General features: G+C 67.4%; 324 protein-coding genes and 3 tRNA genes (1 of these 327 only partly in view). 187 read left to right on the forward strand and 140 right to left on the reverse strand.

Annotated features, from left to right (window positions below; translation table 11 throughout):
• Positions 1-197, reverse strand: partial view of a DNA topoisomerase IB gene (locus AC0CH8_RS07445; protein ID WP_465239327.1) — the 5' portion only. It extends 796 nt beyond the left edge of the window; only the first 197 of its 993 coding nucleotides appear in the window; it begins with the start codon at positions 195-197; its stop codon lies off the left edge, out of view.
• A gap of 112 nt (positions 198-309) precedes the next feature.
• On the opposite strand from AC0CH8_RS07445, the gene AC0CH8_RS07450 reads away from it, so the two are divergent.
• The gene (locus AC0CH8_RS07450; RefSeq protein WP_465239328.1) at positions 310-873 is read left to right on the forward strand and encodes a type 1 glutamine amidotransferase domain-containing protein; all 564 of its coding nucleotides are present in this window, start codon (positions 310-312) and stop codon (positions 871-873) included.
• A gap of 92 nt (positions 874-965) precedes the next feature.
• On the opposite strand, the gene AC0CH8_RS07455 is transcribed toward AC0CH8_RS07450, so the two are convergent.
• From AC0CH8_RS07455 to AC0CH8_RS07465, 3 genes are read right to left on the reverse strand one after another with little or no spacing between them, the layout of a single operon-like run.
• Positions 966-2,039 (reverse strand): acyltransferase family protein, encoded by a 1,074-nt coding sequence (locus AC0CH8_RS07455; RefSeq protein ID WP_465239329.1) that lies wholly within the window; start codon positions 2,037-2,039, stop codon positions 966-968.
• Positions 2,036-3,376 carry a putative O-glycosylation ligase, exosortase A system-associated gene (locus tag AC0CH8_RS07460; protein ID WP_465239330.1) on the reverse strand — a complete coding sequence of 447 codons (1,341 nt, stop codon included), beginning with the start codon at positions 3,374-3,376 and terminating at the stop codon, positions 2,036-2,038. The genes AC0CH8_RS07455 and AC0CH8_RS07460 overlap by 4 nt, the downstream gene beginning before the upstream one ends.
• Positions 3,369-3,512, reverse strand: coding sequence for a hypothetical protein (locus AC0CH8_RS07465; protein WP_204199481.1), 144 nt, complete (start codon positions 3,510-3,512; stop codon positions 3,369-3,371). The genes AC0CH8_RS07460 and AC0CH8_RS07465 overlap by 8 nt, the downstream gene beginning before the upstream one ends.
• A 294-nt stretch (positions 3,513-3,806) precedes the next feature.
• Between AC0CH8_RS07465 and AC0CH8_RS07470 the strand changes: the two genes are divergently transcribed.
• The 3 genes from AC0CH8_RS07470 (at position 3,807) to AC0CH8_RS07480 (ending at position 7,402) form a co-directional block, all read left to right on the forward strand.
• On the forward strand, positions 3,807-5,045 hold the full coding sequence (locus AC0CH8_RS07470; RefSeq protein ID WP_465239331.1) for a TIGR04063 family PEP-CTERM/XrtA system glycosyltransferase: 1,239 nt from the start codon (positions 3,807-3,809) through the stop codon (positions 5,043-5,045).
• Complete coding sequence (locus AC0CH8_RS07475; RefSeq protein ID WP_465239332.1) at positions 5,018-5,764, forward strand: hypothetical protein; 747 nt, start codon at positions 5,018-5,020, stop codon at positions 5,762-5,764. The genes AC0CH8_RS07470 and AC0CH8_RS07475 overlap by 28 nt, the downstream gene beginning before the upstream one ends.
• A 75-nt stretch (positions 5,765-5,839) precedes the next feature.
• Positions 5,840-7,402 (forward strand): spinster family MFS transporter, encoded by a 1,563-nt coding sequence (locus AC0CH8_RS07480; RefSeq protein WP_465239333.1) that lies wholly within the window; start codon positions 5,840-5,842, stop codon positions 7,400-7,402.
• A gap of 64 nt (positions 7,403-7,466) precedes the next feature.
• Here AC0CH8_RS07480 and AC0CH8_RS07485 read toward each other — a convergent pair whose 3' ends face one another.
• Together AC0CH8_RS07485 and thpR are read right to left on the reverse strand one after the other, a co-directional pair.
• Positions 7,467-8,009 (reverse strand): superoxide dismutase family protein, encoded by a 543-nt coding sequence (locus tag AC0CH8_RS07485; protein ID WP_465239334.1) that lies wholly within the window; start codon positions 8,007-8,009, stop codon positions 7,467-7,469.
• A gap of 13 nt (positions 8,010-8,022) precedes the next feature.
• Positions 8,023-8,601 (reverse strand): RNA 2',3'-cyclic phosphodiesterase, encoded by a 579-nt coding sequence (gene thpR, locus AC0CH8_RS07490; RefSeq protein WP_465239335.1) that lies wholly within the window; start codon positions 8,599-8,601, stop codon positions 8,023-8,025.
• A 156-nt stretch (positions 8,602-8,757) separates the two neighbouring features.
• On the opposite strand from thpR, the gene AC0CH8_RS07495 reads away from it, so the two are divergent.
• The 4 genes from AC0CH8_RS07495 (at position 8,758) to AC0CH8_RS07510 (ending at position 11,523) form a co-directional block, all read left to right on the forward strand.
• Entirely contained in the window at positions 8,758-9,498 is a 741-nt protein-coding gene (locus AC0CH8_RS07495; RefSeq protein WP_465239336.1) for a Bax inhibitor-1/YccA family protein, read from the forward strand.
• A 99-nt stretch (positions 9,499-9,597) separates the two neighbouring features.
• Entirely contained in the window at positions 9,598-10,374 is a 777-nt protein-coding gene (locus AC0CH8_RS07500; protein WP_465239337.1) for a transglutaminase-like domain-containing protein, read from the forward strand.
• A gap of 89 nt (positions 10,375-10,463) precedes the next feature.
• Positions 10,464-10,760 carry a hypothetical protein gene (locus AC0CH8_RS07505; protein WP_204196052.1) on the forward strand — a complete coding sequence of 99 codons (297 nt, stop codon included), beginning with the start codon at positions 10,464-10,466 and terminating at the stop codon, positions 10,758-10,760.
• A 220-nt stretch (positions 10,761-10,980) separates the two neighbouring features.
• Positions 10,981-11,523: a hypothetical protein gene (locus AC0CH8_RS07510; RefSeq protein WP_204196051.1), complete on the forward strand. Its 543-nt coding sequence runs from the start codon at positions 10,981-10,983 to the stop codon at positions 11,521-11,523.
• 21 nt (positions 11,524-11,544) lie between these two features.
• Here AC0CH8_RS07510 and AC0CH8_RS07515 read toward each other — a convergent pair whose 3' ends face one another.
• The 3 genes from AC0CH8_RS07515 to AC0CH8_RS07525 all read right to left on the reverse strand — a co-directional run bounded on the left by AC0CH8_RS07515 (position 11,545) and on the right by AC0CH8_RS07525 (position 13,163).
• Positions 11,545-12,276 (reverse strand): extensin-like domain-containing protein, encoded by a 732-nt coding sequence (locus tag AC0CH8_RS07515; protein WP_465239338.1) that lies wholly within the window; start codon positions 12,274-12,276, stop codon positions 11,545-11,547.
• Positions 12,276-13,025: an NUDIX hydrolase gene (locus AC0CH8_RS07520; protein ID WP_465239339.1), complete on the reverse strand. Its 750-nt coding sequence runs from the start codon at positions 13,023-13,025 to the stop codon at positions 12,276-12,278. Before AC0CH8_RS07520 ends, AC0CH8_RS07515 begins: the two co-directional genes overlap by 1 nt.
• A gap of 62 nt (positions 13,026-13,087) precedes the next feature.
• Positions 13,088-13,163: transfer RNA gene (locus tag AC0CH8_RS07525), tRNA-Ala, on the reverse strand.
• A 238-nt stretch (positions 13,164-13,401) separates the two neighbouring features.
• On the opposite strand from AC0CH8_RS07525, the gene AC0CH8_RS07530 reads away from it, so the two are divergent.
• The 3 genes from AC0CH8_RS07530 (at position 13,402) to AC0CH8_RS07540 (ending at position 16,135) form a co-directional block, all read left to right on the forward strand.
• The gene (locus AC0CH8_RS07530) at positions 13,402-14,727 is read left to right on the forward strand and encodes a DUF2171 domain-containing protein (RefSeq protein ID WP_465239340.1); all 1,326 of its coding nucleotides are present in this window, start codon (positions 13,402-13,404) and stop codon (positions 14,725-14,727) included.
• A 112-nt stretch (positions 14,728-14,839) separates the two neighbouring features.
• Positions 14,840-15,826: an NADP-dependent oxidoreductase gene (locus AC0CH8_RS07535; protein WP_465239341.1), complete on the forward strand. Its 987-nt coding sequence runs from the start codon at positions 14,840-14,842 to the stop codon at positions 15,824-15,826.
• 123 nt (positions 15,827-15,949) lie between these two features.
• Positions 15,950-16,135 carry a hypothetical protein gene (locus AC0CH8_RS07540; RefSeq protein WP_204196046.1) on the forward strand — a complete coding sequence of 62 codons (186 nt, stop codon included), beginning with the start codon at positions 15,950-15,952 and terminating at the stop codon, positions 16,133-16,135.
• A 44-nt stretch (positions 16,136-16,179) separates the two neighbouring features.
• Here AC0CH8_RS07540 and ypfJ read toward each other — a convergent pair whose 3' ends face one another.
• Entirely contained in the window at positions 16,180-17,085 is a 906-nt protein-coding gene (gene ypfJ, locus AC0CH8_RS07545) for a KPN_02809 family neutral zinc metallopeptidase (RefSeq protein WP_465239342.1), read from the reverse strand.
• Between the two features lie 119 nt (positions 17,086-17,204).
• Between ypfJ and AC0CH8_RS07550 the strand changes: the two genes are divergently transcribed.
• Both AC0CH8_RS07550 and AC0CH8_RS07555 read left to right on the forward strand, forming a co-directional pair.
• Positions 17,205-17,990 (forward strand): 3-hydroxybutyrate dehydrogenase, encoded by a 786-nt coding sequence (locus AC0CH8_RS07550; protein ID WP_465239343.1) that lies wholly within the window; start codon positions 17,205-17,207, stop codon positions 17,988-17,990.
• Positions 17,987-18,586 (forward strand): DUF4893 domain-containing protein, encoded by a 600-nt coding sequence (locus tag AC0CH8_RS07555; RefSeq protein WP_465239344.1) that lies wholly within the window; start codon positions 17,987-17,989, stop codon positions 18,584-18,586. The genes AC0CH8_RS07550 and AC0CH8_RS07555 overlap by 4 nt, the downstream gene beginning before the upstream one ends.
• 60 nt (positions 18,587-18,646) lie before the next feature.
• On the opposite strand, the gene AC0CH8_RS07560 is transcribed toward AC0CH8_RS07555, so the two are convergent.
• Entirely contained in the window at positions 18,647-19,597 is a 951-nt protein-coding gene (locus AC0CH8_RS07560) for a cation diffusion facilitator family transporter (protein WP_465239345.1), read from the reverse strand.
• Positions 19,598-19,713: 116 nt separating this feature from the next.
• Positions 19,714-20,595, reverse strand: coding sequence for an alpha/beta fold hydrolase (locus AC0CH8_RS07565; RefSeq protein ID WP_465239346.1), 882 nt, complete (start codon positions 20,593-20,595; stop codon positions 19,714-19,716).
• 37 nt (positions 20,596-20,632) lie between these two features.
• Between AC0CH8_RS07565 and AC0CH8_RS07570 the strand changes: the two genes are divergently transcribed.
• Positions 20,633-21,985, forward strand: a complete 1,353-nt coding sequence (locus AC0CH8_RS07570) for a protein adenylyltransferase SelO family protein (protein ID WP_465239347.1) — start codon at positions 20,633-20,635, stop codon at positions 21,983-21,985.
• Between the two features lie 258 nt (positions 21,986-22,243).
• Complete coding sequence (gene astD, locus AC0CH8_RS07575) at positions 22,244-23,653, forward strand: succinylglutamate-semialdehyde dehydrogenase (RefSeq protein ID WP_465239348.1); 1,410 nt, start codon at positions 22,244-22,246, stop codon at positions 23,651-23,653.
• A 117-nt stretch (positions 23,654-23,770) separates the two neighbouring features.
• On the opposite strand, the gene AC0CH8_RS07580 is transcribed toward astD, so the two are convergent.
• Positions 23,771-25,597: a DUF885 domain-containing protein gene (locus AC0CH8_RS07580; RefSeq protein ID WP_465239349.1), complete on the reverse strand. Its 1,827-nt coding sequence runs from the start codon at positions 25,595-25,597 to the stop codon at positions 23,771-23,773.
• A gap of 46 nt (positions 25,598-25,643) precedes the next feature.
• Positions 25,644-25,769, reverse strand: a complete 126-nt coding sequence (locus AC0CH8_RS07585) for a hypothetical protein (RefSeq protein WP_465239350.1) — start codon at positions 25,767-25,769, stop codon at positions 25,644-25,646.
• A 67-nt stretch (positions 25,770-25,836) separates the two neighbouring features.
• Between AC0CH8_RS07585 and AC0CH8_RS07590 the strand changes: the two genes are divergently transcribed.
• Positions 25,837-26,535, forward strand: a complete 699-nt coding sequence (locus AC0CH8_RS07590; RefSeq protein ID WP_465239351.1) for an NlpC/P60 family protein — start codon at positions 25,837-25,839, stop codon at positions 26,533-26,535.
• Positions 26,536-26,637: 102 nt separating this feature from the next.
• Here AC0CH8_RS07590 and AC0CH8_RS07595 read toward each other — a convergent pair whose 3' ends face one another.
• Entirely contained in the window at positions 26,638-28,044 is a 1,407-nt protein-coding gene (locus tag AC0CH8_RS07595) for a helix-turn-helix domain-containing protein (protein WP_465239352.1), read from the reverse strand.
• A gap of 199 nt (positions 28,045-28,243) precedes the next feature.
• Between AC0CH8_RS07595 and aceA the strand changes: the two genes are divergently transcribed.
• Entirely contained in the window at positions 28,244-29,518 is a 1,275-nt protein-coding gene (gene aceA / locus AC0CH8_RS07600) for an isocitrate lyase (protein WP_465239353.1), read from the forward strand.
• A 45-nt stretch (positions 29,519-29,563) separates the two neighbouring features.
• Positions 29,564-29,722, forward strand: a complete 159-nt coding sequence (locus AC0CH8_RS07605; RefSeq protein WP_168377291.1) for a hypothetical protein — start codon at positions 29,564-29,566, stop codon at positions 29,720-29,722.
• A gap of 59 nt (positions 29,723-29,781) precedes the next feature.
• Here AC0CH8_RS07605 and AC0CH8_RS07610 read toward each other — a convergent pair whose 3' ends face one another.
• Entirely contained in the window at positions 29,782-30,150 is a 369-nt protein-coding gene (locus AC0CH8_RS07610; protein ID WP_465239354.1) for an STAS/SEC14 domain-containing protein, read from the reverse strand.
• A 130-nt stretch (positions 30,151-30,280) separates the two neighbouring features.
• On the opposite strand from AC0CH8_RS07610, the gene AC0CH8_RS07615 reads away from it, so the two are divergent.
• From AC0CH8_RS07615 to AC0CH8_RS07635, 5 genes are all read left to right on the forward strand, one after another.
• A complete protein-coding gene (locus tag AC0CH8_RS07615) occupies positions 30,281-31,039 on the forward strand; it encodes an SDR family oxidoreductase (RefSeq protein WP_465239355.1) in 759 nt (252 codons plus the stop codon).
• A 15-nt stretch (positions 31,040-31,054) separates the two neighbouring features.
• Complete coding sequence (locus AC0CH8_RS07620; RefSeq protein ID WP_465239356.1) at positions 31,055-32,164, forward strand: glycoside hydrolase family 130 protein; 1,110 nt, start codon at positions 31,055-31,057, stop codon at positions 32,162-32,164.
• A 33-nt stretch (positions 32,165-32,197) separates the two neighbouring features.
• Positions 32,198-33,334, forward strand: coding sequence for a glycosyltransferase family 4 protein (locus AC0CH8_RS07625; protein WP_465239357.1), 1,137 nt, complete (start codon positions 32,198-32,200; stop codon positions 33,332-33,334).
• 106 nt (positions 33,335-33,440) lie between these two features.
• Positions 33,441-34,844, forward strand: coding sequence for an NAD(P)H-dependent flavin oxidoreductase (locus AC0CH8_RS07630; RefSeq protein WP_465239358.1), 1,404 nt, complete (start codon positions 33,441-33,443; stop codon positions 34,842-34,844).
• An 8-nt stretch (positions 34,845-34,852) separates the two neighbouring features.
• Entirely contained in the window at positions 34,853-35,569 is a 717-nt protein-coding gene (locus tag AC0CH8_RS07635) for a glutamine amidotransferase (protein WP_465239359.1), read from the forward strand.
• Positions 35,570-35,726: 157 nt separating this feature from the next.
• On the opposite strand, the gene AC0CH8_RS07640 is transcribed toward AC0CH8_RS07635, so the two are convergent.
• On the reverse strand, positions 35,727-35,918 hold the full coding sequence (locus tag AC0CH8_RS07640; protein ID WP_204196028.1) for a YMGG-like glycine zipper-containing protein: 192 nt from the start codon (positions 35,916-35,918) through the stop codon (positions 35,727-35,729).
• Positions 35,919-36,024: 106 nt separating this feature from the next.
• A complete protein-coding gene (locus AC0CH8_RS07645) occupies positions 36,025-37,035 on the reverse strand; it encodes a 2-hydroxyacid dehydrogenase (protein ID WP_465239360.1) in 1,011 nt (336 codons plus the stop codon).
• A gap of 108 nt (positions 37,036-37,143) precedes the next feature.
• Here AC0CH8_RS07645 and AC0CH8_RS07650 point away from each other — a divergent pair, with 108 nt between their 5' ends.
• Positions 37,144-37,641: an SH3 domain-containing protein gene (locus AC0CH8_RS07650; RefSeq protein ID WP_465239361.1), complete on the forward strand. Its 498-nt coding sequence runs from the start codon at positions 37,144-37,146 to the stop codon at positions 37,639-37,641.
• A 44-nt stretch (positions 37,642-37,685) separates the two neighbouring features.
• Here AC0CH8_RS07650 and AC0CH8_RS07655 read toward each other — a convergent pair whose 3' ends face one another.
• Both AC0CH8_RS07655 and AC0CH8_RS07660 read right to left on the reverse strand, forming a co-directional pair.
• On the reverse strand, positions 37,686-37,901 hold the full coding sequence (locus AC0CH8_RS07655) for a hypothetical protein (protein WP_465239362.1): 216 nt from the start codon (positions 37,899-37,901) through the stop codon (positions 37,686-37,688).
• 253 nt (positions 37,902-38,154) lie between these two features.
• Positions 38,155-39,351, reverse strand: coding sequence for an acetyl-CoA C-acyltransferase (locus tag AC0CH8_RS07660; RefSeq protein WP_465239363.1), 1,197 nt, complete (start codon positions 39,349-39,351; stop codon positions 38,155-38,157).
• An 89-nt stretch (positions 39,352-39,440) separates the two neighbouring features.
• Here AC0CH8_RS07660 and AC0CH8_RS07665 point away from each other — a divergent pair, with 89 nt between their 5' ends.
• The 8 genes from AC0CH8_RS07665 (at position 39,441) to AC0CH8_RS07700 (ending at position 52,230) form a co-directional block, all read left to right on the forward strand.
• Positions 39,441-39,689, forward strand: a complete 249-nt coding sequence (locus AC0CH8_RS07665; protein ID WP_465239364.1) for a hypothetical protein — start codon at positions 39,441-39,443, stop codon at positions 39,687-39,689.
• Complete coding sequence (locus AC0CH8_RS07670; RefSeq protein ID WP_465239365.1) at positions 39,686-40,441, forward strand: prepilin peptidase; 756 nt, start codon at positions 39,686-39,688, stop codon at positions 40,439-40,441. The genes AC0CH8_RS07665 and AC0CH8_RS07670 overlap by 4 nt, the downstream gene beginning before the upstream one ends.
• On the forward strand, positions 40,438-40,902 hold the full coding sequence (locus AC0CH8_RS07675) for a hypothetical protein (RefSeq protein WP_465239366.1): 465 nt from the start codon (positions 40,438-40,440) through the stop codon (positions 40,900-40,902). Before AC0CH8_RS07670 ends, AC0CH8_RS07675 begins: the two co-directional genes overlap by 4 nt.
• Positions 40,903-41,022: 120 nt before the next feature.
• A complete protein-coding gene (locus tag AC0CH8_RS07680) occupies positions 41,023-43,227 on the forward strand; it encodes an autotransporter assembly complex protein TamA (RefSeq protein ID WP_465239367.1) in 2,205 nt (734 codons plus the stop codon).
• Complete coding sequence (locus tag AC0CH8_RS07685; RefSeq protein ID WP_465239368.1) at positions 43,227-47,504, forward strand: translocation/assembly module TamB domain-containing protein; 4,278 nt, start codon at positions 43,227-43,229, stop codon at positions 47,502-47,504. Before AC0CH8_RS07680 ends, AC0CH8_RS07685 begins: the two co-directional genes overlap by 1 nt.
• Positions 47,505-47,993: 489 nt before the next feature.
• Positions 47,994-49,313, forward strand: a complete 1,320-nt coding sequence (locus AC0CH8_RS07690; protein WP_465239369.1) for an EAL domain-containing protein — start codon at positions 47,994-47,996, stop codon at positions 49,311-49,313.
• A gap of 29 nt (positions 49,314-49,342) precedes the next feature.
• A complete protein-coding gene (locus AC0CH8_RS07695; protein WP_465239589.1) occupies positions 49,343-51,778 on the forward strand; it encodes an ATP-binding protein in 2,436 nt (811 codons plus the stop codon).
• A gap of 59 nt (positions 51,779-51,837) precedes the next feature.
• Positions 51,838-52,230, forward strand: coding sequence for a response regulator (locus tag AC0CH8_RS07700; RefSeq protein WP_465239370.1), 393 nt, complete (start codon positions 51,838-51,840; stop codon positions 52,228-52,230).
• Positions 52,231-52,237: 7 nt separating this feature from the next.
• Here AC0CH8_RS07700 and AC0CH8_RS07705 read toward each other — a convergent pair whose 3' ends face one another.
• Genes AC0CH8_RS07705 through AC0CH8_RS07715 form a run of 3 tightly spaced genes read right to left on the reverse strand, consistent with a single transcriptional unit; the run spans position 52,238 to position 53,710 of the window.
• Complete coding sequence (locus AC0CH8_RS07705; RefSeq protein ID WP_465239371.1) at positions 52,238-53,182, reverse strand: aldo/keto reductase; 945 nt, start codon at positions 53,180-53,182, stop codon at positions 52,238-52,240.
• A complete protein-coding gene (locus AC0CH8_RS07710; RefSeq protein WP_465239372.1) occupies positions 53,179-53,355 on the reverse strand; it encodes a hypothetical protein in 177 nt (58 codons plus the stop codon). The genes AC0CH8_RS07705 and AC0CH8_RS07710 overlap by 4 nt, the downstream gene beginning before the upstream one ends.
• Positions 53,356-53,362: 7 nt before the next feature.
• Positions 53,363-53,710: a hypothetical protein gene (locus tag AC0CH8_RS07715; RefSeq protein ID WP_465239373.1), complete on the reverse strand. Its 348-nt coding sequence runs from the start codon at positions 53,708-53,710 to the stop codon at positions 53,363-53,365.
• A 128-nt stretch (positions 53,711-53,838) separates the two neighbouring features.
• On the opposite strand from AC0CH8_RS07715, the gene AC0CH8_RS07720 reads away from it, so the two are divergent.
• From AC0CH8_RS07720 to metH, 4 genes are all read left to right on the forward strand, one after another.
• Positions 53,839-54,780, forward strand: coding sequence for an ArsR/SmtB family transcription factor (locus tag AC0CH8_RS07720; RefSeq protein WP_465239374.1), 942 nt, complete (start codon positions 53,839-53,841; stop codon positions 54,778-54,780).
• Positions 54,777-55,718, forward strand: coding sequence for a methylenetetrahydrofolate reductase [NAD(P)H] (metF, locus tag AC0CH8_RS07725; RefSeq protein ID WP_465239375.1), 942 nt, complete (start codon positions 54,777-54,779; stop codon positions 55,716-55,718). The genes AC0CH8_RS07720 and metF overlap by 4 nt, the downstream gene beginning before the upstream one ends.
• Positions 55,715-56,761 (forward strand): homocysteine S-methyltransferase family protein, encoded by a 1,047-nt coding sequence (locus tag AC0CH8_RS07730; protein ID WP_465239376.1) that lies wholly within the window; start codon positions 55,715-55,717, stop codon positions 56,759-56,761. Before metF ends, AC0CH8_RS07730 begins: the two co-directional genes overlap by 4 nt.
• Positions 56,762-56,864: 103 nt before the next feature.
• Positions 56,865-59,537, forward strand: a complete 2,673-nt coding sequence (metH, locus tag AC0CH8_RS07735; RefSeq protein WP_465239377.1) for a methionine synthase — start codon at positions 56,865-56,867, stop codon at positions 59,535-59,537.
• 131 nt (positions 59,538-59,668) lie between these two features.
• Here the strand turns inward: metH and AC0CH8_RS07740 are convergent, their stop codons facing one another.
• Positions 59,669-59,923 (reverse strand): hypothetical protein, encoded by a 255-nt coding sequence (locus AC0CH8_RS07740; RefSeq protein ID WP_465239378.1) that lies wholly within the window; start codon positions 59,921-59,923, stop codon positions 59,669-59,671.
• A gap of 367 nt (positions 59,924-60,290) precedes the next feature.
• Between AC0CH8_RS07740 and AC0CH8_RS07745 the strand changes: the two genes are divergently transcribed.
• Positions 60,291-61,217: a right-handed parallel beta-helix repeat-containing protein gene (locus tag AC0CH8_RS07745; RefSeq protein ID WP_465239379.1), complete on the forward strand. Its 927-nt coding sequence runs from the start codon at positions 60,291-60,293 to the stop codon at positions 61,215-61,217.
• A gap of 113 nt (positions 61,218-61,330) precedes the next feature.
• Here the strand turns inward: AC0CH8_RS07745 and AC0CH8_RS07750 are convergent, their stop codons facing one another.
• Entirely contained in the window at positions 61,331-62,977 is a 1,647-nt protein-coding gene (locus tag AC0CH8_RS07750; protein ID WP_465239380.1) for an alkaline phosphatase family protein, read from the reverse strand.
• Between the two features lie 95 nt (positions 62,978-63,072).
• Here AC0CH8_RS07750 and AC0CH8_RS07755 point away from each other — a divergent pair, with 95 nt between their 5' ends.
• The 4 genes from AC0CH8_RS07755 (at position 63,073) to AC0CH8_RS07770 (ending at position 68,459) form a co-directional block, all read left to right on the forward strand.
• Positions 63,073-65,079 (forward strand): protein-disulfide reductase DsbD family protein, encoded by a 2,007-nt coding sequence (locus AC0CH8_RS07755; protein WP_465239381.1) that lies wholly within the window; start codon positions 63,073-63,075, stop codon positions 65,077-65,079.
• A gap of 127 nt (positions 65,080-65,206) precedes the next feature.
• On the forward strand, positions 65,207-66,712 hold the full coding sequence (locus AC0CH8_RS07760; protein WP_465239590.1) for a circularly permuted type 2 ATP-grasp protein: 1,506 nt from the start codon (positions 65,207-65,209) through the stop codon (positions 66,710-66,712).
• Positions 66,712-67,647, forward strand: a complete 936-nt coding sequence (locus AC0CH8_RS07765) for an alpha-E domain-containing protein (RefSeq protein WP_465239382.1) — start codon at positions 66,712-66,714, stop codon at positions 67,645-67,647. The genes AC0CH8_RS07760 and AC0CH8_RS07765 overlap by 1 nt, the downstream gene beginning before the upstream one ends.
• Before the next feature lie 11 nt (positions 67,648-67,658).
• Positions 67,659-68,459, forward strand: coding sequence for a transglutaminase family protein (locus AC0CH8_RS07770; protein ID WP_465239383.1), 801 nt, complete (start codon positions 67,659-67,661; stop codon positions 68,457-68,459).
• A gap of 9 nt (positions 68,460-68,468) precedes the next feature.
• Here the strand turns inward: AC0CH8_RS07770 and AC0CH8_RS07775 are convergent, their stop codons facing one another.
• A complete protein-coding gene (locus AC0CH8_RS07775) occupies positions 68,469-68,843 on the reverse strand; it encodes a hypothetical protein (protein WP_465239384.1) in 375 nt (124 codons plus the stop codon).
• Complete coding sequence (locus tag AC0CH8_RS07780; RefSeq protein WP_465239385.1) at positions 68,840-69,514, reverse strand: EI24 domain-containing protein; 675 nt, start codon at positions 69,512-69,514, stop codon at positions 68,840-68,842. Before AC0CH8_RS07780 ends, AC0CH8_RS07775 begins: the two co-directional genes overlap by 4 nt.
• Positions 69,515-69,741: 227 nt before the next feature.
• Here AC0CH8_RS07780 and AC0CH8_RS07785 point away from each other — a divergent pair, with 227 nt between their 5' ends.
• Entirely contained in the window at positions 69,742-70,740 is a 999-nt protein-coding gene (locus AC0CH8_RS07785; protein WP_465239386.1) for an adenosine kinase, read from the forward strand.
• Positions 70,741-70,924: 184 nt separating this feature from the next.
• On the opposite strand, the gene AC0CH8_RS07790 is transcribed toward AC0CH8_RS07785, so the two are convergent.
• From AC0CH8_RS07790 to hisB, 9 genes are all read right to left on the reverse strand, one after another.
• Positions 70,925-72,466 (reverse strand): amino acid permease, encoded by a 1,542-nt coding sequence (locus tag AC0CH8_RS07790; protein WP_465239387.1) that lies wholly within the window; start codon positions 72,464-72,466, stop codon positions 70,925-70,927.
• Between the two features lie 139 nt (positions 72,467-72,605).
• Positions 72,606-72,983: a histidine triad nucleotide-binding protein gene (locus AC0CH8_RS07795; protein ID WP_465239388.1), complete on the reverse strand. Its 378-nt coding sequence runs from the start codon at positions 72,981-72,983 to the stop codon at positions 72,606-72,608.
• 1 nt (position 72,984) lies between these two features.
• A complete protein-coding gene (locus tag AC0CH8_RS07800) occupies positions 72,985-73,293 on the reverse strand; it encodes a phosphoribosyl-ATP diphosphatase (protein WP_465239389.1) in 309 nt (102 codons plus the stop codon).
• 31 nt (positions 73,294-73,324) lie between these two features.
• Positions 73,325-73,486, reverse strand: a complete 162-nt coding sequence (locus tag AC0CH8_RS07805) for a hypothetical protein (protein WP_204195995.1) — start codon at positions 73,484-73,486, stop codon at positions 73,325-73,327.
• A 310-nt stretch (positions 73,487-73,796) separates the two neighbouring features.
• A complete protein-coding gene (hisF, locus tag AC0CH8_RS07810) occupies positions 73,797-74,558 on the reverse strand; it encodes an imidazole glycerol phosphate synthase subunit HisF (RefSeq protein WP_204195994.1) in 762 nt (253 codons plus the stop codon).
• Positions 74,555-75,295 (reverse strand): 1-(5-phosphoribosyl)-5-[(5-phosphoribosylamino)methylideneamino]imidazole-4-carboxamide isomerase, encoded by a 741-nt coding sequence (gene hisA, locus AC0CH8_RS07815; RefSeq protein WP_465239390.1) that lies wholly within the window; start codon positions 75,293-75,295, stop codon positions 74,555-74,557. The genes hisF and hisA overlap by 4 nt, the downstream gene beginning before the upstream one ends.
• Positions 75,283-75,888, reverse strand: a complete 606-nt coding sequence (gene hisH / locus AC0CH8_RS07820) for an imidazole glycerol phosphate synthase subunit HisH (RefSeq protein ID WP_465239391.1) — start codon at positions 75,886-75,888, stop codon at positions 75,283-75,285. Before hisH ends, hisA begins: the two co-directional genes overlap by 13 nt.
• Positions 75,885-76,169: a YciI family protein gene (locus AC0CH8_RS07825; protein ID WP_465239392.1), complete on the reverse strand. Its 285-nt coding sequence runs from the start codon at positions 76,167-76,169 to the stop codon at positions 75,885-75,887. Before AC0CH8_RS07825 ends, hisH begins: the two co-directional genes overlap by 4 nt.
• Entirely contained in the window at positions 76,166-76,753 is a 588-nt protein-coding gene (hisB, locus tag AC0CH8_RS07830; protein WP_204195991.1) for an imidazoleglycerol-phosphate dehydratase HisB, read from the reverse strand. The genes AC0CH8_RS07825 and hisB overlap by 4 nt, the downstream gene beginning before the upstream one ends.
• A 74-nt stretch (positions 76,754-76,827) precedes the next feature.
• Here hisB and AC0CH8_RS07835 point away from each other — a divergent pair, with 74 nt between their 5' ends.
• Entirely contained in the window at positions 76,828-77,313 is a 486-nt protein-coding gene (locus tag AC0CH8_RS07835; protein ID WP_465239393.1) for an SspB family protein, read from the forward strand.
• A gap of 192 nt (positions 77,314-77,505) precedes the next feature.
• A tRNA-Arg gene (locus tag AC0CH8_RS07840) sits at positions 77,506-77,582 on the forward strand.
• A gap of 6 nt (positions 77,583-77,588) precedes the next feature.
• Here AC0CH8_RS07840 and AC0CH8_RS07845 read toward each other — a convergent pair.
• Together AC0CH8_RS07845 and AC0CH8_RS07850 are read right to left on the reverse strand one after the other, a co-directional pair.
• A complete protein-coding gene (locus AC0CH8_RS07845; protein WP_465239394.1) occupies positions 77,589-78,881 on the reverse strand; it encodes a sigma-54-dependent transcriptional regulator in 1,293 nt (430 codons plus the stop codon).
• Positions 78,878-80,560 carry a sensor histidine kinase gene (locus AC0CH8_RS07850; RefSeq protein ID WP_465239395.1) on the reverse strand — a complete coding sequence of 561 codons (1,683 nt, stop codon included), beginning with the start codon at positions 80,558-80,560 and terminating at the stop codon, positions 78,878-78,880. The genes AC0CH8_RS07845 and AC0CH8_RS07850 overlap by 4 nt, the downstream gene beginning before the upstream one ends.
• Here AC0CH8_RS07850 and AC0CH8_RS07855 point away from each other — a divergent pair.
• The 4 genes from AC0CH8_RS07855 (at position 80,559) to AC0CH8_RS07870 (ending at position 85,353) form a co-directional block, all read left to right on the forward strand.
• Positions 80,559-80,792, forward strand: coding sequence for a hypothetical protein (locus AC0CH8_RS07855; protein WP_465239396.1), 234 nt, complete (start codon positions 80,559-80,561; stop codon positions 80,790-80,792). The two genes, AC0CH8_RS07850 and AC0CH8_RS07855, sit on opposite strands and share 2 nt — an antisense overlap.
• 2 nt (positions 80,793-80,794) lie before the next feature.
• Positions 80,795-82,123, forward strand: coding sequence for a dicarboxylate/amino acid:cation symporter (locus AC0CH8_RS07860; protein ID WP_465239397.1), 1,329 nt, complete (start codon positions 80,795-80,797; stop codon positions 82,121-82,123).
• Between the two features lie 64 nt (positions 82,124-82,187).
• Complete coding sequence (locus tag AC0CH8_RS07865) at positions 82,188-83,705, forward strand: alginate export family protein (protein ID WP_465239398.1); 1,518 nt, start codon at positions 82,188-82,190, stop codon at positions 83,703-83,705.
• A complete protein-coding gene (locus AC0CH8_RS07870; protein ID WP_465239399.1) occupies positions 83,659-85,353 on the forward strand; it encodes an NAD-dependent malic enzyme in 1,695 nt (564 codons plus the stop codon). The genes AC0CH8_RS07865 and AC0CH8_RS07870 overlap by 47 nt, the downstream gene beginning before the upstream one ends.
• A 22-nt stretch (positions 85,354-85,375) precedes the next feature.
• Here the strand turns inward: AC0CH8_RS07870 and AC0CH8_RS07875 are convergent, their stop codons facing one another.
• Entirely contained in the window at positions 85,376-86,728 is a 1,353-nt protein-coding gene (locus AC0CH8_RS07875) for a sensor histidine kinase (protein WP_465239400.1), read from the reverse strand.
• The gene (locus tag AC0CH8_RS07880) at positions 86,725-87,390 is read right to left on the reverse strand and encodes a response regulator (RefSeq protein WP_465239401.1); all 666 of its coding nucleotides are present in this window, start codon (positions 87,388-87,390) and stop codon (positions 86,725-86,727) included. The genes AC0CH8_RS07875 and AC0CH8_RS07880 overlap by 4 nt, the downstream gene beginning before the upstream one ends.
• A 128-nt stretch (positions 87,391-87,518) precedes the next feature.
• Between AC0CH8_RS07880 and AC0CH8_RS07885 the strand changes: the two genes are divergently transcribed.
• A complete protein-coding gene (locus tag AC0CH8_RS07885) occupies positions 87,519-88,085 on the forward strand; it encodes a hypothetical protein (RefSeq protein ID WP_465239402.1) in 567 nt (188 codons plus the stop codon).
• Positions 88,086-88,180: 95 nt separating this feature from the next.
• Here the strand turns inward: AC0CH8_RS07885 and AC0CH8_RS07890 are convergent, their stop codons facing one another.
• The 5 genes from AC0CH8_RS07890 to AC0CH8_RS07910 form a co-directional block, all read right to left on the reverse strand.
• Positions 88,181-88,981, reverse strand: a complete 801-nt coding sequence (locus AC0CH8_RS07890) for a hypothetical protein (RefSeq protein ID WP_465239403.1) — start codon at positions 88,979-88,981, stop codon at positions 88,181-88,183.
• A gap of 163 nt (positions 88,982-89,144) precedes the next feature.
• A complete protein-coding gene (locus AC0CH8_RS07895) occupies positions 89,145-89,645 on the reverse strand; it encodes a hypothetical protein (protein WP_465239404.1) in 501 nt (166 codons plus the stop codon).
• Positions 89,646-89,745: 100 nt separating this feature from the next.
• Entirely contained in the window at positions 89,746-91,134 is a 1,389-nt protein-coding gene (locus AC0CH8_RS07900; RefSeq protein ID WP_465239405.1) for an alpha,alpha-trehalose-phosphate synthase (UDP-forming), read from the reverse strand.
• The gene (gene otsB, locus AC0CH8_RS07905; protein ID WP_465239406.1) at positions 91,131-91,943 is read right to left on the reverse strand and encodes a trehalose-phosphatase; all 813 of its coding nucleotides are present in this window, start codon (positions 91,941-91,943) and stop codon (positions 91,131-91,133) included. Before otsB ends, AC0CH8_RS07900 begins: the two co-directional genes overlap by 4 nt.
• Before the next feature lie 143 nt (positions 91,944-92,086).
• Positions 92,087-93,442 carry a helix-turn-helix domain-containing protein gene (locus AC0CH8_RS07910; protein WP_465239407.1) on the reverse strand — a complete coding sequence of 452 codons (1,356 nt, stop codon included), beginning with the start codon at positions 93,440-93,442 and terminating at the stop codon, positions 92,087-92,089.
• Positions 93,443-93,553: 111 nt separating this feature from the next.
• On the opposite strand from AC0CH8_RS07910, the gene AC0CH8_RS07915 reads away from it, so the two are divergent.
• From AC0CH8_RS07915 to AC0CH8_RS07980, 14 genes are all read left to right on the forward strand, one after another.
• On the forward strand, positions 93,554-95,080 hold the full coding sequence (locus tag AC0CH8_RS07915) for an acyl-CoA carboxylase subunit beta (RefSeq protein ID WP_465239408.1): 1,527 nt from the start codon (positions 93,554-93,556) through the stop codon (positions 95,078-95,080).
• A 44-nt stretch (positions 95,081-95,124) separates the two neighbouring features.
• Positions 95,125-95,412 (forward strand): hypothetical protein, encoded by a 288-nt coding sequence (locus AC0CH8_RS07920; protein ID WP_465239409.1) that lies wholly within the window; start codon positions 95,125-95,127, stop codon positions 95,410-95,412.
• A complete protein-coding gene (locus tag AC0CH8_RS07925; protein ID WP_055845833.1) occupies positions 95,409-95,621 on the forward strand; it encodes a hypothetical protein in 213 nt (70 codons plus the stop codon). The genes AC0CH8_RS07920 and AC0CH8_RS07925 overlap by 4 nt, the downstream gene beginning before the upstream one ends.
• The gene (locus AC0CH8_RS07930; protein ID WP_465239410.1) at positions 95,621-96,211 is read left to right on the forward strand and encodes a TlpA disulfide reductase family protein; all 591 of its coding nucleotides are present in this window, start codon (positions 95,621-95,623) and stop codon (positions 96,209-96,211) included. The genes AC0CH8_RS07925 and AC0CH8_RS07930 overlap by 1 nt, the downstream gene beginning before the upstream one ends.
• A gap of 23 nt (positions 96,212-96,234) precedes the next feature.
• Complete coding sequence (gene mce / locus AC0CH8_RS07935; RefSeq protein ID WP_465239411.1) at positions 96,235-96,657, forward strand: methylmalonyl-CoA epimerase; 423 nt, start codon at positions 96,235-96,237, stop codon at positions 96,655-96,657.
• Positions 96,657-97,442 (forward strand): enoyl-CoA hydratase-related protein, encoded by a 786-nt coding sequence (locus tag AC0CH8_RS07940; RefSeq protein WP_465239412.1) that lies wholly within the window; start codon positions 96,657-96,659, stop codon positions 97,440-97,442. The genes mce and AC0CH8_RS07940 overlap by 1 nt, the downstream gene beginning before the upstream one ends.
• Positions 97,443-99,662, forward strand: a complete 2,220-nt coding sequence (gene scpA / locus AC0CH8_RS07945; RefSeq protein ID WP_465239413.1) for a methylmalonyl-CoA mutase — start codon at positions 97,443-97,445, stop codon at positions 99,660-99,662.
• A 10-nt stretch (positions 99,663-99,672) separates the two neighbouring features.
• Positions 99,673-100,476, forward strand: a complete 804-nt coding sequence (locus AC0CH8_RS07950) for a heme-dependent oxidative N-demethylase family protein (RefSeq protein ID WP_465239414.1) — start codon at positions 99,673-99,675, stop codon at positions 100,474-100,476.
• Between the two features lie 42 nt (positions 100,477-100,518).
• Positions 100,519-101,508, forward strand: coding sequence for a biotin synthase BioB (bioB, locus tag AC0CH8_RS07955; RefSeq protein ID WP_465239591.1), 990 nt, complete (start codon positions 100,519-100,521; stop codon positions 101,506-101,508).
• A 119-nt stretch (positions 101,509-101,627) separates the two neighbouring features.
• On the forward strand, positions 101,628-103,649 hold the full coding sequence (locus AC0CH8_RS07960) for an ATP-binding protein (protein ID WP_465239415.1): 2,022 nt from the start codon (positions 101,628-101,630) through the stop codon (positions 103,647-103,649).
• Positions 103,650-103,767: 118 nt separating this feature from the next.
• Positions 103,768-105,240, forward strand: coding sequence for an efflux transporter outer membrane subunit (locus AC0CH8_RS07965; protein ID WP_465239416.1), 1,473 nt, complete (start codon positions 103,768-103,770; stop codon positions 105,238-105,240).
• Positions 105,240-106,625 (forward strand): efflux RND transporter periplasmic adaptor subunit, encoded by a 1,386-nt coding sequence (locus AC0CH8_RS07970; RefSeq protein WP_465239417.1) that lies wholly within the window; start codon positions 105,240-105,242, stop codon positions 106,623-106,625. The genes AC0CH8_RS07965 and AC0CH8_RS07970 overlap by 1 nt, the downstream gene beginning before the upstream one ends.
• An 82-nt stretch (positions 106,626-106,707) precedes the next feature.
• Positions 106,708-107,367: an ABC transporter ATP-binding protein gene (locus AC0CH8_RS07975; protein WP_204196175.1), complete on the forward strand. Its 660-nt coding sequence runs from the start codon at positions 106,708-106,710 to the stop codon at positions 107,365-107,367.
• Entirely contained in the window at positions 107,367-108,572 is a 1,206-nt protein-coding gene (locus tag AC0CH8_RS07980; RefSeq protein ID WP_204195966.1) for an ABC transporter permease, read from the forward strand. Before AC0CH8_RS07975 ends, AC0CH8_RS07980 begins: the two co-directional genes overlap by 1 nt.
• Here the strand turns inward: AC0CH8_RS07980 and AC0CH8_RS07985 are convergent.
• From AC0CH8_RS07985 to AC0CH8_RS08010, 6 genes are all read right to left on the reverse strand, one after another.
• Positions 108,541-109,200 (reverse strand): nucleotidyltransferase family protein, encoded by a 660-nt coding sequence (locus AC0CH8_RS07985; RefSeq protein WP_465239418.1) that lies wholly within the window; start codon positions 109,198-109,200, stop codon positions 108,541-108,543. The two genes, AC0CH8_RS07980 and AC0CH8_RS07985, sit on opposite strands and share 32 nt — an antisense overlap.
• Positions 109,184-110,110 (reverse strand): XdhC family protein, encoded by a 927-nt coding sequence (locus tag AC0CH8_RS07990; protein WP_465239419.1) that lies wholly within the window; start codon positions 110,108-110,110, stop codon positions 109,184-109,186. The genes AC0CH8_RS07985 and AC0CH8_RS07990 overlap by 17 nt, the downstream gene beginning before the upstream one ends.
• A gap of 162 nt (positions 110,111-110,272) precedes the next feature.
• Positions 110,273-112,477 (reverse strand): xanthine dehydrogenase family protein molybdopterin-binding subunit, encoded by a 2,205-nt coding sequence (locus AC0CH8_RS07995; RefSeq protein ID WP_465239420.1) that lies wholly within the window; start codon positions 112,475-112,477, stop codon positions 110,273-110,275.
• 173 nt (positions 112,478-112,650) lie between these two features.
• Positions 112,651-114,894 (reverse strand): xanthine dehydrogenase family protein molybdopterin-binding subunit, encoded by a 2,244-nt coding sequence (locus AC0CH8_RS08000; protein ID WP_465239421.1) that lies wholly within the window; start codon positions 114,892-114,894, stop codon positions 112,651-112,653.
• A gap of 4 nt (positions 114,895-114,898) precedes the next feature.
• Positions 114,899-115,882 carry an FAD binding domain-containing protein gene (locus AC0CH8_RS08005; RefSeq protein ID WP_204195961.1) on the reverse strand — a complete coding sequence of 328 codons (984 nt, stop codon included), beginning with the start codon at positions 115,880-115,882 and terminating at the stop codon, positions 114,899-114,901.
• A complete protein-coding gene (locus AC0CH8_RS08010) occupies positions 115,879-116,415 on the reverse strand; it encodes a 2Fe-2S iron-sulfur cluster-binding protein (protein ID WP_465239422.1) in 537 nt (178 codons plus the stop codon). The genes AC0CH8_RS08005 and AC0CH8_RS08010 overlap by 4 nt, the downstream gene beginning before the upstream one ends.
• 111 nt (positions 116,416-116,526) lie before the next feature.
• Between AC0CH8_RS08010 and AC0CH8_RS08015 the strand changes: the two genes are divergently transcribed.
• Both AC0CH8_RS08015 and AC0CH8_RS08020 read left to right on the forward strand, forming a co-directional pair.
• Complete coding sequence (locus AC0CH8_RS08015; protein WP_465239423.1) at positions 116,527-117,489, forward strand: glycerophosphodiester phosphodiesterase; 963 nt, start codon at positions 116,527-116,529, stop codon at positions 117,487-117,489.
• Positions 117,490-117,491: 2 nt separating this feature from the next.
• A complete protein-coding gene (locus tag AC0CH8_RS08020; protein WP_465239424.1) occupies positions 117,492-117,770 on the forward strand; it encodes a hypothetical protein in 279 nt (92 codons plus the stop codon).
• Positions 117,771-117,808: 38 nt separating this feature from the next.
• On the opposite strand, the gene AC0CH8_RS08025 is transcribed toward AC0CH8_RS08020, so the two are convergent.
• Both AC0CH8_RS08025 and AC0CH8_RS08030 read right to left on the reverse strand, forming a co-directional pair.
• Positions 117,809-118,495: an esterase/lipase family protein gene (locus tag AC0CH8_RS08025; protein WP_465239425.1), complete on the reverse strand. Its 687-nt coding sequence runs from the start codon at positions 118,493-118,495 to the stop codon at positions 117,809-117,811.
• Between the two features lie 103 nt (positions 118,496-118,598).
• Complete coding sequence (locus tag AC0CH8_RS08030; RefSeq protein ID WP_465239426.1) at positions 118,599-119,255, reverse strand: TIGR02117 family protein; 657 nt, start codon at positions 119,253-119,255, stop codon at positions 118,599-118,601.
• 57 nt (positions 119,256-119,312) lie between these two features.
• On the opposite strand from AC0CH8_RS08030, the gene phhA reads away from it, so the two are divergent.
• The gene (phhA, locus tag AC0CH8_RS08035) at positions 119,313-120,179 is read left to right on the forward strand and encodes a phenylalanine 4-monooxygenase (protein WP_465239427.1); all 867 of its coding nucleotides are present in this window, start codon (positions 119,313-119,315) and stop codon (positions 120,177-120,179) included.
• A 22-nt stretch (positions 120,180-120,201) separates the two neighbouring features.
• Here the strand turns inward: phhA and AC0CH8_RS08040 are convergent, their stop codons facing one another.
• Genes AC0CH8_RS08040 through AC0CH8_RS08055 form a run of 4 tightly spaced genes read right to left on the reverse strand, consistent with a single transcriptional unit; the run spans position 120,202 to position 124,618 of the window.
• The gene (locus AC0CH8_RS08040; protein ID WP_465239428.1) at positions 120,202-121,188 is read right to left on the reverse strand and encodes a 50S ribosomal protein L11 methyltransferase; all 987 of its coding nucleotides are present in this window, start codon (positions 121,186-121,188) and stop codon (positions 120,202-120,204) included.
• Positions 121,189-121,204: 16 nt separating this feature from the next.
• Positions 121,205-121,909 (reverse strand): SDR family NAD(P)-dependent oxidoreductase, encoded by a 705-nt coding sequence (locus AC0CH8_RS08045; protein WP_465239429.1) that lies wholly within the window; start codon positions 121,907-121,909, stop codon positions 121,205-121,207.
• A gap of 27 nt (positions 121,910-121,936) precedes the next feature.
• Positions 121,937-123,289, reverse strand: coding sequence for a methyl-accepting chemotaxis protein (locus AC0CH8_RS08050; RefSeq protein ID WP_465239430.1), 1,353 nt, complete (start codon positions 123,287-123,289; stop codon positions 121,937-121,939).
• Between the two features lie 15 nt (positions 123,290-123,304).
• Positions 123,305-124,618: a methyl-accepting chemotaxis protein gene (locus AC0CH8_RS08055; protein WP_204195951.1), complete on the reverse strand. Its 1,314-nt coding sequence runs from the start codon at positions 124,616-124,618 to the stop codon at positions 123,305-123,307.
• A gap of 212 nt (positions 124,619-124,830) precedes the next feature.
• Here AC0CH8_RS08055 and sdhC point away from each other — a divergent pair, with 212 nt between their 5' ends.
• From sdhC to sdhA, 3 genes are read left to right on the forward strand one after another with little or no spacing between them, the layout of a single operon-like run.
• Positions 124,831-125,241 carry a succinate dehydrogenase, cytochrome b556 subunit gene (gene sdhC, locus AC0CH8_RS08060; RefSeq protein ID WP_204195950.1) on the forward strand — a complete coding sequence of 137 codons (411 nt, stop codon included), beginning with the start codon at positions 124,831-124,833 and terminating at the stop codon, positions 125,239-125,241.
• On the forward strand, positions 125,241-125,618 hold the full coding sequence (gene sdhD / locus AC0CH8_RS08065; RefSeq protein WP_204195949.1) for a succinate dehydrogenase, hydrophobic membrane anchor protein: 378 nt from the start codon (positions 125,241-125,243) through the stop codon (positions 125,616-125,618). The genes sdhC and sdhD overlap by 1 nt, the downstream gene beginning before the upstream one ends.
• Positions 125,618-127,420 (forward strand): succinate dehydrogenase flavoprotein subunit, encoded by a 1,803-nt coding sequence (sdhA, locus tag AC0CH8_RS08070; protein WP_465239431.1) that lies wholly within the window; start codon positions 125,618-125,620, stop codon positions 127,418-127,420. The genes sdhD and sdhA overlap by 1 nt, the downstream gene beginning before the upstream one ends.
• A 194-nt stretch (positions 127,421-127,614) precedes the next feature.
• Here the strand turns inward: sdhA and AC0CH8_RS08075 are convergent, their stop codons facing one another.
• Genes AC0CH8_RS08075 through AC0CH8_RS08085 form a run of 3 tightly spaced genes read right to left on the reverse strand, consistent with a single transcriptional unit; the run spans position 127,615 to position 129,227 of the window.
• Positions 127,615-127,935 carry a type II toxin-antitoxin system PemK/MazF family toxin gene (locus tag AC0CH8_RS08075; RefSeq protein ID WP_465239432.1) on the reverse strand — a complete coding sequence of 107 codons (321 nt, stop codon included), beginning with the start codon at positions 127,933-127,935 and terminating at the stop codon, positions 127,615-127,617.
• Positions 127,929-128,180: an AbrB/MazE/SpoVT family DNA-binding domain-containing protein gene (locus AC0CH8_RS08080; RefSeq protein WP_465239433.1), complete on the reverse strand. Its 252-nt coding sequence runs from the start codon at positions 128,178-128,180 to the stop codon at positions 127,929-127,931. The genes AC0CH8_RS08075 and AC0CH8_RS08080 overlap by 7 nt, the downstream gene beginning before the upstream one ends.
• A 39-nt stretch (positions 128,181-128,219) precedes the next feature.
• The gene (locus AC0CH8_RS08085; RefSeq protein ID WP_465239434.1) at positions 128,220-129,227 is read right to left on the reverse strand and encodes an SDR family oxidoreductase; all 1,008 of its coding nucleotides are present in this window, start codon (positions 129,225-129,227) and stop codon (positions 128,220-128,222) included.
• Between the two features lie 150 nt (positions 129,228-129,377).
• On the opposite strand from AC0CH8_RS08085, the gene AC0CH8_RS08090 reads away from it, so the two are divergent.
• The 16 genes from AC0CH8_RS08090 to AC0CH8_RS08165 all read left to right on the forward strand — a co-directional run bounded on the left by AC0CH8_RS08090 (position 129,378) and on the right by AC0CH8_RS08165 (position 143,917).
• Positions 129,378-129,959 (forward strand): ClpP family protease, encoded by a 582-nt coding sequence (locus AC0CH8_RS08090; protein WP_465239435.1) that lies wholly within the window; start codon positions 129,378-129,380, stop codon positions 129,957-129,959.
• 73 nt (positions 129,960-130,032) lie between these two features.
• A complete protein-coding gene (locus AC0CH8_RS08095) occupies positions 130,033-130,812 on the forward strand; it encodes a succinate dehydrogenase iron-sulfur subunit (RefSeq protein ID WP_204195944.1) in 780 nt (259 codons plus the stop codon).
• A gap of 5 nt (positions 130,813-130,817) precedes the next feature.
• Positions 130,818-131,273, forward strand: coding sequence for a PaaI family thioesterase (locus AC0CH8_RS08100; RefSeq protein ID WP_465239436.1), 456 nt, complete (start codon positions 130,818-130,820; stop codon positions 131,271-131,273).
• A 292-nt stretch (positions 131,274-131,565) separates the two neighbouring features.
• The gene (zapE, locus tag AC0CH8_RS08105; protein ID WP_465239437.1) at positions 131,566-132,678 is read left to right on the forward strand and encodes a cell division protein ZapE; all 1,113 of its coding nucleotides are present in this window, start codon (positions 131,566-131,568) and stop codon (positions 132,676-132,678) included.
• A 42-nt stretch (positions 132,679-132,720) separates the two neighbouring features.
• A complete protein-coding gene (locus AC0CH8_RS08110; protein ID WP_465239438.1) occupies positions 132,721-133,176 on the forward strand; it encodes a hypothetical protein in 456 nt (151 codons plus the stop codon).
• Positions 133,177-133,391: 215 nt separating this feature from the next.
• On the forward strand, positions 133,392-133,667 hold the full coding sequence (locus AC0CH8_RS08115; RefSeq protein ID WP_465239439.1) for a hypothetical protein: 276 nt from the start codon (positions 133,392-133,394) through the stop codon (positions 133,665-133,667).
• Between the two features lie 124 nt (positions 133,668-133,791).
• A complete protein-coding gene (mdh, locus tag AC0CH8_RS08120) occupies positions 133,792-134,754 on the forward strand; it encodes a malate dehydrogenase (RefSeq protein ID WP_465239440.1) in 963 nt (320 codons plus the stop codon).
• Positions 134,755-134,817: 63 nt separating this feature from the next.
• Entirely contained in the window at positions 134,818-135,114 is a 297-nt protein-coding gene (locus AC0CH8_RS08125) for a GIY-YIG nuclease family protein (RefSeq protein WP_465239592.1), read from the forward strand.
• A gap of 55 nt (positions 135,115-135,169) precedes the next feature.
• Complete coding sequence (gene sucD / locus AC0CH8_RS08130; protein WP_055845745.1) at positions 135,170-136,054, forward strand: succinate--CoA ligase subunit alpha; 885 nt, start codon at positions 135,170-135,172, stop codon at positions 136,052-136,054.
• A gap of 76 nt (positions 136,055-136,130) precedes the next feature.
• The gene (locus AC0CH8_RS08135) at positions 136,131-139,100 is read left to right on the forward strand and encodes a 2-oxoglutarate dehydrogenase E1 component (RefSeq protein ID WP_465239441.1); all 2,970 of its coding nucleotides are present in this window, start codon (positions 136,131-136,133) and stop codon (positions 139,098-139,100) included.
• A 54-nt stretch (positions 139,101-139,154) separates the two neighbouring features.
• Positions 139,155-140,369, forward strand: a complete 1,215-nt coding sequence (odhB, locus tag AC0CH8_RS08140; protein WP_204195937.1) for a 2-oxoglutarate dehydrogenase complex dihydrolipoyllysine-residue succinyltransferase — start codon at positions 139,155-139,157, stop codon at positions 140,367-140,369.
• 7 nt (positions 140,370-140,376) lie between these two features.
• The gene (locus tag AC0CH8_RS08145; RefSeq protein WP_465239442.1) at positions 140,377-140,613 is read left to right on the forward strand and encodes a DUF433 domain-containing protein; all 237 of its coding nucleotides are present in this window, start codon (positions 140,377-140,379) and stop codon (positions 140,611-140,613) included.
• Between the two features lie 3 nt (positions 140,614-140,616).
• A complete protein-coding gene (locus tag AC0CH8_RS08150; RefSeq protein ID WP_465239443.1) occupies positions 140,617-140,976 on the forward strand; it encodes a DUF5615 family PIN-like protein in 360 nt (119 codons plus the stop codon).
• Between the two features lies 1 nt (position 140,977).
• Positions 140,978-142,375, forward strand: a complete 1,398-nt coding sequence (lpdA, locus tag AC0CH8_RS08155; RefSeq protein WP_465239444.1) for a dihydrolipoyl dehydrogenase — start codon at positions 140,978-140,980, stop codon at positions 142,373-142,375.
• A gap of 439 nt (positions 142,376-142,814) precedes the next feature.
• On the forward strand, positions 142,815-143,126 hold the full coding sequence (locus AC0CH8_RS08160) for a GCN5-related N-acetyltransferase (protein WP_465239445.1): 312 nt from the start codon (positions 142,815-142,817) through the stop codon (positions 143,124-143,126).
• 116 nt (positions 143,127-143,242) lie between these two features.
• A complete protein-coding gene (locus tag AC0CH8_RS08165; RefSeq protein WP_465239446.1) occupies positions 143,243-143,917 on the forward strand; it encodes a DUF4893 domain-containing protein in 675 nt (224 codons plus the stop codon).
• A 2-nt stretch (positions 143,918-143,919) separates the two neighbouring features.
• Here the strand turns inward: AC0CH8_RS08165 and AC0CH8_RS08170 are convergent, their stop codons facing one another.
• From AC0CH8_RS08170 to AC0CH8_RS08180, 3 genes are all read right to left on the reverse strand, one after another.
• The gene (locus tag AC0CH8_RS08170) at positions 143,920-144,162 is read right to left on the reverse strand and encodes a hypothetical protein (RefSeq protein ID WP_465239447.1); all 243 of its coding nucleotides are present in this window, start codon (positions 144,160-144,162) and stop codon (positions 143,920-143,922) included.
• Between the two features lie 10 nt (positions 144,163-144,172).
• Positions 144,173-145,870 carry a patatin-like phospholipase family protein gene (locus AC0CH8_RS08175; protein WP_465239448.1) on the reverse strand — a complete coding sequence of 566 codons (1,698 nt, stop codon included), beginning with the start codon at positions 145,868-145,870 and terminating at the stop codon, positions 144,173-144,175.
• A gap of 105 nt (positions 145,871-145,975) precedes the next feature.
• The gene (locus AC0CH8_RS08180; protein ID WP_204195929.1) at positions 145,976-146,368 is read right to left on the reverse strand and encodes a hypothetical protein; all 393 of its coding nucleotides are present in this window, start codon (positions 146,366-146,368) and stop codon (positions 145,976-145,978) included.
• Positions 146,369-146,518: 150 nt separating this feature from the next.
• On the opposite strand from AC0CH8_RS08180, the gene uvrA reads away from it, so the two are divergent.
• The 7 genes from uvrA (at position 146,519) to AC0CH8_RS08215 (ending at position 154,309) form a co-directional block, all read left to right on the forward strand.
• Positions 146,519-149,428: an excinuclease ABC subunit UvrA gene (uvrA, locus tag AC0CH8_RS08185; RefSeq protein WP_465239449.1), complete on the forward strand. Its 2,910-nt coding sequence runs from the start codon at positions 146,519-146,521 to the stop codon at positions 149,426-149,428.
• Between the two features lie 79 nt (positions 149,429-149,507).
• Complete coding sequence (locus AC0CH8_RS08190) at positions 149,508-150,779, forward strand: DNA methyltransferase (protein WP_465239450.1); 1,272 nt, start codon at positions 149,508-149,510, stop codon at positions 150,777-150,779.
• 36 nt (positions 150,780-150,815) lie between these two features.
• A complete protein-coding gene (locus AC0CH8_RS08195) occupies positions 150,816-151,649 on the forward strand; it encodes a hypothetical protein (protein WP_465239451.1) in 834 nt (277 codons plus the stop codon).
• A 97-nt stretch (positions 151,650-151,746) separates the two neighbouring features.
• Positions 151,747-152,982, forward strand: a complete 1,236-nt coding sequence (locus AC0CH8_RS08200; protein ID WP_465239452.1) for a hypothetical protein — start codon at positions 151,747-151,749, stop codon at positions 152,980-152,982.
• A 28-nt stretch (positions 152,983-153,010) separates the two neighbouring features.
• A complete protein-coding gene (locus AC0CH8_RS08205) occupies positions 153,011-153,295 on the forward strand; it encodes a hypothetical protein (RefSeq protein WP_465239453.1) in 285 nt (94 codons plus the stop codon).
• Between the two features lie 18 nt (positions 153,296-153,313).
• Entirely contained in the window at positions 153,314-153,739 is a 426-nt protein-coding gene (locus AC0CH8_RS08210; protein ID WP_055845706.1) for an OsmC family protein, read from the forward strand.
• A 147-nt stretch (positions 153,740-153,886) separates the two neighbouring features.
• Complete coding sequence (locus AC0CH8_RS08215; protein WP_465239454.1) at positions 153,887-154,309, forward strand: glycine zipper 2TM domain-containing protein; 423 nt, start codon at positions 153,887-153,889, stop codon at positions 154,307-154,309.
• 27 nt (positions 154,310-154,336) lie between these two features.
• Here the strand turns inward: AC0CH8_RS08215 and AC0CH8_RS08220 are convergent, their stop codons facing one another.
• Complete coding sequence (locus tag AC0CH8_RS08220; RefSeq protein ID WP_465239455.1) at positions 154,337-154,507, reverse strand: hypothetical protein; 171 nt, start codon at positions 154,505-154,507, stop codon at positions 154,337-154,339.
• A 142-nt stretch (positions 154,508-154,649) separates the two neighbouring features.
• Between AC0CH8_RS08220 and AC0CH8_RS08225 the strand changes: the two genes are divergently transcribed.
• Positions 154,650-154,961, forward strand: a complete 312-nt coding sequence (locus AC0CH8_RS08225) for a hypothetical protein (RefSeq protein ID WP_465239456.1) — start codon at positions 154,650-154,652, stop codon at positions 154,959-154,961.
• A 21-nt stretch (positions 154,962-154,982) separates the two neighbouring features.
• Here the strand turns inward: AC0CH8_RS08225 and AC0CH8_RS08230 are convergent, their stop codons facing one another.
• From AC0CH8_RS08230 to AC0CH8_RS08290, 13 genes are all read right to left on the reverse strand, one after another.
• A complete protein-coding gene (locus AC0CH8_RS08230) occupies positions 154,983-155,942 on the reverse strand; it encodes a cell wall hydrolase (RefSeq protein WP_465239457.1) in 960 nt (319 codons plus the stop codon).
• A 69-nt stretch (positions 155,943-156,011) separates the two neighbouring features.
• Positions 156,012-158,834 carry a M16 family metallopeptidase gene (locus AC0CH8_RS08235; RefSeq protein ID WP_465239458.1) on the reverse strand — a complete coding sequence of 941 codons (2,823 nt, stop codon included), beginning with the start codon at positions 158,832-158,834 and terminating at the stop codon, positions 156,012-156,014.
• Positions 158,831-159,037: a hypothetical protein gene (locus AC0CH8_RS08240; RefSeq protein ID WP_204195916.1), complete on the reverse strand. Its 207-nt coding sequence runs from the start codon at positions 159,035-159,037 to the stop codon at positions 158,831-158,833. Before AC0CH8_RS08240 ends, AC0CH8_RS08235 begins: the two co-directional genes overlap by 4 nt.
• Positions 159,034-160,176, reverse strand: coding sequence for a tRNA guanosine(34) transglycosylase Tgt (gene tgt, locus AC0CH8_RS08245; protein ID WP_465239459.1), 1,143 nt, complete (start codon positions 160,174-160,176; stop codon positions 159,034-159,036). Before tgt ends, AC0CH8_RS08240 begins: the two co-directional genes overlap by 4 nt.
• Positions 160,173-160,682: an EF-hand domain-containing protein gene (locus AC0CH8_RS08250; RefSeq protein WP_465239460.1), complete on the reverse strand. Its 510-nt coding sequence runs from the start codon at positions 160,680-160,682 to the stop codon at positions 160,173-160,175. Before AC0CH8_RS08250 ends, tgt begins: the two co-directional genes overlap by 4 nt.
• Positions 160,679-161,716, reverse strand: coding sequence for a tRNA preQ1(34) S-adenosylmethionine ribosyltransferase-isomerase QueA (gene queA, locus AC0CH8_RS08255; protein ID WP_465239461.1), 1,038 nt, complete (start codon positions 161,714-161,716; stop codon positions 160,679-160,681). Before queA ends, AC0CH8_RS08250 begins: the two co-directional genes overlap by 4 nt.
• A complete protein-coding gene (locus AC0CH8_RS08260) occupies positions 161,713-162,462 on the reverse strand; it encodes a peptidylprolyl isomerase (RefSeq protein WP_465239462.1) in 750 nt (249 codons plus the stop codon). The genes queA and AC0CH8_RS08260 overlap by 4 nt, the downstream gene beginning before the upstream one ends.
• A 66-nt stretch (positions 162,463-162,528) precedes the next feature.
• Entirely contained in the window at positions 162,529-163,032 is a 504-nt protein-coding gene (coaD, locus tag AC0CH8_RS08265) for a pantetheine-phosphate adenylyltransferase (protein ID WP_204195911.1), read from the reverse strand.
• The gene (locus AC0CH8_RS08270) at positions 163,029-163,949 is read right to left on the reverse strand and encodes a polyprenyl synthetase family protein (protein WP_465239463.1); all 921 of its coding nucleotides are present in this window, start codon (positions 163,947-163,949) and stop codon (positions 163,029-163,031) included. Before AC0CH8_RS08270 ends, coaD begins: the two co-directional genes overlap by 4 nt.
• Before the next feature lie 2 nt (positions 163,950-163,951).
• On the reverse strand, positions 163,952-164,239 hold the full coding sequence (locus tag AC0CH8_RS08275; protein WP_204195909.1) for an exodeoxyribonuclease VII small subunit: 288 nt from the start codon (positions 164,237-164,239) through the stop codon (positions 163,952-163,954).
• 101 nt (positions 164,240-164,340) lie between these two features.
• Positions 164,341-166,020, reverse strand: a complete 1,680-nt coding sequence (locus AC0CH8_RS08280) for a GGDEF domain-containing protein (RefSeq protein ID WP_465239464.1) — start codon at positions 166,018-166,020, stop codon at positions 164,341-164,343.
• A gap of 321 nt (positions 166,021-166,341) precedes the next feature.
• Entirely contained in the window at positions 166,342-168,660 is a 2,319-nt protein-coding gene (clpA, locus tag AC0CH8_RS08285; protein ID WP_465239465.1) for an ATP-dependent Clp protease ATP-binding subunit ClpA, read from the reverse strand.
• 108 nt (positions 168,661-168,768) lie between these two features.
• A complete protein-coding gene (locus AC0CH8_RS08290) occupies positions 168,769-168,963 on the reverse strand; it encodes a DUF1192 domain-containing protein (RefSeq protein WP_204195906.1) in 195 nt (64 codons plus the stop codon).
• Between the two features lie 92 nt (positions 168,964-169,055).
• Here AC0CH8_RS08290 and AC0CH8_RS08295 point away from each other — a divergent pair, with 92 nt between their 5' ends.
• The 6 genes from AC0CH8_RS08295 (at position 169,056) to AC0CH8_RS08320 (ending at position 174,798) form a co-directional block, all read left to right on the forward strand.
• Positions 169,056-170,057 (forward strand): NAD(P)H-quinone oxidoreductase, encoded by a 1,002-nt coding sequence (locus AC0CH8_RS08295; protein WP_465239466.1) that lies wholly within the window; start codon positions 169,056-169,058, stop codon positions 170,055-170,057.
• A gap of 485 nt (positions 170,058-170,542) precedes the next feature.
• The gene (locus AC0CH8_RS08300) at positions 170,543-171,412 is read left to right on the forward strand and encodes a UDP-2,3-diacylglucosamine diphosphatase (RefSeq protein ID WP_465239467.1); all 870 of its coding nucleotides are present in this window, start codon (positions 170,543-170,545) and stop codon (positions 171,410-171,412) included.
• Positions 171,413-171,423: 11 nt separating this feature from the next.
• Complete coding sequence (locus AC0CH8_RS08305) at positions 171,424-172,461, forward strand: glycosyltransferase family 4 protein (protein ID WP_465239468.1); 1,038 nt, start codon at positions 171,424-171,426, stop codon at positions 172,459-172,461.
• Between the two features lie 109 nt (positions 172,462-172,570).
• The gene (locus AC0CH8_RS08310) at positions 172,571-173,257 is read left to right on the forward strand and encodes a DUF1013 domain-containing protein (protein WP_318293458.1); all 687 of its coding nucleotides are present in this window, start codon (positions 172,571-172,573) and stop codon (positions 173,255-173,257) included.
• A gap of 63 nt (positions 173,258-173,320) precedes the next feature.
• Positions 173,321-174,178 carry a dienelactone hydrolase family protein gene (locus AC0CH8_RS08315; protein WP_465239469.1) on the forward strand — a complete coding sequence of 286 codons (858 nt, stop codon included), beginning with the start codon at positions 173,321-173,323 and terminating at the stop codon, positions 174,176-174,178.
• An 8-nt stretch (positions 174,179-174,186) separates the two neighbouring features.
• A complete protein-coding gene (locus tag AC0CH8_RS08320) occupies positions 174,187-174,798 on the forward strand; it encodes a glutathione S-transferase family protein (protein WP_465239470.1) in 612 nt (203 codons plus the stop codon).
• 14 nt (positions 174,799-174,812) lie between these two features.
• Here AC0CH8_RS08320 and AC0CH8_RS08325 read toward each other — a convergent pair whose 3' ends face one another.
• The 3 genes from AC0CH8_RS08325 to AC0CH8_RS08335 form a co-directional block, all read right to left on the reverse strand.
• On the reverse strand, positions 174,813-175,046 hold the full coding sequence (locus AC0CH8_RS08325) for a DUF1289 domain-containing protein (protein ID WP_465239471.1): 234 nt from the start codon (positions 175,044-175,046) through the stop codon (positions 174,813-174,815).
• Positions 175,046-176,524 carry a DEAD/DEAH box helicase gene (locus AC0CH8_RS08330; RefSeq protein WP_465239472.1) on the reverse strand — a complete coding sequence of 493 codons (1,479 nt, stop codon included), beginning with the start codon at positions 176,522-176,524 and terminating at the stop codon, positions 175,046-175,048. The genes AC0CH8_RS08325 and AC0CH8_RS08330 overlap by 1 nt, the downstream gene beginning before the upstream one ends.
• Positions 176,525-176,645: 121 nt before the next feature.
• Positions 176,646-177,101, reverse strand: a complete 456-nt coding sequence (locus AC0CH8_RS08335) for a hypothetical protein (RefSeq protein ID WP_465239473.1) — start codon at positions 177,099-177,101, stop codon at positions 176,646-176,648.
• Positions 177,102-177,170: 69 nt separating this feature from the next.
• Between AC0CH8_RS08335 and AC0CH8_RS08340 the strand changes: the two genes are divergently transcribed.
• Entirely contained in the window at positions 177,171-178,637 is a 1,467-nt protein-coding gene (locus tag AC0CH8_RS08340) for an FAD-binding oxidoreductase (RefSeq protein ID WP_465239474.1), read from the forward strand.
• Positions 178,638-178,701: 64 nt separating this feature from the next.
• Positions 178,702-179,472: a SapC family protein gene (locus AC0CH8_RS08345; RefSeq protein WP_465239475.1), complete on the forward strand. Its 771-nt coding sequence runs from the start codon at positions 178,702-178,704 to the stop codon at positions 179,470-179,472.
• 237 nt (positions 179,473-179,709) lie between these two features.
• Here the strand turns inward: AC0CH8_RS08345 and AC0CH8_RS08350 are convergent, their stop codons facing one another.
• Positions 179,710-180,549, reverse strand: coding sequence for an N-formylglutamate amidohydrolase (locus AC0CH8_RS08350; protein ID WP_465239476.1), 840 nt, complete (start codon positions 180,547-180,549; stop codon positions 179,710-179,712).
• Positions 180,550-180,682: 133 nt separating this feature from the next.
• Here AC0CH8_RS08350 and cpdR point away from each other — a divergent pair, with 133 nt between their 5' ends.
• Positions 180,683-181,057 (forward strand): cell cycle two-component system response regulator CpdR, encoded by a 375-nt coding sequence (cpdR, locus tag AC0CH8_RS08355; protein WP_204195880.1) that lies wholly within the window; start codon positions 180,683-180,685, stop codon positions 181,055-181,057.
• Between the two features lie 49 nt (positions 181,058-181,106).
• A tRNA-Val gene (locus tag AC0CH8_RS08360) sits at positions 181,107-181,181 on the forward strand.
• A 19-nt stretch (positions 181,182-181,200) separates the two neighbouring features.
• Here the strand turns inward: AC0CH8_RS08360 and AC0CH8_RS08365 are convergent.
• Genes AC0CH8_RS08365 through AC0CH8_RS08375 form a run of 3 tightly spaced genes read right to left on the reverse strand, consistent with a single transcriptional unit; the run spans position 181,201 to position 184,210 of the window.
• On the reverse strand, positions 181,201-182,469 hold the full coding sequence (locus AC0CH8_RS08365; RefSeq protein WP_465239477.1) for an adenosylmethionine--8-amino-7-oxononanoate transaminase: 1,269 nt from the start codon (positions 182,467-182,469) through the stop codon (positions 181,201-181,203).
• On the reverse strand, positions 182,466-183,089 hold the full coding sequence (gene bioD / locus AC0CH8_RS08370) for a dethiobiotin synthase (protein ID WP_465239478.1): 624 nt from the start codon (positions 183,087-183,089) through the stop codon (positions 182,466-182,468). Before bioD ends, AC0CH8_RS08365 begins: the two co-directional genes overlap by 4 nt.
• On the reverse strand, positions 183,086-184,210 hold the full coding sequence (locus tag AC0CH8_RS08375) for an 8-amino-7-oxononanoate synthase (protein ID WP_465239479.1): 1,125 nt from the start codon (positions 184,208-184,210) through the stop codon (positions 183,086-183,088). The genes bioD and AC0CH8_RS08375 overlap by 4 nt, the downstream gene beginning before the upstream one ends.
• Positions 184,211-184,449: 239 nt before the next feature.
• Here AC0CH8_RS08375 and AC0CH8_RS08380 point away from each other — a divergent pair, with 239 nt between their 5' ends.
• From AC0CH8_RS08380 to treS, 3 genes are all read left to right on the forward strand, one after another.
• Positions 184,450-184,758 (forward strand): DUF2934 domain-containing protein, encoded by a 309-nt coding sequence (locus tag AC0CH8_RS08380; RefSeq protein WP_465239480.1) that lies wholly within the window; start codon positions 184,450-184,452, stop codon positions 184,756-184,758.
• Between the two features lie 75 nt (positions 184,759-184,833).
• On the forward strand, positions 184,834-186,855 hold the full coding sequence (locus tag AC0CH8_RS08385; RefSeq protein WP_465239481.1) for an alpha-1,4-glucan--maltose-1-phosphate maltosyltransferase: 2,022 nt from the start codon (positions 184,834-184,836) through the stop codon (positions 186,853-186,855).
• Positions 186,852-190,067 carry a maltose alpha-D-glucosyltransferase gene (gene treS / locus AC0CH8_RS08390; protein ID WP_465239482.1) on the forward strand — a complete coding sequence of 1,072 codons (3,216 nt, stop codon included), beginning with the start codon at positions 186,852-186,854 and terminating at the stop codon, positions 190,065-190,067. The genes AC0CH8_RS08385 and treS overlap by 4 nt, the downstream gene beginning before the upstream one ends.
• 98 nt (positions 190,068-190,165) lie before the next feature.
• Here treS and AC0CH8_RS08395 read toward each other — a convergent pair whose 3' ends face one another.
• Together AC0CH8_RS08395 and AC0CH8_RS08400 are read right to left on the reverse strand one after the other, a co-directional pair.
• A complete protein-coding gene (locus tag AC0CH8_RS08395; RefSeq protein ID WP_465239483.1) occupies positions 190,166-190,765 on the reverse strand; it encodes a glycine zipper 2TM domain-containing protein in 600 nt (199 codons plus the stop codon).
• A gap of 168 nt (positions 190,766-190,933) precedes the next feature.
• Positions 190,934-191,242, reverse strand: coding sequence for a glycine zipper 2TM domain-containing protein (locus tag AC0CH8_RS08400; protein WP_055841471.1), 309 nt, complete (start codon positions 191,240-191,242; stop codon positions 190,934-190,936).
• 184 nt (positions 191,243-191,426) lie between these two features.
• Between AC0CH8_RS08400 and AC0CH8_RS08405 the strand changes: the two genes are divergently transcribed.
• From AC0CH8_RS08405 to nadA, 10 genes are all read left to right on the forward strand, one after another.
• The gene (locus AC0CH8_RS08405) at positions 191,427-192,065 is read left to right on the forward strand and encodes a trimeric intracellular cation channel family protein (protein WP_465239484.1); all 639 of its coding nucleotides are present in this window, start codon (positions 191,427-191,429) and stop codon (positions 192,063-192,065) included.
• A complete protein-coding gene (locus AC0CH8_RS08410; RefSeq protein ID WP_465239485.1) occupies positions 192,062-193,396 on the forward strand; it encodes an FAD/NAD(P)-binding protein in 1,335 nt (444 codons plus the stop codon). Before AC0CH8_RS08405 ends, AC0CH8_RS08410 begins: the two co-directional genes overlap by 4 nt.
• A gap of 78 nt (positions 193,397-193,474) precedes the next feature.
• Complete coding sequence (locus tag AC0CH8_RS08415; RefSeq protein WP_204197488.1) at positions 193,475-193,798, forward strand: DUF1476 domain-containing protein; 324 nt, start codon at positions 193,475-193,477, stop codon at positions 193,796-193,798.
• Between the two features lie 4 nt (positions 193,799-193,802).
• On the forward strand, positions 193,803-194,033 hold the full coding sequence (locus tag AC0CH8_RS08420) for a BolA/IbaG family iron-sulfur metabolism protein (RefSeq protein ID WP_465239486.1): 231 nt from the start codon (positions 193,803-193,805) through the stop codon (positions 194,031-194,033).
• 27 nt (positions 194,034-194,060) lie between these two features.
• A complete protein-coding gene (grxD, locus tag AC0CH8_RS08425; RefSeq protein ID WP_204197490.1) occupies positions 194,061-194,387 on the forward strand; it encodes a Grx4 family monothiol glutaredoxin in 327 nt (108 codons plus the stop codon).
• A 534-nt stretch (positions 194,388-194,921) separates the two neighbouring features.
• Positions 194,922-195,290 carry a BlaI/MecI/CopY family transcriptional regulator gene (locus tag AC0CH8_RS08430; protein ID WP_465239487.1) on the forward strand — a complete coding sequence of 123 codons (369 nt, stop codon included), beginning with the start codon at positions 194,922-194,924 and terminating at the stop codon, positions 195,288-195,290.
• Positions 195,287-196,861 carry a M56 family metallopeptidase gene (locus AC0CH8_RS08435; protein WP_465239488.1) on the forward strand — a complete coding sequence of 525 codons (1,575 nt, stop codon included), beginning with the start codon at positions 195,287-195,289 and terminating at the stop codon, positions 196,859-196,861. Before AC0CH8_RS08430 ends, AC0CH8_RS08435 begins: the two co-directional genes overlap by 4 nt.
• A gap of 63 nt (positions 196,862-196,924) precedes the next feature.
• Positions 196,925-197,779 carry an MBL fold metallo-hydrolase gene (locus AC0CH8_RS08440; protein WP_465239489.1) on the forward strand — a complete coding sequence of 285 codons (855 nt, stop codon included), beginning with the start codon at positions 196,925-196,927 and terminating at the stop codon, positions 197,777-197,779.
• A complete protein-coding gene (locus AC0CH8_RS08445) occupies positions 197,761-198,516 on the forward strand; it encodes a DUF4230 domain-containing protein (protein WP_465239490.1) in 756 nt (251 codons plus the stop codon). The genes AC0CH8_RS08440 and AC0CH8_RS08445 overlap by 19 nt, the downstream gene beginning before the upstream one ends.
• Positions 198,513-199,511, forward strand: coding sequence for a quinolinate synthase NadA (nadA, locus tag AC0CH8_RS08450; protein WP_465239491.1), 999 nt, complete (start codon positions 198,513-198,515; stop codon positions 199,509-199,511). Before AC0CH8_RS08445 ends, nadA begins: the two co-directional genes overlap by 4 nt.
• A 10-nt stretch (positions 199,512-199,521) precedes the next feature.
• Here the strand turns inward: nadA and AC0CH8_RS08455 are convergent, their stop codons facing one another.
• A complete protein-coding gene (locus AC0CH8_RS08455; protein ID WP_465239492.1) occupies positions 199,522-200,676 on the reverse strand; it encodes a diguanylate cyclase domain-containing protein in 1,155 nt (384 codons plus the stop codon).
• Between the two features lie 165 nt (positions 200,677-200,841).
• Here AC0CH8_RS08455 and nadC point away from each other — a divergent pair, with 165 nt between their 5' ends.
• The 3 genes from nadC to AC0CH8_RS08470 all read left to right on the forward strand — a co-directional run bounded on the left by nadC (position 200,842) and on the right by AC0CH8_RS08470 (position 202,869).
• A complete protein-coding gene (gene nadC / locus AC0CH8_RS08460; RefSeq protein ID WP_465239493.1) occupies positions 200,842-201,684 on the forward strand; it encodes a carboxylating nicotinate-nucleotide diphosphorylase in 843 nt (280 codons plus the stop codon).
• A gap of 70 nt (positions 201,685-201,754) precedes the next feature.
• On the forward strand, positions 201,755-202,156 hold the full coding sequence (locus tag AC0CH8_RS08465) for a hypothetical protein (protein ID WP_465239494.1): 402 nt from the start codon (positions 201,755-201,757) through the stop codon (positions 202,154-202,156).
• A complete protein-coding gene (locus AC0CH8_RS08470; protein WP_465239495.1) occupies positions 202,153-202,869 on the forward strand; it encodes a ribonuclease T2 family protein in 717 nt (238 codons plus the stop codon). The genes AC0CH8_RS08465 and AC0CH8_RS08470 overlap by 4 nt, the downstream gene beginning before the upstream one ends.
• A 22-nt stretch (positions 202,870-202,891) precedes the next feature.
• Here the strand turns inward: AC0CH8_RS08470 and AC0CH8_RS08475 are convergent, their stop codons facing one another.
• The 7 genes from AC0CH8_RS08475 to aroQ all read right to left on the reverse strand — a co-directional run bounded on the left by AC0CH8_RS08475 (position 202,892) and on the right by aroQ (position 209,543).
• A complete protein-coding gene (locus AC0CH8_RS08475) occupies positions 202,892-203,281 on the reverse strand; it encodes a DUF4112 domain-containing protein (RefSeq protein ID WP_465239496.1) in 390 nt (129 codons plus the stop codon).
• A gap of 51 nt (positions 203,282-203,332) precedes the next feature.
• Positions 203,333-204,799, reverse strand: coding sequence for an ABC transporter substrate-binding protein (locus AC0CH8_RS08480; RefSeq protein WP_465239497.1), 1,467 nt, complete (start codon positions 204,797-204,799; stop codon positions 203,333-203,335).
• A gap of 378 nt (positions 204,800-205,177) precedes the next feature.
• Positions 205,178-206,590: a type I glutamate--ammonia ligase gene (glnA, locus tag AC0CH8_RS08485; RefSeq protein ID WP_055841513.1), complete on the reverse strand. Its 1,413-nt coding sequence runs from the start codon at positions 206,588-206,590 to the stop codon at positions 205,178-205,180.
• A 121-nt stretch (positions 206,591-206,711) separates the two neighbouring features.
• A complete protein-coding gene (locus AC0CH8_RS08490) occupies positions 206,712-207,050 on the reverse strand; it encodes a P-II family nitrogen regulator (protein ID WP_055841515.1) in 339 nt (112 codons plus the stop codon).
• A 192-nt stretch (positions 207,051-207,242) separates the two neighbouring features.
• On the reverse strand, positions 207,243-208,595 hold the full coding sequence (accC, locus tag AC0CH8_RS08495) for an acetyl-CoA carboxylase biotin carboxylase subunit (RefSeq protein ID WP_465239498.1): 1,353 nt from the start codon (positions 208,593-208,595) through the stop codon (positions 207,243-207,245).
• Positions 208,595-209,074: an acetyl-CoA carboxylase biotin carboxyl carrier protein gene (gene accB, locus AC0CH8_RS08500; protein WP_465239499.1), complete on the reverse strand. Its 480-nt coding sequence runs from the start codon at positions 209,072-209,074 to the stop codon at positions 208,595-208,597. The genes accC and accB overlap by 1 nt, the downstream gene beginning before the upstream one ends.
• A gap of 34 nt (positions 209,075-209,108) precedes the next feature.
• Positions 209,109-209,543, reverse strand: coding sequence for a type II 3-dehydroquinate dehydratase (aroQ, locus tag AC0CH8_RS08505; protein WP_465239500.1), 435 nt, complete (start codon positions 209,541-209,543; stop codon positions 209,109-209,111).
• A gap of 73 nt (positions 209,544-209,616) precedes the next feature.
• Here aroQ and thiS point away from each other — a divergent pair, with 73 nt between their 5' ends.
• Positions 209,617-210,624 carry a sulfur carrier protein ThiS gene (thiS, locus tag AC0CH8_RS08510; protein ID WP_465239501.1) on the forward strand — a complete coding sequence of 336 codons (1,008 nt, stop codon included), beginning with the start codon at positions 209,617-209,619 and terminating at the stop codon, positions 210,622-210,624.
• A gap of 118 nt (positions 210,625-210,742) precedes the next feature.
• The gene (locus AC0CH8_RS08515) at positions 210,743-210,925 is read left to right on the forward strand and encodes a CsbD family protein (RefSeq protein ID WP_204197506.1); all 183 of its coding nucleotides are present in this window, start codon (positions 210,743-210,745) and stop codon (positions 210,923-210,925) included.
• A gap of 159 nt (positions 210,926-211,084) precedes the next feature.
• Here AC0CH8_RS08515 and AC0CH8_RS08520 read toward each other — a convergent pair whose 3' ends face one another.
• Positions 211,085-212,722 (reverse strand): thiamine pyrophosphate-binding protein, encoded by a 1,638-nt coding sequence (locus tag AC0CH8_RS08520; protein ID WP_465239502.1) that lies wholly within the window; start codon positions 212,720-212,722, stop codon positions 211,085-211,087.
• 91 nt (positions 212,723-212,813) lie between these two features.
• On the opposite strand from AC0CH8_RS08520, the gene AC0CH8_RS08525 reads away from it, so the two are divergent.
• Positions 212,814-213,650: an oxidoreductase gene (locus tag AC0CH8_RS08525; protein ID WP_465239503.1), complete on the forward strand. Its 837-nt coding sequence runs from the start codon at positions 212,814-212,816 to the stop codon at positions 213,648-213,650.
• A gap of 172 nt (positions 213,651-213,822) precedes the next feature.
• On the opposite strand, the gene AC0CH8_RS08530 is transcribed toward AC0CH8_RS08525, so the two are convergent.
• Positions 213,823-214,716 carry a LysR family transcriptional regulator gene (locus AC0CH8_RS08530; RefSeq protein ID WP_465239504.1) on the reverse strand — a complete coding sequence of 298 codons (894 nt, stop codon included), beginning with the start codon at positions 214,714-214,716 and terminating at the stop codon, positions 213,823-213,825.
• Positions 214,717-214,820: 104 nt separating this feature from the next.
• Here AC0CH8_RS08530 and AC0CH8_RS08535 point away from each other — a divergent pair, with 104 nt between their 5' ends.
• Positions 214,821-216,899 carry a malate synthase G gene (locus AC0CH8_RS08535; RefSeq protein ID WP_465239593.1) on the forward strand — a complete coding sequence of 693 codons (2,079 nt, stop codon included), beginning with the start codon at positions 214,821-214,823 and terminating at the stop codon, positions 216,897-216,899.
• 84 nt (positions 216,900-216,983) lie between these two features.
• On the opposite strand, the gene AC0CH8_RS08540 is transcribed toward AC0CH8_RS08535, so the two are convergent.
• From AC0CH8_RS08540 to thrS, 4 genes are all read right to left on the reverse strand, one after another.
• Complete coding sequence (locus AC0CH8_RS08540) at positions 216,984-219,863, reverse strand: TonB-dependent receptor (protein WP_465239505.1); 2,880 nt, start codon at positions 219,861-219,863, stop codon at positions 216,984-216,986.
• A gap of 261 nt (positions 219,864-220,124) precedes the next feature.
• A complete protein-coding gene (gene infC, locus AC0CH8_RS08545) occupies positions 220,125-220,658 on the reverse strand; it encodes a translation initiation factor IF-3 (protein ID WP_055841534.1) in 534 nt (177 codons plus the stop codon).
• Between the two features lie 74 nt (positions 220,659-220,732).
• Positions 220,733-221,302 carry a Uma2 family endonuclease gene (locus AC0CH8_RS08550; RefSeq protein ID WP_465239506.1) on the reverse strand — a complete coding sequence of 190 codons (570 nt, stop codon included), beginning with the start codon at positions 221,300-221,302 and terminating at the stop codon, positions 220,733-220,735.
• Between the two features lie 10 nt (positions 221,303-221,312).
• Complete coding sequence (thrS, locus tag AC0CH8_RS08555) at positions 221,313-223,304, reverse strand: threonine--tRNA ligase (RefSeq protein WP_465239507.1); 1,992 nt, start codon at positions 223,302-223,304, stop codon at positions 221,313-221,315.
• Between the two features lie 224 nt (positions 223,305-223,528).
• On the opposite strand from thrS, the gene AC0CH8_RS08560 reads away from it, so the two are divergent.
• Positions 223,529-225,715, forward strand: a complete 2,187-nt coding sequence (locus AC0CH8_RS08560; protein WP_465239508.1) for a TonB-dependent receptor — start codon at positions 223,529-223,531, stop codon at positions 225,713-225,715.
• Between the two features lie 57 nt (positions 225,716-225,772).
• On the opposite strand, the gene AC0CH8_RS08565 is transcribed toward AC0CH8_RS08560, so the two are convergent.
• Positions 225,773-226,588, reverse strand: a complete 816-nt coding sequence (locus AC0CH8_RS08565) for an LD-carboxypeptidase (protein WP_465239509.1) — start codon at positions 226,586-226,588, stop codon at positions 225,773-225,775.
• 194 nt (positions 226,589-226,782) lie between these two features.
• On the opposite strand from AC0CH8_RS08565, the gene AC0CH8_RS08570 reads away from it, so the two are divergent.
• From AC0CH8_RS08570 to AC0CH8_RS08600, 7 genes are all read left to right on the forward strand, one after another.
• Positions 226,783-228,171, forward strand: a complete 1,389-nt coding sequence (locus tag AC0CH8_RS08570; RefSeq protein WP_465239510.1) for a glutamate ligase domain-containing protein — start codon at positions 226,783-226,785, stop codon at positions 228,169-228,171.
• Between the two features lie 334 nt (positions 228,172-228,505).
• Positions 228,506-228,742, forward strand: a complete 237-nt coding sequence (locus AC0CH8_RS08575) for a DUF6356 family protein (RefSeq protein WP_204197515.1) — start codon at positions 228,506-228,508, stop codon at positions 228,740-228,742.
• A gap of 199 nt (positions 228,743-228,941) precedes the next feature.
• Entirely contained in the window at positions 228,942-229,664 is a 723-nt protein-coding gene (locus AC0CH8_RS08580; RefSeq protein ID WP_465239511.1) for an alpha/beta hydrolase, read from the forward strand.
• Between the two features lie 35 nt (positions 229,665-229,699).
• A complete protein-coding gene (locus AC0CH8_RS08585) occupies positions 229,700-230,134 on the forward strand; it encodes a VOC family protein (protein WP_465239512.1) in 435 nt (144 codons plus the stop codon).
• Between the two features lie 10 nt (positions 230,135-230,144).
• Positions 230,145-230,867 carry a hydroxyacylglutathione hydrolase gene (gene gloB / locus AC0CH8_RS08590; RefSeq protein ID WP_465239594.1) on the forward strand — a complete coding sequence of 241 codons (723 nt, stop codon included), beginning with the start codon at positions 230,145-230,147 and terminating at the stop codon, positions 230,865-230,867.
• A 27-nt stretch (positions 230,868-230,894) separates the two neighbouring features.
• Positions 230,895-231,311: a hypothetical protein gene (locus AC0CH8_RS08595; RefSeq protein ID WP_465239513.1), complete on the forward strand. Its 417-nt coding sequence runs from the start codon at positions 230,895-230,897 to the stop codon at positions 231,309-231,311.
• Entirely contained in the window at positions 231,311-231,667 is a 357-nt protein-coding gene (locus tag AC0CH8_RS08600; protein WP_465239514.1) for a hypothetical protein, read from the forward strand. Before AC0CH8_RS08595 ends, AC0CH8_RS08600 begins: the two co-directional genes overlap by 1 nt.
• Here AC0CH8_RS08600 and AC0CH8_RS08605 read toward each other — a convergent pair.
• A complete protein-coding gene (locus AC0CH8_RS08605; RefSeq protein ID WP_465239515.1) occupies positions 231,664-234,384 on the reverse strand; it encodes a [protein-PII] uridylyltransferase in 2,721 nt (906 codons plus the stop codon). The genes AC0CH8_RS08600 and AC0CH8_RS08605 overlap by 4 nt on opposite strands.
• A 34-nt stretch (positions 234,385-234,418) precedes the next feature.
• Positions 234,419-236,995, reverse strand: coding sequence for a DNA mismatch repair protein MutS (mutS, locus tag AC0CH8_RS08610; protein WP_465239516.1), 2,577 nt, complete (start codon positions 236,993-236,995; stop codon positions 234,419-234,421).
• Between the two features lie 265 nt (positions 236,996-237,260).
• Between mutS and AC0CH8_RS08615 the strand changes: the two genes are divergently transcribed.
• Together AC0CH8_RS08615 and AC0CH8_RS08620 are read left to right on the forward strand one after the other, a co-directional pair.
• Positions 237,261-239,522, forward strand: coding sequence for an NADP-dependent malic enzyme (locus AC0CH8_RS08615; RefSeq protein WP_465239517.1), 2,262 nt, complete (start codon positions 237,261-237,263; stop codon positions 239,520-239,522).
• A 158-nt stretch (positions 239,523-239,680) separates the two neighbouring features.
• Positions 239,681-240,292 (forward strand): peptidylprolyl isomerase, encoded by a 612-nt coding sequence (locus tag AC0CH8_RS08620; RefSeq protein ID WP_465239595.1) that lies wholly within the window; start codon positions 239,681-239,683, stop codon positions 240,290-240,292.
• A gap of 197 nt (positions 240,293-240,489) precedes the next feature.
• Here AC0CH8_RS08620 and AC0CH8_RS08625 read toward each other — a convergent pair whose 3' ends face one another.
• From AC0CH8_RS08625 to AC0CH8_RS08645, 5 genes are all read right to left on the reverse strand, one after another.
• Entirely contained in the window at positions 240,490-241,275 is a 786-nt protein-coding gene (locus tag AC0CH8_RS08625; protein ID WP_204197525.1) for an SDR family oxidoreductase, read from the reverse strand.
• Between the two features lie 107 nt (positions 241,276-241,382).
• Entirely contained in the window at positions 241,383-242,333 is a 951-nt protein-coding gene (locus AC0CH8_RS08630) for a PEPxxWA-CTERM sorting domain-containing protein (RefSeq protein WP_465239518.1), read from the reverse strand.
• Positions 242,334-243,045: 712 nt separating this feature from the next.
• Positions 243,046-247,332 carry a DNA-directed RNA polymerase subunit beta' gene (gene rpoC / locus AC0CH8_RS08635; RefSeq protein WP_204197527.1) on the reverse strand — a complete coding sequence of 1,429 codons (4,287 nt, stop codon included), beginning with the start codon at positions 247,330-247,332 and terminating at the stop codon, positions 243,046-243,048.
• An 87-nt stretch (positions 247,333-247,419) separates the two neighbouring features.
• Positions 247,420-251,592, reverse strand: a complete 4,173-nt coding sequence (gene rpoB / locus AC0CH8_RS08640) for a DNA-directed RNA polymerase subunit beta (RefSeq protein ID WP_465239519.1) — start codon at positions 251,590-251,592, stop codon at positions 247,420-247,422.
• Between the two features lie 204 nt (positions 251,593-251,796).
• Complete coding sequence (locus tag AC0CH8_RS08645; protein WP_465239520.1) at positions 251,797-252,171, reverse strand: hypothetical protein; 375 nt, start codon at positions 252,169-252,171, stop codon at positions 251,797-251,799.
• A gap of 208 nt (positions 252,172-252,379) precedes the next feature.
• Between AC0CH8_RS08645 and AC0CH8_RS08650 the strand changes: the two genes are divergently transcribed.
• Positions 252,380-252,736 carry a phasin family protein gene (locus AC0CH8_RS08650; RefSeq protein ID WP_204197530.1) on the forward strand — a complete coding sequence of 119 codons (357 nt, stop codon included), beginning with the start codon at positions 252,380-252,382 and terminating at the stop codon, positions 252,734-252,736.
• Positions 252,737-252,818: 82 nt separating this feature from the next.
• Positions 252,819-253,487, forward strand: a complete 669-nt coding sequence (locus AC0CH8_RS08655; protein WP_465239521.1) for an HPP family protein — start codon at positions 252,819-252,821, stop codon at positions 253,485-253,487.
• Between the two features lie 22 nt (positions 253,488-253,509).
• On the opposite strand, the gene AC0CH8_RS08660 is transcribed toward AC0CH8_RS08655, so the two are convergent.
• Positions 253,510-254,295: an arginyltransferase gene (locus AC0CH8_RS08660; RefSeq protein WP_465239522.1), complete on the reverse strand. Its 786-nt coding sequence runs from the start codon at positions 254,293-254,295 to the stop codon at positions 253,510-253,512.
• Between the two features lie 210 nt (positions 254,296-254,505).
• Between AC0CH8_RS08660 and AC0CH8_RS08665 the strand changes: the two genes are divergently transcribed.
• A complete protein-coding gene (locus AC0CH8_RS08665) occupies positions 254,506-254,757 on the forward strand; it encodes a hypothetical protein (protein WP_204197533.1) in 252 nt (83 codons plus the stop codon).
• A 44-nt stretch (positions 254,758-254,801) separates the two neighbouring features.
• Here AC0CH8_RS08665 and AC0CH8_RS08670 read toward each other — a convergent pair whose 3' ends face one another.
• Positions 254,802-256,046 carry a threonine ammonia-lyase gene (locus tag AC0CH8_RS08670; protein ID WP_465239523.1) on the reverse strand — a complete coding sequence of 415 codons (1,245 nt, stop codon included), beginning with the start codon at positions 256,044-256,046 and terminating at the stop codon, positions 254,802-254,804.
• Positions 256,047-256,101: 55 nt separating this feature from the next.
• Between AC0CH8_RS08670 and AC0CH8_RS08675 the strand changes: the two genes are divergently transcribed.
• From AC0CH8_RS08675 to AC0CH8_RS08685, 3 genes are read left to right on the forward strand one after another with little or no spacing between them, the layout of a single operon-like run.
• A complete protein-coding gene (locus AC0CH8_RS08675) occupies positions 256,102-256,947 on the forward strand; it encodes an NAD(P)-dependent oxidoreductase (RefSeq protein ID WP_465239524.1) in 846 nt (281 codons plus the stop codon).
• 20 nt (positions 256,948-256,967) lie between these two features.
• A complete protein-coding gene (locus AC0CH8_RS08680) occupies positions 256,968-258,581 on the forward strand; it encodes an amidohydrolase (RefSeq protein ID WP_465239596.1) in 1,614 nt (537 codons plus the stop codon).
• The gene (locus AC0CH8_RS08685) at positions 258,578-259,513 is read left to right on the forward strand and encodes a glutaminase (RefSeq protein WP_465239597.1); all 936 of its coding nucleotides are present in this window, start codon (positions 258,578-258,580) and stop codon (positions 259,511-259,513) included. Before AC0CH8_RS08680 ends, AC0CH8_RS08685 begins: the two co-directional genes overlap by 4 nt.
• A gap of 258 nt (positions 259,514-259,771) precedes the next feature.
• On the opposite strand, the gene ctrA is transcribed toward AC0CH8_RS08685, so the two are convergent.
• The 3 genes from ctrA to AC0CH8_RS08700 all read right to left on the reverse strand — a co-directional run bounded on the left by ctrA (position 259,772) and on the right by AC0CH8_RS08700 (position 262,889).
• On the reverse strand, positions 259,772-260,476 hold the full coding sequence (ctrA, locus tag AC0CH8_RS08690; protein WP_055848830.1) for a response regulator transcription factor CtrA: 705 nt from the start codon (positions 260,474-260,476) through the stop codon (positions 259,772-259,774).
• Between the two features lie 99 nt (positions 260,477-260,575).
• Positions 260,576-261,730 carry an AI-2E family transporter gene (locus AC0CH8_RS08695; RefSeq protein ID WP_465239525.1) on the reverse strand — a complete coding sequence of 385 codons (1,155 nt, stop codon included), beginning with the start codon at positions 261,728-261,730 and terminating at the stop codon, positions 260,576-260,578.
• A gap of 229 nt (positions 261,731-261,959) precedes the next feature.
• Positions 261,960-262,889, reverse strand: coding sequence for a LysR family transcriptional regulator (locus tag AC0CH8_RS08700; RefSeq protein ID WP_465239526.1), 930 nt, complete (start codon positions 262,887-262,889; stop codon positions 261,960-261,962).
• A 196-nt stretch (positions 262,890-263,085) separates the two neighbouring features.
• On the opposite strand from AC0CH8_RS08700, the gene wrbA reads away from it, so the two are divergent.
• A complete protein-coding gene (wrbA, locus tag AC0CH8_RS08705; RefSeq protein ID WP_204197540.1) occupies positions 263,086-263,688 on the forward strand; it encodes an NAD(P)H:quinone oxidoreductase in 603 nt (200 codons plus the stop codon).
• Positions 263,689-263,912: 224 nt separating this feature from the next.
• Here the strand turns inward: wrbA and AC0CH8_RS08710 are convergent, their stop codons facing one another.
• Positions 263,913-264,629, reverse strand: a complete 717-nt coding sequence (locus AC0CH8_RS08710; protein ID WP_465239527.1) for a M15 family metallopeptidase — start codon at positions 264,627-264,629, stop codon at positions 263,913-263,915.
• Between the two features lie 49 nt (positions 264,630-264,678).
• Between AC0CH8_RS08710 and AC0CH8_RS08715 the strand changes: the two genes are divergently transcribed.
• The 4 genes from AC0CH8_RS08715 (at position 264,679) to AC0CH8_RS08730 (ending at position 267,401) form a co-directional block, all read left to right on the forward strand.
• Complete coding sequence (locus tag AC0CH8_RS08715) at positions 264,679-265,320, forward strand: RluA family pseudouridine synthase (RefSeq protein WP_465239528.1); 642 nt, start codon at positions 264,679-264,681, stop codon at positions 265,318-265,320.
• Complete coding sequence (gene arfB, locus AC0CH8_RS08720) at positions 265,317-265,742, forward strand: alternative ribosome rescue aminoacyl-tRNA hydrolase ArfB (protein WP_465239529.1); 426 nt, start codon at positions 265,317-265,319, stop codon at positions 265,740-265,742. The genes AC0CH8_RS08715 and arfB overlap by 4 nt, the downstream gene beginning before the upstream one ends.
• Positions 265,742-266,239 carry a GAF domain-containing protein gene (locus tag AC0CH8_RS08725; RefSeq protein ID WP_465239530.1) on the forward strand — a complete coding sequence of 166 codons (498 nt, stop codon included), beginning with the start codon at positions 265,742-265,744 and terminating at the stop codon, positions 266,237-266,239. Before arfB ends, AC0CH8_RS08725 begins: the two co-directional genes overlap by 1 nt.
• 109 nt (positions 266,240-266,348) lie before the next feature.
• Positions 266,349-267,401 carry an RcnB family protein gene (locus AC0CH8_RS08730; RefSeq protein WP_465239531.1) on the forward strand — a complete coding sequence of 351 codons (1,053 nt, stop codon included), beginning with the start codon at positions 266,349-266,351 and terminating at the stop codon, positions 267,399-267,401.
• Between the two features lie 110 nt (positions 267,402-267,511).
• On the opposite strand, the gene AC0CH8_RS08735 is transcribed toward AC0CH8_RS08730, so the two are convergent.
• On the reverse strand, positions 267,512-268,786 hold the full coding sequence (locus AC0CH8_RS08735; RefSeq protein WP_465239532.1) for a M20/M25/M40 family metallo-hydrolase: 1,275 nt from the start codon (positions 268,784-268,786) through the stop codon (positions 267,512-267,514).
• Positions 268,787-268,896: 110 nt separating this feature from the next.
• Here AC0CH8_RS08735 and AC0CH8_RS08740 point away from each other — a divergent pair, with 110 nt between their 5' ends.
• The gene (locus tag AC0CH8_RS08740) at positions 268,897-269,256 is read left to right on the forward strand and encodes an exodeoxyribonuclease VII small subunit (protein ID WP_465239533.1); all 360 of its coding nucleotides are present in this window, start codon (positions 268,897-268,899) and stop codon (positions 269,254-269,256) included.
• 4 nt (positions 269,257-269,260) lie between these two features.
• Here AC0CH8_RS08740 and AC0CH8_RS08745 read toward each other — a convergent pair whose 3' ends face one another.
• The gene (locus AC0CH8_RS08745; protein WP_204197587.1) at positions 269,261-269,716 is read right to left on the reverse strand and encodes a universal stress protein; all 456 of its coding nucleotides are present in this window, start codon (positions 269,714-269,716) and stop codon (positions 269,261-269,263) included.
• 135 nt (positions 269,717-269,851) lie between these two features.
• Here AC0CH8_RS08745 and AC0CH8_RS08750 point away from each other — a divergent pair, with 135 nt between their 5' ends.
• From AC0CH8_RS08750 to AC0CH8_RS08780, 7 genes are all read left to right on the forward strand, one after another.
• Positions 269,852-271,249 (forward strand): pyruvate dehydrogenase complex dihydrolipoamide acetyltransferase, encoded by a 1,398-nt coding sequence (locus AC0CH8_RS08750; protein ID WP_465239534.1) that lies wholly within the window; start codon positions 269,852-269,854, stop codon positions 271,247-271,249.
• A gap of 4 nt (positions 271,250-271,253) precedes the next feature.
• A complete protein-coding gene (locus AC0CH8_RS08755; protein WP_465239535.1) occupies positions 271,254-271,463 on the forward strand; it encodes a hypothetical protein in 210 nt (69 codons plus the stop codon).
• A gap of 41 nt (positions 271,464-271,504) precedes the next feature.
• The gene (locus AC0CH8_RS08760) at positions 271,505-271,843 is read left to right on the forward strand and encodes an acyl-CoA thioesterase (protein ID WP_211534435.1); all 339 of its coding nucleotides are present in this window, start codon (positions 271,505-271,507) and stop codon (positions 271,841-271,843) included.
• Positions 271,844-271,891: 48 nt separating this feature from the next.
• Complete coding sequence (gene lpdA / locus AC0CH8_RS08765) at positions 271,892-273,286, forward strand: dihydrolipoyl dehydrogenase (RefSeq protein WP_465239536.1); 1,395 nt, start codon at positions 271,892-271,894, stop codon at positions 273,284-273,286.
• A gap of 144 nt (positions 273,287-273,430) precedes the next feature.
• A complete protein-coding gene (locus AC0CH8_RS08770) occupies positions 273,431-274,519 on the forward strand; it encodes a catalase family protein (protein WP_465239537.1) in 1,089 nt (362 codons plus the stop codon).
• Positions 274,520-274,565: 46 nt separating this feature from the next.
• Entirely contained in the window at positions 274,566-275,330 is a 765-nt protein-coding gene (locus tag AC0CH8_RS08775) for a metallophosphoesterase family protein (RefSeq protein ID WP_465239538.1), read from the forward strand.
• A gap of 173 nt (positions 275,331-275,503) precedes the next feature.
• Positions 275,504-276,046 (forward strand): CHAP domain-containing protein, encoded by a 543-nt coding sequence (locus tag AC0CH8_RS08780; RefSeq protein WP_465239539.1) that lies wholly within the window; start codon positions 275,504-275,506, stop codon positions 276,044-276,046.
• 239 nt (positions 276,047-276,285) lie between these two features.
• Here AC0CH8_RS08780 and msrB read toward each other — a convergent pair whose 3' ends face one another.
• The 3 genes from msrB to AC0CH8_RS08795 are packed head-to-tail and all read right to left on the reverse strand — an operon-like array spanning position 276,286 to position 278,911.
• On the reverse strand, positions 276,286-276,777 hold the full coding sequence (msrB, locus tag AC0CH8_RS08785) for a peptide-methionine (R)-S-oxide reductase MsrB (protein WP_465239540.1): 492 nt from the start codon (positions 276,775-276,777) through the stop codon (positions 276,286-276,288).
• Complete coding sequence (locus AC0CH8_RS08790; protein ID WP_465239541.1) at positions 276,777-278,000, reverse strand: ABC transporter permease; 1,224 nt, start codon at positions 277,998-278,000, stop codon at positions 276,777-276,779. The genes msrB and AC0CH8_RS08790 overlap by 1 nt, the downstream gene beginning before the upstream one ends.
• Positions 277,997-278,911, reverse strand: coding sequence for an ABC transporter ATP-binding protein (locus tag AC0CH8_RS08795; protein ID WP_465239542.1), 915 nt, complete (start codon positions 278,909-278,911; stop codon positions 277,997-277,999). Before AC0CH8_RS08795 ends, AC0CH8_RS08790 begins: the two co-directional genes overlap by 4 nt.
• Before the next feature lie 53 nt (positions 278,912-278,964).
• Here AC0CH8_RS08795 and queG point away from each other — a divergent pair, with 53 nt between their 5' ends.
• On the forward strand, positions 278,965-280,008 hold the full coding sequence (gene queG, locus AC0CH8_RS08800) for a tRNA epoxyqueuosine(34) reductase QueG (protein ID WP_465239598.1): 1,044 nt from the start codon (positions 278,965-278,967) through the stop codon (positions 280,006-280,008).
• A gap of 62 nt (positions 280,009-280,070) precedes the next feature.
• Here queG and AC0CH8_RS08805 read toward each other — a convergent pair whose 3' ends face one another.
• From AC0CH8_RS08805 to AC0CH8_RS08825, 5 genes are all read right to left on the reverse strand, one after another.
• Entirely contained in the window at positions 280,071-280,451 is a 381-nt protein-coding gene (locus AC0CH8_RS08805; protein WP_465239543.1) for a DUF3597 domain-containing protein, read from the reverse strand.
• Positions 280,452-280,515: 64 nt separating this feature from the next.
• Positions 280,516-281,019, reverse strand: coding sequence for an N-acetyltransferase family protein (locus tag AC0CH8_RS08810; protein WP_465239544.1), 504 nt, complete (start codon positions 281,017-281,019; stop codon positions 280,516-280,518).
• Between the two features lie 31 nt (positions 281,020-281,050).
• Complete coding sequence (locus AC0CH8_RS08815) at positions 281,051-282,631, reverse strand: efflux transporter outer membrane subunit (protein WP_465239545.1); 1,581 nt, start codon at positions 282,629-282,631, stop codon at positions 281,051-281,053.
• The gene (locus AC0CH8_RS08820; protein ID WP_465239546.1) at positions 282,628-285,936 is read right to left on the reverse strand and encodes a multidrug efflux RND transporter permease subunit; all 3,309 of its coding nucleotides are present in this window, start codon (positions 285,934-285,936) and stop codon (positions 282,628-282,630) included. The genes AC0CH8_RS08815 and AC0CH8_RS08820 overlap by 4 nt, the downstream gene beginning before the upstream one ends.
• Positions 285,937-285,943: 7 nt before the next feature.
• Positions 285,944-287,188, reverse strand: a complete 1,245-nt coding sequence (locus AC0CH8_RS08825; protein WP_465239547.1) for an efflux RND transporter periplasmic adaptor subunit — start codon at positions 287,186-287,188, stop codon at positions 285,944-285,946.
• A 150-nt stretch (positions 287,189-287,338) separates the two neighbouring features.
• On the opposite strand from AC0CH8_RS08825, the gene rpiA reads away from it, so the two are divergent.
• The 8 genes from rpiA (at position 287,339) to AC0CH8_RS08865 (ending at position 298,850) form a co-directional block, all read left to right on the forward strand.
• Positions 287,339-288,037 (forward strand): ribose-5-phosphate isomerase RpiA, encoded by a 699-nt coding sequence (rpiA, locus tag AC0CH8_RS08830; RefSeq protein ID WP_465239548.1) that lies wholly within the window; start codon positions 287,339-287,341, stop codon positions 288,035-288,037.
• A 69-nt stretch (positions 288,038-288,106) separates the two neighbouring features.
• Positions 288,107-290,197, forward strand: a complete 2,091-nt coding sequence (gene tkt / locus AC0CH8_RS08835) for a transketolase (RefSeq protein ID WP_465239549.1) — start codon at positions 288,107-288,109, stop codon at positions 290,195-290,197.
• Positions 290,190-291,314 (forward strand): transaldolase, encoded by a 1,125-nt coding sequence (gene tal / locus AC0CH8_RS08840; RefSeq protein WP_465239550.1) that lies wholly within the window; start codon positions 290,190-290,192, stop codon positions 291,312-291,314. The genes tkt and tal overlap by 8 nt, the downstream gene beginning before the upstream one ends.
• A gap of 226 nt (positions 291,315-291,540) precedes the next feature.
• Complete coding sequence (gene gnd, locus AC0CH8_RS08845; protein ID WP_204197702.1) at positions 291,541-292,524, forward strand: phosphogluconate dehydrogenase (NAD(+)-dependent, decarboxylating); 984 nt, start codon at positions 291,541-291,543, stop codon at positions 292,522-292,524.
• Positions 292,525-292,532: 8 nt separating this feature from the next.
• On the forward strand, positions 292,533-293,348 hold the full coding sequence (locus AC0CH8_RS08850) for a Cof-type HAD-IIB family hydrolase (RefSeq protein WP_465239551.1): 816 nt from the start codon (positions 292,533-292,535) through the stop codon (positions 293,346-293,348).
• Positions 293,345-294,097: an HAD-IIB family hydrolase gene (locus tag AC0CH8_RS08855; RefSeq protein ID WP_204197709.1), complete on the forward strand. Its 753-nt coding sequence runs from the start codon at positions 293,345-293,347 to the stop codon at positions 294,095-294,097. The genes AC0CH8_RS08850 and AC0CH8_RS08855 overlap by 4 nt, the downstream gene beginning before the upstream one ends.
• Before the next feature lie 20 nt (positions 294,098-294,117).
• Positions 294,118-296,616, forward strand: coding sequence for an ATP-binding protein (locus AC0CH8_RS08860; protein WP_465239552.1), 2,499 nt, complete (start codon positions 294,118-294,120; stop codon positions 296,614-296,616).
• A gap of 101 nt (positions 296,617-296,717) precedes the next feature.
• A complete protein-coding gene (locus AC0CH8_RS08865; RefSeq protein ID WP_465239553.1) occupies positions 296,718-298,850 on the forward strand; it encodes a histidine kinase dimerization/phosphoacceptor domain -containing protein in 2,133 nt (710 codons plus the stop codon).
• 182 nt (positions 298,851-299,032) lie between these two features.
• Here the strand turns inward: AC0CH8_RS08865 and AC0CH8_RS08870 are convergent, their stop codons facing one another.
• Both AC0CH8_RS08870 and AC0CH8_RS08875 read right to left on the reverse strand, forming a co-directional pair.
• Positions 299,033-299,548, reverse strand: a complete 516-nt coding sequence (locus AC0CH8_RS08870; RefSeq protein WP_465239554.1) for a biliverdin-producing heme oxygenase — start codon at positions 299,546-299,548, stop codon at positions 299,033-299,035.
• Positions 299,549-299,558: 10 nt separating this feature from the next.
• Positions 299,559-300,848, reverse strand: coding sequence for a dicarboxylate/amino acid:cation symporter (locus tag AC0CH8_RS08875; RefSeq protein WP_465239555.1), 1,290 nt, complete (start codon positions 300,846-300,848; stop codon positions 299,559-299,561).
• Positions 300,849-301,200: 352 nt separating this feature from the next.
• Here AC0CH8_RS08875 and AC0CH8_RS08880 point away from each other — a divergent pair, with 352 nt between their 5' ends.
• The 3 genes from AC0CH8_RS08880 to AC0CH8_RS08890 are packed head-to-tail and all read left to right on the forward strand — an operon-like array spanning position 301,201 to position 304,910.
• Positions 301,201-304,068, forward strand: a complete 2,868-nt coding sequence (locus AC0CH8_RS08880) for a hybrid sensor histidine kinase/response regulator (RefSeq protein WP_465239556.1) — start codon at positions 301,201-301,203, stop codon at positions 304,066-304,068.
• Between the two features lie 17 nt (positions 304,069-304,085).
• Positions 304,086-304,550, forward strand: coding sequence for an MAPEG family protein (locus AC0CH8_RS08885; RefSeq protein WP_465239557.1), 465 nt, complete (start codon positions 304,086-304,088; stop codon positions 304,548-304,550).
• 39 nt (positions 304,551-304,589) lie between these two features.
• Positions 304,590-304,910, forward strand: a complete 321-nt coding sequence (locus AC0CH8_RS08890) for a DUF3140 domain-containing protein (protein WP_465239558.1) — start codon at positions 304,590-304,592, stop codon at positions 304,908-304,910.
• 23 nt (positions 304,911-304,933) lie between these two features.
• On the opposite strand, the gene AC0CH8_RS08895 is transcribed toward AC0CH8_RS08890, so the two are convergent.
• From AC0CH8_RS08895 to AC0CH8_RS08910, 4 genes are all read right to left on the reverse strand, one after another.
• Entirely contained in the window at positions 304,934-307,195 is a 2,262-nt protein-coding gene (locus AC0CH8_RS08895) for a putative bifunctional diguanylate cyclase/phosphodiesterase (RefSeq protein ID WP_465239599.1), read from the reverse strand.
• A 232-nt stretch (positions 307,196-307,427) separates the two neighbouring features.
• Entirely contained in the window at positions 307,428-307,847 is a 420-nt protein-coding gene (locus AC0CH8_RS08900; protein ID WP_465239559.1) for a hypothetical protein, read from the reverse strand.
• Positions 307,848-307,929: 82 nt separating this feature from the next.
• The gene (locus tag AC0CH8_RS08905; protein WP_204197790.1) at positions 307,930-308,289 is read right to left on the reverse strand and encodes a GntR family transcriptional regulator; all 360 of its coding nucleotides are present in this window, start codon (positions 308,287-308,289) and stop codon (positions 307,930-307,932) included.
• Between the two features lie 35 nt (positions 308,290-308,324).
• The gene (locus AC0CH8_RS08910; protein ID WP_465239560.1) at positions 308,325-308,888 is read right to left on the reverse strand and encodes a nitroreductase family protein; all 564 of its coding nucleotides are present in this window, start codon (positions 308,886-308,888) and stop codon (positions 308,325-308,327) included.
• Between the two features lie 94 nt (positions 308,889-308,982).
• On the opposite strand from AC0CH8_RS08910, the gene AC0CH8_RS08915 reads away from it, so the two are divergent.
• Complete coding sequence (locus AC0CH8_RS08915) at positions 308,983-310,590, forward strand: peptide MFS transporter (protein WP_465239561.1); 1,608 nt, start codon at positions 308,983-308,985, stop codon at positions 310,588-310,590.
• Positions 310,591-310,807: 217 nt separating this feature from the next.
• Positions 310,808-311,785 (forward strand): SGNH/GDSL hydrolase family protein, encoded by a 978-nt coding sequence (locus AC0CH8_RS08920; RefSeq protein WP_465239562.1) that lies wholly within the window; start codon positions 310,808-310,810, stop codon positions 311,783-311,785.
• 6 nt (positions 311,786-311,791) lie between these two features.
• On the opposite strand, the gene AC0CH8_RS08925 is transcribed toward AC0CH8_RS08920, so the two are convergent.
• On the reverse strand, positions 311,792-313,018 hold the full coding sequence (locus tag AC0CH8_RS08925) for a dicarboxylate/amino acid:cation symporter (RefSeq protein ID WP_465239563.1): 1,227 nt from the start codon (positions 313,016-313,018) through the stop codon (positions 311,792-311,794).
• 77 nt (positions 313,019-313,095) lie between these two features.
• Here AC0CH8_RS08925 and glmM point away from each other — a divergent pair, with 77 nt between their 5' ends.
• The 7 genes from glmM (at position 313,096) to AC0CH8_RS08960 (ending at position 319,948) form a co-directional block, all read left to right on the forward strand.
• On the forward strand, positions 313,096-314,433 hold the full coding sequence (gene glmM / locus AC0CH8_RS08930) for a phosphoglucosamine mutase (RefSeq protein ID WP_465239564.1): 1,338 nt from the start codon (positions 313,096-313,098) through the stop codon (positions 314,431-314,433).
• A 13-nt stretch (positions 314,434-314,446) separates the two neighbouring features.
• On the forward strand, positions 314,447-314,671 hold the full coding sequence (locus AC0CH8_RS08935; RefSeq protein ID WP_204197836.1) for a DUF1272 domain-containing protein: 225 nt from the start codon (positions 314,447-314,449) through the stop codon (positions 314,669-314,671).
• 350 nt (positions 314,672-315,021) lie between these two features.
• Positions 315,022-315,855, forward strand: a complete 834-nt coding sequence (gene thiD, locus AC0CH8_RS08940; protein WP_465239565.1) for a bifunctional hydroxymethylpyrimidine kinase/phosphomethylpyrimidine kinase — start codon at positions 315,022-315,024, stop codon at positions 315,853-315,855.
• Positions 315,843-316,469 carry a ribonuclease HII gene (locus AC0CH8_RS08945; RefSeq protein ID WP_465239566.1) on the forward strand — a complete coding sequence of 209 codons (627 nt, stop codon included), beginning with the start codon at positions 315,843-315,845 and terminating at the stop codon, positions 316,467-316,469. The genes thiD and AC0CH8_RS08945 overlap by 13 nt, the downstream gene beginning before the upstream one ends.
• Before the next feature lie 209 nt (positions 316,470-316,678).
• Entirely contained in the window at positions 316,679-317,818 is a 1,140-nt protein-coding gene (locus tag AC0CH8_RS08950; RefSeq protein ID WP_465239567.1) for a DNA methyltransferase, read from the forward strand.
• Between the two features lie 133 nt (positions 317,819-317,951).
• On the forward strand, positions 317,952-319,004 hold the full coding sequence (folP, locus tag AC0CH8_RS08955) for a dihydropteroate synthase (protein ID WP_465239568.1): 1,053 nt from the start codon (positions 317,952-317,954) through the stop codon (positions 319,002-319,004).
• Between the two features lie 59 nt (positions 319,005-319,063).
• The gene (locus AC0CH8_RS08960; protein WP_465239569.1) at positions 319,064-319,948 is read left to right on the forward strand and encodes a bestrophin family protein; all 885 of its coding nucleotides are present in this window, start codon (positions 319,064-319,066) and stop codon (positions 319,946-319,948) included.
• Between the two features lie 285 nt (positions 319,949-320,233).
• Here the strand turns inward: AC0CH8_RS08960 and AC0CH8_RS08965 are convergent, their stop codons facing one another.
• The 3 genes from AC0CH8_RS08965 to AC0CH8_RS08975 all read right to left on the reverse strand — a co-directional run bounded on the left by AC0CH8_RS08965 (position 320,234) and on the right by AC0CH8_RS08975 (position 324,947).
• A complete protein-coding gene (locus AC0CH8_RS08965) occupies positions 320,234-322,333 on the reverse strand; it encodes a RelA/SpoT family protein (protein ID WP_465239570.1) in 2,100 nt (699 codons plus the stop codon).
• Positions 322,334-322,385: 52 nt separating this feature from the next.
• A complete protein-coding gene (locus AC0CH8_RS08970; RefSeq protein ID WP_465239571.1) occupies positions 322,386-322,727 on the reverse strand; it encodes a DUF2061 domain-containing protein in 342 nt (113 codons plus the stop codon).
• A 78-nt stretch (positions 322,728-322,805) separates the two neighbouring features.
• Entirely contained in the window at positions 322,806-324,947 is a 2,142-nt protein-coding gene (locus AC0CH8_RS08975; RefSeq protein ID WP_465239572.1) for an AsmA family protein, read from the reverse strand.
• A 187-nt stretch (positions 324,948-325,134) separates the two neighbouring features.
• On the opposite strand from AC0CH8_RS08975, the gene rpmI reads away from it, so the two are divergent.
• The 7 genes from rpmI to AC0CH8_RS09010 all read left to right on the forward strand — a co-directional run bounded on the left by rpmI (position 325,135) and on the right by AC0CH8_RS09010 (position 332,861).
• Positions 325,135-325,338, forward strand: coding sequence for a 50S ribosomal protein L35 (gene rpmI, locus AC0CH8_RS08980; RefSeq protein WP_055841668.1), 204 nt, complete (start codon positions 325,135-325,137; stop codon positions 325,336-325,338).
• 17 nt (positions 325,339-325,355) lie between these two features.
• The gene (gene rplT / locus AC0CH8_RS08985) at positions 325,356-325,727 is read left to right on the forward strand and encodes a 50S ribosomal protein L20 (RefSeq protein ID WP_204197937.1); all 372 of its coding nucleotides are present in this window, start codon (positions 325,356-325,358) and stop codon (positions 325,725-325,727) included.
• Between the two features lie 249 nt (positions 325,728-325,976).
• Positions 325,977-326,606: a choice-of-anchor C family protein gene (locus tag AC0CH8_RS08990; RefSeq protein WP_465239573.1), complete on the forward strand. Its 630-nt coding sequence runs from the start codon at positions 325,977-325,979 to the stop codon at positions 326,604-326,606.
• Positions 326,607-326,771: 165 nt separating this feature from the next.
• Positions 326,772-327,893: a phenylalanine--tRNA ligase subunit alpha gene (gene pheS / locus AC0CH8_RS08995; protein WP_465239574.1), complete on the forward strand. Its 1,122-nt coding sequence runs from the start codon at positions 326,772-326,774 to the stop codon at positions 327,891-327,893.
• On the forward strand, positions 327,890-330,238 hold the full coding sequence (gene pheT, locus AC0CH8_RS09000) for a phenylalanine--tRNA ligase subunit beta (RefSeq protein WP_465239575.1): 2,349 nt from the start codon (positions 327,890-327,892) through the stop codon (positions 330,236-330,238). The genes pheS and pheT overlap by 4 nt, the downstream gene beginning before the upstream one ends.
• A gap of 83 nt (positions 330,239-330,321) precedes the next feature.
• Positions 330,322-331,188, forward strand: coding sequence for an aldose 1-epimerase family protein (locus AC0CH8_RS09005; RefSeq protein ID WP_465239576.1), 867 nt, complete (start codon positions 330,322-330,324; stop codon positions 331,186-331,188).
• 146 nt (positions 331,189-331,334) lie between these two features.
• Positions 331,335-332,861, forward strand: a complete 1,527-nt coding sequence (locus AC0CH8_RS09010; protein ID WP_465239577.1) for a peptide chain release factor 3 — start codon at positions 331,335-331,337, stop codon at positions 332,859-332,861.
• Positions 332,862-332,940: 79 nt separating this feature from the next.
• Here the strand turns inward: AC0CH8_RS09010 and AC0CH8_RS09015 are convergent, their stop codons facing one another.
• From AC0CH8_RS09015 to AC0CH8_RS09035, 5 genes are all read right to left on the reverse strand, one after another.
• Entirely contained in the window at positions 332,941-334,455 is a 1,515-nt protein-coding gene (locus tag AC0CH8_RS09015; protein ID WP_465239578.1) for a lipopolysaccharide biosynthesis protein, read from the reverse strand.
• Between the two features lie 25 nt (positions 334,456-334,480).
• A complete protein-coding gene (polA, locus tag AC0CH8_RS09020; protein WP_465239579.1) occupies positions 334,481-337,255 on the reverse strand; it encodes a DNA polymerase I in 2,775 nt (924 codons plus the stop codon).
• Between the two features lie 50 nt (positions 337,256-337,305).
• A complete protein-coding gene (locus AC0CH8_RS09025; RefSeq protein WP_465239600.1) occupies positions 337,306-338,439 on the reverse strand; it encodes a serine hydrolase in 1,134 nt (377 codons plus the stop codon).
• A 178-nt stretch (positions 338,440-338,617) separates the two neighbouring features.
• Positions 338,618-339,142 (reverse strand): YceD family protein, encoded by a 525-nt coding sequence (locus AC0CH8_RS09030; protein ID WP_204197987.1) that lies wholly within the window; start codon positions 339,140-339,142, stop codon positions 338,618-338,620.
• Entirely contained in the window at positions 339,139-339,657 is a 519-nt protein-coding gene (locus AC0CH8_RS09035) for a ubiquinol-cytochrome C chaperone family protein (protein WP_465239580.1), read from the reverse strand. The genes AC0CH8_RS09030 and AC0CH8_RS09035 overlap by 4 nt, the downstream gene beginning before the upstream one ends.
• Before the next feature lie 151 nt (positions 339,658-339,808).
• On the opposite strand from AC0CH8_RS09035, the gene AC0CH8_RS09040 reads away from it, so the two are divergent.
• From AC0CH8_RS09040 to AC0CH8_RS09065, 6 genes are all read left to right on the forward strand, one after another.
• Complete coding sequence (locus AC0CH8_RS09040; protein ID WP_204197995.1) at positions 339,809-340,297, forward strand: outer membrane protein assembly factor BamE; 489 nt, start codon at positions 339,809-339,811, stop codon at positions 340,295-340,297.
• Between the two features lie 191 nt (positions 340,298-340,488).
• Complete coding sequence (locus tag AC0CH8_RS09045; protein ID WP_465239581.1) at positions 340,489-341,859, forward strand: glycosyl transferase family protein; 1,371 nt, start codon at positions 340,489-340,491, stop codon at positions 341,857-341,859.
• A 224-nt stretch (positions 341,860-342,083) separates the two neighbouring features.
• Complete coding sequence (locus AC0CH8_RS09050) at positions 342,084-342,848, forward strand: hypothetical protein (protein WP_465239582.1); 765 nt, start codon at positions 342,084-342,086, stop codon at positions 342,846-342,848.
• Positions 342,849-342,873: 25 nt separating this feature from the next.
• A complete protein-coding gene (locus tag AC0CH8_RS09055) occupies positions 342,874-343,788 on the forward strand; it encodes a TSUP family transporter (protein WP_204198364.1) in 915 nt (304 codons plus the stop codon).
• A 50-nt stretch (positions 343,789-343,838) separates the two neighbouring features.
• Positions 343,839-344,558, forward strand: a complete 720-nt coding sequence (locus tag AC0CH8_RS09060) for a TIGR02186 family protein (RefSeq protein WP_239474404.1) — start codon at positions 343,839-343,841, stop codon at positions 344,556-344,558.
• Between the two features lie 122 nt (positions 344,559-344,680).
• Positions 344,681-346,351 carry an ATP-binding protein gene (locus AC0CH8_RS09065; RefSeq protein ID WP_204198393.1) on the forward strand — a complete coding sequence of 557 codons (1,671 nt, stop codon included), beginning with the start codon at positions 344,681-344,683 and terminating at the stop codon, positions 346,349-346,351.
• A gap of 181 nt (positions 346,352-346,532) precedes the next feature.
• Here AC0CH8_RS09065 and AC0CH8_RS09070 read toward each other — a convergent pair whose 3' ends face one another.
• Positions 346,533-348,005, reverse strand: a complete 1,473-nt coding sequence (locus AC0CH8_RS09070) for a peptidoglycan DD-metalloendopeptidase family protein (RefSeq protein ID WP_465239583.1) — start codon at positions 348,003-348,005, stop codon at positions 346,533-346,535.
• A 223-nt stretch (positions 348,006-348,228) separates the two neighbouring features.
• Between AC0CH8_RS09070 and AC0CH8_RS09075 the strand changes: the two genes are divergently transcribed.
• Positions 348,229-350,652 (forward strand): helicase-related protein (locus AC0CH8_RS09075; RefSeq protein WP_465239584.1); only part of this gene is annotated, 2,424 nt, incomplete at its 3' end.

Raw genomic sequence — 350,652 nt, forward strand, 5'->3', positions numbered from 1 at the left:
TGGATATGGCCGTTCGCCCTGGGGTTGAACCACGCGTCGCGGTATGCGGGGGGCAGGCCGATCGCATTCAGCCGGTCGATCTCGTCCCGGTCGGTGATGCGGTCACCACCCGCGTCGTAATAAGCCCATCCGTTCCGCACCTTACGGCGCGTGATGCCGGGCTTCGAGTCATCGGAATAGACTATGCGGGTGGCCATTAATGCTCCGGTCGCTTCTTGTCCGGGCAATGCATGGACTCGTCGCTTCGTTCCGGAACGAGGCCGTGAGGCGGGGGTTGAGGCGGCTCCCACCCCGACAGGAGTTTATCCGATGGCAGATCTTTCCAAGGCGCGCGTGCTGATGCTGGCCGCCGACGGTTTCGAGACGGTGGAATTATTCGAGCCAAAAAAGGCACTGGAGGCCGCCGGGGCGACGGTGACGCTGGCCTCGATCAAGACGGACCCGATCCAGGGCATGGAGCAGGACCTGAACAAGGCGGAGACGGCGACGCCGGACCTGACGCTGGATGAGGTGGACACCGACGATTACGACGCGCTGGTGCTGCCGGGCGGGACCTGCAATCCCGACAAGCTGCGACAGGAGGATCGCGCGGTGGAGATCGTCGCGGAGTTCATGGAGGACGACAAGATCGTCGCGGCAATCTGCCACGGCCCGTGGCTGCTGGCGGAGGCGGACGTGATCGATGGCCGCCGGCTGACCAGCTATCCGTCGATCCGCACCGATCTGGAGAATGCCGGCGGCGACGTGGCGGACGAGGAGGTCGTGGTCGACGGCAACCTGATCACCAGCCGCAAGCCGGACGATATCCCTGCGTTCAACCGGGCGATCATCGCGGCGCTGGTCGAGGAACTGGCGGACGAGCCGGAGGAGTAAAAAGCACCCTTGATCCTCCCCTCTTCAGGGGAGGTGGCGCGAATGCGCCGGAGGGGCATCCACAGGCCGAACGGTTCGTGGTTGCCCCTCCGTCACGCCTGCGGCGCGCCGCCTCCCCGTGCCGGGGAGGATTTTGGAGACCAGCCGCGCAATCCGCGCCAGCGCTGCGCCGGAACCTCCACATAGGTGTACAGGAACGCCGACGCGGCCAGTACCAGCGCAAGGAATATGGCGATCGACAGCGGCGGGACGTCGGCAACGTTGCGGACGGCCACCAGCTTGAAGGCGTGCCAGAGCACGTAATGCGACAGGTAGGTCGCATAGCTGATCGTGCCGAGCCAATGCACCGCTCGCCCCTCCAGCATATGCCCCGGCGTTCCCGCACCGAGCGCCAGCGCCAGAAGGAGCGCCGCGAGCGTAGCCGGCGCGTCGACGACCTCCGGTGCCCCGATTGCCAGCGCGACCCCGCCGACCGCCACCGCGAGCATCGGCCACCGCGCCGACACGTCACCGCGCCAGCGCAGCCATAATGCGCCCACCGCGGTCCCGGCCGCGAACTCGGTTACGCAGCGCAGGACGCCGAAGCCGGCGATATCCTGCCCGAGCATCGTTTCCCCGCGCATCGCCCAAGCGAGTACCGCTAGCGGTACGGCCACGCCTAGCAGCACCACCGGCGTCGGACACCGCCGCCAATCGATGGTGAGTACCAGAAATGGGAAGAGCGCATATGCGACCAGCTCGGCGCTGATCGACCAGGCGGGCACGTTCCATGTCGTCGGCGGCACCAGCCCCCAATCCTGCGTCAGCAACAGATGCAGCGGCAGGTCGCGATAGGGGAACTCCGCCCCCACGGGATGCCCCAGCACGCCTTGCGCGCCGATGATCGCGACCAAAGCCGCCAGCATCACCGCATGCAGCGGCCATACGCGCAGCACGCGCTTTAGCAGGAAGGCCGGGATCGCGCGCCGATCTCGTAGCCGCTCATGCCACGCCAGCCAGATGACGAAGCCGGACAGCAGGAAGAAGAAATCGACCGCCAGATAGCCCTTGTCGAGCACGCGCATCACGCCCGCCGGCACCCCTGCGATCGATCCGCGGATGTGGAACAGCACGACCAGCCACGCCGCCAGGCCGCGGGCGCCGGTCAGCGCGCGGATCTCCGTCATGCCGGCAGCGGCGGCGTGGCGCGGGCAGGGCGCACGCGACGGCCCGTCGCCTCCGCCCGGCGACGCGCGGTATAGGTGTCCAGCCCGACCTGCGCGCCGATCAGCATGTACACGAACGGCTGGAACGCGATGGCGATGAACCCCGCGCCGAGCAGGTACACCATATGCCCGGTCTGAAGCGCGGCGGCGAGCGACCCGGCCCACGCCTCGTCACCCGTGCGATACCGGCGGCGCAGCACCTCCATCCGGAACAGTCCCGCGAGGTTGATCGTCAGCCACAGAGCGAGACCGGGATAGCCCTGTTCGCCCAGCATTTCGAAATAGGCGCTGTGCCACGCGCGCCCCTGATCGGTCTGCTCGGTTTCCGTCGAGTTGTCGCCGGACGTATTCACTAGTTCGAGGCGGATGCGGTTCTGGCGATACGCCTCGAAGCCACCGCCGAACGGATGCGTCTTCGCGAACTCCCACGTCCATGCCCACACCGCGAGCCGCGTGCTGGCGGAGGCGTCGGCCTGATGGTTCTGGATCGTGCCCATGCGTTCGGTGAACGCTGACGGCAGGAACGGTACGGCGACGAGGCCGAGCACGCCGATTGCCGCCAAATAGGTCGCCTTGCGCTTTACGGTGCGCAGCGACAGCGCTGCGACGAGGCCGATGCAGAGCAGGCCGGTGCGTGTCGACGTGCCGACCGGGATCAGCAGGCACGCGAACACCAGCGCGAGGCCGAAAATCTTCACGCGCCAGTCCGGCCGGAAGATCGTGCCGTATCTCATCAGCCAGAAGATCACGGGCACGATCGCGACCGCGACGGTGGAGATCGTCGACCCCTCGTACAGGCCGCTGTTATTGTCGACCATCAGGTTCAACTGACCGTAGCCGCCACCCGAGACGAGCGTCTTTACACCGCCGACGATGATGATCGACGCGGCGGAGACCACCATGAACAGCAGCAGCGCCTCGATCCGCAGCCGGGTGCGCAGTGTCGACGGCAGGAACGCGGCGAACGCCAGCGCCTTCCACACCCAGCCCCATTTGTCCTGCGCCTCCACCGGGAAATCAGCGACCATCGTCGTCAGCCAGCAATAGATCAGCAGCAGCACGATCATGCCCTGTCGCGGGGCGAAACGGCTGTCCCGCTTGTCGTCCGCCAGCGCGAACGCCCCGACCGCGAGCACCACCGACACGAGCGAAATCGGGATCGCGTTCAACAGGTAATAGGTCAGCCGCTGCGGCGCGACGATGTCGATATAGACGTAGACGAGCACGAGCAGGAATGGTCGCCGCAGCCCCATCCCCATCAGCGCCGCGAGAAAGGCGATGAACGCGAGATCACGCACGCGGACGGCGTCCCGGCTTGGTCGCAGGCTGATCGCCGGCACGCGACTCGCGGTCGAGATCGGGCCGCTTCAGGAGCAGCCACGCCGCGAGCATCAACAGGCCATGTGTGACGCCGAGCGCGAAATTGTCGATCATCCGGTCGCGCTCCTGTGTCTCGATCCCTTCCCTGAGAGGGAGGGAGCCGCGCAGCGGCGAGTGGGTGGGGGCGGGGGTGCCCTCCGGACGCGTGTAGGGCGCGGGAGTTGAAGGCGGGTTAAGCGCGCGGTGGAACCGTTGCCTTGACCCCATCTCCGTGGGAGGAGGGTAGTCTACGGTCCCTCTCCCCTTGGGAGAGAAAAGGATGAGCGTAGCGACGGGAGGGTGAGAGTCAGCGTCAGCCCGCCCCCCCGGTTAGCGCAACCTTAAGCGCGTCCGTGCCAAGCGGCGACCATGCGTATCCTTCACATCCTCGACCACGGGCTACCTTTGCAGAGCGGTTATACGTTTCGCACGCGGGCGATCCTCACCGCGCAGGCGGCGGCGGGGCATGTCGTGGCGGCGGTTACCGCGCCGCGACAGGGCGCGTCCGCAGGCGGGATCGAGCAGGTCGACGGGCTGACCTTTCACCGCACGCCGGGCGACGGTACGCCGCGCGGGCTGGTCGGCGAGATCACCGGAATCGCTCGCTTCGCGACGCGCATCGCCGCGGCCGTGACCCAGTTTCGACCGGACATCCTGCACGCGCATTCGCCGGCGCTCGACGGGCTGGCGGCGTGGCATGTGGCGCGGCGGCACGGTTTGCCGCTGCTCTACGAGATACGCGCCTTCTGGGAGGATGCGGCGGTCGGGAACGGCACCGGCACAGAAGGCTCGCTGAAATACCGGGCGACGCGGACGCTGGAACGCTTCGTGGTCGATCGCGCCGATGCGGTCGCGGTGATCTGCGAGGGGTTGCGCGGCGACCTGATCGAACGCGGGGTCGCGGCGGACAAGATCATGGTGTCGCCCAACGGTGTCGACCTGACCCTGTTCGGCACGCCCGCCCCGCGAGACGCCGCGCTCGCCGCGACGCTGGGCCTGAACGACGACGAGGTGATCGGCTTCATCGGCAGCTTCTACCCCTATGAGGGGTTGGACGACCTGATCGCGGCGATGCCGGCGCTGGTCGCCGCGCGGCCGCGTGCGACCCTGCTGCTGGTCGGCGGCGGCCCGGCGGAGGCTGCGTTGCGAGCGCAGGCGGCGGCGTCACCGGTCGCGGAGCGTATCCGCTTCGTCGGCCGCGTCCCGCATGCGGAGGTGGAGCGCTACTACTCGCTGGTCGATATTTTGGCGTACCCGCGCAAGGCGATGCGGCTCACCGAACTGGTCACGCCGCTGAAGCCGCTGGAGGCGATGGCGCAGGGGCGGCTGGTCGCGGCCTCCGATGTCGGCGGCCACCGCGAGCTGATTCGCGACGGCGATACCGGCACGCTGTTCGCGGCGGACGATCCCGCGGCGATCGCGACGGCGCTGGCCGGATTGCTCGCGGATCGCTCCGGCTGGGAGGCGCGACGCGTGAGGGGACGCGCCTTTGTCGAGCAAGAGCGTAACTGGTCGTCAAATATTTGCCGTTACGACGCCGTTTACCAGCGGCTGGTCGAGGCCGCGAACAGGAAGTCCCGATGGTCCGCTTACCCCGCCCGCACATGACCGGCCGCCGCCTCTCGACCGGCATGATCCCGACGATCGGCGCGATCATGGCGGCGGCGCTGACCGCGATCTTCTTCCTGATCCTGCCCGACTGGCGGCTGGAGGCGGCGGTGGACGCGAGCGGTCTGGCGCAGTTGCTGCCGATGGCGAAGCCGCCGCTGGGGCTGACCGCGCGTGCGCTGATCCTGCTGGGTGGGGCAGCACTCGCGGGTGCGGTCAGTTGGTCGGCGCTGTACCTGATCTGGGGGCCGGGCGGGTTCCTCGCGCCCAAGCCGGTGCGGTTCGGCGGCATGAGCGACGTGCCGACCGCTCGCCGTGCCGATACGCACCCGGACGCGCCAACGCGGCGACCCTTGTCGGCGGAGGAGCTCGGGACGCCGCCATCTCCGCCCACTCCGCGAATCGCGCCGCCGCCACCTCCGGTCGAGCAGCCGATCCCCGCCGACCTCGAACAGCCGCTCGCCGCATTCCACCCGGGGGCGATCCTCGACGAGCCGCTGGAGCCTGTCCGCCCCGTCGCCCCGATCGCCGTGGTTGCCGCCGAGACACCGGAGGAGGAGAAGGTGGAGGAGGAGCGCATCGAAACCTTCATACTGCCGATGCCGGAGGTGACGGTCGCGCCGTCGCCAGCCGCGGGCGACCGCGCCTCGACGCTCGACGGCCTGATCGCCCGGTTGGAGCAGGGCGTCGGACGCCGTGCGCAACTGGCGCGGCGCTGACCATACCCATTCGCCGAAAAGCGGTAGGCGACCTTCGAAACCTCTGATACCTTCCTTTCCGATAAGGAGAGGGTGATGGCCGAAACGGTTCCCGAGCGGGGTGATGCGCAGGCGTCCGGCTACGCCTGGTATGTGCTCGGCATCCTGTTTCTCGTCTATGTCCTGAACTTCGTGGACCGCCAGATCATTTCGATTCTGGCGGAGGATATCAAGCGCGACCTGCACCTCGCCGATGAGGATCTCGGGTTCCTCTACGGCACTGCATTCGGGGTCTTCTACTCGCTGTTCGGCATACCCCTCGGGCGGCTGGCGGACAATTGGCATCGCGGACGGCTGATGGTGATCGGCCTGGCCCTGTGGTCGACGATGACCGCGCTGTCCGGCCTGTCGCGCAGTGGCGGGCATCTCGCGGCGGCGCGAATCGGCGTCGGCATCGGTGAGGCCACGGCGAGCCCCTCCGCCTATTCGCTGATTTCCGACTGGTTTCCGAAGCGGCTGCGCGCGACGGCGCTGTCGATCTATTCGGCGGGCCTCTACGTCGGTGGTGGCGTGTCGCTCTTCATCGGCGGGCTGATCGTCCAGAACTGGAACCGCGCCTATCCGGGCGGCGGGCCGATGGGGCTGGTCGGGTGGCAGGCGGCGTTCATGGCCGTCGGGCTTCCCGGCCTCATCGTCGCGCTGTGGATCGCGACCTTGAGGGAACCGATCCGCGGCGCGGTCGAGGGTCTGCCGCCGCCGCCCAAACATCCGGCACCGTTCGCGGAGTTCGGGCGAGAGCTGGTCACGATCATCCCGCCGCTGACGCTGATCGGCGCGGCGATGGGCGGGGCGCGCGCCCTTGCGGTGAACCTGCTGGCGGCGGGGGTTACGGTCGCCGTCGTACTGGGCCTGATCGGCGCGGGCGAGCCGTGGCCGCAATGGACCGCGGTCGGGATCGGCGCCTATGCCGTCTTCTCCTGGGGCTGTGCGTTGCGGCGGCGCGACCCTGCGACGTTCGCCCTGATCGTCGCGACGCCGGCGTTCGTGCTGACGGTCGTTGCATACGGATTGAACGCGTTCCTCGCCTATGCCGCCAGCTTCTGGGCAGCGCCCTATGCGCTGCGCGTGCTGCACGCCGCGCCGGCGGAGGCGGGGTTCTTTATCGGTGCGAGCGGCGCGCTCGGCGGGTTCCTGGGCGTGACGCTCGGCGGGATCGTTGCGGACCGGCTGCGGCGGACCAATCCGGCGGGGCGGCTGATCGTCGTGATCTTCGGGGCGATCGCGCCGTTGCCGTTCATGGCGACCGCGTTCACCGCGTCGTCGACGTGGCTGCTGTACCCAATGCTGTTCATCGGTCAGGTCTGCGCGGCGACGGCGCTCGGCGCGGCAGCCGCGACGACGCAGGACCTGGTGCTGCCGCGGATGCGCGGTACCGCGACGGCGACGTTCTTCATCGGCACGACGTTGCTGGGGTTGGCGCTCGGGCCGTATCTGGCGGGGCGGGTGTCCAGCCTGTCGGGCAGTCTGTCGACCGGCATGCTGTCGCTGATGCTCAGCGCGCCGATCACCATCGCCGCGGCGATCATGGCCTATCGGCTTGTCCCCCGCGCCGAGGCCACCCGCGAAGACCGTGCGCGGGCGGTGGGCGAGGTGATCTGAGCTTCTAGAACCTAAAACGTCATCCCGGCTCTCGCTGGGATGACGTGAATAGTGAGCTTGGGTTTTACCCCGCCTGGAAGACTCCGCAGGCGATGCGCCCGCCGCTTTTGCCCGAGGGGTCGGTGCGCAGATCGTCGGCACTGGCATGCACCACCATCGCGCTGCCGTCCGCATCGAGCAGCCCGGCCATCGTCGCGCCGGGGATCGTGATCGCCAGCGTGCCCCGGCCGTCGGTGCCGACGATCAGGTTCGGGAGGTCGCCTTCGTGCGGCCCCGCCGGGTTCATCGTGCCATGCTGCTTCGATGTCGGGTTCCAGTGACCGCCGGCGGTCGTGAAGTCCGGCGCGTCGCAGCGGCCGACCATGTGGATGTGCGCGCCGTGCGTCCCCGGCGGCAGCGCGCTGGCGTCGAGAGAGACGCGCAGGCCGCCCTCGACCTCCGTCGCGGTTGCGCGGCCGGCATCGGCGTTGGTCGCGGTGCGCAGGCTGGCGACCGCGGTTCCGCCACCCGGCGTCACCGTGCCCATCTCCGCCTTGTCGGTCGCGCAGCCGGACAGTCCCACCAGCATCGCCGCGCCGGCCGTCATCATCACCAGGGTGGTCCGCATCGTCATTCTCCCTCTATTCCGTGGAAGGCCAACCAGCAGCCGCGTCGCGGGTTCCGAGCGGCCAGCGCGCGACCAGTTCGTAGCTTGCCCGCTCACGTCCCAGATGACTGCGATACAGCTCGATGTGCGGCAGCGAGAACGGCTCGCTGGTCAGGCCGGCATGCTGCGCCAGCCAAAGGGGAACGTCGCCATCGCCGCTCGCGGACCGGGGCAGCCGCGCGACGGTGATATGCGGCCGATACGCGCGGCGTTCCGGCGGCAGGCCGGCCATGACGCATGCGCGCTCCACCTTGGCGTGCAGTGCGGCCAGCGGCGCGGCGGGAGCGACGCCGGCCCACAGCGCATCGGGCCGGTTGCCCTTGCCGAAGCTGCCCACCCCCGCCAGCGCCACCTCCGGCACCGGCGCGGCGATGTGCGACAGCGCGGCGGCGAGGTCCTCCGCCTGCGGACGCTCGACCTCGCCGACGAAGCGCAGGGTCAGGTGAAGCTGCTCGTCATCCTGCCACCGGGCCGCCCGCACGCCGTCCATGACATCGAACAGCGCCTCCCGGATCGCGAGGGGCGGACGCAGGGCGACGAACAGGCGAATCATAGGCGTTGCTGTAGCCCGATGGACCGTAGCGCCGCCACGTGCGTTATGGCGATACAGGATCTTTTATGACATTTTCTTCATGCTTGAAGTCGGACCGAACAGGGCCGATATGATGCGGGTGGCCGGCCCCTTGCCGGTACGAAGGAGCTACATCCAATGGCCAACTGGTCCGATCCCAGACCGACTGCGACCTCGTTCGGCGCAGGCGCGGCACGTCCGCGTGACGCGGCCTACGACGCGGGTCTTCGGTCCTATATGCTGTCTGTCTACAACTACATGACGTCCGGAGTCCTGCTGACGGGCGTCGTGGCGTTGCTGTTCGCGATGAGCGGCTATGCGGAGGCGGTGTTCACGCAGCCCGGGCCGCTGAAGTACGTCATCATGTTCGCGCCGCTCGCGATCGTATTCGGCATGAGCTTCGGCCAGAGCCGGATGAGCACGGGCACGCTTCAGGCGATGTTCTGGGGCTTCGCGGTGCTGATGGGCTTGTCGCTGTCGACGATCTTCCTGCAGTATAGCCCGGTTGCGATCGCGCAGGCGTTCTTCGCGACGTCGGCGGGCTTTGCCGCGGTCAGCCTCTACGGCTACACCACGAAGAAGGACCTGTCGGCGTTCGGCACGTTCCTCATCATGGGTGTCGTCGGCCTGCTCGTCGCCAGCGTCATCAACATGTTCGTGCAGTCCGGCCCGCTGGGTCTGGTCATCAGCTTCGTCGGCGTCCTGCTGTTCGCCGGCCTGACGGCCTATGACACGCAGCGTACGAAGAGCCTCTACTATCAGGTGCAGGGCACCGACATGGTGGGCAAGGTCGTGATCATGTCGGCGCTGAGCCTGTATCTCGACTTCATCAACATGTTCCTCTTCATCCTGCGTCTGTTCGGCTCCGGCCGCGACTGATAGCCTGAGATAGCGAATCGGGGAGGCCCGGCGGCACACACCGCCGGGCCTCTTTTTTGTGCGCCTGACAGGCTGTGCACGTGACGGGGGAATAGCGGGATGCGGCTCGGGATTTCGGTGGAGCTGGATTACTGGTTCGACGCGGCGGCGGACGTGCTGTTGCAGGTCGAGGTGGCGAAGACCGCCGAGCAGGTGCTGGAGCGATCGGAACTGACGGTCTGGTCCGATCACCCCATCGCCGCGGCGATGGGCGAGGACGGAGTCGGCCAACGCTGCTGGGGCCGCGGCGAGGGGCAGTTCCGGGCACAGTACGAGGCGGAAGTCCGGATCCTGCGCTCCGATATCGACCTGACCACGCTAGGCGCGACGCCGCCGCGCCTGCTGCCCGGCGCGCTGGTGCCGTACCTGCTGCCCAGCCGCTATTGTCAGTCGGACCGGCTCGAGGGGTTCGTCGACAGCGAGTTCGCGGGCCTGACCGGCGGTGCACTGGCACAAGCCTTGGTCGACTGGACCGCAGGCGCGCTGCGCTACCAGATGGGGGCCAGCGAGGGCACGACCACGGCGCTCGACACCTTCGCGTCGCGCCGGGGCGTATGCCGCGATTACGCGCACCTTGTCGTCGCGCTGGCGCGAGCGGCGGAAATCCCGGCGCGGTGCGTCGCGGCCTATGCCCCCGGCGTCGATCCGCCCGATTTCCATGCGGTCGCGGAACTGTGGCTCGACGGCGCGTGGCGCTTGGTCGACGCGACCGGCATGGGATCGGCGGGCGAGATCGCGGTCGTGACCGCCGGGCGCGATGCGACCGACATCGCCTTCATGACCGTGTGGGGCCTGACCCGCCTTCAGCGGCAGACGGTGCGCGTGCGGCGGCTGTGATCGGATCGTCGCGAGAGAACTGGACGGGCTACAGGAACGGCGACGGGGCATGATCGTTTTGACCCTAGAACGATCATAGGAGAGCCAAGATGGCCGACATCGATAACCGCGCGCTCGACAGCCTGTCCGTTGCCCCGGGCGATCCCGACGAACCCACGGGCGGCAGTCGGGTGCAGGGGCAGGATGCGGGACGCGACAAGTCGATCGCCAAGCGGCTGGAGAAGAACCCGGAGAGCAGCGACGCGCGGCTCGACAATGCTTTGGACGAGTCGATGGACGCCAGCGATCCTGCCTCCTCGACGCAGCCCGTCCATCGCGGCAGCGAGCCCGCAGTGTCGTCGGGCTATGACGAGGAAAAGGAACGGGCGCTGCGCGACGGCGGCTGAGCGGTTCGGGCGCAACCTTTGTTTGTTGCGCAAAAGCACCATCAATCCACGATTGGGATGCGGCGAACCTCGGTTCGTCGCATCCCTTGTTGCAGCGCAGCGATTTTCGGCGATGTTCATGACGATCCGGCGACGGTTTCGTTAAGGGCGGTGTAACCACTTTTGGCGTATCCCTTGTCGGGCAGAAGCTCTGGGCGGGGTGACGACGATGGGTTCGAGGATGAAGCCGGCCGAAGGTGCGATGACGTTGGCCGAGATGAAGGAATTCGCGAGCTTCTCCAGCTCGACTCAGCGGTATATCCGTCGTTCGCTCGACATCGGTCTGGACCGCGACGACGCCATGACCCGGTGGTCGCGCGACGTGGTGGAAGCCGCCAGCATCCGCGCGCAGGCCCGCCTGTACCGCGCGCTGCCTGCGATCCGCGAGATCGTCCCCGACGACAGCGGCCTCGACGCGATCGAGCCGTTTCTGGCGCCATTGGTCACCGTGGTCGCGTTCGATCTGGGGCAGGGCCGCTTGCCCAGCTTTTCGGCGGTGCGCTTCCTCTACGAGCGGCTGATCGGTGCGGAGGTGCGCCCGTGGTTGCCCGCGGCGTTCTGCGCGGCGGCGGCGTTGCCGCATCTGCACCCAGAACTGCGGCGCACATTGCTCCAGTCGATCAGCGAAGCGGCGGCGACCGCGGCGGGCTGGTCCAACCGTCAACCGGCATTCTTCCCCTATTGGGTGGAGAAGGTCGAGGGCGCTCAGCCGATCGCGAACTGACACTCGCGCGGCGGTTGACCGTCAGCGACAGGCTCGCCACCCCATCGCCCCGCGGTTCGCCTGATCGAGGTGGAGGTGGTCGCGGTGCGCGGCATTGTAATCGGGCGACAGCGTTGTCGCGAACAGCTTGCACGCACCGTCGCGCACGCGGCGCAGGAATCGCGCCTTGCCGTCGTCTCCTTTCCAGTCGCGTGCGACGGTGATGCGCATACCATCCGTCAGGCGGAAGCCGGCAATGTCCACTGCATCGGCAGTGGAATGCTCGCTCCAGTTGCCGGCATCGCGCCCATAGATGCGTCGACAGCTATAGCTGCCGAAATGGTCGATCGAGACGACGCGCTTCCCGAACTCGGCCTCCGCAGCCGGCTGCACGACATTCCATTCCCACATCGCCAGCGCGGCGCCTACCGGGCAGGCGACGCCGAGGCCCGTGGGCACGAAGGCGATGTTGCGCGCACCGCCTGCCGCGAAACGGATACCGTCGCTATAGCCGCATTGGCCCGCTCCCGACCTTGGCGGCAGCGCGGTATAGCGGACACCGGCGCGGTCGAGCGCGGCGCGGCAGCCAGGGAAATCCTCCGTCAGCGCGGTCAGCTTGCGCCCGGTGAACAGCCCCACCGGCTGGCCGAGATCGAGCGGCGTCCACGGCAGATCCTGCGGTCGCCCCCGTAACGCGGCCCAGGCGATGAACGCGAGCGCCAACGCGATGCCGCCGAACACCAACACTCCGGCAAGGCGACGCAATACCGCCATCAACCGCGCATCGCGGCATCGAGCGGCTCGGCCGTCACCGGGTAGCCGAGATCGTCGGGGATGCAGAGCTGCTCGATGCCGTCCCGCCACGCGGGAAAGGGCGAGATCAGCCGCACCGGGTGGGCACGGGCCTGCGCAACAGCGTCGTCATAGCTGCCGAACAGCGCCAATCGCTCCAGATTGCGACGCGTCGGATAGATCAGGGCCGCCTGCCCCGCATCCGCCTCTGCCAGGATCGCGGCGGCGCTGGTCCACAGCAGGCGCACATTCTCCGTATGGTCCTCCTCCGCGACCGGCGCGTCCGCCGGTAGCCGCGCGAGGTAGAAGCGGGTGTCGAATATTCGCGACGTGGCATGGCTCGGCCGCCACCGCGCGAACGGCACCAGCGCATTGAGGTCGAGCGTGGCGCTGTCCAGCGCCTGCATCAACGGCGCGCCCGCATGCAACGCGGCGCGGGCCTCTGAGACATCGACATCCGCCGAGACGCCGATCGGCAGCCCGACCTCCTCGATCGTTTCGCGGATCGCGGCGATGCGCGCGGCCGTGTCGTCGGCATCGTCGCCCTGCATCGTCGCGGCCAGCGCCACGTCGCCGGGATCGACCCGCCCGCCCGGAAACACCAGCGCTCCTGCGGCGAACGCCATCGCCTTCGCGCGCTCGACCATCAACAGCTCGGGCGGCGCATCGACGCGATCGCGCAGGATCACCAGCGTCGCGGCGGGAATGGCGGGGCTTTGATCGTCGAACATCACTGGCGTAACGCGCGGAAGCGGTGATGATCCCGGCGCTTCATGGGATGCTGTGGGCGGGGTGGTGGAGCTGAGGGGAATCGAACCCCTGACCTCTGCAGTGCGATTGCAGCGCTCTCCCATCTGAGCTACAGCCCCGCGCCCTCCGGCAGAGCCGGCAGCAGCCCGGACAAAGCCGGGAGCGACGCCCTTAGCGAGCCGTTTCGGGCAATGCAACATGCCTTCGGTGCAGCAGCATCAAGTCACCGGGGGCGGGACGATCCCCCGGTGCGACCGGACGTGCTCCAGATCAGGAACATCGGTCCCAACTGCCCGTTTTTGCTTCCGGAAACCGAACACCGCGCGACGTGACGCGGCCGGCAACCACCGCAGGAGAATGGAGACCATCATGGGCTACGAACGCTATCCGCGAGGGAACGACCAATCCGATCCGCAGGACTCGCGCCGCGACTTCGGCACGGGCCGGGAGTATACCTATTCCAGTGCACGCGACTATGCCGCGGCCGGACGGCTGGGGCGGGACGACGATGACGGCGACCGCTCGCGCGACCGATACGGCGCACGCGATTATGGGCGGCAGAGCTACGCTCGGCAGGATTACGGCCAATCCGATGCCGGTCGTTCGGACTATGGCCGCTCCGAATATGGACGCGCGGACTACGGGCAGGGCAACCAGCCTGGACGCGGAAGCTCCGGTTATGGCGATCGCGATTACGGCGGCGATTATGGCAGCCGCGATCACGCGCGCGGCGGCAGCTACGGCGGATCGCAGGGTTTCTACGGCCGCGGTCGCGAGGGCTCTGGACAGCAGCAGGGCGGGTCGCGCGAATACCACGGCTCCTATGCCAGCGACGGCCGCCGATTCGAGGATGTCGGCCGCTACCGGCACGCGGACGACGACAATTACCGTGGTCAGCAGCAGGGTCGCGAGCAGAACCGGGACCCGAACCGCGGCGGATATGGCCGTCAGCCGCAGGGCTATGACTATGAGGATCGCGGCTTCCTGGCGCGGGCCGGGGATGAGGTCCGTTCGTGGTTCGGCGATGACGAGGCGGAGCGTCGCCGCGAGATGGATTCGCGCTACGACGAGCGGTCCGACCCGTCGCAGGGTGGCAGCGGTCAATCCCGCTACGGTAACCGCTCGCGGCATCACGACGAGGACTATCATAGCTGGCGCAGCGGCCAGATCGCCGCGCTCGACCGCGACTATGACGAATATCGCAATGAGAACCGCTCCAGGTTCGAGAACGAGTTCTCCAGCTGGCGCACAACCCGTCAGGGCCAGCGCGACCAGTTGAACAAGGTGACCGAGCATCAGGAGGTCGTCGGATCGGACGGCGCGCATGTCGGGACTGTCGACAAGGTCCGTGGCGACCGTATCCTGTTGACCAAGAACGATGTGGATGCGGGCGGTCAGCACCACTCGATCCCGTCGAGCTGGGTGCAGTCGGTCGACGACAAGGTCACGCTGACCAAGTCCGCCGACGAAGCCAAGAAGGCGTGGCGCGACGAGGACCGAAATCAGGCGATGTTCGGCTATGGTGACAACAACCGCCAGCAGGGCAGTTCGCAGGGCGGCGCCAGCGCGTCGAGCACCGCGTCGGCGACGACCGGCCGGTCGACGTCGGACCCGACCAAGACGGATGGCGACGACTTCACGTCGGACGGCAACCTGAACAAGAGTTTCCCGGGCACCTACTAACGCCCGGGACACTGCGGGAGAGGGTTCGGGCGGCGACGCCCGGACCCTTTTCATTTGTGCGATCGCCGCGCCTTCGCCAGACCCATGTGAACGACAACGAGGAGAGACATCGATGCCCCGCGCCTGGACCCTGGCGTCGCGCCCGAACGGGACGCCGACCCACGCCGACCTCGCCCTGATCGACGTGGATGCCGCGCCGCTGAACGACGGCGAAGTCCGCGTCGCCAATCGCTGGCTGTCGGTCGATCCGTACATGCGTGGCCGCATGAACGACGTGAAGAGCTACGTACCGCCCTTCGCGATCGGCGCGCCGATGGACGGCGGCGCGGTTGGCGAGGTGACGGAGAGCCGCAGCGACGCGCTGAAGGTCGGCGACATGGTCCTGCACATGCAGGGCTGGCGCGACGAGGCGACCGGCCCTGCGGCGGCCTTCACGAAGCTGCCCGCGCTCGATGCGCCGCCACAGGCGTTCCTCGGCAGGCTTGGCATGCCCGGTATGACCGCGTATTTCGGCCTGCTCGCGGTGGCGGAGGCGAAGGAAGGCGACACGGTGTTCGTCTCGGCGGCGGCGGGTGCGGTCGGCTCCACGGTCGTGCAGATCGCCAAGGCCAAGGGCATGACCGTGATCGGCTCGGCCGGTGGTGCCGACAAGGGCGAGTGGGTCCGCTCGCTCGGCGCAGACGGGGTCATCGACTACAAGGCGGGATCGGTGGTCCGCGCGCTGGGCGAGGCGGCCCCGAACGGCATCGACGTGTATTTCGACAATGTCGGTGGCGATCATCTGGACGCGGCATTGGCGCATGCGCGGCCCCGCGCGCGCTTCGCGATCTGCGGGATGATCGACGTGTACAACGACGCCAAGCCCACGCAGTTGAAGTATCTCGCGCGCCTGATTGGCAACCGCGTGCGGATGCAGGGCTTTATCGTCAGCGACTACATGAACCGCGCGGGCGAGTTCTACGCGGAGATGGGTTCGCTCGTCGCCAGTGGAAAGCTGCGTGGCGAAGAGACGGTATTCGACGGACTGGATACCGCACCGGACGCGTTCCTCGGCCTGTTCAGCGGCGGCAACACCGGCAAAATGCTGGTCCGTCTGTAACCGCGGCGGGGAGGGCAGGCTGCTGCGGCCCTCCCCGCGTACGATCGCGTACTAACTTGTCCTAATGCGCGCCAGATCGGCTTGATGCATGAGTCAAGCACCTGTTAGATTTGGGTTTCGATCATGCGCACCGACTGCGACTATTACTACAAGCGAGCCGAAGCCGAATTGGAGATGGCGCAGCGATCCACTGTGCCGGAGGCGGTCAAGGCGCACTACATGCTGGCCGGTTATTATCTCGACCACGTCTACGCAAACGGGGTCGGCGAACACTCGCAACTAACGCAGCTGCTCGCCGCCTCGCGCTGAGGACCACGCCGGGGGCGGCACGCTTGCCGCCCCCCGTCAGGGTCTTACAACGACCCCTTGAACGTATCGCACTGCGCCGGATCGCCGGTCTGCAAACCACGCCGCAACCATTCCATCCGCTGTGCCGAGGTGCCGTGCGTGAAATTGTCGGGCGACACGCGCCCCTTGGTCAGCGTGTCGTCGCCGATCGCGGAGGCGGCGGTCATGCCCTCCTCGACGTCGCCCGGATCGAGCCGGTCGCGATTTTGCGCCGCCCATACGCCGGCATAGCAATCCGCCTGCAACTCCAGCCGGACGGACGCGGCATTGCCCTCCGCCTCGCCGGCGGACCGCTGGATGCGCTGCACCTGTTCGGAGGTGCCGAGCAGGTTCTGGATGTGGTGGCCGAATTCATGCGCGATCACGTAATATTGCGCGAAATCCCCCTTCGCCCCGAATCGGTTGGCCAGTTCGTCGAAGAAGCTGGTGTCGAGATAGATGTTGTCGTCGGTCGGGCAGTAGAACGGCCCCATCGCGGATTGGGCTGCGCCGCAACCCGACTGGCCGTTGCGGCTGAAGAACTGCAGGCCCGGTGCCTTGAACTGCTGGCCCGACTTGGCGAAGATCGCCTCCCACGTATTTTCTGCGGAGCTGAACGCGTTGCAGGCGGCGCGTTTGGCCGGGTCGGAGGAGCAGATCGCGGTCGCGCTCTTCTCGCCGGCCTGAGGCGCGGTGCGCGTCACCTGCGTCCCCGACCCGCCGCCACCGCCGATCATGGATCCGATGTTGCCGAGTCCGCCGAACACCGCCAGCAGGATCAGCACGACGACGATGCCACCGCAGCCGAAGCGGCTGCCGATCAGCGGCAACAGCCCGAACAACAGCCCGCCGCCGCCACCGCCACCGAAGCCGCCGCCACGATCGCCCTGGTCCCCGACGTTGATATTCGGGTCGAAATCGTCGAGCCTCATGGCACTTGCCCCTTTGCCGTATCCGCCCGTTGAATGCGCGACGGACCCAAGAGGTTCAAGGGCCGTTGATCGGACGAGGCGGCCCGGCCAGACTGGCGGCAGGCGTGGGGGAGTTGACGATGTTCCTGAAGGGCAAGACGGCGGTCGTGACCGGTTCGACCAGCGGCATCGGGCTGGCCTATGCCCGTGCGCTGGCGGCGGAGGGTGCGGCGGTCGTCATCAACGGTTTCGGCGAGGCGGACGCGATCGAGGCGATTCGCGCCGAACTGGCGACGACCAGCGGCGCGACCGCGCTGTACGACGCCGCCGACATGACCCGGCCCGACCAGATCGCGGCGATGATCGAGCGTGCAGTCGCCGAAACCGGATCGATCGACATCCTCATCAGCAATGCCGGCATCCAGCATGTCGCGCCCGTCGCGGAGTTCCCGCCGGAGAAGTGGGACGCGATCCTGGCGATCAACCTGTCGTCCGTGTTTCATGCGATGCGCGCCGCGATCCCGCACATGAAGGCGCAGGGCTGGGGCCGGATCATCTCCACCGCTTCCGCCCACTCGCTGGTCGCGAGTCCCAACAAATCCGCCTATGTCGCCGCCAAGCACGGCCTGATGGGCCTGACCAAGACGGTGGCGCTGGAAGTGGCGCAGGCGGGGATCACCGCCAACTGCATTTCCCCCGGCTATGTCTGGACGCCGCTGGTGGAGGGGCAGATCCCCGACACGATGAAGGCGCGCGGGATGACGCGGGATCAGGTGATGAACGACGTGCTGCTCGCCGCGCAGCCGACCAAGGAGTTCGTCACCCCCGAACAGGTCGCCGCGCTCGCGCTATTCCTGTGCCGCGACGAGGCGAAGGCGATCACCGGTACCAACCTGTCGATGGATGGCGGCTGGACCGCACAATGAGGCGCGCGCCCGCCGCCGTCACGGCCGCTGCCGCCTTGCTGGTCGTCACCAGTGCGGGGCAGGCCGTCGACTGGCGCCGCACCGCGACCCCCAACGATCGCGGGCGCCTGCGCGGCTGGCGCGACGCCTGGGTCGCCGCGTTGACGCAGGCGCGCGGCACGCCGGACGGCGCGACGGCGATCGCCCATGACCGGGTGCTCTACGACCCGGATCATGCGCTGGTCGACCCGGTGCCGCCGGCAGGCGACTATCGATGCCGGACGGTGAAGCTCGGCGGCGGCGACGCGCCGAGCTTCGTCGCCTATGAATGGTTCCGCTGCCGGGTAGGGGAGGGGAAGGACGCGGCGTCCTTCGCAAAGACCACCGGATCGCAGCGTCCGGTCGGCATGCTCTACCCCGACACTGATGCGCGCGCGGTATTCCTCGGCACGTTGTCGCTCGGCGACGAGACCCGCGCGATGCCGTACGGCCGCGATCGTTCGCGCGACATCGCAGGTATCATCGAGCGCATCGGCGAGCGCCGCTGGCGGCTGGTGCTGCCTTATCCAGCGTTCGAGTCCACGCTGGACCTCATCGAACTGGTGCCGGCGGAGTAGCGCAAGGGGTCCGACCATCCGTCATCGCTTCGCTGCGCTCGCAACGACGTTAGTGTGGCGTCAGACCGTTCCGGGTGTCGCCACGAACGCGTCCTCGCGCCGTTCTGGCCGGATGTAGATCGACGATAGCGTCGGTAGTTCGTCGTGCAGCTTCGCTTCCAGCGCCTCGATGATCCGCTCTCCATCGCCCATCGTCACGGCATCCTCGAAATCGGCGCTGATCGCGACGAACACCGCGTCGGGGGCGGTGTGGATCGTGCGGACATGATTGACGGCGGCGATGCCCGGATACGCGGCGACGATGTCGCGGATGCGGGCGATCGTCGCCGGATCGGTCCGCTCGCCGATCAATAGCCCCTTGCTCTCGCGCGCGAGCAACACCGCGACCAGCGCCAGGATGCACCCGATCGCGATCGACGCGATGCCGTCCAGCGCCGGATTGTCGTAATAGTGGCTCGCCCACACACCGACCGCCGCGATGACCAGCCCGGCGAGCGCCGCCGAATCCTCGAACAGGACGATGAAGCCGGCCGGGTCCTTGGACTCGCGGATCGCCTGCCACCAGCCGGTGTCGCCCTTGGACGCGGAGAACTCGCGCACCGCGATCGTCCACGACGATCCCTCCAGCAGCACGGAAATGCCCAGCACGATGTAGTTGACAAGGGGGCTGGTCAGCGGCTCCGGCTCGACGATGTGCCGCCACCCCTCGTAGATCGACACGCCCGCGCCGATCGCGAAGATCAGGATCGCGACGACGAACGCCCAGAAATACAGCTCGCGACCATATCCGAACGGGTGAGCGGTGTCGGGGGAACGGCGGCTGCGATGCTGGCCGTACAGCAGCAGGATCTGGTTGCCGCTGTCGACGCAGCTATGCACCCCCTCCGTCAGCATCGACGACGATCCGGTGATCCCCGCCGCGATGAACTTGGCGACGCCGATGCCCAGATTGGCAGCCAGCGCGCCGTAGAGGACGATATTCTCGCGGATGCGGCCAGTCAGCGTCGTCATGAAGGTCTATCCGGTGCGCGCCGCCGGAGTGTCGGCACTGACAGCGATGAACGCGCTACGCCCGACTTGGTCCCCGCCTGCCCGACTTGGTCCCCGCCTGTTTGTCATCACATCGCTCAGTGTCGCGCGCGCACCTTGTCCAGCCACGCCCCGATCGCGCCCGCGGCCTCCGGCTCGGCCAGCGTGGGTGCGTGGCCGATTCCCGGCACCGTCGCCAGCGTGGCGTCGGGCAGCGCCGCGATCATCCGCTCCGCCACCGGGCCCGACAGGATGTCAGATCGCTCGCCGCGCACCACCAGCACCGGCGCATCGCTCAGCGCCGCCAGCGCCGACCACATATCGGGCCCGCTCTCCGCGCCCGGCACGCGGAACGGCTCGGCGATGCGCAGGTCGTAATCCAGCACGATCCGCCCCGCACTGGTCAGCCGGTACAGCCGCTTGGCCATCGCCAGCCACTCCTCCAGCCCCCAGTCGGGATAGATGTCGCGGTTCGCCTCCGCCACGGTGCGCGCGGCATGCAGCCAGGTCGGGCAGCTCGACCCCTTGCCGACATAGCCGCGGATGCGTGACAGCCCCGCCGCATCGATCTCCGGCCCGACATCGTTGATCAGCGCGCCGGCGATCCGGCCACCGCGCGCACCCGCCAGCAACATGCCGACGATCCCGCCCAGCGACGTGCCGACCAGCGCGAACCGGTCGATCTTCTGATCCACCAGCAGCGCCTCGATATCCTGCATGTACGTGAGCGGCACGTAGCTCATCGCGTCCTTGGCGTATCCGCTCTCGCCGCGACCGCGCAGGCTGACCGCGATCACCCGCCACGCGCCCGCATGCGCCTCCGCAAACGCCTTGTAGTCGCGCGCGTTGCGAGTCAGCCCGGGAATGCACAGCAGAGGAGGGCGGCCGTCGCTTGGGGCATCGTTTCCCCCGCCGTAATCGCGCGCATGCAGGCGAACGCCGTCCGCGGACCACCAATAGACGTTCGTATAAGCGGCCATGCTTGCGTCTCCCGGTGCGCGCCACCCATATCGGGCCATGCCCGTGACGCAAGCCTATCGCCCCGCCGCCGCCCTGCTCGATCTCGGTCCGACCTTCTTCGACCCGGTCGACGCCGCCGACTTTCCCGAGACGCAACTGCGCTTCCGCAACGATCGCGCCGCCGCCACGGTCGGCCTCGACGCGTTGAGCGACGACGAATGGATCGCGCATTTCGGCCGCTTTGTACCGCTGCCCGATACGCTGCCGCAACCGCTGGCGCTGCGCTATCACGGGCATCAGTTCCGCACCTACAATCCCGATCTCGGCGACGGGCGCGGCTTCACCTTCGCGCAGATGCGCGACGATCGCGGCCGGCTGGTCGATCTCGGCACCAAGGGGTCGGGGCAGACGCCATGGAGCCGCTTCGGCGACGGTCGCCTGACGCTGAAAGGTGGCGTGCGCGAGGTGCTGGCGACGGAGATGCTCGACGCGCTCGGCGTCTCCACGTCCTCCACTTTGTCGCTGATCGAGACGGGCGAGCAGCTGGACCGCGGCGACGAGCCGTCGCCGACGCGGTCGGCGGTGATGGTCCGGCTCAGCCACGGCCATATCCGCATCGGCAGTTTTCAGCGGCTCGCCTATCTGCGGGACGACGACGGCCTGCGCCGGCTGGCCGACTATGCCCTGACGAACCTGTTCGACGAGCCGGCTGGGGATCCGGTGCGCCTGCTCCACCTCGTCGTCGGTCGCGCCGCGACGCTCGCGGCGCAATATATGGCTGCGGGCTTCGTCCACGGCGTGCTCAACACCGACAACATCAACGTCACCGGCGAGAGCTTCGATTACGGCCCTTGGCGGTTCGCACCGACCTGGGACCCTGCCTTCACCGCCGCCTATTTCGACCAGCACGGCCTCTACGCGCTCGGTCGCCAGCCGGAGGCGATCGGCTGGAACGTGATGCAGCTTGCCGCCTCGCTCCGCCCGATCGCGGAGAGCGACGCGCTGATCGAGACGGTAGAGCGCTATTCGCCGCGTATCCAGCAGGCGCTGGTGGAGGCGGTGCTGTGGCGCATGGGGCTGACGCCGCTGGGCACGCCCGACGATCGCGCGCTGGTGCGGGCGGTGGAGGCGACGCTGCGCGCCACCAGCCATCCGCTCGACCGGTTCTTTCACGACGCCTTCGCCGCCCCCTTGCCCGACAGCTATGGCGATGATTGGGCGGAGGTCCGCAGCCGCGCCGCCGACTTCGTTCCGCGCAAGGCGCGGGGCGACTATTGGACCGGCGAACCCTGTTCGATGCTGATCGACGAGGTGGAGGCGATCTGGGCGCGCATCGCCGACGATGACGATTGGTCCGCGCTCACCGAAAAGGTCGCCGCGATCCGCGCGTTCGGGGCGGCGCTGCACTGAGATTCAGTGGCAGAACGCCAGCCACAGCAGTTCCGCGCCACCCGCCAATACGACCCACCCCAGCGCCGCCGCGCTCGCGAAGTATATGCCCACCGGCAATCTCCGCATCGTGCTCCCCTAATCCCGTCCAGGCCTCCTGCTGCCGCGCGCCCTGCCGCTCCAACGACTTCTCGCATCCTCTGTGATCGTTTTCGCGATCCGCAAACGAATGCGCGCCTTCACTTGCCCGCAAGCTGGCCGCGTCTATGAAGGGCGATCATGAGCGAGATCATCTCCTTCGAACCTGCGACCGGAGCCGAGCTGGCCCGGCTGCCCATCGGCGACGTCGATGCGGAGGTGGCGGCGGCACGCACCGGTTGGGCCGGCTGGGCCGCGCAGCCGCTGGCGTTCCGGATCGAGACGATGCGCCGCTTCGCCAATGTCGTCCGCCAGCGTCAGGACGCGTTCGTCGACGTCATCGCGCGCGAGACCGGCAAGCCGCTGTGGGAGGCACGCACCGAAGTCGAATCGGTGATCGCCAAGGTCGATATTTCCGCCACCGCCTATGCCGACCGCACCGCGCAACGCCGGATGGAGGCTGCCGCCGGTGCTCGCGTGGCGCTGCGTCACAAGCCGCATGGCGTGCTCGCGGTGCTGGGGCCGTACAACTTCCCTGCGCACCTGCCCAACGGCCACATCGTCCCGGCGCTGATCGCCGGCAATGCGGTGGTGTTCAAGCCGTCCGAAAAGACCCCCGTGACGGGCAAGTTCCTCGTCGACTGCTACCACGCGGCGGGCGTGCCGGAGGGGTCGGTGCGGCTGCTCGTCGGTGGGCCCGATCAGGGCAAGGCACTCGCCGAACACCGCGACATCGATGGGCTGCTGTTCACCGGTTCGGCGCGCACCGGCATCGCGCTCAACCGGCTGTTCGCGACGCGACCGGAGAAGATTCTGGCGCTGGAAATGGGCGGCAACAACCCCATCGTCGTGTGGGACACGCCGGACCTTCACACCGCCGCCGTGCTGGTCGTGCAATCCGCCTTCACCAGCGCCGGCCAGCGCTGCACCGCCGCCCGCCGCCTGATCGTGCAGGACTCGCTCTATGACGGGCTGATCGACGCGATCGGGCGCATCTGCCAGCGGATCATCGTCGGCGCGCCGCACGACACGCCCGCGCCCTTCATGGGCCCGGTGATCGACAACGAGGCCGCCGACCAGCTGACCGAGAGCTTCCTGTCGCTTCTGATGCGCGGCGGCCGCCCGATCCGGCATCTGGAGCGGCCCGACGACCGTCTGCCATTCCTCGCCCCCGCCATGATCGACGTCACCAACATGGCGGAACGTCCCGACCTCGAACTCTTCGGCCCGATCCTGCAGGTGTTCCGCACCGCCGACTTCGATGCGGCGATCGCGGAGGCGAACAACACGCGATACGGCCTGTCCGCGGCGCTCGTCAGCCAGACACCGGCGCTCTACGATCGCTTCTGGGCGAATATCCGCGCCGGCGTCGTCAACTGGAACCGTCCGACCAACGGCGCCGCCAGCAACGCGCCGTTCGGCGGCATCGGCTGGTCCGGTAATCACCGCCCCAGCGCCTATTACGCCGCCGATTACTGCGCCTATCCGGTGGTCAGCAGCGAAAGCGACGCGGCGAGAGCCGCGATAGGGATCGGGCTGCGGGACGCTTAGGGGGCGGGGTAACCTCCACCGTCATCCCAGCGAAAGCTGGAATCTCAGGCGATTGATCCCCGCCGCCACTACGAGACCCCAGCTTTCGCTGGGGTGACGGCATGTTGCTCTTCTGCCCTACTTGGCCGCCAGCCAGTCCCCGATCTTCTTCTCCAGCACCGGCATCGGCAGCGCCCCCGAATCCAGCACCGCCGCATGGAACGCGCGCGGGTCGAACGCCGTGCCCTGCTTGGCCTTCGACTGCGCCTTCAGCTTCAGGATCGTGAGCTGTCCGATCTTGTACGCCAGCGCCTGTCCGGGGATCGCGATGTAGCGCTCCACCTCCGCCGTCGCATCCGTCCGGCTCATCGGCGAATTGGCGAGCATATAGTCGATCGCTTGTTCGCGGCTCCACCCCTTGGCGTGGATGCCGGTGTCGACCACCAGCCGCATCGCGCGCAGCATCTCGTCGGACAGGCCACCCATCCGCTGATACGGGTCCGTCTCCATGCCCAGATCGGGCCACAGCGTCTCCGCATACAGCGCCCATCCCTCGACATAGGCGGTGTTGCCGCCGAAGCGCATGAACGCCGGCAGGGCCGCATTCTCCTGCGCCAGGCTGATCTGGAAATGATGTCCCGGCACCGCCTCGTGCAGGTACAATGTCTCCATCCCCCAGGTGAACCGCGTCGGCAGATCGTAGGTGTTGTAATAGAAGATGCCCGGCCGCGATCCGTCAGGCGTACCCTGCTGGTACGATCCCGCCGCATCCGTCTTGGCGCGGAAATCGGGCACCGGCCGGATTTCGAGCGGCGTCTTCGGGATCAGCGAGAACTGCTCGCGCACGCGTGCATCGATGCGCTTGCCGATCGCCTCGTACCCGGCGCGCAGCGCCGCCGCCGACTTGGGCTGGAACTGCGCGTCCGTGCGCAGGTGATCGAAGAACTGCGCCAGCGTGCCCTTGAACCCGACCGCCTTCTGCTGCGCCGTCATCTCCCGCGTGATCCGCGCCACTTCCGACAGGCCGAGCTGGTGCACGTCGTCCGCCTTCAGCGGCAGCGTCGTGTTCTGCTCGATATTGTGCGCGTACAGCGCCGCACCACCGGGCAGCGCCGACAGCCCGACCGTATCGCGCGCCTTCGCCAGATACTCGTTCGCGAGGAAGTCGCGGAACGCGCGATGCGCCGGCAGGATCACGTCCCGCACCTGCGCCGCATAGGCCGCCGTCAGCCGCACGCGCTCTGTCGCCGGGATGCCGTCCGGGAACATCGTGACGGGTGCGTAGAAGGTCGACTTCTCGACGCCCTCCGCGATCAGGTTGTCGAACTGCGCGATCATGTTGCGCACGACCAGCTTGGGCTGCGTCACGCCCTTCGCCATGCCCTCGCGCAGGCGGTCGGTCAGCCGCTGGTACAGCGCCGCATAGCCGGCGTTACGCTTCAGGTTATTGTCGTAATCCTGGACCGTCTTGAACGGCGCCGCGCCCTTGCCCGACGCGAAGTCCGGGTAGAAGGTCTGGAAGCCGTCGAAATGGCTGACCGGGAGCAACCGGACGATCGCCAGCAGTTCGGGCGTATAGCCCTTCAGCCCGATCCCGATCTGGTTGCGGAACACGTCGTATGCAATGCGATCGACCGGTGTCAGCGTCGCACGATCGATCGCGTTCAGCGCCTTCAGGTCGGCTTCCAAATTGCGCTTATCCCGCGCCAGCCGCGCGTCGGTCAGATATTCGCCGAACTGGTCGGCGTAGCGCATGTCCCCGCGCGCGATCGCACCGAGCGGCGACAGAGCCAGATCACGCTCGTCGCTGTCGTAGAACAACCGCTTCAATCGCGCATCCTCGGGCCCGTCACCGGCGATGGGCACGGGCGGCGGCAGCGCCTGACCGGAAGCGATCGCCGGCACCCCGACCACCGCGATCAGGGCAGCGGAGGCGAGGAGAAGAACGGGCAACATCGAACGCATGGACAGGCACTCCGGAAGGCGCCGCACCGGCGGCCCCGCTACTCGCCTAGCGTTCTGATTCGTCGCGCGAAAGCCACTCCTCGCCGGTCGTGCCGATCACCGCGCGATGACGCTGGCCGATCAGGCAAGACGTGGATCGACCGATCACAACAATCGGCAACATATGCAGCATGAGTGATAGACTCCGTCATCCATGCGCGCGAATATCCCACATTCGAGGGCGAGTCGGGGGAATTATCATGAAGATCATCGAGGTACAGCAGGCACTGGCGCAAAAGGGTTACAAGCCCGGTGCACTGGACGGAGTCTGGGGACGGCAGACGGCATCTGCATTACGGTCCTTCCAGGCCAGCAACAACTTGCAGGCAGATGGAATCCTTGGAAATCTGACACTCGCCGCGCTCTTCCCCGATACGAAGCTGCCGCGAAAACTGGATGATCCCAGCCTGGTCTGGTTCAAGGAAGCCCAGCGGCTGCTCGGTACTCGCGAACATCCCGGCGTGGGATCAAACCCGGAGATCATCGAATGGGTCAAGGATATGAAGACGCTCGATTACAAGTCGGACGACATTCCCTGGTGCGGCCTGTTCGTCGGCCACTGCATCTCGTCGACACTGGACCGCGAACCTTTACCGACCCGCGTGCTGAGTGCCCGCGCGTGGGGCGCGTTCGGCATCGCGACGAAGCCCACGCCGGGTGCGGTCATGGTCTTCTGGCGAAAGGCCAGGGACAGCGGATTGGGTCATGTCGGCTTCTATGCGGGCGAGGATGCGGACGCCTATCGCATCCTCGGCGGCAATCAGTCGGACAGCGTCTCGCTGGCCTGGGTCGCCAAGAGCCGGTTTATCGCGGCACGGTGGCCGGCGACGGTGTCGCCGCCGGTGCCCGTCGAGGTCACGGTCGCCCGCAAGGAACCCTTGTCGTGGAGGGAGGCCTGACCGCGCGGGCCGCGCGGGCCGCGCGCGTCGATCTGGCGGTCGGGCTGTTCCGGGACCCGCCGTGCTCCCTTCGCTCGCGGCCTGCACGCCGACCCGGCGTCCTCAATCCCCCGCAAAGGTTAGCGCCGTCACTCGCCGCTCGCGCTCGTTCACGGTCAGCGCGCGTCCCGCCGGCGGCGCGGACCGCTGCGGACAGTCGGCGCGCAGGCACGCGCGGCATCCCAGCCCGATCGGCGTGGCGCTGCCGCCGAGGTCCAGCCCGCGTGCCGCCGCCAGCCCGCGCGCGAACTCCGCCGCCACGCCCAACCCCACCGCGAACGCCACCGGCACGCCACCAACCCGCCGCGCCTGCGGCGTCACCGTTCGCGCCATCGTGACGAAGCGAGCGCCGTCCTCCAGTTCGACCAGTTGGGTCGCGACCTCGCCCGGCCGGTCGAACGCATGGTGTAGCCGCCAGAGGGGGCAGCGCCCCTCGACCTCGACCAGCGCCGCTCCGCTCGCCCCGGGATAGCGTTTCGAGGATTGTCCGGCGCGATCGACGCGGATCATGAAGAACGGCAGCCCGCGCGCGCCGACCCGGCTCAGCGTGGTCAGCCGATGCGCCACCTGCTCGAACCCCGCTCCGAACCGCCGCCCCAGCAGTTCCACGTCGTACCCCGTCGCCTCGCACCCGCGCAGGAACCGGGCATAGGGCATCATCAGCGCCGCCGCCCAATATCCGGCCAGATGGCGCCGGAACAGCCGCTCCGCCGCACGCGTCACGAACGCCTCGCCGCGCACCAGCGCGTCGATCTCCGCCCGCGCCTCGATCTGCGCCAGTTGGAACGCCGCCGCGAAGGTCCGCGCGGAAGGCCCCAGCAATTCCGACAGCTGCAGCTGCCGCGCATGCAGGTCCAGCCGCCGCAGCACATCCGGCAGCACGTCCACCGGCAGCACCCGGATCGACAGGCTGTGCCGCACGCGCAACCGCTCCGCGACCGCGCCGTACAGATCACCCGCGCCCAGCCGCAGCTCGTCCGCCAGCGCCTCCGCCGACGCGTCGAGGTCGGCGAAATGATTGCGCCACCGCCCGATCGCGCGTCGCACCTCCGCGAACGGATCGTCGGCCACGGGCGCTCCACCCTCGCTGCCACCACCACCCAGCCGGTCGAACACCCTTGCGAACGCCGCCGCACCGCCGGGGGCGGCCGCCAGCCAATCCTCGACCTCGTTACGGTCGATCTCCAGATCGGCGAACATCGGGTCGGCCAGCCGCCGCCGCATCGCTGCCGCGCCGCCCCCGGGGGCGTCCGCCGCCAGCGCGCGCGGGTCGAAGTCGAACCGTTCAACCAGCCGCATCACGATCGCCGCCGACACCGGCCGCTGGTTACGCTCGATCAGGTTCACATAGCTGGTGCTGACCTCCAGCATCTCTGCCATCTGTACCTGACTGAGTCCCTGTGCCCGCCGCAGCCGCCGCAGCGCATGTCCCGCCAGCAGCTTGCGCCCACCTGTTCCTGCCCCGGCCATGTCCTACAGCCTCCCGATCCTGTATTTCCACACACAGTCGACAGGAGCCCGGATTATGTCAATAATTTACAACATGACAGTCGCCGAAGTGGAAGTCCTCCACTTCGCGACCGCATGAAGAACGGAGAACATCTGTTCGTTCGCCTCCACTTCCTCCACTTCGACGGACAAGACGGATGACACTGTAAAGGATGTGACAATGACCTTCGACGATCTCGTTCCCTCGCCCCCCGGTCGCTTCGACGGGATCGACCGTCCATATTCGCCGGAGGATGTCGCCAAGCTGCGCGGATCGGTGCCGATCGAACATACGCTGGCGAAGCGCGGCGCGCTGAAGCTGTGGGAGCTTTTGAATACGGAAGATTACGTCCACTCGCTCGGCGCGATGACCGGCAATCAGGCGATGCAGATGGTGCGCGCCGGACTGAAGGCGATCTACCTGTCGGGCTGGCAGGTCGCCGCAGATGCCAACACCGCCGGGGCGATGTACCCGGACCAGTCGCTCTACCCCGCCAATGCCGGCCCGGAACTGTGCAAGCGCATCAACAATGCGCTGCAACGCGCCGACCAGATCGAACATTCGGAGGGCGGCGCGCAACGCGACTGGTTCGCGCCGATCGTCGCGGATGCGGAGGCCGGCTTCGGCGGTCCGCTCAACTGCTTCGAGATCATGAAGGCCTACATCGCGGCAGGCGCGGCGGGCGTGCATTACGAGGACCAGCTCGCCTCCGAAAAGAAGTGCGGCCATCTGGGTGGCAAGGTGCTGATCCCGACGCAGGCGCATATCCGCAACCTCGATGCGGCGCGCCTCGCCGCCGACGTGTCGGGCGTGCCGACCGTGATCTGCGCCCGCACCGACGCCGAAAGCGCGAAGCTCATCACCAGCGACGTGGACGAGCGCGATCACGAGTTCCTGACCGGCGAACGCACGCCCGAAGGGTTCTTCCGCCTCAAGGACGGTACCGGTGTCGATCATTGCATCAAGCGCGGGCTGGCATTCGCGTCGCATGCCGACCTGCTGTGGTGGGAGACGTCGCACCCGAATCTCGACGATGCGCGGCGGTTCGCGGAGACGATCAAGCGCGAACACCCGAACAAGATGCTCGCCTATAACTGCTCGCCGAGTTTCAACTGGGAGGCGAACCTCGACAAGGACGACATCGCTCGCTTCCAGCGGGAGATCGGCGCGATGGGGTACAAGTACCAGTTCGTCACGCTTGCCGGCTTCCACCAGCTCAATCACGGCATGTACGAACTGGCGTCCGGCTACCGCGACCGCGGCATGGCGGCCTATTCGGAACTGCAACAGGCCGAATTCGCTAGCGAAGCCAAAGGCTACACCGCCACGCGTCACCAGCGTGAGGTCGGCACCGGCTATTTCGATCTTGTCGCGCAGGCCGTCGCCGGCGGCGAGAGCAGCACCACCGCGCTCGCCGAGTCCACCGAAGCCGCCCAGTTCCACAAAGCCGCCTAGTTCCACCAAGCCGCCTAGTCAGAGCAGCAAATCAGGAGACGATCGATGCCGAACACCGAACCCCAACGCAGCCGCGCCGTCTTTTCGACGGAGGATTTCGGCCTGATGAAGGAAGCCGTCGCCGATTACGTCCGCAAGATCGCCGACGATCCGCGCTCGGCGAAATTCTCCAACCTGTACCACCGCCTGGGCCGTCTCGGCTGACGCGTTTTCCGGGAGAGGAAGCCCGCCCGTCGCCGGTCACCGGCGGCGGGTTCGGCGCGTCATGCGAACAGCCACGCCCTGGCAGCGTCGAGGTCGGTGAAGAACTCCACGTCGGGCCGATCCGTCAACCGCCGCGTCTGCATGCGGGCAAGCGAGGAGCCGGTCACGAAGGCGAGGCGCTTCGACCGATTTTGCGGCGTGCTCACGATCTTGGCGAACATCGCGACAATGTCCTGCAACTGGATGCGCATCTCGGTGACATCGACCAGCGTGATGTGATCGTTCGGACCACAGTTCAGCGTCGGCACCTTCTGCCGCAGATCGGCATCGAACGCGCCGACATCGGCCTGCGAGAAGAAACCGCCCATCCTGATCGACAGAAGGTGAATGGTCGGATCGACCGTGATCGAGAAATGCGCGTTCATCATGCGTCCCAGAGGGCAGGAGCGGTTATCTCGCAGAAAAGCATGAACAATCTGCAACCCTTCGGATCACGTCGCGGGGAACCACGAAGGGGGTCGGGCGTCCCTAGCGACGAACAGCCAAGTGGATGATATCATGACGGAATTGACCGATGCTCACACCGCCGTGACCCCTTTGCAGGGCCGCCGCGCGATCGTCACCGGCGGCACGACCGGCATCGGCCGCGCGATCGCCGTGCTCCTTGCCGCGGAGGGTGCGAAGGTGTTCGTCGGCGGCACGAGCCCGGAGCATCTGGAGGACGCGCTGGCCCGCATCCGCGAAGTGGGGGAGGGTGACGGCACGGTCCTCGACCTCGCCGTCGCCGGCAACGCGCAAAAATTCGTGGAGGCCGGCGAAGCGTATCTTGGCGGCCTCGACATCGCCGTGATGAACGCCGCCGTCGCAGCCGAGGGGTTGACCGACATGAGCGAGGACGAGGTCGCGCACGCCGTGGCGCTCAACTTCACCGCCTATGTCATGGGCGCGCACGCATCCGCCGCCCGGCTGAGCACGACCGGCGATCTCGTGCTGATCGGATCGATGAGCGCACACGTGCTCGGGCCCGGATCGACCGTCTATGCCGGGATCAAGGCGGGCATCGCCGGCTTCTCCGAAGCGCTGCGCCGCGAACTCGGACCCAAGGGCATCCGCGTCGCCTTGGTCGAACCCGGCCTGACCGGATCGACCATGCAGGAGCCGGACACTCCGCCCGAGGAGCAGCGCGAAAAGATCGCGGAAGAAACGATGCTGCGCGCCGAGGACATCGCGGTCGGCGTCCATTATCTGCTGACTCAGCCGAGCCGCACGGTGGTACAGCAACTGACGATCGTGCCGCGCGCCCAAGCTGGCGAGTAAAGGACCAAGACGCTGATGCCGCTCGACCACCTCGTCTTCACCCCCGCCGATGTCGATCTGTCGCGGTCGCCCCTGGCGGGGAAGATCGACGCCGAAACCTATGTGCTGGGCGCGTTCAACCCCGGCATGACGCGGCTGGCGAACGGCAACCTGCTGCTGATGGTCCGCGTCGCAGAGGCGCTGAAGCAGCCGATCCACGACGGGCATATCCACGCGATCCGCTGGGCGGACGGTGCGTATCATCTCGACGCGTGGCCGCTTGCGCTGGTCGACACCGCCGACCCGCGCAAGTTCCTGATGCGCGGCGGCGGGTGGAAGGTGCTGGCCCTGACCAGCCTGTCGTGGCTGCTGCCCGTCGAGCTGGATGCGGAGGGGCGCAGCGTCGTCGCCGTGCACTACGATCGCGCCATCGCCCCGACTGCGAACTATCAATGCTACGGTGTTGAGGATGCGCGGATCAGCCGGGTCGGCGACCGCTTCCTGATGACCACCTGCTCGGTCAGCCCGGAACGCCATTGCACGACGATGTACAGCAGCGCCGACGCGCTCGACTGGACACTGGAGGGGATCGTCCTCGACCACCAGAACAAGGACATGCTGGTGTTCGAGGGGTTGGTCGGCGGCAAATACTGGGCGCAGACCCGCCCGCTCGGCGACCTGTATTTCGCCTATCCGCCGGGCAGCGAGTGGCGCGCGGGACCATCAATCAACCTGTCGACCTCACCGGACGGCCTGCACTGGAAACCCTATGACAAGCCCGGCATCCGGCCGCATGCGGCGACAGTCTCGACCGCACGGATGGGCGGGGGAACCCCGCCGATCCTGACAGATGCAGGCTGGCTGACGCTGTGGCACGGGGTGGAGCCGTCGGGCGTCGTCGGCATCTATCGCACCTATTGGTCGATCCTCGACCGCGACGACCCCAGCGTTACGGTGCGCACAGAACACACTCCGCTGCTCGAACCCGCGCCCGCGCTGACGGAACCGCTGAAGGACAGCCTGTACCTGGACAACGTCGTGTTCACGACCGGCATCGCCGACGCCGGCGACCATTATGTCGTCGCGAGCGGGGAGGCGGACCTGGCTTGCCGGATCACGCACGTCGCGAAGTCGGTTTTCGCGTAGGAAGCGGGTGCGCACGACGCTATCGATGCCGGCATGACCGCGCCCGTTCACATCCTTCACCTCCATTCCTCCTTCGACCTCGGCGGCAAGGAGGCCCGGGCGGTACGGCTGATGGGCGCATGGGGCGACCGCGCGCGGCACACGATCGTGTCGGGCGTGCCCGGCGCACTCGGTGCGCGGGACTCCATTCCGAAAGGTGTCCGCTACGAGATCGCGCAGGGCGACCTGCCGCTGACCGGTCGCCCTTCGGTCAAGCGCTACGAGGCGATTGCGCACTATATGCGTCGGTTCGATCTGGTGCTGACCTATAACTGGGGCGCGATCGACGGTGTCATGGCCCGCCGCGTGTTCGCCAAGGGCGCGCCGCCGCTGGTCCATCACGAGGATGGGTTCAACGAAGACGAAGCGGCCGGTTTGAAGATCGAGCGCAACATGTACCGCCGCGTCGCGCTGCCCGCGGCGCACGCGCTTGCGGTCCCGTCCGAGGTGCTGGAGGCGATCGCACTGAAAGCTTGGAAACAGCCGGCAGCGCGCGTGCACCGCATCGTCAACGGCATCGGCACCGCGCATTATTTCCGCGATCCCGAACCGAAGGCGATCCGTGGGCTGGTCCGCAAGGAAGGCGAGGTCATCATCGGCGCCGTCGCCGGCCTGCGCGCGGTCAAGGACCTGCCGGCCCTGGTCCGCGCAGCCGGTGGACTGTCGGGCAAGTTCCGGCTCGTCATCGTCGGCGAGGGCCCGGAGCGGGCGACGATCGAGGGCGCGGCGATGGCGATGGGATTGTCCGACCGGCTGCTGATGCCGGGCTTCGTCGACCGTCCGTACCGCTATCTACGCCACTTCGACCTGCTGGCGCTGTCGTCGAAAAGCGAACAGTTCCCGATTTCAGTTGTTGAGGCGATGGCCGCCGGGCTGCCAATCGCCAGCCTGCCGGTCGGCGACGTGCGGCGGATGGTCGCGCCGGAGAACCTGCCCTTCATCGCCGAGTATCCGACCGAGGTACGTCTGCGCGACGTGATGCAGGGCCTGATCAACGATCCCGCCGCGCGGGCGGCGGTCGGCGCGGCGAACCGTGTTAAGGCTGTCGCGGAGTATGACGAGGCGACGATGATCGCGCGCTACAAGGCGCTGTACGAGCAGGCGCTGGACCGGCCCGGCGCGCTGGGCTGACGGCGCAGTGGACAGAGCAGCTATGGGCGCATGATCCATGTTTCGCTCGCACGCCCGCATCCATCCGCTATAGGAAGTCGTATTTCGTCCGAAAGGTGTCGTTTTCGTGTTCAAGGGTCTCTCCCCCATCAACTATAACGGTCGCGAAGTGTGGCCGCTGGTGGAGGGCGGCAAAGGCGTCGCCGCGACCAACCATGCGTCCGCAGGAGCGTGGGCCGCGGCAGGCGGCATCGGTACGGTATCGGCGGTCAACGCCGACAGCTACGATCCTGACGGCAAGATCATTCCCCAGATATACCGCTCGTTGACACGCCGCGACCGGCACGAGGAGTTGATCGAATACGCAATCGCCGGCGCGGTCGAGCAGGTGAAGCGCGCCTACGACATTGCAGGCGGCAAGGGCGCGATCAACATCAACGTGCTGTGGGAAATGGGTGGGGCACCACGCATCCTGCACGGCGTGCTGGAGCGGACGCGCGGGCTGGTGGCCGGCGTGACCTGCGGCGCGGGCATGCCGTACAAATTGTCGGAGATCACCTCCTCCTACAATGTCTCGTACCTGCCGATCGTGTCGTCCGGCCGGGCGTTCCGCGCGCTGTGGAAGCGCGCCTATTCGAAGGCCGCGGAGTGGCTCGCTGCGGTGGTGTACGAGGATCCGTGGCTGGCGGGTGGTCATAACGGCCTGTCCAATGCCGAGGACCCGCTGAAGCCGCAGGACCCTTACCCGCGCGTCAAGGAACTGCGCGACACGATGCGCGAGGGCGGCATCCCGGACAGCACGCCGATCGTGATGGCGGGCGGCGTCTGGTATCTGCGCGATTGGGAAAATTGGATCGATAATCCGGAACTCGGCGCGATCGCCTTCCAGTACGGTACGCGTCCGCTGCTGACGCGGGAAAGCCCGATTCCCGAGGGGTGGAAGGCGAAGCTGATGGAGATCGAGGAGGGCGACGTGCTGCTCCACCGTTTCTCCCCCACCGGCTTCTATTCGTCGGCGGTCCGCAATCCGTTCCTGCGCGCGCTGGAAGCGCGGTCGGCGCGCCAGATCGCGTTCTCGCAGCAGGAGGCGGGCGATCACGTTTTCCAGCTCGACGTCGGCGTGAAGGGCAAGAATTTCTGGGTGACTCAGGGCGACCTGCTGCGCGCACGCGAGTGGTTCGGCCACGGCTTCACCGATGCGCTGAAGACGCCGGACAACACGCTGGTGTTCGTGTCGCCGACCGAGAAGGGCGAGATTCGCAAGGATCAGGCGGACTGCATGGGCTGCCTGTCGCAGTGCCTGTTCTCCAGCTGGGCGGACACCGACACGAACTCGACCGGCCGGCTCGCCGATCCCCGCAGCTTCTGCATCCAGAAGACGTTGCAGGACATCGCGCACGGCGGCGATACCGAACAGAACCTGATGTTCGCGGGTCACGCCGCCTATAACTTCAAGCGCGATCCCTTCTATTCCAACGGCTTCGTTCCGACGGTGAAGCAGTTGGTGGACCGCATCCTGACCGGGGACTGACGCCAGGCATGACCATAACCGCGGCGAAACGCGCGCTCATCATCCGGCACGTCGATTACGAGGGCGCGGCCGGATACCGGGAGCCGATCCTCGCGGCGGGTTATGGCTTGGAATGGCTGGCGGCGGACAGTGCCGACTTCTCCGGCGACATACTCGATACACCCGACTTGCTGGTCGTCATGGGCGGCCCGATGGGGGTGTACGAAACGGATGCTTATTCATGGATCTGCCCCGAAGTCGCCGCGATCGGCCGGCGATTGGTCAAGGGGCTGCCGACATTGGGCATCTGTCTCGGCAGCCAGATGATCGCGGCGGCATTGGGCGCGGCGGTATATCGGGGTCCGCGCACCGAGATCGGCTTCTCGCCGCTGACGCTGAGCGACGACGGCCGCGGATCGCCACTGGCCGCGCTGGCGGAGGTGCCGGTGCTGCACTGGCATGGCGATACGTTCGATCTTCCGGCTGGTGCGACGTTGTTGGCGTCGAGCGACCTTTATGCGCGGCAGGCGTTCGCACTGGGCGAAACCGTCCTCGCGCTGCAATTCCATGCCGAGATGGGCGAGGACGCGCGCTTCGACATCTGGCTGGCCGAGGGGCGCGACTATATGGCGGACGCGGGCATCGACCCGGCGGCGGTCGAAGCGGACCACGTCCGGTTGGGTCCAGGCGCGGTCGCGGCAGGCCGTGCGATGATCGCCGATTGGCTGGCGCGGCTGCCGGCATGAACGCGAGCGTGGCCGGGGTCCCAGACGTCAGATAGTGCTCGACCGAGGCGAAGCTGGTTCGCCTCGGTCGCGAGGTAAAGGAGCAGGCGCTGGCGGCTAAGCCCCCTTGTGAACGCTCCTCAACGGACTGTGGACGATCATCGCCCGCGGATCACCGTCAGTCGGCGACGGTGCCGACCACCGCGCCGGCGGTGCCACCGACGGCTGCGCCCTTACCGACGTCGTTACCCGTGACCGCCGCGACGCCGGCACCACCCGCACCGCCGATCGCGGCACCACGGAGCGTCGAGCAGGCCGACATCGAAACGGCGGACGCGACGAGCAGGGCGGACAGGGCGATCTTCTTCATGGGGAAATCCTTGTGTTCGGGGTAGATACCCGACCAAAAGGATGACCGCTGCGTTATGTTCCTGCCGTTTCGGGAGCGAAATGCTGCACAGCAGCAATGGCTGGCCTCACGCCCAACCTTCCAGCACTTGATCGGGTGGGCGGTGGCCGTCGGCCCACATGCGGATGTTCTGTATGACCTTCTCACCGCTCGCGAGGCGGCCTTCGTAGGTGGCGGAGCCCATGTGCGGCGTCATGACGACGTTGGGCAGCGCCAGCAGGCGCGGATCGATGCGCGGTTCGTGTTCCCACACGTCCAGCCCGGCGCCCGCCAGCCGTCCGCCCTCGAGCGCGTCGACAAGCGCCTCCTCATCGACGATGCCGCCGCGGCTCGCGTTGATCAGGTACACGTGCGGACGCATCAGGCCGATCCGGCGCGCGTCGAGCAGCAGGCGGCTGTCGGCGTTCAACGGCGTGTGGATCGTGACGATATCGACCGCAGTCAGCATCGCGTCGAGATCCGCGTGGAAGGTCGCGGCGAGCTGCGCCTCCGGCACGGCAGGAAGGCGGTGGCGGTTGTGATAGTGGATGGCGAGGCCGAATGCGCGTGCCCGCGCCGCAACCGCCTGACCGATGCGGCCCATGCCGACGATGCCCAGCGCCTTGCCGCCGATACGGTGGCCGAGCATGCCGCCGGGGCTCCAGCCATGCCATTCGCCGGATCGCACCAGCTTTTCGCCCTCCGCCAAACGGCGCGGGACCGACAGGATCAGCGCCATCGTCATATCGGCTGTATCTTCGGTCAGGACACCGGGCGTGTTGGTGACGATGATCCCGCGCGCGCGGGCCGCCTTCAGGTCGATGTGGTTCACGCCCGCACCGAAATTGGCGATCAGCTTCAGGCGTGGGCCGGCGGCGGCGATGATCGCAGCGTCGATCGCGTCGGTGACGGTCGGGACCAGCACGTCGCAATCCGCCACCGCGGCGGCGAGCTGCTCGCGCGTGCGCTTGATATCGGACGGATTCAGGTCGGTGTCGAACAGCGCCGCCATCCGTCCCGTCACCAGATCGGGCAGGTCGCGCGTGACCACGACTTTGGGGTGCGGAACCCGCGGACGCGAGGGGCGCGTATCGGACATGGCAGCGGGCTTGGCGGAGGCGACCCGGCACGTCAACGCTCGTTGCTCGCTGGTCGTTGATCCGCGCACGGCTTTCGTGGAAGAGCAGACGCGAAGGGGTTTCGTATCATGCGTTTCTTGGCGTTCGCGCTTATCGCCGCGGTGGCATCCGGCAGCGTCGTTATCGCGCCTCAAGCTGCGACCGCGCAGGTCAAGCGTCAGGTGCCGTACTGGGCGTCGATCGGTCCCGGGCAGGCGCGGATGCGGACCGGCCCGGCGCGCGCCTACCCGGCAAGCTGGCTGTACCAGCGCGCCGACCTGCCCGTGCAGGTGGTGCAGGTGTTCAAGGAGTGGCGCAAGGTGCGCGATCCGGACGGCACCGAGGGCTGGATGCAGGGCACGCTGTTGCGCGAGACGCGGACCGCGATCGTACGCGGAACCGAGCCGCTGGCGATGCGCGATCGCCCATCGGCGGATGCACGGCTGGCGTGGCGCGCGGCGCCGGGCGTGGTCGGGCGGATCAGTCAATGCGCAAACGGCTGGTGCCGCTTCGACGTGAAGGGGCAGGTCGGCTTCGTCGAGCTTGGGCAGCTTTGGGGCGTAAGCCCGACCGAAGTGCTACCCTGAAGAAAACTCAGCAGGGTGCCGGAACCGATCCGGCGCTGCCGGGTTCAGGAAATCGTCGGGTAGGGCGCAGCGCCCAGCAGCGACAGACTGACCCATGCCATGCACAGCACCGAAAAGGTCATCGATACGCCACAGGCGAGTTGTCCGGCGTAGACGACGGCACGACCGTTGGGCCGCTGTTCGCGGCGGTTGCGGCTTGCGGTCGACAAGACGAACGCCACGACGACGGCGTAGGCCATCACCAGAACATCGAACAACATTTTCCCTCCGGTTGTACCGCTGGCATCGATTGCGCGGCGTGCGAGGGAGATCAATCGTCCACGCCGCCGTCCGCCCCGTCTATGCGACGAATGGTTAACGCCGCACAAAGACGCGAGTGGGAGCCGCTTCGATAGTCCTGCCACGCTCGTCCCGGCATCGACTGCTCCGCAGACTCGCAGTCGGCTGAACGGTGGATGTCGTGACGAGCCCGGCCTGACGCAGGCGACGCTATGCGGCGACGCGCTCCGTCCGTCAGATCATCTCCACCGCCACCGCAGTCGCCTCGCCACCGCCGATGCACAGCGAGGCGAGGCCGCGCTTCCCGCCGGTGGTTTCCAGCGCCGACAGCAACGTCGCGATCACCCGCGCGCCGCTCGCCCCGATCGGGTGGCCCAATGCGCAGGCGCCGCCGTGGACGTTGACCTTGTCGTGCGGCAGATCGAGGTCGCGCATGGCGATCATTGCCACCGCAGCGAAGGCTTCGTTGATCTCGAACAGGTCGATATCCGACGCCCCCCAGCCCGCCTTGTCCATCGCCTTGCGCATCGCGAATACCGGCGCGGTCGTGAACTTGGCGGGGGCGTGAGCGTGCGCGGCGATCGAGACGATGCGTGCGATCGGCGTCAGGCCGAGGCGGTCGGCAACCGACTGGCGCGTCATCACCAGCGCCGCGGCACCGTCCGAAATCGACGAGGCATTGGCGGCCGTGATCGTGCCGTCGCGGCTGAATGCGGGCTTCAGCGTCGGAATCTTGGCGACATCGCCCTTGGCGGGTTGTTCGTCGAGCGTGATCGTCGCGCTGCCCTTGCGGCCCTTCACCTCGATCGACACGATCTCGCGATCGAACGCGCCGTCCTTCTGGGCCGCCTGCGCACGGTGCAGCGACTCGATCGCGTAATCGTCCATCTGGGCGCGCGTGAACTGATATTCGGCCGCGGTATCCTCCGCGAAATTGCCCATCAGCTTGCCCGGCTCGTACGCGTCTTCCAGCCCGTCGAGGTACATATGGTCGTACATCGTGTCATGACCGATCCGCGCGCCGGCGCGGTGCTTCTTCGACAGATACGGGGCGTTGGTCATGCTCTCCATGCCACCCGCGACGAGCAGGTCGACCGATCTGGCAGCGAGCGCTTCCGCGCCCATGATCGCGGCCTGCATGCCCGATCCGCACATCTTGTTGACGGTCGTCGCCTCGACATGATCGCCCAGACCGGCGCCGATCGCCGCCTGGCGCGCCGGAGCCTGACCCAGGCCGGCGGGCAGGACGCAGCCCATATAGATGCGCTCGACATCGGCGGCCGACACACCCGCCCGCTCGACCGCGCCCCTGACCGCCGCGGCGCCCAGTTCCGTCGCGGTTGCGCCCGACAGACAGCCCTGAAACGAGCCCATCGGTGTCCGTGCGTAGGACAGGATGACGACAGGGTCGTTCGAGGCGGTATCGGACATGACGGGCTCTCCGGGAGTTTTTCTTTGCGCGCGATCTAGCGTTGAGCGGGGTCAATGGCAAAGCCGTGTGCCCCGGCTACACGATCGGCATGGAAACATTGACGGACGGCATCAAATGGTATGCCTCGCTCTCGGGCATCCTTGCGGCGTTCATGGTGTCGCTCGATTACGGGCGACGGCTAACCGGATGGGGGTTCGTGATCTTCGTGACCTCGTCGGTGGCGTGGTTCGCGGGGGCGTGGCTGACCGAGGATTGGGCACTGGGGACGCAGAATACGGTGTTGTTCGGGATCAACCTGCTGGGCGTCTATCGCTATCTGATCCGACGTAACGGGTGAGCGAGCCTGCGTTCTGGGCGCTGATTCTCGGCGGACTGGGCGCGATCATCGGCAGCTTCTCGGCGGCACTTGTCCTGCGCTGGCCGGAGGGGCGTTCGGTCATGACGGGGCGATCCGCCTGCGATGCATGCGGCCGGACATTGCGCGCGCACGAACTGGTGCCTTTGCTCAGTGCCGCGCTCCAGCGCGGGCGTTGTCGTCATTGCGGCAGTCGGATCGATCCTTGGCACTGGCGGATCGAGGCGGCGGCGGTTGTGGTCGGGGTCACGGCGGGCCTGATCGCGCCGGGCTCGACCGCGGTCGCGGGTGCGGTCTTCGGGTGGCTTCTGCTGGTGCTGGCGGCGCTCGACTGGCGGGCATTCTGGTTGCCCGATCGGATCACTGCTTTGCTGGCGTTGGTTGGGATGGCGGGTGTGGTGGCCGGGCTGGAGCCGGGGCTGGAAGATCGGCTGATCGGCGGCGCGATCGGCTTCGGGCTCCTGTGGGCGATCGCTACGGGATACCGGCTGATCCGTGAGCGCGAGGGGCTGGGCGGCGGCGATCCCAAACTGCTCGGTGCGATCGGATTGTGGCTGGGCTGGCGACCGTTGCCGGCGGTACTGGTGGTCGCCGGGCTGATCGGGCTGGGCATCGTGCTCGTGCGGCGGATCAGCGGGCAGACGGTCGCGCGCGACGATGCGCTGCCGCTCGGGACACTGATGGCGCTGGCGGCTTATCCCGCGTGGCTGATGATGATAGGGGCGGGGGCATGATCGCGCTCCTCCTCCCGATGTTGCTGCAAGCCGTTCCGGTCACGACGTCTCAGGTCGTACCTGTGTCGCCACCGCTGACGGTGCCGATCCCCGGCACGCTGCCGAAACAGGCGCTGCCCGCCAAGGGATGTGCGGTGTATCTGTGGAGTGCGGAGGATCGCCGGCTGGTGGCGATGGCCGGTGCCGATCCGGCGACGTTGCGGCTGGTGCTCGATGGCAAGGTCGTCGACATCGCCCGCGCCGAGCAGGCGGGTGGCGCGGGGTTCGGCTTCGGAGACAGCACCACCTACCGGCGCGACGACATCACCGCGACGCTCGCGATCCAGATCGCGACGCGGAGCGATCTGGTCGACGGTGCGATCGTGCCGACGGCGACGCTCAGCCTCGCCAAAGGTGGTGGCGACGCGCTGGTCGTGCCGGTCGGCGGCCTGATCGGATGCGCGAAAAGTCCCACTCCGTGAAACCAAGCCTAAATCAGGGCGTTCAGTTGCGAGCGAAGGTATACCGAACACGGATGCCGGCGTGAAAGGGGTTCTGTGTTCAGTGTGACTGCTCGTTCTCGTCGACATTATTGGTTGGCTGTGTCGCTCGTCGCGTCTGCGCCCGTGACGGCCCAACTGTCGCAACCCGGTGTCGCGCCCGCTCGCGGACCGGATGCGCCGAAGCCATCGACAGACCAGTCCCCGGTATCCACGACGCCCGGTGCCGTTCCACCGGCGGATCAGGGCGATCCGAACGGCAACGCGCCGATCGTACCCGAGGCTGAGTTCGACGCGGCGCTGCCGCCGCTGTCCGGCGACATCAATTCGCCGCTGGAGCCGATCGGCGGTATGACCACCCCGCCGGCGGCCGGAACGGCGCCCTCGACACCGCTGCCTCCACCGACCACGAACCAGCCGATCGCGACCGGCGACACGCTGCCGACGGTTGGACCGGAAGACCCGGAACTTGCCCGTCCCCTGCCGCCGATCGGCAGCTTCGACACGACACCGCTGGAAACGGCCGTCACCGCCAATCCCGATACGCCCGAAGTCCGATATGAGACGACGGTCAACGGTCTCGACAAGCTGCAGCTAGCCGACGAGTTCAAGTCGTTGTCGGCGCTGAACGAAGGCGACGGCAAGGCCGCGAACACGGCGCAGATCAGCGCGAGGGCGCGTGAGGACGAAGCACTGGCGGTGCGGCTGATGCATTCGCTGGGGTATTACGACGCCACCGCGCTGTCGACGGTTGAGTCGGTGCCGAACACGCCCGGCCGATTCCGCGCCGTGATCACCGCATCGCCGGGGCGCCTGTACACGTTGTCGTCGGTGACGATCCTCGCCGATCCGGTGATCCCGGACGACCTGCTCCGCCGCAACCTGCCGCTGAAGGTCGGCGACCCGATCGAGGCGGCGCGGATTCAGGGCGCGGAGGCGAATGTGAGCCTCGTTCTGCCGCAGCAGGGCTATCCCTTCGTCAAGGTCGGCGATCGCGACATCTTGCTGGAGGATCAGGCCCCGAAGGCGACGGGGGCCTACACGTTGCCGGTCGATACCGGGCCGCGCTCGTCGTTCGGCAAGCTGACGACGACCGGCGACACGGTGTTCGGCGTCGACCACCTCAACGTCTTCCCGCGCTTCAAGGAAGGGCAACTCTACGACAATCGCCTGACCGACGACCTGCGCGACGCGCTGGTCGCGACCGGGCTGTTCAACAGCGTCGCGGTCGAACCGCAGCGCACTGGCCGCGCTGGACCTGACGGTACCGAGGAGGTCGACCTGCTCGTCCGCCAGTCCAAGGGGCCGGCGCGCACGCTGGCCGGAACCGCGGGCTATTCCACGGGGCAGGGTACCCGGCTGGAGGGAAGCTGGCAGCATCGCAACCTGTTCCCGGACGAGGGCGCGCTGATCGGCACGGTCGTCGCCGGCACGCAGGAACAGGGTGCGGGCGCGACGTTCCGGCGGTCCAACGCCGGGCGGCGCGATCGGACCTTCTCGATCATCGCCAATGCCAGCCATCAGAATTACGACGCCTATGAAGCGTTCATCGGCACGCTGGCGGTTCGCTGGAGCTACGATTCGACGCCCATCTGGCAGAAGAAGTTCACCTATTCCTACGGCGTCGAACTGACGGGCACGAACGAAGACGTGTACGACTTCGACCTGAATCGCCGTCGCCGGGGTACTTTCGGGATCGCGGCTTTGCCGGGGCAGGTGGTGTTCGACCAGTCGGACAATCTGCTGAACCCGACTCGCGGCTATCGCCTGAAACTGAACCTCAGCCCGGAAACGTCGGTGCGCGGCGGCGTGCGGCCGTACGTGCGGACGATGGTGGAGGGCACCTACTACTACCCGGTCAGCCCCAGCCTCGTGATCGCCGGCCGTGCGCGCGCCGGGTCGATTCAGGGCATCGACCGTGACGATCTCGCACCGTCGCGGCGCTATTATGGCGGCGGCGGCGGGTCGGTCCGCGGCTACGGGTTCCAGCGGCTCGGGCCGTTCGAGCCGATCAACCCGGCCGAGCCCGATGCGAAGCGCAATCCGGTCGGCGGGCGCAGCCTGAACGAGTTCGCGGTCGAGGCGCGCTACCGCTTCGGCAATTTCGGCATCGTGCCGTTCATCGACGCGGGCAACAGTTACGAGGACTCGCTCCCGACCTTCTCCGCGCTGAAGTTCGGCGCAGGGATCGGCGGGCGGTTCTACACCAATTTCGGGCCGTTCCGCATCGACGTGGCGACGCCCCTCAATCCGCGGCCGGGCGACGGCAAGGTCGCGCTGTACATCTCGATCGGGCAGGCATTCTGATGGCCGAGGATACGCCCGTGACGCAGCCGTCCAGCGCCTCCACTTCCTCCACTTCGCACGAGGTGGTGATCGAACGCCGGCCGCTATGGCAACGCATCCTGAAGTGGCTGGGGATCGCGATCCTCGGCCTCATCGTGCTGGTGTTGCTGGTATTGTTCGGCATCAACACCGATCCTGGCCGGCGATTCGTCGCCGACCAGATCGGCGGCTACACGACGGCGTCCGGGCTGAACATCAAGGTCGGGCGGATTGACGGGTCGCTCTATGGCCAGATGACGCTGTCGGACCTGCGCGTCAGCGATACGCAGGGTGTGTTCCTCGACAGTCCGAAGCTCGCCGTCGACTGGCGTCCGTTCGCCTTCGCCAGCAATCATGTCGACGTGCGCTCGCTGGAGGCGGGTACCGTCACGATGCGGCGCAACCCGGTGCTGAAGCAGACGCCGAGCGATCCCAATGCACCGCTGCTGCCCGATCTCGACATCGACGTGAACCGTCTCAAGGTCGGTCGCTTCGTGCTCGCCGCGCCGGTGACGGGGCAGGCACACATCCTGTCGATCGATGGCGTCGTGCATATCGCCGACCGGCGCGCGCAACTGCTGGCGAATGCCGCCGCGTTGCGTGGCCCCGGTGTGGCCGGCGGCGATCGGCTGGCGCTGAAGATCGATGCAGTGCCGGATCGGAACACGCTCGATGTCGATCTGAAGCTTCAGGCTCCGACCGGCGGCGTCGTCGCGACGATGGGCTCGCTGAAGCAGCCGCTGACCGTGTCGGTGGATGGTCGCGGCAGCTGGGCATCGTGGCAGGGCCGCGCGCTGGCGACGCTCGGCGGTGGACCGCTCGCGAACCTGAACGTGACCGCAAAGAACGGTCACATCGAAGTGCGCGGCACCACCCGCCCCGGCCTGTATCTGGAGGGCCCGGTCGAACGGCTGACGGCACCCGACCTTCAGGTGGCGATCGACACGACGCTGAACGATCGCAAGGCGGACACGCGCATGACGCTGAAGTCCGACGCGTTGGCGGTGGATGCGGGTGGCTTGCTCGACCTCGCGAACAGTCGCTTCGGGAATTTCGCGGTCAATGCCCGGTTGCTGACGCCGGGTGCGATCGCGCCGAATCTGCGCGGCCGCGACGTGAACGCGCGCGTGGTGCTGGACGGGTCGTTCGCGACGCCGACCGTGGACTACAAGATCTCCGCGGCGGCGATTGGATTCGGCGAGATGGGCGTCGAGAACCTCTACGCCGAGGGTCTTGCCCGCGTGAACAGCGACCGCATCCTGGTGCCGGTGAACGCTCGCGCGCGCCGCGTCGTCGGGCTGAACGCGGCAGTGGGCGGGCTGGCGAACAATGTCCGCATCAATGGCGACTTCGCGATCTCGATGCCCAACATCCTGTCCGATAACCTGCGCATTCGTTCCGACTACATAGACGCCACAGCGATCGTCGTCGCGAACATGCAGACGGGCCGGTACACGGGTGCGCTGAAGGGGCGCGTCAACAACTATCGCGTCGATTCCGTCGGCATCCTCAACATCACCACCGACGCCAAACTGGTGCCGGGTCCGAACGGCGGTTTCGGCATCACCGGGCGGGTGGCGGCTCAGACGACGCAGCTGTTCAATGACGGTGCCCGCAACTTCCTCGGCGGCAATGCCGTGGTGCGCGCCGACATCGGCTACAGCCCCGAAGGCGTCGTGACGTTCCGCAACCTGCGGATGAACGCACCACAGTTCCGCATTACCCGCGGGCAGGGGCGGTTCGACCCCAAGAACGGCGAGGTGGCCATCGATGCGGACGCGTTTTCCACCCAATATGGCCCGTTGTTCGCTCGCATCACCGGCTCGGCGACTTCGCCCGTCGTGGTGCTGCGCGCACCACGCCCGGGTGTCGGTGTCGGATTGGTCGATTTGAACGCCCGAGTCGTCGGCCGGGGTGGTGCCTATGCCGTCACTGCGAGCGGCGGCACCAACTATGGCCCGTTCACTGCCGACGTCCTGGTGCGACCGGGGGCACAATTGGCGGTCGACGTCCGCCGGGTGGTGTTCGCAGGGATCACCGCCAATGGTCGGGTCGTCCAGACCGCGGCGGGGCCGTTCGCGGGTGCGCTGCTGTTCAACGGGCGCGGCATGAACGGCAACGTCAAGCTCGCCAATCAGGGCGGTTATCAGCGTGCCGACGTCGCTGCCCGCGCCTACAACGCGACGGTGCCGGGTCAGGTCGACTTCACAATCGGCCGCGCGATCGTCGATGCCAGCGTCGTGGTGTTCCCGAATGCGCCGCAGGTGATCGCGGACGTGCAGCTTGCCGATACGCGTTACGGTCCGACCGTCATCCAGTCCGCACGGGCGAAGGTGAACTATGTCGGCGGACGCGGGAGTGCACAGGCGCTGCTGACCGGATCGAACGGCGTGCCGTTCCGCGTGGCGATGAATGCCCGCCTCAGCCCGAACGATTATCTCGTCGCGCTGCAAGGGATGGCCAACAGCATCACCTTCAAGACCGCGAATCCCGCCCGGATCCGTGCGGATCGTGGCACGTACCGGCTCGCCCCGACCCGCATCGACTTCGGCGCAGGGCAGGGTGGCGGTGCGGGTGGCTCGGTGCGGCTGGCGGGCGCGTACGGTAGCGCCACGACCGCGCAGGTCCGGCTCGACCGTCTCGATCTGTCGATCGCCTCTGCGTTCGTACCGAACCTCGGCGTGTCGGGAACGGCGACGGGCAGCCTCGACTATGCGCAGGCTTCGGGCGCGTCCTTCCCGACAGCCGACGCGCGGATCACCGTGTCGCAGTTCCGACGGACCGGATTGGCGGCGATTTCGACGCCGGTTGACGTAGTGTTCGCGGGTCGTCTCCAGGGCGACGGCGGCGAGGCACGCGCGCTGGTCAAGAGCGGACCGACCGTGGTCGGTCGCATGCTCGCGACGCTCCGGCCGCTGCCACCGGGCGCGGGGTCATGGATGACGCGGCTGATGTCCGCGCCACTCGCGGGCGGCATCCGCTATAACGGTCCGTCCTCGCTGCTGTTCTCCTTCGCGGCGTTGCCGAACCAGCAGCTGACCGGTCCGATTGCGGTGGCGGCGGATTTCGGCGGGCGGGTGTCCGCACCGCGGCTCAACGGATTGATCCGCGCCGACAACCTCACCTACGACAACGAAACCTATGGTACGCGACTGTCGCGGATGCAGTTGGCTGGGCGGTTCAACAACGATCGGTTGGAGATCACGACGCTGAACGCCCGTGCCGGTGACGGCACGGTGCAGGCCAAGGGCTCGATCGGGCTGGCGGCGGATAGCGGCTATCCGATCGACCTGACCGCGACGCTGGACAATGCGCGGCTTGCCAACAGCGACGCGCTGGCGGCGACAAGCAGCGGTACGGTGCGGCTGACGAACGGGCCCCAGGGCGGACTGATCCAGGGCGAGCTGACCATCCCCAACGCGCGCTACCAGATCATTCGACAGGGTCAGGCGGAGGTGCCGGAGTTGACCGGTATTCGCCGCCGCAGCCAGATCCGCATCGCGCGGCCGACCGACCGGCCCGTGCCGGCGACACCGCCGGGGCTGTTCAAGCTCGATCTGCGGGTGCGAGCGGAGAACCAGCTGTTCGTGTCCGGCATGGGGCTGGAGTCCGAATGGGAGATGGACCTGCGCATCGGCGGCACGTCGGCAGCACCGGTCATCACCGGCGGCCTCGATCTGGTCCGTGGCACCTATTCGTTCTCTGGCAAGCGCTTCGACGTAAACCGCGGGACGATCCGCTTCCGCGGCGGCGCGCTGACCGATCCGGACATCAACATCCAGGCGACGACGACGACCGACGGGATTACCGCCGTAATCAACGTTACGGGCACAGGTCAGCGTCCGCAGATCAGCTTCACCTCGACCCCGAACCTGCCGCAGGACGAGGTGCTGAGTCGCCTGCTGTTCGGGACGAACCCGGAAAATCTGTCGGCGACGGAGGCGATCCAGTTGGCCTCGGCCCTGAATTCACTGCGCGGATCCGGGGGCGGCGGACTCAATCCGCTCGGCAAGCTGCGCTCGGCGACCGGATTCGATCGCCTACGCGTCCTCGGGGCGGACGAGGCGACCGGCCGCGGGACGAGCCTGGCAGCAGGCAAGTACCTGACGGACAACATCTATGTCGAAATCGTGACCGATGCGCGCGGCTTCACTGCGACACAGTTGGAGATCGCCCTGACCAAGGCGCTCAGCCTGCTGACCTCGACCGGATCGTTCGGCGGATCAAGCGGCAGCCTGCGCTATTCGAAGGATTATTGATGGGCCGGGCGGTGCGAAGGCGCTGCCCGTTGCTCGCAATGGACCACGCATCAGCGATGCCCGCGATCGAAGCGACCGCGCTTTTCCCTGTCGATGTGATTAGCGCTCGAGGCCGTCACAGCGGCCGAGCATGCGGTACCCAAAAAACACCGCGGTCAGATGTCGCACCTAAGCGCAGGCGCTAAGAAGTTCGGCCCGGTCTTGTCGTCAATCGACGCAAGACCGGGCCGATCTCGTTACCAGGGCTTGATGCCGTCGACGTGGATCAGCGCGAGAATGAAACGCAGCATGTTTTGTCTCCCAAAAGCGCCTCGTTGGGCGCTTCGCCGAGGTTAATGCACGTTTCACCATTGCACAACCGGTTGCAGCGGTGGTTGCGACGACCGGAGATGAAGCTCGGCTTAACGCAATTTTCATGAGCTGCCTTCTAGGTGGTTGCTAGATGAAGCGCGCATTCCCTCTTGCGGCGGCTGCGACCGCGACCCGGCAGTGAGCGAGTTCGTCTCCCCCACGCCGATCCGTCGTGCCGATGGCGGTACGCCGATGCCGACCAGCTTGGCCTCGGTAACCGACTGTTGTTGCGCGTTGATCGTTCTCACGATCTCCAATCTTCCGATCCTTCGCCGCCATGTCGGTATCGTGCGCGCGAATATGTTGGCCGAAAATATTGCCCTCCGGGTCGCTGAACTCGTGCCCGATGCCGTCATCGTCACCGCCGGCCGGGACCGCGTCGAAGTTTCCCTGGCGAGCGTACAATTTGAGGCGGTGGAGACCATCGTCGCACGCCTCGACGCGGCGTTCGAGGCGGCTTTCGACGTCGATGGTGAACCCTACTCCATAGAGCTGGTGCTGGGCTCCGCGACGCTTCCGGTGACCCTCCATGACGACGTGCGCCTGCTCGACGAAGCAGAGCGCGCGTGTGAAGCGGCGCGAGAGACACGTGCGCCGGTGGTGCGGCATCTGGCGCGGGGTACGACACCGCCTGATCGCGCCAGCCTTGGGCGCGACCTGCGGGATGCGATCGGCAAGGGTGAACTGTTCCTGCAATATCAGCCCAAGCTGCATCTTCGCCGCCAAGTCGTATCGGGCGTCGAGGCGCTGATCCGCTGGCGCCATCCCGTGCGCGGACTGGTCATGCCGGGCGACTTCATCGCACTCGCGGAAGAGTCGCACGACATCGTCGACCTGACGGTCTGGACCATCCAGCAAGTCATCAAGGATCAAAGGGTGCTGGCCGCAAGGGGCCATGACATTCCGGTCTTCGTGAACATATCCGGCGTCCTGTTGTCCGACGCTCGCTTCGTCCGCCGCGCCTGCGCGCTGATCCAGAGCAGCGGCGTGAAGATCGGCTTCGAGATTACCGAGACTGCGGTGATCCGCGATCCGCAGAGCGCGATAGGGCATCTCAAGAGGTTCGCGGACATCGGCATCGTCATCGCCATCGACGACTATGGGGCAGGTTTATCGTCGCTCGCCTATCTGAAGCAGTTGCCTGCCAGCGAGTTGAAGATCGACAAGCTGTTCGTGACCCAGCTGACCAGTTCCAACCGCGACCCGCTGATCGTCCGATCCACGATCGACCTGGCGCATGCGATGGAGATGGAGGTGGTCGCCGAAGGCGTGGAGACGGCATCCGCGTTAGCGCTTTTATCCGTGATGGGCTGCGACGTGGCGCAGGGCTTCCTCATCAGTCGGCCTATCGATCTGCCGATCCTGCTGGAGTTCCTCGCGCGGGATCAGGCGCGCGTTTTCGTCAGCGCTCCGGCCAAGTTGCTGAACCTGACAACGGGTCATCGGCGCGCATCATGATGTTGCGGGCCCTATTCGCAGCGGTGCTGATGACCGTCGCGATGGTCGCGGATCAATCGCCCGCTGTTGCAGCGCCAAGGGTAACCGCCACCCAATCACCACAGTCTGATGCGGCCGCGGTGGCGGCGACCGATGTGGATCGAGCCAAAAGGTTGATGCTGGCTGATGCATCATCCGCGCGAGAAGTGGCGATCCGTGCAGCGGCACAGGCTCGTCGAGCATCCGTCAACCCGGTGACTGGCATGACGTTGGCAGCAGCCTTGTGGCTCCAGGCCGAAGCCAGTTATCGATTGGGTGAGGAGGAACGCGCGACAGTACCACTCGACGCAGCCTTCCATTTGGCTCGCCGGTATGGTCCAAAAACGCAATTGATGGGCGATATCCTAATGACCCGGGGATCGCTTCATGGTGCGCGGATCGAGCCTGCAGGAGCCCTTAAAGACTATCAGGAAGCTTTTCGTATATTTGGTGGTGTGCATAACACGCGTAGCCAAGCCATCTCGTTATTATTGATCGCGACACTCTACAGCGATGCAAAAGACAGCCATGGCGCACTTCGGTACCTGAAACAGGCGCTCGATCTGTATCAAGGTGATGCGGGATTGATGATCGCCCTGCGGAACGGTCGGGCCGCAGCGTTGCAGGAGATGGGTCGGCTTGATGAAGCGTCTCAGCAATTCAAGCTGGCAATGGATGCTGCCGATGAAATCCGCAGTCCGGCGTCTCGTGTGCGCTTGCTGGTCAACATGGCTCGGAACCAACTTAAACGGGGCAAAACAGAGCAGGCTGCGCACACGATAACAGAAGCCAATGCGATCAGCATCAGCGGTGACGGTGCCGGTTGGCGTCCGCAAGTCCTGGCCGTGGCGGCACAGGCTGCGTTGCAGCACGGCGATCTGCCGGGCGCGGCGCGGCTGATCGACCGCAGCTTCGCGGGCGTCGACCTTCGCACGACGACGCTCAGTCTTCGGGAGCCGCACGAGACAGCCTATACGATCTATCGCCGGATGGGGCGCGCCGACCTCGCCCTTGCGCATCTGGCGGCGATGAAGCGGATCGACGACGACGCTACCCGGCTCGCCACGACGACCAGCACCGCGCTGATGGCCGCGCGCTTTGACTTCACTAATCAGGAACTGCGCATCGCGACGTTGCGCGGGCAGGAATTGCAGCGTCGTATCGAGCTGGAACAGACGCGTGCCAGTACGCAGCGGACGATCTTCTATGGCGGCGCCGGCGCCGCTGCGATCATCGTCGGACTGCTCGTCTTTGCGCTGGTGTCGATCCGTCGCAGCCGTGACGAGGTGCGCGCGGCCAACGCCGAACTGGGCGAGAGCAACGAAGCCCTGTCGCGCGCACTGGCTGCAAAGACCGAGTTCTTGGCGACGACCAGCCATGAGATCCGCACGCCATTGAACGGCATTCTGGGCATGACGGAGGTGATGCTGTCCGACCCTGCGCTCGCGCCGCTGATGCGTGATCGGTTGGGGGTGGTTCACGGTGCGAGCATGACGATGCGAGCGCTGGTCGACGATATCCTGGATGTCGCGAAGATGGAGACGGGGAACCTCACCATCGAGGAAGCCGCTTTCGACCTTGCCGCTACCCTCGTCGAAGCAAGCCGCCTCTGGGAGGAGCAGGCGCGCACGAAGGGCGTGAGCTTCGTGGCGCAGCTCGACGACTGTCCGGGCTGGGTGATCGGCGATGCGGCACGGACGCGGCAGATCGTGTTCAATCTTTTGTCGAATGCGCTGAAGTTTACCGACGCGGGGCAGGTCAGGCTGATCGCGACCGGAACGGGTGAGGCGGTCGCGATCACCGTGTCCGACACGGGCATCGGTATCCCGCCGGACAAACTGGGCCAAATCTTCGAGTCATTCCGTCAGGCGGATGCCAGCACGACGCGGCGGTTCGGCGGCACGGGATTGGGCCTGACGATCTGTCGCAAGCTTGCACGAGCGATGGGCGGAGACGTCATGGTCAGCAGCGAGCCAGGCAACGGTGCAACCTTTACCGTTACGCTCCCGCTCCGAGCCGCTCCGGCGCCCGCTGACTGCGTCAGCAGCGAACTGGCACGTCCCGATTTTCTGGTGGTCGAGCGCAACCCGATCGCCCGCGCGATGTGGACGTCCTTGCTCGCGCGTCATACCGGGCCCCTCGCCTATGCGGCCACGACTGCCGAGGCGGTCACCCTGCTGCAGCAAGGCGGCGTCCGACGGGTACTGATCGACGACGCGACGGTGGATGCCGATCTGCAGCAGGTGACGCGGATCGCCGCCGCTGCTGGCCTCGCTGAAACGACATTGCTCTGGAGAAACCCCGGAGATGTAAGGGCGATAGCCGACCACACCGGTGCAACCCGCGTCGTGCCTCGACCAATCGCGGGCGCAGCGTTGATCGCGAAAATATTCGTCGCACAAACCATTGCCTCCGGTACGGATCGACTTGTGTCCGAGGCGGCTTGACGCGTATCAAAGCGTATGACCCGATCAACACAGCAGGTACCGCCCGGGTCGGCGGCATCATGAAAGTCCTCTTTATCGAGGACGACCGGATGAACCGGCGCGTCGTTCGCGACATGCTGGATGTCGCCGGTGCGACGATGTTCGAGGCGGAAGATGCCGAACAGGGGCTGGCGATGATCGCCGCACAGCGTTGGGACATGATCCTGATCGATCTGCGAATGCCCGGTATGGATGGCGTGACGGCGATCCAGCACATCCGCGCGCGCGGCGACGACAAGGGACGGGTACCGATCATCGTCGTCACCGCCGATGCCGCGCTCGACCTGCGCGAGCGATGCCTGGCGGCCGGTGCTGACGATGTGATTTTCAAACCGGTGGCGATGGACCAGCTGTTCGAAGCGATGGGTCGGGTCTTGGCCAAGGGTGCGGAGGAAGGCGGCCTGATCGCGTGAGTCGAGGTCAGGCGCCTGCTTCGACGAGCCGCGCAAGCTGCGCCTCGTTCAGCTCCAGCGTCATCGCCGCCAACAGTTCCGGCAACTGCTCCGGCTTCGAGGCGCTGGCGATCGGTGCCGTGACGCCGTCCTGTGCGATCAGCCACGCGAGGGCGATCGTCGCGAGCGATGCGCCGGTTTCGGCCGCGACCGCGTCCATCGCCGCCAGCACGGGTTCGCCGGCGGCCAGCCGATCGCCCATGCGGGCGCCACGAACGCTTTGGCCGAAGTCCTCGGCTTTGCGATATTTGCCGGTCAGAAAGCCCGCAGCCAGACCATAATAGGGCAGGACGCCGACATTCTCGGTGACGCAATAATCCTGCAACTCTCCTTCGAACTTGTGGCGGCTGATCAGGTTATATTCCGGCTGGAGCACATGGTACCGCGGCAACCCGGCAGCTGTCGCGGCGTCGTTGGCGGACTTGAATCGCATCGCCGAGAAGTTGGACGCGCCGAGCACGCGCACCTTGCCCACGTCGATCAGGCTGCTGAACGCTTCCAGCACTGCCTCCTGTGGCGTGTCGTCATCGTCCTGATGCGCATAATATAGATCGATGTAGTCGCTCCCGAGCCGGCGCAGCGAAGCGTCGCACGCGGCGGCGATGTTGGCCGGCGACAGCTTCTCACCGTTCACGGGCAGCATCCCGACCTTCGTCGCAATCTGCACTGCGTGGCGCTTGCCGGACCGCTTCAGCCATTCGCCGATCACGGTTTCGGATTCGCCGCCATCGTGTCCTTCGACCCATGCCGAATAAACATCCGCCGTGTCGATCATCGTGCCGCCACCCGCGACGAAAGCATCGAGCACGGCGAAACTCGGGGCACGATCGGCGGTCCAGCCGAAGACGTTGCCACCCAGCACCAGCGGCGCGATCTTGATGTCGGTGGAGCCAAGGCGGCGCAACAGGGTCATTGTACGTCCCGATCGTTCGTCACGGCATTCAGTTCGACGCTGTTCGCATCGAGCATTGCCGCGGCTTCGTTGAGTTGGCGCGCCTCGTCCGCCGTCACCGTTCCTGGCTGCTCCTCTCCGCCCGAACAGGCGGCGACGAGTAGGGCAGGGGCAATCAGGCCGACGAGGCGCATCCCGGTCTTAATCCTTCAACTTGGCGCCAGCCTTTTCGAGCGCGCTGCCGGTGGCGTCGGCGGCGCGATCGGCACCGTTGCTGATCGCCGCTCCCGTACGGTCGAGGCCGTTCTCGATGCTGTCGCCCGCACGGTCCGCGCCCCGCTCCACGTTCGCACCCGCGTTATCGAGGTTCGCTTCGGCCGAGCCGAGCGCACGATCGGTGGCGGCATCGACGTCGCCCACCGCATTGGCCGTCGTCGCGGCGGTGTCGGCGGCGACGGCGTTGGCGGCTTCCGACGTCTCGTTCTGGGCGTTCTGGCTGCAAGCAGCGAGTGCGATAGCCGCTAGCGCGGGAACGATAAGCTTCTTCATCAGGGTTCCTCCCGTTTCATTGACGCAGGTTACGCGCGTCGAGAGGTCGGAACGCGAGCGAAAGCATTCGGGTCCACGACAATGGCTGATTGACCCCATATAAAGATATCTTTATATCTTGATGCGACATGGTTGACCCACTCGACATCTTTGGTGCTCTTGGCGACGCCACCCGGCTCCGCATCATGGCGCTGCTGCGGCAGATGGAGCTGTCCGTTGGTGAACTGGCACAGGTGCTGGGGCAGAGCCAGCCGCGCGTGTCGCGGCACGTCAAGATCCTGTGCGATGCCGGGCTCGCCGAGCGGCGTAAGGAAGGCAGCTGGGTGTTCGTCGTGCTCGGGCGGGCAGAGATCGTAGCGCCAATCGCTGCGGCGCTGGACACTTGGGGACAGCCGGATAGCGGCACGGACGCGGCGCGACTGGCGGCGGTGCGGGCGGACCGTGCGGCGGCGGCAGCGTCCTGGTTCGAGAGCCATGCGCGTGAGTGGGATGCGATCCGTTCGCTGCACGTCGCCGAGGAACAGGTCGAGGCCGCGATGCAGACCGCGCTGGGCAAGGGCGATGTCGGCACGCTGATCGATATCGGCACCGGCACGGGCCGCATGCTGGAGCTGTTCGCCGGCCGCGCCCACCACGCGCTGGGTATCGACCGCAGCTCGGAAATGCTGCGGCTGGCCCGCGCCAAGCTGGAAGGCGTGATGAATGCGGAGTTGCGGCAGGCCGATCTTTACGCGTTGCCGGTAAACGACGAGGCGGCGGATGTCGCGATCCTGCATCATGTGCTGCACTTCGCGCAGCAGCCGGGTGCCGCAATTGCGGAAGCGGCGCGGGCGTTGGGGCCGGGCGGGCGTTTGTTGATCGCGGATTTCGCAAGCCACGATCGCGAGGAATTGCGGACGCGCGACGCGCATGTCCGGTTGGGATTTTCGGATGCCCAGATCGAGGGTTGGTTCGAGACGGCGGGGCTGACCCCGGCGAGAACGGACGTACTCGACGGCGGGGAACTGACAGTGAAATTGTGGCTGGGGCAAAAACCCGGCGTGCATCTGCGTGAGGTGAAGGCAGCATGACGATCTCGGTCAACCAGCTCGCGGAGGCGCGGTGCGCGCTGGAATCGCCGCTTTACGCGGATGTCGGCGGCGATCTCGACGTGTCGTTCGAATTCTTCCCGCCGAAAAACGAGAAGATGGAGGAGCAGCTCTGGGAGTCGGTTCGGACGCTGGAGCCGCTGGGCCCCCGCTTCGTGTCGGTCACCTACGGCGCAGGCGGAACCACGCGCGAGCGGACGCATGCGACGGTAGCGCGTATCCAGCGTGACACGTCGCTGGCGGCGGCGGCGCATCTGACCTGCGTCGAGGCGACGCGTGACGAGATCGATCAGGTCGCCGAGGAGTATTGGGCGGCGGGCGTGCGCCACATCGTCGCGCTGCGCGGCGACTCGCCTAAAGCGGGGACGAAGTTCGCCAGCCATCCGGGCGGGTACGAGAACGCGGCGGCGCTCGTCGCCGGGTTGCGCAAGCTGCACCCCTTTGAAATCTCGGTCGCAGCCTATCCGGAGAACCACCCGGATTCTGCGGATGCGGCGGCGGACCTCGACAACCTGAAGCGCAAGCTGGACGCGGGCGCGCACCGTGCGATCACGCAGTTCTTCTTCGAGCCGGAGACGTTCTTCCGGTACCGCGATGCCGTCGCCGCCGCGGGTATATCGGCGGAGATCGTGCCGGGGATCATGCCGGTGTCGAACTTCGCCAGCGTGCAGCGGATGAGCGCGATGTGCGGCACCGACGTACCGGCGTGGATGGGTCGGCTTTTCGACGGGTTGGATGCGCACCCGGCGGCACGGCAGCTGGTCGCGGCGACGGTGGCGGCGGAATTGTCGCGGCGGCTGTATGCGGGGGGATGCAAGCAGTTGCACTTCTACACGCTCAACCGCGCGGAGCTGGCGTTCGCGATCTGCCACCTGCTTGGCGTGCGTGCTCAGGCTAGGGCGCAGGAGGTGGCGGCGTGAGCATCCGTCAGGCGTTCCTCGCCGAGGCGGCGAAGCGTATCCTCATCACGGACGGCGCGTTCGGGACGGAGATCCAGAACTGGAAGCTGTCGGAGGAGGATTATGCCGGCACGCTGGGGCTCGCGCACGACCAGAAGGGCAATAACGACATTCTGGCTATCACGAAGCCGGAGGTGCCGGAGACGATCACGCGCGAATATCTGGACGCGGGATCGGACATCGTGTCGACCAACACGTTCAGCGCGAACATCATCTCGCAGGCGGATTATGGTGCCGAGCATCTGGTCCGCGACATCAACATCGAAAGCGCGAAGATCGCGCGGCGGCTGGCGGATTTATATGCCGCGCGCGACGGGCGTCCTCGCTTTGTGGCGGGGGCGATCGGGCCCACGAACAAGACGCTGTCGCTGTCGCCGGACGTCAACGATCCCGGCTATCGCGAGATCGACTTCGACTATCTGAAGCAGGTGTATCGCGAGCAGACCGACGCGCTGCTGGAGGGTGGCGTCGACTTCATTCTGATCGAGACGGTGTTCGACACGCTGAACGCCAAGGCCGGGATCATGGCCGCGATCGAGGCGGGCGAGGCGTTGGGCCGTGACGTGCCGATCATGCTGTCGATGACTCTGACCGACCTGTCGGGCCGTAACCTGTCCGGGCACACGGTCGAGGCGTTCTGGCATGCGGTGCGGCATGCGAAGCCGGTGACGATCGGGCTGAACTGCTCGTTCGGGGCCGAGCAGCTTCGCCCGCACGTGAAGACGCTGTCGGAGATTTGCGACACGTTGATCATGATCTATCCGAATGCGGGCCTGCCCAACGAGTTGGGCGCATATGACGAGGCACCGGCGACGACGGCGGGGCTGGTCGGCGAATGGGCGATGGCGGGGCAGGTCAACGTGCTGGGTGGATGCTGTGGCTCCACGCCGGCACATATCAAGGCGATGGCCGACAAGGTGCGCGGCCTGAAGCCGCGCGTGCCGGGCGCACCGCCGGTGCAGACCAAGCTGGCGGGGCTGGAGCCGTTCACGATGGCGGCGTGACGCTTGTTTGCGTCACCCCAGCGAACGCCGGGGTGTCGTGCCGCGAAGGGCACGCTGTGTAACTACGAGATTCCGGCGTTCGCCGGGATGACGGGAATTTGAAGTGACCAACTCCGCCACCCAGTTCGTCAACATCGGCGAGCGAACGAACGTTACGGGTTCTGCCCGGTTCAAGAAGCTGATCATGGCGGGCGACTACCCGGCCGCGGTCGAGGTCGCGTTGCAGCAGGTGGAATCGGGCGCGCAGGTGCTCGACGTCAATATGGACGAGGGGCTGCTCGACGCCGAATACGCGATGACGACGTTCCTGAAGCTGATCGCGGCGGAACCGGATATCGCCCGCATCCCGTTCATGGTCGATTCCTCCAAGTGGAGCGTGATCGAGGCGGGGCTGAAGTGCGTGTCCGGCAAGCCGATCGTCAATTCGATCAGCATGAAGGAGGGCGAAGAGCAATTCCTGGCCCAGGCGAAGAAGTGCATGGCGTACGGCGCCGCGGTCGTCGTGATGGCGTTCGACGAGGTCGGTCAGGCGGATACGCAGGCGCGCAAGGTCGAGATCTGTGAGCGCGCCTACAAGCTGCTGATGACGATCGGTTTTCCGCCAGAGGACATCATCTTCGATCCCAATGTGTTCGCGGTGGCAACGGGGATCGAGGAGCATAACAACTACGCGGTCGACTTCATCGAGGCGTGTCGCGAGATCAAGGCGCGCTGCCCGCATTGCCATATCTCTGGCGGACTCTCGAACCTGAGCTTTTCGTTCCGCGGCAACGAGCCGGTGCGGCGCGCGATGCACAGCGTGTTCCTGTACTATGCCATTCCCGCAGGCATGGACATGGGCATCGTCAATGCTGGCCAGCTCGACGTGTACGATACGATCGATCCCGAGCTGCGTCAGGCGTGCGAGGACGTCGTTCTCAACCGCGATCCGGAGGCGGGCGACCGGCTGGTCGCGCTGGCGGAGAAGTATCGCGGCACCGATGCGGCGGCGGAAAAGCAGGCGGCGGAGTGGCGCAGCCTGCCCGTGACGAAGCGGCTGGAATATGCGCTGGTCAAGGGCATCGACGCGCATGTCGTCGACGATACCGAGGAATGCCGCCAGCAGTTCGCACGGCCGATCGAGGTGATCGAGGGGCCGTTGATGGACGGCATGAACGTCGTCGGCGACCTGTTCGGATCGGGCAAGATGTTCCTGCCGCAGGTCGTGAAATCGGCCCGCGTGATGAAGAAGGCGGTGGCGCATCTGCTCCCCTTCATTGAGGCGGCGAAGGAGCCGGGTGCGAAGGGCAAGGGCAAGATCGTGATGGCGACCGTGAAGGGCGACGTTCACGACATCGGCAAGAACATCGTCGGCGTCGTGCTCCAGTGCAACGGCTTCGACGTGGTCGATCTGGGCGTAATGGTGCCGTGGACAAAAATCCTCGAGGCGGCGAACGAGAACGACGCCGACATGATCGGGCTGTCCGGCCTCATCACCCCGTCGCTGGACGAGATGGTGACGGTGGCGGAGGAGATGAAGCGCGCAGGCATGACGATGCCGCTGCTGATCGGCGGCGCGACCACGTCGAAAGTGCATACCGCGCTGCGCATCTCGCCGGCCTATGACGGGCCGATCGTGCACGTCCTCGACGCCTCGCGCGCGGTGGGTGTCGCGACGACCTTGGTCAGCGATACGCAGCGCGATGCCTATGTCCTCGATATCGCGGCCGAATACGAGAAGGTGCGCGTGGCGCGTGCGGGCAAGGGGCAGAACGACCTGCTGCCGCTCGCCGAGGCGCGCGCGCGTGGGTTGAAGGTCGACATGGCGCTGAAGGCACCGCCGGCGGCGCAGCCGGGCGTGCATCGGTTCGACGACTGGGACCTCGCCGATCTGCGCGGCTATATCGACTGGACGCCGTTCTTCCGCGCATGGGAACTGGCGGGCAATTTCCCGGCGATCCTGACCGACGAGGTCGTCGGCGAAAGCGCGAGCGGGCTGTACGAAGACGCGCAGGCAATGCTCGACCGGATCATCGCCGAGAAGTGGCTGACCGCCCGCGGCGTCGCCGGGCTGTGGGCCTGCCATCGCCACGACGATGATGTCTGGGTCTATACCGAACATCGCGAATCTCATCGCAGCCCGGATGGCGCGAGCATCCCCGACGGCTTCCACATCCCCAACCTCGATCGCACGCAGGAGGCGACGGTGCGGCTGCCGTTCCTGCGCCAGCAGATCGCCAAGCGCGAGGGACGCGCCAACATGAGCCTCGCCGATTTCATCGATCCGGCGGGCGACTGGATGGGCGGCTTCGCGGTCGGCATCCACGGGATCGAGCCGCATCTCGTGCGCTACAAGGCTGATCATGACGATTACAACGACATCCTGCTGAAGGCGCTGGCGGATCGTCTGGCGGAGGCGTTCGCGGAACGGCTGCACGCGCATGTCCGCACCGATCTGTGGGGTTATGCGCAGGGCGAGCAGTTGACCAACGAGGCGCTGGTGCGCGAGCAGTATCGCGGTATCCGTCCGGCGCCGGGCTATCCGGCCTGTCCCGAACACTCGCTGAAGCGCACGCTGTTCGATATGCTGGATGCGGAGGCAAATACCGGGCTGGAGCTGACCGAAAGCTTCGCGATGTTGCCGACCGCTGCCGTCAGCGGCTTCTATTTCGGACATGCCGAGGCCGAGTATTTCGGCGTGGCGCGGATCGGGCAGGATCAGGTCGCAGACTATGCGACACGGCGCGGCGTCGATGCGCGTCAGGCGGAACGCTGGTTGCGTCCGAACCTGGACTAACAAGCGCTTTGTCCGTTCGAGGGCAAAAAGCTCCCCTCCCTGTTCAGGGAGGGGGAGAGGTTATGGCGAGAGCGTGACCTCTCCCGCCAAGCGGGATGTTCGGGAACCGGGTTGCGGCGGTACGATCGGCGTTACTTCGCCTTCACCGTCACGCCGTGGGCCGCCCACGCCTCGACCGTCTGGCACAGCGTCGCCGGCAGCGACTTGTCTTTTGCCACGATCGGGCTGGTCGAGCGCGGCATGCACAGCTTGGCGTCAGGGTTGGCGATGACGCTGGCGGGCACGATGACGACCGGTGTCTTGGCGGCGGCGATGGCGGGCATCGCGAGGCCGACGACGAGAGCGGCGGCGGTGACGATCGAGGCAAGAGGGCGTTGGGCGAACATGACGATGATCCCTGTGATATTGGCGCCGCCCGTTCTGGCGACATCGACATCACTGCACTAGTCGTGCCATACACTAGGTACGAGCAATATCAATGACTTAGCCGGCAGGGGACTGGTGTGGATTGCATGAAGATGGCGTAGATTGCCGATCGATGGCGGTTGCAGCTGTCGACAGGGTGGCGACGGGTTACGTTCAGGGTTGCAAAGAAGACTGATCCGCCGCGAGGTAAGCCCGACGATGCGTCCCGGCGTGGCACGAAGCCACCGGTCGGTAACGAACGCGACACGGCGACCCGTACGTTAACCGCGTTTGTGGCTGGCGGCAGCGGCATGGGGAGGCGCAGGGCGGGACGAAAGGATTTCCCTGATGCGTCCCACCCTCTCTCTTGCCCTGCTGCTGGCGGCTCCAGCCGCGGCGCAGTCGAGCGCGCCGTTCACGATCGCCGAAACCGGGCAGGGGTTCGCAACCCTTCAGCAGGCCGTCGATCAAATCCGCGACGGCAGCGGCACGATCGTTGTCGCGCCCGGTCGTTACAAGGATTGTGCGATCCAGGCGGGGGGCGTCATCACCTTCCGCGCGGTGACACCCGGCACCGCGGTGTTCGAGGGGGGCGCCTGCGAAGGCAAGGCGACGCTGGTGTTGCGTGGACGCGGCTCTCGCGTCGAGGGACTGGTGTTCCGCGGCATTCGCGTCGCGGACGGCAACGGCGCGGGCATCCGGACCGAGATCGGCGACCTGACCGTCAGCGACTCGATGTTCCTCGATAGTCAGGAGGGGATCCTGGGTGGCCATCCCAGCGGCCAGACGATCACGATCGATCATTCGACCTTCGCCGGGCTAGGCCAGTGCGAGGAGACGCCGAGCTGTTCGCACGCGATCTACCTCGCCAACAAAGGTCGCGTGACGATCACCCACTCCCGATTCGAACGCGGAACGGGCGGACATTACGTCAAGCTGCGCGTGCCGACCGTGACGATCACCGGCAACAGCTTCGACGATACCGCGGGACGCAAAACCAATTACATGATCGACCTGTCCGAGGGTGCGACCGGTCTGATCGCGGGCAACACCTTCGTACAAGGGCGCAACAAGGAAAACTGGTCGGGGCTGATCGTAGTGTCGGCGGAGGCGAAGACCTACGCGTCGACCGGATTGCGCGTGGAGGACAACGACGCCCGCCTATCGCCCGGCGAGACGCGCAGCCCGGCTTTCGTGGCGAATGCGAGCGGCCAGAAGCTGGCAGTCGGTGCGAACCGGCTGGGGCCGGGGTTGCGCGCATACGAGGCGCGGTGAATCCTCCCAGACGGGGGCCACGGAGCGGTGGAGGGCCGGCCGCGGCAGGCATGGCCAGTGGCTGTCCCTCCGTCACGCCTGCGGTGCGCCACCTCCCCGGTCCGGGGAGGATTTTAGCGGGAACAGATATCCGCTGGGCCCGGATCGAGGTCTAGGCAGCGCCCGTCCTGTCCGGCGACCTTCAGCCCGATCGTGGCCGCCAGAGTCGGCATGATGTCCACCGTTTCCACCGACAATGGCTGTTCGAAGCCGGTCATGCCCTTGCGCCAGAACAGGATCGGCACCCGGCGATCGTAATCCCACGGGCTGCCGTGCGTCTCGACATGATAGGCGGCGGGCACCTCGATCGAGGTGACACGGGGCTTCAGGAACACGAGAAGGTCGCCGGAGCGCTGCGTATCGTACGACGCGCGCGCCTTTTGCAGGAGCGTCCATGTCTCCGGCGCGCCGCTCGGCATCGGCGTCGCCGCGACCTCTTTGGCGTCGTATGCACCCGCGACCTGCGGCATCGCGCGGTAGCGGCGTAACGCCTCCGCCAGCACGCGCGGACGCTCTCGCGTGGGCAGGTCGGAGGACAGGTACACGTCGCCTTCGCTGCCGAGCAGAACCGGACCGGCAAGCTTCAGGTCGCGGCCGATCGCCGCGCCGAGCGCCTTCGCCTGCACCTGCGGATCGATATGCGCCTCCATCGGCATCGCGCGCTGTTGCTGCCGCTCGGTCATGTCGTGCGCGCCGTGATCGGCGGTCAGCATCACCTCGTAATCGACGCCGGTCGCATCGAGCACGGCGAAGAAGCCCGCCAGCGCCTGGTCGAGCTGATCCATCTGGATGCACATCTCGGTGCCCTGCGTGCCGCGCGAATGGCCGATATAATCGGTCGCGGACAAGCCGACGGCGATGATGTCCGCGGCGGGGCCGGCGCCCAGCTTCATGTCCTGCACCAGCCCGGCGGCCATCGCCAGCACCGCCGCGTCGGAGGCGGGGGAAGCGCGGAACGCCTTCGCGTCGCCCGCCGCGCGTTCGAACCGGCCCTGCCCGAGCGTCTGATCGCCGACCGTGATCGGCCGGTCGAGCGGCTTGCACCAGCCGGGCAGGGGCAGCGCAGCTTGCGGCTGGGCGAGCAGTGCGGCGACCGCATCGCGGGTGCGCTGCACGACCGGCGGCACGGCGCGACCGGCGTAGGAGACATAGGTCTTGCCGTCCCACCACCAGAGTTCGTCGACCTTGTGTCCGCCCATCATCACGGCCGCACGGTCCTTGCCCGCGACCGACACCACGCGGCTGCGCGGGTCTGCCGCCTTCATACGTTCGCCCAGCGTCGGGACCTTCAGGTGGATGTCGGAGACGGTGTAGCTGTTATGATCGGACCCAGCGACGCTCTCGTCTTCCGAGCAATAGACGGTCTTGTCGGGACGGCCGACACGCTGATCGATCCAGTTGTTGGCGATGATGCCCGTGCTGGCGGGGCGATAGCCGGTCAGGATCGTCGAGTGCCCGGGGCACGTCTCCGTCGCCGCGTGGCTCTGATACCCGGACGGAAAGACGCCGCCGGTCAGCAGCCGGGCGAGGCCGCCGGTGTAATGGTTGCGATACTGGGCGAACAGGTCGGCGGAGAACTGGTCGACGGAGATCGCGACGATCAGCTTCGGCGGGGTCGCGGGGAAAGGGGCGGGGGCCGCGGCGGGGGCGGTCTGGGCCGCGGCGGGTGCGGACAGCAGCAGGAGGGCGGCACACAGGGCGGCGGGCAGGGGCGCTTTCATCGGTCGGGAACGTCCTTGGTACGGGGCGACGTAAACTGTAGGGCGCTATGGATCGCCTGTTTCGGCGAGGCAATCGGCGCGAGAACGGAGTCGGCATGAACCGCGTGTTGGTCAGGATGATGACGGTCCTGATGCTGCTGATGCCGACCGGCGTCTGGGCGCAGACGGACAAGCATCTGCCGATGCGGCTCGTCGCGGAGAGTAAAGCGCCGGCCGCGGGATCGCGCGTGGCGCTGGCCATCGTGGCCACGCCGGCCAAGGGCTGGCACGGTTATTGGCAGAACCCGGGCGATGCGGGCTTCGCGACGCAGTTCGCGTGGAGCCTGCCCGCGGGCGTGAAGGCGGGTGCGGTGGCGTATCCGGTGCCGGGGCGGCTGACCGTCGCTGGGCTGATGAACTACGTCTACGAGCGGCCGTTCGCGATGCTGACCACGCTGGACGTGCCGGCCGGACTGGCGGCGGGGACGACGCTGCCCGTGCGGGTGAAGCTGGATTATCTGGTCTGCACGCTCAGCCTGTGCGTGCCAGAGCAACAGGAACTCGCGACGGTTCTGACGGTCGGCGACGGGGCGATCGAACCGGCGGCGCGGACGCAGTTCGACACGTGGCGCCGAGCGCTGCCCCGACCGCTGGGTTCGGCCGCGACGTATAAGGTGGAGGCCGGGCGGCTGCGCCTGTCGGTGCCGTTGCCGGCTTCGGCGAGCGTCGAGCAGGCGTATTTCTACCCGGCCGCGAACGGCATCGTCGATATGGCCGCGCCGCAGGTGGCGACGCGCGACGGCGACCGGCTGGTGATCGAGACGAAGGTGGCGGCGAAGGCCCCGGTTGCGACGATTGCGGGCGTGCTGGCGACTGGTGGCGGGCAGGGATTGCTGCTGACGGCGAAGCCCGGCGTGGTCGGCGCGGCGATGGTGGAAAGCCTATGGACGACCGCCGCGCTGGCGTTCGCGGGCGCGGTGCTCGGTGGCCTGATCCTGAACGTCATGCCCTGCGTCTTCCCGATCCTGAGCCTGAAGGCGCTGAGCCTCGCCAAGGGCGGGGCGAGCGAGCGGCAGGCGCGAGGAGAGGCGCTGGCCTATACTGCGGGTGTCGTGTTGGTGTGCCTCGCGCTGGGGGCGGGGCTGCTGGCGTTGCGTGCGGCGGGGGCGCGGGTCGGCTGGGCGTTCCAGTTGCAGGACCCGCGCGTGATCGGCGTGCTGTTGCTGCTGGTGATGGGTATCGCGCTCAATCTTGCGGGCCTGTTCGAGCTGCCGACGCCGCGCTTTGCGGGCGAAGGCGGCGCTGCGGGCGCGTTCGTCACCGGAGCGTTGGCGGCGTTCGTCGCGACGCCATGCACCGGGCCGTTCATGGGCGCTGCGCTCGGTGCGGCGCTCGTGCTGCCGACGATTGCGGCGCTGCTGGTGTTCGCGGGGCTAGGGCTGGGTATCGCGTTGCCGTTCCTTCTGTTGGGCTTCGTGCCGGCATTGCGGCGACGGCTGCCGAAACCGGGAATGTGGATGGAGCGGCTGCGGCGCGTGCTGTCGATCCCGATGTTCCTGACCGCGCTGGCGCTGGCGTGGATCCTCGGCCGGCAGGCGGGCGTGGACGGCATGACGATCGGGCTGGCGGCGACGTTGCTGGCAGCCGTCGGCCTGTGGTGGACCGGACGGCGGCAACATGCCGGCCGCGAGCGGGCGTGGTGGCCGGCTTGGCCCGCGCTGGCGCTCGCAATCGTGGCGGTCGTGCTCGTCCGCCCCGCGCCGCTGCAGGCGATTGCCGTCGCGAATGCAGGCGAGCGGTTCAGCGAGGCGCGTCTGACTGCACTTCGTGCGCAGAACAAACCCGTGTTCGCCTATTTCACCGCCGACTGGTGCCTGACGTGTAAGGTCAACGAGAAGACCGCGATCGAGACGGACACGGTTCGCGACGCCTTTCGGAAGCGCGGCGTCACGGTACTGGTCGGCGACTGGACAGACGGCGACCCGTCGCTGGGCCGCTTCATCGAAGCGCACAACCGCGCTGGCGTGCCGCTCTACCTGTGGTACGCGCCAGGCGCGGCCGAGCCGACTGTCATGCCGCAGGTGCTGACGACCGGTATCCTCAAGAACATGGCGGGTGGATGACCTTCGCGAGGTCATCGTCACGGACGATTTCAAGCCCGAACGTCGGTTTCTCCGTCCCCCCCTCTTGTGCAGTGCGGCGTTTGCCCGCAGCATGAGCGTTCAACCCGCGTCGGAGGCGTATCGGTATATGGCGAGGGCGTTCGACGAAATCCTGGGGGGCGAGGACGGACCGCCGACGCGGGACGAACTGGCTGCGATCGCCCGCTGGATCGAGACGACCCCGCCCGAGGAACTGCGCCGTCGCCAACGCTCCGCGGAGGCGACGTTCCGGCAGCTTGGCATCACCTTTGCGGTATATGGCGAAAGCGATGCGGCGGAGCGGATCATCCCGTTCGACATCGTGCCGCGCGTGTTCCTGCCCGATGAGTGGACGCGCCTGTCCGAAGGGTTGATCCAGCGCACCGAGGCGATCAACGCCTTTCTGGACGACGTGTACGGAGAGCGCCGCATCCTGAAAGAGGGCGTGCTGCCGGAGGACCTCGTTCTCGGCAATCCGCAGTTCCGGCCGGAGATCGCGGGGATGCGCCCGCCGCACGGTATCTGGGCGCATATCTGCGGCATCGATCTGGTCCGTACGGGCCCCGACGAGTTCTGGGTCCTGGAGGACAATGCCCGCACGCCGTCCGGCGTCAGTTACATGCTGGAGAACCGGGAGGCGATGCTGCGGCTGTGCCCCGAGCTGTTCCGCAATTTCCGCGTTGCCGCAGTCGACAGCTATCCCGATCGCCTGCTCGAGACGATGAAGTCGGTCGCGCCGCTCGGGGTCGCCGCGCCGACCTGCGTCGTGCTGACGCCGGGACACTATAACTCCGCCTATTACGAACACAGTTTCCTCGCCGATTCCATGGGCATCGAACTGGTCGAGGCGGCGGACCTCGTCGTCGACGACGATGTCGTGTGGATGCGGACCATCGCCGGGCGGGTACGGGTCGACGTGATCTATCGCCGGATCGACGACGATTTCCTCGATCCGTTGGTGTTCCGTCCGGACTCGGCGCTGGGCGTGCCGGGGCTGATCGCCGCCTATGCCGCGGGCAACGTTGCGATCATGAACGCGCCCGGCAATGGCATCGCCGACGACAAGGCGATCTATAGCTACATGCCAGAAATCGTCCGCTTCTATTCCGGGGCGGAGCCGAAGCTGCCGAACGTGGAGACGTGGCGCTGCCGCGAGCCGCAGGCGCTGCAATACGTCCTCGACAATCTGGAGAAAGTCGTCGTCAAACTGGTCGACGGATCGGGCGGCTACGGCATGCTGGTCGGCCCGACCGCGTCGAAGGCGGAGGTCGAGGCGTTCCGCGCTGCGCTGATCGCGGAACCGCATCGCTACATCGCGCAGCCGACGCTGGCGCTGTCGACGGTGCCGACGCTGGCGGAGAGCGGGCTTGCGCCGCGGCATGTCGACTTCCGCCCCTTCGTGCTGACCGGCGCGAACATGGTGCAGGTGGTGCCCGGCGGCCTGACCCGCGTGGCGTTGAAGGAAGGTTCGCTGGTCGTGAACTCCAGCCAGGGCGGCGGCACCAAGGACAGTTTCGTGCTGATGGACGATCCGGTGATCGCGCAGTCCCAGGATTTTGGCTTTGGACAGACGCAGACGATGGGCGGCATGACCCAGTCGCAGGGGCCGCTCTGATGCTCAGCCGTACCGCATCGTCGCTCTACTGGCTGGGCCGCTACTTCGAGCGGACCGATTTCATCGCGCGGCTGGTGGAGGCGACGGTGCGGCTCGACGTATTGTCGCCGCGTTCCGCGGGGCAGGCGGCATGGGCGTCGGCGCTGGCGGTGACCGAAACCGACGAGACGTTCGCCGAGCGCGGTGGCGAGGTCCGCCGGCGCGAGGTGGCAAGGTTCCTGACGGTCGACAACAGCCATCCCGGATCGATCGTCCGCTGCCTCGACATGGCGCGCAACAATGCGCGCGCGGTGCGAACCGCGCTGACCCGCGATGCGTGGGCGGCGATCAACCGCGCGTGGCTGACGTTCGAAGCCAAGCCGGCAGCGGACGACCCCAATGCGGTGCTCGATCTGGTCGAAGCGGTAAAGAACGAGACGCGCGGGTTCGAAGGCGCCGTGCATCGAATGCTGCGCAACCAGACGACATGGTTCATTCGGCTGGGGCAGGCGGTGGAGCGCGCCGACAACACGGCTCGGCTGCTCGACGTGAAATACCATATCCTGCTGCCGGCGGGCGAGCGGATCGGCGGTGTCGTCGATCGCGACCAGTGGACGACGATCCTTCAGACGGTATCGGCGGTGACGGCGTATCGCTGGCTCTATTCGGATGGCCTGACGCCGGCCAACGTCATCGACCTGCTGATCGCTCGCGCCGAACTGCCACGTAGTTTGGCGGCGTCGGTGGAGGAAACGGTCGATGTGCTGGGTCTGCTGGCGCGGCGGACGGGTCTGCACGGAGAAGCGGACCGCATGGCGCGGGTGCGGGCGACACGGATGGCGCGGACCCGGTCGGGCGAAATCATTGCCGCGGGGCTGCATCAGTATCTGCAGGCCTTCATTCACGAGAACGCCCTGCTGCATGCCGCGATCGGGCGGCAATTCACCTTCAGCTAGGATAGCGGGCCATGCGGCTGTCGATCGATCATCGCACGGTGTACCGGTTCACCGAACCCCAGGCGCGGCTGGTGCAGATGCTGCGCGTCAATCCTCAGAATTCGCACGACCAGACGGTGGCAAGCTGGCGGATCGATGTCGATCACGATGCGCGGATGCGGGAGGGACGCGACGGCTTTGGTAACGCGGTGACGATGCTCTACGTCGATGGCCCGGTGGAGACGATTGAGATCGCGGTGCAGGGGGAAGTGGTGACCAGCCACTCCGACGGCGTCCTCCACGGCGTTCACGAAACTTTGCCCCCGGCCGTGTTCCAACGCTCGACACCGAAGACGGCTATTGACGAGACGCTGGCGGCATTTGCCCGCGACGCGACCAAGGGCGCCGAACCCCACCGTGCGCTCCACCGTTTGAACGCGACGGTGAAGGAGGGCTTCGCGGTCGAGCGTGGTCGCGGCCAGCCCGGCGTCACCGCCGCCGCGACGATGGTGCGACGCAGCGGCACGGCGCGCGATCTGGCGCACGTCTTCGTTGCCGGCGCTCGATCGCTTGGCATCCCCGCGCGCTATGTCAGCGGCTATCGGCTGGGGGGTGGGGTGCATCGGCCGGCGCCGCATGGGTGGGCGGAAGCCTGGTGTGAAGATATCGGGTGGATCGGGTTCGATCCGTGTACCGGCCTGAGCCCCGAGGACGGCTATGTCCGCGTCGCGATCGGGCTCGATTCGATCAGTGCCGCGCCGGTCGCCGGATCGCGGCTGGGCGAGGGCGAGGAGGAGCTCGACGTCGACGTCACGGTGTTGCGCGAGGAATAACGACGCCCGCTAGCGTGCTTCCTTGCGACGGGTCAGCGCCGCAACGCAGCTTGCGCGGTCGATCGCGCTGCCGTCCGGCTCGCGCGCGTCGAGATACGTGACCTTCGGCTCGGTATTGCCGCTGGGGTAGAGATAGGCATCGAGGATGCAGATGTTGCTGCCGAACTGCAGTTTGCGCGCAGAACCCTCGCGAACGTCGGCGTCCGGATCGCCGAACAACTGCGTCAATCCCGCAGCGCTCTGGCCGAGGACACGCTCCAGTCCGACGCTGGTATAGGGCATCGGTGCTCGCCCCGCGCCGGTCCGTGCGACGGGCGCCGGTGCGGTTGCGCAGGCGGCGAGCGCCAGAGTGAGGCTCAGGGCGGGGATGGGAAGCCGTGTCATGTCTTGTCCCGGTGAAACATATGCGTCGCCATCGCCGCGCCCAACACCGGCGCGACGAACGCCACCACCGGCACGAGGAACAGTGCTGCATCGGCCAGCCCGAGCAGGAAGCGCCGTCCGCGCGTCCGCCGACGCCATTGGATCAGCCCTGCGCGATCGAAGTGACGCGCAGCGACCATGTCGCCCAGATCGCGACCGAGAAGCCAGCCATTCACCAGCAAGAACGCCGCCGCAGTGCCGATGCCCGTGACGAGCAGGACGAGGTAGAGCGGCAGCAGCACGGCATTGACGGCGACGACCCGCCCCGCCGATCGCATCCCCATCGCCGCCGACCGCGCGAACGGCACCGGCCGCGCAGTCGCGAGCGCGGCAGGATAGTGGCGAGCCTCCACCGCCTCCACGACCTCGTCCGCGAACAGCCCGATCACGGCGATGGCGATCGCGCGGAACAGCAGCCACAACGCCAGCCCCAGGATCACGACCGTGGCTGCCGCGGCCATTCCGCCAGCGCCGTCGGCAGACCAGCGCGCGATCAGCGCCCGCACGCCCCACCACGTTGCGACGCCCAGTACTGCGAACACCGCGACCGTCACGGCCATCGACTTGACGAGCACCCGTATGATCCGCGCATCGCCGAGCTGGCCGAGCGAGAGGAAGAACGCGGTGAACATGCTGCCGGGATGACGCCCGGTGGCGATCGGGTCAACGGGGGGTCAACATGGTGAGGATCGTTTACGTGAGATCGCCCTTCTTCTGCGCGCCCCTGCGCGCACGAAGATGCTGTGGGCGCGCAGGCGTCGAGCAGACGGACACGGCGTCGTCGGGTCGACGGCGGGTCGTTGTGGTGGCGGTGTTTCGCCGATAGGGCGGCGGCAGATTTTCCTGGGAGTTTTCCGTCTTGAGCCAGCCCACCTACGATGTCGTCGCAATCGGCAATGCGATCGTCGACATCCTGTCGCAGTCCGATGACGCCTTCCTGACCGATCAGGGCATGACCAAGGGGGCAATGCAGCTGATCTTCTCCCCCGAAGATGCCGACGCGCTGTACGCGAAGATGGGCCCCGGCCGCGAAGTGTCGGGCGGGTCGGCGGCGAACACGCTGGCCGGCATCGCAGCGCTCGGCGGCAAGTGCGCCTTTATCGGTCAGGTCGCCGACGATCAGCTCGGACAGGTGTTCGCGCACGACATCCGCGCCGCCGGCATCCGCTTCGACACGGCGGAGCGCGCCGGCGCGCCGACCACCGGGCGCTGCCTGATCTTCGTGACGCCCGACGGGCAACGGACGATGAATACGTTTCTCGGCGCGTCGCACTTCCTGCCGGAGGCCGCGATCGACCGCGCGCTGATCGCGGATGCCGCGTATCTGTATATCGAAGGCTATCTCTGGGACCCGGAAGAGCCGCGCGCGGCGATGCGGGCGGCGATCGACGTGGCGCGCGGTGCGGGGCGGAAGATCGCGTTCACGCTATCGGCGGAGTTCGTGATCGATCGCTATCGCGCCGATTTCCATGCGCTGATCGACGCCGGCCTGATCGACGTGCTGTTCGCCAACGAGGCGGAGATCATGGCGTTGACCGAGACGAGCGACGTGGATGCCGCCATTGCGGCGGTGCAGGACAAGGTGCCGACGGTGGTCGTGACGCTGGCCGAAAAGGGCGCGTGCGCGATCCGCGGCGGCGAGCGCACGACGGTACCGGCGGTGCCGATCGCGACGGTGGTCGATACGACCGGTGCGGGCGACCTGTTCGCGGCCGGCTTCCTGCACGCGCAGGCGCGTGGTGACGATCTGGAACGGTCACTCAAGCTGGGTGCGCTGTGTGCGGCGGAAATCATCAGCCACTTCGGCGCGCGGCCCCAGGTGGATCTGAAGGCGCTGGCGGCGGAAAAGCTGGGCTGAAGCCGGGTCGCTGTCGCTTCTCCTCTGCAAGGGGGGGGCGCGGAGCGGCGGAGGGTGTTCACGCTGCTGGTGTCACCCCTCCGTCAGTCCTGAGGACTGCCACCTCCCCTTGCAGGGGAGGAGCGGGGCGCACAAAAAAGGCCGGGGGCGACCCCGGCCTTTTTCGTTCATGGCGTTCGCCCGATCAGTGACCGATCACGTCGTCCGTGACCACCTCGACACGACCATGCCCGACATGGCTCGTCCGGTAACCGTAGAGGTAATAGACGACGAGGCCGATCGCGCCCCAGATCACCAGCACCAGCATCGCCGCGGACGGCAGGTTGAAGAACAGGAAGATGCAGCCGACGATCGTCGCCGGTGCGACGAACCACACCGCCGGCGTCCGGAACGAACGGGGGCGATGGCCCTCCTTCTTGCGCAGGATCAGGACCGCGATGGCGACCATCATGAACGCGTAGAGCGTGCCGGCATTGGCGATGTCCGCTAGTGCGCCGACCGGCAGGAACGCCGCCGCGAACGCGACCGCCGCCCCGGTGATGGCGGTGACGACGTGCGGCGTCTTCCACTTCGGATGGACCTTGCTCAGGGCGTTGGGGAGCAGGCCGTCGCGGCTCATCACGAAGAAGATGCGCGTCTGCCCGAACAGCAGCACGAGGATGACCGACGGCAGCGCGACGAACGCCGCGATGCCGAGCATGTTGCCGATCTTGCCGAAACCGATCGTGCGCAGGACATGGGCCAGCGCCTCGTTCGAGCAGACCAGCGCCTGTGCATGCTGAGGCATCGCGCACTGGCGCGCGAGTTCTTCCGAGCCGGCCGGGAAGGGGACCCCGCCCGGACCCATGATCGGCTGGCCGCCGATCGTGCCGATCGCGCCCGCCGCGACGAGGATGTAGAAGACGGTGCAGAACAGCAGCGATCCGATCAGGCCGATCGGGACGTTGCGCTGCGGGTTCTTGGTTTCTTCGGCGGCGGTCGAGACTGCGTCGAAGCCGACATAGGCGAAGAAGATCGTCGCCGCCGCACCGACCGCGCCGACGCCGGTGCCGAAGCCGCCGAATACGCCCGCGGGCAGGAACGGGCTGAATTGCGCGGTGTCGATCTTGCCGAAGGTCAGGAAGATGAAGGCGGTCAGCGCGATGACCTTGATCCCGACGAGGACGGCGTTGACCTTGGCGCTTTCCGACGTGCCGATGATGAGCAGCCACGTCACGAGCAGCGCGATCACGACGGCCGGCAGGTTGATGAATCCGCCCGCGACGCCGCCCAGCGCCAGCGGCCCGGCGCTGAGCCAGACCGGTAGCTGGATGCCGAGGAACTGATTGAGGATCGTGCCGGTGAAATAGCCCGACCAGCCGACCGACACCGCGGAGGCGGCGACGGCGTATTCGAGGACCAGCGCCCACCCGACCGTCCAGGCGAGCAGCTCGCCCATCGTCGAATAGGTGTAGGTGTAGGCGGAGCCGGCGACGGGGATCATCGCGGCGATTTCGGCGTAGCAGAGCGCCGCGACGATGCAGATCGCGCCGGCGATGGCGAAGGCGAGCATCAGGCCCGGACCCGCCTTTTGCGCGCCGGCGGCGGTCAGGACGAAGATGCCGGTGCCGATCACCGAGCCGATACCGAACAGGGTGAGCTGGAACGCGCCGAGCGTGCGGTGGAGAGACTTCCTCTCCGCCGCCGCCAGGATGGCGTCCAGTGGCTTAACGCGCCCGAAAATCATGTACTTACGTCCCCCCAGGGATAAAGGCGGGGCGTCGTTCGCGCCCCATCATGTGCGAAAGGGGAGAGCCTAAAGCCAAATCGGGGACGCGCAATCCTTTAGTGCGGCGAAGCGTGGCTATGGCGTGGGGTGTGCCGGTTCAGCGTGCCAGCATCGGGCCGAGCGGCGCGCCGCCGAACAGGTGGACGTGCAGGTGCGGTACCTCCTGTCCACCATGAGCGCCGATATTGGCGAGCAGGCGGTAGCCCGGCTCGACCAGCCCCTCCGCACGCGCGACCGCGCCGATCGCGCGGACGAAGCCGGCGATTTCCGCCGCCGATCCGCGCGTGCTGAAATCGTCCCACGACACATAGGCGCCGCGCGGGATCACGAGGATATGCGTCGGAGCCTGGGGCGCGATGTCGCGGATGGCGATCGCCCATTCGTCTTCGTAGACGCGGGTCGCGGGGATCTCGCCGCGCAGGATCTTCGCGAAGATATTCTGGTCGTCATAGGGCAGGGTGGCGTCGATCGGCATGTCAGCGGCTCGCCTTCTCGTCATGACCGGACACGCCCTCGCGCCGGGTGAGTTCGGTGCGGATATCGTCCAGCGACAGGCCGGCATCGGCGAGCAGGACGCAGAGGTGGAACATCAGGTCCGCGGCCTCCGGCACGATCGCGCGGGGTTCGTCACCCATCGCGGCGATGACGGTCTCGACCGCCTCCTCGCCCAGTTTCTGCGCGATCTTGCCGCGGCCGCGGGCAAACAGGCTGGCGGTATAGGAACTGCCGGCATCGGCCCCGCGACGGGTGGCGATGGTGGCTTCGAGGCGGGCGAACGCGTCCATACCCGCGCCGTGGCTGAGGACAGTTGTCGGGTCAATCCCGCGGGGTCGTCGATCCAAAACGGCGACGCAGCGCACGGCGGACGATCCAGACGCCGAGGCAGGCGCAGGCGAACAGCGCGATGTCGGAGAGCGCCGGGCCGGTGCGGGGATGGACGATGCCGGTGTGGCCGGACGGGACCTGGGTCGAGGGCATCGCTGTGGGGTAGGGGACGGGCGTTGCGATCGGGTTAGCGGTTCGCTTGCGGAGAGGGTCCGCCCGACGCTTTTCTGAGGGAGATCGTTACAACGAACTCAGGCGCCCGTGGGCAAGCCATCACCCCGGCGAAGGCCGGGGTCCAGCTGGGAAGCGTTCTCCGTCGATTAACGTCGACATCCTAACTGGGCCCCGGCCTCCGCCGGGGTGGCAGAAGAGGTTTGCGACGATTCCTCACCGGGACAAGGCGAGGTGCCGGTCGGGCATGTGCTCCCCTTACTCGCGTGAAAAGACGCTCCATCGACGCGCCTCAGTGCGACCGGACCGGTACCCCCGCCTTCGCCAGCGCGGCGTGGGCGTCCGCGACGCTCGCCTCGCCGAAATGGAAGATCGATGCGGCCAGCACGGCGGATGCGTGGCCTTCGACGATCCCGGCGACGAGGTCGTCCAGCCCGCCGACGCCGCCCGATGCGACGACCGGTACGCTCGTCCGATCGGCGATCGCGCGGATCAGGTCGAGGTCGTAACCGGACCGCGTGCCGTCCCGGTCCATCGAGGTCACGAGCAACTCGCCCGCGCCGAGGTCCGCCAGCCGCAGCGCGTGTTCGACGGCGTCGATGCCGGTCGGGCGACGGCCACCGTGGGTGAACACCTCCCAGCCACCCTCCACCCGGCGCGCATCGATGCTCGCGACGCAGCATTGGCTGCCGAAACGCTCGGCGATGTCGGCGACGACTTCCGGGCGGGCGACGGCGGCGGAATTGACCGCGACCTTGTCCGCGCCCGCCAGCAGCAGGGCGCGCGCGTCCTCCGCCGTCCGCACGCCGCCGCCGACGGTCAGCGGCATGAAGCACACCGCCGCGGTGCGGCTGACCACATCGAGGATCGTGCCGCGCGCCTCGTGGCTGGCGGTGATGTCGAGGAAGCAGAGTTCGTCCGCCCCGGCGGCGTCATAGGCGCGCGCCTGCTCCACCGGATCGCCGGCGTCGCGGAGTTCGACGAAGTTCACGCCCTTGACGACGCGGCCCTGGGCGACGTCGAGACAGGGGATGACGCGCGCGCGGACGGTCATGCGGCGGCGGCGGCCACCGCGAACGCCGCGGCCAGATCGAGTCGCCCGTCGTACAGCGCGCGACCGGTAATCACGCCCTCGATCCCGTCCTTCGCATGCAGCGACAGGACGTGAATGTCAGAGATGCCGGCAACGCCGCCGCTGGCAATGACCGGGATCGCGACCGCGCGGGCGAGGTCGACGGTCGCTTCGATGTTGCAGCCCTTCAGCAGACCGTCGCGGCCGACATCGGTGAACAGCAGCGCCGCGACGCCGGCATCCTCGAACCGGCGCGCGAGGTCGACGGCGCTGGTCGTGGACACGTCGGCCCAACCCTTGGTCGCGACCATGCCGTCGCGCGCATCGACCGCGACGACGATGCCGCCGGGGAAATCCCCTGCCACGCCGCGGACGAACTCCGGGTCCTCCAGCGCGGCCGTGCCGATCACCACGCGCGACACGCCGAGGTCGAACCAGCGCTCGACGCTGTCACGGTTGCGGATGCCGCCGCCGAGCTGGACGTGGCCGGGAAAGCGCTCGACGATCGCGCGCACCGCGTCGCCATTGACCGACGCGCCCGCGAACGCGCCGTCGAGGTCGACGACGTGCAGAAACTGTGCACCCTGATCGGCGAAGATCATCGCCTGTGCGGCGGGGTCGTCGCCATAGACGGTGGCGCGGTTCATATCGCCCTCCGCGAGGCGGACGACCTGCCCGTTCTTCAGGTCGATGGCGGGGAAGACGATTAAGGGCGCCATGCGAGGAATCTCGTGAGGAGGGAGAGGCCGTAGGACTGGCTCTTCTCCGGATGGAACTGCACGCCGAGCAGCGTGTCGCGGCCGATCGCGGCGGTGACGGGGCCGGCGTGGTCGGTGGTGGCGATCACGTCGTCGCCTTCGAACGCGAAGCTGTGGAGGAAATACGCCTCGCCCGGCTGCACCAGCGGATGCTCGGCGAGCGGGACGACGTCGTTCCAGCCCATGTGCGGGACCTTCGCCTCCATCGTCGCGGGTTCCAGCCGGCGGACGCGGCCGGGAATCCAGCCGAGGCCGGGATGGGTGCCCATCTCCTCGCCGGCATCGGCCATCAGCTGCATGCCGACACAGACGCCGAGGAACGGCGTCCCCTCGGTGCGGGCGCGGCGGTCCATCGCCTCGACCATCCCGTCGATGCCGCGCAACGCCGCCGAACACGCGCCGAACGCGCCGACGCCGGGCAGGACGATGCGGTCGGCGCGGGCGACCACGTCCGGGTCGGCGGTGATCGTCAGGTCCTCGCATCCGGCCGCGCGCAGGGCGTTGGCGACCGAATGGAGGTTGCCCGCGCCGTAATCGATCAGCGCCAGCGTCATCCCTTCAGCGCTTCAAGTCCCGGCGCGACCACCGACGTCGCGACCTCGGTGAAGCTGTATTCGGCGAGGCCGTGGATCGCGAACGGATCGGTCTTCGCCCACGCCTCGACCGCGTCCCGCTCGCCGCGGCAGAGGAACATGCCGCCGGTCAGCGGCACCTGACGCCCGGCCGCCAGCAGCATCCCCGCCCCGACGCCGGCATGGAGCCAGTCGAGGTGCGCGGCGCGGTGCGCGTCGATCGTTTCGGTCGGGACGACGTAATGGAGCAGGACGAGGATCATAGGGTGCCTTTCGTCGAGGGAATGGCGTCGCTCTTGCGCGGGTCGATCTCGATCGCCTTGCGCAGCGCACGGGCGAGGCCCTTGAACGCGCTTTCGGCGATGTGGTGATTGTTCTCGCCGTGCAGCGTTTCGACGTGGAGCGTGATGCCGGCCGCCTGCGCGAAGCTGTGGAACCAGTGCTGGAACATCTCCGTGTCCATCTCGCCGAGACGTTTCTGGCTGAACTCCGTCTTCCAGACGAGCCACGGCCGGCCGGAGATATCGAGCGCGACGCGGGTCAGCGTCTCGTCCATCGGGCTGAGCGCGTCGCCGTAGCGGACGATCCCGCGCTTGTCGCCGAGCGCCTTCGCCACCGCCTCGCCGATCGCGATGCCGGTATCCTCGACCGTGTGGTGCTGGTCGATGTGCAGGTCGCCCTTGGTGCGGACATGCAGGTCGATCAGCGAATGGCGCGACAATTGTTCGAGCATATGGTCGAAGAAACCGACGCCGGTGTCGATGTCGTAGAGGCCGGTGCCGTCGAGATCGACGGTGACGGCGATCTTCGTCTCGCTGGTGTCGCGGGTGATCGTGGCGGTACGCATGGCCGCATCCCTTAACGAGCGCGCGAGGCGATGCAATCTTGACGGCAGGGAAGGTGGACGCCTACCCAAGCGCCATGACCGATGGCCTTCCAGACAGCCTGATCCCTTACGACGAGATCGTCCAGGAGGCTTTGCGCGCCGTGGTCGGCCGCGTGCTCGGATCGGTGCAGGAAGCCGGAGCGCTGCCCGGCGAGCATCATTTCTACATCACCTTCAAGACGCAGGGGCCGGGTGTCGACATCCCGAAGCGGCTGATCGAACGGTTTCCGGACGAGATGACGATCGTCCTCCAGAACCGGTATTGGGACCTGATCGTCGACGACGAGCGGTTCTCGGTCGGGTTGAGCTTCAACCAGGTGCCGTCGAAGCTGGTGATTCCGTATTCGGCGATCACCGGGTTCCACGACCCGGCGGTGAACTTCGAGCTGCGCTTTCAGGCGCTGGAGGGGCCGGACGACGGCCCCGAGGCACATGACGCGGCGGAGAATGACGGCCCGGTCGCCACGCCGGTCGAGGACGGGTCGAACGTCGTCAGCGTGGACTTCAAGCGGAAGAAGTGACGCCGTAGGAGCGGGGCAGGGCATCCGGCGTCGCTTCCCCGATGGTCCTCGATCACGATCCGCCGGCGGGGTCCCGGCGCCATGCAGGTGTCCGTAAACGTCGGGCTCCACGGGCCTCGGAAACGGCGCTGCCCGGGACGTTCAACTGAGTCTGGATTTTGGACGTCGCCGCGCGTATCTGCGGCCTCGCGTGGTTCCGTAGCTCAGCTGGACAGAGCGCCACTTTCCTAAAGTGGGCGTCGGGGGTTCGAGTCCCTCCGGGACCACCACTCCCCTTATCGCTCCACCCGCCGCCTGAGTGCATTCAGGTCGATGCCGTGGCGCTGGACCTTGTAATAGAAGGTCTTCCGCGGAAGACCGAGCCTGTCCATCGCCGCGCCTGCGTCGCCGCCCACGGCCAGCACCGCCTCCACGATCGCCTCGCGCTCGAACGCGGCGACACGGTCCGGCAGCGGGGCGGTGGAGGGCGGCAGGGTCGCCCCCGAGGCTTCGGCGTCGAGGCCGAGCACGAAGCGGTCGGCGAAATGTGCCAGTTCGCGCACGTTGCCGGGCCAGTCGTGCCGCGACAGGTGGTCGCGCGTGCCCTGCGTAAGAGCCGGCACCGGTCGCCGCAGCCGCGCCGCGGACAGGTCGACGAGGTGCGCGAACAGGAGCGGCACGTCCTCTCGCCGTTCCCGCAGGGGTGGCATCCGCAGGCGCACCGCCGCCAACCGGTAGAGCAGGGCAGGGGTGATCGCGTCGGACGCCCGCCGCGCCTCCTCGGCGGCCGTGGCGATCACGCGGATGTCGACCGGTGAGCCGCGGACGGAGCGTTCCTCGACCAACTGTACCAGCCGCGCCTGCAAGCCCGGCTGCGCGTGGTCGACATCGTCGAGGAACAGCGTGCCCCGGCTGGCTGCGACGACGCTGCCGTCGCCAACGCCGGCGAACAGTTCGCTTTCGAGCAGCGCGTCCGGTAACGCCGCGCAGGCGACCGCGAGGAACCGGTGGCGCGCGCGCTTGCCGGCGCGGTGGATCAGGCGGGCGAGCAGTTCCTTGCCGGTGCCCGTCTCCCCCTCGACCAGCAGGTCGATGTCGGCGTTGGCGAGCACCGGGATCATCTCCCGCAGGCGGACGATCGCGGGGGAGCGGCCGACCAAGCCCGACTCGTCCGCCTCGCTGGCCAGCGCGCGCAGGCGGCGGTTGTCGAGCGCCAGCGCACGGGCGGTGGCGGCGCGGGCGACGGCGGCGACGAGGGCGGCGGGATCGAAGGGCTTGGCGAGGAAATCCCATGCGCCCGCGTGCAAGGCATCGACCGCCATCGGCACGTCGGCATGGCCGGTGATGAGGATCACCGGCAGTTCCGGGTCGCGGGTACGCAATGTCTGGAACAGCTCGATGCCCGACATCATCGGCATGCGTACATCGGTGACGACGACGCCCGGATAGTCCGAGTCGATCGCCGCCAGCGCAGGGGCGGCGGCGGGGAAGGCATCGACCGCGAAGCCGCCGAGCGACAGCAATTGCGCGGTGGAGGCGCGCAGGTCCTCGTCATCCTCCACGAGGGCGACGCGGGGCGTTTCGGTCATGATGCGCGCCTCAGCTCGATCTCGAAACAGGCCCCCGCCGGGGTGGGGATCAACCGCAGCGTGCCGTCGAGGTCGGTCATGATGTCCTGCGAGATGACGAGGCCGAGGCCGAGGCCGCTCGGACGGCTGGTGACGAAAGGCGTGAAGATGCGGTCCGCCACGTCGGCGGCGATGCCGGGGCCGTTGTCGGTGACGCGCAGCCGCACGATGCCCGCCTCCACCGCCAGCGTCAGCGCGATTGCCGGGGCCGGGGTTTCCGCCAGCGCCTCGGTCGCGTTCTGGAGAAGGTTTACCAGCACCTGTTCCAGTCGGACGCGGCCGGCGATCACCAGCAGGCCGGGCGGGATCGTCGGCAGCGACAAGGCGATTCGCGACAGCCGCTCCTTCAGGATCAGGCGCGCACCGTCGATGACCTCCGCGAGCGGTACCGGCCCGATCGCGCCGGTCCGCTTGCGCGCGAACCCGCGCAGTTCGCTGGTCACGCTGCCGATCCGCTCGGTCAGGCGCGCGATGGCGTGGAGGTTGCCGCGCACCGCCTCCACATCGCCGCGATCGAGCAGTTGTTCGCCGCTGGCGGCGTAATTGCGGATCGCCGCGACCGGCTGCGCGGTTTCATGCGCGACGCTGGCGGTGATCTGGCCCAGCGCGGCGAGGCGGTTCGCCTGCCGCAATCCTTCGCGCAGGTCGTCGGCGCGGGCCTCGGCGGCGGCGCGTTCCTCGATCTCCCGGCTAAGATCGGCGGTGCGTTCGGCGACCGCGCTTTCCAGCGCCAGTGTCCGTTCGGTGCGGCGGCGACCCCGCTCCCGCAAGGCCCAGCCGATCGCGGCCACGACCAACGTCGCCAGCAGGGCCGCAATCTTCGCGATGCGGACGCCACCGGCGATCGGGCGAGTCGACTGGATGAGCGTGACGCGCCAGCCAGCGGGATTCGGTTCCGTCGTGACGGTGATGGTGCCGGACGGACGCGGCGGTGCCGGGAGTAGCGCCTTGACGAACAGGTCGGCACGCTCCGCCGCCGCCGCCGCGGGCGCGATCGGCCGCGTGGCGGCGAAGCGCCATGCCGGGCGGCTGGAGACGAGCACGATGCCGCTACGGTCGGTGACGTAGGTGATGCCACCCGCCGCGCGCCACTGTCGCTCGATCGCGTCGAATTCGAGCTTCACGACCACCACGCCGCCGGCGGCGCTGCGCCGGCTGAGATAGAGACCCGGCCGGCGGCTGACCGTGCCGAGCGCGAACTGCTCGCCCGCCCCGGTGCGCAGCGCGTCGCGATAATAGCGGCGGAAGCGATAGTCGTTGCCGACGAAGCTGCGCGGCTCCCGCCAGTTGCTCGCGGCGATGGCGCGGCCGTCGCGACCGACGAAATAGATGACGGCGGCGCCGGTGTCGGCCTTCAGCGCCTCCAGCTTGCGGTCGAGCGCGCGGGTGGCGGCGGGCGATCCGGCCAGCGCCGCGATGACGTCGCGGTCGTCGGACAAGGCCAGCGGCAACAGGCGGAAACGCGCGACTTCGCTCGCCAGCAAAGCCTGACGCAGGCGGGCGTCGGCGGCGGTGGTTGCGGTCAGCGTGGCCCGCGCGCGACGCTCCACGACCAAGCCGACGCCCCACGCCACCAACAGCCCCGCAAGCATCGCGGCGAGCAGCCAGCCGAAGCGGCGGCCGGGCAGGGGAACGACCATGATCGGCGTGTACGATGCGGTTCCGGACTGTGCAACATCTTGCACAACGCTGGTCGGCCCGGGCGAATATCGGCACGTTCGTCGCGATCCGGATTTCGTCAAGTGTTTGAAAACCAACGATATGGTATTTTCCGTGGCGGTGTTTGGCCGCAATCCTGATCCGGGTCAGTATCCGCGGGCATCGATCCGCCGCCAGAAGCCGGGGATGCCTGACGAGAGGATGAAAGGCTGACCATGAACATTTCCGACCTGCCGGCGCCCCCGGCTCCCAAGCCCTGGTATGCGCAACTGTACATCCAGGTGCTGATCGCGATCGCGGCGGGCGTGACGCTGGGCCATTTCGCACCGGCGACGGGCGAAGCGCTGAAGCCGATCGGCGATGCCTTCATCAAGCTGGTGAAGATGGTCATCGCCCCCGTCATCTTCCTGACGATCGTTACCGGCATCGCCGGCATGCGCGATCTGGCCGCGGTCGGCCGGGTCGCCGGCAAGGCGTTCATCTACTTCCTGTTCTTTTCCACGCTGGCGCTGATCGTCGGCCTGATCGTGGCGAACGTCGTTCAGCCGGGCGCGGGGTTGAACATCGATCCCGCGACGCTGGACACCACGAAAGTCAGCGAGTTCGCGGCGAAGGCGCACGACACGACGATCACCGGGTTCCTGACGGGCATCATCCCCGACACGTTCCTGTCGTCGATGACCGAGGGCAACATCCTCCAGGTGCTGTTCGTGTCGATCCTGTTCGGCGTCAGTCTGGCGCTGATCGGCGACCGCGGCAACAAGGTGCTCGACGTGCTGAACGACGTGTCGATCGCGTTCTTCAAGCTGGTGGGCATCGTCATGAAGGCGGCGCCGATCGGTGCGTTCGGCGCGATGGCGTTCACGATCGGCAAGTACGGCGTGGGCGCGCTCGCCAATCTCGCGATGCTGGTCGGCACCTTCTATTTGACGTCGCTGCTCTTCGTGATCGTCGTGCTCGGCCTCGTCGCGCGGATGTGCGGCTTCTCGATCTTCCGCCTGATCGCGTACCTGAAGGCCGAACTGCTGCTGGTGCTGGGCACCTCGTCGTCGGAGAGCGCGCTGCCGTCGCTGATCGAGAAGATGGAGCGGGCCGGTTGCCCCAAGTCGATCGTCGGTCTCGTCGTGCCGACCGGCTACAGCTTCAACCTGGACGGCACCAACATCTACATGACGCTGGCGGCGCTGTTCATCGCGCAGGCGTGCAACGTCGACCTGACGCTGGGTCAGCAGTTGTTGCTGCTGGGCGTGGCGATGCTGTCGTCCAAGGGTGCGGCGGGCGTGACCGGCGCGGGCTTCATCACGCTGGCCGCGACGCTGTCGATCGTGCCGACGGTGCCGGTCGCGGGCATGGCGCTGATCCTGGGCGTGGACCGGTTCATGAGCGAGTGCCGCAGCCTGACCAACTTCATCGGCAATGCGGTCGCGACGGTGGTGGTGTCGCGCTGGGAAGGCCAGCTCGACAGGACGCAGTTCGACGCGGCGCTGCGCGGCGAGTTGCCGCCGGTGGAAGACCTGCCGTCGGGGGTGGTCGCCGCGGAGTAAGCGGCCCCTTAACCTGCGCCATCTATCGCGCACCTGACAGCGACTTTCACCAGGAAGAATGACGATGACCAGATTTCGACGCACCCTTGGTGGTGCCACCCCCACGATCGCGCTTCTGCTCGCCGGCCCGGCACTCGCGCAGACCGTTCCGGCACCGCAGGGCCAGCCGATCGCGCCGAAGGAGCGTACCGATCCCACCGCGGCCGCGCCGCTGTCGGAATCCTATCCGGGGGAGGGCGCTGGCGACGGCGTCACCAACGGCGGCTACAACCAGTCGCGCTGGGTCGAGAACTGGACGCGCTTCCGCGACCCGAAGAAGCGGGACGACGTGCTCGACCGGCTGAAGTACATCCCGATCGACAGCGACGGCGACGTGTACCTGACGCTGTCCGGCGAGTTCCGCCTGCGCGTCAACGCCACCACCAACCCGAACCTGCGCGAGGCGGAGGCGCAGCGGCAGGATATCAACCGCATCGTCGGCGGCGCCGACCTGCATGTCGGCCCGCACTTCCGCGCGTATGGCGAGATCGCGCATGGCGGGCTGGCGGGCCAGAACCTGGGCAATGTCGCGGGCACGCTCCGCAACGATCTGGTCGTGCAGCAATCCTTCGTCGATGCCACGGCGCAGGTCGACGGGATCGATGTCGGCATCCGCTATGGTCGCCAGACCTTTGCCGATGGTCCGAACCTGATGGTCGTGCCCCGCGACAACAATACGATCTTCTTCGTCTATAACGGCGTTCGGGCGTGGACGCGCGGCAAGACGCTGCGCGCGGATGTCTTCGACTATCACACGACGGCGCTGGGGCTGGGCGGCACCAGCGACGACAATGTCGACAAGGCGCGGCGCTTCTCCGGCGTGTCGACCGGCGTCGTGCTGCCGACGTCGCTGTTCGGCGGATCGAAGCTGTACCTCGACCCCTTCGTCTGGCGGCTGCGCAACCGCAATGCGGTGTGGGGCCGGACCACCGCGCGCGAGGAACGCAGCTTCTACGGGGTGCATCTGTACGGCGATGCCGGCCCGGTGAATCTCGATTGGACGGTGAACTATCAGGGCGGCAGCTACAACGGCCGAACCCTGTCGGCGTGGCAGGTCTTCGCCGCGCAGACCTATCGTCTGGGCAAGGACCGGACCGCGCCGCGCATCGGCATCCACGCCGATTACGGCAGCGGCGGCGGTTCCTATGGGACGGGCACGTTGCGCACGGCGCTCGCGCCGTTCGGCAACAACATCTATTACAGCTATCAGCTGTTTGCGACGCCGACGAACTTCATCGCCGTCGCGCCGAACTTCACCTTCACCCCGCTGAAGGGCGTGCGTGCAACGGTCGAGTATCAATGGTCGTGGCGCGACGACGTGCGCGACGCGGTCTACCGCGCCAACGGCACCGCGTTCGCGGGCACGCAGAACGTCACCGCGCGCAAGATCGCGGACACCACGCGCGCACAGATCGTGTGGACGATCACCCCTCGCGTCTCGTTCACGGGGCGCTACGAGCATTTGCAGGCTGGGCCGTCGCTGACGCGTGCGGGCTATGCCAGTTCCGATTTCTTCGCCGGCTGGCTCAGCCTGCGCTTCTGACACCCACGGGAGACCCGACATCGCCCCCCACGCCCATGCCGCCGCACGTGCCCTGCTCGGCGACCCGCTGACCAACAAGGGTACGGCCTTTACGGAAGCCGAGCGCGACGTGCTCGGCCTGCATGGCCTGTTGCCGCCGCATGTCGGTACGCTCGACAGCCAGATCGCACGGCGGCGGCGGGCGCTGGAGGGGATGGCGGACGATTTCCATCGCTACGCCTTTCTGCGCGAGTTGCAGGATTCGAACGAGGTGCTGTTCCACGCGCTGGTGCAGCACGACCTGCCGCGCATGCTGCCGCTGGTCTATACGCCGACGGTGGGGGAGGGATGCGAGCGGTTCAGCGAGATCTGGCGGCGACCGCGCGGGCTGTTCCTGAGCTATCCCAATCGCGACAAGATCGCCGACATCCTCGCCGATCCCGCGCTCGACCGCGTGAAGGTGATCGTCGTCAGCGATGGCGAGCGTATCCTGGGTCTGGGCGATCAGGGCGCGGGCGGCATGGGCATCCCGATCGGCAAGCTGGCGCTCTACACCGCGTGCGCCGGCATCCATCCGGCGGAGGTGCTGCCGATCCTGCTCGATGTCGGCACCGACAATGCCGCGCGGCGCGACGATCCGCTATACGTCGGCTGGCGCAACCCGCGTATCCGTGGCGGCGATTACGACGCGTTCGTCGAAACCTTCGTCGAGGCCGTGGTCGAGCGCTTCCCCAACGTGCTGCTGCAATGGGAGGATTTCGCGGGCAAGAACGCGTACGACCTGCTGGAGCGGTATCGCGGCACGTTGCTGAGCTTCAACGACGATATTCAGGGAACGGCGGCGACCGCGACGGGCACGTTGCTCGCGGCGATCCGCCACACCGGCGTGCCGCTGACCGAGCAGCGCGTGGTGCTGTTCGGGGCCGGCGCGGCGGGCAGCGGCGTCGCCGAGATGCTGGTCCGGGCGATGATGGACGAGGGGCTCTCCGAGCAGGCGGCGCGGGCACGGTTGTGGGCGGTCGATCGCGACGGCCTGATCCTGTCCGACATTCCGCGCCTTCCTGACCAGCAGGTGAAGCTGGCGCGCGATGCCGCCGAAGTCGCGGGCTGGACGCTGAGCGGATCGCACCAGATCGGGCTGCTCGATACGGTCGTCAACGTCCGCCCGACCGTGCTGATCGGCGCGTCGGGTCAGATGGGCGCGTTCGGCGAGCCGGTGGTGCGTGCGATGGCGGCGGGATGCGAGCGGCCGGTGATCTTCCCGCTGTCCAACCCGATCTCCCGCGCGGAGGCGCACCCGGCGGACCTGCTGGCCTGGACCGACGGGCGAGCGCTGGTCGGCACCGGCAGCCCGTTCGGGGTGGAAGGCGTGACGCAGGTCAACAACGTCTACATCTTCCCCGGCGTCGGCCTCGGCGCGATCGCGGCCGGGGCGCTGGCGGTGACCGACGGGATGTTCATGGCGGCGGCGCGGGCGCTCGGGGAACTGGGCAGCATGGGCAATACCGCCGGGCTGCTGCCGCCGATCGACCGTCTGCGCGACGTGGCGCAGCACATCGCCTTGGTGGTGGCGCATCAGGCGGTCGAGGACGGCGTCGCAACGCTGGTGAAGTCGGTGCTGACGCCGGAGCATATCGCCGGCCTGATGTGGTCGGCGAGTTACGGCTGACGCAAGGGAACTCGACCGTCGGTCAACGCCCGCGCGCCAACGGCAGTTCGACCACGACTTCCAGCCCGACATGGCCGTTGCGGATCGCCAGCGTGCCGCCCGCGAGTTCCACCAGTTCGCGCGCGATCGGAATGCCGAAGCCGTGGCCATCGCCGCGTTCGTCGAGGCGCTGGCCGGGTCGTGCGACCTGCGCGAGGCGATCCGGGGGGATGCCGGGGCCGTCGTCGGCGACGACGATGTGAACCGTGCCCGTCGTGGCGGATGCACCGATGGTGACGTGAGTGCGGGCGTGCCGCCACGCATTGTCGATGAGGTTGCCGAGCGCCTCCTCCACGTCCTGCCGATCGGCGCGGACAGACAGGTCGTCGGCGATGAACGCCGTCGCGATGATGCTCCGGTCGGCGTGAATCCGCGCGAGGGCTGCGACGAGGTCGGCGACGACCGGCGCGAGGGGCACGTTGGCGCTGCTCGCGGCAGCGAGGCTGGCGGCTCGGGCGCGGCCGAGATGGTGGCGCACCTGTCCCTCGATCCGCGCGGCGTGCGCAGCGATCGGGCTGTCGTCCAGCCCGGCTGCGGCGATATCGAGGCGCAGCGCGGCGAGTGGCGTCTTCAGGCCGTGCGCCAGATTGGCGGTGTGGCCGCGGGCGCGCTCCAACGCCAACCGGTTGGCATCGATCAGCGCGTTGAGTTCCGCCAACATCGGCCGGAGTTCGGTCGGCTCGTCGACATCGATCCGCTCGCGTCGGCCGTCGCGTATCTCCGCCAGCATCGCCGCGATCTTGTCCAAGGGTTTGAGGCCGAGCCGCAACTGGACGAAGATCGCCAGCGCCAGCCCCACACCCAGCAGCAGCAGCGAGGTCGCGAGCGGCACGATCGCCTCTCGCAGCGGGCGTTCCACCACATCCCGCGGACCCGTCGCGGACACGGTGGCATCGCCGCGTGTCGTGGGGATGACGAGGGCGCGACCGTGTACCCGTTCGCCGTCGTCAGCGCGCGCTTCGAACGGCTGCGGACCGTCCGGACCGACACGATCCGGACCGTGATGCTCCCCACGCTGTCGCCTCAGCCGAAGCGGCGACATCGCGGAACGCGACGCGAGCGATCCGCCCGGCGCATCGATCCGCCACGTCCAGCCGCTGCCGGGACGATCGAACGGCGGCAGATCGACGGCGGCCAGAGGGGCGATGCTGCCGTCCGGGCGTATTGCGCGCGCGACGACGGCGATTTGCGCGTCCAGCCGCTCGTCCAGATTCTGCGTGACGAAGCGTTCCAGCACGTGCCCGATCGCGATGCCGGCGAATGCCAGCGCGATGACCAGCGCTGCACCGGCCGTCACCAGCAGGCGGCCCCTCAGGGACTTCGGCAGCAACGTCATGCCGCCCCGGCGGTCAGGCGATAGCCGCGGCCGCGTACCGTCTCTATCCGATCCGCGCCGATCTTCCGCCGCAGCCGGCCGATGATGACCTCCAGCGAGTTGGAGTCGACGTCGGCATCGCCCTCGTAGACGCGCTCCAGCAAATCGAGCCGCTCCACCACCACCTCGCGGCGCAGGATCAAGGCGGACAGGACGCGCCATTCGAACGCGGTCAGCTTCAGCGGCAAGCCGTCGAGTTCGAATTGGCCGGTCTGCGCATCGAACGCCAGCGCGCCGCAAGTGATCACGCTGGCAGCATGCCCCGCGGCACGGCGGACGAGTGCACGCAGTCGCATCACCAGTTCCTCGACGCGGAACGGCTTGGTCAGGTAATCGTCCGCACCCGCCTTGAAGCCCTGCACCTTTTCCGACCACGCATCGCGCGCCGTGAGGATCAGCACCGGTGCTGTCCGGCCCTCCCGCCGCCATTCCGCCAGCACCGACAGCCCGTCGCGTTTCGGCAAACCGAGGTCGAGGACGATCGCGTCATAGGTTTCGGTCGAGCCGAGATGCCCGCCATCCTCCCCGTCGGTGGCGACATCGACGGCGAAATGCTCGGCGCGCAACGCCCGCGCGATTGCCTCTGCCAGCGCCGTGTCGTCCTCCACCAGCAACACGCGCACACGCCGTCTCCCTCTCACTCTCGATAGGCGCGCTAGGCGCGGAGGCTAAACCGAAACTGAACCGCGCGGTTCAGCGTGGCGTGGCAGCGACGGCGTAGAAGCGGGGCATCAACCACGGAGAGTTCATCATGCCCCTTCCCACCTTCACCACCAAGACCCGTGCGGCGATCGCCGCGGTCGTCCTGCTCGCCGCGGGCGGCACGGCCGGTATCGTCGCGGGCCACGCCCTCGAACCCTCGATCGAGATGGCGCCGATGCGGCCGGTGCCGATCCGCAGCCTCGTCGCGTCGGATACGGGTGTCGTCACCGTCCGCGCCCGCGTCGCCGAAGTGTTCGGTAACAAGTTCATCGCCGACGACGGCACCGGTCGTGCGCTGGTCGACCTCGGCCGGGCCGGCGACGACAACGCGCTGGTGACCGCCGGCCAGACGGTGGGCGTGCAGGGCCGCTATGACCGGGGCATGCTGCGCGCATCGTTCCTGATCGACGGAGCCAACAAGGTGACGTCGCTGCGTCCAATGGGCCCGCCGCCGGGTCGTGGTCGCGGCCCGGGCGGCGGTCCGGAAGGGGGGCCGGATCACCGCGGACCGAAGGGACCGCACGGCGATGCGCCGCCGCCGCCGCCCGCGGGGGCAGCGCTGCCGGCTCCTGCCGGCGCTCCCGCAGCAGCGGCTCCTGCCGAGCCCGCCGCCTAGTCACCGGAGGCGCCACGCATGCCGGGTCAACCCCGGCATGCACCGCGCTGCGCCTCATCGCGCTGTCGAGCGGCCCGGCTCTGCCTCTTCGAATGTCAGTCGACAGCTTTCTGGGGGAACGCGCGGCTCCACCAGCGTCGGCCGACCCGATGCCACAGCAGCGCGAGCAACAGCAGCAGGATCAGCGGCGGCCCGAGATACGCCAGCAGCGTCAGCGCCGTTACCAACGTCCAGATGAGCGACGCGTAGCCCGCCTGTCCGGCCTCCTCTAACCGGGCGGTCAGGCCGACGCCCGTACCCGCCCGATAGGTGAAGCCGATCGGTGTCGTCGTGACGCTGGCCTGTGCGGAGACGGCGGCCTGATCCTCTACCCGCCGCGTTTCGATCAGGCTGGCGCGACGCGTGGTAAGGTCGCGACGGATAGCGACGGGCAGATCGGATCGGGCAAGCTGGCGGTCGACGTCCGCCAGATCGCTGCGCGCATCCGCCTTGCCCATCTGGGCCGCCGCGATGTCCCCGGCGGCATCGGTGCCGGTGATCTCGGCACCGGTCAGCGCGCCGCCGGCCTGCTCGATGGCCCTGACGCCCTCCCGACCCATTCTTCTGGCGATCGGACTGGCGACGCGGAGGTCGAGACTGGCGGAAACCTGCCCCGACGGGTCGACGCGATAGGTCATGCCGGTGATCCGGCAACGGCCTGGTCCCAACTGCTCGCAGGCGAGGGCATGGCCCTCCTGCGCGTCGGAGATCCGGGCACCGGGCAGCCGGAAGTCGTAACGATAGGCGAAGGCAACGCCGCCGGCGGACGTGGTGGCGTCGCCCGGAGCGCTGCCGTCCGGTGCCTTGCTGCACGACGCCAACGCCACGACCGCCAGCCCGACCCACAGATGCCGCATGACCTTGTCCTCCCCGACCCGATGTCAATGTCTACTCACGGGATAGGATTTTACGCAAGCGAATGCGGTGATGGGCCAGCCCGGGGAGGAACGCCGTCGGGCGGGCAGGGGGTTGAGGGCGGTTGGCTGCGTTGGTGTCTCTGGCGACGGCTCGCTGGAGCGCTCACGATGCCGGTGGTTTCGGCCCTGCCCTAGCGGCGGGGTCGGCGTTTCTCGAAACACCGATGTCGAAGAGGTAGCGGCGTCTCGCGTCCGTTCCCCGGTCGAATGATGCGAGTTTGTTTGCCTCGGCCTTCGTCAGGGTGAACTTGCGATAGCCCCTCGCCATCAGGCAGCGTTCGACGTCGCCGACCTGAATGGCGTGGACTTGCACCATTTTACGGGAGGGTTGCGTTCGCGCTACTGCGAAGGCCCGATTATCGTTGTCGATCGGTGAAGGCAGGTTCAGAAGCCGATCCGCGGTTTCGAAACCGCGGATGAACTGTTTGGCGGGTTTGTCGTTCGCGACATCCCTGAAATAACCGACCTTCGCGCACTCTACGCCGTCGGCCTGATACTGCGTGTAGCTACCGCCAGCCTTGGTCCAGCTTTGCGGAGCTTCACGCCTGGCTTCGGCGGCCGAGCAGATCAACGCAACAGCCGATACTAGCGGGAAATAGTTCATGCTTGCCGCTCACATCGGTTCGGGTGGGCTGAACCTAGACCATGATGAAATATCCGTCATTTGCTTTTGTCGGTGAATGTCGGGGGCAAGCCCGACGGGCTTACGCCATCTCACGTTCCTTGACCGCTTCCAGTGCGTCGAGGAAGCGGGCGCACCACCAGAATACGTCCTGCTCGCGGACGCCGGCGATCAGGGCCTGCCAGCGACGGATGCGTTCCTCGCGGGGCATGGTCAGGGCAGTGACGAGGGCGTCGGCCATCTCCTCCGCGCTGTACGGGTTGACCAGCACCGCGTCCTTCATCTGCTCGGCGGCGCCAGCGAACACCGACAGGACGAGGACGCCGGGGTCCTCCGGGTCCTGTGCGGCGACATATTCCTTGGCGACGAGGTTCATGCCGTCCCGCAGGGGTGTGACCAGCGCGACGCGGGCGGCGCGGAAGATGCCGGCGAGGTCCTGCCGCGGATAGCCGCGGTTGACGTAGCGGATCGGCGTCCAGTCGATATCGGCATATTCGCCGTTGATCCGTCCCGACAGCGCGTCGAGGTCGCCACGAATCTCCTGATAGGTGTCGACTTTTTCGCGGCTGGGTGGGGCGATCTGGAGAAAGCTGGTCAGGCCGCGGCGTTCGGGCTGGCTGGCGAGGAAGCGTTCATAGCCGAGGAAGCGCTGGCGCAGGCCCTTGGAATAGTCGAGCCGGTCGACGCCGACGATCAGGCTGCGGCCGGTGGCGGACATGTACATCCGCTCGCGCGCGAAGCGGGCTTCGTCGGACGTGGCGGCGGCTTCGAACTCGGCGGTGTCGATGCCGATCGGAGCGATGATCGCGCAGATGGTCCGGTCGCCGACCGTCACGCGCGTGCCGTCGACGGTGCCGCCCATCAGGCTGGTGACATAATGGTGGAAACTGTCGAGCCAGTCCTCGGTATGGAAGCCGACCACGTCATAGGCGAACAGCGATTCTACCAGTTTGCGGTGGCTGGGCAGCGCGGTCAGCAGCCGTGTCGGCGGCCACGGCGTGTGCAGGAAGAAGCCGAGCCGGTTGCGCAGCCCGCCCTCGCGCAGCTTCTTGCCGAGCGGGATCAGGTGATAGTCGTGGACCCAGACGAGATCGTCGTCCTCGATCAGCGGCGCGACGGTGTCGGCGAACCGCTGGTTGACGCGCTGGTAGCCGCCCTCGAAATCGCGTTCGAACTCGGTCAGGTCGATACGGTAGTGGAAGAGCGGCCACAGGGTGCGGTTCGCGAAACCGTTGTAATATTCCTCGATATCCTGTTCTTCGAGGTCGATCGTGGCGGTGGTGATGCCCGCGCCCTCGGCATCGTGGATCGTGCCGGTGAACTGTTCGGTCGTCTCCCCCGACCAGCCGAACCAGAGGCCACCATGCTGGCGCAGCGCCGACTGAAGAGCGACGGCAAGGCCGCCCTGATTGCCGCTTTCGCCCTGTTTCGGCACGGCGACGCGGTTGGAGATGACGACGAGGCGGCTCATGCCGCAGGCTCCTTGGCCGAGTCGGCGATTTTGGCGAGCCAGTCGTGGACGGCGGGGACATCGTCCAGTCGGTAGCGCGCCTTCGTGGTGCGGGGCGGATCTACGAGGATGCCCGCGCCGCCGAGTGCCTGCGCCGCGGCGAACCCATCCTCGTCGGTCACGTCGTCGCCCAGGAACCAGGGTTCGGTGCCGGTCATCGCGGCGGAGTCGAGCAAGGTTCTCAACGCGCTACCCTTGTCACCGGGCAGGCGGACCTCGATCATCATCTTGCCGCGACCGGCGTGAAGGCCGTGGCGGGCTGCAACCTCCTCCGCCATCGCGACGGCGGCCTCTTCGCGTGACGGGTCGGCACGGTAGTGGAGCGTGGCACCAAGGCTTTTGGCTTCGAAAATCAGGCCGTTGGCATCGGCATAGGGCTGAAGCTCGGCGACGGCACGTTCGAGAGGGGCTGTGCGGTCGGGCAGGACATGGCCTTCGTCGGGAGTGCGGCGCTCGGCCCCGTGGCTGCCGGCGATGGCGATGCCGGCAAGGTGGTCGCCGAGCATCGCGTCGAGTTGCGCGACCGAACGGCCGCTGACGATCGCGACGCGGCCGGGCATTGCTTCCCCGAGACGTCGGAGCAGGGTGCCGAGCTCAGGGCTGACGGTGACGCCGTCCGGGGTCGCGGCGAGGTCTACGAGGGTGCCGTCGAAGTCGAGGAACAGACTGGTTCGGGCAGGGTCTGGGATCGGGGGTGGTGGCAGGTCCATGTCGGGGTAACCCGCGGCGGGGGGCGGCTGTTCCTGAATGGGACGTTCAGCCTCGCGCACTCCAACTTTCGATCGGCCGCTGCTACTTCATTATCTATCCCCCTATCCGCTCGTGCTGAGCGCCGTCGAGGCACCGTGGCTTGGCGCATGGCCTTCGACTACGCTCAGGCCGAACGGGGGAGGCAGTTAGCCGAAAGGGACCGCTACACGATCCGGTACGGCACGATGCGCCGTGTCTCCGGCTCCACCGCGATGCGGCGGTCGGCCGGGGGAAAGGCACGCTGGTCGCAATCGGGGCGGGGGCAGAGGCGGCAGGAGGTGCCGATCGGCGTCGGTGGCCCGGTGCGGTCGACGGCGTCGGCATAGACGAAATCCGCAGCGTGCACGGCCTCGCACCCCAGCGCGACGGCATAGCGGCGCGGTGCGCGGGTGAAGCGGCCGGATGGTTTCACCAGCCCCTTCGCCATCGTCACGTAGCGGACGCCGTCGGGCGTCTCCGCATGCTGGACGAGGATGCGATCGGGGATCGCGGCGGCTTCGTGGACGATCCACAAGGGACAGGTGCCGCCGAAGCGCGCGAACTGGAGGCGGGTGGCGGAGTGGCGCTTCGTGACGTTGCCGGCCATGTCGACACGACAGAAGTAGAACGGGACCCCCTCCTCCTGCGGGCGCTGAAGCGTGGACAGGCGGTGGCACGCCTGTTCGAAGCTGACGCCGAAGCGGCGGGCGAGGCGGTCGATATCGTGACGCACCTCGCGCGCCGAGGTGCGGAAGCGGGCGTAAGGCATCAGCAGCGCGCCCGCGGCGTAGTTGGCGAGGCCGATCTGGAGCAGGCGGCGCGCCTCCTCGCTCTCCAGTCCAGATGCTTCGATGACCGTGGCGACGATGTCGGGGAACGACAATGCGGCGAGGCGATGCGCGAGCTGGAAGCGGCGGCTTTCGGCGGGCAGCGCGGCGTTGAGGACGAGCGTTCCGTCGCCGCTGCGCGCGGTCGGTGCGTCGGCGTCGCGGTCCGAGCCGATCGTCACATTGTGGCGGGCGAGCGCGGCGAGCAGGGTGGCGTCGCCTTCGATCGCGCCGAGTTCGGCGGCGAGCGCTTCGGCGGCGCGGTCGAGCGGGTCGATATAGTTGCCGGCCTCGTGAAACCAATCGCGCACCGCCTCCCACGGCAGGCGCGCTGCGGTGCCGGTGGTCATCGTCTCCTCCGCCAGCGCGAGGCGTTCCTCGGCGGCGCGGGCGGCCTCGTGGAGGGCGATCAGGCGATCCGCCACCTCCGGGCGTTCCTCGGCCAGACGCGCGCCGGCGTCCGATCCCAGCGCGGCGTTGATCGCGGCGAGGCGGCGGGCGGGCGCCTCACCCTCGATCGCGGCAAGCGCCTGCGGATAATGGCGGGCGAGGACGGCGACGACGCTGGCGGTCAGCGGTCGCTCACCGCTTTCGAGTTGCGACAAGTAGCTGACCGACAGGCCGAGCCGCGTCGCCATCGCGCGCTGGTTAAGGCCGGCGGCGCGGCGCAGCTCGCGGAGTTGCTCGCCGGCGTAGAGGCGGGGTTTCGGCATGGTCGCGCAGTAGTTTACAACCTCTCCGTTCGCAACTTCGCAACTTCACATTTGCGCGAGCAGTGACTCGCAGGCAGGAAGCGCGCTGCCGCGTCTGCGAGAGGAACTGCCATGTCGTCTACCATCGCAATGCTGGAGGCGAAACGCGCGGCGGCGAAGCTGGGCGGCGGAGAGCGTAGGATCGCCGCCCAGCACGCCAAGGGAAAGCTGACCGCGCGCGAGCGGCTGGACGTACTGCTCGACGAGGACAGCTTCGAAGAACTCGACATGTTCGTCGAGCACAACTGCGTCGATTTCGGCATGCAGGACCAGATCGTGCCGGGCGACGGCGTGGTCACCGGATCGGGCACGATCAACGGCAGGCTGGTGTTCGTGTTCAGCCAGGATTTCACCGTGTTCGGCGGATCGCTGTCGGAGCGGCATGCGGCGAAGATCTGCAAGATCATGGACATGGCGCTGAAGGTCGGCGCACCCGTGATCGGCCTGAACGACAGCGGCGGCGCGCGCATCCAGGAGGGCGTGGCGTCGCTCGGCGGTTATGCCGAGGTGTTCCAGCGGAACGTGCTGGCGTCCGGCGTGGTGCCGCAGCTTTCGCTCATCATGGGGCCATGCGCGGGCGGCGCGGTCTATTCGCCGGCGATGACCGACTTCATCTTCATGGTGAAGGATTCGAGCTACATGTTCGTGACCGGCCCCGACGTGGTCAAGACGGTGACGAACGAAGTCGTGACGCAGGAGGCGCTGGGCGGCGCGATCACGCACACGACCAAGACCAGCGTCGCCGACGTGGCGTTCGAGAACGACATCGAGGCGCTGCTGGCGGCGCGCGACTTCATCGACTTCCTGCCGCTGTCGAACCGCGAACCGGTGCCGGAGCGTCCGACCGCCGATGCGTGGGACCGGGTCGAGGATAGTCTCGACACGCTGATCCCGGCGTCAGCGAATCAGCCGTACGACATGCACGAGCTGATCCGGAAGACGGTCGACGAGGGCGATTTCTTCGAGATTCAGCCCGCTCACGCTGGCAACATCCTGTGCGGTTTCGGCCGGATCGAGGGGCGGACGATCGGCATCGTCGCGAACCAGCCGATGGTGCTGGCGGGGGTGCTGGACATCAATTCGTCGAAGAAGGCGGCGCGCTTCGTGCGGTTCTGCGACGCGTTCGAGATTCCGATCGTGACGTTCGTCGACGTGCCCGGCTTCCTGCCGGGTACGGCGCAGGAGCATAACGGGATCATCAAGCACGGCGCGAAGCTGCTGTTCGCCTATGCCGAGGCGACCGTGCCGAAGATCACCGTCATCACGCGCAAGGCGTATGGCGGCGCGTACGACGTGATGGCGTCCAAGCATCTGCGCGGCGACCTGAACTATGCGTGGCCAACCGCGGAGATCGCGGTGATGGGCGCGAAGGGCGCGGTCGAGATCATCTTCCGCGGCAAGACGCCGGACGAGATCGCCGAACGGACGGCGGAGTACGAGGCGCGCTTCGCCAACCCGTTCGTGGCGGCGGCGAAGGGCTTCATCGACGAGGTGATCCAGCCGCACTCGACGCGCCGCCGGATTGCGCTGGGTTTGCGCAAGCTGCGGGGCAAGCAGTTGGAGAACCCGTGGAAGAAGCATGACAACATTCCGTTGTGAGCAATACTCCTGAACATTGTAAGGTCATGTGAAGGAGTGCCGACATGCAGACCGAACGCGTGACGTTTCTGACCACCCCGGATCACAAGGCGGCGCTGGATGCCTTCGCTGCCAGCAACGGCAAGTCGGTCGGCCATGTCGTCCGCGAGGCATCGGCACGCTACATCGCCGAGGCGGTTACGGACGATCAGGAGCAGCTGGGCCTCCTGGTGCGGGAAGTCGAAGAGGCTGTACCGAAGATGCGCGCCGACATCCGTGAGGCGATCGACGCCATCGAGCAGGCTAACCGCCGGGTCGATGCCGTGCTCGCTCGCGAGGTTCCGCGACCGTGAGCGGTTTCGGCGATGCGCTGCAAGCTCTGCGCACGGTCCTGATGATGCAGGAGGATATCCGGCAGTTGAAGGAGAGCGTGAAGAGCCAGTCCGACTCCTTTGCTCGTCTGGCCGAAGCGCACGGCGAACTCCGCGACCGCGTCAGCCGGTTGGAAGGCGTGATCGAAGGCGCGGCGATGGCGTCACGTCAGCGGCGGATCGAAGAGTGATGGCGGAGGATCTTTCGACTGCCGCTACTCCGACCTACGCGAGAACGTGGAAGTTTTGGAAGCGGCTCTGGATAGGCTTCGCGGTGCTGCTGCTAGCTGCTTGTGTTGTGCTGTTCGTTGCGGCGCGCACATTCGACAGCGAGCCTCTGCCTCCTAGCTTGGCGTCGAGCGTTACGCTGCCGATAATCATGCCAGATGGGCGACGCGCTCAGTTGCGCGATATCGTTCGTAGTGGACGACCGACCATCATTAATCTTTGGGCAAGTTGGTGCGGCCCCTGTCGTCAAGAGGCGCCCGATCTTAAGCGGCTCAGACAGGCAGTTGGCCCCGAGGAGATCAACTTCATCGCGCTGAACGTTCGGGACGATCACGCAAAGCCAGAGGATCGCGCCGATTTTCTTCAGGCCGCGGGATCGGGCCCCGCCGATTACGCCGTGATGGCAGAAGCGCTGATCGGCAAGCTGACCGGGCGGTCCGACAATCTGATACCGCGCACCCTCGTATACGACAGGGCAGGACAACCGCTTGCGACGATCACGGGATACAAACCGCTTGCGCTGGCGCGGGTCGCCGCGTTGATTCAGGAGTGACCGCGCGTGGTTGGTAACGATCGATGACCCTAGGTCGCCTGAACCATGTCGGCGTTGCGACGTCATCGATCGAGGCGTCGGTGGAGACGTATCGCAACCTGCTCGGCGCGACCGTCATTGGCGAGCCGTTCGATCTGCCGGAGCAGGGCGTGCGGGTGTGTTTCGTCGATGCGCCGAACACGCAGGTCGAGTTAATCCAGCCGCTGGACGAGGCGTCGCCGATCGCGGGGTTTCTCAAGAAAAATCCTGCCGGGGGACAGCATCATCTGTGTTTCGAGGTGCCGGACATCCATGTCGCGGTCGCGGACATGATAGCGAAAGGCGCGCGGGTGCTGGGGGCGCCGCGGATCGGGGCGCACGGGACGCCGATCGTGTTCGTGCATCCGCGCGACTTTGGCGGACTGTTGATCGAATTGATGGAAACGCCGCGGGACGGGAGCCACTGATGGCCGGGTACGAGCATATCCTGAGCGAGCGGCGCGGCGACGTGCTGGTCGTGACGCTGAACCGGCCGGAGCGGTTGAACGCCGCACCGCCGGCGATGTTCGACGACCTGCGCGCGGCGCTGGGTGATCTCGGCGGCGCGCGGGCGGTTCTGATCGCGGGGGCGGGACGGGCGTTCTGCTCGGGTGCGGATGTTGCGGGCGGGGCGCTGGGCGCGGACGATCCCGGCAACGCGACATTTGCGGCGCTGACGGAGCATTACAATCCGGGGATGCTCGCGGTGGCCGAACTGGGCGTGCCGGTGGTCAGTGCGGTGCGCGGGCCGGCGGCGGGGATCGGGTGTTCGCTGGCATTGGCGGCGGATTTCTGCGTTGCGAGCGAAAGCGCGTATTTCCTTCAGGCGTTCGTCAATATCGGGCTGGTGCCGGATGGTGGCGCGTCGTGGATGCTGCCGCGGCTGATCGGGCGGGCAAGGGCGGCCGAGATGATGATGCTGGGTGAGAAGATCCCGGCGGCGAAGGCGCTCGACTGGGGCATGATCCACCGGGTGGTCGCGGACGACGCGCTGGACGCGGAGGCGTTCGCGCTGGCGGCGCGGCTGGCGGCGGGGCCCACGGTGGCGCTGGGCCTGATGCGGCGTGGCCTGGCGGCGGCGCTGGAGAGCGATTACGCGGCGGCGATGCTGGCGGAGGCGGAGAACCAGCGCGCCGCACGCGGGTCCGCGGATTCGATGGAGGGCGGGCGAGCCTTTCTCGAAAAGCGCAAGCCGGTGTTCAAGGGCGAGTAGATGGCCGAGATCGAGACCAATATCGGTGAGGATGCCGGTGCCGCACCGCCACCGCCTGCGCAGCCCGAACCGGTGGTGCAGCCGACGCTGACCGACTGGAACGCCGCCGCCGCGAAGGAGGTGAAGGGCCGCGACCTGACGTGGCGCACGCCGGAGGGGATCGACGTCAAGCCGCTCTACACCGCGGCGGACGTGACGCCGGAGAAGGTGGGCGATCCCGGCCTGCCCGGCTTCGCACCGTTCACGCGGGGGGTGCGCGCGTCGATGTATGCGGGGCGACCGTGGACGATCCGGCAATATGCGGGCTTCTCCACCGCGGAGGCGTCGAACGCCTTTTATCGCCGCAATCTGGCGGCTGGGCAGAAGGGGCTGTCCGTCGCGTTCGATCTGGCGACGCACCGCGGTTACGACAGCGACCATCCGCGCGTGACGGGCGATGTCGGCAAGGCGGGCGTGGCGATCGACAGCGTCGAGGACATGAAGATCCTGTTCGACGGCATCCCGCTCGACCAGATGTCGGTCAGCATGACGATGAACGGCGCGGTGATCCCGATCCTGGCATTCTTCATCGTCGCGGGCGAGGAACAGGGCGTCGACCGCAAGCTGCTCGACGGGACCATCCAGAACGACATCCTGAAGGAGTTCATGGTCCGCAATACGTACATCTATCCGCCCGAACCGAGCATGCGGATCATCGCGGACATCATCGCCTACACATCCGCCGAGATGCCGAAGTTCAACAGCATCTCGATCAGCGGCTATCACATGCAGGAAGCCGGCGCGACGCAGGTGCAGGAGCTGGCCTTCACGATCGCCGACGGTCGCGAATATGCGCGCGCGGCGATGGCGGCGGGGCTGGACATCGACAAGTTCGCCGGTCGCCTGTCGTTCTTCTTCGCGATCGGCATGAACTTTTTCATGGAAGTCGCCAAGCTGCGCGCGGCGCGGACGTTGTGGCACCGGGTGATGACCGAACTGGGCGCCAGGGACGAACGGTCGAAGATGCTGCGTACGCATTGCCAGACGAGCGGCGTGTCGTTGCAGGAGCAGGACCCGTACAACAACGTCATCCGCACCACGATCGAGGCGATGGCGGCGATGCTGGGCGGGACGCAGTCGCTCCACACCAACGCGCTGGACGAGGCGATCGCGCTGCCGACCGACTTTTCCGCCCGGATCGCGCGCAACACGCAGATCGTGATCCAGGAAGAAACCGGGATGACCAAGGTCGTCGATCCGCTCGGCGGCAGTTACTATGTCGAGGCGCTGACGCAGGAACTGGTCGACAAGGCGTGGGCGATCATCGAGCGCGTCGAGGCGGAGGGCGGCATGGCCGCCGCCGTCGCCAAAGGCTGGCCCAAGGCGATGATCGAGGAAGCCGCGACGGCGCGGCAGGCGCGGGTCGATCGCGGCGAGGACGTGATCGTCGGCGTCAACAAATACCGGCTGAAGGACGAGGACCCGATCGACATCCTCGATGTCGACAACGTCGCGGTGCGGGAGTCGCAGGTCGCGCGACTGGCGAGCGTGCGGGCATCGCGGGACGAGGCGGCGTGCGCGGCGGCGTTGAGCGCGTTGCGCGACGGGGCGGCGGGTAGCGCCAATCTGCTGGCGCTGGCGGTCGAGGCGGCGCGGGCACGGGCGACGCTGGGAGAGATCTCGGCGGCGATGGAAGTGGCGTTCGGGCGGTACGGGACTCAGCCGACGCCGGTCAGCGGCATCTATGGCGGCGCGTATGGCGACGACGTGCGCTGGACGCGGCTGACGGACGGGGTCGAGGCGACGGAGCGGCGGCTGGGGCGCAAGCCGCGGATGCTGGTGGCGAAGATGGGGCAGGACGGGCACGACCGCGGGGCGAATCTCGTCTCGTCGATGTTCGCCGATCTGGGGTTCGAGATCGTGCCGGGGCCGCTGTTCCAGACTCCGCAGGAGGCCGCGGTGCTGGCGCTGGAAAAGGATGTCGACGTGGTCGGCGCGTCCTCGCTGGCGGCGGGGCACAAGACGCTGATCCCGGAACTGATCGGGCATCTGCGCGAGGCGGGGCGGGCCGATATCAAGGTCATCGCCGGCGGGGTGATCCCGGCGCAGGATTACCAGACTTTGCGCGACGCCGGGGTGCAGGCGATCTTCGGGCCGGGCACGAACCTGATCGCGGCGGCGGAGGAGGTGTTGCGCCTGCTGGGCCACAACATGCCGCCTGCCGAGGCGGATGCGGCGTGAGCGGACGCGGGTGACGCTGGGTTTTACCGTCGATGCGCTGGTGCGTGCGGGCCGTGGCGGCGGGGCGCTGCGCATGGGCCTGTCGCGCGTGCCGGCGGAGGCCTGGCTGTGGCCGGAGTTCGACCGCGCGGCGCGGCTGGAGGGGCTGGGCCTTCCGGGTGCGGTGCAGTCGCTGCCCGGATCGGCCTCGGCGCAGGCGGAGGTGGCCGCGCTGGTCGAGATCGGTGGCGACCTGCGCGACGCCGCGGCGGTGACGTGGGAGGATCTCTGCGTTCTGGAGCGTGACGGGGAGGGGCGCTTCGTTCTGACCGCCGGCGCGGTGGCGTTTCCAACCGACTGGCGGCTGGCCGACAAGATCGGGCTGCCGGTCGGGGCGATCCATGCGCCGATCCACGGCTATGCGGAGCAATTGTCGGCGGGGGTGGATCACTTCCTCGACACGCTGACGCCGGGGGCGGTGTTCGGCCGCGCCAATTGGTTCGTGGTGGCGAGCGACGCGTTGCGGTACTTGCCCGAGGATGACGCGGCCGAGCGTTTCGCCCACGTGATCGCCGACAATGCCGGCGAGACGCTGTTCGTGCGGTGCGAGCGGCAGACGCTGCGCAAGCTGCCGCAGACGGGCGCGGTGCTGTTCACGATCGGCATCGCGGTTGCGCGGCTGGACGCGGTGGAGCCCGCGACGCTGGCGCGCGTCGCCGCCGGAATCGCCGCGCAGCCCGCCGGCGAACAGGGCCGCAAGGCCGCACCGTTTTACGCGAGCGCGCTGGCGGACTATGCCGCGCGACGTTCCAACGATCGACTGGAGGCCGCCTGAGTGACTGTTTTGACTGCTGAGCGCCGGGATGCGGTGGCGCCGATGCTGCGCACCGACTGGACCCGCGCGGAGATCGCCGGCCTGTTCGACCTGCCGTTCGACGAACTGATGTTCCGCGCGCAGACGGTGCACCGCGCGCATCACGCGGCGGGCGAGGTGCAGCTTTGCACGTTGCTGTCGATCAAGACCGGCGGCTGTCCGGAGGATTGCGGATACTGTTCGCAATCCGCCAGCGCCGACAGCGGCCTGAAGGCGGAGAAGCTGATGGATGTCGACGCCGTGCTGGCCAGCGCGGCGGAGGCGAAGGCGGCGGGGTCGCAGCGTTTCTGCATGGGCGCGGCGTGGCGTAACCCCAAGGACCGCGACATGGACGCGATCGTGCGGATGGTCGAGGGCGTGCGCGACATGGGGCTGGAGACCTGCATGACGCTGGGGATGCTGGAGCCGGCGCAGGCGCAGCGCCTGGCCAATGCGGGCCTGGATTACTACAACCACAATATCGACACCTCGCCGGAGAATTACGGCAACGTCATCACCACGCGCACCTTTCAGGACCGGCTGGATACGCTGGCGAACGTGCGCGAGGCGGGGATATCCGTCTGCTGCGGCGGGATCGTCGGGATGGGCGAGACGCGGCAGGACCGCGTCGGTTTCGTCCACGCGCTGGCGACGTTGCCGCGCCACCCCGAAAGCGTGCCGGTCAATGCGCTGGTACCGGTGAGGGGGACGCCGCTGGGCGACATGCTGGCGGGTACCCCGATGGCGAAGATCGACGATATCGAGTTCGTGCGGACGGTGGCGGTGGCGCGGATCGCGATGCCGCTGTCGATGGTACGGCTGTCGGCGGGGCGGGAGTCGATGTCGGAGGCGACGCAGGCCTTGTGCTTCATGGCCGGCGCGAACTCGATCTTCACGGGCGACAAGCTGCTGACGACGGGCAATGCCGGCGACGGCGCGGACGCCGCGCTGTTCGCGAAGCTGGGCCTGACGCCGATGGCGGGCGCGGAGCCGATGCGGGTGGCGGCGGAATAGCTCCCCTCCCGCTGGGCGGGAGGGGCCGGGGGAGGGGCTCTCCTCCTCGACAACCAATGTCATTCCGCTGCGGACAGGCCCTCCCCCGGCCCCTCCCGCAAGCGGGAGGGGAGAAGAGGATGTTCAAGAAAATCCTGGTCGCCAATCGCGGCGAGATCGCGTGTCGGGTGATGCGGACCGCCAAGCGGATGGGGATCGCGACGGTCGCGGTCTATTCCGATGCGGATGCGCGCAGTCCGCATGTCCTGCTCGCGGACGAGTCCGTGCGGCTGGGGCCGGCACCGGCGGCGGAGAGCTATCTGAAGGCGGAGCTGATCCTGCTCGCGGCGAAGGAGACGGGCGCGGACTGCATCCACCCCGGCTACGGCTTCCTGAGCGAGCGGGAGAGTTTCGCACGGGCGTGCGCGGAGGCGGGGATCGCGTTCGTCGGGCCGCCGCCGAACGCGATCGCTGCGATGGGCGACAAGATCGAGTCCAAGAAGCTGGCGAAGGCGGCGGGCGTCAACGTCGTGCCGGGCTTTCTGGGCGAGATCGCGGACACGGACGAGGCGGTGCGGATCGCATCCGACATCGGCTATCCGGTGATGATGAAGGCTTCCGCCGGCGGCGGCGGCAAGGGCATGCGGCTGGCGTACGGCGAGCAGGACGTGCGCGAGGGATTCGAGGCGACCAAGCGCGAGGGGCTGGCGAGTTTCGGCGACGACCGCGTCTTCATCGAGAAGTTCATCGAGTCCCCGCGGCATATCGAGATTCAGGTGCTGGGCGACCAGCATGGCAACATCGTCTATCTCGGCGAGCGCGAATGTTCGATCCAGCGGCGGCACCAGAAGGTGGTCGAGGAAGCGCCGTCGCCTTTCGTCACGCCCGACATGCGCCGCGCGATGGGCGAGCAGGCGGTCGCGCTGGCGCGGGCGGTCGGCTATTATTCGGCCGGTACCGTGGAGCTGATCGTGTCGGGTGCGGATACGACCGGGCAGGGTTTCTACTTCCTGGAAATGAACACCCGGTTGCAGGTCGAGCATCCGGTGACGGAGGCGATCACCGGACTGGATCTGGTCGAACAGATGATCCGTGTTGCTGCGGGCGAGCCACTGGCGTTCGGGCAGCCCGACGTGCGGCTGGACGGCTGGGCGATCGAGAACCGCGTGTACGCCGAGGACCCGTATCGCGGGTTCCTGCCGAGCATCGGACGACTGGTGCGTTATGCGCCGCCGGAGTCGTCGGCCGCGCCCTATTCGTCCGGGGAGCGTGATGACCGCACGCCTTACGTCCGCGTCGACGACGGCGTGGTCGAGGGCGGCGAGGTCAGCATGTTCTACGACCCGATGATCGCCAAGCTCATCACCTGGGCGCCGACGCGCGAGGAGGCGATCGATACGCAAGTCGCGGCGCTGGATGCGTTCGAGATCGAGGGACCGGGGACGAACCTCGATTTCCTCTCGGCGCTGATGCAGCACCCGCGCTTTCGCTCGGGCGCGATCACGACGGGGTTCATCGCGGAGGAATATCCGGACGGCTTCCACGGCGCCCCGGCGTCGGCGGAACTGTTGCGTACGCTGGCGGCCGTGGCGGCCTTCGCGGGGACGGCGCACGCGGATCGCGCGCGCCGGATCGACGGGCAACTCGGTCGCACGCTGCGCCCGCCGGCCGACTGGACGGTGCGGATCGGCGGTGTCGACCACATCGTCGCGGTGTCGACGGACGGCATTCTCGTGGACGGTGAAGAACTCGATCTGGCGATGGAATATACGCCCGGCGACCGGATCGTGGAGGTCGAGGCCGACGACGTGCCGCTGACGGTGAAGCTGGAGCCGGTGCGCAGCGGTTTCCGCCTGTCGACGCGCGGCGCGAGCCATGTCGCCCGCGTGCTGCCGGCCCGCATGGGGGCCTATGCCGAGCACCTGATCGAGAAGGTGCCGCCCGACCTGTCGCGCTTCCTGCTCGCGCCGATGCCGGGGTTGCTGGTGCGGCTCGACGTGGCGGAGGGCGACCGTGTGGAGGCGGGTCAGCCGCTGGCGGTGGTCGAGGCGATGAAGATGGAGAACATCCTGCGCGCCGGGAAGTCGGGCGTGGTCAAGACGGTGGAGGCGAAAGCGGGCGAGAGCCTGGCCGTGGATCAGGTGATTTTGGAACTGGAGTAGGGCGACGGATCGATCCTCCCCTGCACGGGGAGGATCGGAGTGGGAGCGGGGAAGTCCCGCGACAAACTGCGACACAAAAGCGCTGGACGCTCCGCCGCCCTCCCGCCATCCATCGTGCATGGTCCGTGCCCGCGTCCTTTTGCTATCCGCCGCGACGCTCAGCGCGTGTAGCGTCGGTCCCGATTACCGTCCCCGCACGCCTACCGAGCTCGGCGTGCCGGAGGCGTATTCGGTGCCGGGCGCGCCGACGCGCGAGGATCTGACGCGGTGGTGGAACCGGTTCGACGATCCCGTGCTCGGCCGGCTGGTCGAGCAGGCCGCCGCCAACAACACCGATGTCGCACAGGCGATCGCGCGGTTGCGGCAGGCGCGGGAGTCGCTGGTGCAGAGCCGGGGCAGCCTGTTGCCGACGGTGTCAGGTTCCACCGGCTACCAGCGCAACGAGAATCTGCGCGGCGGCGGACGGTCCTTCACGCTGCCGGACGGGACGGTCGTCGACACCGGCGGCGGCGGCACCAACAATTTTTCGGTGGGGTTGTCGGCGAGCTGGCAGGTCGGGATCTTCGGCGAACTGCGTCGCACCGTCGAGGCGACGCGGGCGCAGTATGAGTCCGCCGGGTACGATTATGCCGGCGTGATCCAGACGGTGCAGAGCGAGACGGCGCGCAATTATGTGCTGGCACGCGCGTATCAGGCGCAGATTGCCAATGCGCGCGCGTCGCTGACGTTGCAGGACGACAATCTGGAGATTGCCGGGTTCCGCGTGCAGGCGGGCCTCGTGTCGTCGCTGGATGCCGAGCAGGCGCGGGTGCAGCGGGCGCAGACTGCCGCGACAATCCCTTCTCTGGAGCAGCAGTACAACGCCGCGGTATCGCGGCTGGGCGTGCTGACGGGGCAGGCACCGGGCGCGCTGAAGGGCGAACTGGTGGCGGCGAAGCCGATCCCTACCGGCCCCGCATCGGTCGGCATCGGTATTCCCGCGGACACGCTGCGCCAGCGGCCCGACGTGCGATCGGCGGAACGGGCGCTGGCGGCGGCGACGGCGCAGATCGGGGTGGCGAAAGCGCGGCTATACCCGGCGCTGGCGATCACCGGCAACATCAACACCAACGCGACCTCGATCGGCAATATCGGCGACGCGATCACCGGCGGGCTGTTCGCGGGGCTGACGCAGGCGATCTTCAACGGCGGCCGGCTGCGCAGTCAGGTGCGCGGGCAGGAGGCGATCGCCGAGGCCGCGCTGGCGTCGTACAAGGGCACGGTCCTACTGGCGCTGGAGGATGTCGAGAACGCGATCGTTGCGCTGACCACGGCGCAGGCTCGTGAGCGGGAGTTCGCCATCGCGCTCGATGCGGCCAACAATTCGGCGATCCTCAGCCGCAGCCAGTACCGCTCCGGCCTGACCGACTTCACCACGCTCAACCAGCAGGAGGCGGCCTTGTTGTCCGCCCGCAACGGCTTGACGCAAGCGCGGTCGGATGCCGCGACGGCGCTGGTCGCTTTGTACGTCGCACTCGGCGGTGGCTGGGACGCGAACACCATACCGGACGTCGACACCGTCCGCGCCGCTAACGTGACGGAACCCCGCTGATGGCCGACCCGAACACCGACGAATTCCTGGGCGTGAAGCCCGTGCCGGCGTGGCGGCGCTATGTGAAATGGGTGTTCGTCGCGATCGGCGTCGTGTTGCTCGGGCTGCTGCTGTCGAAGTGCTTTGGCGGGTCGGACAAGGTTGAATATTCGACCGCACCGGTGGCGCGCGGCGACCTGACGGTCAGCGTGTCGGCGACGGGCAAGCTGGCCCCGACCAATCAGGTCACGGTCGGGTCGCAGCTGTCGGGCCTCGTCACGCGCGTTGTGGTGGACGTGAACGACCGGGTCACGGCGGGGCAGGCGCTGGCGCTGATCGATCCCGAACAGATCGACGACCAGATCCGCGCCGCGCAGGCGACGCTTGCCGCCAATCAGGCGGGCGTGGCGCAGGCGCAGGCGACTGTCGCGGAGGCGAACGCGCAGCTTCGCCGCCTTGAGGAAGTGTACAAGCTGTCGAATGGCCGCGTGCCTTCCGCCACCGAACTCCAAACGGGGCGCGCCAATGCGCAGCGCGCCGTTGCAGGCCTGAGGACGGCGCAGGCGAACGTCGCCGCCGCCCGTGCCCAGCTGGCGCAGTCGCAGACGCAGCGATCGCGCGCGATCATCCGCAGTCCCGTATCGGGCGTGGTGCTCGCGCGGCAGGTCGATCCCGGCCAGACCGTCGCGGCGTCGTTCAACACGCCGACCCTGTTCGTGATCGCCGAAGACCTGACCAAGATGAAGCTGGAGGTCGCGATCGACGAGGCGGACGTGGGTGAGGTGGAGCTGGGCCAGAAGGCGAACTTCACCGTCGATGCGTTCCCCGGCCGGACCTTTCCGGCGGTCATCACCCGCGTCGATCTCGGCTCGAACCTGACCGTCAGCGCGGCGACCGCGTCGACATCGACCGCTGGGACGACGGCGACGACAGGACAGGTGGTCAGCTACGCCGCCGACCTGACCGTGGCGAACCCGGACGGCATATTGCGGCCGGGCATGACGGCGACGGCGGACATCACCACGTCGGCCAAGGACAACGCGCTGCTGGTGCCGAACGCCGCGCTGCGGTTCAAGCCCGCGGCGGCGGGTGCGGCTGGCGGGCAGGGCGGCATCGCCGGGTCGCTGACTTTCCGCCCCCGTCGCGACCGGCCGGAGCGCACCGCGAAGCTCGGCCGTGGTGCGCAGCAGACGGTGTACGTGAAGGGTGCGGACGGTACTCCGCAGGCGGTGCAGATCACCACCGGCGATACCAACGGCACCGTCACCGAAGTCCTGTCGGGCAATCTGAAGCCGGGGCAGGAGGTCATCACCGGCCAGTTGGCGGCAGGCGACGGCTCCGCGCCGGCAAGCGGTGCGCGACGCAGCGGCGGACAGCGGCGTCAGGGGGGCGGGGGTGGCCAGTAATCCTGCTCCCGTTCCTGGCGCGACCGCGGCGCCGCTGATCTCGCTGAAGGGCGTGACGAAGATCTATGGCAGCGGCGCGACGATGTTCCAGGCGCTGAAGGGCGTCGACCTCGACATAGAGGGCGGCGATTTCGTCGCGGTGATGGGACCGTCGGGGTCGGGCAAGTCGACGACGATGAACATCCTTGGGTGCCTCGACGTGCCGTCGGGCGGTGAGTTCATGTTTCGCGGCCACCATATCGAGACGCTGGACCGCGATCAGCGCGCGCTGTTGCGGCGGAAATATCTCGGCTTCGTGTTCCAGGGCTTCAACCTGCTCAGCCGCACGTCGGCGCTGGAGAATGTCGAGCTGCCGCTGCTGTACCGGGGTGAGGACAAGAAGGCGCGACGCGAGCTGGGCATGGCCGCGCTCGACAAGGTCGGGCTGGCGGACTGGTGGGATCACACGCCCGCCGAACTGTCTGGCGGTCAGCAACAGCGCGTGGCGATCGCGCGGGCGATCGTGACCAGCCCCGACGTGCTGCTGGCCGACGAGCCGACCGGTAATCTCGATTCCGAACGGTCGGTGGAGATCATGGAGCTGCTGACCGGGCTGAACCGCGACGCCGGCATCACCGTGCTGATGGTCACGCACGAACCCGACATGGCGGCGTTCGCGCGGACGGTCGTGCATTTCAAGGATGGGCTGGTGGAGCGGATCGAGTCTCGTCATCGGCAGGGTGAGAGGGTGGAGGCGGACTGATGCTCGGCACCACGCTTATCCTCGCGCTGCGGTCGATCCGGCGGCATCTGCTGCGGTCGTTCCTGACCATATTAGGCATCGTCATCGGCGTCGGTGCCGTCGTGACGATGGTCACGCTGGGCAAGGCGACCACGTCGGCGGTGCAGGCGTCGATTTCTGCGCTGGGCACCAACGTGCTTCAGGTGCGTCCCGGACAGGGATTCGGCCGCGGCGGCGGCGGCCCACGTCCGCCCGACTTCAAGGAAGCGGATGTCGAGGCGATCGCGAACCAGATCGCCGGCGTCACCGCCGTCGCCCCGCAGGCGAGTTCCAGCGCGACCGCGATCTACAACGGCGCGAACTGGTCCACGACCATCAACGGCACGACGGCGGCGTTTCTGACAGTGCAGCCGTGGCCGTTGACCGCCGGGCGCTACTGGACACCGGCGGAGGAGGCGGCGGGCAAGGCCGTGTGCCTGATCGGCAATACCGTCCGCCAGAACCTGTTCCGCGGGCAGGATGCGGTCGGCGCGCGGTTCCGGCTGGGCAACATCACGTGCGAAGTCATCGGGACGCTCAACACGCGCGGGCAGGGCGGGTTCGGGGATCAGGACGATGTCGTGGTGATGCCGATCAAGGCGGTGCAGCGGCGCTTCACGGGCACGCAGGATATCCGCCTGATGCTGGTCGGCGTCGATCAGGCGTATCAGACCAGCACGGTCCAGGCAGGGATCAGCGATCTGTTGCGCGAACGGCGCAACATCACCGGCGGCAAGGAAGACGATTTCAACATCTTCGACACGAAGCAGATCAGCGACACGCTGACCGGTACGACGACGCTGCTGACGCGGATCGTCGCGGCGGTGGCGGCGATCTCGCTCGTCGTCGGTGGCATCGGCATCATGAATATCATGCTGGTGTCGGTGACGGAGCGGACGCGGGAGATCGGTATCCGGCTGGCCATCGGCGCGGTCGCGCGGGAGGTGCTGTTGCAGTTCCTGGTCGAGGCGGTGGCGCTGTCGTGTCTGGGCGGCGTGATCGGGCTGGTGCTGGCGCAGGGCGTCATCCTCGCGCTGTCGCCGCTGATGCAGGTGCCGTGGACGTTCGACCCGCAGATCAACATGATCGCGTTCGCCATCTCCGCGGTGATCGGGGTCGTGTTCGGCTATTTCCCCGCCCGCCGTGCCGCCGCGCTCAATCCGATCGACGCCCTCCGTCACGAGTAGCGGCGTCGTACCGGATCGTGTGGGCGCGCGCGTCGTGGACCAGCGCGCGGAGTTCCTCCAGCTCCTCGGCAGTATCGACGTCGATGAGTTCGGCAGGGTTGGTCACGACGTGGCGGCCCGCCTTGACCATGTCGGCGGCGCCCTTTTCGCCGGTCAGCGACATCAGGTAATCGAAGCGCCCCTTGCCGAAGATCGCCGGCGGCTTGGTCTCGCTGCCGTCGCTGGAGGCCACCACGGCGTCCTCGCCGTGGGCGGAGTCCATCATGCGCAGGATGTGCGCGGCGGTGACACGCGGCATGTCGGCAAGCGCGATCAGCACCGCGTCCGCGCCCAGTTCCCGTGCGCGTTCCACTCCGAGGCGGACGGAGCGGGACATGCCCTCTCCGGGATCGTCGTTGTGGATCGTTTCGAACCCGTGAGGGGTGTAATCGAGCTTCGCGCCGTCGATGATCGCGAGGCGGGCCATGAACGGCACGCTCTCCAATGCCACCGCGACGTGCAGGCCGAGCGGCTTGCCGAGGAACTCGGCGTCCAGCTTCGACCCGATGTCGCCGTAACGCTGCGACCGACCGGCGGCGAGCAGGATCAGGACGGTATGTTCGACCGTCAGCCTATTGGGATTTATCACGAAATGCTCCCACCATGGCCGCGGCGATCGACAATGCGATCTCCGATGGGCCGATCGCCCCGATATCGATTCCCACCGGCGCGTCGATGCGGTCGATGGCGGAGGGCTCAACGCCCGCCTCTGCCAGACGCTCCCGCCGGGCGGCGTGACTGCGCCGGCTGCCGAGCGCGCCGACATAGCTGGCATCGGTGGCGAGCGCGGCGATCAGTGCCGGGTCGTCAATCTTGGTATCGTGCGACAGCGTCACGACGGCGGTCGCCGGACCCGGTCGCCACGCCGCGATCGCTTCGTCCGGCCAGCGATCGTCGAGCGTCACGCCGGGGAAGCGTTCCTCCGTCAGGAACCGGCCGCGTGGATCGATGACGATCGTCTCGATCCCCAGCGTGGTCGCGAGCGCCGCCAACGCCTGCGCGATCTGGACCGCGCCGACGATCAGCAGGCGGCGCGGCGGGTCGTAGCGGTTGACGAACACTTCCCCCGTTCCGACCGGGCGAAGGTCGGAATGACCCGTCGACAGGTCGGTGGTGACGGTCAGCGCGTCGCCCTGATCGCGGGCCTCGGCGATACGGTCGAACAGTTCGGGGTCGAAGCCCGTGGCGGACACCGGTTGCACCATCACCGCGATCTCGCCGCCGCAGGGTAGACCCACCTCCCACGCCGCGGCATCGGCGACGCCGTAGCGTTTCACCTGAAACGGTGCGCCGGCGATCACTTCCGCCGCGGTCTGGAGGATGTCGCTTTCGACGCAGCCACCGGATACGGAGCCCTCGAACCGCCCATCGGCGTGGACGAGCATGTGGCTGCCCCGCGGACGCGGTGCCGAGCCCCACGTACTGACCACGGTAGCGAGCGCGAGCGGTTCCCCGGCCCAGGCCTTGGCGGCGGCGATGACGGTATCGTTCTCGGCCATTCTTCTTTCTTCTTCCTAAATCCTCCCTTCGCGCAGCGAGGGGAGGGGGACCAGCGAAGCTGGTGGAGGGGCATTGGAGCGGGATGAACGGGCCGCCCGGACGCCGCCCCTTCACCGGCTGCGCCGGTCCCCCTCCCCTGCAAAAGCAGGGGAGGAATGGGTCTAGTTCGGCGGCAATCCGGGGAGCAACTTGTCCACGGTCACCGGCATGTCGCGGACACGCACCCCGGTGGCGTTGTACACGGCGTTGACGATCGCCGCGCCCGCGCCGGCAATCCCGAGTTCGCCCACGCCCTTCGCGCCGACGGGGTTGGCACTGTCGTCGATCTCCTCGACGAAGAATGCCTCGATCGCGGGGACGTCGGCGTTCACCGCGACGTGGTACTCGCCGAAATCGGGGTTCACGAAACGGCCGGTGCGCGGGTCGACGATCCCGTCCTCGGTCAGCGCATACGCCAAAGCCCACGCCATGCCGCCGATCAATTGGCTGCGCGCGGTCTTGGCATTCAGGACGCGGCCGATGTCGAACACGCCGAGCAGGCGGCGGACGCGGACTTCGCCGGTGACGGCGTTGACCGCAACCTCCGCGAATTGCGCGCCGTGGCTCGCCTGACTGGTGCGCTGGCTCTCCTTGCCCGATCCGGCTTTCCCGTGCGCGACGATCGGCTCGCCGTTCCGCAAGAGGTCGGCAAGCGATACCGTGCGCGCGCCGGCGTGGACGCAGCCGTCGCGCAGGCGCAGTTCGTCCGGCGCGGCGTTCATGCGGCGGCCAAGTTCGGCGAGGATGTCCTCGCACGCCAGCGCCACCGCCGACCCCGCGCTGCCCGCGCCGTACGAACCGCCGGAGCCGGCGCTGGCGGGCAGGTCGCTGTCGCCCAGCCGCACCTCGACGCGGTCAATCGGGAGCCCGAGCATCTCGCCCGCAACCTGCGCGAGGATCGTGTAGGTGCCGGTACCGATGTCGGTCATGTCCGTCTCGACCACCGCGCGGCCATCGGGCAGGACGCTGACCCGCGCCTCCGCATTGACGGTGAAGTTGCCGCGCAGCGCCGCCGCCATGCCGATGCCGATCAGCCATTCGCCATCGCGCACCGATGCCGGGTCGGACACACGGTCGGGCCAGCCGAACCGGCGTGCGCCCTCGTCATAGCAGTCGAGCAGGCGGCGGGTGGAAAAGGGCTTGCCGCTGGTCGGGTCGGCCTTCGGCTCGTTGCGCCGGCGCAGGTCGATGGGGTCGAGGCCCAGCTTTTCGGCCAGTTCGTCCATGCCGCATTCGACCGCGAAGGTACCGATCGCCTCACCGGGCGCACGGACCGCACCGGTTTCGGGCAGGTCGACGCGCACCACGTCGGTGCGGAATCGACGGGCGGCACCGGCGTAGAGCGGGATCGTGCCGAACGGCACGGGTTCGAGGAAGCTGCCGGCATCGTTCTGCGATGCGACGCTTTCGTGCGCGATGGCGGTGATGTGCCCGTCCGCGTCGGTGCCGAGGCGGATGCGTTGCACGGTCGGGCTGCGGTGGTGGACCATGTACGCGGTCTGGCGGCGGGGCAGCGCGATCTTGACCGGGCGACCGATCTTTTCCGCGGCGATCGCGGCGAGGATGACTTCGGGGCCGACCGCAGTCTTGCCGCCGAAGCCGCCGCCGACGAACGGCGCGAGGACGCGGACGCGCTCGGGAGGAATCTTCATCACCTGAGCGATGGTGTTGCGCGCCGATCCCGCGATCTGGTTGCTGGTGCGGACGATCAGCCGGTCACCCTCCCACCACGCGGTGGTCGCATGCGGCTCCAGTGCGGCGGGGAAGTGGACGGGCGTGGTGTAGGTGGCGTCGAGCGTCACGGCCGCGTCAGCGAGCGCTGCGTCGACGTCGCCGATGTCGATCGGCGGCAGGAAGCCGATCTTCGCATCGCGATCGACCGGCTGTTCGCGCGGGTCCCAGCGGCCCTCGGCGGCTTCCACTTGCACGTCCACGAGGCGCGCGGCTTCGGTAGCAACCTGTTGCGATTCCGCGACGACGACCGCGACGGGCTGACCGAAGTGGAGGAAGTGGAGGCTATTGAGCGCAGGCATGCCGCGCGAAGGCGCTTCGCCTGCGGGCATGCGAGGATCGCCGTGAATGACGGCGATCACGCCGGTTAGGGCCCGGGCGGCGCTGTCGTCGATAGCGATCAGGCGACCGGCACCGACGGGTGCGCCGACGATCGCGGCGTAGGCGATGTTCTCGGGCGTGCCTTCGAAGGCGTAGCGGGCGGAGCCGGTGACCTTGGCGGGACCGTCGATGCGGTCCAGCGGCTGACCGAGGATGTCCTGACCGTTGCCGTCGAGCCCGGCCGGACGCGACGCGTGGTCCTGCATTCGTTCCATGCGCGTGCTGATCCTTGTTAGCCCGCTGCGTAGATAGGGTGGGGGTAGGGTGGCGGGAAGGTGTCGTTCACCGTTCGTCGGTTCGAGCGAGGCGAGACAATCCAAGCCTAGACGTGAGGCTCTGGATTGCTTCGCGACGCTCGCAACGACGGGAAGCTGAAAGGAGAAGGGGTTCAGACCGGCGGCAGACCTGCCAGCAGCTTGTCGCAGGTGATCGGCATTTCGCGGACGCGGACGCCGCAGGCGTTGTAGACGGCGTTGACGATCGCGGGGGCGGCGCCGCAGATGCCGAGTTCGCCGATGCCCTTCGCATGGATCGGGTTGGCGTGGATGTCTCGCTCGTCGAGGAAGTGAACTTCGAGTTGCGGCACGTCGGCGTTCACGGGCACGTGATATTCGGCCAGATCGCGGTTCACGAGCTTGCCGGTGCGCTGGTCGTGGATCAGATCCTCGGTCAGCGCGCAGCCGATGCCGAACGTCATGCCGCCAAGGCATTGTGAGCGTGCGGTCTTCGCGTTGAGGATGCGACCGGCGGCGAACACGCCGAGCATGCGGCGGACGCGGACTTCGCCGGTGACGGCGTTGACGCCGACCTCCGCGAAATGCGCGCCGTAGCTGGCCTGACGATGGAGTTTCTCGTTCTTGCCCGGCTTGATCTCGCCGAGCGCCTGCATGCCTTCTCCGACGAGGTCGCCGATCGCCTTCTGACGGTTGTCGCCGATCGCCATGCCGTCCTTCAGCGTCAGCACGTCGATATCGACGTCCATCGCCGCCGCCAGCTTTTCGCGCAGGCGTTCGCAGGCGAGGTAGACCGCCGAGCCCGCCGACGCCGCGCCCCATGATCCGCCGGAGCCGGCGGCGGGGGGATCGTTGGTGTCGCCCAGAGACATGGTGATCCGTTCGACCGGGATGCCGAGGATCTCGGACGCGATCTGCGCCATGATCGTGTAGCTGCCAGTGCCGATGTCGGTCATCGCCGACGACACCGTCGCCGATCCGTCGGGGTGGATCTCGACCTTGGCGGAGGATTGCTGGAGCATGTTGGAGCGGGCGGCGGAGGACACGCCGATGCCGATCAGCCACTCACCTTCGCGCCGGCTGCCGGGCGTCCGGTTGCGCTGGTCCCAGCCGAACATCTTTGCCCCCTCTTCCAGCGAGCGCGACAGCTGGCGTGACGAGAAGGGGACGTCCTGTTCGGGATCGCGGTCGGGATCGTTGACCTTGCGCAGCTCGATCGGGTCCATGCCCAACGTCTCCGCCAGCTCGTCCATCGCGCATTCGAGGCCGACCATGCCGACCGCTTCGCCTGGCGCGCGCATCGATCCGGACAGCAGGATGTTGAGCGTCACCTGATCGTGCGTGATCGAGCGGTTCTCGCCCGAATACAGGAAGTGGGTGCAGATGCCGACCGGCTCGAAATAGGTTTCCTCGGGCAGGTTCGAGGTCAGCGAATTATGCGCGACTGCGGTGAGCTTGCCGTCCGTGCCCGCCGCGAAGCGGACGCGCTGTTCGGTGTTGGAGCGGCGGACGGTGGCGTCGAACACCTGCTGGCGCGCCATCACGGCCTTGACCGGCCGGCCGAGCCGGCGCGACGCGATCGCGGCGGCGACGCTCTCCGGCGCGATGCCCAGCTTCGACCCGAAGCCGCCGCCGATATAGCGCGAGATGATCCGCACCTTGTCCTTCGGCACGCCGAGCGACTTCGCCAATTGCTCGGCGTCCGAGGTCGGCATCTGGTACGAGCCGTAGAGCGTCAGCGCGTCGTCGTTCCACACCGCGATCGACGCGTGCGGCTCCATCGCGGCGGAGTTCTGGCTGGGCGTGACATAGGTCACGTCGAGCGTGACGGGGGCCTCCGCGAGCGCTTTGTCGACATCGCCCTGCTTGTAATAGCCCTGAACCTGCGAATCCTGACACGGCTCCGCCTCGTCGCGATGTTCCTCGAATGCGTATTGGCCATCCTTCTTCGTATAGTGGATCGGCAGCGCCTGTGCGGCGGCGCGGGCGTTCTCGAAGCTGTCGGCGAGGACGATCGCGACGATCTGGCCGAAGTAATCGACCTCCTTGACGCCCTGCGTCGGGGCGTTGGTTTCGCCGCCCTGTTGCGAGTTGCGGATGAAGGTGTCGAAGTCGATCACGACGTCGATGACGCCGGGCATCAGCTTCACCGCTTCGCAATCGATCGACTCGACGGTGCCGTGACCGATCTTCGCGCCGACGAGGACGCCGTGGACCATGTCGTCGAGGCGGTATTCGGCGGCATAGGTGGCTGTGCCGGAAACCTTCAGCGGCCCCTCCACCCGGTCGATCGGGCGGGAAATGACGCCCTGTACGCCGCTGTCGAGCAGGCTGGACGGATGCGGCGCATCCATCGTCAGGCTGTTGGTGTCGCCACCAGCGAAGAGTTTCTCGAACATCGGATCAGCGTCCCGTCAGGTCGCGCAGCGACGCGATGAGCGTCCGCCGGGCGAGAGGTATCTTGAAGTCGTTCGACCCGTAGCCGCGCGCGTCGGCGAGCAGCGCATCCGCCGCCGCCTCGAACGTGGCGGTCGTCGCCGGTTGGCCGACCAGCGCCGCCTCCACGCCCGCGTCGCGCCACGGCATCGTGCCGAGGCCGCCGAACGCCAGCGCGGCAGAGGCGATCGTGTCGCCGTCCATCTTTACGACGCCCGCTACCGACACCAGCGCGAAGGCGTAGGAGGCGCGGTCCCGGACCTTGCGGTACAGATGCTTCGCGCCCTCTACCGGTGCGGGCAGTTCGATCGCGGTGATGAGTTCGCCCGGCTCCAGCGCGGTTTCGATGTGCGGCGTATTCCCCGGCAGGCGATAGAAGTCGCCGATCGCGATCCGCCGGCGGTCGCCGTCGCTCTTCAGCGTGACGATCGTCGCATCCAGCGCACGCATCGCCACCGCCATGTCGCTGGGATGGCTGGCGATGCAGCTTTCCGACGTACCCAATACCGCGAGGATGCGGTTGAACCCGCCGATCGCGCCGCAGCCGCTGCCCGGCTCGCGCTTGTTGCAGGGGCTGGCGGTGTCGTAGAAATAATAGCAGCGGGTGCGCTGGAGCAGATTGCCCGCCGTCGTAGCCTTGTTGCGCAACTGGCCCGATGCACCCGCCAGCAGCGCGCGGCTGAGTACTTCATACCCGTCGATGACGCGGCGGTCGGCGGCGAGATCGCTGTTGGGGACCAGCGCACCGATCGTCAGGCCGCCATCCTCGCGCTGCTCGATCTCACCCAGCGGCAGGCGGGTGATGTCAACGAGCTTTTCCGGCGTCTCGACCTGAAGCTTCATCAGGTCGAGCAGGTTGGTGCCGCCGGCGATGAACTTCGCGCCTTGGGCGATCGCCTCCTGCACGGCGGTCTCGGCGCTGTCGGCGCGGGCGTATTGAAAGGTCTTCATGCGCCGATCTCCGCCGCGGTCTTGAGGACGGGGTCGCGGTCGCCCATGCCGGCCACCTCGCGGATCGCGTCGACAATGTTGGGGTAGGCGGCGCAGCGGCAGATGTTGCCGCTCATCCGCTCCGATATTTCCGCATCGGACAGTTCGGCGTCATGCAGATCGCCGGTGACGTGGCTGGGCCAGCCCTTCTTCACCTCGTCGAGCATCCCCACCGCGGAGCAGATCTGGCCGGGCGTGCAGTATCCGCACTGATAGCCGTCGTGCCGCACGAACGCGTCTTGCAACGGATGCAGGTTGCCGACCTGTCCCAGCCCCTCGATCGTGACGATCTCGTCGTCCTGATGCATCACCGCCAGCGTCAGGCAGCTATTCACGCGACGGCCGTTGACCAGCATCGTGCAGGCCCCGCACTGGCCGTGATCGCAGCCCTTTTTCGATCCGGTCAGTTCCAGATGCTCGCGGCAGAGGTCGAGCAGCGACGTGCGTACGTCGACATCCGCCTCGTAGGATCGGTCGTTGATGGTAAAGTGCATGGAAGCCCCCGGATGGTGCAGGTCTGATCAGTCGGGGCTTGGAACGCGGCGTAAGCTTAACGGCTCCCGTTGCGAGACGTTCTCAAAGCTGTTGGCCGGGATGAATATTCGATGGGATACAAGGCGTTTGATCGGCCGCTGGTGATCGCCCACCGCGGTGCCAGCGGCGAGCGGCCGGAACACACGCTGGCGGCGTACGAATTGGCGATCGAACAGGGCGCGGACGTGATCGAGCCCGATCTGGTGCCGACGTCGGACGGCGTGCTGGTCGCCCGCCACGAGAATGCGATTTCGGACACGACCGACGTGGCGGCGCGGGCGGAGTTTGCGGGTCGGCGGAAGACGAAGACGATCGACGGGCGCAGCGTGACGGACTGGTTCGTGGAGGATTTCACGCTCGCCGAACTCAAGATACTGCGCGCGCGCGAACGGCTGCCGTTGCTGCGGCCGGGTAACGCGGCGCATGACGGGCGGTACGAGGTGCCGACGCTCAAGGAGATCATCGCGCTCGCGAAGCGGCACGGCGTTGCGATCTATCCCGAGACCAAACACCCGACCTATTTTGCGGGGATCGGCCTCGGTACCGACGCGCCGCTGGTGGCGGAGCTGCACGCAGCGGGCTGGACGACGGCGGATGCGCCGGTGTTCATCCAGTCTTTCGAGGTCGAGAACCTGAAGCGGATCGCGGGTATGACGAAGCTGCGGCTGATACAGTTGCTGGCCGCGGACGGTGCTCCCGCGGATGGGGCGGTCGCCAGCTATGCCGCGATGACGACGCCGGCCGGTCTGGCCGAGGTCGCGACCTACGCATTCGGGATCGGGCCGGACAAGGCGATGCTGGGCGGCGGCACGCTGGTCCGCGACGCGCATGCGGCGGGGCTGAACGTGCACCCGTGGACGTTCCGGGCGGAGAATGCTTTCCTCGGTCCATCGTTCAGGCGCGGTGAAGATGCGGGCGGGCACGGTGATCTGCGCGGCGAGATCGCGGCGGCGCTGCGGTCGGGGGTGGATGGTTTCTTCACCGACTTTCCGCAAATCGGGGTAGAGACGCGCGACGCGGTGGCGGGAGAATGACGATGAGACTGAAGCTGTTGGGTCCGATCCTGCTGCTGCCGCTGGGCGGGTGCATCAGCACCGCGACGAGCATTGTAAAGGCGCCGTTTCAGGTCGCTGGCAAGGCGGTCGACTGGACGACCACCAGCCAGGAAGAATCGGACCGCAACTACGGCCGCAAGATGCGCAAGGCGGAGGCGCGCGAGGGCAAGGAACGTCGCGAGTTCGAGAAGCGCTGCCGCAAGAACCCCGACGACGGCGACTGCCGGCGCGGGTATGACGGGTACGTAGCGCGGGACTGAATCCTCCCTGACCCTCCTCTTGCGAGGGGAGGGTCGGGTCAGCCCGCCAGCACCTTGGCGATCACTATCAGCACCTCGGGGCGAAGCTGCACGCCCAGATGCCCGCTACGCACTTCGATGGCTCGACAGTCGTCGGCGCGACAGATGTGGCCGGCGACCAGCCCGTCGCTGCGGCTCCAGATCGCGGTGGCAGGAACGGGCAGGGGGCGGGCGATCGCTTCGCTGCGGGCCTGCACGGCCGGGTCTTCGAGGCGTTCTCCCGTCACCAGTTCGAATGCGCGCCAGACGTTCGTCGCCTTGCCGGAGCCGGCATAGGGCGACGCCACGGTGATGACCTCGCGCACCAGATCGGGCCGGGTGTGCGCGACCATGCGTGCCATGATGCCGCCGAGGCTGACACCGATCAGCGTCACGGGGCCGTCCGTTGCGGCCAGTTCCTCGATGCGCGCGATCAATCGGTCGGCGTCGGGGCCGACCGTGCGGACGCCGAGATTGCGGCCGAGGCCCCAACCGTGCGCTCTGTACCCGAGGCGGTTCAGGAAGCGCCGCATCACGACATTGGAGCGGTCCGAGTTGAACAGGCCCGGCAGCAGCATGATCGGCCGCCCATCGCCACGCGGTGCCGCAGCGAGCATGGCCCGGTGCCGCCACCAGCCTGCGACCATCCAAGCGGCGCGCGGGAGTTCGGCGGCCCACAGGGCTTTCGAGGGCGGCGAATGGTTCAACCGGCTTACTCCAACGCAACGTCATCGTGGGCGCTACGAAGCAATGCAGACCTTTGCTCGCGGCACGGGATTGCTACGCCGCGCTCGCAATGACTAAGAGGGCTTAGAACCACCACAGCACCGTCACCGGGAACGGCGTCCACGCGCCGACGCGAATACCTGCCGCCGCCAGCGCAGCGCCGGTCCAGCTATTGCAGGTCCGCACCGCGCTGTAGCGGCCGGTGCCCTCGTAGAAGGCGTCATAGCCGAAATAGCCCGGTTCGATGCTGCCGTCGGGTTTTACGCTCGCCGCGACATAGGCAGCGAGGCGGCGATATTGGTCGGGCGTCACGACGAGGCGGCGGACGCTGGCGGTTTCGACCGGTGCGGGCAAGTGGTCGACATGGACCAGCGTCCGCGCGCTGCCGATCGCCGCGGCGAGCACGGTGGCGGGCCGCACGTCCCACCAGGTCGGCGTCTCCAGATAAAAGGCACGCTCTCCCCAGCCGAACGACAGATGATCGTACCCGGCATATCGCGGATCGCGGAGGTCGCCGGGCTTCGCCAGCGCGCGCCAGTCGACGCCTGCCGCGACCTTCGGCACGACGATGCCGGTGTGGATGCCGTTGGACTCCACCCAAATCGTCACGCCGCTTGCGGGCTCGCGCCAGCCGCGGTTGACCGGGATCGCACCGCCGATCAGCCCCACCATCAGGTAAAGTATCACGATCGACGCAAGCCCGGCGGCGATCCGCTTCGCCCAGGCAACCGCGCTCCTCATGCGTGCGTTTCGGATGCTCACATTCCCCATGTCGAGGGGGCATGCTAGGGCAAGCGCATGGAACAGGAAACGCATGTGATGGACCGTCCGCCCGAGGGGGCTGGGGCGGACTGGACGATCGACCAGCATTGGGACCGCTACACGCCCGAAGAGCATGCGACGTGGGACACGCTGTTCGCGCGTCAGGCGACGTTGCTGCCCGGCCGCGCGTCGAACGCGTGGCTGAAGGGATTGGACGTGCTGAAGCTCGACAAGCCGGGCATCCCCGACTTCCGCGCCCTCAACGATCGGCTGATGGCGCTGACCGGGTGGCAGGTGGTGGCGGTGCCGGGGCTGGTGCCGGACGACGTGTTCTTCGACCATATGGCGAACCGCCGCTTCGTCGCGGGGAATTTCATCCGGCGACCCGACCAGTTGGATTATTTGCAGGAACCGGACATCTTCCACGACGTGTTCGGGCATGTGCCGATGCTCGCCGATCCGGTGTTCGCGGATTACCTCGCCGCCTATGGCCGGGGCGGTCAGCGCGCGCTGGGGATGGATGCGCTCAAGTATCTCGGCCGGCTGTACTGGTACACGGTCGAGTTCGGGCTGATCGCGGAGCCGGAGGGCTTGCGCATCTATGGCTCGGGCATCGTGTCGAGCTTTTCGGAAAGCCGCTTCGCGCTGGACGATCCGTCGCCGAATCGGATCGTGCTCGATCTGGCGCGGGTGATGCGGACGGAATACCGGATCGACGATTTCCAGCAGAACTACTTCGTGATCCCCAGCTTCGACGAGTTGCTGCGGCTGACGGTAGAGACGGACTTCGCGCCGCTGTACGAAGCGCTGAAGGAGCTGCCGGACATCCCCGTCGCGGAAATCGTCGAGGGGGACGAGGTGGTGACGCGCGGGACGCAGGCTTATGCTCGGGGGAAGGCGTAGGTTTCGCGTCCTCGCGCGAATATCAGATGTCCAGCGCCCAGCCGTCCCGGCCCTTGGGATCAAACGGCGCGGACGGCACGAACCGCTCCGCCCCGGCGGTGAGGCGCAGTACGCTCCAGTCGCCGCGGCGGTCGACCGTCTCCAGCGTGCAGCCGCATTCGGCATAGGCCGCGACGACGGTTTCGCGCTGGGTTTCCAGCAGTCCCGCGAGCAGGATCGTCGCCTTCGGTGCGGCAATCGCTGCCAGTTCGGGGGCCATCGACATCAGAGGGCCGGCAAGAATGTTGGCGATCACCAGATCATAGGGTGCGCGCGCCACGATTCCGTCGTCCAGCGTGCCGTCCGCCACGATCAGCGCTACGGCCCCCGCGCCGTCGCCGACCGCGATGGCGTTCGCGGCGGCATTGTCGCGCGTGACGTCGATCGCGATGGGGTCGATGTCGGTCGCCGTCACCGCCGCCTCCGGCCAGAGTGCGACCGCCGCAAAGGCGAGCAGGCCGGTGCCGGTGCCGATGTCGGAGACATTCGCGAAATGGCGCCCCTCGCTCGCCAGCGTATCCAGCATCGCCAGACAGCCGCTGGTCGTTTCGTGATGCCCCGTCCCGAACGCGCGCCCCGCCGCGATGTGGAAGGCGCGCGTGCCGGCCGGCGGCTCGGCATCGCCGGTGTGGACGAAGAACCGTCCGACGTGCAGCGGTTCCAGCCCAGCCTGACTCATCGTCAGCCAATCCTCGTCGCCGAGTTGCTCGATCTCCGGTTGTGTGCCCGCCGCGCTCGGCGCCAGATCGGCCAGTGCCGCCAGCAGTGCCGCGTCGGGCCGGTGCTCGACATAAGCGTCCAGCCGCCACGCCTCCGCATCGTCCAGCACGACCTCGGTCGTCATCAGCACCGCGTCGAACGGCAGCTCCCCGATCGCGTCGATCGCCTCTGCCTCCGCGCGCGTGCAGGGCAGGGTGATTTTCCAGCTTTCCTGTTGGGTCGCGCCGCCGGACGAAAAACCGCTTCGCACTTTTTCTGGCGGACTCTCAGCGGACATAACTAGCCCCGTTCACGTCCAGCACGGCGCCCGTCATCGACGGCGGCGCATCGAGCGCGAGGAACTTCACGGCTGCCGCGACTTCGTCCGGGGCGGCGACGCGACCCAGCGGGATGTCGGCCAGCAGCTTGTCGCCGCCGCGGCTGGCGAGGTAATCGTCTGCCATGCCCGTCATCGTGAAGCCGGGGCAGACCGCGAACGCCAATATGCCCTGCGCCGCATAGCCGCGCGCGATCGTCTTGGTCATCGCGACCATGCCGGCTTTCGACGCGGCATAATGCCAGTGCGCGGGCGAGTCGCCGCGGTAGGCCGCGCGGCTGGCGACGTTGACGATCCGGCCCCCTTTGAACCCGGTCGCAACGCCGCGTTCCTGCCAGTGCAGCACCGCCAAACGGCACAGTTCGGCGGCGGCGGTCAGGTTGATCCGCATCGTTCGCTCCCAGCCCGCCAGCCAATCGTCGTCGTCCAGCGGCGTCGCCTCGAATACACCGGCATTGTTGACGAGCACGTCGATCTCGCCACCCGCGCGGGTCAGCGCCTCTCGCCACAAGGCGGGCGCGGCGCCGGGTTCGTCGAAGTCGGCCGGGATGCCGCTGGCGGTGCCGTGGCCGATCACCGACTGGCCAGCCGCCGTCAGGGTGTCGAAGATCGCCGCGCCGATGCCGCGGCTCGATCCGGTGAGGAGTATCGTCATGCGCGCGGCTTATCGCGCGCGAGACGGTTAGGCCACCTTGGCGGAGAAATCGTCCGCGGCCGCCTGCAACCGCGCGAGCTCGTCGTCGACGGTGCCGAAGCCGCGACCGAGCGCGTCGATCTCGCCGCCGACCGCCTGCGTATCCTGGCGGATACCGGCGATGCTGCCGGACATCGAATCGGCGGCCAGCGCGGTCTCGTCGATCGACGCGGTGATCGCGGTGACGGTGCCGGCCTGCGCCTCCATCGCCTGACGGATACGGTCGGCGCTCGCCTGCACCTCCACCACCGTGGCGCGGATCGAGGCGTTGGTGTCGACGGCGGAGCGGGTCGCCGACTGGATCGCGGCGATTTTGGCGGCGATGTCGTCGGTGGCGCGGGCGGTCTGCGAGGCGAGCGATTTCACCTCCTGCGCGACCACCGCGAAGCCGCGGCCGGCGTCGCCCGCCCGCGCCGCCTCGATCGTGGCGTTCAGGGCGAGCAGGTTGGTCTGACCGGCGATGTCGCGGATCAGGCCGAGGATCGACTCGATGGATTTGGCGTGATCGGACAGCGTTTCCGACATGCCGACCGCACGACCGGCCTGTTCGGTGGCGCGGGTGGCGATGTCGGCGGCGTCCTCGACCTCGTTGCGGGCCGCTTCGATCGCGCGGATCAGCCCGGCGGCAGTCTGCGCCGCCTCCCGCATCGCGATGGCCGACTGTTCGGCCGCGCTCGCCACCTCGCCGGTGCGGTCGAGCACGCGGCGGGTGGAGGTCGCGGCATCCGCGGCCTGCACGCGCAGCCGTGCCCCGAGCGTGGCGGTGTCATGGATGGTGCCTGCGATCCGTTCCTGAAACGCGGTGTCGCGCGCGATGCGTCGGTCCCGTTCCTGCCGGGCGTCCATGCCGCGGACGTGCGATGCCATGACATCCGCCTCGACCAGCGCCATGCGCTGGATGACATCGGCCAGGACGCAGACCTGCGCAGCGTCCGTGATCTGTTGTTCGATCAGTTTCAACGTCGCCGAATGCGACAGCGCCAGCGCCTTCAGCAGGACCCGTAGCGGCACGCCGGCGGCGACGGTTTCCTGCGCGTGCCGGATCGCCATCTGCTCCCACGCATCGGCGAACGGCGCACCGTAGATGGCTTGGCCGTATTCGGCGCTGCGCCGGTACAGTGCGGCCATGCGATCGGCCGTGAAGTGCGCGCGGATGTGCGCGGTCGCCGGATCGGACGTGTAGCAATTCCAGAATGCGATGCTGATGCCGCCAGTCGTCGCCTCGACGGCCAGCAGTTCGGCGATCGTCCGCCCGGCAGGGCCCACCACCCCGTCCCAGTCATAGTCACGGACGCGCTCTGCGATGGAGCGTTGTTCGCGAAGCAGGGCGGCGGCGGGCACGACGGTGCTGCCGGCTCAGGCGGCGACTTTGGCGACGAAGTCGCCGGCGCTGGTCTTCAGGCTGCCGAGGCGGCTGTCGAGAATGTCGAAGCCACGGCCGACCCAGTCGATCTCGGTCGCGACCGCTTCGGTATCCTCGCGGATCGCGGTGATCGTGCCGGACATCGAGTCCGCGGCCAGCGCGGTTTCGTCGACGGCGGCGGTGATCGCGGTAACCGTCTGCGCCTGCGCCTCCATCGCGTAGCGGATACGATCGGCGCTTTCCTGCACCTCCGCGACGGTGGATTTGATCGACGCGTTGGTCTCGACCGTGGAACGCGTGGCGGACTGGATCGCGGCGATCTTGGCGGCAATGTCGTCGGTGGCGCGGGCAGTCTGCGAGGCGAGCGACTTCACCTCCTGCGCGACGACGGCGAAGCCGCGGCCGGCATCGCCCGCGCGGGCGGCCTCGATCGTGGCGTTCAGCGCCAGCAGGTTGGTCTGGCCGGCGATGTCGCGGATCAGGCCGAGGATCGACTCGATGGACTTGGCGTGGTCGGACAGCGTTTCGGACATGCCGACCGCCTGGCTCGCCTGCGCGCTGGCGCGGGTGGCGATCTCGGCAGCGGCCTCGACTTCGTTGCGGGCATCCTCGATCGCGCGGATCAGGCCCGCGGCGGTCTGCGCCGCCTCGCGCATCGCGACGGCGGACTGTTCGGCGGCGGCGGCGACTTCGGACGCCTTGCCCAGCATGCCGCGCGTGGCGTTGGAACTGCGCACCGTGCGCTCACGCAGCGCCCGACCCTCGTCGGTGGCGCTTTCCACCGTCAGCGCGATCCCCTCGCGGAAATCGGCCGCCAGCCGGTCGCGGGCGACGCGGCGGACATGCTCGTTATATTCTTCGTAGATGGCAAGTGTGACGTCGCTCTCCAGCATCGATAGCCGGCTGAGCACGCCGATCATCAGCGGCAATTGCGGATCGATCGGCTCCACCTTCGACAACAGCACGTCGAGCGCGGCGCGGTCGCTGGCGGCGATCATCGACAGCAGCGCCATCGGCGACACCTTGGCGGCGAAGGCCGCGGCGACGGACCGCTCGACCGATTCGATCCAGCCGCGCTGCGCGGTCGACAGGAACCGGTCGCGCAGGAACACGCAGCCCAATTCGACCATCTTCTCGACCTCATGCGGGGCCCAGTCGATCGTCTCGCCGAAACACCGCTGCCATTGCCGCCAATAGGCGAGGGCGATGGGGCGCGCGTCCGGCTCCAGGATCGTCCAGCAGGCACGGGCGGACGCGATCATCGACTCGTCGAAGTCGAACACCCGCAGCCGTGCGCCGATGTCCATGACGGCGGCGACGGACCCTGGTACTGGAAGGTCTGTATTCACGTGGCGGTGTCCCCGAAATGCGATGCACGGGGCGTATCGCAAAGAGGTTAACCTGGAGTAAGGAACCACGACGCCCCGTCCGGGCGGCGGTCGGCATGTCCTTGCATCCGCGCGCATCGCATCATAGGCGGGACGAAACAGCCGTTCACCCGCGACGAGGACCATCCGCCTTGGCATCCCGTAATCCCGCCCGCCCGTTATCCCCGCATCTGGGCATCTGGAAATGGGGCCCGCACATGCTGGTCTCGATCCTCCACCGCGTCACCGGCAGCGGCATGGCGACGGTCGGTGCGTGCCTGCTGGTCTGGTGGCTGGCGGCGCTGGCCGGCGGTGCGGAGAGCTACGCGACCTTCCGCGACACGTTCACGGTGGAGGCGGGCGGCCTCAACATCCTGGGTTATATCGTTGCGATCGGCCTGACGCTGTCGCTGTTCCAGCATATGATGACGGGCATCCGCCACCTCGTGCTCGACACCGGTGCCGGGTACGAACTCAAGACCAACAAGATGTACGCCATGCTGACGATGGTCGCGTCGGTGACGCTGACCGTGTTGTTCTGGCTCTATCTGGGGATCAAGTGATGCGCTCCTCGCTCGGCCGCGTGCGCGGCCTCGGTTCCGCCAAGGAAGGCGCGCACCATTGGTGGCAGCACCGCCTGACCGCGGGCTCCAACTTCCTGCTGATGACATGGCTGCTGATCTCGATCCTGCGCCAGCCGGCCTATGATTATACGACGATGCGCCTGTGGATGGAGAGCGCATGGGTCGCCATCCCCATGATCCTGCTCGTCCTGTCGGTGTTCTGGCATTTCCGCATGGGCCTCCAGACCGTCATCGAGGATTACCAGCACGACGAAAGCCGCGTCGTGTTCATGATCCTGCTCAATTTCTTCGTGGTGGGGCTGGGCGCGATCGCCATCGTCTCGATCCTGAAGATCACCTTCGGAGCCGCTGCATAATGGCCGCCTCTTACAAGATCATCGACCACACCTACGACGCGGTCGTCGTCGGCGCGGGCGGCTCCGGCCTGCGCGCGACGATGGGCATCGCCGAGGCGGGCCTAAAGACCGCCTGCATCACCAAGGTATTCCCGACACGGTCGCACACCGTCGCGGCGCAAGGTGGCATCGCGGCCTCGCTCGGCAACAATTCGCCCGACCACTGGTCGTGGCACATGTACGACACCGTCAAGGGCTCCGACTGGCTCGGCGACCAGGACGCGATCGAGTATCTCTGCCGCGAAGCCCCGCAGGCGGTCTACGAGCTGGAACATGCCGGCGTGCCGTTCAGCCGCAACGAGGACGGCACGATCTATCAGCGTCCGTTCGGCGGCCATATGCAGAACATGGGCGAAGGCCCACCGGTGCAGCGCACCTGCGCCGCCGCCGATCGCACCGGGCACGCCATGCTGCACGCGCTGTACCAGCAGTCGCTGAAGTACGACGCGGACTTCTACGTCGAGTATTTCGCGCTCGACCTGATCATGGAAAACGGCGTCTGCCGCGGCGTGATCGCCTTGTGCATGGAAGACGGATCGATCCACCGTTTCCGCGCGCATCAGGTGGTGCTGGCGACGGGCGGCTATGGCCGCTGCTATTTCTCGGCGACGTCGGCGCACACCTGCACCGGCGACGGCAACGCGATGGTGCTGCGCGCCGGCCTGCCGTTGCAGGACATGGAGTTCGTGCAGTTCCACCCGACCGGCATCTACGGCGCGGGCGTGCTGATCACCGAAGGCGCGCGCGGCGAGGGTGGCTACCTGACCAATTCCGAGGGCGAGCGTTTCATGGAGCGTTACGCTCCGTCGGCGAAGGACCTCGCGTCGCGCGACGTCGTCTCGCGCTCGATGGCGATGGAGATGCGCGAGGGTCGCGGCGTCGGCGAGCACAAGGACCACATCTTCCTCCACCTCGATCACATCGATCCGAAGGTGCTGGCGGAGCGGCTGCCGGGTATCACCGAAACGGGCAAGATCTTCGCCGGCGTCGATCTGACGCGTCAGGCGCTGCCGGTGACGCCGACCGTCCACTACAATATGGGCGGCATCCCGACCAACTATCACGGTGAGGTCGTGCGTCTGAAGGACGGCGATCCCGACAGCATCGTCCCCGGCCTGTTCGCGGTCGGCGAGGCGGCGTGCGTCTCCGTTCACGGCGCCAATCGCCTCGGTTCCAACTCGCTGATCGACCTCGTGGTGTTCGGTCGCGCGACCGGCCTGCGGATCAAGGATCAGCTGAAGCCCGGCACGCCGCACAACCCGCTGCCGAAGGCGTCGGAAGAAATGGCGCTCGGCCGGCTCGACAAGTTTCGCCACGCCGCGGGCGGCTCGCCCACGGCGAAGCTGCGGATCGAGATGCAGCGCACGATGCAGAAGCATTGCGCGGTGTTCCGCGATACCGCGTTGCTGACCGAGGGCGTGGCGCAGATGGAGAAGATCTACGCCGGCATGCAGGACGTGTCGGTCAAGGATCGCTCGCTGATCTGGAACACCGATCTCGTCGAGACGCTGGAACTCGACAATTTGATGGCGCAGGCGTCGGTGACGATCAAGGCGGCCGAAAACCGCAAGGAATCCCGCGGTGCCCACATGCACGAAGATTTCCCGGACCGTGACGACGCCGGCTGGATGAAGCACACGCTGACGACGTTCGACGGTTGGGGCGGGACCGGCGGCAACGTCGCGATCGACTACCGGCCGGTCCACGACTACACGATGACCGACGACATCGCCTACATCAAGCCGAAGAAGCGGGTGTATTGAGGGATTGGCGGTCGCCCATGGCGGCCGCCTCTTTTTTTTACGCCGGAACGCGGGTAGCGCTAAAATCACGATCTTCCCCGGCGAAGGCCGGGGTGCAGCTTTCATCTACTCTGTGATGCTCACCGACTTTACCCGAACTGGACCGGGTCCTTTGTCCGTAAGGCTGGGTGGCCAAATCGGAGAAGACGGGCATCTCACGGTGCGAACATTTCCCGCAATACCGCCAACGTCTCCCGCAGAATGACTGCATCCACGCGGCCCATCCGTTTGACCAGCCGCACCCGGTCGAGCGTCCGCATCTGATCGACGAGCAGCAGCCCGGATTTGCCCTTGAACGTCACCGCTACCCGGAACGGGGCGGGGCGGCTGCCGCTGGTCAACGGTACCACCGTGGCAGTGCGCAGATGCGTGTTCATTTCGTCGGGTGACACGATCAGACAAGGGCGCGTCTTCTGGATTTCGCTGCCGAGCGTCGGGTCCAGCGCCGCGAGCCAGACCTCGCCGCGCTTCACCATGTCAGTTCGGTATCGCCATCATTGCCGAAGGTGCGCCACTCGGCGGCGTCATCCTCTGCACCGACGATTGCAGCCCCCTCCGCCCAACCGGCTCTCACGGGTGCGGCCACCGGCTCCGCAATGAGCACGCCGTTATCCACTCTCAGCTTCATGCGCGCACCAAGCGTAGCGCCGATCTCCGCCAAAGCAGCCTTCGGCACGATCATGCCGATCGAGTTGCCCATCTTGCGCAGCGAGGTTTCCATAATGTCGATATGGCATCACGCCTAAGGCAGCACAATGTTCTAACGGGCTGATCGACGCCGCCGTCCCGCGAGCACCGCCGCCGTCACCGCCACGACCCCGATAGCCGCCGTTGTCTTCGGGTGAAGCGCCGCCGCCGTGTACACGCTGGTCCTGCGCGCCGCCGGATGTTCGCCCGACCGCACCTCGCCGGCGCGCACTCCCCTTTCCAGGTTGCTGGGTCCGGGCTGTTCCTTGTCGCGATCGACGAAGCTGCGCGCAGCGATCGGGGCCAGCTTCTCGTACAAGGCCGGGAAATGCGCCGCGAACAGCGCCTGCATCCGGCCCGCGCCGCCGACGGTCACTTCACGCCGCGCGTGGACCGCACAGTCGAGGATTGCATCGGCGACCAGTTGCGGATCGTAGACCGGGGGCGGAATCTGTGCCTCGCCGCCCTCGTGGTTCGCGGCGTGCTGCCCGATCGGCGTGTCGATGCCGGACGGCTTCACCAGCGTCACCACGATCGGCTCGCCCGCAGCCGCCAATTCCATCCGCAGTCCTTCGACATAGGCCTTCACCGCGTGCTTCGACGCCGCATACGCGCCCATCACGGGGCTTGCCATGTCCGACACGATCGATGCGACGGTGATGAGAGCGCCGCCCTGCTTGCGCAGATGAGGGACCGCAGCCTGACACCCGTGCACCGTTCCGAAATAGTTGGTCCGGAACAGTCGTTCATGCTCGTCGTCGGGCGTCTCCAGCAGCTTCGCGTAGATCGCGACGCCGGCATCGTTGATCCACGTGTCGATTCGGCCGAACCGTTCGACCGCATGCGCCGCTGCCGCCTCCAGCCCTTCGCGGTCGCCGACATCCGCCGCCTTGAACGCCACCGAGTAACCCTCCGCCTCCAGCTCCGCCACGATGTCGCGCAGGACGTCCTCCGATCGCGCCACCAGCACGACCTTCGCACCGGCCCGCGCTGCCGTCCGCGCGGTGGCGAGGCCGATGCCGGAACTGGCGCCGGTGATGACGACGACCTGGTCGGCGAGTGGTTTGAGTGTCACGGGCATGCAGGTTCCTTCGGCAGATGCTGCGACGGCAACCGGGAGCTGGCAGGGTGGTTCCGCCCAAGATGCTGGAATAGTTACATAAGTGAAATCGCATAGGGCATAATCTGTGCGTCTGCGGAACCTGTCCTGCGACGGGCGGTTCGGCGCGCCATGACCGACACTTCTCCCGCCAGCAACGCGCGCAACTATCCGTTGCTCGCCGAACCGCACATCCAGCTTTACGGACCGGTGAACGAAGCGATGTACGCCACCTTCAAGGATCAACTGCTCGCCGCGCCGCAGGACGGACCGCTGGTCGTGTCGCTGACGACGCTGGGCGGTGACCCGGAGATGGCGCGGGCGATGGGCGACTCGATCCGGCTGCTGCGCGAGTATACCGGCCGCGAGACGCTGTTCCTGGGCAAGGTCGCGGTCTATTCCGCCGGCGCGACGTTCATGGCGGCCTTTCCCGCCGACAGCCGTTTCCTGACCAAGAACAGCCGCGTGATGATCCACGAACGGCAGATGCAGTCGACAATCCAGCTCAACGGTCCGCTGAACGGCCTGTCCGCGATCCTGAAGGCCAAGCTCCACGAGATCGAGGATTCGATCAACATCCAGAACGAGGGGTTCGAGGACCTGATCCGCGGCACCGGCGTAATGATGGAGCAGTTGCTGAAGAAGGCGCCGGCCAATTGGTACATCGAGGCGGAGGAGGCACGATCGCTCGGTCTGGTGCTCGACGTTATCTGAACGCGAAAACGGGGGTTGGCCCGGCGCCCCCCCGTGATGTAACGCGAACCGACCTCCTCGATCGGAAAGTTTCATGGCCGAATTCCGCCTGCCCAAGAACAGCGTCGTCAAGAAGGGCGCGACGCACCCGGCGACCACGCAGGGCCGGCTGAAGAAATTCAAGGTCTACCGCTACGATCCCGATAGCGGCGAGAACCCGCGCTATGACAATTTCGAGGTCAACCTCGACGAGTGCGGACCGATGGTGCTCGACGCGCTCATCAAGATGAAGAGCGAGCAGGACTCGTCGCTGACGTTCCGCCGTTCCTGTCGCGAGGGTATTTGCGGATCGTGCTCGATGAACATCGACGGTCGCAACGGCCTCGCCTGCACGACGGCGATCGAGGACGTGAAGGGTGAGGTGCGGATCACACCGCTACCGCACATGGACGTCGTCAAGGATCTCGTTCCGGACTTCACGCACTTCTACGCGCAGTACAGCTCGATCAAGCCGTGGTTGCAGACCGTCACGCCGCCGCCCTCCGGCAAGGAGCGGTTGCAGTCGCCCGAGGATCGCAACAAGCTCGACGGCCTGTACGAGTGCATCCTGTGCGCCTGCTGCTCGACCTCGTGCCCCAGCTACTGGTGGAACAGCGACAAGTTCCTCGGGCCGGCAATCCTGTTGCAGGCGTATCGCTGGCTGGCGGACAGCCGGGACGAGATGACGGGCGAGCGGCTCGACGAGCTGGAGGATCCGTTCCGCCTCTATCGCTGTCACACGATCATGAACTGCGCGAACGTCTGCCCCAAGGGTCTGAACCCCGCCAAGGCGATCGCCGAGATCAAGAAGATGGAAGCCGAGCGGGTCGTCTGACGCCCGTGCACGAGCATTTCGTCGATGCCGAACTGCCGGGCGAGCCCGGCTGGCGGAGCTGGGACGCGGTCGACCGCACACGCTTCAACGCGCTGCTGGGGTCGATCGCCTACCGGGTCGAAGGGGAGGGACCGGCACGTCGCGCCCGCGTGCGGATGCATCCGGAGCGCCGGCATTCGAACCTCCGCGAGAATGTGCATGGCGGTGCGATTCTCGCGTTCATCGACGTGGCACTCTTCGCCGGCGCGCGCGCGTTCGGCTTGCTGGAGGCGGGTACGGCAGTGACGCTCGGTCTTGATACACAGTTCATCGGTGGCGGCACGATCGGCGAGCCGCTCGATGCGGAGGTCGAGCTGCTGCGCGAGACGGGTCGCCTGCTGTTCCTGCGTGGTCTGGTGGTACAGGGCGAGACGAAGGTCGCGGCATTTTCCGGGACGGTGCGCAAGCCGACGCTGCGCTAGTCGGACGGATCGGGCGGCACGCTGGTCTCCGGGGACCGACCGGGGAAACCGCCACCGTCCCTGCTCCGCCGCCGCTTCTGCATGTCGGCGCTGACAGTGGGCACATCGCCCGCTCGGGCAAAATCACTGGCCTCCCACCTCCGCGGGACCGCATCGAAAGCTGCGGAGCACCGGACGGCCTCGACTTCCCACTGTATCGTCGTCAGTGCGCAGCGATGGGCTGATCGCCCAGGTCTAAATCCGTACCTCAAGCGCTCCCGTGAGGCGAGCGGACCCGAAGAAGCGAACCAGCATGCCCAACGTCCTCGCCGCCTATGATGCGCTCGTCGCTGCCGGTGAACTCCGCCCCGATGCGGCGCAGGCCGGTGCCGCCCGCCGGCTCGACGCGCTCGCGACCACGCTGGAGCATCCGCCGCAGACCGGCCTGTTCGCTCGCCTGATCGGTCGTCGCGCCGAAGCGCCGTGCGGCGTGTACCTGTGGGGCGATGTCGGACGCGGCAAGTCGATGCTGATGGACCTGTTCTTCGAGCATCTGGACATCCCCTCGAAGCGGCGCGTCCACTTCTCCGAATTCATGATCGAGGTGCATGGCCGCATCGCCGTGGAGCGGCGCAAGGAGGTCGGCGACCCGATCCTCCCCGTCGCCGCCGCGCTGGGCGAGGAGGCGCGGCTGCTGGCGTTCGACGAGATGATGGTCACGAACAGCCCCGACGCGATGATCCTGTCGCGGCTGTTCACCGCGATGATCGGCGCGGGGGTGACGATCGTCGCCACGTCCAACCGCGCCCCGAGCGACCTCTACCGGAACGGCCTCAACCGCGAGCATTTCCTGCCCTTCATCGCCTTGATCGAGCAGCGGCTCGACGTGCTGTCGCTGCGCGGCCCGGTGGATTATCGCCGCGACCGGTTGGGATCGCAGGACACATGGCTGGTACCGAACGGTCCGGAGTCGACCGCCAACCTGTCGGCCGCCTTCTTCCGCCTGACCGACCACGAGGTGACGGAGCCGATCCCGTCGGAGGACCTGCCGGTGCAGGGCCGCATGCTGCGCGTCCCGAAGACGCTGAAGGGTGTCGCAGTGTTTTCGTTCAAGAAATTGTGCGGCGAGGCGAAAGGCGCGGCTGATTATCTCGCGATCGCCCGCCGCTACCACACGGTCATCCTCGTCGGTATTCCGAAGCTCGGCCCCGACAACCGCAACGAGGCCGCGCGCTTCGTTCAACTCATCGACGCGCTGTACGAACACAAGGTCAAGCTGCTCGCCGCCGCGGATGCCCAGCCCGACCAACTCTACCCCATAGGCGACGGGCGCTTCGAGTTCGAACGCACCGTCAGCCGCCTCGAAGAGATGCGGTCGGATGAGTATCTGTGCGCCGGGCATGGCGAGACCGTGGTTGAAGCGTAGGATATTTGCCGGTTCCATGTCGTTGACGTAACGTCGTCTCTTATGGCGTTTTGCAAAACTCTGGTGCTTAGTCTGTCGGTGACTCTGCTAAACGGTTGCTCGCAATCAACGGAATTGAGCGCGCGATTTATAAACGGTCGCCTTGCTTTTGTACCGCTGGACAACGCCTTGGGCTGCATCCGCGATGTTGAGGTTAGCGAGCAAGTGTCGGGTAGGGTCGTCTGGAAAGTCGACTATGACCATTCAGAAGCGCGGGCTTGTACCGGGGGGGCGCCGTTATTTTTCGGGCGGCTGCCCGGTCGTGCTGCAAGCAAGCCTGCCGAAAGGCTCAAGGTCGGTATCGTCTATGAGGTCAGCGGTTCAGCAGCTGGCAGTAACTATTTCGGCGGGATGTTCCGGATCACTCGAATGGTCGGCTATCGTGCCGAGGACGTCGCTGAAAGCCGGAGCATGACCTTGGCTGAAGATGTCAAAACACTGGGCCATGATGTTAAATGATGACGCGAACAACTTGCGTGGAGCGACGACGTCGCACGCGGCGACCACGGAATGACGCCATCGATCGCGGTGCCGGGGGCGATCGGCATCCCCAGGGGCGATGCGAGCGCAAACGGCTCGTGACGGCACCGGGCGCTTCGAGCAGCGTGACCGGGTTCGCGCGCTTCGCTATCGTCGCGCTGCTGGTCGCGGCAACACCAGCCTGTGGAGGGCAGATGAGCTTCGATAAGGATCGCTGGGCGCAGGAAAAAGGGAATTACGACGGCAAGAACGCGCGCGGCGCGATGGTCGGCGACCTTGCCGCTGCCGGCGTCTCTCCCGGCGCGACAAAAGAACGGGTCCGCGACCTGCTCGGCGAGCCCGATTCGACCGGGCCAGCAGCGGATGTCTACTATCTGGGCCGGAGCGCCTCAGGCCCGAGCTTCGAAACGTATCGCATCGCGTATGATCCGAAAGGGCTCGTCACCAGCGCCTCGCTCGCCCGCACGTGATCTTAAAGATACTGCGAACCATTATCAAAGATTAACAGGAAGGCCGGTGTTTAGCGGTTGTGCCCCCCCGCAGATGCGCCTATGCGGCTGATCCCATCACGCCTGTAGACCGGAAGAGGATTGGATGGCCCGCAAGAAGATCGCGCTGATCGGCGCCGGTAATATCGGCGGCACGCTCGCCCATCTCGCGGCCCTGAAGGGGCTCGGCGATGTCGTCCTGTTCGACGTGGTCGAGGGCGTGCCGCAGGGCAAGGCGCTCGATCTTTCGCAGTGCGCGCCCGTTGAAGGCTTCGACGCGGAGATCAAGGGCTCGAACGATTACGCCGACATCGCCGGCGCGGACGTCATCATCGTCACCGCCGGTGTCGCGCGGAAGCCCGGCATGAGCCGCGACGACCTGCTCGGCATCAACCTGAAGGTGATGAAGGCGGTCGGCGAGGGTATCAAGAACAACGCCCCCGACGCGTTCGTGATCTGCATCACCAATCCGCTCGACGCGATGGTCTGGGCGCTGCGGGAGTTCTCCGGCCTGCCGACGCACAAGGTCGTCGGCATGGCGGGCGTGCTCGACTCGGCGCGCTTCAGCCACTTCATCGCCGACGAGTTCAAGGTGTCGGTGAAGGACGTCTCGACCTTCGTGCTCGGCGGCCACGGCGACACGATGGTCCCGGTCGTCCAGTACTCGACCGTCGCGGGCATCCCCGTCCCCGACCTCATCAAGATGGGCAAGTCGACGCAGGAGAAGATCGACGCGATCGTCAAGCGCACGCGCGGCGGCGGCGGCGAGATCGTCGGCCTGCTCAAGACCGGCTCGGCCTATTACGCGCCCGCGACCAGCGGCATCGCGATGGCGGAGGCGTATCTGTTCGATCAGAAGCGCCTGCTGCCCTGCGCCGCCTATGTCGACGGCCAGTATGGGCTGGACGGCCTGTATGTCGGTGTTCCCGTCGTGATCGGTGCCGGCGGCGTCGAGCAGATCGTCGAGATCGCGCTCGACGAGGAGGCCAAGGGCAATTTCCAGGTTTCCGTCGATGCGGTCAAGGAACTGTTGGTGGCTTGCAAGGGCATCGACGGGTCGTTGAACTAACCCGAACCCGGAGGGGCTTACCACCCCGGCGAAGGCCGGGGTCCAGTCTGGTTGAAGGACGTGATGGAAAGGCAAGCCTTCGTCTACATCATGGCCAGCGGCCGGTACGGTACGCTCTACTTGGGTTCGACGGTGAATCTCGTGAAGCGGATTTGGGAACATCGTAACGGCGTCGTTCCCGGTTTCACCAAGCGTTATGATTGCAAGCTGCTCGTCTGGTACGAGGCGTGTGGCGAGTGGGAAACGGCAAGGCAGCGCGAGCTGCAGATGAAAGGGTGGAAGCGAGACTGGAAAGTGCGAGAGATCGAAGGGCTGAACCCCGACTGGGCCGACCTGTACGACCGTATCGCTCTACCATGATCGTCTTCCCGACTGGACCCCGGCCTTCGCCGGGGTGGACAGGATTGGAGATCAAATGAGCATCCTCGTCGACCGCAATACCAAGGTCATCACCCAGGGCATGACCGGCGAGACCGGCAGCTTTCACACCAAGGCGGCGCTGGAATACGGCACGCAGATGGTCGGCGGCGTCACGCCGGGCAAGGGCGGCACCGAGCATCTCGGCCTGCCCGTCTACAACACCGTCGCCGAGGCGAAGGCGAAGACCGGCGCGACCGCGTCGGTGATCTACGTGCCGCCCCCCTTCGCGGCGGATTCGATCCTCGAGGCGATCGACGCCGAGATCCCGCTGATCGTCACGATCACCGAAGGCATTCCGGTGCTCGACATGGTCCGCGTCAAGCGCGCGTTGTCGGGATCGAAGTCGCGCCTGATCGGCCCGAACTGCCCCGGCGTGCTGACCCCCGGCCAGTGTAAGATCGGCATCATGCCCGGTTCGATCTTCAAGCAGGGCTCGGTCGGCGTCGTCTCGCGCTCCGGCACCCTGACCTATGAGGCGGTGTTCCAGACCTCGAACGCCGGCCTCGGCCAGACGACCGCGGTCGGCATCGGCGGCGATCCGGTCAACGGCACCAACTTCATCGACGTGCTCGAACTGTTCCTCGCCGACGAGGCGACGCAGTCGATCATCATGATCGGCGAGATCGGCGGCGATGCCGAGGAGCAGGCGGCGCAATTCCTGATCGACGAGGCCAAGCGTGGCCGCAAGAAGCCGATGGCCGGCTTCATCGCGGGTCGCACTGCGCCTCCGGGTCGTCGCATGGGCCATGCCGGCGCGATCGTGTCGGGCGGCAAGGGCGATGCCGAGAGCAAGATCGCGGCGATGGAAGCCGCCGGGATCAAGGTCGCGGCGTCTCCGTCGGAGCTGGGCTCGACCCTGCTGGAAGTATTGAACGGCTGAACCGGGCTGTGTCCCCGCGCAGGCGGGGACACAGTACTGTGCTCCCGCCTGCGCGGGAGCACAAGAGGACAGAGACATGGGCTACGAAGGCCAGGATTTCAGCGACATCGCCTCGGGCGTCAGCCCGGCGTTCATCGAAGGCTTGTACGCCAAGTACCAGTCCTCGCCCGGCGATGTCGAACCCGGCTGGCGCTCCTTCTTCGAGGGGCTGGAGAACGGCGCGCAGGGCCCGAGCTGGCAGAGCGCCCGCTGGCCGCTGACCAGCACGGACGATCTGACCGCCGCGCTCGATCCGACCCAGATGGAGCCTGCGCCGAAGCCCGCGAAGGGCGGCAAGCCCGCCGCCGCCGCTCCGGCCGCCGCCGCGCCGTCGAAGGACGACGTCGTCAAGGCGGCGGGCGACGCCATCCGCGCGCAGCTGCTGATCCGCACCTACCGCGTTCGCGGCCACCTTGCCGCCAATCTCGATCCGCTCGGCCTGTCCAAGCGCGAGATGCCCGATGACCTGAAGACCGAATATTACGGCTTCTCCGACGCCGATCTCGATCGTCCGATCTATCTGGGCGGTACGATGGGCTTCGACTGGGCGACCGTCCGCCAGCTCGTCGACACGCTGCGCAAGAATTACTGCGGCAATGTCGGCCTCGAGTTCATGCACATCGTCGATGTCGAGGAACGCCGCTTCCTGCAGGAGCGGATGGAGGGCCAGGACAAGGCGATCGACTTCACGCCTGAGGGCAAGAAGGCGATCCTGACCAAGGTCGTCGAGGCGGAGCAGTGGGAGAAGTTTCTCGGCCGCAAGTATGTCGGCACGAAGCGTTTCGGGCTCGATGGCGGCGAAAGCATGATCCCCGCGCTCGAAAGCATCATCAAGTACGGCGGCCAGATGGGCGTCAACGAGATCGTGTTCGGCATGGCGCATCGCGGCCGGCTGAACGTCCTCGCCAATGTCATGGCGAAGCCGCTGCGCGTGATTTTCCACGAATTCGCGGGCGGCTCGGCCAACCCGGACGACATCGGTGGCTCGGGCGACGTGAAGTACCACCTCGGCACCTCCACCGACCGTCAGTTCGACGGGCACAAGGTGCACATGTCGCTGGTCGCCAACCCGTCGCATCTGGAGGCGGCGGACCCCGTCGTCCTCGGCAAGACGCGTGCGATCCAGACGATCGCCGGCGATCTGAAGGATCACACCGGCGCGCTGCCCGTGCTGATCCACGGTGACGCGGCGTTCGCGGGGCAGGGAATCGTCTGGGAATGCCTCGGCTTCTCGGGCATTCGCGGCTACAACACCGGCGGCTGCGTCCACTTCATCATCAACAACCAGATCGGCTTCACGACCAGCCCGCAATTCGCGCGCTCGTCGCCCTATCCGTCGGACGTCGCGAAGGGCGTGCAGGCGCCGATCTTCCACGTCAACGGTGACGATCCGGAGGCCGTGACCTTCGCGACGAAGATGGCGATGGAATTCCGCCAGACCTTCCACCGCGACATCGTCATCGACATGTGGTGCTATCGCCGCTTCGGTCACAACGAGGGCGACGAGCCGTCCTTCACCCAGCCGCTGATGTACAAGGCGATCAAGGATCACGCGCCGGTCAGCGAGATCTACGCCAAGCGCCTCGTCGGCGAGGGCGTGGTCGATCAGGCATGGGTGGACGAGCAGGTCAGCCGCCACGTCACGCTGCTGGAAGGCGAGTTCGAGGCGGGCGCGTCCTACAAGCCCAACAAGGCGGACTGGTTCGCCGGCCGCTGGTCCGGCCTGTCGGCCCCCGCCGAGGGCGAGTCCAGCCGTCGCAACATCGAAACCGGCCTGTCGACCAAGCTGTTCGACTCGCTCGGCCGTACGCTGACGACGATCCCCGACAGCATCCAGGTCCACAAGACGCTGAGCCGCGTGCTCGACGCCAAGCGGCAGATGTTCGCGACCGGCAGCAACTTCGACTGGGCGACCGGCGAGGCGCTGGCGTTCGGGTCGCTGCTGTCGGAAGGATACGGCGTCCGCCTGTCTGGTCAGGACTCGGGCCGCGGGACCTTCTCGCAGCGTCACGCGGTGTGGATCGACCAGACCGACGAGCACAAGTTTGTGCCGCTTCAGGGCATCGAGCATGGCCGCTTCGAGGTGCTCGACAGTCCGCTGTCCGAATATGGCGTGCTCGGGTTCGAATATGGATATGCGCTGGCCGATCCGAAGACGCTGGTGCTGTGGGAGGCGCAGTTCGGCGACTTCGTCAACGGCGCGCAGATCATGATCGATCAGTTCATCGCGTCGGGCGAGGCCAAGTGGTTGCGTGCCAACGGCCTCGTCATGCTGCTGCCGCACGGGTACGAAGGGCAGGGGCCGGAGCATTCGTCGGCCCGGCCGGAACGCTTCCTGCAACTGTGCGCGGGCGACAATATGCAGGTCGCGAACTGCACCACGCCGGCCAATTACTTCCATCTGCTGCGCCGGCAGATGCATCGCAATTTCCGCAAGCCCCTGATCGTGATGACGCCCAAGTCGCTCCTCCGCCACAAGCTGGCGGTGTCGACGGCGGCGGAGTTCCAGGGCGACACCCACTTCAAGCGTATCCTGTCCGACACCAACGGTGCTCCGGATGCGACGACGAAGCGGCTGGTGCTGTGCACCGGCAAGGTCGCCTACGACCTGATCGAGGCGCGGGACGCGGCCGGCGATACGGAGACGCAGATCGTCCGCGTCGAGCAATTGTATCCGTTCCCCGGCGACGCTTTGGCGACGCGGGTGGCGCGGATGCCGAACCTCGAAGAGGTGATCTGGGCGCAGGAAGAGCCGAAGAACCAGGGCTATTGGTTCTTCGTCGAACCGCTGATCGAGGAGTCGCTGGGCAAGGCGAACGCGACGGTCCGCCGTGCGCGTTACGCCGGCCGTACCGCCGCCGCATCGCCCGCCACCGGCCTGATGAAGCGTCACCAGACCGAGCAGGGGGCGCTGGTCGCCGACGCGCTCGGCCATTCGGTTCGCGACGAGATTCGCCGCAGCCGCGACGCCGAGACGACGAAGAAGGCCGGCAAGGCCGCAAGCTAAACCACCCAGTACTGGGCTCCCGTCCTGTCGGGGGCACAACGAAGGCAGAAGATCATGGCAACCGAAGTTCTGGTCCCCGTTCTGGGCGAATCGATCACCGAAGCGACGCTCGGCGAGTGGCTGAAGCAGCCGGGCGACAAGGTCGCCGCCGACGAACCGATCGCGTCGCTGGAAACCGACAAGGTTTCCGTCGAGGTGCCGTCGCCGGTCGCCGGCGTGATGGGCCAGCACGCGGTGTCGGTCGGCGATACGGTGCAGGTCGGCGCGATGATCGCGACGATCGACTCGGGTGACGGCGCCGCCGCTGCCCCGGCGCCGGCCGCCGCACCTGCCGCTGCTCCGACCCCCGCCGCCGCTCCCGAGCCCGAAACGACCGGCGACACCCCCGCTGCTTTGTCGCCGTCGGTGCGCCGCGCGGTGCTGGAGCACGGCGTCGATCCCGCGACGATCAAGGGCACCGGCAAGGATGGCCGCCTGACCAAGGAAGACGTCGCCGCCGCCGCCTCGTCCAAGCCAGCGACGACGTCGGCTCCGGCCGCGCCGGCCGCCGCCGCTCCGGCGACGGGCGGCCGCAAGGAAGAGCGCGTCAAGATGACGCGTCTCCGCCAGACGATCGCCAAGCGCCTGAAGGAGGCGCAGAACACTGCCGCGATGCTGACGACGTTCAACGACGTCGACATGACCGCGGTGATCGAGGCGCGCGCCAAGTACAAGGACCTGTTCGAAAAGAAGCACGGCGTCCGCCTCGGCTTCATGGGCTTCTTCGTGAAGGCTGCGACGATGGCCCTGAAGGACATCCCGTCGGTCAACGCCTCGATCGAGGGCGACGAGATCGTCTATCATGATTACGCCGACATCTCGGTCGCGGTGTCCTCGCCCGGCGGCCTCGTCGTCCCCGTCATCCGCGATGCGCAGGACCTATCGGTCGCCGGCATCGAAAAGACGATCGGCGATTTCGGCAAGCGCGCCAAGGAAGGCGCGCTGAAGATGGACGAGATGAAGGGCGGCACCTTCACAATCTCGAACGGCGGCGTCTTCGGCTCGCTGATGTCGACCCCGATCATCAACCCGCCGCAGTCGGCGGTGCTCGGCCTTCACCGGATCGAGGATCGCCCGGTCGTCGTGAACGGGCAGGTCGTGGTGCGGCCGATGATGTACCTCGCGCTCAGCTACGACCACCGCCTGATCGACGGGCGCGAGGCGGTGACGTTCCTCGTCGCGCTGAAAAATGCTATCGAGGACCCGACCCGCATCCTGATCGACCTGTGAGGTAGCGATGAACTGGCGCGACCATATCCATTCGGATCCCGGCATCCTGGGCGGCAAGCCCGTGGTGAAGGGTACGCGGATCTCGGTCGAACTCATCCTCGAATATTTCGCGGAAGGGGCGTCGATCGCCGAAATCCTGGAGGCGTACGACCACATCACGGAAACCGACGTTCGCGCCGCGGTGGCGTTCACGCATGACCTCCTCGTCAAGGAAGCGTCCGCCGCACGTCGAGAAGCCGCCTGATCGGTGGCGTATCTCGCGGACGAGAATACGCACAAGGGTGTCGTGACGCGCCTGCGAGATGCCGGTCTGGACGTCGAATGGCTCAGTCAATCGACTCCGGGCGGAACCGATCACGACATCCTTTCACGCGCCGATATCGGACGACTTGTTCTGATTACCTGTGATCGCGATTTCGGCGACCTGATCTTCAGCCGCGGCATGCCGACGCCGAGGGCCATCCTCTATGTCCGGCTGCCTCACCGGCAGGCCGATGCCACCGCCGATCGGCTTTTGTCGCTGATTGAACGCGGCGGGATCGAGGGCCACATCATCACCATCACCAAGGACGGCGAACGCACCAAGCCGTTCCCCGCTGGAGCATAACATGGCTGACTACGACTATGACGTCCTCGTGATCGGCTCCGGCCCCGGCGGGTACGTCGCCGCGATCCGCGCCGCGCAGCTCGGCCTGCGCACGGCGTGTGCGGAGAGCCGCGAGACGCTGGGCGGCACCTGCCTCAACGTCGGTTGCATCCCGTCCAAGGCCCTGCTGCATGCGTCGGAACTGTACGCGGAGGCCACCGGTGGCCACCTTGCCAAGTTCGGTGTCGACATCCAGGGCGCGACGCTCAACCTCGACCAGATGCACGCCGAGAAGGCGAAGGCGGTCAAGGAACTGACCGGCGGCATCGAATTCCTGTTCAAGAAGAACAAGGTGACGTGGCTGAAGGGGCGCGCCGCGTTCCAGGACGGCCATACCGTCAAGGTCGGCGACCAGACCGTTACGGCGAAGGACATCGTCATCGCCACCGGCTCGTCGGTCACCCCGCTGCCCGGTGTCGAGGTCGACCAGAAGGTCGTCGTCGACTCCACCGGCGCGCTGGCGCTGCCGAAGGTGCCGGAGCATCTGGTCGTCATCGGCGGCGGCGTCATCGGCCTTGAGCTCGGTAGCGTCTGGAAGCGGCTCGGTGCCAAGGTCACCGTCGTCGAGTATGTCGATCAGATCCTGCCCGGCTTCGATGGCGAAGTCCGCAGGGAGTCGGCCAAGCTGTTCAAGAAGCAGGGCTTCGAACTGATGACCTCGACCAAGGTCACCGGCGTCGCTGTGAACGGCGACCGCGCCACCGTGTCCATCGAGCCGGCCGCGGGTGGGGAGGGCACCACGCTCGACGCCGATGCGGTGCTCGTCGCGATCGGTCGCAGGCCCAACATCGACGGTCTGAACCTGGAAGCCGCGGGCGTGCAACTGACCCAGCGCGGTCAGGTCGGCATCGACCACGACTTCCGCACCAACGTCGCCGGCATCTGGGCGATCGGTGACGTCGCCCCCGGCCTGATGCTCGCGCACAAGGCCGAGGACGAAGGCGTTGCGGTCGCGGAAAACATCGCCGGCCAGACCGGGATCGTGAACCACGACGTGATCCCCTCGGTCGTCTACACGATGCCCGAAATCGCCGGCGTCGGCCTGTCCGAGGAAGCCGCCAAGGAAAAGGCCGGCGAGATCAAGGTCGGCAAATTCCCCTTCGCCGCCAACAGCCGCGCCAAGACCAACCGCGACACCGACGGCTTCGTAAAGGTCATCGCCGACGCCAAGTCGGACCGCGTTCTGGGCGTCTGGATCATCTCCTCGCTCGCCGGCACCATGATCGCGCAGGCCGCGCAGGCGATGGAGTTCGGCGCCACGTCGGAGGATATCGCCTACACCTGCCACGCGCATCCGACACACGCCGAAGCGCTCAAGGAAGCGGCGATGGCCGTGCAGGGGAAGCCGATCCATATCTGAGCCGCAGCCGGGCGCAGCGCAGCAGCGCCGCGCCCACGGCCAGATCAGCCGGCCGGCGCTGCGAGCGCCGATCGACGGCACGGCTTCGCCGTGACCAGCCGCAACGGGAGTGCCCCCGGGCGCATTCCCGCGAAGGCCGGCCGGCGGCGCTGCGAGCGCCGACCGACGGCACGGCTTCGCCGTGACGCCCCTTCTTCACCCAGCGCCCGTGGCGAGCCGTTCTGCTCGACGGCTCGCCGTCATGCTTGCCCGCTCCCGGCATACACGGTCCCACAAGACCGAAGCCCGCCAAGTTCGCAGCTCATGCGATGCCGGAACAGCGTCGCCCAACGACCCCTCGCGCATAAATCCAGCCTCCAACAGCGCAGCATTGGCAAGAACGCGGCATCCGAACGTTACGACAGGATTCCACAATCCGCCCGGTCCGCACCGCTCAAAAATGAAACCCCGCACCACGCTCGAAGCCGACTGGCTCCATCTCACCCGCACGACGCTCCCGGCGTTGGCGAAGGACCGTAGCTGGCCGGTCAGCGCCGATCATTGTTTCCAGCGCATCCTGCTCGACAATGCGTGCGGCGGCCCGTGGTACGACCACGTCACCGGCCGTCCCGCCTATCGCCACATCGACGCGGATCGCCTCGCCGCCGCGACACGCCTGGGCAACGACGTGGCAGAAGGGACCGCCGACCTCCACGCCCTCAACCGCGCCTCCCTCGCTTGGCGTGGCAAGCGGCGTCCACCGACCGCCTGACCGGGCTCGGTTCGCCGCACGGACGAACGACGTTTACTTTTCGTTAACCAGCTGCATTTACCTTTCGTCAACGAACCACCCGCCACCTGTTGATACCCCCGAAGGAGCCTCGCGCCATGAACCGCGTAGCCGTGACGATCGCGCTCGCCCTGCCGCTCTCCGCCGTGTCTCTGGCCGGATGCGCGCATCGGCCCCGCTCGACGGTGGCGCTGGAGCCCACGCCCCCGCAGCCACAGGGCTGGCGCGCGCTGGCGACGGCGGAGGACCAGGCCCGTCTCGACGCGCTGCCGCAGCGATGGGCGGAGGCGAAGACCCGCATCACCCGCCGTTACGCCGCCAAGGTCACTGCGGAGGGTGCGCTGCTCGATCCCGCCGCCGCATTGCCGCTGCCCGCGCTGCCGCCGGGACCGTACCGATGCCGTCTTGTCCGGCTCGGCGGTCCCGCGCCGATCGCCAGCTTCAAGCCCGATTTCTGCTACATCGAGGGTGACGCGAAGGGCGTCGCCTTCACCAAGGTCGACGGCGCCAACCTGCCGGGTGGCTGGCTGTTCGAGGATGGCGCGACCCGTCAGGTCCTGCTCGGCGGGACCCGATCTCATCCGACGCAGCAATCCCCCGGTTACGGCACCGATCCGACCCGCGACGTTGCCGGCATCGTCGAACGCGTCGGCCCGTTCCGCTGGCGCCTCGTCCTGCCCAAGGCGGGCAGGGGCGCACTGCTCGACATCTACGAACTCGTCCCCGTCCCGCCCGCCGTTCCCGGTGCGACCCCGGCCGTGGCGGGGAAATAGGCTCAGTCGCCGCTTTCGTCGCGGGCGACCTGTTGCGAGAAATGCGCGATGCGGTCACGAGCCTGTTTCAACGCGTCCCCATCGGGTTGCCAGATGGTGGCCACGCCCCGGTGGTCATCCGCCTTCTGCACCGGCGATTGCGGCTCTGCCGAATACGTCTCCTTACCCGGAAGGTCGAAACCGAGCGAGATCGCCGTTGCGCGTCGAAGATCGTCCGCCGTTCCGAAAAATTTACGTTCCGCCATGTGATCGCTCCTACGACTGCTGCGCGATGAGGGAGTGGGCCAGCGCAATAGCATCATTTCTGAATTGCTTCATGAACGCCGGATCCTGGACTTCATCGTCCAGCGCGTCGCTGCTATCCATACACAGGACCCGTTCCGGATCGCTACCGAAGCCACTATCGGTAACCGGCAAGATGGGGATGCAGATAGCACTGTCAACGTCGGGCCGGATCAGCGCCCGTTCGTATTTGGTCATGACCAGCGCTCTCGACGGACGGCTTCCGATCCTGCCCAGCAGCGGGCTGTTCTGTTTGAAGCACCGTGGCGCGATATCGTTGCGATTGTCGAATTCGAGCCGATCGTCGGCGTCTCCATCCATGCCCGCGCTCGCGACGACCCTGAATGACGTCGTCATAGCATCCTGCGCGTTGATGGGGTCGATCAGCGACAGCCTCAGCCGCGGCGTGGGGCGGCCTTCCTTGGTTCGGCGTGCTGCGATGCTTCTCTCGACCTCCGCCAGGATGTCCTTCAGGATACGGGCCGTGAGTTCCGCAGTGCGACGTCGCTCCGTCAGCATGCGTCGGGCGCTCTCGAGTCCGCCGGTGAACGCGGCATCGGCCGTCTTGCGGTCGCAGTCGAACGATAGCGTGTTGAGGGGACTTGGCAGCGAAATGACCTCGAGATCAGGCACGAATTCCTGAACGACCTCTTGGCTGCCGAAGATGCCGGTCTTCACGACGCTCGATATGAAGGTGACCAGACCGGGTCGCCCTGATCTGGTTTTTGCTCTCGCCCTGACGGGCATCGCGTCAAGCGTGAAGGCGAACAACGGAATGCGATTGATCCCGGTCAGCCGTTCCAGCGCCCGCTTTTCATTACGGAATGCCCAAGCGGGAAGGTTGGAGATCAACCCGCCGTCCATGTAGATGGGCGCCGTGTCCTGCGGGGCGCCCTCGATGACGGGCGATCGGATGACGAAAGGAATGGCGGCCGATGCGGCAACGGCATCGGCGATGACGACGTTGGCATCCCCGTCCTTCTGGTCGAACACGATCATCTTTCCCGATCGTGCGTCGGACACAATCACCTTCAGCGGTACGCAGCCCCGGACCTTCAGATGATCGAAGCGCACCCGTTCGTGACTTTTCAGCAGCGGTTTGCCGGCGAGTTTGCGTTGATGATTGATCTTGTCTCGTAACAGCGTGTCAAGCATCGCCCGCATGTGGACGCTGTCGAACAGTCCACGACGAAGGATGACCGGCCCAATCAGGCAGCCAAGCAGCACGAGGAATGTCGCCGTGACGGAAACGGCAACCAGTTGATAGCCCCATGCTCCCGTCCCGAGCAGCACGACGTCGACAAGCAACATCGCCGCGCAAAGTCCAGCGAGCGGCTTCAACAGCCAACGCAACATCTTCAGGCGCCACCATCCCACCCGGCCCAGCAGATCGACCGGCGTCTTGTTATTCCTGGTAAGAAGGTCGGTGCCCTGAACGATGTCGTAAAGTTCGTCGGCGCGATACCCCACCGCCACCAGTGCGGCGACGATGGCGCCGGCCGAACTGCCTGCCGCACCGACGATCTCCAGTCTTGCGTCCTCCATCGCCTTGACTGCGCCAAGATGAGTGATGCCCTTCGCACCGCCGCCTTCGAAGATCGCATAGGCGGGATCGACAGATGGCGGAGTCGGTCCAGATGCTGCCGATGATGATATCGCGACAGATGCCATTGAACTTGCCCCCTTTTGCCGAACTGCATCTCCCCAGATCAGTCCAGCATCTATGAAGTTAGCACATCTCCAAACATGGAGTCATTGTAATTTCCAACGACATCTTCACGCTTTCTTTCCCCCGAACAACCTCCCGAGCACCTGCTCCGCCGCCTGCGTCAGCGCGTCGGCGATCACCTGCGGGTCGGGCGTGCGCTGGGTGCCCTGGGGCGTGCCCTGTGGCGGCGGAGAGGGCGGGGTCGGGGGCGCCGCCGGCTCCGGCGCGGCAGCAGCCTCGGCCGCCTTCGTCCGCTCGCGCCCGGCATTGACGATCGCCGCGCTGGCCGCCGCCGCCGCCATCGTCAGCCCGGCGGTCAGCACCTCGCGCCCGGCCGGCGTGTTCGCCTGCGCCAGCAGCGCTTCGCCACGGTCGAGCAAGGCCTCGCCCTTCTGTCGCAATTCCTTGGGCAGCTTCACGCCGCCGATCCGCTTGGGAATGCGTTTGGCCTTCTTCGTCATGCTCGGCTCCACTGGTGTCGTGTAGATATAAGACACGTCCGCGGCCTGTCATCCCCCCGTCGCTACCCCTCGCAACTCGCGCGCCTCGACCCTAACTCACCGCAAAGCCCCATCTAGCCCTTCGCGCAGAACGGAAGTAGAACGCCTGATATGCTGACCAAAATTTCCGTCCGCGGCGCGCGCGAGCACAACCTGAAGGATGTCAGCGTCGACATCCCCCGCGACACGCTGACCGTCATCACCGGCCTGTCGGGGTCGGGCAAGTCCTCGCTCGCGTTCGACACGATCTATGCGGAGGGGCAGCGTCGCTACGTCGAATCGCTGTCCGCCTATGCTCGCCAGTTCCTGGAACTGATGCAGAAGCCCGACGTCGACCATATCGAGGGCTTGAGCCCTGCGATCTCGATCGAACAGAAGACGACCTCGCGCAATCCGCGCTCGACGGTCGCGACCGTGACCGAGATCTACGATTACATGCGGCTGCTGTGGGCGCGCGTCGGTGTGCCCTACAGCCCCGCCACGGGGGAGCCGATCGCCGCGCAGACCGTGTCGCAGATGGTCGACCGCGTCATGACCCTGCCCGAGGGGACGCGCCTGCTGCTGCTCGCCCCTGTCGTGCGCGGCCGCAAGGGCGAGTATCGCAAGGAATTGGCGGAGTGGCAGAAGGCCGGCTTCACCCGCGTCCGCATCGACGGTCAGGTGCATGAGATCGAGGACGCCCCCGCGCTCGACAAGAAGTACAAGCACGACATCGAGGTCGTCGTGGACCGCCTCGTCGTGCGCGAGGATATCGCCACGCGCCTCGCCGACAGTTTCGAAACCGCGCTGAAGCTCGCCGACGGCCTCGCCTATGTCGACCCAGCCGACCCGGTCGAACCGCGCACCCCTGAAAGCGTCGTGCTGGGCGACCACGCGCCCCCCGGCCGCATCGTGTTCTCGGAAAAGTTCGCCTGCCCCGTCAGCGGCTTCACGATCGCGGAGATCGAGCCGCGGCTGTTCTCGTTCAACGCCCCGCAGGGTGCGTGCCCGGCCTGCGATGGGCTCGGCGAGAAGATGATCTTCGACGAGGACCTCGTCGTCCCCAACCACGCGCTGTCGATCAAGAAGGGCGCGGTCGTGCCCTGGGCCAAGTCCAACCCGCCATCCCCCTATTACATGCAGGTGCTGGGCAGTCTCGCGAAGGCGTTCGACTTCGCGATGGACACGCCGTGGTCCGACCTGCCCGAGGATGTCCGCGCCCAGATCCTGCACGGCACCCGCGGCAAGCCCGTCACGCTGACCTTCGTCGACGGCAAGAAGAAGTACGACGTCAACAAGCCGTTCGAGGGCGTGATCGGCAACCTCAACCGCCGCCTGCTCCAGACCGAGAGCGCGTGGATGCGCGAGGAGCTGACCAAATACCAGTCGTCGCGCCCGTGCGAGACCTGCCACGGCGCCCGCCTCAAGCCAGAGGCGCTGGCGGTCAAGGTCGCGATGCGGGACATCAGCTACGCCACGCACCTGTCCGTGGTCGACGCGCTCCAGTTCTTCACCGACCTGCCGACCCATCTCGGCGACCAGCAGCGCGCAATCGCCGAACGCATCCTGAAGGAGATCGTCGAGCGGCTCGGCTTCCTCAACAATGTCGGCCTCGATTATCTCAACCTCGACCGCACCAGCGGCACGCTATCGGGCGGCGAGAGCCAGCGCATCCGCCTCGCGTCGCAGATCGGCAGCGGCCTGTCCGGCGTCCTCTACGTCCTCGACGAGCCCTCGATCGGCCTGCACCAGCGCGACAACGACATGCTGCTCGCCACGCTGCGCCGCCTGCGCGATCTCGGCAACACCGTGCTGGTCGTGGAGCATGACGAGGACGCGATCCGCACCGCCGACTATGTCATCGACATGGGGCCGGGCGCGGGCGTCCACGGCGGCGAGATCGTCGCGCAGGGCACGCTGAAACAACTTCTGAAGTCGAAGACCAGCATCACCGCCGACTATCTCAACGGCACGCGCATGGTCCCGCTCCCGGCCAAGCGCCGCAAGGGCACCGGCAAGAAGCTGACCGTCCACAACGCTACCGCCAACAACCTGACCGGCGTCACCGCGTCGATCCCGCTCGGCACCTTCACCTGCATCACCGGCGTCAGCGGGTCGGGCAAGTCCAGCTTCACGATCGACACGCTGTTCGCCGCCGCCGCGCGCCAGCTGAACGGCGCGCGCATCCTCGCGGGCAAGCACGACAAGATCACCGGGCTGGAGCATCTCGACAAGGTCATCGACATCGACCAGTCGCCGATCGGCCGCACCCCGCGATCCAACCCCGCCACCTATACGGGCAGCTTCACGCAGATCCGCGACTGGTTCGCCGGCCTGCCGGAAAGCCTCGCGCGCGGGTACAAGCCCGGCCGCTTCAGCTTCAACGTCAAGGGCGGCCGGTGCGAGGCGTGCCAGGGCGACGGCGTGCTCAAGATCGAGATGCACTTCCTCCCCGACGTCTACGTCACCTGCGACGTCTGCCACGGCGCGCGCTACAACCGCGAGACGCTGGAGGTGAAGTTCAAGGGGCACAGCATCGCCGACGTGCTCGACATGACGGTCGAGGACGCCGCCGAGTTCTTCAAGGCCGTACCGCCGATCCGCGAAAAGATGGCGATGCTGGTCGAGGTCGGCCTCGGCTACGTCAAGGTCGGGCAACAGGCGACCACCCTGTCCGGCGGCGAGGCGCAGCGCGTCAAGCTGGCCAAGGAACTCGCCCGCCGCGCGACCGGCAACACGCTCTACATCCTCGACGAACCCACCACCGGCCTGCACTTCGAGGATGTCCGCAAATTGCTGGAAGTCCTCCACGCGCTGGTCGAGCAGGGCAACACCGTCGTCGTGATCGAACACAATCTGGATGTCATCAAGACCGCCGACTGGATCGTCGACCTTGGCCCCGAAGGCGGCGTCAAGGGTGGCGAGATCGTCGCCGTCGGCACCCCCGAACAGGTGGTGAAGGAACCCCGCAGCTATACGGGCAAATACCTGACGCCGTTGTTGAAGGGCGGGGCTGGCAGCGAGGCGGTGGCGGCGGAGTGAGGGCGGATCATCGCTCGGATCGACAACGTGACTGGTTCCCGCGATGGGATGCGCTACAGGACGACGGAATTTCCGGAGCATGTCGTTGACGACCGCACAAATCGATATGTTCGCGACTGACGAGCCGCTGCCGATACGACCCTCGCAGCCCACGACTTTCGTCAACAATATGGCGTTGCCCGGTCATCGCTGGTTCCGCTATTCCGCCGGCTATTCGGCAAGCTGGGCAGGTGCCCTGATCGAGCGCAAGGGTGCGAAGCGGGTCTTCGATCCTTTCGCGGGGTCGGGGACGACCCTGTTGGCCGCGCAAGCTGCCGGTGCTGAAAGCATCGGGATCGAAGTTCACCCGCTGATCGCGCGCCTTTGCGCCGCCAAACTGACGTGGGATCGCCCCACGGACGAAATCGCCGCTGCAGGAGAGGCCGTTCTCGCGCTGGCTCCCACGATCGAAACGGACGAGCAATCCTCTTCCGACCTGATCCGTCGCATCTATCCTGCTGAGACATATCGACGTCTGGCGGCCCTGCGAGAAGCCAGTGCCCGGACCTCGTGCGAACTGACGCGGCTGGCGCTCATCGCCATCCTGCGAGAATGCTCTCCCGCTGGAACAGCGCAGTGGCAATATGTTCTTCCCAACCGCGCCAAGGCGCGAGTGAAAGACCCTTACGTCGCCTTTCGGGAGAAGTTGGGCCAGATCACCAGCGACATGCGCCTCATGCAACGTAGCGTGTCTTCGCCTCCTCCCGCGCGTCTCATCGAGGGAGATGTCCGGCAGCGTCAGGATATAGAGAGGGGCTGGTCGGATTTCGTCGTGACCTCGCCACCCTATGCAAACAATTACGATTACGCGGACGCGACCCGGATTGAGATGGCGTTTTTGGGCGTCGCGGACAGCTGGTCCGATCTTCGCTCGATCCGCGATATTCTGATCCGTTCGTGCAGCCAGCAGATGTCAGGCTACGATGCCGCGAATACGCTAGAAACTGATCCGCTTCTTGGAGCGATCCGGGACGACTTGGCCGTGGCTTATGATGACCTTGCGACCGTGCGCCTCACCAAGGCGGGCCGGAAAGCCTATCATTCTATGATCGTCGCGTATTTCTCCGATCTTGCACGTGCTTGGCAGCAGGTTCGCCATGCCGTCCGGCCGGGCGGCGGATGCTGCTGGGTCGTCGGAGACTCCGCCCCTTACGGGGTGCATGTCCCCGTGGAGCAATGGCTGGGACGGCTCGCCGTCCAAGCAGGCTTCGACAGCTTCCGGTTCGAACCGATCCGCGAGCGCAATGTGAAGTGGGAAAACCGCAAGCACCGTGTCCCGCTTCGTGAGGGTTATCTCTGGGTGAAAGGGTAGAGAGTGGCGGACGCACCAGGTCATTTATTGGGTCAGATGATCGGCAGCTATCTGGAGGCTGCGGCCGAGCCCGAATTGCGTGCCTTGGTCAATCGGCATGCCATGCACCTTGATGTCAAAGGCGACCGCCCGGGGATCAGGCAGGGAACTCTACTGTCGTTGAAGGACGCGGAGGGCAACAACCACAATCTGGATTTCGTGATCGAGCGATCTGAGGCAAAGGTCGGCGAAGATCCGGTATATGCGGCGTTCGTGGAATGTGCCTGGCGGCGGTACGGAAAACATTCCAAGGCTAAAGCTCAGGAGTTGCAAGGTGCCGTGCTGCCGCTCGTCGCGAAGCATCGGACCGTCGCGCCGGTGCCGGCGGCGATCGTTGCCGGCGAGTGGACCCGGCCGGCGATCAAGCAGCTTGAGACCTCTGGCTTCGTTGTACTCCAGATGAACTTTGCGAAGCTTGCATCGGCATTCGCGAAACATGGCGTCGACATCTTCGGCCGAGACAAGGTGCCGGACCTATTCTGGGCGAAGCAGGTCGCTACCCTCCAGGCGATGAACGAGGCGGCGAAGCTGGACCTCGTGAAGACGATTCGGGAAACGCACGAAGACGATTTTACGTCGTTCATCGAAGATCTTGAGGCAAGGATCGTTCGGTCGGTCGACGAAGTCGCCATTGAATTTTTACATGGTCGATCAGTGGCGTATCCGTCATTGGCCGATGCGATTGAGGGCGTCCGCAAATACAGCGATGACCAGCCCGCGATGCCGTTCATTCGCTTCATCTTCAAGGTCAAGTTCACGAACGGCGATGCGGTCAACGGAAGCTACGCCGCGAAAGCCGATGCCATCGCATTTCTCCAAAAACTGATGTGACCAGCTTGCTGGGTAATGTTTGCCCCAGTTCACCCGCCCCTGTCCTACAACCCCGCGCATAAGATACATGGTCCGTCCTCTCTCGAAAGGACAAACCATGAACGCGCCCACGCCCTGCGACATTCGCCACGACGGCTGGACCGGTGAGCGGCAGCGCGCGTTCCTCGAGTCCGTCGCGGTGGGGGCGACGGTGGAGGAGGCGTGCCGGCATGTCGGCATGTCCGTCTCCTCCGCCTATGCGCTGCGGCGGCGCGCGGCGGGGTCGGCCTTCGCCTTGGGGTGGCAGGCGGCCAGCCTGCTCGCGCGGGACAGGATCGCCGATGCGTTGACCGCCCGCGCGATCGACGGGCAGGTCGATACCTACAGCCGCCCGGACGGATCGACCTGGACGCGGCACCGCTTCGACAACCTTCTCGCCTCGACCATGCTCGCGCGGCTCGACCGGCAGGCGGACGACGCCGCCGGCACTCCGTCGCAGGGTGCGGCGCGGCTGATCGCCAGCGGTTGGGACGCGTGGCTGGCAGGGATGGCCGCCGACGACAGCCCCGCCGCCGCCGGGCTGTTCCTGCAACGCCGCGGGCTGGCGGGGGAGGGGCCAGCCTCCGGCAACGGCGCACAGGACGAACGCGACCTCGCGCCGCTGCTCGCGCTCGCCGCCGCCGATCGCTGGCTGCGCGTCGGCGCGGACATCGCGCGGGAGGTCGACATGACCGACCTCGATCCCGCCGCCCGCGCCGGCTGGACCGCGGAGCAATGGACGCGGGCGGAGGCGGCCGGCCTGCTCCGCTTCGCCGCCCCGGCCCGCGATGTGGAGGACGATGCGCCGACGCCTCCACTTCCTCCACTTCGCACCGCGGCGCAGGCCATGAACGACGATGCGCTGCACGTTTGGCAGCACACCCGTACCGGGCTGTTCCTCACCGATTTCCCGCCGCCGCCCGGTGCGGAGGATGTGCTGGAGTTCGGCCGATGGGGCGACGCCACTTATGAGCGCCAACTCACTGACGAGGAAGGCGCGCTGATGGATCAAGCCTATCGCCTGTATCGCATGGCCGATGGCGAGCTGGTCGACCCCGAACAGGCGGAGGCGGCACGCCTCGCCTATTTCGATGCGGTGCGCGCGGACATCGCCGCGCTGCGCGAAGGAACGACCCCGCCGCCCGGGGGGTTGAACGCCGCATCCTCCTCCAGCGAAAGGCAAGACGATGGCCCCCCGCACTCCGGCGAATTCCGCCGAGACGAAGACGCCCGCCCGCAAGGCGCCCACTCGCAAGGCGAATGCGACGGGTTCGACGGGCAAGCCGCGCGCCGCTCGCCGTTCGCCCTCGCGTAACGCGAAGCCCGCCGACCGCCGCTTCGGCATGCGGACGCTGGCCGCCGGTGCCGCCGCGCTCGGCCTCGCCGGTTCGCTGGCGGCCGCCTTCTTCGTCCGCCGTCGCGTCAGCGAGGCTGCGGCGTCGAGCCCGGCCGAACATGCCGTGCCCGATCTCGCCGCCGACGCGCCGCGCCCCGGCACCAACCGCGCGCCAGAGGCTTTCCGGCCGGACCCCACGGCGGTGCCGACCGCGGAAGAGCGTGAGAGCCTGCGCCCAGCGACCGGCCCGGCCCCCAGCCTCGCCGCCGATCGCGGCACGACGATTCAATAAGCGAAGGAATAGAAGCGCATGACGACACGCACCGCCACCGCCCGCTACGAAGGTCTCGGCAAGGATGGCAAGGGCCATGTCAGCACCCAGTCGACGGTGCTGGACAACAATCCCTATGGCTTCGGCACCCGCTTCGGCGACGAGCCCGGCACCAACCCGGAGGAACTGATCGCCGCCGCGCACGCCAGCTGCTTCACGATGGCGCTCAGCTTCGCACTGGCGGGGGCCGGCTTCACCGAGGGAACGCTCGACACCAAGGCCGCGGTGCAGCTCGACAAGGACGGCGACGGCTTCACCGTCACCCGCTCCGACCTGACGCTGACCGCGACCGTGCCCGGCATCGAAGCCGCGCAGTTCGAGGAGATCGCGGCGGGTGCCAAGGCCGGCTGCCCCATCTCCAAGGTCCTGAACTGCGAGATCACATTGCAGCACACGCTGAACTGAGCCGAACCTTCTCCCTCCCCTTCAGGGGAGGGGCGGGGTGGGGCCTCTCCGCAGGCAGTAAGCCGGTGGAAAGGCCAGCTCCCACGCAACGATCCGTCACCCGGCGCATTTGATCGATATCAACCGGATAGAGAAAGGATGCGTGCCATGCGCCTGACCCCGAAGATCACCGCAATACTTGCTGCGACGCTCGCCTCCGCCACGCTGGCGGGGTGCGCGACGGGGGGAGGGTATGGCAACGACCGCTACCGCAGCTATTCCTCCTACGACTATAACCGCCCGGACCCGTCCTATGGCGGCTACGATGCCGAACGCTATTATGTCGACGACCGCCGCTACCGCGAACGTCGCCTTGCCGCCAACGACCGCGTCTATCGCGGTCGCAACGGGCGATATTATTGCCGCCGGAACGACGGCACGACCGGCCTGATCGTCGGTGCCGCCGCCGGTGGCCTGCTCGGCAACCTCATCGCGAGCGGCGGCTCCGACACGCTCGGCACGTTGCTGGGTGCCGCCGGTGGTGCGGTGGCAGGCCGCGCGATCGACCGCAATAACGTACGCTGCCGCTGATGCGGTCAGGTCCCGCGGCGGTCGCGCTCAGGTGAGCGACGACTTCCGCGGGATCGTTTCCTCGGGCGGTGCCTGATCCTTGTCCAGCCGATCGCTCGGCAACCGGGCGTCGCCATGCTCCTGATGCTCGGTCGACAGATTGGGATCGCCGGTCTTCTCGGTGCGAATGTCAGTGGCGTGCGGATCGCGGTCGGTCATGATGTGAATTCCTTCCGGCAATTCAACCCATTGCCGCTCTACGCGTTCCGACACATCCCGCGACACTTTCGGATGTGCTTGGGGACAGGATTGCGACAGCCGCGTCGTACTTCCCTGTCATCGCGTAACACGGAGTAGGTTGATGAAGTCCCTGATATTCGCCGCAATCGGCCTCGCCACCATCGCCGTTCCGGCCACCGCCCAGCGCTGGCAGCCGATCGACCAGCGCCAGCAGAATCTGGAACGCCGCATCGACCAGGGCGTCCGCTCCGGTGCACTGAACCGCGCTGAGGCCGGCCGTCTCCGCACCCAGTATCGCGATCTGTCGCGCCTGGAATATCGCTACCGCCAGAACGGCCTGACCCAGTCCGAACGCCGCGATCTCGACCGCCGCTTCGACGCCCTCAGCAGCCGCATCCGCCTCCAGAAGAACGACCGCCAGCACCGCCGCTGACCGGTCGCGGAGGCCGCTGGCTCACGGAGTCAGCGGCTTCCCCGAGTCCTTCCACCGATCCAGCACCTGCCCCGATTGCGGCAGCATGTCCGGCATCGGCGGGCTGGCCGGCGCGGCCTGCGCCGCCGCAACGACGCCGGGTGCGGAACTCACCGCTGGCAATGTTGGAACGACCGGCGCATGACTTCCCACCGCGGGTTCGCCGCCGCGATACGCTTGCGAGAACGCGCGCGCCGTTCCCCAATACCCTTTCCAGCGATGGAAGAAATGCGCGCCGACCACGTCGGTCATGACCAGCGCCCGGTTCCACGCGGGGGTCACGGCGTAGGTATGGTAATGCGTCGCCAGACCGACCGGCGCGAAGACGTACCCCGCCAGCGCCGCGGCCGCGACCCGCATGGCGCGCAGCATGGCTTTCGCCTCCGGCACCCGCGCCGTGGCCCCGTCGCATGCGAAGGAGAATTGGCACCCCGCCTTCTCCGACCCCTGATACACCACGCCGCACACGGTTGCCGGAAAAGCCGGATGCCGCACGCGGTTTAGCACGACCTGCGCCACCGCCCGCTGCCCCGCGTCCGGCTCCGACGCCGCCTCGTAGTACACCGCGTTGGCAAGACATTGCAGCGCCCGCCCACGATCCACCGCCGACGCGGGGCCTAGCGCGAAAGGCTTGGCGGCAACGATCCCGACCTCGCCCCCGTCGCCCTCACCGATCCCGCTTGGCAAAGCCGGCAGCACCGTAGTTCCCGTCACGCCACTCGCCGGCGCCGCAGTCTCAGCATAACGGTGCGCATCCACCACAATCCTGAGGGCGGAAGGCGCAACGCGCGGCAGTAAGGCGCCGCCCGAACGCGGCACCGTGGGCACGGTAGTGGCGATCTGCCAGGCTGCCGCCGCCGCAAACGCCGCGACCAGCAGCAATCCGGCCAGCGCCGTCGCTGCCCAGACCTGCTGGCGATCCATAGGTTGCCACCGCTTCATCGGCCCCGCTTAGCCGCGGAGTCCTTGCGCTTTCCCTGCCGCCGCCGCCGCCGTCCCGAAAAGAGACGATCAGCGCGTCAGCGTCACGGTATCCAGATCGAGCGCAGCTTCGGGGATGACCTGCACCGCTGGGTACGCCTTGCGTAGCGCCGGCAGGAACTGCTTGGCGTCACCCACCACGACGATGCTCGCCGCTTTCGGGTCGAGCAGCGCCGCCGCTGCCTGTACCGCGCGCGCATCGACGCCTTCGATCCGGGTCGTGTAGCGCTGCAACTCGTCGATCGGAACATCCTGCAAGACATAGCCACCGAGCAGGTCGGCGATCCCGTCCGTCGTTTCCACGGTCCGTCCGAAGCCGCCTACCAGCACCGCCTTGCGCGTCGCCAGTTCGGCATCCGGTACCGCCGCCGTGCCCATCAGCGCCATCTCGGCGGCGATCAGCGTCACGACCTCCGCCGCCGTGGTGTTCTTGGTCTGCGTCCGCGCCATGACGCTGCCGGGCAGGCGTCCCGCCGACACACCGCTGCTGGCGCCATATGCCAGCCCGCGCTTGATCCGGATCTCCTGGTTCAGCCGCGACGAGAAACCGCCGCCCAGCACGGTATTGGCGACGGCAAGCGGATAGTAACGCTCGTCCGCCCGCACGATGCTGGGCCGTGCGACGACGACCCCCGCCTGACCGGCGCTCGGCACGTCGACGACGACGACGCGCGGGGTGGGTGCGGCGACCGCCGTCACCGCCGCGGGCGATCCGCCAGCCGCACGCCAAGTTCCGAACTGCTTCTCCGCCAGCGCCTTCGCCGCCACCGGCGTGATGTCGCCGACCAGCACCAAGGCCGCCCGATCGGGCCGCCATGTCCGACCATAAGCCGACTGGATGTCCTGCTGCGTCAGCGCCTTCAGCGACGCCGGCGTCCCCTCCAGCGGCGGTGCGTACGGCCCAGATCCAAACACCACGCGATTGGCGACCAGGCCCGCCAGTTGCGCCGGGTTCTTCATCGCCACCGTAACGCCGTCGATCGCCTGCACTCGCGCGCGCTCGATCTCGTCCGCCGCGAACGCGGGATGCTGAGCGACATCGGCGAGGATCGTCATCGCCGGCGCAAGTTGATCAGACTTCACCGTCATATCGATCGATGCGCCATCGCGGCTGGCGTCCGCCCCGATCGACCCGCCGAGCGACTCCACGGCCCGCGCGATCTCGGTGGCGGAGCGCGTTTTCGTGCCCTTCGTGAGCAGGTCAGCCGTCAGGCTGCTCGCACCCGCGCGCGTCGCCGGATCGCCCGCGGCGCCCCCAGAGGCGACCAGTGATGCCGTGACCAGCGGCAGGTCGTGCCGCTCCACCGTAATCACCCGCAAGCCATTGGCGAGCTTCGTCTCGACCGGCTTCGGCAGGTTTGCGGCCACGACCGCGGCCGGCGGCGGTGGCGCAACGCGTTCGCCCGCCGGGGCAGGGGTCACCACGGCGATGCCGACCGGTGGGGTCAGCGCCGCCACCTGTACGGTCGGTGCGACGGTGATCGGGATCAGCCGCACGTTGTTCGGCATCTGCTCGGCCGGCAGATAGCGGATCGTCGCGACCTGCTGCTCGCCCAGATACCGGCGCGCCACGCGCTGCACGTCGGCGGCAGTGACCGCGGCGATCGCGGCGAGCTGTTTGTCGGCAGCGCGAGGGTCGCCGTCGATGATGACGGAGTTGGCCAGGGTCGACGCCTTGCCTTCCGCGGTCTCGCGCGCACGGATCGCCGTCGTCAGGATTTCGTTCTTCGCCTCCGACAATTCGGCGGCGCTAACCGGCTGGTCGCGCAGCCGGGCGACTTCGCGCTTCAACGCCGCCTCGCCCGTCGCGACGTCCTTGCCGCCCGCCATCATCGCGAACAGGGCGAGGTTGCCCGTGCCCTGCCGCAGGTCGAGGATAGAATCCGCCGACTGCGCCAGCTGGTCGCGATAGACGATGCTCTCGTACAGCCGCGAGCTCTCGCCCGTCGACAGCACCGCGTTGAGGATGGTCAGCGCCGCCACGTCCGGATCGCGATCGGGCGGCAGGTGCCACGACATCAGCACGGCGGGCAGCGGCGTGTTCGGCTCGTACACCGTGCGCGTCACCGCCTCGGTGCGCGCAGGCTCCGTCACGGTCACCCGCGGTATCGCGCGATCCGGCTTGGCGATGCGCGCGAAATACTGGTCGATCCAGCGATCGAGCTGCGCCGCATCGAAATTGCCGGACACCACCAGCACGGCATTGTCCGGTCGATAATAGGTCGCGTGGAACGCCCGCACGTCGTCGATCGACGCGGTGTCCAGATTGCCGATGTCGCCGATCACACCGCGCGCATAGGGATGCCGGCTATAGGCGAGCGCGGGCATGTAGGTGCTGAATAGCTTGCCATACGGGCGCGCGAGCACGCTCTGGCGATATTCTTCCTTCACCACGTCGCGCTCCGACGCAAAGCTGGTCGGCTCGACGACCAGGCTCGCCATCCGGTCCGCTTCCGCGAACAGCAGGCGTTGCAGGTGGTTGGCCGGCACGACCTCGAAATAATTGGTGTAGTCGTCACCCGTCGACGCGTTGTTGTACCCGCCGACGTCCTCCGTCAGCCGATCCATCTGCTCGGGCACCAGATTGCGTGTCGCCTTGAACATCAGATGTTCGAACAGATGCGCGAAGCCCGAGCGGCCTGCCGGATCGTCCTTGCCGCCGACATCGTACCAGACCTGGATCGAGACGTTCGGCGTCGTCGTATCGCGGATCGCATAGACACGCAGACCATTCGGGAGCGTTCGTTCCGTGAACGCGATCGGCTGAACGGCCGCGGTCGCGCGGGTCTGCGCGACGGCGGGGGCGGCGAGGAGGGTGGAGGCCAGCAGCAGCGCGCAAACCGCGCGCTTCACTTGCCGCCCCGCTGCCGGTTCGCGAACAGCACCGCTGCGGCGACGGCGGCCGATCCGATGCCGACGCCCAGCCCGATCTTGCCGAGCTGCCAGTTCTTGCGATCCAGCATCTTCTCCGCGGCGGCGGCGGCGTGATCCTTCGCCTCCTTGGCGGCGGCGAGAATCTCGTTCGGCTCGTGCCCGGCGTTCGGCGTCTCGGTCATGCTCTCTCTCCAGTCGTCTCGCCGGCATAGCGCACGCGGAAGGTGTTGGCGAAGCTCGCCAGCGTGCCATCCGTGATCGCCGCGCGCAGGTCGGCCATCAGGTGTTCGTAGAACCGTATATTATGTTCCGTCATCAACATCGCACCCAAAATCTCGCCTGAACGGACGAGATGATGGAGATACGCGCGGCTCCAAGTCGCACAAACCGGGCATGGGCATTCGGGATCAAGCGGCCCCCGATCCTCCGCGAACCGCGCATTGCGCAGGTTCAGCGGCCCGCCACGCGTGAACGCCTGACCGGTACGGCCCGACCGCGTCGGCAACACGCAGTCGAACATGTCGATCCCGCGCTCCACCGCGCCGACGATATCGGTCGGCTTGCCCACACCCATCAGATAGCGCGGCCGATCCGCCGGCAATTGCTGCGGCGCGTAGTCGAGGCAGGCGAACATCGCCTCCTGCCCCTCGCCGACGGCCAGTCCACCGACCGCATATCCATCGAACCCGATATCGATCAGCGCATCCGCCGAACTCTTGCGCAGCCCCTCGTCCAGCGCCCCCTGCTGGATGCCGAAGATCGCGTTGTGGGCGGCATGCTCCTCACCCGAGTCGAACGCGTCGCGGCTACGCTTCGCCCAGCGCATCGATCGCTCCATCGCCGCCGCCTGCACCTCGCGCGGAGTCGTCGTGGGCACCAGTTCGTCGAACGCCATGACGATGTTCGAGCCCAGTCGCCGCTGGATGTCGATCGACCGTTCCGGGCTGAGCATGTGCCGCGTTCCGTCGAGATGCGACTTGAACGCGACGCCGTCTTCCGAACGTTTCGTCAGTTCGGACAGGCTCATCACCTGATAGCCGCCGCTGTCGGTCAGGATCGGCCGATCCCAGCCCATGAAGGCATGCAGCCCGCCCATCCGCTCCACCCGCTCCGCGCCGGGGCGCAGCATCAGGTGATAGGTGTTGCCCAGGATGATGTCCGCGCCCGCCGCGACGACGTCGGCGGGCTTCATCGCCTTGACCGTCGCGGCGGTGCCGACCGGCATGAAGGCCGGGGTGCGGATCGTGCCGCGCTCCATCGCGATCGCGCCGGTACGCGCACGACCGTCGGTGGCGTGGATCGTGAAGGCGAAGCGCGTCATTTCCTGTCCCGCTTGCGATCCTTGCCGTTCGGCGCGAGCGGCTTCTGCGGCCCGTTCGCATCCGCCGGGGTCGTGCGGATCGTCAGGATCTCGGCGCGGTTGATCGCTCCGTCGCGATCACGGTCGAAGCGGGAGAACAGGCGCGAGAAATGGTCCTGCAATTCCTGCAACGTCACCGCGCCGTCCGCATCCCGGTCGACATCGAACGGGGAGGGCAGGGCGTTGCGGTCGCCCAGCCACCGCTCGGCCCAGTCGGCGAACGCGATGTAGCGCAGCGTGCCGCTTTTGGCCGTATCAATTGCCTCGAACGAGCGCCGGACGCCCGTCTCCATCTCGATCCGCGTCGTTTCGCCATCGCCGTCCGCGTCGCAGGCCGCGATCATCATCGCGACCGGCTCCACCACCATCGTCGCGGGCGTCTGGTCGAACGGTTTGGGCCGGGCGGTCACGAGGATTTCCGGGGCGGCCTCCTGCTGGAGCAGCATCAGCGCGGCGAGCAGGATCATGCGGCCTTCCCCGGCAGGAGCAGCGAAGCGTCGCCATAGCTGTAGAAGCGATATCCGGCGACAATCGCGTGCGCGTAAGCCGCCTGCATTCGTTCGCGGCCCATCAACGCCGATACCAGCATGAACAAGGTCGATCGCGGCAGGTGGAAATTGGTCATCAGCCCTTCGATCCCGCGAAAGCGGTAGCCGGGCGTGATGAAGATCGCGGTGTCGCCCTCGAACGGCCGGATCACGTCATCCTCGCCCGTCGCGCTCTCGATCAGCCGCAGCGACGTGGTGCCGACCGCGATCACGCGCCCGCCACGCGCCCGCACTGCGTTCAGCCGATCGGCCACGGCGGCATCGATCCTGCCCCATTCGGCGTGCATCCGGTGATCGTCGGTATCCTCGGCCTTCACCGGCAGGAACGTGCCCGCACCGACATGCAGCGTCAGCGTCTCGTGCACGATGCCGGCCGCGGACAGGGCTGTCATCAATCCGGGCGTGAAATGCAGCGCGGCGGTCGGTGCGGCGACCGCACCCGGCTCGTCGGCGAACATCGTCTGGTAATCCTCGGCATCGCGCGCCTCGATACCGCGTTTCGCGGCGATATAGGGCGGCAGCGGCATGCGGCCCGCGCGTTCCAGCAGCAGCTCGACCGGCTCTTCCCCGGCGAAGTCGAGTACCCAACTCCCATCCTCGCCGCGCTCCGTCGCGACGGCGAACACATCTTCGCCGAAGTCGATTGCGTCACCCTCGCGCAGGCGGCGTCCGTTGCGCACGAAGGCGCGCCAGCGGCGAACGCCCTCGCGCTTGTGCAGCGTCGCGCCGATCCTCGCATCGCCGCGCCGCCCCTCCAGCTGCGCCGGGATCACCCGCGTGTCGTTGAACACCAGGCAATCGCCCGTGCGCAAATTGGCCGGCAAATCGCCGACGATCCGGTCCGCCGTCGCATCGCCGTCCAGCACCAACATCCTCGCCGCATCGCGTGGCGCGGCAGGGTGGAGCGCGATTCGCTCCGCCGGCAGGTCGAAGTCGAAAAGGTCGACGTTCAACGGGCCGGCACAGCCTTCTTGGCGGCTGGCTTGGGAGCAGCCTTCGCAGGAGCAGCCTTGGTCGCGGGCGCCCGCTTCGGCGCAGCCACGCCGGCCGGCCCCGTGCCGGGCAAGGTCACCGGCGCGCCCAGCCCGGTCGGAACGGGAGCCGGCGCTGCCACGAACGCCGGCGGATTGTCGGCGGCGATATAGGCGTGGACGATCTTCGACGGATTCTGCGGCGGCTCGCCCCGCTCGATCGAGTCGACATATTGCATGCCGTCGATCACCCGGCCGAACACCGTGTACTTCTTGTCGAGGTTCAGGCGCGGCTGGAACACGATGAAGAACTGGCTGTTGGCGCTATCCTTATCGTCCGCGCGTGCCGCCGACACCGCGCCACGCACATGCGGCAGGTAGTTGAACTCCGCCGCCACGTTCGCCAGCGTGGATCCGCCGGTACCATCGCCCTTGGGATCGCCGCCCTGTGCCATGAAGCCGTCGATCACCCGGTGGAAGGGTAGCCCGTCATAGAAATGCTGCCGCGTCAGCGTCTTCACCCGCTCGACCATGTTTGGCGCAACGTCGGGGCGCAGCCAGATCGTCACCCGCCCGCCGGTCGACAGATCGAGCAGCAGCAGGTTCTCCTTGTCGGTGATCGGCGGGATCGGCTTGCGCGCGGCGACTCCCGGATCGATCAACTGCGCCGTGGCAGGCACGGCGGACAGGACGGCGGCGAACGCGAACAGACCGGCGATGAAGCGCATGAACGATAACTCTGAGGGAACGACGGAGCCGCTTAGACCACTTCCGCGCTTGCGCCAATCTGAACGTCAGCCGCCGCGCGGGCCCAGCGATGCGACACGGGCGACGACCTCGTCGCGGACGCTGGGCGTGACGAAGTTGGCGATGTTGCCTCGGAACAACGCGATTTCCTTGACCAGCCGCGACGCGATCGGCTGCAATGCCACGTCGGCCATCAGGAACACCGTCTCCACCTCGCGGTTGAGCTGCTGGTTCATTCCCGCCATCTGATATTCATATTCGAAATCGGCCACCGCACGCAGCCCGCGCACGATCACGCTGGCCCCTTGCTGAACCGCGAAATCCATCAGCAGCGCATCGAACGAAACGACATCGATCACCGCGTCGATCCCTTCGACCTCGCGCCGCACCGTCGCCATCCGCTCCTCGACGGAGAACATCGGCGATTTGCTCGGGTTCGTCGTCACGCCGACAACCAGCCGGTCGACCAGCTTCGCACCGCGCCGGATGATGTCCATGTGGCCGAGCGTGATCGGGTCGAACGTACCCGGATAGACGCCGATCCGGCTCACCGGTCGCGGTCCACGACATAGCGGGCGACCGCGCGCAGCAGGTCCGCCTCACGCCCGTAGGCGTGCAGATGCTCGACCGCCTGATCCACGAGCATCCGGCACTGCTCGCGCGCACGGTCGACACCCAGCAGCGACAGGAACGTCTCTTTCCCCGCACCGGCATCCTTGCGCAGCGCCTTGCCGACCAGCGCCTCGTCGCCCTCCGCATCCAGCAGGTCGTCGGCGATCTGGAACGCAAGCCCCAGATCGTGCGCATAGCCGCGCAGCGACCGCCGCCCCTCCGGCGCGACGCGGCCCAGGATCACCCCCGCCTCGACCGCGGCGGAGATCAGGGCGCCGGTCTTCATCTGTTGCAGCCGCGTGACGGTGGCCAGATCGAAGCGCGCCTTCTCCGCCTCCAGGTCCATCATCTGACCGCCGGCCATACCGCTCGGCCCGGCGGCGCGCGACAGGTCGAGCACCAGCTCCGCGCGCACGAACGGGTCGGGATGAGTGTCTGGATCGGCCAACACCTCGAATGCCAGCGCATGCAGGCAATCGCCCGCCAGGATCGCCGCCGCCTCGCCGAACACCTTGTGCACGGTGGGCTTGCCGCGCCGCATGTCGTCGTCGTCCATCGCCGGCAGGTCGTCGTGGATCAACGAATAGACGTGGATCGCCTCGATCGCGGTGCCGACCAGCAGCGAATACTCGCGCGACACGCCGAACAGGTCCGCCGTCGCCATCGTCAGCAGCGGCCGCAGCCGCTTGCCCCCGCCGATCGCCGCATGCCGCATCGCCCGGTACAGGTCGGCGCGCGGATCGTCAGGGATCGCCAGCAGCGTGTCGAAGCGGCGATCGACTTCACCCGCGACCAGCGCGATCGCATCCGCCAGCGGCGCATTTGCGGTCGAAGTCGGGGCTTCCGCGTCGGCCATGCTCAGCCCGCCGCGAACGGGCGGGTGCCGGCGGGATTGCCCGAGGCGTCGAGCCGGATCGCCTCGATCCGCGCCTGCGCCGCATCCAGCCGCTCCGCACAGCGCGCGCGCAGCCGGTCGCCGCGCTCGTACAGGCGGATCGACTCGTCCAGCGTCGCATCGCCGCTCTCCAGCCGCCCGACGATCCGCTCCAGTTCCTTCAATGCTGCCTCGAACGACAGGTCGTCGATCGGGGCCTCGCTGGCGGTCTTCGCAGTGGTGTCCGGTGGGGTGGAGGGCGTGCTATCCATCGCGCCGCTATGCGACACGGGCGATGGGGAGGCAAGGCGCTGCCCCGTCTCCCGCAAGCTGTCTTACCCCGACGATGGCCACCGCCGTCGATCTCGGTAGCTCATGCCGCCGCCGACAGCGCCCCCGCATCTCTTGTCCGGTCGCGGCCCGCCGCCTTCGCCTCGTACAGCGCGCGGTCGGCGCAACGGTAAAGCGCCTTCCAGTCGGTCTCCTTTGCCAGCGGTCCGGTGCAGGTGCCGATGCTGGCGGTGACCGCCATGTCGTACGGCATGCGGATGCCTCGCAGCGAGTCGAGCACCCGCGACGCGGCTAGTCCGATGCTCGCGTCGACGATCACCGCGAACTCCTCGCCGCCGATGCGCGCGACCAGCGCGCTGTTCGGCACGACCGCCCGAAGCGCCTTGGCGAAGGCGCGCAGGACCTCGTCGCCGCCGTCATGGCCGATCGTCTCGTTCACCGCCTTGAAGTGATCGAGATCGGCGATCAGCAGCGTCTGCGGCCCCTCCCGCCCGATCGCCTGCGACAGGAACGACCGGCGGTTGAGCAATCCGGTCAGCGGATCGCTGTCCGCCAGCAACCGCGCCGCCGCCTCCTGCACGCGCGCCTCGTCGCGCTCTTTCGCCAGCAGGTGGATTCGATAGGCGATGCCGATGCTGGACATGATCGCCTCAACCGCCATCGCCATCAACGTGGAATTGTCGACCCAGAAATTGTCCGCCGTCCAGCCATAGGCGCCGGTGATCCGCATCCCGGCCGCCGCGATCGGCACGCCCCAGGCGATCGCGAACATCCACAGGAAATTGGACCGCTGCCGCCACGCGCTGAACAGGATGATGGGCACGAGCACGATCAGCACCGCGATCGATCCCATCATGAACACGTCGAGCACGTGGATCTGCCACGGCGCCAGCACCGCGAACGCCGTCGCGCTCGCCATCGTCGCGATCATCCCCGCGGTCGTGGCCGGGCCCAGCCAGCCCGCGAACACGCGCGGCTCGAAGAACAGCCGGGCGAAGAACATCACGCTCGTCGCCGATCCGGCCAGCGCCAGACCGCTGATCCGGATGCGATCGTTGTTGTCCAGACCGGGATACCATTGCCCGAGTGCACCCGACGAACTGAGGGCGTATAGCAGCAGGCACAGCAGGAGCAGGCAATAGGCCGGCTGGAACGCCTGCCGCAACGCGCGCCACAGCGCCAGATTATACACGACCAGGGCGAGCACCATGCCGCCGAACGCGCCGTACAGTGCCGCCAGCGACACTTCGGAGTCCGCGTTCTCGCCATGCGTCGCCAGCATCGGTTGGCGCACGATCCCGCGAATGTTCGCAGCCCCCTCGACATGCCAGAGCAGCCGCACCGCGGCGGTATCATGGTGCGGCAGCGTTTGGGCGATCATCGCCCCCAGCATCAGCCGCTCGCCGGTGGTCCGGCTGCTATAACCCGCCTGCCGGATCGTGCCGTCGGCGAACAGGATGTGCAGCATCACGCGGTTCTGCCACACGCTGCCGGTGCGGATCGTCAGCGGACCGTGGCTGGCGACCTTCGACAGCGGTCGCGACAGAACCCAGAAATCGCCGCCGCCGAACGCCCGCTGCGGCGAGGTGCAGTCGAACCGCTCCGGAGTGGCGAACAGCGCGGCGGCCGTCATGCCGGGCGCGGCGCGGACGACGCACACGTCCAGCGGCGTGCCCATTGACGCGGCGGCGGGGGAGGGCAGCCACGCGACGAGCAGCATGACCAAAGCCATCCACCACTGTCGCACCACCCGCTCGATCATGCCGCAATCGTTACGCCACCGCCTTCAACGAAAGGTTAACGCCGCAGATACCATCTTCGACTGCAATCCTTCCGGTGGCGGGCGCGTACGCGCGACAAGCTAGGCGTGGTTGGTGACCGCGCTTCGATTACGAACGAGTGCAGGAACCGCGCCGGGTGCGGAAGTCCCGGAGACGAATTCACGGCTGCCGCCTGAACGGAGTGTCGGCAGCACTTTGACATGCCCGCAGTCACAGGGCTGAACGCACCCCGATCGAAAAACGAAAAGGGGCGGCGGCACCTTCGCGCCACCGCCCCAATCCATCTCATCCAGTCGCGGAGCCTATTCCGCCTCGACCGGCGCAGGCTTGCCGCCCTTCTTGCGCGGCTTCTTCGGCGCGGCGGGTTCGATGCCGAACGACAGCGCACCGTCCTTCATCCGTACGGTCACCTCGCCGCCGTGAACCAGCTTGCCGAACAGCAGTTCCTCGGCCAGCGGCTGCTTGATCTTCTCCTGGATCAGACGACCCATTGGCCGTGCGCCGTACAGCCTGTCATAGCCCTTCTCGGTCAGCCAGCTCTTCGCCGCATCGTCCAGGTTGATGTGGACGTTGCGGTCCGCCAGTTGCAGTTCGAGCTGGAGGATGAACTTGTCGACCACCCGCGCGACCACCTCGGTCGGCAGGTAACCGAACGGCACGATCGCATCGAGACGATTGCGGAATTCCGGCGTGAACATCTTCTGCACCGCCTGCTCGTCCTCGCCCTCGCGGGTCAGGTTGCCGAAGCCGACCGTTTCGCGCGCCATATCGGACGCGCCCGCATTCGTCGTCATGATGAGGATGACGTTGCGGAAATCGACGGTCTTGCCGTGCTGGTCGGTCAGGCGACCGTTATCCATCACCTGCAACAGGATGTTGAACAGGTCGGGATGCGCCTTCTCGATCTCGTCCAGCAGCAGCACGCAATGCGGGTTCTGGTCGACCGCATCGGTCAGCAGACCGCCCTGATCGAACCCGACATAGCCCGGGGGGGCACCGATCAGCCGGCTGACCGAGTGGCGCTCCATATATTCGGACATGTCGAACCGCTGGAGCGGAATGCCCATGATCGCCGACAGCTGCTTGGCGACCTCGGTCTTGCCGACGCCGGTGGGGCCGGTGAACAGATAATTGCCGATCGGCTTCTCCGGATCGCGCAGGCCCGCCCGCGACAGCTTGATCGCCGACGCCAGCTTCTCGATCGCGCTGTTCTGCCCGAACACCACCCGCTTCAGGTCGGTCTCCAGCGTCGCCAGCGCCATCTTGTCGTCGGTGCTGACGCTCTTCGGCGGGATACGCGCCATCGTCGCGATAACGGCCTCGATCTCCTTCGGCGTGATCGTCTTCTTCCGCTTGGCGGCGGGCACCAGCATCTGCATCGCGCCGACCTCGTCGATCACGTCGATCGCCTTGTCCGGCAGCTTGCGGTCGTTGATGTAGCGCGCCGAAAGCTCGACCGCCGACTTGATCGCATCCGGCGTGTACTTGACCGAATGATGCTCCTCGAATGCGGAGCGCAGCCCCGCCAGGATCTTGATCGTGTCCTCGATCGTCGGCTCGTTCACGTCGATCTTCTGGAACCGACGCAACAGCGCACGGTCCTTTTCGAAGTGGTTGCGGAACTCCTTGTAGGTCGTGGACCCGATGCACCGGATCGAACCGCCAGAAAGAGCCGGCTTCAGCAGGTTCGACGCGTCCATCGCGCCGCCGCTGGTCGCGCCCGCACCGATGACGGTGTGGATCTCGTCGATGAACAGCACCGCGTGCGGCAGCTTTTCCAGCTCGTTGACGACCGCCTTCAGCCGCTCCTCGAAGTCGCCGCGATAGCGGGTGCCGGCCAGCAACGCGCCCATGTCGAGCGAGTAGATCACCGCTTCGCGCAGCACGTCGGGCACGTCGCCCTCGACGATCTTGCGCGCCAGGCCCTCGGCGATCGCCGTCTTGCCGACGCCCGGATCGCCGACATAGAGCGGGTTGTTCTTCGACCGGCGGCACAGGATCTGGATCGTCCGATCCACTTCCGGGCCGCGACCGATCAGCGGATCGACCTTGCCGATCTTCGCCTTCTCGTTGAGGTCGACGGTGAATTGCTTCAGCGCGCTTTCCGTCTTGCCCTTCTCCTGTCCCTTTTGCGGCTTCTCGTCCTCGGCCGCACCCTTGGGCGGGGTCGCCTCGGCCGCGCCGCCCTTGCCGACGCCGTGGCTGATGAAGCTGACCGCATCCAGACGGCTCATGTCCTGCTGTTGCAGGAAATACACCGCATAGCTTTCGCGCTCGCTGAACAGCGCGACCAGCACGTTCGCGCCGGTCACCTCGTCGCGGCCCGACGACTGGACGTGCAGGATCGCGCGCTGAACGACGCGCTGGAACCCGCTGGTGGGGGACGGATCGGTCTGCGCATCGACTTTCAGCGCATCCAGTTCGGTGTCGAGGTAATGCGCGACGGTGGTCTTCAGCTCACCCAGATCGACATGGCACGCCGTCATCACCTTGGACGCGTGCTCATCGTCGATCAGCGCAAGCAGCAGGTGTTCCAGCGTTGCATATTCGTGGCGGCGCGAGGACGCGGCCTCCAGCGCCTTGTGCAGCGTGGTTTCCAGCGCGGGGGCGAATGACGGCATGTTGCTACTCCAGTCGGGCCCGATGACGAGCCCTTTCCGTGTATGTCGGAACGGTGACGCCCATCATCAAGCGGCGCGGCCTTCCCAATCGGGAGCGCGCCGCGACGCTCACCGCCGGAATAGCGCGTCGGCGCTTGCCCGATGGTTAACGGCGTATTCGTGCTTGCGCCGGACGCGGGCGATTTCACCCTCCAGCACCGTGATCCGCGATTCCAGTTCGGTCACCGACAACGGGTCCAGATCCTCACGCACCAGCTGGTCGAGAAGGTCGTTGCGGCGGGAGGGGGCGTCGTCGATGTCCACGGTGTTCCGGCTCCTGGACCCCGAACGTTGACCCGCGCGGACACGTTGTCAATAAGCCCGACCGACGACCACCTCCCGTTTAAGGCGAACCGATGGACTCGATCCCTGCGACGATGACCGCGATCGATCCGGAACAGCCCGGCGGGCCGGAGGTGCTGGTCCCGGTCCAGCGTCCGGTGCCGGTGCCCGGCCCCGGCGCGGTGCTGGTCCGCGTCGTCGCCGCCGGCGTCAATCGCCCCGACGTCATGCAGCGGCAGGGCAAATACCCGCCGCCCCCCGGCGCGCCCGGCATCCTCGGTCTCGAACTGTCCGGCACGATCGCCGCGGTGGGCGAGGGCGTCGACGCCGCGCAGATCGGCCAGCCCGTCTGCGCGCTCGTTGCCGGGGGTGCCTATGCGGAATACGCCGTCGCGCCCTTTGGCCAGTGCCTGCCGGTGCCGCCGGCACTGTCGATGATCGAAGCTGCGGCTTTGCCGGAGACGCTGTTCACCGTGTGGACCAACCTGTTCGAGCGCGCCTACGCGACGGAAGGGGACAGCGTCCTCGTCCACGGCGGCACCAGCGGCATCGGCACGATGGCGATCCTGCTCGGGAAGCTGTTCGGTCTTACCGTCATCGTCACCTGCGGCAGCGCCGCCAAATGCCGGGCCGCGCTCGACCTCGGCGCGGTGCATGCGATCGACTATTCGCAGGACGATTTCGTGGAGCGCGTGAAGGATATCACCGACGGGCAGGGGGTGCAGGCCGTGCTGGACATGGTCGGCGGCGACTATGTTCCCCGCAACCTGCAATGCCTGGCGGAGGACGGCCGCCACGTCTCGATCGCGGTCCAGCGCGGCGCATCGGCGACGGTGCCCCTGTTCGACATCATGCGCCGCCGCCTGACCCTCACCGGCTCGACGCTCCGCGCTCGCGACGCCGCGTTCAAGTCGCTGGTCGCCGACGAACTCACCCGCACCGTCTGGCCCCATGTCGAAGCCGGCAACCTCAAACCCGTCATCGACCGCGTCTTCCCGCTCGCGGACGCCGCCGACGCCCACCGCCGGATGGAAGCGGGCGACCACGTCGGCAAGATCGTGCTGACAGTGGAATAGGGCGGGCGCTCGCCGTTGCAGCGATGAGCGCAAACGGGCGGCTCAGACGACGCGGTTTCGGTCAGCTCCTGCCTGCCTCGTTGATTGGCCTACATCGTCATTCCAGCGGAAGCTGGGATCTCGCTGTTGGGAAGGGGTGCGCCGCCGCTCGAGAACCCGGCTTCAACTGGATGACGTGGGGAACGGCGCGCTCCGTCGGCAAGGCTCATTCACCCGCCCGAGGCCCGCTGTCCTACACGCCCCGAATATGAGACCGAAGGTGCATGCCCACCCGCATCGCCTCGCCCTTGCTCACGTTCGAAACCGCGCACTTGATGTCAAAGTGGAGGACCCCGTCCGACGCCTCCACTTCCTCCACTTCGATCCGGATGGTGCGCAAACCGACGCCGTTCCGTCACACCCCCGTCGCGCGATCGTCACGCCGCCGGAACGCCCCCGTCACATCCCTGGGGTATCGCATCCGGAGGGACACCGGGAGGCACGCCATGACCGTCGCGACCTTGGCAGACATCGCCGATTTGACCGACTTCGCCAATTCGCGCCCCAGCGTGCCCGAGCGTGTCGTGGAGCGGCGGCGCTATCGGACGATCTGGATCAGCGACGTGCACCTCGGCACGCGTGGTTGCAACGCGGGGATGCTCATCGACTTCCTCGATCATGTCGACAGCGAGCATCTGTTCCTGGTCGGCGACATGATCGACGGATGGCGGCTGAAGAAGAGGTTCTTCTGGCCCGCCGCGCACAACGACGTGGTCTGGCGGCTACTCAAGCGGGCGAAGCGCGGCACGAAAGTGACGTACATCCCCGGCAATCACGACGAGGTATTCCGCCAGTTCACCGGCCTCGACTTCGGCGGCATCGCGATCCGGCGTCAAGCGATTCACGTCACCGCGGACGGTCGCCGCCTGCTCGTGCTGCACGGCGACGAGTTCGATGCGATCACGCTGGCACACCGCTGGCTCGCGCATGTCGGCGACGCCGCCTACACCGTGCTGATGGGCGTGAACCGGTGGTTCAATCTCGCCCGGCGCGGGCTGGGCATGCCCTATTGGTCGCTTTCGCAGCATGCCAAGGCGAAGGTGAAGAACGCCGTCGCCTTCATCTCCGACTTCGAGGAGGTCGTGGCGCACGCGGCGGGCACGCGCGGCGTCGATGGCGTCGTCTGCGGCCACATCCACACCGCCGAGCAGCGGGAGATCGAGGGCGTCGCCTATTACAATGACGGTGACTGGGTCGAAAGCTGCACCGCGCTGGTCGAGCATGTCGACGGCACGATGGAAATCCTGCGCTGGGCCGACGGGATGGCCGACCGCGCGCGGACCGCGACGATCGTCACACTGGCCGCAGCAGCATGAGGAACACCGGGATGCGCATCGCCATCGTCACCGACGCCTGGAGCCCGCAGGTCAACGGCGTCGTCCGCACGCTGGAGGCATTGACGCGCGAACTCGCCGCGACAGGACATGAGGTGATCGTCGTCTCCCCTGATCGGTTCCGCAACTTCCCGTGCCCGACCTATCCCGACATCCGGCTGGCGCTGGCGGGGAAGAAGACGGTCGGTCGCCTGCTGGCGGAGTTCGCACCGGACGCGATTCATATCGCCACGGAAGGCCCGCTGGGCATCGCCGCCCGCGCATGGTGCGTGGCGGGCGACCTGTCCTTCACCACCGCCTTTCACACGCAGTTTCCGGATTATGTCGCCGCGCGGACCGGCGTCGATCCATCCTGGATGTGGCGCTACATCCGCTGGTTCCACGGCGCGTCGCATGCCGTGCTGGCATCGACGCCGACGGTGGAAGCGACGATGGTCGATCGCGGGATCGACCGGGTGCGGGCGTGGGGTCGCGGCGTCGACTTCGCGACCTTCGGCAGCGACGGCGCGCGCGATCCGGCAATGACCGGTCTGGCCGGACCGGTGCTGCTGTATGTCGGTCGCGTGGCCGTCGAGAAGAACCTGCCCGCCTTCCTCGCCTGCAATCATCCCGGCACCAAGGTCGTGGTCGGAGACGGTCCGGCGCGTGCGAAGCTGGAGCGCGAGTTTCCGGGCACCCTGTTCCTCGGCTCGCGGACTGGGGCGGAACTGGCCGCGGCGTATCGCAGCGCCGACGTGCTGGTTTTCCCCAGCCGGACGGACACGTTCGGGCTGGTGATGGTCGAGGCGCTGGCGTGCGGCACGCCGGTCGCAGCCTATCCGGTAGCGGGTCCGATGGACGTGCTGGACGACCGCGTCGGTTCGATGGACGAGGATCTGGAGGCTGCGATCGCCGCCGCGCTGACCCGCGACCGCGTGACCTGCGCCGCCTATGCAGGGCGGTTCAGCTGGGCGGCCAGCGCGCGCCAGTTCGTCGCGGCGTTGGCTCCCATTCGCACGGCCGCCCCGGTTCTTGTGCCGCTTGCCGCCTGAAATCCCCGGCACCGGGTTGCCCTCGGGGCGTGGGCGTTCTACATCGCAGGCAATGTGCGGCCGCTCCGGGAAGGGGCGGCCCTTTCTGTTTTAGACGGAGTTTCCGCCCGTGGCCCAGCCGCTCATGCCCCACGCGACCGCTTCCTGGCTGGTCGATAATACCGCGCTCTCGTTCGAGCAGATCGCGGATTTCTGCGGTCTCCACATCCTGGAGGTGCAGGCGATCGCCGACGACACCGCCGCGACCAAGCTGACCGGCCGCGATCCGGTGCGCGCGCATGAGCTCGGCCAGGACGAGATCGACAAGGGTCAGGCCGATCCCGATTATCGCCTGAAGATGACCAAGGGACCGGAGCAGGTCCGCCGGACCAAGGGCCCGCGCTACACGCCCGTGTCCAAGCGTCAGGACAAGCCCGACGGTATCGCTTGGATCATCCGCAATCACCCGGAAATCAGCGACGGCGCGATCGGCAACCTGATCGGCACGACGCGCACCACGATCGCCGCGATCCGTGACCGCAGCCATTGGAACATCGCGAACATCACACCGAAGGATCCGGTGACGCTCGGCCTGACGACGCAGCGCGAGCTCGACGCGGCGGTGGCGAAGGCCGCGAAGGGCAGCCCGGAGGATGCGCAGCCGACCGACAGCCGCCTGGAAGGCGATCGCGAGGCACTGATCGCGCAGCTTCACGCGGAGCGCGAGCAGCAGGCGCGCGACGCCGACGCGGTGCTGCACGGCGACGATCCCGCGTCGCAGGCGCGCGCGCTGTTCGACGACCCGTTCCGCCGCTGATCCCAGCCGGTTGCGTCCCTTCGTTTTCCGCCTAAGCTGCGGCAAAACGAGGGGACGCTGACCATGTGCGACGACCATACCGCCGACGACAACGACCGCGGTACGACCCGCCGCGATTTCGGCATCGGCATGGGCGCGGCGAGCCTGATCGCGCTGCTGCCCAGCCCCGCCGGCGCGGTGACGGTCGCCGGCAAGGCGGTGGCGATCAAGACGCCGGACGGTATCTGCGACGCCTATTTCGTTGCCCCTGCGACGGGCCGCCATCCGGCGGTGCTGATCTGGCCCGATATCATGGGCTTGCGCCCTGCCTTCGAACAGATGGCCCGGCGGCTCGCCGAGTCCGGCTATGCGGTGCTGGTCGTCAACCAGTTCTATAGGTCGGTGAAGGCGCCCTTCCTGAAGCCCGGCGAAAGCTTCGACCAACCCGCCGTCCGCGACCGCATCATGCCGTGGCGCACGCCTTTGACCGCCGAAGCGGTGACCAGCGACGGCAAGACCTTCGTCGCATGGCTTGACACGCAGAAGCAGGTCGACACCCGCCGCGGCATCGCCGTCACCGGCTATTGCATGGGCGGCCCGATGATGATGCGCACCGCCGCCGCCCGCCCCGATCGGGTGAAAGCCGGCGCGTCGTTCCACGGTGCGGCGCTGGTCGGCGACGCGCCGGACAGTCCCGACAAGCTCGTAGCCCGGCTCAAGGGCGGCTACCTGATCGCGATCGCCGCCAACGACGACGCCCGCTCACCCGACGACAAGACCAAACTGCGCGCCGCGTTTGCCGCCGCCAAAATTCCTGCCGAGATCGAGGTGTACGAGGGCGCGAACCACGGCTGGTGCCCGCCCGACAGCCGCGCCTACAACCAGCCGCAGGCGGAGCGCGCATGGGCACGCCAGCTGGCGCTGTTCAAGAAGCAGCTCTGAAGGGAAGCATGATGACCTTGGTCTTCTACACAAACCCGCAATCGCGTGGCCGCATCGCCCGGTGGATGCTGGAGGAAGTCGGCTCGCCATACGACACCGTGCTTCTGGGCTATGCCGACAGCATGAAGGCCGCCGAGTATCTGGCGATCAACCCGATGGGCAAGGTGCCTGCGATCGTCCACGATGGCCATGTCGTCACCGAATGCGCAGCGATCTGTGCCTATCTCGCCGACGCGTTCCCCGACGCCGGTCTTGCACCGCCAACGACGGGGCGTGCCGATTATTATCGCTGGCTGTTCTTTGCCGCAGGCCCGGTGGAGCAGGCGGTGATCGACCGCTCCCGCAAGATCGAGGTCACGCCAGAGCAAGGCCGCATGGTCGGTTATGGCAGCTACGACACTACGGTCGATGCGCTGGAGGCGGCGGTGAAGGGCAGGAGCTTCATCGCCGGTGATCGTTTCTCGGCAGCGGATGTCTATGTCGGCAGCCACATCGCCTGGGGCATGCTGTTCGGCACGCTGCCAAAGCGCGAGGCTTTTGATAGCTATCTGGCGGGCCTCACCGCCCGCCCGGCGTTCCAGCGTGCGCATCAGCTGGACGAACAGGCCGCCGCCGCCTGACGCCTATTCAGACGTCAGTGACGTCCAACGCGCGCCAAGGCCGCCATCCGCGCGGGCAACTCCGCCCGGATGGCGCGTCGTTCGGAGGCGGGGCGGGTGCCCCATCCGGTGATCTCGCTGACCGACCGGCCGCATCCGACGCACCAGCCCGTCACCGGATCGAGCGTGCAGGTGTTGACGCACGGCGACGCGACCTCTTCCGACTCCGGCTGCTTCAACCCGACCATGATGGAGGTACGCGCGACCATCACGGTTGGATGACAAGCGCGACCTTGAGAAACTCCGGGATCGGTCCGTTCCAGCCCTCGTCCGGACCATCGTCGCGCTCGTCGCGGCGATAACGGTCGCGGCGCTGGTCGTTGCGGTCGCCGTAGCGGTCGTCCTGCCGCTCGCGTCGGGGTGCACGATCCTGCTGCTGACGGGATTGCTCCTGCCGCGTATCGCGTTGCTGCTGAGGCTGCGACGAGGGGGAACGCTCCGGCACCGGCTCCCGCATCGGAGCGACGTCATGCACCGGCGCGGTCGGGGCGGCACTCTCGGCACGCTCCGGCCGGCGTCCGCGACGCGGGCGCTCTGCCGGTGCTTCGACTTCAGGCTCGGCCACGTGCGTCGGCTCCGCTTCGAGCCGCGGGATCTTCTGCCCGGTCAGCTTCTCGATATTCTCGATATTCTCGGCATCGTCCGGCGCGGCGAACGTATAGGCGGTGCCCGTCGCGCCGGCGCGGCCGGTGCGGCCGATCCGATGGACGTAATCGTCGGGGTGCCAGGGTGCGTCATAGTTGAAGACGGTGCTGACGCCCTTGATGTCGAGGCCGCGCGCCGCAACGTCGGACGCGACGAGGATCGTGACGTCACCGCGCTTGAACAGCTCCAGCTCGGCCAGCCGCTGCGGCTGTTCCATGTCGCCGTGGATCTCGCCCGACTTAAAGCCGGCCTGCTTCAGTACCTTGTTCAGTTCGCGGACGGTCGTCTTGCGGTTGCAGAAGACGATCGCGTTGGTCACTTCCGGCTGGGTGAGCAGGCGTCGCAGACGCTCGCGCTTGTCCGCCGCTTTCACCGATACCAGCCACTGGGTGATGTTGATGTTGGTCGATGCCGGCCGCGCGACCTCGATCCGCTTGGGATTGTCGAGGAACTTGTCCGCCAGCTTCTTGATCGGCGCAGGCATCGTCGCCGAGAATAGCAACGTCTGACGCTGCTTGGGCAGCTTGGTGCAGATTTCCTCGATGTCCGGGATGAAGCCCATGTCGAGCATCCGGTCCGCCTCGTCGATAACGAGCAGCGAGCAGCCGGTCAGCAGGATGTTGCCGCGGCCGAACAGGTCCATCAGGCGGCCCGGCGTCGCGATCAGGACGTCGACACCCTTTTCCAGTGCCTTGATCTGGTCGCCCATCGATACGCCGCCGATCAGCAGCGCCATCGACAGCTTGTGGTTGGCCCCGTATTTCTCGAAGTTCTCGGCGACCTGCGCGGCAAGTTCGCGCGTCGGCTCCAGGATCAGGCTGCGCGGCATGCGCGCGCGGCTCCGGCCCTGGGCCAGGATGTCGATCATCGGCAGCACGAACGACGCGGTCTTGCCGGTGCCGGTCTGGGCGATGCCGATGATATCGCGCATCATCAACACAGGCGGGATCGCCTGCGCCTGGATCGGCGTGGGCGTATCATAGCCGGCGTCGTTGACGGCCTTGAGAAGTTCGGGGGATAGGCCGAGATCGGCAAAGCTCATGTAGCGGTCCGGAAAATGGGCGCGCGATCCCCCGCGCGCTAGCTCCGTTGCGCTCGCGTATTCGACTGGCAAAGTCAAGAAAACCGGCGAAGTTGTGCCGCTTTGGGGCGGCTGCGTGGCCTTATCGCACCGGTTTCAACAATTTGAACGAGTCGATCTCGCATGATGCGCCCGATCGCACCCGGATCGTGTCGCGGTCGGCGCAGACCTGACCGTCGCTACCCGGCCGGATATAGAAGTTCGAATAGAAGTCGACCGATCGGCATTGCCGGCCCAGCTTGGCGCGAATGCGCTGCCCGCCCTGCACGACCAAATCGATCGTCGCGGGAGCCGATACCATCGCGCCCGCCAGGCTGGCGGCGGCAATGCATTTCGGCCCCTTGCTCTCCTTCCATACCGTCGGCGCGGTCAGAGCAACGCGGCCCGGTACGTTCATCCTCGGCACGCGGATCGTGATCCGCTCGTGGATCGTCAACTGCGTCACCACGACGCGCGAAGGCCGTTGCGCGGGCGCTTCCGCCGCGAGCGCGAGTGGCGCCGCCAGCGCGACGAGAAGGGGCAAGGCTTTGGCGATCATCGTTCCGGGGCAGGGTGGTAGCGCGGATCGTTGAACGCCTCATGAATTGCGCCTAGCCGATCAGGCAAGATGATTGGTGCCACCACTCCCCAACCAACCTCCGCTCAGGCCGCGATGCTGGCGGAGCTTGCCCCGGTGCTCGGGCCGAAGGGCATCGTCACCGACGCCGCGACGATAGCCCCGTGGCTGCAGGATTGGCGCAAGCGGTGGCAGGGCGCGTCACCTGCGATCCTGACTCCCGCGAACACTGCCGAAGTCGCCGCGATCGTGGCAGCAGCGGCGCGACACCGCGTGCCGCTGGTGGCGCAGGGCGGCAACACTTCGATGGTCGGCGGAGCGACTCCTCCCGCGGACGGTAGCGCGCTGATCCTGTCGCTGCGCCGGCTCGACCGCATCCGCTCGATCGACGCCGAGGCCGGCTTGGCGGTGGTCGAGGCGGGCGTCGTTCTCCAGACCTTCCACGATGCCGCGCTGACGGTCGGCCGACGCTTTCCCCTGACCCTCGGCGCACGGGGCAGCGCGACGATCGGCGGCTTGGTATCGACCAACGCCGGCGGCACGCAGGTGCTGCGCTTCGGCACGATACGCGGGCTGGTCGCGGGCGTGGAGGCGGTACTGGCGGATGGCTCCGTCTATGACGGACTCGCGGCCCTGAAAAAAGACAATCGCGGCTACGACCTCGATCATCTGCTCGTGGGAGCGGAGGGGACGCTCGGGATCGTCACCGCCGCGACATTACGGCTGGCCCCTGCGGTGGCGGCGCGGGGCGTCGCCTGGGCAGGCGTGAGCGATCCGCAAACCGCGCTGGCCGTATTGCGCAGCTTCCAGCGCGACACTGACACGATCGAAAGTTTCGAGATCATGCCGGCGGCCACGCTCGACGCCGCGCTCGCGCATGTCTCCGGCTCTCGCGCGCCCTTGCAGGGGCGACACCGCTGGCATCTGCTGATCGAGGCGACAGCAGCGACTGACGACGCGGAGGCGCCGGCTGCGATGCTGGAACGCCTGCTTGGCGCAGCGCTCGCGGGCGGGCTGGTGGAGGATGCGACGATCGCGGTCAGCGAAGCGCAGGCCGAGGCGTTCTGGCGCCTGCGTGATTCGCTGTCCGATGCGGAGCGGGCGAGGGGCCCGGCCGTCCAGTTCGACATCGCCGTGCCGGTCGCGACGATGCCCGCCTTCATGCAGCAGGCAGCAAGCGCGGCCGAGCATCGCTTCCCCGGCACGGATGCTTCGGGCTTCGGTCACCTGGGCGATGGCAACATCCATTTCCACGTCCGCGCGCCCGAAGGCGTCGACCGGGACCGCTGGTACGCGGAGGATGCGCCCGTCATCACCCGCTTCGTCCACGACCTCGTCGACGCGGCGGGCGGCACCATCTCCGCCGAACATGGCATCGGCCAGATGAAGCGCGACGAACTGGCGCGGATCGCCTCGCCCGCGCGGATGATGGCGCTGACGGCGATCAAGCAGGCGATGGACCCGCTCGGCATCCTCAATCCCGGCAAGCTGCTTGCGCCGCCAGCGCGCGGCCAATAGAGCCTCTGCCGATCGGCGGGCGGCCCATCGGGGGGCGGGCCTGCGACAGACGACGGAGAGATTTATGGCCAGCGCGCCGCAACTGCCGCTTTTCTATAATGGTCTGGAGCCGCTTTCGAGCGAGACTCACGCCGACTACCGCATCCAGCCGCAGGACAGCGCACCGCACCTGATCGGCCAGCACGCGATCCCGATCACTACGGACGAGTTCGCGCTGGTGCAGCGTTTCATGCCGATCGTGTTTTCGGTGGGCGACGACGCGATCCCGCTCGGCCTGATGGGCCTGAACGAGGGGGTGAACGTCTTCATCGGTGACGACGGCAAGCTGGTCGACGACAATTTCTACGTGCCGGCCTATGTCCGTCGCTACCCGTACATGCTCGCGCGGCTGCGCCCGGAGTCGGAGGAGCTGTCGCTCTGCTTCGATCCGAGCAGCCCGGTGCTCGGCGCGTATGACGAGGGCGACAAGCTGTTCGAGAACGGCCAGCCGACCGAGGTCACCAAGCAGATCCTGGCGTTCAACGAGCAGTTCGAACAGGCCGGCCAGCGGACCCAGAACTTCATGCGCGAATTGCGCGAGCTGGGCCTGTTGATGGAAGGCGAAGTCAGCATCCAGCCCGACGCCGGCGGCCAGCCGTTCATCTATCGCGGCTTTCAGATGGTGAACGAGGAGAAGCTGAACGGCCTGCGTGGCGACCAGCTTCGTAAGATGCAGCAGTCCGGCATGCTGCCGCTCCTTTATGCACACCTCTTCTCGCTGGCGCTGATGCGGGAGGTCTTCGGCCGTCAGGTCCAGCAGGGCAAGACGCCGCCGTCGTTGCCGCAGACCGTGTAAACACCAAGGGGCGGCGGCGGTTCTCGGGCTGTCGTCGCCCCGCCCGGCAGATCGTTACGCACGCGACCTGTAAAAATGCATTTTTTCCGGGTCGGGCTTGAACCAATCGGCCACTTACCCATTTATGCCATGTACGGTTTCGTGTCCCCCCTTTCGCGAGGCCGTACGACACGCTTTTAGCGTGTCTCCTCCCTGAACCTTGGCCACCTCGTACGCTTCGCGCTGCGGGGTGGTTTTTTATTCGGCGGCCAGCGCCAGCGGTTGCGCGAGTGCTTCATCCGCCAGCGCGTCGATCACCGCACGCACCATCGCCACGACCACAGACAGGCCCGGACCGACATCGTCCAGCCGCGCATCGAGGTACAGGCTGCGGTCGATCTCGAGCTGGACGGCGTGGATGCCCAGCGCGGGCCGGCCGTGCGCCTGCGTCACGAAGCCGCCGGGATAGGGGGTGTTCAGCCCGTGCAGCAACCCCGTCGCCGCCACCGCGGATTCGACGCGTGCCGTGAAGCGCGATCCCGCTGCGCTGCCGAACCGGTCGCCGATCACGATCCGCGGCTGCATTCGGCCGAGCGATGGCATCGAATGCAGGTCGAGCAGCACCGCTGCCCCGAATCGCGCCTGCGCCGCCGTCAGCGCCTCGTCCAGCGCAGCATGATAGGGGCGGTGATCCTCCACCAGCCGCTGGGTGATCGCCGCGCCGGAGAACCGCCCGCGCCAGATGTCGCCCACGCCGCCCGCCCGTCGCGGCACGAGGCCCAGGCCGCTGCGCAACTTGGCTGACGGCACCGCCGGCAGCGGCGGCGCGCCGGCATCCACGCGGGGGTCGCGCTCGTCCTCGCTGCGGTTCAGGTCGATCCACGCGCGTGCGCGCCGCTGGATCAGCATCGTCTCCACGCCGCATGCCGCCAGCGCGACGGCATCGACCCGCCGATCTTCCAGGCTGCGCAGCGAAGCGACCGGCACGCGCAACGCGTCGATCAGCGCCGCTGGATACTCGCGCCCGGCATGCGGCACCGACACGACCACCGGCGAGGCGGGCGGCCAGGCGCCGTGGCGGTCGAACGAAAGCTGCATCGGGCACCATGCTATCGCGGCATCCGGGCAAGGGGAAGGACCGTCGCGGCCGTCCGACGTGGTGAGCCTTTCGACTGGAAATCTTAACCGTCCCGTGGCTACATCGGCTCGACGACGAGGGAAGTACCGAGCGATGATCCGAATCCTGCTGGCCGAAGACGACCAAGTGATGCGCGAATATCTGACGCGCGCGTTGCAGAAGTCCGGCTATGCCGTGACCGCGGTCGATCGCGGCACCGCCGCGCTGCCCCTGATCCAGACGGAATCCTTCGACCTGCTGCTGACCGACATCGTCATGCCGGAAATGGACGGCATCGAACTGGCGCAGCGTGCTGGGGAGGTTTCGCCCAATCTGCGCGTCATGTTCATCACGGGTTTCGCCGCCGTCACGCTGAAGGCCGGCAAGGCGATGCCCAACGCCCGCGTCCTGTCCAAGCCCTTCCATCTCCGCGACTTGGTGGCCGAGGTCGATCGCCTGTTCGAGACGGATCTCGCCGGGCTGAATTAGGCGCTTGCGCTCCGCGGCACCCGCCGCTAGAGGCGCGCTTCCCCTTTGTGGGCGTGTAGCTCAGTGGTAGAGCACTGTGTTGACATCGCAGGGGTCGCAAGTTCAATCCTTGCCACGCCCACCATTCAAAAAGCCTCGGTATCCTACTGGATCCCGGGGCTTTTTTGCGTCTGGAGGACCGCCTCGCCAAGCGCGTCGTAGATGCGATCGAGGTCGGCATCGTCGATGCAGTAGGGCGGCATGACGTACAGCGTGTTGCCAAGCGGGCGCAGCAACAGGTCGGCGTCGCGGAACTGCGCCAACAGCCGCGGGGCAAGCGCCGACAGATAACCAGCGTCCGGCACCTCCAGATCGAGCGCGGCGATCGTGCCGAGCGAGCGGGCATCGGCTACACCGGGCAACGCCGCCAGTCGGTCGAGCCGTGCGGCCTGCCGCGCGGCCAGCGAGGATACCCGCTCCCCCACCGGTTCGTCACGCCAGATCGCCAGGTTCGCGACTGCGGCGGCGCACGCGATCGGGTTGGCGGTGTAGCTGGACGAGTGGAAGAACATCCGCGCGCGGTCGTCCGACCAGTGGCTCTGGTAGATGTCTTCGCTCGCCATCGTCACCGCCAGCGGCAGGCTACCGCCGGTCAATCCTTTCGACAGGCACAGGATATCGGGTGCGATCTCCGCCTGTTCGCAGGCGAGCAGCGTGCCGGTGCGGCCCCAGCCGGTCATCACCTCGTCGGCGATGAACAGCACGCCGTGCCTCGCGCAGATCGCGTGCATCGCGCGCAACGTGTCCGCGCCGTACATCAGCATCCCGCCCGCGCCGAGCACCAGCGGTTCGACGATGAACGCCGCCGGCTGCGTGCGACACGCCGCCTCCAGCGCCTCCAGCGTCTCCTGCTCGTGACCCGCCGTGGGAAAGGGGATGACGGCGACATCGAACAGCAGCGGCGCATAGGCGGCGCTGAACACCCCGCGTGCGCCGACCGACATCCCGCCGACCGTGTCGCCGTGATAGCTGTGCTGCATCACGACGATGTGGGTCCGCGGCTCGCCCCGGTTCGCGAAGTGACCCAGCGCCATCTTCAGCGCGACCTCGACGCTGGTCGAACCCGAGTCGGAAAAGAACACACGCGTCAGCGACGGGGGCATGATCGCCAGCAGTCCGAGCGCCACGTCTTCGGCGGGCTGATGCGTCCAGCCAGCGAAGATGATCTGGTCCAGCCGCTGCGACTGCTCGGCGATCGCCGCCATGATCCGCGGGTGGCCGTGACCGTGCGTCGTCACCCACCAGGACGAGATCGCATCGACGATCCGGCGACCGTCGTCGGTATGCAGCACCGCGCCCTCGCCGTGCGTGACGAGCGGGATCGGCTCGCCCAGCCCATGCTGCGTGAAGGGATGCCAGATCGGCGAACTCATGCGAAATCCTCGATGTCGAAGTTCGCCGCGAACGCCGCGCGCAGCGTATCCGCATCGAGCATTGGGAGGCGGGGCAGGCGACCGAGCCGCTTCACTTGGCCGATCCGGCAGATCGTCGCCTCGCTATCCTCGACGGCCTCGCCCGAAAACGCGACGCCGAGAACGGCGATGCCGCGGTGGCGGAGCGCCTCGATCGTCATCAGGCTGTGATTGATCGTGCCGAGCCCCGTGCGCGCGACGATCACCACCGGCTGCGCCCACTTCGCGAACACGTCTGCATACAGCAAGTCGCTCGCCAGCGGGACGAGCGCGCCGCCCGCACCCTCCACCACCAGCGGCCGGTGCAGCGGGAGCTCCAACCGGTCGGGATCGATCGTCACGCCGTCGATCGCGGCGGCGCGGTGGGGAGAGCAAGGCGTCGTCAGCCGATATGCCTCGGACAGGATGTGCGCGGCCGGCAGTCCAGACAGCGACGCGACGCGCGCGGCATCGCCGTGGTCGAGGTCGCCCGCCTGCACCGGCTTCCAGTAGTGCGCGGCGAGCGCGCCGGCGAGGGCGGCGGCAAACACCGTCTTGCCGACATCGGTATCGGTGCCCGTGACGACGATCGCGTGGTTCACCGCAGAACCTCCTCCAGCGTGTCGGCCAGCCGCTCGATATCGGCGGTGTCGATGTTGAGCGTCAGCGAGATCCGCAGCCGCGCCGTTCCCGCCGGGACCGTCGGCGGGCGGATGCCGCGCACGTCCAGCCCCGCCGCCTGAAGCGCCCCCGCCACGCGCATCGCCCGCGCGTCCTCGCCCAGCACCAGCGGCAGGATCTGCGAACCCGTCGCCGTCGCGCCGAGCGGCGACAGCAGGCGCTCCGCCGTGGCGATGCGTTCGGCCAGTGCGGTGCGGCGCTCGGGTTCGTCGGACAGGATATGCAGCGCCTCCCGCACCGCCGCGGCCATCAGGGGCGAAGGAGCGGTGGAAAAGATGAAGCCCCGCCCGCGGTTGACGAGGAAATCCGTCACCACGCGCGGTCCGCAGACCAGCGCGCCTTCGCAGCCCAGCGCCTTGCCGCAGGTGTGCAGGCTGACGACGCGATCGCCCCGTGGCAGGTCGCCGAGCAATCCGCGTCCGTCCGGCCCGAACACCCCCGTCGCATGCGCTTCGTCGACGATCAGCACTGCGTCGTATCGGTCCGCGACCGCGGTCAGCGCGTCCAGCGGCGCGCCGTCGCCGTCCATGCTGTAGAGGCTCTCGACCACGATCCACGGCGTCCCGACACCGCCAGCGACCCGCCAGCCCGCGATCGCGTCGGCAAACGACTGCGCGTCGTTGTGGCGCGCGATGACCCGTGGCGCGCGGGCGAGGGCCATGCCGTCATGCGCGCTGGCATGGATCAGCGCGTCGTGGACGATCAGGTCGCCCCGCTGCGGCAGCGTCGCGAGCAGGGTCGCATTCGCAGCGAAGCCGCTGGAGAAATACAGCGCCGATTCCGCGCCGAAGAACGAAGCCGCCTCCGTCTCCAGCGCTTCGTGCTCCGGATCGTTGCCGCGCAGGAGCCGCGATCCGCCGGACCCGATCGCCACGCCGCGCCCGATCGCCGCCGCGACCGCATTGCGTAGGCGCGGCGATCCAGCCAGCCCGAGATAATCGTTCGAGGCGAAGTCGATGCCCGCGCGCGGATGCAGGCTGCGGTACCGATCGCGCTCCGCCAGCGCGGCGAGATCACGGCTATGCGCGGCGAAGGGCGTCATATCGGCCCGCTGATCGTCGTCGTCATCGTCGTCCCCGCCCCTCCGGTCGCGGCTCCTACCAGCATCGGCGGCGAAGGCCAGCCGTCCGCCCTCCCGCTATGGACTGCCGCTACGGCACGCGAGAGCGGCTCACCCCATACGTATGTGGTCGTGCCGCAATTGACGCGGGAACCGGGAGGTGTTCGGATTATTTCATCCTGAGGGGGCGTCCACCGTCCCGAGACTCGATGGAGCAGAGCATGTCCGACGACCGCCATGACGCGATTCGCACCCGCGCCTACCAGCTTTGGGAAGAGGAGGGCCGTCCGCACGGTCGCGACGAGCATCACTGGCATGCGGCGTCACAGGGGGGCAGCGGCGACGCCTCCGAACCCGCCACCTCGGCGGCGGGGGACGAAGCCGGCGGTGACTTGACCGAGGAACTGCAGGCCGGCTCCCCGCCCGCCCGCAAGTCGCGCGCCGCGAAGCCAAAAGAGCCACCACAGACGACCGCCGCGGAGCCGACCGCGAAGAAAGCCCGCTCGCCGAAAGCAAAATCGGCGAAGTAGCCGACCCTTCCGCCGACTTCAGACGTTCGTAGGGTCGCGCGGGCGGTTGCCGGCGGACCGGAGGGGAATTTGTTGATGCCTGATGCCACCCAGACGACGCGCCACAGCGCGCTCGATCCGATTCTGCTGATGCCCAAAACCGACGCGCTGGATCGTGCGACCAAACCGGCAGAGCGGCTGGTGATCGACACGATCGCGCCCAGCGTCGACGGCGGCTGGCCGGTCAAGCGGATCGCCGGCGAAGCGGTGACGGTGGAGGCGAACGTCTTCACCGACGGGCATGAGCAACTCGCGGTCGAACTATTGTGGCGGCCCGCCGACGAGACCGAATGGCGCGCGGTGCGGATGGCGGCGCTGCCGACCGATCGCTGGCGCGCGGTATTCGTGCCCGAACGGCTGGGCCGGCACGAGTTCGCGGTCGAGGGGTGGCTGGACGTGTTCGGCGGCTTTCGGCGCGATTTCGCCAAGAAGCTGGGTGCGGACGTGGCGCAGCCGGTCGATTACATGGAGGGCCGCGGCATCGTGCGTGCGGCGGCGAAGCGCACCGGCAATGCCGAGCTTTTGCGCTGGGCCGACCGTGTCGATGCCGGTGACGATGCGCGCGAAGGGGCCGAACTGCTGCTGGCGGACGAACTCGCGCGACTGATGACGGCGGCGGACGACCGGCCGCACCGGTTGCGCTCGGCGACGGTCCTGATCGATGCCGAACGCCTCGCGGCACGCTTCTCCAGCTGGTACGAGCTGTTTCCCCGCTCGCAGGTCATCGATCCGACGAAGCACGGCACGTTCGACGATGTCATCCCGCGCCTCCCGCAGATTCGCGACATGGGCTTCGACACGCTGTATTTCCCGCCGATCCACCCGATCGGCAAGACCAACCGCAAGGGTCCGAACAACACGCTGACGCCGGGGCCGAACGACCCCGGCAGCCCCTACGCGATCGGCTCGGAAGCCGGAGGTCACGACGCGGTGCATCCCGAACTCGGCGGGTTCGAGGCGTTCGCGCGGCTGGTGGAGGCGGCGAAGGCGCACGGGCTGGAGGTCGCGCTGGACTTCGCGATCCAGTGTTCGCCGGATCACCCCTGGCTGAAGGATCATCCCGGCTGGTTCGCATGGCGACCCGACGGGTCGATGAAGTATGCGGAGAACCCGCCGAAAAAATATCAGGACATCGTCAACGTCGATTTCTACGGCCCCGACGCGATCCCGGGCCTGTGGGTCGCGTTGCGCAATGTCGTGCTGTTGTGGATCGAACACGGCGTGAAGGTCTTCCGCGTCGACAATCCGCACACCAAGCCGCTGCCGTTCTGGGAGTGGATGATCGGCGAAGTTCGCGCGCAGCATCCCGACACGATCTTCCTCGCGGAGGCGTTCACGCGGCCGACGATGATGTACCAGCTGGCGAAGGTCGGCTTTTCGCAAAGCTACACCTATTTCACGTGGCGCGACCGCAAGGACGAGCTGACCGAGTATATCGAGGAACTGACGACGGAGGCTCCCAAGGAGTTCTACCGGCCGCATTTCTTCGTCAACACGCCAGATATCAACCCGGTCTATCTCCAGACCTCCGGCCGGCCCGGCTTTCGCATCCGCGCCGTGCTCGCGGCGACGCTGTCGGGCCTGTTCGGCGTCTATTCCGGCTTCGAGCTGTGCGAGGCCGCGGCGATTCCGGGCAAGGAAGAATATCTCGACAGCGAAAAGTACATCGTCAAGCCGCGCGACTGGAACGCACCGGGCAACATCACGATGGACATCGCGATGCTCAACCGCATCCGTCGCCAATATCCGGCGCTTCAGACGCATCTGAATACCAAGTTCTTCGTCGCCAACGACGACAACATCATCTGGTACGGCAAGCCCGATCCGGACGGAAAGGGGATCATCTGCGTCATGGTCAATCTCGACCCGCACAACGGCCATGAATGCAATTTCCAGATTCCGCTCTGGGAGCTCGGGCTGGACGATAATGCCAGCGTCGATGTCGAGGATCTGGGCGAGGGCTGGCGCTTCCGCTGGTACGGGAAGGATCAGTTCATCCGCATCGAGCCCGACCAGCCCTATCGTATCTGGCGCCTGACGCCCGGAGGTTTCGCATGAGCGAGTTGCAGTCGGACGCCGTCACCGATCCGATGAAGGACCCGCTCTGGTACAAGGACGCGGTGATCTATCAGGTCCACGTCAAATCCTTCTACGACAGCAACAATGACGGCATCGGCGACTTCAAGGGGCTGTTGCAGAAGCTGGATTACATCGCCGACCTCGGCGTGACCTGCATCTGGCTGCTGCCCTTCTATCCCAGCCCGCGGCGCGACGACGGCTACGACATCGCCGCGTACGAGGACGTGTCCCCCGATTACGGCACGATGGAGGATGCGACCGCGTTCATCGCGGCGGCCCACGATCGCGGCATCCGCGTCGTCACCGAACTCGTCATCAACCACACGTCGGACCAGCATCCGTGGTTCCAGGCCGCGCGCAAGGCCCCGCCGGGATCGCCGGAACGCGCCTTCTACGTCTGGTCCGACGACGACAAGCTCTACAGCGGCACCCGCATCATCTTCCTCGACACCGAAAAGTCGAACTGGACATGGGACGATGAAGCGGGCGCGTACTTCTGGCACCGCTTCTATTCGCACCAGCCCGACCTGAACTTCGACAATCCGGCGGTGCTGGAGCAAGTGCTGCGCGTCATGCGCTTCTGGCTCGATCTCGGCGTCGACGGGCTGCGGCTGGACGCGATCCCGTATCTGATCGAGCGTGACGGCACCTCGAACGAGAACCTGCCCGAGACGCACGACGTCCTGAAGAAGATCAGGGCCGCGCTCGACCGTGAATATCCTGACCGGATGCTGCTCGCCGAAGCCAATATGTGGCCGGAGGACACACAACAATATTTCGGCGACAGCGCCGCGGCGGGCGAGGCGGGCGACGAGTGCCACATGGCGTTCCACTTCCCCCTGATGCCGCGCATGTACATGGCGGTGGCGCAGGAGGATCGCTTCCCGATCACCGACATCATGCGCCAGACGCCCGATATTCCGGCGAACTGCCAATGGGCGATCTTCCTGCGCAACCACGACGAACTGACGCTGGAGATGGTCACCGACTCGGAGCGGGACTATCTCTGGAACACCTATGCCGCCGACCGGCGCGCGCGGATCAATCTCGGTATCCGCCGCCGCCTCGCGCCGCTGATGGAGCGGGACCGTCGGCGCATCGAGTTGATGCACGCGCTGCTGCTGACGATGCCGGGCACGCCGGTCTTGTACTACGGCGACGAGATCGGGATGGGCGACAACATCCATCTCGGCGACCGCGACGGCGTCCGCACGCCGATGCAATGGTCGCCCGACCGCAACGGCGGCTTCAGCCGCGCCGATCCGCCGCAACTGACGCTACCCGCGATCATGGACCCGCTCTACGGCTATCAGGCGGTGAACGTGGAGGCGCAGGAGCGCGACGGCCATTCGCAGCTGAACGCGGTCAAGCGCATGCTGGCGGTCCGGCGCGAGCATCCCGCCTTCGGCCGGGGGACGCAGCGTTTCCTGCGCCCCGCCAACCGCAAGATCCTCGCCTACATCCGCGAATATCAGGACGACCGCATCCTGTGCGTGTTCAACCTCGGCCGCACCGCGCAGGCAGTGGAACTGGACCTTCAGGAGCATGAGGGGCTGACCCCGGTCGAACTGACCGGCGGCGTGGCGTTTCCGGCGGTCGGGCCGCAGCCCTATGTGCTGACGCTGCCGCCCTACGGCTTCCTGTGGTTCGTGCTCAGCGATCAGGCGAACGCGCCGGCGTGGGCGACCAGCGCGCCGTCGCTGGAGGTGGAACGCTTCACCTTCGTGCTGCGGCCGGAGCTGGAGGACGTGACGATCGGCTCCAACCGCTCCGTGCTGGAGCGCGACGTGCTGCCGACCTACATCGCGCAGCGCCGCTGGTTCGGGGCCAAGGACGAGGCGCTGAACGAGGTGCGGCTGATCCGCTGCGATCCGTTGCCCGGCGTCGAGGACCTGCTGCTCGCGGAGATCGAGGTCGAGACGGATCGCGGCGCCTATCGCTACTCCCTGCCGCTGGGCATCGCGTGGGAAGGCGAGACGCAGGGGCGTTTCGCGGGCAGTCTGGCGATGGCGCGTGTCCGTCGCGGCCGCCGCGTCGGCCTGCTCACCGACGGCTTCGCGGTCGGCGAATTCGCGCGCAGCGTGCTGGGCGGAATGATCGCCGGCACCACCCTGGGAGAGGGCGATGCCGCACTGTCCTTTACCGGTTATGACGGGCTCGACGTGCAGCCGGACGAAGCGGTCGAGTGGCTGACCGCGGAACAGTCCAACAGCACGATGGTGCTGGGCGAACGCGTCGTCCTGAAACTGCTGCGTAAGCTGGAAAGCGGCATCCATCCCGATGCGGAGATGGTCCGCCATCTCGTCGCGCAAGGGTTCGAGGCGGTGCCGCCGATATTGGGCGAGGTTCGCCGGATCACCGACGACACGCTGCTGATGATGGCGCAGCGGTTCGTCCACAATCAGGGCGACGGCTGGCAGTGGACGCTGGCGACGCTGGAGCGGCTGGCGATCGCCGACGAGTCGACCTTCGCCAATTACCGCACCTTCGCGGAGACGTTGGGCAAGCGGCTGGCGCAGATGCATGCGGTGCTGGCCCGCCCCAGCGACGATGCGGCGTTCGCGCCGGATACGATGTCGGGGGAGGGTGCGGATCGTCTCGCCGCCGACGTGCTCGCCGATGTCGAGAACGCGCTGGCGCGGATCGCCGATGCGCACCTGAGCGGGGAAGCGGCGGAGTATCTCCTGGCCCGCCGCGACGCGCTGATCGCCCGAGTGCGCGACGTAGCCCGTGCTACCGCCGGCGAACGGCTGACGCGCATCCACGGCGACCTGCATCTGGGACAGGTGCTGGTGACCGGCGGCGACGTGATGCTGATCGATTTCGAGGGTCAGCCGGCCAAGCCGCTCGCCGAACGCCGCGCCAAGGATCTGGCCCTTCGCGACGTGGCGGGCATCCTGCGCTCGTTCGATTATGCCACCGCCGTCGCCGATCGCTCGCGCCCGCCGGGGCCGGACACCGAGGCGCTGCGGGCCGAGCATCGCTACGCATCCTTCTGCCACAATGCGCGCGAGGCATTCCTCGATGCGTATGTCGCGGAGGCGGGCGAGGCGCCGGATGCCGCGCGGCTCGACCTGCTGCTCGTCGCGAAGGCGGCGTACGAAGTTGGTTACGAAGCCGCAAATCGGCCCGACTGGATCGAGGTTCCAGTCGACGGCCTGTTCCGCGCGGGACGACGCCTGATCGGGTAGGCCCGATTCTCCGTCATTGCGAGCGTAGCGAAGCAATCCAGGGCGTGGTGCGTTGCCCTGGATTGCTTCCCCTTCCTGATCTCGCAGAGGCGCGAGGATCAGCGGCAGACGACCTGCCCGCGATCGACCGACTGACCGAGCAGAGCGCCACCGCCCGCACCGATCAGTGTGCCGAGCAGGCGCGACCCGCCGCCCGCAATGAGGTTGCCGAGCGCACCGCCCGCGAGGCCACCGACGATCAGGCCGGTCGTGCCGTCGTTCCGGCGGCAGTAGTACCGTCCGTTGCCGCCGCGATAGATGCGGTCGTTGCGGCCGAGCCGGCGCGGCTGGTAATAGCTGCCGTCGCGGTAGTAGCGATCCGCGTAATAGGTGCGCTGACCCCGCTCGAACCGGTTATAGTCGTAGTTGCGATAGCCGCGCCAGTCGCGCGCATCCTGACGACGGTCCTTGCGAATGTCGCGCAAATCCTCGCGGCGGTCCTTGCGCGCGTCGCGGACCTCGTCGCGATATTCGCGGCGGGCGTCGCGCACGTCGCGGCGACTGTCGGCGTTTCGCAGGTCGCGCTGATAGTCACGTTGCGCATCGCGGACTTCGTTGCGGTATTCACGATTGGCCTGATAGCGGTTGTCCTGCGCCATGGCAGGCATCGCCGTAAACGTCGTTGCGGCCAGTACGGCCGACATGATCGCGATACGCATGAAATACTCTCCGTCTTGTGATGTGATTCAAACCGTCAGGCCAGCTTTGTAGTTGCGTGAACCAAAAACTACGTCGTGTTCACTTGGCCGACAGTTCGTGGAAGGTTCGCAGACGCAGAAAGGGGCGCCGCGACTGTATCGCGACGCCCCTTCCGTGTCGGTCACACCTTAGCGGCAGCGCTTGTTGCTGCTGCCCCGGTCGATCTCGCGGCCGGCGAGGGCACCGGCGGCGGCACCACCCAGCGTCCCGATCGTACGGTCGCCACGCGTGTCGATCGTGCGGCCGAGCAGGGCGCCGGCAACGCCGCCGACGACCAGACCGGTGGTGCCGTTTGGTTTGCGGCAGCGGACGCGGCCACGATCGTCGCGCCACTCGCGATACTTGTACCGGCGCTGCGCGTCAGCCGTGCTGACCGTCACCATCAGGCTCGGGGCGACCATCGCGGCGCATCCCAGTGCGAGCATCATCTTACGCATTTTACACTCCCTCTCGAAAAGTACGCAGCCGAAACGTCCTCCGGGGCAAGGCGGTTGCATGAACGGAAAACAACGTTCGGGTTCGTTCCCGTTCAGGAACGATTTATCCCCATGATCCACGTTATCCACAGGCTGTGGATCATCGCCGGTTGCCGGTGGCCCGGATGCTTTATAGGCGGGCGGCATGTTGCCGCCCGTCCTCTCCGCACCCGTCATCCCGCTGATCGCGCCGTGGGTCGACCTTGCGGGGCTGGCGGTGTTCGCGGCATCCGGCGCACTGGCGGCGGCGAAGCGGCAGCAGACGTTCGTGACGCTGGCGTTCTTCGCGCTCATCACCGGTGTCGGCGGTGGAACGATGCGCGACCTGTTGATCGATGCGCCGGTGTTCTGGGTCCACGACGCGCGCGTCGCGGCGCTGTGCCTGTTCGTGGCGGTCGTGATCTGGGTGACGCCGCAGCGCTGGTGGTCCGACACCGCGCTGGCATGGTTCGATGCGGTCGGGCTCGCGGCCTACGCCGTCTACGGCGCGGCGAAGGCGATCGGGTACGGCGTGCCGCCCGTACCCGCCGCGGTGATGGGCGTGCTGACCGCGTGCGTCGGCGGCATCATCCGCGACGTGCTTGCAGGCGAGCCGTCCATTCTGATGCGGCCGGAACTGTACGTGACCGCCGCGGCGCTGGCATCCGGCCTGTTCGTGACGCTCGTGCAGTTCGATACGCCGATCACGGCGGCGGCGGTGATCGCAGCATCGGCCGGGTTTGCGCTGCGGGCGGCGGCCCTGCGGTGGCGACTGGCGCTGCCGGCGTATGGAGGTGACGCATGACCGATCGCGTGGTGATCGTCGGTGGCGGGTTCAGCGGCACGCTGCTCGCCATCAACCTGCTGCGCTTCGGCGGACCGGACGCCGTGCTGGTAGAGCGTGCCGGCGACCGGATCGCGCGCGGCGTAGCCTACAGCGCGACCGAGCCCGCGCACCTGCTCAACGTGCGCGCCGCCGGAATGAGCGCGTTTCCCGACGATCCCGGCCATTTCGTAAAGTGGCTGGAGGCCCGCGATGCGGGGGGTGCGCAGGCCTTCGTGCCGCGGCTCCTGTATGGCGCGTACCTGCGCGAGACGCTGGACTCGGTTCGCGATGCGCGGCTGACGCTGATCGAGGGCGATGTCGTGGACCTCGGTGCGGACGGCGTGATGCTGGCGGACGGTCGTCGCATCGCCGCGGAGAGCGTCGTGCTGGCGACGGGGAACCTGCCGCCGCACACGCCGCCGGGAGTCGATCCGACACTGCTGAGGAAGGGCAGTTATATCGACGATCCGTGGCGATCGCGCCCGGGCGAGGGGCTGGGTGCGGACGACAGCGTCATCCTGCTCGGCACCGGCCTGACCGCGATCGACGTCGCGCTGCAGCTCGACGCGAGCGGCTTTGCCGGCTCCATCGTAGCAATGTCGCGTCGGGGCCTGCGACCGCGGCGGCACCGCGACGGGCTGCCGCCACCTCAGGGCGAGACGGACCTGCCCGGCGTGCCGTTGTCGGGGATCGTCCGGCAGCTGCGCGATCGAGCGGCCACTGAGGGGTGGCGCGCGGCGGTCGATGCGATGCGCCCGATCACGCAGCGGCTGTGGTCGGCCAGCGACGCCGCTACGCGCAAGCGCTTCCTGCGCCACGTCCGTCCGTTCTGGGACGTGCATCGCCACCGCCTCGCGCCGGCCGTCGCCGACCGCATTGACGCGCTGGTGGAGAGCGGCCGGTTGCGCTTCGTCGCGGGCAAGGTCGCGACGGTCCAGGCGGACGGCGAAGGTGTGTGCCTCCACTGGCGTCCGCGCCACGGCGACGCGGTAGAGACGCTGCGCGCGGCGCGTATCGTCAACTGCACGGGGCCGCAGGGCGACCTGACGCGGACCGACGACACGCTGCTGCGGACGCTGGCGACGCGCGGAGCGATCCGGCCCGATCCGCTGCGACTGGGCATCGACGTCGATGCGCAATCGCGCGTGGTCGATCGATCGGGGCAGGCGCAGGACGCGCTCTGCTGCATCGGGCCGATGACGCGGGGCGGTCTGTGGGAGGTGGTGGCGGTGCCCGACATCCGGCGACAGGCCTGGGATCTCGCGCGGCGGCTGAGCCACGCGCAATGGGTGGGCGGCGAGGGGCTGTAGCGCGACTCCGTTGCGCAGCCGGTCCGGCCGCCCTATCTCCGGGAGACTACGCCGCATCACGAAAGGGACACCGCGCCGATGACCAGCTTCGAGGACCGCCAGCGAGCTTTCGAGACGAAGTTCGCGCGCGACGAGGAGATGGCCTTTCGCATCATCGCGCGCCGCAATCGGCTGCTCGGCGTCTGGGCGGCGGAGCAAATGGACCTGACGCCAGCGGAGACGGACGCCTATTGCAAGGCGGTCGTACAGGCCGATTTCGAGGAAGCGGGCGACGAGGACGTGATCCGCAAGCTGATGGGCGACCTGACCGCGGCCGGCGTCGAGACCGACGAGGGCATCGTGCGCCGCGCGCTCGATGACCGTTCGATCGAGGCGCGCCGCCAGTTGATGGAGGCGCAGTAACACCGTGCCGATGGCTGCCGACGATATCGCCGCGCTGATCCGCGCCGCCATTCCCGATGCGGCGGTGGAGATCACCGACCTGGCCGGGGATGGCGATCATTACGCCGCGCGCGTCGTGGCGAAGAGCTTTGCCGGAATGAGTCGTGTGGCGCAGACCCGCGCCGTCTATGCCGCGCTTGGCGGCCGGATGGGCGGCGAACTGCATGCGCTGCAACTCACCACGGCGATTGGCTGAAGACCGTATGACCCAAGGATGACCGAGATGACCGACGACGCACAGGCCCGCATCGACGCGGTAGTGAAGAACAACGACGCAGTGCTGTTCATGAAAGGCAGCCCGCTGTTCCCGCAATGCGGCTTTTCCAGCCGCGCGGTGGCGATCCTGAACCACCTCGGCGCGGAGTTCGAAAGCGTCGACGTGTTGCAGGATCAGGGCATCCGTCAGGGCATCAAGGCCTATTCGGACTGGCCGACGATCCCGCAGCTGTACGTGAAGGGCGAATTCGTCGGCGGATCGGACATCATGATGGAGATGTACGAGAGCGGTGAGCTGGCCGCCCTGTTCGGCGCGGAGCAGCCCGCGGACTGATATTCCGACTGGGAGTGTGCGATGCTCCCGCGAACGACAGCGGCGGGTGAGGATGATCGCCTGTCGCCGATCCGCACCGCCGGGGGGGGGGGGCATCGCCACGTGGCGCGTTTCCCGTGTCCATCTTGTCCAGTGTCGTGGGCTCGCGGTTTGGCGACCACCGCCCGATCGTCTCGCAGCAAAGGCGCTTGTCGTCGTCGGTCCGGCTGTCCGCGACGTTCGAAGGCCGCTCGGCGGGCTTGGCCCCACGCTTTAGCATAGGCGAAGAGCCGGGTGCGGGTGGATCGGCGCGAGACCGTGCGAGCGTCCGATCCACCCTGCTGAAAGCGCTGACGCTTCGGCTGTACCTATCCTTGCAGCGCGCGTGCCAATTCCGCGGAATCGCCCGTGACTGCGGGGCGAAGCGGTTAACGGTCATTGCCGGAGGATCAGAGGTGTAAGGTCTGCCGACGGGGCTGGCCGTCACCTGCGGCAACCTGATTGACTACAGCCGTAATCGATGCGATTACAGCCGTAGTCGATTAGGAGTGAGTCGTGACCGAACGCATCAGCGATGCCGAGCATGCCGTTATGGAGGTGCTGTGGGAAGAATCGCCTTTGACCGCGAGCGATGTCGCCGACCGGGTCGATCCCGCGAAGGGCTGGAGCGGCAATACCGTCAAGACGCTGCTGGGTCGTCTGCTCGCCAAGAACGTCATCGCGCATGAAGAGGACGGTCGCCGCTACCTCTATCGCCCGGTCGTCGCGCGGGAGGATTACGTGTCCGGCGAATCGCGGCGACTGATGGACCGGCTGTTCGGTGGTCGCCTGACGCCGCTGGTCGCGCATCTCGCCGATCGCGACGAACTCACCCAGCGCGATATCGCCGATATCGAGGCGATCCTGAAGGAGTTGAAGGCATGAACGGCTTCGACGTCACGGGTTGGGCGGTGGAGGCGCTGATCGCGTCGACCCTGTTGATGATCGCGGTGCTGCTGGCGCGGGGTCCCGTCCGACGCGCCTTTGGGCCGCAGGTGGCGTATGCGCTCTGGGCGCTGCCGGCGCTGCGACTGTTGTTGCCGCCGCTGCCCGCCGACTGGCGCGAGCAGGCGGCGATGCCGATCACCCGCGCCAGCGAGGCGGTCACGGTGCTGATCGTGCCTGCGCGCCTCGCGCCGGTGACGCGTGCGCCCGCTGCGGTTGCCGCGGTCGAGCCGTCGCTGTGGTCCAGCTTGCCCTGGGGGATGATCGTCGCCGCTGCGTGGGTGCTGGGTGCCGCCGCGTTCTTCGCCTTCCACCTCGTCAATCATCGCCGGTTCTGCGCGCGCGTTCTGTCGGAGGCGAAGCTGGTCGACAAGGTCGGCGGCATCCGCGTGATCGAAAGCGCCGCCGCCAGTGGCCCGCTCGCCTTCGGTACCGGCCTGGGCAAGAGGGGCCGCCGCTTCGTCGCCTTCCCGCGCGATTTCGCCGATCGCTACGACGCGGACGAGCGCGAACTGGCGCTGGCGCACGAACTGGGTCACCACGCCCGCGGCGACCTGTTCGCCAACTGGGCGGCGCTCGGCGTGCTCGCGCTGCACTGGTTCAACCCGGTCGCGTGGCGGGCCTTCCGCGCCTTTCGCTGCGATCAGGAACTGGCGAACGACGCCCGCGTCCTCGCCGGCCGCAGCCGTACCGACCGCCACATCTATGCCTGCGCCATCGTCAAGGCGGCGCATGGTGGCGCGGTGTCCGCCGCCTGCCACCTTCACACCATCGCCGATCTGAAAGGGAGACTGAAGATGCTGACCAACTCGCGCGTCTCGCGCACCCGTTTGATGACCGGCGCCGCCGCCGTGCTCGGCCTCGTCGCCACCGGCCTCGTCGCCACGGCATCGGGCACCCGCGCCGCCGCCGCCGTGACCGGCACGATCGAGGCCGCGACGGGCGTGAAGATCGTCACACCGCCGGCTCCACCCGCGGCTCCCGCTCCTGCCGCCCTCAACGTCAAGCGCGTCGTGATCGTGAAGGATGGGAAGACGCGGGTGTACGAGGGGGCCGAGGCCGATCGCTACGCCGCTACCCACGCGTTGCCGATCCCGCCGGTACCGCCGGTTCCGCCCGTGGCACCGCAAGGTCCCGTGCCTCCCGTGCCGCCGGTTCCCCCCGTCGCACCCGCTATGCCCGAGGTGAATATCTCCTCCGCCAATTGCGGATCGGGTGAGGCACGGGCGTTCGTCATCACACGCCGCCAGAACGGCCGCGATGCGACCGTTATCTGCAACGACCGGATCGCCGCCGCGGCCCGCGCCGGCGCGCTGTCGGACTCCGATCAGCACGATATCCAGCGTAAGGCGATGAATGCCGCCCTCGCCAGCCTTTATGCCACCCGCGCCTCGCTGGCGGTGAACGGCGCTATGCCGGAAGAGGGCCGTCAGGAGGCCGTCGCCGGCATCGATGACGCGATCGTCGAACTGAAGGGCGAGATCGCCGATATCGGCAAGGACAAGGACTGACCCTCGTGAGCGGCTGGCGGGTCGGGGTTGCGCCCCGGTCCGCCAGCCGCCATTTCAGTCGCGATGGCACAACATCCCACCGGCGTCGCGATGCGGCTGGACCCTCTGGTCACCCGCATCCTCGCGCCCAACGCCTCCGCCTATACCTATACCGGCACGCAATCCTATCTGGTCGGCGACACCGACGTCGCGGTGATCGATCCCGGTCCCGACGATCCTGCCCATCTCGCCGCGCTGATCGCCGCGATCGACGGCCGAACGGTCACCGCGATCGTCGTCACCCACCACCACCGCGATCATAGCCCCGCCACCCGCCCGCTCGCCGCCGCGACCGGAGCGTCGATCATCGGCGCCGCACCGGTCTCGGTCAGCGGCGAGGGGGGTGCCGACGCAGCGTTCGATGCCGACTATGCGCCCGATCGCGTTCTTGCCGATGGAGAGGACGTGGCCGGCAGCGGCTGGACCCTGACTGCACTGGCAACGCCCGGCCACACGTCCAACCACCTCTGCTTTGCGCTGCCGGAGAGCGGCGTGCTGTTTTCCGGCGACCATGTCATGGGCTGGGCGACGAGCGTCGTCTCGCCGCCTGACGGCGACATGGGCGCGTATATGAGCAGTCTCGAGCGGCTGATGGAGCGCGAGGACCGCGTCTATTATCCCGGCCACGGCGACATCGTCGAAAGCCCGCGCCGGCTGGTGCGCGGTATGCTGGGACATCGCAAACAGCGTGAGGGACAGATCCTGCGACTGCTGGGCCATGGCGAGTCGCCACTGGAGACGATGGTCGCGCGCATGTACGCCGGTCTCGACCCGCGGCTGATGCGCGCCGCCGAACGGTCCGTACTCGCGCACCTGTACGACTTGCGTGGCCGCGGCATGGTCGCGGAGGAGGGCGAGACGTGGCGGATCGCGGCATGACGCCCGACGTACCAACGCCGAACCCGCAGCCGCCGGTTCGCAGCGGTGGCGGCATCGGCGCGTTCCTCGTCAAGGCGACCGGTGTCGTCCTGATCCTCGTCCTCGCGGTGCTGCTGGTGCTGTGGGGCGTGCAGCGATACGTCACCGAGCGTCTGACGCCCGATCCCGTGACCGTCGCCAGCGCCAGTTTGGAAGGGTTGCGCGAGCAGAACCGGCTGTCCGCTTTCGCCGCGCGTTTCGTAGCGGTCACCACCTCCACCCAGTCGCAATACGGCCTGTCGACGAAGAAGACGCTGATCATGCCCGGCATGGTCCGGTACGAGGTCGACCTCGGCAAGCTGACGCCGCGCGACGTGGCGTGGGACGCGAAGACATCGACGCTGTCGGTGCGCCTGCCGCCGGTGGAGGTCGAGGGTCCGCAGATCGACCTGACGCAGATCCGCGAGTACGGCTCGGGCGGGTTGCTGACGACGTTCACGGATGCGGAGTCGCGGCTGGACGAGGCGAACCGCCGCGCCGGGCAGATCGAACTGGTGCGTCAGGCGAAAGCCGCGCCGATGATCCGCATCGCGCGCGACGCGACCCGCCGCGCGGTCGAACGCAGCTTCGCGATGCCGCTCAACGCCGCCGGCGTGCCCGCCAAGGTGCAGGTACGCTTCGCCGACGAACCCGTCGCCAACGACGAACGCTGGGATGTCTCGCGCTCGCTGGAAGACGTGCTAGGGAACCGCCGATGACGATCCAGACCTCCTTCACGGGCGTGGACATCCGCGCCGAGATCGACCGCCTCCGCAAGGAGCGCAACGCCGTGATCCTGGCGCATTATTATCAAAAGCCGGAATTGCAGGATATCGCCGACTTCGTGGGCGACAGTCTCGACCTGTCGAAGAAGGCGCAGGCCACGGACGCGGACGTGATCGCGTTCTGCGGGGTGCGCTTCATGGCGGAAACCGCGAAGATCCTGAGTCCGCAGAAGATCGTGGTGCTGCCCGACATGGATGCCGGCTGTTCGCTGGAGGACAGCTGTCCGCCGGACCAGTTCGCCGCATTCCGCGCCGCGCATCCCGATCACATCGCGCTGACGTACATCAACTGCTCGGCGGAGGTGAAGGGCCTGTCCGACGTGATCGTCACGTCGTCGTCGGCGGAGGCGATCCTCGCGAAGATCCCACCCGAACAGAAGATCATCTTCGGCCCCGACCGGAATCTCGGCGGCTATCTGGCGCGCAAGACCGGGCGCGACCTGCTGCTGTGGCCGGGCGTGTGCATCGTCCACGAGGCGTTCTCGGAAACCGAGTTGTTGAAGCTCAAGGCGCAGCATCCGGGCGCGCCTGTTGCCGCGCATCCGGAATGCCCGGCAGTGATCCTCGATCATGCGGATTACGTCGGATCGACGCGGGGTATCCTGGAATATGCGAGCGCGATGCCCGGCGGAACGCTGATCGTCGCGACCGAGCCGCACATCATCCATCAGATGGAAAAGGCGATGCCGCACAAGCAGTTCATCGGCGCACCGGGCGCGGACGGTAACTGCAACTGCAACATCTGCCCGTACATGGCGCTGAACACGATGGAAAAGCTGTACGTGGCGCTGCGTGATCTGGAACCGCGGATCGAGATCGAGGAGGGCCTCCGCCTGCGCGCGAAGAAGAGCCTCGATGCGATGCTGGCGATGGCGTCGGGAACGGTCGGGCAGGGCGATCTGGGACCGGCGCGGGTGACCGGGGACTGAGGTCCGTTCCCTAAAGCCCCGCAATCTCCAGCTGCGCTTCGGTCCCGATCGCGCCGTCCGCCAGCCGCGCATCGCCGCCCAGCGCCTTGATCCGGTACAGTCCGCCGTCTGCGCGCTTCATGAGTTCGCTGAGCGAGGCGTTCGCGTCGGGCAGGGCGATGCCGATGCTGCCGCCCGACTGGATCACGGCATCGTTTAGCCGGTACGGCCGGCGCAGCGCCTGCGAAATCGCATCGCCGATCGCCAGCGCCTCGTCCTGCGTCGTGGCCGCCGCCAGCACCACGAACTCGTCGCCGCCGGTGCGGGCCGCCAGCGCCTCCGGTCCGATCGTCCCGCGGAGCCGCGCCGCGACTTCCAGCAGCACCGCGTCGCCCACGGCATGGCCATGCGCGTCGTTGACCTGCTTGAACCCGTCGAGGTCGATGTAGAACAGCGCATGGCCGCGTCGCGTCGCATGGCCCTGTTCCAGCCCGGCGCGATTGCACAATCCGGTCAGGGGATCGTGCAGCGCCCGCTGCTGGCTGTCGAGTTCCGCCTCCATCGTCTTGACCAGCATGCGGTTGAGCCGGAACGCGCTCGTCGCCATGCTGAAGCTGAAGAACGGGAGCTGGATCAACACGACGAGCAGCACCGGCTCGCGTGACAGCGGTGCGGCGACCGCGCACGGCCCCAGGATCATCAGCAACTGCACGATCGCGAAGCGCGGCGCGGAATAATTGCGCAGGCACGCGCCTCCCGCCATTGCCGCCACAGACAGGCACACGATCGCGATCGTCCGCCAGTCGCCGTGCTGGATCGTGATGAACCCGCCATATCCCAGGCTCGCCGCCCAGAGCAGGGTGAGCAGCATATACAGGTCGGTCGGCGTCGATCGCCCCTGTGCGGCCCGGCGCAGCGACAGGGTCAGCGCCGCCAGCCGCGTCAGGCAGATGACGAGTTCCGCCACGAACCAGATGTCGAAATGCACGTCGTTGTCGTGATGAAGCGCGACGACCCCGGCGGTGACGATGGAATTGACCAGGGCGGCGAAATAGACCGGCAACGATCCGAACAGCGCCCCCAGCAGCGCGCCGTGCAACGCAACGGGGGTCGTCATGCCCGGTGACGCAAGCCAGCCGAGCAGGCGCACGCGCGGAGGCGTGAAGGTGTCGTTCCTGCCCGTCATCCCGCCTGCCCCGTATCCGCAGCGTGCCCACGTGACACTCTGCGCCGTCCCTCGCCCGATCGAGCCATTCTGGGCGAATCGGGTTAACAATGTCTGTCGCAGATCGCCGCCGCCCGCTAGATGGCGACGCACCCAATCCATCCTTTTCCTGTTCGGAACAGCGCAATGACGATCCCGCATGGCTTCGACGCCGCATCCTTCGTGCGTGCCACGCTGGCGGAGGATCTGGGCGAGGGGGGCGACATCACCTCCGCCGCGGTCATCCCCATGGACGCGCGCTTCGCCGGCGTGATGGACAGTCGCGACGCGATCGTCGTCGCGGGGCTGGACCTGGCGGAGGCGTTCTTCCGCACGCTCGACCCCGAAGTCGGGATCGAGCGAATCGTCGACGACGGCCAGCGGGTCGCGGCGGGCAGCGATCTGCTGCGCCTGACCGGCAACGCGCGGGCGCTGCTGACCGCCGAGCGGTCCGCGCTGAACACCGTGCAGCATCTGTCCGGCATCGCCACGCTGACGGCGACCTATGTCGATGCGATCGCCGGGACCGGTGCGACCCTCCTCGACACGCGCAAGACGATCCCAGGCCTGCGCGTGCTGGAGAAATACGCGACGCGGATGGGCGGTGCCACCAATCACCGCATGGGGTTGTGGGATGCGGCGATGATCAAGGACAATCACGTCGCGGTCGCCGGCGGTATCGCGCCAGCGGTGCGTCGGGCCGTCGAGGCGGGGATCGCCCGCATCATCGTCGAGGTCGACCGCATCGATCAGATCGCACCCGCGCTGGAGGCGGGGGCGACGCACCTGCTGCTCGACAATATGGCGCCGCCGATGCTGCGCGAGGCGGTGGCGCTGGTCGGTGGACGCGTTCCCACCGAAGCGTCGGGCGGCGTCCGCCTCGACACGATCCGCGCCATTGCGGAGACGGGCGTGACCTACATCAGCGTCGGCCGCCTGACCCAGTCCGCGCCCGCCGCCGACATTGGGCTCGACTTCGCGCTGGCCTGAAGCGGCGTACGATCCGCTTTGCGGGACTGGTGCGCGCGGCTATCGTGGCGGGCGAACAGGAAGGGAAACGATGCGACCGAAATCCGTGGTGCAGTCCGAACGCATCTACCTCGTGGCGACCATATTGTTGCTCGCGAGTTCGCTGATGGTCTGGCCCGAACTGATCGCGGTCTACGGGATCGGACTGGCGGCGGGGGTCACCGCATTCACCGTCGGCGCTTTCCTGCTGCTGATCCTGCTGAGCACGAGAAGGGGCAGCAACGTGTCGCGCTGGCTGCTGACGATCCTGACCGTCATCGGGACGGCGTCCCTGCTGTATCAGGTCGCGACCGCGCAGCTTGCGTTCGGGATGCTCGGCGTGGTCAACACGGTACAGGTCGTGTTGACGATCGTCGGCGCGGTGCTGCTGTTTCGGCCGAACGCCGGTATCTGGTTCGCGCGCGGGCATGACGACTGGGAGGAAGACCAGTGATCCGGACCCTCGTAATTGCGGCAACGCTGGCGAACCTGCCGGTCGCCGCCGGCGCGCAGGCACTGCAATGCCAAATCCCGACGCGCGTGGATCGCCCGCGTCCTGACCTTCCGTCGCGCAGCCAGCCGACCCGCGTAGTGCCGATCGGCAGCTATACGCTCGCGATCACCTGGTCGCCGAACTACTGCCGGGAGCATGCGCGCGACGCTTCAGCGCGCTTTCAGTGCGGCAGCGGAGGAAATCGCTTCGGCTTCACGCTGCACGGCCTATGGCCGGACGGGGAGGGGAAGCAGTGGCCGCAATATTGCCGCCCGACCGCGCTGATCCCGGCACGCGTCATTCGCACCACGCTCTGTTCGACCCCATCGGCGCAGCTGCAGCAGCATGAATGGGCCAAGCACGGAACCTGCATGCCCGGCTACAGCCCGGCGCGGTATTTCGCCCAGTCGACGCGGCTATATCGCGGGCTGCGTTACCCGGACATGGATGCGCTGTCGCGACGGCCAGTGACAGCGGACGGGCTGGCGCAGGCGATCGCGCGCGTCAATCCGGGTCTGCGGGCCGACATGATGCGGATCACCGCCGATCGTCAGGGCTGGCTGGACGAGGTGTGGTTATGCCTCGACAAGCGGTTCGGCTTCACCCGCTGTCCGGCGCATCAGGGCGGGCTTGCGCCGACATCGCAGCTGCGGATTTGGCGCGGGCGGAGCTGACCTCTCCGTCACGCGGGCGGCGTCAGCCCTCCACCGTCGCCGTACCGGGATGATGCTTGTCGAGGTGGCGTCGGATGATGCGCAGATTGCGTGTGTTCGACCGGAAGAAGAAATCCGCCGCATCGCCGACGAACGGCACCAGACCGAGCACTGCATCGAACCCGACATTGCCCATCATGCGGGCGAGCTGGAACTTCGACATGCCGAGGTTCCGCGCCTCCCACACCACCCAGCTGCCGAGCGCCGCTGCCGCGACGTCACCGACCACGGGTACCAGTCCCAGCAGGAAGTCGAGGCCGACCGGCCGGTTGATCCCGGGTACGGTGAAGCTGCGTTCCAACAGCTTCTCCATCGCCTCGATCCGGCGACGCACCGCAGCGGCGTCACGGCCGAGCGGCAGTTGGTCGAACATCCGTGGGTCGATGCGGGGCTGAGGGCGGGCAGCGTGCGTGTCCATACCCTGCTATTTGGGATCGGCGCGTAACCGGTTCAACGGGTGCCACGACCGCGCGTTGCCGCTCCACGCCGCCAGTCGGCTGGACACCAGGGACCAGCGTAGCGGCTGGGCGAGCGGGATGAACGCGGTGTCGGCGTTCATCGCGGCATCGGCGGCGGCGATCCCCTCCGATCGCGCGCTGAGCGTCGGGGCATCGCGCGCCGCCTCCAACGCCGCAACCGCGGTCAGGTCACAGGGGCGACAGGCCGTCGCCAGATACCAGCGTGCGCTATCATAGGGTGCGACCTCGTCCACCAGCGTCAGGTCCGCTGGAGCATCTGGCGCGACCCGCGTCGCACCGACGCCGATCGTCCCGAACGAGGCGGCGAGCTGCGCGAACAGGATCGTCGACCCCGGGCCGGTGGGGAGCGCGATCGACACCGTCACCAGCCCGCCCGCTTCCTGCCCCGCCGCCGTCGCACTCCACGCCGCGACCCGTGCGCGGGCCGCCTCGCGCCGCTGGTCGAGCGTCAGCAGCAGCCATTCCGGCACCTGCGGCGGCGCGGCCGAATCCAATGCCTCCGGCAGGATACGGTCGGCGGGTTCCCACTGGGGCATCACCGCAGCCGTCAACGCCGCGCGGTCGATCGCCTCCGACAGCGCGGCGCGGTTGAGCGGATCGGCGAGGAAGCCCCCGCGCCGCGTCACTGCCAACCCGAACAGCCCCGCTGCCGGATCTGTCCTAACGACATTGCGCGGCAGATCGACGGTTGCGAGCAGCGGCCAGTCGACATAGCGTCCGCCGTTGACCAGATCGGACCGGTTGCGCGCGAACCGCAGGATCGCCCGCGCCGCGCGCTCCCCGATCAGGTGCACGCGTTCTTCCGGGGCGATCTCGTTCTGGTCCTCGGGATCGGCGAGGCCAGGGTCGAATGCCGGCTGCAACAGCGGCGCGGTACCCGCCGACGCGATCCGCATCGGGCCGCTGCCGATCGCCGGACCCGGCCGGATCAGCGCCATTTCCGGCTGCGCGAAGATTTTCAGCAGATCGAGGCGTGGGCGTTTCAGCCGCAACTCGATCACCTGCGGCGTCATCACCACCGCTTCGTCTACTGCGGTCAGGAACGGCGCGAGCGGATTGGCCGTGCTGGCGATCCGCCGCTGGATCAGGCGCACGATCTGCTCCGCGGTCACGCGCGATCCGTCCGCCCAATAGGCTTCGCGCAGCCGAAAGATGTAGCTGGTGCCGCCGTCGATCACGATCCAGCGCTCGGCCAGACCGGGTTCGATCTGCCCCGCCGCATCGAAGCGCACCAGCCCCTGGCCGATCGCATCGACCAGCAAGCGCGACGGCAGGTTGGCGGACGACCGCGCCTCCGGGTTCGTGCCGATCGCGCTGACGACGACGGGGCCGGAGTCCGGCCGTCGCTCGCAGCCGGTCGTCAGCGCGAGCGTCGCTGCCAGCCACCACCGATGTGCGATCCGCCGCGTCATCGGGCCTCCTTACACAAGCGGCGCGGGGATGCGTAGCGGGAGCGGTCGGGAGATGATTTTCCATTGAGCTGATCGTCATGCCGGGCGTATCCCGGCATCCACTGCTCCGCGTCACCACCGTTCGGCGAGCGCGCGGGAACGTGGATGCCGGGGCACGCCGGCATGACGCAGGGTCGGCAGATGGTCGCTAGGCAGAAGCGCCGGGTGCGTCCCGGTTTCGCGAGTCACCACCGGCAAGCACCACCGCAGCGAAAAGGGCGCCCGGATCGAACCGGACGCCCTTCTCGATGGTCCCGTCGTGGCGAAGCCACGCCGTCGGTCGTCGCCGAAGCGACGCCGGCCGTGCTCGGGCTGGCGCGTGTACGCCAGCCCTGCGCATCAACCGCTATAGTACATGTCGTATTCGACCGGGCTCGGCGTCATTTCCCAACGGGCGACTTCGGCCATCTTGATCTCGATATACGCCTCGATCTGATCCTTGGAGAACACGTCGCCCTTCAGCAGGAAGTCGTGGTCTGCGGCCAGGCAGTCGAGCGCCTCGCGCAGCGATCCGGCGACGGTCGGCACCTGTGCCAACTCGGCCGGCGGCAGGTCGTACAGGTTCTTGTCCATCGCCTCGCCCGGATGGATCTTGTTCAGGATGCCATCCATGCCCGCCATCATCAGCGCCGCATAGGCGAGATACGGGTTGGCCAGTGCGTCCGGGAAGCGCACTTCGACGCGCTTCGCCTTGGGGCCCGTGCCGTACGGAATGCGGCACGATGCCGAGCGGTTGCGCGCCGAATAGGCGAGCAGCACCGGCGCTTCGTAACCCGGCACCAGCCGCTTGTAGCTGTTGGTCGACGGGTTGGTGAACGCGTTGACCGCCTTGGCGTGCTTGATGATGCCGCCGATGAAGTACAGGCACATGTCGGACAGGCCGGCATAGCCGTTGCCGGCGAACAGCGGGTTCTTGCCTTCCCAGATCGAGAAGTGGGTGTGCATGCCCGAGCCGTTATCTTCCTTGATCGGCTTCGGCATGAACGTCGCCGTCTTGCCGTAGGCATGCGCGACCTGATGCACGACATACTTGTAGATCTGCATGCGGTCGGCGGTCTGCGTCAGCGTACCGAAGGTCAGGCCCAGCTCGTGCTGTGCCGCGGCGACCTCGTGGTGGTGCTTGTCGCAGGGGAGGCCCATCTCGATCATCGTCGAGACCATCTCGCCGCGGATGTCGACGGCGGAGTCGACCGGCGCAACCGGGAAATAGCCACCCTTGGCGCGTGGCCGGTGGGCGAGGTTGCCGCCCTCATATTCACGACCCGAATTGCCCGGCAGCTCGATGTCGTCGATCTTGTAGTAGCTGGTCGAGTAGCTGTTCTCGAACCGGACGTCGTCGAACATGAAGAACTCGGCCTCGGGGCCGACATACACGGTGTCACCGACGCCGGTCGTCTTCAGATACGCCTCGGCGCGCTTGGCGGTCGAGCGCGGATCGCGGGCATACAGCTCGCCGGTCGAAGGCTCGACGATGTCGCACACCACGATCAGCATCGGCGTCGCCGAGAACGGATCGACGTACACTGCATCCAGATCGGGCTTCAGGACCATGTCCGACTCGTTGATCGCCTTCCAGCCCTCGATCGAGGAACCGTCGAACATCAGGCCGTCGGTGAACTCGTCCTCGCCCATCAGGCCGGCGACCATCGTCAGATGCTGCCACTTGCCCTTGGGATCGGTGAACCGCAGGTCGATCCACTCGATCTCCTGCTCTTTCATCATCTTCAGAACGTCGCTGGCCGAATTCGCCATGTCATGCCCCTTGCTCGTGGAACCAATGCCGGGAAGCTCCCCGGCAGAATCATGTTACGATTGCGAACGCTGGATCGTAGAAATGTTGCGCCGCGTCAAATGACGATCCGATAAACCTGGATCAGATCGCCGCCTCGTCGCGCTCGCCGGTGCGGATGCGCAGTGCCGACTCGACCGGGATCACGAAGATCTTGCCGTCGCCGATGCGACCGGTCTGGGCGGCGGCGGCGATCGCCTCCACGACGCGCTCGGTCAGCGCATCCTCGACCACCACTTCCAGCTTCACCTTCGGCAGGAAATCCACGACGTACTCGGCGCCGCGATACAGCTCCGTATGACCCTTCTGGCGTCCGAAGCCCTTCGCCTCGGTGACGGTGATGCCGGACACGCCGATCTCGTGCAGCGCCTCCTTCACCTCATCGAGCTTGAACGGCTTGATGATCGCCTCGACCTTTTTCACTGCGGAACGTCCCCCGAAAACCGAATCCCTCGCCCGGCTGGGCGCGATGCACACAACGTGCCAGCCGAGGCCGTCAGGGGCAATGCTGAAGGAAGCGTAAATGCCTGCCTGCTAATCGGGCAGGGTGAGGAAGGATGCCTAGGCGGGGGGCATTCCGACGTTGGTTCCTCCCCAAAAAGGGGAGGAACCAACCTACTCGGGCTGCTTCGCCAGCCAGTCCTCCAGCCATTTGATCGTATAGTCGCCGGCCTGGAACTCCGGGTCCTCGATCAGGTCGCGGTGGAGAGGGATGGTGGTCTTCATTCCCTCGATCACGAACTCCTCCAGCGCGCGGCGCAACCGCGCGATGCAACGTTCGCGGCTGGTGCCGTAGACGATCAACTTGGCGATCATGCTGTCGTAATAGGGTGGCACCTTGTAACCAGCATAGAGGCCGGAATCGACGCGGACATGCATGCCGCCCGGCGCGTGGAACTGCGCGACCTTGCCCGGCGAGGGCATGAAGGTACGCGGGTCCTCCGCGTTGATGCGGCATTCGATCGCGTGGCCGCTGAAACGCACCTGATCCTGCGTCACCGATAGCGGATGACCCTCGGCGACGCGGATCTGCTCGCGGACGAGGTCGATGCCGGTGATCATCTCGGTCACCGGATGTTCGACCTGAAGCCGCGTGTTCATCTCGATGAAGTAGAACTCGCCGGCTTCCCACAGGAACTCGATGGTGCCCGCGCCGCGATAGCCCATATCGGCCATCGCCTTGGCCACAATGCCGCCCATCCGCTCGCGCTCGGCGGGGGTGATGACGGGAGAGGGGGCCTCCTCCAGTACCTTCTGGTGACGCCGCTGCAACGAACAGTCGCGCTCGCCGAGATGGATCGCGTTACCGTTGCCGTCGCCGAACACCTGGAACTCGATGTGGCGCGGATTGCCGAGGTATTTTTCCATGTACACGGTGGCGTCGCCGAACGCGGCCTTCGCCTCCGTGCCCGCCTGCGCCATCAGCGTCTCAAGCTGATCCTCCGACGTGCAGACCTTCATGCCCCGACCGCCGCCGCCCGACGCCGCCTTGATGATGACGGGATAGCCGGCCTTGGCGGCGATCGCCTTCGCCTCGTCCAGATCGGCGATCGGACCGTCGGAGCCGGGTACCAGCGGCAGGCCCAGAGCGCCGGCGGTCCGCTTCGCCTCGATCTTGTCGCCCATCGTACGGATGTGTTCGGGCTTGGGACCGACGAACAGCAGGTCGTGCATCTCCACGATCTCGGCGAAGCGCGCATTCTCGCTCAGGAAGCCGTAACCGGGATGGATCGCGTCCGCGCCGCTGATTTCGGCAGCCGAGATGATGTTCGGGATGTTGAGATAGCTGTCGGTCGCGGCCGGCGGTCCGATGCAGATCGCCTCGTCCGCGAGGCGCACGTGCATCGCATCGGCGTCCGCGGTCGAATGCACCGCGACGGTTTTGATGCCCATCTCGTGGCAGGCGCGGTGGATGCGCAGCGCGATCTCGCCGCGGTTGGCGATCAGCAGCTTCTTGATCTGCGGCATTATTCGACCACGACGAGGGGCTGGTCGAACTCGACCGGCTGGCCGTTCTCGATCAGGATCGACGTGATCGTACCCGCAGTCGGCGCGACGATCGGGTTCATCACCTTCATCGCCTCGACAATCAGCAGCGTGTCACCCGCGGCGACTTTTTGGCCGACCGACGAGAACGGCTTCGCACCGGGTTCGGCGGCGAGATAGGCGGTGCCGACCATCGGCGACTTGACCGCGTTGACGGTGCTGGCCGGGGCCATCGCGCCCGCCTCCACCGCCGGCGCGGCAGCCGCGACCGCAGCCGGTACCGCCAGTTGCGGCGCGTACTGCACCGGGGCGGCGGCCGCAGCCTTGCGCGCGACGCGGATCTTGCGATCGCCGTCCTCGACCTCGATTTCGGTCAGCTGCGTCACGTCGAGCAACTGGGCGAGCTGGCGCACGAGATCGACGTCGACCTGCATGGCGCCCGAAGAATTAGTGTCGGTCATTCTAGACCCTTCCCTCTGTAATCGGCGGCGTCTGTCAGAACCGCGCCGCGGCTTCAAGCGCGAGCCTATAGGACAGTGCACCGAACCCGGCTATCGTCCCCTTCGCCGCTTGCCCGACGAGGCTCACGTGCCGGAACGCCTCACGACGGTGCGGGTTCGACAGGTGCACCTCGATCACCGGCACCGTGATCGCCTTGATCGCATCGAGCAGCGCGACCGACGTATGCGTGAAGGCGGCGGCGTTCAGCAGCACCGCTTTCGCCCCCTCCGCCTGCGCCTCGTGCAGCCAGTCGACCAGATGCCCCTCATGGTTGGACTGGCGCAGGTCGATCTCCAGCCCCAGCTCGCGGGCGCGATCCTCCAGCATCCCCGCGATGTTGTCGAGCGTGTCGGAGCCGTAGATGTCGGGCTCGCGCAGGCCGAGCAGGTTCAGGTTTGGGCCGTTCAGGACGTAGACGATGTCGGTCATGCGTGCGTTCATCGCATCCGTAACGACCGCGCGCAACATTGCCGGGCACGGGCGCGACGCCTAGATGACAGGCATGGCACATACCGACGGAACCGTATCGATCACCGTGAACGGCGAGCACAAGCGCGTCACGGCCGGCCTCAGCCTCGCCGACCTCGCCACCGAACTGGGGCTGGTGCCCGAAAAGGTGGCGGTGGAGCGTAACCTGGAGGTCGTGCCGCGCTCGACGTTGAGGGATGTCTGCGTCGAGGATGGCGACGATCTGGAGATCGTGCACTTTGTCGGTGGTGGCGATCATGCCCGCCCGATTGCGGACGACAGCTGGACCGTCGCCGGCCGGACCTTCCGATCGCGCCTGATCGTCGGCACCGGCAAGTATAAGGATTTCGCGCAGAACGCCGCCGCGCTGGAGGCGTCGGGCGCGGAGATCGTCACCGTCGCCGTCCGCCGCGTCAACGTCAGCGATCGCAATGCGCCGATGCTGACCGACTTCATCGACCCGAAGAAGGTGACGTATTTGCCCAACACCGCGGGCTGTTTCGACGCCGAAAGCGCGATCCGCACTTTGCGGCTGGCGCGCGAGGCGGGTGGCTGGGACCTCGTCAAGCTGGAGGTGCTGGGCGAGGCGAAGACGCTCTACCCCGACATGCACGAGACGCTGCGCGCGACCGAGATCCTCGCCAACGAGGGCTTCAAGCCGATGGTCTATTGCGTCGACGATCCGATCGCCGCCAAGCGGCTGGAGAATGCGGGCGCGGTCGCGATCATGCCGCTCGGCGCGCCGATTGGGTCGGGGCTGGGTATCCAGAACCGCATCACCATCCGCCTGATCGTCGAGGGGGCGGGGGTGCCCGTGCTGGTCGATGCCGGCGTCGGCACGGCGTCTGACGCAGCGGTGGCGATGGAACTCGGCTGCGACGGCGTGCTGATGAACACCGCCATCGCCGAGGCGAAGGACCCGGTGATGATGGCCGCCGCGATGCGCTCGGCGGTGGAGGCGGGGCGGCTCGCCTATCGCGCCGGACGCATGGGGCAGCGCCGCTATGCCGATCCCTCCAGCCCTCTCGCCGGATTGATCTGAATCGATAATTTGGCTCAGGTTACCGCTTTGTCACGGAACTCCATTCCGTAGAGCCCGTTTCCTCCCTGAATGTCGAAGCGGCCCGGCTGGCGGGCGGCGGACAGAGATGGAGGCCATCATGGGCGAATTCACCGACAAGGTCGCAGCAGCCGGCAACAAGATCGCGGGCAACGTCAAGGAAGCCATCGGCAAGGCGACCGACAACGAGCGTCTGGAAGCCGAAGGCGAGGCCCAGCAGGTCAAGGGCACCGGCCAGGACGTCAAGGGCAGCGTCAAGGGCGCGCTCGGCGACAAGATCTGATCGGACCTAACGTCAGACGAAAGGCCGCTCCGGGCAACCGGGGCGGCTTTTTTTGTTTACGGGTTACAGAACTATTCGTCGCCTCCCCGGTCTTTGCCGTGAAGGGGCACGGGCAGGCGCCTCCGCGGGAAACGAGAGAAGGTTAGAAGCTCGCCTTGTTCACCCTCGCAGCTTCGCCAGCGTCGTTCCCGCGGTGATCGCCTCGACATCCGTCTTCACGTGCAGCAACCGAACGCCCGGCTCCCCCCCGGCGCGTGCCAGCGCCCCGGCGAAATCCTCCGTCCGCTCCACCGTGTCGGCCCAGCATCCGAACGCCCGCGCCAGCGCCGCGAAGTCCGGATTGGCCAGCCGCGTGCCCGCGACGCGTCCGGGAAACTCGCGTTCCTGGTGCATGCGGATCGTGCCGTACCAGCCGTTATCGACCACCACGACCAGTATCGATGCACCGCTCTGCACCGCCGTCGCCAGTTCCTGCCCGTTCATCAGGAAACACCCGTCGCCCGCCAGCGCCACGACGCTGCGCCCCGGATGCCGCAGCGACGCGGCCACCGCCGCCGGCACGCCGTACCCCATCGCGCCGGCGGTCGGCGCCAGCTGCGTTCCGGGACCGGCATAATGCCAGTATCGGTGCCACCAGCCCGAGTAATTGCCCGCGCCGTTGCAGATGATCGTATCCGCCGGCAACGCCTCGCGCATCGCCGTCACGCACGGACCCAAATCCATCGCCAGGTCGCGCGGCTGCGGTGTCGACCAGTCCAGCCACTCCGCATGTGCTTCCGCCCCGGCCGTCAGCGGCGGGATGGAGATCGCCAGCAACGCCTCCGCGAATTCGGCCATCCCGGCACAGATCGCCTGATCGGTCCGATAGGTTCGCCCCAGCTCCTCAGGATCGGGATGGACGTGCACCAGCCGCTGCCCCGGATGCTCCGGCGTGACCAGCGCATAGCCGTCCGTCGTCGCCTCTCCCAGCCGCGCCCCGATCACCAGCAACAGGTCGGCCGTGCGAATACGCTCCAGCAGCCTCGGGTTGGGGCCATAGCCTAGATTTCCCGCATAGACCGGGCAGTCGTTCGGCACCGCATCCTGTCGCCGAAACGCCGCCGCCAGCGGCACGCCCGCCTCCGCCGCCCAGTCGGCGACCGTCAGACCCGCGGCTTCGTTCCAGCCCGCGCCGCCGATGATCGCCACCGGCCGTTCTGCGGTGGCGAGCAGATCGGCCAGATGCTCCATTGCGTCCGCGTCCGCCCCCTGCGCCGTCCGCTCGACGCGCGGGCGGTCCAGCGCCGCCACCACGTCGAGCAGCATATCCTCCGGCAGCGCGAGCACCACCGGTCCCGGCCGCCCGTTCATCGCGGTCGCATAGGCGCGCGCGACATATTCCGGGATGCGCGCGGCATCGTCGATCCGTGCCGCCCACTTGCAAAGCGGTGCGAACATCGCCTGGAAGTCGACCTCCTGAAACGCCTCGCGGTCGCGGGTGCCGCGGTCGACATCGCCGATGAACAGGATCATCGGCTGCGAATCCTGCATCGCGACATGCACGCCGATCGACGCGTTGGTCGCGCCCGGGCCGCGCGTGACGAAGGCGATGCCCGGCCGGTGCGTCATCGTCCCGTCCGCGCATGCCATGAACGTGGCGCCGCCTTCCTGACGGCACACCACCAGATCGATCGCGGGCGTGTCGTGCAGGGCGTCGAGCACCGCGAGGAAGCTCTCCCCCGGCACGGTGAAGATACGGTCGCAGCCTTGCGCCACGAGCTGATCAACGAGGAGGCGGCCGCCGGTTCTGAGTGTCATGGTGGCAGCATAGCCGCTTGCCGCCCGACCGGGAACCGCGTCCGTCCGCCGATCATTCCCGCGCAGACATTCCGTTTCAGGAGAACACCTTATGTCGCTGTCGAGCGATCCGGTCTGGTTCATCACCGGCTGTTCCACCGGCTTCGGTCGGGCGCTCGCGGAGCGCGTGCTGGCACGCGGCTGGCGCGCCGTCGTCACCGCGCGTGACGAGGAACGGGTCGCCGATCTCGCCAGCGACCGCGCGCTGGCCGTCTCGCTCGACGTGACGGATCAGGCACAGATCGATGCGGCGGTCGCGGCCGCGCTGGAGCGGTTCGGCCGGATCGACGTGCTCGTGAACAATGCCGGTTATGGCTATCAGGCGAGCATCGAGGAGGGTGACGATGCCGAGATCCGCGCCCAGTTCGACGCCAACGTCTTCGGCCTGTTCGCGCTGACTCGCGCAATCCTGCCGACGATGCGCGCGCAGGCGGCCGGGCATGTCATCAACGTCACCTCCGTCGCCGGCCTCGTCGGCTTCCCCGGCTCCGGCTATTATGCCGCATCGAAGCACGCGGTGGAGGGCTTCACCGACTCGCTCGCGGCAGAAGGCGCTCCGCTCGGCATTCGCGCGACATGCGTGGAGCCGGGGCCGTTTCGCACCGACTGGGCCGGCCGATCGCTGCGCCAGACGCCGGTGAGGATCGACGCCTATGCCGACACCGCCGGCGCGCGGCTCGCGAGCACGAAGGACATCAGCGGCAAACAGGCCGGCGATCCTGTTCGCGCCGCCGACGCGATGATCGCATTGGCGGAAAGCGACACCCCGCCGCGGCACATGGTGCTCGGCAAATGGGGGCTGGACGCAGTGCTCGACCGCATGAAGGCGCGTGTTTCAGAGATTGAACGCCTGCGCGGGGAAGGGGAGGCGACGGATTTCCCGGAGTAGGCTGCTGGGTCAAGGCATCAGCTTCCTCGTCAGCACCGACCTTATTTAGCCCGTCACCCCAGCGAAAGCTGAGTCTCCGTCGAAGGCGCTACACAGCCCGGCAACAACGAGACCCCAGCTTCCGCTGGGGTGACGGGCATCCGCTATTATCACGCCACGAAAGAGATCGGGTTTACTCCATCCCCTCTAGCGCCGCACCCCCGCGCCAGCACCCGATCAGATGCTCGACCAACGCCACTGCCGCCGCCAGCGGCGTCACCGTCGGGAACACCGCGTGGATCGCCACCCGTGCCGATCCTTCATAGTCCGGCAACACCCGGACCAAGGCGCCCGCCGCGAGCGCACCACGCACATCCCACAGCGACCGCAGCGCGACGCCGACGCCGCCCAGCGCCAGTTCGCGGATCAGGTCGCTGCTGTTCGTCCGCACGTGGCTCGGGCGATCCACGGTCACCGCCTTGCCGCGTCCGGACAGCCGCCACGGCAACTGATCGACCGTCGCGAGCAGGCGATGCCGCTCCAGATCGGCGGGCATCTTCGGTTCGCCATGAGCAGCAAGATAGGCGGGGCTGGCGCATAGGACCCGCCGGCTCGACGCCAGCCGACGCGCGTGCAGCGGCGGTGGAATGTCGGCGGCGATGCGGATCGCCAGATCGATGCGTTCGGCAGCGATGTCGATCATCGCGTCGCTCAGGTTCATTTCCAATTTTATTGCCGGATTTCGGTCGAGAAAGCCGGCGAGATACGGCGCAATCAGCATCCGCCCGAATGATGTCGGCGCCGCTACGCGCAGCCGTCCCGCCGGTGTGCCACTGCGCCCGGATACCCGCGCCTCCGCCGCCGCCAGCGTCGCGAGGATCGCCACCGCGTCGGCATGGAACCGCTCCCCCGGCCCGGTCAGGTCCAGCCGCCGGGTCGTCCGCACCAGCAGCCGGACGCCCAGCCGCGCTTCCAATCGCGCGATCCGCTTCGACACCATGGCCGGGGATATGCCCGCTGTACGGCCCGCCGCGCTCAGGCTGCCGGCGTCCACGACGGCGACGAACAGCGCGATATCCGGGTCCATTCGTTCCTCCAGCGATCGACAGCTTTGTCACATATGCGCCTAACGACGAACTGCGCGAACCGCTATGCTCGTCCCGATCTACAAGGGACGAGCGCATGACGACGATGATCGACCGAGCCGGCTTACAGGTCGCACCGTCGCTGGCGAGCTTCATCGAAGATCGCGCCATACCCGGCACCGGATTGCAGCCGGAGCGCTTCTGGCAAGGCGTCGCCGACATCTTCGCTCGGTTCGCGCCGGACAACGCTGCGCTCCTCGCAGTACGCGACACGATGCAGGCGAAGATCGACGCATGGTACGACGCGCACGCCGGAACACCGTTCGACATGCCCATCTATCAGGCCTTCCTGCGCGAGATCGGCTATCTCGTGCCCGACCCCGCGCCATTCGCGATCTGCTCCACGAACGTCGACGCGGAGGTGGCGACGCTCGCAGGGCCGCAGCTCGTCGTGCCGATCCTCAACGCGCGCTTCCTGCTCAACGCCGCCAATGCGCGGTGGGGCAGCCTGTACGACGCGCTCTACGGCACGGATGCGATCTCCGGCGCGCCGGCGGGGCAGGGCTATGACCGCGACCGCGGCGCGCAGGTGATCGCCTGGGGCAAGGCGTTCCTCGACCGCAGCGTGCCACTCGCCGCCGGATCGTGGAGAGAATGGCAGGGCGGCGATCCCGTCCTCGCCGATCCGGCGCAACTCGTCGGCCGGGCGGGGGAGACGATCCTGCTGCGCCACCACGGCCTGCACATCGAACTCGTTATCGATCGCGATCACCCGATCGGCCGCGACGATCCCGCCGGCCTCGCGGACATCGTCCTCGAATCCGCGCTGACCGCAATCGCCGATCTGGAGGATTCGGTCGCCGCCGTCGATGCGGAGGACAAGGTCGCCGCCTATGCCAACTGGCTGGGCCTGATGACGGGCGACCTGACCGCCAGCTTCCCGAAGAACGGCCGCACGCTGACCCGCCGGCTCGCCCACGATCGCCACTATATCGCGCCGGACGGCAGCGCGGTGACGCTGCCCGGCCGCAGCCTGATGTTCGTGCGGAACGTCGGCCACCTGATGACGACGCCTGCCGTGCTGCTGCCGGACGGTTCGCGGGCGCCGGAGGGTATTCTCGACGCGATCGTCACCAGCCTGATCGCGCTCCACGATCTGAACGGCCGCCGCGCGAACAGCCGCGCCGGGTCGATCTACATCGTCAAACCCAAGATGCACGGACCCGACGAGGCGGCCTTCACCGACCGGCTGTTCGACGCAGTCGAGGATCTGCTCGATCTGCCCCGCCATACGATCAAGGTCGGCGTCATGGACGAGGAGCGGCGGACGAGCGCCAATCTGGCCGCCTGCATCCACGCGGTGCGCGACCGGATCGTGTTCATCAACACCGGCTTCCTCGACCGCACCGGCGACGAGATGCACACGGCGATGCGGGCGGGTCCGATGATCCGCAAGGGCGAAATGAAGGCGGCAGACTGGATCGCGGCGTACGAAGACCGCAACGTCCAGATCGGCCTCGGCTGCGGACTTTCCGGCCGTGCGCAGATCGGCAAGGGCATGTGGGCCGCGCCCGATCGCATGGCGGACATGCTCGCGCAGAAGATCGGCCACCCTCGGACCGGCGCCAACACTGCGTGGGTGCCGAGCCCGACTGCGGCGACGCTGCACGCGACCCACTACCACGCGGTCGACGTGTTCGCGCGACAGGCGGAGCGGCGCGACGAGCCCGTCGTCTCGCTCGACCGTCTGCTGACGGTGCCGGTCGCGGCGGAGCGGAACTGGTCGTCGGAAGAGGTGCGCGAGGAACTCGACAACAATGCGCAGGGCATCCTCGGCTATGTCGTCCGCTGGATCGATCAGGGCGTCGGCTGTTCGAAGGTGCCGGACATCCACGACATCGGCTTGATGGAGGACCGCGCCACCCTGCGCATCTCGTCGCAGCACATCGCGAACTGGCTGCTCCACGGCGTCGCCACGCGTCCCGAGGTCGACGCAGCGTTCACGCGCATGGCGGCGAAGGTCGATGAGCAGAATGCCGACGATCCGCTTTACCGACCACTGGCGGACGGCGGCCTCGCGCTGGACGCAGCGCGGGCACTGGTGTTCGAGGGGCTGGAGCAGCCCAACGGCTACACGGAACCGCTCCTCCACCGCTATCGTGCGCTGGCGAAGGCGGAGGCTTAGCCTATCGGCAGACGACCGCTTGGAACAGACGAAAAGGGCCGGCCCACCAGATGGTGGACCGGCCCTTCGTCCGTGATCGGCAGATCAGAAGCGTGAGCGCAGCGTCACGCCGTAGGTCCGCGGCTCGGCGAGGAAGGCCGAGTAGAGCGCGTTGGCGGTCTGGCCGAAACGCTGCGTGTTCGCGACCGAATTCGCGCCCTGAAATGGCGAGTTGAACGCGACCTGCACATAGTTCTGGTTCGTCAGGTTCTGCGCCCATACCTCCAGCGCCCAGATCTGGTTCGGTCCACGCAGGCCGACGCGCGCGTTGACCAGCGGGAAGCCATCCTGCTTCTTCTCCGGCGCCAGATCGGAGCCGGTGTTGTAGTCGGAGGTCATGCGGCCATCGACATAGAACAGCGCGGACAGGCCGTTCGACCCGATGTTCGGCGTCCACGCCAGCGACGAGGTGACGACGTTGCGCGGCGCATTCGACAATTGCGCACCCGGCAGCAGGAACAGCGCGGGATCAAGCGCCTCGCCCTGCGAATTGCCGACCAGATTGCGGCGGAACTTTGTGTCTGCGAACGTGTAGCCGGCGGTGAACGTCACGTCGCGCGCGGGGTTCATGACCGCTTCGACTTCGACACCCTGCGAGATCACGCCCTTGCGGTTGGCATCGCCGGCGCAGGTGCCGTTGCCGGCCAGGCTGTCCGTGTCTGCCCCGCCCAGATCGTTGTCGCAGCCCTGGATGTTCTGCACGACGAAGACGGTGCCGTTGAACGTGTTGAGCTGGAAGTCCTTGAACTCCTGACGGAACGCCGCGACGTTCAGGCTCAGGCTGCCACGGATGTTGTACTTCGCACCGATTTCGTACGCGTCGACCTTCTCCGCGTCGAAGCGCAAGCCAGCCGCGTCGGCATTCGACCGCGGCGCGAACACGCCGCTCAGGCCGCCCAGATCGGAACGATCGAGGTTGAATCCGCCCGCCTTGTAGCCCTTGGCGTAGGAGGCGTAGGTCAGCAGGCGCGGCGTCGGCTTCCACGAAATCACGCCGGTGCCGGTGAACTCGCCGTCCTTGAACCCGTCGCGCAGGTCGAGGCCGTTGAGCTGCACGGAGCTGTTGCCGACGCACGACAGCGTGATGATTCCGCCGATGAACGTCTTCGCCGCCGCCGGTACCGCAGCGCTGCCGAGCAGCGGCGCAAGGTTCGCCTGCTGCACCGGGCAGACCGTATTGTTGTTGTTGATGTCGGCGCTGAACCGCTTGTTCTCGTGCGTGTAGCGCAGGCCCAGCGTCACTGACAGCGTGTCGGTGATGTTCAGGATGTTGTGGGTGAAGAACGCGTAGTTCTCGCTGGTCTGCCGATAGACCGAGCCGCGATCGCCGAGGTTGTTGACGGTCGAGAGGCGGTCCAGCCCGGCGAGGATGGCCGGTGCCAGCGGCCCGAAGTTGGCACCGAACGCCTGCCGCGCCGTCGCCCCGCCGAACGCCGCCGAGGGCGTCGTGCCGAGACAGCCCGGATTGTTCTGGTTCTGGAGCAGCACCAGCGGGTTGGCGGTCGCCACCAGACGGCAGGCCGCGAACGCGCCGTATTGCGACCCGAAGTTCGTGCTGTCGACCAGCCTCAGCTTCTCATGCGAGTAGAACCCGCCGACCAGCCAGTCGAGCTTGCCCTCGAACAGCGATCCCTGAAGGCGCAGTTCCTGCGTGAAGGTCTTGAACTGGCGGTAGGAGTCGGAGCCGCGGTAGCCCAGATCGACGTTGCCGTAATCGACGTCGGCACCGTTGCCCGACTTGTACTCGCGATAGGCGCTGATCGAGGTCAGCGTCGCGCCGCCCAGATCCCAGTCGAGCTGCCCCGACCCGCCATAATCCTTGGTGATGTTGCGATAGCTGCGGCCCGGCGTGATCGCGACGTTGCGCTCGAACGGATTGGCGTTGACGGTGTTGGTCGGGCGGACCGCACCCAGTCGGTCGAGAATGCCGAGGATGCGGTTGCTGGCGTTGTAAGCGACCGCGCCGTCCGTGTTCACCGCGCTGCCGTTCGCCTGCGCGGCGTTCGCGGTCGGATCGACCGTCTCGAACTTGCTGTAATAGGTCGCGCCGCAGCAGCTTTCGTTGCGACGCGTGAAGTCGCCGATCAGCCGCAGCGAGATCGCGTCGGTGGGCTTGAACAGCAACTGGCCGCGGACGAAATACCGATCGCGGTTGTTGACCTGACGCTCGCTGCCGTTGCGGTTCGGCGTGATGTTGGTCAGGAAGCCGTCGCGCTTGTTGTAGACGCCGTCGACGCGGAACGCGAGCACGTCGCCGATCAGCGGACCGGTCAAACCACCGGCAAAGCGATAGTTATCGTAATTGCCGTAGGTCGCCTCGGCGACGCCGCCGAAATTGAACTCGGGCGCTTTCGACACGATGTTGATCAGGCCGGCCGACGCGTTGCGGCCGAACAGCGTACCTTGCGGACCGCGCAGCACTTCGACGCGCTCGATCTCGCCGAGCTCGTTCAGGCCGACGCCGGTGCGGCTGCGATAGACGCCGTCGATGAAGACCGCGACCGAGCTTTCCAGGCCGGGATTGTCGCCGACCGTGCCGATACCGCGGATACGGGCGGACGCGTTCGCTTCCGATCCGGTGGAGGACACCAGCAGCGACGGTGCAAGCTGGTTCAGCTGGCGGATGTCGTTGCCGCCCGAATTCTGCAACGCGTCCTGCGTCACCGCGCTGACCGCGATCGGCACGTCGCTCAGCGGACTGGCGCGGCGAGTGGCGGTGACGATGATGTCGCCGGCATTGGTGGCCGGTGCTTCGCTCTGGGCAGTGCCGGTGTTGTCCGACTGGCTCTGCACCGCACCCGCGGCGGTCGCCTGCGACGGTACCTGACGCTCTTCCCCCGTGGTGGGGGTCGCTTGCTGGGCAAAAGCTGGCACCGCGAGGGCAACGGTGGCGACGGCAGACAACAGGTATGCGGTCCGGCGCATGGCGGCATCTCTCCCTTGGTTGACGTTCGTTTTACCGGTGTCCGGCTTTTTCGAATGTCTGGTTTGGACATTTGCTAGAGGGTCCAAGGGGCAGGCGTCTACCGGTTTCGAGTATTGACCATGTTTTTTCCGTAAATCATGGGGGGAGTGTCGCCGCCGGGCAACATCATGCGCTGCAACATGAAATCGCCGACATGCAGCACATATGGAAAGGGCGGCCCTCTTGGACCGCCCTGTCATTCCACCGATCTCGGTACCGGCTTACTTCGGCGACAGCACCATCAGCATCTGCCGACCTTCCATCCGCGGATAGGCCTCGACCTTGGCCACGTCGGCGACCTGTTCGGCCACCCGCTGCAGCACGGCCATGCCCAGCTGCCCGTGGCTCAGTTCGCGTCCGCGGAAGCGCATCGTCACCTTCACCTTGTCGCCCTCGCCGATGAACTCGACCACCTTCTTCATCTTGGTGTCGTAGTCGTGGTCGTCGATGTTCGGACGCATTTTGATCTCCTTGATCTCCTGCGTCTTCTGCGACTTGCGGGCGAGGTTCGCCTTCTTCTGCGCCTCGTACTTGAACTTGCCGACGTCCAGGAACTTGGCGACGGGCGGATCGGCGTTCGGCGAGACCTCGACCAGATCGAGCCCGACTTCCTGTGCCGCAGCGATAGCCTCCCGCGTGTACATGACACCGAGATTCTCGCCCTCGTGATCGATCACGCGGACCTTCTGGCTCTGGATCCATTCGTTGAAACGAGGACCGTTCATCGGCGGCGCCTGGTTCGGCCGGCGCATCATGGGAGGACGTATGGGTATTGCTCCTGTGGTTGTTGATACGGCATATAGGCGATTGGGCGCGTTTTTGGAAGAAGTCAGTCGATCGTGTCGAGACAGACCGTCACTGACGGTAGTAGAAGTGCGGTGACCTGATCGGCTGCGACATACTCCCGAACGTCCCGATACACGCCATCGACGGCATTGCGATGAACGCGAACGGTCTGTCGTACCGCATCCACCACCCAGTAATCGCGGACGCCGTGCGCGGCGTAGATCGGTGCCTTGACGCGAAGATCATACCCGATCGACGAATCCGCGACCTCAATCACGAGCAGAAGATCCGGGCCTCGCACATCGCGGGGAAGGCCGCCCTTGGGCCAGACGGTAAGGTCCGGTTCGACAAGCAGCCGCGTCGCCAAAGTGACAGATGGCTCCACGAACAGCCGTGCGTCATCAGGTAGCGAAAGGACGAGAGCGCGGGTGAGGCGTGATTTCATGATCTCGTGCCAGTTCGCCTTCGCGGCAGCCATCGGCACGATCTCCCCATCGATCAATTCGAAATTATCGTTTTCGCCGAAAACTCCCGCTTCGGTGAGGGCATAAACCTCCTCGACGCTCAATCGCGCCGGAATGGTACCGGCCTGGATGTCCTGGAAAACGGTCATGGGTCGATCATTAGCATAAATCCGGCGGGGTCGCCTCCGTCACCAGCATCGCGATCGCCTCGTCCAGCGTCAGGATCTCCTGCGCCTGGCTGCCCAGCCGGCGCAGCGCGACCTTGCCTTCCTCGGCCTCGCGCTTGCCGACGACCATCAGGTTCGGGACCTTGGCCAGCGAATGCTCGCGCACCTTGTAGTTGATCTTCTCGTTGCGCAGGTCGGTCTCGACGCGGATGCCCGCCTTCGCCAGCTTCGCCTGGACCTCCCGCGCATAATCGTCGGCATCCGACACGATCGTCGCCACCACCACCTGCACCGGCGACAGCCACAGCGGGAAGCGCCCGGCATGATGCTCGATCAGGATGCCGATGAAGCGTTCGAACGTGCCGAGAATGGCGCGGTGGAGCATGATCGGGCGGTGGCGATTGCCATCCTCGCCGACATAGCTGGCATCGAGTCGCTCGGGCAGCACCGTGTCGGTCTGGATCGTGCCGACCTGCCACGTCCGGCCGATCGCGTCGGTCAGGTGGAACTCCAGCTTCGGCGCATAGAACGCACCCTCGCCGGGCAGTTCCTCCCAGCCATATTCGGCCGTGTCGCGCCCCGTGGCCGCGACCGCATCGCGGAGCGACTGCTCCGCCCAGTCCCACATCGCCTCCGACCCGAAACGCTTTTCGGGCCGCAGCGCGAGCTTGATCGCGTAGCTGTCGAAGCCGAGATCCTTGTAGACCGAGTCGAGCAATTCGCAGAACTTGCGGACCTCGTCGACCAGCTGCTCCTCGCGCACGAAGATATGCGCGTCGTCCTGCGTGAACTGCCGCACCCGCATGATGCCGTGCAGTGCGCCATGCGGCTCGTTGCGGTGGCAGCAGCCGAACTCGGCCATGCGGATCGGCAGGTCGCGATACGACTTGATCCCCTGCTTGAAGATCAGGACGTGCGCCGGGCAATTCATCGGCTTCAACGCCATCAGGTCGCCTTCGCCGGACAGCACCGCGCCCTCTTCCTCGGTGTTCGGCACTTCGTCCGGCACCACGAACATATTCTCGCGATACTTGCCCCAATGGCCCGACTGCTCCCACTGGCGCGCGTCCATGAGCTGCGGCGTCTTGACCTCTTCATAGTCGGCGGCGTCGAGGCGGCGGCGCATATAAGCCTCCAGCTGCCGCCACAGGATGAAGCCCTTGGGGTGCCAGAACACCGACCCCTGCGCCTCCGACTGGAGGTGGAACAGGTCCATCTCCGCGCCGATCTTGCGGTGGTCGCGCTTGGCCGCTTCTTCCAGCCGGAACAGATGCTGGTCGAGCTGCTTCTTGTTCAGCCAGCCGGTGCCGTAGATGCGGCTGAGCATCGCGTTTTTCTGGTCGCCGCGCCAATATGCGCCGGACACGCGCGTCAGCTTGAACGCCTGCGGATCGAGCTTTCCGGTGGCGGCCATGTGCGGCCCCCGGCACATGTCGAGCCACTGGCCCTGACGATAGATCGTCAGCTCCTCGTTCTCGGGCAGTTCGGCGGCCCATTCCGCCTTGAACGTCTCGCCCTGCTGCGTCCACGTGTCGATCAACTGCTCGCGCGACCAGACCTCGCGCACGAAGGGTTCGTTGCGCGCGATGATGCGGCGCATCTCCTCCTCGATCGCGGGCAGGTCGTCGTCGGTGAACGGCCGCTCCTTTGGTGCGAAGTCGTAGTAGAAGCCGTCGTCGGTCGCAGGGCCGAAGGTGATCTGCGTGCCGGGGAACAGGTGCTGCACCGCCTCCGCCATCACATGCGCCAGATCGTGACGCACCAGCTCCAGCGCGTCCTTCTCGTCGCGCGCCGTCACCAGCGCCAGTTGCGTATCGCCGTCGAACGGCCGCGACAGGTCGCGCACCTCGCCGTCGATCCGCGCCGCCAGCGCCGCCTTCGCCAGCCCCGGCCCGATCGCCAAGGCCACGTCCGCGGGGGTGGTCCCCGGCGCAACCTCGCGGACGGAACCGTCGGGCAGCGTGATGCGGAACATGACAGACATGGAAAACTCGGCTGTTGGGAGGAGAGGCGGCCTTATGCCGTCGCCTGCTCGATATAGGCAAGCAGGGCCGGATCGCCTAGCGTAGCCCAGCATTTCCGCCGTTTTTGGCGGGCGCACGGGAGCAGATTGACGATATGCGTTCGCGATCGGGAACTTACACAGCGCGTGGGACGCGAATCGGGGCAACCGGGACACGCAACCGCGTCGTGGCGATCGCAGCGTCGATGGCGACACCGATTGCTGCGCAGGAGGTTCCTGCGCCGGCCACCACCGAGTCCTCCGCCGAAATCGTCATCGAAGGCAAAAGGCTGGATGATCGTTCGATCGTCGGTCCGACCCAGCCGCTCGCGGTGTTCGATGCGGCCGCCCTGCAGGGGCTGGGCACGACATCGATCGCCGACATGCTCAAGAAATTACAGTCGCTGACCCGCTCTTCGTCCGGCGAGCCGCCGATCCTGCTGCTCAACGGCCGCCGCATCGCCGGGTTCGAGGAGATGCAGGATCTGCCGTCCGAAGCCGTCGAGAAGTTCGAGCTTCTCAGCGAGGCGGACGCGACCCGCTTCGGCTATTCCCCGACCCAGCGCGTCGCGAACATCATCACGAAGAGGCGCTTCCGCTCGCTCGAGCTGGAGCAGCAGAGCAATAGTACGACCGAGGGTGGCGGCACCGGCATCCTCGCGCGGGCTGCCGCGACGCGGCTTGACGGGCCGCGCCGCCTGACGCTCGGTGCGCGGGGGGAGCGGCGGCTGGCGATCACGGAGGCGCAGCGCGATCTCGATCCGCTGCCCGGCCTGACGCCGCGGTCGATCGCCGCCGCCTCCCGCACCATCCGCGGCAACGCTGCCTGGGCCGTCCCGCTCGGCCGCTCGACCGGCCTGTCGCTATCCGGGTCGATCGAGCGACAGGCGGACCTGTCGCTGCTGGGCGTCGCGATCGGCTCCTCTGAACCTGAGCGCCAGCGGTCGATCATCAGCACGACGACGGGCGGCGTCGCGGTGAGCAGTTCGCTGGGCGACTGGACGTGGAACGGCACCGGCAGTGTCACGAACTTCGTCGCCACCGCCGCCACGTTGGGCGGCGACCCGGCGGTTGGGCTGCGCACCCGGTCGGCGACGCGGACGCTCTCGACCAAGCTCGTCGCCAATGGCCCGCTCATGACGCTTCCTGCTGGCGACGCAACGCTGGCCCTGTCGCTCGACGGGGACGAGTCGCGCAGCCGTCGGGCGGGCGCATCCGCCGCCGACGCGCGCACCTTCAACCGCCGCACCAGCGCGGCGACGGTCACCGCAAGCCTGCCGATCGCCTCCGCCCGCCTGGGGGTGCTGTCGATGCTGGGCGACGTGACCGCGACCGCGACCGGCGGCGTCGGGCATGTGACGCGCGGCGGTACCTACCCCCGCGTCGCGGCGACGCTCGGCTGGCGACCGATCGCCGCGGTCCGGCTGGGCGGCAGCGTCGACCGCAGGCAGACGCCGCCCTCGGTCAACCAGCTCTTCGATCCGGTCCGCTCCTTCCCGAACGTCCCCTATTTCGACAATCTCACCGGCCAGACCGTGTTGGTCGACGTGATCGGCGGCGGCAACGCTCGCCTTGCGCCGGAGCGACAGCGGCGAAACGCGATCGACCTGACGCTCAAGCCGTTCGCGAAGCGCGAGCTGACCCTGGCCGTGACCTACGCCACGACCGACATCATCGACCAGGCCGCCTATGTGTCGCAGCCGACACCGCTGGTCGCCGCGGCCTTCCCGACCCTGTTCACGCGTGATGCGAACGGGCGGCTGCTGTCCGTGGACAGTCGCCCCGTGAACCTCGCGCGCGAACGCCGCCGGGAACTGACGGCGAACCTCGGATGGGCCGGTCCGCTCGGCGCACAGCCGATGCTGCCCATGCTGCCGCCGCCGGGGACGGAGCCCGGCCCGCCCCCGGCGATGCCGCGCGAGCCGTTCTTTCTGTTCGCCAACGTGTCGCCCACGCTGCGCCTCGCTAACCGGCTGATGTTGGTGGACGGTCAGCCCTCGCTCGATCTGCTCGACGGCGATGCGTTCGGCGGCAGCGGCGGCCGTCCCCGTTTCGAGGGCAACGCCTTCGCGGCCCTGTCGCGGGGCGGCATCTCCGGAACGTTCGACCTCCAGTGGCGCTCCGCCACCCGCGTCCGTGCCGATCTCGCCGCCGCCGATCTGCGCTTCGGCAGCTTGTTGACGATCGGCACCTCCCTGATCGTGCCGCTGGCGAAGATCACGGGCGGCCAGCATTGGGGCAAGGGGGTGCAGATCGCGCTCAACGCCCGCAACCTCTTCAACGAGCGCCAGCGCGTCCGCGACCGTGACGGGATCACCCCGATCGGCCTGCGCCCCGCCTATCTCGACCCGTTCGGCCGTTCGGTGATGGTGTCGCTGCGCAGCCTGTTCTGAAGGGGCAGCCTGTTCTGAAGGGGCACTCTGTTTTGAGCAGGCGGTTTGTTCCGACGATCAGGCGATCCCGAACGGCACGACGTGATTGTCCTGCGTGTGCCCCACCCGCGCGCGGCCCAGATACGGCACGCCCATGTCGCGGCACCAGCGCGCCATCATCGCCTCCAGCGTCTCGCCCCACGGCGGATCGTTCTCGACGATATCGTTGACCACGCCCAGCCGCACTCCGGCGATCCCCTTCAGTTGCGTTGCATTCGCCACCGTGAACAGCATCCGGTCGACGCGGTACAGCGGCTCCGACACCTCCTCGATGATGAGAACGTGGTCGGTCAGGTCGGGCAGCCACGGCGTCCCGATCAGCGCATCGAGGATGGCGAGGTTGAACGCCGCCGCCGGCCGCCCGCCCAGATCGGGTTCCAGCCCCTGCCGGTCGCCGCGCACCAGCCAGCCCAGCGTCCGCGCCACCGTCTCGTCGCCCTTGTTGCGGTTGATGTCCGTCGCCATCGGCGCGTGCACCGGCCGCCCAATCCGCCGCGCGTACAGCGCACCGAGCAGGAACCCCATGTCCGAATAGCCTGCATACGCCTTGCGCGCCGCCGCCGGTTCCAGCTTCGGCATCACCTCCGCCAAGATGCGGTTCGACCCATACCCGCCGCGCGCGAACCACACCGCATCCACTGCCGGATCGTTCGCCACCGACAGGAACGTCGCCGCGCGCACCGCATCGCTCCCCGCGAAATGCCCCGCGCTTTCGAAGCATTGCGGGTGGAAGATCAGGTCCACCTCCGGATAGGCGATCGCCGCAAACGCCCCCGCGCGTGCGGCGACGACCGGATCGATCGGCCGGCCGGGCGCTACAACGGTGATCTTCATGGTTTTGCGTTCCTTGTGATCACGAACCTATTCCACCCCGGCGAAGGCCGGGGTCCAGTTGCCGCGCACGCCGTGGGTCTCACCGGCTCCGCCGAGACGGGACCCCGGCCTCCGCCGCGGCGGCGGACAGTGGAGAACGCCCGCATCATGCTCAAAAGCTTGCCCACGCTCCACCGCCGCGATAGCCCGCCCCGATGCACAGCGGCAAATCCTCTTTCTTCGTCGGCATCGGCGGGTCCGGCATGATGCCGCTGGCGATGATCGTCCGCGCGCGCGGCGGCATCGTCGCCGGGTCCGACCGTGGCCTCGATCAGGGCCGCACCTCCGCCAAGTTCGACGCGCTCCGCACCGCCGGCATCGCGCTGTTCGCGCAGGACGGCAGCGGGGTGACCTCCGCCGACCAGATCGTCATCGCGTCCGCGGCGGTGGAGGCGAGCGTGCCCGACATCGTCGCCGCCGACCGGCTCGGCTGCACGCGTATGACGCGGGCGCAGGTCAATGCCGGCCTGTTCAACGACGCGGCGCTGCCGATCGGGGTCGCCGGCACCAGCGGCAAGTCCAGCGTTACCGGCATGATCGGGTATATCCTGCATACGCTCGGCCGCGATCCGACGGTCATGAACGGCGCGGTCATGAAGGATTTCGCCACCCCCGACGCCCCCTTCGCCAGCGCACTGGTCGGTCGCGGTGACGCCTTCGTCAGCGAAGTCGACGAAAGCGACGGCTCGATCGCCCTGTACCGCCCGGCGGTCGCGGTGCTCAACAACGTCACGCTCGATCACAAGGGGCTGGACGAACTTCGCCAACTGTTCGGCGACTTCGCCCGCGCCGCTCGCCACGTCGTCGCCAACGCCGGCGATGCGGAAACCGCGGCGCTGCTGGCGACGCTGCCGCGGGACACGCTCACGACCTTTGCGGTGGAAGGGGAGGGGGATCTCGTCGCCCGCAACCTGTCGCCCGAACCCTTCGCGATCGGGTTCGATCTGATCGGTGCGGAAGGCGACCATCACATCCGCCTTTTGGTCCCGGGCCGCCATAACGTCTCCAATGCGCTCGCCGCGATCGGCGCCTGCGTCGCGGCCGGCGTCCCGCTCGCCGCCGCCGCCCGCGCGATCGAGGGCTTCACCGGCCTTCGCCGCCGCTTCGACCTCGTCGGCCAAGCGAACGGCATCGCCGTCATCGACGATTTCGGCCACAACCCGGACAAGATCGCCGCCACGCTCGACACGCTGCACGCGCATCCCGGCCGCCTGCTGATCCTCTTCCAGCCGCACGGCTACGGCCCCCTCAAGCAGATGGGCCGCGAACTGGCGCAGACCTTCGCCGATCATCTGGCGGGCGAGGACGTGCTGACGATCCCCGATCCCGCCTATTTCGGTGGCACCGTCACGCGCGAGGTCGGCAGCGCCGACATCGTCGCGCGCATCGCCGCCGCCGGCCGAACCGCCCACCACGACCCCGATCGCTCCGACGCAGCTTCGCGCCTCGTCGCCCTTGCCCGGCCCGGCGACCGCATCGTGGTGATGGGCGCCCGCGACGATACGCTGAGCGGATTGGCCGCGGACATGCTGGCAAACCTGTAAATCCTCCCCTTGCAGGGGAGGTGGCAGGCCGCAGGCCTGACGGAGGGGTATCCACGCCAGTGGTGTCACCCCTCCGGCGCATGCGCGCCACCTCCCCTTGCAGGGGAGGATTGGGGCTGTACGCCACAGTACTCCTCTTAAACCCTCCCTTCTCAAGGGGAGGTGGCAGGCCGCAGGCCTGACGGAGGGGCAGCCACAGGCGACACGGCGAGCGGCTGCCCCTCCGTCACGCCTGCGGCGCGCCACCTCCCCGTGCCGGAGAGGATCGACAGCCAACGCTGGATCACTCCGCGCCTTCCGTCTACGCTGGCCGCTGCAAAGGAGCAGACCGGCGATGAACCCCTTCACCGACCACCCCGCCGCCGTCGGCGAAAGCTACGGCCAACATTTCGTCGTCGCCACCCGCTTCGGGCTGCGCATGATCGCCGGCGGCGTCGGTGCGATCATCCACGGTGTGTTCCCGTTCCTCTGCACCACCACCGGCAGCCGCGCGATCAAGACGCTGCACGGCGAGATCGTCGCCAAGCGCGACGGCGAAGTGCAGACGCGATCGGTGGAATTCATCATCTGACCGGATGCCGCCGTTCGTGCTTTCGCGGTTGCACGGACGACGGCGCAACCTGTCCTACACGGCTCGCCCGATCTATACCGCGCCGCATGTCCGTCGCTCCGACATTGCCAGCCCACGCACCCGACACCAGCCGCGCCGTACCGAAGTGGAGGCCAGCGTCCCGACGCCTCCACTTCCTCCACTTCGCCCGGATTCCAGCATGACCCAGCCGCACCGCCTCGCCTTCCACCACACCGCCGGCACCGGCCCGACGATCGTGTTCCTGCCCGGCTACGCGTCGGACATGCAGGGGTCGAAGGCGCTGGCGCTGGAGGCGTGGGCGAAGACGGAGGGGCGCGCCTTCCTGCGCTTCGACTATGCCGGCTGCGGCCAGTCGGAGGGGGATTTCAAGGACCAGACGCTGGCCGGCTGGCTCGGCGATACGCTGGCGATGCTGGACGAGGTGGCGAAGGGTCCGGTCGTGCTCGTCGGCTCGTCGATGGGCGGCTGGCTGATGCTGCTCGCAGCAAAGGCCCGGCCCGATCAGGTGAAGGCGATGGTCGGCATCGCGCCCGCGCCGGACTTCACCGACTGGGGCTTCACGATGGACGAGAAGATGGCGATGCTCCAGACCGGTCGCCTCGAACGGCCCAACCCCTACGGACCGCTGCCGACGCTTTATACGCGCGCCTTCTGGTCGTCGGGCGAGGCGAACCGGCTGATGTTCGGGATGATTCCGTTCGCCGGTCCGGTCCGCCTGCTGCACGGTCAGCAGGACAAGGACGTGCCGTACCAGCGCACGATCCGGCTGGCGGAACTGATCGCGAATGACGACGTGCAGATCACCCTCGTCAAGGACGGCGACCACCGCCTGTCGCGCGACGCGGACCTCGCGCTGCTGATCCGCGCCGTCGGCGATATCACGGACCTAGTTCAAGGCTGATCCGTTCCGCCCCAGACCTTCCACGGAGTTCTCGCGTGAAATACCTGCACACCATGATCCGCGTCGCCGACCCGGACAAGACGATCGCCTTTTTCGAACTGCTCGGCCTGAAGGAAGTGCGGCGGCTGGAAAGCGAGAAGGGCCGCTTTACGCTGATCTTCCTTGCCGCGGATGCCGACATGAACGCTCCCGGCGAACGCGCCGAAGCGGAGGTCGAACTGACCTACAACTGGGACCCGGAGGAGTATTCGGGTGGGCGCAATTTCGGCCACCTCGCCTACCGCGTCCAGGATATCTACGCGACCTGCCAGCGGCTGATGGATGGCGGCGTCACGATCAACCGTCCGCCGCGCGACGGCCACATGGCGTTCGTGAAGACGCCCGACGGCATCTCGATCGAGTTGCTGCAGGACGGTACGCTCGACCCCGCCGAGCCGTGGGTGTCGATGCCGAACACCGGGACTTGGTAACGTGTCGGGGCTGGAGATCGTCCGCGTTCCCGTGCTTTCGGACAATTATGCCTGGCTGATTCACGACACGAAGACGGGTGAGGTCGCGGTCGTCGATCCGGGCGAGGCCACACCCGTCCTCGCCGCGGCGAAAGCGCGCGACTGGACGATCAGCCAGGTCTGGACGACGCACTGGCATCCCGATCACACCGGCGGCAATGCGGAGATGAAGGCCGCCGGCGCGACGATCACCGGTCCGGGCGCGGAGGCGGCGAAGATCCCGACGCTCGATACGCAGGTTGGGGAGGGCGACGTCGTCCGCATCGGCAGCCACACGGGTCATGTCCTGTCCGTGCCCGGCCATACCGCCGGGCATATCGCCTTCCATTTCGCGGACGACGCGCTGATCTTTACCGGCGACACGCTGTTCGCGATGGGCTGCGGCCGGCTGTTCGAAGGAACGCCGGCCGATATGTGGCGCAACATGGAGCGCTACGCCGAACTGCCGGACGCAACGAAGGTCTACTGCGGTCACGAGTACACGGTGTCGAACGCCGCCTTCGCCGCCCATGTCGATCCGGACAACGCCGCGATCGCCGAGCGCAAACAGGTGGTGGAGGCTCAGCGCGCGGAAGGCGAGGCGACGGTGCCGTTCACGATCGGGGAGGAGCGGGCCACCAACCCCTTCCTGCGAGCGGGCAGTGCCGACCGCTTGGGCGAGTTGCGGGCGATGAAGGATGCTTTTCGCGGTTGATGCGTTGGGGATGTGGAGGATGATGTCATGAAGCCGTTGATCCCGATCGCCGCACTTGCCCTGCTCGGCGCCTGTACCGCGACCCCCGCCGAAACCGCCCGCGCCACGGCCGTCGCGCAGGGCGACGCCGACCGCCTCGCGAAGGCCTTGAAGGGGTTCGTCCCCGGTCGTAAATCGTCGTGCGTGCCTTCGATCCGCTCCGCGCGAACGGAGGTATACGGTCCCACGCTGCTCGTCCGCGACAGCGTCGGCAGCAGCCCGATCTACATCGCCGACACGGGCGGCGGATGCGAGCGCGCGGCCCGCGGCGATATCATCGTGACGGTGCGGTCGTTCGGCCAGATGTGCTCCGGCGACATCATCCAGACCCGAGACCAGACGCAGGGCTTCTTCACCGGCAGCTGCTCGCCCGGCGAGTTCACCGAATATCGAAAGGCGAAATGATGCGCGCCCTGCTCCTCGCCGCCCTCGCGCTGCCTTTGCTGGCGGCCAAGTCCGACCCGCTCGCGGGCCGCATAGCCGGGCCACCCGAAAATTGCCTCACCCTGACGACGCAGCAGGGTCTCTACATCGCCGACGAAAACCTGATCCTCGCTCAACAGACCGGTCGCCGGATCTGGAAAGCGAATACGATCGGGCGATGTTCGATGCAGGCACTCGATACGCTGATCGTCGATGTCTACGGCAGTCAGGTCTGCCGCAACGATCGTTTCCGCGTGCTGCGGGCCGGCACCTCGATCCCAAGCCAATATTGCCGGTTCGAAAGCTTCACCCCGTACGAGAAGCCGCCGAAGAATTAAGCGGCCAGTTCGACCGTTTCGCCCGCCGCGGCATTGACCAGCCGCTTCTCCAGCGTCCTCAGCCGCTGCGGTGCGGTAATCCGATCCCCGGTCAGGTCGGTCAGGTAGAAGGTGTCGACCGCGCGCTCGCCATACGTCGCGACATGCGCGGAGTGGATCGTGACCTTCGACTGGAACAGCGCCTGCGCCAACTGGTTCAACAACGCCGGCCGGTCGCGGGCATTCACCTCGACGACGGTGAACCGGTTGGACGCCTTGTTGTCGATCAACACGTTGGGCTGGATCGCAAACGCATCCGCCCGCGGCCGCACCGCCGGCTTGGCGGTCAGCCGGTCGGCCAGCTTGCTGCGGTTGGCCAGTGCATCCTCGATCGCTACCTTCAACCGCGTCAACTGGCTGGCATCCGCAAACGGCCGCCCCAGCGGGTCCTGCACCAGGAAATTGTCGATCGCCATCCCGTCGCGTGTCGTGTGGATGCGCGCATCGATGATGTTTCCCCCGGCAAGGCTGATCGCGCCGGCGATGCGATAGAACAGCCCCGGATGATCCGCCGCATGGATCGTCACCAGTGTCGCGCCACGTTCCGGATAGACCTGCGCGTCGATCGACAGCGGCGTGTCGGCGGCCGTCATCGCCCGTGCGTTATGCGCCAGCACGTCGTCCGGCTCCGCGATCCAGTACGCCTCCGGCAAACGGCGGACATGCTTCGCCAGCGCCGCGTCGCTCCAACCCATCGCCGCCTGCAATCGCGCCTGCTTCTCGGCGATCCGCTCGCTGCGCCCGCGTTGTTTGTGCCCGAGGCGCAGCACCTCCTCCGCGGCGTGGAACAGGTCGGCGAGCAACTGCCGCTTCCACCCGTTCCACGTTCCCGGCCCGACCGCCCGGATATCTACGATGGTCAGCACCAGCAGCAGCCGCAGGCGTTCGGGTGACGCCACCGTCTCGCAGAAATCGAGGATCGTCTTGAAATCCGACAGGTCGCGCTTGAACGCCGTCGCCGACATCAGCAGGTGATGCCGCACCAGCCACGCGACGGTTTCCGTTTCCGCCGGGTTCAGTCCGAGCCGCGGCGCCAGCCGCAGTGCCACCTCCGCCCCGAGAATTGAGTGATCGCCGCCGCGTCCCTTGGCGATGTCGTGGCACAGCACCGCCACGCGGAGCGCCCTGCGCGACACGATCTGACCGATGATCGCGGTGGCGAGCGGATGATCCTCCTTCAAGGTCCCAGCCTCGATCCGCGCGAGCAGGCCGATCGCCTGAATCGTGTGCTCGTCGACGGTGAAGTGGTGGTACATGTCGAATTGCATCTGCGCGACGACGCGGCCGAAATCGGGCACGAACCGGCCGAATACGCCCGCTTCGTTCATCCAGCGCAACACCAGTTCGGGATCGCGCGGGCTGCACAGCACGTCCAGGAACAGCGCGTTGGCGCGCGGATCGCGGCGGATGCCGTCGACCAGCTTGGCGTCGCGGGCGGCGGCGCGCATCGCCAGCGGGTGGATATCCACCTCGTTCGCATCCGCCAGCGCGAAGATCTCGATCAGCCGTACCGGGTCCTCGGCGAAGAACTGGTCGTTCGGCAGACCCAGCCGCCCGCGATCGAGCACGAAGCCCTTCAGCCGCTTCGGGCTGCGACGGATGCCGGGAAATCCGAACCGCCGCCCACGCGCCGCGAACCGCTCGTCCAGATGCGCGAGGAATACGCCCGTCAGCGTGCCCACTGTTTTGGCGTGCAGGAAGTACAGCTGCATGAACCGCTCGACGGCGGGTTTGCCTGCCGCATCGCGGAACCGCATCCGCGCCGCGACCTCGCGCTGCACGTCGAAGGTCAGGCGATCTTCGGCTCGTCCGGTGATCACGTGCAGATGACACCGCACCGCCCACAGGAATTCGTCGGCGCGGTGGAACTGCCGATATTCGGCGGGCGTGAACAGCCCGACGTCCACCAGTTGTCGCGCCCGTTCCACGTTGTAGACGTATTTGCCGATCCAGAAGAGCGCGTGCAGGTCGCGGAGCGATCCCTTGCCCTCCTTCACGTTGGGTTCGACCACATAGCGGGTATCGCCCATGCGCCGGTGACGGGCATCGCGCTCGGCCAGCTTGTCGGCGATGAACTGACGCTCGGTGCCGCGCTGCACCTCGTCGGAGAAGCGCTTTTCCGCCTCGTCCGCCAGCGCCTGATCGCCGACTACGAACCGTCCTTCGAGCAAGGCGGTGCGCACCGTCACGTCGGCCTTGGACTGCCGGATCATCTCGTCCAGCGACCGGCTGGAATGGCCGACCTTCAGCTTCAGGTCCCACAGGGCGTACAGCACCGTCTCCACCACCTTGGCGGCACGGGGTGAGGGCGTGTCGCGCGTGAGGAAGCCGATATCGATGTCGGAATGCGCCGCCATCTCGCCGCGCCCGTAGCCGCCGACCGCCATCACCGCGATTGGCTCGCGCTCGTCCGGATGCAGCCGCAGGGCGACCGCGAACAGGATCTGCAGGATGCGGTCGATCAGATACGCCTGCGCCGCCGCCGCTTCCAGCCCGCGCGTCGGCCGCTCGGCCAGCCGGCGCGCGATCTCCTCGCGTCCGGCGTCCAGAGCATCGCGCAGCAGCGTGGTCGCGGCGACCGGAAGCTGTTCGATCGGCAACGCCGCCACAGCCTCGGCGAGCGCGCGCCGATCGACGATCGCCTTGCGGTTGGACAGACTTTCGAAGCGATAGGTCATCGCAGCGCTACATGGCCGTTCGCCGTCGACAGCGCTAGCCGTCCCGCGCCAGCGCCTTCAGCCGGTACAACGTATCGAGTGCCTCGCGCGGGGTCAGCGCATCGACGTCGATCGCCTCCACCTGGGCGCGGATCGCATCGCACTGTTCCTCCTCGACCGCGGCGGCGGCGGCGAACAGTGGAAGGTCATCGAGGCCTACCGCTAGGCCGCCCGTCTTGGCGCGACCAGCCTCCAGCTTCGCCAAGACCGCCTTGGCGCGCGCGACGGTCTGCGGTGCCATGCCGGCGAGCCGCGCCACGGCCAGCCCATAGCTGCGATCCGCCGGCCCGTCCGCCAGCTCGTGCAGCAGCACGAGGTCTCCCTTCCACTCGCGGGCGCGGACATGATGCAGAGACAGCGCGTCGCAGCGTTCCGCCAGCCGCGTCAGTTCGTGATAGTGCGTCGCGAACAGGCAGCGGCAGCGATTGTCTTCGTGGATCGCCTCCACCACTGCCCAGGCGATGGCCAGCCCATCATAGGTCGACGTACCGCGGCCCACTTCGTCGAGGATCACGAAGCTGCGCGGCGTCGCCTGCGCCAGGATCGCAGCCGTCTCGACCATCTCGACCATGAAGGTCGACCGCCCGCGTGCCAGATTGTCCGACGCGCCGACCCGGCTGAACAGCCGGTCGATCATTCCCAGCGTCGCGCTGCCGGCGGGTACGTAGCTTCCCGCCTGTGCCAGCACCGCGATCAGCGCATTCTGCCGCAGGAAGGTCGACTTGCCGCCCATGTTCGGACCGGTGACGAGCCACAACCGCGATGTCTCCGACAGCCGGCAATCGTTGGCGACAAACCGTCCGCCCGATCTGGCGACGGCGGCTTCGACCACCGGATGCCGCCCGCCCTCGACATCGAAGCACGGCTCTTCGACCAGTTTGGGCCGCGTCCAGCCGCCTTCGGCGGCGCGCTCCGCGAGTGCCGTGGAGACGTCGATCCGCGCCAGTGCATCGGCGGTCGCGGCAATCGCCTCCCGGTGTGACAGCGCGCGGGCGATCAGGTCCTCCAGATGCGCCGCTTCCGCCGCCAGCGCGTGTGCGCCGGCCTGTGCGACCTTGCTCGCGACCTCGTGCAGCGCGGGCGTGTTGAAGCGGACGACACCGGCCAGCGTCTGGCGGTGCGTGAAGCCGCTGTCCGGCTTCATCAGCGCATCGGCGGCGCGCGCCGGAACCTCGACATGATAACCCAGCACGTTGTTGTGCCGCACCTTCAGCGCCGCGACGCCGGTGTTGCTCCGCATCTCCGCTTCCAGCGCGGCGATCGCCCTTCGCCCGCCCGCGCCCGCGTCGCGCAGATCGTCGAGCGCGAGATCGTAGCCGGCGGCAATGTAGCCACCGTCGCTCGCCTCGACCGGCGGCGAGGGCACCAGCGCGCGCCGCAACTGGTCGATCAACTCGCCATGCCCCCGCAACCGCGGTGCCAGCTCGATCAGCAGCGCGGGGGGCTCGCCCGACCCCAGCCGCTCGCCGAGCGACCACGCGCCGTCCAGCCCGTCGCGAAGCTGGCCCAGATCGCGCGGTCCGCCGCGCCCGGCGACCAGCCGACCCAGCGCCCGCCCGATATCCGGCAAGGCGCGCAACGCCGCGCGCACCTTCTCGCGCTCCGCCTCGTCGTCATGGAAATGGCGGACGAGGTCGAGCCGAGCATCGATCGCGCCGCGGTCCACCAGCGGCGCGCCCAGGTCGCCCGCCAGCAACCGCGCCCCTGCGCCGGTGACGGTCCGATCAATTGCGTCGAGCAGCGACCCCTTGCGCTGGCCCGATGCGGTCTGCGTCAGTTCCAGGCTTTCGCGCGTCGCCGCATCGATCGCCATCGTGTTCGCTGCCCGGTGCAGCACCGGCGCGCGCAAGAACGGCAGTGCGCCCTTGGCGGTATGATCCAGATAGGCGACGAGGCCACCGGCCGCGGCGAGTTCCGCGCGCCCGAACTGTCCGAACCCGTCCAGCGTCGCGACCGCGAACAGGCGTTTCAGCCGCGCCTCTCCCGCGCCGCTGTCGAACTCCGCCTTCGGCCGCAGTGTCGTCGCCAGCTCCGCCACGCCGCTGGTATCCGCCGCAACGACCTCCACCGCACCGAGCCTTGCCAACTCCGCCGGTACGCTGGCCTGATCCAGTGCGATCACCACGAAGCGGCCCGTCGACACGTCGGCCGCCGCCAGCGCGACCTCTCCCGCCGCCTCGCCGATCGCGACGCACCAATTATCCGCTCGTGCGTCGAGCAACGCCTCCTCGGTCAGCGTGCCGGCCGTCACGACGCGGACGATCGCCCGGTTGACCAGCGCCTTCGACCCGCGTGCCTTGCGCGCTGCCTCCGGGCTCTCGGTCTGCTCGGCGATGGCGACGCGGTGGCCGGCCTTGATCAGGCGCTGAAGATAGGCGGTCGCGGCATGCACGGGCACGCCGCACATCGGCACCTTCTCGCCACCATGCTCCCCACGCGCCGTCAAAGCGATGTCGAGCACCGCCGCTGCGATGCGCGCGTCCTCGAAGAACATCTCGAAGAAGTCGCCCATGCGGTAGAAGAGCAGGCAATCCTGCGCCTCCGCCTTCAGGGCGTGATATTGCGCCATCATCGGCGTTGGTGTGGGGTTCACGGGAGAACCGCCGCGGCCCGAAGTGCGCAGTGCCAAATCGTAGTGATCGTCACCTGATGTTCGTGACGCTGGCAGGACAGCAGGCGACGCACGGGGCGATCAGCAACGTGAGATCACGGATGTGGGGTGACAGATGGACGGACTCGGGCTTCATCGCTTCCGACATACGCATGGCCACACCGGGTTGAAACCCCCCGCCCAAAGCCCGTAGAGGCCGTAGGGTAATTCGGGAGAGGCCGCCGCCATGTCAGACGCCGTCAACGTCCAGTTCTCCGAGCGCGAGGCGCTGCTGTTCCATTCGGAGGGGCGGCCGGGCAAGATCGAGATCGTCGCGTCCAAGCCGATGGCGACGCAGCGCGATCTGGCGCTTGCCTATTCACCCGGCGTCGCGGTGCCGGTGCGCGCCATCGCCGAGGACCCGGCCACCGCCTACGACTATACGGCGAAGGGCAACCTCGTCGCGGTCATCTCCAACGGCACCGCCATCCTCGGCATGGGCAATCTCGGCGCGCTGGCTTCCAAGCCGGTGATGGAGGGCAAGGCGGTGCTCTTCAAGCGCTTCGCCGATGTCGATTCGATCGACATCGAGCTGAAGACCGAGGATGTCGATCGCTTCATCGACGCGGTCGAGTTGATGGAGCCGACCTTCGGCGGCATCAACCTCGAGGACATCAAGGCGCCCGAGTGCTTCATCATCGAGCAGACGCTGCGCGAGCGGATGAACATCCCCGTCTTTCACGACGACCAGCACGGCACCGCGATCATCACCGCCGCGGGCCTCATCAACGCCTGCCTGCTGACAGACCGTAACCTTGCCGACGTGAAGGTCGTGGTGAACGGCGCCGGTGCTGCGGCGATCGCCTGCACCGAACTGATCAAGGCGATGGGCGTGCGCCACGACAATGTCATCATGTGCGACCGTTCGGGCGTCATCTACCAGGGCCGCACCGACAGCATGGACCAGTGGAAGTCCGCGCATGCGGCGATCACGGAGGCGCGGACGCTGACCGAGGCGCTGCACGGGGCCGACGTATTCCTCGGCCTGTCGGCGGCGGGTGCGCTCCACCCGGATATGGTCGCGGACATGGCGCCCGCACCGATCATCTTCGCGATGGCCAATCCGGAACCCGAGATCCGCCCCGAACTCGCCAAGGCGGCGCGGCCGGATGCGATCGTCGCCACGGGGCGGTCGGACTACCCGAACCAGGTCAACAACGTCCTCGGCTTCCCCTTCATCTTCCGCGGTGCGCTCGACGTCCGGGCCACCGGCATCAACGACGCGATGAAGATCGCCGCAGCGAACGCCATCGCGGAGCTTGCCCGTCAGCGGGTGCCGGAGGAGGTTGCGATCGCCTATGGCACGCGCCACAGCTTCGGCCCCGAATACATCATCCCGGCACCGTTCGACCCGCGCCTGATGGAGGTCGTGCCCGCCGCGGTCGCCAAGGCGGCGATGGACTCCGGTGTCGCGACCAAGCCCATTCTGGACATGGAGCGCTATCGCCAGTCGCTGCGCGAGCGGTTGAACCCCACCACCTCGCTGCTGACGCTCGCCTATGAGGGCGCACGCGCCCATCCCAAGCGCGTGCTGTTCGCAGAGGGCGAGGAGGAGGTCGTGCTGCGCGCCGCCATCGCGTTCAAGGAGGGCGGCTACGGTACCCCCGTCCTGGTCGGGCGCGACGACGTGTACGACCGGCTGAAGGCGCTCGGCGTGACCCGGCCGGAGGAGTATGAGGTTCACAACAGCCGCCATTCGCCGCTCGTCCCGAAGATGGTCGACTTCCTCTACAAGCGCCTGCAGCGCCGTGGCTTCCTGCACCGCGATGCGGAGCGGATGATCAATCAGGACCGCAACATCTTCGGCGCGGTCATGCTGCAACTCGGCGAGGCCGATGCGATGATTACCGGCATCACCCGCACCTGGGCGCATACGATGCGCGAGGTGAAGCGCGTGATCGATCCGGAGCCGGGCCGCACGCCGTTCGGCATTCACATCCTCGTCGGGCAGAGCCACACGGTCTTCATCGCGGACACCACGGTCAACGAGCGGCCCTCGGCGGAAGAGCTGGCTGATATCGCCGAACAGACCGCGCAGGTCGCGCGCCGGATGGGCCACGAGCCGCGCGTCGCGTTCCTCAGCTATTCGACGTTCGGCAATCCCGAAGGCCGGTATCTGGAGAATGTTCGTGCCGCGGTCGGGGTCCTCGACGGGCGTCAGGTCGGCTTCGAATATGAGGGCGAGATGTCGCCCGACGTGGCCCTCAACCCCAAGCAACTGGCGAACTATCCGTTCGCGCGGCTGTCGGGTCCGGCCAACGTTCTGGTCATGCCGGGGCTGCAATCCGCGAATATCTCGGCGAAGCTGTTGCGCGAGTTGGGAGGCGACAACATGATCGGGCCGATGCTGATCGGGATGGAGAAGCCCGTGCAGATCGCGCCGATGACCTCGACCGCGAGCGAACTGGTGACGCTGGCGGTGCTGGCGGCGGGCGGGATCGCTCGCTGAACTGCCGCTACGAAGCCTCCAGTGCCACGCCGGCTCAGCCGGGGCCCAGTTGCTACCAACATAGTTCGAGTATGATGTCCGCACTAACATCGACGTTCGCAACTGGGCCCCGGCCTTCGCCGGGGTGGGGCAGGGCGGTCGTGGTCTCGGCGCTGCTGATGCTGACGGCCGCCGCCGCCCCGCAGACTGGCCCGAGGGCCGGGATCGTCCGCGTCAGGCTCGATACGACCGCCGGTCGCATCCTGCTGGCGCTCGACGCTCGCCGCGCGCCGAAGACGGTCGAGAACTTCATGGCCTATGTCGATGACGGTCGCTTCGACGGAACGACCTTCTACCGCGCGGCGCGGGGTAAGAAGGACCCGAAGACGGGCTTCATCCAGGCCGGCATCCGCACCGACGCGCGCCGTATCCTGCCGCCTTTCCCGCTGGAGACGACGGCCAAGACCGGCATCCGCCACCTCGATGCGACCGTGTCGATGGCGCGCGCCGCTTCGCCGGACTCGGCGGGCGGCAATTTCGTCATCACCATCGGTCCCGCGCCGCAGATGGACGCCCGGCCGGACTTCCCGGGCTATGCCGCTTTCGGGCGCGCGGTCGGCGGGCTCGATGTCGTGAAGCGCATTCTGGCGTTACCGTCAGGGGGCGGGGTGGATGCATTCAGGGGGCAGATGATCCTGAACCCGGTGCGGATCATCAAGGCAGTGCGGCTCGACGGCAAGGCGAAGCCGACCAATCAGCCCAAGGCGTGGTTGCTGACCCCAGCAGGCTAAGCGGCTGTATTCCAAGCGAATCAACTTGGAAGGTTAGGCTAAGGTTAGGCCAACGCGGTGTTTCGGGAACCCATACGCACCGTCGTCGCCCAACATTTCAAACAGCATGCCCGCGCAGAGCACGATCAATCCTTCGCAATATAGGCTGTCTTCCAACAATGAAAGTTCGCAGCTTCTGGCGCGGCAAGGGCAGAGGTTCAGCCGTCGATGCTGACCCCCAGTGACGCGTGCACCAGCCCCCCATCGACGGTGATCGTTTCCCCGACCACATAGTCGCCGGCGCGCGAGGCGAGATAGATCGCTGCGCCCGCCATATCCTCGTCACCGCCGATCCGGCCGGCGGGGATCGACTTGCCGACGGCATCGCCGTGGTCGCGCGCGGCGCGGTTCATCTCGCTGGCAAAGGCACCCGGCGCGATCGAGGTCACGGCGATGCCGTCGCGGATCAGGCGTGCCGCCAGCCGCTTGGTCAGATAGATCAGCGCCGCCTTCGACGCATGATAGCTGTACGTGTCCCACGGGTTCAGCCGCTGACCATCGATCGAGGTGATGTTGATGACCTTGGCGACGCGCTCCGCCCCCGCAGCCTTCAGCAACCCGTGCAGCGACTGGGTGAGGAAAAAGGGCGATTTGACGTTCAGGTCCATGACCTTGTCCCAGCCGCTCTCCGGAAACTCCTCGAACGCCACGCCCCATGCCGCGCCGGCATTGTTGACGAGGATGTCGAGCCGTTCCTCGCGCTCGCCCAGTGCCGCGGCCAGCGCGCGGCAGCCATCGACCGTGGAGACGTCGGCGGGCAGGGGGATGCAGTCCGGGCCTAGCTCCGCCGCGGTTTCCTCGCATGCGGCCGCCTTGCGCGACGAGACGTAGACCTTCGCCCCCTGCGCGATGAAGCCCGCCGCGATCATCTTGCCGATGCCGCGGCTGCCCCCGGTCACGAGCGCCACGCGGCCGTCCAGCCGGAACAGCGTGCTGGTATCCATATCGTCATCCTCTCGCGCCGGCGGTCCGATCTTCCGGTCCCGCTTATGAAAAGTCCCTCCCGATCTAGTGATCGGAAGGGACTTCGTCATTACGCTTGTGGTGGCGATCAGGCGTAGCTGACCTTCACCGATCGGCGGCGACGCAGCGCGCCACCGGCCGCGCCGATGCCGACGATCATCATCGCCCAGCTCGCAGGCTCCGGCACCGTGCCCGCCACGGTGCCGATGTTGCTGACACCGAGGAAGCCCGAACCCGCACCCAGGCTGGGATAGAGGCCGTTCTCGCTGCTCTGCACGCCGATCAGGTAGCTGAGGCCGAGGCCCTGCGCCTGGGTGAACAACAGGTCCAGCGTCTGTCCCGGCATGTTGATGCCGTAATAATAGGCGAACGTCTTCGACTGCCCCGCGTCGATCGTGCCGAGACCCAGATCGATGCCCGCACCGAGATCCCCGACCTCGTTGCAACCCAACAGGCAGGACGAGGTGAAGGCGGTCGCGGGGCTGGCGTTTTCGAAGCCGTTATAGCTTGCCCCGACCACCGAGGTGTTCGTCCCGAGCGGTCCGAACGTATTCTCGTTGAAGGCGGTCGGCGGCACGTCGAGGTCCACGTTGCGGCGGAACACGATATCGGTGATCGCCGTATTCGACGTGTTGGTGACGGTCTGCTGCACCGACAGGATGTTCGGCGCAAAGAAGTTGTAGGCGTGTGTGACGGTCAGACCCAGAGTGGTGGTGGAAACCGCAGTTCCACTGTTCGTACCCGGCGTAAAGACCGTGCCAGTGATGTTGGCCGTTCTGGTGAAAGACTGATCGGCGAACGCACTGCCGACACTGGACGTGATGCCCCAGGAGTCACGTGGCGTACCGAGCGCGATATAGTCGGAACCGGCAGGGTTAAGAAGGCCAACCCCGGTCGCGTAGTCGTAAAGCTCGCCGTTCCGACCGATGCCGACCTGATATTGACCGGTCGCGTCCGAGAAGGTCTGTGCCGAGGCGATCTGGGCAAAGCCAGCCAGACCGGCGCTCAGTACCGCCGCAGTCATCATCACAGTCTTCATTTTCATCTCCCCCTTGCATAAAATTCTCGTGGAGTCGCGCACGTCAGCGGGACTTAACGAATTGTTAATCTTAGATTCGACGAAGATTCGCAACCATCTTTTGACGGATGAGCACTGCGATCGTGTCGCGGTTCGTGAATTGGCGCGCAGTTACGAAGCACTAGACGGCAATGGCCAAATACGATGTACCTGCTATCTTCTTATAGTATCACCGGCAGAAGATAATTTTACCCACTGCTAAGCGAGGGGTGCGGTGCCGGTCGATCCTTGCGCACGACGCGGTGAACAACGTCCGAGTCGATCTTGCCGTGGATCGGGAGCGCATGCGATCCGACGAGACGCGATGTCTCCGCGACGCGGATTGATTCAGCAGCGATGGTAGCAAGTCTGATCCAGGATCACGGCGATGCTGGCCCTTTTCAGGCGAGGCTTGGCGGGGAGCCGTGCCACCACTGACCCGCAGCCCACCAGCGCGTCGATCAGTTTCTGGTCTAGGCTCAACCGCAGTGGGACGGAGGGCCGGTGTCGTGCGCGCGTGTCGTTCTCGTCCACGGCCAGCGGTGCACTCCGAAAGGCGCAGGTCAAGCGCGGGCTGAGGGGCGAGGAGGAGGCTGGATCACCCGTCACGATTGCGCACGCGAGCCAGTACGACGAAAAACCCCCGCCGAACCATGCGGTCCGACGGGGGTCTTTCGATCGTCCCGAAGACAGATCAGTCGTTCAGATATTCGCCCGCATCGGCATCCGTGCCGGTGCCCGAGGGCACCACCGCCGCCAGCGGATCGTCACCGGTGCCGGCGTCGTCACGGCGCGAACGCTGCTCCTCCGCCGCCCGCAGCTCGGCTGCGGATTCCGGAGCGACGAGGGCCGCCGACAGCGCCCGCTGCTGCGCCCGGAGCGCCACGTCGCGGCTGGTGGCCGCCACGCGGAGGCGGTTCATGCCCGCACCCGTACCCGCCGGGATCAGACGCCCGACGATCACGTTCTCCTTCAGGCCCATCAGCGTGTCCTGCTTGCCCTGGACCGCAGCCTCGGTGAGGACGCGGGTGGTTTCCTGGAACGACGCCGCCGAGATGAAGCTGCGGGTTTGCAGCGACGCCTTGGTGATGCCGAGCAGGATGGGCTTGCCCTGCGCACGCGCCTGGTTCTTGTCGAGCTTGTCGTTGATCGCGTCCATTTCCTCGCGATCGACCTGCTCGCCCTTCAGCAGCGTAGTGTCGCCGCCGTCAGTGATCTCGACCTTCTGCAGCATCTGACGAACGATCGTCTCGATGTGCTTGTCGTTGATCTTCACGCCCTGCAGACGATAGACCTCCTGGATTTCCGACACGAGATACTCGGCCAGCGGCTCGATCCCCATCGTCTCCAGAATGTCGTGCGGATCGGGGCTGCCGCCGATCAGGTTGTCGCCACGCTTGACGTAGTCGCCTTCCTGAACGTCGATCACCTTCGACTTCGGCACCAGATACTCGACGACGTCGCCGCCATCCTCGGGCTGGATGCCGATCTTCCGCTTCGCCTTGTAGTCCTTGCCGAACACGACCCGGCCAGAGACCTTGGCGATGATCGCCGACTCCTTGGGAACGCGCGCCTCGAACAGCTCGGCCACGCGCGGCAGACCGCCGGTGATGTCGCGGGTCTTGGCGCTTTCGCGCGAAACACGCGCGATCACGTCGCCGCCCTGCACCTGTGCGCCGTCCTCGACCGAGAGCGTCGCACCAACCGCCAGCATGTAGCGACCGGCCTCACCCGAGCTTTCGTCGAGCAGGGTCAGGCGCGGACGCAGATCCTCCTTTGACTTGGTCGAGGTGCGGTATTCGGTCACGACGCGCTGGGCGATACCCGTGGCTTCGTCGGTCTGCTCGACGAGCGTCTTGCCCTCGATCAGGTCGACGAACTTCACCGTGCCGGGGTTCTCGGTGATGACCGGCATGGTGAACGGGTCCCACTCCGCCATACGATCACCCTTCGACAGGATGTGACCGTCGTCCATCAGCACATACGCACCGTAAGGGATGCGATGCGTCGACAGCTCGCGACCATCCATGTCGAGGATCGCGATCTCGCCGGAGCGGGACAGCGTCACGCGGCGGCCACGCTGGTCGACGATCAGGCGCAGGTCGCGGAACTCGGCCTTGCCGTCGACCGGCGATTCCAGGTTCGACTGCTCGTTGAGCTGCGCCGCGCCACCGATGTGGAACGTACGCATCGTCAGCTGCGTGCCCGGCTCACCGATCGACTGCGCGGCGATAACGCCGACAGCCTCGCCGATGTTGACCGGCGTACCGCGGGCGAGATCGCGCCCGTAGCACTTGCCGCAGACGCCGATCTTGCTCTCGCAGACCAGCGGCGAGCGGATCTTCATCCCCTGGATGCCGATCTTCTCGATCTGCAGGATCATCGCCTCGTCGAGCAAGGTGCCCGTCGGGATCGCGACCTTGCCGGTCTTCGGATCGACCACGTCCTCGGCCGTGGTGCGGCCCAGGATGCGCTCACCCAGCGACGCGATGGTCGAGCCGCCCTGAACGATCGCCTTCATCTCCAGCGCGCGCTCGGTCCCGCAATCCTCCTCGATGATGACGCAATCCTGCGACACGTCGACGAGGCGGCGGGTCAGGTAGCCCGAGTTGGCGGTCTTCAACGCCGTGTCCGCGAGACCCTTGCGGGCGCCGTGGGTGGAGTTGAAGTATTCGAGGACGGTCAGGCCTTCCTTGAAGTTCGAGATGATCGGCGTCTCGATGATCTCGCCCGACGGCTTCGCCATCAGGCCGCGCATGCCGGCGAGCTGCTTGATCTGCGCCTGCGAACCACGGGCACCGGAGTGCGCCATCATGTAGATCGAGTTGATGTCCTTCTCGCGGCCCTTGTTGGGACCGTCGGTGTAGTGACGGACAGCCTTGATCTCGTTCATCATCGAGTTCGCGACCTGGTCGCCGCAACGGCTCCAGGCATCGATCACCTTGTTGTACTTCTCCTGCTGCGTGATCAGGCCGTCCTGATACTGCTGCTCGAAGTCCTTCACCTGATCGCGCGTCTCGTCGACCAGCTTCTCCTTGTCCGGCGCGATGATCATGTCATCCTTGCCGAACGAGATGCCCGCCTTGAACGCGTGCCGGAAGCCGAGCGCCATGATCGCGTCGGCGAACAGCACGGTCTCCTTCTGGCCGGTGTGACGGTAGACCTCGTCGATCACGTCGCCCACGTCCTTTTTGGTAAGGAGGCGGTTGACGGTCTCGAACGGCACCTTCGACGACTTCGGGAGCGTCTCGCCGAGCAGCATGCGGCCCGGCGTCGTCTCGAAGCGCTTCATGTACTGCTTGCCGGCCTCGTCCGTCTGCGGGACGCGGCTGATGATCTTGGTGTGCAGCGTCACCGAGCCGGCGTTCAGCGCCTGATGCACCTCCGCCATGTCGGAGATCAGCATGCCCTCGCCGGGCTCACCCTCCTTCATCATCGACAGGTAATACAGGCCGAGCACCATGTCCTGCGACGGCACGATGATCGGCTTGCCGTTCGCGGGCGACAGGATGTTGTTCGTCGACATCATCAGGACGCGTGCTTCCAGCTGCGCCTCGAGCGACAGTGGGACGTGCACGGCCATCTGGTCGCCGTCGAAGTCGGCGTTGAACGCGGAGCATACCAGCGGGTGAAGCTGGATCGCCTTGCCCTCGATCAGCACCGGCTCGAACGCCTGGATGCCGAGACGGTGGAGCGTCGGTGCGCGGTTCAGCATCACGGGATGCTCGCGGATCACCTCGTCCAGGATGTCCCAGACTTCCTTGCGCTCCTTCTCGACCCACTTCTTCGCCTGCTTCAGCGTCATGCTGAGGCCCTTGGCGTCGAGGCGCGCGTAGATGAACGGCTTGAACAGCTCGAGCGCCATCTTCTTCGGCAGGCCGCACTGGTGCAGCTTCAACTCAGGCCCGGTCACGATGACCGAACGACCCGAATAATCGACGCGCTTGCCCAGAAGATTCTGGCGGAAGCGGCCCTGCTTGCCCTTGAGCATGTCGGACAGTGACTTCAGCGGACGCTTGTTGGCACCCGTGATCGTGCGACCGCGACGGCCGTTATCGAACAGGGCGTCGACGGCCTCCTGCAACATGCGCTTTTCGTTGCGGACGATGATGTCCGGCGCGCGCAGTTCCATCAGCCGCTTCAGGCGGTTGTTGCGGTTGATGACGCGGCGGTACAGGTCGTTCAGATCCGACGTCGCGAAGCGGCCGCCGTCCAGCGGCACCAGCGGGCGCAGCTCGGGCGGGATGACCGGCACGACCTCGAGGATCATCCACTCCGGACGGTTGCCCGACTCCAGGAACGACTCGACGACCTTCAGGCGCTTGATGATCTTCTTGGGCTTCAGCTCCGACTTGGTCGTCGCCAGCTCCTCGAGCAGGTCGCGCTTCTCACCCTCGAGATCGAGCGATTCGAGCATGATCCGCACGGCTTCCGCGCCGATGCCGGCCGAGAACGCGTCCTCGCCATACTGGTCCTGCGCGTCGAGCAGCTCGTCCTCGGTGAGGAGCTGGAACTTCTCCAGCGGGGTCAGGCCCGGTTCGATGACGATATACGCCTCGAAGTACAGCACACGCTCGAGCTGCTTCAGCTGCATATCGAGCAGCAGGCCAATGCGCGACGGCAGCGACTTCAGGAACCAGATGTGCGCGACCGGAGCGGCGAGCTCGATATGGCCCATCCGCTCGCGGCGAACCTTCGACACCGTGACTTCGACACCGCACTTCTCGCAGACGATGCCCTTGTACTTCATGCGCTTGTACTTGCCGCACAGGCACTCGTAATCCTTGATCGGACCGAAGATGCGCGCGCAGAACAGGCCGTCACGCTCAGGCTTGAACGTGCGGTAGTTGATGGTCTCGGGCTTCTTGATCTCGCCGAACGACCACGAACGGATCTTGTCCGGGGACGCGATGCCGATCTGGATCTGGTCGAAAGTTTCCGGCTTGGCGACCGGATTGGCGAAGTTGGTCAGTTCGTTCATGTCGTTTTCCCTCAGGAGGGTAAAATCAGTGCCGGGCCGGCAGAGCAGGGTGGGGGCGCCGCCAGCCGGCAGCACCCCGGAACCCGCTTATTCCGCCGCGATGGCGATGCCGTCCTCGTCGAGCTCGTTGCTCTTCAGGTCGACGTTCAGGCCCAGCGAGCGCATTTCCTTGACGAGCACGTTGAAGCTCTCCGGAATGCCCGCCTCGAACGTGTCGTCGCCCTTGACGATCGCCTCGTAGACCTTGGTGCGGCCGACCACGTCGTCCGACTTCACCGTCAGCATTTCCTGCAACGTGTATGCCGCGCCATAGGCCTGGAGCGCCCAGACCTCCATCTCGCCGAAGCGCTGTCCGCCGAACTGCGCCTTGCCACCCAGCGGCTGCTGCGTGACGAGCGAGTACGGCCCGATCGACCGGGCGTGGATCTTGTCGTCCACAAGGTGGTGCAGTTTGAGCATGTAGATGATGCCCACCGTCACCTTGCGGTCGAACTTGTCACCCGTGCGACCGTCGAACAGGTCCGACTGACCGGAGGGGTCGAGACCCGCCAGCGCCAGCATGTCCGCCACGTCCGACTCGTGCGCGCCGTCGAATACGGGCGTGCCCATCGGGACGCCGCCCCTGAGGTTCTGCGCCAGCTCGATGATCTCGCTCGCGTCGCGCGCCTCGATGTCGGCGGCATAATGGTCGCCATAGACTTCGAGCAGACGGCTCTTGACCGCGTCCGGCATCACGCCGCCCTTGGCATCGGGATTGGCTTCGCGCCATTCCTCCAGCTGGGCCGCGATCTGCATGCCGAGACCGCGTGCGGCCCAGCCCAGATGCGTCTCGAAGATCTGCCCGACGTTCATGCGCGACGGCACGCCCAGCGGGTTGAGCACCAGATCGACCGGTGTCCCGTCCGCAAGGAAGGGCATATCCTCCTGCGGCAGGATGCGGCTGATGACGCCCTTGTTGCCGTGACGGCCGGCCATCTTGTCGCCCGGCTGGAGCTTGCGCTTCACCGCGACGAAGACCTTGACCATCTTGAGCACGCCCGGCGGCAGCTCGTCGCCCCGCTCCAGCTTCTCGCGACGGTCGTGGAACTTGTCGGTGATCAGCTTGGCGGCATCGTCATACTGCTGCTTGACGGCCTCGAGGTCCGACTGGACCTTGTCGTCGGCGACGGCGAACTTCCACCACTCGTGGCGCTCGACGCTGTCCAGCATCTCCATGTCGATCGTCGAGCCCTTCTTCAGGCCCTTCGGAACGGCGGTGGCGACCTGATCGAGCAGCATCTCGCGCAGGCGCGACCACGTTGCCCGGTTCAGGATGGTGCGCTCGTCGTCCGAGTCCTTCTTCAGGCGCTCGATCTCCTCGCGCTCGATCGCCATCGCGCGCTCGTCCTTGTCGATGCCGTGGCGATTGAAGACGCGGACGTCGACGATCGTACCGGCAACGCCCGGCGGCAGGCGCAACGACGTGTCGCGTACGTCCGACGCCTTCTCGCCGAAGATGGCGCGGAGCAGCTTCTCCTCCGGCGTCATCGGGCTTTCGCCCTTCGGCGTGATCTTGCCGACCAGGATGTCGCCCGGCTCCACCTCGGCGCCGATGTAGACGATGCCCGCCTCGTCGAGGTTGCGCAGGGCTTCCTCGCCGACGTTGGGGATATCGCGCGTGATGTCCTCGGGCCCCAGCTTCGTATCGCGAGCCATCACCTCGAACTCGTCGATATGGATCGACGTGAATACGTCGTCCTTCACGATCCGCTCACTGATGAGGATCGAATCCTCGTAGTTGTAGCCGTTCCAGGGCATGAACGCGACGAGCGCGTTCCGGCCCAGCGCCAGCTCGCCGAACTCGGTCGAAGGACCGTCGGCCAGCACGTCGCCGGCGTTGACCACGTCGCCCACCTTCACCAGCGGGCGCTGGTTGATGCAGGTCGACTGGTTCGAACGCTGGAACTTCATCAGGGTATAGATGTCGACGCCCGATTTGCCGGCGTCGACGTCACCCGTGGCGCGGATCACGATACGCGAGGCATCGACCTGATCGACGATGCCGGCGCGCTTCGCCGAGATCGCCGCACCGGAGTCGCGCGCCACCGTCTCTTCCATGCCGGTGCCGACGAACGGCGCCTCGGCCTGGACGAGCGGAACGGCCTGACGCTGCATGTTCGAACCCATCAGGGCGCGGTTGGCATCGTCGTTTTCCAGGAACGGGATCAGCGACGCGGCGACCGACACCAGCTGCTTGGGGCTGACGTCCATCAGCGTGACGTTGTCGGGCAGCGCCATCAGGAACTCGCCCGCCTGACGCGACGACACCAGCTCCTCGGAGAAGCCGCCATTCTCGTCCAGCTCGGCGGACGCCTGTGCGATCGTGTGCTTGGCCTCCTCCATCGCCGACAGATAGACGACGTCGTCGGTGACCTTGTGATCCACGACCTTGCGGTACGGCGTCTCGATGAAGCCGTACTTGTTCACCCGGCTGAACGAGGCCAGCGAGTTGATGAGGCCGATGTTCGGGCCTTCCGGCGTCTCGATCGGGCAGATGCGGCCGTAGTGGGTCGGGTGAACGTCGCGAACCTCGAAGCCCGCACGCTCGCGCGTCAGACCGCCCGGCCCGAGCGCCGACACGCGACGCTTGTGAGTCACTTCGGACAGCGGGTTGGTCTGGTCCATGAACTGCGACAGCTGCGACGAGCCGAAGAATTCACGCACCGCGGCAACCGCCGGCTTGGCGTTGATGAGGTCGTTCGGCATCACCGTCGACACGTCCACCGACGACATGCGCTCCTTCACGGCGCGCTCCATCCGCAGCAGGCCGACGCGATACTGGTTCTCCAGCAGCTCGCCCACCGAACGAACACGGCGGTTGCCGAGATTGTCGATGTCGTCGATCTCGCCCTTGCCGTCCTTCAGGCCGACGAGCGTCTTCACCACGGCGAGGATGTCCTCGGTCCGCAGCGTCGTGACGGTGTCCTCGGCATCGAGGTCGAGGCGCATGTTCAGCTTGACGCGGCCGACCGCCGACAGATCGTAGCGGTCGGGATCGAAGAACAGGCCGGCGAACAGCGACTCCGCCGTTTCCAGCGTCGGCGGCTCGCCGGGGCGCATGACGCGGTAGATGTCCGACAGGGCCTGCTCGCGCTCCTCGGCCTTGTCGGCCTTCAGCGTGTTGCGGATCCACGGACCGGTCGAGACATGGTCGATGTCGAGCAGCTCGATGCGCTCGATGCCGGCCTGATCCAGCTTTTCCAGATTGTCGGCACCGATCTCGTCACCGGCCTCGACATAGATCTCGCCCGTCGTCTCGTTGATGAGGTCGTAGGCGGAGTAGCGGCCGTAGATTTCCTCGGTCGGGATCAGCAGTTCGGTCAAGCCGTCCTTGGCCGCCTTGTTGGCGGCGCGGGGGCTGATCTTCTGCTGGGCGGCGAACACCACCTCCCCCGACGAGGCGTCGACGATGTCGAACAGCGGCTTCACGCCGCGCCAGTTCTCGGCCGCGAACGGGATGATCCAGCCGCCCTGACCGCGCACATAGGTGACGCGGTTGTAGAACTCGTTGAGGATGTCCTCGCTGGTCATGCCGAGCGCGTAGAGCAGCGCCGTCACCGGCAGCTTGCGCTTACGGTCGATCCGGACGTTGACGATGTCCTTGGCATCGAACTCGAAATCGAGCCACGACCCGCGATACGGGATCACGCGGGCGGCGAAGAGATACTTGCCCGATGCGTGCGTCTTGCCGCGATCGTGGTCGAACAGCACGCCCGGCGACCGGTGCATCTGCGACACGATCACGCGCTCGGTGCCGTTGATGAAGAAGGTGCCGTTCTCCGTCATCAGGGGCATGTCGCCCATGTATACGTCCTGCTCCTTGATATCGATGACCGACTTGGCCTCGGTATCCGGATCGACCTCGAACGCGGTCAGGCGCAGCGTGACGCGCATCGGCGCGGCATAGGTGATGCCCCGCTGGCGGCATTCCTCGACGTCGAACTTCGGCGGCTCGAGAACATAGTCATCGAAATCGAGATAGGCGGTGCCGGCGAAATCCTGGATCGGGAACACGCTGCGCAGCGTCTTCTCCAGGCCCGACACGTGGCCGGTCGACTTGTCCGAACGCAGGAACTGCTCATAGCTTTCGCGCTGAACCTCGATCAGGTTCGGCATCTGCACGACTTCGTGGATGTTGCCGAACACCTTGCGGATCCGCCGCTTGGCGGTGCCGCTTTCGACCCGCCGGGCGCTGCCGCCGTCGATTGCCTTGGTTGCCATAGGAATACAGTGCCTCGTCAGCCAGAATTGCCGGCGCATAAGTCGGACGCAAAAAAGCCGATCGCAATCCTGCGTCGGCTTTCGGCGTCCAAGAACCGCCAGTTTCCCATTCGATCGGCATACTGCGCGACGGCATGCCATTTCCCGGAAGCTGTGGTGAAGACGACGATATAGGCGCCGTGTTGGACGATGTCAAAGGGGCGGTTACTGCGCGGTCAGCGGCGTGGACGCGCTCCAACCTGCGCCGGTGGCGGCCACTTCATAGGATAGGAAGCGGGTCAGCGGTTCCGCGGCTACCACCGTCTCATATCCCGCTGGCGCCCTGCCATAGAGGAAGTTCGCGGCGCAGGTCGCGTCGCCATCGCTCCCGCCATCGCGCTTCCGGACCGCCCACACGTTGCGCCGGACGCCGTCCCTGACCGCTGCGACCGTCAGCCCTTCGACGCACGCGGCCTTCGTACCATCGTACCGGACGACGAACTCGGGCGAAGCGCCGTGATGCCGGACGTCAATTGCAGCATCGAACCGGCAGCCGGAGAGCAGACCTGTCGTCAGCAGTGCGGACATAAGCAAGCGCATTCAACGCACCCTAATGCTTCAGCCCCAAGATGCCAGTGCCGGGCAATTGGTTGGCTGGACCTCGCCCCGCTCTTGGCCGGTGCGGCGTGGTCAGAATGCCGCCTTGCTCCGCCCGCGGGTGCGGCGGCCGCCGCAACCTCGGGCGCGTCTGCCGGTTGAGCCACGCGAGGCGCGGCGTCGGGTCGGGCCGGTGAAGAGGAAGTCGAATATGGCCGACGATAACAACGCGAGCAGCGCCGGACAGGGCCAGTTTCACGAGCGGATCGCCGAGCCGGCGCGGCGTGCGGGTGAAGCCATGAAGGCGTCGGGCGAGAAGATGGTGGAGGGTGGCTCCACGATCGGCACCAAGATGATCGATCAGGCCGAGCAGAATGCCCGCGAGGCCTTCACGGCGATGCGCGAGGCGGCGAATGCCAAGGACATTTCCGAGGTCATGAAGATCCAGGGCGAGTATCTGCGCGAGCAGAGCAGCCGATCGATGGCGCAGGCGCGGGAGATCGGTGAACTCATCATGCAATTCGGTCGCGACGCGGTCGCGCCGCTGAAGGGCGGGTCGACGGAATAGAGAGCGGCGGTTCCGTGGGGCTTGGGCGCGGCAGCTTTGCGATGCTAGTCGCCGACGATCGTCAACAAGTCCCTGGAACGTCATGTCTCGTTTCTTCCGGCCGATCCTGCCGGGTGCCCAGCTTCGCGACCGCCTGATCGGCTGCGTCGGTGCAGCGATCTGCATCGCGTTGACGATGGTCGTGTGCGCCGGCCTGCCGCCGCTCGGGGCCGACCTGCCGATCATCGTCGCGCCGCTCGGCGCGTCGGCGGTGTTGGTGTTCGCCGTGCCGACCAGCCCGTTGGCGCAGCCGTGGCCGGTGGTCGGGGGCAACATCATTTCCACCCTGGTGGGCGTGGCGATGTTCCAGATCATGCCGAATGCGACGATCGCCGCCGGCGCCGCGGTCGGTGGCGCGATTTTAGTGATGTCGCTGTTGCGCTGCCTGCATCCCCCCGGCGGGGCCGCCGCGCTGACGGCGGTCATCGGCAGCCAGGGTGTCCATGCGGCGGGCTACAGCTTCGCGTTCACGCCGGTCGGGATCAACTCCATCGCACTGGTGTCGCTGGCGATGGTCTATCACCGAGCGACGGCGCGAACCTATCCGCACCAGCCGATGGCGGCCCCGCGCGAGGTCGCGGCGGCCGGGTTCCACGCCGCGGATATCGACGCCGCGCTGGCCGAGATGCACGAGAGCTTCGACATCAGCCGTGAGGATCTCGACGCGCTGCTGGCCAAGGCGGAACTGCACTCGATGGCCCGGCGGCGGTAGGGAAACGTCGCCAGGCCTTACGTCAGGAGAGGGCCTGCAAGGGGTTGGGGAGCGGCGCCATCGGCATCGGCTCGTCGCCCGTCATCAGCCGCCAGCCGGCGGGGCCGAGCACCTCGATCGGGCGAAAGCGGACCTTGTACGCCATCCGTGCCGAACCCTTCACCCAATAGCCGAGATAGACATAGGCGAGCCCGGCATCGCGGGCGCGCATGATATGGTCCATGATGATGAAATTGCCGAGGCCGGGGCGATCGTCCTGATCGGCGGCGAAGAAGCTGTAGATCATCGACAGCCCGTCCGCCTGCCGGTCGGTCAGGCACGCCCCGACCAGCCGCCCGCGCCGACCGTTCTTCGCCGGTTCCCGATATTCGACGATCAGCGAGTTGACCGGCGAATGTTCGATCATGTCGGCATAATCGTCCTCGTCCATGCCCGCCATGCCACCGGCGGGGTGTCGCGCGGACAGGTATCGGCGGAGCAACTGGTACTGCTCGTCCGTCGCCCAGGCGCGGCAGGCGGTGACCTCCAGATCGGCATGACGGCGCAACAGCTTGCGCTGGCTGGCATTGGGCATGAACTCGCCCGTAACGACGCGGACCGAGACGCAGGCGGTGCAGCCGGCGCAGGACGGACGATAGGCGACACCCTGCGACCGGCGAAAGCCGATCCGGCCGAGCGCGTCGTTCAGCTCCGCGGCGTGCGGGCCGGTCAGCTCCGTAAACACCTTCCGTTCCTGCCGACCCGGCAGATAGGGGCAGGGCGACGGGCTGGTGACGAAGAAGCGCGGGAAACGGAATGGCGCGGTCACCGCCGACGGACCCCCTGTGGAAACATGGAACCCCTATATGGATCGACCCAAGGCCGCTGAAAAGCGGCTTTACCATCATTGACGGTTAACGGTGTGGGCCGTAGCGGCAACACTTCGTCGCAACCGGGGCGAAATTGATTCCGGTTGCAACTTAATGTGGTATGCCGCGTTGCGGCAAATCGTGTGTCGAAGGTTTAAAGGGAGAAGTTTATGCGTCTTATGTCCATGTCCGCCGCAGTTGCCGCCATGTCGCTCGTTGCAGCGCCGGCCGTCGCAGCGTCGGCCAACCCGGCAGCGTCGCTTTCGGTCGCCAAGTCGGTTCGTGCGTCGTCGACCTCGGCGAAGTCGAACAAGCTGGCCGGTGGCGGTCTGGTTGCCGCGATCATCGCAGCCGGTGTTGTCGCGATCGGCGTCGTCGCCATCGTCAACGACAGCAACGACGACGATTCGGACAGCAACTGATCGGTCGGGGAGCGGGCGGCCTGGCCGCCCGCTCGTTCGTGTCCTCAGGCGAGTTCGACCTGGGTCGTTTCGTAGCCCGCGGCCTGTAGAGCCAGCACCAACCGATCGAGATGGGCTCGATCGCGCGCCTCGCACTCGATATCGGTGACGAGGCCCTTTGCCGGCAGCGTCGTGAAGACGCGCTGATGATACACCTCGATGATGTTGATCCGCTCCTGATCGAAGATCCGGGCGACGTTGAACAACGCGCCGGGCTGATCCTGAAGCCTGATCCGTAGGCGCGCCAAACGCCCCGACCGTGCCAGATCGCGGAGCAGCACGTTGGCGAGCAGCCGCGTATCGATATTGCCGCCGCACAGTACGACGCCGACCGTCTTGCCACGGAACCGCTCCGGATGCTCGATCAGCGCCGCGAGCCCGGCCGCACCGGCGCCCTCGACCACGGTCTTCTCGATCTGCAACAACAGGCTGACGGATTTCTCCAGGCTGCGCTCCGAGACGAGGACGATATCGTCGACGAGTTCGCGGACCATTGCCGAGGTGATCGCGCCCGGCTCCTTCACCGCAATGCCCTCGGCCAGCGTGTCGCCGGCGCAGGGCATGTCGGTGCCGCGGATGCGGTTGTACATCGACGGGTAGAGTTCCGCCTCGACGCCTACGACGTCGATCAGGCGACCCGACGCGCGGGCGACGGTCGCCATTCCCGAGATGAGCCCGCCGCCGCCGATCGGCGTCACGAACGTGTCGATCGCCGGCACGTCCTCCAGCATCTCGATCGCAACGGTGCCCTGACCGGCGATGACGCGCGGGTCGTCGAACGGGTGGACGAAGGTGTAGCCGCGCTCCGCCTCCAGGATGCGGGCATGCGCGTAGGCGGCGTCGAACGTCTCGCCTTCCAGCACGACCGTCGCGCCATGCCCCTCGGTCTGGACGACCTTCACCGTCGGAGTCGTCGTCGGCATCACGATCGTCGCGGGGATGCCGAGCCGGTTCGCGTGATAGGCCAGACCCTGTGCGTGATTGCCCGCCGACGCGGCGATCACGCCCTTGGCGCGCGCCTCGTCCGACAGTTGCAACAACGTGTTGAGTGCGCCACGCTCCTTGTAAGCGGCGGTGAATTGGAGATTTTCGAACTTCAGATACACCGTCGCGCCGGTCATCTCGCTCAGCGTCCTGCTGATCAGCGTCGGCGTGCGGACGATGGATGCACGGATGCGGTCGTGCGCGACACGGACGTCGTCGATGGACACGGGCAGTACGGGCTGCGGCGGGTTGATCTGCGTTGCCATTGGCGGGCGTTAGACCGTCTGGCGCGGTGGGGGAACACCGCTTATGCGCGGACGCATGGCAAGACTGGCATTCATCGGCACGGGCGTCATGGGCGCGCCTATGGCAGGGCATCTGGCGAAGGCCGGACATGACGTGGTGGTCTTCAACCGCACGCGCCAGAAGGCGGAGGCGACCGGGCTGGAGGTCGCCGACACGCCCGCCGCCGCCGCCAAGGGTGCCGATGCGGTATTCACGTGCGTCGGTAATGACGACGATCTGCACGCGGTGACGCTGGGGCGGGACGGGGCGTTCGCGGCGATGCGCGACGGCGCGCTGTTCGTGGACCACACGACGGTCTCCGCCGATATCGCCCGCCGACTGGCGGCGGAGACGCGGCTGCTGATCGTCGACGCGCCGGTGTCGGGCGGGCAGGCGGGTGCCGAGAAGGGCGCGTTGTCGATCATGTGCGGCGGCACCGCCGAAGCGGTCGCCGCGGCCGAGCCGTTCATGCAGGCCTATGCCGCGCGCATCGTTCACGTCGGCGAGGCTGGGGCGGGGCAGCAGACCAAGATGTGCAATCAGATCGCCATCGCGGGAGTGATCCAGGGCGTCGCGGAATCGTTGCGGTTCGCTCAGGCGAGCGGGCTCGACACGGACAAGGTACTGGAGGCGATTTCCGGCGGTGCGGCGCAAAGCTGGCAGATGGTCAATCGCTGGCCGACAATGGCGCAGGATACATTCGACTTCGGCTTCGCGGTCGACTGGATGCGTAAGGATCTGGGGCTGGCGCTGGCGGAGGCACGGAGCAACGGCGCGGTGCTGCCGGTCGCGGCGTTGGTCGACCAGTTCTACGCCGACGTGCAGGCGATGGGCGGTGGCCGCGACGATACGAGTTCGCTGGTGCGGAGGCTGCCGAAGTGAGGCGGCTGCTTCTCGCCGCGATGCTGCTGCCGACGCCGGCGCTGGCCGACGCGCTGGTCGACAATGTCGCGGGGGTGACGCTGGATGCCGACGGCAAGGTCGTGCGTTTCACCGGGCTGCTGATGAGCCGCGATGGGGTCGTGACCAAACTGCTGTCGGCGAAGGACAAGCGGCCCGACAAGCTGGATTGGCGTGCCGACATGAAGGGCCGGGTGCTGATGCCCGGCTTCATCGACGCGCACGGCCATGTGATGGAGCTGGGATTCCGCAAGATCGAGCTGGACCTGGCGGAAACCAAGACGCTGGCGGAGGCGCTGGACCGGATCAGGGCCTATGCCGCCGACAATCCCGACCGGCGCTGGATCGTCGGCGGCGGCTGGAATCAAGAAATCTGGGGGTTGGGCCGCTTCCCGACCGCGGCGGAACTGGACTCGGCGGTAGGGGATCGGCCGGTGGTGCTGGCGCGCGGCGACGGCCACGCAATCTGGGTCAGCAGCGCGGCGATGCGGGAGGCCGGGGTCACGGCCAAGACCGTCTCGCCCCCGGGTGGACGGATCGAGAAAACGGGCGCGCAGCCATCCGGCGTGTTCGTGGATATGGCGCAGGCCTTGATCCAGAAGGTCGTGCCGGCGCCGCTGCCGAAGGAGCGCGACTCGGCGTTCCTGAAGGCGCAGTCGGCGTTGCTGTCGCTGGGCGTGACGGCGACCGCGGACATGGGCACCAGTGTCGACGACTGGCTGACCTATCGGCGGATGGGCGATCGCGGCGGCTTGCGGGTGCGGATCGTCAGCTACGGCGCGGGGATCGACGATACGATCCGGATCGGCGGCACCGGGCCGACACCATGGCTGTACGGCGATCGGCTGAAGCTGGCGGGCGTGAAGCTGTACAGCGACGGCGCGCTGGGGTCGCGGGGGGCGTGGCTGAAGGCGCCCTATGCGGATGCGCCGAAGGAGCGCGGGCTGGCGTTCAACACCGACACGGCGCTGCGCAACCTGATGAGCCGGGCGGCGATGGACGGGTATCAGGTCGCGGTGCATGCGATCGGTGACGCCGCCAACGCGCAGGCGCTGGGCGCGATCGAGGAGCTGGCGGAGACGTACAAGGGCGACCGGCGCTGGCGGATCGAGCATGCGCAGGTCGTTGATCCGGCCGACCTCCCACGCTTTGGCCGGAACAGCATCGTCGCCTCCATGCAGCCGGTGCACCAGACCGGCGACCGGACGATGGCGGAGGCGCGGCTCGGCCCGGCGCGGTTGGTGGGGGCGTATGCGTGGGCGACGATGCTGCGCAACGGCGCGACGCTGGCGTTCGGATCCGACTACCCGGTCGAGAGCCCCGATCCGTTCGCGGGCTGGGCGGCGGCGTTCACGCGAACCGGGGCGGACGGGCAGCCGTTCGGCGGATGGCAGCCGCAGGAGGCGGTGACGCGCGAGCAGGCGTGGGCGGCGTTCACGATCGGTGCGTCGAAGGCCGGGTTCGCCGAAAAGCAGTTCGGCAGCTTGCAACCGGGCCAGCGGGCCGACTTCATCATCGTCGATCGCGATCCGATCCAGGCCGGGGCGACGGAACTGCGCCAGACCAAGGTCGAGGAGACGTGGGTCGGAGGCGAAAAGGTGTGGGAGCGGAAATAGACCTCTCCCACATCGTCGCCGACATTGCGGAGGAGATGACGGCGGCACCCGACCGGGGCACGCCCGCCGCCTACATCCCGCCACTTGCAAAGGTCGATCCCGCGAAGTTCGGGATGGCGGTGATCGAGGCGGACGGCACCTGCCATCTGGCGGGCGATGCCGACGAGACGTTCTCGATCCAGTCGATCAGCAAGGTCTTCGCGCTGACGCTGGCGCTGGGGCATGTCGGCGATCAATTGTGGAAGCGCGTCGGGCGGGAGCCGTCGGGAAGCGCGTTCAACTCGATCGTGCAGCTCGAGTTCGAGCATGGCATTCCGCGCAACCCGTTCATCAATGCCGGTGCGATCGTCGTTGCCGACATCCTGCTCGGGCGGAACGAGCCGCGCGAGGCGATCGGGGAGATGCTGCGCTTCGTCCGGACTCTGGCGGGCGAGGACGACATCGTCATCGACCGAGAGGTCGCGGATGCGGAAGCGGCGACCGGATACCGGAACGCGGCGCTGGCGAGCTACATGCGGTCGTTCGGCAACATCCACCACGACGTCGAGCGAACGCTGGGCGTCTATTTCCATGCCTGCGCGCTGGCGATGAGTTGTCGGCAACTGGCGCTGGCGGGTCGATACCTGATGGCGGGGGGGATGCTGCCGTCGACCGGGCGGCGGATCGTGTCGGCGCAGCGGGCGCGGCGGATCAACGCACTGATGATGACGTGCGGGCATTACGACGGGTCGGGCGAGTTCGCGTTCCGGGTCGGACTGCCGGGGAAGTCCGGGGTCGGTGGCGGTATCCTCGCGATCGTGCCGGGGCGGGCGAGCGTCGCCGTGTGGTCGCCGGGGCTGAACGAGCGCGGCAATTCGCAACTCGGCACGCTGGCGCTGGAGCGGCTGGTGCAGCGGACCGGGTGGTCGGTGTTCGAGCCGGCTTTGGGATAGGGCTAAATCGACCGCGGAAGGTTAGGCTAAGGTTAGTCCAACGCGCGATGTCGGTCCGTCATCATCGCTTACGCCCGGGTCTTCTCGGGAAAACGACCCGCGCCGCCGCGGCAGACCCCAGCTCTCGCTGTGCATTTCACGGACGGTTCAAGGAGCGGGCCTTTTTGACCCACCGGGTCTACGCGCCCTTCTCCAACAACAAAAGGCCGTGGCGCCCCCCGGTGCCACGGCCTTCGCTTTTCCCCATGTGAGGAAGGGTTACGCCACCTGGGCGGTCTCGCCGAGTTCGTCGGGTTCGCGCAGCACGTAGCCGCGGCCCCAGACCGTCTCGATATAATTCTCGCCGTCGCACGCGAGGCTGAGCTTCTTGCGCAGCTTGCAGATGAAGACGTCGATGATCTTGAGTTCGGGTTCGTCCATGCCGCCATAGAGATGATTCAGGAACATCTCCTTCGTCAGCGTGGTGCCCTTGCGGAGCGACAGCAGCTCCAGCATCGCATATTCCTTGCCGGTCAGGTGCACGCGGGCACCGTCGACCTCGACGGTCTTGGCGTCGAGGTTCACCGCCAGCTTGCCGGTGCGGATCACCGACTGCGAATGACCCTTCGACCGGCGGACGACGGCGTGGATGCGCGCCACCAGCTCTTCGCGGTGAAACGGCTTGGTCACGTAATCGTCGGCACCGAAGCCGAAGCTGCGGACCTTCGAGTCCATTTCGTTGACGCCCGACAGGATCAGCACCGGCGTCGTCACGCGGGCCACGCGCAGCTTCTTCAGCACGTCGTAGCCGTGCATGTCCGGCAGGTTCAGGTCGAGCAGGATGATATCGTAGTCGTAGAGTTTGCCGAGATCCAAGCCTTCCTCACCGAGATCGGTGGTGTAGACGTTGAAGCCTTCGGTCGTCAGCATGAGCTCGATCGCCTTGGCGGTCGTCGGCTCGTCCTCGATCAGCAGCACGCGCATCAGGCAGTTCCCCACTTGGCGTGGCCGCTTTTTTCCCGAAGCGACCGACCCGGATTTCATTAACCAAAGAACATCTGAAGGCAAAAGGTTAATTCGAGCTTAATCGAGTGATTCCCGCGAGTCGCCACCCGTTATGAGTGTAGTGTGGGCAGTGCGCGGGATGTCTTCGCCCAGCACCTCGCGCAGATAGAGGCTGCGAATCAGGGTGAAGAACACCACCAGCAGCGCGGCCGAGAAGAACAGACCGAAGATGCCGAAGATGACACCGATACCGATGATCGCGAACACGGTGATCGCGGGCGGGATCGCGATGACGCGTTGCTGGACATAGGGCGTGATGAAGTTGGTCTGGATCAGGCGCACGATCGCGTAGGTGGCGAGCGTGCCGATCAGCGGACCGGTGCCGACGGTGGCCGCCAGCCCCAGCGCCGGGATCATCGCCGCGGTCGGCCCGACATAAGGGATGAATTCCGACAATCCCGCGAGCAGCCCCAGCGCGGCGGCGGAGGGGACGCCGGAGATCGCGAGGCCGGTGCCGACGAGCACGCCCATCGACGTCATCAGGATCAGCGACGAGCGCAGCCACAGGCGGAGCGTCTCCCCCACGTCGAACAGCGCATCCTCGAACGCGGGACGGTGACGCGGCGGCACCAGCAGCAGCAGTCCGCGTTCGTAGACCTTGGGGTCGGCGGCGAGGAACAGCGAGCCGATCAGGAGCAGCAGGGCGTTGAGCAGCAGCTCGCCCGTGCCCTGCGCCAGCCCGCCGATATCCTGCGCGACGCGGCTGCCGGCGAAGGCGGCGCGGACGGCATCGACGATCTTCTCCCCCACCGGCGACCGGCTGGCCCAGGCGGCGAGCTGGTCGATCAGGCCGGGCAGCGCGGTGACGAGCGCGTTGACCTGTTGGCGGAAGGCGACGCCGAACAACCACACGAGGAAGCCGATCGCAGCGAGAACGCTGCCCATGCCGAGGCCGAGCGACAGTTTCGCCGACGCGCCGGTACGACGGCGGAACATCCGCGCGAGCGCGTGGATGACGGTCGCGCCGAGAACGGAGCCGAAGGCCAGGATGAGCAGGTCGCTGGCACGCCACAGCGCGAGCAGGACGGCGGCGATGACGACGAGGATCAGGGTGCGACGAATGAACCGCGCGTCGTCCGCATCCGGGGCGAGGCGGGCACCGGCCGGGGCGCGAAGTGGAGGAAGTGGAGGCGTTGGAGGGGTGTCCTCCACTTCGCGCTGTTCGGGGGTCATGCGGTTGCTGTCCCACATGCGTGTTCGCAGGCGGAGGAAAGGCGGCGATGCTGACCATGTACACCACCGTCATGCCGGGATCGTCCCGGCAACCACGGTCCCGCAAGCCTCTTTGCGTTTGAGTGTGCCGCGCGGTGGATGCCGGGATGAGCCCGGCATGACGAATGGTGTTGCGCCACCGTGCTCCCGCCTTCGCTGGAGCACGGGGCAGGGTCGGGTGACAGGTGCATCATCCCGCCGACTCTCGCAGATCGTCGGAGTGTAGGACAGGCGCGGTGCGCAAGCGTTCGGTCAGGAAGGCGATCAGCGCCTCGACGCGGGCGGGGCGGAGGGCGCTGGGGGGCGTCAGCAGGTGGAGCGCGGTGGCGCTGGGCGACCAGTCCTTGAGGATCGGGACGAGGGCGCCCGTCGCGAGATGCGCGCCGATGATGAACTCCGGCAGCCGCGAAATGCCGAGCCCGGCGAGCAGCGACGGCACGAGCGCATCGCCGCTGTTCGCCATCAACGGCCCGGCGGTGCGGATGCTGAGGTCCGCGCCGTCCGGTCCGCGGAAGCGCCACGGACCGGGCAAATTGGCATAGCCAAGCACGCGATGGCGACCGAGATCGGTCGGGGTCAGCGGTTCGCCATATTGCTCCAGATAGGCGGGGGCGGCGATGATGTGCGCCTGGATCGCGCAGAGCCGGCGGGCACGCAGCGAACTGTCCGCGAGGTCGCCGATGCGCAGCGCCACGTCGAACCCCTCCGCGACGATGTCGACGCGCGAGTCGGATAGATGCAATTCGATTTCGATTGCCGGGTGCGCGGCGAGGAATTCCGCGACGATCGGCGCGATGTTGGTCAGCCCGAAGCTCATCGGCGCGGCGAGTCGGATGCGGCCGGCGGGGGCCGCGGCGGCGCTGCGTGCGGCTTCCTCGGCGGCGGTCGCTTCCGCAACGATCCGCCGGGCGTGATCGGCGAGGGGGCGGCCCGACTCGGTCAGTGCGAGCCGGCGCGAGGTGCGATGGAACAGCGACTGGTCCAGATGCGCCTCCAGCCGGGCGACAGCTTTCGACACGGTCGCCTTGCTGAGGCCGATCGCGTCGGCCGCGCCGCTGAACGAGCGATGTTCCGCGACGGCGGCGAAGATGGCCCACGCTTCCAGATCGGGTAGTCTCATCGGTCCTGCTCCCCGCGATCGCTCGGCTCTCTCCGGAGCGCTTTAGGTTACTAACATGCGAAACGATCGTTTTCTATCGTTTCCATTTACGCGATGCAGGCGACGCCTATCTTGGCGACATCGACCCGTTCCTTTTCCCCGTGTCGGGTCGTTCGTCCCCGACGCTGCCGTTCCCATCCTTCTGGAGTTTAGCCGCATGACCAAGGTTCTGGTGCTGTATTATTCGTCCTACGGCCATATCGAGCAGATGGCGGACGCGGTCGCCGAGGGTGCGCGCGCGGGTGGGGCCGAGGTCGACATCCGCCGCGTCGCCGAGACCGCGCCGAAGGATGTCGTTGAGGCGGCGCACTTCAAGACCGACACCGCGCATCCCGAGATCGAGGGTCCCGACGCGCTGACGCAGTATGACGCGATCATCGTCGGCGCGCCGACCCGCTATGGCCGGATGCCGGCGCAGATGGCGGCGTTCTGGGATACGACGGGCGGTCTGTGGTTTCAGGGCAAGCTGATCGGCAAGGTCGGCGGCGCCTTCACCTCCACCGCCAGCCAGCATGGCGGGCAGGAGACGACGCTGTTCTCGATCATCACCAACCTGCTGCATCACGGCATGACGATCGTCGGCCTGGATTACGGATATCAGGGCCAGATGGGCGTCGACGAGGTGAAGGGCGGCACGCCGTACGGCGCGTCGACGCTGGCGGATGGCGATGGCTCGCGCCAGCCGAGTGCGGTGGAACTGGACGGCGCGCGCTATCAGGGCAAGCGGATCGCGGAGACGGCGGCGAAGCTGTTCGGATGATGTGATTTTCTCCCTCCCCGGCGAGGGGAGGGTGGGGGTGGGGTGGAGCCTTGGCCGTGTGGCCTGCGGCGCCGCCCTCCCCCAACCCCTCCCCGAGGGGAGGGGAGTTAGAAGAACTTGCCGGGGCGCTCCGAAGGCGTGACGGAGGGGTAGCTGCTGGCAGTGTCGCTCGTGGCTGCCCCTCCACCGCTTCGTGGTCCCCCTCCCCGTGAACGGGGAGGATTTTAGCGTTTGCGCTTTTTCTTTTTGTCCGCCTTCACCACTTCCCGGACCGGTGCATTCGGTTGGCCGGTCAGGACGATCTTCAGCGGCTCGGCAATGCCGGGGTCGGCGGGGAACGCCGCGCGCGCCTTGGCGAAGAGGAAGCGGGCCTGGGCGGCACCGGGGGTTGCGCGGGTCGTGCCGACCCAGCGCCAGTGCCACGGCTCCCATTTTACGCGCTGCGCATTGCCGGCGGGGAAGCTCATCTCGAACCCGAAGCGCGGGGCGTTGGCGATCAGCCATTTCGCCGCGGGCAGATTGGCCATGCATGCCTCGATGTCGGGGCAATTGGGCGAGGGGCGGATCGCGAAGTCGATCGCATAACCGGTGGTATGCTCGCTATGGCCGGGTGGTGCGACGGAGATCGACCGGCTTTCGGCATCGCCCTCGCCGCCGGTTCGGAACACGCCACTCTGACGCTGAATCGAGCGGTGGCAGGACAGGCCGCGCAGGGTGCCGCCGACGCTCGGGTCGCTGGCGGCGGCCATCAGCAGGCGTTGCAGGTCGGGCAGCACGTCGCGGCGGATGCGGCAGGCGTGAATGCCGAAACCGGTCGGGGCATCGACCAGTTCGCCGGGCGCGACGTCGCCGTAGGGGAAATGGCCGAGGACGCGGCCGTCCGGGGTGGGCGCCAGAGCCGGGTTTGGCGCGGTGGCCTGGAGCAGGAGCATCAGCAGCATCGCGCGCGCCCTCTGGCATGGCGGGCGCGGCGGTGGCAAGGAGCGCGGCATGCATGGTGACCACGTCCTGTTCATCGACGGCGAAGCCCTCGTCATCGACAAGCCCGCCGGACTGCCGGTCGACAAGCCGCGCGACGGCTCGCTGAGTCTCGAAAACCACCTCGAATCGCTGAAGTTCGGCTTCCGGCGCTGGCCGACCGCGGTGCACCGGTTGGACCGGGATACCAGCGGATGCCTGTTGCTGGCGCGCAATCCCAAGGCGGGGGCGCGGTTCCAGCAGGCGTTCGAGGCGGGCAGCGTCGAGAAACGCTACCTCGCGGTGCTGGAAGGCGTGATCGAGGGCGAGGGGCTGATCGACCTGCCGCTGGCGAAGGTGTCGAGCGCGGAGGCGGGCTGGCGGATGGTCGGCGATTCGGGCGGCAAGGCATCGCGGACGAAGTGGCGGGGGCTGGCGACACGTGACGGGCGCAGCCTGGTCGAGTTCCGTCCCGAGACGGGCCGGACCCACCAGATCCGCGTGCATGCCGCGACCGGTCTGGGTGCGGCGGTGGTCGGCGACCCGGTCTATGGGCGCGCGGATCGGCTGGGGATGATGCTGCATGCCGCCGAACTGACGGTCGCGAGGCCGGGCAAGGATCCGATCCACGCCATCGCGCCGTTGCCGGAGCGCTTTGCGGGTTGGGAGCCGTGACCGCCATTCCCGTCACCCGCAGCATCGCCATCGACGACGGCGAGTTGCAGGAGACGGCGACGCGGGCGGGCGGGCCCGGTGGGCAGCACGTCAACACTACCGACAGTGCGGTGATCCTGAAGTTCGACGTGGCGAACTCGCCGAACCTGCCGGACGCGGTGAAGATGCGGCTGGCGGAGCTGGCGGGATCGCGGATGACGCGCGATGGCGTGCTGGTGTTGCGCGGCGAGGGATCGCGGTCGCAACTGCTCAACCGGCAGGAGGTGCGCGAACGCTTGATCGCGCTGATCCGCGACGCCACCTTCGTGCCCAAGAAGCGGCGGCCGACCAAGCCGTCCAAGGCCGCCAAGGCGCGGCGAGTCGAGGGCAAGGTAAAGCGTGCGGGCGTCAAGGCGGGCCGCGGGCGGGTGAAGGTGGATTGATGTATTCGTTCGATGTTTCCAACGGTTCGAAGGCGGAGTTGTATCGCGACCTGACGGCGGCGATCGATGCACTGACGGCTGGGGAGCCGGATTCGATCGCCAATATGGCGAACGCGGCGGCGGTGATCTGGCAATATCTGCCGGACCTGAACTGGGCGGGTTTCTATCGCATGGTGGACGGCGAACTGGTGCTGGGGCCGTTCCAGGGCAAGGCGGCGTGCATCCGCATCGCGGTGGGCAAGGGCGTTTGCGGCACCGCCGCGGCCACGGGCGAGACGCAACTGGTCGAGGACGTGCATGCGTTCCCGGGCCACATCGCCTGCGACGCGGCGAGCCGGTCCGAACTGGTGGTGCCGCTGGTCAGGGACGGCGTGGTGCTGGGCGTGCTCGACCTCGACAGCCCGGAGCCGGCGCGGTTCGATGCGGAGGACGCGAAGGGATGCGAGGCGCTGGCGGCGCTGCTCGTCGAGCGGCTGTCGCCGACGCCTGTGGACTGATCCAGATCGGGACTGGACGCGCGCTGGCAGGTGCGGTGGGCCGATGGTAGATCGTGGACGAACGGAGTCCGCGTGGGCGGCTTCCACGGTTTGATCGGGGAGACGGCCCATGCGCGCGATTGCGGGTGCTGGAATGATCGCGGGGATGCTCGTCGCCGCGGGTGCGGCCGACGCGCAGCGGGCGGGGTCCGCGGGTGCATCCTACCCGGTGCCGGGGCGGGCGGCGATGCCTGCCGCTCCCGTGCGGGCCATGCCTTCTGCTCCCGCACGTCCGATCGTCGCGGCGCAGCGGGGGACGACGATGCGGGCCGGCCCGCGCTGGCAGATGCGGCAAGGGCGTTGGGCGGCGGGCTGGAACGCGCCGGGCGGATGGAACGGCTATCGCCGGCCCTATGCCGGCTGGGCGCTGCCGCCCTATTGGGTGCAGCCGGGTTTCGCGCTGGGCAATTGGTCGGCGTACGGGTTGGCGCAGCCGCGGGCGGGCTATCGCTGGTCGCGCTATTATGACGATGCGGTGCTGATCGATGCGCGGGGATCGGTCTACGACACGGTCGGTGGAATCGACTGGGACCATTATGACGGCGGTAGTTACGAGATGGCGGGCGACCGTGGTCCCCCGCCGCCGTATCCGCCCGCGCGCCGCGATACGCGGACCGGCGACAACGGCCTGGGCGGGGCGGCGATCGGTGCGGTGGCCGGTGGCGTTGCGGGCAACGTGATCGCGGGTCGCGGCAACCGGTTGGGCGGAACGCTGATCGGTGCGGGCGTCGGTGCGGCGGCGGGCTATGCGATCGATAAGGGCGAAGATCGCGGCCGCGAGCCGGACGGTTATGCGTATCGCGACGACCGTAGTCATGACGACGGAGGTTACGAACGGCGCGGCTATGACGATCGCGGCTATGGCGCAGCCTATCCGCCGCCGCCCGTTGCGCACGGCTATGGCGGTGGCGAGCATTGGGTGTCGCAGGATGGGCACACGGTTGTGACGACGGGCGGCGGGGCCGATTATTATGGCGGCGGCGGCACCACGACGACGGTGACGGTGCAAAGCGCGCCGGTGGTCACGACCACGACAACGACCGAATATTACGAGGATGCGCCGCGGCGGACGTGGCATGCCAAGCGTCGGGTCAAGAGCAAGGCACTGTGCTGCCGGCGTTGACTTGTCGCCCGGCATCGCGCGCCGGCGCACGGGAATCTGCCGCTTGATCCGGACATACGGCGGGCGTCGCGGGTGTCAGTTCCAAGGCGCAGTGCTGCGGTGTGGCGACATCACCGTGCCGTTTCCCTTCCCGCGAACGTGACGAGGCTTTCCGATCCGTCCGCCGCCACCGCGGAGACGCCCACGAAATGGTCGTCGACCGGCACCTGCGCCAAGTTCGTTTCCGTGCCCGTGACATCGCGGGTCTGCGTCCAGTCGGCCGTGTCGTTGCGCCGCCAGCGCACGCGGTAGCGCACCGCGCCCGGCGATGCGGCCCAGCGGACGATCGTGTCGCGCGACAGATCGCCCTTCAAACTCGCGCTGGCGGGTGCGGGCGGGGCGGCGGCGAGGCGGGCGAGGGTGGCGATGTTGAGCGCGGTGACCTTCGCCAGATAGGCGAAATCCATCCGGTCGACGGTGTCGCCGTAGACCGTGCCGCCCTCCGTGCGCAGGTCCTGATGCTGTGCGTCCCAATTCTCGTTGGCGACGGAGAAGCGAACGGCGGGGTAGCCGAGCTTGAGGAACGGCTCGTGATCGCCGCCGCGGCCGAAGCGGTCGGGGCGGCGGTCGAGCATCACGCCGATCCCGCCACGATCCGCCGCCGCGATGTCGCCGATCGCTTTCGCCAGGGCGCGGCTGGGGCCGTCGTCCTCGCCGCCGATCGCGCGGCGGGCCTGTTGCTGGGCGAGGTCCTCGGACGAGCGGATGCCTTCGGAAAAGACGCGGACGTAGCGGTCCTCGCGCTTGCCGCCCTGACCCACGGCGTTGCCGACGATGTCGTTGTTGAGCATCGCGGTGACATCCCAGCCGCGCGCCTTCGCGGTGTCGGCGAGCAGCGATGCGCCCCACAGGCCCTGTTCCTCGCCGGAGAAGACGGCGTAGACGATCGTGGCATCGAACTTGCGCTTCGATAGTTGGCGGGCAGCCTCCAGCACCAGCGCCACGCCGGAGGCATCGTCGTTCGCGCCGGGGGCGTCGCTCGTCGTGTCCATCACATCGGTGACGCGGCTGTCGATGTGTGCGCCGACGATCACGACGCGGTTCGGATCGCGGCCGGGCTGGATGCCGAGCACGTCCTCCACCACGACGCCGCTCGGCGCGCGCGGACCGGAGACGCGGCGGGAGATGCGATCGACGGTGACGCAGCCGCCGCACGCGCGCGCGATCGCGGCGAATTGCTGCGCGGTCCAGTCGCGCGCCGCGCCGATGCCGCGCCGCGGGTCGGTGGTGGTGCTGGCGGTGTGGCGCGTGCCGAACCCGACCAGTGCCTCGACATCGGCGCGGAGGCGGGCGGGTGCGGCAGGAGCAGGCGCGGCGGCGGCAGTGGCCAGGAGCATCAGGATCATGGCCGCGATCCTAAGCCGGTGCAGCGACCGGGTTCAAGCGATGTCACCCAAAGCGGTTCGGTTACCGGCGGTTAACCGCTGGTGGGCAGGCCGAGAGGCGGAGACACGCCATGCATACGATTACCGTCAAGCCCGACCACGGCATGGTCGAGGTCACCGTCGAAGGGTTCTGGACGAGCGACCATCTCCGCGTGTTCGCAGGGGAGTTGCTGGCGGCGTTGCAGGCAGCGACGGCTGGCGGGCGATCCTCGATCGTGCTGTGCGATTACACGCGCGCGGCGATCCAGTCGCAGGAGGTGGTCGCCGCGTTGCAGGCGTTCATGGCGAACCCGCCGATCCGCTCCCGCAAGGTCGCGTTGTTCACCAAGGGCATGCTGGCGCGGCAACAGGCGCGGCGACTGGCGGCGACGCGGGACGAGATCCGCGTCTTCGACGATCGTGCTGCGGCATTGGCGTGGCTGGAGGCCTGAGCGCCTAGCTCAACCGATCGATCTGTTCGCTGGTCAGCGAACCCGGCACGATCATCACCGGCACGCTGAGCGCACCCGCATCGGCCCCCGTAAAGTGCGTGACGAGCGCGCCGGGGGCGCCGGTCGCCGCGGCGCCCAGCACCAGGGCGGCGATGTCGGGATTGGCCGCGATCATCTCGCGAATGACCTTCGGACCCTCGCCGCCGCGCACGGTGATCGCGGGCTTCAGGCCGGATTCCTCGACCAGCGCGCCGGCGGCCTGTTCGACGAGACCCTCTGCGTGGTGCAGGGCCTCTTCCTCGATCGTCGCCTGCACGCCGCCGAACGCGATGAATTCCTGCGGTGGCAGCAGCGTCAGGATTTCGACCCCGCCGCCGGTCTTCACGGCGCGGCGTGCGGCGAAGCGCAGGGCGATCGCCGCTTCGGGCGTATCGTCGATCACGACCAGATAGATACGCATCGTGAACTCCCGTCCGTGGCCCCTCTTATGCGGTACGGTGTGGCGCGCCGGGGGGCGGAGCGCAAGCCGCCGGCCTTGACCCGGCGGCGTTGGGGCGCGAGAGACGATGACGTTACGGAGAGCCCGAGGACCTGCATGTCGATCGAGATCAAAATGCCCGCCCTGTCGCCGACGATGGAGGAGGGCACGCTGGCCAAGTGGCTCGTCAAGGAAGGCGATACCGTCAAGTCCGGCGACATCATGGCCGAGATCGAAACCGACAAGGCGACGATGGAGTTCGAGGCGGTTGACGAGGGCGTGATCGCCAAGATCGTCATCGCCGAAGGTACCGACAATGTGAAGGTCGGTGCGGTGATCGCCGTGCTGGCCGAGGAGGGCGAGGACGCTTCCTCCGTGTCCGCACCGACGAAAAGCGAGACACCGCAGCCCACGGACCCGCAGTTCAAGGGCGCGCCGAACCCCGAAGATCCGAACAAGACCGGTAGCGAGGCCAAGCCCGCCGATCGCACGATCACGCAGGCCGAGGATCACGGCCGTCCTGCCGATGCGGGCACGGCGAAGGCTGGCGCCGCGTCGTCGGGAGCGCCTGTGTCGTCGGGAGCGCCTGCGTCGTCGGGAGGGGGTGGCCGGACCAAGGCGAGCCCGCTCGCGCGCCGGATCGCGGCCGAGAAGGGTATCGACCTCGCCGGTCTCAGCGGGTCCGGACCGAACGGTCGCGTGGTGAAGGCCGACGTCGAGGGCGCGAAGCTCGGTGCAGCAGCACCTGCGCCCGCTGCTGCGGCTGCGCCGGTGGCCGAGGCCGCCGCACCTGCGCCCGCGCCGAAGCCCGCCGCCGTGCCGGACATCCCGCACGAGGCGACCAAGCTCTCGAACATGCGCAAGACGATCGCGCGCCGCCTGACCGAATCGAAGCAGACGGTGCCGCACATCTACCTGACGGTGGATATCCGCCTCGACGCGCTGCTGAAGCTGCGTGGCGAGCTGAACGCGTCATTGGCGTCGCGAGGAGTCAAGCTGTCGGTCAACGACATGCTGGTGAAGGCGCTGGGCGTCGCGCTGATCGCGGTGCCGAAGTGCAACGTGATGTTCACGCCGGACCAGCTCATCAGCTTCTCGCGCGCCGATATCTCGGTCGCGGTGTCGACGCCGTCGGGTTTGATCACGCCGATCGTGAAGGACGCCGCGGGCAAGACGCTGTCGGCGATCTCCACCGAGGTGAAGGACCTGGCCGGTCGCGCCAAGGAGAACAAGCTGAAGCCCGAGGAATTCCAGGGCGGCACCGCGTCGATCAGCAACATGGGCATGTTCGGGATCAAGCAGTTCGAGGCGGTCATCAACCCGCCGCAGGGCATGATCATGGCGATCGGCGCGGGCGAGCAGCGTCCATACGTGATCGACGGCGAACTCGGCATCGCGACGGTGATGTCGGCGACCGGCAGCTTCGACCACCGCGCAATTGATGGCGCTGACGGCGCAGAGCTGATGAAGGCGTTCAAGGAATTGATCGAGACGCCGCTGGGCATGCTGGCCTGACCCGATGCGCGTGGCGGTGGAGCTGTTGCACCTTGCGATCGGCCTCGTCACCGTCGTGGCGCTGACGGGGCTGGCCGCCTGGGCCTATCCGTTGGGCCGGGAGGAGATCTGGTGGTGCGGCGGCGGCGCGACGCTGGCGCTGCTGATCGACAGCATCCGCCCGCTGCGCCGCGCCCGCCGCGCCGATGTGGGCCGACAGGGAGCGACGCGGTGACGATACTGCCGGACCAGACGCCGACGATCCGCGTCGCGGCGATGCCGGGCGATGCGAATCCCTATGGCGACATCTTCGGCGGCTGGCTGATGGGCCAGATGGACTTGGCCGCAGGGTCGGTGGCGTCGCGCCATTCGGGCGGACGCGCGGTGACGATCGCGGTCGACGCGATGAAGTTTCACGCGCCGGTGTTGGTCGGCGACGAGGTGTCGGTCTACGCTACGCTGGTCGCGGTCGGGAATACGTCGATGACGATCGAGGTCGAGGCCTGGCGGCGCGCGCGCCATGTCGAAGAGGCGTGCAAGGTCACGCAGGCGCGTTTCGTGTTCGTCGCCACCGACGAGGAGCGTCGTCCGCGCAAGGTGCCGGGGTTGGCCTAGAGCCGCCCGCGCCGCATATTCTGTTTTGCTATTCCCCAGGAGCTATCCGTGGCTGAAACCTACGACCTCATCATTCTCGGCTCGGGGCCGGGCGGCTATGTCGCGGCGATCCGGGCGTCGCAGCTCGGGCTGAAGACCGCGATCGTGGAGCGTGAGCGACTGGGCGGTATCTGCCTCAACTGGGGCTGTATTCCGACCAAGGCGCTGCTGCGGACGTCGGAAATCTACCACTACATGCAGCACGCCGATTCCTACGGTCTCAGCGCGAGCAACGTCGGGTTCGATCTGGGCAAGATCGTCGATCGTTCGCGCAAGGTCGCAGGCCAGCTGAATGCGGGCGTCAAGGGCCTGATGAAGAAGAACAAGGTCGCGGTGCACGAGGGCTTCGGCACGCTGACCGCGCCGGGCAAGCTGTCGGTGAAGCAGGGCGACAAGACGGTCGAGCTGGAGGCGAAGAACATCATCGTCGCCACCGGTGCGCGCGCCCGCGACCTGCCGTTCGCCAAGGCGGACGGCAAGCGCGTTTGGACGTACCGCCACGCGATGGTGCCGACCGAGATGCCGACCAAGCTGCTGGTCATCGGATCGGGCGCGATCGGCGTGGAGTTCGCCAGCTTCTACAACGACATGGGCGCGGACGTGACGATCGTGGAGATGCTGCCCCGCATCCTGCCGGTCGAGGATGAGGAAGTCTCCGCGTTCATGGACAAGGCGCTGACCAAGCAGGGGATCAAGATCCTGACCGGCGTGGGCGTCGAGAAGATCGAACCGGGTGCGGCGAACGTGAAGGCGTCGATCAAGGGCAAGGACGGCAAGGTCGAGACGACCGAGTTCAGCCACGTCATCGTCGCGATCGGTATCGTGCCGAATACGGAGAATATCGGGCTGGAGGCGCTGGGCGTCGAAACCGACCGCGGGCACATCAAGACCGACGGTTATGGCCAGACCAACGTACCGGGCATCTGGGCGATCGGCGACGTGACCGGCGCACCGTGGCTGGCACACAAGGCGAGCCACGAGGGCGTGATCGCCGCGGAGAAGATCGCCGGCGGATCGCCGCATCAGATGGACAAGGGCAACATCCCCGGCTGCACCTATTCGCGTCCGCAGGTCGCCAGCGTCGGCATGACCGAGGCGAAGGCGAAGGAGGCCGGGTACGAGCTGAAGGTCGGCAAATTCCCCTTCATCGGCAACGGCAAGGCGATCGCGCTGGGCGAGGCCGAGGGCTTCGTGAAGACGGTATTCGACGCCAAGACGGGCGAATTGCTCGGCGCGCACATGGTCGGCGCGGAAGTGACCGAGCTGATTCAGGGCTATGTCGTCGCGCGCCAGCTCGAGACGACCGAGGCGGAGCTGATGGAAACCGTCTTCGCGCATCCGACGCTGAGCGAGATGATGCACGAGAGCGTGCTGGGTGCGTACGGCCGGGCGATCCATATCTGAGTCGGCTGCTCCCCTCCCTTGAGGTGGGGAGACGTTTTCGAGCGACCCTTTCCCACCCATTCCTCCCCATGCAGGCGAGGAATGGGTGGGAACGCGGCGTTGTACCGGCGGGTTAACGGGCGGAGATCACAGGAGATCACCGTCATGCCCGCACCGATCCGCTACGACCCGTCCGTCGAAATCGTGAAGCCGGACGAGGCGGAGACGATCGGGCAGCTCAACGAGTCGTTCCGCCACATTCTGGACACCACGTCGAAAGACTATGGCCACGCCGTCCGCGCGGTGCACGCCAAGGCGCATGGGATCGCGAAGGGCGTGTTCCGCGTCCACTCCGGCTTGCCGCCCGAACTGGCGCAGGGACTGTTCGCGACGCCGGGCGAGCATGAGGCGATCCTGCGCATCTCCACCAATCCGGGCGACCTGCTGGACGATTCGATCGGCCTGCCGCGTGGGCTGGCGCTGAAGGTCCTGAACGTCGAGGGCGAGCGGTTGCCGGGGTCTGAGGGCGACACGACGCAGGACTTCATCATGGTCAATGGACCGGTGTTCAGCGCTCCCGACGCTGCCGCCTTCGCGAAGAACCTGAAGCTATTGGCCGCGACGACCGACAAGGCGGAGGGCGGCAAGAAGCTGCTCTCCGGTATACTGCGGGCGATCGAAGCGCCGCTTGAGGCGATCGGCCTTCCATCGGCGACGTTGCAGCAACTGGGCGGTGCGCCGAACGTGCATCCGCTGGGCGAGACATATTGGTCGCAGACGCCGTTCCGTTACGGCGACCATATCGCCAACTTCCAGATCGTGCCGGTCAGCCCCGCGCTGACGCAGCTGACGGGTGACACGGTGTCGACGCACGACCGGCCCGACGCGCTGCGCGAGGTGGTGAACGAGGTGCTGGTGTCGCAGGGCGGCACGTGGGAGTTTCGCGTGCAGCTCAATACCGATCTCGACACCATGCCGGTCGAGGACCCGACCGAGGAATGGGACGCGAAGACGAGCCCGTTCGTCACGGTCGCTACGCTCGAAGTGCCGCCGCAGCACAGCTGGGAACATGGCGGATCCGACGCGGTCGACGATGCGCTGTCGTACAGCATCTGGCACGGGATCGCGGCGCACCGTCCGCTCGGCAACGTCAACCGCGCGCGCAAGGACACCTACGCCTTTTCCGCCGACTATCGCGGACGCTTCAACGGTTGTCCGATCCATCAGCCGCGCGCATTGGCCGACCTGCCATGACGCGGGCGGCCTTGACGCAGGCCCTGGGGCCGGGGAAACGCCGGGGATGATCAGGCTCTTTCACGTCAGCGATGTTCATTTCGGCAAGGAGGACAAGGCCGCGGTCGCCTGGTTCACCGAACTCGTTGCGACAGAGAAGCCGGACGCGGTCATCATGACCGGCGACCTGACGATGCGGGCGCGCACGAAGGAGTTCGTGGAGGGCGGTGCGTGGCTGAAAGGCCTCGCCGCGCCGGTGACGCTGGAGGTCGGCAACCACGACATTCCCTATTACTGGGACCCGATCCGGCGCTTCATCGCGCCCTATACGCGCTACGCCGCGGTCGAGCGGATGATCGAGAAGCCGCTGGAATTGCACGGCGTGACGATCGTGCCGCTGAAGACGACGGCGCGCGCGCAGTGGCGGTGGAACTGGTCGAAGGGGCGCGTCAGCCAAAGCTCGCTGCGCCGCGCACTGGCGCTGATCGAGGACGCGCCGAAGGAGAATCTGATCTTTATCGCCGCGCATCATCCGCTGATCGAGGGACCGACCAAGGGCACGGCGAAGACCGCGCGCGGCGAGGAGGCGTTGAGCGAACTGGCGGCGGCGGGCGCGCATGCCGTGCTGACGGGCCACGTCCACGATCCGTTCGACATCCCCGTCGAACGCGCGGGGCGCGTCATCCGCATGATCGGCGCGGGCACGCTGTCGGTGCGGACGCGCAACAGCCCACCGGGCTTCAACGAGATCCGGATCGACGGCACGCAGTTCGAAACGCTGGCACGAACGCACGGGCCGGAGCCGGTTCACCGCGTCGGCAATCCGGGCTGAGCACCCGAAACCGGCCGATGATGGGTGATTCAACGACAGCATGACTCCCCCAATCGGGGGCTGGCCCCCCCGATGAAACGTTTCGTCGGATAAGGTTCCCGGCGATATTCCAAAAATAAACCTTTGCCCGTAGCCGAGACTCACACCGATTGAGACCGGGGGGTCTGACGACCATGATCAAGAGTTTTGCAGCGCGTTTTGCGCTGGTGTTTTCGTGCGGCCTGATGATGGCCACTCCGGCTGCGGCACAATTCTGGCAGTGCGCGCCCTATGCTCGCGAAATCTCGGGCATCGATATTCACGGTAACGCCAACACCTGGTGGAATCAGGCGGACGGCAAGTACGAGCGTGGCCATGTGCCGCAGCCGGGCGCTGTGCTGGCCTTCGACTCCACGCGTCGGATGCGCGTCGGCCATGTCGCGATGGTGTCGCGCGTGGTCAGCGAGCGCGAGGTGCTGCTGACCCATGCCAACTGGTCGCGGCGCGGTGCCGTCGAGACGAACGTGCGCGCGGTCGACGTGTCGGCAGCAGGCGACTGGAGCCAGGTGCGCGTATGGTATGGTCCGCAGGGCGGGCTGGGCACGTCGAGCTACCCGGTGAAGGGGTTCATCTATTCGGGCCACGCGCCGACGACCGATGCGGAGCCGGCGGTCGAATACCCCCACGGTGCCGATCGCGAGACGCGGGTGCTGGCGTTCGTGGGGAAGATGGACTGAGTTCTCGAAGTAGGCGCTCCCCGTGAAGGGAATCATCGCAGGAAATTTTTACCTGTCAGCAAGCCACCACCCCGGAGAAGGCCGGGGACCAGTTAGGCTCCGTCTTCAGTAGGCTACAGCGGACACCCGAACTGAACCCCGGCCTTCGCCGGGGTGGTAGAAGAGATGGCTCCGTAACGATCCCCTGAGGGAAAGGGGAGGAAGTCCCCTGAACTTGGCTATATCGGGTCGATTGCGGCTCAGGCCGCCCGGAACGTCATCGCGACGCCGTTCATGCAGTACCGCTTGCCGGTCGGTTTCGGTCCGTCGTCGAAGACATGGCCCAGATGCCCGCCGCAGCGCGAACAATGCACCTCCGTCCGCTGCATCATCATCGAACCGTCGACGCGCGTGCCGACCGCTTTCGGCAACGGTGCCCAGAAGCTGGGCCAGCCGGTGCCGCTGTCGAACTTCGTCTTCGACGCGAACAGCGGTTGCGCGCAGCCTTTGCAGCCGAAGGTGCCGGCGCGGTGCTCGTCGTTCAGCGGGCTGGTAAACGGTACTTCGGTCCCCTCCTTGCGGAGCACGCGGTACGCGGCGGGGCCGAGCTTCGCCTGCCACTGCGCATCGGTCATCGTCACCGGATAGCGCTCGGCCGCCTGCGCCTGCTGCTTGCAGCCGAACAGCGCGAAAGCAGCGGTGCCGAGGCCGGCAAGGCCGAGGAAGGTGCGACGATCGGAGGGGGTTTGCATCACCCCGATATAGGGGCGGCCCGTGAACGCCGCCAGAACGGGGTGCTGCCCGACTGCAGCACGCCGCGCCGGAACAGTCGTGCCCCCGTCCAGATGAACAGCGCGACCCACAGCAACTGCCAGACCAATGCCAGCGCATGCGGCCACAGCGTCGCCGAATTGGCCGCACGGCCCGCCATCGCGAAGGGCGACGAGAGCGGGAAGACTTCCGCTACGCGCGCCACCCAGCTTTCCGGATGCCGCGCCGCCGCCGAGGCGAGCGCGAACATCCCGACCTGGACGATCGTGATCGGCAGCGACAGCATCTGGATCTCGCGCTGCGACGACGCCTGCGCGCCGATGCCGAGGAACACCGAGCCGAGCAGCAGATAGGCGAGCGAGAAATAGGCCGCGAACAGCAGCGCGAAGGTCGGCGCGCCGATCGCGGGGGCGAGATCGCCGATCGCCTGCGCGGCGGTCGGTGGTAGCCACTGGCCGAGCGACAGCAGCACGGCGCCCCAGAAGCCGACGAAGAGCACCGCGACGCCGAACATGCCGACCAGCTTGCCCGCGAACACCGCCTCCAGCGGAACGGCGGCGGCCAGCACCTCGATCACCTTGGTGTTGCGTTCCTCGGCCATCGTGCCGACGACCTGCCCCGCCAGGAACAGCGTCAGGAAGAAGATGCCGAACACGGCGATGAAACCCGACTGGTGCTGGCCGCCGATCGAGGCGCGGGCGCGGATAGCCTCGTGGCGGGTGGCGACGATGCGGGGGGCGTCGGCGGACAAGGTCGCCTGCGCCAGCGCCTCCAGATACGGGGCGGTGTAGCGGTCGGTGGCGGGGACGAGCAGTTGCGGCCGCGTCAGGTTGCCATAGAGAACGCCATCGACGTCGAAGCGCGTGTCGTCGATCGCCGCACGCGCCTGCTTCCCCGGATCGGCGGTGGGTGCGACGATGCTGAGTGTGGACGGCCGGAAGTCGCGGGGGAACATCGCGCGCAGGCGCTTGTCCTGCGCGATCATCGCCGGGGCGACCTGCGCCGGGACGATCGCGACGATCCGCGCCTTGTCGGCGACGCCGTCGCCCATGCTCGCGGCGCCGATGCCGCCGATCGCGCTGATCGATCCGATCAGGACGGGGGCGAACAGGAACAGCAGGAACACGGGCGTGTAGACCGTGGCGACGAAATCGCGGCGGGCGATCGTCAGCGCCTGACGGACGGCGTGGCGGAACCTGTTCATGCCGCATCCCCCGGCTGCTGGCCGACGATCCTGACGAACGCGTCGTGCAGGCCGGGGCGTTCGATCGTCAGGCCGGCGATGCCATAGCCTGCCTCGATTAGGGGCACGAGCAGCGGCTCTATGCCGCCGTCCGGCAACTGGAAACGCCACGCGCTGCCGTCCGCCACCGCGTCGGAGGGCAGCAATTGTACGATCGCCGGCGCGGGGTGATGGGGTACGTAGCGGACGCGGCTGGGCAGGGTGGCGCGGGCGTCGTCCACGGTACCCTCGAACCGGCGACGCCCGCCCGCGATGATCGCCAGCCGATCGCACAGGCGTTCGGCATGCGCCATGATGTGGGTGGAGAACAGGATCGTCGCGCCGCGGTCCCGCTCTGCGAGGATCAGCGCTTCGAGCTTTTCCTGATTGACGGGGTCGAGGCCGGAGAACGGCTCGTCGAGGACGATCAGGTCGGGCCGGTGGACGACCGAGCCGAGCAACTGCACGAGCTGCGCCATGCCCTTGGACAGCTTGCGAATCTTCTCGTCGGCGGCATGGCCCAGGCCCGCCTCCTCCAGCATCGTCACGGCGCGGCGGCGCCCCTCCGCCCAGTCGAGCCCGCGCAGTGCGCCCATGAACGCGATCGCCTCCTTGGCCTTCATCGCGGGATACAGTCCGCGTTCTTCGGGCAGATAGCCGACGCGGTCGCTCGCCTCGCGTGGGTTGATATGGCCGAGCAGCGTGCGATGGCCCCCGTCCGGCTCGATGATGCCCAGCAGCATGCGCAGCGTCGTGGTCTTGCCCGCACCGTTCGGGCCGAGCACGCCGTAGATCGAGCCCGCTGGCACCGACAGGTCGACGCCGTCGACCACGCGACGTTGCTCGTACCGCTTCACAAGATGCTCGGCGGTGACCGCCCGTTCGTCCGCCATGCTTCCTCCCGCCGGGGCGGTCGTGGTAGCGGGGAGGGGTGGCGCAAGACAAGCTGGAAGACCGGATCAAGGCGAAAGCAGCCGAACTCGGCTTCGCGGCGTGCGGTATCGCGCGCGCCGATGCCGCGCCGCGCGCCGGCGAACGGCTGCGCGAGTGGCTGGAACAGGGCCGGCACGGGGACATGATCTGGATGGAGGAGCGCGCACACCACCGCGTCTCGCCCGCCGGTCTGTGGCCGGATGTGCGCAGCGTCGTGTCGCTGGGCATGAGCTATGCACCTGGCCGCGATCCGCTGGCGCTGGCAGACGCGGGGGAGCGGGGGCGCGTGTCGGTCTATGCGCAGGGCGGCGATTACCACGACGTCGTCAAGAAGGCGCTGAAAGCGCTCGGGCGGTGGCTGGCGCAGGAGGCGGCCAATTTGGGAGAAGGATGCGATCTCAAGGTGTTCGTCGACACCGCGCCGGTCATGGAGAAACCGCTGGCGGAGGCGGCGGGGATCGGGTGGCAGGGCAAGCATACGAACCTCGTCAGCCGCGAGCATGGCAGCTGGCTGTTCCTCGGCGCGATCTACACGACGCTGGAACTGATGCCCGATGCGGCGGGGCGCGACCGCTGCGGATCGTGTGACGCCTGCCAGCGGGCGTGCCCCACCGATGCGTTTCCTGGGCCGTATCAACTGGATGCGCGGCGCTGCATCTCGTATTTGACGATCGAGCATTCGGGACCGATCCCGGAGGAGTTCCGGGCGGGGATCGGCAACCGCATCTATGGCTGCGACGATTGTCTGGCGGTGTGCCCGTGGAACAAGTTCGCGGATGCGGCGGCGGCGAACATGGCCTTTATCGGGCGCGCGGAACTCGCCGCCCCGGAACTGGCCGACCTGCTGGCTTTGGACGATGCGGGGTTCAGGCAGGTGTTCTCGGGATCGCCGATCAAGCGCATCGGCCGCGACCGGATGGTTCGCAATGCGGCGATCGCGGCGGGAAATAGTGGGGCGGCGGGCCTACGACCTGCGTTGGTGCCGCTGTTGGAGGATGCCTCCCCCGTGGTGCGCGAGGCGGTGGGGTGGGCGTTGGGACGGCTGGCGGATAGCTGAGCCCCGTCGCTGAAATACCGTATCGCGAGCGTAGCTTCGCCACGCTCGCAATGACGGGGGCCTTACTGCCCGGTGCGGATACGCTCCATCACGCGCTTGTGGAGCCAGATGTTCATCTCCGCCGAACCATCCTTCTGACCCTCGTAGCCCAGCTCGGTCGCGAGAGTCTTCCGGTTGTCGAGGCTGGGGTCCATGCCGATCAGCTTCATCAGGTCGACGATCGACGATTTGTAGTTGAGGTCGGGATCGCCCTTCGCGTGGTAGATCTTCTCGAGCGCGGCGTCGGCGTCGATCGTCTTCGGTGCGGCGGGAGCCGGAGCCGGCGCGGGTGCGGCAGCCGCGGGCGCTGGTGCCGCGGCAGGGGTCGGCGTCGGCGCGGGCTTCGCCTCGGCGGCGGCGGGGTGGCCGAAGATCGCGTCCTTGATCGAACCGAAGATACTCATGGCGACGTGATCCTTTTCGTTGAACTCCAGCGCCTAACGTCGGGCCGCGCGGATCGGGTCCGGGTCAGCCGCCGATCGTGCACGCGAGGATTGCCAGATCGTGTGCGGTGCCGGACTGGTCGCGGACGTGCGCCTGCAGCAGCGCCTCCTGATGGAACCCGACGCTCTCCAGCAGGGTGCGCGATCCGGCTTGGTCGACCGTCATCGATGCGGTCAGCTTGGACAGGCCGTGCGCGGCGGCGGCGGCGAAGACCGCCTCCACCAGATCGCGGCCGAGCCCATGGCCGCGGCGGTCGGCCATGACGAGCAGGCGGACCTCGCCGACATGCGCGCTCCACCCGTGCGGATCGCGGAGCAGCGCGGCGCTGCCGACGATGATGCCGTCCTCCGCCTCCGCAAGAAAGCTGTCGATCCAGCCGGCCTCGATCGCCTCCAGCCACGCCTCGATCACGCGTGGCTGACGCAGGTCGCGGCCGAGGAACAGCAGGTCATGCTCGGGCAGGCTGTTCGCGAACGCGAGCATCGCGTCGCGATCGGCGGGGCGGAAGCGGCGGATGACATGGTTCATGTCCCGACCCTCCCCCCGCCGGCGGATGACGTCAAGGCGTCGTGGCGGTCCTCGGCTCCGTCGACGGGGCGAGCAGACGCGGACCGTCGGCCGTAGCCTCCAGCGTCGAGTCGCCGCCGAGCACGCGGTAGAGCGTGACGCGGTTCGATGCGGCGGTCAGCTGCGTCGCGACGAACTGGCGTTGCGCGGTGTAGAAGGACCGCTGCGCATCCAACGTGTTGAGGAACGGCGAAATGCCGCCCCGATACGATGCCTCGGTCAGGCGCAGCGTGTCGGCGGCGGCGGCGGCGAAGCGGCGATTGGCGCTCAACTGCTGGTCGATCGTACCCTGCCGCGCGAGCGCGTCGGCGGTTTCCCGGAACGCGCTCTGGATCGCGCGTTCGTAGGTGGCGAGCGCCGCATCGCGCTGTGCCTGGCTGAAGACGACGCCGGCTCGACCGGCACCGGCGCGGAAGATCGGGTAGCCGACGTTCGGCGCGACCGAATAGGTGAAGCTGTCGCCCTTGAAGAGCGACGATAGCGCGTTCGATGCGAAGCCGACCAGTCCGGTGAGCGAGATGTTCGGGAACAGCGCCGCGCGCGCTGCGCCGATTTCCGCATTGGTCGCGCGCAGTTCATACTCCGCCTGCACCACGTCGGGGCGGCGGAGCAGGATCTGGGAGTCCAGCCCCGCGGGCAGCGCGGCCACGGTGGCGGATGCCTCGTCCAGCGTCGTCGGTAGCAGTGCCGGATCGACCGGGGCGCCGACCAGCAATTGCAGCGCATTGGCGTCCTGCGCCACCGCCGTCCGCTGAAGCGCGAGATCACTTTCGGCGGTGGCGAGGATCTGTTCCGCCTGCGCCACGTCGGTACGCGGGGCGATGCCGCCGCGCAGACGTGCGCGGGTAAGCACGACGGAGCGCTGCGCCGATGTCGCGGTGTCCTGCGCGATCCGGAGCAGGCTCTGGTCCGCGGCATAGGTCAGCCACGCATCGGCGATGTCGCCGACCAGCGTCAGGCGGGTGGCGCGGGCGGCGGCTTCGGTCGCGAAATAACGGTCGAGCGCGGCGCGGGTCAGGCTGCGCACCCGGCCGAACAGATCGACCTCGAACGCGGTGATGCCCAGCCCGACCGAAAACGCACTGCCGCCACCCGAGCTGGTGATGATCGTGCCGGTGCCACCGGTCCCCGTGCCCCCCGTACCGGTGCCGCCGGTGCCGCCGGTGCCGTTCCCGCCCGTACCACCGTTCCCGCCGGTGCCGCCCCCGGCCGTCGTGGTCGCGCCGCGACCGCCGCCGGAATAGGTGTAGCGACCGGTCGCGTCGATCTGCGGGAACAGGTCGGCGCGCTGCACGCGGTATTGCGACCGTGCCGCCTGGATATTCGCGGCGGCGATGCGCAGGTCGCGGTTGTTGACCAGCGCCTGCTCGATCAGCGTCTGGAGCCGACGATCGGTGAATACCGCGGGAAAGCTGACCGACGGCAGCGCCGCCTCGGTCTGGCGCAGATACGCGTCGCCGACCGGCCAGGATTGCGGCGTTGGCAGTTCGGGGCGGATATATTTCGGCGCGAGGCTGCAACCGGACAGAACCGTCGCAGCGAGCGCCACGGAGAGGATCGGCTTACGCATCATGCGGGCTCCGGCCGGTGCGGCCCCTGGACTTCGGGCGGGCCATAGGGTTCGCCGTCATCGTTGTCGCCATCCCTGCCGTGACCATTCCTACCGTGCCCGTCATCACCCTGGAAGCCGGTCGGGCGACCGCGCAATTTGGCGATACCGTCACGCACGCCGCGGCGCACGAGGACGAAGAACAGCGGGATGTAGAAGATCGCGAGGAAGGTCGCCGACAACATGCCGCCGATCACCGCCGTACCGATTGCGATGCGGCTGTTCGCGCCCGCGCCGGTGGAGATGGCGAGCGGCAGCACGCCGAAGATGAACGCGAACGACGTCATCAGGATCGGGCGGAGTCGGATCTTCGCCGCTTGCAACGCGGCGTCGATGACGCGTGCGCCCTTGCGCTCCGCCTGTTCCGCGAACTCGATCATCAGGATCGCATTCTTCGCGGCGAGGCCCATCGTCGTCAGCAGACCGATCTGCAAGTACACGTCGTTGGTCAGCCCACGCAGCGTGACGAACGCGATCGCGCCGATTAGGCCGAGCGGAATGATCAGCAGCACCGCGAACGGGATCGACCAGCTTTCGTACAGCGCCGCGAGGCACAGGAACACGACGAGGATCGACAGGCCGTACAGGATCGGCGCCTGACCGGAGGACACGTCCTCCTGAAACGACAGGCCCGCCAGCGCGACCGACGTGCCGGGGATCTGCCCGGCGAGGCGGCGCATCGTCTCCAGCGCCTGACCCGAACTTTGCCCCGGTGCCGCCGAACCCTGGAATTCGAAACTCTGGATGCCGTTAAAGCGCGACAGCGACACCGGCGCCTTTTCCCAGGTCGTCGTCGCGAAGGACGAGAAGGGGGCCATCTGGCCGTTCGCGCCGCGCACGAACCACTGGTTGATGTCCTCCGGCTTCGACCGGAATGGAGCGTCGCCCTGCACGAAGACGCGCTTCACGCGGCCACGGTCGAGGAAGTCGTTGACGTACTGACCGCCCCACGCGGTCGACAGCGTCGAGTTCACCGTCGTCTGCGTCAGGCCCAGCGTCGACAGCTTCTGCGGATCGACGTTGACCTTGACGTTGGGCACGTCGGGCAGTTCCGTCAGGCGCACGCCGGCCAATGTCGGCTCGCCGGAAGCGGCGGCGAGCAGCTTGTCGCGCGCTTCCTCGAACTTGGCGAGGCTCATGCCGCTGGTGTTCTGAAGCTCGATCGTGAAGCCGTTCGACTGGCCGAGGCCGCGGACGGCGGGCGGGACCAGCGCATAGACCTGCGCATCGCGAAGACCGGCGAACGCGGCGGACGCGCGTTGCGTGATCGCGTCGGCGGAATTGTCCTTGCCCTCCCGCAGCGACCAGTCCTTCAGCGCCACGAAGCCGAGACCGGTATTCTGGCCGCCGGGCGCGCCGCCGCCGCCGATGCCGCTGACCGAGAAGGCGGTCGCGACGTTCGACCCTTCGTTCTTGACGAAGTAGTTCTCGACTTCCTTCTGGACCTCGAACGTGCGGTTCTGGGTCGATCCGGGGGGCAGCTGGAACTGGACGATCGCGATGCCCTGATCCTCGGTCGGCAGGAAGCCGGTGGGCATGCGCATGAACAGCACCGCGAGCAGCACGACGACACCGGCATAGATACCGAGCCACAGCCACTTCGCCGCGATGATCTTCTTGATCGCATCGACGTAGCGGTCCGACGTGCGGTCGAACCAGTTATTGAAATTGTCGCGGGCACGGGCGAAGAAATGCGCGACCTTCGGGTATTTACGGCCCAACCAGCCACCCTCTATCGGGTCGCCATTCTCGTCCTTGGCGTGCTTCTGCTTCAGCAGCGTCGTGGTCAGTGCGGGCGACAGCACCAGCGCGACGACGACCGACAGGACCATCGCCGACACGATCGTCAGCGAAAACTGGCGATAGATGACGCCGGTCGATCCGCCGAAGAACGCCATCGGCAGGAACACCGCCGACAGGACGAGCGCGATCGCGACCAGCGCGACGGTGATCTCGTCCATCGACTGGATCGTCGCCTCGCGCGGCGACATCTCCGGATTTTCCTCGAGCAGGCGCTCAACATTCTCGACGACGACGATCGCGTCGTCGACCAGCAGGCCGATCGCGAGCACCAGACCGAACAGCGTCAGCGTGTTGATCGAGAACCCGGCGAGGTAGAACACGCCGAACGTGCCGAGCAGCACGACGGGCACCGCGATCGTCGGGATCAGCGTCGCACGCCAACTTTGCAGGAACACGAACATCACGATGACGACGAGGATCACCGCCTCGATCAGGGTCTTCACGACCTCCTCGATCGACAGCTTGATGAACTCGGTGGAGTCGTTGACGAAGGTATATTCGTAACCGGGCGGGAAGTTCTTCGCCGCGGCCTCGACCTGCGCCTTGACCAGCTCGGCGGTTTTCAGCGCGTCGGCACCGGGGGCGAGCAGCACGGCGATACCCGCGCCGGGATGCTGGTTGATGCGGCTGCGGGCGGCGTAATTCTCAGCACCCAGCTCGACCCAGCCGACGTCCGACACGCGCACGGCCGCGCCGTTTGTCGTCGTCTTCAGGATGATGTTGCGGAACTGCTCGGGCGTCTGGAGGCGGCTCTGCGCGGTGACGACGGCGTTCAGATACTGCTTGTCGGACGACGGCTGCCCGCCGATCTCGCCCGCCGCGACTTCGGTGTTCTGCGCCTGCACGGCGGCGACCACGTCGGCGGGGATGAGCTGGAAGCTGTTGAGCTTGTTCGGGTCGAGCCAGATCCGCATCGCATATTGCGAACCGAACACGTTGGTGTCGCCGACGCCGGCGGTGCGGCCCAACGGGTCCTGCAAGGTCGAGGTCAGGTAATCCGACACGTCTCGGTTGGTCGAACGGTCGGTGGAATCGTACACGGCGGCGATCAGCAGGAAGTCCGGGTTCGACTTGCGGACGATCAGGCCCTGCTGCTGCACCTGTTGCGGCAGGCGGGCGAGCGCCTGCTGAACCTGATTCTGGACCTGAACCTGCGCGATGTCGGGATCGACGCTCTTGTCGAACGTGCAGGTGATCGTCACCTGACCGCGGCTGGACGAGGACGACTGGAAGTACAGCAGCCCGTCGATGCCGGTCAGCGTCTGCTCGACCACCTGCGTGACGGCGTTCTGCAACGTCTGCGCATTCGCGCCCGGATAGGTGGCGCGGATCGACACCTGCGGCGGCGCGACGTCGGGATATTGCGCGATCGGCAGCCCGAGGATCGCGCCGGCCCCGCCGAGCATGATGATGATCGCGATCACCCACGCGAAGATCGGGCGATCGATGAAGATGCGACTGATCATGAGGGGCTCAGCCGCCCTTCTTCTGCGCCGCGTCGCCACCGCCGGAACCGCCGCCGCCCTCGCCGTCCTTCGGTGGGGCCTGCACGCGCTGCGGCGTGTTGGCCGGCACCGGCTGGACCTGCTGGCCGGGGCGCAGCTTTGACAGGCCCTGGACGATGATCTTGTCGCCCGGGTTCAGCCCTTCGGTCACGACCCAGAACTCGCCCTGCGTCCGCTCCGCCGTGACCTTCTTCTCGGTGGCCTTGTTGCCGGGGCCGACGATGATGACGGTGGCGTTGCCCTGCGGATTGCGGCTGACGCCCTGTTGCGGGACGAGGAACGCGCGGCGGTTGATCGCCTGCGAGAAGCTGGCGCGGACGAACATGCCGGGCAGCAGAATGCCCTGCGGATTCGGGAAGCGCGCGCGCAGCGTCGTGGTGCCGGTCGTGGGATCGACCAGCGCTTCGGAAAACTCGATCGTGCCCGTCTGGCCGTAATCGCCACCGTCGGGCAGCTTCAGCCGCACCTGCGCGGTCGTCGGCGTCACCCCACCCGAGGCAAGGCTGCGGCGCAACGACAGCAGCGCGTCGGCCGACTGCTGGATGTCGACGAACATCGGATCGAGGCGCTGGATCTGCGCCAGCGGATCCGTCTGGGTCGCGGACACCAGCGCACCGACGGTGAACAGCGATCGGCCGATGCGCCCGGTGATCGGCGCGGGGACGGTGGTGAAACGCAAGTTGATCTGCGCCGTCTCCAGCGCAGCGCGAGTCTGCCCGACCGCAGCGGTCGCTTGCCGCGATTGCGCGACGGCGTTGGTGTAATCCTGCTTCGAGATCGCCTCGATCTCCGCCAGCGGACGATAGCGCTCGGCGAGGATGCGGGTGGCTTCCTGGTTGGCGCGGGCGCTGGCGAGGTTGGCGCGCGCTTCGTTGGCGGCGGCGCGGTACAGGCGCGGGTCGATCTCGTAGAGGGGCTGGCCGCGGGTGACGAGCGCGCCCTCCGTGAAGAAGCGGCGGCGGATGATGCCGGTCACCTGCGGCCGGACGTCGGAGCTTTCGAACGCGGTCGTACGGCCGGCGAGTTCCGTGACCAGAGCGGCGTCGGTCGGCTGGACGACCACGAACCCGACTTGCGGCGTTCCCTTGCCCGGCTGCTGACCACCCTTGCCGGCACCCTTTTCGGCCGAGTCACCCCCACCGCAGGCGCCAAGCGCCAAAGCGAGGCCGATCGCGATGCCCGCGGCCGCTGGCCGCTTTGTCTGTAATTTCAAGTTGAGCGTGTCCGTCTGGTACACCGGAGCCCCGGAACCGTCCCACAATGTCCCAGATTGGAAATGGTTGCAGCCCAGAAAATGGGCGTGCGATCGATTTTATTGTGCGACTGCTAAGGTCCGAAACGGACTTTCACGGGTTAAGCGTCCATGCACCACGACTCCGCCGACATCGACACCGACAAGCGACTGGCCGCGGAGGCGGCGGTGCAGGAAGTTGCGTCCGGAATGCTCGTTGGGCTGGGGACGGGGTCCACCGCCGCGCATGCGATCCGGGCGATCGGCCGGCTGGGGCTGGACATCGACGCCGTGGCGACGTCGAACGCCAGTGCCGATCTGGCGCGATCGGTCGGCATCCGGGTGCGGGACTTCGCCGACGTGGCCTGCGTCGACCTGACGATCGACGGGGCGGACGAGATCGATGCCGACTTTCGCGCCATCAAGGGTGCCGGTGGTGCCATGCTGCGTGAAAAAGTCGTGGCCTGCGCCAGTCGGCGGATGATCGTGATCGCCGACGGCAGCAAGCGGGTCGCGACGATCGGCGCGGCGAAGCTGCCGGTCGAGGTGCTGCCGTTCGCCTCGGCGTATGTCGCCGACCGGATCGCCGGGCTGGTGCGATCCGCGGCGTGGCGCGGTGAGTATCTGACCGATAACGGCAACCGCGTGCTCGACTGCGTCGCCGGTGCATATCGCGACTGGGAGGCGCTGGCCGACGCGATTGCCTGTATACCCGGTGTCGTCGGCCATGGCCTGTTCCTGAAACAAGTCGATGCCGCATACATCGCCGATCGGGGTGTCGTTACGAGAACGGAACGGGCGGGGCTGGAACGGGCTGCCGCTTCTCGCTAGGGGAGCGGCCAGTCGCAACCCGACCGGCGGCTGCGCGTTCCGCCCTTCGACCAGAGCGAGGTTCCATTCATGTCCGATACCCAGACCGCCACTCCAGCGGCCGTTTCCCTGCACGAGGACGGCAGCCCGGAGCGGCTGGCGATCGATACCATCCGCACCCTGTCGATGGATGCGGTGCAGAAGGCCAATTCGGGCCATCCCGGCACGCCGATGGCGCTGGCCCCAGTCGGCTGGACGATCTGGAACCGTTTCCTGCGTTACGACCCCGCGCATCCGGACTGGCCGAACCGCGACCGCTTCGTGCTGTCGGTCGGCCACGCGTCGATGCTGCTGTACTCGATCCTGCATCTGGCCGGTGTCGAGGAGATCGACGCCGAAGGTAACAAGACGGGTCAGGAGGCGGTCAGCCTCGACGACATCCGCCAGTTCCGGCAGCTGTCGTCGAAGACGCCGGGCCACCCGGAATATCGCCACACCACCGGCGTCGAGACGACCACCGGCCCACTGGGGCAGGGTTGCGGCAACTCGGTCGGCATGGCGATCGCCGAGCGCTGGCTGGCCGCGCGCTACAATCGCGACGGGTTCAAGCTGTTCGACCACGATGTCTACACCGTTTGCGGCGACGGCGACATGATGGAGGGCGTGTCCGCCGAGGCGGCGAGCCTTGCGGGTCACCTCAAACTGTCGAACCTGTGCTGGGTCTATGACAGCAACCACATCTCGATCGAGGGTGCCACCGACCTCGCGTTCGATGAGGATGTCGGCCTGCGCATGCAGGCTTACGGATGGAACGTCATCCATGTCGACGACGCCAACGACATCGAGGCGCTGACCAACGCGTTCGAGACGTTCCGCGCGACCGACGACAAGCCGACCTTCATCGTCGTCCATTCCGTCATCGGCTGGGGCAGCCCCAAGGCCGGCAGCGAGAAGGCGCATGGCGAGCCGCTGGGCGAGGATAATATCCGCGCCACCAAAAAGGCGTATGGCTGGCCCGAGGACGAGCAGTTCCGCGTGCCGGACGGCGTCGTCGACAGCTTCCGCGGCGCGGTGTCGGGCCGCGGCCAGCCGTTGCGCGATGCGTGGGTGAAGCTGACCGACGAATATCGTTCGTCCTATCCGGAGCAGGCGGCGGAACTCGACCTGCTGCTGAAGGACAAGTTGTCCGACGATTGGGATGCCGACATCCCCGTTTTCCCGGCGGATGCGAAGGGCATCGCCAGCCGCGACTCGGGTGGCAAGGTGCTGAACGCCATCGTCGGCAAGACGCCGTGGCTGCTCGGCGGATCGGCGGATCTCGCGCCATCGACCAAGACCGACATCAAGGGCGCGCCGTCGTTCGAGGCGGATAATTACGGCGGCACCAACTTCCACTTCGGCGTGCGCGAGCATGGCATGGGCTCGGTCGTGAACGGCATGGCGCTGTCGCACCTGCGCTCCTACGGCTCCACCTTCCTCGTGTTCGCGGATTACATGCGCGCGCCCATCCGCCTGTCGGCGATCATGGAGCTGGGCGCGATCTGGGTCTTTACGCACGACTCGATCGGCGTCGGCGAGGACGGCCCGACGCACCAGCCGATCGAGCATCTGGCGACGCTGCGCGCGATCCCGGGCCTCGACACGATCCGGCCGGGTGATGCGAACGAAACGGCGTGGGCATGGCGCGCGGCGCTGGAGAAGGCGGATCGTCCGACCGCGCTGATCCTGTCGCGTCAGGCGCTGCCGACGCTCGACCGTGACAAGTATGCCAGTGCCGAGGGCGTGATGAAGGGCGGCTACGTGCTGGCCGACAGCGAGAATCCGCAGGTGATCCTGATCGCCACCGGCAGCGAGCTGTCGCTGGTCGTCGAGGCGCACGAGCGGCTGAAGGCGGAGGGCGTCGCCAGCCGCGTCGTGTCGATGCCGAGCTGGTACCGGTACGAGTTGCAGGATCAGGCTTATCGCGACTCCGTGCTGCCGCGCGACGTGCCGGCGCGGGTCGCGGTGGAGATGGCGGGATCGATGGGTTGGGATCGCTATGTCGGGTTCGACGGCGCGACGATCACCATGTCGACGTTCGGCGCATCCGCCCCGATCGCCAAGTTGCAGGACAAATACGGCTTCACGGTCGACAATATCGTCAAGGTCGCGCGTGACGTGATGGAGAAGCGCAATGGGTAAGCTGAGTGACCTGTCCGCCGCCGGCACCGCCGTCTGGCTGGATTTCGTCGACCGCAAGTTCCTCGAGGAAGGCGGGCTGGAGAAGCTGGTCGGGGCCGACGGCCTGACCGGTGTCACCTCCAACCCGTCGATTTTCGAAAAGGCGATGGGCCACGGCGACGCCTATGACGGCACGCTCGCGGCGTTCGACAAGGAGAATCCCGGCGCGGCGACGATCGACCGCTACGAGCATCTCGCGATCCAGGACATCAAGGCGGCGGCGGAAACGCTGAAACCCGTCTACGATCGGCTGGATTCGAAGGATGGCTATGTCAGCCTGGAAGTGTCGCCGTACATCGCCGACGACACCGACGCGACGATCGCCGAGGCGCGCAAGCTGTGGGACGCGGTCGATCGCCAGAACCTGATGATCAAGATCCCGGGTACGCCCGCCGGTGCGCCCGCCATCGCCGCGACGATCGCGGCGGGGATCAACGTCAACGTGACGCTGCTGTTCTCGCAAGGTGATTACCAGCGCGTCGCGGAAGCCTATGCGATGGGGCTGGAGGAACGCGTTCGCCAGAACCAGCCGATCGACCGGATCGCCTCGGTCGCCAGCTTCTTCGTCAGCCGCATCGACAGCAAGGTCGACGCGAAGATCGACGAGCGCGTCAAGGACGGCGATGCGGATAGCGAAGCGCTGACGGCGTTGCGTGGCAAGGTCGCCATCGCCAACGCGAAGCTGGCCTATGCCTGGTATCAGGACTTCATCGCGTCCGACCGCTGGCAGGCGCTCGCCGCCAAGGGTGCGCAGCCGCAACGGCTGTTGTGGGCATCGACCGGCGTCAAGGACTCGGCCTATCCGGATACGCTGTACGTCGACGAGCTGATCGGGCCGGAAACGGTCAACACGATGCCGCCGAAGACGATGGACGCATTCCGCGAGCGCGGCACCGTCGCGCAGACGCTGACGACCGACGTCGACGCTGCCCGCCACGTGCTGGCGGAGGCCGATCGGCTCGGGCTGGACCTGAACGGCGTCACCGGCGGATTGGTCGAGGAGGGTGTCGCCTCCTTCGCCAAGGCGTTCGACGACCTGCTCGGCGCGATCGCGCAGAAGCAGCCCGCCGAGGCGTGATAACGCTTTTCTTCTTCTAAACTCCCTCCTCCACGGGGGAGGGCTGGGGCGGGGTGGAGCCTTGGCGAGTCGCCCGCGGCGAAACCCTCCCCCCAGCCCCTCCCCGAGAGGAGGGGAGCTAAGAAGGCCCCCTACCCTGTGGAGGGGGGGCTATCGCGGCAGGCTTCGGAACTCCCGCGCCTCACCGGACTTGTGCAGTGCGACGACCTCCAACTGGGATGACGGAATGAAGATCGCGATGATCGGCCTTGGCCGGATGGGCGGGAACATGGCGCGCCGGCTGATGGAGGGGGGGCACGAGATCGTCGCATTCGACCGCGATGCCGATGCCGTCGCCAAGATCGTCGCCGACGGCGCAGAGGGTGCGGCGTCCCTCGACGAGGCGCGCGGCAAGCTGGGCAGCCCGGCGATCTGGTGGGTGATGCTGCCCGCCGGCGCGATCACGGAGCAGACGATCGGGACGATCGCCGACGCTGCGCAGCCCGGCGACATCGTCATCGACGGCGGCAACAGCTTCTACAAGGACGACATCCGCCGCGCGAAGGCGTTGGCCGAGAAGCAGCTTCACTATGTCGATGTCGGCACGTCCGGCGGCGTCTGGGGTCGCGAGCGCGGCTATTGCATGATGATCGGTGGCGATAACGAGACGATCGCGCACCTCGATCCCATCTTCGAGACGCTGGCGCCGGGCACCGGCGACATCGTCCGCACGCCGGGCCGCATCGCCGACAAGGTCGATCAGCGCGCGGAGAAGGGCTACATCCATGCCGGTCCCGCGGGGTCCGGCCATTTCGTCAAGATGATCCACAACGGCATCGAATACGGCCTGATGCAGGCCTATGCCGAGGGTTTCGATATCCTCAAGACCAAGTCGTCGGAAATCCTGCCCGAGGACGAGCGCTTCGACCTGAACCTGACTGACATCGCCGAAGTCTGGCGGCGCGGCAGCGTGATCTCGTCGTGGCTGCTCGACCTCACCGCCATCGCCCTCGCCAAGGACGAGAAGCTCGACCAGTTCAGCGGCCATGTGGCCGACAGTGGCGAGGGTCAGTGGACGATCGACGCCGCGATGGAAGAGAAGGTGCCGGCGAACGTTCTGACCGCCAGCCTGTTCGCGCGCTATCGCAGCCGCGTCGAGCATACCTATGGCGACAAGGTCCTGTCTGCGATGCGCTTCGGCTTCGGCGGCCATGTCGAGATGCCGCAGTGAGCGAACCGGTGGCGACGCCGCGCCTGGTGGTGTCCGATGTCGATGGAACGCTGGTCGACAGGCAAAAGGCGCTGACGCCGGGCACGATCGCCGCGGTTCAGCGGCTGCGCGATGCCGGCATCGGCTTCACGATCATCTCCGCACGCCCGATGTCGGGGGTGATGCCGATCGCCGACGCGCTGGAGCTGGACGAGCCGATCGGCGCGTTCAACGGCGGCATCGTGTTCAGGCGTTCCGGCGAGATCATCGAGCATCATCGCATCCCTGCCGACATCGCGCGCGGCATCTGGGACACGGTCGGCGATGCGAAGGTCGATCGCTGGGTCTTCGCCGACGATCGGTGGTATGCGTCGAGCGGCGAGGGCACGCATGTCGAGCATGAGCGGGTCGCATCCAATCAGGCCCCAATCATCACCACCGACTTCGACGATGTGTTGAGCCGCGCCGACAAGATCACCTTCGTCAGCGACGACGAGCCGTACCTGCGGTCGATCCATTCGGAGGTCGCACCGGCGTTCGGAAAGCGGGCGACGGTAGTGCAGAGCCAGACCTATTATCTCGACGTGACCGCGCTGGAGGCCAACAAGGGCACCGGCGTCGCCGAACTGGCGGAGGCGTTCGGTGTCCCGCTCGCGGAGACGGCGGCGATCGGCGATCAGGCCAACGACATCCCGATGCTGGCGCGCGTCGGCCTGCCGATCGTGATGGGCAACGCGCCGGATGCGATGCGCGAAAAGGCCGCGCACGTCACGCGCGGCAACGACGAAGACGGGGTCGCGCATGCGATCGACACGATTATCCTCAAGGGGCTCGGAAACTCATGAAGCAACTCGTCGCATTCGACCTCGATGGCACGCTGGCGGAGAGCAAGCAGCCGTTGAAGGAGCCGATGGGCGAGGCGCTGGCCGACCTGCTCGGCGTCGCAAACGTCGCGGTGATCTCCGGCGGCGACTGGCCGCAGTTCGACAAGCAGGTCGCCAGCCGCCTGCCCGAGCGGGCCGACCGCACGAAATTGTGGCTGATGCCGACGACGGGGACCAAGCTCTACACCTACAAGGACGGCGCGTGGTCGGCGGTCTATGCCGAACTGTTCAGCGAAGAGCAGCGCAAGGAGATCGTTGCGGCGTTCAACGCCTCGCTGGAAGCGACCGGGTTCGTACCCGAGCAGGTCTGGGGCGAGCGGATCGAGGATCGCGGCAGCCAGATCACCTTCAGCGCACTCGGCCAGCAGGCCCCGATCGACGCCAAGGAGCATTGGGACCCCGACTTCGCCAAGCGCAAGATCATCCAGGCCGATTTGAAGCAGCGCCTGCCGGGCCTGTCCATCAACATGGGCGGGGCTACCTCGATCGACATCACGCAGAAGGGCGTCGACAAGGCCTACGGCCTGAAGAAGCTGCGTGACGCGAGCGGCATCCCGCTCGACTCGATGATGTTCATCGGCGACGCGATCTTCCCCGGCGGCAACGACTATCCGGCCAAGGAACTCGGCCTCGACACCGTGCGCGTCCGCGACCCGGAAGAGACGCTGAGCGTGATCGCCGCGATCGTGGCGTGCCAGAAGGCGGGCTAAAGGACGATGGTGTGTTTGCCATGACCGGCTTGTCGGCCACCGATCTTTCGCCGGAGGTCTATGGCGAATTGTTCGAGGCGGTGGACGCGGGTTTCTGCGTCATCGAAATGATCTTCGACGGCGATCGGGCGGTCGACTATCGGTTCCTCAAGACCAACCGGGCATTTCAGCATCAGACCGGACTGGTCGATGCGGTCGGCAAGACCGCGCGCGAACTGGTCCCGCAACTGGAGCAGCACTGGTTCGACCTGTACGGTCGCGTCGCCACAACGGGTGAGGCGACGCGTTTCGACAATGGATCGGACGCGATGGGGCGCTGGTTCGAAGTGCACGCGCTGCGTGTTGGTAAAGCTGCCGATCGCATGGTCGGCATCATCTTTTCCGACATGACCGCACGGCGGCGCAGCGAACAGTCGATGCGCGAGAGCGACGAGCGGTTGCAGGAGGCACTGACCGCGGGCAGCGGCATCGGCACCTGGGATTGGGACGTGCCCAACGACCGCGTCTACGCCGACGAGCGGTTCGCGGAACTCTACGGCGTCGATCCGCGACGTGCGGTCGAGGGCGCGCCGATTGCGGAGTTCTTCCACGGCATCCACCCGGCCGACCTGCCGGAAACGCAGCGGCTGATCGACGCGGCGATGAAGACCGGCGAGCAGTTCCTCGCCTCCTATCGCCTGATGCAGCCCGACGGATCGGTCCGCTGGGCGGCGGCGCAGGGCCGCTGCCGGCTGGGCATCGACGGTCGCCCGCTACGTTTTCCGGGTGTCAGCTTCGACATCACGTCGCATCGGCTCGCGCAGATCCGTCAGGAAGCGCTGCTGGAACTCGGCGACCGTATCCGCGACGTCACCGATCCCGGCACGATCGCGTGCATCGGTGCGGAAATCCTCGCCCGCACGTTCGATGTCAGCCGCGCCGGCTACGGCGTGATCGACCCGGTGGCAGAGACGATCTTCATCGATCGCGACTGGAACGCGGAGGGCGTGAAGAGCATCGCCGGCCTGCTGCATTTCCGCGATTACGGATCGTATATCGAGGACCTGAAGCGCGGCGAAACGGCGATCGTGTCCGACGCGCGGACCGACCCCCGGACCAGCGCCACCGCGGATGCGCTGGCGGCCATCGACGCGCTGTCCTTCGTCAACATGCCGTTGCTGGAGCAGGGACGCTTCGTGGCGCTGTTCTTCGCGAATCACGCCGTGCCGCGGCTATGGCGCGAGGAAGAGCTGTCGTTGATGCGCGAGATCGCCGACCGCGTCCGCGCCGCCAGCGAACGCGCCAAGTCGGAGGCGGAGCGGCAGCGCCTGACCGAGACGCTGGAGGATCAGGTCGCCGAGCGCACGCGCGAACTGATGCTGGCCGAAGAGGCGTTGCGCCAGAGCCAGAAGATGGAGGCGGTGGGACAATTGTCCGGCGGCCTCGCGCATGATTTCAACAATCTGCTGACCGGCATCATCGGCAGCCTCGAACTGCTTGGCATCCGCATTGCGCAGGGCCGCTACGCCGACGTCGAACGCTATTCGCTGGCGGCGCAGGGCGCGGCCAAGCGGGCCGCGGCGCTGACCCACCGGCTGCTCGCCTTCTCGCGCCGCCAGACGCTCGATCCGCGGCCGACCGATGTCAACCGGCTGGTCGGCGGGCTGGAGGAACTGGTCCAGCGCACGGTCGGTCCTTCGATCACAGTGGAGGTCGTGGCGTCCGCGGGCCTGTGGACGACACTGGTCGATCCCAACCAGCTCGAAAACGCGGTCCTGAACCTGTGCATCAACGCGCGCGACGCCATGCCGGAGGGCGGGCGGCTGACGATCGAGACGGCGAACCGCTGGCTCGATGATCGCGCCGCGCGGGCGCGCGACCTGCCGGCCGGCCAATATGTGTCGGTCTGCGTGTCCGATACCGGCACCGGCATGACCCCGGACGTGATCGCCAAGGCGTTCGATCCGTTCTTCACGACCAAGCCGATCGGCGTGGGCACGGGGCTGGGCCTGTCGATGATCTACGGCTTCGCGCGCCAGTCCGGCGGGCAGGTCCGCATCTATTCCGAAGTGGGGCAGGGGACGAACCTGTGCCTGTACCTGCCCCGCCATCTCGGCCCCGCCGAGACGGCGGAACTGGTACCCGACCTGACCGACGCGCCGCGCGCCGCAGAGGGGCAGACGGTGCTGGTCGTGGACGACGAGCCGACCGTGCGCATGCTGGTGATGGAGGTGCTGGAGGAGCTCGGTTACGCCGCGCTTGAGGCGGCGGACGGGGCCAGCGGCTTGAAGATCCTGCAATCCAACGCCCGCATCGACCTGCTGGTGACCGATGTCGGCCTGCCGGGCGGCATGAACGGCCGGCAGATGGCCGATGCCGCGCGGGTCGGACGGCCGGACCTGAGCATCCTGTTCATCACCGGCTATGCGGAAAATGCGGTCGTCGGCAACGGCCAGCTCGATCCGGGCATGCACGTGATGACCAAGCCGTTCGCGATGGAGGCCTTGGCCGGTCGCATCAAGGAGCTGATCAGCCAGTAACGACTTCTCCCGATCGCAGGATCGCTCGGCCGACTGATGCAGATTAATTGCAATCGGGCCGTATCGGCGTCATGCGGGGTCCAAAGGAACGCACGAACTTTATGGCTTCGCAGGGACTGTCGGATGTGGTCGTCGATACGACCGCCTGTGATCGCGAGCCGATTCATGTGCCCGGCGCGATTCAGCCGCACGGCCTGCTGCTGATCGCCGATCCCGATACGCGGGCGGTGGTCGCCGGCGCCGGTGCGCTGGAGGAGCGGCTGTCGGCCGACTGGCTCGGCGCCGACCTGTCGGAACTCCTGGGTCAGGACATCGGCGCGCTCATCGCGGCCGCGACCGGCCCGGTCAGCGGCATGGTCGGCCAGCCGATCGTGACCCCAGCCGGGGAGCGGCTGGATGTGGCGGTCCATCGCAGCGGCGATCACCTGCTCGTCGAACTCGAACCGTCGGCGGAACAGCCGCTCGGGGCGGCGGCGGTGGTGTCGCGGCTGGACGGCTTCGCGATCATGTTCGAACGCGCCGGCGATCTGGAGGTGTTGTGCGCCCGTGCGGCGTCGGCATTCCGGCAGCTGACGGGGTTCGACCGGGTGATGATCTACCGCTTTCTGGACGAAGACGCCGGGCGCGTCGTGGCGGAGGATCGCGATCCGCGGCTCGGCACGTTCCTGAACCACCATTTCCCGGCATCCGACATCCCGCGTCAGGCGCGAGCGCTGTACGTCCGCAACCGCGCGCGCGCGATCCCGACCGTCGACTATACCCCCGCACCGATCCGCCCGGCCGCCTTCGCCGGCATCGACCTGTCCGACATCGGCATCCGCAGCGTGTCGCCGATCCACCTGCGCTACATGGCGAATATGGGCGTGGCGGCGTCGGCGTCGATCTCCATCGTCAAGGACGGCGTGCTGTGGGGGCTGGTCGCCTGCCACCACGACACGCCCAAACTGCTGCCGCCAGACGTGCGCGCGGCGGCGGCGACGCTGGCATCGGGCCTCGCGCGGCAGGTCCGCGCCAAGGAGGAAGCGGAAACCTATCGCGAGCGGCTTCGGCTGCGCGCCGCGGAGGATGCGGTTCTGCCGAAGCTGGCGGGCGACGGCGGCATGGCCGACGCGATGAAGCGGTCGCGCGACGATCTGATGCGGATGCTGGACGCGGACGGTTTCGCCTGGGTCCATCGCGGCGGCGTCGATTGCATCGGACGCTGCGCGCCGGCGGCGGTGCTGAAGGCCCTGTCGGACTGGGTGCAGGGCGGCGTCGAACCGGTCGTGACGCGCGAACTCGGCGCGCTCCGCCTGGAGATGGCGGAACATGCCGGCGCCATCAGCGGCATGATCGCGATGCCGCTGGCGGATGACGGTGCGACGCTGATGTGGTTCCGCGTCGAACAGGTCGAGGAAGTCGAGTGGGCGGGCAATCCGCATAAGGCGGCGAGCGTCGCGCCGGGCGAACAACTCACGCCGCGTGCCTCGTTCGAGACGTGGACCGAACAGGTGCGCGGTCGCTCGCGCCGCTGGACGATGGAGGAGGTCGAGGCGGCGCATCGCCTGCGTCGGGCCTTTCACGACGCGCACCGGGCGCGTCAGTTGCGCGACCTCAACGCGCAACTGATGCGGACGCTGGCCGACAAGGACGCGGCGCTGGCGCAGAAGGATTTGTTGATGAAGGAGGTGGACCACCGCGTCCAGAACAGCCTCCAGCTCGTCTCCGCGTTCCTCGCGATGCAGTCGCGCGCGGCGGGGCCGGGCGAGGTCGCCGATCAGCTGACGGAGGCGCAGGCGCGGCTGTCCGCGGTCGCTCTCGTCCACCGCCGGCTCTATCGTGACGACCAGATCGGCTCGGTCGACCTGTCGCGCTATCTCGAGGAACTGGCCGACGACATGAAGGCCTCGATCGGCGGCGAATGGGGGTCGCGGATGCACACCGACCTCGCTCCCGTCCTGATCCCGACCGATCGCGCCGTGGCGGTCGGTCTGGTGATGACTGAGCTGGTCATCAACGCCACCAAATATGCCTATGACGGCGGTGTCGGCCCGATCGCGATCACGCTGGAACAGCACCGCAACCGCCTGCGCCTGATCGTCGCCGACGAAGGGCGCGGCAAAACCGGCGACAAGGCCGGCTTCGGCAGCCGCATGATGGGCGCAATGGTCGGCAAGCTCGAAGGCGAGATCGCCTTCACCGACAACGCCCCCGGGCTCCGCGCCATCCTCACCGCCCCGATCGGGGTGTGGTAGGAGACGGCTGCACCCATCTTCCTTCTGCTCCCCTCCCTTTGGGAGGGGCCGGGGAAGGGCGGCGCTGCAAGCTCATCCCCCTCGATAGTCCCCAGCAGCAGCCGTCTACCCACCACGTCAGCTAACGCCGGCGGAGAAACCCTTTCCCGACAGACAGGGAGCGAAGAAGGGGCGACCGTCGCTCAAACCACCGCGCGCCCGTACAGATCGAAACACGCCTCCGCGCCGGCGATGGCACCCTCGACCCAAGCATCCCCGCGATCCGCACCAGCCGCGTCGATCGCCGTCAGCAACGTGCGCCATTCCCCCGGCAGATGCTTCGCGCCGAGATACCGCTTGGGCAGCGTCTCCGGCACCCCGCGCGCCAGCATGATGCCGCCCAGCCGAGACCCCTCCGTCACGTACAGCGCACCCCAATCCGCGCCCGCGCGGTCCGGCAGCGCGAAGGGCAGGGGCTCCGGCATCGTCAATCCCAGATCGACGAGGTCCGCTGCGAGCAAACCGGTCCGCCGCCGCCAGTCCGGCAGCCCATCGGCATCGTTCAGCACAGCTTCCACCGCCGGCAACGCCCGCGCATGCGCGATCAGGAAGCGCGCATAGGCGTCGCGGTCGCCGAGATCATGCCCGCCGAACGCCGCATCCACCGCATCGTGCGCCGGGGCGGTCTGCTCACGCAGACGCTGGACGGCACTGGTCACGGAAAGATCATCATGCGGAGGCGGGGACCGGCACGGCCTGCGGGTCGGCGTCGGCGATGTCGGCGATCAGCCCCTGACGCTTGGCGACGATCGTCGGCACCAGCGCCTGCCCGGCGACGTTCACTGCCGTGCGTCCCATATCGAGGATCGGGTCCACCGCCAGCAACAGGCCCGCCCCTTCCAGCGGCAGGCCCAGCGTCGACAGCGTCAGCGTCAGCATGACGAGCGCGCCGGTCAGCCCTGCCGTCGCAGCGGAGCCGATCACCGACACCAGCACGACCAGCAGGTAATCCGACGCGTGCAGCGGCACGTTGTAATATTGCGCGACGAACAGCGCCGCGACAGCCGGGTAGATCGCGGCGCACCCGTCCATCTTGGTCGTCGCCGCGAACGGCACGGCGAAGGCGGCGTAGCTACGCGGGACGCCGATCCGCTCCACCGCCGCTTCGGTGACGGGCAGCGTCGCGATCGAGCTGCGCGAGACGAAGCCGAGCTGGATCGCCGGCCACGCCGCCGCGAAGAACCGCCGCACCGACAGACCGTTGGCGCGCAGCAGCACCGGGTAGACGACCAGCAGCACCAGCCCCAGGCCGATATACACCGCCCCCGCGAAAGCGCCGAGCGCCGACAGCGACTGCCAGCCATATTCGACCACCGCATGCCCCAGCAGCCCCGCCGTGCCGATCGGCGTCAGCCGCACGACCCAGCGCAGCACCCGCCGGAAGATCGCGAGCGCCGACGCGTTGAACGACAGGAACGCGCTGCCCTGATCGCCGGTGCGGACGGCGGCAATGCCGATCGCCACCGCGACGACGATGATCTGGAGGACGTTGAACGACAGCGATGTCGTCGCCGCGCCGTCGACGAGCTTGGTCGTCGCACCGAGCCCCAGAATATTGGCCGGCACCAGCCCACGCAGGAAATCGAGCCACGAGCCATGCGTCGCCGGCGCGACCGCCGCCGCCACGTCGACGCCGGCGCGCACGCCCGGTTGCATCACCGTTCCGAGCGTCAGCCCGATCGCAACCGCGATCAGCGCGGTGATCGCGAACCAGATCAACGTCCCCGCGACCAGCCGCGCGGCATTGCCGAGATCGCGGAGCGCCGCGATCGACGCGACGATCGCCGTGAACACCAGCGGCACGACCAGCGCACGCAGCAGCTGCACGAAGATCTCGCCGACGATGCGCAGCGCCTCGGCCAGGGCGCTCGCCTCGCCGAGGGTCCGTGCCCAGAAGCCCAGGAGCAAGCCCGTCGCCATGCCGACGAACACCTGCGCGGTGAAGGAAAACCGTGTCATCGCCGCCGACCGTGGCGAGGTCGGTGGCGAATGCCCAGCAAGAATGTTGCTAGGGGGCGTAAAGCTGGAGGAGGGGGCGGGCTAATCGCCATCGGTTCGCCCGGGGGCGCGCCGTGATCCCGGCACCGACTCCGATGCGGGCGGAGCCGCCATCGCAATCGTGCGCCGCTTCACGTCGTCGGGCCGGGACCGGCGGGGCCCGAAAAATCGAAAGCGGAAAGGCGCTGCGTTCCCACCTCAAGCAATATTGTTAAAGCCCGGATAAACAATCGTTTCGGTTCCGTACCGTTGACAGCGCGATCGGGCGTGGCATGTCTCTGTCATGCCCTTCTCCGCTCTTTCCGTTTCGGACATGCCTGGCTGGCCGATCGGGGGCGGTGAGTGCGGGCGCTTGATCCGGCGCTGCGACTGGAGCGAAACGCCGCTGGGGTCGATGGACGACTGGTCGCCGGTCTTGCGCGTCACGGTGCAGACGCTGCTCAACTCTCCGGTGCCGCAAGTGCTGCTGTGGGGGCGCACCGGCATCATGCTGTACAATGACGGCTATGCCGCCATCGCCGACGACCGCCACCCAGGCGCGCTGGGCGGGGACGTGCGGACGATCTGGCCGGAAGCATGGGACTGGAACAGCGCCGTCCTGACGCGCGGTTTCGCGGGCGAGGTCGTCGGCCACCGCGACCAGATGTTCGTCGTCCGTCGCGGCGACGCGGACGAGACGCTGACGCTCGACCTGTTCTACACCCCCATTCGCGACGAGCGCGGCGCGGTGGTGGGGGTGCTCTGCACCGTGATCGACAATACCGCGCGGCACGGAGCGGAGAAGCGCCTCGCGCGCAGCCTGACGGAGGTGCGATCGATCGGTGATTCGCTGCCGGTGCTGATCGCCTATGTCGACCGGAACCTGACCTACCGATTCGCCAACGCCTATTACAAACAGTGGATGGGTCACGATCCCGAATGGATGCTGGGCCGCAGCGTCGGCGACGTGCTGGGCGAGGAGGTGTTCGCCGAACGGCGTCCACTGATGCTGCGCGCGCTGGCCGGCGAACGCGTGACGAGCGACACGCGCCTGCCGACCGCCAATGGCCGCGACCGGCGGATGGAAACGCATTACCTGCCGCGCCACGATGCGGAGGGGCGGGTGTCCGGCCTGTATCTGCTGGCCTTCGACGTCGAGGATCGCGCGCGGCGAGAGGAGGAGCTGGATCGCAGCAACGGCCGGTTCCGCGCCGCGATGATGGCGATGCACGGCGTGTTGTGGACGAACGACGCGCAGGGGCGGATGCTGGGCGAACAGTCGGGCTGGGGAGCCCTGACCGGCCAGACACAGGCGCAGTATCAGGGCTATGGCTGGACGCAGGCGCTGCACCCGGACGATGTCGCGCCGACCGTCGCGGCGTGGGAGCGATCGGTCGCGACGCTGACCGCGTTCGAGTTCGAACACCGCGTCCGTCGTCACGATCATGCCTGGCGAACATTCGCGGTTCGCGCGCTGCCGATCCTGGGCATGGACGGCGAGGTGGTCGAATGGGTCGGCGTTCACACCGACATCACCGATCAGCGCGAGGCGGAGTGGGCGCTGACCGAACAGGCGTCGCTGTTGCGGCGTCAGGTCGAGCATCGCCGCCGCGCCGAGGATCAGTTGCGCCAGTTGAACGAGACGCTGGAGACGCGGATCGCGACCGAGATCGCCGAGCGGCGGCAGGCGGAGGCGGCGCTGGCGCAGGCGCAGAAGATGGAGACGATCGGTCAGTTGACCGGCGGCGTCGCGCACGACTTCAACAACCTGTTGCAGGTCGTGTCGGGCAACCTCCAGCTGCTCGGCCGCGAGGTCGCGGGCAATCCGGTTGCCGAGCGTCGCGTGTCGAGCGCGATGGCGGGCGTGGAGCGCGGCGCGAAGCTGGCCGCGCAACTGCTCGCCTTCGGGCGGCGGCAGGCGCTGGAGCCGCGCATCGTCAACGTCACGCGCTTCGTGCACGGCATGGGCGACATCCTGCGCCGCGCGATCGGGGAGGGGGTCGCGATCGATACCGTCGTCACGGACGGCCTGTGGAACACCTTCATCGATCCCGCGCAGATCGAGAACGCGATCCTGAACCTCGCGATCAACGCGCGCGACGCGATGGGCGGGCATGGGCGCCTGACCATCACCGTCGCCAATACGCGCATTGACCCGTCCGAACACGATACGGCGGTCGATGGCGTAGGGGCGGGCGACTATGTCGAACTCAGCGTCGGCGATACCGGATCGGGCATGACGCCCGACATCATGTCCCGCGTCTTCGAGCCGTTCTTCTCGACGAAGGAGGAGGGGAAGGGATCGGGGCTGGGCCTGTCGATGGTCTATGGTTTCGTGAAGCAGTCGGGCGGGCATGTCCGCATCGATTCCACGCCGGGCCGGGGGACGACGGTGCACCTGCTGCTGCCCCGCGCGTTCGGGGCGGAGGATGCCGACCGGCCGACGGACGATCGCCCGATCGCCGGCGGAACGGAAACGGTGCTGGTGGTGGAGGATGACGACGATGTCCGCGCGACCGTCGTCGGCATGCTGGAGGAACTCGGCTACCGCGTCCTGACCGCGTGCGATCCCGATGCCGGACTGGCGATGGTGGTGGCGGGGGCGAAGCCGGACCTGTTGTTCACCGACGTGGTCATGCCGGGCACGATCGACAGCGCCGACATGGCTCGCCAGATGCGCGCGTACGTGCCCAGCCTGTCCGTGCTGTTCACCTCCGGCTATGCCGAAAGCGCGATCGTGCACGGCGGCCGGCTCGATCCGGGCGTGGAATTGCTGGCCAAGCCCTATTCGCGGGAGGCGCTGGCGCGGCGGGTCCGACAGGTGCTGGGACCGCCCGCGCGGGCCGCCATCGTCGCGCTGCTGGTCGAGGACGATCCGACGATCCGCGGGCAGATCCAGGAAGTGCTGGCGGAGGCGGGGTTCGAGGTGATGGTCGCGGGCAGTGCGGAGGAGGCGATCGACCTCACCGATCGATCCCGCGCGACGGTGCTGGTCACCGACGTGAACCTGCCGGGCGCGTCGGGCGTCGAACTGGCGGCGACGATCCGGGCGGAGCGGCCCGACATCGGCATCGTCTTCGCGACCGGCGACGGCGCGGTGGCCCTGCCCGAGGACGGTGCGACCGCGATCCTGCGCAAGCCGTACGGCGTCGCCGCGCTGGTCCGCGCGGTGCGGACCGTCGTCGATCAGCACCCCGCCTGATCGCGGAACCGTAGCCCATGATCCTGTTCCACATCCTCTGGCCCGTGTTCGCAATGGTCGCGCTGATCTTCACCGTCTGGGTGACCTTGATCGTGAAGCGCCTGCGCCATCTGAAAACGGTGCGCCCGACCGCCGCCGACTTCGTCGATCGTGCGGCGATGCACCGGTATTTCGGACCCGCCGCACCCGCGGCCGACAACCTCGCCAACCTGTTCGAAATGCCGGTGCTCTTCTTCGCGATCGTGCCGCTGCTGATGGCGACGCAGCAGGCGGGGATCGCGCAGGTCCTGCTCGCTTGGATCTACGTGGCCTTGCGCGCGGTGCATAGCTGGCACCATCTGCGCGGCCGCATCCGGCCGCGCTTCCGCATGTACGTCGCGTCGGTCGCGGTGCTGGCGGCCATGTGGATCGGCTTCCTGATCGATTTCGTGGCCGCCGCCTCCGCCTACAGCGCCGCGCTGTCCCGTCTCTTGCAACCCTGATCCACGCGCGTTCGTTTCCCACGCCCGAGGAGACGGACGATGGCAGAGGACAAGGACCACGACGCGATCCACCGCGAATTCGAGGAGGCGGTGAACATGACCCCCGCGGCGCTGGAGAAGTGGCTGGCGACCGAGGAGAGCCGATCGGTCGGCACCGGCGTGGGCCATGACGAGGGCCAGCGCATCGTCGCGATCAAGCACAAGAAGAAGGCGGACCTGACCGACGCCGACCACGACCACATGCGCAAGGTCGTCGGATATGTTCACCGTCATCTGGCGCAGAAGGGCCCGGCGGACGACAAGGAACACTCCGCATGGCGCTATTCGCTGATGAACTGGGGCCATGACCCGCTGAAGTGAGGCGGAGCGTGGCGGGATAGCCGCTACGCCGCCGCCTGCATCCGCCGGTTCGCCAGTTCGCGCGCTTCCTCCACGGGCAGCGGGCGCCCGAAATAATAGCCCTGCACCTTGGTGCAGCCGAAGTCCTGGATCATCCGGTGCTCGGCCTCGGTCTCCACGCCTTCTGCGGTCGTCGCCATCCCCAGGCTCTTGGCCAGCGCCACGACCGCGCTGATGATCGCTACCGCCTCTCGCACGCCCTTGGCCGCCGCCTGCACGAAGCTGCGGTCGATCTTGATCGAGGAAAAGCGCGTGCGGCTGAGATAGCCGAGCGAGGAATAGCCGGTTCCGAAATCGTCGAGGCTCAGCCGGATTCCCAGATCGAGCACCCGCTCCAGCGTCTTTATCGCGCCCAGCCCCTCGTGCATGAACACGCTTTCGGTGACCTCCAGCTCCAGCCGCCCTGCCGACAGCCCCGATCCCGCCAGCGCACTGGTCACGGTGGTGACGAAGCCGGGGTTCTGGAGTTGGTCGGGCGAGACGTTGACCGCCACGCGGATGTCGTCCGGCCAGCGCGCCGCCTCCAGGCAGGCGGTGCGCATCACCCATTCGCCAATCGGCCCGATCAGCCGCGCCTCCTCGGCGAGCGGGATGAACTTGGCCGGGGAGACGTTCCCGAACTCCGGGCTTTCCCACCGCAACAGCGCCTCGAACCCGGTCAGCCGTCCGCTATCCGCATCCACGACGGGCTGATAGGCGAGGTGCATCTCGTTCTTTTCGAGCGCCTTGCGCAGAGCCATTTCCAGCACGCGGCGTTCTTCGGCGCGGACGTGCAGTTGCGGCTCGTACGCGTGGAAGACACCGCCACCCTTGTCCTTGGAGCGATAGAGCGCGAGGTCGGCGGACCGGATCAGCATTTCCGCCGTCCGTCCATCGCGCGGCGCTACCGCCAATCCGACCGACGCGCCGATATACAGGGTGTGCTGGTCGACCTCGTACGGTTGCGACAGCGTTTCGATGATCCGCCGCGCCAACGCCTCGACGACGTTGGGGTCGTTCGCGTCGGCGACGACCACGGCGAACTCGTCGCCGCCCAGCCGCCCGCACATCTCGCCCTTGCCCATCAACTGGCCCAGCCGCTCGGATACGCGGCTCAGCAGCCGGTCGCCGATCGGGTGGCCCAGCGTGTCGTTGACCGCCTTGAACCGGTCGAGATCGATCATCATGAACGCGCAGCGCCCGCCCCAGCGATCCGCCTCCGCCATCGCGCGCGCCAGCGTCTCGTTGACGTGCAGGCGGTTGGGCAGTCCGGTGAGCGTGTCGTACCGCGCCATGCGGTTGATCTTGTCGGCGGAGGCGCGCTGTTCGGTCACGTCCGACCCCACTCCGCGAAAGCCGCAGAACTGGCCGCGATCGTCAAACCGCGGGCTGGCGGACAATTCCCACCAGCGCTCGACACCGGCCACGGTCACCGGCAGGCGCACGTCGCGAAAGCTCTCGCGCGCCTTCAGCTTTTCCGCCAGCAGACGCAGCCCGGCGGCGAAATTGCCGCTCTCCCAGGCGGGACCGGCCAGCACCTGAAGGAATGGCATGCCGTCGATCGTCACCGGATCGAGACCGCAGGCGAGCGCGAAGCGCGGCGACGCCTTGATGACGCGGCGCGCGGTGTCGGTCTCCCACAGCCAGTCGGCGTCGGTCTCCTCGAACTCGCGCAGCAGCAGGCTGACGGTTTCGTCGCGCTCCTCCAGCGCGATCTCGGCGGCGCGCAGCGCGACCAGCGACTTGGCGCGGCTGGCGCAGATCGCGCCCAGCAGCAGCGCGAAACAGGCCGCGCCACCCGCGGCCGCATGGGCGCCCACCAGCGTCAGGGCACTCGCCGCCGCCACCGTGATGCCGCCGAGAAAGGCCATCGTCGCCAGCATCAGCGGTGCCATCGCATAGGCTGCGCCGGTCATCAGGATCGCCAGCACCAGCCCGAATCCGGCGATCGTACCGGCCGGCACGGCGCCGATCAGCAGCCACGGCACGCTCCACAGCGCCGCCAGCGCGGCCCCCTCCCACACCGTGCTGCGGATGTCGGCAAGTCGCGCATAGCCGTCCTCGCGGTGGTGCGAGCGCAGGCGACGCAGCGCCACGCCGGCCGCCACCAGCGCGGTCGCGATCCCCCATCCCACGACCTGGATCAGCGGCGCGAACGGCGCGAACAGCATCACCGCCATCGCCGCGCCCAGTGCGTTGGCCGCGAACATGAACACCGCCAGCCCGCGTCCCGCCTGAAGCTGCGTCGCCCGGATGCGCGCCCACATCGTCGCGTCCTTGCCGTCGGTGAAGCCGATCAGCGCTGGCAGGGCGGTGTCGAGCGTGCCGACACGCGACTCGCCTCGACTGCGTCCGCGAGCGGGGGCCGGCGAGACGGGGACGGGCGGGGCGGCTGGGGCGGTTCGATCGGTCACGCCAACGGTGTAGCGTGCGGAGAGTTAGCGGATCGTTGAGCGTCCGGAGGGATTCGGAAAATGGCGTTTCAGCCGTGGAAGCGCGTCAGCCGATTGGTCGCAGCGTTGCAGAAGTCAGATGCCAGCTCAACTGCTCGCGCGTCGCACCGTCCACGTCGTTGACGCGGCGCAGGATATATTGCCCCGCAAACCGCTGATGCCGGCCGTTCTTCAACGTGGCGTAGACGCGCACCGGCACAGTGATGAACACCGAACCCGCCGCTCCTTCGCCGTCGATCGGCGCCCCTGCCACGACCCGCGTATGCGCCGTCCGCGCGAAGCCTCGCGTAAATGCGGCATAGCTCTGGCCGCTGGCCTGTCCCTTGCCCGACCACAGTCGGTACGCACCGTGATAATCCCCGCGCTCGATCGCCGCATAATAACGCTGCACGACGCCGCGCGCCTGTTCCGGGGTACGATCGATCGGCTGGACGGCGGCGATGGCGAGCAGGGCAAAGCTGAGCATGGATGGGGTAACGCGCCAACCGGCGTCATGCTCCCCGCTTCCAAGCTCCCCTCACAGGTGACGCCGAACCGAATGCGGACGTCTAAACCCGCTCCCGCTCCAGCAGCGCGTTCCAGTCCAGCCCCAGCAGATCCACCGCCTCGACGATGCGCGGCCAGTGCACCGTCATGAACGTCTCGCGCTCCGCGCCGCGCAGTTTTTCCGCCGCACCCGGCAGCACGAACATACCGACGCCGCGCCGGACCTCGACATAGCCCTCGTCCTGGAATCCCTGATACGCCTTGGCGACGGTCAGTGGGTTCGCGCCGTGTTCGGCGGCGAAGGCGCGGACCGAGGGAAGCTGGTCGCCCGCGCGATATTGCCCGCGGAGGATCGACGACGTGATCGCGCTCCGAAGGCGGAGATAGACCGGGCTGTCCTCGTTGCCGCTGAGTGCTGTCATGGTGACTTAATACAGCATGTACGCAGCTTGTCGACTCACCAGTGGAAGACGATATCGGCCGAGTCGGGACGCGGACGCTCGTCCAGCGGGCGTGACGGCGTGCCGATGAACACGAACCCGGCGATGCGCTCGCCCGCCGAGCCCAGCGCGTCGCGCACCGCGTCGGAATAGGCCGGCCACGCCGTCAGCCACCCGCCCGCGAAGCCGTGGGCGTTGGCCGCGTGGAGCAGGTTCATGCACACCGCGCCCGCCGACAATTCCTGTTCCCACAACGGGATCGCGCCCGTTTTCGGCGACGACAGCACCGCCACCAGCACCGGCGCCTGATGTGCGAAGCCCGCCATGTTCGCGACCTCGGCCTCGCTCGCATCCGGTTTTTCGGCGCGATAGGCGTCCCCGATCACCTGCGCCAGGCGCGCGCGATCGTCGATCACGACGAACCGCCACGGCGCCAGCTTGCCGTGGTCGGGCGTGCGCGCCGCGATCGCCAGCAAGCGATTGAGAGTCGTGGCATCCGGACCCGGCGCGATCAGGTCGCGCGGCTTGCCGGAGCGGCGGGTGGACAGGAAGGCGAGGGGGGTGGAGCGATCGTTGAACATGCGGATCCGCAGATAGGGCGGGCAGGTGCGTATTTACAGCGCCGGTCGTCACGCTACGGTATACGCATCCGCCTGCGGGCGACCGGAGTAGTCGATGACCGATGTAATGCGTGACGGCCCACGGGCAGGCGGGGTGCCGCCCCATGCGAAGACGTTTCTGGGCCACCCGACCGGCCTGTTCATGCTGTTCTTCGCGGAGTTGTGGGAGCGGTTCTCGTTCTACGGGATGCGCGCCATCCTGGTCTTCTACCTGACCAAGCACTTCCTGTTCACCGAACAGCCCGCCTACGCCGTCTATGGCGCGTACACGTCGCTGGTGTACATCACCCCGATCATCGGCGGGTACCTGTCCGACCGGTTCATGGGCCCGCGCAAGGCGGTGCTGACCGGCGGCGTCCTCATCAGCATCGGCCATCTGCTGATCGCACTGGTGGAGGCGCCGCAGGGTGTTCAGGGCTCCGCACTACAGGGCTTCTATCTCGGTCTCGCCTTTATCATCGTCGGCACGGGCTTCCTGAAGGCGAACATCTCTGTCCTCGTCGGCAAGCTGTACCCGCGCGACGACCTGCGTCGCGACGGGGCCTTCTCGATCTTCTACATGGGTATCAACACCGGTGCGTTCGTCGGCCCGCTGATCGTCGGCGCGCTGGGGGAGACGGTCGGCTGGTCCTACGGCTTCGGCGCGGCGGGGATCGGCATGGTGCTGGGCCTCGTCGTGTTCGTGCTGTGCCGCGGCGCGCTGCACGGCGTCGGCGAGCCGCCGGAGCCGGCGTTGCTGACGACGCGCACCCGCATCGGTCTGTCGCCGGAATGGCTGATCTATCTCGGCGCCGTCGGCGCGGTGCTCGTCGCGTGGTGGCTGGTCGGCAATCAGGGCGTGGTCGGCACGCTGCTGATCGTGTCGTCGATCCTGACCGTCGGCTACATCCTGACGCGCTCCATCCGCACCCTGCCGCGTCAGGAGTTCCACCGGATCCTCGCCGCCCTGTTCCTGATCGCACTGTCGCCGCTGTTCTGGGCGCTGTTCGAGCAGACCGGCTCGTCGCTCAACGTCTATACGGACCAGCAGGTCGACCGGTCGCTGCTCGGCTGGGAAATCCCGGCCTCGTGGTTCCAGTCGGTCAACCCTTTCTTCATCATCACGCTCGCGCCGATCTTCGGGGCCTTGTGGGTGAAGCTGGCCAGAGCGGGCAGAGAACCGAGCGCGGCGTTCAAGTTCGGCATCGGCCTCGTGCTGGTCGGCGCAGGCTTCTTCGTCCTGACATATGGCGCGCCCGCGCAGGGGCTGACCCCGGCGATCGTCATCATCCTGTTGTACGCTTTCCACTCCGCGGGCGAGCTGCTGTTCTCGCCCGTCGGACTGTCGTCGATGACGCGGCTGTCGGTCGGCAGCATGACCGGGCTGATGATGGGCACGTGGTTCCTCGCCACCGCCGCCGGCAACTTCCTGGCGGGCGTGATCGCGCAGGCGACCGGCGGCGAGGGTGCGGGCGTCGAGCGCGTGCTGGAGGTCTATGGCCGCATCGGCTGGTTCGCGATCGGGCTCGGCGTTGTCGTGCTGGTCCTGGCACCGTTCGTCACGAAGCTGATGCATCTGGATACGCTAGGCGAGCCCGACCATGCGCTGGCCGGCGACACCGCGATCGGCGAACCCGCCGCCGCGGGCACGGACACACGCACCGAGCAGAAGCCGCGCCCCTAAAATCCTCCCCTCGTCGAGGGGAGGTGGCGCGCATGCGCCGGAGGGGCAGCCACAGGCGACACGGCCCGTGGCTGCTCCTCCGTCCGCCTTTCGGACCGCCGCCTTCCCGTGCCGGAGAGGAACTGCGGCAGTCCTACTGACACCTCTGTCGATTACCCCTTGAGCAACCGCATCCGCAGGCGCAGGATACGGTTAATAAAAACAAGGGAGAGGCAGTATGTTACACAAGACCACGCTCGCATTGTGTCTGGCGACGGCGGCGATGATCGCCGCGAGCCCCGCCTCGGCGGACCGCGACACCGCCCGATTCACATCGCTGACGGTCTTCGGCGACTCGCTGGTCGATGCCGGCAACATCAGCATCTTGACCGGCGGCGCGACGCCGAACGCCGCGCTCGGCTACTTCATGGGTCGTTTCACCAACGGCTACGACTATACCGACCTGCTGAGCCGCGACCTGTTCGGCACGGCAACGCGCCCCTCGCTCGCAGGCGGCAGCAACTTCGCCTTCGGCGGCGCGCGGATCGTCAACAACAGTGACGGCATCCCCGACATCACCGCGCAATATGCTGCTTATCGGGTCAGCGGTCAGGCGGTCGACACCAACGGCCTGTATGTGCTGAACATGGGCGGCAACGACATCTTCGCGATCACCAATGGCACCGTCCCGTCGCGCTTCCCGACCACCGACAGCTACGTCCAGGCCGCCGCGACAGAATATGCCGCCACGGTGCAGGCGCTGAACGACGCGGGCGTCCGCAACATCCTCATCACCGATTTCCCGCTGCCCGCCAGCCCCGGCAATGCGGAGGCCAACACCTATCTCACCGCCGCCCTCGACGGGCTGATGCTGGACAGCGACACCAGCCTGTTCCGCTACAGCTATGCGGATTTCTTCGCCCGCGTGACGACCAACCCGGGTGCGTTCGGCCTGCCGACGCTGGACCAGACCACTACCTGTATTCAGGCGAACGCTCAAGCCAGCGGCTGCGTCGGCTATTTCTCGTTCGACGGCACGCATCCCACCGCCGCCGTGCAGGCCGCCGCCTATCGCGACATGAACGCGCAGTTTGGCCTGAACGCGTTCCAGGCGGTGCCGGAGCCCGCGACCTGGGCGATGATGATCCTGGGGATTGCGGCGGTCGGCGGCGCGGCCCGCTATCGCCGTCGCACGACCCGGCTCGCCTATGCCTGATCCCGCCTAATCCGGCGTTCGCCGCGCGACGATGGACGTGACCGCCACGTCCATCGTCACGTTGCCGACCGTGCGGAACAGGTCCGGCACCGTCTCCACCGCAACGAGCAGCGCCAGCGCCTCCAGCGGCACGCCCATCGCCAGCGCAACGGGCGCGACGCTGGCGAAGAAGCTGATCGTCCCCGGCAGCGACACCGATCCCATCGTCGTGATCGCCGCCGTCGCGATGCCCGCCGCCAGTTGCGCCGGCCCGATCTGAACGCCCAGCAGATGCGCGACGTACAGCGCCACCGACAGGTTCATCGCCGGGCTGGTCGCCCGGAACACCGCCACCGCCAGCGGCAGGACGATGCCCGCGGTCGAGGCGGGTACGCCCAGTTCGCCGCTGCCCTTCAGCATCGCCGGCACGCTGGCCAGCGACGACTGCGTGCTGATCGCCACCGCCTGTGCCGGCGCGACCGCCTTCGCGAATACGCCCGGTCTGACGCCGCCCGCCAGCCACGCCAGCGGATAGGCGGCGATCAGCACGATTACGCCGACGCTCGACACCAGTACGATGTAGTGCGCCAGCGCGCCGAACGCCGCCGTCCCCGTCCGCGCGCCGACGCCGTACGCCAGCATGAAAATGCCGATCGGCGCCAGTTTCAATACCCAGCCGACGATCACCAGCATCGCATCGACGATCGCCTGGAACAGCCCGGTCAGCCGCTCGCGGCTTTCCTCCGGCAGTGTCGCGGTGGCGAACGCGAAGACGAGGGTGAACACCGTCAGCGGCAGGAACGCGTCCGCCGCCGCCGCCGCGACCACGTTGGTCGGCACCACGCTGTCGAAGAACGCCGCCAGCCCCGGCACCTGTCCCGCCGGGGCCGCCGACGCCAGCCCTGCACGCAGGGCTGCGCTCCACGCCGTCGGCAACGGCCACGCCTTCAGCAGCAGCGGCATGACCACCGCCGCCATGATCGTGGTCGCCCACAGCACCGCGACGAACAGCAGCATCGCCCGCACCGCGATCCGTCCCGCCCGCGCCGCATCCGCCGCCGCGCCGACGCCGGTGACCAGCAGACCCATGACGAGGGGCACGATCACCATCTGCAACCCATGCAGCCACGCCGCGCCGATCGGCTGCGTCACCGTCGTCGCCGCGATCGCCGCACCGGGGACGAGCGCCGCCGCCAGCATCCCCAGCAGCAGCCCCGCCGCCAGTCCCGTCAATATTCGTGTCGCCTGCGACATGCTCGCGCTCCCCATACTCGCGCTAGAAGCGTCCTTGCGCTATCGGCCCTTCAACTAGCGAGACGGAACGACGCGCGATGGCAAGGAAATATTTCGGCACCGACGGTATTCGCGGCGCGACCAACACAGGCACAATGACGGCGGCAATGGCGATGAAGGTCGGCATGGCCGCCGGTGCCTACTTCCTGCGCGGCGATCACAAACACCGCGTCGTCATCGGCAAGGACACCCGCCTGTCGGGCTATATGCTCGAATCCGCGCTGGTTGCAGGCTTCACCAGCGTCGGCATGGACGTGGTGATGACCGGACCGCTGCCGACGCCCGCCATCGCCATGCTGACCCAGTCGATGCGCGCCGATATCGGCGTGATGATCTCCGCCAGCCACAATCCGTTCGCCGACAACGGGTTGAAGCTGTTCGGCCCCGACGGCTTCAAGCTGTCGGACGAGGCCGAACTGGCGATCGAGGCGCTGATCGACGGCGACATCCCGCTCGCGCCCTCGAAGCAGATCGGCCGTGCCAAGCGCATCGACGATGCCGCCGGCCGCTACATCCACTTCGCCAAATCCACCTTCCCGGAGGATGCCCGCCTCGACGGGATGCGCGTCGTGATCGACTGCGCCAACGGCGCCGCATACTCCGTCGCGCCGACCGCCCTGTGGGAGCTCGGCGCCGACGTGATCGCTATCGGCGTCACGCCCAACGGCACCAACATCAACGACGGCGTCGGCTCGACCGCGCCGCAGACCCTGTCCGAGACGGTGGTCGCGTCGGGTGCCGACATCGGCATCGCGCTGGACGGCGACGCCGACCGGCTGATCGTCGTGGACGAGCAGGGCAGGGTGGTCGACGGCGACCAGTTGATGGCGACGATCGCCGCCGGCTGGGCGCGTCAGGGTAAGCTGCGCGGTGGTGGCCTGGTCGCGACCGTCATGTCCAACCTCGGCCTCGAACGCCATCTGTCGGCGCAGGGCCTCGGCCTCGTCCGGACCGCAGTCGGCGACCGGCACGTCCTCGAAAAGATGCGGTCCAGCGGCTATAATGTCGGCGGCGAACAGTCCGGTCACATCATCCTGTCCGACTATGCGACCACCGGCGACGGCCTCGTCGCCGCGCTTCAGGTGCTGGCCGAGGTCCGCCGCGCCAACGCGCCCGCGAGCGAGGTCCTGCACCGCTTCGATCCTCTGCCGCAGCTTTTGAAGAACGTGCGCTTCGCGGGCGGCAAGCCGCTGGAGACCGACGCGGTCAAAGCCGTGATCGCCGATGCCGAGGCCGAACTGAAGGGCCGCGGCCGCCTCGTCATCCGCCCCTCCGGCACCGAACCCGTCATCCGCGTCATGGCGGAGGGCGACGACGCCGCGCAGGTCGAACGCCTCGTCGACCGCATCTGCGACGCCGTGAAGGCTGCGGCGTGAAGAGGACCGGCTGATGCTCCAGATGCGACCCGACTGCGAACGCTGCGGCGCGGACCTGCCCGCCGCCGCGCCCGGCGCGTTCATCTGCTCGATGGAGTGCACCTTCTGCGCCGAATGCGCAGAGGAGCTGGACGACCGCTGTCCGAATTGCGGCGGCGAGTTGCTGGACCGCCCGACCCGGACCGGCAAGGCCCTGAAGGCGAACCCGCCATCGGCGGAGCGGCGGTTTCAGAGCTGAAAACGGCCGGTCGCGCGGAGTTACGAAGGGGATCGGCTTCCTGCGAACACCCCTCCCCGGCGAAGGCCGGGGCCCAGTTGCCGCCAACCCAGTGAGTCTCACGTCCTTCACCGAAACTGGGCCCCGGCCTCCGCCGGGGACGTGAAGAGGCGGGATTGAACCACCCCGTGCTCCCGTGAAAACGGGAACCCAGTAGGCCCAGCAGCACCCCCACCAGCCGCCCGGAAGACACTGGCCTCCCGCCTTCGCGGGAGAACGGCAGCCGGAAGCCACACCCCGGTCTTCTCCGCGCCACTAAAACACCTCGAACAAAAATGTCCTACACGCCCCAAACCCGCTACACCGCCCCCATGCCTGAAGCCCCGAAACCCGAAGCACAGGACACCCCGTCCAGCGCCTCCACTTCCTCCACTTCGGTCGCCCGCATCCTGATCGTCGCCGGTTCCGATTCGGGCGGCGGCGCGGGGATTCAGGCCGATATCAAGACGGTGACGATGCTCGGCGGCCACCCCATGACCGCGATCACCGCGATCACCGCCCAGAACACGCTCGGCGTGCAGGCCGTCCACGCCGTCCCCGTCGACACTGTCGTCGCCCAGATGCGCAGCGTCATCGACGACATCGGCGTCGATGCGGTCAAGATCGGCATGATCGGCTCGGCCAGCACCGCTCACGCCGTCGCCGACATGCTGCAATCCCTGAGCGTCCCCGTCGTCTTCGATCCCGTCATGATCGCCACCAGCGGCGCGATGCTCGCCGACGCCGACACGATCGCCGCATTCGACCGGTTGATGCGCCTCGCGGTGGTCGTCACGCCGAACCTGCCCGAACTCGCCGCGCTCGGCGGAGAGGCGGCGGTCCTCGCGACGGGCGCGGCCCTACTCGCCAAGGGTGGCCACGGCGAGGGCGACACGATCACCGACCGCCTCGTTACCGACGCCGGCGACCACCGGTGGACCCACGCCCGTATCCACACCGCCCATACCCACGGCACCGGCTGCACCCTCGCCAGCGGTATCGCCACCGGTCTGGGGCAGGGGATGACGCTGCCTGCCGCCACCGACCGCGCGATCGCCTTCGTCCAGGCCGCGCTCGCCGCCGCGCCCGGCCTCGGCGGCGGTCACGGCCCGATGGGCCACGCGCTCGGCCGTATTCCGTTCGAGGACGCCACATGCCGGGCCTGAAGCACGAGAAAGCCTGTCTAGCCCCCGTCGCCGGCGTCGACGAAGCGGGCCGCGGCCCGCTTGCCGGCCCCGTCGTCGCCGCCGCCGTCATCCTGCCCGCGAAAGGCACGCCGCGCGGCATCGACGATTCGAAGAAACTCTCCGCCGCCGAACGCGCGCGCCTGTGCGGCCTGATCCAGACCCGCGCCGTCTACGGCATCGGCATCGTCGAGCCGGAGGAGATCGATCGCCTCAACATCTACTGGGCGACGATGAAGGCAATGACGCTCGCGGTGGATGCGCTGGTCGCGAAGCTCGGCTGCGCGCCCGGCCACGTGCTGGTCGACGGCAACCGCCTGCCCCGCTGGAGCTACCCCGCCACCGCGATCGTCAGCGGCGACGCGCACAGCCTGTCGATCGCCGCCGCCTCGGTCGTCGCCAAACATACGCGCGACGGCATCATGCTCGAACATGCCGCTACGCATCCGCAGTACAACTGGCATTCCAACAAGGGTTACGGCTGCGCGCGCCACCTCGCGGCGCTGCGCGAACACGGTGCCACCCCGATTCACCGACGCAGCTTCGCCCCCGTCGCAGCGGTCGTCGGCGGACCGCAATCGATGCTCGTCCTGTGACCCTCCCGCACCTCGTCGCAAATCCGATCGACGAGTCTTTCGAGTCACACACCCAAGGGGTTGCGCCCGCCGACTCGCGGGGCCGCAACATCTGGGGCGGGACTCATGATGTTCCGCCGACCTCGCCGCCGCGCCGCCGACACGGTTAACCAATGTTCGCTTGACGAGAGTCCGCTGTTTCGCGCGAATGGGGCGGCAAGGGGGACGTGATGGGGGTTATCGAGAAGATCAGGCAGCCGCGGGTCGCGGCGCGCGGCACCGTCGCGACTCCGGCCGTGCTGCCGCTCGACAGCATCATCCGTGGCGACTGCATCGCCGCGATGCGCGCGCTGCCCGCGAAGTCGGTCGACATGATCTTCGCCGACCCGCCCTATAACCTCCAGCTCGGCGGCGAACTGTTCCGCCCGGACGGCACGCACGTCGATGCGGTCACGGACGATTGGGACAAGTTCGACAGCCTGAAGCATTACGACGCCTTCACCCGCGCGTGGCTGGCGGAGGCGCACCGCATCCTGAAGGATGACGGCACGATCTGGGTGATCGGCAGCTATCACAACATCTACCGCGTCGGCGCGGCGGTGCAGGATCTCGGCTACTGGATCCTGAACGATATCGTCTGGCGCAAGGCGAACCCGATGCCGAACTTCCGCGGCACCCGCTTCACCAACGCGCACGAAACGCTGATCTGGGCATCGAAGGGCGAGAAGGCGAAATACACCTTCAACTACCGCTCGATGAAGACGCTGAACGACGAACTCCAGATGCGCAGCGACTGGGAGTTCCCGATCTGCGGCGGGCAGGAGCGGCTGAAGCGCGACGGCGTCAAGGTCCACCCGACCCAGAAGCCGGAGGCGTTGCTGTATCGGATCCTCCTCGCCTGCACGAAGCCCGGCGACGTCGTGCTCGACCCGTTCTTCGGCACCGGCACGACCGGCGCGGTCGCCCGTCGGCTCGGCCGCAGCTGGATCGGGATCGAACGCGAGGAAGACTATATCGCGGCGGCCGAACAGCGCATCGCGGCTGCGCTGCCGCTCGACGAGTCGGCGCTCGCGACGATGCAGAGCCCGCGCGCCGCGCCGAAGGTCGCTTTCGGCGTGCTCGTCGAGAATGCGTATCTGACGCCGGGTGCGGTCCTGACCGACGCGAAGCGCCGCTTTCGCGCAACCATCCGCGCCGATGGCAGCCTGCTCAGCGATTGCGGCGCGATCGGCTCGATCCACAAGCTGGGCGCGACGGTGCAGAATGCCCCGGCCTGCAATGGCTGGAGCTTCTGGCACTACGAATCGGACGGCAAGCTCGCCCCGATCGACGCGCTGCGCCAGACTTACCTGCTGGCGACGCAGCCGTAAGGTCCGCGAATCCTCCCCTGCAAGGGGAGGTGGCGCGGAGCGCCGGAGGGGTGACACCGCCGGCGTGGACACCCCTCTGTCAGCCCTGCGGGCTGTCACCTCCCCTTGGCGGGGAGGAACAAGGCTCAACCCCATGACCTACCTCCGCCCCGTCCAGTTCGTCGACACCCCCATCGGCCTCCCCGACGGCAGCGTCGCGCGGCTGGCCGGTGGGATGCAGTGGTTTGCCGCCTACGAACTGGTCGACGGAAGCACCCGCCGCATCGTCCCGGTCGCGGAGGTCGCCTCCGAGAGCGAGCGTATCGTCACGCTCCACGCCCGTGCCACTGCGCTTCGCCGGCCGCTGACGCTGGGAGAGCGCACCCTCCGCCTCGACCAGCCGCTCGTCGCCGGCATCCTCAACGTCACGCCCGACAGCTTCTCGGACGGTGGCGCGCATGTCGACGATCCGGCGGGTGCAGCGGCGGCGGGGATCGACATGGCCGCGGCGGGGGCGGCGCTGATCGATGTCGGCGGGGAGTCCACCCGCCCCGGCGCAACCGCCGTCTGGGAAGGGGACGAGATTGCCCGCGTCGTGCCGGTCATCGAACGTCTCGCCCGCAGCGGCGCGGCGGTGTCGATCGACACGCGCAAGGCGGCGGTGATGGAGGCCGCACTCGCCGCCGGAGCGGGCATCGTCAACGACGTGTCCGCCCTGCTGTGGGACGACCGCGCGCTGGAGGTCGTTGCCCGCACCGCCGCCCCTGTCGTGCTGATGCATTCCCCCGACCCGCGCGACGGCGGCCACGGCCGCGTCGCCTATCGCGACGTGGTCGGCGAAGTATTCGCGTGGCTGGAGGCGCGGATCGATGCCGCGGTCGCCGCCGGTATCGACCGCGGCCGGATACTGGTCGACCCCGGCATCGGCTTCGGCAAGTCGCTGTCGGACAATCTCGCGCTCATCAACGGTCTGGCCGCGTTCCACGGCCTCGGTTGCGCGATCATGCTCGGCGTCAGTCGCAAACGGATGATCGGCGCGCTCTCCGGAGAAGCCCCCGCGACCGAGCGCCTCCCCGGGAGCCTCGCCCTCGCGCTGCGCGGGGCCGATCTCGGCGTTCAGCTGCTGCGCGTCCACGACGTGGCGGAAACGGTGCAGGCGATCAGGGTCTGGCGCGGGCTCCGCGACCGTGCTTTGGCAGGTGGCTGAAACTCAGTTTCTGAACTGATGTTGCATTGCAGCGTTACACAGGCCGAAAGGAAAACCGCTTGATCGTCGACGCCACCCCCCGCCTGAAACGTATCGTGGCCGAGGTTTGGAAGCCGCTGCTCGGCCTGTTCGTGTGGGACTGCATCGTCACCGTCACGTACTTCCTGTTGCCGTTCAAGGCGCCGTCCCTGCCGCTGACGCTGTTCGGTTCCGCGCTCGCGCTGTTCCTCGGTTTTCGCGACAATTCCGCGTACCAGCGCTGGTGGGAGGGTCGCATCCTGTGGGGAGCGATGATCAACGCATCACGCAATCTCGCCCGTGGTGCGCGCAACTTCCTGCCCGATCCGGAGGCGCACGATCTGAAGCGCACGATCGTGCTCCGCCAGATCGCCTATGTGAACGCGTTGCGCTGCCAGTTGCGCAAGCACCCGCGCGACGAAGTGGTGCTGAAGTTCCTGTCGCAGGGGGAGGCATCGCCGTCGCTGGCGCGCGTCAACACCGCCAACGGCATCCTCGACGGCACTGGCCGCCGCATCGACGAGGCGCGCCGGCAAGGCTGGATCGACACCATCCAGCAGACCAGCCTCGAAAGCGTCCTGATCGATATCGCCAACGCGCAGGGCGGGATGGAGCGGATCAAGAACACGCCGCTGCCGAACCAGTACCGCTTCTTCCCGAACTTCTTCACCAAGCTGTTCTGCGTGCTGCTGCCGATCGGGCTGGTCGAGACGCTGGGCTTCGCGACGCCGATCGGCTCGACGATCGCCGGCCTGATGTTCCTCGCCGTGCTCCAGATCGGCGACGATCTCGTCGACCCGTTCGCCGACACGATCCACGACGTGCCGCTGAACGCGATGTGTCGCACGATCGAGATCGACTTGCTCGAATCGATCGGCGACACCCCGCCCGCGCCACTGACCCCCGAAAAGGGCGTGCTCTGGTAAGCCGATCCGTCATCCCGGCGAAAGCTGGGAGCCCAGTCGGAGGCGCACACCGCTAGCCGGGAACGGCCCCTGTTCGGGTTGTTGAAAAACCCTCTTCTGCCACCCCGGCGAAGGCCGGGGTCCAGTCGCTATGTCGGCGGTAATCGACGGAAAGCGCTACCCGACTGGACCGAGGGGTTTGCCGGGGTGATGACTGGGTGACAGGCCGCCCAGCCACTTCGCAATGATCCTCGCAGCGACGCGACGGAGTAGGGCGCTCTCCGAAAGCGCCCCGCGGAAAAATCCCTACACCCGCTCCACCGCATTCACCGCATCGATCGCGCGCAGCGCCGCGAGCAGCCGCATCAACTGATGCACGTCATGCACCTCCACATCGATGACGTTGGTGTGGAACCGCGTGTCGCGCGTGTCGAGGCGCAGGTTGATGATGTTCGCCTTGTGCTGCCCGATCACCGTCGCCAGCACGCCCAGCGCGCCCGGCTCGTTGCGCACCGTCACCTGGATACGCGCGACCGCACCCTCGGTCGCGTCGCCCCACGCCACGTCGACCCAGTCCGTCTCCTCGTCGGAGCGGTCGGCCAGCTCCGTCAGCACCGCGCAGTCGATCGCGTGGACCTCGATCCCCGCATCCGGCCGCCGCAACCCCACGATGCGGTCGCCAGGCACCGGGTGGCAGCAATGCGCCAGTTCGTAGGCGACGCCCGGCCGCAACCCCTTGATCGAGATCGCCGTCGCTTGCGGTGCCAGCGCCGCCACGTCCGCGCCCGCCGATCCGGGCATCAGCGCTTCCATGACCGCCGCATCCGACAGCGTCCGCCGCGCGATCGCCACCATCAACGCCGGCTCGTCCGACAGCTTCAGGCGCTTCAGCGCATGTTTCAGCGCATCCGCCGCCAGTTGCGCCGGCAGCCGTTCGACGATGTCGTTGTACAATTGTCGGCCGAGGTCGATCTGCTCGCTGCGTTCGGTCTGACGCAGGTGCCGCCGGATCGCCGCCAGCGCCTTGCCCGTGGTCGCCACGTTCAACCACGCCGCCTGCGGCTGTTGCCCTGCGGAGCGCAGGATCTGCACCTGGTCGCCATTCTCGATCACCGTCGACAGCGGCACGACGCGACCGTTGATCTTCGCGCCGACCGCCTGATCGCCCAGATCGGTATGCACCGCATAGGCGAAATCGATCGGCGTCGATCCCTTGGGCAACTGGATCAGCTCCCCCTTCGGTGTGAAGGCGAAGATGCGATCCTGGTACATTGCCATCTTGGTATGTTCGAGCAGCTCTTCCGGGCTGTCCGCCGTGTCGAGGATCTCGACCAGATCGCGGATCCAGCTCACCTGCTTGTCCGGCTTCGACGCCTGCTTGTAGCTCCAGTGCGCCGCTAGGCCGAAGTCGGCTTCGGCGTGCATGTCCGGGGTGCGGATCTGGATTTCGACGCGCGTCTGCTCGGCGGTGATGATCGTCGTGTGCAACGATCGATAGCCGTTGCGCTTGGGGGTCGAGATATAATCCTTGAAGCGTCCCGGTACCGCCGGCCAGCGCTGGTGGATCACGCCCAGCGCGCGGTAGCAATCCTCCACCGTCGGCACGAGCGCGCGGAACGCCATCACGTCCGACAACTGCTCGAAACTGATGTGCCGCTCGTTCATCTTGCGGAAGATCGAATAGGGGTGCTTCTCGCGCCCCGACACGTCCGCTTCGATCCCGGCGCGGCTCAGCAGCAGTTTCAGCCCGGATGCGATCCGCGCGATCCGGTCGCCGCCGCCGATCTTCAGCTGCTCCAGCCGCCGCGTGATGCTCTCATACGCGTCCGGTTCGAGCTGCTGGAAGGCGAGCGTCTGCATCTCCTTCATGAACTCGTACATGCCCACCCGCTCGGCGAGGGGGGCATAGATATCCATCGTTTCCTTGGCGATCCGGCGCCGCTTCTCCGGTTTGGAAATGTGGTGCAGCGTCCGCATGTTGTGCAGCCGGTCGGCCAGCTTCACCAGCAGCACCCGGATGTCGTCCGACATCGCCAGCAAAAACTTGCGCAGGTTTTCGGCGGCACGCTCGTTGTCCGTTTGCGCCTCGATCTTCGACAGCTTCGTCACACCGTCGACCAGTCGCGCGACGTTGGGACCGAACAGCCGCTCAATTTCTTCCGGCGTAGCGACCGTATCCTCGACCGTATCATGCAGGATCGCCGTGGCGATCGTCTCGTCGTCCAGCCGCAGGTCGGTCAGGATACCAGCGACTTCGATCGGGTGGCTGAAATACGGGTCCCCGGACGCCCGCTTCTGCGATCCATGCGCGTGCATGGAGAAGACATAGGCGCGGTTCAGCAACGCCTCGTCGGCGTCGGGATCGTAGTCGAGAACTCGATCGACCAGTTCATATTGGCGCAGCACTGTCCCTAGATGGGCGGTAGCCACGCTGCTTTGCAACAGAAACCGTCATAGGTCAGGTTACAGGTACGGCAGGAGCGCCCTCGCCGGACTCGTCAGGCGCGCGCCGATGGCCCCACCGCACCAGCGACCATGCGCGCTCGTGGAAATAGAACAGCGCGATCTTGGTCACCACTTCGGTTCCGGCGATCGACCCTGCCAGCTTCGCATCGCCGCCGGAGAAGAACAGCCCGAGCAGGAACGTGTCGATCGACCCCACCGTCCGCCAAGACACCGCCTTGACGAACGACCGCGGGTGGCTTTCCAGGCCGTTGAACAGGAACATCGGGCGCATCCTTCGGGCGGTGATCGCTTCACGGTATAGCAGGGCGGACCAGTCCGCGAACAAGTCGCGCATCGCGGGTGCGAAGCAGAGCTAGCGCACCGTCATACCCCCGTTATGCCGCGCTTGTCCGGGCATCCACGGTGCTCCATCTCAGAAAATCCCCAGAAACTTCTTCCGCTGGTCCTTCTTCTGCCCAGCGCCGGTCTTCCCGTCCTCGGCCGTCGCGGTCGTGCCGTTGCCGACATCGTCGCGCTTCTCGCCCTTGGTCGTGCGCTGCTGGCTCGCCCGCGCCCCCGACAACACCGGCCCGCACGCCGCCGACTTCGCATCGCCGACATCCACGAACGCCAGCACCCCGGCGAGCGGCGTCGCCACCAGCGACAGGCCCAGCCCGACGCCCGCACGGCCCATCAACTGGTCGCTGATGACGTCGATCGACGGCTGGGAGAAATACCCCTTCAACCCGACCGGCGATTGGCCGGAGAACAACGAGAACTTCTTCCCGTCGGCGCGGAACGCCAGATCCATCGCCTCGGTCCGGAAACTGAAGCCGCCGCGACCCAGGATCACGTTCTTCGACGTATCGATCAGGATCGGATCGGCGGCGGCGATACCGTTGCGAACGGTGAACGCCAGCAGCCCGCAATTGACCTCCACCGGCTTCTCCAGCTTCCCCTCGAACATCTTCTGCACGAAAGTACCGAGATCCAGCTCGGCGAGCTGCACGTTGCGCGTCCACAACGTCCCCTGAGGCATCACGAAGGCGATGCGCCCCTGCGACGTCGCCAGCGAATCATGCACCGAATCGCCGCGCCCGGCCAACTGGATACGCCCCTTGATCGTGCCGGTCGTTCCCGATTCCGCAAGACCATATCCCTTCAGCAGCCGCCCCATCGGCGTCGGCGCGAGGCGGATGTCGTAAGTGACGGCACTTGGCCGCCGCCGGGTGTCGAACACCGTGTCCGACGCCACGTTGCCGCGCGCCATCGCGAACGTCAGCGGCGACAGCGCCAGCCGACCGCGTTCCAGGTCCAGCGTCAGATCGATGTTGGAGATCGGCAGGTTGCGCGACTGCACGACGCCGATCGTCCATTTCAGGTCCGCGTCGAACGCCCGCATCGTCTCCACCGGGAGCGCGGCCTCGGGCAGGATACGCTGCGGTGCTGCGCCCGTCGCGGCAGCGGCGGCGACCGCACCCTTCGCCTCGACGATATCGGGATTGTAGCCGATGAAGGGCGCGGCATCGACGATGTCGAGGCTCTTCGTGGTCAGCACCGAATCGAGATGCACGCGTTCGCCGTTCGTGATCGTCAGCTTGCCGGCCAGATCGGTCTTGCCGGCGACGCCGCGGATGCGCGTGAAGGTGTAGACATCGCCGTCCTTCACCATCTGCCCGCGCAGGCGATAGGTGCGCGTGTTCGGGATCGCGACGCCGATGATGCCCAGCAGTTCCGACATGTTACGTCCGCGCGCCGCGACTTGCAGCGGCACGTTCTCGATATCGGCGATCGAGGGCAGGGTGCCTGCCACATCGACGACATTGCCCGCTGCGCGGATGCGACCGGTGAGCTTGTTCTGCCCGCGATTGGCAGTGGCGTCCGGTGACAGGAGTTGCGCGACGAGCGTGAACGGGGTGTCGCGGATGCGGCCCTTGCCGGTCACCCCCACCGCCTTGCCGATGCGCGCATCGGTGGAGGTGATGTCCTCCAGCTTCAGGTCCGCGAGCACGCGCATCCGCGGATCGACATAGCGCACCGTCGTTCCGCGCACCGTCGCGACATCGATCCGTGGGAACTCCAGCGGCTTGCCGCCCTTCTTGCCGTCGAAGGTCCAGGTGTTGGCGGTATGCGCCGCATTCCACTCCAGATCGGCAGAGCCGTCGGCCAGATCCAGCCAGTACATCCGCCGCTTGCCGAACAGCAGCGACAGCGGCGCGATGCGGGTGTCAATCCGCTTCGCCACGAACAGGTCGGGCCTGCTCGCCCATTCCGGGTTCGCGATGCGGAAATCTTCGGCGTAGAACTTGATGCGGAACGGCGCGAAGTAGAGCTGGAAGTCGCCACCGACCGTGACCTTGCGGTGCGTCTGTCCTCCGACAAAATTCTCGAACGTGCTTTTCAGGAACCGGCCCTTGGTGACGAACAGCAAGAGCCACACCGCGAACAGCGCAACGACGATGCCGCCCAGCACCCGCCACAGGATGCGTCGCTTGCGCCGACCAGCCTCCGGATCATGCGTGCCGGGCTCGGCCGGCGGGGGCGGCGCTGGGGTCTGGTCGGCCGTCATCTCCATCGCCGCCCGACGCTCCACATACCGTTGCGGTTCCGCATCGGTCGCTCGGGCTTGCACCGACGCATCGGTTGCAATTCGGCGTCGGCTCGTCTAACGGCCCCGCTTCACCGAGCGATGCGCGTGAAGACGGCCCGGCCACAAGGGCTGCCGCGGCTGTCCGATGCATCGCCCATTTGAAAGGAAAAAAATGCCCAAGCTCAAGACCAAGAGCGGCGTGAAGAAGCGCTTCAAGCTCACCGCCACCGGCCTGTTGAAGCACGGCGTCGCCGGCAAGCGCCACCGCCTGTTGCACCACAACGGCAAGTACATCCGCCAGAACCGCGGCACCAAGGTGCTGGCGAAGGCCGACACCGCTGCGGTGAAGGCCTGGGCTCCCTACGGTCTCGGCTGAGCGGAAGGATTTAGAGAATGGCACGCGTCAAACGGGGTGTAACCACCCGCGCCAAGCACAAGAATATCCTGGAACAGGCGAAGGGCTATTATGGCCGTCGCAAGAACACGATCCGCATCGCGCGTCAGGCCGTCGAAAAGGCCGGCCAGTATGCGTATCGCGACCGCAAGGTTAAGAAGCGGACCTTCCGTGGTCTGTGGATCCAGCGCATCAACGCCGGCGTCCGCGCCGAGGGTCTGACCTATTCGCAGTTCATGCACGGCCTGAAGCTGGCGGGCATCGAACTCGACCGGAAGGTCCTGGCCGACATCGCCATGCACGAAGAGGCTGCGTTCAGCGCCATCATCGCGCAGGCGAAGGCTGCTCTGCCGGAGCAGGCCGCGGCCTGATCCGGATCGCGGACGGTGCCCTGCGGTACCGCTCGCGACTCGCACGACATCGACGGGGGCGGAGCGTGAACGACGCTCCGCCCCCGTCTCGTTTCAGGACTCGTGCCAGCAGTTATCTTGTAAGGTCAGTGACTTGGGCTGGCCGCACCTGCAATTGTGAAATATCCCGCGATCCGGTAAATACGCCGTTAAGATCACGGCATGAACTCGCCCGTTTTGGCCGACGTCATGTGAAGAGGGGATGATGTCATGAAGGCTTTTCTGTTGGCTCTGGCCACGACCGTCGCTTTGCCCGCCGTCGCCGATGCGCAGGCATTCACCAACGGCAGCTTCGAAACCGCGAACTTCGATCCGGGCGCGTTCACGCAGCTTGAGGCGGGCTCCACGGCGATCGCCGGCTGGTCCATCGACAGCGGCTCGATCGATTATGTCGGCAACTACTGGAATGCCTCGAACGGCGTCCGTAGCATCGACATGTCGGGTGGCGTCGCCGGCAGCATCTCGCAGACCTTCGACACCGTCGCGGGCCGTGCCTACACGGTGTCGTTCGATCTCGGCGGCAACGGCGACAGCGGCCCGGCGACGAAAACACTCGACGTGCTCGCGACAGGTGGTGTGCTCGGCAGCTTCTCCGCGCCCGCCAGCACGCGGCCGAACATCGATTACACCAGCTTCACCTACTCGTTCGTCGCGTCCGGCACGTCGACCACGCTGTCCTTCCTCTCGACCACGAACACCGCATTCGGTCCGATCCTCGACAACGTCGCCGTGTCCGGCGCGGTGCCGGAGCCAGCGACCTGGGGTCTGATGATCCTGGGCTTTGGCTTTATCGGTGGCTCGCTGCGCCAGCGCCGCCGGGATGTCGCCGCGATCGCCTGATCGCCCGCGATCGATCCCGAAGGGGCGCTGGTGGCGACACCGGCGCCCTTTTCGTTTGCGGCCGACGCCGGTAGAGGCGCCGTCAGGACCGATTGCTTTGTACGTTTAACGCCGATCCTGTCGCCGACCCGTCGTCGCGCGCGCAGGGTGGCCGGGATGAACCAGATGACCGAACTCGACCCCATGCGCGACACCATGCTCGCCGCCGTCGCCGCCTCCGCCGGGCTGGACGCGCTCGACGCGGTGCGCGTCGACGCGCTCGGCAAGCAGGGCCGGATCACGCAGTTGCTCAAGACGCTGGGCGGCATGAGCCCGGAACAACGACAGGTCGAAGGACCGCGCATCCAGTCTCTGCGTGAAGCGGTGACCACGGCGATTGCCGACCGCAAGGCCGCATTGGAGGCGCTCGCGCTCGACGCCCGCCTCGCCAGCGAGACGCAGGACATGACGCTGCCCGCGGATGCGCCGCTGTCCGGCACGATCCACCCCGTCAGCCAGGTCATGGACGAACTGGCGGAAATCTTCGCCGACCTCGGCTTCGCCGTAGCCACCGGACCGGAAATGGAGACGGACTGGCACAACTTCTCCGCCCTCAATATTCCAGAGACGCATCCCGCCCGCGCCATGCACGATACCTTCTATTTGGAAGGTGCTCAGGCGTTGAAGCATCTCGGCCTGGCAGACGAGCGCGAGACGATCTCGGTTCTGCGCACCCACACTTCCCCGGTGCAAATCCGCACGATGCTGTCGCAGAAGCCGCCGATCCGCATCATCGCACCCGGCCGCACCTATCGCTCCGACAGCGACGCCACCCACACGCCGATGTTCCATCAGGTCGAGGGCCTCGTCATCGACAAGGGCATCACGCTCGGTCACCTGAAATGGACGCTGGAGACGTTCTTGAAGGCGTTCTTCGAGCGCGACGACATCGTCCTGCGCCTGCGCCCCAGCTACTTCCCCTTCACCGAACCCTCGGCGGAGATCGACGTCGGCTATTCGCTCGTGAAGGGCAAGCGCGTCATCGGCGGCTCCGGCGACGACAAGGACGGCGGCTGGCTCGAAGTGCTCGGCAGCGGCATGGTCCACCCCAAGGTGATCGAAGCCTGCGGCCTCGACCCCGCCGAGTGGCAGGGTTTCGCGTTCGGTTGCGGCATCGACCGGCTGGCGATGCTCAAATACGGCATGGACGACCTCCGCGCCTTTTTCGACGGCGATATCCGATGGCTGAAGCATTACGGCTTCTCCGCGCTCGACGTTCCCACGCTGTCCGGAGGAGTCGGCGCATGAAGTTCACGCTCGGCTGGCTCCGCGAGCATCTCGACACCGACGCCACGCTCGATCAGGTGGTCGACGCGCTGACCCGCGTCGGGCTGGAGGTGGAGGGCGTCCACAATCCCGGCGACACGCTCGCGCCGTTCCGCGTCGCCCGCATCCTCAGCGCCGAACGCCATCCGCAGGCGGACAAGCTGCAGGTGCTGTCGGTCGATGCCGGCGACGGCCCGCTTCAGGTCGTCTGCGGCGCACCCAATGCGCGCGCCGGCCTGATCGGCGTGTTCGGCGCCCCCGGTACGCACGTTCCCGGTGCCGGCATCACGCTCAAGGTCGCCGCCATCCGCGGCGTCGAGTCGAACGGCATGATGTGCTCTGCGCGCGAGTTGGAGATCGGGGAGGGTCATGACGGTATCATCGAACTGCCCGCCGACGCTCCGGTGGGCGAAAGCTATGCCGATTATGCCGGCCTGACCGATCCCGTCATCGACGTGTCGATCACCCCCAATCGTCAGGATTGCATGGGCGTCCGCGGCATCGCCCGCGATCTCGCCGCGGTCGGACTGGGCACGCTCAGGCCGCTGACCGTGCCCGGCATCCCCGGCGACGGCCCCGGCCCGGATGTCCGCACCTACGCGCCGGGCTGCCCCGCCTTCTTCGCGCAGGGCGTGGCCGGCGTCGTCAACGGCGAGTCCCCCGACTGGATGCGCCGCCGCCTGACCGCGATCGGCCAGAAGCCGATCAGCGCGCTGGTCGACATCACCAATTACGTGATGATCGATCTCGGTCGCCCCTTGCACGTCTACGACCGCGCGAAGCTGTCCGGTGCCCTCGTCGCACGCCCGGCGCGCGCGGGCGAACAGGTCGTCGCGCTCAACGGCAAGACGTACACGCTGTCGGAGGGCATGACCGTCATCGCCGACGACGTGGCGGTTCACGACATCGGCGGCATCATGGGCGGCGAGCATTCGGGCGTGTCGCACGACACCACGGACGTCGTCATCGAATGCGCCTTCTTCGATCCCGACGCGATCGCGCGCACCGGTCAGGCGCTGATGCTGACCTCCGACGCGCGCCAGCGGTTCGAGCGTGGGGTCGATCCCGCCTTCCTCGGCGACGGTCTCGCCATCGCGACACGGCTGGTGCTCGACCTGTGCGGCGGCACCGCCAGCACCGTCACGCGCGCTGGCGAAGCGCCGCTTGGCACCCGCACGTACACGTATGATCCGGCCCTGGCGGAGACGCTCGGCGGCCTCGCGATCGATCCCGCCCGCCAGCGTAGCATCCTCGAATCGCTCGGCTTCACCGTCGGCGACGACTGGCAGGTGACGCCACCCACATGGCGTCGCGACGTGGACGGCCCCGCCGACATCGTCGAGGAAGTCATCCGGATCGAGGGGATCGACAAGGTCGCGCCGGTGCCGCTGCCGCGAACGCCCGGCGTCGCCACGCCCACCGCCACGCCCGAACAGAAGCTGGAACGCCGTGTCCGCCGCGCCGCCGCGGCGCGCGGGCTCGACGAGGCGGTAACGTGGAGCTTCATCTCCACCGCGCAGGCCGCGCCGTTCGGCGGCGGCGACTGGACGCTCGCCAACCCGATCAGCGAGGAGCTGAAGGTGATGCGTCCCTCACTGTTGCCCGGCATCCTGTCGGCCACGGAACGCAACCTCCGCCGCGGCGCCGGCACGGTGCGCCTGTTCGAGATCGGTCGCCGCTATCTGGCCGCGGGCGAGCATCCGACGCTCGGTGTCGTGCTGGCCGGCGATCGTTTGACCCGCGGCTGGCGGACGGGCAAGGCCGGAGCGTTCGACGCCTATGATGCCAAGGCGGAGGCGCTGGCGCTGCTCGCCGCCGCCGGCGCACCGGTCGACAATCTTCAGGTGATGGGGGAGGCGGGGGCCGCATGGCATCCCGGCCAGTCGGGCACGCTGCGCCTCGGGCCGAAGACAATCCTCGCGCGGTTCGGGATGCTGCATCCCGCCCTGCTCAAGGCGTTCGACCTCGACGGCGCGGTCGCCGGCGTTGAACTCTATCTCGACGCACTCCCCGTCAAGCGCGGCTCCGGCTTCATGCGCCCGGCCTATGCGCCGCCCGCGCTCCAGCCGGTGCGTCGCGACTTTGCGTTCCTCGTACCGCCGACGCTGACCGCCGACAGCCTGATCCGCGCCGTCCGTGGTGCGGACAAGGCCGCGATCGTCGCCGCCCGCGTCTTCGACGTGTTCGAACGCGACGGCGAGAAATCGGTCGCGGTGGAGGTCGTACTGCAACCGGGCGACAAGAGCTTCACCGATGCCGACCTGAAAGCTGTGGCCGACAAGGTCGTGGCCGCGGCCGCGAAATCGGGGGCGAGCCTGCGCGGGTGAGGAAGCGTCCTGTCCCTCTCCGTTTGGGAGAGGGAGGGAGGAGCGCAGCGACGGAAGGGTGAGGACGCTTGGAGCATACTGACATGATCGAGATCGCCAACGACCACCTGTCCGCCGCGATCAACCCGCACGGCGCGGAACTCACCCACCTGCGCGACGCGGACAACCGCGAGCTGATGACCGCCGCCGATCCGGCGTTCTGGCCACGCCACGCACCGCTGCTGTTCCCCGCGATCGGCAAGACCGCGCACGGCACGATCCGGGTCGACGGCACCGACTATCCGATGCCCAAGCACGGCTTCGCCCGCGACCTGACCTTCGCCGTCAGCGATCAAGGCCCGTCGCATGTCGTCTTCACGCTGACCGACACGCCGGAAACCCGCGCCGCTTACCCCTTCGTCTTCCGGCTCGATGTCGAATTCCGCCTCGACGGTGCGACACTCACCACGGAAGCGCGCGTCACCAATCCCGCCGACACGCCGCTTCTGGCCCAGTTCGGCTTCCACCCAGCCTTCGCATGGCCGCTTCCCTTCGATCAGCCCCGCGCCGACCACCGCATCGCCTTCGACCGCGACGAGGCGCCCGATCTCGCTGCGATCACCCCGGACGGCCTGATCGCCGCCGAACCGCGGCCCAGTCCGCTCGACGGTCGCACGCTCCACCTCGCCGATGCGCTGTTCGCCGACGATGCGCTGGTCTGGAACCCGGTCGCGTCCGGGTCGGTCGCTTATGGAGCCGCTACCGGTCCGCATCTGCGCATCGCCTTTCCGGAGACGCCGCGGCTCGGTATCTGGACGATGCCCGGCGCATCGTTCGTCTGCGTCGAACCGTGGCACGGCATCGCCGATCCCGCCGGTTTCGCCGGCGAATACAAGGACAAGCCGGGTGTGTTCGAGGTCGCTCCCGGCGATACCAAGGTCATGACGATGAGCGTCACGCTGGTGCCATAGCCCGCGGCCCTGTCCTACAGCCGCCTGATCTGCGATAGGGCGCTCGCGAACCCATCGCGACGTCGCACCACGCCTGCCTGCGCCGGCAGTCGAAACGTCGCATTGGACTAACCTTAGCCTAACCTTTCGCGCCTCGGATTCTGAAAATGTCCTCCCCCCGCCGTACCTTCGCGATCATTTCTCACCCCGACGCGGGCAAGACGACGCTGACCGAAAAGCTGCTCTATTTCGGCGGCGCCATCCACTTGGCCGGCGAGGTGAAGGCCCGCGGCCAGAACCGGCGCGCCCGGTCGGACTGGATGAAGATCGAACAGCAGCGCGGCATCTCCGTCACCTCGTCCGTGATGACGTTTGAGCGTGAGGGCATCACCTTCAACCTGCTCGACACGCCGGGCCACGAAGACTTTTCGGAGGACACCTACCGCACGCTGACCGCCGTCGATTCGGCTGTCATGGTGATCGACGCGGCGAAGGGCATAGAGCCGCAGACGCGAAAGCTGTTCGAGGTGTGCCGCCTGCGGAGCGTGCCGATCATCACCTTCGTCAACAAGGTCGATCGCGAAGGCCGCCCGATCTTCGAGTTGCTCGACGAGATCGCCGACATGCTCGCGCTGGATGTCTGCCCGATGAGCTGGCCGGTCGGCATGGGCGGCGAGTTCGAGGGCGTGCTGGACCTGACGACCAACCGCATCAGCCGCCCCGAAGGCGACAGCCGCGCCTTTCTCGGCAAGACCGAGGACGCGCCTGTCCTGTCCGAACGCTGGACCGAAGAGATCGAGCTGGCGCAGGCCGGCTATGCCGAGTTCGACGCAGAGGCCTATCGCAACGGCGATCTGACGCCGGTCTATTTCGGCTCCGCGCTCAAGGACTTCGGCATCGCCGAGCTGATCGGTGCGCTCGCCGAGCACGCGCCGCCACCGCGCACCCAGCCGGCCGAGCCGGCTCCGGTCGCGCCCGACAACCCGGAAGTCACCGGCTTCGTGTTCAAGGTGCAGGCGAACATGGACCCCAACCACCGCGACCGCATTGCGTTCATGCGGCTGTGTTCGGGCACCTTCAAGCGCGGCATGAAGCTGACCCCGTCGGGCAGCGGCAAGCCGCTCGCGATCCATTCGCCGATCCTGTTCTTCGCGCAGAACCGCGAACTCGCGGACGAGGCGTTTCCCGGCGACATCATCGGCATCCCCAACCACGGCACGCTGCGCGTCGGCGACACGCTGTCCGAACGCGCCGACGTGCGTTTCACCGGCCTGCCGAACTTCGCCCCCGAAATCCTGCGCCGCGTCGTCCTGAAGGACCCGACCAAGACCAAGCAGCTACGCAAGGCGCTGGACGACATGGCCGAAGAGGGCGTGACGCAGGTTTTCTACCCGGAGATCGGTTCGAACTGGATCATCGGCGTCGTCGGCCAGCTTCAGCTCGAAGTGCTGCTGTCGCGGCTCGATGCGGAGTATAAGGTCGCAGCCGGACTGGAACCCGCTCCGTTCGAAACGGCCCGCTGGGTATCCGCGGTAGAAGCATCCGATCTCAAGGACTTTACCGACCTCAACCGCAGCGCGATGGCCAAGGACCGCGACGGCAACCCCGTCTTCCTCGCCAAGAGCGCGTGGGAGGTCGGCTACATCGCCGACCGCTATTCCAAGGTGAAGTTCGCCGCCACGCGCGAGCGGTAATCGTCTTCTCCCTCCCCTTCAGGGAGGGTTGGGGTAGGGTGGAACCTTGGCCATTTCGCTAACGGCGAAGCGTACCCCATCACCGGACCGGCGCCCCCACATTCGGCAGGGTCGCCTCCTCCGCCTTCGGCACGCTGCCGAACAATGCTCGGTCCGCCGGCCCGAACGCATAGCGCCACAGCACGAACAGGTAGGTCGCGGCGATCGCGGGCTCGCCGATCAGCAGTTCCGCCCACTCCATCTCCTTCGGCAGGGCGGTGAACGCCGCCCCCACCGCTCCGGCCGCCGCAACCGCCCAGACCAGCGGCCACCGCAGCGGCGACACCGCCGCGCCCAGAATGTGCCGCAACAGCCCTGCCTTGATGACCGACGTCAGGCCCAGACTGGTCATCAGCGCCATCGCCGGTCCCGCCGCCTGCCATGTCGTCGGCCAGCCCAGCGAGCGCATGCCCGCCACCAGCGCGAACGACAGCGCGACCTGAAAGCCCAGCATCACGCCGGAGATCAGCAGGTTCCGGTGCCGCGCGGTATAGACCAATGCCGACTCGCAGACCGCGCCGGTCGACGCGAATACCTCTCCAACGAGCAGGAACGCCAGCGCCGCGGTGCCCGCCACGAACTGCGGCCCGACGATGCCCATCACCGCCTCGCCCGGGATCGACCCCATCAGTGCCAGCAGCCCCTGCGCCGCCATGATCCAGAACGCCACCTGCCGCACCTGCCGGGCGATCGCGGCACGGTCGTTCTCGGCAAGAGCCCGCGTGATGACCGGACCGAGCACGGGATCGAAGCTGGTCTTCAGCTTCTGCGGCAGGCTGCTCACCTGTTGCGCCATGTAGTAGATGCCGACGATCGACGGCGCGAACAGCAGGCCGAGGATGAAGCGGTCGACGTTGCGCGATCCCCATTCCAGCGCATCCGCCCCCGCCAACGGCGCGTTGGCCCGCACCAGCCCGCCGAGGCGTCGCAACTGCGGTCGCCAGCCGTGCGGCAGGCCATAGCTGCGCAGGAACGGCACGATGCTCGCCGCCAGCGCGGCCGTCATCGACGCGACGTAGGACAGGACCAGCCCGTCGCGGATGGTGAAGAACGAAAAGACGTACGCCGCCACCGAGATCGTCCACGGCTCCACCACCGCCCGCGCCGTCACCGCCGCCTTGACGTTCAGGCGATAGGCGAGCGCCGCGAGGCTCACGTCCGACCATGCGATCGCGACGACGATCAGCGACAGCCACCGGTCCAGACCCGTGATCGGCGTGTTCGGATAGAGTAATTGCGGGAAGGTCCACAGCACGAGGCTGGCGGTGATCGACAGGAAGAACGCCAGCGCCATGCCGTCCCACACGACATGCGCATGCGGCCGGTCCGCCTCGCTCAACGCCTGCGCCAGCCCACGCTTCAACCCCAGCGTTGCAAGCAGTGCCGCCAGTTCCACCACGACAACCGCGATCGCGAAACGCCCGACAAGCTCGGGACCGTAGAAGCGCCCGGCGATGAACAGGAACGGGATGCGCGCCAGCAGCCGCAGGATGAAGCCGGCGATGTTCGTCCGGCCCCCCTTGGCGAGTGCATCGATATCCCTGGAATCGCTCATCGGGCGGGGAGGAGTGAGGACGCGATCAATGCGCCGCCCCCCAACTCGCACCCGTGCCGATCTCCACGCCCAACGGGACCGTCAGGGTCACCGCTGGGGTCGCGGCGTTTTCCATCACGCTGCGGATCACCGCACTCGCCGCCTCCACGTCGGCAGGCGGCAATTCGAACACCAGTTCGTCGTGCACCTGCAACAGCATCCGGACATGGCCGAGCCCGGCGGCGGCCAAGGCCGGCTCCATCCGCACCATCGCGCGCTTGATGATGTCTGCGGACGTGCCCTGGATGGGCGCGTTGATCGCGGCGCGCTCCGCCCCCTGGCGTTCGTGCTGCACCTTGGACTTGATCCGGGGGAAGTGAGTCTTGCGGCCGAACAGCGTCTCGGTGAAGCCACGCTCGCGCACCTGTGTCAGTGTTTCCGCGATGTAGCGGTTGATGCCCGGAAACCGCTCGAAATAGCGGTCGATCATCGCCTGCGCTTCGTCCGCGGTCACCTGCAACCGCCCCGCCAAACCCCAGCGGCTGATACCGTACAGGATCGCGAAGTTGATCGTCTTCGCACGGGACCGCGTGTCGCGATTGACCTCCCCGAACAGCTCGGTCGCGGTCAGCGAATGGATGTCGTCGCCGTTAGCGAACGCATCGCGCAGCGCCGGCACATCCGCCATATGCGCCGCCAGCCGCAACTCGATCTGCGAGTAATCGGCCGCGAGGATGACGTTGCCCGGCTCCGCCACGAATGCGTCGCGGATCTGCCGCCCGACCTCGGTGCGGATCGGAATGTTCTGCAGATTCGGTTCCGTCGAGGACAGCCTCCCGGTCTGCGCCCCGGTCAGGCTGTACGAAGTATGGACGCGGCCCGTCTTCGGGTTGATCTGCTGCTGCAACGCGTCGGTATAGGTGTTCTTCAGCTTCGTCAGCTGCCGCCAGTCGAGCACCTTGCCGACGATCTCCGCGCCTTCGCCGCCCTCGCGCTGGAGGCGTTCGAGTTCGGTGACATCGGTCGAATACACGCCGGACTTGCCCTTGCGTCCGCCCTTCAGGCCCAGCCGTTCGAACAGCACGTCGCCCAGTTGCTTGGGGCTGCCGATCGTGAACGGCCCGCCGGCCATCGCGTGGACCTCAGTCTCCAGCGCCGCGATCTGGCCGGTGAACTCCGACGACAGCGCCGCCAGTCTCTCGCGGTCGACGCGGATGCCGTGCGTCTCCATCCGGGCGATGACCGGCACCAGCGGCCGGTCGACCATCTCGTAGACGCGCGTCGCGCCTTCCGCCGGCAACCGTGCCTTGAAGCGCTTCCATAACCGGTACGTCACGTCCGCATCCTCGGCGGCGTACCGGGTGGCGGCTTTCAGATCGACCTCGTGGAAGCCGCGCTGCGTCTTGCCCGTGCCGACCACGTCCTTGAACGCGATGCAGCTATGCGACAGGTGCGTCGCCGCCAGTTCGTCCATCCCGTGCCCGTGCAGTCCGGCGTCGAGGTCGAAGCTCATCACGATCGTATCGTCATGCGGTGCGACGGCGATGCCCCCTACCTCCGCACATAGCCCGAGCACGATCATGTCGAACTTCAGGTTATGCCCGATCTTCAGGACCGACGGGTCCTCGAACAGCTCCTTCAGCTTCGCGAGCGCGACGCTTCGGTCCAGCTGCACCGGCACCTCCGACAGCAAGTCGCTGCCACCATGTCCCAGCGGAATATAACAGGCGAGGTTCGGATGCAGCGCCAGCGACACGCCGACCAGATCGGCCTGCGTGGCGTCGGTCCCCGTCGTCTCCGTGTCGATCGCGGTCCAGCCCTGATGCCGCGCGACCGCGATCCAGCGATCCAGCGCCGCCTCGTCCACCACCGTCTCGTACGCGTCGTGGTCGCAGGCAGGATCCTCTTCCATCGGCACGCTGGCCGGGGCGGGGACCGGCGCATCGGCCACGCCGGCGCTGCCGCCGAGCTTGGTCAGCAGCGACTTGAAGCCGTGATGCTCCAGGAAGGCGCGGAGCGGCGCGTCCGGAATACCCTTCAGCGCCAGATCCTCCAGAGGCTCGGGCAACGCCACGTCGCAGCGTAACTCGACCAGTTGCCGGCTCAGCCGCGCCATGTCGGCATGCTCGATCAGATTGTCGCGCAGCTTCCCCTTCTTCATCCCCTCCGCGGCCGCAAGCACGGACTCGAGGTCGCCATGCTCCAGGATCAGCTTCGCCGCCGTTTTCGGCCCGACCCCCGGCACGCCCGGAACGTTGTCGACGCTGTCGCCCATCAGGGCGAGAACGTCGCCGAGCTGCGAAGGAACGATGCCGTGGAATTTCTCCGCGACATGCTCCGGCCCCAGCCGCCGATTGTTCATCGTGTCGTACAGGTCGAGCCCCGGCTCTATCAGCTGCATCAGATCCTTGTCGGAGCTGACGATCGTCACCGCCCAGCCCTGTGCCAGCGCCGCCTTGGCATAACAGGCGATGATATCGTCCGCCTCCAGCCCTTCGGTTTCGATGCACGGCAACGAGAAGGCGCGGGTCGCGTCGCGGATCATGGGGAACTGCGGCACGAGGTCTTCGGGCGGCGGCGGCCGATGCGCCTTATAGTTGTCGTAGAGTTCGTTGCGAAACGTCTTGGACGATTTGTCGAGAATGACCGCCATGTGGGTCGGACCGTCCGCGGCATGGACCTCGTCGGCCAGCCGCCACAACATCGTCGTATAGCCATAGACCGCGCCCACGGGTTCGCCGTGGACGTTGGTCAGCGGCGGCAGCCGGTGATAGGCGCGAAAGATATAGCCGGAGCCGTCGACGAGATAGAGATGGGGCATCGCCGCCGATGTAGCGGCTTAGCCGGACGGGACCAAGCGTTCCCGCACCCTCAGTGTGCCAGCGGCGTCGCTCCCGACGCGCCCGTGACCGGCGACGTATTCGCGAACGTCGTCACCGCCGCCGCGACGGCCTGGATCAGCTGCTGCCGCTCCCGGATGGGCCGCACCGTATCGCCTATCATCACTGCCAGCGCGTAACGGCGTCCGTCCGGCGCGGTCAGCAGGCCGACATCGTTGAACCCGGCGTTGCGCCGTCCGTAATCCTGCCCGGTGCCGGTCTTGTGGCTGATCTTCCACCCCGGCGGGATCGCGGCGCGCAGGCGCGCGCGACCGGTGATCGACGCACCCATCGTGTCGAGCATGATCCGCGTCGACGTTTCCGACAGGATCTCGCCGCGCGCCAGTCGCGCCAGCGCATCGGCGATCGCCAGCGGCGCGGCACCATCGGGCGGATCGCCGATATAGCGATCGAGCGCCGCCGTGCGTGCCTCCGGCGACAGGCGCGACCGGGCGATCTGGAACGCGTTGCCGATCGCATAGCCGGGCTGCCAGACGAGACCGGCGGTGCCCGCCTGCAACATCCGCTCGCCGGGACCGAACCGAATATCCCCCAGCCGCTTGCGCTGGATCATCGCCCGCACCGCCGAAGGCCCGCCGACGAAGGTCAGCAGCCGGTCGTTGGCCGTGTTGTCGCTCTGCGTCAGCGCCCGCGTCAGCAGCCCCCCGACCGTGGTGTCGAACCGGCCGGTCTTCGCAACCAGATACGCGATAGGCTGGTGGAACAGCGTCAGGTCGGTCGGCAGCACGGTGATCGGCTCGTCGAGCCTTGCCCGACCCTGATCGCGCAGATCGAGCAGCGTCATCGCCACCCAGAGCTTCGAGACGGATTGCTGCGGCAGGCGCTGACGTCCGCCCGCCTCCACCGTCCAGCCATCATCGACCGCGCGCACGGCCGCGCCGGCGCGGCCGTCGAATCCACGGATCAACGAGTCGACCGCGGCCTGGAGCGCGCGGGGTGCGGTGCTCACGGGGCGGGGCGCGGGCGGCGGCACCGGGATCGATACTACCGGTTGCTCGGGCCGCGCCGGTGTCAGCCCGCTATTGCCCAGCCGCGAACCGGAGCCGCATGCCGTCAGCGTCGTACCGACCAGAAGAACCAGAGCCGCAGCCCGAAAAAAGCACATCGTATTCAAAACGTCCCGCACCGCCGGACATGATCCTTATCCGGCACGCGCGTCCGTGGAATGGCCTTTCGCGGGCGCTGCGGCGAACGGACATCTTGGCGCGCCGAGGCGAGTCGCGGGATGAAACCAGCCCGGTGCTTCCAACGCCGCCGTCGCTATGCCGCTCGACAGACGACCCTCAGCCACGCTCCTTCAGCTTCGCCATCAATCCGGCCGCCAATGGGCTGAGCGGCTTCGCTTCGTCCTCGCCGATCACGCCAGCCGCCTTCAACGCCGCCGCCGCATTCGGCCCGCGGGGGAAGGGGTCGAGCGCCAGCGCCATCGTCTCGGCCGCGGCCTCCCCCAGATCGATCGCATTGCCCTCGATCTCGACCGTGTCGAGTGCGTCGCCGCTCAATTCGACCTCGTCCTCCGACGTGTCGCCCTCCACGAACAGCAGCGCCACCGGCTCGTCGATCGCGACCGACAGAGGCTCGTCGGTAATCGCGCAGGCCTGCACAACCGCGCCAGTGACGCGGCCTTTCGCCTCGATGCCTGCGGCGGTTCGCTTGACCACGAACTTGGCCTGCAGGCGATCGACCGACACCAGCCCGAACCGGCCGGCCAGCTTCCTGCGCTCGGGTTCGTTCGCCTCGATCGCGATCGTGCGATCACCTTCGCCGATCGTGTCGAGCCGCTCCGGTCGGCTCCATTCGGGGTTCACGCCAACTCTCCCGCCAGCATCCGCTCGATCGGCACGTCGCCCAGCCCATCGAGCAGCGCGCGCAGTTCGAACGTGACATGCGCCAGCGCGGCCGGGGCAGGGGCCTCGCCGCGATACAGGTTGCGGACCAGCGCCTCCTCGAACTGCGGCCCGGCCACCGTGTCGCGATACGCGCCCAGTCGCCCGCCGAGCGCGGCCATCATCTTGCCGATATGCTTGCCGACGGTGATGTCGCCGATCCCGATCTGGCGAAGCTGGGCATCCATGTCGTCCACGAACCGCTCGGTCAGCCGCGCGGAGGGTTCGGCGCCGGCGGGCTCACGCTCCAGCCGGATCAGCACCATCGACAGCACCGCCGCGATCGTGTCGAACCGGCCGTCGACGGTGTCCGGCACCGCGCCCTCGACATACCAGTGCGGCTGCCGCGCACGGGCGACCACCGCGTTGTAGAGCGGTAATGCCTCGTCCCGCGTGCCGCCGCCCAGCACTGCGCCGACCTTTGCCAACCAACCCACTCGTCTCGTCCCCAACTCTGCCCGGCGGCTTGTGCGCCGCCCACTCCTCGCATATCGGGGCGATTGGCGGCCGAAGCAATCGCGGGCGGGCCGTTCGGCGTGCGACCTGCGCCGCGTGTAACCTGCGTGCCCCGCGAGGAGTTGTCCGTCCATGTCCCGCCCGATCATCCTGGCCGCCGCGATCCTGGCCTCCGGCCTCGCCGCCGGGGCCTGCGCGCCGCTTCGCTCGCATCAGGGCTATGTCGTGGACGTCGATCTGGTGAACTCGGTGCAGCCGGGCGTCGACACCCGCGCCTCGGTGCAGCAGGTGCTGGGCAAGCCCACGGTGTCGGGCCAGTTCGGCACCGGCGACTGGTATTATATCGCGCGGGACAGCCGGAACTATGGCTTCCAGTCGCCCAAGGCCAAGTCGCAGATCGCCCTCCAGATCAGCTTCGACCAGGCGGGTACGGTGACCGCGATTCGGCGTACCGGTATCGATCAGGTCGCCTCGATCGATCCCTACGGGAAGACCACGCCGACGCTGGGTCGCCAGCGCGGCTTCTTCGAGGATCTGTTCGGCAACATCGGTACGGTCGGCGCCGCAGGTGGCGGACCCGGCGGAGCGGGCGGTGCCGGCGGCGGTCGCACCGGCCCGTAATATCCAAATCGCTGAAACCGGTTTGGCCGCGCCGCGTGTTACGCGACGGCGCGGCCGGGCCGTGCTTGGACCGGCACCGATCCCGAAAGGGAGGGGGATCGACGGTTGAACGCGCCGTCGCAGATTTGGTTCTGCGAGCGTGTCTGCTAATGTAAGTTTCACAGGTCAAAGCTACCTCTTCGTCTGAAAGGATGAAGCAGGCTTTGGACGGTATTGATCTGATCGCCAGGGAAGTGGCGCTGTTCGCCGCCGTCGGGCTGCTGATCGGTGGCATCGACGACCTGCTGGTCGATGCCATATTCCTCGTCCGCCGTGCGTGGCGGGGCGGTCCTGCGCGGTTGAGGTTGGCGACACTACCTCCCGCCACACAACCGGGCCGCATCGTCGTGTTCGTGCCCGCCTGGGACGAAGCCGCGGTGATCGGCCATATGCTGACGGCGGCGCTTCGTCGTTACCGCCATGCCGATTTCGCCATCCATGTCGGGCTCTATCCCAATGACGCCGCCACGATCTCGGTTGCGCGTACGATCGCGACGCACGACCCTCGGGTACGACTGGTAATAGGCACGCGCCCCGGCCCGACCAGCAAGGCCGACTGCCTGAACACGCTGTGGCGCGATCTCGCTGCTGGCCCGCACATGCCGAAGGCCATCGTTTTCCACGATGCGGAGGACCTCGTCCACGCCGCCGAACTCACCGTCTTCGACGCGCTCATCGAGCGCTACGCCGTCGTACAGATTCCCGTGCTCCCGCTGGTTCGCAGCGGATCGCGCCTCGTTTCGGGTCACTATGTGGATGAGTTCGCCGAGTCGCACCTGAAGGGCTTGGTCGTTCGCGCGGCGCTGGGGGCCGGCCTGCCGCTCGCCGGCACCGGCTGCGCGATCCGACCCGACCTGCTCGCGCGGCTCGCGGCGCGACGCGGCGGCGATCCGTTCGACCCGGCGTGTATGGTCGAGGACTATGAGCTCGGCCTCGCCATCGCGCGGCTCGGCGAAAGTGGCATCTTCGCTCGCGTGGGGGATGGGGAGGGCAGCGTCGTCGCGGTACGATCCTACTTCCCCGACACGTTGACGGCAGCCGTCCGGCAAAAGGCGCGGTGGATGTGCGGCATCGCGCTATCGGGCTGGGACCGCACGGGGTGGAGCCGCGCCGGCGCCCTCGCCGATCACTGGATGCGGATGAAGGATCGCAGCGCCCCGCTGGCGGTGCTGGTGCTCGCCGCTTCCTATCTGGCGCTGGTGCTCTGGGCGGCTGCCGCGTTGGTGCATTGGGCGCACGGTATTCCGGTGCCGGCGACCGGCGACGTGCTTGATGAACTGCTCACGATCAACGCGGGCCTGCTCGGCTGGCGCTGCCTGATGCGTACGGTCCTGACCGCGCGCGCCTATGGCTGGCGCGAAAGCCTGTGGTCCGTACCGCGCCTGATCGTCGGCAATGTCGTGGCGATACGCGCGGCACGGCGCGCGCTCGGCCGGTATCTGCTGACGCTGCGTGGTGTGCGACCGACGTGGGACAAGACGGTTCACGCCTTCCCCGAAACGGACGCGCCGGAGCGGTCATGACCGGACGACCCTTGCGGTTCCTCGGCGCAGTCCTGCTGGTGTGGGTCACCATCAGGTTGGTCGCCTGGTGGCCGGAGGGCCCATCGCCGACTCCGATCCTCGCGGAGAGGACCCGTCCGTCAGCCGAAATGACCTCGTTTCTACCGTTGCGATTTACGGCGCTCGACCGTGTGATCCGTGCGCCACGTCCGACCCCACGTGCGCTGGATCGATCGCTGCGAGCTGTGGTCCCGTCGTCCGTCACCAAGATCGACGCGATCGCCATTCCCGTCGAGGCACCGCTGCGGACACCGGTCGAGTGGTCGGCAGTGGTGTCGGAGGGCGAAGTCAGACCGGCCGCGCCGATCATCGCATCCCCGCACCTCCCACCGCCGACACATTCACCCGATCGCCTGGCTCTCGGCATCTGGGGTATCGCGCGCGACGGGCGCAGCGACACGCTGGCCACCGGACAGCTCGGCGCATCGCAGGTCGGTGCGCGTGCGACCTACATCATCGCTGACCGCGCCCGCATCGCACTTGCCGCGCGGATCAGCGCTCCCCTGCGCGGCCGCGGGCGAGAGGCCGCTTTCGGCATCGGCTGGCAACCCACCGCTGCCCCGATTCACGTGATCGCCGAACAGCGCCTGCCGCTCGACGGCGGCGATGCGCGACCGGCCGCCTTTGTGACCGCCGGCCTCGACCGCGCCGTTTTTGGTCCCCGAGTTCGGATCGAAGGCTATGGGCAGGCCGGCAGTGTCCTCGGCCGCGGCCTGTTCGCGGATGCCGCTGCGCGCGTGACGACGCCGGTCGCCCGGCTGCACCTCGGTCTCGGCAGCTGGGCCGGCGCGCAGCGGGGCGCGAGCCGCATCGATATCGGCCCGACTGCGGCGCTGGTGCTGCCCATCGCGGATCGCGGCGTGCGGCTGACGCTCGACTGGCGGCACCGGATCGTCGGCGATGCGCGTCCGGGGTCCGGCCCGGCGCTGTCGATCGGTGGCGACTTCTGAGCGTCGAAACGCTACGGCGGCGGCCGTGGACCTGTATCTGCCCGTCGCGAACCTGTCGGTGAATGCCCTCGTGATGATCCTGCTCGGCGGCGGGGTCGGCCTGCTGTCGGGCATGTTCGGGGTCGGTGGCGGCTTCCTGACAACGCCCTTGCTGATCGTCTACGGCATCCCGCCGACGGTGGCCGCCGCCTCGTCCGCCAGCCAGGTGACCGGCGCGAGCGTATCGGGCGTGTTCGCGCACGTCCGCCGCGGCGGCGTCGATTTCAAGATGGGCGGCGTCCTGGTCGGTGGCGGCGTCCTCGGCACGATGGCGGGTGCGTGGCTATTCCGCCGGCTTCAGGAACTTGGACAGATCGATACCGTCATCGGCGTCGTCTACGTCATCATGCTGGGTTCGATCGGCGGCCTGATGGCGAAGGAGTCGCTGGTGTCGATCGGCCTGTCCCGTCGTGGCCAACCGCCGCGCGCCAAGAAGCGCCGCCACCACCCGCTCGTCGCCAGCCTGCCGTTCCGCACGCGCTTCTATGCGTCGGGCCTCTATATCTCTCCGCTCGCGCCGCTGATGCTGGGTTTCATGACCGGGGTGTTGACGATCCTGCTCGGGATCGGCGGCGGCTTCATCCTGGTGCCGGCGATGATTTACGTCATTGGCATGGCGACGGGCGTCGTCGTCGGGACCAGCCTGTTCCAGACGCTGTTCGTCACCGCCGTCGCGACGATGGTCCACGCCACCACGACCAAGGCGGTCGACATCGTCCTCGCCGGCCTGCTGCTGGTCGGATCGGTGACCGGTGCGCAGATCGGTGCGCGGCTGGCGACGAAGGTGAAGCCCGAATATCTCCGGCTTGCGCTCGCGCTGATGGTGCTCGGCGTCGGCATCCGCATCCTGCTCGGGCTGGTCTGGCGGCCGGAGGAGATCTTTTCGGTCACGGTCTCGTGACGCGGCGGGTCGGCACACGAATCGCGCTGCTGCTCGCCGCGCCGCTGGCGATGGGGCAGGCCGCGCCGACGCTCGTTCCCGACGTATCGCAGCGCGATATCGAGATCGTCTACAGCTTCACCGGTGCCGACCTGCTGCTGTTCGGCGCGATCCTCTATCCGGGCGGCCGCATCCCCGATGGCGAGCGCCCCGCGGACATCGTCGTCGTGGTCAAGGGGCCGACCCAATCGGTGCTAATGCGCGAGAAGGAGAAGGTCGCCGGTATCTGGGTCAACGCGCAATCCGCGCGCTACCGCTCCGCACCTAGCTTCTACGCGATCGCCTCGTCGCGACCGATCGGCCAGATCGTCGACGACCGCACCCGCGCGATCTACGAACTCGGGCTCGACAGCCTGCAATTGTCGCCCGTCTCGACCTCTGCGCCCGACGTGCAGGCGCGCTTCACCCGCGGTCTGGTCGACCTGAAGGCGCGCGCCGGCCTGTATGTGGAGGCACCACGGGCGGTCGAGATCAGCGAATCCGTCCTGTACCGCGCCCGCATCACCATTCCCGCCCGCGTGCCCGTGGGGCGGTTCACCGCGGAAACATTCCTGATCCGCGACGGCCGCGTCGTCGCGGCGGCGGTGCGCGACATCGACATCCGCAAATCAGGTTTCGAGCGCTTCGTCGCCCGCGCCGCCGATCGCGACTCGTGGCTCTATGGTATGGTCGCGGTGTCGCTGTCCGTATCGCTCGGCTGGCTCGCCGGCTGGGTCGCGCGGCGGCTCTAAGCGCAACCCGCTCCGCTACCTCCGGCCGAGGGCGACAGTTACCTCGATCCATGTCCGGCATGAACGCGATGGTAACCCGCACGCATGCAGGAACGGCGTGTAAGCAGGGACACCGCCACGATATGACCGATATGCCCGGCCCCGCGGCCTTCGCGCGTTCGACCGAATTCAGCGCAGCCATGACCGCACCCGACGCGGCCCTCGTGCCGATCGGCTGCGTCTTCGCGATCGCCGGCGCCTCCAGTCGCGTGCTGCTCGACCGCGCCTTGCTGGAGACGCTGGCGCTCGATCCCGATCCGATCGCCGCGGCGGCGGGACAGGTCGGCAGCCAGATCAAGATGCGCGTCGGCACTGCGTGGCTGGTCGCCAACGTTCGCGCGCTGAAGCTGGAGGATAACAGCGGCACCTGCATCGCCGCCGACATCGACTTTCTGGGGGAGGGCGACGAGGAGCGCCTGACCGGGAAGCTCTACAATTTTCGCCGCGGCGTGACCCGCTATCCCATGCCCGGTTGCGAGGTGTTCCCCGTCACCGCGGCCGACCTGCGACAGGTCTATGCCGCCGACGATCGCGCCGCGATCTCGGTCGGCACCGTGTACCCGACGCAGGACATTCCGGCGTCGCTCTACATCGATGCGATGCTCGGCAAGCATTTCGCGCTGGTCGGCTCGACCGGCACCGGCAAGTCCACCTCCGCCGCGCTGATCCTCCACCGCATCTGCGCGCTCGCGCCGCAGGGACATATCGTCATGATCGACCCGCACGGCGAATATGCCGCGGCATTCAAGGACAATGGCGCGATCTACGACGTCAACAATCTGGCGATGCCGTACTGGCTGATGAACTTCGAGGAGCATTGCGAGGTCTTCCTGACCACCAGCGGCTCCGATCGTCAGGTCGATGCCGACATCCTCGCCAAATGCCTGCTGATGGCCAAGCAGAAGAACCGCATCGGGCAGGAGATCGCGAAGCTGACCGTCGATGCGCCGATCCCCTATCTGCTGTCCGACCTGACGAACCTCATCGGGCTGGAAATGGGCAAGATGGACCGCGCCGGCGACACCGCGCCGTACCTGCGCCTCAAGTCGAAGATCGACGAGATTCGCGCCGACCCGCGTTACGGTTTCATGTTCAGCGGCATGCTCGTCGCCGACACGATGGCCAACTTCCTCGCCCGGATCTTCCGCATGCCCGGCGACGGCAAGCCGATCTCGATCGTCGACGTATCGGGGGTGCCGTCCGACATCACCTCCGTCGTGGTCGCGGTGCTCAGCCGCATGACGTTCGACTTCGCGATCTGGTCGCGCAACGAACCGCAGCGGCCGATCCTGCTCGTCTGCGAGGAGGCGCACCGCTACATCCCTGCTGGCAACGACCAGACCAACTCGGTCGGTCGCATCCTCGCGCGCATCGCCAAGGAAGGCCGCAAATACGGCGTCAGCCTGGGTCTCATCACGCAGCGTCCGTCCGATCTCGCAGAGGGGGTGCTGTCGCAGTGCGGCACGATCATCGCGATGCGCCTCAACAACGAACGCGATCAGGCTTTCGTCCGGGCGGCGATGCCGGAGGGCGCGCGCGGATTCCTCGATTCGATCCCGGCGCTGCGCAACCGCGAGTGCATCATCTGCGGCGAAGGTGTCGCGATCCCTATCCGCGTGTCCTTCGACGGGCTGGAGGAACACCGCCGCCCCGCCTCCAGCGACCCGCTGTTCTCGCAACTCTGGCGCAACGTCGGCGGCGAGGACCAGATCATCGCCCGCACCATCCAACGCTGGCGCGCACAGGGGAAGTGAGCCGTTCCCGATCCTCCCCGCTCGCGGGGAGGTGGCACGGCGAAGCCGTGACGGAGGGGCAGCCCAAGGCAAATCGCTTCATGCAATCCTCCCCTGCAAGGAGAGGATTGCAGTTGCGCGCGTCAGCAACATTTCCGACACGCATCGCGCGAAACGCTCGCCCAAGCCCGCCGAACCCGAACTACCGCCCCGGCGTCACCGCCAGCAACGACGCCACACGCCGCTTGAACGCGCGCAGATTCTCGCCCGCCAGTCGCGCCACGCTCGTGAACGACAGCGCGCGGGGGTTGATCGTCTGGCCGTTCCGCCAGACCTCCCAGTGCAGATGCGGTCCCGTCGACATGCCGGTCGACCCGACATAGCCGATCACCTGACCCTGCCGCACACGCGTGCCCGGCCGCACCGCGATCCGGCTCATATGACCATAACCGCTCGCCAGACCGCCCGCGTGCACCAGCTTCACGAAATTGCCGTAGCCGGAATTACGCCCCGCGAACTGCACGACGCCGTCGACCGCGGCATAGATCGGCGATCCATACGGCGCGGCGATGTCCAGCCCCTTGTGCATCCTCATGAAGCCCAGCAGCGGGTGCATCCGCATCCCGAACCCGGACGTCAGCCGCCCCGCCACCGGCATGCCCGCATAGCCGCGCTTTTCCGCCTGACCCGATGCGTCGAACCAGTCGGCGCTGCGCTCACCATTGGCGGTCCAGCGGACGAGGCGGATGGGCTTGCCGCCGCGGTTCAACCCCGCGAACATCAGGTCGCCCAGCCGCGTCTCGCCGGTGGCGGCGCGTTCACGCTCGACGACCATGTCGAAACTGTCGGCGGCGCGCACGTCGCGGCCGATCGACACGCGCGTCGCTATCGCCTTGATATACATCTCGACCGCCTTGGCCGGGATGCCCGCCGCCCGCGCCGAGCGGTACAGGCTCTGCCCGACCAGCCCCTGCACGCGCAGCGGCGTCGAATCCACCGCGATCGGCGTCCGGTTCAGGATCAGGCTCGATCCCGCCCGCGCCAGCGTCAGCGAGAGGTCGAAGCGGGCGCGGAAGGTCAGCGTCTCGAGCGGTCGCGCCACCGTCCGGCTAGGCCGCCGGCCCAGCGTCAGCGCCAGCCGCGTGCCCGACGGGATGTCGCTCAGCGACGTTGCGCCCGCGACCAGCCGCGCCGCCTCCTTGGCCTCGCCGCCACCGACCCCCGCGCGCACCAGCGCCCGGTCCAGCGCATCGCCATCGCCGAGCGTTGTTGTCAGCTCCACCGTCGGTCTCTCCGGCGCCTGCGCCAGCGGCGCGACGAGGTCGCTCGCCGCCATGCGCTTGCCGGTGTCGGCACCCCATGCCAGCGGGGCGATGCCCTGCGCGCGCGCCTCGTCCCACTGCTCGCCCTGGAGCGGCGCGGGCACCGCGCCGATCAGCGGCCGGTCGAACACCGGCGACAGCGCCCAGGTCGCGGCGCACAGGGCCGTGCAGGTCGCGACGCCGCGCCACCAGTCGCGCGTGCCGATCTGCGCGCCCAGATCGGGCACCCAGTCGATCGCGGCGACCCGATGTCGCCAATCCTGCTGAACGGGAACCGTGAAGCTGCGCGGCGACAGGCTCCGTGCGCTCGTGCCGCCGGCGAGTTCCAGACCATGATCGCTGCGAAGGAACACCGGCGACGCTCTCGGTTACTCGCCGATACCCCCCGGCGCTGAGAGGATTCGTTGTGGGTCGAACATCCTAAAGTCAAATTAACCGCGCCGCACGACGGCGTTTGCTGCGACGAGTCGGCACGGGAATGCGACGGAACGCAGGAACGGATTGGTGGCGCAGTATCGCGCGACATCCGCAACCAAATCATTGCGAAATCGGCGCTGCGGCCCGATGTTGCATGGCATGGCCGCCCCGGTTCAGAACGTCACCGCCGTGCTCGGCCCGACCAATACGGGCAAGACGCACCTCGCGATCGAACGGATGTGCGCGCACTCCAGCGGCATCATCGGCTTTCCGCTGCGGCTGCTGGCACGCGAGGTCTATGACCGGGTCGTCGCGATGAAAGGCGCGCATCAGGTCGCGCTCGTCACCGGCGAGGAAAAGATCGTGCCCCCGGGCGCGCGCTGGTTCCTATGTACCGCGGAGTCCATGCCTTCGCACGACGCCGCCTTCGTCGCGCTGGACGAGGCGCAACTCGGCGCCGATCCCGAACGCGGCCACGTCTTCACCGACCGACTGCTGCACATGCGCGGGCGTGAGGAGACGATGATCCTCGGCTCGGAAGCGCTGCGCCCGATGGTCCGCGCGCTGGTGCCGGACGCGGAGATCGTCGCCCGCCCACGGTTCTCGACGCTCAGCTATGCCGGCGCGAAGAAGATCAGCCGGCTCCCCAAACGCTCCGCCATCGTCGCGTTCAGCGCGGAGGAAGTCTACGCCGTCGCGGAGATGCTGCGCCGCCTGCGCGGCGGGGCGGCGGTGGTGATGGGCGCGCTCAGCCCCCGGACCCGCAACGCGCAGGTCGCGATGTTTCAGGCGGGGGAGGTCGATTACCTCGTCGCCACCGATGCGATCGGCATGGGCCTGAACATGGACGTCGCGCACGTCGCATTCGCCTCGCTCAACAAGTTCGACGGCCGTCGCCAGCGCCGCCTGACCGTCGCCGAAATGGCGCAGATCGCCGGGCGCGCCGGCCGTCACCAGCGCGACGGCACGTTCGGTGCGGTGACGGAGGAGGGGCCGGGGGCGTTCCTGCCGGAGGAAATTCTCGCGATCGAGGAACATCGCTTTCCGCGGCTGGAGGAACTCTACTGGCGCGCGGGGCAGCCCGACCTCTCCTCGATCGACGCACTGGTCGCCGATCTCGAACGCCGTCCGCCGCCCGGTACGCCGCTGCGCGCCGCGCCGCAGGCGATGGACCTCGCGGTGCTCAAGCGACTGGCTGAGGAGGGCTGGGTGCGCGACCGCGTCCGCACCCCGTCGATGGTCAAGCGCCTGTGGGCGGCGTGTGGCGTGCCCGATTTCCGCAAGGTCGGCCTCGATCCACACGCCCGCTTCGTCTCGCGGCTGTTCGGCCATCTCAGCGAAGGGCGCGGCATCATCCCGCACCAGTGGTTCGCCGACGAGATACAGCGGCTCGACACGATCGCCGGCGATGTCGAGACGCTGGCCGGCCGGCTCGCCGCGGTCCGTACCTGGGCCTATATCGCGCAGCGTCCCGACTGGCTCGCCGATCCCGCCGAGTGGGCGGACCGCACCCGCGCGATCGAAGAGCGGTTGTCAGACGGCCTACACGCCGGCCTGACGCAACGCTTCGTCGACAAGCGCACCACCGCGCTCATCCGCCGCATCGGCGCGGACACCGGCGCGCTGCCCGTGACGATCGGCGCGGAGGGCGAAGTCACGGTGGAGGATCACCCGATCGGCCGCCTCGACGGTTTTCGCTTCGTGGTCGAACCCGGTGCCCGCGGTGGCGATCGGCGGATGCTGCTCGCGGCGGCGGAAAAGCGTCTCGTTCCCGAACGCGCCCGCCGTGCGCAGGCATTGGCCGAAGCCGCGGACGGCCAATTCGCGCTGGACGATGCGGCGATCCGCTGGAACGGCACCGCTGTCGCATCGCTGTGCGCGGGCGTGTCGCTGGCCCGCCCGCGGCTGGTGCTCGACCGCGACCTCGACGTGCTCGATCGCGCCGGCCGCGACCGCGTGTCGGAACGGCTGGAAAAGTGGCTTGCCACGTCGCTGCACAAGCGTGCGGCCGCACTCGCCGCGCTTGATGCGATTGCCCGTGACCCAGCCGCCGGCCCGGCCCTGCGCACCGTCGCCGCCGCGCTCGAAGCGGCTGGCGGGCTGACCCAGCGCCTGCCGCTGCGTGGCCCGCTGGAGGCGCTGACACAGGAGGACCGTCGGCGGTTACGAGTCGCCGGCATTACGCTCGGCGCGCTCGACCTGTTCGACCCGCGTCTCCTGAAACCGGAGCCGGCGCGCTGGCGGCGCGTGCTGCTCGGTCTCCGCGATGCCGCGCCGCCGGAACCGCCGATCGGCGCGACCGTATTGCCGCGCGGTCACGCCGCGGCGGCGCTCGCCGCCGGCTTCCGGCCGCTGGGCGTACAGGCCGTCCGCGTTGACCTAGTCGAACGCATCGCCCGCGCCGCGCACGATGCGCGACAGGGGCGCAAGCTCTTCGCCCCCGATCCCGCGCTCGCCACGTCGATGGGGCTGGAGCCGGCCACCTTCGAACGGCTGATGGCAGAACTCGGTTTCCGTCCGGCGGGCGGGGAGGGGGGCTGGGTCTGGCGCGGTCGCCCGCCCGCCCGCCGGACGGAAACCGAG

The organism is Sphingomonas sp. AC435, from assembly GCF_979253005.1.

Excerpts from the sequence above, each read along its gene's own strand:
- uvrA (WP_465239449.1), top strand. The coding sequence starts at position 146,519 with ATGCTGACCAAAATTTCCGTCCGCGGCGCGCGCGAGCACAACCTGAAG.
- AC0CH8_RS07720 (WP_465239374.1), top strand. The coding sequence starts at position 53,839 with ATGGTTGACCCACTCGACATCTTTGGTGCTCTTGGCGACGCCACCCGG.
- AC0CH8_RS09040 (WP_204197995.1), top strand. The coding sequence starts at position 339,809 with ATGTCCCGCCCGATCATCCTGGCCGCCGCGATCCTGGCCTCCGGCCTC.
- AC0CH8_RS08675 (WP_465239524.1), top strand. The coding sequence starts at position 256,102 with ATGGCAAGACTGGCATTCATCGGCACGGGCGTCATGGGCGCGCCTATG.
- zapE (WP_465239437.1), top strand. The coding sequence starts at position 131,566 with ATGCCCAACGTCCTCGCCGCCTATGATGCGCTCGTCGCTGCCGGTGAA.
- AC0CH8_RS08180 (WP_204195929.1), bottom strand. The coding sequence starts at position 146,368 with ATGACGAAGAAGGCCAAACGCATTCCCAAGCGGATCGGCGGCGTGAAG.
- AC0CH8_RS07980 (WP_204195966.1), top strand. The coding sequence starts at position 107,367 with ATGCTCGGCACCACGCTTATCCTCGCGCTGCGGTCGATCCGGCGGCAT.
- AC0CH8_RS08755 (WP_465239535.1), top strand. The coding sequence starts at position 271,254 with ATGCGCGTGGCGGTGGAGCTGTTGCACCTTGCGATCGGCCTCGTCACC.
- AC0CH8_RS08665 (WP_204197533.1), top strand. The coding sequence starts at position 254,506 with ATGCGTCTTATGTCCATGTCCGCCGCAGTTGCCGCCATGTCGCTCGTT.
- AC0CH8_RS07675 (WP_465239366.1), top strand. The coding sequence starts at position 40,438 with ATGATCGCGCTCCTCCTCCCGATGTTGCTGCAAGCCGTTCCGGTCACG.
- AC0CH8_RS08645 (WP_465239520.1), bottom strand. The coding sequence starts at position 252,171 with ATGCGCTTGCTTATGTCCGCACTGCTGACGACAGGTCTGCTCTCCGGC.
- AC0CH8_RS08975 (WP_465239572.1), bottom strand. The coding sequence starts at position 324,947 with ATGGAGATGACGGCCGACCAGACCCCAGCGCCGCCCCCGCCGGCCGAG.
- AC0CH8_RS07655 (WP_465239362.1), bottom strand. The coding sequence starts at position 37,901 with ATGTTGTTCGATGTTCTGGTGATGGCCTACGCCGTCGTCGTGGCGTTC.
- AC0CH8_RS08480 (WP_465239497.1), bottom strand. The coding sequence starts at position 204,799 with ATGACGCGGCGGATCGCACATCGGTGGTGGCTGGCAGCGACGCTCGCG.
- AC0CH8_RS08415 (WP_204197488.1), top strand. The coding sequence starts at position 193,475 with ATGACCAGCTTCGAGGACCGCCAGCGAGCTTTCGAGACGAAGTTCGCG.
- AC0CH8_RS08125 (WP_465239592.1), top strand. The coding sequence starts at position 134,818 with ATGGAAAGGCAAGCCTTCGTCTACATCATGGCCAGCGGCCGGTACGGT.
- hisH (WP_465239391.1), bottom strand. The coding sequence starts at position 75,888 with ATGACGCTGGCGCTGATCGATTACGGCGCGGGCAACCTCCATTCGGTC.
- AC0CH8_RS07520 (WP_465239339.1), bottom strand. The coding sequence starts at position 13,025 with ATGTTCGACGATCAAAGCCCCGCCATTCCCGCCGCGACGCTGGTGATC.
- ypfJ (WP_465239342.1), bottom strand. The coding sequence starts at position 17,085 with ATGAGGCTCGACGATTTCGACCCGAATATCAACGTCGGGGACCAGGGC.
- AC0CH8_RS07530 (WP_465239340.1), top strand. The coding sequence starts at position 13,402 with ATGGAGACCATCATGGGCTACGAACGCTATCCGCGAGGGAACGACCAA.
- AC0CH8_RS08350 (WP_465239476.1), bottom strand. The coding sequence starts at position 180,549 with ATGCAGCTTTCGTTCGACCGCCACGGCGCCTGGCCGCCCGCCTCGCCG.
- AC0CH8_RS08270 (WP_465239463.1), bottom strand. The coding sequence starts at position 163,949 with ATGGCCGACGCGGAAGCCCCGACTTCGACCGCAAATGCGCCGCTGGCG.
- AC0CH8_RS07775 (WP_465239384.1), bottom strand. The coding sequence starts at position 68,843 with ATGACACGGCTTCCCATCCCCGCCCTGAGCCTCACTCTGGCGCTCGCC.
- AC0CH8_RS08865 (WP_465239553.1), top strand. The coding sequence starts at position 296,718 with ATGGCTTCGCAGGGACTGTCGGATGTGGTCGTCGATACGACCGCCTGT.
- AC0CH8_RS07645 (WP_465239360.1), bottom strand. The coding sequence starts at position 37,035 with ATGTCCGATACGCGCCCCTCGCGTCCGCGGGTTCCGCACCCCAAAGTC.
- AC0CH8_RS07740 (WP_465239378.1), bottom strand. The coding sequence starts at position 59,923 with ATGTTCGCCCAACGCCCTCTTGCCTCGATCGTCACCGCCGCCGCTCTC.
- AC0CH8_RS08090 (WP_465239435.1), top strand. The coding sequence starts at position 129,378 with ATGACCGACACTTCTCCCGCCAGCAACGCGCGCAACTATCCGTTGCTC.
- nadC (WP_465239493.1), top strand. The coding sequence starts at position 200,842 with ATGACGATCCCGCATGGCTTCGACGCCGCATCCTTCGTGCGTGCCACG.
- pheT (WP_465239575.1), top strand. The coding sequence starts at position 327,890 with ATGAAGTTCACGCTCGGCTGGCTCCGCGAGCATCTCGACACCGACGCC.
- AC0CH8_RS08335 (WP_465239473.1), bottom strand. The coding sequence starts at position 177,101 with ATGATCGCCAAAGCCTTGCCCCTTCTCGTCGCGCTGGCGGCGCCACTC.
- AC0CH8_RS07780 (WP_465239385.1), bottom strand. The coding sequence starts at position 69,514 with ATGTTCACCGCGTTCTTCCTCTCGCTCGGCCAGCTCGGCGATGCGCGG.
- AC0CH8_RS07455 (WP_465239329.1), bottom strand. The coding sequence starts at position 2,039 with ATGACGGAGATCCGCGCGCTGACCGGCGCCCGCGGCCTGGCGGCGTGG.
- AC0CH8_RS08280 (WP_465239464.1), bottom strand. The coding sequence starts at position 166,020 with ATGATCGAGCGGGTGGTGCGACAGTGGTGGATGGCTTTGGTCATGCTG.
- AC0CH8_RS08465 (WP_465239494.1), top strand. The coding sequence starts at position 201,755 with ATGCGACCGAAATCCGTGGTGCAGTCCGAACGCATCTACCTCGTGGCG.
- AC0CH8_RS08670 (WP_465239523.1), bottom strand. The coding sequence starts at position 256,046 with ATGGCAACGCAGATCAACCCGCCGCAGCCCGTACTGCCCGTGTCCATC.
- AC0CH8_RS08160 (WP_465239445.1), top strand. The coding sequence starts at position 142,815 with ATGAAACCCCGCACCACGCTCGAAGCCGACTGGCTCCATCTCACCCGC.
- AC0CH8_RS07540 (WP_204196046.1), top strand. The coding sequence starts at position 15,950 with ATGCGCACCGACTGCGACTATTACTACAAGCGAGCCGAAGCCGAATTG.
- accB (WP_465239499.1), bottom strand. The coding sequence starts at position 209,074 with ATGACCGACACTAATTCTTCGGGCGCCATGCAGGTCGACGTCGATCTC.
- AC0CH8_RS07910 (WP_465239407.1), bottom strand. The coding sequence starts at position 93,442 with ATGCCGAAACCCCGCCTCTACGCCGGCGAGCAACTCCGCGAGCTGCGC.
- AC0CH8_RS08760 (WP_211534435.1), top strand. The coding sequence starts at position 271,505 with ATGCCGGGCGATGCGAATCCCTATGGCGACATCTTCGGCGGCTGGCTG.
- AC0CH8_RS08210 (WP_055845706.1), top strand. The coding sequence starts at position 153,314 with ATGACGACACGCACCGCCACCGCCCGCTACGAAGGTCTCGGCAAGGAT.
- aceA (WP_465239353.1), top strand. The coding sequence starts at position 28,244 with ATGACCTTCGACGATCTCGTTCCCTCGCCCCCCGGTCGCTTCGACGGG.
- AC0CH8_RS07825 (WP_465239392.1), bottom strand. The coding sequence starts at position 76,169 with ATGATCCTCGTCCTGCTCCATTACGTCGTCCCGACCGAAACGATCGAC.
- AC0CH8_RS08540 (WP_465239505.1), bottom strand. The coding sequence starts at position 219,863 with ATGCGCCGGACCGCATACCTGTTGTCTGCCGTCGCCACCGTTGCCCTC.
- AC0CH8_RS08520 (WP_465239502.1), bottom strand. The coding sequence starts at position 212,722 with ATGACACTCAGAACCGGCGGCCGCCTCCTCGTTGATCAGCTCGTGGCG.
- pheS (WP_465239574.1), top strand. The coding sequence starts at position 326,772 with ATGACCGAACTCGACCCCATGCGCGACACCATGCTCGCCGCCGTCGCC.
- AC0CH8_RS08320 (WP_465239470.1), top strand. The coding sequence starts at position 174,187 with ATGATGACCTTGGTCTTCTACACAAACCCGCAATCGCGTGGCCGCATC.
- AC0CH8_RS08530 (WP_465239504.1), bottom strand. The coding sequence starts at position 214,716 with ATGGACCCGGATATCGCGCTGTTCGTCGCCGTCGTGGACGCCGGCAGC.
- AC0CH8_RS08165 (WP_465239446.1), top strand. The coding sequence starts at position 143,243 with ATGAACCGCGTAGCCGTGACGATCGCGCTCGCCCTGCCGCTCTCCGCC.
- AC0CH8_RS08095 (WP_204195944.1), top strand. The coding sequence starts at position 130,033 with ATGGCCGAATTCCGCCTGCCCAAGAACAGCGTCGTCAAGAAGGGCGCG.
- AC0CH8_RS08920 (WP_465239562.1), top strand. The coding sequence starts at position 310,808 with ATGTTACACAAGACCACGCTCGCATTGTGTCTGGCGACGGCGGCGATG.
- AC0CH8_RS09015 (WP_465239578.1), bottom strand. The coding sequence starts at position 334,455 with ATGAGCGATTCCAGGGATATCGATGCACTCGCCAAGGGGGGCCGGACG.
- AC0CH8_RS08815 (WP_465239545.1), bottom strand. The coding sequence starts at position 282,631 with ATGATGCGTAAGCCGATCCTCTCCGTGGCGCTCGCTGCGACGGTTCTG.
- AC0CH8_RS09005 (WP_465239576.1), top strand. The coding sequence starts at position 330,322 with ATGATCGAGATCGCCAACGACCACCTGTCCGCCGCGATCAACCCGCAC.
- AC0CH8_RS08950 (WP_465239567.1), top strand. The coding sequence starts at position 316,679 with ATGGGGGTTATCGAGAAGATCAGGCAGCCGCGGGTCGCGGCGCGCGGC.
- metF (WP_465239375.1), top strand. The coding sequence starts at position 54,777 with ATGACGATCTCGGTCAACCAGCTCGCGGAGGCGCGGTGCGCGCTGGAA.
- rpiA (WP_465239548.1), top strand. The coding sequence starts at position 287,339 with ATGCACCACGACTCCGCCGACATCGACACCGACAAGCGACTGGCCGCG.
- AC0CH8_RS08145 (WP_465239442.1), top strand. The coding sequence starts at position 140,377 with ATGAACTGGCGCGACCATATCCATTCGGATCCCGGCATCCTGGGCGGC.
- AC0CH8_RS07470 (WP_465239331.1), top strand. The coding sequence starts at position 3,807 with ATGCGTATCCTTCACATCCTCGACCACGGGCTACCTTTGCAGAGCGGT.
- AC0CH8_RS08330 (WP_465239472.1), bottom strand. The coding sequence starts at position 176,524 with ATGAGCTTTGCCGATCTCGGCCTATCCCCCGAACTTCTCAAGGCCGTC.
- AC0CH8_RS08625 (WP_204197525.1), bottom strand. The coding sequence starts at position 241,275 with ATGGATACCAGCACGCTGTTCCGGCTGGACGGCCGCGTGGCGCTCGTG.
- AC0CH8_RS08570 (WP_465239510.1), top strand. The coding sequence starts at position 226,783 with ATGCACAGCGGCAAATCCTCTTTCTTCGTCGGCATCGGCGGGTCCGGC.
- AC0CH8_RS07750 (WP_465239380.1), bottom strand. The coding sequence starts at position 62,977 with ATGAAAGCGCCCCTGCCCGCCGCCCTGTGTGCCGCCCTCCTGCTGCTG.
- AC0CH8_RS07550 (WP_465239343.1), top strand. The coding sequence starts at position 17,205 with ATGTTCCTGAAGGGCAAGACGGCGGTCGTGACCGGTTCGACCAGCGGC.
- AC0CH8_RS08015 (WP_465239423.1), top strand. The coding sequence starts at position 116,527 with ATGGGATACAAGGCGTTTGATCGGCCGCTGGTGATCGCCCACCGCGGT.
- AC0CH8_RS08730 (WP_465239531.1), top strand. The coding sequence starts at position 266,349 with ATGCGCGCGATTGCGGGTGCTGGAATGATCGCGGGGATGCTCGTCGCC.
- AC0CH8_RS08525 (WP_465239503.1), top strand. The coding sequence starts at position 212,814 with ATGTCGCTGTCGAGCGATCCGGTCTGGTTCATCACCGGCTGTTCCACC.
- AC0CH8_RS08085 (WP_465239434.1), bottom strand. The coding sequence starts at position 129,227 with ATGCCCGTGACACTCAAACCACTCGCCGACCAGGTCGTCGTCATCACC.
- AC0CH8_RS08365 (WP_465239477.1), bottom strand. The coding sequence starts at position 182,469 with ATGAGTTCGCCGATCTGGCATCCCTTCACGCAGCATGGGCTGGGCGAG.
- AC0CH8_RS08735 (WP_465239532.1), bottom strand. The coding sequence starts at position 268,786 with ATGATCCTGATGCTCCTGGCCACTGCCGCCGCCGCGCCTGCTCCTGCC.
- AC0CH8_RS08010 (WP_465239422.1), bottom strand. The coding sequence starts at position 116,415 with ATGCACTTTACCATCAACGACCGATCCTACGAGGCGGATGTCGACGTA.
- AC0CH8_RS08075 (WP_465239432.1), bottom strand. The coding sequence starts at position 127,935 with ATGGTGAAGCGCGGCGAGGTCTGGCTCGCGGCGCTGGACCCGACGCTC.
- AC0CH8_RS08620 (WP_465239595.1), top strand. The coding sequence starts at position 239,681 with ATGCTGACGGCCGCCGCCGCCCCGCAGACTGGCCCGAGGGCCGGGATC.
- AC0CH8_RS08345 (WP_465239475.1), top strand. The coding sequence starts at position 178,702 with ATGGCCAGCGCGCCGCAACTGCCGCTTTTCTATAATGGTCTGGAGCCG.
- AC0CH8_RS08455 (WP_465239492.1), bottom strand. The coding sequence starts at position 200,676 with ATGACGGGCAGGAACGACACCTTCACGCCTCCGCGCGTGCGCCTGCTC.
- wrbA (WP_204197540.1), top strand. The coding sequence starts at position 263,086 with ATGACCAAGGTTCTGGTGCTGTATTATTCGTCCTACGGCCATATCGAG.
- AC0CH8_RS07970 (WP_465239417.1), top strand. The coding sequence starts at position 105,240 with ATGGCCGACCCGAACACCGACGAATTCCTGGGCGTGAAGCCCGTGCCG.
- AC0CH8_RS08780 (WP_465239539.1), top strand. The coding sequence starts at position 275,504 with ATGATCAAGAGTTTTGCAGCGCGTTTTGCGCTGGTGTTTTCGTGCGGC.
- AC0CH8_RS07965 (WP_465239416.1), top strand. The coding sequence starts at position 103,768 with ATGGTCCGTGCCCGCGTCCTTTTGCTATCCGCCGCGACGCTCAGCGCG.
- AC0CH8_RS08880 (WP_465239556.1), top strand. The coding sequence starts at position 301,201 with ATGCCTGGCTGGCCGATCGGGGGCGGTGAGTGCGGGCGCTTGATCCGG.
- AC0CH8_RS07855 (WP_465239396.1), top strand. The coding sequence starts at position 80,559 with ATGATCGGCGTGTACGATGCGGTTCCGGACTGTGCAACATCTTGCACA.
- AC0CH8_RS08655 (WP_465239521.1), top strand. The coding sequence starts at position 252,819 with ATGTCTCGTTTCTTCCGGCCGATCCTGCCGGGTGCCCAGCTTCGCGAC.
- infC (WP_055841534.1), bottom strand. The coding sequence starts at position 220,658 with ATGATGCGCCGGCCGAACCAGGCGCCGCCGATGAACGGTCCTCGTTTC.
- odhB (WP_204195937.1), top strand. The coding sequence starts at position 139,155 with ATGGCAACCGAAGTTCTGGTCCCCGTTCTGGGCGAATCGATCACCGAA.
- AC0CH8_RS08915 (WP_465239561.1), top strand. The coding sequence starts at position 308,983 with ATGACCGATGTAATGCGTGACGGCCCACGGGCAGGCGGGGTGCCGCCC.
- AC0CH8_RS08475 (WP_465239496.1), bottom strand. The coding sequence starts at position 203,281 with ATGTTCGACCAACTGCCGCTCGGCCGTGACGCCGCTGCGGTGCGTCGC.
- AC0CH8_RS07625 (WP_465239357.1), top strand. The coding sequence starts at position 32,198 with ATGACCGCGCCCGTTCACATCCTTCACCTCCATTCCTCCTTCGACCTC.
- AC0CH8_RS08135 (WP_465239441.1), top strand. The coding sequence starts at position 136,131 with ATGGGCTACGAAGGCCAGGATTTCAGCGACATCGCCTCGGGCGTCAGC.
- AC0CH8_RS09060 (WP_239474404.1), top strand. The coding sequence starts at position 343,839 with ATGGGGCAGGCCGCGCCGACGCTCGTTCCCGACGTATCGCAGCGCGAT.
- AC0CH8_RS07795 (WP_465239388.1), bottom strand. The coding sequence starts at position 72,983 with ATGCCGATCGACGCCACCCTGCCCTATGACGACCAGAATATCTTCGCG.
- thpR (WP_465239335.1), bottom strand. The coding sequence starts at position 8,601 with ATGATTCGCCTGTTCGTCGCCCTGCGTCCGCCCCTCGCGATCCGGGAG.
- AC0CH8_RS07890 (WP_465239403.1), bottom strand. The coding sequence starts at position 88,981 with ATGCGGCATCTGTGGGTCGGGCTGGCGGTCGTGGCGTTGGCGTCGTGC.
- AC0CH8_RS07715 (WP_465239373.1), bottom strand. The coding sequence starts at position 53,710 with ATGAAGAAGCTTATCGTTCCCGCGCTAGCGGCTATCGCACTCGCTGCT.
- AC0CH8_RS07620 (WP_465239356.1), top strand. The coding sequence starts at position 31,055 with ATGCCGCTCGACCACCTCGTCTTCACCCCCGCCGATGTCGATCTGTCG.
- AC0CH8_RS08275 (WP_204195909.1), bottom strand. The coding sequence starts at position 164,239 with ATGGATAGCACGCCCTCCACCCCACCGGACACCACTGCGAAGACCGCC.
- AC0CH8_RS07590 (WP_465239351.1), top strand. The coding sequence starts at position 25,837 with ATGAAGATCATCGAGGTACAGCAGGCACTGGCGCAAAAGGGTTACAAG.
- AC0CH8_RS09065 (WP_204198393.1), top strand. The coding sequence starts at position 344,681 with ATGACCGATATGCCCGGCCCCGCGGCCTTCGCGCGTTCGACCGAATTC.
- AC0CH8_RS07990 (WP_465239419.1), bottom strand. The coding sequence starts at position 110,110 with ATGGCCGAGAACGATACCGTCATCGCCGCCGCCAAGGCCTGGGCCGGG.
- AC0CH8_RS07665 (WP_465239364.1), top strand. The coding sequence starts at position 39,441 with ATGGAAACATTGACGGACGGCATCAAATGGTATGCCTCGCTCTCGGGC.
- AC0CH8_RS08000 (WP_465239421.1), bottom strand. The coding sequence starts at position 114,894 with ATGTTCGAGAAACTCTTCGCTGGTGGCGACACCAACAGCCTGACGATG.
- AC0CH8_RS07770 (WP_465239383.1), top strand. The coding sequence starts at position 67,659 with ATGCGGCTGTCGATCGATCATCGCACGGTGTACCGGTTCACCGAACCC.
- AC0CH8_RS08925 (WP_465239563.1), bottom strand. The coding sequence starts at position 313,018 with ATGTCGCAGGCGACACGAATATTGACGGGACTGGCGGCGGGGCTGCTG.
- AC0CH8_RS08710 (WP_465239527.1), bottom strand. The coding sequence starts at position 264,629 with ATGCTGCTGATGCTCCTGCTCCAGGCCACCGCGCCAAACCCGGCTCTG.
- AC0CH8_RS07705 (WP_465239371.1), bottom strand. The coding sequence starts at position 53,182 with ATGACCCTGTTGCGCCGCCTTGGCTCCACCGACATCAAGATCGCGCCG.
- rplT (WP_204197937.1), top strand. The coding sequence starts at position 325,356 with ATGGCACGCGTCAAACGGGGTGTAACCACCCGCGCCAAGCACAAGAAT.
- AC0CH8_RS07845 (WP_465239394.1), bottom strand. The coding sequence starts at position 78,881 with ATGACCGAAACGCCCCGCGTCGCCCTCGTGGAGGATGACGAGGACCTG.
- AC0CH8_RS09025 (WP_465239600.1), bottom strand. The coding sequence starts at position 338,439 with ATGTGCTTTTTTCGGGCTGCGGCTCTGGTTCTTCTGGTCGGTACGACG.
- AC0CH8_RS07900 (WP_465239405.1), bottom strand. The coding sequence starts at position 91,134 with ATGAGCCGCCTCGTCGTCATCTCCAACCGCGTCGCCGTGCCGAAACAG.
- AC0CH8_RS07940 (WP_465239412.1), top strand. The coding sequence starts at position 96,657 with ATGGCCGGGTACGAGCATATCCTGAGCGAGCGGCGCGGCGACGTGCTG.
- astD (WP_465239348.1), top strand. The coding sequence starts at position 22,244 with ATGAGCGAGATCATCTCCTTCGAACCTGCGACCGGAGCCGAGCTGGCC.
- AC0CH8_RS07760 (WP_465239590.1), top strand. The coding sequence starts at position 65,207 with ATGGCGAGGGCGTTCGACGAAATCCTGGGGGGCGAGGACGGACCGCCG.
- AC0CH8_RS07465 (WP_204199481.1), bottom strand. The coding sequence starts at position 3,512 with ATGATCGACAATTTCGCGCTCGGCGTCACACATGGCCTGTTGATGCTC.
- rpmI (WP_055841668.1), top strand. The coding sequence starts at position 325,135 with ATGCCCAAGCTCAAGACCAAGAGCGGCGTGAAGAAGCGCTTCAAGCTC.
- AC0CH8_RS07660 (WP_465239363.1), bottom strand. The coding sequence starts at position 39,351 with ATGTCCGATACCGCCTCGAACGACCCTGTCGTCATCCTGTCCTACGCA.
- grxD (WP_204197490.1), top strand. The coding sequence starts at position 194,061 with ATGACCGACGACGCACAGGCCCGCATCGACGCGGTAGTGAAGAACAAC.
- sucD (WP_055845745.1), top strand. The coding sequence starts at position 135,170 with ATGAGCATCCTCGTCGACCGCAATACCAAGGTCATCACCCAGGGCATG.
- polA (WP_465239579.1), bottom strand. The coding sequence starts at position 337,255 with ATGCCCCATCTCTATCTCGTCGACGGCTCCGGCTATATCTTTCGCGCC.
- AC0CH8_RS07635 (WP_465239359.1), top strand. The coding sequence starts at position 34,853 with ATGACCATAACCGCGGCGAAACGCGCGCTCATCATCCGGCACGTCGAT.
- AC0CH8_RS09045 (WP_465239581.1), top strand. The coding sequence starts at position 340,489 with ATGAAGCAGGCTTTGGACGGTATTGATCTGATCGCCAGGGAAGTGGCG.
- AC0CH8_RS08550 (WP_465239506.1), bottom strand. The coding sequence starts at position 221,302 with ATGACCGTTTTCCAGGACATCCAGGCCGGTACCATTCCGGCGCGATTG.
- AC0CH8_RS07765 (WP_465239382.1), top strand. The coding sequence starts at position 66,712 with ATGCTCAGCCGTACCGCATCGTCGCTCTACTGGCTGGGCCGCTACTTC.
- AC0CH8_RS08030 (WP_465239426.1), bottom strand. The coding sequence starts at position 119,255 with ATGAGGAGCGCGGTTGCCTGGGCGAAGCGGATCGCCGCCGGGCTTGCG.
- AC0CH8_RS08745 (WP_204197587.1), bottom strand. The coding sequence starts at position 269,716 with ATGCGTATCTATCTGGTCGTGATCGACGATACGCCCGAAGCGGCGATC.
- AC0CH8_RS08790 (WP_465239541.1), bottom strand. The coding sequence starts at position 278,000 with ATGAACAGGTTCCGCCACGCCGTCCGTCAGGCGCTGACGATCGCCCGC.
- glnA (WP_055841513.1), bottom strand. The coding sequence starts at position 206,590 with ATGGCGAATTCGGCCAGCGACGTTCTGAAGATGATGAAAGAGCAGGAG.
- treS (WP_465239482.1), top strand. The coding sequence starts at position 186,852 with ATGAGCGAGTTGCAGTCGGACGCCGTCACCGATCCGATGAAGGACCCG.
- AC0CH8_RS08580 (WP_465239511.1), top strand. The coding sequence starts at position 228,942 with ATGACCCAGCCGCACCGCCTCGCCTTCCACCACACCGCCGGCACCGGC.
- AC0CH8_RS08380 (WP_465239480.1), top strand. The coding sequence starts at position 184,450 with ATGTCCGACGACCGCCATGACGCGATTCGCACCCGCGCCTACCAGCTT.
- AC0CH8_RS07615 (WP_465239355.1), top strand. The coding sequence starts at position 30,281 with ATGACGGAATTGACCGATGCTCACACCGCCGTGACCCCTTTGCAGGGC.
- AC0CH8_RS08220 (WP_465239455.1), bottom strand. The coding sequence starts at position 154,507 with ATGACCGACCGCGATCCGCACGCCACTGACATTCGCACCGAGAAGACC.
- AC0CH8_RS07555 (WP_465239344.1), top strand. The coding sequence starts at position 17,987 with ATGAGGCGCGCGCCCGCCGCCGTCACGGCCGCTGCCGCCTTGCTGGTC.
- phhA (WP_465239427.1), top strand. The coding sequence starts at position 119,313 with ATGGAACAGGAAACGCATGTGATGGACCGTCCGCCCGAGGGGGCTGGG.
- AC0CH8_RS08295 (WP_465239466.1), top strand. The coding sequence starts at position 169,056 with ATGGACTCGATCCCTGCGACGATGACCGCGATCGATCCGGAACAGCCC.
- AC0CH8_RS07580 (WP_465239349.1), bottom strand. The coding sequence starts at position 25,597 with ATGCGTTCGATGTTGCCCGTTCTTCTCCTCGCCTCCGCTGCCCTGATC.
- AC0CH8_RS08190 (WP_465239450.1), top strand. The coding sequence starts at position 149,508 with ATGTCGTTGACGACCGCACAAATCGATATGTTCGCGACTGACGAGCCG.
- AC0CH8_RS07745 (WP_465239379.1), top strand. The coding sequence starts at position 60,291 with ATGCGTCCCACCCTCTCTCTTGCCCTGCTGCTGGCGGCTCCAGCCGCG.
- AC0CH8_RS08225 (WP_465239456.1), top strand. The coding sequence starts at position 154,650 with ATGAAGTCCCTGATATTCGCCGCAATCGGCCTCGCCACCATCGCCGTT.
- AC0CH8_RS07510 (WP_204196051.1), top strand. The coding sequence starts at position 10,981 with ATGAAGCCGGCCGAAGGTGCGATGACGTTGGCCGAGATGAAGGAATTC.
- AC0CH8_RS07700 (WP_465239370.1), top strand. The coding sequence starts at position 51,838 with ATGAAAGTCCTCTTTATCGAGGACGACCGGATGAACCGGCGCGTCGTT.
- ctrA (WP_055848830.1), bottom strand. The coding sequence starts at position 260,476 with ATGCGCGTGCTGCTGATCGAGGACGAGCCGACGACCGCCAAGGCGATC.
- AC0CH8_RS08820 (WP_465239546.1), bottom strand. The coding sequence starts at position 285,936 with ATGATCAGTCGCATCTTCATCGATCGCCCGATCTTCGCGTGGGTGATC.
- AC0CH8_RS08775 (WP_465239538.1), top strand. The coding sequence starts at position 274,566 with ATGATCAGGCTCTTTCACGTCAGCGATGTTCATTTCGGCAAGGAGGAC.
- AC0CH8_RS07610 (WP_465239354.1), bottom strand. The coding sequence starts at position 30,150 with ATGATGAACGCGCATTTCTCGATCACGGTCGATCCGACCATTCACCTT.
- AC0CH8_RS08195 (WP_465239451.1), top strand. The coding sequence starts at position 150,816 with ATGATCGGCAGCTATCTGGAGGCTGCGGCCGAGCCCGAATTGCGTGCC.
- AC0CH8_RS07650 (WP_465239361.1), top strand. The coding sequence starts at position 37,144 with ATGCGTTTCTTGGCGTTCGCGCTTATCGCCGCGGTGGCATCCGGCAGC.
- AC0CH8_RS07755 (WP_465239381.1), top strand. The coding sequence starts at position 63,073 with ATGAACCGCGTGTTGGTCAGGATGATGACGGTCCTGATGCTGCTGATG.
- mutS (WP_465239516.1), bottom strand. The coding sequence starts at position 236,995 with ATGATGGCGCAATATCACGCCCTGAAGGCGGAGGCGCAGGATTGCCTG.
- thiD (WP_465239565.1), top strand. The coding sequence starts at position 315,022 with ATGCCTGAAGCCCCGAAACCCGAAGCACAGGACACCCCGTCCAGCGCC.
- AC0CH8_RS08855 (WP_204197709.1), top strand. The coding sequence starts at position 293,345 with ATGAAGCAACTCGTCGCATTCGACCTCGATGGCACGCTGGCGGAGAGC.
- AC0CH8_RS07995 (WP_465239420.1), bottom strand. The coding sequence starts at position 112,477 with ATGGAACGAATGCAGGACCACGCGTCGCGTCCGGCCGGGCTCGACGGC.
- AC0CH8_RS08600 (WP_465239514.1), top strand. The coding sequence starts at position 231,311 with ATGCGCGCCCTGCTCCTCGCCGCCCTCGCGCTGCCTTTGCTGGCGGCC.
- AC0CH8_RS08725 (WP_465239530.1), top strand. The coding sequence starts at position 265,742 with ATGTATTCGTTCGATGTTTCCAACGGTTCGAAGGCGGAGTTGTATCGC.
- AC0CH8_RS08115 (WP_465239439.1), top strand. The coding sequence starts at position 133,392 with ATGAGCTTCGATAAGGATCGCTGGGCGCAGGAAAAAGGGAATTACGAC.
- AC0CH8_RS07790 (WP_465239387.1), bottom strand. The coding sequence starts at position 72,466 with ATGATTTTCGGGCGCGTTAAGCCACTGGACGCCATCCTGGCGGCGGCG.
- AC0CH8_RS08680 (WP_465239596.1), top strand. The coding sequence starts at position 256,968 with ATGCTGCTGCCGACGCCGGCGCTGGCCGACGCGCTGGTCGACAATGTC.
- AC0CH8_RS08305 (WP_465239468.1), top strand. The coding sequence starts at position 171,424 with ATGCGCATCGCCATCGTCACCGACGCCTGGAGCCCGCAGGTCAACGGC.
- AC0CH8_RS07710 (WP_465239372.1), bottom strand. The coding sequence starts at position 53,355 with ATGCGCCTCGTCGGCCTGATTGCCCCTGCCCTACTCGTCGCCGCCTGT.
- AC0CH8_RS09010 (WP_465239577.1), top strand. The coding sequence starts at position 331,335 with ATGTCCTCCCCCCGCCGTACCTTCGCGATCATTTCTCACCCCGACGCG.
- msrB (WP_465239540.1), bottom strand. The coding sequence starts at position 276,777 with ATGCAAACCCCCTCCGATCGTCGCACCTTCCTCGGCCTTGCCGGCCTC.
- gnd (WP_204197702.1), top strand. The coding sequence starts at position 291,541 with ATGAAGATCGCGATGATCGGCCTTGGCCGGATGGGCGGGAACATGGCG.
- AC0CH8_RS08715 (WP_465239528.1), top strand. The coding sequence starts at position 264,679 with ATGCATGGTGACCACGTCCTGTTCATCGACGGCGAAGCCCTCGTCATC.
- AC0CH8_RS08935 (WP_204197836.1), top strand. The coding sequence starts at position 314,447 with ATGCTCCAGATGCGACCCGACTGCGAACGCTGCGGCGCGGACCTGCCC.
- AC0CH8_RS08440 (WP_465239489.1), top strand. The coding sequence starts at position 196,925 with ATGGCACAACATCCCACCGGCGTCGCGATGCGGCTGGACCCTCTGGTC.
- AC0CH8_RS08240 (WP_204195916.1), bottom strand. The coding sequence starts at position 159,037 with ATGACCGAGACGCCGAACGCCGGGCACGAGCCGAACGAGATTCTCGCC.
- AC0CH8_RS07450 (WP_465239328.1), top strand. The coding sequence starts at position 310 with ATGGCAGATCTTTCCAAGGCGCGCGTGCTGATGCTGGCCGCCGACGGT.
- cpdR (WP_204195880.1), top strand. The coding sequence starts at position 180,683 with ATGATCCGAATCCTGCTGGCCGAAGACGACCAAGTGATGCGCGAATAT.
- AC0CH8_RS07875 (WP_465239400.1), bottom strand. The coding sequence starts at position 86,728 with ATGACGTTGCTGCCGAAGTCCCTGAGGGGCCGCCTGCTGGTGACGGCC.
- AC0CH8_RS07805 (WP_204195995.1), bottom strand. The coding sequence starts at position 73,486 with ATGCCCTCGACCCAGGTCCCGTCCGGCCACACCGGCATCGTCCATCCC.
- AC0CH8_RS08565 (WP_465239509.1), bottom strand. The coding sequence starts at position 226,588 with ATGAAGATCACCGTTGTAGCGCCCGGCCGGCCGATCGATCCGGTCGTC.
- hisF (WP_204195994.1), bottom strand. The coding sequence starts at position 74,558 with ATGACCGTCCGCGCGCGCGTCATCCCCTGTCTCGACGTCGCCCAGGGC.
- scpA (WP_465239413.1), top strand. The coding sequence starts at position 97,443 with ATGGCCGAGATCGAGACCAATATCGGTGAGGATGCCGGTGCCGCACCG.
- AC0CH8_RS08435 (WP_465239488.1), top strand. The coding sequence starts at position 195,287 with ATGAACGGCTTCGACGTCACGGGTTGGGCGGTGGAGGCGCTGATCGCG.
- AC0CH8_RS08860 (WP_465239552.1), top strand. The coding sequence starts at position 294,118 with ATGACCGGCTTGTCGGCCACCGATCTTTCGCCGGAGGTCTATGGCGAA.
- AC0CH8_RS07515 (WP_465239338.1), bottom strand. The coding sequence starts at position 12,276 with ATGGCGGTATTGCGTCGCCTTGCCGGAGTGTTGGTGTTCGGCGGCATC.
- AC0CH8_RS08200 (WP_465239452.1), top strand. The coding sequence starts at position 151,747 with ATGAACGCGCCCACGCCCTGCGACATTCGCCACGACGGCTGGACCGGT.
- aroQ (WP_465239500.1), bottom strand. The coding sequence starts at position 209,543 with ATGACCGACATCGTCTACGTCCTGAACGGCCCAAACCTGAACCTGCTC.
- AC0CH8_RS08020 (WP_465239424.1), top strand. The coding sequence starts at position 117,492 with ATGAGACTGAAGCTGTTGGGTCCGATCCTGCTGCTGCCGCTGGGCGGG.
- clpA (WP_465239465.1), bottom strand. The coding sequence starts at position 168,660 with ATGCCGTCATTCGCCCCCGCGCTGGAAACCACGCTGCACAAGGCGCTG.
- lpdA (WP_465239444.1), top strand. The coding sequence starts at position 140,978 with ATGGCTGACTACGACTATGACGTCCTCGTGATCGGCTCCGGCCCCGGC.
- AC0CH8_RS08605 (WP_465239515.1), bottom strand. The coding sequence starts at position 234,384 with ATGACCTATCGCTTCGAAAGTCTGTCCAACCGCAAGGCGATCGTCGAT.
- AC0CH8_RS08005 (WP_204195961.1), bottom strand. The coding sequence starts at position 115,882 with ATGAAGACCTTTCAATACGCCCGCGCCGACAGCGCCGAGACCGCCGTG.
- AC0CH8_RS08230 (WP_465239457.1), bottom strand. The coding sequence starts at position 155,942 with ATGAAGCGGTGGCAACCTATGGATCGCCAGCAGGTCTGGGCAGCGACG.
- AC0CH8_RS08595 (WP_465239513.1), top strand. The coding sequence starts at position 230,895 with ATGAAGCCGTTGATCCCGATCGCCGCACTTGCCCTGCTCGGCGCCTGT.
- hisB (WP_204195991.1), bottom strand. The coding sequence starts at position 76,753 with ATGCGTACCGCCACGATCACCCGCGACACCAGCGAGACGAAGATCGCC.
- AC0CH8_RS08905 (WP_204197790.1), bottom strand. The coding sequence starts at position 308,289 with ATGACAGCACTCAGCGGCAACGAGGACAGCCCGGTCTATCTCCGCCTT.
- AC0CH8_RS07835 (WP_465239393.1), top strand. The coding sequence starts at position 76,828 with ATGACCGATGGCCTTCCAGACAGCCTGATCCCTTACGACGAGATCGTC.
- hisA (WP_465239390.1), bottom strand. The coding sequence starts at position 75,295 with ATGGCGCCCTTAATCGTCTTCCCCGCCATCGACCTGAAGAACGGGCAG.
- AC0CH8_RS08630 (WP_465239518.1), bottom strand. The coding sequence starts at position 242,333 with ATGAAGACTGTGATGATGACTGCGGCGGTACTGAGCGCCGGTCTGGCT.
- glmM (WP_465239564.1), top strand. The coding sequence starts at position 313,096 with ATGGCAAGGAAATATTTCGGCACCGACGGTATTCGCGGCGCGACCAAC.
- AC0CH8_RS08885 (WP_465239557.1), top strand. The coding sequence starts at position 304,086 with ATGATCCTGTTCCACATCCTCTGGCCCGTGTTCGCAATGGTCGCGCTG.
- AC0CH8_RS07505 (WP_204196052.1), top strand. The coding sequence starts at position 10,464 with ATGGCCGACATCGATAACCGCGCGCTCGACAGCCTGTCCGTTGCCCCG.
- AC0CH8_RS08805 (WP_465239543.1), bottom strand. The coding sequence starts at position 280,451 with ATGAGTATCTTCGGTTCGATCAAGGACGCGATCTTCGGCCACCCCGCC.
- AC0CH8_RS08900 (WP_465239559.1), bottom strand. The coding sequence starts at position 307,847 with ATGCTCAGCTTTGCCCTGCTCGCCATCGCCGCCGTCCAGCCGATCGAT.
- AC0CH8_RS08890 (WP_465239558.1), top strand. The coding sequence starts at position 304,590 with ATGGCAGAGGACAAGGACCACGACGCGATCCACCGCGAATTCGAGGAG.
- AC0CH8_RS08895 (WP_465239599.1), bottom strand. The coding sequence starts at position 307,195 with ATGTGGGCGCGCATCCGGGCGACGCAGCTTCAGGCGGGACGCGGGCTG.
- AC0CH8_RS08110 (WP_465239438.1), top strand. The coding sequence starts at position 132,721 with ATGGCGTTTTGCAAAACTCTGGTGCTTAGTCTGTCGGTGACTCTGCTA.
- AC0CH8_RS08770 (WP_465239537.1), top strand. The coding sequence starts at position 273,431 with ATGCCCGCACCGATCCGCTACGACCCGTCCGTCGAAATCGTGAAGCCG.
- nadA (WP_465239491.1), top strand. The coding sequence starts at position 198,513 with ATGACGATCCAGACCTCCTTCACGGGCGTGGACATCCGCGCCGAGATC.
- AC0CH8_RS07585 (WP_465239350.1), bottom strand. The coding sequence starts at position 25,769 with ATGCTGCATATGTTGCCGATTGTTGTGATCGGTCGATCCACGTCTTGC.
- AC0CH8_RS08315 (WP_465239469.1), top strand. The coding sequence starts at position 173,321 with ATGTGCGACGACCATACCGCCGACGACAACGACCGCGGTACGACCCGC.
- mce (WP_465239411.1), top strand. The coding sequence starts at position 96,235 with ATGACCCTAGGTCGCCTGAACCATGTCGGCGTTGCGACGTCATCGATC.
- AC0CH8_RS07565 (WP_465239346.1), bottom strand. The coding sequence starts at position 20,595 with ATGGCCGCTTATACGAACGTCTATTGGTGGTCCGCGGACGGCGTTCGC.
- AC0CH8_RS08375 (WP_465239479.1), bottom strand. The coding sequence starts at position 184,210 with ATGACGCCCTTCGCCGCGCATAGCCGTGATCTCGCCGCGCTGGCGGAG.
- AC0CH8_RS08395 (WP_465239483.1), bottom strand. The coding sequence starts at position 190,765 with ATGCGTATCGCGATCATGTCGGCCGTACTGGCCGCAACGACGTTTACG.
- AC0CH8_RS07640 (WP_204196028.1), bottom strand. The coding sequence starts at position 35,918 with ATGAAGAAGATCGCCCTGTCCGCCCTGCTCGTCGCGTCCGCCGTTTCG.
- AC0CH8_RS07865 (WP_465239398.1), top strand. The coding sequence starts at position 82,188 with ATGACCAGATTTCGACGCACCCTTGGTGGTGCCACCCCCACGATCGCG.
- AC0CH8_RS07860 (WP_465239397.1), top strand. The coding sequence starts at position 80,795 with ATGAACATTTCCGACCTGCCGGCGCCCCCGGCTCCCAAGCCCTGGTAT.
- AC0CH8_RS07895 (WP_465239404.1), bottom strand. The coding sequence starts at position 89,645 with ATGAACTATTTCCCGCTAGTATCGGCTGTTGCGTTGATCTGCTCGGCC.
- AC0CH8_RS07495 (WP_465239336.1), top strand. The coding sequence starts at position 8,758 with ATGGCCAACTGGTCCGATCCCAGACCGACTGCGACCTCGTTCGGCGCA.
- AC0CH8_RS08560 (WP_465239508.1), top strand. The coding sequence starts at position 223,529 with ATGGCGACACCGATTGCTGCGCAGGAGGTTCCTGCGCCGGCCACCACC.
- tal (WP_465239550.1), top strand. The coding sequence starts at position 290,190 with ATGGGTAAGCTGAGTGACCTGTCCGCCGCCGGCACCGCCGTCTGGCTG.
- rpoB (WP_465239519.1), bottom strand. The coding sequence starts at position 251,592 with ATGGCAACCAAGGCAATCGACGGCGGCAGCGCCCGGCGGGTCGAAAGC.
- AC0CH8_RS07570 (WP_465239347.1), top strand. The coding sequence starts at position 20,633 with ATGCCCGTGACGCAAGCCTATCGCCCCGCCGCCGCCCTGCTCGATCTC.
- AC0CH8_RS08300 (WP_465239467.1), top strand. The coding sequence starts at position 170,543 with ATGACCGTCGCGACCTTGGCAGACATCGCCGATTTGACCGACTTCGCC.
- AC0CH8_RS08945 (WP_465239566.1), top strand. The coding sequence starts at position 315,843 with ATGCCGGGCCTGAAGCACGAGAAAGCCTGTCTAGCCCCCGTCGCCGGC.
- AC0CH8_RS07850 (WP_465239395.1), bottom strand. The coding sequence starts at position 80,560 with ATGGTCGTTCCCCTGCCCGGCCGCCGCTTCGGCTGGCTGCTCGCCGCG.
- AC0CH8_RS08875 (WP_465239555.1), bottom strand. The coding sequence starts at position 300,848 with ATGACACGGTTTTCCTTCACCGCGCAGGTGTTCGTCGGCATGGCGACG.
- AC0CH8_RS07605 (WP_168377291.1), top strand. The coding sequence starts at position 29,564 with ATGCCGAACACCGAACCCCAACGCAGCCGCGCCGTCTTTTCGACGGAG.
- AC0CH8_RS07485 (WP_465239334.1), bottom strand. The coding sequence starts at position 8,009 with ATGCGGACCACCCTGGTGATGATGACGGCCGGCGCGGCGATGCTGGTG.
- AC0CH8_RS07685 (WP_465239368.1), top strand. The coding sequence starts at position 43,227 with ATGGCCGAGGATACGCCCGTGACGCAGCCGTCCAGCGCCTCCACTTCC.
- AC0CH8_RS07500 (WP_465239337.1), top strand. The coding sequence starts at position 9,598 with ATGCGGCTCGGGATTTCGGTGGAGCTGGATTACTGGTTCGACGCGGCG.
- folP (WP_465239568.1), top strand. The coding sequence starts at position 317,952 with ATGACCTACCTCCGCCCCGTCCAGTTCGTCGACACCCCCATCGGCCTC.
- AC0CH8_RS07975 (WP_204196175.1), top strand. The coding sequence starts at position 106,708 with ATGTTCCAGGCGCTGAAGGGCGTCGACCTCGACATAGAGGGCGGCGAT.
- AC0CH8_RS08575 (WP_204197515.1), top strand. The coding sequence starts at position 228,506 with ATGAACCCCTTCACCGACCACCCCGCCGCCGTCGGCGAAAGCTACGGC.
- AC0CH8_RS08325 (WP_465239471.1), bottom strand. The coding sequence starts at position 175,046 with ATGGTCGCGCGTACCTCCATCATGGTCGGGTTGAAGCAGCCGGAGTCG.
- AC0CH8_RS08170 (WP_465239447.1), bottom strand. The coding sequence starts at position 144,162 with ATGGCGGAACGTAAATTTTTCGGAACGGCGGACGATCTTCGACGCGCA.
- AC0CH8_RS08615 (WP_465239517.1), top strand. The coding sequence starts at position 237,261 with ATGTCAGACGCCGTCAACGTCCAGTTCTCCGAGCGCGAGGCGCTGCTG.
- AC0CH8_RS08055 (WP_204195951.1), bottom strand. The coding sequence starts at position 124,618 with ATGGACATCGGCGCACGGCTGCGGGTGTTCGACTTCGACGAGTCGATG.
- AC0CH8_RS08400 (WP_055841471.1), bottom strand. The coding sequence starts at position 191,242 with ATGCGTAAGATGATGCTCGCACTGGGATGCGCCGCGATGGTCGCCCCG.
- AC0CH8_RS08250 (WP_465239460.1), bottom strand. The coding sequence starts at position 160,682 with ATGATCCTGCTCGCCGCGCTGATGCTGCTCCAGCAGGAGGCCGCCCCG.
- thiS (WP_465239501.1), top strand. The coding sequence starts at position 209,617 with ATGGCACATACCGACGGAACCGTATCGATCACCGTGAACGGCGAGCAC.
- AC0CH8_RS07930 (WP_465239410.1), top strand. The coding sequence starts at position 95,621 with ATGGCGGAGGATCTTTCGACTGCCGCTACTCCGACCTACGCGAGAACG.
- AC0CH8_RS07870 (WP_465239399.1), top strand. The coding sequence starts at position 83,659 with ATGCCAGTTCCGATTTCTTCGCCGGCTGGCTCAGCCTGCGCTTCTGAC.
- bioB (WP_465239591.1), top strand. The coding sequence starts at position 100,519 with ATGCTGCGCACCGACTGGACCCGCGCGGAGATCGCCGGCCTGTTCGAC.
- accC (WP_465239498.1), bottom strand. The coding sequence starts at position 208,595 with ATGCCGCAGATCAAGAAGCTGCTGATCGCCAACCGCGGCGAGATCGCG.
- AC0CH8_RS08990 (WP_465239573.1), top strand. The coding sequence starts at position 325,977 with ATGAAGGCTTTTCTGTTGGCTCTGGCCACGACCGTCGCTTTGCCCGCC.
- AC0CH8_RS08515 (WP_204197506.1), top strand. The coding sequence starts at position 210,743 with ATGGGCGAATTCACCGACAAGGTCGCAGCAGCCGGCAACAAGATCGCG.
- AC0CH8_RS08410 (WP_465239485.1), top strand. The coding sequence starts at position 192,062 with ATGACCGATCGCGTGGTGATCGTCGGTGGCGGGTTCAGCGGCACGCTG.
- AC0CH8_RS07560 (WP_465239345.1), bottom strand. The coding sequence starts at position 19,597 with ATGACGACGCTGACTGGCCGCATCCGCGAGAATATCGTCCTCTACGGC.
- AC0CH8_RS07535 (WP_465239341.1), top strand. The coding sequence starts at position 14,840 with ATGCCCCGCGCCTGGACCCTGGCGTCGCGCCCGAACGGGACGCCGACC.
- sdhD (WP_204195949.1), top strand. The coding sequence starts at position 125,241 with ATGCGCTCCTCGCTCGGCCGCGTGCGCGGCCTCGGTTCCGCCAAGGAA.
- AC0CH8_RS07595 (WP_465239352.1), bottom strand. The coding sequence starts at position 28,044 with ATGGCCGGGGCAGGAACAGGTGGGCGCAAGCTGCTGGCGGGACATGCG.
- AC0CH8_RS08215 (WP_465239454.1), top strand. The coding sequence starts at position 153,887 with ATGCGCCTGACCCCGAAGATCACCGCAATACTTGCTGCGACGCTCGCC.
- tkt (WP_465239549.1), top strand. The coding sequence starts at position 288,107 with ATGTCCGATACCCAGACCGCCACTCCAGCGGCCGTTTCCCTGCACGAG.
- tgt (WP_465239459.1), bottom strand. The coding sequence starts at position 160,176 with ATGACGCGCTTCGCCTTCACGATCCACGCCACCGACGGTCGTGCGCGT.
- AC0CH8_RS08700 (WP_465239526.1), bottom strand. The coding sequence starts at position 262,889 with ATGAGACTACCCGATCTGGAAGCGTGGGCCATCTTCGCCGCCGTCGCG.
- AC0CH8_RS07695 (WP_465239589.1), top strand. The coding sequence starts at position 49,343 with ATGACCGTCGCGATGGTCGCGGATCAATCGCCCGCTGTTGCAGCGCCA.
- AC0CH8_RS08970 (WP_465239571.1), bottom strand. The coding sequence starts at position 322,727 with ATGCGCGACTTGTTCGCGGACTGGTCCGCCCTGCTATACCGTGAAGCG.
- AC0CH8_RS08080 (WP_465239433.1), bottom strand. The coding sequence starts at position 128,180 with ATGGAAACCTCGCTGCGCAAGATGGGCAACTCGATCGGCATGATCGTG.
- AC0CH8_RS08810 (WP_465239544.1), bottom strand. The coding sequence starts at position 281,019 with ATGAACCATGTCATCCGCCGCTTCCGCCCCGCCGATCGCGACGCGATG.
- AC0CH8_RS08340 (WP_465239474.1), top strand. The coding sequence starts at position 177,171 with ATGATTGGTGCCACCACTCCCCAACCAACCTCCGCTCAGGCCGCGATG.
- AC0CH8_RS08175 (WP_465239448.1), bottom strand. The coding sequence starts at position 145,870 with ATGGCATCTGTCGCGATATCATCATCGGCAGCATCTGGACCGACTCCG.
- AC0CH8_RS07480 (WP_465239333.1), top strand. The coding sequence starts at position 5,840 with ATGGCCGAAACGGTTCCCGAGCGGGGTGATGCGCAGGCGTCCGGCTAC.
- AC0CH8_RS08695 (WP_465239525.1), bottom strand. The coding sequence starts at position 261,730 with ATGACCCCCGAACAGCGCGAAGTGGAGGACACCCCTCCAACGCCTCCA.
- AC0CH8_RS08205 (WP_465239453.1), top strand. The coding sequence starts at position 153,011 with ATGCGGACGCTGGCCGCCGGTGCCGCCGCGCTCGGCCTCGCCGGTTCG.
- AC0CH8_RS08650 (WP_204197530.1), top strand. The coding sequence starts at position 252,380 with ATGGCCGACGATAACAACGCGAGCAGCGCCGGACAGGGCCAGTTTCAC.
- mdh (WP_465239440.1), top strand. The coding sequence starts at position 133,792 with ATGGCCCGCAAGAAGATCGCGCTGATCGGCGCCGGTAATATCGGCGGC.
- sdhA (WP_465239431.1), top strand. The coding sequence starts at position 125,618 with ATGGCCGCCTCTTACAAGATCATCGACCACACCTACGACGCGGTCGTC.
- AC0CH8_RS08750 (WP_465239534.1), top strand. The coding sequence starts at position 269,852 with ATGTCGATCGAGATCAAAATGCCCGCCCTGTCGCCGACGATGGAGGAG.
- AC0CH8_RS08740 (WP_465239533.1), top strand. The coding sequence starts at position 268,897 with ATGCATACGATTACCGTCAAGCCCGACCACGGCATGGTCGAGGTCACC.
- AC0CH8_RS07475 (WP_465239332.1), top strand. The coding sequence starts at position 5,018 with ATGGTCCGCTTACCCCGCCCGCACATGACCGGCCGCCGCCTCTCGACC.
- AC0CH8_RS07960 (WP_465239415.1), top strand. The coding sequence starts at position 101,628 with ATGTTCAAGAAAATCCTGGTCGCCAATCGCGGCGAGATCGCGTGTCGG.
- AC0CH8_RS08795 (WP_465239542.1), bottom strand. The coding sequence starts at position 278,911 with ATGGCGGACGAACGGGCGGTCACCGCCGAGCATCTTGTGAAGCGGTAC.
- AC0CH8_RS08910 (WP_465239560.1), bottom strand. The coding sequence starts at position 308,888 with ATGTTCAACGATCGCTCCACCCCCCTCGCCTTCCTGTCCACCCGCCGC.
- rpoC (WP_204197527.1), bottom strand. The coding sequence starts at position 247,332 with ATGAACGAACTGACCAACTTCGCCAATCCGGTCGCCAAGCCGGAAACT.
- AC0CH8_RS08385 (WP_465239481.1), top strand. The coding sequence starts at position 184,834 with ATGCCTGATGCCACCCAGACGACGCGCCACAGCGCGCTCGATCCGATT.
- AC0CH8_RS08045 (WP_465239429.1), bottom strand. The coding sequence starts at position 121,909 with ATGACGATACTCCTCACCGGATCGAGCCGCGGCATCGGCGCGGCGATC.
- AC0CH8_RS07920 (WP_465239409.1), top strand. The coding sequence starts at position 95,125 with ATGCAGACCGAACGCGTGACGTTTCTGACCACCCCGGATCACAAGGCG.
- AC0CH8_RS08260 (WP_465239462.1), bottom strand. The coding sequence starts at position 162,462 with ATGCGCTTCATCGCCGGTCTGTTCGCGTTCGCCGCCGTCCTGTCCGCC.
- AC0CH8_RS07915 (WP_465239408.1), top strand. The coding sequence starts at position 93,554 with ATGTCGTCTACCATCGCAATGCTGGAGGCGAAACGCGCGGCGGCGAAG.
- AC0CH8_RS07800 (WP_465239389.1), bottom strand. The coding sequence starts at position 73,293 with ATGGACGCGTTCGCCCGCCTCGAAGCCACCATCGCCACCCGTCGCGGG.
- AC0CH8_RS08405 (WP_465239484.1), top strand. The coding sequence starts at position 191,427 with ATGTTGCCGCCCGTCCTCTCCGCACCCGTCATCCCGCTGATCGCGCCG.
- thrS (WP_465239507.1), bottom strand. The coding sequence starts at position 223,304 with ATGTCTGTCATGTTCCGCATCACGCTGCCCGACGGTTCCGTCCGCGAG.
- AC0CH8_RS07885 (WP_465239402.1), top strand. The coding sequence starts at position 87,519 with ATGCCCCTTCCCACCTTCACCACCAAGACCCGTGCGGCGATCGCCGCG.
- AC0CH8_RS08535 (WP_465239593.1), top strand. The coding sequence starts at position 214,821 with ATGATCGACCGAGCCGGCTTACAGGTCGCACCGTCGCTGGCGAGCTTC.